The following is a 461373-nucleotide window of genomic DNA, read 5'->3' as shown; positions in this document are numbered from 1 at the left end:
GATCCGAGGCGTTTTTCTTCCACACTTCCTCCAGATGTTTATCAATTGTCATTATCACAATTTGCGGAGCTTCAAGGGCGTTATGTTGTAGTTCGAGCTGCATTTTCTAGTATTTTACAAGATGTCTTCAATGAGGTGCATTTTAAATTGTGGCGTAAAACGCAATTTCCTGAATATCTTGCTAATAAGCGTAAAGAAGAAGCTCTGAGAAGACAGCGATATCCTACCCCTTATGTGGACTATTTAGAAGAAGAAAAGACAAAACAATATAGAGCATTTTGCCAAGAGCATTTAGATGAATTTCTTGCGTACCTATTTGCTCAAGCTCCTTGTAAGGATGGCTTACAACCTTACTATGATGTTTTAGATTTATGGATAAACGAACTGGATCATGGAGCTCATAGAGCTTTGTCTTGGTATGAGAGTTATGTTTTTCTAAAAGAGCGTTTGTCAAATCTCTTACAATATCTCCCCTCACTTTTTTCTACATTTCGTGAATTCAGTGATTTGCAGCGTTCTTTGTTAGGGAAGTATCCTACCACGATTCTAAGGAATAAGGTTCAAATCGAACAAGATTTAGCAGCTGCTTTTTATCCTGTATATGGATACGGGTATTTACGTCCTCATGCCTATGGTCAAGCAGCGACATTAGGCTCCATTTTTAAACTAGTATCTGCTTATTCTGTATTATCTCAACGAATCTTATGGGGACATAGTGAAGATTCTGGGAGTCCTTTAACAATTATTGATAAGAATTCATTTGGATATAGGAGCACAAAGCCTCATGTAGGCTTTTTTAAAGATGGTACACCGATTCCTACGTTTTTTCGAGGAGGCAGTTTGCCGGGAAATGATTTTTTAGGACGAGGTTTTATTGACTTAGTTTCAGCATTAGAGATGTCAAGTAACCCTTTCTTTTCTTTGTTGGTAGGAGAATGTCTTGCTGATCCTGAAGATTTAGCAGATGCCGCCTCTTTATTTGGTTTTGGAGAGAAAACAGGAGTAGGACTTCCAGGAGAATATGCGGGTAGAGTTCCTCATGATTTAGCTTATAACCGTTCCGGTTTGTATGCCGCGGCTATTGGACAGCATACTCTTGTCGTAACTCCTTTACAAACCGCAGTGATGCTTGCATCTTTGGTTAATGGAGGTATCGTTTATGTCCCTAAGTTGTTGCTTGGAGAGTGGGAAGGAGAGACATTTTGTTTTCAACCTCCTATAAAAAAACGAACGATTTTTATGCCTGATTCTGTAGTTGAAACGCTTAAAACTGGTATGCGCAATGTTATCTGGGGGCAATATGGCACGGCTCGGGCAATACAAAGCCAGTTTCCTCCACAACTTTTGCAGCGTGTTATTGGAAAGACTAGTACAGCAGAATCAATTATGCGTGTAGGACTAGATCGTGAATATGGCACTATGAAAATGAAAGATGTTTGGTTTGCTGCTATAGGATTTGCTGACCAAGATTTATCTATTCCTACGATTGTAGTTGTTGTCTATTTACGATTAGGAGAGTTTGGTCGAGATGCTGCTCCTATGGCGGTGAAAATGATTGATATGTGGGAAAAAATTCAAAAAAAGGAAAATTTTTTACAGAGATAAGTTTATCTTGGCACGGTTTTTGCTCCTTATGAAGTTGAGATTAACGAACCATGTGCTGGGAGAAATATCCATGGAAGAAGCTGCTAAACATTTGGCAAAAGAATTCCTTTGTTCAGGAATTAACTTGTTCCTAAGCGGTGAATATGAGCAAGCAGAGAAAAGATTAAAAGAAACCCTAGAATTAGATTCTACAGCAGCTTTAGCTTATTGTTATTTAGGGATTATTGCATTAGAGACTGGAAGAGTAGCTGAGGCATTAGATTGGTGTTCAAAAGGGTTGGCATCCGAACCTGGAGATAGTTATTTACGCTATTGTTATGGTGTGGCTTTGGATCGCGGAAACCAGCCTGAAGAGGCCATAGAGCAGTATCGCGCTTATGTTGCTTTACATCCTGATGACGTGGAATGTTGGTTTAGCCTTGGAAGCGTCTATCATCGTGTTAAGAGATGCAAAGAAGCAATAGAGTGTTTTGATAAAATTCTTGCGCTTGACCCTTGGAATCCTCAAAGTTTATATAACAAAGCAGTTATTCTTTCCGAAATGGAAGATGACACAGAGTCGATTCGCCTACTTGAAGTTGCTGTAGGGAAAAATCCTCTATATTGGAAAGCTTGGGTAAAGTTAGGCTTTTTGCTTTCTAGGAGTAAACGATGGGACAAAGCTACAGAGGCATATGAACGTGTTGTTCAGCTACGTCCTGATTTGTCCGATGGTCATTATAACTTAGGTTTATGCTATCTCACTTTAGATAAAACACGATTAGCTTTAAAAGCTTTTCAAGAAGCATTATTTCTGAACGCTGAAGATGCTGACGCTCATTTTTATGTTGGACTTGCTCATATGGATCTTAAGCAAATGCAACAAGCCTATGAGTCGTTTAATAGCGCGTTATCTATTAATTTAGAGCATGAGCGTTCACACTATCTTCTAGGGTATTTACATCATATGCAGGGAGAAGCAGATAAAGCAGCAAAAGAGCTTCTCTTTTTGCAAAAGAAAGACTCTATGTTTGCTCCGTTATTGCAGAAGACTGTGACATTAGATCCTTCCTCATTGCAGTTCGAGAGACGTTTGGATGCAATTTCTTAAAAGAGAGCAACTCTCTTTGCTTATAGATCTAAGAAAGAAACGGCGCTTAAAGTAATAGAAAAGTAATACTTTTCAACAAAATGAGCAGACAAAAAATTTTTGTTTCTTTAAAGTCGCTTTGCATGTAAGCACTTTAGTGTGTTCCATGCTGATGGTGTGATCTCCAAGGGAGTAGGGGTTTTATAAAAGATCCTTTCTCTTTTCTTCTTGGCTTGAAAGAGGTAGGTTCGTCTTTCAAGCCTTCTTTGTTGTACGGAAAAAATAATCTGTATGTTATCTTACCTTCATCCTCGTGTAATTTAGCGTGAAAATTAAATATTTTTACACGATAGGATTAATGTTATGAGTGAGTCAGTAAAAGTTTTTTTAGAGGAACGCGAAGACTATCCCTATGGCTTTGTCACTGCCATAGAGTCTCAAGGATTGACTCGAGGGTTAGGAGAAGAAACTATTCAAGAAATAGCTAGCCTACGTAACGAACCTCAATTTATTATAGATTTTCGTTTAAAAGCTTATCGCCATTGGAAACAATTACATGAACCTGCTTGGGCGCGCTTGCATTATGATCGTATAGACTATGATGATATAGTCTATTTTTCCTCCCCCAAACAGAAAAAACCTCTTGGGCGTTTAGAGGATGCTGACCCAGAAATTCTAGATACTTTCAAAAAATTAGGAATACCTTTAGACGAGCAAAGGCGTTTGCTAAACGTAGAAAATATTGCTGTAGATTTAGTTTTTGATTCTGTCTCTATTGGAACGACATTTAAAGAATCGTTGGAAAAAGCGGGCGTGATCTTCTGCTCTTTAGGAGAAGCAATTCAAGAGCACCCAACATTGGTAAAAAAATATTTAGGGTCAGTAGTTTCGCATCGTGATAATTTTTTTGCAGCTTTGAACGCAGCTGTTTTTAGTGATGGCTCCTTTGTGTATGTGCCTAAAGGTGTCAAGTGTCCTATGGATATTTCTACGTACTTTCGAATTAACAATAAAGAAGCAGGCCAATTCGAACGTACACTCATTATTGTAGAAGATGGTGGTTATGTGAGTTATCTTGAGGGCTGTACAGCACCAGCGTATTCTTCAAATCAATTACACGCTGCTGTTGTTGAGCTAATTGCTCATGAGCAATCTGTTATACGATATTCTACAGTTCAAAATTGGTATTCCGGAGATAAAAAGACAGGCAAAGGTGGGGTTTATAATTTTGTAACTAAACGGGGTTTATGTGCGGGATATCGTTCAAAAATCTCGTGGTCACAAGTTGAAGTTGGAGCTGCAATTACCTGGAAATATCCTAGTTGTATTTTAAAGGGGAATGAGAGTCTAGGGGAATTTTATTCTGTAGCTCTTACGAGTGGAAAGATGCAGGCAGACACAGGAACTAAAATGTTGCATCTAGGGAAAAATACTTCATCGACAGTAATATCTAAAGGGATTTCCTCTGATGAGTCTAAAAACACATTCAGAAGTTTAGTTTTCTTAGGGAAACAGGCTGATTATAGTAGTAACTATACTCAGTGTGATTCTATGTTAATAGGTAAAACTTCAGGGGCTTATACTGATCCAAAGATTGTAGTAGAAAACGCAACGTCTTCTATCGAACATGAAGCAACCACGTCGAAATTGCGTGAGGATCAATTGCTATACTTGCGTAGCCGTGGATTAAGTCCAGAAGAATCTGTAAGCTTGGTAATTCATGGTTTTTGTCGAGAAATTATAGAGCAATTACCCTTAGAGTTTGCGCAGGAAGCATCTAAGTTATTGTTAATTAAATTAGAAAATAGCGTGGGTTAGGTTTAATGTTAAGAATAGAACACTTACATGCCGGCTGTAATGACGTAAAGATTTTGGATGATTTTAATCTTCACATTCAACCAGGAACAATGCATGTTATTATGGGGCCTAATGGAGCAGGGAAATCTACCTTGGCTAAAATTTTGGCTGGAGATGAGAGTGTATTGGTGTCTTCAGGTAAGATTGTATTACAAGATAAAAATTTGCTTTCTATGTTGCCAGAAGAGCGTTCTCGATCAGGATTATTCATTGGTTTTCAATCGCCTCCTGAGATTCCTGGTGTAAACAATAAGATGTTTTTGCGAGATGCTTATAATGCTCGTCGTCGTGCCAATCAGGAAGAAGATATTTCAATCGATGAGTTTAATATTCTCCTTTCCACAGTATTAGAAACTTACGATTACAATACCGTAGATCTATTTTTGGATAGAAATGTTAATGAGGGTTTTTCTGGTGGAGAAAGGAAACGGAATGAGATTTGCCAAATGCTAGTTTTAGAACCTGAAATGGTGCTTTTAGATGAACCTGATTCTGGTTTAGATGTAGATGCCTTGCGTTTGATTTGCAGGGTATTGGAAAGATATCGTGAATTACATCCTAGAAGTGCTTTATGTATTGTGACTCATAATCCTAAGTTAGGGAATCTTATGAACCCTGATTTTGTTCATCTTTTGCTTGATGGCAGAGTAGCTCTTGCGGGAGATGTTTCTTTGATGCAGGAGTTGGAGGAAAAGAGTTACCAAGAGGTGATCGGGCGTGTTACGTGGAGATAAAATGTTAGTTTCAATAGAAACATTTTCTTCTATTGCTTCTGGTTCTCCTGTGCATAAAGCTGCAGAGGCTTGTTATACTCAATATAGTAAGCGGTCTTCATCTAAAGAAGTGTTGAGTAGCTTTTCATGGATTCAGGATTTAACTCTTTCTCCTGATCGTTACAGTCTTGCGACTGGGGCTTCAGAGTTGATCAAACAACATTGGTTACATAACAACCATTCGTTAGCCTTTGAATGTATTTTAATTAATGGAAAATATGAACCCTCATTATCACAGCTACCTGAAGGGGTTATCGTTTGTGGTATAGACGAAGCTCGAACCTCGTTTTCTCCTTTCATGGAGAACTTGGATGTAAAAAAGCACCCTTTAGGATTTTTGAATGCGGTGTGTTCTGAAGGTCGTGGTGTATTGATTTACATTCCCGAAGGGATGCAAACAAGTGACCCGATTTTTATCCGTCACATCAGCTTTGCTACAGTTTTAGATCAGGAAGTGATCTTTTCCCCTAAAGTCATGATTATTTTGGGTCAACAAGCCTCTGCTCAAATTCAAATATCGCATCATTCTGAATTTGAAGGCGATGAATCTAATACAACCATAGTGAATGGAGCTGCCGAACTCTTTATTGGAGAAGGGGCAGAGCTTATGTTGTTTATGGTCCCGAGGTATTCTAATCAAGATAGATTGAGTTGGTCTAACATTGCGACAATAGAAGAAGACGGCAAGTGTATGATTACTCAAAATTTTCTTGAAAATTGTCAAGGTTTCGGATCCTTTGATAATACGTACTATCTAGCAGGGCAACGGGCACAAGCAGAGTCATATGTGGTCATCCAATCTCCTAAAAAAACCTGGGTTACTAACTTAATGCATCATGATGCTGAAGCAACAGTATCACGTCAGAACATTAAGTCAGTTTTATATTCTGGACATTTCTTATTTGAGGGAACGATTTCTATTTCGTCTCAGGGAATCTTATCAGATGCATATCAGAAACATGACACATTGTTGTTAACTCCAGATGCACAAGTGTCGACTTTCCCTCGCTTGGAGATAGAGATAGATGAAGTGAAGGCATCTCATGGAGCTACAGTAGGGCCTTTGGATCCTCAACAGATATTTTATATGCGTTCTCGCGGTATGACGGAAATAGAAGCTCAAGAAAAATTAGTTCAAGGGTTTCTAAGGCAAGGGACTTCTTCCGAGATATTTTTGGAATCACCCTTTCAATTAAATCAGGCCTTATAGGGAACATAAGGGGGATTATGAGAGAAAGGTGGTTAAAAGGGGATTTTCCTATTTTTACTGCTAAAGCAAAAGAAAACGAACCTTTTATTTACTTAGATTCGGCTGCTACAACGCATAAACCTCAACAGGTGATAGATACCCTCTCTAATTTTTATAGCTCATCCTACGGGACTGTAAATCGAGTGATTTATAGTTCTTCCAGGAACGCAACTGAAGCATATGCTGCTGTTCGGGAAAAAGTTCGCAAATGGATATCAGCTGCTTCTGATAATGAAATTGTGTTTACTCGGGGGACAACCGCCGGGTTAAATTTATTGGCGATTTCTGTTAACGATCTATGGATCCCTAAGGGTGGAGTTGTTTTAGTTTCTGAGGCAGAACACCATGCTAATGTTTTGTCTTGGGAGATTGCTTGTAGACGCCGAGGCTCCTTAGTCAAAAAGATAAGAGTAGACGATTCAGGATTAATAGATCTTCATCATTTAGAAGAACTGTTAAACGAAGGTGCTCACTTTGTAAGTATTCCTCATGTGCATAATGTCACAGGGTGTGTGCAACCTCTCAAAGAAGTTGCTAATTTAGTTCATCGCTACAAAGCTTATCTTGCTGTTGATGGAGCTCAAGGAGCTTCTCATATCCCTATCAATGTGCAGCTGTGCGATATAGATTTTTATGTATTTTCTTCTCATAAGATTTACGGTCCTACAGGAACGGGAGTTTTATATGGAAAGAAGGATTTATTAGAACAACTTCCTCCTGTAGAAGGTGGGGGGGATATGGTTGCTATCTATGATAGTCAGCACCCTGAGTATCTTCCCGCACCTATGAAATTTGAAGCCGGGACTCCAAATATAGCAGGAGTTTTAGGTTTAGGTGCTGCTTTGGATTATCTTAGCGAGTTGACAGCCGAATTTATTTATCAGAGAGAAACTGCTCTAACTACATATCTATATAAGCAACTACTTGCGATTCCCAATATAGAGATTTTAGGACCCTCTATCAATGAGCCTAGAGGTGCTCTTGTGAGCATGAGTATCAAGGGAGCACATCCTTTGGATCTAGGTGTTCTATTAGATTTAAAGGGCATTTCTGTTCGGACAGGTCATCAATGTGCACAACCTGCTATGAATCGGTGGGGCATAAGCCACGTTTTAAGAGCATCATTAGGTGTCTACAACGATAAAGATGATATAGATCAGTTTATAGCCGCCTTAAAAGATTCTCTGGATAAGATTCAGAGATAAGACGAATCATGTATTTGAAGAGCCTTCAGCTTGATTTTTAGCCAATTTTTCTAAATATAGCTGCTTACTTTTCTCTTTAATCCAATTTTTCAAATACCTGGAACTTTGCAATAGAGTTGGGCGGATATATTGCATAGGCTTGATATCTAACCGGTATATATTATGAGTTTTAGAGTTTCTATTAATAGTATTTCCTAGGAGAAAAGAATAAGGGTAGTAATCTGCAACGAGCTTACGACTTATAGAATCCGATTTTCCAAAAGGGAAAAGGAAGGATGCAGGCTTTTCTCCTGTTATGTTTTCCAAGTGATTACGGGAAAGTAAAATTTCTGTAGTTAGATAGGGAGGATTGTGCAAGAGGTTTCGAATAGCGAATCCTGAAGATGCTAACTGAATATAGGGAGATTCTGCCATTTCTAAAAGTTCGTTTTGACAGCAAAAAGGCATATGGTTGGAGAAGATTTCATCTTGAAAAGCTAAGGTTTCAGAAGGTTTTAAGCGATAGGAGGGGTTTAGTTTTTGAGCAGTATTGGATGGAATATAGCGAGAAGCTACACCAACAACAGCCGGGATGCCTTGTTGTTGAAGGAAAGGAAAAACATTTGCATAGAAGTCGAAAGAGGCAAAGTCAAACGTGAGCATAAGGAAGTGGCCTCTTCTTAAGCGGGTTCTTGGGAGTATAATAGGAAAAGTTTGTTTAAGAAGTTGTAGGTAGTTTTTTAAACGATTGAATTGCAAGCGCGAATGAGAGAAAAAAACCTGTCGGAAAGCGAGGACTATCAGCATAAAAAGTTTAATACGTCGGGTCTACATCTTCTTGAAAATACAGAGTTAGTGTTCCTGTGATTATTTTAGGAGGAGCGTCTGGATTGGGGATAGGCGGCTGTTCAGGAAATATTTCGGGAAGTTCTTCGATTTCTACAGATTCCGACATAGAGGTCCTTAAAAGTTTTATCCTTTTTTGCCAAAACGTTTGCTTAATGTCCATTCCCCATCGCTATACATACGTTCAAATTGATGAAAAAGGGGCAAGCTTTTTAATATTTCAAAGTCCTGACTTGCATCTTGATTTAGTAATTCCTTCAGTTCTATTACTCGTAGTAAAGTCAAAAAGGATAAAGTCGCATAATCAGGAGAATTTTGAGCGGCCTGTAATAGCATATAGGATTTACTTAGTGCAACATCATACAGTTGATCTGCTTGTGCTTCTGAGATCTCTTTCAGCAAAGCTTGGATAGGGTCAGGAAGTTGAAGAGCCTGACTATTATTATAGGCCAGTCCTGCGTAATATGCTCCACGTAAAGGCTCATTATGAATATAAAAACATGAGGCTAAGAAGCCCGCGTACGGCTTCACAGATTCACCGCCAAGATGATAGGCTTGTTCTAATGATAGTAAGGCAGATTTAGATGGAAGAAAGCCTTGTGAAACGGCGGCTTCTGCAGCTCTAGTGATTAGAAGGATACTATTACGCTTGTCTTGATTATGTTTGTAGATATTAGAAATAATCTTTACGGATAGAAATGATGCTAAAAGCATACAAACGAGAATAGCAAAAGAAAAGGAATAACATTTTTTCCAAATATTATGAAGTAGCTTTTGCATAGGGAACGACAGTTTAGCGTTGAAAATCTAAAAGCATGCAGAGGATTTTATGGACTGTCCTCTAAGTAGAGTTGGTATTCTTCCGTTTGGAGTTTTTCTGCTTAAACCTTTCACTTCATATTATCGTAATTTAGGATTCGCATTCAATTTTTTTCTCTCTTCTAATAGATGTTCGTTATAAGAAAGTGGTGAGAGTGGAATTTGGTGGGCTCTTATAAAAGTTTATTTTTATTTAGGAGAAGTTTGTAAGTTTTGTTTCTATTTAGAAAAGATTATCCAAGAATAGTTTTGCAAAATCATTATCGGTGGTCGGTTTTATAATCTGGCTAGTCTCTATCCTTTCAAAAATCCATTTTATAATTTGCAAAAAGTAGCCTCACTTCTACAACCATGTTTGATAGAAAAATTTCAGTGCTGTAATGTTTAAGCAGTGTTTGAATTGCTGGATGCATACGCCAGTTGTCTTTTAGTTAAAGATTGTAAGGCTTCCACGTTAAAGATTGTAGAGTAATGAAAAAGCGGGAGACATTGTGACAGACGAAAGTAATAAGGATACGATTATAGAAGTAGCTATAGATGATATTCGTGTGAGTCCTTTTCAGCCTCGTCGAATGTTTTCTAATGAAGAATTACAAGAATTAGTAACATCACTAAAGTCCGTAGGTCTGATTCATCCGCCTGTGGTACGTGAAATTCGGAATGGCAGTCAGGTGCTATACTATGAACTTATTGCTGGGGAACGCCGCTGGCGAGCAATGCAATTGGCAGGATATACTACGATACCTGTGATTCTCAAGCATGTGATTACTGATGGCGTTGCTGCCGAGGCTACATTGATAGAAAATATTCAAAGGGTAAATTTAAACCCTATAGAAATGGCTGAGGCTTTTAAAAGATTAATTCATGTGTTTGGGTTGACACAGGATAAAGTTGCTTACAAAGTCGGGAAAAAGCGTTCGACGGTAGCGAATTACTTGCGGTTGCTTGCTTTATCTAAGACAATACAGGAAAGCCTGTGTCATGGACAGATTACTCTAGGTCATGCTAAGGTGATACTCACTCTTGAAGATCCTATTCTGAGGGAGAAGCTAAATGAGATCATAGTAAAAAAGCAGTTGGCAGTACGTGAAGCCGAAATTGTTGCAAGGCAACTTACCAATGAAGAACGTGTCTTTATAGAAAATAAACATCCTTCTTCAAGAATGGAAACTTCGTCTAACCAGTGCGAAGAACTGGAACAACGCTTAAGCGATTTGTCTGGATATAAGGTACAGGTTAAAATTCAAAGATCAGGGGCTACAGTTTCTTTTCATTTGGAAGATAGTAATGATCTCGAAAAATTGGAAACTTGGTTATCAGGTCACGGGGCAATCGGCAATAATTTAAATTAAAGCATTTTTTATAATACTATATTAATTTTGATCTCATTAGATTTAGACTAAAATTTAGCTATTGTATCTAGAGCAGGAAAAATTTCTTCGTTGAAACCTGAAACCTCTGTTGAGAAAAGCGGACATTAATGGATGCAGCGGTATGTGTGATAAGGGTCTCCCTTTTCTGGAAGAGGTATTGACTTGCAAGATTCTTGTCTTTGTGGACAGCGATTGTAAAAAGAACATCCTACAGACAAGGGTTCGGAACGATCCTTTAGATATTCTTGCAATGCGGGTGTAACGTTTCTTTGATCTGGGGTTTCGGGAAGCTGAGAATTTAATAACATACGTGTATAGGGATGTCGTGGATTGGAGAAAATGCGTTCCGTACTTCCCCTCTCTATGATTTGTCCTTTATACATAATTAATACCTCTGAACAGAAAGAACGGACTACCGCAAGGTCGTGAGAGATAAAGAGATAGGTAAGACTAAGTTTTTTTTGTAGTTGTACCAACATATTTAGAATCTGTGCTTGGATTGATAAATCCAAGGCAGACACAATTTCGTCACAAATAATTAACTGAGGAGCCCCTAATAAAGCCCTCGCTATAGAAACTCGTTGTTGTTGCCCTCCAGAGAGTTGGTGAGGATAACGATAAAAATAATCCTCAGATAGTCCTACTAAATTTAAATATTCCGCTACTGTTGGTAGTAAGTCTTCTTTCTGAATAAGTTTATGATAGAGTAGAGAATGGCCTAAACTATCTAGGATAGTCTTTCTCGGGTTTAGTGAAGCTTGTGGATTTTGGAAGACTAGTCTTACTTGCGATCGTAGTTGATGACGTCCATGTCTAGAATTTAACCTAATGGGAATACCGTTAAAAGTTAAAAAACCAGATGTTAATGGGAGAAGTCCCGCCAGGCTTAAAGCAAGAGTACTTTTCCCTGATCCCGATTCTCCAATCAGTCCGATGGCATGTTTGGAATGTAAAGAAAAGGAAACATCATCCAAAGCACGGTTAGTAATAGCTTTCCCTTGGAACCAAAAAGAACGCTTGTAATAGTACTTTGTTAATGAGGTAGCTTGCACTAAAGTGACAGGTAAATTAGTTGTCATAAAGCCAACACCTCACTTTGTGACCTTCACGCAGAGAATAAATTTCTGGAGCATCAGCTGAACATTGGTTGAGGATTTTTGAACATCTGGGGTGGTAACAGCATCCCGAGGGAAACGCAGTGTAGTGTGGAGGCTGCCCTGGAATGGGATGAAAAGAACCTAGCTTTGTAGTTGTTAGAGAAGGTCTAGATGCTAGTAGATCTCGAGTATAGGGATGAGAGGGATTATGAAATAATTGAACTGCGGGAGCTCGCTCTACCATACGTCCTGCATACAGTACTAGCACTTCATCAGCGGTCTCTGCTACGACTCCCATATTATGGGTAATAATGAGAAGGCTCATTCCTGTTTTTTGTTGTAGTGTTTTTAATAATTGTAAAATTTGATATTGTACAGAGACGTCCAAGGCTGTTGTTGGCTCGTCAGCAATAAGAAGTTTAGGAGAGCAGATTAAGGCCATAGCGATACAAATTCTTTGGAGCATACCTCCAGAAAGCTGGTGAGGATATAGGTTAAGGCAGAGCTTCGGATCATGGAAACCAGTTTCCTCAAGGGCGTGTAGCATTTTTTCTCGACTAAGTTCTGGAGACAAGCTTAGGTGAGTATTGATAATTTCTCGAAACTGTTGCTCAATAGTGAACACAGGATTTAGAGATGCTTGGGGGTTTTGAAAAATCATTGAGATTTCTGTCCCTATAATTTTTTTACGTGTCGAGTGTGAAGCTGTAAGCAAATCCTGATTTTGAAAATTAATCTGTCCCGAAATGGAAAAAGGTGGGGAAGGCAGCAAACGAAGTATTGCATGTGCAGATACGGACTTCCCCGATCCTGATTCTCCAATAATTGCTAGGGTTTGCCCTGCATCAATAGTAAACGATAAAGAATTGACAATAGGGTATTCTTGGCGTTTTTTTGTCAATGCTATGGATAGATCCTCTATCTGTAAAATGGGAGCAGCAACCATAAGTCGTTTACAAGATCATTTAAGCAAGTTATTATTGCGGAAAAGGCTATTCTTATGCAAACCCTTGCTCGTCTATTTGGCCAGTCTCCATTTGCTCCTTTACAGGCCCATTTGGAGGTAGTGGCTTCTTGTGTGGAACATATGCTTCCTATATTCACTGCCCTACGAGATGGAAAATACGAGGAATTATTAGAAATGGCAAAAATTGTTTCTAATAAAGAATATCAAGCAGATTGTATAAAAAATGATATGCGTAATCATCTTCCTGCGGGATTATTCATGCCTATATCTAGAGCAGGAATTCTAGAAATTATTTCTATACAAGATAGTATAGCAGATACTGCTGAAGATGTTGCTATCTTATTAACTATAAGACAGTTAAACTTTTATCCCTCTATGGAAAATCTTTTTTTTCAATTTTTAAAAAAGAATTTGGAAGCCTTTGAGTTGACAATGACATTACTACATGAATTCAACCAATTGCTTGAAAGTTCATTTGGAGGAAGAAAGGCAGATAAAGCTCGTTTGCTTGTAGGACATGTCGCTAAATTTGAACACGAATCTGATGTTTTACAACGGGAACTTATGCAAGTCTTTTTTTCTGATGATTTTGTAATTCCTGAAAAAGAATTTTATCTTTGGTTACAGGTAATTCGAAGAACTGCAGGTATTTCAGATAGCTCTGAGAAGCTCGCACATAGAATTAACATGACCTTAGAAGAAAAGTAATATTGGCATGCTCCCATTAATCATTTTTGTCCTTATATGTGGCTTTTATACTTCTTGGAATATAGGAGCGAATGATGTCGCCAATGCTGTGGGACCTAGCGTAGGATCTGGGGTTCTCACCTTGCGACAAGCTGTGATTATTGCTGCTATTTTTGAATTTTTAGGTGCTTTATTGCTCGGGGATCGTGTTGCTGGCACTATAGAAAGTAATATAGTTTCTGTGACTAATCCTATAATTGCCTCTGGTGATTACATGTATGGTATGACAGCAGCATTACTGGCAACAGGAGTGTGGCTTCAACTTGCCTCCTTTTTTGGTTGGCCAGTCTCCACAACTCATTCTATAGTTGGTGCTGTTATCGGTTTTGGCTTGGTTCTTGGTAAAGGTACTATAGTTTACTGGAATTCGATAGGCATTATTTTAATTAGCTGGGTGCTTTCTCCATTGATTGGAGGGTGTGTTGCCTACCTGATCTTTTCATTTATTCGGAGGCATATTTTCTATAAGAATGATCCTATTCTTGCTATGGCGCGTGTTGCGCCATTTCTAGCTGCCTTAGTAATTATAACCTTAGGGGTTGTGATGATTTCTGGAGGCGTGTTTATTACTGTTTCTTCAATACCTTGGGCTATTGGTATAATTTTCTTGTGCGGTGTTATAAGCTATGTTGTTACTTTCTACTATGTCCACACTAAACACTGCTCTTATATTCCAGATATTCCAAAAAAGAATAGTCTGATTTATCGTCTAAAAGAACGAGGAGGCAATTATGGAAGAAAATATCTTGTTGTAGAAAGAATCTTTGCTTACCTGCAGATCATTGTAGCTTGTTTCATGGCCTTCGCTCATGGATCTAACGATGTTGCCAATGCTATAGCTCCAGTAGCTGGAGTCTTGCGACAAGCGTATCCTGCCTCCTATACTTCATACACATTAGTTCTCCTCATGGCTTTTGGAGGGGTTGGCTTGGTTATAGGTCTCGCGATTTGGGGATGGCGTGTTATAGAAACCGTAGGATGTAAAATTACAGAATTAACTCCTTCTCGAGGATTTTCTGTTGGCTTAGGTTCTGCGCTAACCATTGCATTAGCCTCGATTTTAGGACTTCCTATATCGACAACCCATGTTGTTGTTGGTGCTGTTTTAGGGATAGGTTTAGCAAGAGGAATTCGTGCTATTAACTTGAACATTATCAAAGATATTGTGCTGGCTTGGTTTGTCACTCTCCCTGCAGGAGCTATACTCTCCATACTCTTTTTCTTTGCTTTAAGAGCTTTATTCCATTAAAAATAAAAAAAATCAAAGTATAGGTTCTTGAGGATATGGATAAGCTGACAGTACAAGATCTTTCTCCCGAAGAAAAAAAAGTCCTCGTACGTGTAGACTTCAATGTTCCCATGAAAGATGGAAAGATACTCGATGATATTCGTATCCGCAGTGCGATGCCTACAATTAATTACTTACTCAAGAAGCACGCTGCTGTTATTTTAATGAGCCATTTAGGACGTCCTAAAGGATTAGGGTTCGAAGAGGAATACTCTCTCCAGCCCGTTGTGAATGTTCTTGAAGGGTATTTAGGACATCATGTTCCATTAGCTCCAGATTGTGTTGGTGAGGTGGCACGTCAAGCTGTAGCACAGCTTTCTTCTGGTAGGGTACTGCTCCTTGAGAACTTGCGTTTTCATTTAGGAGAAGAACATCCAGAAAAAGATCCTACCTTTGCAGCTGAATTGTCTTCCTACGGGGATTTCTATGTAAACGATGCTTTTGGTACCTCACATAGGAAACATGCCTCAGTATATGTAGTGCCACAGGCGTTCCCTGGAAGAGCAGCAGCGGGCTTATTGATGGAAAAGGAATTGGAATTTTTAGGGAAACACCTACTTTCTTCTCCTAAACGACCTTTTACAGCAATTCTTGGAGGAGCTAAAGTTTCTTCTAAGATTGGAGTTATAGAAGCTCTACTAAATCAAGTAGATTACCTTTTATTAGCTGGAGGTATGGGATTTACATTTCTGAAAGCCTTAGGCAAGTCTCTCGGAAACTCTCTAGTTGAGGAGACAGCTTTAGATCTCGCTAGCAGGGTATTGAAAATAGCTAAAAGTCGTAATGTCACTATAGTTTTGCCTAGTGATGTAAAAGCAGCAGAGAGTCTAGAGTCTAAGGAATATACAATTGTTTCTATAGATCAAGGTATACCTGTACATCTTGAAGGTCTTGATATCGGCCCGAGAACGATCGAAGAATTTAATCGTATTATAGATCAATCGGCTACTGTGTTCTGGAATGGTCCTGTCGGTGTGTATGAAGTGCCTCCTTTTGATAAAGGATCTATCGCAATAGCAAATAGTCTTGGCAACCATCCTTCAGCTATTACTGTTGTAGGTGGGGGAGATGCAGCAGCAGTGGTTGCTTTAGCGGGCTGTTCTACCAAAGTGTCACATGTTTCTACTGGAGGAGGGGCTTCCTTAGAATTTTTAGAGCGAGGCTTACTTCCTGGTACTGAAGTTTTATCCCCAGGAAAAAGCTAGTCATCCACTGCATCAATATATAATTACGAGTATGTTATAGTTTTTATTGGATTGCTGGTTAAACAAAAGCAGCCGATCTTGTAATTAATAGTTTTTAAGAGCCGGCTTGTTATTATCGTTGTATTCCCGATTTCCCCAGATTTTTACTGCAAAGAGAGTATTAACAGAGTGTTACTCTCTTTTATTACTTTAATTTATATTTACATTTCTATGCTGATATCTGTTTGTTTATTATAAGCTGTTTAGAACAGAAAGCTTTTTATATTCTATAATTTTTTGTTTTGAATTTTGTTTATACATTATTAATTTGTTTTTAAAATTAATGTATTATTAAAAATAACAAATAAGAAAATTAACATGGCAATCAATCCGTCAGGAAGAAAGTCTAATGATGACTTTTGGCTTGGAAAATCAGAGCAAGAAGGTAGTCAATCATCTGAAATAAATTCGCACTCTAATTCAAATTTAGGTAGACACAACGTATCCAGATCATCTACCGATACAAATTCCCAGGGTAGCGTATCGGAGTTGAGGAAGAAGTTAGCTAGGCACTTTGGAGCAGGAGGTTTACTGGGATCTCGAGGATCTGCCCAGTATTCTACACCCTTAGTAACTCAGTCTCCTGCACGAGGCCATGTTTCTATCCCTGAATCTTCTGAAATAGGCGGAGCGCGTCCTAAAGTTCGTTCTGGCGCTAGTCCTAAACCTAAAGTACCTCCGCGTCCAATATCTCTACCTCGTCCAAGTGACGCTGCTCCCGTACCTCAATTAACTCCTAAATTACAAGAGTTAGTGGGGACTGTAAAACAGGTATCTCAACAACAGGCTAAAAAAGAGAAACGTCTCAGTAAACTATCTGAAAAAATCAAGTCACGGTGGATAGCTTGGGAGACGACGTTCCCAGTAGACTATCAACAACACGCTTATAATGTTTTAAGGCAGACACTATTGATCGCCCGTGACCAACAACGGGGGAACATAAAAAAGAAGTCAAAAAGCTCCCCAAGATTAGTGAAGGCAAGTCTAGAAACAATAAACAATGTAGTTCAACAAGCATTATATAATGCAACAACATTCAAAATAAGTGAGGTACGAAATGGTGCTGAGCTGCAGTTAGTTTGTGTCTTAGCTTTAGAAGGGCCTTTATTAGTCTCACAAGAATCTATAGAACGCTTTCTACGAGGTAGGGCATCAGATTTAGGTATAGATAATAGTAATTCTGAGATAGAAGAACTAATCCGTCTTTTGGGACAGTCTATAGATTCGGTGCGTAACAATCATCCCGGTCAGATGCCTATAGTATGGGAGTATCTAACAAGTCTCGTTCTTGATGCTGTAATCAACATGAAGGCTAAAACCGCAGTCTACAACGTAGGAAAAGTTAACAGGGACAATGTAGACAGTATGACAAGATATTCTGAACAAAAGTTGAATGATATGAGAAATTTATCGGAATCAGTATGGTGTAATACAATGACGATTTTAATTTCAGATCTTTTTAACTATGGAGATAGTTAATTAAAATCGCGATACTTGTATCATGACGATGGCTACAGTATGATATCAGATCCTTTAGAGAATGGGGTTTATTAGAAAGTATAGGTCCGTTATAGAAACAATGTCATCAGAGAGTATAAATAGCATAGATTACAATACCAAGCTCGAACAGCCTACTAAATAGAATCTTTTCATGCATTGGCAACTGAGTTTCAGAGATTAGTAAGGGGGCTAGGATGAAAGGTGCGCCTACATAAACTTCAAAACTTAATCTATTTTTATGCTTTAAAAGTTGTGCTAATCTTGGGCCTTGGCTTCTTTTATTATACATTTTAAAGTTACGCACTTTTTTAGTTCAGCAAGATTTAAAGAATCTTTCTAAGTCCTTAATTCACAATTTCTTTTGTTTTAATTGATATGTATTTGTTATAAGCTAGGCACTGTGGATTCATTTTAAGAACGACTTTATTTAGGAGTAATAAAAAGGATCGCCGTCTTATTAATCTTGAGATAAAAGCAATAGATCTTGAAATCTCTCTTCCAAATTCGAGTCCCTTCCGGTGTGCACATAATTTTTAAGCTCTTTTTAAGCTTCCCCAAAGAAAATAACTGTTGAGAGTGTCATTTGCTTTTAGCCCTGTAACTCGTATTGATGCTCTATGTCTTTGTATTTATCTTCTTGATTATTAGAAGTTTTTAAAATAGAAGGCTTTTGTTGTTTATTAAATAAGTAATTGTTTTTATTGAACAGCAAGCTTTTTAATTTCAAAATGCTTACTTATTTATTAATTTATTTTTAAAATAAATTAATAAATAGAATAATAAAATGGGAAAATATTATGTCTATCAATCCACCAGGAAGAAAGCCCGATGATTTATGGATTCCAGGAGCTCATGATCAGCATCCTGACGTTCAGGAATCTGGAAAGACTAGTCGTAACCTAGGTTTTCATCGTGTTGAGGCCACTGTACGAAGAAGTTGGTTAAAAAGATTAAGAGATAGAGTAGCCAATTTCTTTCGGCGATGTTTCTTTCGGTCAAGAACCACATCATCCAGGAGTGAGGCTCCTACGGTGACGCCTGTAAGTTCTAGTTCAGTAGAGGAGAAAAACGCTCGTGACATTGAAGGAGCTGCTCAACACTTGATAAAAAGGGGATACACAAGAGGAAAGCGAGTTCCAACACCGACTCCTAATGAAGAAGACGCTAATCATTCACATCAAACCTCTTCATCTTTTAAATCGGGTCAGGGAGTTCTTCCTAAGACTCCACCTCATAACAAAGGTCGAGCGCCTCAACCTCCTAAAGGAGATTCCTAGGAGCGATTTTGAAACACCTTAGAGAATTATGTTATCTGATGTAATTAAAATTATATTCTATAACTAAGTGTTTCTTTGCCAATAATAAAAGTAATTCAACATAGGCATTTCCACGCTAAGATGGAATTGCCTACTTTTTCCTAGCTTGTCTTGAGATTATAAAATTTTAGGGATCTAGTTTTGATAGCATATTGCTTTGGAGGTGTAAACGTATTTAGGATGAATAATTTATACTTTTAATCAATAGATTTTGTAGTTTATTTACATGATTATTAATTTTTTAATTAATTAAAAATGCTTTTGTCTAATTATTTTTTTATTTTTAAAATTAGTTAAATAAAAATAAAAATAAAAAAGAGAAATTGAGATGGCAATTAATCCTTCAGGACAAAAGCCCGATGATATGTGGGTAGGAGGAACTCAGGACCAGAATACTAATACTCAGCAAACTGAAGCAAATCTTGGTACTCACAGGTTATCTACATCAACTACACAGTATGGTCCGTTAACTAGGGCTCAACAATTATGGAAGACAGTAAGGGATTTTTTTGGAATAGGGAAGGGGTCCTCATCAACAGCTTCTTCTTTGAAGGCTACAGAACTCCCTGGACGTCCACGTCCATCGCGTCCAGCGCCTCCGCCTCCTACAACAGGAGGAACTCGTCCAGGATCACCTACTCATGGTAAAGGTCCTGCCCCTCAACCTCCTCAGACAAGTGGGGCACGTCCTAAACGTGCAGCGCCTCCGCCTCCTACAACAGGAGGAACTCGTCCAGGATCACCTACTCATGGTAAAGGTCCTGCCCCTCAACCTCCTCAGACAAGTGGGGCACGTCCTAAACGTGCAGCGCCTCCACCACCTACAACAGGTCCTAAACCCATTAAGGGGATTTTAAAGCAACCGGGATCTTTTGGATCAGGTCAGAGGGTTCACTGGGCAGATCAACAGAAACCGTCTTCTAATTTAGATCAATTAGAGGCAGGCTTAAAGGAAATAGCTACAAATCAGTCTGAAGCTAAACAGCAACTCAACAATATATCTCGAGAACTACAGTCAAAATGGAGTGCTTGGGAGGAAAGTTCTAATACGAGTTACCTATTACATGGTTATCGTGTTGTACAAGGTCAGCTGAAACAAGTAAGTGAGGAACAAGCTAATTTAATAACAGGGACATCGCGCTCAGGAGCGGTCCCATCAGCAGTAATTATGGCTAAAGAGGTTGGAAATAAGGTAGTTAGGGAAGGATTAAAGAATCAATTAAATCCTGTGCCAGGTACAGAGTCCGATGGTCTACTGCTGCAGGTAGTCACTGTTCTAGCTTTAGAAGGACCTACATTAGATTCAAGTGAATCTATTACGAATTTTTTACGAACTAGGGTTCAAGATTTTGATATGGACGGGGATAGTGAGGTCAATATCGAAAATGAGATCTCTGCTTTAGGAAATGCTTTGGATCGAGTGCGTAGAAATTATTCTCAAGAAATGCCTAGGGTGTGGTTAAGTTTAACACAAGATGTCATGGCAGCTGTGAATTCACAGTCTAATGCAGTGCGTGCAGAAAATGCAGGGCAGACGAGAACTCGGGATGTAGTGCGAATGTCAAATGAATCTGGAGCATTACTTAACACTATGCGAGGCTTGTCAACCTCAACATGGGCAAATACAATGACGGTCCTAGTTAGTGATCTTTTTGATTAGGAAGACGTGGCTTTATGTGGAGTAGTTAATGGGAACACCTATATCTGGTGATGATGGTGACCGTAATACAATATCAGATCCTCTAGAAGAAGGTGTTCCAGAAGAAGGAGATTCGGATGTAGAGGATCGAGTATCTGAAAGTGCTATCCAAGTTATAGAAACAATAGCGGATACGGGGATTCCGGAAGCAACTCCATCAGAGGGAACAAATAGCGATCTCAATAGCGATCTTATTGATAAAGTTGAATATGAAGCGCATGGGAATTTATTAACAACTATGCTTGCGCGTATCCGTAAGGTAGTATCACAGCTTTGGAAAAATACTAAGACTGCAAACCATCCCGAGTCAACATCAGATTCTCTAGGTCATACGTCTCGAGAACTTCTGCAAGCTACGCGTCTTCCTAAAGAAACTTCAGACCCTCCTTACTTTCATCCTTTAGAAAGTGCACTAGCTTCATGTCGTAGCTTTTTTTATCATGTGTTTCTAAGGCTGTTTTCTATTGTGCTCCAGGAAGAGTCAGAGGCTCCTTTGGATCTCTGTGGTACAGATCCTATAAGTCCAGAAGCTGCAGTTGCCTTTGCTTTAATTTTGCGCTCTTGCTACAAATGGGTCGCTATAGACGCAGTTGCAGAAGGGTTGCCTTTAGAAATAATTGAAGAGAAGGGAATCTATAATGCCTTGTCTTTAGAAGCTACAACTACAGTAGAAGAGATTTCTAAAAGACTTTCAGAACTATTATATTCAGATAAACGTATTGATGGGCTAGCTAATGTTCGGGGGATTACTAAAATTATCAGTTCTCCTTACTTAGGTGGAGGACAATGTCTAAGTGCAGTTCACAATCTGGAATCATACGATCTTAGCTGTAATTATGCTCAGATGATCGCGTGTGCAACACAGATCGATGCTTTTGCTGATAAAGGTAAGAATGAAGCGCTTATCATGAAAGATATACTCTATCTAGTGCGTCAAGATCGTAGTAAAGAGCTAGGTGATTTTTTAATGACATGGGCAGAAGAACACTCTGCAGAGGTAAATTACGATGTTGTTTTAGCTATCCTAGAAGTTAATCTCGCGATTCTAGAGGAAGACTATCATTTACGTCCTTTGGAATATCAAAAAAAATTAAACTATGTAATCTGCCAATTTTTTTGTAGTGAGCGTTTAATTTCAATAGAACCTAAAGTGTGATTTACCGCGAGTTAATATGTAAAGCTGTCATTGCTAAAGGTGGATCTCTGATTTTAGGAAACAAATATAATGCAATAATATTTCTTTCTGGAGAATACATCAGAGAAAAGCGCTAGGTACAGTTTTGTATGATATTAGATTTTCAATTTTCCATAGGATATTATTTACGAGTACTTGAACTCGCAATTAGAGATAGTACGCGCATATTAGCCTATGACAAAAAACGACTTCTTCTAGACGCATGGTCTGTTAATGATCCTTTACCTCCAAACTATGATGTTAGTTTGACTACAATTCGCCAGGTAATTCACGAGCTGTTTTCTTATTTAGCAATTTCTTATTCTATATCGAGTCGGCTTTTAGCTATTATCGAACTACGGTTGCATGAAGAACAAGCAGCAACAGGTTGGTTCTATCGGTGGTTCTTTCCTTCCATATATGTAACTAAAAAAGCAGTTGTTGATAAACTCTATATGTTGAAGTCTTTGATTCTTTTTGAGTCAAAACGTCCTTTAGATAAAATCACCCGAGCCGCAAACCAGGTGTTTTCCAAAGGGAAAAGTAATTTTTCATCTTGGGAAGATTTCACTTATGAAGTAAGAATCGCAGAAGATCAGATCCCTCTGACAGAAAAAGTCAGAGGGAGTTTGATAGCAGAGACTTCTTTACAGATGATGTTAGAAGCTTTGACTACTCTACTTGAAGGACATACATCCTATCTTCCTTTAAGTCTTGAGCTTATAAACCAGTTTGTAGAAGACAAAGCCAAGCCTTTGATCACGTTATCAGTAAAGAGCCATCTACTATTAAGCGAACTTATTCAACTATTTTTTTTAAGTCCCGAGGATTTTCAAACAATTATTATAGGTATAATCTCCGATTCCCTATCTGATACATTGGCAGACTCTCTCATTGGGAATCAACCTCTAACATCAGATGGTAAAACTTTTTTAGGGCTGTGGCAGGAGGTAGCAATAACCTCCCCTCAAGACTCTCAATTAGCCTTAGAATTTCTTGCAGAAGTATTACGAAAAGTCATTGCAGAAAAAATATTGTACTTATCTAAATCTGAACAAAGTACAACTCCCGAGGAAGTAGGAACTATTTATGGTATTCGGGACCAGGACCCTACTCTATGGAATAAAATGATCAAAACACTACTTATGCGATGGTTATTAGATTATGACAAGGATGTGAGGAAAGCTTTACAAAAAGCCACTGAGTACTATAACCCTCAGCCTTCTTTCTGGAGACAGTTTTGGAGATTGTGGCAGCGTTGCCCATAATAAATAATTTTATTTTGTAGCCAGGATATTTTTCTGAGCAAAATAGCCTCTGACAGGGTATACTATCAAACATTATGGTTCCTTTTCGTCAGCATCACGCTTATCAGTTGTTGAAACAGCTACATACTTCTGCGATTTCAGAAGCAGATAGAGTTTCCTATTACTTTAAACAAAACCGTTCTTTAGGTTCAAAAGATCGTCAGTGGATTCAGAACATTATTTTTAATATTTTGCGTCACCGTCGTTTGCTTGAAGCTTTGATCCTTAATTCAGGAGAACAAATTTCTCCAGAAACGCTGGTTAGTAAGGTAGAGGAAGAGGTTTTACAAAATTTAGGTAGTTATACTGATCTTCCTTGGCCTGTGCGTTACTCTATATCTGATGATCTTGCTGATTTTTTAATCCAAGATTATGGAGAGAAGCAAGCAGAACTCATCGCTAAGACTTGGTTAACAGAAGCACCGATCACTATCCGTGTAAATACAGATAAAATTTCTCTAAGAGAACTACAAGAGATATTAGAATATCCAAGTTGTCCTGGCGATATTCCTGAGTCACTTCATTTTGCAAAACGATACCCCCTCCAGTCTACAGATGCCTTTCGTCGGGGATTTTTTGAAATCCAGGATGAAAATTCACAAAGGATTGCTCAGGATATTTGTTTAACAGAGAAAGACATTGTCTTGGACTTTTGTGCAGGAGCGGGAGGTAAAAGCCTCATCTTTGCCCAGAAAGCAAAGCACGTAGTCATTAATGACAGTCGTAAATCGGTTTTGCAGAATGCAAAACATCGCTTATTACGAGCAGGAGCTAGGAATTTTTCTTTAGCAGATGAGCTCCGTTTAGGATCTTTTTCTGTAGTAGTTGTAGATGCTCCTTGTTCAGGTACTGGGATATACCGACGTCATCCTGAACATAAATGGCAGTTTTCGAAAAAATTATTGTTGAATTATGTGCGGGCGCAAAAAAATCTTTTAAAGCAAGCCAGTTCCTATGTTGGCCCTCGAGGACGTCTGGTCTACATCACATGTTCTCTTTTAAAAATGGAAAATGAAGCACACGTGGCTCACATGCATGCTTTGGGTTGGAAAGAGGTTCGAAGAAAAGTCCTCCCTTTAGAGGTAGGAAAAGGAGATGGTTTCTACGCCTCCCATTTTCAAAAAATATAGAGTTAATCGTTTTCTAAGACCACAAGATTCAAGCCGACCTATTAGTTAAAGCTACAGTAAGGTAGGAATTTCTGATTTTAAAATTCAAGACTTTATAAATTTTATAACTACCTATTTTAGAAGGGTAGCGTGTTCTTTTAAGAATAAAAAAGAAACTCGATCACGTATGATTGTTTCTAAGAAACTCCCAAAACGATCTTGTTCTCCAGAGAACTGTTGAAACTGCATTAAAATAAATATGAGATGGTGGGGATTATTCCAAATTTCTTCTCGCTTTAACGCTGAAGATACTTCTCTTAAAAAATAATGATATGCTTTTGAATTTGTAGATTTTTCCCAAGAACTTAAAGAAAATAGATATGACATCAAATTGTTTTTTTTGGGAGACAGTTCCTGTGTATAGCTTGAAGAAGTAAAAATTAAGACAAATAAACAACAGAATAGTGTGCGCATGAGAGTCTGATTTTCTTTAACAATATGTCCGAGTGTACATAAATTGTTGTTTTTCTATAACTTAAAAGAAAGAGTTAGATTTTAGAATAATATTTTAGGAACCTACGTTTACGGTGCTTACGATATCGAAAATAAATTATAAGCATAGCTACACAAACATAGGTTCTATGGGATTTCATTATATTCTTAACGTAGATTTGCCAAGGTTTAGCAATGCGTTCTAGCCGACAAGGTGCATAGAAAGGCTGGGAAGAGAGTTTGTTACCTTCACGATCATAAAAAACCCAATCTCCAAGCAGACTACCCTTCTCAATAGGAAATGTATGCACATGAGCGATGAAAGATACGGAGAAAGGTTCTTGGTCTTCAGAATCATAGAAGTTATAATATACTCCTTCTGGAAGAGGACAGGAAAGCTTCCCTAAGTTAGTAATTTCCAGCTGTAGGTTCTCAGAAGGAGCCACTAGCTCTTTTCTCAACAAGGGTTCGTTAAACACAGTTTCACACAGACCTATTATATCTTGATAAAGATCACCAACAGGTCCCGAGTATCCGGTAGCAATAGCTACGACTAAGCGGTTGTTTTTTTCAGCTGCCATGATTAGATTTTTCCCTGCAGTCTTGGTAGTGCCTGTTTTCCCCCCTAAAGCTGGAGGATAGTAATAGTTGCAACCAGGAATAATCAATTTGTTAGTAGGAGAGAGTATGCGTTCGTTATGAAGATTTGTAGGAGCTATCTTATAACTTGTTGTGGAAATGACTTCTCGAAATTTAGGCTCTTTTAAAGCAGAGCGCATAATGCTAACAAGATCTCGAGCTGTAGTATAGTGGTTAGGATGATGTAGGCCGTGAGGATTATTAAAATGAGTATTAATACAGCCAATTTCTTCTTTTAGGAAGAGATTGAGCTGGTTCATAAAGTTGTTTACAGAATTACAACACGCCATTGCTAAGACATTAGCAGCATCGTTCGCAGAACAAATTAGCAAGGCATTGAACAAGTCCCAGCCTAGGAGTTCTTCTCTCACTTGGAGTTGGATTGTGGACCCATCAGTTTCTAACCAGTGAGGAGGACTACGGTATCCCGATTGTTTTTTTGCTTGGGGGGTAATAGAAGCGGTTGCATCTTGTTTTACTCTAACTAGATTATCTAACACTTCGGGATAGCGCTTGAGGATAAATAGTGCAGTAGCAATTTTAGTCATGCTAGCAGGATAAATCACAGTATCTATCTCTTTATTATAGAATATTTTTCCAGATTCGGCATGGACAACAGCAGCAGTAGTTCCACGTACCTCTGGGAAAGAGAGCTCTGCATGTAAAGGTAATACGGAAAGCAACCCGTACAAGATAATATATCGATACTTAAAAAAAGGGAGTTTCATATACGGACTATTGATTGTTTATTACTTATGTTGCTAGGAAATTAAGGTAGATAGAAAGAACTTGACGGCTCTGAAAATAAAGAATTACCATAAATCAGAGGAAATATACTATGAGTTTGGATTTTTTCGAGGAGTTTTATCGTCAGTCAATACTTAATAGGGGAACATCCTTCCCTGAAGGATACTTAAATATCGCTGAAATACTTTCTCGTCCTCATTGTACTGATGCTAGTACCAACTTTCTCTATAGTCAGTCTGAGAATGATTTTATTATTGCAGAATCTAAAGATAAACTCACATTATTTAACTCTGATTTTGCTATTTGGCTCGTTCCTGAGCTGGTCGAAGGAGAAGCTGTAACCCGTGGTTATATTGCTGTGTCCCAGGAAAAAGGAAAATATGCTCCAGAAATCGCATTCGAAGCTTGTGGACAGTACAATCAATCTACGCTTATTCTTGAAGCTCTACAGTTATATCTTAAAGAAATTAAAGATACTGAAGATGCTCTACGCTCATTCCGATTTAATAAAGATCTTTAATAAGATGCGTTATTATGTATTTTTAAATGGACAATGTTGCAATCATTCTCACGAGTATAAAGAAACTCATCAACAGAACTTTTAGCAAGAAAAATGCCTAGGCCTCCTAGCTTTCGTTGCTCTAGCGGAAGGTCTTCCTGGATATTTACTCTCACAGTAAGAGGATTGAATGAGGGGCCGTGGTCTTTAATCACAACCTCTAAATCATCTTGACGAGCTTTACAGGCAATCTTAATGATCCCTGGGGAATTTTCGCCCTGATAAGCATAGGAAATAATATTAACTAGAAGCTCCTCACAGGCGAGTTCGAGCTTTAATAACTTCTCTTGAGGAAACTTAGATTGTTTACCTGCACGTTTAATTAGGTCTAGCATGCTATGAAGTTCGCTAAGTACTGCAGGGAAAACAGTTTCTCCTTCAAAAGAGATCATAGTATACCTGTTGAACAATCATCTCAGCTAGGCGTACAGATAATATACGGCGAGCACTTTTTATAGCTTCATTGTGCATTTCAAGTTGACCTAAAGCAAACTCATGAGTGTTTGTTATGCCTAAGTCGGGCTCAAAATCAAAATCCACAGATTCTCGAGAAACACACTGATCTAAAAGGACTTCTCCTGTGTGGTTATTGATAAGCTGTATTTTTGCGGATAGTGACAGTCTACCTTCATTAGAGACAATAAAATGTCTCTGAGTCTTATCTCCAGGTTTATTTGGCGCATACGTAAAACCTATATTCTCGTCAATAGGATTCACAAGTTCTATTTTCAGAGTATAGCCTGCACAAGAATTTCTTCCAGAAATAGGTAATGAACGCTTACTGAACTCATAAATTAGCGCGGAAGTTAACTGACCATGGTGATCTTCCTTTATAGGAGCAATGAAGATTCCTGCATGGGATAGAGATTGCCCTAAAGAAGATAATTTGTGGGGGGAGGTTAGAATAGAATAACCACAGCATGATGAAAGTGCTAAAGAACAAAAGAGATACATCGTGCCTAAAGAAAATAATCTCATACTGACTTTGCTTTTAGGAAGTATGCTTTGATATTCTATCTAGACGCTTTTGACATTTAGCTACTAGGAGAGTACTTGGATAATTTGTAATCGCCGTGCGATAGTAGATGCTCGCCGCCTCTCCTTTTTTCTTTTTCTCATAGAAACGGCCTATAGTATATAGACCTCTAGCATAGTGCTCGCGCATGGTCTCAACATTAGCCGAAACAATTTCATTTAATGGGTGGTTGGGGTGTTGTTTTTTCATTGTTTCTTCATTAAGCTTAGCGAAATGAAGATATTGAATATTATGAGGTTCTTTTTTAGCTTGCTGTAAATAAATTTCTGATAAACGTACAAAAGCTTCAGAAGACAAAACATGTAGAGGAAATTGCAAAGTTAGCTTTTTCAATGTCTTGATTGCCTCAGTAAAATCTTTTTTTATAATAAGTAGATCAGCTTTACTGTAAAGGGCTTGTGCTCCTAAGTCTTTGCTAGGGAATGCAGAAAGAATCTCATCATAAATCCTTAGGGCATCTTCATCAGCATTTTCTATTTTTGGGAATCCCTCTAATAGGAAAAGACGTTTGCGCTTCCCGTGAGCAAATCTCTCTGCAATCATATATTTCATCTGAAAAAGCTCTTCAGAATACTCTGCATCAGAACGTTGTAAATATGCTGAAAATGCTTTGTCTGCTAAATCTGGGTGGTCTTGCTTGAAATAACAGACTCCTAAAAGATACTGTGCATGACTACATAAGGCGTTTTGAGGAAAGTGGTGCACAATAATTCCGAAACATATTAAGGCTTTCCTAAGATTTCCTTTTTTTAGGAGTGCTTGACCTTGAGCAAAATATTCTTCTGGGGAGTGCCTAGGCTCAAAACGTTGGGTTGAGAGTTTGCCTAAAAAAGGCTCAAAAGAAACAGGTTTTGCATCGCACCCAAAAGAGGTCAGAACAAGAAGGAGTGGAAGGTATAATAGAAATTTCATAATTAGATGGGGGCTTACAACAACAAAATGTCATCATAAAAAAGAAAAACAGAATTTGTCAAATGCGTTGTTTTTGTTTTGTTTATAGTTTGTTGATTTTTTTATTTGATAAAACATTTTTTTATTGTGTAAAATATAAAAAAGGTAATTTATGAAGAAGTTAATTTTATATTTTTGTGCTTTTGCCGCTTCTCTGTTTTTTGGTGTTTTTTTATGGGATCGCGTTCCCTGTGCACAAAAAATTATGCAACTTGCTGCTGATCATAGCTCAGCAGTATTTTCTAAGAGCTGTCATTTTGTACGTAAAATTTCGGGATTTGAAAAACTACAGGTTTTTGAGCGTCACATCTCTCCAGAACAGGCATTGGCATTGTTCCCAGAACATCGCGATGGTAAGTCTTTTGTAGAGCTAGCATTCATTCCCCATACTCTTATGCATGTACGCTTCTCTAAAGAAGAGCCAGGTAAAAAACATATTATCAGTCAGGAAGGAGAAATTCTATGGAGTTTAGTGAATGGTGAAATGGTATTACACACAGGAACTTGGGCATGTTCTAAAGGATTCCGAGAATGCTTGCTTCTTCACGCAGGCAAACAAGATATGTGTGTTATACAAACGCTAGCGACTTTAGGAGGAGCAACATCTAGAGAATCATTAGCACAAGCTTTGGCTCTGAGAAATATAAGAGCAGATAGAGTAATTAGAGAGTGTCAAAAGAAAAAATTAATCTTTGCTTCTGGTAATCAAATAGGGACCCATTTCCAACAGCTCCAGCCAATTCGAGGCTGTACAACAATATTAAATAGTAGTCCTGTATGGTTTCAAAAACCAAGGAATTCCGTAATTTTCCCGGCGCAATATTCTGAAGATCGTGTCCGTCATCTAGTAAAAATGATTTTTGGGGATAACTTTTTAATTGTACGTAGCTCAACAGTATATGTCCCGGTCTACAAAGTATCTCTAATTTCTGCAGATAAAAGCATCCGCGTAGAATATATTAATGCTGTAACTGGGAAACCTTTCCAGGATATATAAGCAAACTCTCTTATTCAACTAATAGGTACTTTTGTTATAGAGAAATAAATTTTTAAAGAATTCTCTAAGGCTTTACTGGAGAGCGTCAAACAGTAATCAGCTGTATGGGAAGGTCTGCGGTTGTTAGTTCTTTTTGAAGTGACTCAATATTTTCGGAGACAAAATACGCATCATCAGGAAAAACAGAGGCTATTTTTTCATTGTTTTGAGTAAAAATTAATAATAATGCCCGTGATCCAGGATGCCTTTGAATAATCTCTTTTAAGATACATAAGTGACTATGGCGAAGTTCATTAAGATCTAAAGATAGGGTTAGAGGTGTTGAAGTTGGCATTTGTGAGCTCTCATTAGGCTTGCCCACTTTAATTTTATTCTCCCTCACAAAACCTGGTGTTGAAAAAGACATTTTTTGTACCTGAGTTTTTATTTTGTCAAAAGCTTGATCGCATTCATAAATAATATTTTCGTTAACGACTGACAGATCTCTCATCCAACGACAAGAAAAACGTAAGGAATCATTACGTTTATCTAAAACGATAATAGCATAAATTAGGCGGTCTTCCTCTAATAGCTCTTGTTGTTCCTCATACATATCGGGCCAGATAGGCAGTTCATAAGAGTCTATGCCATCATTAACACGCAGAACAGCAAATTTTTTCTGGGCTTTTGATGAAACCTTAGTCGTTACCTTATCAATGATAAAAACTGTTCGGATTACAGAGCCGTGAGATAAATTTTCAAATTCTCCCGCAAGAACCACAGACAGATGTGAAAAGTAGTTTCGAACAGCATCCATAGGATGCTCAGTAAGATAAATTCCTAGTAGTTCTTTTTCTTTTTTTAAAATTTCCTTTTTAGAACGGGGAATAATGTCTTTAGGCAGAGAGAGTGGTATTTCATGTTTGTCATGCATAGTTCCTAAAGCAAAGAAAGTCATTACTCCAGAGGCAGCCTCCTTCTTCTCTTTAGAAATAGCTTCATACAGGGGCTCTACAGATGCTAAAGTCAAATCTCGGTTAGCCTCGAAACAATCAAAACAACCCGCATCGATTAAACTCTCTATGTTCTTTTTTGACACTTTCTTCAAGTCAGAACGTTGAATAAAGTCTCTGATGCTTTGATAAGGACCATGAAGATCCCGTTCTTCTACAATACTATCAATCAAACCACGTCCAATACCTTTGATGGCTCCCATAGCAAAGCGTATCCCTTCATTAGTCGCTACAAAGTGGTTGCTCGAGACATTGATATCAGGAGGAAGAATTGGAATACCCATGCTCTGAGCTTCTCGAATTAATTTGCCTACCTTCTCAATATCATCGGAGTCAGAAGTAAGCAAAGCCGCAAGCCATTCTTTAGGATAATTTGCTTTGAGATATGCTGTGGTATAGGTAATCAAACCATAAGCAGCAGCATGAGATTTGTTAAATCCATAGGAAGCAAACTTTTCCATTTTATCAAAAATGGTGGTCGCTAAATCTAGATCTATACCATTGTTGCAAGCACGTTTACAAAATTTTTCTCGTTCTTGCTCCATCTGTCGGGCATCTTTCTTCCCCATAGCACGCCGTAAAACGTCACCCTCACCAAGAGAATAACTCGCTAATGCACCTGCAATTTGCATTACTTGCTCTTGATAGACCATAATTCCGTAGGTTTCTTGAAGAATTGACTCCATGAGGGGATGGTCATATTCTATAGTCTCTTTGCCGTGCTTGCGATTAATAAAAGAAGGAATCATATCCATAGGACCTGGACGATACAAAGCACCTATAGCAATGATCTCTTCAAAGAGGTCAGGACGTAGATTTTTGGCAAGCTCTTGCATGCCCTTAGATTCCATTTGAAATATCCCCATGGTTTTCCCTTGATGCAAAAGAGAGAATGTAGTTGTGTCGTCCAAGGGTAGGGTAGCCATAGTTAGCGATTGTCCAGTTTTGTGTTGAATTGCTGACATCGCGATATTGATGCTTGTCAAAGTTTTTAATCCTAATAAATCAACCTTAAGCATCCCAACACTCTCGACTGGTTTCATAGAATATTGCGTTGTGATCATGGTTGAATCTTTAGACATGCAAATAGGAATGTGATTTGTTAGCTGATCACCACAGATAATCACGCCAGCAGCATGCACACCTGTATTGCGTATTGACCCTTCTAAACAAAGAGCCATGTCAATAACTTGTGTACATTCTGAGTCATTAATATAGAGCTGATAAAGGTCAGGATCAGTTTCCAAAGCTTTGGATAATGTGGTATTTAAATCTGGAATATGTTTAGCAATATGATTCACTTTAGACAAAGCCATGTCCAAAGTTCTCCCAACATCTTTAACGGCCATTTTGGCTTTCATTGTTCCAAAAGTAATGATTTGAGCTACATTGTCTTTACCATGACGTTCAATAGCATAATTAATCACACGTTCTCGGCCTGTCATACAAATATCAATATCGATATCAGGATAGGATAAACGTTCTGGATTGATGAATCGTTCAAAGAATAAATCAAATCTTATAGGCTCAATTTCTGTGATCCCCAACAAAAATAGTAATACGGATCCAGCTCCGGAACCCCTTCCTGGACCTACGGGAATCCCATTTGCTTTAGCCCAATGAATGATGTCCCAAACAATTAGAAGATAATCACACATTCCTTTAGGAATGATGACGGCCATCTCCATCTCCATTCTTTCTTTGACAATGTCTATAGGGTTACGAGTTGAGAACTTCTTAGCAATATGGGCGAGGACCTCAGGAGAATATTTCTTAGGTAGGCTGTCTTCAACAAGTTCTCTTAAGAAGGCAGCAGAAGCTTGATAACGGTCTTCTTCAGTATAGTTATCCAGAGATTTTAAAGACTCAGGAATATAAATTGGGTAATGTCTCTTAGAAAAATCAAAAGTAAAATTACATCGACTAGCTACTTCTAATGTATTAGAAATAACTTCAGGAGTATCTTTGAATAACTCTGTCATTTGTAAGGGAGACTTAAAGTAGTATTCTCTACTGCTATAGATTTTTCTTTTAGGATTAGGAATATGGGTATTCTGTTTTGCAATGCGTACAGTTTCTCCAGATTGGATATTGAGAAGGATTTCGTGAGCCTGCCAATCTTCTGGATTGATGTAGTGAATATCGTTTGTAGCTACAGTAGGAATACCTAAACTTGTGCTTGCGGCTAAAACTGCAGTATTGATTTTGGCTTGCTTTTCAATTAAAGAGTAATACTCTTGTTTTAACCACTCTTCTCCAAAGCTCGCAACTTTGTCTTCAGACATTTTATGGAATTGTACTTCTGTGAAGTAATCATCTTTGAATAGGTTTTGAAACCATTCTAATTCAAGAATAAGATCTTCCTCAGACTTTAAAGCAGCTTCTGATACAGAGCTAGATAAACAACCAGATAAACAAATTAATCCTTCAGAATATTGGCTCAAAAGATCCTTATCTATGCGTGGAAAGTAATAAAAGCCTTCTGTAAATGCTCTGGAGGTTAATACACAAAGATTACGGTAACCTTGTTCATTTTTACACAATAAGATTATATGATGTGCTGCGCGACGCCGTTTCTCTTTTTTCTTATCGAAACGAGACCCTGGAGCAATATAGCACTCACAGCCAATGATTGGCTTAATACCTTTTTGATTGCATTCTTTATAAAAATCAATAGCTCCATAAAGATTCCCATGGTCTGTTAGAGCTAGGGCTGGAATTTGTAATTCCTCTCCTCTAGCAACAAAATCCTTAATAGAACTCGTTGCATCAAGAATAGAATATTGAGAGTGACAATGGAGAGGTACCCAGGTCAAAAAAACACCTCAAGAAGAGCTAAGCTTTACTACGAATGTTTTTCTCCGTAGCGTTCCAAGTTGGTAAGAAAAGTACTAAAGCTATAGAGGCACAGACTAAAAGAGCAATGAAAAAGCCTTTCCACCCCCAAACATCAGTAACTTTTCCTAAAGGATATCCTGCAAAAGTAGCTCCGAAATAAGCAAACCATCCAGTAAAACCGCTAGCAGTACCTGCAGCTTTTTTATGAGACAGTTCGGCTGCTGCTAATCCAATCATCATTTGAGGCCCATATAAGAAAAAGCCAATGACAAACAATAAAGTCCCGTCAAGCCACCATTGATTATAACTACGTCCAAACCACATACCTAAAATGGCAAAAAGTAATCCTAAAGAGAAAATAACGTTCATAGGGCCACGATTGCCCTTAGAAATTTTATCAGACAACCAACCAGCAACTAGCATCCCAAACAATCCGCCAATTTCAAATAGAGATACACAGAAATTGGCTTTCACAGCAGCATAGTGTTTGGTTTCAATGAGAAATAATGCACTCCAATCATTCACTGCCATACGTACTATATAAATAAAAAATGAAGCTGCAGCTAAAAACCAAAGCCATTGATTGGTAAGTACATAGGTAAACAGAATTTCGCGAGTTGATAGCTCGCGCTCCTCTTCTTGACTGGTTTCGGTTGAAGCCTGAATTTCCTGTTCATAATGAGCATTGTGCCTGTATTTTTCTATAGAAGGAAGGCCTAATGATTGGGGTGTGTCTCTTAAGCGATTAATTAAAACGAGTCCCATTCCGATACAAAGAATTCCTGGGACATACATTGCTCCTCGCCATCCACTATAATCAATAATAAATCCTGTTAAAATGGGAATCAATGCACCTCCAATATTGTGAGAGGTGCTCCAAACGCTCCACCAAGTGCCGCGTTCTGATTTTGCATACCAATGTGTTAATAAACGAGCACATGGAGGCCAACCCCATCCTTGAAACCATCCATTAAGTCCCCACCAAAGAGCGAATAATACAATGGATGACGACATGCCAAATAAGATGTTAGTCAGACCTGTAATCATTAATCCTATGGCCATAAAATACCTGGGATTTGATTGATCTGACATGACTCCACTAACAAATTTGCTAATACCGTAGGAAAAATATAAAGTACTGCCTATAATGCCTAACTGCGCTTTATCGAATCCCAGGTCAGCAATCAATGTGGGCATCGCAAATGTAAAACTTTTTCTTGTGAAGTAATAAAAAATATAGCCGATAAACATGCTATAGAAAATGCGAATACGCCAGTACTTGTATTTTTTTTTGACCACTTCTGGGTCTTCGATTTCTTTAATATGCTTTGGAGGCTGGAAAAATTTAGTCCAAACGTTCATCTTTAAAATTCCACATTTAAAAGCTTTTTCACTGAGGCGCAATGCGAAGAAAAGCTTACTTTATCACATGAGCAATGAAAAAACAAGGAGGGAATCATGTAAGTCTGGGAGACTAAAGATGCGTTAATAGTGTATTTTACTTGGTTATTTTTAATTAAATGCGGAATACTAGAAGAGCGTATTTTTACTAAATTAGCTTTGAAAGTCTCATCCTGAGATGATTAACTTTGGAGGGTACGCGTGATGAAAAAGTTGATCGCTTTGATAGGAGTGTTTCTCGTCCCCATAGAGGGTAATCTTAATGGGGAGCACAACCTGCATACTGCCGCTTTACAACTGTCTAAAGGAAAATGTAGTTTGTTTTTTCTTCAAGATGTTTTTCCAGTGCACGAAGTTATAGAGCCTATTTCTCCAGACTGCCTGGTGCACTATGAAGGATGGGTTTAACCTTTGTAATGAAAAAATAAGAAGATCTATGTTTCTGTTTTAGTTTTGAAGCAAACTTCTTAATAAAGAATTTTAAGAATGTATTTGTAATATTCAGATTACATATTTTTCTTCTAATACTTCGTTACAAAAACCATAAGCTAACATATAATCAAAGCGATGCTAAATGACCTTTCTTAAAGGAGAAGCAAAGTTATGTCTGAGCGCTAATAGGTTTAGACTTGGGCAAAGAGAGGCGTTAACTAAATTCTAAATACTCCATCATTTAAGAATTGTAATCATTTTGAGAGAAGAGATCACGTGACTGGAACTCTCCCTAAAGGGGTTTTTGATATATTTCCTTATCTTTCGGATGCCAAGCAATTATGGCGACATACCTCGTTTTGGCATAGTGTTGAGAAAGTTATTCATCAAGTATGTATGCTTTATGGATTTTCTGAAATTCGTACTCCTGTTTTCGAAAAATCAGAAGTATTTTTACATGTTGGAGAAGAGAGCGACGTTGTTAAGAAAGAAGTGTATTCTTTTTTAGATAGAAAAGGTCGTTCTATGACCCTGCGACCTGAAGGAACAGCTGCTGTTGTTCGTTCTTTTCTGGAGCACGGATCTTCTCATCGTAGTGATAATAAGTTTTATTATGTTCTTCCTATGTTTCGCTACGAACGTCAGCAAGCAGGTAGGTATCGTCAACACCATCAATTTGGTGTTGAAGCTATTGGTGTCCGTCATCCCCTAAGAGATGCCGAGATCCTCGCTTTGTTCTGGGATTTCTACAATCGTGTCGGTCTCCAATATATGCAAATCCAGCTCAATTTTTTAGGTGGTAGCGAAACAAGATTTCGATACGACAAGGTTCTACGCGCGTATTTAAAAGAGTCTATCAATGAGTTGTCAGCATTAAGCCAGGAAAGATTTTTAACCAATGTTTTGCGTATTTTAGATTCAAAGGAACCTGAGGATCAGGAAATTATTCGTAAGGCGCCTCCAATTTTAGACTATGTTTCTGACGAGGACCTAAGGTATTTTAATGAAATTTTAGATGCCCTGAGAATTTTAGAAATACCCTATGTTATTAATCCTCGTTTAGTGCGCGGCCTAGACTATTATTCTGACTTAGTTTTTGAAGCAAATACTACTTTTGAAGGCCATGCTTATGCTTTAGGAGGTGGAGGCCGTTATGATGGTTTGATATCAGCTTTTGGAGGTCATGCTCTTCCTGCATGTGGATTTGGTATTGGTCTAGAAAGAGTGATCCAAACATTATTAGCTCAAAAGCGTATTGAGGCACGATTTCCTCATAAATTACGCTTAATTCCCATGCAGCCAGATGCTGATCAATTCTGTTTGGAATGGTCTCATCATTTACGACAGCTAGGAATTCCTACAGAAATAGACTGGTCTCATAAAAAAATAAAAGTAGCTTTAAAAATAGCAAGTGCCGAACAAGTTTCTTTTGTTTGCTTAGTTGGTGAACAGGAATTAATTTCTCAGCAATTAGTTGTTAAAAATATGTTTTTGCGTCAAGAATTCTCTGGGTCAAAAGAAGAGATAGAGCAAAGGTTGTTATATGAAATACAGAACGCATCATTGTAATGAATTGACAACGAGTCATCTAGGCTCGAATGTTCAGTTGTCAGGGTGGGTGCATCGTTATCGTAATCATGGAGGTGTTGTCTTTATAGATTTACGAGATCGTTTTGGAATTACGCAGATTGTGTGTCGCGAAGATGAACAGCCAGGATTACACCAACATTTAGACGTAGTGCGTGCTGAATGGGTTCTTTCTATATGTGGAAAAGTATGTGCCCGTCTTCCGGGTATGGAAAATCCTAATTTAGCCACAGGAAACATCGAGGTTGAAGTTGAAAGCTTTGAGGTATTGTCTAAATCTCAAAATTTGCCTTTCTCTATTTCGGATGATCACATTAATGTTAATGAAGAATTGCGTTTAGAGTATCGCTATCTAGATATGCGTCGTGGAGATATTCTTAAGAAATTGATTTGTCGTCATGAGGTGATGCTTGCCTGTCGTAATTATATGGATGCAGAAGGATTCATCGAAGTTGTGACTCCTATATTGGGCAAGTCGACCCCTGAAGGGGCTAGAGATTATCTTGTGCCATCTAGAATTTACCCTGGAAAATTTTACGCTCTACCCCAGTCTCCACAGCTTTTCAAGCAACTTCTAATGGTTGGGGGGTTAGATCGTTATTTCCAAATAGCGACTTGTTTTAGAGATGAAGATTTGCGAGCAGACCGTCAGCCTGAGTTTTCCCAAATAGATATTGAAATGAGCTTTGGGAATTCTGAGGACCTATTCCCTATTATAGAAAAATTAGTCTCTACATTGTTTGCTACACAGGGCATAAATATCTCATTGCCTTTAGCTAGAATGACTTATCAAGAAGCTAAAGATGCCTATGGCACAGATAAACCAGACCTAAGATTTGATCTTAAACTGAGAGATTGTCGACAATATGCAGAGCAATCGTCGTTTTCTATTTTCCTAGATCAGTTGGCTCAAGGAGGCATTGTGAAAGGTTTTTGTGTTCCTGGTGGGGCAAATATGTCTCGTAAACAACTTGATGGTTATACTGAATTCATAAAACGTTATGGTGCTATGGGCCTGGTCTGGATTAAAAAACAGGAAGGACAAGTAGCTTCAAATATTGCTAAATTTATGGCAGAAGAAGTTTTTAATGAAATGTTTGCTTATTTCGAAGCTCAAGACCAGGATATTTTGCTCTTGATAGCAGCTCCTGAATCAGTTGCTAACCAATCTTTAGATCATTTACGTAGGTTGATTGCCAAAGAACGCAAATTGTATAGTGATGATCAATTTAGTTTTGTTTGGATCACAGATTTCCCTCTTTTTTCTTTAGATAATGGCAATTTTGTGGCGGAACATCATCCGTTTACAGCTCCTCTGGAAGAGGATATTCTTTTGCTAGAGACCGATCCTTTAGCAGTACGATCCTCAAGTTATGATTTAGTCCTCAATGGATATGAAATTGCATCAGGATCGCAAAGGATTCATAGTCCAGAATTGCAAAGTAAAATCTTTACAATTTTAAAAATGGATCCTAAAAGCATTCAGGAAAAATTTGGATTTTTCATAGAGGCTTTAAGTTTTGGAACTCCTCCGCATTTAGGAATTGCCCTAGGATTAGATCGTCTGATTATGGTCTTAACCGCTGCAGAGAGTATCCGTGAAGTAATTGCGTTCCCTAAAACACAAAGGGCGGCAGATCTTATGATGGATGCTCCTTCAGAAATTATGTCTTCGCAATTAAAAGAACTAAGTATTAAGGTAGCTTTTTGATATAATTTATAGTCACTTCGGGTATATAGCAATACAGCATTGCTTTACGATCAAAGATAGGAGAAGAAAGATGAACAGACGGTGGAATTTAGTTTTGGCAACATTAGCTGTGGCATTCTCTATCGTTTCTTGTGATGTACGTTCCAATGACAAAGACAAGAATGAAGAACCTCAAGTGGAACATAAAGAGAGTCAGGAAATGGAATTGTCTGATAATCAGAAATTATCAAGAACATTTGGTCATTTATTAGCTAGGCAATTGCGTAAGTCAGAAGATGTTTTTTTTGATATTGCAGAAGTCGCAAAGGGATTACAGGCAGAATTAATTTGTAAGAGTGCTCCTTTAACAGAAGTAGAGTATGAAGAAAAAATGACAGAAGTGCAAAAGTTAATTTTTGAAAAAAAATCAAAAGAAAATCTTTCACTAGCGGAAAAATTTTTAAAAGAAAACAGTAAGAATGAGGGCGTTGTTGAGGTTCAACCCAATAAATTGCAATACAAAATTATTAAGGAAGGTGTAGGCAAAGTTCTTTCTGGAAAACCTGCAGCTTTACTTCACTATAAGGGTTCATTCATCAATGGCCAAGTATTTAGTAGTTCGGAAGGAAACAACGAGCCTATACTGCTTCCTTTAAATCAGACAATTCCTGGCTTTGCTTTAGGTATGCAAGGCATGAAAGAAGGAGAAACTCGAGTACTTTACATTCATCCTGATCTTGCTTATGGAACTGCAGGACAATTACCTCCAAATTCTTTGTTGATTTTTGAAATTAGTTTAGTTCAGGCTTCAGCAGATGAAGTTGCTGCTGTTGTGCAAGAAGGAACTCAAGGTGAATGAGGGTAGTTCTTTACTGTCCCGATATTCCACAAAATACTGGGAATATCGGCAGAACTTGCGTAGCCCTAGGCGCTGAACTTGTTTTGGTTCGGCCCCTCGGTTTTTCTTTACTTGATAAATTCGTAAAGCGTGCAGGAATGGACTACTGGGGAAAAGTCCAATTAACAGTAGTCGATTCTCTAGAAGAAGCTCTAAAAGATATCCCCGAAGATTATATTTTTTGCCTTTCTACAAAGGGATCCGCGCTTTATACTGAGGCAGCATTGCCCTATTTGGGAACATATGTTTTCGGATCGGAATCTAAAGGATTGCCCGAAGAGACTATAAAAAAATATTATAAGAACTGCTTTCGTATCCCTATGCACCCTAGGATTCGTTCTTTAAATTTGGCCACTAGCGTAGGGATTATTTTATACGAAGTAGTAAGACAAGACTCATTGAAATTACAATGTTAGGAAACCCACGACTGTATGTCGTGGGAAAATAATGTAGACTTTTAAGCGTGGCTATTAATAAGTTTCGTTAGAAATTCTTTATCTTTAAGACCTACTACTCGATTTACCTCTTTCCCATCCTTAAAAAGAATCAAAGTAGGAATTGAGGTTACTTCATACTTTTCTGCAGGGGCGCTGTTCTCATCAATATTAATTTTCCCAATAGTGATATGAGGAAGTTCCATAGCAAGATTTTCTAATACAGGGGTGAGCATCCGACAGGGACCACACCATTCTGCAAAGAAATCAACGAGAACAAGTCCCGATGCAATAAAAGAGTCAAAATTTTCACTTGATATGATTTTTACCATAAGTTTCCTTCTCGAATTATTGTCCCTGGTATTTTCCTGCAGCTAAGAAGACTTGAACTTCCATGAGCATCAGCTCACTAGAACCTGAATCTAGCGCGTCTACCAATTTCGCCATAGCTGCATTTCATGAAATTGTAGACTATAGATAATAAAAAACAAAGAACAGGACATCATTTTTTTCAATACGCATTGTTGTGACCTTTATGTTCAACATAATTCTCTGCTCTGATAATATTCCTGATTTAACTTCGGCTAAGGCAACTCGTGCTCGGTTGCATTCCTTTTATGAGTGGTTTGCTTGAACACGTTAAGTCATTAACTGAGAAAGGATAGACATGGATATTTCTGGAGCAGTCAAGCAGAAACTTTTGCAGTTTTTGGGGAAACAAAAAAAACCGGAATTGTTGGCAACATATCTTTTTTATCTTGAACAGGTTTTAAGCCTTCGTCCTGTGGTTTTTGTTCGCGACAAGATAATTTTTAAAACTCCAGAAGACGCAGTGCGTATTCTTGAACAAGATAAAAAGGTTTGGCGCGAAACAGAAATTCGAATTTCCTCAGAGAAACCTCAAGTAAATGAGCATACCAAGCGTATTTATATTTGCCCATTTACTGGTAAAGTATTCGCTGACAACGTGTACGCTAACCCTCAAGACGCAATTTATGACTGGCTCTCTTCATGCCCTCAAAATGTGGAGAAGCAAGGTGGAGTGCGAATCAAGCGGTTTCTTGTTTCTGAAGATCCTAATGTGATAAAAGAGTACGCGGTCCCTCCAAAAGAACCTATTATAAAAACTGTCTTTGCTTCAGCCATTACAGGTAAATTGTTCCATAGCTTGCCCTCCCTTTTAGAGGACTTTGTCTCTGGCTATTTGCGACCTATGACTTTGGAAGAAGTACAGAATCAAACTAAATTTCAATTAGAAAGTTCTTTCCTTTCTCTGTTGCAGGATGCATTAGTGGAAGATAAAATTGCAGCATTTATAGAAACTTTAGCAGACGATACAGCTTTTCATGTGTATATTAGTCAATGGGTAGATACAGACGAATAAGCCATTCTTCTCAAGATACTGTGTTATTAGGAGCTCTATTAGGAGAGGTTCTTTCCCCAGGAGTTGTTTTGCTTCTATTTGGTGATTATGGAGCAGGTAAGACAGAGTTTGTGCGTGGTGTGGTCTCTGGGTATCTTGGAGATGCTGTTGCAGAAGAAGTCGCTAGTCCTTCGTTCTCTATGCTACATGTTTATGGTAACCAGTCGCGAAGGTTCTTTCACTACGATCTTTATCGGATTGATAAGGAAAATCAGGGCTATATTTTCCAAGACACAGAAGAAAACGATGTCTTGTGTATTGAGTGGGCTGATCGGATTCCTGTACCGCAATTTCGTGAAGTAATAAACATCTACATCACAGTGTTGCCAAGCTTTGAAAGAGAAATTACTATAAAGGGGCCTCAACTATTATTCTCAGCAATATCGTCATATGCCAACATCCTAGAATGAGGCATAGGATTATAATAATAGCACAACTTATTTCGAATAGGCTCACCACCTATTTGCAAAGGAAAAACATATCCGTTGGCAAAAAATCGCATAGGAAATTCAATAAAAATATTAACCATAATAAAAATCCCTCTCCAGTAAATAGAGGGGAGTCAAAACAAATATAGAGGAAGTAGAAGAAAATTATGACTTTATTAAAAGATACGGTTTTTACTTGCCTAGATTGTGAAATGACAGGTCTAGATGTAAAAAAGGATCGTATTATTGAAATTGCTGCAGTTCGCTTCACTTTCGACAGCATAATTAGTTCAATAGAATTTTTAATTAATCCCGAACGTGTTGTGTCGGCGGAATCAGAGAGAGTACACCATATTTCTAATGCTATGTTGAAAGACCAGCCTAAACTTGCTGAGATCTTTCCTCAAATTAAAGCATTTTTTAAAGAAGGCGACTACATTGTAGGACACAGTGTAGGCTTTGATTTACAGGTTCTTTCTCAAGAAATGGAAAGAATCGGGGAGACTTTTCTATCTAAATATACCATTATTGATACACTCCGGTTGGCAAAAGAATATGGAGACAGCCCTAACAATTCTTTAGAGTCTCTAGCAGTGCATTTCAATGTTCCCTATGATGGCAATCATCGTGCAAGAAAAGATGTAGAAATCAATATTAATATTTTTAAACATCTCTGTAAACGTTTCCGAACCCTAGAACAATTAAAACAAGTTTTAGCTAAGCCTATTAAAATGAAATACATGCCTTTAGGAAAACATAAGGGACGATGTTTTTCAGAAATTCCCCTTGCTTATCTCCAGTGGGCATCAAAAATGGATTTTGATTCTGATCTTCTTTTTTCTATTCGTCACGAAATAAAACATAGACAAAAGGGCACTGGATTTTCACAAGTGAACAATCCTTTTATGGAACTATGATTAATAGGGGAAGAAAAACAATTAGACATTTGAGAACGCTAACAAATAAAACAATGTTTTTTCTTGCTTAGCGAATGGCTTGATTTTCTTTGATATGACCGATACTATCGCAACCAAGAATACCCTTTTTTCAAGAGAGTCTCTGATGCTGAAGAAAAAACCGGTCTCGTTTAGCTGTATTGACGGACATGTCTATAAGATTTTCCCTAACGATCTTAATACCAATAATACTGTGTTTGGGGGATTATTAATGAGTTTGCTTGATCGTCTAGCTTTAGTAGTTGCAGAACGACATACAGAATGTATTTGTGTCACTGCTTTTGTTGATGCTCTACGCTTCTATGCTCCTGCATACATGGGAGAAAATCTTATTTGCAAAGCGGCAGTAAATAGAACATGGCGTACATCGCTAGAAGTGGGAGTTAAAGTTTGGGCAGAAAATATTTATAAGCAGGAGCGCCGTCATATTACTTCAGCATATTTTACCTTTGTTGCTGTAAATCAGCAAAATCAGCCCAGCCCTGTGCATAAGATTGTTCCAGAGACTCCTGAAGAAAAACGTCGGTACGATGAAGCAGATCGACGTCGTCAAGGACGACTTCGTATGAATAAGTAAGGAGAGAATGTGCTACGAATCTTTTGTCTTGTTTCTTCTTGGTGCCTTCTTGCTTTTGCTCAACCAGATTTAAGTCGATTCGTTTCAATAGTAGGAGTAGCTTGTGGGTATGGGTTACTTTGGTATGGCTTAGAACCATTTAGACAACGCTCCCTATCCTTATCTACTCTTTTTATATTATGTTTTTTTTGGACAATTACAATAGAAGGTATCCATTTTTCGTGGATGCTTTCAGATCAATATGTGGGCAAGTTAATATATCTGGCATGGCTTGTCTTAATTAGTATCCTAGCCCTCTTATTCTCAGGTTTTTCCTGCCTTTTGATCACGATTATGCGTAAAAAACAAACAGCTCTTTTATGGAGTCTTCCTGGTGTATGGGTCGCTATTGAGATGATTAGATTTTACGGTATCTTTTCTGGAATGTCCTTTGATTATCTAGGTTGGCCTATGACAGCTTGTGCCTATGGGCGACAGTTTGGAGGATTTTTAGGCTGGGGAGGACAAAGCTGTGTTGTTGTGGCAGTAAATATTAGTTTTTACGCTTTATTATTGAAAAAGCCGTGTGCTCGGATGTTATGGTTAACTACGCTTGTTTTGCCCTACGCGATTGGGGGTGTCCATTATGAATATCTTCAGCGAATTTTTAAACAAGATAACAGGGAAATTTGTGTTGCTGTTGTTCAACCCGCGCATCCCCCACTGCGCCCCAAACTTCAACGTCCCACGGTAATCTGGGAGCAACTCATACAAATAGTATCTCAAATAGAACAACCTATAGATTTACTTGTTTTCCCAGAAGTTGTTGTTCCTTTTGGAAGCCATAAGCAAGTCTATCCATACCAAGACTGTTTGCCTTTACTAGCATCTTTTGCGCCACTGCCTGATGGCAAGGAATTTTTGTCAAATAGTGATTGGATACGTGCTCTTACACAGTATTTTAATTGCTCTGTAATTATTGGTTTGGAGCGGTGGGAAAAAAAAGACTCCTCTTTATATTGGTATAACTCTGCAGAATTGATGTCACAAAAAGGCATTTCAATAGGTTACGATAAACGTATTCTTGTCCCTGGTGGAGAGTATATCCCAGGAGGTAAATTTGGAACCCTAGTCTGTAAAAAAATATTTCCTCAGTACTTGCTTAGATATAAAAGGCTCCCTGGGACACGTTCTGGAGTCATATGTGCTCCAGATCTACCTCGTATAGGTGTCACTATTTGCTACGAGGAAACGTTTGGTCATCGTTTGCGTTCCTATAAGAAACAAGGCGCTGAACTCCTTGTTAATCTAACTAACGATGGTTGGTATCCTCAATCACGGCTTCCTAGAGTGCATTTCTTACACGGAACTTTAAGAAATCAAGAATTTGGAATGCCTTGCGTACGGGCTTGCCAAACTGGAGTTACAGCAGTTGTTGATTCTTTAGGTAGAGTCCTTAAGACCCTGCCCTATGATACTAGGCAAACCCAAGCTCCTTCAGGAGTTTTGCAAGCTTCTTTGCCTCTATTTAATTATAAAACCCTTTATGGCTGTTTTGGAGATTTCCCTATGATTTTTATTGCATTATGTGCAGTCAGTTATCTAGGAGGATTCTTAGGATATCGCTTGCTTGCTAAAAAAGAAATTCGATAATATACAGAGACTCGTTGTCAGGTTTTTAAATGTTAGAACGAACTCAAAGAACGTTAAAGCGAGCAGTTCGCTATTCTGGAGTAGGAATTCACCTAGGGAAGTCCTCTACTCTTACTTTGCAACCTGCACAAGCAAATACCGGGGTTATTTTCCAACGGCCTGGACCCTCAGGTAATTGTCACGAAGTCCCGGCCTTACTAGATCATGTCTATAATACAGGAAGAAGTACAACATTATCTCAAGGCAATGTTGTCGTAGCTACTGTTGAACACCTTATGGCAGCATTGCGATCTAATAATATAGATAATGTAGTTATACAATGTAGTGGCGAAGAAATTCCTATAGGCGATGGCAGCTCGAATATCTTTATAGATTTAATTGACGAAGCTGGTATTTGTGAACAAGAAGATAAGGTTTCGATTGCTAGACTATCGTATCCTGTATATTATCAATACCAGGACATTTTTTTAGCAGCATTTCCCTCGGATGAACTGAAAATTTCCTATACGCTACATTATCCGCAAAGCTCAACAATAGGAACTCAATATAAGTCTTTGGTAATTACTGAAGAGTCGTTTCGACAGGAAATTGCTCCTTGTAGAACATTTGCTCTATATAACGAGTTATGTTTTTTGATGGAAAGAGGATTAATTGGCGGTGGGTGTTTGGATAATGCTGTGGTTTTTAAGGATGATGGTATTATTAGTAGAGGGCAACTAAGATTTGCTGATGAGCCAGTAAGGCATAAAATATTGGATTTAATTGGAGATCTTTCTTTAGTGGGCAGGCCTTTTGTTGCACATGTATTAGCTGTTGGCTCTGGACATTCTTCCAATATTGCTTTTGGTAAGAAAATTTTAGAAGCATTAGAATTATAAAGAAGAAATAGATGAATCCACCCTCTGTCATAAAATTACGTGAATTACTAGACTTGCTTCCCCACAGATATCCTTTTTTGTTGGTGGATAAGGTTTTATCTTATGACATCGATAAGCTTAGTATTACGGCACAGAAAAATGTCACAATAAATGAGCCTTTTTTTATGGGGCATTTTCCTAATGCGCCTATTATGCCCGGAGTCTTGATATTAGAAGCCTTAGCGCAGGCCGCTGGTGTCTTGCTAGGCTTAGTTCTAGAAAATGATAAAAGTAAGCGTATAGCATTGTTTTTAGGGATACAAAAAGCTAAGTTTCGTCAAGCTGTTCGTCCTGGAGATGTACTTACCTTACACGCAGATTTTTCTTTAATATCATCGAAAGGAGGTAAAGCTTTGGCACAGGCACGTGTAGATTCACAATTAGTGACCGAAGCAGAGCTGAGCTTTGCTCTGGTAGATAAGGAATCCATATAATCACGGAGAGACATGGCGAACATTCACCCAACTGCAATTATTGAGCCCGGAGCTAAAATTGGAAAGGATGTTGTTATTGAACCGTATGTTGTTATCAAATCTACGGTAACCCTTTGTGACAACGTTGTTGTTAAATCATATGCATATATCGATGGAAACACTACAATAGGTAGGGGTACTACAATATGGCCCTCTGCAATGATAGGGAATAAGCCCCAAGATTTAAAATATCAAGGGGAAAAGACCTACGTTATTATTGGTGAGAATTGCGAAATTCGAGAATTCGCTATCATTACTTCCTCAACATTTGAAGGAACAACAGTTTCAATCGGGAATAATTGCTTAATTATGCCTTGGGCTCATGTTGCCCATAATTGTACTATTGGGAATAACGTGGTTTTAAGTAATCATGCTCAACTTGCAGGACATGTGCAAGTAGGTGATTACGCCATTCTTGGTGGAATGGTTGGTGTGCACCAATTTGTGCGTATCGGAGCTCATGCTATGGTCGGAGCTCTGAGTGGGATTCGCCGCGATATCCCTCCTTATACAATAGGTAGTGGAAACCCTTACCAGCTGGCTGGAATTAATAAGGTGGGTCTTCAGCGAAGACGGGTGCCTTTTACTACTCGATTGGCTCTTATTAAAGCTTTTAAAAAGATTTACCGTGCTGAGGGTTGTTTTTTTTCAGCTCTAGAGGAAGCTCTAGAAGAGTTTGGTGACATTCCCGAGGTAAAGCATTTAATTGATTTTTGTCAGAGTCCTAGTAAACGAGGCATTGAACGCGGTATAGATAAACAAGCTTTTGAAGAAGAGATTGTAAGTAAAGAAGGAGCTTTGATTGAATCTTAAGGTTGTCTATTTCGGCACGCCCACATTTGCAGCCACAGTTTTAAAGGACTTGCTTGATCAGAAAGTCCAAGTTGTAGGTGTTGTTACCCGGGTTGATAAGCCTCAAAAAAGGTCAGCTCAACCTATTCCTTCTCCTGTTAAAACTGTAGCTTTAACTCATCATTTGCCATTGCTCCAGCCCAGTAAAGCCTCGGATCCGCAATTTATTGAAGAGCTTCGGACCTTTGGTGCCGATGTATTTATTGTTGTTGCTTACGGAGCTATTCTCCGTCAGGTAGTGCTCGATATTCCCCGTTATGGTTGTTATAATCTGCATGCAGGACTTTTGCCTGCATATCGCGGTGCTGCGCCTATACAACGCTGTATTATGAATGGAGCTACAGAGTCTGGAAATACTGTAATCCGTATGGATGCAGGAATGGATACAGGTGATATGGCAAATACGACCCACGTTTTGATACATTCTGATATGACGTCAGGAGAGCTAGCGGCAATTCTTGCGTCACAGGGCGCTGGAGTTTTAATAAAGACTTTGCGACAGATTGAATCAGGGGATTTGCAACTGGTGAGTCAAAATCCTGCCTTAGCGACAATCGCATCAAAACTATCTAAGGAGGAAGGACAAGTTCCCTGGGATAGACCTGCTAAAGAGGCTTATGCTCATATACGAGGGGTTACCCCAGCGCCAGGAGCTTGGACCTTTTTCTCTTTTTCTGCAAAAGCGCCGAAGCGCTTGATGATTCGTAAGGCCTCTCTTTTAGCAGAAGAGGGAGGATATGGACCACCTGGAACTATTGTTGTAACAGATAGGCAAGAGCTTGCTATTGCCTGCTCTGAAGGAGCCATTTGCTTGCACGAAGTGCAGGTAGAAGGGAAGAGTTCTATGAGCTCAAAATCCTTTTTAAACGGTTATCCAGCGGCAAAAATAGAAATAGTGTTTAAATTAAATAATTAACTTTATAAAAAGTTTTTGTTTTCTATTATTTAAACTAAATTAAGCCGTTTTATGTTATTATAGATTCTGCTTTTTTTAAGCCTTGTAAGGAGGTAACAATGTCAACTAACGCAATTAGATTGGCCGGAAGTGCTTCAGCTAGAATGCTGCTCCCTATTTTCCAACAGCAACCAGCTTCTCAATCCTGTGCTGCCAAAGGAGCGCACTGTTTTAAGCAGTTTTTTACAAGCCCTACTAATAAATTGGCGCGCTTTGTTGGGAACACGAAAAGTTTAGATAAGTGTTTTAAACTTGGTAAGGCTGTTTCAGAGTGTGCTGTAGGAATAATTGAAGACATAGGGGTAACAGGAGATCCATTAACTGCCGCTCAAAATACCCAAAAAGCGTTAAAGACAGCACGAGAGGTTATTGCTCTAGCTAATGTATTGAATGGGGCTATCCCATCCATCGTTAATTCTAGTCAAAGATGTTATCAATATACATCCAAAGCCTGGGCATTAGGAAATAATGAACAAACGTACGAAGATCCTCAACCATATAACAAAATGTTGCTAAATCGAAGTGATTATCTATGGGCTGCTGCTAAAGAGGCAAGTATTGCGATCAGCGCTACGACCTACTCGACAACGTTTGGTATTTTACGTCCGCTAATGTTGATCAATAAGCTCACACCCAGACCGTTTTTAGACAAAGCAGTCTCTCATAACTTTGGAATGGCTGTGGCTGGAATTATGGCTATAAATCACGTTGCAGGAGTTACTGGGGGCGCTTGCAACCTAGTTTTAGAGCAAAGAATGTATAGACGAGCTAAAGAATCATTACACGCAGAGACAAGTGGTCTTGATAATGACGCATTGTTGAGCGCCGAAAGAGGATTACGTGCAGAACATACCGCTGTTATAAAAAATAGTGTTTTAACTATGATTGAAAAAGCGCTAGAACTTGTTGTTGACGCAATTAAATTCATTCCTTTACCAATTACAACTGCTTGTGGTGCCGCACTTTCTGGGGCCTTTACTGCAGCATCCTCAGCTGTGGGCTTATATGCCATATGGCAAAGAACAAAGTCGGGTAATTAACTCAATTTATTATTTCTTTTTAAAGAAGTCGTTTCTAAAAAATCTTTTTTGAGGCGACTTCTTCTTTTTATAAATAAGAATTTCTTAAGAATCGTTTATCTTTGATTTCTTAGTATCTAGAGTACTTTTCCTATTGTAAAAATCTTTCCCCTCTGATAACCTGTCCCTTTATTTTCTTAAGGGAAAACTTCCTTTTCTTTTTAGAGAATTCGATAAGTAAAATACTAAGCAGATTTGTTTCGTTGTTCCTTAAAAGAGGAAGACAAATCATTATTATTAATGGATAGGTTTATGCGGTCTCATATTAGTGTGATGGGAAAAAAAGAAGGGATGATTCACATCTTTGATAAAGATGGGTCCTTAGTCGCTTGCTCAGTGATTCGCGTTGAGCCCAATGTTGTCACCCAAATAAAGACTAGAGAACGTGACGGATATTTCTCTTTGCAGATGGGTTCAGGGGAAGTCTGTGGCCCTTCTCAAACAATAGAAAAACGTTTTAGTAAACCAAAACTCGGGCATTTGCGTAAAGCAGGTGGTCGAGTTTTTCGCTTTCTGAAAGAAGTTCGATCTCCAGAATCCGCTCTTGAAGGAGTGTCTTTGGGAGATGCTTTTGGATTAGAGGTTTTTGAGAGCGCCTCTGCTGTTGATGTCCGTGGAGTTTCAAAAGGAAAAGGTTTTCAAGGTGTGATGAAAAAATTCGGTTTTCGTGGTGGCCCAGGGAGTCATGGATCGGGATTTCATCGTCATGCAGGTTCTATAGGAATGCGATCCACTCCTGGACGTTGCTTCCCGGGAAGCAAGCGTCCTAGTCATATGGGTGCTGAGAACGTTACCGTAAAAAATTTAGAAGTAATAAAAGTAGACTTAGAAAAAAAGGTGTTGCTGGTTAGGGGTGCCATTCCTGGTCCAAGGGGCTCTATTGTTATAGTAAAACATTCTTCTAGGGTTTAGGGGAAGGACAGAGGTAATACAGAGAGGGCTTAATGGTTTTATTATCAAAATTTGATTTTTCAGGAAATAAAATAGGCGAAATTGAAATAACAGACGCTTTGTTTGCGGATGAAGGCGATAGCCTTCAGTTAATAAAAGATTATATTGTTGCTATTCGCGCGAATAAAAGACAGTGGTCTGCGTGCACCAGAAATCGTTCTGAAGTGAGTCATTCTACCAAAAAGCCTTTCAAACAAAAAGGAACGGGAAATGCTCGTCAAGGATCTTTGGCCTCTCCTCAGTTTCGTGGAGGTGGAATAGTTTTTGGGCCCAAGCCTAAATTTAATCAACATGTGCGGATAAATCGCAAAGAAAGAAAAGCAGCGCTTAGGCTTTTATTGGCTCAAAAAATTCAAACAAACAGACTGACTGTTGTTGATGATTCAGTATTTATAGCTGCTTTAGCAGCTCCTAAAACTCAATCAGCTCTAAAATTTTTAAAAGATTGTAATGTCGATTGTCGTAGCATTTTGTTTGTTGATCATCTAGATCATGTGGAAAAAAACGAAAATTTAAGACTGAGCTTGCGTAATCTAACTGCAGTTCGAGGTTTTGTTTATGGTATAAACATCAATGGATATGATTTGGCGTCTGCTCATAATATCGTTGTTTCTACAAAAGCTTTAGAGCAGCTTGTTGAGCGCCTTGTTTCTGAAACGAAAGATTAAGAGGGAATTTTAGGATATGAAAGATCCTTATGATGTAATCAAGCGTCACTACGTAACAGAAAAAGCTAAAATGTTAGAACATTTAAGCGCTGGAGATGGGAAGGGCAAGAAAAAAGGGGCTTTTTCTAAGGACCCTAAATTTGTGTTTATAGTTGCTTATGATGCAACAAAGCCATCGATTGCCCAAGCTTTAGAGGCAATTTATGCTGATAAAAAGGCAAAAGTAAAAAGTGTGAACACTATAAATGTGAAGCCTCAGCCTGCTCGTATGTTTCGAGGGCGTCGCAAAGGAAAGACCTCAGGATTTAAGAAAGCTATTGTAACTTTCTATCAAGGGCGCTCTGTTGGATAATTTATTAGAGAGAAAAAAACATGTTTAAAAAGTTTAAGCCGGTAACTCCAGGAACAAGGCAGTTAGTTCTACCCGCTTTTGATGAGTTAACAACGCGTGGTGAGTTGCGCGGGACTAAGTCTAAAAGAAGTCTTCGTCCTAATAAAAAACTCTCTTTTTTCAAGAAGAGTTCTGGTGGAAGAGATAACTTAGGGCACATCTCTTGTCGTCATCGTGGAGGAGGCGTAAAAAAGTTATATAGGCTTGTTGATTTTAAGCGTAATAAAGATGGGATCACTGCAAAAGTAGTTACCATAGAATATGACCCTAATCGTTCTGCATATATTGCTCTCCTAAACTATGAGGATGGAGAAAAGCGTTATATTCTTGCTCCTAAAGGGCTTCAGCGTGGTGACTTAGTAGTTTCTGGAGAAGGAAGTCCTTTTAAGCCTGGATGTTGCATGACTTTAAAAAGTATACCTCTAGGATTGTCTGTTCACAATATTGAAATGCGGCCTTATTCTGGAGGGAAGCTTGTAAGATCGGCTGGACTGGCTGCTCAAGTTATAGCTAAATCCTCTGGGTATGTTACTTTAAAAATGCCTTCAGGTGAATTTCGCATGTTGAATGAGGGATGTAGAGCTACCATTGGTGAAGTTTCAAATGCTGACCATAACTTGCGCGTGGATGGTAAGGCTGGAAGAAAACGTTGGATGGGTGTTCGTCCTACAGTTCGCGGGACTGCAATGAACCCAGTGGATCACCCACATGGCGGTGGAGAAGGTCGTCATAATGGATATATTCCACGTACGCCCTGGGGTAAAGTTACAAAAGGTTTAAAAACACGCGATAAGCGTAAAAGTAATAAATGGATTGTTAAAGATCGTAGGAAATAGGGATTATGAGTAGATCGTTAAGAAAAGGTCCGTTTGTTGATCACCACCTCCTAAAGAAAGTGCGTGCAATGAACACTGAGGAGAAAAAAGCTCCTATCAAAACATGGTCTCGTCGTTCAATGATTACTCCTGAAATGATTGGTCATACGTTTGAAGTTCATAATGGAAAAAAGTTTCTAACCGTATTTGTCTCAGAAACTATGGTAGGTCACAAATTAGGAGAGTTTTCTCCCACAAGGATATTTAAAAGTCATCCTGTCAAGAAAGGGTAAGTCTAAAGGAGACATAGCATGTTTAAAGCGACCGCCCGGTATATTCGGGTACAACCTCGCAAGGCTAGATTGGCCGCTGGGCTTGTGAGAAATTTAAGCGTTCAAGAAGCCGAGGAGCAGCTGGGATTTTCTCAGTTAAAGGCTGGAAGATGTTTGAAAAAGGTTTTAAATAGCGCTGTAGCTAATGCTGAACTGCATGAAAACATAAAGCGTGAAAATTTAAGTATTATAGAAGTTCGAGTAGATGCGGGGCCTGTCTATAAGCGATCTAAATCAAAAAGTAGAGGAGGGCGCTCTCCCATTTTAAAGCGCACCAGTCACTTGACTGTTATTGTTGGTGAAAAGGAGCGATAAAAGGGAAGAAGATCATGGGTCAGAAAGGTTGTCCAATTGGATTTCGTACAGGAGTTACAAAAAAATGGCGTTCTCTTTGGTATGGAAATAAGCAAGAGTTTGGGAAGTTCCTTATAGAGGATGTCAAAATTCGAGAGTTTTTAAGAAAAAAGCCTTCATGTCAAGGGGCAGCTGGATTTATTGTCCGTCGTATGAGTGGCAAAATTGAAGTTACTATCCAAACGGCTCGCCCTGGGTTGGTTATTGGAAAGAAGGGGGCTGAGGTTGATCTGCTTAAGGAAGAACTTAAAGTGCTTACTGGAAAAGAAGTCTGGTTAGAAATTGCAGAAATTAAACGTCCCGAATTAAATGCAAAATTAGTAGCTGATAACATTGCAAAACAAATAGAACGTCGTGTGTCTTTCAGACGCGCTATGAAAAAAGCAATGCAGTCAGTAATGGATTCTGGAGCTATTGGGGTGAAAATCCAAGTTTCAGGAAGACTAGCAGGAGCCGAGATTGCTCGTTCCGAATGGTACAAAAATGGTCGTGTCCCGCTTCACACACTGAGAGCAGACATTGATTATGCTACAGCTTGTGCAGAAACTACCTATGGAATCATTGGTATAAAAGTTTGGATTAATCTTGGCGAAAATTCTGTTGCGACTGTTAGCAATCCTGCAAATCCTCCCGCACCCTCTGCAGCTGCTTAAAGTTGTAAATAAGGATATGTGAATTATTATGTTGATGCCTAAACGAACAAAATTTCGTAAGCAACAAAAAGGACAATTTGCAGGATTAAGCAAAGGAGCTACGTTTGTAGACTTTGGAGAGTATGCAATGCAAACTCTTGAGCGTGGTTGGGTTACTAGCCGCCAGATTGAGGCCTGCAGGGTTGCTATCAATAGATATTTAAAACGCCGGGGAAAAGTATGGATTCGTGTTTTTCCCGATAAAAGTGTAACAAAAAAACCCGCAGAAACCCGGATGGGTAAGGGTAAGGGTGCTCCAGATCATTGGGTAGCTGTCGTTCGTCCAGGGCGCATATTATTTGAAGTTGCAAACGTTTCTAAAGAAGATGCTCAAGACGCTCTAAGAAGAGCTGCTGCGAAACTAGGAATAAAAACACGTTTTGTTAAGCGAGTGGAAAGGGTTTGAAGTATGGCTGTTAAAAAGGATTTGTTGAAACAATTAAGAGCGAAAAACGACGACGATTTGGATTTGTATATTCATGAGAATAAAAAGGCTCTGTTTGCTCTAAGAGCTGAAAGTTTATTACAGAATAAAGTTGTAAAAGTTCATATGTTTTCTATGCACAAGAAAAACATTGCTCGAGCTCTCACAGTAAAACAAGAAAGAAAAGGTAAAGTCCATGGCTAGTGAACCAAGAGGCGCTAGAAAAGTTAAGATCGGTGTTGTTGTCTCGTCAAAAATGGAAAAAACAGTTGTTGTTCGAGTAGAAAGAGTATTTTCGCACCCTCAGTATCTTAAAGTAGTGAGAAGTTCAAAGAAATATTATGCTCACACTGAATTAGAAGTGTCAGAGGGAGATAAAGTTAAAATTCAGGAAACAAGACCTTTGTCTAAGCTGAAAAGATGGCGCGTAATAGAACGTGTTGGCGCGATAAGTTAGCAACATTAGGTAGATAGAGATTATGATTCAGCAAGAAAGTCAGTTAAAAGTTGCCGATAATACTGGAGCTAAGAAAGTAAAATGTTTCAAAGTTCTTGGAGGTTCTCGTCGGCGTTATGCTACCGTCGGAGACGTAATTGTATGTTCAGTTAGAGATGTCGAACCTAATAGCTCTATAAAAAAGGGAGATGTTATTAAAGCTGTAATTGTTCGTACTCGTCGGCATATTACAAGAAAAGATGGGTCTACTTTAAAATTTGATACCAATAGCTGTGTGATTATCGATGATAAAGGAAATCCTAAGGGGACAAGGATTTTTGGTCCTGTAGCTCGAGAAATCCGAGACAGAGGCTTTATAAAAATTAGTTCTCTAGCTCCTGAGGTAATTTAAGGAGAAGGAAGTTATGAAAAGACAAAACATTCGTATTGGCGATAAGGTATTGATATTAGCTGGTAATGATAAGGGAAAAGAAGGAAAAGTCTTGTCTCTTACTCAAGATAAGATTGTTGTTGAAGGTGTGAACATTCGCACAAAAAATATAAAGCGTAGTCAACAAAATCCTAAAGGTAAGCGTATTAGTATTGAGGCTCCTGTTCATATTTCTAATGTGCGTTTAAGTATAGCTGGTGAACCTGCCAAGCTTTCCGTTAGATTGACTGAACAGGGAAGAGAGTTATGGCAGAAGCGACCTGATGGAACATCCCAACTGTATCGTCTGGTGAGGGGAAAGAAAGACTAATATGAGTAGATTAAAAAAGTTCTATATTGAAGAAATTCGTGCATCTTTGCTTGAAAAGTTTGGTTACACAAACAAAATGCAAATCCCTGTTCTTAAAAAAATTGTCTTAAGTATGGGACTAGCGGAAGCAGCAAAGGATAAAAATTTATTTCAAGCGCATCTAGAAGAATTAACTATGATTTCTGGACAAAAACCCCTAGTAACGAAAGCTCGAAATTCTATTGCTGGTTTTAAGCTGCGGGAAGGTCAGGGAATTGGAGCAAAAGTTACCCTTCGTGGAATTCGTATGTACGATTTTATGGACCGTTTCTGTAATATTGTTTCTCCACGCATTCGCGATTTTCGTGGGTTTTCTACTAAAGGAGATGGGCGAGGTTGTTATTCTGTGGGACTGGATGATCAACAAATTTTCCCAGAAGTTAATTTGGATCGTGTAAAGCGTACTCAAGGATTGAACATCACTTGGGTAACTACTGCACAAACAGATGATGAGTGCACTGCTCTATTAGAGTTGATGGGCTTGCGATTTAAGAAAGCTCAATAAAGAGGAAAGGGATCCGTATGGGCATGACAAGTGATTCTATAGCAGATTTGTTAACACGAATTCGTAATGCTTTGATGGCAGAACATCTGTATGTAGATGTGGAGCACAGTAACATGCGAGAGGCAATTGTAAAAATTCTCAAGCATAAAGGTTTTGTAGCTCATTATTTAGTAAAAGAAGAAAACCGTAAGCGTGCAATGCGCGTGTTCTTGCAGTATTCTAATGATCGTAAACCAGTAATACATCAGTTAAAACGGGTATCTAAGCCTTCTCGAAGAGTATATGTATCGGCTGCAAAAATTCCTTATGTGTTTGGGAATATGGGAATTTCGGTTCTTTCTACTTCTCAGGGCGTTATGGAAGGTTCTCTCGCCAGATCTAAGAATATTGGGGGCGAATTGCTTTGTTTGGTTTGGTAATAGGATTAATTATAGGATGGTAAAGCATGTCTCGTAAGGCTCGAGAACCCATTGTGCTCCCTCAAGGAGTAGAGTTTTCAATTCAAAATGATCAAATTGTTGTGAAGGGGCCTAAAGGATCGTTAACACAACAACTAGTCAAAGAAGTCGAAATTACTGTAAAAGACAGAGATGTATTTGTATATGCAGCTCCTCACGTTACTGATAGACCTAGCTGTATGCAAGGATTGTACTGGGCATTAATTTCGAATATGGTCCATGGTGTTCATATAGGATTTGAAAAACGTTTGGAAATGATTGGAGTAGGTTTCAGAGCTTCTGTGCAGGGTACGTTTTTAGATCTCTCGATCGGGGTTTCTCATCCTACAAAAATTCCTATTCCATCCAATCTTCAGGTCTCTGTTGAAAAAAATACACTTATTTCAGTGAAAGGAATTGATAAGCAATTAGTCGGAGAATTTGCTGCAAATATTCGCTCTAAACGTCCTCCTGAGCCCTATAAAGGCAAAGGGATTCGCTACGAAAATGAATACGTTCGTCGTAAAGCTGGAAAAGCTGCGAAAACAGGCAAAAAATAGTCGAGGAGTTATGGAAAGTTCATTATGTAAGAAATCATTAATGAAAACACGAAGAGCTTTACGGGTGCGTAAAGTATTAAGGGGTTCCACTACAAAACCTCGTTTATCTGTAGTCAAAACAAACAAACATATTTATGTACAATTGATAGATGATTCTATTGGTAGAACCCTAGCTTCTGTTTCTACCCTATCAAAATTAAATAAATCTCAAGGTCTAACTAAAAAAAATCAAGAGGTTGCTAGGGTATTAGGAACTCAAATTGCTGAATTGGGAAAAAACCTTCAATTAGATCGTGTTGTTTTTGATCGTGGCCCTTTTAAGTACCATGGTATTGTTTCTATGGTGGCTGATGGCGCTAGAGAAGGTGGTTTACAATTTTAATAAAGGTTTAAGAAGAGATGTCGCTATCAAAGAATTCTCATAAAGAAGATCAATTAGAAGAGAAAGTTCTTGTTGTTAATCGTTGTTCTAAAGTCGTCAAAGGAGGACGAAAATTTAGTTTTTCAGCCTTGATTTTAGTCGGAGATGGCAAGGGTCGTTTAGGCTATGGTTTTGCTAAAGCTAATGAATTAACAGACGCTATTCGTAAAGGTGGCGAGGCTGCGAAAAAAAATTTAATGAAGATTGAAGCTTTAGAAAATGGATCAATTCCTCATGAAGTAATTGTTCATCACGATGGAGCTCAATTGTTATTAAAACCAGCAAAGCCTGGAACTGGAATTGTTGCGGGTTCTCGTATTCGCTTGATTTTAGAAATGGCTGGTATTAAAGATATTGTAGCTAAAAGTTTTGGTTCTAATAATCCTATGAATCAAGTTAAAGCTGCATTTAAAGCTCTTACAGGACTATGTCCCCGTAATGATGTGTTAAGAAAAGGAGCGCCTATACATGATTAAATTAGAATCATTATTTGATATTTCTGAGCGCAAGCGTAGAAAAAAAATACTAGGCCGAGGCCCTTCTTCTGGTCATGGAAAAACTAGTGGTCGTGGGCATAAAGGAGATGGGAGTCGCTCTGGTTATAAGCGTCGTTTCGGTTATGAAGGGGGAGGTGTTCCACTCTACAGAAGGGTTCCTACAAGGGGATTCTCACATAAACGTTTTGATAAATGTGTTGAAGAAATTACTACAGGGCGTTTAGCAGACCTTTTTCAACAGGGGGAAGCAATTACTTTGGATGCCTTAAAAGCAAAAAGAGCAATTGCTAAACAAGCTGTACGAGTAAAAGTGATTCTTAAAGGAGATTTAGAAAAAACCTTCGTATGGCAAGATACTGCTGTAGTGCTGTCGCAAGGAGTAAAAAATTTGCTAGGCATTGCTTAAAAAATAAGGGTGTTTAGGCTGTATATGACTACATTGAGACAATTTTTTCTGATTACTGAATTGCGACAAAAGCTATTCTATACCTTTGCTTTATTGGCAGTTTGTAGAGTTGGTGTCTTTATTCCTGTTCCTGGGATAAATGGTGAATTAGCTGTAGCATACTTTAAGCAGTTATTGGGATCTGGGCAAAATTTGTTTCAATTGGCAGATATTTTTTCGGGTGGCGCTTTTGCTCAAATGACTGTAATTGCTTTGGGTGTTGTTCCCTATATATCCGCTTCGATTATCGTCCAATTGTTTCTAGTCTTTATGCCTTCATTGCAAAGAGAAATGAGGGAGTCTCCTGATCAAGGAAAGCGTAGGATTGGTAGACTTACACGTTTATTTACTGTTGCCCTCGCTGTAATACAATCTCTGTTGTTTGCTAAGTTTGCTCTTAGAATGAACATGACCATGCCAGGAATTGTTTTGCCTATGTTACTGTCTTGGAAATTATTTGGGGCTCCTTGGATTTTCTATATCACAACAATTATGGTGATGACTACAGGAACTCTTCTCCTTATGTGGATTGGTGAACAAATTTCTGATAAAGGTATTGGAAATGGAATTAGTTTAATTATTGCTCTTGGAATTTTATCTTCCTTCCCCTCTGTATTAGGATCTATTTTAAATAGATTAAATTTAGGATCTCAAGATCCTTCCGATTTTGGTTTGATTTCAATTTCGTTGCTTGCTCTTGTCTTTGTTTTTGTTCTTATTACTACTATTTTGATTATCGAGGGAGTTAGAAAAATTCCTGTACAATATGCCCGAAGGGTTATTGGAAGAAGAGAAGTTCCTGGAGGTGGATCCTATCTTCCCTTAAAAGTTAATTACGCCGGTGTAATTCCTGTTATTTTTGCTTCTTCGTTGCTTATGTTTCCGGCAACGATAGGACAATTCATTGCATCAGAGTCCTCATGGATGAAACGTATTGCTATGCTGCTTGCCCCAGGAAGTTTGGTTTATTCTATATGTTATGTTCTGTTAATTATATTTTTTACATATTTTTGGACAGCAACACAGTTTCATCCTGAGCAAATTGCTTCTGAAATGAAAAAAAATAATGCATTCATTCCTGGTATACGTCAGGGAAGAGCAACTCAAAATTATCTAGAATATACAATGAACCGTGTAACTCTTTTGGGAGCTTTATTTTTGGCTGGTATCGCGATTTTACCTTCACTTTTGGGTTATGTACTGCGCGTAGATTCTAATGTAAGTTACTTCCTGGGTGGTACCGCGATGCTCATTGTTGTGGGCGTTGTTTTAGATACAATGAAGCAGGTTGATGCGTTTTTGTTGATGCGTCGCTACGATAGCGTCTTGAAAACAGAACGGACGAAAGGAAGACATTGAAAAATAACAATTTTTGACCTAAGATGCTTATACTATTTTAAGGGAGGCCCAACGTATGCCACGCATCATTGGAATTGATATTCCTGCAAAGAAAAAGTTAAAGATAAGTCTGACATATATTTATGGGATAGGATCCGCGCGGTCTGATGAGATTATCAGAAAGTTAAAGTTAAATCCTGAGGCTAGGGCTTCTGAATTAACCGAAGAAGAAGTAGGACGATTGAATTCACTTTTACAATCGGAGTACACAGTAGAAGGAGATTTGCGTCGTCGTGTTCAATCAGATATTAAGAGATTAATCGCAATCCATTCTTATCGAGGCCAGAGACATAGACTTTCTTTGCCAGTAAGAGGACAGCGTACAAAGACTAATTCGCGCACTCGAAAAGGTAAACGAAAAACGGTCGCAGGTAAGAAGAAATAATTTTTAATTAGGAGTCGTGTTTTGGTTAAAAATCAAGCGCAGGCAAAAAAGAGCGTAAAAAGAAAACAACTAAAAAATATTCCTTCAGGTGTTGTGCATGTTAAGGCTACTTTTAACAACACAATAGTATCTATAACAGATCCTGCTGGCAATGTAATTTCTTGGGCATCAGCAGGTAAAGTAGGATATTCTGGTTCAAGAAAATCTTCAGCCTTTGCTGCTACAGTAGCAGCTCAAGACGCTGCTAAAACTGCTATGAACTCTGGTTTAAAAGAAGTGGAAGTTTGTCTAAAAGGTACTGGAGCTGGGCGAGAGTCTGCTGTCCGTGCTTTGATATCTTCTGGTTTAGTAGTTTCTGTCATCCGTGACGAAACGCCTGTTCCTCATAATGGTTGTAGACCAAGAAAAAGGCGCAGAGTGTAGTTTTAGGGTAAGGAGAATAAGGATGTCAGATAACACACAAAATTTGCTTTATGATAAATTCGAACTGCCTGAGACAGTGAAAATGTTGCCTGTTGAAGGGCTTTCAATAGATAAACACGCTCGTTTTATTGCTGAGCCCTTAGAAAGAGGGATGGGTCATACTTTAGGAAATGCTTTAAGGCGTGCTTTACTTATTGGTTTAGAAGCTCCAGCTATTATTTCTTTTGCTATGACAGGGGTCTTACATGAGTATATGGCAATTGAAGGGGTTGTTGAGGATGTAACTAATATCATTCTGAATTTAAAGGGAGCCCTATTAAAGAAGTACCCAATGCAAGATAGTTCTTTAGGAAGGACAACGCAGGTATTAAAGGCTTCGATTTCTATAGATGCTTCCGATCTAGCTGGGGCTAATGGACAAAAAGAAGTTACTCTACAAGATTTGTTGCAAGAAGGAGATTTTGAGGCTGTCAACCCAGATCAAGTAATCTTTACTGTTACTCAACCTATACAAGTTGAAGTGGTTTTGCGCGTTGCTTTTGGTAGAGGCTATACCCCTTCTGAAAGAATCATTTTGGAAGACAAAGGTGTTTATGAAATTGTTTTGGATGCTGCGTTTTCTCCAGTAACTTTAGTGAATTATTTTGTAGAAGATACACGGGTTGGTCAGGATACGGATTTTGATCGCTTAGTTTTAGTCGTGGAAACTGATGGCAGGGTATCTCCTAAAGAAGCTTTAGCTTTTTCTACCCAGATTTTGACTAAGCATTTTTCTATTTTTGAGAATATGGATGAGAAGAAAATCGTATTTGAAGAAGCTATTTCTATTGAAAAAGAAAATAAAGACGATATTCTTCACAAGTTGATTTTGGGAATTAATGAAATTGAACTCTCAGTAAGATCAACAAATTGTTTGTCTAATGCAAATATAGAAACCATTGGCGAACTTGTTATCATGCCAGAGCCGCGATTGTTGCAATTTAGAAATTTTGGAAAGAAGTCTCTTTGCGAAATCAAGAATAAGTTGAAAGAAATGAAGCTTGAATTAGGCATGGACCTTGCGCAGTTTGGTGTGGGTTTAGATAATGTGAAAGAAAAAATGAAGTGGTATGCCGAAAAGATTCGGGCTAAAAATACAAAGGGATAGTAAGTAATGCAACACGCTAGAAAAAAATTTAGAGTTGGTCGTACTTCCTCGCATAATCGTTGTATGTTAGCTAATATGTTAAAGTCATTAATTCATTATGAAAGAATTGAGACGACGTTACCTAAAGCTAAGGAATTGCGACGACATGCTGATAAAATGATTACCCTAGCCAAGAAAAACTCCTTGGCAGCAAGACGTATAGCTATTGGGCGGCTTATGGTGCGATATAATAAACTAACAAGTAAAGAAGCCCGACAAGCTAAATCTGGAAATACATCTGTGTATAATGTGGATCGTCTAGTTGTCAATAAGTTGTTCGATGAATTGGGAAATCGTTTTGTAGAAAGAAAAGGTGGTTACACACGTATTCTAAAATTACAAAATAGAATAGGTGATAATGCTCAAAAGTGTATTATAGAATTTTTAGCTAACTAAAGCTAATACAGTTCTAATTTACTGAGTTCTGAGGATAAGCAATGAAGATTGTAATTAATGGTTTTGGGCGCATCGGTCGTTTGGTTTTAAGACAGATCTTAAAAAGAAGTCCCCATTTAGAAGTCCTTGCTATTAATGATCTTGTTCCTGGAGATGCACTTGCTTATCTGTTCAAATTTGATTCTACACACGGCCATTTCCTTGGAGATGTGCGCTGTGAAGGGGACCATCTTATTGTTGGGCAACAGAATATTAAATTCCTATCAGAACGTAATGTTCAAAATCTTCCTTGGAAAGATTTAGATGTTGATCTTGTTATCGAATGTACAGGGTTATTCACAAAAAAAGAAGATGCTGAAAAGCATTTGCTAGCTGGAGCTAAAAGAGTATTAATTTCAGCTCCTGGAAAAGGGGACATTCCTACTTTTGTTATGGGAGTGAATCATAAGACTTTTGACTCTGAAAGAGATAAAATCATATCTAATGCTTCTTGTACTACAAACTGTTTAGCTCCCCTTGCTAAAGTTTTATTAGATAATTTTGGAATTACAGAAGGTTTAATGACAACCGTTCATGCGGCTACGGCTACCCAACTAGTAGTTGACGGACCTTCAAAAAAAGACTGGAGAGGGGGGCGTGGTTGTTTGCAAAACATCATTCCTGCCTCAACTGGAGCTGCAAAAGCTGTAACTCTATGTCTCCCTGAATTAAAGGGAAAATTAACAGGAATGGCCTTCAGAGTTCCTGTCGCTGATGTATCTGTAGTTGACTTAACTGTAAGACTCGAGAAGCCTACAACTTACGATGATATTTGCTTAGCTATGAAAAACGCTGCACAAACTGATTTGCAAGGCATTTTGGATTATACAGATGAGCAAGTTGTTTCTTCAGATTTTATAGGCTCTGAGCATTCTTCTATATTTGATGCGTCAGCTGGTATAGCCTTGAATGATCGGTTCTTTAAGTTAGTCGCGTGGTATGATAATGAAATAGGATACGCCACGCGCATAGTAGACTTATTAGAGTATGTAGCAAAAAACTCTAAATAAAAGGTTGTAATACGTGTATTTTACAAGAGACCCTGTTATAGAAACTGTGATTACCTCTCGAGAGGGGTATAAGTTATCAGTAAGGAATACGAAGCATCTTTCACAAGATCCTTTTATGGTTGAAGCTATAGAGGTTATTTCCTTAGGAAATATTTGTTTTTTTAGAAACTGTGACCATAGCAAGCCCTTTCTGGTGCCTGCTGGCGATTATGAGATAATGGAAGTTCGCGATGCTAAGATCAATTTAAAAGCAGTTGGTTTGGATCGTGGAGTAAAGATTGCTGGCGGTAGGGAAGCTTTAATAAAATTAACTAAATCTACACCACTACCCGTTGTTGATGAAAAGCCTACGGTTGATAGCTCGGAAGAAGTAATAGCACCTTCTAACCCTACTAAAAAAGATAAGAAAGAAACCAAAAAGGATTCCTTTAAAGGGGAAAAGTGGAAAGAAAAGAAAAAGCTAAGTCGTCGCAGAAATCATAAAGAAATGGCTGAAGTAACTGGAGCATCGCAAGAGATTTTAGACACTGTTCAAGAAGAACTTTGGGAAGAATCTCAGGAGCACGAGATTATTGAGCAAAAGAAATTTTCTTTGCTTCCTCCCCCAGCAAAATTGATATCAGAAGTTATTTCTCAAACTGTTGTCAATCCAGTAGTAACTTCTGCAGATCTTAATGAATCGTTACAAGCTTTAGTTGATGAGAGTACCGAAGTCATAGATGCTTTGTTGTCTGCTGATGATGCCTTGCATTTTCCTGAGACAGAAGAAGATGCATCCCCCTCAACTTCTTTTTCAATTGAAGAAGGTTCTTCGGTACTGTTCTTACCTCAAGAAGAAGAATAGCTTATAAAGGCATGTTTTTAATTTTATTTAAGCCATGCCTTTTGGTTTTTTTAAAAATCATTGATTTAGAAAAAAAACTGTGTTATAATGCCTCTTAGTTTTCTGCACTTAGGAAAAGATCTATCTTTAGAATGTTTGTTTTATTTGAAGAATGATTTAAGTGAGACACTATTTTTTGCTCAGATGGTGGAATGGTAGACACTAGGGACTTAAAATCCCTTGGGCGTAGGCCCGTGCAAGTTCGAGTCTTGTTCTGAGCAATTTCATGAATTAAGGATACTTCTAGAATTTCTCTCCCCCCCCTTACAAAAAGCAATTGATAACGAATTGAGACAAGAAACTCAATTGTGTGTTATAGGATGAATTGACTAGACTAACTTTAGAGGTACCCTGTGCGGCTCTTATCTACACTTAAGCTGCATCTATCTTCGTTACGATCTTCCAGTCCACTATCTCCCCATTATTACACTACATGTTCTCGTCCAATGCTTCGTTTGCTTTGTCGTTGGAAAGATGCTGATATTCTCGAGTGGCAGCATGTCTGCAGCATTTTGTCTGCGGTTTGTAGCAGAATGAGTGGAAAGCTGGTTTCATTGCAGAAGGAAACACAAAACTTTTGTCCTCAGGAGGCTCAGCTTATTGACTTGCAGTGTCAAGAACAGTTGTCCGCTTTAGAAAAAGAGTATGTCCATCAGGAGGAAATTAAAAATCAAGAGATACAAAAGCTACAAGAAGAAAATAATTGGTTACAACATCGTCTTGCAGAAAAACTTCAACAAATTCGTCATCAAAATGATATTATCGACGAAATAAAAAAAGAACTTTTTCAAAGTGTACAACAAGCAGAGATTAGTGAAGGGCGTCGTTTATGCTATGAGCATAAAATCAAGCAGCTTGAAGAACAATTACAACGCAATATTTCACAACAGACAGCCTCCTTTATAGATAAGGAGAGATCGTATCCAGTATATGCTGAAATAGATGAATTAAAGAACAGCCTTGCTACTTTGCAACAGGAAAAAGATGTTTATGTAAAAACATATCATTTAGAAATTGCTAAATTAAGAGAAAAATTACAGTGCTACCAAGAAGGAAATCAAAATAGTACAGAGACTTGTTCTATTGAAAAATTAACCGAGGTACAAACAGATCTAGCTCAGAAGAAAAAGACAGTCGCTCTACTTCAAGATATTGTTGAGGATCAATACTGTCAGCTTCGGGATTTACATAAGCAAATGGGTATTGATATGCCTTTAAATACCAAGCTAGATCATTTGAAGGGATTATTGGGGAAAGAAATTGAATGTGAACTAGATTTGTTATTTACAGAATCTAAAATTTCTACATAAGTAAGCTCGGTGTTTTTCAAATAGAAAATAATTTCATAGAAAGCGAAAATTAATTACTTTAGAAGAGATTATCTCAATTCGAATCATCTTTTAAAGAAAACACGCTTAGAATATCTCAGGAATGCGTATTGTGTCACAATTGATTATAGGGGTAGATCCAGGCACTATAGTGGCGGGATATGCCGTTGTTGCTTTAGAACAGCGTTACCAATTGCGACCTCATAGTTACGGCGCCATTCACCTATCTCCTAAGTCGCCTCTTCCTATGCGTTACAGGACTCTCTTTGAAGAGCTCTCTAGAATATTAGATCATATACAGCCCGATGTTATGGTTTTAGAAACTCAGTTTGTAAATAAAAATCCTCAAAGCACCATAAAATTAGGGATGGCACGTGGTATTGTTTTACTAGCTGCAGCCCTACGTGATATTCCGATTTTTGAATATGCCCCGAATGTCGCAAAAAAAGCAGTAGTTGGTAAAGGTCATGCGAGTAAAAGACAAGTTCAGATAATGGTCAGTAAGCTATTGAATCTTCCTGATATTTTAGATCCCTCTAAAGAAGATATTGCTGATGCCTTTGCTCTTGCTATATGTCATACTCATATATTGCATAGTCCTCTTTGTGGAGTTAGGTAAAATGTACGACTATATTCGCGGGATACTTACTCATGTAAATACTAACGTAATTGTTATAGAATGCCAGGGCATTGGCTATCATGTTGCTATCACTGAGCGGTGGGCAGTAGAATGTATCAGAGCTTTGCATCAAGATTTTCTAGTCTATACTCATGTTATATTCCGTGAGACTGAGCATCTGATTTATGGATTTCATTCTCGAGAAGAAAGAGAGTGTTTTCGTATTTTAATTTCTTTTTCTGGAATAGGACCTAAGCTAGGCTTAGCAATTCTTAATGCCTTACCTTTAAAGATATTATGTTCAGTGGTTCGTGGTGAAGATATCCGAGCTTTATCTTCTGTATCAGGAATTGGGAAAAAAACTGCTGAAAAGCTTATGGTCGAACTTAAACAAAAATTACCCGCCCTCCTTCCTTTAGATTCTAGACTTGAAATTATTCGGACGGATACAGATTCTCCTTATATTGAAGAAGGAATACAGGCTTTAGCAGCTTTAGGCTATTCAAAAATCGCTGCTGAACGGATGATAACAGAAGCTATTAAAGATCTCCCAGAGGGATCTTCTTTAACAGATATTCTTCCTATTGCTCTTAAAAAGAATTTTTCAGGAACGAACAAGGACTAGACTTTCCTAAAGATCATGCTATACTTCTCCTAAAATAAAGCGATTTCATTTTGAAGGAGATATACATATACCATGGAACAAACGCTATCTATTATTAAACCAGACTCTGTTAGCAAAGCTCATATTGGAGAAATCTTATCTATTTTTGAACAATCTGGCTTACGTATAGCAGCAATGAAAATGATACACCTATCCCAAACTGAAGCCGAAGGGTTTTATTGGGTACATAGAGAGCGTCCTTTTTTCGAAGAACTTGTTAGTTTTATGATCTCAGGACCTATTGTAGTTTTGGTATTGGAGGGAGCAAATGCAGTTTCTCGTAATCGTGAGCTTATGGGCGCTACAAACCCTGCAGAAGCTGCTGTAGGAACTATTCGCGCTAAATTTGGAGAATCTATAGGGATTAATGCTGTTCATGGATCTGACAGCTTAGAAAATGCTGTGAATGAGATCGCTTACTTTTTTGGTAAAATAGAGATTCTGAATGCCTCTTAGATTACTCTTTAAGTAAGTACAATAGTTGCTTTACGATGAGGCTGGGCAAGAGTTTTTTGTAGCTCCTCATCACGAAGTTTTTGCCAAGACAATAACAGTCCTCCCGATGCTTTGATGTTTTCAAAGAAGTGATCGCGAGAAACAAAACAAGGACGTAACGTAGTCAAAAACTCTGCGTGAGAACGTTGCTGACGGTAATCGGGTTGTTTTTGAGGAATCGGTAAATAGTACGACAATTTATCTATGTCTATATCCCACAAAAATGTCGTGTGGTGTACCCAGCGATGTTTTTGAATGTACTGTGCATTGCCGCCAACTTTTTTCTTGCCAAGAACATAATCGTTTTCACAAATAGAAAACGTATCAGGAAAGAATGGACTATAGATCTGATAGGTCCATGCTAATAATGCTTGAGGCTGAGTAAAACGTTCTGGGGAGTTCATAATCCAAGATACCATTATAGTATTAGTATCTATGAATACCGTACCTCCTCCACTATAACGACGTATTATAGGAATATGATTTTTTTGTGCCCGAGTAACGTTCACGTCTTGATTTAAATTTCGAGAAATTCCTAAAACTATTGAATCCTGAACACCTGTATTAATAATACAGAAATTTTGATTCGAAACTCTTAATAAAGCCTCTTCGATTTGTAATTGTTGAAAAATCGAATATCCTTGTAAATCTAGAAAAATACAACTAGGGGTGAGCATGTTTTTTTAAGGCTACCATCAAAACTTGAATATCAGCAGAGGCTATTCCAGATATCCTCGATGCAGAACCTAGAGTTCGGGGGGTGAACTTTGCTAATTTTTCTTTAGCTTCTAAGCTCAAAGCTGTTATCTTCTTGTAATCTAAATTTTCAGGAATGAGCAGTGATTCTGCCTTCTCTAAATTCTCGATAAGAATTTTCTGACGATCTATGTATCCAGAATACTTAATTTCCATTTCTAGAGAGGCATTAAGAATGACTCCTAAGTCACGAACATCATCAGGAAACGTTTCCCTAAGAACATCATAAGAAACTTCGGGACGACAGAGGACTTTTGCTAGAGATACTACAGAGTCACCATACTTTTTAAATGTCTTTTGGAGACGTACTTTTTCTTCTTGTAATATCTGATTTTGTTCTTTGATAAGCTGATAACGTTCCTTTGATAGTAATCCTAGTTCATAGCCGTAGTGGGATAAACGAGCACATGCATTGTCTTGTCTTAATAAGAGACGATGCTCAGCTCTTCCCGTAAACATACGATAAGGTTCATCCAGAATCTGAGTGGTCAGATCATCCAACATCACACCAATATAAGATTCTTGACGTGAAGGGATAAACGGTTGTTTATTGAAAACTTTATTTACAGCGTTAATTCCTGCAACTAACCCTTGAGCAGCAGCTTCTTCATAACCTGTGGTACCATTAATCTGCCCACATAAAAAAAGACCCTCTATGAGCTTACTTTCTAAAGTAGAATGAATTACGTTGCCGTGAATATAATCATATTCTATGGCATACGCTGGCCGGGTGATAATTGCATTTTCTAGCCCAAGTACAGAGTGAATCATATCATATTGCACATCAAAAGGCATAGAAGTTGATAATCCATTAACATAGACCTCTTGAGTATGAATACCTTCTGGTTCTAGGAAAATGTGATGGCGTTCTTTATCTGAGAACTTTACGACCTTATCTTCTATAGAAGGACAATAGCGAGGACCTGTACCTTGAATGAGACCTCCGTAAAGGGCAGAACGATGTAAATTTTCTGCAATGATTTCTTTAGTTTTTGCTGTTGTATGGGTAATGAAACAAGAAACTTGGGGCAAGGGAGGGGAAAAGGGCTGATTCCTATGTACAAAGCAAACTCCCTCGTCTCCAGGTTGTTCTTCCATCCCAGAAAAATCTATAGAAGAAGCTAAAAGGCGGGGCGGGGTACCCGTCTTGAGTCTGCTTATAGGAAAACCACGCTTTTTAAGATCCTCGGATAAACCGATCGATGCAGGATCTCCTAAACGTCCTCCAGAAAAATTACGATCTCCAATATGAATGAGGCCACGCATAAACGTACCAGAAGAAAGGACAACTGTTTTTCCTAAGTAAACTAACCCTTCCTTGGTAGTCACTCCAGTGATAACGCCTTCTTTCTCTAATAGAGACTCTACGGTCCCTTGCATAATATGAAGGCCCGGAACTTCTTCCAAAAGACGCTTCATATGGATATGATAAAATTGCTTGTCTACCTGAGCTCGTGGAGCTCTGACGGCGGGTCCTTTAGTCTGGTTGAGAATACGAAATTGTATTCCAGATTGATCTGTAACTTGCGCCATAACACCACCAAGAGCATCGATCTCTCGAACAATATGCCCTTTACCAATGCCGCCAATAGCAGGATTACAACTTAATTTAGCAATAGTATCCAAATTGGAAGTGAGCATAAGAACGGAAGCGCCCATACTTGCAGAACAATATGCCGCTTCACAACCTGCATGTCCAGCTCCCACTACAATCACATCATAAGTAATTGGGTGAGTCCACATAAGTTATTAAAACTACTTATTTTTATGACGGTCTCTACGACGTCTTTTTTTGCGCTTGTGCTTGGCGATCTTGAGCCTTCGTTTTTTCTTAACAGATGACATAATATCTTTATGGTTAACGTATCGATTTGACATCCTCTTCGTCATTTGTAACGAAGATTCTTTGTATTCAAAACAGGATTTGAATCACCTTAGTGGAATCCTACTTCAACAGAAGACTTACCCCATTCTTGTACAGACAAGCATGCTGTCTCCAGCCGATCAAACAACTATACTGATTCCTATGTTTTAAGACAAATCGGATTGTCGCATTCATGGGATTGAAGTTAGAGCCCTGAATCAACTAATTAACGTATTCAAAAGCAGAATAATTACGGAAACGAGCTAATTCTTTTTCAAAAACTAAAGGTACAGAACCTATAGAACCATGACGATTTTTTGCTATAATGAGCTCAGCTGTTCCAGGCTTATCATTGGGATCATAATATTCTCTACGCAGTAAAAACATAACTAAATCAGAATCTTGTTCAATACTTCCGCTTTCTCGAAGATCACTCATCATGGGGCGATGGTTTGCTCGATCTTCAACTTTTCGTGACAGTTGGGAAAGGCAAAGGATAGGAATGTTTAGCTCTCTAGCAAGAGTCTTCAACATTCTAGAAATTTCTGAAATTTCTGTTTGACGACTTTCTGTGGAACGTAAGTTGCCAGAACCAGAAAGTAGTTGTAAATAATCAATAATAAGAAATTGGATATCATAGCTTTCTTTCATTCTGCGAGCTCGAGCTCGTAAGTCAGAAACTTTTAATCCAGGCTGATCGTCAATGAGTAGTGTATGTTCCTGCATTTCATTAATTACGGACACAATTCTTTGAAAGTCATGCCCGGAGAGGTCTCCCACAGAGATTTTTTTAGACTCAACTTCAGATCGAGAGCAAATCATCCGATGAATTAATTGATCGACTGTCATTTCTAGAGAAAAAATTCCAATTGGAAGACGGTTTTGGAAACAAAGATTCTCTGCAATGTTTAAGGCTAGAGCTGTTTTCCCCATTGCAGGCCGCGCAGCTAAAATCATTAAATTTGAAGGAGAAAATCCATGAATTAATTGGTCTAAATCAATAAAGTGAGTGGGAATACCAGAGAAAAAAGACCCGTTATCGCCGTGCGCATTTTGTAAAAATAATTCTTGCCTTTCCTGCAATTGTGTAAGGTAAGGCTTATCGGTAACAGTAGTTAATCCTCGCAACTTATCAGCAACTAAGGTGTATTGTGTTACTGATGTAGATTGGCTGATCTTAAAAAAGGAATTTTGAGCTTCATCTAAAGCTTCTGTGACATTTTTTGGCTCCTCTAAAGCTTTTCTTTCGATCTCTTTTGCGGTGGCAATCATTTTTCGTAAGATCGACTTTGACCGAACGATATCAACATATTCTTCAAGGTAAGCTGCTGTACCTGCAAATTCTGCTAAGGTAATAAGATAAGAGGGACCACCAATTACAGTAAGCTGGTTGCGGCGTTTAAGCTCCTCTCCAGTTAAGTGTACGTCCATCGGCTTATCTTGCTTAAAAGCATCTTGTAAGATTCGAAAAATGATTTTATGTTCGAGATAATAAAAATCGTCTTCGTAAAGCTGGTTTGCTGCGAGATTTAGATAGTGTACCCCTGTCAGCATACAGCCTAAAACTATCATTTCTGATTCTTTGGAATGGGGAGGTGAGGGAAGCGGAACAGTTAGAGGCTTGTCCATTGGAATCGGGGTTTCGTAATTCGTAGTAGTTCTGGATTTTTCTAGGTAGGTTATGTTATCTACCATATATCCCTCAAGCGCTAGTTGCTCAGAGCGATTTTCTGACAACTCCCCCGAGCTCTTTAGCGAAAGCTTAAAAAGCCTTTATAAATAAATTCGATTACGTTTTCCTCTTTTTTCTTGTAAGACGCAGGTGAGTTGACATTTTTCAGTTTGATAGTTACGCTGTTTTAACAAGAACGGTCGGATTAAGATCCAGCGTTAGATTGAATAATAGGGAAAGATGACTGAGTGGTCGAAAGTACGTCCCTGCTAAGGACGCGTACCCCTAAAGGGTACCGAGGGTTCGAATCCCTCTCTTTCCGAATACCGCCACCTTAACTAAGGCAAGGTAGTTGTAGCCAATATTCTTTTTCCTTATTCTTTTTAAAGAAAGCCTACTATATGCCAATGTAGAGATAGATGGTCGGAAGACAAGAATCCCATCCGCGAACTCTATGCTTGTTTGTAGATTTAGCATGCTCTATAATGGACCAGTTATAAGGTTCCTAAAAGGATCGTATTAGTTAGCCAAAATCATGAGACAATTTTGCAACTTACTTTCTATATCACGCTTGTGGCTAGCGTTATTCTTCTGCCAAGAAAAATTGCACCTCCGTTTACTTGCTATTGTTGGAGCTATGTTAAGCGATATATTGGATGGCTATCTTGCTCGCCGCTATAAAGCGACAAGTCGTTTAGGCTCAATCCTAGATCCAATTACAGATAAAGTTTTCGTTTTTGTCTGTATTACGGTGCTTTATATTGAAGGGTCGTTATCTGTTGCTCATCTCTTTTTCATCTGCGCTCGAGATATCTTTCTTGTTATCTTCGTATGCTATCTTTCTGTAATCAATGGGTGGAAAGGTTACGATTATGGCTCTTTGTTTTGGGGAAAGGTTTTTACAGTTGTTCAATTTATTATTTTATTAGGAGTGACAGCTGGTGGCTACATTCCTTGGACAGGGTTAGTCCCCTTAGTGGCTCTTGGTTTTCTCTATTTTCTTGAGAGAATCATGGATTATAAAAAACAATGTCTACGTTGATTCAGGGCAAAAAAAGTTTTGTGGGCAAAAGATTTTAAGTTTCTCTAGTAAGCGCTTGAATTTTACAGGGAGTTTGGATAAAATGAATTCTCTTTTTTTCGTGATTTTTAATTTATGCCTTGCCGTTTGCTAACCAACCAGTATTATAGGAACTGCAAACATATGCTATTTCTTAGGTGTAGAATAAATGTCAACAAGTCTTTGTGCGCCATAATGTTGGGAAGGAGTTTATGCAGTCATCAGAAATGAAACCCTTTTCAAGGCTGCGGGCATATCTTTGTCCTATCTATAAATCAGAATTTTCGAAATTTATACCTCTATTTTTATTAGCATTTTTTGTCGGGTTTAACTATTGCCTGCTCAAAAACATGAAAGACACCTTAGTAATTGTCGGGTCCGACGCTGGGGCAGAAGTAATTCCCTTTCTTAAGGTTTGGGGAATAGTCCCGGGAGCCGTTATTGTTACTATGATTTACGGATGGTTGGCTACTCGGTATCCTCGGGATACCGTTTTTTATTGCTTCATGATCACGTTTCTTGGTTTTTTCTTCCTGTTCGCCTCAATAATTTATCCAGTTGGAGATGCTCTACATCTCGATTCTCTAGCTAATAAACTACAGGAACTATTGCCTAAGGGACTTCGTGGTTTTGTCGTAATGATTCGTTACTGGAGCTATAGCATTTATTATGTAATGTCAGAATTATGGAGCTCGGTAGTTCTTTCCATGTTGTTTTGGGGACTAGCCAACCAAATTACAACAATTACCGAAGCAGGCCGTTTTTATGCCCTTATTAACACAGGATTGAATTTTTCATCGGTATGCGCAGGGGAGATCTCGTATTGGATGGGGAAACAAACATTTATTGTTTACTCGTTTGCATGTGATTCTTGGCACTCAGTGATGCTAAATCTGACCATGTTGATCACCTGTTCTGGTTTGATTATGATTTGGTTGTACAGGCGTATTCACCGCCTGACCATTGCTACCTCCACTATTCCTTCTAAACAAGCCTCTACTGAAAAGAGTCCTGCTAGTATTAAAGGAAAAGAAAAATCTAAGCCAAAAGCTAAAAATCTCTTTTTACACCTTATTCAGTCCCGATATTTGCTCGGGCTCGCTATCATCGTTCTATCTTATAACCTAGTGATTCATCTATTTGAAGTTGTTTGGAAAGATCAGGTTAGTCAGATATACAGTTCCCATGTAGAATTCAATGGATATATGAGTAGAATTACTACATTGATAGGTATAGTTTCTGTATTGGCAGCAGTTCTTCTTACAGGTCAGTTTATCCGTAAATGGGGCTGGACTCTAGGTGCTTTAATCACTCCATTAGTCATGTTGTTTTCAGGACTAATATTTTTTGGAGCTATTTTTGCTGCGAAGCGAGATATCTCTATTTTTGGGGGTTTCCTTGGAATGACTCCGCTTGCGCTTGCCGCATGGACTGGAGGGGTACAGAATGTATTGTCTCGAGGAGCTAAATTTACCTTTTTTGATCAAACTAAAGAAATGGCCTTTATTCCGCTTTCTGCAGACGATAAAAACTATGGGAAAGCTGCTATTGATGGTGTTGTTTCTAGAATCGGAAAATCGGGAGGATCTTTGATTTATCAGGGCCTACTTGTGATCTTCTCTTCTGTTGCTGCAAGTCTAAATGTCATTGCCCTAGTCCTGCTCATTATTATGATAATATGGATTGCAGTTGTTGCTTATATCGGGAAGGAATATTACTCTAGGGCTGCTCATGCTGTAGAAACCCTCGAAACACCGATTTCCCCTTCTTCTCCTATAGTGCGTGAAGTTCACGAATCTGTTGAACAAGAAGAGGCGATTGTTCTCTAAAAGCACATAACATGTTTATTCTATATCTATAGAGAAATTTTGTTTTATCCGTGCTAGGAATTTCGAAATATACATTTTCATCTTTAAGCTTTTCTTCTCATCCCTTATTTTATTCCTTTTGGAATTTACACTAGACTTTATAGGATATTATGAAAACGTTCTGGCACTTTATATCAAAAGCTTTTTTGTCAGTATTAGGATTGTGTTGCGGAGTTGTTCTTTCTTTCGTTGTTATATTTGCTCTCATTGCTTCCGCTTTAGGTACAGCAGATGCTCATTTTGTTAATTTACCAGATGCTCAAGGTGCAATGAAGGATTTAGGAAAAACGGCTCCTATTATTGCTGTTATTGAAATAAAAGACGCTATCTCATCTGCAAAAAATACGGCAAAAACTATTCAAAATTTTTTGGAAGGCTTTGATAAAGGCCCCCTTAAGAACCGTGTAAAGGGTATTGTTATCGATATGGATTGCCCTGGAGGAGAAGTTTTTGAAATAGACAGAGTCTATTCTATGCTTCGGTTCTGGAAAGAACGTACGGGATGTCCTATTTATATTTATGTGAACGGTCTCTGTGCTTCTGGAGGATATTATCTATCCTGCGCTGGAAATAAAATTTATGCCACCTCCTCATCGCTTATTGGTTCTGTAGGGGTTCGTTGTGGACCATTCTTCAATGTAAAAGAAGGTTTAAATCGCTACGGAATTGAAAGTGACTTACTTACATCTGGAAAAGATAAAGCTCCAATGAATCCCTATACACCGTGGACTGCTCATGATCGAGAAGAACAGCAAGCTATTATTAATTTTATTTATGGGCAATTTGTAGACATAGTCACAGAAAATCGTCCCTTAATAACTAAAGAAAAATTAGTAAATATCCTCGGAGCACGTATTTTTTCTCCAGAGAAAGCTAAACAAGAAGGATTCATTGATGTGGTGGGCGCTACTAAAGAACAAGTACTCCAAGATATCGTTGTTGTTTCTAAAATCGAAGATAACTATAGAGTTATTGGTCTCGCCGCTGATGGCTGGTGGAAACGGATGGCGATAACTGCAGCTACAAGCCCATTAATCACGGGAGAGATGAAACACAAGTTAACACCTTTAGTTCATAATGCTGAATGCACACTTCCCTACTTAGGATTATAAAGAGCTCTGAAGTAAAGGGAAGACATAATGAAAAAACTGTTTGTATTAGATGCTTCGGGGTTTATCTTTCGTGCATATTTTGCTTTACCAGAAATGAAAAATCCTGAAGGACTAGGAACACAGGCAGTTTTTGGATTTATTCGGTCTGTAAATAAACTTATCAAAGAATTCTCCCCAGAATATATGGTAGCAGTCTTTGATGGCCCTAATAATAAACAAAGCCGTCAAGAAATCTATCCTGACTACAAAAGTAATCGGAAAAAAAAATTTGAAGACATTCCTGGACAAATAGCCTTAGTTAAAAAGTACTGTTCTTTAATAGGGTTAGCCTATTTAGAAAAGGAATCTGTAGAGGCTGATGATGTAATTGCAAGCGTTGCTAAGCAAGCCATTCTTGAGGATTATGAAGTTTGTATATGTACCTCTGACAAAGATTTACTACAGCTTGTCGATCATCATATTGTTGTTTGGAATCCTTGGAAAGATCAAGGGGTTATAGGGGTTCAACAAATCGTAGACCATTACGGTATACCACCCAATAATATCCCAGATTACTTAGCTCTAGTTGGAGATGCTTCTGATAATATTCCTGGAGTTCCAGGTTGTGGGCCTAAAAGAGCTACAACACTTTTACAACAATTCGGCAGCATTGAAGGACTATTAGAAAACTTAAAAGAGGTTAAAGGATTAAGCCAAACTATGCTTAGTGAACGGCGAGAGACCTTAGAACTTAGTAAAAAGCTTGCCCTTTTAGATTGTAATATCTCTATCCCTTTGCCAATACAGTCTTTGACTTTCCCACAAAGCATTATTAATCAAGAAGAGCTCATACATTTTTACATCCAACAAGGCTTTAAAACTCTTGTAACATCAAAACAAACAACGTTTTCTAAAGTCGATGTTGAGATAGTTAAAGATATAGAGAGCTTGGCAAATATTTTAGAACTATTTCGAAGTGGAAGTGTAGCCTTTGCTGCAGCGTATGTAGGGAAGCACCTTCCTTCTTTGCAACCACAGGGTTTAGCTTTAGCTCAAGGCTCAAACACATTTTTTATTAGTTTAGAGAATGAAAACACACCGATTATTAACTTATTAAAAAGTTTCTTTTTGCGAGAAGATCTCGATTTTTATGGGTATAATATAAAGCGAGATTGTCATGCTCTTAGAAATGTAGGCATTGTAATTCGAGAAATTTCTTGTGATCTAGCTTTAGCCGAGCACCTAATCAATGGAGGGAGTAAGACTTCGCTGCAATCTTTATTAGTAAACCATGGGCTCACACAAGACGCTCATCGCTTTGCTAAAGAATGGGGAAATTTAGGATTGCCTATAAGTTGTTTGCCAGAGCAGCCTGAACAATATTTTGGCGAGCTTGTTAGCTATCTCCCTCTATTAAGAGAATCTATTTTGGAAAAAGTTAACCATAAAGGATTAACACATATCTTAAGAGAAATTGAAATGCCTTTAGAGAAAATTCTTTTCTCTATGGAAAGAACAGGAATGCCTGTAGATATTGAAGAGTTAGCAATTTTAGAAGAGATCCTAGAAATAGAGCTAGCCACACTTACAGAAGAAATCTTCCATTTGTCTGGAAAGCCATTTAATATAAAATCTCCAAAACAGTTGTCAGATGTTTTATATAATCAATTAGGGCTTCGTCCTATAGATAAGGCAAAATCTACGAGGGCAGAAATATTAGAGGCTTTACGTGGTGAACACGAAATTATTGAAAAAATTTTAGCATTTCGAACTATTGAAAAGTTATTATCCACATATGTAAAAGCGCTACCAAGGCAGGTAAATCCCATAACACAAAGAATACATCCTTCTTTTGATCAGATAGCAACAGTGACAGGAAGGCTGGCTTGTCGAGATCCTAATTTGCAAAATATTCCTATAAGATCAGATCGAGGAATGTTGCTGAGAAAAGCTTTTCGTGTAAATCAAAAAAATAATTATTTTTTGTCTGCTGATTATTCTCAAATTGAGTTAAGATTTTTGGCGCATTTCAGCCAAGATGAATCATTAAAAATTGCTTTTGAATCAGGAGAAGATGTTCATGTTTTTACTGCATCGCAAGTGTTTCGTACACCTTTGGAAGAGGTTTCAAAACAACAACGAATACAGGCAAAGACAGTAAATTTTGGTATTGTTTATGGACAACAGGCTTTTGGTTTAGCAAAAGTGTTAAAAATCTCTATTGCGGAAGCCCAAGAACTTATCCAAGCATATTTTTCTCGTTATCCTGGAGTTGCTCGCTTCGTCGAAGAAACTATAGAACAAGCAGCTCAAGATTTAAGAGTGACCACAATGTTAGGTCGAGAGAGAATTATAGATAATTGGAATGAATTTCCTGGTTCAAGAGCTGCTTCAGGGCGTTTTGCGGTAAATACTCGGATTCAAGGCAGTGCTGCCGAATTAATAAAACTTGCTATGATAAACATTTCCCAAATAATGGAACGAGAAAAAATGAAGAGTCGTTTGTTGCTGCAAATACATGATGAATTATTATTTGAGGTGCCTCAAGAAGAAATGGAAATTATGCAGCTATTGGTAAAAGAAAAGATGGAATCAGCTATGACGTTATCTGTCCCTATTGCTGTGAATATCTTAATTGGAAAAAATTGGGCAGAATGTTAAAATTACTAAAAGTTTCCATTACAGGGGATCTCTCTTCTGGGAAGACCGAAGCTTGCCAAGTTTTTCAGGAATTGGGAGCCTATGTAGTTAGTGCTGATAAAATCTCGCATAGTTTCCTTATTCCTCATACGCGCATAGGTCGCCGTGTTATAGATCTTTTAGGATCAGACGTTGTCGTTGGTGAGGCGTTTGATTCCCAAGCCATAGCAGCCAAAGTTTTTTACAATGCTGCTTTATTGCAAGGTTTAGAGGCCATTCTACATCCAGAAGTTTGTCGGATTATTGAGGAGCAGTATCATCAAAGTATTCAATATGGCGATTATCCTTTATTTGTTGCAGAGGTGCCGCTATTGTACGAGATACACTATGCAAAGTGGTTTGATGTTGTGATTCTTATTGTCGCAGATGAAGATGTTCGACGAAAACGATTCATTGAAAAAACTGGGTATTCCTCTGAAGATTTTTATCATAGGTGCTCCCGTTTTTTAAATGTTGAAGAGAAACTAACACAAGACAATGTTGTTATTGAGAACAACGGTACTAAAGAAGAATTACATCAAAAAATTGAAGAATATTTTTACGCTTTAAAGGGAGCATTATGAAAGAAGAGCGTTCTTCAGAAATCTTGCCGAAGGTGAAAGAGACGAAAAAACATGCATATGTTTCTATGCAAGAGAAATCTTGCTCAGGAGAATGTGCTGTAGTTGCCAGTGAGTCTGAAGAGGCCGAGTCTGTCACAGTTACAAAAATTGCTAAACTGCAAAGAATGGGAATTGAGGAGCTTAATATATTGGCTCGCCAATACGGTGTAAAAAATATAGCATCTCTAACCAAGTCACAAGTAGTATTTGAGATTGTTAAATCTAAGTCAGAGAGAGCAGACGAATTACTCATAGGTGAAGGGGTATTAGAAGTTCTTCCCGATGGATTTGGTTTTTTAAGGTCCCCAACATATAATTATTTACCTTCAGCTGAGGATATTTATGTTTCCCCAGCCCAAATTCGCAGATTTGATTTGAAAAAGGGTGATACAATTATTGGCACCATACGTTCGCCTAAAGAGAAGGAGAAGTACTTTGCCTTATTGAAAGTAGATAAGATCAACGGATCTACTCCAGATAAAGCTAAAGAGCGGGTGCTTTTTGAAAATTTAACCCCACTATATCCTAATGAAAGAATTGTTATGGAAATGGGGAAAGATCATTTTGCAGAGAGAGTGCTGGATCTTACTGCACCAATTGGGAAAGGACAGCGCGGCTTAATTGTAGCGCCACCAAGGTCAGGGAAAACTGTGATTCTTCAAAGTATAGCACATGCTATTGCTGTAAATAACCCTGATATTGTTCTTATTGTTTTGTTAATTGACGAAAGACCAGAAGAAGTCACTGATATGATTCGTCAAGTACGTGGAGAGGTTGTTGCTTCGACATTTGATGAACAACCTGAAAGGCATATTCAAGTTGCCGAGATGGTCATAGAGAAGGCTCGTCGTTTAGTAGAACATGGCAATGATGTGGTCATTTTACTTGATTCTATAACACGATTAGCTCGTGCATACAACACAGTCCAACCACATTCTGGAAAAATTCTTACTGGGGGTGTGGACGCAAGTGCGCTGCATAAACCTAAACGTTTCTTTGGTGCTGCAAGGAATATTGAAGGTGGAGGATCTTTAACAATTTTAGCGACTGCTTTAATTGATACTGGTTCTAGAATGGATGAGGTAATCTTTGAGGAGTTCAAAGGCACTGGAAATATGGAATTAGTCTTAGATCGTCGCCTATCTGATCGAAGAACATACCCTGCGATTGATTTAATTAAGAGTGGAACTAGAAAAGAAGAACTTCTTTATCATCCTAGCGAATTAGAAAGAGTCTATCTCTTCCGTCAGGCTATAGCAGATCTTACAGCTATTGATGCTATGCATCTTTTATTAGGAAGATTAAAGAAAACAAATAGTAACGCTGAATTTTTACTATCACTCAAAGAATAAATTCTTTAGTGCCTATACTTTAAGGGCGCTTCCCTGCTAATAGTGGACCGCCTATAAGTACTTCTGGGAAAATTATTAAGGGCATTTCTCTATATATAGGTTTATAATTACATGGGACTGCTTTATAAAGTAGTTCCTGAGTATAGTGGTAGCTTAGGTCTAAGTTTTCGATATACAGAGGATCTCCAGCCTCACTATAAGTTCCCACGAACTGAGTTCCTTGAAATGTTGTAAGAACTAGAGGAGGCTCCAGATATAAGGGAAAGCTTTTTGGAAGTGAAATACCGAGAAATAAGCGTATCAGCATGTTTTCCTTATAAGTGAGCTTTTTGTAGTTTGTCAAAAAGGTCGGAGGCACTAGAAAATGGTAAATTACGAAGATGCTAAACTACGTGCTAATGCTATAGCAATTCTATACCAAATTGGAGCAATAAAATTCGAAAAACATATTTTGGCTAGTGGAGAGGAAACGCCTATTTATGTAGATATGCGTCTCGTAATCTCTTCACCAGAAGTTCTTCAGACGGTAGCAACGTTGATTTGGCGCTTGCGCCCTTCATTTAATAGTAGCTTACTTTGTGGAGTTCCTTATACTGCTTTAACCTTAGCAACCTGTATCTCACTAAAATATAATATTCCTATGGTATTGCGTAGGAAAGAATTACAGGGTACAGACAGCACTCATGCTATCAAAGTGGAGGGTTTGTTTACTCCAGGACAAACTTGTTTAGTCATTAATGATATTGTCTCTTCCGGAAAGTCTATACTAGAGACCGCAGTTGCCCTGGAAGAAAGTGGTCTTATCGTTCGTGAAGCTTTGGTATTCTTAGATCGTAGGGAAAATGAAACGCAGCTGCTTGGTGCACAGGGAATAAAGGTTAGTTCAGTATTTACTATCCCTACCTTGGTTGAGGCTTTGATCACCTATGGGAAGTTAAGCAATAGTGACTTGAACTTAGCAAATAAGGTTGCTGAAAATCTAGGTTTTGAAAATTAATTTTTAGAAGACATTTATTAAAAACAATTTATTTTTTAAAAAATTAATTTGTTTTGTTGTGTTGGCCTTTTTATTTGTTTCTAATTTAAAATTAAATTAGAACAGGCGAATACAAATGATAGAAAACGATTTTCAGGGTGCTACTTCAAATTTTGAAGATTCTCATTTTTATCGAGATAAAGTTGGGGTAATTGTTTTATGTGGGGGAGAGGGTAAAAGGCTGTCGCCTTTAACTAACTGCCGCTGTAAGCCTACCGTGTCTTTTGGAGGGCGGTACAAGCTTATCGATATTCCGATATCTCATGCAATTAGTGCGGGATTTTCAAAAATTTTTGTTATAGGCCAGTACCTTACCTACACTCTCCAACAACATTTATTTAAAACATATTTCTATCATGGGGTTTTACAAGATCAGATCCATCTTCTTGCTCCTGAAGGACGTCAGGATGATCAGGTTTGGTATCAAGGTACCGCAGACGCTATTCGAAAGAATCTTCTTTATTTTGAAGATACAGAAGTCGAATACTTTCTAATCTTGTCAGGAGATCAGCTCTATAATATGGACTTTAGGTTAATTGTAGATACAGCAGTAAGAACAAATGTAGACATGGTTCTTGTGGCTCAACCTATTCCAGAAAAAGATGCTCTTAGGATGGGAGTTCTAAGTATTGACTCTAAAGGAAAACTTACTGATTTCTATGAAAAACCACAAGAAAAGGCAATCTTAAATCGTTTTCGTCTCACGCCTCAAGATCGCCGTGCTCATAAATTAACAGAAGATTTAGGAGACTTTCTTGGATCGATGGGTATTTATTTATTCCGTAAGGAAAGTTTGTTTTCTTTGCTTACAGAGGAAGCCGGCAACGATTTTGGCAAGCACCTCATTCAAGCCCAGATGAAACGGGGAGAAGTTCAGACTTGGCTTTATGATGGGTATTGGACCGATATTGGAACGATAGAGTCTTATTATGAAGCAAATATAGCATTGACTCAAAAACCTCAAGCAACCAGAAGAGGTCTCAATTGTTATGACGATAAGGGAATGATTTACAGTAAAAATCACCATCTTCCTGGAGCGATTATTACTGATTCTAAAATCTCGAGTTCCTTACTGTGTGAAGGATGTGTCATTGATACTAGTCATGTATCTCACAGTGTCTTAGGTATTCGTAGTAAGATTGGGGAGAACTCCATAGTGGATCAATCTATAATTATGGGAAATGCAAGGTATGGATCTTCGTCATCAACGCAACCTTCTTTAGGGATAGGGAAAGATTGCGAGATTTATAAAGCTATTATAGACGAAAATTGTCGTATTGGGAATGGTGTTAGACTACAAAATCTTATGGGATATACTGAGTACGATTCCCCTGATAAGAAGCTTTTTGTAAGAGATAATATTATTATTATTCCTCAAGGGACCCATATTCCAGATAACTATATTTTCTAGGTATCAATCGTAGATTAGCAGGAGTGTTTTAAAGTAATGATCTCAAGTTTAGAGACATTTGCTTTTTATAATTCGAGGCCCTAAATTACACTAAGCAGTCTTGTTAATTAACTGGATCCCTTGAAATGAATATTTATGGCCTGGCAGATCTACACCTTGCCTTAGGAGTTCCCCAAAAAACTATGGAAATTTTTGGAGAACCCTGGATAGGATATCATGAAAAAATTCGTAATCGATGGGAAGCTCTTGTCACTCCTGAGGATTTAGTTCTTTTGGCTGGAGATATTTCTTGGGCTATGAATTTGTCAGAAGCTGGTAAAGATTTTGCGTTTCTTGGAGATCTTCCAGGAACTAAATATATGATTCGTGGGAATCATGATTATTGGAGCTCTGCTTCAACAAGTAAAATTGTAAAAGCACTCCCCCCATCTCTCTATTACTTAGCTCAAGGCTTTGCCCTTGTGGCACCAAATCTTGCTGTTGTGGGAGTAAGACTTTGGGATAGTCCTACAATATGTGTGAAGAACCATTGTTTACTTACTCCCTTTATTGAAGAAAAACCTTATACAGAGCAAGACGAAAAGATTTTTCTTCGAGAAGTCGGGCGTTTAAAAAGGGCTCTGGCTGCTCTCCCTAAAGAGGTTGCACAAGTGATTGTAATGACGCACTATCCTCCAATCAGTAGTGATGGGACTCCAGGGCCTATCTCAGAGCTATTAGAAACTGATGGGAGAATTTCTTTATGCTTATTTGGCCATCTTCATAGCGTGCAACGACCTATAAATGGATTTGGTAATATCCGAGGAATTAACTACTTATTGGTAGCTGCTGACTACGTAGATTTCACTCCTCAGGAGGTGCTGTGAGGATTTTAGCAGGTAAGTATAAGGGTAAGTCTTTGAAGACATTTTCTAACCCTGATATCCGACCTACTTCAGGTTTAGTGAAAGAATCTTTTTTCAACATCTGTAGTTCGGATATTAAAGGCGCCTCTTTTTTAGATCTCTTTGCTGGTATGGGGTCGGTAGGTTTTGAAGCTTTAAGTCGGGGAGCTATACATGTGATTTTTGTAGATATCTCTTTCAAAGCCGTACGCTTGATACATACAAACGCTGCTTTAATTGGACCAGAACTTCCTATCATGATCTTGAAGCAGGACGCTAGTTCGGCAATCCAAAGGCTTGCTAAACAGCATAAATCCTTTGACCTGATTTATATAGATCCTCCCTATGACTTTCCTAGCGACTATGTGCAAACTCTTCTAGAGGACATTGTTTTTGGTAAACTTCTTAATTTTCATGGGATTATTGTTTTAGAAAATGCGTCAAATGAAGTGATACTTTGTGAAAATTTGATTCTCAGGCGAAGAAGAAAACTTGGGAAAACATATCTATCCGAGTATATTTTAAAAAAGAATTTCCAATAATTAGCAAAGTTTGAATAGCGAGTCTTCTTAATCTATTTTATTGATTTTTAGTGCTGTAACTCGTTTATATCTTTGCAATTTCTTAAATACATATCTTCCTAATTTTTCTTTAAACTTAGGATTTATAGTGCGCTGGATAAAAATTTCTTATCTAGAATATGATGCAAAAAGAGACAGAAAAGAGAGGCGCAGCTCAACATGAAAATAAAATTTTCTTGGAAGCTAAATTTATTGGTATGTTTGTTAGCTGTAGGTTTACTGTTTTTCAGTTGCTCTCGAGAGAAAAGGGAAATTATGGTAGGCCGTGATGCTACTTGGTTCCCAAAACAATTTGGTATTTATACATCGGATATTAATGCGTTTTTAAATGATCTTGTTACTGAAATTAACTATAAAGAGAATCTGAATATTAATATTGTCAATCAAGACTGGGTACATCTTTTTGAGAATTTAGATGAGCAAAAGACTGAAGGAGCATTTACATCTGTATTGCCCACTCTTGAAATGTTAGAATATTACCAGTTTTCCGATCCTATTTTGTTAACAGGTCCTGTTCTTGTCGTAGCTAAAGATTCTCCCTACCGCTCCATCGATGATCTTAAAGGGCGTCTTATTGGAGTTTATAAATTTGACTCTTCTGTTCTTGTAGCTCAAAATATACCTGAGGCGGTAATTAGCTTATATCAACATGTTCCTATAGCGTTAGAGGCTTTGACATCCAATTGTTACGATGCCCTTCTAGCTCCTGTGATTGAAGTTACCGCATTAATAGAAACTGCTTATAAGGGAAGGTTAAAAATTATTTCTGAACCTTTAAATGTAGATGGTCTCCGCCTTGTAGTATTAAAAGGGACGAGAGGCGATTTGCTCGAAGGATTTAACGCAGGACTTTTAAAGACCAAACGTTCGGGGAAATATATAGCTATAAAACAGCAATACCATCTTCCTTAAATACTTTTAAAACTCATAATTTTGTTTTTTTCCGATTTTTATTAGTTTCTGAGCATCTACTTTATCGTTCTGCATGATACTTGCCAGAGTAGAAATCCAAAGGGGAGAGTTGTAAATTGCAGGGATACGTAATGCCTGATATCCTCGAGAACGTAGTATAGGTAGGTAATCTTGTTCTATTTCGTATAGAGTTTCTAAGTGATCTGAAATAAAGCCAAAAGGCACCACAACGATATAAGGCTTCTTGGTCCGTACATTTCGACATAACTCAGCAGTTGATGGAGAGAGCCATTTCCCAGGACCAAATTTAGATTGAAAGCAGAGAAAACTCTCAGCTTCCTTCAGGTGGGTAGTAATTGCTGAAAATGATTCAAGACATTGTTTGTTATAGGGATCTCCGCGAGAGATATAGCGTAAAGGAAGGCCATGTACAGAAAATAAAAAGCAGCACTCTTTCTCTACGATTTCTAACTTCTGAAGAAAATCTTGAATATGGGAGATAACGATAGAAACGAATTTAGGATCACTTCCAAATTGAGGAATCCAGGAAATAGAGGTTGTTGGCAATTCCTTGATGAAAAAGCGCACGATGCTTCCGGTAACAGAATAGGTAAAATGAGGAAATAAAGGTATTCCTATAATAGGGTGCGTATTTAAAGAGCGTATAGTGTCAAGTGTCTTTTGATGAGTGCTAGGTAAATAACGGTGAAATGGAATAACAGGAGTTTGAAAATGGTCAGAGAGTCTCTTGGCAAGATTTTCCGTTTCAGAATAAATGGGAGACCAATTTTTTAATGCTTGGTATTGAGAAAGGACTTTGGAAACTCGCTTTTTAGCAATAAAAGTAAACAAATGTTTATGTAGAAATTTAGGCAGAAAAGTTCCTGTAACATCTCTATCGGTAAGTAGGGAAATAAGAAAATCTTGAAGATCCTCGGCATGGCGGGGACCTCCAAAGTTCGCTAGTACATAGGCAGGAGTTGTCATTATTAATAGTTCTTTCGTGAAAATTAAGGTGGTGAAACATTGCATTAAAACAATTAATCTCATAATTTTCCATTAGCTTTAACAAAGTAGGACTCAGGATTCATGAAACCTTTTGGTTTTCAGGCGAGTTTAGAAGATTTGTGTAAGAAAATAAGTGCTCGTTTACGTAAGTACTTAATTAAGCAGATAACATTTGTTTGGGGCGCCTGTTTTTTCATGGCTCTTGAGCTTAGCTGCTTTCTTTACTTCTTCTTGTTTTCAGGAAAAACAATCATTCCAGCATTTTGCCTTGCCTGTTTTTTTCTTACCTTGTTTGTTTGTCTTGTTACACGCCTCTATCTTCTTTCAGGGAAGCTGGATTTTTTTGAAGATCTCGCATCAGAATATCTGCAAGCTACTCTTACACTGAGTAAGCGCTCGCAAAATATTGTGGAGGAGCAGTCGCATTTGGCAGCAGCAGCCACTAAGTTATCTATACATCTTCAAAATCAAGAGTATTCTCTTCTTTCTAGTATATTCAGGTTACTTCCTAAACATGATTTGGTTAGGAAATTTAGCTGTTTTTGCTTTTGGAAAGACTACTTTCTTTTTCGTGAGTGCTTACTTCAGAAAGCGATTGAGGCGTATATTAAAGTTGTTCAAACTATCCCAGTAGATCTTAGTGCGCATGTATCTTTAGCTGACGCTTATGTAGCTCTTTCTGGCCTCTATGCTGATCCAAGGAAATATCCTGAATTTGATGCCAATTATTGGATTCCTTCGGGTAGGTATAGTGACGAAATTCAAGAAAAATTTTTTGCAACAGCGCGAAGAGCAATTGAGGAGTTTCAAATTTTAAATGAATATGCTCCAGGAAATGCTTGGGTTCACGCACAGTTAGCTTATAGTTACCATGACTTGCAAATGCCTAAGGAAGAAATACAAGAATATGAAATTGTCTTAAAACTCAAACCTAATGATGTAGAGACTATGTCTAAATTAGGCATTCTTTATTTTCAACAGGGAATGAATGCTAAAGGCCTAAGAATATACGAAGAGATAAAAAAAAGAGATTATAAAAAATCTCAAAAACTTATTAAATTTTATGGGATTGAATATAAGTACTAATTTTTTACTCATTTTCTAGAATATCGAACAAGGGTAACATTAATTCGATGAGTGAAATAGCATTTAATTATACTCCCCTAAGTCAAGACAGCCTAGGAAACAGAATCAAAGTCTCGTGGCGAGCTGATTTTTCTATACGTTGTCGTTATGAAATTGCTAGTGCTATAGCAATTTTAGGACTACTTATTGCTCTGTGTGCTTCTGCTGCGGTGAGCATTATATTTACTGCTAATCCTCTTGCCCAGGTGTTTATCGAGGGGTGTTTGGTGATTGGATTTTTGCCAGTTCCATTGGCTATAGGTTTATTAGTATTAGGAATTATACTTTTACTCTACGGTATTTACTTATTTCCTCGACAACATGAGTAATAATCCTCCCTGCTTATTAGTATACTTTTTATTTGCAGATTATTTTTCTTTTTTCATATAGTACCTGGAAACCTTTACGTCAGCCTTTATTTTGTCATAGGTTACTAGTTTTTTGGCCAATCTCAGGTTTGAGCTGTCGTATTTTAAATAAGGAGAATAAAAATGAAAAAATTAATGTTAGCCCTTCTTTTAGCTCTGGTGCTTCCTTCTGCAGGCTCAGCTTTCGGTTTCGACTTCTGTGGCACTCCTCAAGATGAGAGCCATTCTGAAGACGACTCAAACCGTGAAGAAAATGAGTCTCAAGATCATGACTCTGAAACCAGTGGAAACGGCGAAGAAGAATCTTCTCAACAATAAGTTTGGTTTGCCAAAGACAAACAAGGGGTCCTATAACCCTGTTTGTCTTTTCTATCTAAAATGAGTTGTAAGAGTTTTTCGGTTCTATAACAGCTAGTTTATTAAGGTTTTGGAGGTTATTTTCGTGCTATCTACTGACAAATAATTTCTAAAAACATTTTCATTTTTTACTATTTTTCTCTTTTAAAATTTCTTGACCCATTCATAGCTCAAAGCATAACATGGTTACATGAAGATTAAAAAATCTTTTCAATACAGTTTGTGCCAAGCTAGAAGATGTCAAAAAATGCTAACAAGCTATTTTTTAAGCTTGCAGCTACGTAATTTCCAATTACAACAATACAGATCAGCACAGAGGGAGCTCGTCATATTGCTATCTAAGTATCAACAAATCATGTTTCCCTCTTTGTTAAAAGAAGAAACAAGATCATGTAATCTCGATAATCAGCACTTTTCAGACAGGATTTCGAGAGATTTTAATATTACGCAGAATCTATGGTCTTGTGGACCAGGTTACCAGGGAGGAATCCCTGAGAGTTATTGCCTCTAAAAGTGGAGGGAATGGTCTCATGGATAAAGGATGCATGCTAGACAAAATTTTAAAAGGAGTGGTTGTTGTTTCTTTAATTTTGTTGTACTGGTCCTCAGACCTACTTGAAAGAGATATTAAGTCAATAAAAGGTAATGTAAAAGACATACAGGAAGATATTCGTGAAATTTCACGTGTAGTTAAACAGCAGTCATCACAGGCCCTACCTTCCGTTTCTAGTCCTACACTTTCTCCCAGTACTGTCCGAGATGAGGCTTTAACCATACTACTTGGAGACCCAAGTTATCCTAATTTACTCTCTACTGATCCTTATAAGCAACAAACTCTTCCTGAGCTTTTGGGAAGAAATTTTAATCCTCATGGTATTCTACGCACTGCTCATGTTGGAAAACCTGAAAATCTCAGTCCTTTTAATGGATTTGACTATATAGTCGGTTTCTATGATCTTTGTGTTCCTGATTTAGCCTCTCCCCATGTAGGAAAGTATGAAACGTTTTCTCCTGATCTTGCATTAAAAATAGAAGAACATCTTGTTGGAGATGGTTCTGGCGATAAGGAGTTTCATATCTATTTGCGTCCCAATGTTTTTTGGCGTCCTATAGATCCTAAGCTCTTTCCAAAGCATGTTCAATTAGATGAAATGTTTTTACGCCCTCATCCTGTAACAGCTCATGACATCAAATTTTTCTATGATGCGGTTATGAATCCCTATGTAGCTACAATGAGAGCAGTTGCTCTGCGCTCTTATTATGAAGATATTGTTTCGGTATCAGTAGAAAATGACTCAAAGCTAGTGGTCAGGTGGAAAGCACATACAGTAATTAATGAAGAAGGAGAAGAAGAACGTAAAGTACTTTACTCTGCATTTTTTAATACCTTAAGCCTTAAGCCTTTGCCTAGATTTGTCTATCAGTATTTTGCTAACGGAGAAAAAATTATTGAAGATGAAAATAACAGCGACAATTATCGTACAAATTCTATTTGGGCGCAAAACTTTGCTATACACTGGGCAAACAATTATATTGTGAGTTGTGGTGCCTATTACTTTGGTGGTATGGATGATGAAAAAATTATTTTTTCTCGAAATCCTGATTTTTATGATCCTCATGCAGCTTTGTTAGAAGCGCGTTACACTTACTTTAAAGAAAGCTCAGACTCTTTATTCCAAGATTTTAAGACTGGGAAAATAGATATTTCCTATCTTCCTCCAAACCAAAGAGACAACTTCTATAGTTTTATGAAAAGCCCAGCGTATAATAAGCAAGTGGCTAAAGGGGGTGCAATTCGTGAAGTAGTCTCTTCAGATCGAGCTTATACCTACATCGGGTGGAATTGTTATTCATTGTTTTTTCAAAGTCAGCAAGTGCGTTGTGCTATGAACATGGCAATTGATAGAGAAAGAATCATAGAGCAGTGCTTGGATGGCCAAGGCTATACTATAAGTGGGCCCTTTGCTTATAATTCTCCTTCTTACAATAAGCAGATTGAGGGATGGCATTACTCTCCAGAAGAAGCTGCTCGTCTCTTAGAGGAAGAAGGATGGATAGATACCGATGGTGATGGAATTCGAGAAAAAATTATTGACGGGGTGATTATCCCTTTCCGTTTTCGTTTGTGTTACTATGTAAAGAGTTTAACTGCGAGAACTATTGCCGATTATGTAGCTACTTCCTGCAAAGAAATCGGAATAGAATGCAGTCTCTTAGGCCTGGATATGGCTGATCTTTCACAGGCTTTTGATGAAAAAAATTTCGATGCTCTTTTAATGGGATGGTGTTTGGGCTCGCCTCCTGAAGATCCTCGAGCTTTATGGCATTCTGAAGGAGCTATGGAAAAAGGGTCTGCAAATGTCGTGGGCTTCCACCATGAAGAAGTTGATAAAATCATAGACAAATTGAGTTATGAATACGATGCACAAGAGCGCAATCGACTTTATCATCGTTTTCATGAAATTATTCATGAAGAAGCTCCATATGCTTTCTTATTCTCCAGACATAGCTCCCTACTCTATAAGGACTATGTAAAAAATGTCTTTGTTCCTCTACATAGAACAGATTTAATTCCCGAAGCTCAGGATGAGACTGTCAATGTACAGATGGTATGGCTAGAGAAGAAGGAGGATCAATGCTTAAGTACATCCTAAAACGTTTAATTTTAATCCCCCTGACTTTATTTGCTATTGTCTCTATAAATTTTTTAATACTAAACGCTGCGCCTGGAGATGTCTTGGAAGAAAAAGCTATAGACTCTTTAGGTGAAGCTGGGAAATCTGATAAAATCCGTTCGTATAAGGGCCCAGATCGTTATTTGCAGTTTCGAGAACATTATGGATTAACACTTCCTATTTTTTTTAATACTCGCCCTAAGATCCCTCATAAAAAAGTTCGGGCAGGGCTTGAAGACTTTTTCAATTACGCCAATAATAAAATTACTGGAGTTGCAAATGTTTCTAAGTCCTGGGTATATTGGGGAGATTGCGCGAAGTTTATCATGCCTGTGCTGCTATTTGAAGCTGATGATACTTCCCGAGATTCTAAGTATCGTCATCTTGCTGCAGATTTATTTATTCGTGGTGGAGTGCTCCAAGGGATTGTTGGCCCTAATCTTAGCCTTGAGGAGAGAGCAAAAAATAAAGAGATAGCAGAGAGTAATGCTTTTTTACTAAAACAACTTAGTGAAGAAGATATCAATGCCAAAGTTGAAGCTCTAAAATCTTGGTTTCAAGACCATGGGGGAACAAAGGTTTTTTGTTATAACTCTAAACAGGCATGCAAGATTTTTTTCTGTGAAACCCGCTTTTTTCGCTATATGTCACGAGTCTTACGATTAGACTTCGGAACATTACGAAATGACTCACATAAGACTGTAATTTCGGAAGTCATCAAGCGTTTACGTTGTTCTTTGGTATTGTCAATTTTACCTATGATTGTTGGTTTTGTTTTATGCCAATTCTTTGGCATGATTATGGCCTTAAAAAGAAACCACTGGATAGATCACTCCTTAAATTTTATTTTTCTTATTTTATTCTCCATCCCCGTATTTGTTGCAGTTCCCTGGATTTTAGATAACTTTGTTATCAATAAAACGATCCCATTTACTTCAGCTCCTATGCCTTACTCAGGGCTACATTCTCCACCTGAGGTTTTCAATGAGCTCAGCACTTTAGGCCGCCTTTTTGATTTATTGTCACATGGGTTTTTGCCTTTCTGTGCTGTTAGTTACGGAGCTCTTGCTGCCCAGTCGCGACTCAGCCGGTCCATATTTCTAGAGGTATTAGGCCAGGATTTCATTTGTGCTGCTAAGGCTCGGGGAGTGAGATGGATAGATATTTTATATAAGCATGTAGGCAAAAATGCTGCAGTATCTATAGTAACCTCTTTAGCTTCTTCATTGGGGACATTACTAGGCGGAGCCTTAGTAGTGGAAACCTTGTTTGATATAGATGGATTTGGAAATTTTTTCTATCAAGCAATTCTAAATCGTGATCATAACGTGGTTTTATTTTCTGTGCTTGTGGGGTCAACACTGTCTCTAGTAGGATATCTTCTCGGGGATATTTGCTATGTATTGTTAGATCCTCGTGTTCAGTTAGAAGGAAGGAGACTATAAATGCAGGAGCATCCTTCTTTTTACCAACGCTTTTTGGCTGCCTATCATAAAAATTTATTAGCTTCGTTGTCTTGGAAATTTTTTATTATTGTTGCTGTAGTTGGAATCTATGCTCCTTTATTTGCAAGTAGTAAACCCTTACTTGTAACTTGGCATGGAGAAGTCTTCTTCCCATTACTTAGGTATTTGTTGTTTCCAGGGTATTATACTAAGCCTGTGGATCTCTTTTTTAATGTGTTGATGTTGACGTTCCCTTTGTTTGTACTTTCTTCTAAGTTTGCAAGAGGATGGTTACGTCGTTGGTTACTAGGGGTCTGTATCGTTATTCAATGTGGTATTTTCGCTTGGGCCTATAATGGGAAAGTCCAAGATCCAGCAGCAGCCGAGCACTTGAAAAAGATGCGTGCTGAAAAAATTCGAGAAAATATTAGCAAAGTAAACTCTGAAATGTTGATGCTTCTACCTAAGGATACTCGTAGTTGGGAGATGGAACGGCGCTATATGAGTCCATACGAGCAGTTAGGAATTTTGATTAAGGCAAAGTATCGTAAGAAACAGAATTCTTCTTTACAGAAATACCAGGCAGCTTTTGAAGATAAAAAACAATCCCGAATGCCGACGTTGCGCTACTTAGAAATAAAAAACGAGGAAATCTGTCTTAAAAGATTGCAACAAAGAATAGATAAGATGCAGCATTCTTATGAGATAGCGCAGCAAGCTTGGAATCATGCTACTGACGGTTATAGGCCTTTTTTAATGGCTCTCATAAGGATAGAACACGAATTAAACCTAGCATATTACAATAACTGGGGACAGCCTGAAGATCTTTCCATCGCCTATGCTGACATAATGAAAAAGGCAGAACCTTATAAAAAATCTTTGATGGAAACTCGTCAGGTACTTGAAGATTATGCAAAGCTGCGGAGTGCTATACACTTTATTCAAGATAAACGTGTATGGATCGAAAAAGAATCCGAAGATGTTCGTATTTTAATTAGCCCCCTCTTCAGTAGTTTCCATTGGGAAGACGATGCTGGAGGATCTCGTGAAATGAACAAGTATGTTCCCTGGTGGCAACTTACACGAGTTACTCGGAAAGATTTACTTTCCGCTTTGATATTTGGAATTCGGATTGCTTTGGTCGTCGGGGGGATTGGGATCGCTATAGCCCTAGCTATTGGAATAATGATTGGGTTGGTTTCAGGATATTTTGGTGGAACTATAGATATGATCTTATCTCGTTTTACTGAAATTTGGGAGACAATGCCTATTCTATTTATCTTGATGTTAGTAATTTCAATAACACAAAAGAAATCCTTGATCTTGAACACCGTATTGCTAGGATCTTTCGGATGGACAGGATTTAGTCGGTATGTTCGAATTGAGGTATTAAAACAACGAGATCAAGGATATGTTCTTGCTGCGACAAACCTGGGGTACAGTCATTATTACATTATGGTACACCAGATTCTTCCTAATGCTATTGTTCCTGTCATTTCTTTAGTTCCCTTTGCTATGATGGCAATGATTAGCTGTGAAGCGGGTCTGACCTTTTTGGGATTGGGAGAGGAGAGCTCTGCTTCTTGGGGGAATCTTATGAGAGAAGGTGTCACGGGATTTCCTGCAGAAAGTGCTGTTCTTTGGCCTCCAGCATTTATATTAACAATGTTGCTGATCGCGATAGCTTTAATAGGTGATGGTGTTCGAGATGCTTTAGATCCTAGGTTACAGGACTCTTGAACCGATCTCTTTATGTGATGGGATAGTTATTTTTTTCGAACTTTAGAAGTATATTATGAAGTCGAGATCCTAAAATATAATTGCGCTCCCCGTTACTTCCTACAACTCTATGACAGGGGAAGAAGAGTAAAAAAGGATTTTGCTTGCATGCAGCTCCTACAGTCCTAGGATGTGTATTGGCTTTCCTAGCAATCTCCGCATAGGTTTGTTGTGCCCCAAAGGGGATCTCTGCAACGCAGTTCAGGATTTTCAGATATTTTTCTGGAATAACATTGTTTGCGAAATGCGATGAAAAAGGAGGATGCTCCCTGTTAGCATATCGTGAGCACCATAAGACAATTTCCTGCATAGCTGTATGTGCTGCAGCCCCTAAGAAGAGGCACGAAAACACAGGCGCTACTGAAAGATGTGTTTTTACCACTGCATTGTTATCAAAGTGGACTATGACTTGAAGGGGAGGATACTTAGCAATCAGTAAACCATCAGAACACGCTTGAGATAAAGAATGCTTCATGAGCTTAGGAATAAGAATATTTTCGGCCATTAAAGCAAACTATCCTGCAGCATTTAGCCGTTCGAATTTAGCTTTAGATACAGATCTCCCACGGTAATACCATTCTTGCTTTTGCACTCCTCCAGCATAGATTTTTCGTTCTCCGTGTAAGAAATCATTAAGCCAAGAAACTTCTTCAGCAACAATCTCCTGTTCATTATAGCGTAATTCTAAACCTTCTTTAGCTCCTTTAACATAAGAAATTTCAGATGCCTTACAGCCATTTTTAAATACTATCGTAATTCCGTCTTGAAAACCATAACGCCATTCTTCAATGGTATTGGGAATGCCTCCTTGTAGGTAAGTCAGTCGTACACCATGAGGTTGGCCATTTTGATAGTGGGTAATTGTTTCAGGATCCCGATTTGGATAGAAGGTCGTGCGTTTTACCATAACGCCTTCATTGAAGGTTTCTTCAGATAGGAGAATGTTGTTGGAAGAAAAAACAGAACGTATACCTTCTCCATTGGAGATTGATGATGAGTATTTCCCATTGAATGAAGAGTACCGCCCTTCAACAATACGGCCTTGATATGTTGTTTCTATAAAATAGGGAGTTGTAATTGTATTAGAGTCATTATTTTCAGGCCATCGAGTCAGAACGTAGGTTCCATCTTCATTGAATAATTCCTCTTGACAAGGCAGGCCATTGATAAAAAAAGTTTTTTGAGAAACTAATCTACCTTGATCATAGATCTGGATAAGATCAAAGGCTGTAGTATGAGGAAATGTTAGAGTAATTTCTCCATGGAGAAGCCCCCCAGAATAGACTTCATGAAGGGTAGCTCCATTTTTGAGAACCTTAGTGATTGTGCCATCAGAACCACGCTTTACCCATTCTTGACCTGAAACAATAATGCCGTAATTATTGCGGAAAGTTTCCTTCATAACAAAAGGATCTTGGCGTCGTGGTGCCCCATAAGCAGAAAATGATATTGCAAGTACGCAAACACAGAAAAGTAGTTGTTTCATGAATTGATAGTTCCTTGAGTGTCAGTTAGCAATTCGTTAAGTAAAGCTACCAAACGACAATATTCTTCTTCGATGTCTTGGTTAGATAATGTTCGCTCATAATCTTGAAATAGAAGTCTAAGAGAAACATTTTTATTCCCTGTGCCCAAGCTTTTATCTTGATATATACTGATAATGGTTACACTTTCAAGCCATTTAGATCCTTCATTTAAAAGTTTTCTTTTTAGTGTATCCGCAGGTAGGTCTTCAGGTACTGTCAGAGTAATATCCCTAAAAGATGAGGGGTAAATCGCATAAGGTTTATAGTGTTTGGTTGTTTTTTTCACTATTTTACATAGAAGATCCAGGTTTAGCTCCGCAAAAAACACAGGATATTTAATTTGAGCCTTTTTTGTTAACTCAGGGTGTACCATGCCTAAAGTACTAAAGAGTTGTTTCTGCTTTTTCAGAACCCCTTGTTGGTAAGGATGAAAATTAGAGAAGTCACTGGGATCTAGATTAAAAGTATCTATTGATAAACCTAGATGATAAAGAATTCTTTCTACCCAACCTTTTAAAGAATAAAAAGATAGGGCTCGAGTTTGAGGCATCCACGATAGTGATTCTCCATTCTCTGTTAAGAGAATCCCCAAAGTTTGAGTTTCTTGATATTGCATTCCATTTTTTGTGTATACAGTGCCAACTTCAAAAGCTTGGACATAAGGAGCTTGACGATTTAAGTTGATAGCGGCACTTTTTAGTAGCCCTGGAAGTAATGAAGATCTTAAAACTGTTCCATGTTTCGAAACAGGAAGAACAATTTCCTCTTTTTCTCCTCTTCTTAAAGCTGCTGTTTCAGGATCCAATAAATCTAAAGTGAAGAACTCTTGAAGTCCTGCATCTGCTAAAAACTTAGCAATCTCACGCTTTAGTGCGTAAATTGGCGTATAAGAAGATACAGGATGTTTGTTCTCTATTTTCCAGGATTCTGTTCTACAAATTTCTTCTACAAGATCAACTTCTTCATGAATATCGTGGCGATATGAAGGAACTGTGACTACCACAATATTTTCTTGCATAGTTAAAGAGAAGCCTAGGTTTCGTAACTTCTGGGAGATTACTTCGGTTGAGAAGGTTTTTCCTAGAATCCTTTGTAAGGTTATAGGTCGTAAGGGAACCTCTTTAAGCACATAAGCCATTTGTCCTGAGCAATAGACTGGGGAGATTTTAGCTTCTGGAAAGATTTCTAAAATATAGTGAATCGCAGCTCGTAGTGCTGGTAAGACATTTTGTGGATCTATACCGCGTGCAAACCTATAAGCAGATTCCGACTGGATCGGGAGAAGTTTTTGAGAGGCTCGGATAGCTTCAGGAAGAAAATACGCAGCTTCCAGAACTATGGAAGTGGTACTATCTTGAAAAGAGGATACTTTTCCTCCCATAACACCTCCAAGACCTAGAATGTGATTGTTATCACGGACAATGGTAATTCCTTGAGGTAGGAGGGGGGCCTCTCCGTTAAGTAGGGTTAGGCATTCTGGGTCTGCAACTTTTTCTACTCTTAGAGAATCTAGGGCTATCTGAGTTGCATCATAAGCGTGCAAGGGTTGCCCTAAAGACAGCATGATATAGTTGGTAACATCTATAATAGCATTTATAGATTTTTGGTTGAGAGCCTGTAAGAACCCTTGAAGTTTCATTGGTGAAGGCTTAGCAGAGATCCCGGAAATGACGACATAACAAAATAATGGGCAAAGATCAGAATCGCTGCCTATTTCTATAGTTCTTGTAGGAAGATCTGCAAAAGAGAATTCATTAGGAATCACAAGGCTTGCGTGAGTGACATGACAGATTTCTCGGGCTAATCCCAACAGAGACGCGCAATGACCTAGATTTGGGGTTAAAGAGATATCTAAAGAAGTATTGCCTAGAAAAGTTGAGAGATCTTCGCCTAAAGGAGTTGTTTCTGGAAGTTCTAAGAGAGCTCGCTCCTGAACTTGTAATTCATAAAGACCTAACTCGTCAGCTCCACAACACATCCCTTGGGATTCTATACCACGCAGTTTTGATTTTTTTATTGTATAAGCCTTGCCCTGACTATCAAGTACTTGGGCTCCGGGGAGGGCAACAGGTACAGTTAATCCCGATCGGCAGTTTGGAGCTCCACAGACAATTTGATACTCGTTTTCTCCATCGGTAAGAGTGGCTATGCGCAGTTTATCTGCATTCGGATGCGGAACAGTATGGAGAATTTTTGCTGTGATTACGGAAGTAAAGGGGTGTATCGTTCGTTTCTCAATATCAGCTTCTATGCCGATATGATCACAAGCTTTTAAAATTTCCTTTGTAGAAAGAGGTTCTGAAAAGTATGTTTGCAATAAAGCTAACGGAATCCGCATGGATAATAAACACAAAGATGCTTTTACAAGAGATTTTACGATGAGCTGTGTATAGTAGCAAGTGTTTTAATCCGAAGCGGCGAAGTGAGTTACAGGTGCAGAATGTATGACTTCAAAAAGAAAGATTAGGTGGCTCTGGCAGGTATTGATTCTAAGCCTTGGCTTGAACATGCTCTTTTTACTACTATTTTACTCTGCAATATTTCGCAAAGATATTTATAAGCTACATTTATTTTCAGGACCTCTAATTGCAAAGAGTAGTTGTAAGGTTGACCTCTCCGAAGATTTTCTGAAGGATATGTCTAATGCATCTTTAGAAGAATTATTTTCTTTGCTTAAAGATGAGACCTATCTTTATGGCAGGCCTCTAAAGCTTTGGGCATTGAGTATGTTGATGATTGCGCACCATATAGACATTACTCCTGTGCTATCCAAGCCTTTGACTTATACAACATTGACAGGACCATCAGTACAATGGCTTTTGCCTAATATTGATAATAAAGAATTTTCTGTTATTATTGAGTACTTGCAAAGCCGGAAATATCCCTATACTTCTAAAGGTTTATTTTTAATTTTGGAAAAAACTGTAGAAGAAGGCTGGGTAGATGAAGATTGTCTTTATCATTTTTGCTTGACGCCAGAATTCCTTTACTTGCGTACCTTGTTAGCAGGTGCTGAAATTCGGGCATCCTCAATAGCTTCGTTAGCCCGAATGGTAATTCGTTGTGGAGCAGAGCTTTTCTTTGCACTTTGCAGTGAAGAAAATCGCAATACAATTATTTCAGACGCACAGCGCCAAAAGATCTTAAAATCGTATTTGGATTGTGAGGAGTCTCTAGCTGCCCTCTTACTTCTTGTTCATGATAGCGATGCTGTTTTGCATGAATTTTGTGATGAAGATCTTCAGAAAGTAATTCGCCTTCTTCCTGAAAACTCCCCATATAGTCATGACTTCTTATCAAAATTAAGCTGTTCTCCTCGCCGAGAACAGCTTAGTAAATCCGATCTAATAAGAGATGCTGTGATTGTGCAGGAAAATCAAGATCGGGAATATATAATTCAGGAGGGCGATTCTTTATGGTTAATCGCTCGGAAGTTTGGCATTCCTATGGAGAAGATTATTCAGAGAAATCGATTAACTCATGATCGTTTATTGCCTGGCAAGGTTCTAAAGCTTCCTCCAAAGTCGTCATAGGGACGAGATCAATCCCTCCAGGATGCCAAGGCCCACACTTCCCGATTCTTTTTATAGAAAGCCAGCATCCTACAAGGAAGCCATGTGATTTTAAGGCTTGTGCTGCATAGTGAGAACAGGAAGGAAAAAATCTACAAGAGGAACCGAGAAGAGGGGAAACCGTCCATTGATACATGTGAATGACAAATAAACACAAGCGTGAGGGGGTCTGTTGAATAAAATGTTTAAATGACATTGAAAACATCTTTAAGCAGGGCTACAGAAAATTCTAACATAATTAACCATATAATCGTCCATTCTAAAGATGAGGAGTGTTGGTGATTTAGTTGGTCATTAAGAATTTCTAAAACATCACCGAGAATTGTCAAACGATGGTTGAGGACATTGATTCTTGCTCCAATATCTAGACAGCTCAAAACATCACGATAAATGGCTTGGGTCTCTGGATGGTCCCAAAAGAAATCTGGTTCATCCAATATATCAGAATGCAAATTTACTGAGGCTTTGTCTAAGAATAGCTTACCAATTTTCTTCGCAATTGCTTTCCGAGACATAGAAATCTTCCCTTTAGTAGCAAGATCTTGGGGAAGTCGTTTTGAATCTTCTATAGTTTTATAAATTGTAGTTTCGAAAGTTGTCAGTTTTGCTGATTGTGCGAGACCAAATGCAATGGCAAGTTTTGTATTTAATGTGGTATCAGCAAGAGTTAGTCGATCTCTTCGGATTTGTAACTTATCTCCATAATGAAAATTATAACAATCAATTTCGGGTTGAGGGAGAATTTCTGGTGAAGCTGTAATTATCGCTTGCAATAGTTTAATTTCTTCGGACTCCTCCCATCCCCAGAACACCGCAACTCCAAAGGGAAAAAAAATTGCTAATTGATTACTTTCTTGTGCATTGTCTAGGTTGGCAAGAACGTATTCTCTAGATAGTATTGTAGGATAGCGTGGTTTTAGTAGGTGGAAAAGGACGTGGAGGTTATAAGCTGATGCTGTACAGTAGGCAGTGCAACGCATAATTAGACTTTACTCCTTATGTCTATAGATAATGTACCTGATTTTTCGTGCCAGGGAAATACTTTTTTTCTTGAGGTAAAGGGTATGGCCTCGGTAAGCTAGTTTCTTTTTGCGGAAGTGGCGGAATTGGTATACGCGCTATCTTGAGGTGGTAGTGGAGCAGTCCTTAGGGGTTCGAGTCCCCTCTTTCGCAATAGCTTCATGGTTTTCCCCCTCCTTTAGATTTGTTTTATTCACTATTTTTGCATGGAGATCATAATTTGGGATTCACTTTGCGATATTTGTTTTTAGGGTTTGTTTTTTTTGCTGTAAGTTCATTTGGGAATCAAATTCTTTCTGTTCCTCATTGGCTTTCAGAAGAAGAATCATTTTACACTCATCGTTTTGATTTTTCTAAGAACTATCCTGATATGGAGAATATAGAAATCCAGGCACAGAGAAAAAAGCGGGTCGAATTTAATATGACTGGGGAGTTCCCCAGGTTAGAGACTGTGGATTATGTTGGTTCTTTTGGTCATCTCCGTGCTAAATTTAGGGGGCACTATTCTGTTCTTTCCTGCTTAAATTTCTCTTGTGGAGCTTGTAAGATGGATATGGATTTCCGCGGTAATTGGAGAAAAAGCGGTACCATTACCATTTGCAATCAGCAAGAGCCGATCACTTTAAAATTACCGCAAGATGTCGGTGTGATTGTACATACAAAAATTTCTTTAAAGGGAAAGGTCTGTATTTTAGGTAATTTGGTAAAGCAGGGTTGGGGTGTGTGGAATAAAACATACCACAATGATTTAGTTGGGGTATCTGAGGTTACTTTAGTGTTTAACGTAGCTAGTGGAGGAGGCACAATTACGTTATCTTAAGGTTTTTATTCAAAAATTTTATACATCTTTTGCTTGCACAAGGACAAAGGCTTCATCTTAAGTTAGAGCAAATATGTTGCTTCTCTAACTATGAAATTCGCTAATATTTACTTAACTTTACAGGGGATTAAGTATTTTTTCTCATTAGTGCTGGTATTCTTGCAAGATTTTTAAAATTTTATTTTTGTCGGTTTCGGAAGAGTTGCTGTTTCTCTGATATTTTCCTCTTGTAGTGAGTTAAATAAGTAAAAGATTTTTTCTCCGATTGCAATTGGAAATTCTGCAATTGTTAAAAGTTCACAGAATTGTTTAGCATGAACAATCGCCTGTAATATGTGTTCTTCTTCTTTACTGATAGCGATAGCGTGTTTATGCCCGTGTTTTGTACATAACTTATGGCCTTGATAGCGGTAACATCCAGAAGGCAGGGATACTTTACATATTGAGCATGCTTGAGTGAGATCTAAAATTCCTTCATATTGTAATAGTTTAAGCACGAAAATGGCGGCAAAAAATTCTGGATTACTGCTTTCTGGGATTCGGTGTAGGAAGTTTAAAAATAATGAGAAGAGCTTATGAGAAGGCTTCTCTTTCCACTGTGAAGTTAGAAGGGCTTGGACCATTTTCCCACTCGCATCTATACGAGTATATGTTTGTTTGATTCCTTCAAAAGAATTTATAATATCTCCATGGATTAACGTAGGCATGCGCGATGACGTATGATTTAGAATATATTTTCCTAAAGATATCGGAACAAGTGCTTCTCGATAGTCACATTGCAAAGTTTGCCCATGTTTAACAAAGAAGGTATACAGCCCTTGTGGAGTAAATAATGTACTGAGTGTGTGATTTTTCCCCGAAGAACGGGTTTGAAGTACAATGCCAGTAATACAGATCTCCATAGTAGCTATAAGTTTAATGAAGCAAAGTATTTAAGGAGTTGAGAGTATTCTGGAAGGCCAGGATAAAAGTTCAGGGTGTGTGTTTTGGGATTGAAGAGTGCTGATAGTTGAGTGCGTTTGCTTGCCATAGCAAGGCATGTGGCTCCAATACAATAATTATAGCTGAGGACTTGTTTTAAGGCACTTTGATTGATGTTTAGGGCTTTGCATTCAATGAGTAATAAGGGTTTAGGATCTCCAAGATTATGAGATATTCCTTCAGCATCTATATATAAGGGAGGTGTAATAATAAGGATATCGGGACGGCGCTTTGGGAGGAGGGTCCCTTTGCGTGCTAATAGAGGGAGAAGTGTTTTTAATTCTTTCTCTATGATGATAAGGTTCCTAGGATAGTTCAGTTTACAGGTAAGAAGGAACAACAATTCTTGCCGAACTTTTTCTTCGGGAGTAGATAGTAACTCTCGATTTCTGATGAGATCGAAGAGATGAGCTTGCGGGTTGAGATCCTCAGATCCGGAATCCTGGTTTAAGGGAGGGTTCGATAAGGACATAGTTACCGTCATGTTTTTTATAAATGCATTGGATTTTATGCTCATGCTCATTCAAGAAGATTAGGAAATTTTCCTGTACAGCTTCTAGATGGCGAATGGCTTCCTCTTGAGATAGCATACGGATAGAGATCTTTTTCTTGGAGATCTTCTTTTTTTCTGAAGCAGGAACATATCCAAGAGTTTTTAGAGAGTCCCAGGCATCTAGAGCTTCAAAAGGTAGCCATTCATCACCAATATGATCTTCTTGTTCTTTTTGTATTGCGATAAGCTCTTCTTTTGCCGCAAGACCTAGATCATGTTTTGTTTTATCCTTACGTTTATTGTAGTGTTTATTTGCCATCGTGCGAATTTTCTTAAACGCACTGATAACTGCAGTATACGGATTGCTGTTCTGGACTTTGGTTTGTAAAATTTCTTTACCGTGAGAAGCTACAACATGAACTTCAGTTCCCAGCTTATCTTTATGTGAGGTCAATACTATGTGAATACTGTCCATAGGAGGCAGATGGCGGCTTTTCTCTAAGATAAGCTCTTTTAGCGGGATAGATAGATGAAAAGATTTTGTTGAGATCTCTATATTGACAGTAGATTCTTTTGATAATAAGCTTTTGGATGGCAATCGTTTACGGTGAGATCTCATGCTGTCTCCTAAGTTAAATGGTGATTTAGGAGAACTTATAAAAAGAAAAATAGTTCTCCATAAGTTCTATTATATGGAGAAACTGCTATTCAAAAAAGAATTTAACGCACCGAAGAGGGCTCGAACCTCCAACCACCTGGTCCGAAGCCAGGTACTCTATCCAATTGAGCTATCGGTGCTTAAAAGAGTAGAGGAATTAAAGCAAGCAAGCTTAGCAGATGCTTCTCAGAAAAACAAGAAAAACTCCTAGTAAGCGAGGTTAAGCTAAGGCAAGCATATCCTCAGTGAGTAAGGAGGTATTTTCTAAAATAACGACTCGTTCAAGAACATTAGAAAGTTCTCGGATATTGCCTGGCCACGGGTAGTCAAGAAGCAGTTCTTGAGCTTTGGGGGAAAGGGTCTTTTGGGGGGTATTGTTAATGCGGCAGAACTTATTAAGGAAATAGTTCGAGAGGGGGAGAATATCGTCGCGTCGTTCTCGTAGTGGAGGAAGGTACAGAGGAATGACGTTTAAGCGATAATAGAGATCTTGACGGAAATTTTTGTCTTGGATAGCTTCTCTAGGGTCACGATTTGATGTGGCCAGAATACGAACATCTACCGCAAGAGTTTTTGTTCCTCCAAGATGTTCTATTTCTTTTTCTTGGATTGCTCTAAGAAGCTTAGCCTGGAGGTTTATAGGCACTTCTGTAATTTCATCTAGTAAAAGGGTCCCTTTATGGGCAAGTTCGAAACGCCCTGCTTTTTTTGTAGTTGCTCCTGTAAATGCTCCTTTTTCATGACCAAAAAATTCAGATTCTAGTAGGGTTTCGGGAATTGCTGCGCAGTTAACCTTGATATAACGATGGTTCGCTCGAGGAGAGTTCTGATGGATAAAAAAGGAGAGAACCTCCTTCCCGCACCCTGATTCACCGTGAATGAAAATATTTGCCGAGCTTGAGGCAGCCTTTTTTGCTATTGTAAGGAGATCCTTCATAGCCTTACTTTCTGCTATCAATGGGTGAGAATCTAGAGTTGTCTGGGAGTATAGAAACAAATTCTCATGGACTAAATCCTTAAGTTCTTCAGCCTTAGAAATAAAGGCAAAAAGAGCTTCTGAGGAAAATGGTTTTGTTAAGTAATTAAAAGCTCCTTGGTGCATGGCCTCGACAGCATTCTCTATACTTCCATAAGCAGTAATCACAAGAACAGGCGTATGCGGAGAGCTTTGCTTTGTAGCCTTGATCAAGTCTAGTCCAGAACCGTCAGGCATGCTCATATCTGATATGATCAGATCATATTTTTGATTTTTGATCATTTGCAGAGCACTTTTTAGATTTTCAGCAGTATCAGCAGTATATCCGTGGGAAAGAAGGAGTTCAGATAAAAAATCTCGAATTAAGGGCTCGTCATCAACAACCAATATTTTTTTTATCACCATGTTTTCCCCCTTAAGTCGTTTGTATTTTGTTTTTACTAAATCTTGAAAAAGGAGGCAAAACTTTAAACTTAGTAAGAAGAAATGAAAATATAGTCAAAAATTTTTTACAAAAATAAGAAAAGTGATTTTATCATTGTATTTAGTCGTGACTAAAATGTAAAATACTTAGGCCAAGTTGTTTTTAAAAAGAAATTATAAAAATGTCAGGAATAGCCCAAAATAACAATGTTGTTCAGATCCCTGGTTTAGCTAGGGGAGAGGGGAACCTCATTGCATTATCTCCGTTGACACCTCAAGAAAGAGGGGAGCTAGTTGCTCCCATTGAGCAAGGTTGGCATCATACTATTGTTAAGGTCAGCCTCGTAGTTCTCTCTCTTCTAGTTATTGTAGGAGGAGCTCTGCTACTAACACTACTTCCCGGGGTCCCCCTATTTATTGGAGCTAGTGCTATTGCTTTGGGTGGCGTTTTACTTATTTTAGTTTTATTCTTATTTCTAATTGAGTCGGGCGTATGTCCTAAAAGGAGGGAGGCAGAGCCTCTCGATTTCCCTCCTCTTAAAGACAAGGCTAGTGAGATTTCTGAATTGCAAGCAGAGATGAGTCGTGTGCTTCAAGAGTCTTCCTTGTGTGATTTCCTTAAGAACAAGAATTCAAACGACCCCGAGGTTTTGGCACAGGTCTTAGAGGCTTTTAAGGATTGCCAAGCATGTCTTGCTGTATTTGAGAGAAAACTGCGTTGTAAAGAGGAGCAGTTTCATCGTTCTTTCGCTATTATAGCAGCACAGGACCCTCAAGGGAAATATGAACTCCTGATAGAACTTCTTGAGATCCGTAGTCGGGTTGCCGATCAACTAGAGAAGAACTCTCGCGATTACTACACATTTATTTCAGGAACTTTTGTCTGCCCTCCTGAAGGCGAAAAAGAAATTGTTCGTCTACAAAACAAAATAAGATTCGCTGAGCAGATATGGGGCGATCTGGAAAGGAAGCTCGATGAGAAACAGAACCAAATTAAAGGGCACTGCCTCCGTATAACTCAATTCTTAAGTAATATAAGAGAAGGCCATAAACGAGAAGCATCAATTAAACTAGATGAAGGGCGAGAATTAAGTTATGAAGAGAGAACTCATCTCGAGGGTCTGTTCAAACAACAAAATCAAATGCTCAACACCTGCTTTAGTGAACTAAAGAATTTTTATAAACTACAAAAAGATTATCGCCAAGCAGGAACTAATTTAAAAGCTTTAAAGAAGCAGTTGCTCAGCACTGAATTCACTTTTTTAGGTTCTAATTTGTTATATCGGGACTTTAAAGTTAAATACCTAGAGCAACACGAACATTACAAGGTGCTCCGAGAGCAGTTAAATCAACTAGAAGCACGGTGTAATAGATTACAGGGGGAAGCCCAGTTTGATCAAGATGCGGATAAGAAGAGTGCGATCGCTTGGATTGAAGAAAGAACTAGACTGAATAACGAATTGCTTGATTATCAAAACGCACACAGGAAACAGTCTAAAAAAATCTCAGGGCTTGAAACAATGCTTCTTGAGTACAAAGAGAATTTGCAGGAAACTGAGCGAGAGCTAGAGGAATTACAAGTAAAGTATGCGAGGATTGTAGAAGAGAAGATTACGAGAGAGCTTGCGTTAACCTCATCACTAGATGATATGTCTAAACTATATCAAGCGAGTCAGACTGAACTTGCTACTTTGCAGGAGCAACTTTTGCCGAAGGACGAGGAGACGCTGCCATCATTAGATGGGGAATGGGTCGCAGTTGGTGAGCACACTTCACAGTTGAAAATCCTCGTTGATGCAAATCAAGCTTTGACGCTTCAGATAAACGAGAAAGACGCAAAAATCCAGAAACTGCTTAACGAAATGAAAGAAGATGAAAAGGTACTTGCGGATTTGCAGTCCCAAATAGCGGAACATAAGAAAACAATAGTGTCTCTTGAAAAGATGAATGAACAAGTATATCAAGATTTTGCGGAAGTTCAAAGGAAATACGAGTTGATTCTCTCTCCTCCTACTTCTCCAGAGAAGTCGAAGAGTAGACAGGAAGTAATACTAGAGATGCAGCTAGTACAGCTGCAAGAAGAAAATGAACAACTTCGAATCCAGATAGCAAGATTAGAGGAACTTTTACGAGCTAAGGAAGGAGATTCATAGGTTTTAAAAGTTCGTGGGATTTCTTTTTTATGATTTAAGAATTATTTCTGAAGACTCTTCTTGTGAATCTCCTTGGAGCTCTGGAAGTACTATCGAGAAAGTCACGTTCGCGTCCTCTCTTTTTAAGAGTATATCTCCTCCGTGGAGCCGGATAATTTTTTGAGCTTCAGCAAGTCCCAAGCCATTGCCATCTCTTTTCGTTGTGAAGAATGGTGTGAAGAGCTTGTCTATGATATCAGGAGGAATGTCTCCAGGGTTTGTTACCGAAATTTCTCCAGACTTGTGTAGAATCAAAGTAATGGGTGAGACCCCTGTTTCCGCAGCATTTTTTACTAGATTCCAAATCACGCTGTTCATACGATCCGGATCTATCGATCTGAGTAAAGGTTGAGAGGTTTCTTTTTCAATTTTACAATTAGGGAAGGAAATTGACAGTAGCGGGATAAGGGTTGAAAAAAAATCTTGTAAATTTATAATTTTGAGGTTTAAGGGTTGAGCTTTTGTATATTCCAGCATAGAGCATACAAGGTTATTTAGAGATCTTGTACCAGAGATTATAGACGAGAGCATGCGTTGGTGCCGAGGAGAGGAAATTTCCTTTTTGAGTATAGAAGCAAATCCTACGATTCCACTTAGGGGATTGCGAATTTCGTGGGCTAGGGTAGCAGCCATTTTTCCAAGTTCAGCAATGTTTTTATATCTTTCTATAGCATTTTCTAGTTGCTTGTAGTCCGAACGATCTCTGATTTGGATAAATAGGTAACCACTGATTTCATTTTTACGAATAAAGAGTTCAACTTCTTTTTCTTTAGAATCTCGGCATAGAGAAAGCCTGAGAGTTTTGGGGATTTTTAAGGATTTGAGAGCCTCATGAATCGAAAAACCAAGACATGTTTCTGGAAGAACATCAGTAAAACATTTATTAAGGACTTCTAAGTTTTCGTCTAATCCTAGAATTTCACGTGCTTGTGAATTACAGATGAGAAAATGTCCTGTTTCAGAAAGTAAAATGATGCCATCCGGAATAGCGGTAAGTATAGCACTTGCTTCTTTATAAGATTGAGTGATACGAGCTTTGATATTTAATAGTTCATAGGTAGAAAGATCGAGATTTTCTGGGTCATGGGCGTTCATAAATACCAAACTCCCTTTTTTTTTGTATATAATTGAGTTTATCGGTATCTAGAATACGATTAATTATGGCTCGAATTTCTTCGAGCTCTTCTTGGATATCTTTGGGCAGCGTCGAAGTAAAGGCATGGCGAAACTCTTTGAGCTGAACATCGACTTTATCGATACAAGAAAGAAAGATTTTTTTTTGTTGTAAAACCTTTTCTAGTTCCGCGGTAGTTAGAGAAGACTCGGTTTGGGTAAGATCTAAAATGGCAAGGAAAAGGCCCTTCTTCTTTTTTAACAAGAGCAAGAGGGTTTTTTCATTCATAAGAAATCAGGGTGTTATTTTCGCTTTCCCTAAGAAAAACGACAAAACAATTTATTGGCAACCTGAAAAAAGAAAGAATTATGCCGGTGATCGGACTCGAACCAACACCTTATTGCTAAGAGTAGATTTTGAGTCTACCGCGTCTACCATTCCGCCACACCGGCATAAAGTGAGTCACCAATTTAAGGTTTCAGTTGTAATTATCGCAAGGGAAATCTCTTCAGCATAGGAAGGAATCCTCTCTTTTTATAGATGATGAAGGATTTCTAATGAGATTTCTGTATGGGAATCATGGCTTTTCCAGGTTAGAAGTACTTCTTGATTGCTCATTGTGGATTCTGTAATTGTAAACTGAGTCAGATGGGGATCAGATTTTTTTTTATATAGCTTGTTTGGAATTTGCAAGATTTCCTCAGTAGGAAGTGGGGGATTTAGGTTTAGGAGAACTCTGGTTCCTTGTAAATGACCCTGAGAAAGGAAAATACCGGAGGCTTCTAAAAAACGGAAATGCTTAGAACAACAGAAGGCTTCGATAATAGTGAGTTTTGGGTGATCTTGTTGTAAGAGTCGTACCATCTCAATTAATTTAGGGTGGATATAACGAGACACTTCTTGAGTTATACTATGACGTAGTCCCTCACAATCATAGAGGATCCCTTCAGGAGTGCTTAGAGAACCTCCTTGACCTCGACAATGGAAGGAGTGGGCTGTGATTGCAGGTTTATTAGGGGATTGCCAATTATAAAGAGGAGGTTGAATAAGATAGTTCTTTGGATACAGAATTACCGGGCAATCTTTCTGAGAAGTAATGCGCTCTGCAATCACATAGCGCATGCACGATTTTTTGGATGATGAGCAGCTTGTTGGAAGAATGGCAATTAGGATTGATAAAATCATTTTTAAGAGATGTTTAGATTTATAGTATCCTAGTGGTCTATGATGTTTAGCTGTATTTGAGGTGTAGTATGTATGTAAATGATTATGAAGTTTTCTTTTTTGATTTAGATGGATTGCTTGTAGATACGGAACCTTGTTTTTATCGGGCATTTTTACAAGCCTGTGGTGAGTTTTCTATAGATGTTCATTGGGATTTTTTTAACTATTATAGTCATACTACTTTAGGTATAGAAATTTTTAGTAAAAAGTTTATAGAACAATATCCTGAAGCACAAGCCTATATTAAGCAGATCCTTAAGAGAAGGTGGGAAATTTATCAGGCTTCTTTACAAAACATAGTTCCTCCGCTAATGCCTGGAGTTGATGCCTTTATAGAACTCCTATTATCATTAGATAAAAAATTTGGAGTGGTCACTAATTCTCCAAGAGAGGCGACCAGCCCGTTGTGTAAGACCTATCCCATTTTAAATAAATTTTTATTTTGGGTGACTCGAGAAAATTATTTGCGCCCTAAGCCGTATGGGGATAGCTACCGCTATGCTTACCAGACTTTTGCTAGTGAAGGGGAAAAAGTCATTGGGTTTGAAGATTCTGTGAAGGGACTTCGAGCTCTCTCTTCTATTCCTGCAACTTTGGTTTGCATTAATTCTCTAGTACAGATAACTCCTGAAGATTGTCCTGAGCTTAAGGATAAAGAATATTTCTTTTATCAATCGTTTAATGACGTTATAGAGCAATGCTTACAGCAAAAGTTATTATAAGGATAGGGATAACATACATGCTGGAGACACAGACCGTGGGGAGGAGCTGCAGAGGGTCCCTTCCTACGGTTTTTTTGTTCTAGTATATCCAAAAGATATGCAGGGGGATACTTCCTCTTACCAATATCTAAAAGGGCACCAACAAGATTACGAACCATCTTATAGAGAAAGCCACTGCCTTTACATACTATGGTAAGGGAATTTTCCTGCTCTAGGATGTCTAAGGTATAGATAGTACGCACTGTAGAGCTATAGTCTCTTCCGTGGTTTGCAAAAGAAGCAAAGTCATGAGTTCCTACAAGAAGATTGGCACCTTCTTGCATCAGTTCAATAGAAAGCGAGTAAAGGGGGTTATAGAAAAAGTTATATTGCCAAGGAAGAGGTTTAGAAAGTCGCGTTAGAGAATAATGATATTCTTTAGCAACAGCAAGATAGCGTGCGTGAAAGTTGTCGTCAAAAAACGCGACATCTCTGATTACAATATCTTGTGGAAGAAGAGCATTTAAGGCTTTTTTAATTAGGTAGGGTTCTTTAAAGAGAGGATAATCAGGCGCTTGAAAATGAGCGACCTGTCCATAAGCATGGACTCCTGCATCGGTTCTTCCAGAAGCTATGAGAGGAACACGAGTTTGAGAGATTTTCTTTAAAGCACCTTCAATGATCTCTTGAATGCTCGGATCATTAGGTTGTTGTTGCCAGCCTGAATAAGCCGTTCCTTGATACGCAAGAAGAAGAGCTACTTTAGTCATAAAAGAGCTTGGGCAATGGTTAAATCCTCTGGGTAGGAAATTTTGATTTGAGGATGCTTATTAAAAATAAGCTGAGAAGGTTCTCCTAAGATCTCAGCAGCTTGGATATCATCCACTAGAGTAAGCTCCTTTTCTTTTGCAAGGGACAGGCCTTCTTTAAGTAGTTCTGTTTTTATGCATTGAGGGGTATGGGTAATTGCCAAGTTATCCCTGTCTAGGGTGCGCACAGGATGACGTTGTTTTATGGTATAGGGAATGGGAGAAGCTAAAGCTGCTGCTCCGATTTTTTCTGCTGTTGTGACCAGATCTGATATTTCGTCAGGATAGACAAAGGGACGAGCTCCATCATGGATTAAGACCCAAGGATAGGAAACGTGCTGTAACCCTGAAAATACAGAATCTTGGCGACGCTTTCCGGGAATAGCGAAAAAGACCTCATATTCTTCAAAAATTTTTCGATATGAGGGATGGCAGACAACAACAATTTCGGCAATTTGTGGTAAAGAAGTTAGTGTCTTCAGCGAGTAGTGAACTAATGGTATACCATTAAGGGGTAGATATTGCTTTGGAGTGCTAGAGCCAAAACGTTTGCCTTGCCCTCCGCTAAGAAAAATAAGTGATGTTTTAATCATAGCGACACGTGATGTAACAGATTTCAGGAGGAGAACAGAAGCGGATTCTTTTTAATCCACCAAGGCCACGATTTACGTAAAGTTGTTTGCCTCCATTGATTAAAAAATGACCTCGTGCAAGGTGAGGATTTTCTAAGCCTGACAATCTTTCAAAAAATGTTCGAATGAATTTAGGCCATAGCAAGGTGACTTGTGGGCCATGGGAATGGCCTGACAATACAAAGTCTCCTGGGTAATTTTCAAGGCTATTTATGGTATCAGGATTGTGTGAAAGTAGAATGCCGGGTAGAGCAGGATTGTAGTTTATAAATGCCTCTTCAGGATTAAATTGTTTAGCAAAGATATCTCCAAATCCTACGATATTAAGTTTTTCAGGAATGACATGGGTGGCATTGTGAAGAAGCGTGACTGGCGTATTTTTCAGCAAATTTATAAGAGCAGGATGAGGTGCTTGAGGAGTCAGCTTTGGGTCATAACAATAACTAGGTGAAGAGAATAGGCCTTGGATTACAGCGGCTAAAGCACGTCGTATAGGATGACTTTTTTTTTCAGATATACAAGTAATCTCTCCTTTAGTGTTTCTAGAGATATACGCAGAATAGTCGTGGTTTCCTAAAATAGCAAAGGTCCCAAGAGGAGCATGTAAAGTATTTAGGAACGCTTCAAGTCGGGAGCTATCTTCGATTTGAGCACGACAAAGAAGATCACCACAAAATACAATAAGATCGGGAGAAAAATTTTGTAGTGATTTAGAAATTTTATTGAGGAAGCTTTGTGGAACTTTTTTATGAAAATGCAAATCGGAAATTTGCGCAATGCGAAGATTATGCAGATGAACATGCTTTTTGGGTAGTTTCCATGTGATGGAAGTTTTCTTTAACCAATTCGGTTCAATAAATGAGGCCCAAATAAAGGCTAGAAGAGGAATTGCTGTTAAAGAAATAGAGGTAAACACTACAAAACTATCTGTTGTCTGAACGCCCATTATTAAAAACAAAAATCTTTTGACTACTATGATCGAATTTTCTTAAGAGATGATTCTCTATTTTATAACGAAACATAATACGCCTCATTACTAAACTTACCCTAATTTTTTGATGCTTATATTTTTGATATTGTTTCCATTGCTGATAAAGAAACACTAGTATGTTAAAAACCCTACCCTCAAAGGGCGGGGATTTTAACATAGGAATGAGCTCAAATTCTTAAGCTTAAGGAGTTAGCAAAACTCTTATTTTATAATATGCTGAGAAAGAGCTTTGGTCATTTGAAACATATCAATGGGATCACTGGAGCCAAAGACTTTAGCAAGGTTAGCATCGGGAAGAATATTTCGTTTATTCTTTTGATCTTGGCAATTATGTTTTTTAATATATTCCCAAACTTTCTTTACAATTTCGGTTCTGGGCATAGGTCCCTTGCCAACTATAACTGCTAAATCTGAAGAAATATTCACGGGGTGCATAAAAGCAGAGTTTTTGTTTTTTTGACTCATTGGTGACTCCTAGTAAAGGTGGTAAGAAGAGACCAGAGCTCTTCATCCCAACTTTTTTATCTCTCAGAGAGGTTTCTCGTCAAAACAAAAAAGTAGAATTCTGTTTACCTCTTCTATTGAGAAAGCGTCAAGAATAGAATTTAAAAGATATGAAAGAGCTAATTTTTTCTCCACTAGAAGAGAAGGAGTTGAGTTTTGCATTTAAGTCATACAGGCTCTAGGAAATCTTGCGTCTAATTGACTTTATTGGCTTCTGTTTTCTAGAATCTTGGTGTAGAAATAGACAGGTAAGCGCAATGCACGAAAATTTAGACAAGCGTTTAGAAGCAATTCGAAGTGGGATATTGTTAGCTGGGAGGTCTCTTTGACCTCGATAAGAAACAAAAGGAACTCCAGGTATTAGAAGAAGAAAGTTTACAAGAAAATTTTTGGCAAGATGCTGCTCATGCGGGGAAAATTTCTGAACAGATTGTAATCTTAAAAAGACAAATTCGTGAATATGAGGAATTAAAAACTAGGATTGAAGGAATAGAATTTTTTATTGAAGATCCTGAGGCTCTTGAAGACCCTAAGATTTACGAAGATCTAGAGAATGAGTTTGTCTTTTGTGAGAAAAAGTTAGCTGTTTGGGAAACCCAGAGGTTGCTATCTGGTGAGGCTGATAAAAATTCTTGTTTTCTTGCAATCAATGCTGGTGCTGGAGGTACTGAGTCTTGTGATTGGGTAGAAATGCTCTTTCGTATGTATTCGCGATGGGCAACGAAGCACCAATGGATCGTCAATGTTGTTGATCGTCTAGATGGTGAAGTGGCTGGAATTAAGCATATTACTATGAAGTTTACAGGTATGTATGCTTATGGGTATGCCAAAGCTGAACGAGGAGTACATAGATTGGTTCGTATTTCTCCTTTTGATAGTAATGGGAAGCGTCATACAAGCTTTGCTTCTGTAGATGTTTTCCCAGAGATCGATGATCAAATCAAAATTGAAATACGCCCTAACGATTTGCGCATTGATACGTTTCGTTCTTCGGGAGCGGGAGGGCAACACGTCAATGTTACAGAGTCTGCAGTAAGAATCACTCACTTGCCTTCAGGAATTGTAGTTTCTTGTCAGAATGAGCGTAGTCAGATTCAGAACCGTGAGAGCTGCATGAAAATGCTCCAATCAAAGTTATATCAAAGGGTTTTACAAGAACGTTTAGAGAAACAGTCTTTAGATCGCAAAGATAAAAAAGAAATTGCCTGGGGATCTCAAATTCGCAACTATGTCTTTCAACCCTACACTCTTGTGAAAGATGTGCGCACAGGATACGAAACAGGAAATGTTCAGGCTATGCTTGATGGCGAGCTATTGGATGAATTTATTAAAGCATATTTAGCGGAGTTCGGAGAGATTTCATGACAGCAGAAAAGCAAAATACAGGAATTCCAGGGTTAGAAATACGATTTACACTTCCTAGTGATGCCAACTACATGCTACTGTGGTTAAATGATCCTAAAATTTTACGTGGGTTTCCTATACAAACAGAAGCAGAAATTCGCGAAACAGTAAATTTTTGGGTAGGATTTTATCGCTATCATTCTAGTTTAACCGCGGTATATCAAGGCGAGGTTGCTGGAGTCGCAACTTTGATTCTTAACCCCTATGTGAAAGTTTCACATCATGCTCTAATTTCGATTATTGTTGGAGAACGTTTTCGTAGTAAAGGTCTAGGTACGGCCTTAATAAATAATCTTATTCATTTGGCAAAGACTCGTTTTAAGCTTGAAGTCCTTTATTTGGAAGTCTATGAAAGTAATCCTGCCATTCATCTCTATGAGCGTTTTGGATTTACAGAAGTAGGAAGGCAACGCCATTTTTATAAAGATGCAATCGGTTATCTTGCTAAAATTACTATGGAAAAGAATATATAGACTCGGAGAGGACATTTTTAGAAATTATATGGTTGAGGTTGAAACACTCCTTCAAAATTTTCAGTATTATCTGAGAAAATACTTCTATAAGGTATTGACCTTAAAGTATCCTAGAAATGCATCGCTATTTTGGAATAAGTCTGCTAGGCGTTCTTCTTTGCCTGTAGACCATTCTCCAGGTAAGTTCTATGATTTGCAGGAGATCTATAAAGGATTGAATGTTCGGTTATTTAGAGATGCTCTGCGTTTGGAAATTGGTTGGTTTGGAAGAAAAGAAAACAGGATAGGACAGAGTATTGTCCTTGGATCCTTTCATGAGCATGAACAATTAATTCGGATTCATCGTTCTTTAGATCGAGAAGAAATTCCAAGATTTTTTATGGAATATCTAGTGTACCACGAAATGGTGCATAGCGTAGTTCCTAAAGAGTATACTTTGTCTGGGCGTTTGATTTTTCATGGAAAAAAATTTAAAGAATATGAAAAACGGTTCCCCTTGTATGAGCGTGCTATTGCCTGGGAAAAGGCAAATACTTATTTATTGCGAGGGTATAAAAGAAAAGTAGGTGGAGGACATGGCAGGACACAGCAAGTGGGCCAATACAAAACATCGGAAGGAAAGAGCAGATCATAAGAAAGGTAAGATCTTTTCTCGTATTATTAAAGAGTTAATTTCTGCTGTCAAGTTAGGGGGAGTTGATCCTAAGTCAAATGCCCGACTACGTATGGTGATACAGAAAGCTAAAGATAACAACATTCCTAATGAAAATATTGAGCGCAACCTAAAGAAAGCAGTTTCTGCAGAACAAAAGAACTTTGAAGAGGTTACTTATGAGCTTTATGGTCATGGTGGTGTAGGAATTATTGTTGAAGCTATGACTGACAATAAGAATCGTACTGCTTCCGATATGCGAATCGCTATAAATAAGCGAGGAGGATCTCTTGTTGAGCCTGGAAGTGTCCTGTATAATTTTGTGCGTAAAGGGGCATGTACTGTTGCTAAAAGTTCTATAGATGAAGAGCTTTTATTTTCTTACGCTATAGAAGCGGGGGCTGAAGATCTAGATACTGAGGATGAAGAAAACTTTTTAGTGATCTGTAATCCAATTGAACTTGCCTCAGTTAAAGAGAAACTTATCAGTCAGGGTGCAGTTTGTAGTGAAGATAGACTTATTTATCTTCCACTGCGTCTGGTAGACTGTGATGAAAAAGATGGTGAGGCAAACCTTAACCTTATTGATTGGCTCGAACAAATTGAAGATGTTGATGATGTTTATCACAATATGTCCTAAGTTTACAACAGTTTGATTCAAAAAGTAGGTATTAAACTCTAAGATCTCGTTATTCGTCCTCTTGAGCTAGACTGTTGTTGCGGAGAAGGAGAACGACTGCTTCTCGGACTTCTTGTTGGAGAGGATCCTGGAGAAGGTCTTGGAGAAGTCGGTGTTTCTCCAGTTGCTTGATTGAGAACTTCTGACATATTCATAGCAACCTGACGAGCTGCTGCCCAAAGTTGTGGTCCTGGATTTCTGTTGCTTTCCAAGGGAATCGCAAAAGTTTGTGATCGTGCTCCTTGTTGTACTACGAGACATCTTCCTGCAGCGTTACGTACCATAGAAATTGTAGCCACCTGTTTTGTACCAGAAGGAAGAGGAGCCTCAGGAGTTTGTGTCGAGATAGATGCTGTAGCTTTTGTTTCAGTTCCTACGCCTGTACTTTGAGTGGATACGCTTCCGGATCCAGTTCCTGTAGATGTTGTAGCTTTTGTTTCAGTTCCTACGCCTGTACTTTGAGTGGATACGCTTCCGGATCCAGTTCCTGTAGATGTTGTAGCTTTTGTTTCAGTTCCTACACCTGTACTTTGAGTGGATACGCTTCCGGATCCAGTTCCTGTAGATGTTGTAGCTTTTGTTTCAGTTCCTACGCCTGTACTTTGAGTGGATACGCTTCCGGATCCAGTTCCTGTAGATGTTGTAGCTTTTGTTTCAGTTCCTACACCTGTACTTTGAGTGGATACGTTTCCGGATCCAGTTCCTGTAGATGCTGTAGCTTTTGTTTCAGTTCCTACGCCTGTACTTTGAGTGGATACGCTTCCGGATCCAGTTCCTGTAGATGTTGTAGCTTTTGCTGGGATTATTGTTGCTTGTTGAGATTGTTGGATAATAGGGGTACTAGATGATTGTTGTACAATCGGTATTATTTTAGCTAAAGTAGCTTGTATTGATTTAGGAGACGATGTAGATGGATTTTTACCTTGGATAATATCACGAATATGCCCCCCACCTGTATGTAAGGGATTGTCACCTTCATAAGAATTATCCAAATGTGTGCGGATTTTCTGTAAAAGACTTCTTAGATCATCAGAATTTTGTGAAAGATTCATTGTTGTAGATCGAGGACTAGTGCGGGGAGATCCGTTGCTCCTCTCGCCATCAATATCCACACGTTTAGCAAAGTGAACGGATCCATCCTCAGCAACAACTTTGATTTCCTTGTTGCTAGATGCAGCGTTTTCGGATTTTTGGGAAGATGATGACGTATTTGCAGTAGCTGAATTTGATGAGATAGAGCTTTGAGATGCGTTTTGAAAAACTCGTTTAGCAACACTAAAAGCTACCGTTTCAGGTTTATAAGGATGCATAATATTGTCACTACTACTTTCACCTTTGATGATCGATCCTAGAGTTACTCCATTATTTAAAGGAGTAGATACTGGGTTTTGGCTTCCTGCAGGATAAACATCATTTAAGTGTTCACGTACTCGAGCGAGGAGACCACGATTGTCAACAACGTTACTGTCTCCCCCAGGTACGGCTCCTCGAATAGAGTTACTAGCAGCGCCTCCTCGTAAACTACTAGTTGCTCCTACTTCACTTCCACTAACTCCATCACCAGGTCCATCATTAATCCCAGGCAAAACTACAGTAGGGATATTCTCACCATTTTCAGTGTTTCTTATGACTTGACCTAGATTTTGATTTAGATTTGTGACTGGCCTGCCATCTGTATTATAAGCTACGTTGAGATGTTTCCTAACATTACTTAAGACGGATGCTAGTTGTTGATTGGAGATATTCAAAAGACGGGTACCACTAATATTTGGTGGAGGACCTGGAGGAGCAGGAACTGTTGGTGGGGATTCGTTATCGACCCCAGGACCAACATCCGCGTAGTGTATCGTATCTTCACTTATAGTGCTTCCAGATCCTCGTGATTCTGTCCTGACTGTCTTATCATCTGTATTTGTCTCTTGATGAGACACATTCATATCTTCCGTAGATGTTCCCTGCGTTGTTGATGAGGTTGATGGTGACGGTGAGGCTCCTGTGGTAACATTAGTTGTAATTCCACCGAGATTGAAGCCGCCAAGGTTAACGTTTATGCCTCCCAAATCGACTTTCACAGTAGGCGTTCCAGAGCCTCCGCTAGGGGCTGCTGTAGGACCAGAACCTTGTGAAGAAGTAGAAGGGCGTGTGCCTTGCGTTTCATTCAAGAAGCTAAAATCAGGAGAAGGGGTAGCTTTCCAATTAATTCCCTTGAGTGGTCCAACATCGTCCCAAATAGGGCCTGCCTTTACTTCCGCTCCACGACGCCAGGCAGAAGGTGTGTATCCTGAGCTAGATTCTTTAGCATTCCAGGGGCCATATACTACAGCAGTTTTAAATTTCATACTGAGCATGAGATGATTATAATCACCCCCTGAAACGCCTGCACGTTCAGCTATTGTAGGTTGCACTCTATTAGTCCAATCTGCGTGAATATTTTCGTAACCAACACAAAACTTAGCTACACACATCTCTAAGTCAGCAGGTTTGGTAAGATTTTCTTTGGTTTTTGCATTGGTAACTTTTATAGACTCTGCAGTTTTCCAATCACCATTACGGACAAAGATAAAGCTACTTCTAGCTTCGTCCACGAAAACATAATGCCCCCCCTTAGTTTGCATTTTTTGCTGTACAGCGGGATTTTGTAAGAACTGCAATATAGAGGTCTTGTCTGTAGGATCATACTCGGGAATAGCATTTTCAGGTAGACCCCCGGGTCCTTCAGGTCCTTCAGCTCCTTCAGAACGTTCGCTTCCTGCGAGGTGTTCCAGATCTCCTAGATCGGAACTTCCAGTAGACCCTGATACGCTAGATGTATCGCTACTATCAGAAGAAGATATTACTGAAGGACGTCTACCTCCATGTAAGGCAAACATGCCTGCACTATGTGCTGCTTGTGCTGTAGGTCCAGCATCGCCAGTAGACGGAGAGGTTATAGAGAAATTACGTTCAGCAGTAAAATTTACAGCACTTGTATCATAATCTGCAATGTCTTGAATATCTTGATTGGCAAGAAGTTGTGTTGTTTGAGCTACACTCTCTGTCTGTCCAGATCCTGTTGTTGTAACTGTATGGTCTCCGAATATTCCTGTCGTGGTTGTCGTTACAGTTGTCCCTGTTTGGGTTACTTGCGTAGTTGTCGTTGGTTGGTTGATAGGAGATGCCATAATCTAGTCGAGAAAAACATAATTTTTAATCTTATTAATTATATTTTAAAATATGTTGGTTATATTTATCTCTTTTTTATTTATTAATAATAATAAACAAACAAAGATTAATAACTTTAATTGTTCTAAACGAATGTTCTAGACTCTAAGAGAAAAGTTTGCATGGCAATAAACTTTGCAGAAGGTTAACTTTCTTTTAATGATTTTTAGAGGAAGGAGAACGCAGAATGCAGGTTGCCGAAGTATTTGGTGGTGGTGAACTAAATGGTGAAGTAAGAATTTCGGGAGCCAAAAACTCTGCAACTAAGTTGCTTGTTGCTTCTATGCTTTCGGATCAAAAGTGTACGCTGCGTAATGTTCCAGATATCGGAGATGTTTCTCTAACAGTAGAGTTATGTGAATCTCTAGGAGCTCAGGTGATTTGGGATAAGGAATCCGAAATTTTGGAGATTCAAACTCCCCAAATACAGCGCACCAAAGTTTCTCCTGCATTTTCAAATGTCAATAGGATTCCTATCCTTTTATTAGGGGCGCTCTTGGGGCGTTGTCCTGAAGGAGTCCATGTTCCTGTCTTGGGGGGAGATGCTATAGGAAAAAGAACCCTGAATTTTCATTTCGAAGGATTAAAGAGACTTGGTGTAGATGTTTCCTGTGATAGTTTGGGGTATTATGCAAGAGCTCCTCAAGGTCTTCAAGGAAACTACATTAAGTTGCCTTATCCTTCTGTAGGAGCTACGGAAAATCTTATCCTTGCAGCGATTTATGCTAAGGGAAGAACAGTAATAAGAAATGCAGCTCTTGAAGCTGAAATTTTAGATTTAGTGCTCTTTTTACAAAAGGCTGGAGCAGACATTACTACAGATAATGACCGTACTATAGATATTTTTGGTGTTGATAATCTCTCTTCTGTAGATCACACGATTCTTCCAGATAAGATCGAAGCAGCTTCTTTTGGTATGGCTGCTATTGCCTCTGGGGGGCGCGTGTTCGTGAGAAATGCTAGGCAAGAACTTATGATTCCTTTTCTCAAGATGTTGCGATCTATAGGAGGAGGATTCTTGGTCGCTGAGTCAGGAATAGAGTTTTATCAACAACGTCCTTTAACAGGAGGTGTAGTCTTAGAAACAGATGTACATCCAGGATTTCTCACCGATTGGCAACAACCTTTTGCAGTTCTTCTATCACAAGCTCAAGGCTCTTCTGTAATTCACGAAACTGTTCACGAAAACCGTCTGGGTTACCTTTATGGACTTCAGCAAATGGGAGCCAAGTGTCAGCTCTTTCATCAGTGTTTAAGCGCCAAGGAGTGTCGTTATGTTGCGGGAAATTTTCCTCATAGTGCAGTAATTCATGGGGCAACTTCTCTAAAAGCTTCACATTTAGTCATTCCAGATTTGCGCGCAGGATTTGCCTACGTGATGGCGGCTCTCATTGCTGAAGGAGGCTACTCAGTTATAGAAAATACACACCTTCTAGATCGTGGCTATACAAATTGGGTAGGTAAACTGAGAAGCTTGGGAGCTAGGATTGAGATCTTCGATACAGAATGTAACCAACCTACAGACGCTCAAGAGTCTTTAGCCCTAAGAGATGCATCCCTGTAGCTAAGACCTTTTCTACTAGAGCACAAAGAAATAACCTTGATTTGGCGTAAGGCGAGTTTTCAATATGGCAATCACGGAAGAATGCGTTAAACTTATGAGTAAGATTATAAAGATAATCCGTAAGCAGATGAGGGCAGAGTTCTCTGATCGTACTTTCCAAAGCTTCGGGGAACCGTAGTAAAGCTAATACTAGAGCCTCTTCAGCAGGTTCTTGAATTTCAATAGGCCCTTCTAGGAGAAGCTGAGAAAGCCCTAAACGACGCTTGATTCCTTGGATACGCACATAAGCATAAAGTAGGAACATTGCTGTATTGCCCTCGAAGCGTAGCATTTTTTCAAAAGAAAAAACATAGTCACTAGTACGATGGGAAGACAAGTCACTATATTTTATTGCATTGATTCCGATTACTGGGGCTCTTGCCTTGATTTCGTCATCGGTAAGATCGGGACGGTGTGCTCTTAATGCTTCTTCAGCTTTTTTTATAGCAGTCATGAGAAGCTCCCAAAGCTTTATATTTTCTCCAGATCGGGTTTTAAATTTCTTCCCTTCAGAGTCAAGGACAAGACCAAAGCCTACATGAGAAAACATTCCTGGTTGTAGATATCCTGCAGCAATTGCTGTAGCTTCCAGTAATTGAAAATGTAATGATTGTCCTAAATCAGTAACAATAAAAATCCTATCAGCATGATCTTGTTCTATGCGATAACGCATAGCTGCAAGATCTGTAGTAGCATAGTTATAGCCTCCATCACTTTTTTGCACCATAAAAGGAATCGAAAAAGTTTCATGAAAGACACATTTGGCATGATTAGAAATAGTAATTAGGTTTTTCTTTTCTAAATCATGAATGATATCTGGTAGTAAGGAATTGTAGAAGGATTCTCCTCTGATTTCAATCGTGATATCTAGAATATCATAAATTTTTTCGAAGGCTCTTTCTGAGGTTTCACAAATCTTCTCCCATAGGATAATAGCATGAGGTTCCTGAGCTTGTAGTGCTACCACATTTTTTTGAGAGCGTTTTTTAAATTCTTCATCAGTAGAGAAACGCTCATGAGCTTTTTTATAAAGATTTGTAAGATTCTCAAGGTTGTCGTAGTCGCTCGGATGCTCTTGCAGATAAGTAATTAACATTCCAAAGGCTGTTCCCCAATCTCCAATATGATTAAGCCTGAGTACATTATGACCTACATAAGTCAATATTCTAGCAAGACTGTCTCCAATGATTGTAGAACGTAGATGCCCAACATGCATATCTTTAGCAATATTTGGAGAAGAGAAGTCAACAATGATTTTTTTTGGGTCCGAAACACGGTATCCTAATTTTAGGGCTTTCGTGAACTCTTGTAATTGTTGCTCTAGAAATGATCGAGAAAATGTAAAATTAATGAACCCTGCTCCAGCAATTTCAATGGAAGAAAAAGGTTCTTGAGGAATCTGAGCTACTATAGCTTCCGCAATGCCTTTTGGAGCTTGTTTTAAAACCCGGGCTAGCTTCATAGCATCATTACATTGGTAATGACCAAAGTGTTCTTTTGTAGATTGAGTAAGTTCTGGAGTCCAGGTTTCTAGACTAGGAAATGCTTTAGAGATTGCTTGAGAACATATTGAAGATAGGATAGAAAGCAGTGACAACATAACGTTAGGGGACCTCTCCTTTACAGCCTGATTCATACCACACTTTAAGTTCAGCAATTTTGTCCATAATTTGGTTGGTGATAATTTGATAGGCTTCTTTATTTTTGATTTTCGGATTTTGAATAATATCATCAAAGTGCATAGGAGTCCCAAAAATGCAGGTGATCGTCTTCCATACATTCGGAAGGTTTTGATGACGGTTAAAAGCTTCGAAGGTCCCTCCAATATAGACAGGAATAACAGGAATTTTGGATTTCATGGCCATCATACCAATGCCGATTTTGCCAGGCTGTAATTGACCGTTAGGGCTACGTGCTCCTTCAGGATAGATCACTAACTTTTTCCCATCTTTAAAGAGTTGAACAGCAATTTTAAATGCTGCAGCATTCCCTTCTTCAGTACGTACTGGGAAACAACCCCATTGTTTCCATAGCCAAGGAATATTAAATAGAGAGGCACGTGCGAGGTGATAAATACACTCATGAACACACATGTGTAGGGCTATGGGATCTAGGAAAGAATTGTGGTTTACTGCAATGATTGCAGGGCCTTTAATGAAATTTTTCTTCGTTCCATAAACTTTAAGTTTGTAGAACAAAGAAAACAGTACCCAGGTAAAGAATTTGCAAATACGAAAAATCATAATTGATGCGGAGATAGTAAGGCTAAAATCTTCTCTAGAACTTGACTCATTGTCAAATCTGAAGAGTCTAATACAAAAGCATTTTCAGGGATGACTAGGGGGTCATAAGCACGTTGAGAATCCGCAGCATCGCGATTGATTAGCTCGGCCTGTAATTCCTCATGGGAAAGTGTTTCTTCAGGGAGATCTTTTAAACGTCTCTGAGCACGTACAGCAGGACTTGATGTTAGAAAAATTTTTAAATCTGCATTAGGGAAAACCTTGGATCCCATATCTCTTCCCTCAAATATACAATTACCAAGTTTTGCGTAACTTCGTTGCAAGTCCTGCATAAATACACGTACCTTAGGCAATCGAGAAAGTTCTGATGCTGCATTTGCAACCTCTTGAGTTATTAATTCAGAGGTAAGGAGGCGGCCATTAAAAAAAGATTCTAAAGGCTGCCCTACAGCAAAGATAAAGGAAAAGGGCGGGGTTTCTAAAAACTCTTCTAAAGGAAGGTTGTTCCAAGGGGATTGTAAACGAGCATATGCTAACGTTCGATACATTTTTCCTGTGTTGCAGTAGTTAAAATGTAGATGTTCTGCTAGAGCCTTTGCTGTTGTGCTTTTCCCTGTTCCTGAAGGCCCGTCAATGGTAATTATCATCGGATAAACTCTTTAGCTTGGGTTATTAGTAAAAATAAATAAACAATTGGAGTAGAGAGGATTAGAGAGTCTAAAGTATCTAGCATGCCACCCACAGCTTTGAGCTTGTTACTATTTTTTAAATGAGCATCACGCTTAAACATAGATTCGATAATATCACCAAAGAACCCAGTAATGCCTAAAACCAACCCTAGGGGAATCAAAATCGCAGGAATAGGAAAATAGTTCATAAATCTAGAAGGAATTTGTAGGAAAAAAATAAAACTAATTAGTGTTGCTCCCAAGCAACCTGCAATAAAACCTATAACAGTTTTATTAGGGCTAATTTGTGGGGTGATTTTCTTATTCCCGAATGCCTTGCCAAAAAAGTAGCCAAAAATATCAGCACCTTTGGTGGTGGCAATAAGAAAGGAAGCCCACCAAATGCCAAGATAAGGTTCTTGTGTATCAATGAAGCCATAGAGAATGTGTAAAAACAGACGTATAGGGATCCCTACATATAAAATAGAAAAAAGAGTCACTCCAGATAGCTGTAGAGGGCCAATCTCGGATTTTCGAACTTTAAAGATACTCCACACCACCCAAATGATAAGAACAGTCCAAGGAAGAGCACTAGAATATTCAGGAAGACTATGTCTTAAACGGATAGCAAGAAAGCTTAAAGCGATAAATAAGAAAGATCCTAACGTACTATACATCCTTAGTGGATAATGCATTTTTACTTTCGCCATAGAAGAATACTCATAGGTACCCACAGCACCACAAATTGCTGTGATAAATCCTAAAGCAAAAGAAGTCAGCGGAAATAGAGAACTATAGAGAAGAAGAACTAGAAATGTGAGTACTAATGAATGAACGACAACACGTTGAAATAAATCGCCATATGCACTTGACTTGGATTTAAACTTATTTAAATTAAGCACCTATTTACCTCCTCGTCTTGATCTTTGCTGGTAAACTTTAATAGCTTCAAAAAGATCTTCAGGCGTAAAATCTGGCCATAAGATCTCAGTGATATATAATTCTGTATACGCTATTTGCCACAATAAAAAATTACTGACACGCATTTCACCTCCTGTACGGATGAGTAAATCAGGGTCGGTAAGTCCTGATGTGTCTAAATAAGAGCTAATTAGAGATTCTGAAAGGTCGTCAGAGGATATTTTTTTATTTAAAATATCAAGATGTAATTTTTTAAATGCGCGTGTTAATTCATCTTTTGCCCCATAGTTGATCGCTAATACTAATTCTAACCGAGAAAATTGTGCTGTCATATGCACAACTTGGTTTATCTTTTTCTGTATCACTTTCGGAAGCTTGCAAAGATTTCCTATACAACGTAAGCAAATTTCGTTTTCAATCAGGTAAGGGAGTTGCTTGTCTAACTGTGTATAGAAGATTTTAAAAATTTCTCGAACCTCTTCCTTTGATCGAGAAAAATTTTCAGTAGAAAACGTATAAAGAGTAAGAACCTCGATCCCCAAATCTAAAACGGCGTTTAAAATATTTGGTAGGACTTTAGCACCATAATAATGGCCTGATGTATGTTTGTGTTCATACGTATCGCGATGTTTTCTATACCATCGGCGATTGCCATCCATAATAATAGCCACATGTTTTGGAAGAGGCTGTAATGAAGGAAAACCTTGTTTAGTGTTTGACGTAGCTAAAGACAAATCAACAGAATCATTTATTAGAGCGTAAGTCACAATTCGTTCTCAGGAACAACTTTTCGAAGCTATTTTTTAGGAAAGGGGAAACGGCTGACTTGCCTAAGGCAAAAACGTTAAAAATTCCCTAACCCATTCAATTTTAAAGGATCATTATATTATTATTTTCTAATAAGCCATTTGTTCTATGAACAAATTTTTCAAATTTCTCAATTCGGATGAGTAAATAAAAGGACTTTTAGGCACCTCCTTAATCTAAGTATACTCGACTTCCTACAGAAATGAAAAAGTACAAAATATTAGGTTGCATAGTAGAAGAAACTCGAATATCTTGACAAGTTGACATTCAATTTTTCGAAGATGTAGCAATTTAAAATTTTTTCACGTTCTCTTCATAACATTTTAAAAGTAATTTTGTTTGTTTTTTAATTTTTTGTTTTTGTTAATATTAGTCTCTATCTATAAATTCTAACTGTTTTTAAAAATAAATAACATTCTATAAGGATTTCTCTTATGAAATTTCCGCGCATTTCTATTTCGGACTTGCTTCCTACGCAAATGTTGATTTGGTGGCGAGGTGGAGAAAAGGTCCACTATTTGCCGAATGCACAAAATTTATCCAAAAAAATAGTTGGCGGTGTTCTAGCTTGTTTAGGGTTAGGTTTATTAGGATGTGCAGCATTTGCAGCAGGGGCTTGTCTCACAATTTTTCCATGTATAGGTCTTGTCGTTATAGGTTTTATTATTTTAGGGATTGCCTACTTGCAGTACTCTAAAGGGTGGTCGAGGGTACAGCTACCTCGGTTTCGAAAGACTGATGTTTTTGAAAAACCCTTGACTTGGGTACAGCTTCTCTCCCTATTGCAATCTTGGAATAAAATACGTGCTGGATGCTATTATCACCCGGGGTGCCCTCAAGTACAGATTTGTGAAGCTTCTCAGGAAATTATTAAGAAGATATCCCGGAAGAAATTTGATAAAAACACCAGTGTGTTTCTAATTCAGGAATTCGATGGAACGGCATTAAAAAAGGAAGTCGAAGAAAAGAATACCTTATTGCAAAAAACTTTTGGCTTAGACCCTTCTACAATTGCCTCGTGCCCTTCTAAGAACCAAAAAAAGATTTCAGAACGTTTATCCCCTGAAGTTATCCCTAGACACTCAACAAATGAAACATGTCTTAGCAGTGCGATTTATATCAAATTCCCTAAGGTCGGTGAAGATAATCAATGTAGAGAATATATACGTGCCTATTCTCAAGCATTTTTTTCTGCATTAAATCAGATCAGAGATCTTTCTGGAGGAAGAAAACAGAACATCTACATACTCACTCCCATCCTCGGGACTCCTCTCACACCATCTTTAGGGACCGAAGATGAAATAAAATTAATTTCAAAAGCAGCTTTTCTTTATGCGGCTCAGCTTGTGGCAAAATATCTTGCAAAATATGAACCCAATTCTGTTCGCATAACTTTTATTTTAAAGGATCTAACGTCTCAAACACCGTTGTCTTCACCTCTATCGAACCTTTCCCCTGCTTCTCTTCGCGATTTTGTTAAAGAGCATAATTGTATGTTTGCATAGCCTCGACTTGAACGAGACTTTTCAGTAGGATGTGTGTGTTGTAATAATACAAAATAATCTTTTACAGAAATATAAATGAAAAATTTGTTTGAAAACAGAGGTGTCTGTTCGTTTGACGATTTTTTTTTCAACTGGTATTTTGGTTTTAATATTTCCTGATAAAAAGTAGAGCGGTGCAATGAAACACAAGGTTAAGCGTAATTTCGCTATCATTATTTGCGTATTTGCTTTGGCGTTATATTACGTTTTGCCTACATGTTTGTATTATGCTAAGCCCCTGCATAAGAAAATAGATCGAAACGAAGCTGAACAAATAATAAAATCTTTTACTAGGCAAGCTCAACAAGTTCGTAAGGAGATAGTTCCTCGAGTTTCTAGTATTCTTTCGTCTTTAAATTTGCGTGGGCAAATACAGAAGCATCCTGCTATTCCAGATGTTGTAAGTGTCCATTTTAAGAGTAGTAAAGATGCTGACGATTTTATTGCAAACCTTGTATATGCAGAACCTAATATACCAATAAAATCTTCAAGACTTCACGTGGTAGGCTATGGTCAAGAGAAAAATAGCCATGTTATTCAAGTCGCAAATTCTTTAAATACTTCTTTAGTAGAAAGTGATTTTTCTTTTGTTCCCTATTCTCCTGAAAACGAACAAGAGATAATTACCGGTATTTTGCAGCAGGTCCATTCTGAATGTGCTCTTTTAATCCAAAAAGACTGTTCTTGTTACCCTTCTATGTGGGTTGAGGCTCCTAAAGAGCACATTTTAAAGTATGCGCACAATCTGGCTTCTGGATTTGAGATTTTTTCTTCTCGCCTCGAAGCTTTTTGTCAATATTCTTTTTCTTCGACACAAGATAAAATCGCATTTTTATCTCGTCTTTCTTTATTGATAAACGACACAGAGGTCGAACTTGAAGATCAAAAATTGCTAAGAAGCGTATACCAGGTTCTTTCTCAGAACCCATCTATTTGTAGGTTAAAGCATGCTTATATTGACGGGAACCGATTGGATTGTAGTGAGTCATCATTATTTTTTAACTCTATAAAGTATTCTCCTGAACAACGGGAAGTCATACTGCAATTGCATCCTGATTTGTTAAACATACGTAAGACCTTATCGACCGAGCAGCTTTTAGATTTTGAAAGTCGTCTCGCTATGGAAAAAGAGAGGCTTTCTAAGCAATTAAACGCGCAATTAGAAGATCATTCCTTAGGGTTTGCGTTTACTTGGATGGATCGAGATACTCAGGGGAAAATCATTCTTCATAGAGAACGTCTGTTCCAAGGAATCATAGAACACCTGACTGCGTTAACTTTAAATAGGCCTACAGCTGAATCTTGTGATCTCATTACTGAAAATTTTCCAATTTTTTGCCGTCAACCTACAGAGAGTGAGTCTTTTGGTTGTTATATCTTTTCTCCTGATATAGGTTGTAAGCATTTTTCTAGGGGTTCGATCTATATTTTATTCAAAGGCCTACGCTCAATCATTGCAAAATATGAACAGGCTCGAGACAAGGAAATCCGTAGTTTCGAAAGGGATTTGCAAAATCTATATAATTGTTTTTCTCATACGGATGCTATTTCTTGGAGTTTAGGAGAAGATCAAATTCTAGAAATTCGAAAACCATTACAGCAGTTTTTAGATATTTGGGGAGAACGATTTATAATAGGAAAAGAAGGTAGTGCTTTCCTAGAGGTTAAAGATATTAAAGATCGCCTTGCTACTGTAAATCAAATTGAAAAGAATCGTCACAATGACTTAGTACGCTGGCATGAACAATATCGTCATGCAAAGTGTTCTATGGATCCCCAGGAACGGTTAAGAGCTCCGATTCCCCACCAGAATCTCTTTCTAGAAAATATGAAGCTAAATATGAGAAAATTCTCTCGAGGCGAGAATATTTTACGTTTTGGTATTGATTTTATTGGAGGCCGCCAACTCCTTCTTTCTTTTAAAGATTACCAGGGAAAACAGCTTACTGGTAAAGAAGATATCCTCAAGGTTTCCGATGAGTTGTATGCTCGCTTAAATAAACTCGGGGTTTCTGAGATAGAACTTCATCGTGAAGGTAACTGTATACACCTTAGTGTGCCAGGATCTTCTACAATCTCTTCATCAGAGATTCTAGGAACCTCAAAGATGAGTTTCCACGTTGTCAACGAGAAATTCTCTCTTTATAATGGATTGCGCTATGAGGTGCAAAAGTTTTTAGACTATCTTTGGTATACTGCTAAATCTCGAGGGACACCCTCTCCGGAGGAAATTAATATTTTGGCAAGTGTTTTATTTAATGAAGAGGTAGATTTGCCTCGGAGTGTCCACGAGGTAATTCATAAACTTAAAAGTGAAGGTCTTGCCTTTCCTCCTGTCGATTATCAAATACCATCTACAGATTTAGATACCAAATTTTCCATGATTGCTATTGAAAAGGATAACGAACACAAGGCAAATCCGTTAACAATTGTTTTTAGAAACTACGCGTTAGATGGCTCTTCTCTGAAAGATATTCGTCCTGAGTTTGCTACAGGTGAAGGTTATATTTTAAACTTCTCGATCAAAGATACCACTCCTAGGACAATGGTAGAGAGACTTTCACCTGCAGAGAATTTTCACAAATGGACTTCTGCATATTGCCAAGAGGGAGTCAGCGGCACTATTAATGAACAATATTCTGCGAATCGTGGATGGCGCATGGCGGTAGTTGTTGATGGTTACATAATTAGTAGCCCTATTTTAAATGCTCCTTTGAGAAGTCATGCAAGTGTTACAGGAAAATTTACTCATCGTGAAGTCAATAAGCTCGCCTCCGATTTAAAATCCGGCGCAATGTCTTTTATTCCTGAAGTTCTTAGTGAAGAGACTATATCCTCTGATCTTGGGAAAAAACAATGTACTCAAGGCATTATCTCTGCATGCTGTGGTTTGGCAGTGCTAATCGTTTTGATGTGCATATACTACAGATTCGGAGGAATTATTGCTTCAGGGGCTGTTCTACTTAATCTTCTGCTTATCTGGGCTGCTTTACAGTATTTGGATGCACCACTGACTTTGTCAGGACTTGCTGGGATAGTCCTTGCTATGGGAATGGCTGTAGATGCGAATGTTCTTGTATTTGAAAGAATCCGAGAAGAGTTCTTATTATCGCAAAGCCTTTTGCGATCTATAGAAAAGGGGTATAAAAAAGCTTTTGGAGCTATTTTCGACTCTAACTTAACTACAATACTTGCTTCAGCTCTCCTTTTCTTCTTAGATACAGGTCCAATTAAAGGCTTTGCTCTAACATTGATTTTAGGAATTTTTTCCTCCATGTTTACTGCTCTTTTTATGACTAAGTTTTTCTTCATGATATGGATGAACAGAACCCAAGATACACAATTACACATGATGAATAGATTTGTCGGTGTCAAACATGATTTTTTAGGGGGATCCAAAAAACTTTGGGCTGTTTCAGGAAGTATTATCTTTTTGGGACTCATAGCTTTGAGCTTTGGAGCTTGGAATTCTGTTTTAGGCATCGACTTTAAAGGAGGTTATGCGTTTACATTTAATGCAGGAGAATATGGTATTGAGGACATTACTCAAGTTCGTGGCCAAGTTATTGATAAATTAAAGAAGGTAGGCCTTTCCTCTAGAGATTTTCGTGTCCAAACATTTGGATCTTCAGAAAAAATAAAAATTTATTTCAGCGATAAAGCCTTAACTCAAACTAGAGTAGATAATAATCAGCATCCTGAAATCACGGATCATAAGTTGGCATTGGCATTAGGATTATTATCAGAAACAGGTCTAGAATTTTCTAGTGAAAATTTACGAGAAACACAGAATTTTTGGTCTAACGTAAGTAGCAAGTTATCTACTAAAATGCGTCATCAAGCATGTATAGGCCTTTTAGGAGCTTTAATAATCATTTTGTTTTATGTTAGTTTGCGTTTTGAATGGCGATATGCTTTTAGCGCTGTCAGTGCTTTAATACACGATCTTATAGCTACCTGTGCAGTCTTGTTTGTAGCACAATTCTTTTTGAAAAAAATACAAATAGATGTTCAAGCAATTGGAGCCTTAATGACTGTATTAGGGTATTCATTAAACAATACCCTAATCATTTTTGATCGCATTCGCGAAGATCGACAGGCTAAGTTATTTACGCCAATGCATATTTTAATTAATGATGCTTTGCAAAAGACCTTTAGTCGCACGATCATGACAACAGCTACTACCCTGTCTGTGTTGTTAATGTTATTGTTTATAGGGGGAGCCTCTGTATTTAATTTTGCCTTTATTATGACTATAGGAGTTCTTTTGGGGACGTTATCATCTCTTTATATTGCCCCGTCACTTCTCTTGTTTATGATCGGTAAAGAAAACAATGCAAAATAGGTGTTATACTAAAGGTGGAGCAATACAAAAATGTCCTTAGCTTATAAGCTCAAAGACTCTTTGGTATCAATTTTATGACAAATTTAGATAATGTTTCGGCAGCAGGGTTATCCTGGGTTTATCCCAAGGAAGATCCTGCATTTCTTGCAATGATTATCAAAGAATTCCATCTTCCCCCTATAGTCGCTCAGATCTTTATCTCAAGAGGATTTCAAACAATTCAGGAAATTCATAAATTCTTGTACAGTCATCTTTCGAGCCTTTATGATCCTGGATTATTTTTAGATATGTCCAAAGCTGTAGAACGCTTACTGCTAGCTCGAGATCGCAAAGAACATGTCATGATTTATGGAGATAGTGATGTCGATGGGATGACAGGTGTTGCCCTTCTTGTAGAATTTCTAAGAGAAATCGATATTCGTGTAAGCTATTTTTTTCTTGGTGCGATACTGAAACAGCATGGAGAAACTACTACGCTCATTGCTAAACTAAAAAAAGAGCAAGTTTCGTTATTAATCACTGTAGACTGTGGAATTACTGCAGGGAAAGAAGTCAGTGATATTACAAGGCAGGGTATTGATGTGATCATTACAGATCACCACATGCCTACAGGGAAAATGCCTCACTGTATAGCTACCCTAAACCCTAAATTGCGCGACCATACTTACCCTAACAGAGAACTTACAGGAGTAGGGGTTGCTTTTAAGCTCGCCAGGGGAGTGTTAAATGCACTGACCTCTAGAAATCTTGTCTCTAAAAATCAACACAATCTAAAAAAGTTATTAGATCTTGTCACCTTAGGAACAATTACTGATGTTGGCGTCTTATTAGGAGAAAATCGTCTTATGGTTCGCTATGGGATTAAAGAAATTGCTAGAGGCTCCCGAATCGGACTGAATAAGCTGTGTGCATTGGCAGGAGTAGAAAGAAGTGAAGTCACCTCTACGGATATAGTTCTAAAGATCGCACCAAAACTAAATAGCTTAGGACGCTTAGATGACCCTGAAAAAGGTGTCGAACTTTTGCTTACCCAAGATAGTCAAAGAGCAGATATTCTTATCGCTGAACTGGATAACATAAATAAAGAAAGGCAGAGAATAGAAGCAGAGGTATTCCAAGATATTCAGGAAATTTTAAATAGTAATGCAGACCTTTTAAAGCAGGCTGCTATAGTTCTCTCATCAATGAAGTGGCATGCTCGTGTTATTCCAATTATCTCAGCACGTCTTGCTAAAACGTATAACAAACCTGTAGTAATCATTGCTATCCAAGGAGGAGTGGGAAAAGGCTCTGCAAGAACTATAGGATCGTTCCCTCTGCTTGGAGTTTTGAAAAAATGCTCTTCTCTTCTTCTATCCTATGGAGGACATGATTTTGCTGCGGGGATAATTATAAAAGAAGATAAAGTCGAAGATTTTAAAAAGAAATTTATTCACCTTGTCCATTCATCTTTGAAAAAACGGGATGCTCTTCCTCATCTTGAAATCGATGCATATGCTGATTTTGACGCTATAGATCATGACCTTTTATCTTCCATGGAATTGTTCGAACCTTTTGGAAAAGGAAACCTCATGCCTGTATTCTGTTCGAAAGTTGTCCAAGTGCGCTATCCTAAAGTATTGCCAGGGAACCATCTTAAGCTCTATCTTAGTCAAAAAGAAAGGAATCTTGAAGGCGTAGCCTTTGGTATGGGGGATCATGCTTCTGCATTAAAAGCACGTTGGCATGTACCTCTGGAGGTTGCTTATACACCACGTCTATCCCAAACTTCGGGATCAGGGGTGATTCATCTCCTTGTCCGTGATTTTCGTATTGCTTTAGACTCTAATTTTTAAGCTTTAAAAAAGAGTTTTGTTTAATTCAAAACATAAAGTACTTTTTAATTACTTCAAAATAGCGAATTTGTTTTAAAATAATTCAAACAGTTTCTTTTTAGATAAAAATCTTGTTAATTGAAGACAGAGAGGGGTAGTTTTTATTAAACTAACTAGAAATTTTGATTCGAACTCGTCTACTTTTTATCTTTAGTTTATTGAATAGCTTTCATTATAATATCTTTTTAAATAATTTCTCTTATTTCTAATTCAGGTAAAGATGTCCTTTGCTATTACAAGCGAACAGTACGCACCTGTATTCGATAGACATCCTGAACCCTCAATTCAGATGTTCTCTTCTGATCGGGAACGAACTTCTTGGGAAAAGAGACAAGCGCATCCTTATCTTTATCGTCTTATAAGTATCGTATGGACGATTGTTAAAGTTCTTCTTGGCTTAATCTTCTTCATTCCTCTAGGTCTGTTCTGGGTCATTCAGAAGATCAGTCAGAATTGTGTTGTTCCTGCAGCAGGAGGCTGGCTTCTTAGAAGCATATGTCAAGATTCTTATTTATTAAGAAAAGCTTACGCAGCTCGTTTGGTCTCAGCCTCATTTCGAGAACACATCTCCTCTGTTCGAAGAGTCGTTCTGCAGTATGATGATCTATTGATTGATGGATTGGAGTTGCGATTCGCTAATGCTAAACCTGATCGATGGATGCTAATTTCTAACGGGAACTCTGATTGTTTGGAATACAGGACTATCCTACAGGGACAAAATGACTGGATGTTACGTATAGCCGAAGGATCTCAAGCTAATGTTCTGATCTTTAATTATCCAGGCGTAATGTTGAGTCAAGGAAAGGTAACAAAAAACAATTTAGTAAAATCTTTTCAGGGATGTGTACGCTATCTTAGAGATGAATCAGAAGGCCCTCATGCGCGTCAGATTATTGCCTATGGTTATTCTTTGGGAGCCAGTATTCAAGCTGAAGCCTTGAGTAGGGAAGTCACAGATAGTAGCGACGGTATTCAATGGTTTGCTATTAAAGATCGTGGAGCTCGTTCTATAGGAGGAGTTGCTCAACAGTTTATTGGAAGACTGGGTTCTTTAATAGCCAATCTTACCGACTGGAATATTGATTCGGAAGCAAAAAGTAAGGTTTTGCGTTGTCCTGAACTGTTTATCTATGGAACTGATTGTGCAGGGAACCTAGTTGGTGATGGACTGTTCGCAAGGCGTACCTGCTTTGCAGAACAATTCTTAGATTCCAAAAATCTCAAAAGCTGTTTAGGCAAGAAAATTCCCGTATCTCAGATTGGTTTAAGACATGATCACGTGCTTTCTGATGAGGTGATTCAAACCATTATAGGTCATATTCGTAGCTATTTTGATAATTAGAAAGAAGTCTTTTGTTAGGTGAAAAATAGGTCTTTAGGTTTAGAAAACAAGGTCGAGTCAAGAATTTTATACTTTTGTTGCTCCATATTGGGTTGTTTTTAAATTTTTTCTTTATCACTTCTTTGTTTAAGTCTACCCTCATTGATAATCGAAATTAAAAAAAAATACTTCGTTCAGGAAAAGAAAAGAGTAGATATTTTGTTGATTCTTGGTATTTTGTTTTGTCTACCTAAGAACAAGTCTTAATTAGGAAATCCTCTCTCGGGCTATCCAGGGGATGTTTTTTTGTAATACGTAATTTTTATAATGTAAAGAAGTGTTAATAAATCATAGTTTTGTTTGCTCTTTATTAAGATTTTAATGTGAAAACATAAACTTTGTATTAACAAAAAAGCTTGATTAATAAAGCTTTTCTTAGGAAAATACTTCTTTAAAAACTTCTAAAAACAAGGAAGAAATTAACTGTTACGGTTGTTTTAATTGTAAATATGTTGAGGGGGAGGGGTGCTAGCTTATGGCGTGCGAACAACATGAGGAATGCTACGAAATAGAAGAACAAGAAGAAGTTGAGAATGTCAAAAACTCAGATACAACATGGGTATCGATAACTCAAGCTGCTAAACTACATAACGTAACTAGGCAGGCAATTTATGTAGCAATTAAACAGAAAAAACTTAGGGCTTCTAAAGAAACGCGTTGGGAAATAGATATCAAAGATTTGGAAGAGTACAAACGTAATCGTTACTCTAGAAAGAAATCTTTGTATCAAGGAGAGCTGGTTTTTGATAACGGTAAAGGATGCTACTCTATCAATCAAGTTGCTCAGATTTTAGGTGTGCCTGTACAAAAAATTTATTATGCAACTCGTACTGGAACAATACGAGGAGAGCGTAAAGGAGCCGCTTGGGTGATTCACGTATCTGAAATCGAAAGATATAAGAGCGAGTATCTGAGTAAGCAGACCGCTAAAAAATTAAAAGAAGCTGCATTGAAAGAACCCCAGACTTCGAATTTTGAATCTTCCACTGAAATTTTTTCTGAACTTAATTAATTTGCTTTCGATTTTTCGATTCTTCCATAACACTATTGATAACTTCTTTTTCTGCGTTTCGATGCCAGAACAATTTCCTCTCATTTAAGGGTAGTGGATCTCTCTTTCATCGTATTCTTTGAGAGACTCCCCAATTTTGTAATGAAATTAGGGAGTTTATTTTGATTTTCAACGTTTACTTTTTTAGGTAGAGGATTTCCCTTGAAGAAATAGCTGTTTTCAAGGTATGAAGTCTTCCTGGTCTAAGGATAAAAGAAACATGAATTGGGAAAATGTCCGTGTTAGGGTAGCTCCTTCTCCTACAGGAGATCCTCATGTAGGTACCGCTTACATGGCTCTGTTTAACGAAATCTTTGCAAAGCGATTTAAAGGGAAGATGGTTCTCCGTATCGAAGATACGGACAGAACGCGTAGTCGTGAAGACTACGAACAAAATATCTTTGCAGCTCTTCATTGGTGTGGGATCCAGTGGGATGAGGGGCCTGACGTGGGAGGCCCTTACGGCCCCTATCGTCAGTCGGAACGCACGGAAATTTATCAAGGGTATGTTGATGCTCTTTTGAAGACAGAGTATGCTTATAAGTGCTTTGCGACTCCCGAAGAACTAGCTGAAATGCGCGCTGTTGCAAATACCCTTGGTTATCGGGGTGGCTATGACCGTAGGTATCGTTACCTCTCCCCAGAAGAGGTCTCGTTAAGAGAGACTTCGGGTCAACCCTATACCGTCCGTCTTAAAGTTCCTCTTTCAGGAGAATGTATTTTTGAAGACTATAGTAAAGGAAGAGTTGTTTTCCCTTGGGCAGATGTTGATGATCAGGTTTTAGTAAAGTCGGATGGATTCCCTACTTATCATTTCGCTAACGTAATTGATGACCATCTCATGGGAATCACTCATGTTTTAAGGGGGGAGGAATGGTTAAGCTCCACTCCTAAGCATCTTCTACTTTATCAAGCTTTTGGTTGGGAGCCCCCTGTATTTCTTCATATGCCCCTTCTGCTTAATCCTGATGGCACAAAACTTTCAAAAAGAAAAAATCCAACCTCTATTTTCTATTACCGTGACACAGGATATGTAAAAGAAGCTTTTGTTAACTTCCTAACCCTTATGGGTTATAGCATGGAAAGTGATGAAGAGATTTACCCTCTAGAGCGTATTATAACAAACTTTAATCCTCGACGTATTGGAAAGTCGGGGGCTGTTTTTGATATCCAAAAGCTTGATTGGATTAATAAGTACTACCTTAATCACAAAGCTTCTCCCAAAGCTTTATTAGAAGAACTTAAGGGGTGGTTGCTCAATGATGAATTTTTATTGAAAATACTTCCTTTATGCCAATCTCGGATTGCCAATCTAGCGGAATTTATCAAACTGACCTCCTTTTTTTTCTCAGCATTTCTAGAGTATAGTGTTGAAGAGCTCCTTCCTTCGGCTCTTCCCGCACAGCAAGCTGCTCTCGTTCTTTACAGCTATGTAAAGTATCTTGAGAAATCGGATCAATGGACAAAAGATAATAGTTACTCTGGTTCCAAGTGGCTCGCTCAAGCGTTCAATATTGATCATAAAAAAACTATTATTCCTCTCCTCTATGTTGCTCTTACTGGAAAGAGAAAAGGATTACCTCTTTTTGACTCTTTAGAAATTCTAGGGAAGCCTCGAGCAAGGGCTCGTCTTTTGCACGCACAAAAACTTCTGGGAGGAGTTCCTAAGAAGTTGACGATAGCTATAGATAGGTTCATGGAAAGAGACGATTTTCAAGAATCTACCTTTGATTTAAACTTATATAATTAGCTTGAAGCAACTTCAAGTAGGTGGCTCCTAAAATCATTAGAGCCGATATCTAAAGTTCAGCTTTTACTCTTTTTTCACGTACCTGATTTTCTATAACCGGTTTATTTTAGATTACAAACTTGTACGATAGCAAGTATTAAGTATAGCCTTTGCTAGTAATAACTCTAAGGAGTGAGCTTTATTGAGGAGAGGAGTTCTTCCTTGAGCAAGAATATAACTGCGTGGAGGAGGTGCGTAGCTACAGCCTACGGAAAATAAAGATACTAGGAAAACAATGTTACAAAAGTAAAATAATTTCATTTCCCTTCTCATTTTTATTTTTTAATATTACACAATTATTTCGTTATAATTCAATAATTTGATTGCATGTTTGATATTAATTATTTTTATAACCGTTTGTTTGTCAGTCTCATGGGTTTATAATATAGAAAAATTTGTCCATTTTTATTGACTAGCTCTTTATTTTTTAAAAAATTATTTTTATCAATAAGTAATATTATTTTCCTAATTCGTTTCCTTTTGAAAATTATAGATTTATATTTTAGTAATTGATTCTTTAAAAAAGGATCCTTAATTGGAAAAATATTTGACTAGAAAAAATAATTGATAAAATTTTTATTTTCATTTGTAATATTGTTCATGGGAACGTGCTTTATTAATTATTAAAAGTTCAATTCAATTTCAATAATAAATAAGTCACGAAAGTTTTCTAATTAGAAAGGAGTTAAAAACTTATGAAAAAAGCTGTTTTAATCGCTGCAATGTTTTGTGGTGTTGTTGGCTTAAGTAGCTGTTGCCGCATTGTAGATTGTTGTTTTGAAGATCCTTGTGCCCCCTGTAATCCTTGTGAAGCAATGAGAAAGAAAGATAAATGTTCTACCAATAATTCGTGTGGATCTTACTCTCCTTCTTGTTCTAATCCATGCGGTTCATCAGAGTGTAACAGTGTTCAAGGTCCACAAGTTAAAGGCTGTACACCCTCTGATGGCAGATGTAAACAGTAAGAAAAGTTGTCTTAGTTGTTTACTTAAATTGATCGGGTAGTTAGGAAGTAAATTAATTCTTGACTACCTTAATTTAAAATAATAAACCCAAATGTTGAGGGTAAGAGTTTACAAAACGTTCTACCCGATGGCAGAAGAAAAATTAAACATGCGATAGGAGATCCCTATGTCCAAACTCATCAGACGAGTAGTTACGGTCCTTGCGCTAACGAGTATGGCGAGTTGCTTTGCCAGCGGGGGTATAGAGGCCGCTGTAGCAGAGTCTCTGATTACTAAGATCGTCGCTAGTGCAGAAACAAAGCCAGCACCTGTTCCTGTAACAGCGAAGAAGGTTAGACTTGTCCGTAAAAATAAACAACCAGTTGAACAAAATAGCCGTGGGGCTTTTTGTGATAAAGAATTTTATCCCTGTGAAGAGGGAAGAGGATGTCAACCTTTAGAGGCTCAACAAGAGTCTTGCTATGGAAGGCTATATTCTGTAAAAGTAAATGATGACTGCAACGTAGAAATTTGTCAGTCTGTTCCAGAATATGCTACTGTAGGATCTCCTTATCCTATCGAAATCCTTGCTATTGGCAAAAAAGATTGTGTTGATGTTGTGATTACACAACAACTTCCTTGCGAAGCTGAATTTGTAAGTAGTGATCCAGAAACAGTTCCTACGAATGATGGGAAATTAATCTGGAAAATCGATCGTTTAGGCCAAGGCGATAGATGTAAAATTACTGTATGGGTCAAACCTCTTAAGGAAGGTTGTTGCTTCACAGCTGCTACTGTATGTGCTTGTCCGGAACTTCGATCGTATACTAAATGTGGTCAGCCAGCCATTTGTATTAAACAAGAAGGACCTGAGTGTGCTTGCCTAAGATGTCCTGTATGTTACAAAATAGAAGTAGTAAATACGGGATCAGCTATCGCTCGTAACGTAACGGTAGATAATCCAGTTCCTGACGGCTATTCTCATGCTTCTGGTCAAAGAGTACTTTCTTTTAATCTAGGCGATATGAAACCTGGAGATAAAAAAGTATTTGCAGTTGAATTCTGCCCTCAAAAAAGAGGACAGGTGACCAATATTGCTACTGTAACTTACTGCGGTGGACACAAGTGTTCGGCAAGTGTAACAACAATTGTTAATGAACCCTGTGTACAGGTAAATATTTCTGGTGCTGATTGGTCTTACGTATGTAAACCGGTTGAGTACGCAATCTCAGTATCCAATCCTGGGGATTTGATTCTTCATGATGTTGTTATTCAAGACAATTTGCCTTCTGGTGTTACAGTGCTTGAGGCTCCTGGTGGAGAAATTTGCTGTAATAAAGTTGTTTGGCGTATCAAAGAGATGTGCCCAGGCGAAACTCTACAGTTTAAAGTTGTGGTGAAAGCCCAGGTTCCTGGAAGATTTACAAATCAGGTTGCAGTAACTAGCCAGTCTGATTGTGGATCCTGCACTTGCTGCGCAGAAGCAACAACGCATTGGAAAGGTTTAGCAGCGACTCATATGTGCGTATTAGATACAAATGATCCTATCTGTGTAGGAGAAAATACAGTGTATCGTATTTGCGTAACTAACCGTGGTTCTGCTGAAGATACGAACGTATCTCTGATTTTGAAGTTTTCAAAAGAACTTCAGCCAATCGCTTCTTCAGGGCCAACCAAAGGAACGATTTCAGGTAATACGGTTGTTTTCGATGCCTTACCTAAACTTGGATCGAAAGAATCAGTAGAGTTTTCTGTTACATTGAAAGGTATCGCTCCTGGGGATGCTCGTGGCGAAGCTATTCTTTCTTCTGATACGTTAACTTCACCCGTATCGGATACAGAAAACACCCATGTGTATTAAATTCTAAGAAATTATCCTAGAGGCTTTTCTCTGATAATTTTCAAAGAATTACCGTCCTAGTGCAGTGCATTAGGACGGTTTTTTTTGTCTTATTTCCCTAATTTAAATAGTTCAATTTATGATCAGGATAATTCTTAAGAAGCTGGTTTTAAGAGATTTATTTTGCAAAGCGCCTCCTTGCGCTATGTAATTAAAATTTTTAATTAATGTTTTTGTAGTGTAGTCTGTTTCTTTAGAAATTATATTAGGAGAACGGTATGTCATCAAATCTACATTCCGTGGGGGGAACAGCAGAAGGAACAGGCAATACTAATTTTATCAATCTACTAGACGAAGTAATAGAGGATCCTGAGAAGAAGCTAAAAGATGTAGCAAGCAGTCCTGGATTAGCCAATATGGTTTTAGGATGGGTAAGAGGAAAGATTATCAAGCCTGTGCGTGAATCCAAGCTTTTTCAATCTAGAGCTTGTCAAATTACTTTGCTTGTTTTAGGCATTATTTTTGTTGTAGCTGGTTTAGCTTGTATGTTTATCTTTCATAATCAATTAGGTGCAAATGCATTTTGGTTGATTATCCCTGCAGTGTTGGGATTGATTAAATTATTGGTCACATCATTATGTTTTGACGAAGCCTGTACAGCAGAAAAGCTCATGGTATTCCAAAAATGGGCAGGGGTTTTAGAGGATCAACTTGATGATGGTGTCCTTAACCAATCGAATAAGATTTTCGGTCATATAAAAACCGGGTCAACAGTGAATTCTAGGTCAAGTACTCCAATACTTGAACGTAATATTAGGATTGGGAATGCACAAGCCGCATCATCACCGAAGATTAGTAATAAAAAATCACATCACGCTTAGATTTTTATCTTATGAGCATCCTAGCATTTTGGGGTGCTGTCTATTATTCACTTGTGTTTAGGATTTATACAAATGAGTAGTAATTATTTTTTAGATTGTAATAAAATCATGTCTTTTAAAATATTTATCGATTCTTCTAGTTGTAAATCATTTAATCCATAGGATAGGTCACTTTTTTCGGAAGATTTTATCTGCGATAGAAATGACTGAAAATTTTGATTCTCAGAAAGCCTCTGTTGACTATTTACCATCAGTTGGGGGAGCATTTCCCTCCAAAGAGTCTCTTGTTTTTGCAAATTAGGAAGATAATATTTTTGAAACCAAGGACGTGTATGGCTATCTAAGTCCATTAAGGGGTCATGAAGAACATTATCACAATAATCAGTAGGTAAAGGATGGTCTAAAAAACGCTCTCCTAAACGATCTTCAGCATAGCGTGATGGAATTAAAATATCCGATTTTACCCCTTGAAGTTGTGTTGATTTTCCTGAAGGGGAATAGTATTTCCCTACAGTGACTTTAAAACAGTCCTCATGAGACCCATCACCAGTAATAGTTTGATGTTGGATGGTTCCCTTTCCATAAGTTTGCTCGTCTCCGATAATCAAGGCAACTCCATAATCTTGGAGAGTTTGTGCGACAATCTCTGCTGCTGATGCTGAGCTTTTAGATACTAGAATAGCTAAAGGGCCATCATAGAATTTTTTGGGAGATACCGTGCGATAACACTTGATACTCCCATCAGCATAACGGGATACGACTACAACACCATTGGTCATAAATAAACCAGAAACTTTAATCGCTTGAGATAAAAATCCTCCAGTGTTTTCTCTAATATCTAAAACTAAACCAAGTAGATTTTTTTCTTTTAATTCTTGAATAGCACGACGTAGATCTTGTTCACTAGAAACCTGATTTTCTCCTTCATAAAAAGAATGTAAGGTAATCTTACCAATAACACCGTCTCCATAAGCCTCATAGGCAACATCAACACGACGGTCTTCTAAACAAATCTTTTCCCTTTTTAAGGTGATTGTATGATCACTATTTCCACGATGGATATCTAAAATGACTGTAGAGCCAGGTCCCCCGCGTAAACAATCTAAGACACCTCGGAAAGAAAGAGATTCAATATTATTATTATCCACCCGATAAATGATATCTCCAAGTTGAAGATCGCCAGATTTGGCAGCAGGTCCTCCTGGAACGATTTCTTTAACAATAACTCCATCAATATCTTCTTTTAGAACAACACCAATCCCACACATGCCCTTTTCTAATTGGATACGCATTGCTAAAGCTTCGTCTTTACTAAAGTACGCTGTATGGGCGTCTAAGCTGTGAGCTAAGGCTTTAACTATGCGAATATGAAAACAATACGCCTCTTCATCCTGATCCATGGCAACTCCGTAGTCGTTGATCCCTAGGTAGGCGTTTTCATGGTTCTCAATTTGACGTATACACAGACCAACTAGCTGCTCTTCTTTGCCTTCATATCGAGAAAGAGAAGTTCCAGAAAGATATAAGGAAAGATAAGAAAATAATAGAGCCCGTTGCCTTTCTTTCACTTCATCTAGAGATTTACACCATTGTGAGGGCTGTTTAGAAATCTGATGGGAAGATGCTGCTAGTACAAGTTCCTTAGGATTTTTCGCCCATTCTTTTCTCCATTGCCGTGCACGCAGGATGCTCTCACGAATTACTTGGTTTATGTTGCGATAAATAATAAAATTGCTTGCTTTGTAATTTTTCAATAGACGCTTTTTTACTTCTGGAGAATATAGGAAAGCTGCAACTTCTTGCTGCGAAAGATAAGATTTATGAGCATCAAAAGCTTGAATGTAACTGGATAGAGAACGTGATAGTATTTCTATGGAGACTTCTTGAGCATCAACATGATACTCAATAAGCTTGTCCATCATTTTTTTGATTCCCTCTTCGTGTAAGAGTTCTGAAGAAAGCAACACCTTGGGAAGTAAACAAAGAAGAGCTACACATAGACGGACAATTTTTTTCATTACGAACATCTATTTAATTTTGATAGGTATTCGTAACATCGGCATGAAGCCAAGGGGCTTTAGCAAAGATTTTATGCAAGGGTAAAAAACTAATTTATTACAAACAGCTTAGTAAAGAAAAAACTTTTACAATAAATCAGGATAAGTGGAGAACGGTGTTTAAATTAACGAGATGTAATGTCTAAACTCGCAGAAGCAATTAATAAGAAGTAGTCCTAAAGAAATAAGAACTAGAAAAGAGCCAATAATAAAATAAGCTCCTGAAAAAGGAAGGACCACTTGAGGAAGAAGGCTTAACCCGGAAAGAACAAGAGCAATGACAAAAAATACCAACACAGTCCCAATCATAGCAAGGCTTCGTGAAGAAGCAAAAACTTCAGATTCTAATTGCCATTTTGTATTTGACTGTTCTGTAACTGGTAAGGTCATTGTTGGATTTCCTGCAGCGATCCATACGCGTGAACAAATAGTATACAAAGAAGAAAGTAAGAAAACACTTAAAATAAAACCTTGATTTTAGTTTAGTAGTAGAAATTCTATTCTTATTAGAGTTTGTATGCCGTCTATTATTTTAAGACTACTCTTAATTTTCCTTCCACTAAGCGTGGTTTTCCCTGTAAGTGGTTCAGAGGCTTCGTTTTGGGAAAATCGCCTCTATTTGACGATATTAGGCACCCCTTTTATTGATATTATCCTTGAAATAGATCAAAACTTCATTGCTCAATGTGGCCTAGAAACAGGAGTGATTTTTCCTACTGATAGCTCTAAAATACAAGAAATTTTTTTAAAATATAAAGAGCAATTTCCGAAAACTCGGGTCTGTTTTAAACGCAAGGAACCTTTAAATCTCTCACCATATCGTCTCTCTAATTTGGGAATACGATCTATGCGTAATGGAGAAAATTATACTGAAGAAATGATAAACAAAGAGAATGGACCTGCTCTACAACAGCCAAAGTATCTAAGATTAGTTTTACGTTGTCCCAATGCTCCAGATACTCTACTTTATTCTAAAGAGGGAGAACAGGCTATAGGAACGATGCCACAACTCTTAAAACAGGGATACACACTCATTGATAGTCGAGTTGCTTTTTACGGCGACAGTATGGAAAAGTTTCTGAAAGAGACAAAGAAGAACGATAATTACACCCTTTTCGATCTTTCGGACTCCGAGATCGTTAGTGAATTTTTAGGCCGCTTTTGGACTCTTCTAGACCACGTCCAAGTTCTCTTTCTATCGGGAGATTCTGCTAAAATTCTTTCGGGGATCCCAGACTTAGCTATAGCTAAGCGCCTACTTTCCCGTATTGTTCCATTACTGTTTATTTACACTAACAATTCTATTCACATCATAGAAGCAGGGAAGGAAAGTAGCTTTAGCTATAATCAAGATCTAACTGATCATATCGCTGGATTTTTATTTGGTTACATAAATCGTGGATCTACAGAGTATTGTTTTAATTGCGCACAGTCTTTATTAGGGGAAGCCTGAAATTAAAGTCTTTTCTAGCAAAAATCTAGATTAGTGTTTGAGATTAAGATTTTTTAATAAGAAAAGATGCCCTTTCTGGAAAAGGTAACATTTTTTTAAATTAAAGTAGCAAACGTTCCTTCTTTATCTGAAAATAAGCCCTTGCCAACAAAGAGAGGCTTACTCTATATTTCCATGCTTGTAGTAGTGAGGTTGAAGCGAGAAGAATACATGCCCACCATTAATCAATTAATACGTAAAAGACGTAAGTCAAGTCTATCTAGGAAGAAGTCACCAGCTTTACAGAAATGTCCGCAAAAGCGTGGGGTTTGCCTTCAAGTAAAAACAAAAACACCGAAAAAGCCGAACTCGGCTTTAAGAAAAGTTGCTTGGGTGCGATTGTCTAATGGACAAGAGGTCATTGCCTACATCGGTGGTGAAGGGCATAATCTTCAGGAACACAGTATTGTCTTGATTCAAGGCGGTAGAGTCAAGGATTTGCCTGGCGTTCGTTACCATATTGTTCGGGGGACTCTAGACTGTGCAGCAGTAAAAAATAGGAAGCAAAGTCGTTCTCGATATGGAGCAAAACGACCTAAGTAACATAAAATTCTTGGTCAAGATTTAGAAGGTAGAGGTTAAGTTATATGTCAAGGCGGCACTCCGCTGAAAAGCGAAATATCCCTGGGGATCCTATCTATGGCAGTGTGATCTTAGAAAAATTTATTAATAAGGTTATGATGCATGGAAAAAAAAGTGTGGCAAGAAAAATTGTCTATTCTGCTTTAGAACGTTTTGGTAAAAAATTAAGTTTAGAAAATATTTTGGAAGGTTTTGAAGAAGCCTTAGAAAATGCTAAGCCTATTTTAGAGGTTCGTTCTCGTCGTGTTGGAGGAGCCACCTATCAAGTCCCTGTTGAAGTTGCTAGTGAACGTAGAAATTGTTTGGCTATGCAGTGGATCATCAAGCATGCACGTAACAAACCAGGGAAATCTATGGAAGTCGGACTTGCTACAGAATTGATTGACTGTTTTAACAAACAGGGTGCAACAATTAAAAAACGTGAAGACACGCATCGTATGGCCGAAGCCAACAAGGCATTTGCTCATTATAAGTGGTAAGGTTAGTTAAATTACGGAGAAAATAAGAAGTTCATGAGCAATCAAGAATTCGATTTAAGTGCAATTAGAAATATCGGCATCATGGCTCATATTGATGCCGGGAAAACGACAACTACAGAAAGAATTCTTTTCTATGCTGGAAGAACTCACAAGATTGGTGAGGTTCATGAAGGCGGAGCTACAATGGACTGGATGGCGCAAGAGCAAGAAAGAGGAATAACTATTACCTCTGCTGCTACTACCGTATTTTGGCTCGGAGCAAAGATTAATATTATTGATACTCCAGGGCACGTTGATTTTACAATTGAAGTGGAGCGTTCTCTTCGAGTTCTTGATGGTGCTGTGGCGGTTTTTGATGCTGTGTCTGGTGTAGAACCACAGTCAGAAACTGTATGGAGACAAGCAGATAAATACGGAGTGCCTCGGATTGCATTTGTAAATAAAATGGACCGTATGGGTGCAGACTACTTTGCTGCCGTGGAATCCATGAAAGAAAAACTAGGAGCTAACGCGTTCCCAGTCCATTGTCCTATTGGCTCTGAAAGCCAATTCGTTGGCATGGTCGATATAATATCTCAAAAAGCCCTCTATTTTTTAGACGATACTTTAGGAGCTAAGTGGGAAGAAAAAGAAATCCCCGAAGACCTCAAAGAGCGTTGTGCAGATTTGCGCGCTAATCTTTTAGAAGAACTTGCCACTATAGATGAAGGTAACGAAGCTTTCATGATGAAAGTTCTTGAAGATCCTGACGCAATTACAGAAGAAGAGATTCATCAAGTAATGCGTAAGGGAGTAATTGAAAATAAAATTAATCCTGTGCTTTGTGGAACTGCTTTTAAAAATAAAGGCGTGCAACAATTACTTAATGTGATTGTAAAATGGTTGCCTTCCCCACTTGATAGAGGAAATATTCGTGGTATTAACCTTAAAACAGATCAGGAGATTAGCTTAGAGCCAAGATGTGATGGACCATTAGCTGCTCTAGCTTTCAAAATTATGACAGACCCTTATGTGGGCCGTATCACATTTATCCGCATTTATTCTGGGACGCTGAAAAAAGGATCCGCAATTTTAAACTCTACAAAAGATAAAAAAGAACGAATTTCTCGCCTTTTAGAAATGCATGCAAATGAACGTACCGATAGAGATGAATTCACTGTTGGTGATATTGGAGCTTGCGTAGGGCTTAAGTTTTCTGTTACAGGCGATACCTTGTGTGATGAGAACCAAGAAATTGTTCTTGAGCGTATTGAGTTTCCAGATCCCGTGATTGATATGGCTATTGAGCCAAAATCTAAAGGAGATAGGGAGAAGCTTGCTCAAGCACTAAGTTCTTTGTCTGAAGAAGATCCTACTTTCCGCGTATCGACGAATGAAGAGACAGGACAAACAATCATTTCCGGGATGGGAGAGCTTCATCTAGATATTCTTCGAGATCGTATGATCCGAGAATTTAAAGTCGAAGCTAATGTAGGAAAGCCACAAGTTTCTTATAAAGAAACTATTACTATGGGTGGAAACAGCGAAACAAAATATGTTAAGCAATCTGGTGGTCGAGGGCAATATGCTCACGTTTGTCTTGAAATAGAACCTAATGAACCGGGTAAAGGAAATGAAGTTGTCAGTAAGATTGTTGGAGGCGTCATTCCTAAAGAATATATCCCTGCAGTAATTAAAGGGGTAGAAGAAGGGCTAAATACTGGAGTTCTAGCTGGCTACGGTCTTGTAGACGTTAAAGTCAATATTGTTTTTGGTTCGTACCATGAAGTTGATTCTAGTGAAATGGCATTTAAAATCTGCGGGTCTATGGCTGTAAAAGACGCTTGTAGAAAAGCAAAGCCAGTAATTTTAGAGCCAATCATGAAAGTGGCGGTAATTACTCCAGAAGATCATCTTGGCGATGTAATTGGAGATCTCAACCGACGTCGAGGAAAAATTTTGGGACAAGAATCTTCTCGAGGAATGGCCCAAGTAAATGCCGAAGTACCTTTAAGCGAAATGTTTGGATATACTACATCTTTGAGATCATTGACTTCAGGACGTGCAACATCAACCATGGAACCTGCATTCTTTGCTAAGGTTCCTCAAAAAATTCAAGAAGAGATTGTTAAGAAGTAAGGAATCTATGAAGCAGCAAAAGCAAAAAATTCGTATTCGTCTCAAAGGATTCGATCAAGGGCAGCTGGATCGTTCTACGGCAGATATTGTTGAAACTGCTAAAAGAACAGGAGCTCGTGTTGTAGGGCCAATTCCTCTGCCTACAAAAAGAGAAGTCTATACTGTATTGCGTTCGCCACATGTAGACAAAAAATCAAGAGAGCAATTTGAAATTCGCACTCATAAACGTCTCGTGGATATTTTAGATCCTACAGGAAAAACTATCGATGCTTTGAAAATGTTGGCCCTTCCTGCAGGAGTTGATATTAAAATCAAAGCCGCTTAATTCGAGTTTGTTTGATTGAGATGTATTTACAAGAAAGGTTTAAAGCTCAGCAAGCCCCCTTAATATTGCGTGAGCTCCTTTCTTGTCCTGAATCGACTCCTTCTAATGATAGTGATCCCGTTTATCGCCTCGTCTTTAATAGCAACAGCCCAGCTTTATCCTATAAAGTAGGTGATTCTTTAGGAGTCTTACCGAGAAATTCCAGAGAAGTTTCAGAGGACATACTATACTTTTTAGGCTATTCCTCTGTTAGTCTTGTAAATTCAAAAAAAGATCAAAAAAAAATTCCTGTTCAAGAATTTTTAAGATCTTATGTTGACCTCAATAAAATCCCAGAAAAACTGAATTCTTTTTTCCCTAATAAAGATCCTAGTATCACATTGTATGATGCTATTCAGGAGTATCGTCCTTGTATCCCCATAGAGCTCTTTGTAGAGAGCTTATTTCCGTTACTGCCTCGTTTTTATTCTATAGCGTCCTCACCAAATGTATACCCGAATAGGATAGAGTTATTGGTAAAACATGTTTCTTACCCCGGCAAGTACCAAAAGCGTTTTGGAGTGTGTTCTTCGTTCTTATGTCATCAACTACAGATACAAGATTCTGCTCCTATATTCGTACAGCCTACAAGACATTTCACCCTATCCAAAGCGACTCAAGGGAAGCCTTTGGTTATGATTGGAGCAGGAACAGGAATTGCTCCTTATAAAGCTTTTTTAGAAGAACGCCTTTTTAATAAAGATCAGGGAAGTAATCTATTATTTTTCGGTGAGAGAAAAGAAAACGTAAATTTTTATTATCGAGAATTTTGGAGCTCTGCTGAAGAAAAAGGCCAATTAAAACTCTTTTTAGCTTTCTCAAGAGAAGGGGATCAGAAAATCTATGTTCAAGATCTTCTTAGAAGAGAAAAAGATAGTGTCAGAAAAGCCTATGAAGAGGGGGCTTCCTTCTTTGTTTGTGGGCGTAAGGTGTTAGGGACAGAAGTAAAACATGCTTTGGAAGATATCTTAGGAAAAGATGCTTTAACTTCTCTTAGAGAGCAACATCGTTACGTCATTGATGTTTACTAGCCACAGTATTCCATTACAGTTAAGATGCAGAAACATTGTACGCCATCTCCGCAACCAACGTCACTCAAACCCTCTCCAGAGGTCGCAGTAATACCAATATCCATAGGATGTAGGTTCATGGTCTCTGCAATGCTTTGACGGAGTGCAGATAATTTGCAAAGAAATTTAGGACGACTTCCTTCAATGGTAATTGCCAAATGAGAAATTTTTTGAGTTGGCTTGAAAGATTTTAAGGCCTCTTTGAGATAGATTCCACTATCGGTAATGCCGCGTGTTTGTAGGAGTTCATCAGCAACTTTTCCTAAAATGATTTTATTGGTTATCGAGGAAATAGCGTTGCAGATAGCATGAAAAATAATGTCACCATCAGAATTTGCCTGAAATCCTGGACAATGCTCAAAAATTATACCTCCCAAAATGCACGGTTTAGTAGAACTTTCTGGGAGAAAACGATGGCTATCTTGACCAATACCTACGCGATAAATCCATTTCGGCTTGGGTAGGTGAGCATCAGTATCTGGATCCATAACTACCTAATATATTTTTTATAAGTTTCCTTTCAAAAAACATACTACAAAATTTCTAAAATTCACGCACCCCTCCAATAACACTAAAGACGAATTTTCTGGCTGTTGATAGACAGGTTTTCAGAAATTTTTTAATAAGAAAAAAAAGTTTTTTAATTAAAAAGAGATAATTCATCCTAATTGTCTATTAAAAATAGTCTTTTATTTTAAATAAAATCTGAAATACTTTCATTAAGTTAGAATGTCTTCCCCGCCATTTAAAGGACTCTTTAAAAAATTTTTCCTTTGAATAAAAAGCGGCGCTCAGAATTCGAAATCTCATTGATATTAAACTGAATGTTTCCCTATGATAATTGATTACAAATGGCTAGATAGCTCAGATGGTAGAGCAGAGGATTGAAGATCCTTGTGTCGTCGGTTCGATCCCGGCTCTGGCCATAATCGCCGCCTGAGGATAGTACTCTCGGAGAGGTGAAAAATTATAATCCAAGACTTTGTATTTTGTATAATCCTCGATTTTGCTAAAGTAACTTAGCAAATGGCGCTTAACTTTAAGCATAGAAAGATTCATAAGGAAAAGATTAATGGAGCCTTACGCAGTAGTCCAAACAGGAAGCAAGCAATATCAAGTTCGTGTAGGCGATGTGATTGATGTTGAGTTATTAGATGACGTTGCTTCGGATAAAGAAATCATTTTTCGAGATGTGTTATTCGTATTTGATGGGACTAAAGCATTTTTAGGAAGTCCTACACTTGCTAGTGCAGAGGTAAAAGCTAAGTATCTTTCTCTTGTTAAAGGAGAAAAAGTAGTCGCTTATAAGTATAAAAAACGAAAAAATTATCACCGTAAGCATGGACATCGTCAGAAGTATCTTCGTGTTAAGATCTGTGAGTTGGTAATATAAAAAGCAGCTAGAGAGTTTTGAGTTATGGCACATAAGAAAGGACAGGGAGCAAGCCGAAACGGCAGAGATTCAAAGTCAAAGCGCCTCGGGGTTAAAGTAGGTGCTGGACAGAAAGTTTCTACTGGAAGTATTCTTGTTCGCCAGAGAGGAACCCGATGGAATCCCGCACAAAATGTAGGTCGTGGTCGTGATGATACCCTATTTGCTTTAGTTGACGGCATCGTAGTAATGAAAAAAACAAATCGTACCTATATTTCTGTTGTTCCTGAGCAACTTTAGATTCTTGCTTCCGATTTTTCAGTAACATTAAGAAAGCTCAGTTTTCTGCTCTCGCATAAAACCGAGCTTTTTTTTTAGGAAGGATAAAAACGTATTCATGTTTGTAGATCAAATTACCTTAGAATTGCGTGCTGGAAAAGGTGGTAATGGTGTTGTTGCCTGGCGAAAGGAAAAGTACCTGCCTAAAGGAGGACCCTACGGTGGTAATGGTGGCAACGGTGGCTCTATAATCATAGAGGCAACCAGTAACGTATATTCTTTCGAAGCTTATAGGAATATTCGTGTTTTAAAGGCACCTGACGGTCAGTCAGGAGCTACGAATAACCGTACAGGACGTAGTGGTAAAGACCTCATTGTTGCTGTGCCTATAGGAACTCTCCTTCGTGATGTAGAAACTCGGGAGATTCTCCACGACTTTACTACAGATGGGGATCGTTTATTAATTAGTCAAGGAGGACGTGGAGGTAAAGGAAACACCTTCTTTAAAACTTCAGTAAACCGTGCACCTACAAAAGCTACCCCAGGAAAAGTTGGAGAAATACGTCAGGTTGATCTAGAACTTAAGTTAATTGCTGATATTGGTTTAGTAGGTTTTCCTAATGCTGGAAAATCTACATTGTTTAATACCCTCGCTCATATGGAAGTTAAAGTCGGAGCTTATCCCTTCACAACCCTAGTTCCTTCTTTAGGCCTTGTTTTTTGTAAGGATCGTCTCTATCAACCACCTTGGATTATTGCTGATATTCCAGGAATTATTGAGGGTGCTCATCAAAATAAAGGCTTAGGACTAGATTTTCTACGTCATATTGAAAGAACTCTTTTACTTTTGTTTGTCATTGACGTCTCAGGAAGAGAAAGAAACTCTCCTGAATACGATTTTCAAACATTGCTCCATGAGCTTCACTCGTATCAGCCAGATTTTAAAAAGAAAGATATGGTTGTGGCTTTAAATAAAATTGATAATCTTCTCCCAGACGAGCAGCAAGAGTGTCTTCAAGGTTTTCAGAAACACTTTCCTGGTTATACATTTGTTTTGATTTCGGGACTCACAGGAGAGGGTATTGATGGGTTGCAAGGCTTCTTTACGCAAAGACTCGCGGTATAACCAATTCCCATGAGTAATGATATTGTAGGGCCTACGGGAAAGTCTAAAAAATAAGCGATGTAAATTCCTGAGAAAGAACAAAGAATATTTAATAGCACAGCAATAACCATAATCCGGGTCATCTTGTAGGAAAATCTGCAAGCTATAGTAACAGGAAGGACTAACATGCTAAGCATCAAAATGGTTCCCATAACATAAATTAACATAACAATAGTAATTGCGGTAAGAATCAGAAGGAGGAAGTACCACATCTGTACGGAACACCGATTTAAAGCCATGTACTTTTCGTCGAAACAAAGAGCTAGAAAGCGGGTGTGGCAAAGCACAACAATCCCTAAGACGATAAGATCGAAAATTCCTAAGTTGTAAAGATCGGAGGATGTTACCCAAAGAATATTTCCGAATAGGAAGTTAATGATTTCTCCGTTAAAAGACGGCAGTCTAGAAATAAATATAATTCCAACAGCCATCCCCACAGACCAGATCATAGCAATTAAAGAATCTTCCCTTTCTTGGTATTTTAAGTGAATCTTGCCAATGCAAAGTGCTAGCAAGACCGCTCCAATAACTGCACCGTACATAGGGAAAAAAGAAAGATGTAGTTGGTACTGTACCCATAAGGTTAAACCAATCCCTCCTAGGATTCCATGGGATACACTACCACTAATCGAGACAATGCGTTTTATAACGATATACGTTCCTACAATACCACCAGCTATAGAGGCTCCTAAAGCTGCTAGGAATGTAGGAAGTAAAATAAGAAGGGGAAACGAATCACCAATTAGAGAAGAGAGCATGAGTGTTCCTTATTCTTTTGGGGATGACAACAGAATTGATCAGTTAGTGTTGAGGTGTCTGTTAAAGATGTCAAAGTTTTATTCATATAAAACACTTTTTTAAAATAATTTGTCGTATGGTGAAGGTCATGCGTTACCATCAGAATGGTGCAGGTACTATTGAGCTTTTTAAGAATGTTTAAAATTCTTTGTTGGTTATCGGGATCAATATTTGTTGTTGGTTCATCTAGAACCAGAATTTCAGGATAGGAGGCTAAAGCTCTTGCTAGGAGTACCCTCTGAATTTGCCCTCCAGAGAGTTGGGCAAAACATTGATCATGATATTTGGAAAGCCCTACGAGATCTAAGGCTTCGTCTACAGCTTCAAAATCTCTCTTTTTATACTTTCCATACCAAGAGAGTTGAGATAGTCTTCCTGAGAGTACAACGTCTTTTACAGAAATAGGAAAAGAAGGATCGTAGGCAAAGTACTGGGGGACCCAACCTATCATAGAACTTGCTCGTTTATCTGTGTAATCAGAAGAAGGGAAAGTCTTTAAAGATCCTAAGGTAGGGCTGAGTAAGCCTAGAATTAACATAGTTAGGGTACTTTTCCCTCCTCCATTAGGCCCGATGATTCCTATAAAATCACCGTCATAAACAGAAAAAGAGACATCGTTAATGATATTAGGTCCTTTGCTTCCGTAACGGAATGCTAGGTTTTCAGCAAGAATTCGTATTGTCATAAACTAGAAAAAGTAGTCGCTATAGTTTTTAAGTTTAGAATTACATTTTCTGCATAGGGATCTAAATTCACAGTATGCATATGAAAACGTTTCGCAAGCATAGCGCTGCTACGTCTGCCAGCATATTCAAGAAGAATTACAGAAGAAATTTTATAATGTTCGATCTCGTGAAATATACGGGCCACATCTTTAGGAGAGGGGTCGACATGGCTGCTTTTCTCTAGAGTGTGTTGAGAGAAATTATAATCACGGCAAAAATATCCAAAGGCACCGTGAGAAACTAAAATATGGCGTTGTTTAGCTTTTGAGGTAAGAATGCGAACTTCTTGATCTAGTTCATCTAAGATTGAAAGGAGCTTAGTTCCGTTCCTTTGGTATTGAGAAGCGTATTTAGGATATTTGCTGCTTAGAGTAGTGACAATAGTCTCGACTTGGATTTTAAGATTTGTAGGACTTAACCAGATATGGGTATCGTAGTTTGTTGTATGCTTATTACAGCAAGATTTTTCTTGAATTAAGGAGACGTTTTTGGAGAGGTCTACTTGTTCGCAGGTTAGGTTCTTTTCGCAGGTTTTCTCAAAAGCTTCCCCTATCCGGAACCAGAGGTCTCCCTGTTGTAAACTTTTGATTTGTCTTGGAGGGAGTTCATAGCTATGGGGATCGTAGTGATTCGTAACTATAGTATAGACAAAGCAGGTGTCTTCAGCAATCTGTTCAACGAGGAACTTATAGGGGGCGATGCTGACAAGAATATGAGGCTTATCTATCGCATGATGCCCGTAGCTTTTTAACGAACATAGGATAAAGAAAACGAAAACTATTACTTTATGCATAATAAAAGCAGTTTAACAAGACGATCCATTATTCTATTGCGAGGTAATTTTAATAAAGAAGGAATATCGAGGAATCAGAGATCTTTGTAAAAAATTCTCATAGTAATACGGCTCTTGATAAAAATAGAAAGGTTAAGATATCTTCTCGGGAAGCCTTTGAGCTAGGAGAATCTATACTTATGGAGAGATGTCCGAGTGGCTTAAGGAGCACGCTTGGAAAGCGTGTGTGCGTTAACGCGTACCGTGGGTTCGAATCCCACTCTCTCCGTATCTTTAAAGTCTTAGAAAATAAACCGCATACCTCCATTAGCCATTTGAACTAGGGTATTTGTCGAGGCATCTATTGTATATGTTCCGTATAGTGTCCAGTAACTTCCCAGGTAAATTTGAGAACTTACTTCCGCACGACCCGCATTTCTAGTAGGGAGAACATTCATAACTTGTCCTTTCTCTTTCGTAGAGAGAGTTTCATAAGTTGCTTTCGGATTCTTTCTATAGATCACAGGAAGGTAGGCAGCTGATAGCTTGTTATATATAATAATCGTGTGAGAGGATATTGCCCCATCCACAGAGACTCCAATAGGAATGACTAGATTATCATAGGAGCATGCTGAAAAAAATCTGGGATCATAGTCTAGTTCTGTGAACTTTTCCTGCCGAATTCTTGTATATTCGGCTTCTGCATAGCACGTGAACCTTGCTACGGACTGAGGTTTTGGCTCTCTTAGATCTAAACTTAAACGTAGATCAAACAACCAGGCAATGCTATCCCAGTTCGCGGTATTTTTTTCTTCAATTGAGGGGTAATAGGTTGTAGTATCGTGCTGCATATAACCATAAGTCGCCACACTTTGTAATGCGATCGGTTTGGACCGTAGTCCTGGCAAATAGAAAATATTTCCAGCATAGAGAGAAGCTTGTGTGGAGTGACCTGACCCTTTGTGTTTATAGTTGTCAAGGTAATATGGAGAATAAGAGTGACCGAAAACTTGGCTGAAGGCAGCACCTAAAATAAACTCTTGACGAGGTTTGGCATCTATAGCAGCAGTATATCCTCTACCGTGATAGGTAAATGGGTCAGAATCTTGCGATGCTTTTTTTCTAAGGAAGGAACCTATAGCAGAGGCCCAGAAGTTATTGAAAGCAGTATCTTCAAATCTTGCATTGTTCAACATGTTCCCTAAGATACCTTGCTTTACCGTCACTAACGAATTCTGAGCTCCCCAAATAGAGTTAATATAGAAATGGTTATCTCTAGGAATGTATTCCCAGCGGAGATATTTATCAAAAGTCCATTTTAAAATAATTTTTGAGGCTGAAGAAGTGGGATCTAAGTTCCAGGTTCCTAAATATCCTTTTTTAGCTCCTAGATCTCCTTGCAGTGTTACGTTGTTAGCTGTGACTGCTCCTCCTCCTTTATTATCTATATTGAAAAGAGTTACTTCACGATTTTCGCCAAGATAAGAATTTTGATACAAATTACCATTGGGATCTGAAAGAGTAATTGTCCCAGTGATATCAATCTTATCAGAGTTGTTTACAGGAGTCCTGGATACTAATCTAAGAGTTGGCGGAGAGACTGAGGCGGGCAGCATATCTTTTTGGGGAACGAGTTCGCTAAAATCAATTTTAACGTTGTTCAAAGAAATTCCGCCCCCTTCCTTAGTATGATTAGATAGTACAGATCCTGGTCCCATAGTTACTGTAGTTCCTGGAGATTGTGTAAAAGAAACTACGCTGAGCTCCGCATTTTTATCTAAAATTAAATTCCCATGTGCAAACGTGATTTTTTGAGGAATATAGGATTTATGTTCATGAAGTTCACCAGAAAATAGAATTGTACCTGTACTAGTGGCTTCTGAGTTCAAAGTGAGTGCTTGAGCATTTGCTTCCTTTGTTGCAACATTAACTGCATCATAGAAAGCTATGGTTTTTCCTGCTGCCGCCTCTATTTTAGTGAATTTTACGTTCCCTCCAATGCTGCAGTATTGGTCAACTGTAACGCATTGGTTGTTTTTGAATAGAATATTCCCGTTCAGAGCTGCTAACGATATAGTGACATCAGCTGCATCGTTATTTCCGTAAATTGCAGCTCCCAAATTATTTATAGATGTTCCCCTTGTTGTTGCCGGTGCTAATACTTTATTATTTTCGAAAACAATTTGTGATTGTGCTGAAAGATTAAGACTTACAGAGCAACAAATAGCACTGCCATCATTTTGTGATGTATTATCAACAAAAGAGGCAGTTGTATTTGGCAGTTTGATTGTTGCTCCGTAAATAGCGCCGCCACGATTTAGCGACATATTATTAACAAAAGAAGCATTTGTATCAGAAATCTCAATAGTCGTTCCATAAAGAGCTCCGCCGTAGTTTAATGCAGAATTATTTTGAAATAGGACAAAATTATTCCCTGTAAGTGAGATTTTATTGACTGGGGAGCCACCAGAACCGTTGATACAACCAATTCCTCCTCCAGTTTCTGCGTAATTTCCTAGAAATGTTAATGAAGGATTATTTGATAAAGTAACTGATGTAGCCCCAATAGCACCGCCACAGCTATCTTTATTTCCTGTAGTTGCCGCAGTTGTTGCTTCTGATTTTGCTGTGTTATTTGAGAAAGTTATGGGTTGAGAATTATTTTTGATCGTCACTGTAGGAGAATAGATAGCACCACCAGCAATCTGTTTTGTTGTTGTGATTTTTTTAGTGGTTGCAGAGTTATTGTCAAATGTCACTGGCATAGAACATTGGTTTAAAGTAAAAGCAGTAGCTGCGTAGATGCCTCCACCTTGTATATCTACATCCTGGGTTGTCCCTGTATTAGAAACAGAGTTTCCTGTGATAGCGAGTACCCCTGATATGTTGTTTAATGTCGTAGATCCACTTGAATAAACTCCTCCTCCGCATAATGGGGTAGAGCTAGCAGTAGTAACATTAGTTTCAACTTTATTATCAGCAATAGTAAAGCTTCCAGGAAGAGCTTGCAGTGTAACATCTTTTGCATAGATGCCACCCCCACTTTCTGTAGCTGTATTTGTTGAAATCGAACCTGTAACAACCTTTTCAATAGTTAGGGAATCATTAAGATATATTGCTCCTCCTTTCTTAGCTTGATTGCCTCCCATTATTAAATTGTCAATGCGATCAAAGTGCGCTTTTTGTCCAGAAATGCCTCCACCAGTACCTGTAGCACTGTTATTAGTAACATTGACATTGGTAATATAGATGAAAGAACAGTCTATTTTATCTGTGTCTGTTTGGGTTAATAAGCCACCACCATTTTCTGAAGAAATATTTTTATCAAAAGTTACAGTGGATAAATTGGAAAAGCTAGCATTTTTAGTGTAAATGCCACCTCCACTTTTCGTCGCTGTATTTCCAGTAATTATAGCTTCTCCGTAAACTGGATTTTGAATAGGCGGAGATTCACCGGCAGGAGGATTGTATGTAAAATTGAGGGAGACTTTATTAGGGATATTCGCACCACCGCCATTTTCTGTAGCTGTATTTCCATCTAAATAAAAGCTCTCTAAATTTTCCATAATCAGAGATTTTCCCGCAGCTAAAGAGAGACCTCCACCACTTTTTCCACTGGTATTCCCTTGAAATAGTGTTTTTCCTGTGAGATTTGTCAGTGTTACGTCATCTCCACAGTAAAGACCACCGCCTTCATCAGATGCTTTATTAATAGTGAACTGAAGTCGATGAGAATTGGAACACTGAAATGCCGTAGTAATATAAGCGCCTCCTCCCATATTTTGGCATTCATTATTCTCAAACAGTAACATTGATGTGATGCCCGAGACTGTGCACCCTTTAGTACTATATAAAGCACCTCCTTTGGCTTGATCTATTGGAGGTGACGCTTTAGGGGAACCACCAGTAGATCCAGTAATTATAGGTCTAGAGACTATAGGGGCTGAGCTAACGCTCGTTTTATTAATAGGATTAGAATAATTTCCTGTTTTATTTTTATTAAAGCGCACTTCGACAAGGTTAGAGAGAATAATATCTCCTGCAGTGAAAATTGCACCACCACATTCCGTGGATGTGTTCCCAGCAAACCTAGTAAGTAGAGTTCCCTTATTGATAGTTAAATTTTGGTCAGTGTAAATAGCTCCCCCTTTCCCTTGACAGATGTTAGTCGTCATCTCAAGGGTAGCTAGATCTTCTAGAGTGACAGATCCTTTAGCATAAATTCCTCCACCTGATTGGTTGGCTTTGTTACCACTGAATATTGTTGTTCCTGTACACTTTTCGATTTGTACAGAATTGTCACTAAAGATTGCTCCTCCAGATTGTCCAACAACATCACTAGGGACTGTAATAGTCGGATCCACTGATGCGGAATTAGACTTGAAACTGAGATCCTTATATGTAGAGATAAGAACAGCTTGTTTGGCATAGATAGCCCCGCCATTTCCTGCTGTCTCCTGAGTGAGCGTTGGTGTCGAGTTTTTAGGAACAACTACTGGTGATGAGGCTGCTCTTACATTTGTTGATCTAGAGATATTTGTTGTTATAATATCTGTGAGTGCAGAAATCCGAGTTGATGGAACTGGGGGAGGTGTTGGCTCTGGGGGTGGAGCTGGGACAGTAGCCGTGTTGGCAATAAATTCAATAGATTTTGTTATATTAGAGATAGTTAATGTGGACTCAGTATAGATTCCTCCACCAGCTTGTTCAGAAGTATTTTTTTCAAATTTGAGACTGTCCAAGGCATTAAATAACGCAGTACCTTTAACATAGAGAGCACCTCCTTGTCCTGCAGAAGTGTTGTTAGTCAAGGTGACTGCGTTAACAATTGCTTGCGCTGTGAACGTCCCTTCAGTATAGGCAGCACCCCCGCTTTGCTGAGCTTGATTTCCTGAAAAAGTTAGATTTTTTAGGTTAGTAAATACTAGAGGACCCTTAGAGTAAATAGCTGCTCCTTCTCCTGTCATCTTAAGATCTTTAAGCGTCAAAGAACCAGGATTTCCTGAATCTGTCGTGAAGGTCAAAGTTCCATTAGGCTGGTTGCTATAAAAAGCAGCACCTCCTTTTGGATCAGGAACAGGTGTTGAAGATCCTGGCGCAGAACCACTGCTCGAAGAGGAAGCAAATGCAGGAGTCAGGGTGTCTGGAGCTGAATGAGTGAGCGGATGATGCGAAATTAGGAAACTGTCTTTTCTAAAATTAGAATCCGATTCAGAATGAGTTGATAGGATTACCGAAGTTGGTCCACTAGTACTCCCACCAGTGCTTCCATCAGAACTAGAGCCACTATCTTGAGTTGTGGGTAGGGGAATATTAGTAAATGTAGAGAACGTGATATCACCTACAATAGTATATGTAGTTCCATCACTTTCTGTTGAAGTCTGAGTAAAATTAGTTAAAGCAGCATCACTTGTAGGATTCCCTGTTCCGGTTTGTCCCGTACTTATTTCAACAGAGGCAGGATCTCCAAAGGCAGTTAATGCAGGGATCATGGCAGCAAAAACAGCTGTAGCTGGTAGCCACTTCATAGAGAAAAACCTATCAGATATATTCGCGGACTTGATAAGCGATAGATAAATCAGATCAATAAATTAGGCAAGGGATAAAAAAGCAAGAGGTTTGAGTCCCGACTGACTTGAAAACTTCTTTACTAATTTTTATCGACAACTTCTAGAAGCTAAGAGCAACGCCTCCATGAGCATTAGCAGAAAGGTTACTTCCTTCTCGCTGTGTGCTAGAAATTCCAAGATAAGCAGAGATAATTTTATATTTAATTGTACTGTTTAGGGTAATGTTCAGAGCTTCTCGTCCTAAAGGGATTCCTTGTATATCCCATTTGTAATGGTTGAATACTAAGGAAGCTGATGACTTTGGATTGACTCTATGTAAATCTTTAATATAAGAGGTACTGACTTGGAGAAATACTGAAGAGCGGGACCCTATAAAGCGCATTTCTAAAGCAATACCTATAGGTAAAGATACGTTACACATCTCAGCAGAAGAGAAATATCGAGGGTCATAACCAGTTTCTACAAAGGGATTTTGGATTAATTTTGTGTACTGGAGGTCTACAAAAGGTGTGATTTTTAGGTAGCGTATTCCTTTGGGATATGCATAAGACATGCCAATAGATCCTGTCCAACCATAGTTCCTCCAAGAACCCCGGGAGCTTCCTTTATAGAGGAAAGCATGTTTCATTACCTGAGAATCTTCACCGTAACTAAAAGATGATCTAAGAGATAGTGCTTGCCAACTTTTGTTAAGAGATAAGGTTCCTATTAGCATTTGAGCATGACTCTTATCTTTAGTATTTTGTTGGGAGGAAGAAAACAATTGAGTGAATGCAACACTAAGTATCGTATTAAAAGAAAAGGGAATTTTAGCTCCGACATTATGGCCTGTATGCTGCATTAATAAACAATTGCCAATTTCTTTAGGGTTTTGCTCCATGATCTGGTAGACAGGGCCTCCGAAAATGCAGAAATGGTCAATGGGGATTACCTCTGAGTTATTGAGGTAATTATTGTTAATCATAGTATCAGCTATATTTAATCCAGCAAATGTAGACCATAGGGTGGTTGGGACAAAAGATCCGTGTCGTCTTGGATCGAGAGCAAATTTCCCACTCGGGGTCCATGAGGCTATAATCGTTTTTTTTTCCTTAGTATCACCAGCAGACCAAGAGAATTTCCAGGAACCTTGATAGCCATATCCTGTGTATTCAGACTCAGTTATGACTAGATCTTCAATACTTTGGTTTGGCCTATCAGGAGTTTTAACAAGTTTTTTTGCAGATAAGATAATAGAGGTAGTATAGGGTTTTGAGGCGTGTTCATGGTTTTCATAGAATGCTTCCGTTTGGCCGTAAATCACGGGAGGTCCAGAAATTTCAATAGAAGCCTTCTCAGTCGCTCGAATTTCTGCAGGAGCTGTAGAGTCAGGGTTTTCTAAGTTAAACCCTAATTTTGTGATAATAATCTTATCTTTCTCAGAGTTTTTCCCTTGAGTGGTAAGTTTAGAACCTGGTGCTAAGGCAAGGATCCCCCCCTCTTGATAGAAAGACCGAACAGCAAGAATAGCTCCCCCTTCTATAGAAAGAACCCCTGAACAAAGATGTACAGGTTGGTTTATAATTGAAGTTTTATTCCTATTTTCTTTTTTCTCATCTGGAGATAAGCGAGCTCCTGAAAAGATAATAGCACCCGCAGATTTTATAAATCTTTGATGGTTAATATAAATGGGATTATAGCTTTCAGCCATAGAAAGTATAGGGTCATAAAAACAGATCCTATAACCTGCATTAGCACTCAAGGAAAGTTCTCGAGGCACTCCTTGGATCGTAATAGCATTATTTCTATAATCTGGAGCTGTGATTATAGGTGTATGTTTAAAATCTAATATTACTTTATTCCCAATGAATTCGATATCTCCTTTATTTGCATGAAGGCGTAATATAGATCCTCCATTAGGTAAGTGAATAGCGCCTCCGCCTTCTAATGCTGATCCACGGTTATTTATAAAGCGAATAGGGCCTTCAGCATTAATATCACAAAAACATGAGGCTGATATTGCTCCTCCACCAGTCGCTGAGTTCTCTTCAAAAATAAGCCTTCCTTTGCAGTCTTTTATAGTAACGTAGTCAGCATGGATAGCTCCACCAAATTTTTCTGCCTTATTTTTAGTAAATAAAATGTCCCCCCATTGTGAATAGAAGTTACAATAGCGGCTATAGATCGCTCCTCCTGAACGAGCACTATTTTTAGTAAAGCTTGTAATTTGGAAGTTATTCTCAAAGGTCAAAGTGCCTTGATCATTATAAATGGCTCCACCCAGTTCGGCTTGATTCTCTTCAAAGGAGATCTCTTGGTTTCCAGAAAAGGTAATAGGCGAACCAGGACTTACACTACTTATTGCTCCTCCGTATCCGGGATGCGATTCATTTGTGTTCACAGATTTGTTTTTTAGAAATAAGATTGCTCCTCGATTATCTTTAAAAGAGAGAGTTTTATTTTTTCTACCTTCTAAGAGTAGTCCACCCCCAGGTCCATAGCTGATGTTGTTTTGACAAATGACACTAGTATTATTTGAGAAACAAAGGTCACCAGATGTAGTAATTACACCTCCGTAACTTTCATTATTTTCAAAAACAAGAGAACGAAGGCCTTTGAAGGTAACATTAGCTTCTGAGAAAACTCCAGAACCACGAGCTCCTAAATGTATATTTTTGAATGTAAGAGATCCTAATGGAGTACTGTTTATAAAGAAGAGATCACCCTGTAAATTAAGGAATGCAGCTCCAGGTTTATGGATAGAATTGCCTAGAAAATCGCAGGCAATAAAGTCTTTCCGTAGAAAATATGTGGTTTTTGTTAAAGATGAACTACATAGGGTAAATAGTTCAGGATTCTCTCCAGAATGCGTTCCTGATAGAGGAAGGACAATGTCGCTAGCTGTTAGATAAGAAACTTGACAAAATGAAGAGAGAAATAAAAATCCCCAAAGACGAATCTGCTTCATATATCGGAATCCTAGTAAGTTATAGTCTCATACAGGTTTAAACTTACATAGAAAACAAAAATAAATATACGGAAATAAAAAGTTAACTAGGGAACATCACTAGGGAGGGTTTTATTAATTTGCTTTTAGAGAAAGCTCTGAAGACGTTTAGTTCTCACAGAGCTTACTATAAAACTTTAATCTTTTTCGTCTAGAATTCCCTTTTTGAAATCTTGAAGTTCATTAGAGATATTCTTAGCCAATAACTTAGCTTGTTTTATAAATGACTTGGTATGCTGTTTGGAATTTTTAAATAGAACTCTACTTTTTTTAGCACTAGAGGTCTTGACTTTGAGGATTTTTTTACGTAATTGGTCTCCACTTTTTGGAGTAAATAAACATGTCAATAACGTAGCTATGAATCCTCCGAACAAAACACCTCTTAGCCAACGAAAGTGTTTGCACTTAGTTTTCTTAGGTTTCTGGTTGTTCTTGAACATGATAATATCCCTCAACTTTTTAATCTTTATTACGAAACACTTTCCAAATTAATAGCAGTGCCGCACACCATTTAATTCCTCTGCATAAATTTTTTTTCCAGCTGTTCTGCTGTTTCTCATCCAAGAATTTTTTAATATCTTCAGAGAGAGCAGATGGATTTTTTCTTTTTTTTAGCCATCCACAGAGCAGCTTTTTCCCTAATATCAAAGGAGTTAGGATTTTAGCTTCAAAATTTAAAATTGTAGTTATCCGATGGATATTTCTAAGGATTTTATTGAGGTGGCGTAGGAAGAAAATCGTCATCACGAAAATCGTGCACATCCCTATCGAAAGAAGAACACAACAGAAGATCAAGATTCCGAGGAGGTAGTTATCCATAAAGAGTAAAAAATTAATTACAATTTTATTCTTTATTTTACTTTCTATTAAGTGTTTTTTTCTAAAACTAATATTTTTATTAAAAAATGAAAAATCCTATCCCCTTATAGATTAATAGGGTAAGACTTTAGTCCATAGAAAATGAGGTGTCTTTGAGAAAAGGGGGCTTTTTTGGAAACTCGACTTCTTTCCTTAAGAGAAAGACTCCAAGGAGGTTGAAGCAAAGCAGGAGAGCTCCTGATACAGACATGATAAGGAGGGCAGTATTTTGACTAAGAAAACAAAACAGAGGAAGAATGAGAAAACCATAGAGGGTATAGATTTGTGCTCCAGGCTTTCCGTAAAGAAATTTCGCACATTTCTTGCCTACTAGAAAGTACGAAATGATTGTTGTGTACCCTGTAACAAAGAAGAAAGTCGGTAGGAAGAATTTAACCATAGGAAAGTAGCTATTCAGAGTATGTTCTACAGTTTGAGAGGCGTTTTCAAGTCCCAAAGACCAAGATCCTGAGGCTAGTACCATAAGGAGGCTAAGAGTACAGATAAGGTTGTCTATGGCAATCCCAACGATGCTAAGCTGGGCTTGAGTACTAGGATCTTTAGCAGAACTTTCACTTTGAATGATCGAGTCAAAACCTATACCAATATCCCCAGAGTAAGCGGCTCTTGAAATCCCTTGATGGATTGTAGTGGCGACAGTACATCCGGCAAATCCTCCAAGGGCACTTTGCCCTTTAAAGGCTGAGGAAAAAACAGTGGCCAGTAAATGGGGGAGAGTATGAAATTCTTTAAATAGAATATAGAGAGCAAGGCTGCAGTAGAGAAGCATAAAGAAAGGGAGAATTATTGAACAAATTTTCCCTACACGTTGTAGGCCTCCTTGAACTGCGTAAAAGATAAGAAAGAGCAGACCGAGCATCGGATAAATTTTAGGAATATTCCAGCAGTGAGCAAGGCTATCAGTGATTACTGAGAATTGATAGATCTCTACTCCATAAATACAGAGAAGAATCGCAACAATAACAGAAATTGCGCGAGTTTTGAAAGCCCTAGTCAGAAAATACATAGGACCGCCTTGATAGACACCGTCACTATCTAATGTACGGAACTTAATACCTAAGTACACCTCGGAGTATTTGACAATAGAACCGAAGATACCAGCAATCCATACCCAAAAAAGAGCGCCAGGCCCACCGATACAGGCTGCTGTTACAATTCCTACGACGTTTCCTATGCCGATATTTCCTCCTGCAGAGGCAAAAAATACTTTTAAGGGATGAACTCCTTGTTTAGTCTCATTTTTTTTAGAATTTTGGGAGTAGTAATGAAAAAGTCTACAAAATTGAGAGAATTTTGTAAATTGAGCAAGCCGGGACTTCCAAGAAAAGCTGACTCCCAGAACAATGATAAGGATAAAGGCGACGTAAGACCAAAAAAAATCATCAAAAAATGATAAAAATAACATTGGAGATTTCATCACAACCAAAAGATAGTTAAGAAATTATTAAGTTCCTCAGTAAGAGGCCTCTATTATCTCTTTTTTTCAATTTGTTTTGTAGGAAAATAAAACTTGTAAAGGAGTAGCAGTGTGCCTGAAGAAATAAAGATGTCTGCAAGGTTAAACGTTGGGAATGCCCATTGTTTATAATTAAAAGAAATAAAATCCACTACGTGTCCGTAAAAGACAATATCCCCAACGTTGCCTATAGCTCCTGAACAGAGAAGAACTAGCGCGCCTCGAGTTAATGATGAGGTAGATTGTTTTTTAAATAAAAGATAAGCAAGAATCCCCAAAATAATAAATATACGTAAAAGGAATAGAAAATATTTATAATTTGAAAAGAGACCAAAAGCAGCTCCTTCATTAAATACTGGAGTAAGTGAAAATGAAAATCGACCCCAACTATGGGTATATAGGGTGGGGTGCGTTAATATTTGAAGATCTTTATATTGTAATAACACAACTAGTTTAGTAATCCAATCGGTTAAAACAAGCAAGATGATAACTAGGAGTATACTACGAAAGCGAGTTGTCATAGGACTTAGTTACCAGATAAGAGCCCCTTTTCAAATTGCCCCTGGGCTTTGACAGTCATAGTAGCGTAAGGAATGGCTATCAATCTAGCTAAGGGAATCTCTTCACCACTTACATCACAAATACCGTAAGAAGACTCATCAATTTTTTCTAATGCTCTATTAATTTGTCTTAGAAGTTCGTATTCTTTTGTGGTAACTTCTAGACTAATCGTCCGATCAAAGGTATCAGTACCTTGATCTGCTTGATGTTGGGAATATCCTGTAGCTTCGTTTGGTTTTTTCACTTCTTGGGCATTCCCTTCAAGAGTATGTGATAATTTAGCCTTCATTTCTAAAAGTCTTTTTTTAAACTGCTCTATTTCTTCGTCTGATAACGGCACAATCTTTCTCCTTAATAAAATTCGACTATTTTTCCATATCTGGAGTTGCTGACAATAAGACTTCCATTAACTCGCCAACATCTTTGAATCGACGATAAACGCAAGCAAATCGGATATAGGCAATCATGTCAGCCTTTTTTAGATGTTTCATTACTAGTTCGCCAATTTCTTTGGTAGAAATTTCCCTATTTTGTTTGCCTAAAAGTTCGGATTTAACATTAGAAGCTATAGCGTGAACCTGGTCTTGACCAATCCGCGTGTGACTGGAAGCTGCGTTGAGCCCATGAATTAATTTAGATTCTTGAAAGTTTTCGTAACGTCCATCACGTTTTAACACCTGTAGGGTGAGTTCAACGGTTTCGAACGTAGTAAAACGTTGAGAACATTTTAAACATTCCCGGCGACGTTTTATTGCGTTAGCTTCTAGAGCGTTTCTTGAATCTATAACTTTTAACTCCCCATGATTGCAAAAAGGACACCGCACGGGAGCTACCTCCTAGGTTAAGGTAGTCTAAGAAAAACCAGGTTTTTAAATTAGGATAAATATAAGTCACTATAGTTGCAAAGATTTTTTCTAAGAAATCAATACAAAACATCCTCGATAACAAAAGTGTTGAGAACTTGTAATGCTGAATGGATGTGTAAAATTACTTTGCTTACTGGGGAGATAAAATCCTATACTAGTCTAGTAATACTTTTGTTATAAAACTTTTATTACTAAAAGAGGAAAGATGTTTTCAGGGATTGTTCAAGAGTTAGGTGAAGTTTGTTTTTTAGAGCCTCAAGGAAAAGGGCTAGCCTTAGGAGTAAAGAGTACATCAGTGTTTAGTAGTGTTCTGCTCCCTGGATGTAGCATAGCAGTAGATGGAGTCTGTTTGACTTTAAAATTTCAGAATAAAAAAGGGCTCTTTTTTGATGTTATTCCCGAAACTTTAGCTTGTACGACATTGGGAGAAAGGCAGTGCGGTGACTTAGTTAACTTAGAGTCTGCATTAAAAATGGGAGAGTCTGTTGGAGGTCACTTGCTCTCGGGACATGTTTTGGAAACAGCAGAGATTAGTGATATAAAGGAAAATCGCTACTATTTTCTTACCCCCAAAGAACTTGCCCCCTACCTTTTTGATAAGGGATTTATTGCTGTTGATGGAGTAAGTTTGACAATAGTTTCAGTAGATTTTACTACTTTTTCCGTAGGATTGATTCCAGAAACTCTTCAAAGGACTACTTTAGGAAAGAAAGGAGTGGGCGAAAGAGTCAATATTGAAATAGATATGTCAACAAAAGTCCAGGTAGACACGATGAAACGTATTTTGGCTCAGGCATAGACTATTATTCGAGGAATTGTGGTTATGGATTATAAGTTGCTGGATAGTGGTGATGGAAACAAATTAGAATGTTTTGGTCCTGTGACTTTAATACGTCCTTCAGGTGTTGCTGTTTGGCCAAAAAGTAGCCCGCACCTTTGGTCTCAAGCACAAGTACAGTATGTCCGTCAGGGAGAGCAGGGCTTTTGGAAAAGTTATAAGCATGTTCCTGAAGAATGGGTAATTTCATGTTATGATGTCCGTTGCCTATTAAAGAAAACCCCGTTCGGCCATTTAGGCATGTTTCCTGAACATATGGGGTTTTGGCCTGCTTTGGAAGCGGCTATTCAGAAACATCGGGATTGTCGGGTACTAAACCTTTTTGCTTATACGGGAGCAAGTTCAATTTTTGCAGCGAAATGCGGGGGACGTGTGACTCATGTAGATGCTTCTCAAGCAGCTGTCCGTTGGGCTCAAAGGAATGTAGAGGAGAATGTTTTTCATGAAAAACGCATTTTTTGGGTTGTTGAAGATGTCGTATCTTTTTTAAAAAAAGAAATTCGTAGAAACAGAGGGTATCACATAATTCTTTTAGATCCTCCAACCTATGGCCGAGGGCCTAACAAAGAAATTTTTAAAATAGAGAAAGACATGTTTTCTTTACTTTCCTTGTGTTCACGACTTCTTATAATGGACGCCTCTTATTTTCTATTGACTTCTCACACTCCAGGGCATACGCCAGAATTTTTAAAAGCTATAGCAAGACGTAGCCTAACGCATCTTATTCCAGAGGGGTGGTCTTGTGGGGAAAGTTTTTGCGGAAAAGGTGAAACAGCATTACCTGCTGGGAGCTTTGTTCAATGGAGTGCATAGGAAAACATAATTTTCGAGTTAAAGAAGCTCTATCTTTAAAACGTTCTCGTTGTAGAAAGAGCTCCTGGTTTTTGGTAGAAGGAACTCGTGAGATTCAAAAGGCATTGCATGCCGGATATATCTGTCAGCATGTTTTTTGTGGAACACATCTTGTAGAAAAAGAAAAAGAATTTTTAAATAAACTAAAAAAAGATTCTATAGAGGTTTTATATTGTTTAGATTCTACTCTCGCTCAACTTTCTTTTAAGGAACATTATGACAATTTTATTGCAGTTATGCAGAAAAAGATCTGGAGCAGGGAAGATTTTTTGACCCAACGTAGGAACATTCAACCTTTTTATCTTATTATTGAGCAAATAGAAAAGCCTGGCAATTTGGGGGCTATTTTAAGAATTGCTGATGGCGCCGGTGTAGACGGTGTTATTTTATGTGATCCTGTTGTGGATCTATACAATCCGAATGTAGTGAGGTCTTCTTTGGGAGCTGTATTTTCTCTTCCTATTCTTTCTCTGTTTATTACTGAGGTACAAGAACTATTAAAACAGGAGGGTTGGCAAGTTTTTGTAACATCTCCACAAGCAGAACAATTGTATTTTTCTAAAAATTATCGGGGGGCGACAGCACTAGTATTTGGTTCAGAAAAAGATGGTTTAACTAAGAACTGGTTCTGCGAAGATTTTTTGAAAATTGCTTTACCTATGTGTGGGGAATCTGATTCTTTGAATCTCTCTGCCTCTGTAGCTGCTGTAGCTTATGAAGTTGTTCGTCAACGCTGGCTTAATTAATATATGAAATTGTTTTTTGAAAAACTATTAATATATTGATTTTTCTTTAAGATAATTTTTTAATTGCTCTTTGTAAACTTGATTTTTAATCTTTTGTTTTGCAATACTAGATCTCTTTGTAGTACGGCGAAGATTGTGTTCCTTTAACAAGCATGATTTTCCGGACAAAGAAATTCGTGAGTTTAAAAGAGGAACAATGAAAAAACGGTTTCCCTCACCGCTCTTTTTTCTTTATCGCCGTCTTACCTTAGCCATTAGCCTTGAAGGTGTTCTTGGTTGGGGGCAGTTAGGTAGTCTTTTGTCTAAAGGTTTTTCTTGCCTAGTAGCCTGTTGGAACTGGCTCCCCTTGCCCTCTCCTTTACGTGTGCGTGCTACAGTCATTAGTGTAGGCAATATTGTGATTGGAGGAGCAGGAAAGACGCCGACGGTATTGTGGTTGGCAGAGGCCTTGAGGCTTAAAGGGTATTCCTGTGGTGTGCTTTCGCGTGGCTATAAGAGTGAATCAAGCCGAAGGAAAGAACTCACTATTGTAAACGCGAAAGAGCATTCTGCATCCTATGTAGGGGATGAGCCCTTATTAATGGCAGAAAAGCTCCCTGAGGGCTGTGTATGGGTACATAAAGATCGAAGAGTATCGGCAGCAAAAGCTGCAGAAAAGTTTGATTTTTTGCTTTTAGATGACGGTCTTCAGTATCGCAAGTTGCATAAAGACATAGAAATTGCTGTCGTCAATGGTCAGGATCCCCTTGGGGGACATGCATTTTTCCCTAAAGGTAGGTTAAGGGATTTTCCTGCTAGATTGAAAACTGTCGATGCTATTGTGATCAATGATGGGGGGGAAGAGTCTGAGACCTTAGTGAAGAGTATTTCAGATGCTTTGCGAGTGTCTGTAGTGCCTAAGATTGCTTCTGTGGTCTGGACACATAATGGAGAACATATTTCTGAAGAAACTCTTCGCGACCTACGTGTTGGTGTCTTCTGTGGGTTAGGATTTCCTCAAGGATTTTTAAATATGCTTAAGAAAGCAGGGATCCGTGTTTTGGGAAAGTATTTGCTACCTGATCACGTAGGAATAACAAAAAAAGAATTAAATTACTTTTGTCAGCAAATGGTGATGCGCCAAGGACAGGGTTTGTTATGTACAGAAAAGGATAGTGTAAAGCTTCCTCGATTATCTGAGGACTCAAGTTTATTGCCTATAGGCAAGGTGCAAATGCGTCTTTCTGTTAATGAGGAAAATGCGACTTCTCTTTTGAACATGATTGATCAAATACATAAAAACAGGGGTAACTGATGAAATTATGGATGAAGATCTTTATTGGATTGTTTGTCGGGGTTACCTTAGGTTTAGTTTTAGAAGATAAGGCTATCTTTTTTAAACCTATAGGGGACATCTTTTTAAATTTATTGAGCATGGTAGTCTATCCCTTAGTTTTCTGCTCAATGGTTTTAGGAATCGCCTCAATTAGCGATATGAAAAAATTGGGACGAATTGGAGTTAAAAGTGTAGGACTATATCTAGTAACTACGGCGGTAGCCATTGTCATTGGTTTGTGTTTTGCATGGATCTTTTGTCCTGGGAGTGGTTGTGATTTTACTGATTCTTCATTTGTGAGTGCGGAGCTTAATGTTGATTCAAAAAAGAACGCCACCTACTTTTTATCTACAATATCTCAGATTTTTCCATCAAATCCCGTGCGTTCTTTCGCTGAAGGGAATATTTTACAAATTATTATTTTTGCTCTTTTCTTAGGAATCGCTTTGAGGCTTTCTGGAGACCGTGGTCGTCCTGTGGAACGCTTTATTGATGGTTTCTCTGAGATTATGTTGCGTATGGTAAACATGATTATGAATTTTGCTCCCTATGGTGTCGGAGCTAGCATGGCATGGATCGCAGGAAATCATGGTTTAGGAGTGCTTTGGCAGTTAGGAAAATTTATCATTGCTTATTATCTTGCTTGCTTATTCCATGCAATATTTGTTTTTGGAGGGCTTGTCCGTTTTGGCTGTAATATGTCCTTTTCGAGGTTCCTTAATGCCATGATGGATGCTATTTCTTGCGCAGTATCTACGGCTAGTAGTTCTGCAACCTTGCCTGTAACTATGCGTTGTGTTTCTAAAAATTTAGGAGTTTCTACTGAAGTTTCTGGTTTTGTTTTACCTCTTGGGGCTACCGTAAATATGAATGGAACGGCAATTTTTCAAGGCATGGCTGCGGTTTTCATTGCTCAAGCATATAATTGTCCGTTACCTTGGGGTAGCCTGTTATTATTAGTGGTGACAGCAACATTTTCTGCAGTAGGTAGTGCTGGAGTTCCTGGAGGTGGTATGATTACTTTAGGTTCTGTGTTGGCATCTGTAGGTTTGCCTATACAGGGGATCGCGATACTTGCTGGGATTGATCGATTAAGAGACATTGTTGGTACACCAATGAACATCCTTGGAGATGCTGTAGTCGCTACTTATGTAGCTAGTCGAGAAGATGAGCTTACTTCCCCAGAATCTAAACAAGAACGTGTTAAAACTACAGAGAAGGTAAAGCTACATGATATTTGAATTCCAATTCCCTAAAATAGGAGAAACCAATTCAGGAGGGTCTATTGTCCGTTGGTTAAAACATTTGGGTGATCATGTTGCTAAAGATGAGCCTGTGATTGAAATATCCACAGATAAGATTGCTACCGAATTAGCTTCTCCGCAGGCAGGTCGACTTATTCGTTTCTGTGTGGATGAGGGAGACGAAGTGGCTGCTGGAGATGTTTTAGGCTTGATAGAGGTTGAAGATGCTTCACCAGAGACTCCCTTATCTTCTCAAGCTGGTTATGAAACAGGGTCCCAAAGATGTTTGGGTATAAGTTCCTCAGGCTGGTTTTCTCCTGCAGTCTTAAGTTTAGCACAGCGTGAGGGAATTGACTTTGATAAGCTTCAAAAGATTGCTGGTACAGGGCAAGGAGGGAGAGTTACTCGTCAAGATCTGGAAGCTTATATTTTAGAAGTACGACAAGTGGCGACTTCACAAATCTTTGAGGGGGAAGAGAGTCGTGTTCCTATGTCTCCGTTGCGTAAGGCAATAGCCTCCTCTTTACGTAAATCTTCAGATGAAGTTCCCCACGCATCTTTGATTGTCGATGTCGATGTCACGGATCTTATGAACCTGATTGCTGGAGAACGCCAGCGTTTCTTAGATATTCATGGGGTAAAACTAACTATCACAAGTTTTATTGTACATTGCTTAGCACAGACCCTAAAACAGTTTCCTCTGCTCAATGGTTCTTTAGATGGGACTACCATTGTTATGAAGAAGTCTATAAATGTTGGCATTGCTGTTAACCTTAATAAGGAAGGGGTCGTTGTCCCAGTCATTCACAATTGTCAAGACCGTGGTTTAGTAAGTATTGCGAAGGCATTGGCAGATTTATCTGTACGAGCTCGTTTGAATAAACTAGATCCTAGTGAAGTTCAAGAAGGCAGTGTTACTGTGACTAACTTTGGAATGACAGGGGCTTTGATTGGGATGCCTATCATACGTTATCCTGAGGTTGCTATTTTAGGAATTGGTACCATACAAAAACGTGTTGTCGTTCGTGATGATGATTCTTTAGCGATTCGCAAAATGATCTACGTTACACTTACTTTTGATCATAGGGTTTTGGATGGCATTTATGGTAGTGAGTTCTTAACCTCATTGAAAAATCGTTTGGAGTCTGTTACGATGAGCTAGAGTATAGCTAATATAATGGGCACTGAGAATGAACCCTCTGATGATTTCTACTGATGTATGTCAAGACATTCTAAGTAAGCAAAAAGAATCCATAAATTTTTTTTTCCAAACTTTTCAATCTGAAGAAACTATACAATTAGTGGAAAAAATGCTCGACCATTCGGGGTGGGTATTTTTTTCTGGTGTAGGGAAAAGTGGATGCGTAGCACGCAAAGTAGTAGCTACGCTCCAGTCTTTAAGTGAGCGTTCTTTATTTCTTTCTCCTATAGATTTATTACACGGTGATCTTGGCCTTGTGAATGCTGGAGATTTTGTCTGTTTATTTTCTAAGAGTGGAGAAACTCAAGAGTTACTAAACACTATTCCTCATTTGAAGAATCGTGGTGTTATTATTGTAGGAATTACTTCAGTTCCTTATTCTAATTTAGCAGCTCTATCGGACCTGGTTATTATATTACCTTCTGTTTCTGAATTGGATCCTTTTAATCTAATTCCTACAAACTCTACAACATGCCAGATGATCTTTGGAGATTTTTTGGCGATGTTGCTTTTCCATGGTCGAGGTATTTCTTTATCTGCCTATGGCCATAATCATCCTAGTGGGCAAATTGGCATGAAAGCTAATGGTAAAGTTAAGGACTTTATGTTCCCCAAAACAGAGGTGCCTTTCTGTAATCCTGAAGATAAAGTAGGCGTTTGCTTAGAGATTATTTCTGCTTATGGCTGCGGTTGTGTTTGTGTAATAAATTCGCAATTTCGTTTAATAGGGATTTTTACAGACGGAGATTTACGACGTTCTTTAGCTTGCCACGGGGGAAAGGTGCTTTCCTTATCTTTAAGTGAAGTCATGACTCCAAATCCTCGATTTATTACCGAGGATGCGGATATTGCTATTGCTTTGCAGCTTATGGAAACTAATAGCCCTGTAGCTGTTCTTCCTGTTTTAGATAATGAGGAAAACAGGCATGTGACAGGTTTATTACATATGCATACCTTGGCTAAGGCAGGCCTACTTTAAGATTCAAGAAAAAATATCGGAAGAGAGGGTAAGCTGGATTCTGTCTATAAGATAATCTTGGGACTATCTTAAAGGGCAACCATTCATCTAGGGGAGCTATTACTAGATCCCTCAAGCGACTTCGAAAAAGCCTATGGAAAGGAATCTTTCCATATTTGCAGATACAAAAAGCTTTTTTCTCTTGCTTCAGATAGGGTTTGCATGTCTATTAAGTCACCTTAATAGCTCCTACTCCTAAAGTAGGAATTTTCAGCCTGTCTATAAAATAAATTTTATAGCGGAGTGTTTTCTGTTGCACTTTCCGTAGCCTTACGGCCCCTGGAATTTCTCCAGTATCTTCTCTTGTGAAGTCCAGACTTTCCTCTCTTTATGCTTCTTTAAAAAACATAAACAGCGGTTGCCTTTCTCTTCCGATTGAATCTATACAGCGGCACGACGACGACGACGTTTTGCTGTGGAACTTTCTTGAACGTTTGCTTGAGATTCTTGCCAGTAAAGAATTCTTGAGCAGTGTTCACAGAAAATTAAACGGTCTTTCTTTCTTACGAGATTTTCGTGTTGAGGGGTTAAAACAATATGACAACCACTGCAAACACGATTTTCAATAGGAACAACAACTCGATCTTTTTTATTATTTAGTAAACGCTCGTAAATACTCAGTAGTTCAGGATTGGTTGTATGCTTTAATGCTGACCGCTGTTCGAGTAGAGATTTACCTTCTTCATTAATTTTTTTAATGCTTTCAAAAATTTCTTTTTCAATAACACTACTGCTATTTTCTGTAGAAGCCAAGCTTTCTTTGAGAGAAACAATCAGGTCTTCTCCTCCAGCCTGTTTGTCCATAAGATCACTAAGCTGATGTTCTAAAGATCGACGTTCTTTATTTGCTGTAGTCATTTCTTGGGTAAGAGCATTAAACTCATCCATTTTTTTTACAGCAGCTTGTTGATTTTCTAATTTGTTGATTTGCTCAGAAATTTCTTGAATTCGGTTCTCACCATCTCGAATTTGATTTTTTAAATTTTCCATTTCGAGTTCTTTTTCCTGAACTTTTCGACGAATGTCACTTTTTAAAGACTGGACTTTAGCCAGTTCTTTCTGGTGTTCTTTCTTTACGCGCATAAGGCGAATCATTTTAATATCAAGCTCTTGAATGGCTAAAATGCTTAGAAGTGCGTCATGCATGAAAATTATTCCTTGCTTAAGTTTCCTAAATGAAAGCCAAAAATCACTGGAGTTTAGGAATGCGATACATGTGAAGAAAAAAGCTAGTTTACTTCTTTTTAAGCAAGAAGTAAAGAACGTTTTTTTCTAGAAAACATTCTTGTAATTTTGTGGAAAAGCAAAAACCGTTTTTTAGAGTGAATGACTAGAGACTTTGACAATGTTTTAATCAAAATATTTTTGAAAGAATCTTTTAAGATTTTTTTGAAAAATATACTTTCTTGGATCCTAGCAAAGGTTGGACTGTAATTTTTGAATTATTGCGAAGAGAATGTTGAATTGTTCTACAGAGCTTCATTGTCATTCTATATTGTTAAAGGGATCCTGAAGTACAACTAATAAAGATTTTTGAGGATAACGTAGAGCCATATTTTGAATTGCATCCAGTAGGGCACGTTTACAAAGAGCAGGCATTTGTTTTCTTGGGTTATAAACAAATCCTTTTCGGGGAAGAGTTTCTTCTGAAGGGACCTCATAGACGGAAGTAAAGAGAGGGAGAGCAGCAATGGCTGCATGATTTTCTATGGCTGCTGTAAGACAGTGTTCATAAGTAAGTAAAGCACGGTTATAATATTCTTGCACGTCTTTTTCTTCAGGGAATTCATCACATGTAGGACCGCGTACATGCCCTAAGAAAGTAGGAAGAATGCTCTCTTTTTCTTTTCCAGTTAAATTACGATCGATAGTTTGATTCAGGGAATTTTTTGGAAGTTGTGTAATTCGGGTCTCAGTAAGAAGAAAGGGGACCTCTTCCTGCGAGGAGTCCCCTTCTCTATGCTTGCCAGCTTCCCAGGGAGTTTTATTGTTTAAATTAGAATACAATACAGTAGAAAGATTCGTTGCATTGTTACTCACTTGCGAGCCTGAAGTTGAGGCTACTGGATTAAAGATAATTCCTGTAGATTGGCCTTTTGGAATGACTTTAAGACCAGTTAAGAAGACTGGTTGAAAAGCCTGAGATACATCCCTTTGTATTGCTAGTTTGAATTTAGGGTTCAAACGATTGTAATAGAAAAACATATGTTTTGAGTAACAGTTTACATTATTTTCTTGCCATCCCTCCGATAGGGGCTCGAAATTTTGTTTTAGAGGTTGACGCCAGTCTGGGGAGACCTTTGATGTCATTTGGTGATAGACTAGAAAGGTAACGACAGAAAAGAGTACTGTTGCAATTAAGAGAGCTAAAAATATAGGATTTGCTAAGACTACAGTTAGAGCAATTCCAGATGCTAAGGTTCCTAAAACTAAAGAGGTAAGGATGACAAGAGTAGAAATTTTTAAAGCAGTAAAACGCTTTTTAGGAGCTATCTCTTCATCTTTAGGAAGATAAGAGGTTACAGAAGCTAGTGGCTTCTCTACAGGTGAGGGGCCTGACATAAAAATATTTTATTTTTTTAAACGTTTTCTGTAATTTTAACAGTTTTTTATTTAGTCGTGTGGAAAATCTGGAATAGTGGAACCAACCTTTTTTAATACAGATTGGCTTGGAACAACCGCTATAGCTATAAAGACATTGCGTAAATAATGAGAAGAGATATAGCGGGAGATGATGCAAAGGGGAACTAAAGCTAGAAAAATAAGAAAATATAAAGGATGGACACACAACCCCATGGCTAAGGCAGTCGTGACTACAGCAAGCCAACTCAAGATAATTCCTAGCATCGATAGAAAAGCAAGTTTTAGATTATAGCGAGCCGGTGTTGCTGGTGCAAATAAAGAAGGTGTTGCTGAAGTATGATTACGAGTAACTGGAGTAGCCATAAACTATAGGAGTTAAAGTTTTTGTGCGAAAAACCATTCTAAGTGTAATAAAGTTTTCTGTCACGAAGATGCTTTCACTAAAAGAGTTGCGGGAAGGTGGGAAAATTTTTGAAATTCTTGGAAAGTAATAGGTCCCTGGCACCAATAGATTTTTTCAGGAAATTCTGGGAAGATTTTAGCAAAGGCTCTTACAGTCGAAGGACTTGTAAAGATAATTTTTTTATATGAAGAAAAAAAAGTTTTTTTAAATTTTCTAGGCCTTACTGTGTAGTGAGAATAAGAAAAGAAAGTAAATTTTTTATAAAGAAAATTTTTGATAACAGGCCTCGCAAGTGCCGAATGTGGATAGAGAATCCGCGATGTAGGGGGAAGAACCTCTAGCAGAGGTAAGAAACCCTCAGCAATTTCCTGAGTTGCTACGTTATATGAGGCTTTTGGCAGCAGGGAGAGGAGTCTTTCCTTAGTAGCTACTCCTAAGCAAAGATACTCTTTTGTTTTAATAAGTGTATCTTTATGAGCAAGTTGAGTCATTCTAGAAAGGAAGAGTTGGGCTGATGAGGGGCTAGTGAGAATTATATGTGTTGCTTGTGGAAGGAAATGAAGAGCTCGTTTATTTTGTGGAACGCTTTTTGCATAAGGGCAAAGAGTTAAAATAGGAAGATGGTGAGCTCGGTATGAGCGAGCCGTTTTTTGATTGAATCCTAAATAGAGGGTCATGGGTATTTTAGCTTAAAAAGAAAGACTCTTAAATTTTTGTACTTTGAAAACAATATATTGAAAACAACTTTTAGTTTTTCGGTTAATGAGCCGATTGACATTTTTCATTTTGAAATATAGGCTGGTTTTTTCTGAACTTAGGGGTTCTCTCTATCAAGGTTTAATCTATAGAAGTTCTTGCTACAAAGTTTTTGAGAAATATAGAAAGTTCGCAATAGTACAAATATTTATCAAGGTGGTTACCCGTGGTTTCATTGTTGCATAAGTTTTTAGAAAATGCTTCGGGGAAAAAAGGACAGAGTTTAGCGTCAACAGCATATTTGGCAGCGCTCGATCATCTTTTAAACGCCTTCCCTTCCATAGGGGAAAGAATCATCGATGAGCTTAAGAGTCAGCGTTCTCATTTAAAAATGATTGCCTCTGAAAATTATTCTTCGCTCTCTGTGCAGTTGGCTATGGGGAATTTGCTTACGGATAAATATTGTGAGGGAAGTCCTTTTAAGCGTTTCTACTCCTGTTGTGAAAATGTAGATGCTATTGAGTGGGAGTGTGTAGAGACAGCCAAGGAACTTTTTGCCTCAGGCTGTGCTTTTGTTCAGCCCCATTCTGGAGCCGATGCTAATTTATTAGCTATTATGGCTATCTTAACTCATAAAGTTCAAAGCCCAGCTGTAAAGAAATTGGGTTATAAAACTATCAATGATTTAACAGAAGAAGAATACACCCGACTTAAAGCTGAAATGTCCTCTTGCATTTGTTTGGGACCTTCATTAAATTCTGGTGGCCATCTGACCCATGGGAATGTACGTTTGAACGTGATGTCTAAGCTAATGCGTTGCCTTCCTTATGATGTTGATCCAAATAGCGAGCGTTTTGATTACACTACAATCTCTCGTTTAGCAAACCAATATAAGCCTACGGTCCTAATTGCGGGCTACTCTTCGTATTCCCGAAGATTAAATTTTGCAACTTTAAAACAAATTGCTGAGGATTGTGGAGCTATACTTTGGGTAGACATGGCACATTTTGCAGGGCTAGTTGCTGGAGGAGTTTTTGTTGATCAGGAAAATCCGATTCCCTATGCAGATATAGTAACAACAACAACACACAAAACATTGAGAGGGCCTCGAGGAGGATTGGTTTTAGCAACTCAAGAGTATGAGGGTACGCTTAATAAGGCGTGTCCTTTGATGATGGGAGGCCCTTTGCCTCACGTCATTGCTGCTAAGACTATAGCTTTAAAGGAAGCTCTCTCTGTAGATTTCAAGAAATATGCTCATCAAGTAGTAAGTAATGCTCGTCAATTAGCAGAACGGTTTTTAAGTCATGGACTTCGTCTTTTGACAGATGGAACAGATAATCATATGATGGTGATAGACTTAAGTGCTTTAGGAATTTCTGGAAAGGTAGCTGAAGATATACTAAGTTCTGTAGGGATTGCTGTGAATCGGAATTCACTACCTTCTGATACTATCGGTAAATGGGATACTTCAGGCATACGTTTAGGAACCCCTGCATTAACAACTTTAGGTATGGGTATCGACGAAATGCAAGAAGTTGCAGATATTGTTGTGAAAGTATTGCGAAATATTCATTTAAGTCATCATGTTGAAGGGAATGCTAATAAAAATAAAGGGGAGCTTCCTGAAGCTATAGCTCAGGAAGCTAGAGACCGAGTTCGTAATTTATTATTGCGTTTTCCGCTCTACCCTGAAATTGATTTGGAAGCTTTGGTTTAGTTAGGAGATAGATTATTTTATGACAGATGGGGAAGTTCATAAATTACGTGACATTATAGAGAAAAAACTTCTAGAGGCGCGAAGGGTTTTTTTTTCAGAACCTGTAACAGAAAAAAGTGCTTCAGATGCAATTAAAAAACTGTGGTATTTAGAATTAAAGGATCCTGGAAAGCCGATAGTTTTTGTGATCAATAGCCCAGGAGGCTCTGTAGACGCAGGTTTTGCTGTCTGGGATCAAATTAAAATGTTGACATCACCAGTGACTACGGTAGTTACAGGTTTAGCAGCTTCCATGGGTTCGGTATTGAGTTTATGTGCAGCTCCTGGACGCAGGTTTGCAACCCCTCACTCTAGGATTATGATTCATCAGCCTTCAATAGGCGGACCAATCACCGGACAAGCAACAGATCTAGACATTCATGCTAGAGAGATTTTAAAAACAAAAGCTCGCATTATAGATGTCTATGTAGAGGCCACAAATCAACCTCGAGACCTAATAGAAAAGGCTATCGATAGAGATATGTGGATGACAGCTAACGAAGCTAAAGATTTTGGTTTGTTGGATGGGATTTTATTCTCCTTCAACGATCTCTAACTATTTTTTATATTCTGGAGCAGGAAATCGCTTTCTTCTTAGTGAGAAAGTTCCCGCAACTAAAGAATTAAAGTTACTTTGTGAAGAGACACAGGTAGATGGTTTTTTGTTTTTAAAACCCTCTTCTTGTGCTGATGCCCGACTCATTATTTTTAATTCTGATGGATCACGTCCTACAATGTGTGGAAATGGCTTACGGTGTGTTATTGCTCATCTAGCTGTTGATATCGGTAAGTCAGAAATATCTATAGAAACGGATAATGGTATCTACTCAGGGTATTTTTATTCCTGGAATCGTGTGCTTGTAGATATGACTTTGTCAGATTGGCAGTTCTCTATTCATGAACTAGAATGGAGTCCTGATCCTCTTCCTGAGGAAGTATTTTTCATCAATACCGGAGTCCCTCATGTCGTTGCATTTGTTCCTGAACTTGGTAATTTAGACCTTGCTAGGTTAGGCCCTTTCCTAAGGAACCACCAGATATTTTCTCCTCAAGGAGTCAATGTAAACTTTGTTCAGGTAATAGGACATTGTGAGTTACGTGTGCGTACTTATGAGCGTGGGGTAGAAAGGGAAACTGCAGCCTGTGGAACAGGAGTCTTAGCTTCTGCGCTTGTTGCTTCGAAGTGTTATGGATGGAACAGCTCTGTATATATTCGGACTTGGGGAGAGGCCTCTATGACTGTCAGTAAATCTAAGGATCGTGTTTATCTCGAAGGCCCTGTACGTAGAAACTTGCAAGTGGTTTAGATTTTTTATCATTAAGAACTTTTAAAATGTTGTTCAGGGATAGATCTTGCTCTCTAACTATGATTTTCCTATAATCGCAATTTATGATAGCGTATCCCATACCACAAAACCCTCTTCTGCTAAGAATCCTTCGTCTTATGGATGCATTTTCTAAGTCTGACGATGAGAGGGATTTTTATTTAGATCGTATTGAGGGCTTTATTCTCTATATAGATTTGGATAAAGACCAGGAGGACCTAGATAAGATTTATCAAGAGTTAGAAGAAAATGCCGAGCGGTATTGTCTAATTCCAAAGTTAACGTTCTATGAAGTTAAAAAAATTATGGAAACGTTTATCAATGAAAAGATTTATGATATAGATACAAAAGAAAAGTTTCTTGAAATTTTGCAATCTAAAAATGCTCGGGAGCAGTTTTTAGAATTTATTTATGATCACGAGGCAGAATTAGAGAAGTGGCAACAATTTTATGTAGAACGTTCTCGAATTCGAATTATAGAATGGCTTCGCAATAATAAGTTTCAGTTTGTTTTTGAAGAAGATTTAGATTTCACAAAAAATGTTTTAGAACAACTAAAAATACACTTGTTTGATGCAAAGGTAGGCAAGGAAATTGCTCAAGCACGTCAGTTGTTATCTAACAAGGCTAAGATTTACTATTCTAATGAGGCGTTAAATCCTCGTCCAAAGCGTGGGCGTCCTCCAAAACAATCAGCCAAAGTAGAAACAGAAACTACAATTTCTAGTGATATTTATACAAAAGTTCCTCAGGTGGCTCGTCGTTTCCTTTTTTTACCTGAAATTACCTCACCGTCTTCAATTACCTTCTCAGAAAAGTTTGATTCTGAAGAAGAATTCCTTGCGAATTTGCGGGGATCAACACGTGTGGAAGACCAACTGAACCTAACGAATCTTTCCGAAAGATTTGCTTCTCTTAAAGAACTATCCGCAAAACTAGGTTATGACTCCCTATCTACTGGGGACTTCTTTGATGAAGAAGAGGTCGAGGAACCTGTCGCTAAGACAAAGGGAAGTAAGCGTGGTCGCAAAAAATCTTTATAAAGTCTCTGACCTAGATTAAAACATTTCTATTCTAGAAAGATACTCTTTGAGTTTCTTTACATAATCTTATTATAATTTTTATATTAAGATATTAATGATTTTTTATAATAAAAAACTCTTTTTTTAACGAAAACATTGTTATAATTTAATGTTTAGTTATATTTCATTTTATTATAGTTAATAGTTTCTTATGCCTTTATTAGATTCTGGAAAAATTCACACAGACAGAGTCACTTGTAGTTTAAAGACATATCTTCACCAGACAAACAATAACCAGTTAACAACCCGTCTAATTCGTACGAGCTTCATTTTTTCTTGCCTATTGTTTATTGCCCTCTTAACTCTACTGCTCGTGAATTTTATTCCATACGGAATTGTTTTGGTAACTGCTTTTACAGGGGCACTGTTGGGTAGCTTTTTAGGGTTACTTATTACTAATATTATCCCTTTAGGCTGTCTTCTTTTTAGCCTTATTCGTACTTATAAAAAGAATAAGAAAGCTTTCCAGACTAACAATATTGCTCGAGATATTTATTACCAGGGGTTACGTCCTTGGGATCTAGGAAGAGGAGCTGTAGATTCTAGTCATGTTCGTATATCGAGAGCCCTATTTTCTCCGTTTCAAAAATATGATGTCAGTAATTCCTTGGCTATTAAGATGGCGCTATTTATGGAGAACTTTGTCTCTGAACCACCTCAAGAATTATCGATTGATTGGGCCCGCGTCGTACGAGATTTTAGACCATACGTCAGGTCCTTATTCTTTATTATAGAAGAAGAAAAAACGTCCGCTGCTAGAGGAAAGAAGAGCATTGTTTGTGAGGCATTTCGCTCCGATGATGATGCCCACCTGGCTATGATAGATTGTTATCATTTGATCCATTCTAAGTTGATTGTAGAAAAAAAGCATTTTAAGAATGTAGATATTCTTCCAAGTGTGATGATCATGTGCGATTATCCTGGTCGTGCTGGCGAAGGCTATCGAGATGGACTGTCACGTGTCTATGGTGGTGAGGGGATTAAGGATTTTCCTATTCTGGTTCCTAATGAGCGCTTGCCTATGGGTCCTCTATTCATACCTAGACATCCCTATAAAGGGCTTGGTGGGGAGAGGGGGTTCGCTGAGCGTATAACGAGGAATCATGATATAGTTTCAGGTTTAGATGAGCTGCTAGAATTATGTATTTTTCAAAGGAATCTTTTCGCCTTGCAATGGGATAATATCTCTCTAAGGCGTACTAATACTTCTCAAGGTCCTATGATCAAAATTCGTTCTTTCCAACCCAGGGTTTCTCAGATTTCTCCAGAATATGGTCCACTATGTAGTTCCCTAGTACAATGGGCTTCTGTTCTAGGTTCTAATGAGCAATTGAATTGGTTAGAAGCGAAGATTAAAGGTTTAACATTTCCGAAAAGTTTAGGTAGTAAAGATGCTGTTGTTATAGATGAAACTATCTCTGAGGAAAATTCTATTGATTCTCAGTCAGAACATAATTCTCTAATTATTAGAAATATAGAGGGTGAAACCTTTGGTGCGGGCAGGTCATCTCAAAGTACATCTGCGGCTGAAGAATTGTCTTCCTCTACAGGAGAGACCAGTACAACATATATCCCTACGTCTGAAGGAACATCTACGCAGTCTGACAACTTTCATTTGGGATATGCTCTTGTACAGAGAGAATTTCTAAATTATGAGCCTCCACCAGAACCCCTAGTAGCATTTACAGACAAGGAAAAACAGTTGCTTCTCGAGGCAATCGATGCCAGGGCCAATGAGTTGAAATTTTATAACGATTATTTAATGGCTTACGGCTTACGCATAAAAAGCTTGGAAAGAGAACATCCAACCTACGGACCAAATCGGTTGCGTAAAATAATCTTAAAAGATCAAAAGGAAAGGTTGGAAGAAGTTCTAAAAACTAGACAGCTCAGGAATTCCATTTTGTCTTATGGGTTTGTTGCAACTAATAAGAGGGGACGCTCTTCAGTTTTGACATCTTTAGTAGAATGGGTTGTAGATGGTTTTGATCTATTCAGGACTGATCGAGAAAAGTTCTCTCGATTAAAGTTGAGCGGTGATTCAGAAGAAGACGAAACGTCTAGAAATAATGTATTGACCCAATTCCAATTGAAATCAGATAGTGAGCTCCTTTACAAGGGAATACGGGTGATCGAACCTGGAATAGAAGATTGGTATAATCATCCTGATCAAGCGGCAGAGATTCGGTCTTTACTTGAGGGGTTGACTCGAGAAGGGCGGATTTCAGGATACCGTGAGGATCAGCCCTGTGTGAGATATGTTCTTAGAGATGTGAGTGAAGGACGTAGAGAGGTCCTCGAGCTTTTAGAGAATTTAGTGAGCGCGGGTGAGATTTTTAACTTCTTTGAGTCTCCAGATGAAGAGGGCAGTTTCGTTATCCATAGTGATGCTCAAAAGACTTATCAGCTGAAGCGCCGGCTCCAGAGCTGTGTTAAGAAGAAACTAATAGGCAGTTTTGCGGATGAAAGTTCTACTAGAGGTCGGTTTATTATTTTAGTTTAACCTTCAAGTATAATTACAACTTCCTGCTATCCTTAATTCTCCAATAAAAGCTTCTAATGACAAGTATTATTTATTTTTTTTGTAATAACCAGATAGTAGCTACTCCTAAAAATAGCTTTTTCTTTTTCTTTAGATAAAATCCTGATTTTAGAAATAGATCTTCAAGATTGTGATCTTGCGGAAGTTGTTGTATGCTCGTACTGAGATATTTATAAGCGTAGGGATCTTTCGAGAAAAGTTTTCCAATCCAGGGGACAACGGTATGTAAATAGAGTTTATGGGCGAGATAGATTGGGCTTCTTTTTACTGGAAGGGTAAGTTCTAAAATTCCTAGTCTTCCTGAGGGTGTAAGGACTCGGGCAACTTCCTGTAAGGCTTTATAGGGGTCAGGGAGATTTCTTAGACCATAGGCCATAGCAGCTAAGGGATAGGAGTTATTTTCTATCGGAAGTTGAGCAACATCTCCCAGAATAAAGAAATAAGAATCTTCCCGAAGATGTTGCTTCGCAATATTGAGCATTTCTGAGGAGGAATCAACGAGTGTTATCAGCGATTTAGGGTAGGTTATCTTATACTGTTTGGCGACTTTTCCTGTTCCTGTACAGAGATCTAAAAGCGATCGTTCAGCCCCTAGCATGCGGATCAAAGAGCGGTTCCATAAATGGTGCATTCCTAAAGAGAGTATTGCATTGATGCGATCATATTTAGTGGCTATGGCATCAAACATTGTTTTACAATCAAGCTTGTTGGTAAAGGATTCCATAATATTCCCTGAATTTTTTTAAGCTTGCGTAGTGTTCTTCTCCGAGTCGGTAATGGCAAAGGGTATAGTATTTTTTAAGAAGGGATGGATTTAGCCCTGTGTGTTCATGGGCTTTCCGCACAACCTCTTCAGGTGAGGACTCGAAGCGTTTTAGTGCTTCTTCTAGAGCTAAGTTCGGAAGAGGGTTCTCTTTCCAAGAAGTGTTGTGAAGGAGAACAGCAAATACAAATGGAAGTTTGGTGAGCTCGTACCATCCTGAAGCAAGATCAAGTGTTATAAATCCCGGGATTTCGGGATAGCTTAAAGCAGCATCTCCAATCAGAAGCAGGCCGTCATAATCTTCAGGAGTTTGTCTGACCACTTTTGTGGTTGGAAACCTTAAAATATGGGGAGTTGGGACGCACCAGAGATATTTAGAGAGAACTTTAAATAGTCCTATAGAAGAACGACTTTCCAAAGTTGCAGCAATACGAGGCTGAGATGCAGTAAAGAATGTAGGTGCTGCATAGAGATTTACACTCAGAATCTGTTGGTGCGCTGCTATTCCAAATCCTGGGATGTAACCTAAATTGTTAGAGATGGTTCCTAGTGAAGAAGTGAGCGCAACATCAAGTTTATCATCGATTAGCAAGGCAAGGAGTTGTGCAGGAGGCGCGAGAACACACCGAAGATCTTCTCTTTTTACAAGTTCAAGAGAAAAAGGAAATGAATTAATATAATTTACGCAGCCGAAGTTTATACGTCTTTCGAATTGGTCAGACACGGTATTTTCCCTTGTTTTTTTATGAGAGCTGCCATGCCCTCAATATCCATTTTTATAGGTTTTTGAGATGATGCCATCTGAAAGACTTTTTCTCCCATATGTGTTGAAGAAAGGTCATTGGCACCACACGAAAGTAAGTATAGAGCGGTATCTATGCCTAAGTAATTCCATAAGGCCTTCATATTATCAAAGTTATCTAGGAATAACCGAGCCGTTGCCATTAAAGATTCTAAAGGAATTGTATGAACAGGTCTGAGTTTTCGTAATCTTTGGCCTAGGACATTGTTTTCTTGTGCAAATTTTAGGATTATGAAGTTTTTAAATCCTTGGGTTTCATCTTGTAAGTCACGAGTTTTTATCATGTGAGTAATTAAGTCTTCGGCGGATTCTGTATGATAGCAAAGCATAGTGATATTACTATAAATTCCCTGTTTATGAGCAGTTCTATGGATCTCCAGAAAGTCTGAGGAAGATAGCCGTTTCGGTGCTAAAACATGGCGTATTTTATCGACAAGGATTTCAGCTCCTCCTCCAGGCATAGAATCAAGACCAGCATTCTTTAATGTGGAAAGAACATCTTTAATAGGAATTTTATGAAGATCAGAAAGATAAGCATATTCAATAGCAGTAAGGGCTTTAATATGGATCTGAGGGGCATGGTGTTTGATCTTACCGAATAGGTCAATATAGTATTGAAGATCACAAGCAGGATAACACCCTCCTACAATATGCACTTCGGTGATAGGGGTTTTTACATTGCGGATCTGCTGTAGAAGATCATCTGGAGAATGCAGCCATCCTTTAGCATCGCCGGGTTTTGCATAGAAAGCGCAAAATTTACAGTTGAAATCGCAAAAATTGGTAGGATAGAGATATAGGGTTGAAGAATAGTATACAGTATCACCAACTCGTTGTTTGCGAATTTTATCCGCAAAATTCCAAAGGGTATGCTGATCTTTTTTATTGTTCAGAAGAAGAAGTTGTAGAGCGTCTTCTCCATTTAGGCGTTCTTGAGAAGTAAGCTTTTCAAATATAGGGTATAGAGGGGAAACCTTAGGAGGCTGTGGGAGGTACGTCGTCATGCGATGAATATCTAGGTGTACTATTCTCTAGGGACTTTTTATCACAGCCTTCTGTTTTGTCGCATGGTTTTTTTTGGCAGCAATCTGGTTTTTGACATCCCTTAGAAAGGGGTCTACCAAGTAAATGGGAGCCTAAACACAGAATACCAATACCTAATCCTAACAATACTGTTGCACAGCAAACAATAAGAAAAAGCGTCATCATAAGAGACCTTTGGTAGGATACTTTATTAGTTTAAATCCACCCAGATTGGGGAACTCCAAGCCATTGCGTTATCTACTTGAGTCACTCTAAGATAATAAAATACAAAAGGTGTTTTGCCGTTAGGATCTTTGAGGGTGACTGAATTTAGGGGCACCATATCATCATATTCGTAATCAAAGTTGTTACTTTCAGGAAAGAAGGTATGAAGGGCCTCGCCATTACGAATGATTTCCACAGTTTTTAGTAGCGCCGTGCCTGCTACATGTCCAGAGATATGACGGTTGACATGGAGCCCAGGTTTAGAGCCTGCAGAGAGTTCAGAACCCATAGGCGCTGAGGTGATGTTAAAGCTAAGTACAATCCTAGGTCCCGTTGTAGCATAACAATGACGGGCGAATAAAGCCTCCACAAGTGACTCACGATTGTATTTATTGCAAACGATTGCGGTCAAACCAGGTGGGTATTGGACTTGGGGCGAATCAAAGAAATGTTTATAGATTCCTCGATCGTCAAGGCCTCCTGCAACAAAGCCAAAGCGTAAATTTTTCTTCAGTCCTTCAATGATTGTCCCCCGAGGATCTTCGGAGTCTCTACCTTGAATTGGGAATGGATTATTTAGATTTGCTGTGGTTTCTGAAGATCCCCAGGCATTGTAGATCTCTACAACTCGTTCGAATTCTGGATAAAAATTTTCAAAGTCAAAGCCGTGTTCTTTAGAAGCTGTGAATGTAGGAATGGAAATTATGTCGTGATTAACGGTGCTTTTATAGAGTTTAGCTAAAGGAACATGTTTATAATCTTTATGTTTCGATAGGGACTTGTTTTCCTTAGTATGGAGGATATGGCGGATGCCTTCGAGGTGGGGTTCTCCGCTATATTGGAATCCAGATAGTGTAATGAAGCGATCTTCTTCATTAAAGTCAGAGACTGTTTGGTTAATAAGTTTCCAAACATCTGGAGTTAGATTTTCTTGGTTCTCGAATGATGAGGAAGCGTAAAAATTTAGAGCGCGATCGTCACGGAAGTAACGCATACATGTTTCAATATTTTCTTCTGAGTCTACGCGTTCAGATTCTCCGTGAAGAAGTCCCCACATAAGATTAGGAGCGGAGTCAGGGAAACATTTGATAGGAGCCGAAATAAAGATTTCTTGGGTAGAGAGATTTTTTAATTGGATGCGATAAATTCCTGGTTCATTGAAGTACAGATTAGGAAGAATAACAAATCCTGTTTCTGGAATAAAGAGTTGCCAGTTTAAATTTTCTCTCAGGTGTTCATAGGAAAGCTCGATACGGGTATCTTCAGGAGAAAAATTAGTTAGGTTGCCGAATTCATCTTCGAATCTTACTGTAATATCGAATCGTTTATTTTTAACAACATAGGATGGGGTAAAGATTTCTATTTTTTTTAAGACATTTCCCCGGATATCCATCGAAAAAACATCTGGTTCATCATAGTTTCCTTGGCCCGTAGGATCAACATAAAGGTAAAAAGGCTTGCGACGCTGTGCAAAAAGCTGAGCTCCATTCCCAATATGATCGACTTGAGAATCATTGGGAGGGGCTCCAAGAACAATAGTAAGATTTTCTCCTACTTGGAGTTCATAGGGTAGAGTGAACTCGAATTGTGGGATAGGATTATGTCTTACAGGGATGGCAGTGGCTTCGAGGATTTCACCTTCAGGCATTTCAGCATAAATTACATTTTTAGTTTGAGAAAGATCTGTTGATGGAGCTTCCCAATCTGTTGGTTTCCCGCTTCCTCCTAAATCAAATTTACATTTGGTGCCCGCGGGGAGTGGTGTAGCCAGAGAATAAAGAAATTTCCAAGTGGAAATTTGCCCTGCTCGAGCTATGGAAGGATTAACGTAACAAACAGATCGTCGCATAGTAAGAGGGAGATTTTATATGACTTAAAAGCCCCATCATATACTAATAGTGAGGTTTTTCTCAATCCCCGTCTTTGTTTAGTGCTTGTATAGCTTCGTCTACGCTATTGAATATTTGAAAGTAGGAAAGAAATCCTGTGACATAGAGGGTTTGTTCTATAGTTTTTGGAACTGTAGTTAAGACAATTTTTCCAGAATGTTGTCCTACTTGGTGGTAACTTTGCAACAATACTCGAATCCCTGCACTAGACATATAGTCTAGATGAGCGCAATTTAAAATAATGTTTTTCGATCCTGCTGCTAGAGATTGAGAGATATTTTCTTGCACTTCTGGAGAGGAAATTCCATCGAGTTTTCCGTGGAGATGAAAGATTGTTGTCGAACCGCGTTCTTCTTTTTGGATGTCACTCATCTAGATAGTTCCTCTAACTGTAGGGGGCTTAAGTTGTCACTCTGATAAATTTTCAACTTTTTTGCCAAGAGATTTTTATTGGCTTTGATTTAGCATCTTGATGTTGATGGATAATAAATGATGATGAGAGAATAAAAATAGTAGAGAATAATCTTTAGGATATTGAATTTATTAGGAGATATTGAATTTACGTTTTCTTGGTGTGATTTTTAGTTTCCCAACATTCCGTTCTGTACAGGTAATAATTTCTATATCAAAATTTTCATGATGGATGCGCATTCCTTTCTGTGGAACAGCGCCGACTTTATGAAAGACATGTCCTCCTAAAGTATCATAACTATTTTCATGATCTATTTTTAAGTTGAAGTATTCTTCAGCATCAGAAATGTTCATTCTTCCATCTACAATCCAAGAGTTACCAATTTTCTTATAGGGGGTATCTTCTTGGACATCATGTTCGTCTGCAATCTCTCCGATAATTTCTTCGATGATATCTTCCATCGTAGCGATGCCTTCTGTGAAACCGTATTCATTAACTATGATGGCGAGATGGCGGTGCTTTTGCCTAAATTCCTGGAGCAGAGAGGATGCTTTTTTAATTTCTGGCGCATAAAATGGAGGCTTTGCTACCGAGGCTATAGGTTGGCTGAGATCATGACTGCTTGTATAGAGTAGGAATAGATCTTTAACAAGAAGGACACCTGTTATGTTGTCTAAATTTTTTTTATAGACAGGAACACGACTATAGCCCTCTTCACTCACGAGTAGTAAGGCTTCTTTTAATGTAGTTTCTTCAGGCAGGGCAAAGATATCTACCTTAGGGATCATTACCTCACGAACGATAAGATTATCAAAAGCAGAAAGGGCTTCTGAGAGTTGGCTTTGAAACGATGTTGAAGATCGTGCGTGTTGTTTGGGATCACGTCTACAAAATACAAGTTGTAGAGGAAAGAGACAAAGCTGTAATACTGAAGCTATAAAGCGTAAATGGGTTGTGGTTTTTTTAGGTAATTTTATAGATAGCCATGTAGGTAGGAATCCATATGCTATAAGAGCACTTACGGGATATAACGTCCAGAATAGCATATCTTTGTAGGGGATTTTTGGTGAGAGGGTAGTGTAAATTTTAGTGCCAAGGACTCCATAGAAAATAGATAGGAAAAAGACAAGAATTGTAGGTGCACTGGGGAATAATGGGTACTCTCTACCTTTATCTTTGAAGAAGCGTTGCTGTAGGTTTTTTAGAAATTTTGAGGATCCATGGCACGATTGTTCAGTAAGCCCGAAAGCAAAGAACAAGAGTATACAGAGTATGGCTAAAAAAACGTAGAGCATGTTAAGCTGTTAGCAAGGCATTTTTTTTTCTTAACATACATAGGAGTTGATTTTCTTTAACTCTCATTTTTCTTTTCTCCTCCGATGAAGTGTCGCTGTATCCAAGCATATGAAGAATAGAGTGGACGAGATATCGAGAAACTTCCTCATAAATATCTTCACTTATTGAAGACTTTTTCTCTAAAAATCTAAGAGCTGCCTGTGGACTAATGAAGGCTTCCCCTAAAACATGAGGATAGGTTGGACATCCTGGAGCATCAATAGGTAAAGTAATCGTGTCGGTAAGAGAAGGATCCCCGAATATTTCATTGTGCAGCTTTGCAAGTGCTTGATCTTCTAGAAAGTAGACGAATACTTCATTTGTTGTCACTTGTAAAAAAGCTAAAAGTGTAAGAACCAAATTTTCTGCAGATACCAAATCGATAGACATACATGTTTGGTCATTAATGACATGTACTTTGATTTGGTCCTGCATTAGATGAATCAAATTTCTACAGAGGAAAAGAACAAATTTATTTTAAAATAGGAGTCTTAGGCAAGCCTGTGACTTTCTTCGCTGTGTCGCTCCAACGGCCTAGCTTACGTAAGACTTCTACTCGCTCAAAACGCTTAAGAACATTTCTTTTGGTAACCCCTTTCACAGATTTACCATAACTACGATGTCGAGACATAACTTTACTCTAGCAATTAACCTATTTTTGGGATAAAAACACTATCACTACTCAATGCACTAAGATGCACCTTATACGCAATTCTTGGAGCTGGCGCTGGATGCACAATGGCATACTTGGGTTTGCGTTTCTTAGGACTTTTTGCCCTGCGCCGAGCTTGCTTACTCATTCGTGTCATAAATAACTCGATATTGAATTTTTTAATTTCTCCAGACAATAGAAATGGAGGATACGGAGTACTTTATAAGAAAGAGGATAGTAAAAGAAGAGTTTTTTTTCAAGAAGATGGCTTCTTTTAAGCACCCTCATCCTTATATAGGTTATTGGAGATCGGTGAAGAAGGACATGCCATGGGCGTTGAGAGGACTCCACAGGAGATGATGTATTTGAAAGCATCCTCAATTTTCATATCTAGAAATACGATATCAGATTTTTTGAATAGGGTAAGAAATCCTGAAGTTGGATTTGGGGTTGTGGGGATAAAAACGGTAACAAGAGGATCATCTTCACTTTGTCCTGTACAACATACTGTTGGTGCATCTCCAGCAACAAGACCGATGCAATGAATATTTGTATTTGGGAAAGGGACCATAACTACTTGTTTGAAGGATCCTGACTTGGATCCGAATATAGTCGTCATGACTTGTTGTGCGGCCTTATACACAGTCTTGATAATCGGAATGCGGTGTAAGATTTTATCATAGATAGAAAGTACTGACTTGAAAATCATAATTCTTGTGAGAAATCCTAAGAGGACTGTAGCGAAAAAGAGACCAAAGAGTAGGATGATTTGCAATCCAAATTTTAAAAGAGCTCTGTGTTTAGCATAGAAGCTAAATTTCTCAAAGAATTCTGAGACTAGGCCAACAAAAGGTTGGGTGAGGAAATTCATGATCATAGTAACGACAGCAATGGTAATTGCTAGAGGGAGCAGAATAACGAGTCCTGTGATAAAATGTTTTTTCATGATTATCCTACAGAATATGAGGAAATGAGAGCTGATTTCTTCACTATACAGAGGTTAGGATTATTTAAGATAAGACTTTTCTTGGCTACTATTGTGGGGATAGAAGAAATCGCCATAGAACCTGACGATACTCTTCGGCATAATCGATCCCAATTCTAGGAGTTGTTACTAGGGTTCCAGAGATTTTTTCTTTGCTGATATAAAGATTAGGAGTGGTAAGGGGTTGCATATTGTTTGCTAAAGAGATGCCCAGAGCTTGGCATACTTTTCCAGGTCCGTTAGTGAGAAGATATCGGGGTTTATTTTCCCATCGGCGGCGCTTGATTATCAATTCTACGCCCTGGTCGGGCAGTATAGCACGGATGAGGATAGCATGGGGAGTCCCCTCAGGTCCAGTAACTACATTGAATAAGTGGTGCATACCATAGCACCGGTAGATATAGGCGCAACCACCTTTTTGGTACATTGCTGCGTTTCTAAGAGTTTTTCTATAGTTATAGGCATGGCATGCTTTGTCGTCAGGACCACGATAGGCTTCGGTTTCTATAATATATCCCGAGGTGACTTTTCCATTATCTTCTGAGATGAGTTTGTGCCCTAGAAGTTCTTGGGCTAGAGTAATGACATCCTCAGACAAGAAAAAACTTTCTTTTAACACATTAAGAAGCTCTTTTTTTTGTTTTTTTTCTCTTAGAAGATGGCTTTTTTATTTTCTTAGATTCGCCTTCTGTGATTGTAACTATAGACCAGGAGATTTTTTGTGTGAGGAGATTTACTGAATCGATAGTTACTTGTAAGGAGGCTCCGGGTTTCATTTTATCTGGTAAAGTTTCTGGAAGATTATTTTTCTTTAAGGAGTATTCTTTAGGAAGTTCCGCTGCTGGAATGAATCCTTCATGGCAAAATTCTGTCACTATAAAAAAGAGTCCTTCATGATTTGCGGTAATGATATAAGCGTGATATATGGTTTTAGGTTGTTCTTTTAAAAATTTGTTTATGAATCGAGTTTTTTTAAGATTTTCAAAGGCATTTTCTGCTTTTGCAGAGACTCTTTCTTTTGTAGAACATGCTCTTACAATCAATTCAAGGTGAGTTTGGTCTATAGATAGAGGATTGAAGAGCAGTCTATGAACAATAAGATCGATGTATCTACGTATTGGGCTAGTAAAGTGGGTATAGTAGTCCAGCTTTAGTCCATAGTGACCTTTATTTTCTGTAGAATAGGAGGCTGTTTTCATGCTGCGAACAAACTGAGAATGCAGGACTTGCTCGAGGGGATGACCTGCAGATGATGTCTGTAAAAGATATTGATAATCAGGTTCTTGTGTAGGAGTAAAGGTGATGTCAAAGCCCATATTTTTTGCAAGTTCTTGGAAGGCAAGTAGATTTTCATCATTAGGGGGTTCATGGCTACGAAAGGGAAGAGGGACGCCTTGATGGGAGATATGGTAGGCCACAACTTCATTTGCTTTGAGCATGAATTCTTCGACGAGTTTATGGGAGAAGGTTTGATGGTTTTCTATAAGTGCTGTGGGTTCTTGAAGGTTATCTAGAGACATAGTGAAAGAAGGGAGGACAAAGCGAATACAGCCTCGTTCTTCACGAATATCAGAGAACTTTTTGGTTAGATCAGCCATCTCATAGAGGATTTTTGAAATGGGATGGGATTGCTTTTTTTCAATGATGTCATCAACCTCATTATAGGTCATTCGGTATTTACTTCGGATAACACTACGGAAAATCTGGTAGTCTGAAAGGTGCCCTGATTTTGTGAACGTCATAAATACAGATACAGCCAGTCTGTCTACATTGGGTTTAAGACTGCAGAGATTATCAGAAAGTGCTGAGGGTAACATGGGAATGACTTTGCCAGGGAAATAAGTCGAGTTACACCGTTTAGCGGCTTCTTTATCTAGTTGAGAATGGGGAATAACATAGTGGGAGACATCTGCAATATGTACGCCAAGAATATAATTGTTATCGTGATCATAAGTCAGGGAGATTGCATCATCGAAGTCTTTAGCTGTTGAGGAATCTATAGTGAAGCAAACGAGGTCTCGAAGATCCTTTCGTGAATGTAGAGCCTGGCTAATATGTTTCTGAGAGAAAAAGCTTGCTTCTTGGATGACCTCTGGAGGAAATTCCTCAGGGAGATTATATTCGGCTTGAATTGCTAGAAAATCTGTTTTAGCATCAGAGATATGACCAATAAACTCAAGCATTTGTAGTGGAGAAGAAGCGCCTTGGTCAGGCTTGTCAGTCCAAGGGGGAGTTCCAAGGAGAATGCGGTCACCAATTTTATATGTTCTTTCCGGAAGTAGTTGGATAGGAACTAGTGATTGAGATCCTGCCATGGTAGTATAGGCAAGTGCTGACGTGGAGGTGATTAATGAAGTTATCGTCCCCACTAAGGTAGATTTTCCTCTCGAGAGCACTTCGCTGACGGTACCTTTAATTTTCTGTCCATCTCTTGCATAGGGGTGGACGGAAACAATAACGTGATCACCGTCCAAGGCTCCGCGTAGATCTCGAGCTGGAACAAAGATGTCAAAAGGATATTCTTCGGGATTATCAGGAGAAACAAAGCCGAAACCTTTTTTAGCATGAACAAACAACGTTCCTGGAATAAAATTTTTCAAGGACCTATTGTAAGTTTTTCTCACCGGTTTTCTTTTTGATTTTTTTAACAACTAGATTCCGCCTATAATTTTAAGACATTGAACGGGAAATCCCGCAGCTTCAATCATAAAATGAGCGACCCAACAAGATTTTCCCTTTAATAATAGGGTTTTGTTCTTATGAAAGAGGCCATCTCAAATTCACAGCCAATTGTACTAAAGAAGCTCTGTTATTGCAACTGCTTGATCAGCCAATGAGTGAATAGAGTGAAACGAATTTTTGGTTTATAAGAGAAAATATCCCGTCCTCTTAAGAGGACGGGAGTTAAGAAACTTAGATTAAAAAGAGTGATTATTTATCATTGTTATCAACAATTTCTACGTCAGCATCTTCGATATGTTCTTCAGAAGAACCCTGATTTGAAGGAGGTTTTGTACTAAAACTATGTTTTTTCAAATCTTCTGTATTAATGTTAGGTCCGCCTTGAGGATTGGCTGCTGATGCCGCTGCTGCTGCTGCAGATTGCGATTGCATAGACTCTCCAATTTTCTGCATGTGTTTGCTCAGCTCTTCAGTAACCTCTTTAATTTTTTCGATAGGAGCTTCGTCTTTGAGTGCTGTACGTACGTTTTCGACACGTTCTTCAATTTCTTTAACTAAAGTTTCGGGAATTTGTTCCTTATAATCCTTAACAGCTTTTTCAGCTCTAAAGATCATACTATCAGCTTCATTTTTAGCATCTGAAATCTCGCGGCGTTTCTTATCTTCTTCCTTATGGATTTCAGCATCACGAACCATTCTTTGGATTTCATCTTCTTTGAGTCCTGAGCTCGCTTCAATACGAATTTTCTGTTCCTTACCACTAGCAACATCTTTAGCAGAAACGTGGAGGATTCCGTTTGCATCGATGTCAAAAGAAACTTCGATTTGTGGATGGCCTCTTGGAGCAGGAGGGATATCAGTAAGATCGAATCTTCCGATTTCTTTATTATCTTTAGCCATTGGACGTTCTCCTTGGAGAACTACAATAGTAACAGCAGGCTGATTATCAGCAGCTGTAGAGAAGATTTGTTTTTTCTGAGTTGGAATTGTAGTATTTCTCTCCACAAGAGTAGTCATCACCCCGCCAAGGGTTTCGATACCCAAAGAGAGAGGAATTACGTCTAAAAGGAGAACATCTTTAACCTCTCCTCCAAGTACTCCACCTTGAATTGCAGCTCCAATAGCTACAACTTCATCGGGGTTAACTCCTTTATTAGGCTCTTTATTAAAAAGTGCTTTTACAGTTTCTTGAACGGCAGGCATTCTTGACATACCACCGACTAAAAGAACTTCATCGATCTCGTTGGCAGAGAGCTTTGCGTCGCTTAATGCTTTAATGCACGGGGATTTTGTTCTTTCGATTAGAGAAGCTGCAAGCTTTTCAAATTGGGCACGTGTTAGTGTCAATGCAAGGTGTTTAGGCCCTTGTGCGTCCATAGTGATGAATGGCTGATTGATTTCTGTAGAAGTGACCCCTGAAAGTTCTATTTTCGCTTTTTCAGCAGCATCTTTAAGTCTTTGTAGGGCCATGTTATCTTTACTGAGATCAATGCCTTCTTGCTTTCGGAATTCTTCGATCATCCATTGGATGATGACTTCATCGAAGTCATCTCCACCGAGATGAGTGTCCCCGTTTGTGGATAGAACTTCAAAGACTCCGTCACCGATTTCTAAGATAGAAATATCAAAGGTTCCTCCTCCAAGATCGAAAACGGCAATTTTTTTATCACCAACTTTGTCAATACCGTAGGCAAGAGCAGCTGCTGTAGGTTCAGGAATGATACGTTTCACGTCTAGACCTGCAATGCGTCCAGCATCTTTTGTTGATGCTCTTTGAGAGTCATTAAAGTAAGCAGGCACAGTAATAACAGCTTCAGTGACAGTTTCACCGAGGTAGGCTTCTGCAGTTTCCTTCATTTTCATGAGGATTTGTGCGCCGATTTCTTCTGGAGTATATTGTTTGCCATCAACTTCAAAAACAGCATCACCTTTATTTCCAGAAGTAACTTTATAAGGGACGGTTTGGATTTCAGAAGCGACCTCAGAATACTTACGGCCAATAAAGCGTTTTGTAGAGGCAAGAGTTTTTTCTGGATTTGTTACAGCCTGACGTTTTGCTGGGATTCCCACTAACTTCTCATTGCCTTTAAAAGCAACTATGGATGGAGTAGTTCTTGTCCCTTCGGATGAGGTAATTACTTTAGCTTGTCCTCCTTCCATAACAGATACGCAGGAGTTTGTTGTCCCTAAGTCTATACCTATAATTTTGCTTGATTTTTTGTGTTCACTCATGGTTGGTACCTAATTTCTGGGGGTTATTCTACTTTATTTTCTTTGGGCATAGGAGTTTTTGCAACTTTAACTTTAGCTACACGAATTGGACGTTCTCCTATTTTATATCCCTTGGCAAATTCTTCTAAAATGGTCCCCTCAGGAACTTCAGAAGTCTCTTCTGTTTCGACTGCTTCGTGTAGAAAGGGGTTAAACTTTTGACCTATTGAAGAGTATTCAATAATGCCTTTTTCTTCGAAAATTTGTTTAAATTGGTTGAGAATCATATTGAATCCCAGGGCCCAGTTTTTCACATCGTCAGACATTTGTGTGGCAAAACCAAGGGCTTTTTCCATACTTTCTATAGGATTTAGAAAGTCCAGCAAAGTATTTTCCAAGGCATACTGCATAAGTTCTTGGCGTTCTTTGTGTAAACGTTTTCTAGAATTTTCCGATTCTGCTAATGCAAGGAGATATTTATCATTTTTCTCTTTTAATTCGGTTTTTAGGGTGGCAATTTCTTGCTGTAAATGTTCCACTTCGCTTTGAACATTGTTTTCATTTTGTTCCTCATTCTCGGGTGGGGTATCTGTCATGATGTCTCCTTAGAGGGTAATAGTTTTATAGAAGAGTACTCCGCCCTTAAAGTTGGTTCATTAGAAAGCTTAAATTTGGAAGTACGTGGTCTTCTGAAAGATAGTTTAAATTTATAAAAACTTTGTGTTAAGGTTTCATTGATTTTATTCGCGAATAACTTCAGCATAGGAAGAGCTTCCTTATAGGGAAGATTGATTGGGCCTAAGATGCCTAAAGCGCCTAGGGGAGAGCGATTCATATAATAGGGGATAGTGATTACGGAGCATCCTGGGTTGGAAGTCCCTAAAATTTCAGAGAGTTCGTTACCTATAAATGCTGTAGCCCTTCCTTTATGCATACCTATATTTAGAAGTTTGCACATTTGTCTGCGATTTTCAAAGAGTGCTAGTCCTAAGGCCAGCACTTCAGGATCTTTGAATGCTTCATATTTGAGTAATTTAGACATCCCTGTTTGATAAAGATCTTCTTCACTAAAATTGCAGTAACGGGTCAGATAACGGACCACAACCTCATTGTAGAGCGACATGCTCAGGTTTTCTTCTTTTTGTGAAAGTTCCTCGCTTGGAGGAATCTTTCGGATATAGCTTTGTAGGAAGTTTTCTATACGTTTAATAGAAACAATATCGAACGTTTCAGGTAACCAGAGAATATCTGTAAAAATTTGACCGAACTCAGTAGAAAGGATGACTACTGCTCTTTGTTCGTCAACTTGTGTAACTCGGATATTTGTTACCGCATCATTCTCAAATCGTGGAGAAGAAAAAAATGTTGGTAAGTCAAGGGTTTCTCCAAGAAGTTCTGTGACCTTTTGTAGATCTTTGATAATATTCCGACTTTCAGTAGGAAGTTGGTTAATTTTATCAAGGACAGGGCAAGGTATTTCTGTTTCAGGGAACTCTTCTTGATGATCAACGTAGTAACGTAACGCGAGATCTGTAGGAATTCTTCCTCCTGATGTATGATTTTTCTTCAGAAATCCTTCAATTTCGAGATCTGCAAAATAATTTCTTATGGTTGCTGTACTCAAATCAGAACAAAAGCTCTCTTTTAAAGTTTTAGATCCAACGGGCTGACCTGTTTTCAGATACAATTCTGTTGTCGCAAAAAGAATGTCGAGCACTTTTGAATCGCGTTTTGAGACTTTAGATCTAGCCATTTCGAGTCCTACTAGAACATTCGTAACTGAGAGCATTATAGTAAAAGGGGAACTCAAGGTCAAGAAAATTTAGCACTCGATTATGGCGAATGCTAAATTAACACTCCTTACAAAAGCGGACATTTAACATCTATACTAGGTAACTTTGGCACCAAGCAAGGAAGGTTTCTGGAGAAACTACGTATTTTTCTCCAGATCGTGATTCGATTTCGAACATTCCCGAAGATTGATAGGATTTCCCTAAAATCAGTTTATAAGGAATGCCGATGAGATCGCTATCTTTAAGTTTAAATCCAAGTCTTTCATCACGATCGTCAAGGAGAGGCTCATAACCTTCAGCTTTTAAGTCGTTATAGAGCTTTTCTCCAAGCTTTTGAGATACAGCATCCCCTCCATTAAATGCGATGGTGATAGAGAAAGGAGCTAAAGCCTTGGGCCATACGATACCGCGGTCATCGGCGAGTTGTTCTACGCAGGCGGCCAGAGTTCTTCCTAACCCGATCCCATAGGTTCCCATCCAGCAGAACTGTGTTTCTCCTTCTTCATCCTGGAAGGTAATGTCAAAACTTTGCGTATAACGTGTGCCTAAATTAAAAATATGGGCAACCTCGATTCCCTGATAAATTTGGTAAGGAGTAGCAGGATTTTCTGGACAGGTGTCTCCCGCTTCCACAAGGAGAAAGTCAGCATATTCAGGACGAGGAAGGTCGCGATCCCAGTTTACATTTACGTAGTGTTTATCCTTAACATTTCCTGCACAAACAAAATTAGTCATAGGGACTGTCGTTTCATCAGAGAAAAAATCTATAGGACAGTTTAGGGGACCAATGAATCCCTTTTCTGTATGTAGGGCACGTTCGATTTCTTCATCTGATGCTAAAATCGCATTATCGGCATTAAGTTTAGAAGCGACTTTAACTAGGTTCACTTGTCGATCCCCTCTTATTCCAATAGCTATAAATTTCTCTTGATCAGAGTAAGTCAGTTTAACAACGAGGGTTTTTAGAATTTTATACAAAGGAATGGAAAAAAAACTTCCTAGAGACTCTATTGTGGAAATGCCAGGAGTCGCGACCTCTTCAATTGGAAGAAAATCACGATCATATGTGTGCTGGGGCGGGATTGCAACAGCGGCCTCGATATTCGCCCCATAGGAACCGCTTACGCAGATAGTATCTTCCCCTAAAGAGCAGAGAACTTGAAATTCTTCTGATTTTCCTTTACCTATTTTCCCTCCATCAGCTTCAACTATAACATAAGTAAGTTCGAAACGATCGAAGATCTTACTATAAGCAAGGCGAAGCTTTTCATATTGCTCATTCATCTGTTCGGGAGAGTCTGAAAACGTGTAACTATCTTCCATGAGGAGTTCACGCGATCGAATGAGACCAAATCGAGGGCGAATCTCATCACGGAATTTTGTAGCAATTTGGTACAGGTGCAGGGGTAGTTGCTTCTTTGCTGAAAGCCACTGGGTCACAAACGAGCAGATCATTTCTTCATGGGTAGGAGCCAAACAATGGGATTTTTCTTCTCGGTCTATAAGAGTGTAAAGAAGTCCTTCAGAGGTAAAGGCTTGCCATCTTCCTGTATGTTCCCAAAGTTCAGCACTTTGTAGAAGCGGAAGTATAAGTTCCTGACCACCGATAGCATTGAGCTCTTCCCTAATGATAGTCATCATCTTTAAAATCACGCGCCATAGGAGAGGGGTATAGGTATAAATGCCTTTACCTACTTTAAAGAGATACCCTGCTTTTTCTAGGAGTTCATTCGAAAGAACAGGAGCATTTTTATTAGCGTTTTTTGAAGTCTTATAAAAAAGTTGGGAAGTTTTCATGGAGCAAAACTCTTATTCTCAGAATGATCCGTCGCAATGAATCTTTTTGTAAGCTGGACATTTTTGCGATGTTGTATTGAGCGTCTTTTGAATTAGCGGCTTCGGTTTGCCTAAGTGAGACTATCTTAACACAGGGATTTTTCTCAATCAATCGTTTGCATTAGATTCTTAACTTAAGAGATGAGATAGCGTTTATTAACTTTAATTGTCTTTGCTATTTTTATTTAAAAAATTTAATCAAATCAAAATATAATTAATTTCATATTTATTAATGTTTTAATTTTATTAAAATTTGATGTTATGACTTCAATAAATCAAGGCTCTTCAACTCCTCCTCCAGAAGATCCGTTTTTTCCAAAACCTTCAGAGGAAAATCGCAAGACTCCTCCTGTGAGTCAGATAGGTTTTACACGTGTTCAGGCTCTTCCTATTGTTAGTCAGATACCGGTTCTTGAAGGAGCTGGAGCTATGGTCGATGAGACATTAAGTCAACCTAATGTTGACGAAATTGTTTCCGATGTTGCTTCTAGTAAAATATTTTCTGAACAACTTGAGGGACTTGTAGGGCGTTTACAAAGTCTATTAACAGATCTTGAGAGTTCACAGCTCCTGTTCCAAAAAGTGCAAGTCAATTTACAAAAGTTGCTACCTGCTGTGAGAACAAGCAGTCCTTCAGGTGGTACTGATAAAGAATCTATAGAGCGATTGATGGCGCTTCGTAGGAATTACGATACTATTCTTCAAGAAGTTTTGGAGTTTAAGAAGCTTGCTTCAAACAATTTAAGTAAGTTAGCAGATCTACATGGTGAGTTACAAGGCGTCAATTATTCTCAGTTTCTTCAGTTATGTGAAAATGGTAAAGAAGTTCTTAGACAACTGAGCGTAATAGGTCTTGATTCAGATGGTAATGGAAATTGGCATATTTCTAATGCAAAAGGGGCTGGAAAGCTTTTGCTTGTGGTCGAAAATATGCATGTTCATCTTCAAAAGATGAACTTGCCTAGTGTAACTGAATTGTCGGCTAAGATGGCAAGCTTAAATGATAGCAAGCCTCAATGCGATCCTGAAGTTACAAAGAGTCTTAGCTATTGCGAACGTCTTCTTAACGAATTACGTCGGCTTTGGGCTATGTTTATAGATTTTATTTCGATTTGCTACGACAACATTTGCTTTGTCTTAATGTGGCTAGCTAGACGGCTTGGTTTGCTTTCTAGAGGGAAAGCTTCTGCATCGTTTCATAATCCTGACGCCTCTTCAGAGCAGCCGTTTTCTTCTAGTAGTTCTTCTATGGCTAGGAAAGGACAACCATCTAAGAGGTCGGACTTATCGGATGAAGAAATGATAACAAGACCTGACTCAGATTCTGTAAATTCTGAGTCTTCACATAGTGATGACCGTGATAATCTTTCTTCTAGTAGTGAGTTGAGAGATCAAAATCAGCAAGAAGGTGAGAAGAAATCATCTTTATAAATAAGGATATCTGAAGATAAAATCCAGAATCAGAATAGATAGGGTTTATTTTTAGCTTTATCTTGCTTTTATAGTTAAAATTACGCCTGTTTGTTTATTGTTTTTTTTTAATTTTTGTTATATGGTGGCGTCTGATATTGCTGATTAAGGAGGGCGTCCTTTATGAATAGGAAAAAAACAAGGTGGGTGGTAGCACTATTTGCAATGATGGCCCTCATTTCTGTTGGGTGTTGTCCTTGGTCACAACCTAAATCAAGGTGCTCTGTTCAGAAATATGTTCCTGTGATCAATCGTTTATTAGAAATTTGCGGTCTCCCTGAAGCGGAAGCTATTGAAGATTTAATAGAATCTACATCTACTTGGATTCTTTCTCCTGAAGAACGTTTTTCTGGAGATTTGGTTTCTAATTGTCAACTCCACGATGAGCATGCTTTTTATAATGATCTTTCCTTATTACACATGACGCAAGCATTACCTGCATATTCTGCAACCTATGATTGTGCTGTAATTTTTGGTGGTCCTTTGCCAGCATTGCGTCAGCGCTTAGATTTTTTAATTCGGGAATGGCAGCGAGGAGTACGTTTTAAGAAGATTGTTTTCCTCTGTGGGCAGCGGGGACGCTATAAGTCCATTGAAGAGCAGGAACATTTCTTTGATTCTCGTTACAACCCCTTTCCGATGGAAGATAATTGGCAACAGGAGAATCATTCAACTCCAGCTTCTGAAGAGGAAATAGCCAAGTTTGTCTGGACGCAAATGCTCTTACCTACAGCATGGAGAGACAATCCTTCTGCATTTAAAGTTGTTTTTCTTGTTGCAAAACCAGCTGAAGATCGTTTGTTTGCAAATCGTAAAGATACTTTGCTTTTATTTCGTTCGTATCAGGAAGATTTTTCAGGACGCGTTTTATTTGTTAGTAGCCAACCTTTCATAGGTTTGGATTCTTGTAGGGTAGAAAAATTCTTTAAAAGCGAAAATTATGATATTGCAGGTCCTGGATTTGCTCAAGGAGTATTGAAGTATCATTGGGCCCCAAGAATTTGTCTACATACTTTAGCCGAGTGGTTGAAGGAAACTAATGGATGTCTAAATATCTCAGAAGGTTATTTTGGATAATTCGTGGGTTCTTCAGGTGAAAGTCACTCCAAAGGCCAGAGAGAATAAAATTATGGGCTTTGACGGAGAGATTTTGAAGGTCCGTGTTACGGAAGCTCCAGAAAAAGGTAGAGCTAACGATGCTGTGATTTCTTTATTAGCAAAGACTTTATCTCTTCCTAGGCGTGATGTCACCTTAATTTCAGGGGAAAGTTCTCGAAACAAGAAATTTCTCCTTCCCAATAAAGTTCAAGATATCATTTTTTCTTGGATTAAAAATGCATAACGTTAACTCACAACAGAATTTTTCTTCTCAATTTTTTCTGAGGATTTTTTATTTTTGAAAGATAAAAAGTGATTACGTTCCGTTTTATGAAGTTTGATCCCTAAGTTTTTAATGATATCTTCATTAAACGTTGTTGTTGGTGATAAGGATTGAGCAATGAGTTTACGTAAACCCTCTATGTCATGACTGTTATAGAGTATTTGACGGACAATTTGTCCGATTTGTTGTCCTGATTTTTTGTAGTCTACACCACAGGCTATACAAGCTCCATCAGCAATTAAGGAAATATCGTCTGTAACAATTGGGATTCTTTCTTTCACGATCTCCTGAAGAAACGCGGTGCCCTCTTTATAGGGAAGTGACGAAAGAGGAATAAAAATTGCTGAGGGGCGCTTATCGATAGCTTGGCGTATTCGCATTTTAAAAGTACTGCTTGTAATAGGAATTTCAATGACCTCAATTCCTGAGGCATTGAGCTTCTTTACAATCTCCTTTTGAAGATCAGAGGGGAAGGGTTCGGAAGGTTTTAAATAAACTATAGACTGAGCATTAGTAGCAACGGCTTGTATGGCGAAGCAGTACTGGTTAACATCTAAATTATCATTAACTCCATAGATATTGGTGTTGTTTTCCGGAAGTGTTAGAGTTTCACGATCAGGAACCGCAGCATAGATCACTGGTTTTTTGGTTTCAATATGGCTCATAACTTTAGTGGCAATGGTCCCTAAAGTTATAATAGCAATTATATTTTTATCAGTATGTAAAGAACGAGCGATTTTTCGTGCTTTTACGACACTATCTTCAGCATTTAGAAGGACAATTTCCGGAAGATTTTCAAAATCTTTCAAAGTGTCTATGCAACTTTGACTACAATCTTCTAATAGAGGGTGAGGGAAGGATAAGAAAATTGCAATTTTAGGAGAAGAGGCGTCAACTCCTTGCGAGCCACAAGTCACTACATAGATAAAAGAGCAAAGTAATGAAAAGAAAAATACATACTGAGAGAGTCTACGTAGAATAATCATACAAGAACCATGGTATTATTATGTAGTGGATTTGTAAGGAGCTGCTTACAAGCTAATGTTATATTTTGTGGCTCTGCAAAGGCTGAGAGACGTACGAACCGTTCCCCACATGTACCGAAACCGTAACCTGGAGTTACAGCAATATGATATTGATTTAAGAAGAAATCAAAAGCATCTTCATCAGAGACTTCTTCAGGAAGCTCGACCCAAAGGTAAGGAGCATGGTCTCCACCATGAACTAAAAAGCCTGAAATTTCTAAACTTTTCTTAAGTTGATGAGCATTTTGTAAATAAATCGCGATTGAAGGGGGTGTGGGGAATAAGTCAAGGCCGCGGTAGCCTGCTTCTTGCATAGCAAGAGAAGCTCCGTTAAATGTAGTTGCAAAAAGTCGTTTCCAATCATCGATAATAGAATCCCCATTATCGTAAGTAAGTTCTTTAGGGACTACATTCCACCCTAGGCGCATGCCAGTAAATCCTAGAGGCTTAGAAAAAGAATTGACTTCTATAGCGCAATATTTAGCTTCGGGGATTTCAAAAATACTTTTAGGCAGACTGGGATCTGAAATAAAGGTGCTATAAGCAGCATCAAAAATAACAACGATCCCATGGTGATTTGCGTATTCTACAAGTAATTGAAGTTGTTTAAAGGTAAGTATCGCTCCTGTTGGGTTATTAGGATAGCATAGACAAAGAATATCCATAGATTTTTCTTCTGGAAGCTCTGGAATAAATCCGGTTTCTTTGCTTGAGGGTAAAGAGATAATCTTCTTGATGCCTGTGATATAGGCAATATCTCTATAAGCTGGATAGACAGGATTTTGTAAACCTAGAACTTTTTCTGTACCAAAAAGAGAAAACAGACGGAAGATATCGGGTTTAGCTCCGTCAGAAATAAAGATTTCTTCAGGAGAGACCCGATTTGTATAGACTTCCAATGCGATTTTTTCCCGTAATTTTTCTAGACCTGTTTCAGGGCCATATCCCCGATAGGTTTCTTGTTCTTCTTGAGAGATGCAAAAGTCTTTAACTGCCTGAGTGATGGAAGGGTTCAGAGGTTGTGTGGTGTCCCCTATAGAAAGATCTATAATAGGAATAAGAGGATTTTCGTTGCGGAACTGGGTAAGTTTCTTACTAATTTCAGAAAATAGATATTGGGGCTTCAGAAGAAAAAAGTGGGGGTTTCTACGCATAAGTCTGGATAAGATTTTTGTTTACTTAGAAAGACATCTTAAGAAAGCCTTATCTTTTTGGACAGCCATTTTGTGATTTTTCTTTAACTCTCTCTAGCGGAGAAATAGTTCCTTTTGGTTGCATATAATTATTAAGATATACTTGCATTGTTTTGATTTAAAAGACTTCACAGATTTTTATATTTTGTTTATCACGATTAACTTGTGAATTTTTTATTAAATTTTCAGGTGCTTGTAAGATTAATTCCCTATGACAGTTATAGAGATAGAAATTCCTTATTTAAACATTGGAAAGATCCGGGCTGTAATAAAATTGTAATTTCAATTGTTATAGAACTATGGACGGAAAAAGTATAAGGGTTAAGACAGAGAGATTTTTTGACACACAGTTTTTAGAGATAAGGACATCAGTATAGGCAGAAAAATTTTTGGAATTGGCTAGAATTTTAGGACTGTTATGCATTCTAGTTAGTTTTTCTTTTGCTCTTTGTAATGGAAATAAAGGGAATCTCTTGGTTTTAAGCATTGCTATCGAGTATTGCGAAATAAATACTTTCTTTTCTATAGACTGACCTTACAATGGGAAAAGCTTTTCGTTCTTGGCATTATTGTTTTGGTTCATTACTTGGCTTCTTGGCACTTTTTACGATTGCTAAAGCTCAGGAGAAATCTTCTTGTCCTGCTTGCAAATACGAAAACAAATCTATTTTGCGCTCAGATCAGCTTCCAGAAAATCTTTGGTGTTACGAAAATGATTGTTACCTTACGGGTTATGTGCAGTCTCTTTTGGACATGCACTTTTTAGATAGTCGTGCTCAGGTCGTTATTGAAAAAGACCGGGCGTATCTTTTCTCGTTACCTGTAGATTCAAGCTTATCAGAAGTGATTGTAAGTTTTGTTCGAGATCTTCCCTTTATCTCATCTGTAGAAATTTGCGAGCGCTCTTATCGTGACTGTGTCATGAGACCATCTGTAGACCATCCAAGTCTTCCTAAAGAAAAAAGTTTGGGCACACCGATTTTCTGTGGTAAGGAAGGGGTATGGTTACCGCAAAATACCATCTTATTTTCTCCATTGATTGCAGATCCTCGCCAGGTTACCAATAGTGCTGGCATTCGTTTTAACGAAAAAGTAGTGGGAAACCGAGTGGGTGCAACAGTATTTGGAGGAGATTTTGTTTTTCTTCGCCTCTTCGATATTTCTCGATTTCATGTGGATTGTGATTTTGGAATACAAGGAGGGGTGTTCTCTGTTTTTGATTTAGATCACCCTGAATCCTGTATGGTGAACTCAGACTTTTTTGTTGCAGGATTGTGGAGTGGCGCTTTAGACAAATGGAGTTTTAGGATTCGTTTATGGCATCTCTCATCTCATTTAGGAGATGAGTTTATTCTTACACATCCTAACTTCCCAAGATTTAATTTGAGTGATGAGGGAGTGGATTTTTTTATTTCTTTACGCTACACACCGCAGATTCGACTTTATGTCGGTTGTGGTTACATTGTTAGCAGAGATCTTTCCTTTCCTGAGCGGCCATTTTACTGTGAATGGGGTGCCGAACTTCGACCTTTTGGTTTGAGAGAAGGAAACTTGCATGCTCAACCTATATTTGCTATGCATTTTCGTTGTTGGGAGGAGCAAAAATTTGGCCTTGATCAAAGTTATGTTTTAGGTATGGAGTGGGCTAAATTTCAGGAAATTGGTAGAAAAATTCGAGCTGTCTTAGAATACCACCAGGGATTTTCTAAAGAAGGTCAATTTGTTCGTGAACCTTGTAATTATTATGGCTTTCGTCTGACCTATGGGTTCTAAATTATAACAAAGCCCTCCTTAGGGACAGGATGTTCAGGACCTATAGGGAGTACGCCTTTGAGGTATTTACTAAAGATTTCAATCCCTGCTTTTGCTGAGGATAGGCAAAATAGGCAGTTGTGTACCCACTCAGAACCTTGAATTGTCCCTACAGCATTATTTATGTTATATAAAGCTGTAATTTTAGATTTCCAGTAGTCTATAGGTCCAATGAGGAAAACAGGGACGAGAGCTTTTTTTCCTGTCTTGATGCTAATGAGTTCTAAAAGTAGTTCAAAGTCTGTTCCCATTCCTCCAATAACGAATATAGCAAGGTCTACGTGAAAGTCGGTCTGACGTTCTAAAAGGGCAGAAAGATCGTAACTCATTTTTGCTTCTACGTAGCGGTTAGTAGTGTCTAGGCTAATTAGATTACCACAAGAAAGTATGGAGAGCTCCGTAGCTACACGATTAGCAATCTCCATGGCTCCAGAACCTCCACCTGTAAGGATAGCCAGAGGTGTGAGTGGTGGGAATCCTGGGATAATGAATTGATGGGAAAGAGCATTCATCCCCATCAGGAGTTCTCTTAGGAAATCATCGTAATCTCCAACAATAAGCTGAGAACCATGAATTCCTATAAAGTAAGATTGAGCAAACTGTTCTGCTTGGTACTTAGGAACAAACATGCCAACATCTTTATCTCGGCGTTTTACATATTGCAGGAGGCGTTTCGAATCTAAATCTGCCCAGAATACAGAAATTCCTGCCAAGTATAGATCGAGAAGGAAGAACCGATCTCGATTGGAGAAAAATTCTTTGTGATTTGCAGAAGGAATCTGGAAATAAACACGTTGGAGATAATGACGAGCATAGTTAGAAAGAAACATTCCTTTCAGCCATGCAGAAGGGAAATAGCGGCAGAAAAAAACTCCCTGGCTTGTGATAAAGTCAGTTTCCATAGCTTTTAAAAAAGAAAAGCAGGGCTCATTCTCAATATAGTTTTGAATTTCACCAACATTCTCTTCGTCTGGTAAAGAAGTTAAAGGTTTGATGATCCATGAATCTTCTGAGAGATCGAGGAGTTCACTACCTTTCGAAATAAACATAGCAGTTTTCTCTACTCCTTGAGGGGCAGAATCAAAAACACGGAATATTTCCTCAGAGGACTCTAAGGTTTCCTGAAGCATGTCTCTATAGAAGAAAAATGAATGTTCTTTATAAGGCTCGAGAGTGAAAAATTCTAAAGGAATTCGTTGAATGGGTTCTGAAGTATTTCCATAGAACTCATAAATATCCCCAGATTCTTGTGTTGTCGGTTCTAGAATATCCGCTGCAGTGTGACGAAGTCCTTTGGGAAGTAGGTCTTGAACAACCCTTGCAAAAACTGTCCGGATATGTAGGGGTTCTGTTTTAATAAGCAAAATTTTGTGATTTTCAGGGAGGGGTTCTCGCTTTTCTAAAACTTGATATAGAGAAAGGAACTTACGTATTTTTAGATGGGGACGGGTTAGAGATTTGCTCATGAGAGGAAGAAAACCATAAATAGTATCCTCATAACAGATTGTTCCCGCAAGAATTGGAAGGAAGACTACAAGTCGGTCGTCAATAATTTCTAGGGTTATAAAGTGTTCTAATTTCTTACCAAAGCGCAAGAGCGGGGATCCTGTACGATCTGAGTGGGTAAACATTCTGTTGAGATAGCAAGGGGAACGTACCAGTCGGCGATCGTCAGCAGCAAAGAGTTTGCAGACAAAGCTCCCAGGTTCTAGAAGATCTAACATGGCAGTGGCTATAGGATCTTGGCTAACGAAGAGGACTTCTAGACGAGCTTCTTTTCGTGCTTTATTTAGTTCTAGGTGATTTAAAATTGCCTCGATTCCTAGTTGAGCTAAAGAACTTTTTAAATTTACCCTTACGCAGTGTTTTGGTAGATGAAAGCCTAAAAAATATTCGGGGATATTTTGAATCAGGATCTCTCCCTGATAGACATTTGGAGAAAGCTTTTTCAACTGGGAGATCAATTCTCCATCTGGAGAGGTCGCATCATGATGGGCATGGAGTAGGTTATACATAAGAGGTCATATCTTTTGAAGGTTCAAGCGACATTATTAAGGTTAATCGTTATCCTTTCAAGACTATCGTTTTTAGAATAATTTCATATAATTAATTCATTGTCTTTGTTGTTATAATTTTCTGTTGTTTAGAAATGGCAAAGATCTCTCAAAAAAGAATTATTTAAACAGAAAGGAAATTTTTGAAAAATTCCCTCGTCAATATGGAAAATCTTTCTCTTAGAAGTGTTCCGTACGATATAAAGAAGAGTCTTTGCAATTGAGAATTATTTTTCTCTGGATACAATGGAGGATTGGTTAAAGAGGATGGTAGGTATGCAGATTTCAAGAAGCATTGGTACTCACGATGGTTCTTTTCATGCAGATGAGGTCACGGCGTGTGCTCTCCTCATTATTTTTGATCTTGTAGATGAAGATAAGATTATGCGTTCTCGAGATCCTATGATATTATCTAAGTGTGAATACGTTTGTGATGTGGGTGGCGTCTATTCTATGGAAGAAAAACGCTTCGATCATCACCAAGTTTCTTATGATGGATCTTGGAGTAGTGCAGGTATGATTTTGCACTATCTTAAGGAACGTGGTTATATGGATCCTGAAGAATACCATTTTCTTAACAATACATTAGTCCACGGGGTTGATGAGCAAGATAATGGTAGATTCTTTTCTAAGGAGGGCTTTTGTTCATTTTCTGACATTATTAAAATTTATAATCCTCGTGAAGAGGAAGAAAATAGTTCGGATGCAGATTTTTCCTGTGCTTTGCGTTTTACTATCGACTTTTTGTATCGGTTAAGGAAAAAATTTCAGTATGATCGTGCCTGTAGGGGACTGGTGAGAGAAGCTATGGAAACAGACGAAATATGTTTGTATTTTGATCGTCCTCTTGCATGGCAAGACAATTTCTTTTTTTTAGGAGGTGAGAAGCATCCTGCAGCGTTTGTTTGTTTTCCTTCGAGTGATCAATGGATTTTACGAGGTATACCCCCAAACTTAGATCGTCGTATGGAAGTACGAGTTCCCTTCCCTGACAATTGGGCAGGATTACTAGGTAACGATCTTTCTAAAGTGTCGGGAATTCCAGGTGCTGTTTTTTGCCATAAGGGCCTTTTTCTTTCTGTATGGGCAAACAGAGAAAGTTGTCAGCGTGCTTTGCTGGTAACTTTACAAGATCGAGGGATTATATGACAGTATTTAAGCAAATTATCGATGGGTTAATAGATTGTGATAAGGTTTTTGAAAACGAAAATTTTATAGCTATAAAAGATCGTTTTCCTCAAGCTCCTGTGCATCTTTTGATCATTCCTAAGAAACCTATAGCAAGGTTTCAGGAGGTCAAAGAGGATGAAATGATTTTATTGGCAGAGGCTGGAAAAATCATTCAAGAGCTTGCTGTAGAATTTGGAATTGCCGACGGGTACCGTGTAGTTATCAATAATGGCGCTGATGGAGGACAAGCCGTATTTCACTTACATATTCATCTTTTAGGTGGGCGTCCTTTAGGGGCTATAGCCTAATTTTCTTTTTTCTTTGTGGATCACTGTTGGCTTCGGATTCTCTTCGATACCAACTGCTGATCCAAGATTTTACAAAAGCTTCAGCAGAAGCTCTATGTCTTCTCGAATCTGAGGAGTATTCCATTGTCCAAGCTAAACTAATCCTGAAAGCTCTTACAAAGAATTCTTCTTTTGATGATTGGTTTGCAAGTTTTAAAAAATGTCAGCTTGTTTACCCAAATTTAGCTTGCGATCGAGATGTTTTGGAAGAATTCGCAATTCAGGTTCTTTGTAAGGGTGTAAACAACTCTTCATCCACCGTCCGTGCTGTCACTGTTCTTGCTATTGGGCTTGCTAGAGATTTTCGTTTGGTCCCTCTCCTTCTCCAAATTTTTAGTGATGACAGTCCTATTGTTCGATCATTGGCTCTACAGGTTGCTGTTAACTATGGCTCAGAAAGTTTGAAAAAGGCTATAGCAGAGGTTGCTCGCAATGACGAGTCTCTCCATGTTCGAATTACAGCGTATCGGGTAATTGCTCACTTACGTATAGAGGAGCTCTTACCATTTTTAAGAGAACGTGCTGAGAATAAGCTTGTCGATGGCGTGGAACGTCGAGAAGCATGGAAGGCTTCCCTAGAATTTTCTTCTGCATTTTTACATGCTCCTCTACCTAAAAATGATATTGATCGAGCTCTTTTCACTTGTCAAGTATTGCGTAGTGGTTCTTATCCAGAAGAGAGCTGTATTTTTACTGATCTATTATCTGTAGAATATCCTGAAGTTCAAGAAGCTCTTTTACTTGCTGCTCTAGCCTGTAATCGTTGGTTGCCTTTAAGTGATGCAGACTTTCTAAGTAAGGTGCGTCATATAGCGCTATCATCACCGTTCCCAAAAGTGCGTTTTCAAGCTGCAGCCCTTCTCCATTTACATGGAGAACCTTTGGGTTGTAATTCTTTAGTAGAAGGATTACGATCTCCATTAGCTCCTATTTGTGAGGCAGCCTCTGCGGCTCTTTGTTCTTTAGGAATTCATGGGGTCCCTTTAGCGAAAGAGCACTTAGGGATGATTGCTTCTCGAAAGGCGGCGGCTAATCTCGCCATTTTACTTCTTGTCAACCGTGAAGATATCGAAAAAGCTGGCGATGTTATTGCTCGTTATCTCTTTAATCCAGAAATGTGTTGGGCTATAGAACATTTTTTATGGGATGCTCAATGCAATTTTCGGGGAGAGTCTCTCCCTCTATATTCGGACATGATAAAACGTGAGATTGGTAGGAAGTTGATTCGCCTTTTGGCAGTCGCTCGTTATAGCCAAGTCAAGGCAGTAACAGCTACTTTTCTTTCAGGACAACAGACTCAGGGATGGAGCTTCTTTTCTGGAATATTTTGGGAAGAGGGAGATCCTGAGACTTCTGCTGACTTGGTTACTGACGCTTGCTTTGCAGCAAAGCTCGAAGGGGCATTAGCTTCTTTATGTCAGAAAAAGGATCGTCAGTCCTTAGAAAAAGTATTTGAACTTTACATTGACAGTCGCTGGCAAGATAAACTAGCGATTTTGGAGTCTGTTGCTTTTTCGGAAAATCTTGATGCTATTCCTTTTCTTCTAGAGTGCTGTTGTAACGAAGCTCCTTCGTTACAAAGCGCAGCAGCAGGAGCACTCTTTGCTATCTTTAAATAAAATTATTATAGTTTATTTAAGATATAAAGAGAGAGAAGCTCACTATTGTTTTGATGGTCGTAATTTTATTTCGTTCTCTTGAAAATTTGCCTTGGTTACTTAATCTTAATTTTTTAGAAATATAACACTTTGTTATAGATTTTTATCTAATAGCTTCTATAATTTATGAAGAGCATAGTCTCAGGACCATTATGTCATGTATAATCTACCTATAAAATTAGATTTATTTTTTAGATCTTTATTTTCTTTAAGCCTCCGTTATTCTGGACGCTATCTCCATTTTACTCCTAATTTGTTTTAGCACCTGTCTTTAAGCTCACTGGCTTAGAGGAATAATTTTTAAATTCTTTAGTTAAGTTATGGAGTTCTTAGTTTTATGAATTTTTCATTGTTTTTATTTTTCCTGATAGGAATTCAGGGAGTGTGTTTATATATTGGACGTCGTGGTGGCGGGAAAGTAGAAGATCGCGAGAGCTACTTTCTTGCAGGAAGGAGTTTAAAAGTTTTTCCTCTAATGATGACTTTCATTGCTACACAAATTGGCGGGGGTGTCCTTCTTGGTGCAGCAGAAGAAGCTTTCTGCTATGGTTATGGAGTAATTCTTTATCCTTTGGGCGTTGCCTTGGGATTGATTTTTCTAGGGATGGGCCCCGGAAAACGGTTGGCAGCAGGGTCACTAACAACTGTTGTCGCTATCTTTGAGGTTGTCTATGGTTCTAAAAAGCTCCGTAGGATTGCATTTTTATTGTCAGCAGGCTCATTATTTTTTATCTTAGTAGCTCAAGTGATTGCTTTAGATCGCTTGTTTAATGCCTTTGCTTTCGGTAAGTACTTAACCTTGGCTTTTTGGATTGTCCTAGCTTTATATACCTCAACAGGAGGATTTCGAGGAGTAGTACGTACAGATATTATTCAAGCAGGATTTCTCCTATTGGCAGTGGTGTGTTGTGGTATTTCTGTATGGTTTGTAGTTCCCCAATCTCTTCCTTTAACAGAGCCTTTTCAACCGCTCCCCTATGCAAAACTTTCTAATTGGATACTCATGCCCATGCTCTTTATGATCGTCGAACAGGATATGGTGCAAAGATGTGTGGCGGCCTCATCACCACAGCGCCTCCAGTGGGCAGCCGTGGGTGCTGGTGTTACTCTTCTCATTTTTAACTTTGTTCCTTTATTTTTAGGTTCCTTGGGAGCTAAGGTAGGGATTGTAGGAGGATGTCCTCTTATTGATACAATAGCATATTTTTGCGGTCCCTCACTAGCAGCTGTTATGGCTGCTGCTATTGGTGTTGCCATTCTTTCAACAGCAGATTCTCTTATGAATGCAGTCGCTCAGCTTATAGCAGAAGAACTGCCTACTTTGAAAGCGCCCTACTATCGTTATTTAATATGGGGACTAGCAGTTCTTGCTCCTCTTGCTGCTGTTGGTTTCACCAACATTGTAGACGTATTGATTTTAAGCTATAGCCTTTCAGTTTGTTGTCTTTCTGTTCCAGTCGGCTTTTATCTTCTAGCTCCGAAGGGATCTCGCCTTAGCAAAGCTGGTGCTTGGGCAGGAGTTATTGTTGGTGGAGTCGGCTATGGGATTGTTCAGTTTGTCTCTTTCGGAATCTTTGGAGAATTGTTTGCTTGGATTAGCTCTTTAGTGGCGTTTTCCCTTGTACAAATTATCGATTTTTCTTTGCAAAAGAAAAAGCTCTTTAAGGTCTTAAGATTGAATGCTAAAGATTCGGATTAGAGAGTAGGAACTCTTAAATCTGTTGAATTTCTGATTGCCCCCTTCTTTTCCAAAAAGAAGGGGGGATTGATTTTATATTTGATTATTCACTAGCAGGAGCTGGGAGTTGTTTTAATTGGTAGAGTAGGTCAATAATAGAAGAAAGGAAAGCTTGATAGAAGGTCTCTTCAGAGTGGTCAAGAGTACCTTTAAGAAGCTTTCTGCAATATTTTAATAGCCAATACAGAGCGCAAAGTAAACATTGTAAAAGATAGAATTTACATGCTTGTTTTATCATAAACCTCCATAGAAAGACGCATTTTTGCGTTCCTTCAATTGACTGTCAGATAGTTAAAGTGTTATTTTATTTTCAATAAAAATGTGTTTTTAGAAAAATGAATATAAATTTTAATGTTATTAAAAATTTATAATTAATTTTTTTATTTAGAATTTTTCTAAATAGAAGAGATTTTAAATCTTTTCTATTTTAGGTGGACTTGACGAGTTCACGATCTTGCGCAGAGCTTCATATGAGAGAAATGCTTTTTAGTAAATTGTTCAAGCTCTTTCGGAGAGATTTGTTGCTTAGCATCACAAAGAGCCTTGTCAGGATCCGTGTGCACTTCGATCATAAGGCCATCAGCACCTACTGATAAACCAGCAGACGCAAGAGGAAGTACTAGAGAACGTTTTCCTGCTGCATGAGAGGGATCTACGATTACAGGTAGAGAAGAAATCTCTTTCAGAAGACTCACAGTATTAAGATCTAGGGTGTAGCGAGTGGAATTCTCAAAAGTTCGGATTCCTCGTTCACAGAGAATAACTCCAGGGCAGGAGGGGGAAGAGAGAATATATTCTGCTGCACACAACCACTCTTCAAGAGTGGCTGAAGGACTACGTTTTAGAATAATTGGACGATGGGAATAGCTAACCTCTTGTAGTAGAGGGGAGTTGTGCATGTTTTTAGAGCCAATACGGAGGATATCGACATGTTCAGCAGTGATTTCAACATCTCGGACATCTAAAACTTCGGTTTCTGTGGGGAGGCCATGAATACGCTGTGCTTCCTTGTGCCACAAGACACACTCCTTTTCCCACCCTTGAAAGGAAAATGGACTTGTGCGTGGCTTTTTAATAGAACCTCGAAATATTTGGGCCCCAGCTTGTTTTACTGCAAGTCCTGAAGAAATAGTATGCTCATAACTTTCTAATGCACAGGGTCCTGCGATCAGTATGGGGGTTCCACTTCCAACAAATAGATTTCGGGATATACAAACGATGCGGACCTCTTCGGGGTGCTGCTTTAGAGTATGTGGTAAAGGATAAGTAAACGTAAGAATAAGTACCTCGTTTAAAACTAGGGATTCGGATCTTGAGTTTTGTTGTTTGGAGCTTCAGTTTGTGAAGTTTTAGGTATAGGTAAGAGACAGCCGTAATGGTTGGAGAAATGGATTAAGAAGATCCTAGCCTCCGCTTCAGAAGAAAATGAATGTAAAAACCCATGTGATACAGCAAGACTCTGTATATTATTATAGGTATTCTCAGAATCAAACATTGCTTCGCAAACAGCTAGTTGTTGTAAAGGCACAGTTGCCATAGAAGCAACGTCCGAACTTTCAGCTTGATCTTGGACTAGATCTAGGATAGAAGCGAGGTTGCTGGAGTGTAAAGAAAGGAGATAACTAATTAAATTTTCTCTAAAAGCAGAATGGCAAAAGACGGCTGTTGTGCTGTCGGATTTTCTTAAGAGATGGTTAATCATTTGTCTTCTAAATATAGAGTAATTATTCAGGGTTTCTGCAGCCAGTCCAAATACAGGCCGTAGTATTCGGATGAGCTGTTCTTCTTTTTCTAAAAAAGTCTCAAGAGCTGTCTTTTGAAAACATTGAAGCTTGTTTGTGATAGGCGAACTTTTTTGTAGAAGCTCAGGATAATTCTCAAGGAAAGAAAAGACTAAAAAAGATGAACAAAGCGCATCAGATAAAGGTTGTGCACTAAAAGTATTCATGCGTTTTAAAAAAGACTCCCATAGGTTTCCGTGTGTATCGGGAATTTCTTTTATTAGCGATTTAGCCTGGTTTTCCAAATCAAAAGTTGGAAACATACTGTTTGCAAAATTCTTACACCGCAGTTCAAGTATGGGGTCTAAGATCATAATTTCAGGATGGATTTTGAAGAATACGCAGAATGATTGAATGTCCTTTGTGGTAATTGGATAAGAGGGTTTGTGTGCATCTAGGAATATAGATGCTAAAATAGGGTTTAAGAGGTTCTTGAGCTTAGTTTGATTTTCCACTTTCTTAAAAGCATATTGTAACAAGGGAAGTAAGATCATCTTTAAATTTGCTACTGTTTGTTTTGTACTTGGATGTGTCTCTATTAGAGGGTGCTGGAAAATAAAGAACAAGAGTCTTGCTGCAGATGTATAGAGAGAATCTTTCTCTGGTGCTATTTTTGGATCTAGAGGTAAGTTCAAAATCTCCGAAGAACAGACTTGATCCCAGTAGCTTGTCCACGTAGTATTAGTATAAATAGCTGATAATAAATGATTCACTGTTGTTTCAAGCACCTCAGGTTGTTCACTTAGCGGAGGGTTTTCAAAAGAAGCAGATATCAGATTTTTTAGTAATCGTGCCACGCGTATTTGCAAGGATTTAAGTGAAGGTAGAAGTTGTGCCAACCTTAGCCCGTCATGCATTGTTAACAGGGAAAACATATTTGAGGAAGTAACATTGCTTTCCCAGGCGTTCTCTAAATCATCTTTTAGGTAATCTTTAAATCTGTCTGAGACCTCTAAGATATCTTGCAAGTTGCTTTGAGCAGAAATCATGCTATTTAGGATGCCCTCGATTTCTAGGTAGAAACCTTTGCATATTTTATTCAGTTTAGTTGAGGGACTGGTTAGTATAAAAGCAAAAAAAGAAAATGTTTGAGACCAAGGAAGTGTGTCTTTACATCGTCTATCTTTGATTGTTTGAAGAAAGCGTGTAAATTGGCTCTTAATTATTGCAGGCAGATTATCTTTAACTCTAGTAGCAAAAGTTTCTATATCCCATCCAGAGCAGTTCAGGACTGCACTGAGTTTGCAAAAGGCTTGCTCGACCTGAAGTTCGTATTGTCTCCGACTGATTTGCTTTTGTGAATCGAGTGTTTTTAATTCTTGGTCATTCAAAAATAGAGCAGGGAGATGTCCTAGTAGAAGCAGTAACTGATCTTTAGTATTTGTTGATGGTAGAGGTGGTTCAGCAATGAGATTTAAGAAAAGGTTATTATAAGAATGTTTTTTAACAAGAAATTCGAGAGTCTCTGGTAAAAGAGCTTCTTCTATATCACTAACATATATCCTTCTAGCGCTAGCTTCGTCAACAGACATAGCTATGTTGCGACGAGCAGTGTATGTAGAGAGTTTTTGTATAAAGGACACAAGGATAGCGTTGTTTTGTGGATTGAGAATCACTTTATTGTAGAGCTCTTCTAGCGTGAGATAGTTAGCGCAAGATTCTAGTAGGGTAGACACTTGTATCGAAAGAGCCTGATTTTCAGGGGAGGAAGAGGCAAAAGAAAGTTCTCGCACACGTATTGCTTCCTCAGTAAATATGTTACTATTCGTTTCGGAATCTTTCGCTAGGGCGCATAGCCAGCCTACAACATACGAACGGTAGAAGCATCTTCCGTCTCCTGGAACGTTAACAACATAATAATTTGCACTTAGATATTCAATTTGATTAAGAGCCAACTTAGCAATTCGACGCCTTTCAGAAGGAATGAGAGGGTTATGTGCCAATAATTTTAGAGTATCTAAGGGGAAAAATCCTGGTTCGTTTTTGATCTGATTAGGATACGAAGCTAGGAAATAAGGGTTGATCTCCTCTGTCGTCGGGTCAATTATCTGTGAACTGAGAGGCAAAATATCTCGCATGATTGCTTTATTGACCATCCAATTTAGTGAACCAACACCCTCGGGTTGTCGCTGATAGGGGGGCGGAGAGATTTTTTTGATGGGAGGGGGTGTAGTTTTTTTTGGAGGAGCAGGGGGTGTGATATCTTTATCTTCACCAGGTTGTTTATCGGTTTCTAAAATTTTTTTGTCGGAAAGTTCAGGAGAAGACGGAATAGACGGAGATGGAGAGATTTTTTTAATTGGGGGAGGTGTGGGTGTAGGTTTTTTTGGAGAGGAAGGTTTTCTATCATCTTTGTCTTCGGTAAGCTGTTTAGCAGTTTCTAAAGTTTTTTTGTCAGGAGCTCGTGGAATAATTGGGGGAGTTGGTAGTCCCTCTTTTCTAAAGACTTGGTGATGTTTGTAGTAATGAATAAGAAGAAGAAGACCGAGAGTAATAATGTGAAGGAGTATGTACCCTATAGTACGTAATATTCTAAGTATCAACGAATCTTCTGGATTTGTTGTTAAATGGTAAAGATTATCCTTATTGGGAGGAGGGCAGGATGGAGGTGTTGAGACCATAGAACTTAGAAACTGGTTTTTTTAATCTAAAACTATTTTTATCAAAATTATTCAAAGTTAAAAGTTTTTCGACTTTGATCTATTTACTTTTTTTATGTAAACTTTAACATACCATAAAAATTAGAGTACAGAGAACAGATTTCATGTTAAATTTATTTTTCTGCTTTTTTAGAGTGCTTGTCTGTATAATGCTATTAGGCTTAACAAGTTGTCAATCTAGAATAGATCGGAATCGTGTATGGATTGTAGGGACAAACGCAACCTACCCTCCTTTTGAGTCTGTAGACACACAAGGGAAAGTTGTAGGTTTCGATGTAGACTTGGCCGAGGCGATCAGTGAAAAACTTGGAAAACAGCTAGAAATCAGAGAATTTGCTTTTGATGCCTTGATTTTAAATTTAAAAAAACATCGTATTGATGCAATTTTAGCAGGAATGTCGATCACTCCCTCTCGTCAAAAAGAAATCACAATGCTTCCTTATTATGGAGAGGAGGTTCGAGAGCTAATGATTGTTTCTAAGGATTCCTTAGAGAAGCCTCTGCTCCCCCTAACCGACTATTCTTCTATTGCTGTGCAAACAGGAACATTTCAGGAGAACTATCTTTTGTCCCAGCCTGGAGTCTCTGTTCGCTCTTTTGACAGTACCTTAGAAGTAATTATAGAAGTCCATTATGGAAAGTCTCCAATTGGCATTCTCGAACCCTCTATAGGATCCATAGTTCTCAAAGAATTCCCGAATCTTGTTGCCACAAAATTAGAACTTCCTGAGGAATACTGGGTACTCGGTTTTGGTATTGGTCTTGCTAAAGATCGTCCTGAAGAGATTTGCGTTCTTGAAGATGTGATTTCGAATTTAAAGAACGAGGGAGTCCTTCAATCTTTATCTGAGAAATGGCAACTAGATCAAGTTGCCTACAACTAAAGGTAGTCCAAATGGTAGGCTCTTTTCCCTTAACTTCATCCAATATAGGAGAGGCGCTGTCTCGTCATGAAAAATCTATTGAACGCGCATCTGAACGCACATCGCGAATGTATTATGCAGCTTTGATCTTGGGAGCTTTGAGCTGTTTAATTTTCATTGCTATGATTGTCATTTTCCCACAAGTAGGGTTGTGGGCTATCGCCTTAGGTTGTTCTGTAGGATGCTTACTTTTAGGTTTAGCTATAGTTTTTGCTGTCTCAGCCCTTGTCTTAGGGAAAACTTTAGGACCTAGTCCAGAACCAATTCCAAAGATCCCTGTTAAGAAAGAATGGACATCGCTACACGAGAGTTTAGGAAATTATTTCTGGCGTATTGAATTGGCCTCATTATTCTTGCTTGACTACCTGCCTGAATCTCTGGTTGTCTATTCCCAAGACAGATCATTAGATATCGATCGCACCCTAAAAAATATACTAGAATTAGAACCTCTATCTACAACTCTTTTGCTTTTGAAGAAAGATTGTGTCCACATCAATATAATTCTTCATCTGGTTAGACAGTGGAATCTACAGGAGATTGAACTCAATTCGGAAGTAACACAATGTGCGGAAGAGCTCCTTCAGTTTCTAATAGAAGAGCAATATTATTCAGAGGATCTTTTGCAGCTTGCTCGCTATGGAGATGCTTTAAAGACATCCTCTCCCTTGCTAGATTGGGCAACTTCAGGACGATTTTGTGTGAATGAAGACGAACAGACATTTACCTATCGACAAGAAGAATGTTCTCCTGAAGTCGCGTTGTTCCAATTTGATCTTCTTTTGTCCTTGGAGAATCCAGATCGACTTTTCTTAAAGGATTCTTTCCTGACCTATATTTGGTCTTCTTCGTTTTTTGAGGCGTTTTTACGTCGTCATTTAGCAAGCCTAGTGGAAAGATTACCAGGACAGGAGATTGATGTTTTGGCGTATGAAAGAAAAATAGAGGGATTTCTTTCTCGATATCTTAAGAAATTAGATACTATTAGTTCTTTCTCGTTGGATTGGGGACATAGCTTTGTCGAGGGAGCAAGGTGTTACAAGAGCGCCGAACAACGGTTAGAAAAACTCTTTGTTGATTTTTCTTCTGCTATCTTGGCTATGAGAAGACTATTTGAGAAGTATACTTCCATAAAAGTTGAGAAAGCAAAGATTAAGGAGCAGCTGATTATGGGTCGTGAAATGATTCAGAATGAGGGTGCATTTTACTGTAGTTTGTATCAATACCCTTTATCTTATTTTATAGATTGGGCGACTCTGTTAGAATCTATTCATAAGGGAGGAATTTCCGAAGAAGATCAACCTGACTACGCGGTGTGTTTGCGGGGTCTGGATTCTATGTTGTCCTTCTTTGGTGAGCGGTTCAAATTAGGGCGAAAGGCTTTTGCTAATCCAAGAGCTGTGTTAAGTGAGCAACAGGGCATCATACTTGTTAATAGCTTAGCAACCCAGGGGATGTCTTTCCAAGGATTGAAAAGTTTGATGTATTTGATATCTCTTCCGGAAAGAATTTGGTTAGGAGCTTTGCCTTTATTTGAATCTTCTTCTGTATCTTCTTCTTTATATGATCAGTTGAAAGAATTCCTTGATGATTCTCGTCGATCTTAGATTTGTATTAAAAAGGAACAAATTGCATGTTGGGTTCTTCGCCATGTTATCCTGGTGCTGGTAATATTGAAGAATATAAAAATAGATACTTCTATTGTCAGTTATGTGCACAGATAGTAAGTCCTTATACTGCTCGTGTTGTTGTTGTTGATCTTCAGGACACTTCTACAGGTGTAATTGATGTCATGCGCTGTAAACAACATAAGTTTCAGGGCCTACCTGTACATGGTCCCATTACCTCTTTATGGGCTTTAGAGCCTGTAGGAAACAAAACTGCGAGATTAGAATCTGAGATGTACGCTATCTGTTCTCAGGTAAAGAATTTAGATCTTTTCTCTATTATGGGCTGGGCCCTTGGTGGGTTGTGCATTCTTGCTGCGCTTATTTTGGGAGTAATGGTTCAAGGGCCTTTGATCGCTGGATTAAGTAGTTGGGTGATTCCCTCTATTGTTGGGGGGATTGGTGTGATTTTATGTTTAACCGGACTTTTGATAGCTTACTTTGGAAAAACTAAAGTTCGTCAATGGCTTGCTCTCTCAAAGGAATACATAACCCATTGTCATCTTCGTCAAATACAAAAAAATTCTGAAAATTATTCTGTGATTACCCAATATCCTGCGACTTGTGCATTATCCAAACCCATTACACAACTATCCCTTGAGAATAACTCTAATCAAATGCAGCTTGCTGGTAAAATCGATATTTAATTTTTTGATAGGTTGTTCCCTATAGTATCAAAGGAGCAGAGTGCGTTTTCTGTGGATTTTCATTTGGCAAACATTGTTTAAAAAGTTATTGATGATTCAAAACGAAGGTTCTAGCAACTTCTTGACTTTAAGATCTAAAGTCAAGAGACTGTCTGAAGATTTTATTGGCTTATGGATATGGATAAGCAATTAGTATGGCACATGATATCCAGGAAGACTCTTTAGGTAAGTTGATATTTTTAGGGACAGGAAATCCGGAAGGGATTCCCGTAGCTTTTTGCTCTTGCAGGATTTGTCAGGAGAATAAGATTCATCGTTTACGAGCTTCTGTTTTGATTCAATACCGAAAGAAGAATTTTCTTATCGACACAGGACCTGATTTTCGCACCCAAATGTTGGCTGCAGGTGTTTCTGAGCTTTCCGGAGTGTTTCTTACTCATTTTCACTATGATCATATTGGTGGTATTGATGATCTGCGTGCTTGGTACATAGTGACCCAGCGTTCTTTGCCTATAGTTCTTTCGGCAAATACTTATAAACTTTTAGAAAAGACAAAGGATTATCTTCTGACTCCTCATAATACCAATTCTTCCCTTCCTGCAGTTCTAGAGTTTAAAATTTTAAATGAGGAATACGGTGAGGATGAATTTGAAGGAATTCCCTATACCTATATTTCTTATTACCAAAGGTCATGTCATGTAACAGGATTCCGTTTTGGGAATCTTGTGTATCTTACGGATCTCCATAGTTATGATCCGAAGATTTTTAGTTACTTAGATAATGTAGACACATTAATTGTATCAGCGGGTCCCTCGGAGATTCCTCTTGCCTTTCAAGGATATAAGACTTCTCACCTTACTGTAGAAGAGGTTAGAGACTTTGCTGATCATGCAGGGGTAAGTAATTTGATTATTACACATATAAGTCATTGTTTAGAAGCGGAACGCCATCAGCATGAACAGGTGACATTTGCCTATGATGGGATGGAGGTTCTATGGAAAATTTAGATAATAAAAGTGAGGAACAAGATTCGCGATATTCTGGGCTTTCTTTGGGAATGAGATTCGATCTTCCCCGTAAAGAACAAGATGCCTCTCAAGCTCTAGCAATAGCATGCTATCAGAATAAGATAGATCCTCAGATGGTTCAAGAACACTTAGATGAATTGGTAGCGCTTGCAGAGTCTTGTGGCATTTCAGTTTTACAGACTCATTCTTGGATTTTAAAGGTTCCCTCTGCTTCTACATACATCAATACAGGGAAGCTAGAGGAAATTGAGGAAGTCTTGAAGGAGCTCCCCTCTATAGGAACTTTAATTATAGATGAGGAAATTACACCGTCTCAGCAACGGAATTTAGAGAAACGCTTGGGACTCGTGGTTTTAGATAGGACAGAGCTAATTTTAGAAATTTTTTCAAGTCGTGCTCTTACGGCAGAGGCAAATATCCAAGTCCAATTAGCACAAGCGCGCTATCTCCTTCCTCGTCTAAAAAGAATGTGGGGTCACCTTTCTAGACAAAAGTCAGGAGGAGGTGGTAGTGGAGGGTTTGTTAAGGGGGAAGGGGAAAAGCAAATTGAATTAGATCGTAGGATGGTGCGTGAGCGCATTCACAAACTTTCGGCACAGCTAAAATCTGTGATGAAACAACGTGCAGAACGACGCAAAGTGAAATCCCGACGAGGAATCCCTACCTTTGCTTTAATAGGATACACAAATTCAGGGAAGAGCACTCTGTTAAACTTGCTAACCTCAGCAGGAACGTATGTTGAGGATAAATTGTTTGCTACTCTGGATCCTAAAACTCGTAGGTGCGTACTTCCCGGGGGGCGCCACGTTCTTCTTACTGATACCGTGGGTTTTATTCGAAAGCTACCTCATACTTTAGTAGCAGCATTTAAGAGTACCTTAGAGGCAGCTTTCCATGAAGATGTTCTCCTTCATGTTGTAGATGCTTCACATCCCTTAGCTTTAGAACATGTGCAAACAACTTACGATCTTCTTAAAGAATTGGGGGTTGAGAAACCTAAGATAATTACGGTGTTGAACAAGGTGGATAGGCTCTCTGAAGGCGTATTGTCCACGAAATTGCGCTTGTTTTCTTCACGTCCAGTGTTAATTTCAGCAAAAACTGGCGAGGGAATTCAGAATCTTCTTACCGTAATGGCAGAGATAATTCGAGAGAAAAGTCTGCATGTAATCTTGAATTTTCCCTATAAAGAATATGGCAGGTTCACAGAACTTTGTGATGCAGGCCTTGTTATCTCTCATAGATATCAAGAAGATATTTTAGTTGTTGAGGCTCACCTCCCTAGGGAGCTTCAAAAGAAGTTTCGTCCTTTCGTTTCCTATTCTTTTTTTGAAGATAGTGAAAATCAAGAAGGTGATAGCGAGCTTGCATAGAGTTCTTTGGTTGCTAGATAGTTTTCTTCTCGGATATGGAATCTTTGTTAGTGAGAAAAAGAGTGATATTTTAAACTACCTACTCACCACTAGATATATTAAAGTCCATAGAACTATATGACGGTTACAGAGGTCAAAAGAACATTTAAACTTGTTTGTTTAGGATGTCGGGTCAATCAGTATGAGATCCAAGCTTATCGAGACCAATTAACTATTTTAGGATATCAAGAGATTGTCGATTCCGAAATCCCTGTGGATTTATGTATAATCAATACTTGTGCTGTAACGTCTTCGGCTGAGAGTTCAGGACGTCATGCTGTCCGCCAGTTATGTCGTCAGAATCCTGAAGCACATATTGTTGTTACAGGGTGTTTGGGCGAATCTGATAAAAACTTTTTTGCTTCTTTGGATCGAAAATGCACCATTGTCCCAAATAAGGAAAAATCTCACCTTATAGATAAGATCTTTCCACATGATGATAAATTCCCTGAATTTAAAATCCATAGTTTTGAAGGAAAATCAAGAGCTTTTATCAAAGTTCAGGATGGCTGCAATTCTTTCTGTTCCTATTGTATTATTCCCTATTTGCGGGGGCGTTCGGTATCGCGTCCTGCTAGCGAAATTTTAAGGGAAATCCAGGGGATTATAGAACAGGGGTATCGTGAGGTTGTTATTGCAGGCATTAATGTTGGAGATTATCGTGATGGAGAGTTGTCTCTAGGTTCTCTAGTAAAGCAAATAGATCAGATTCCAGGAATAGATCGGATTCGCATTTCCTCCATAGATCCTGATGATATTGATGAAGAGCTTTACGATGCCATCACCTCATCGCGTCATACGTGTCCTTCTTCGCATCTTGTTCTTCAGTCAGGATCAAATTCTATTTTAAAGAGGATGAATCGCAAGTATTCTCGTGGAGATTTTTTAGATTGTGTAGACAAGTTTCGTGCTTATGATCCTAACTATGCCTTCACTACAGATGTCATTGTGGGATTCCCTGGAGAGAGTGATCAAGATTTTGAAGATACACTGAGAATTATTGAAGATGTCGGTTTTATTAAGGTCCACAGTTTTCCTTACAGTTCTCGCCCCCGAACAAAGGCATCTACTTTTGATAATCAACTTCCTCAGCAAGTGATTCATGAAAGGAAAAAGCATCTTGCTGAGGTTGCGAAGAAAGTCAGTCAGAAGGAAATGCAAAAGCGTTTAGGAGCAACAACGGAGGTACTTGTGGAACAGATAACAGATCAAGTTGCTCTAGGCCATTCTCCTTATTTTGAAATGGTGTCTTTCCCTATAGTTGAGAAGATAGCTATCAATACACTAGTTACTGTCTGCCTCCATACAGTAGAAGATAAAGGTTTGATTGGAGAATGCATATGATTGATATTATGCAATATTTTAAGCCTTATACCATAGTTCCAGGACAGAAATTACTAATTCCAGGATCTTTACTCTATGCTCAGGTGTTTCCAGCATTTTGGCGTTTGTTTTCTTCAGAACACGAGGTTTTAAATGAGGAAGCAGTAGAGGTTCAAGGGCCTTTGAAGCGTTTTGCAGTTTTTCAAGATTTACATCGGGGAGGGCTTACAGTTACTTCTGAGAGCTATAAATATTACCTGCTCCCCTCTGGGGAATGTACAAATTCTGTGAAAGGGAAGTTGCCTTCAGCTAAGAAGGCAGGTCCTCTTTTATCTCTTGGCGTCCATAAACATGCTGATTGGCAGAAGGTCCGTCGTCGGCGTGACCTTAAAGAAATTCTCCCTCTATGGTTTCGCCTGGCTGCTATGGTCCCAGAATCCTGTCGTAAGACTACGGAAATCTCTATAATTGGAGAGGTTTTAAAGACAGCACATCACAAAGTTATAGAGAAACACACTACGGAGATAGTTCCTACATTACTCTCTCTAGCTCTTGCGGGATTTTCAGACTGCTTTCTTCCTAGGATCTATGATGAAGAATATCAAGGAATCTTACCTTGTAGTGCCCATGAACAAAAAAGTGTTCCCTTTTCTCTTCTTTATGATAGCTTTGCTATCATCAAAGATATTTTTGTAAGACAAGAAGGACAGTGCGTAGACATCCTTCCTGCCCTGCCTCCTGAATTCCCTTGCGGTCGTTTGGTTAATGTTGCTCTTTGTAATCTTGGGACTTTATCCATAGTTTGGACAAAAAAAACGATTCGTCAAGTGGAGCTTAATGCAGAACACAATGGTGAGGTATTTTTGAAGTTTTGTTCTTCGCTATCTAGTGCTCGTCTTCGTGAGTGGTCACAAAGAAGTCTCTCTGGATTGCGAAGACTTTCTTTAAGAGAAAGTCTGGAGATAAAAGCGGGAACCACATATCTATGGGATTGTTTCCATAAATAGATAGCTTCTCTATGGTTGATAGATTGATCAATCCTTGGGATCTTGATCTGCTAGTGTCTGGAAAGCAGAAGGATCCTCACAAACTTTTAGGAATCCTTCCAGATAAAGATTGTTCCGATCGCATTATTCTTTTCCGCCCAGGGGCCAGAAGGGTTGCTGTTGAGTTTTTGGGAGAGCATTATAACGCTACTCCTCATCATTCAGGACTTTTTTCTTTATCTGTTCCTAAGGGAACCAGACACAGAGATTACCGTGTTTATCATCAGAATGGTCTTTTAGCGCATGATCCTTATGCATTTCCCCCTATGTGGGGAGAAGTCGACTCTTTCTTATTTCATAAGGGAACGCATTATCGCATTTATGAACGTATGGGGGCAATTCCTATAGAATTTCATGGCATCTCTGGTGTGCTCTTCGTACTTTGGGCTCCTCATGCACAGAGGGTATCTGTAGTTGGAGATTTCAATTTTTGGCATGGACTTGTCAATCCTTTACGTAAGGTTTCTGATAAAGGAATTTGGGAACTTTTTGTTCCAGGTTTAGAAGAAGGAAGCCGATATAAGTGGGAGATTGTTACGAAAACGGGGAGTCTAATCATAAAAACAGACCCCTATGGAAAGAGTTTTGGTCCTCCACCTCAAAGTGTTGCTATTGTTGCTGATAGTCATAACTATTCTTGGAATGATCGTAACTGGATCGAACAGCGTGCTAAGCAAAATGAAAAACCTATCTTGATCTATGAAGTGCACTTTGGTTCTTGGCAATGGCATGAAGGCAGGCCTTTAAGTTATAGTGAAATGGCGCATCGTCTTGCCAGGTATTGCAAGGAGATGCATTATACCCATGTAGAACTTCTTCCTATTACTGAACATCCTTTAAATGAGTCTTGGGGATATCAAGTAACAGGATATTATGCTCCGACATCAAGATACGGTTCTTTTCATGAATTTCAGTATTTTGTTGATTATTTACACCAAGAACATATCGGAGTGATTTTAGATTGGGTTCCAGGGCATTTTCCTATAGATGATTTTGCTCTTGCCTCTTTTGATGGAGAGCCACTTTATGAGTATACAGGTTATAGTGAGCTTCTTCATCCTCATTGGAATACACTTACCTTTGACTATAGTCGTAATGAAGTTTCCAACTTTTTAATAGGAAGTGCTTTATTTTGGCTCGATAAAATGCATATCGATGGATTGCGTGTGGATGCTGTAGCTTCGATGCTTTACCTTGATTATGGTCGTCAGCAGGGAGAATGGACTCCAAATATTCATGGAGGAAAGGAAAACCTTGCATCTATAGAATTTCTAAAACATCTGAACTCTATAATTCATAAGGAATATCCTGGGGTGTTGACCTTTGCAGAAGAGTCTACAGCATTCCCAGGGGTTACTAAGAATGTAGATTGTGGTGGGCTTGGGTTTGATTATAAATGGAATTTAGGTTGGATGCACGATACGTTCCATTACTTTGCAAAAGATCCGATTTATCGTGCCTACCATCAAAAAGATCTTACTTTTAGTCTATGGTATGCCTTCGATGAATCTTTTATTCTTCCTTTATCACATGATGAGGTAGTCCATGGTAAAGGAAGTCTAATTAAGAAGTTGCCTGGAGATTCCTGGACTCAGTTCGCTCAGATGAGATTGTTACTCAGTTACCAAATCTGCCTACCCGGAAAGAAATTGCTCTTTATGGGAGGAGAATTTGGCCAATACAGAGAGTGGTCTCCTGATCGTCCTTTAGACTGGGAACTTTTAGACCTCGATTATCATAGAACTTTGCAGCGCTGTATTGCTGAATTGAATGCTTTGTATATTACTCAACGTTGCCTATGGATAGGAGAGAACTCTAGAGATTGTTTTGCTTGGATAGACTTTAATGACGAAGTAAACAATGTAATTGCTTATTACAGATTTGCTGCTGGGGATCACTCTTCAGCGCTTCTTTGTGTGCATCATTTTAGTGCCGTAAACTTTCCTTCCTATATTTTAAGATGTGAACACTTAAATCGTTGTGAGCTCCTTTTCAATACTGATGATGAGGCTTTCGGAGGTTCGGGGCAAGGAAGACGTTTGCCTGTGATTTGTCAAGATAACGGTATCCCCTGGGGTCTTGATATAGAGCTCCCTCCTCTAGCTACCCTTATTTATGCTGTGACTTTTCTTTAGAAGTTTAATTTTAAATATTTCATTTCTAACTTGTTAATTATTTTTTATATTTTTGATTTATAATTGATATTAATAATTGTTTTATAATTAAAAATAATTATTAGTATTTCTTCTATGTCTACAACACCAATTAATAATAACGATTCTCTATATTCTTCTTTGCCTACAGTAACGGAGAAAACCTCGCTTCTTATTCACCCTAAACGCAACTTGCCTTTAGGGAATGCAATATCAGATATACATTCTGAAGACATAGGATTGCGAAAGAGCATCTTTACTCACTCTGTAACTATAGTTGCTGGATTAGTTGTTTTATTAGTTGCAGTTTCTGTCGTTGTTGTAGCTTTAACGGTCTTAGCCCCAGGAGTACCTCAGGCAATCCTTTTAGGCATAGCTATTTCAGGAGTAGGGATCGGTGGATTTTCTATAATGAAAAGCTTAGTCTATATGGTCCGTGATCATATTTCTCCCAAGATGCGGGAATCCAGAAGAATTAAAAGCGCCTTAGCTGTAGGAACAGGATTCACAGTTATGGGTTTAGCTGTAAAAGTGGGGTCAAGTTTTATTCCTGGAGGGTATGGTAGCTTAATCGGTAGCCTGGGATCTAGTGCTTATGGTCGAGGAAGTCAAACTACATTCGCGAGTATGAGTCATTATATTTATGCTAAGTTTTTTAGATCTGAAAAGGTTGCTAAGGGAGAGAAACTGACAGAAGCAGAAACGATAAAGGAAGCAAAAAAACTACATTATATAGCTTTGTCAATTATGACTCTTGGAGTGGGTTTTGCAATTTTAGGAATACTCCTTGCGATTGCTGGGAGCGTATTTTTAGGAGGGACTCCTGCTGTTGTTGCTCTTGTTCTGGCGCCACCATTAATTTCTATAGGAATCACAGCAATTTTGCAGACAGTGCTCCATAGTAGTATTGGAATATGGAGAAGTTTCCTTGCTGCTCAGGAGAAAACAGAACTTTTTGTAGATACTTCTTTAAAAAATATTCGTACAGAAGAGCTCCCAAATTTTTATGAAACTAAAGCTAATGAAAACCCTCTTTCTGTAATCGAAGTTGATTCTAATCTTTCTGAAGATTTAGATGAGATCTCAAATACCAGGCTGTCTTCTGAGGAAATCAATAAGAGGATTTCACTCACTACAAAACAGAAAATCATCCTTGCTCTCACTACATTATTACTTTTGGCTAGCATTGCTGCTTTCTTAGTAACCGGATTTGGTGGATTAACTGTAGTGCAGGTTTTGCTTGTTAGCTCTGTAGGATCTGCTGTTGCTTCTGTAACACTTCCTATGGTCTCCTCAGGATTTTCCTATCTTGCGTGCCAGTTGAAAGCACGATTAAATATCAGTAGATTACGTTGGAAAGAAGCTAAAAGTAAAAAGCATGTACGTAAGTTTTTAATTCAGTCAGGTCTTACTTTCTCGGATCAAGAGTTTAATCAGATGTGGAAAACTGTCTACAGAAAACAGATCAAGAAGACAGATGCTGCTATTCTTGAGGAAGTCCGCAATTTTGAAAAAGGTGGGGAGGTCAATAGTCTTCTAGTGGGAGGAATTCTACTTGGTGTAGGAATAGGCATCATGCTTCTTGCGCTAGTTCCTGTATTTGCTCCTATAATTCCGGGAGTTCTTGCTTTGGGAGGTGCTACTTTAGTGTTAGCAGGCTCTATTTTAATGAGTAACTTTGTCAATTGGCTCTATGATATGTTTATTAAACTTTATGAACGTCGTCGTAGTCGTCACGAAATCCTCTATGGTCCCGAAAGTAAAATGCGCTCGATTGCTAATGATTTAGTGGTTGAAGCAATGGCTGCTGCACAAGATTATTTGTTTGATGCTGATGGTCCCATAGATTTTATTGATGTTGATGTTGATGTAGGTGGAGGTCCATAACTTTTATCCTCTGGGGCTGAGAATTTCAAAGAATTCTTCGATCTTTATAGTTTTATTTTTCTTTAATCATCCTGTGTATTTAATTTTAATGGTTTAAGTTAATAAAATTGTATCATTTGTAATTGTTTAATTTGTTTTTAAAATGTTTTTGTTTAAAATTCTATTTATATAGTTTTATAAAAATAGTTTGCTCATTTTAAGGTTCAATTATGGCAGTTGGTGGTATAGGCGGTCCAGGAAGAACACCTCCTCCACTTCCCCCTAAAAGGGATAGGAAGGTTCAAAAAGAGAATTTAGGTCCGCACGAAGTTAGCACTGAAAACTTTGGCCCTAGCATAGAAGAAAGGAAGGCGCAATTAGGTGGGTCTGAAAAAATTCCTATGCCGAGTACGAAAGAACCCGGAAGTTCAGGAGATAAGAAACCTGGATTACTTGGGAGAATTTGGAACGGTGTTAAAAAGATTTTTCGTCGACCATCCTCTCCGACACCTCGTGAGATCTCTTCTCCTCGTCTTCCAGGGTATGTTGAACATGGAGTCCGGCTTCCAGGACTTGAAGGCTTTAGAGAGCGTATCCAGAGGAGAGAAACTGACGTGGATTTTCTAGAAGAGGTTCAAGAGCCAGATACAGAAGATAAAACCACACAAAAAAGTTCTCATCCAGAAGATAATGTTCATCAATCAAAGAGCAGAAGTACATTCTATTATGACGAGCATATGAATCCTATTGATCAGAAAGATGAAGATACCTCTTCTGTTAGTTCATCATCATCGTTATCAAAACTGCAGAAAGCTGTAGAGCAGACTAGGGACGCCATGAAACGAGCTTCAGGATCAATGGCATTAGCAGGGGAAAAGTTTATAGGTAAAGTCAAGACATCACTAGACAGTCGCACCGTCTCTTCAACGGGATATTTTATAGATGATGACTTTGATCCTAATCAGGCTGTAAATAATCTTAGTGATTCTTTAACAGAATTGAATGCATTAGCTCCTGAGTTTTTGCCTCGAGAAGTATCCGAAGGAGCTCAAGCTCTGATGAGAGAATTGCAGGAAGACGTATCTTCTATTAGTTCAGAAGAAGTAAATTGGGGACAAGTGGATGATCAATATCTCTCAGATTGCATGAACGAAGGAATCAAGGTCGAGAACAAAATAGAAGATCTTCTTATGGACGACGATCTTATCTATGCCCAAATAGAATGGGCCACAAAAAACGACAAAAGAGAATCTCCTGTTGAATTAGCAACAGGCGTTGAGTATGCAAAACTTGCAGATTTGAATTCTGAAGCAGAAAAAACTTCAGCTGAAGGAACAAGTAGTCAATCTAGAGCTGATAGAATACGGATGGCTCTACGGAATTTGGTAAGGGGAATATTCGAAGCACTCGCAGCTTTCTTCAGAAGTCTTGCTATGCAATTGAATAGAGCTCGTCATGCTGCTGCTGAGGCAGTACGTCGATGTTTTAATCCACGTAGGAACGAGCATTTACAACCTAGATATGATGATAATGAGGATGCTTCTCTTAGAGACGATACAATAAGTTGGTTGCAGAGTGAAGGAGTAGTAACCGAGGGGATGAGTGGAGAGTCAATAGAAATGCGACCATTAGGAGGAGATTCAGGTACAAATAATAATGATACTCCTTTTCCAAGAAGTGCTCTCTCAGAGGAACTTGTTAATTTTTTGGCAGACTGGAATCAACGACAAGCTCATGCTGGAAATCAGGATGGGAAGGAGGGATTAGCTTTTGAACACATTAAGCTATTTAAGCCCAAGGATGATAACTAGTTCTTAAGATCTAAGAGGCGCTTCAAGAGTGACGCATGATTCTCGAAAATTTTTTAAAATCAAGTTTCTTTATAAAAAGATTTTTCTTTCTAGGAAGTACTTATGACATCAGGGATAGGAAGACCTAGTGGATTGGGAAACATTCCACCTGAAGATAACGGGCGTAAAAGCAGATCACCTTCTCCTAAAGGTAATCTTGGGGGGCATGAGATTTCTCATACATCTTCAAACAGTGATGAGGCATCAGAAGCGTCCAGTTCAGATGGTCTTTTATCTCCTTTAGGAGGTCAGAAATCTGAAGGTGTTTCAGAAGGGGCTTCTTCGTCCAGTAATAGCTTTTTTAAGCGTATACGTTCTGGCATAAAGAAGGGACTAGGAGCTTTTAGTAAATCCCGCTCTCAAGATTATAAGGTTCAAACGCATCGGACACGTAACGTATTCGTTCAAACATCAAAGACACAGGAACTCCGAGAAAACAAAGAAAAAACAGCAAGCACTTTGAAAACAGAGGCGGCAAGTAATTCAGGTGAAAACACGTCTTTTCAGGGAGCTACTGCAGGTAGTGAAAAATCTCAATATTTGTTTGCAACTCCTTCAGGGAAGGAACAAACAGGTTTCACTAGACTGATAAAGAATGCTTATGAACGTTTACAACTTCCTCAAGATGAAAAACCTAAAGATACTGAGTTTTTGAGTGTCGAGGAACTTTCTACACGGATACAATCGTTAAAAAACGAGTTGGGTGAAGTAAAAACAAACAATCAACTTGAATTTGATACAAAAAAATCTATGGAACGTGGCTTGCAAGCTCTTATTAAAGTGACCGAAATGCAACTTGCCGAGAGATTAGAGCTTTCATCTTCAAGTTCTTATGCAGAAACACTTTTTAGAGAGACAACCAATACTAGTGACATCAATTCAATTTGTTCGAATTTGACTGATCCTGAGCTTGCATCTCTCCTCGATGATGGAACGAGGCTTGATGATGCCTTAAATGAAGTTAGTGGGGAACTAATTAACACACTCTCTAACATTCACGAGCATTTTTCATCGAGTACAGATCAAGAAGTCAGGAGCTCCGAGTCTCGTATGGCTCAAGAAACAGCAGAAGTTAAGACTTCTAGATTGCCAACGGACGAAAGTTCTTCGGTTCCTGAAGGAGCTTTAGCAAGGCTAACCTTTAAATTGCATAATGCACTTTTTAGTGTTCTTTTTTCTCTTTTAGGCACGATCCTTAGTGTTGTGAGACGCCTTTTCAACATACTACGTGCTATTCGTCATGCAGCTGTTGAGGCTGTAAGGCGTTGTTGTGTATGCCGAGGAGGAGAGTATGTAATTTCTGATGAAGAGGAAGATATCGCAGCTGAAGAGATTCCAGACGTTTCTACTGTTGAGAAGGGGAGTCCCATCCCTGAGTTGACCCAAAGAGGAGGGGGTAAACCACCACCAAATAATTCCGAACCTGGGTTAATAGGTGCTTTAGGAAGATGGTTAAATAAAGGAACTAGGATTGAAGAAAACCCTGAATCGCCAAAACAGGAATCGCGGTTCGTTTCTATTTCTGAGGAAGAAGTCAAAAGTTGGGAAACAAATAATCCTAGAGTACTTGTTTCGGGAATCGATGAAGTGTTATTTCCATTTGTGAACGCTATTTATGATGTCCCTCGACGAAAAGATGGAATCTATGATGTTCCAAGTACCCCTAGAGATTATGGTGTGAAAAAAAACGAAAGCAATTTGACTTCAGTTAGTGATACTTCTCCTACACCAGTTGATGAGCACATATATAATATTCCTAGGCCCCCAACTCCTGTCATTTATGATCTTCCGACTCGTCCAGGAGCTTCTAGAGGTTTCAGTCCTTCTCCTTCTTCGACACCCAGAGCAAAGCGTTCTCCAAATCAACTTGGTGTTCCTCTTCCACCACCGCCTTTTCCTCCTACAGATCCGAGTAATGAGCATATATATGAGGAGATAGGTTTTTTTGGACTAGAGAATAGCAACACTGATATTTCGGTAAATCCTTTTGTTGCATCTTCTACGACAACGCCGATACCTAACAATGAAGAGAATATAATTATGGTACCTCGTGGATTTGGAGCAGAAATCAGAGCATCAATGATTTATGATATTGCGAGTACCGTGAAAACAGAGACATCAGAGCACATGGCTAGGACTACTTTTAGCGCAATAGGTGGTAGAATGTCTACATTTCTGCCGCTTACAGACCGCCTTGCATCTACGACTAACCTCTTACTAAGAAGAACAGGCCATGACTTGAATCACAGTCAAGAAACTGATTCCTAAAAGCTTTAAAATATTCGCGATCTTATAGATACAGGCTTTCTTTTAATTAGTGTTGCTAAAATTGAATAGTAGTTCCTGCTTGGAGATAGTGTGAGGAAGTCGATGAAGATACTGAACCCTGATAATCTAAAAATACTGATACGTTAGGAAATAAGAAAGTTTGGTTTTTCCCTCTGAATGAGATTCCATTGCGGGCAAGTGTGATTTCTGAGACTTGCCATGTAGATCCGCTAGTAGTTAGTGTCACATTAACTTCAGGATTTTGTTGGTATAGGATGGGCTGGTATGCAAGTTCTAGATCCCAATAGGAAGAAAGATGGAAATGGGAATGCCAGGAGCTTTGAATGCCAATAGGAACTGTTAGATTGTAGAGAGGTTGATTAGTGGAAAATTTCCTAGGTTTATTTCCCATTTCTTGAAAGGCTGTTTGGGTTGAACGAATGGCAATAGCTTGTATAAAGGGAGCCAAGTTGAGAGATTTTGAGTGCCTTTGTATAGGTAGAGAACAGCAAAGAGTAGCTCCTAAAGTAGTGCTGTAACACCTCCCTTCACTTTTTACTGTCCCAGAATTTCTAACGCCTTGGAGATGATGAAGACCATAACTATAAGCTAGACATGAGGATATAGAAAATCTTTCTGCCAACCAAGGATTGTCCAATTGAAGAACTAAAGTTGTAGTATGAGAAGCTACTTTGTTTTTAGAGTGACTCTCCTTAGTATTGCTGAATAGCTGGGTGAAGCTTATACCGACTTTATGCTGAGAAGCAGTATGAGATATTGTTTTCAAAGAGTACCCTGTAGCATCGATACGAAATCCTGGGGCTTCAGAAGTGCTATTTTGGTGAAGAAAAAGTCCTATAGCTTCTCCAGCAGCTATAGCGTATCCTTCTTGTCGATGAATTTGATTACGCAGAGTGGCAAATAGACTATGGAAAGATTGCCAAAAGGTAGTAACAGCTATGACACCTTTATGTTCTGGGTTTACCTTATATCCTATAGGAGTCCAATCAGCATACAGTTCTCGGCGTACAGTATTTACAGTGTCTTCAGAAGAACTATTAGAAACTATGGTTGTTTCTAACCAGCGAGGAGACCACAATCCTTGGTAGCCATAATGGTCAGTAGCATTCAGGGTTTCGGGGTGGAAGTTATCTGTATTGATGTGTTTAGCAGTAACGTCTGATAGTTTAAGAAGAGGGACGTCCCTAAGAGGCTGAGAAAGGTCTATGCTATCATAAGGATCAAGATTTTCTTCATTGAGAAGAGTAAGAGGTCCTGATAGGTTGATTGTTGGATTATTGTCCTCAGTATAGGGTGCTCGTTGCTCTATAGGACGAATCCAAAGCATGGGCGCGGATCTCTTTTCTAAAATAGCAGGCAAGTTAATCGCAAGGTTGTTGATGTTAATTGCAGAACCTGCGCTGTCACTAGTGCTGCTCCCCGTTGTAGAAAAAACTACTCCGCTTCCCAGTCTTAGCGTTCCCCCGAATTGATCAAATTTAAAAACCTTCCATTCTGCACGATCATCAAGTGCAAGAGTGCCATGATATAGCCCAATAGTATTTCTAAAGAGAGAGATGAAGTCTTCTCGAGAAACAGATTCATCCGAGACATATGCAGAAGAGAATAAAATTGTCCCTAAGTGTTCTGGTTCAGGATTGAAAGGTTGGATGGAGCTAACGTTATGTCTTTGCCTCGCAGGATCATAAAAAACAATAGAACGATTTTCATTTGCTCCTAATGTTATTGTAACGTTACTAGTGCAATTTAAAGAGTTCTGCGTGCTAGTGCCTGTTGCGTAGTGCCTATTATTATAAAAAATAATATCTCCATGTTGAGCCCATAAAGTGCAAGAGCCGTCTTGAAGGAGAGTAACAGCGCCCCCCCAGATTCCTTGATTATTTGTAAAATAAACAGGGCCACTATTTTTTATGCTAAGTGATTGTGCACAAATAGCACCGCCGTCTCGTCCACAAGAATTATTATTGAAAGAAATAATTCCTGGATTATCTTCTATCGATAATTTGAAAGAGCAATGGATGGCCCCCCCTGAAGAGATTCTAGGGAGAGCTGTGTTCTCCAGTGCTAAATTATTGCTGAAAACTAGAGATTGAGAGTTCTTTTGGATAACCACATTTTCTGCTCTTATTGCTCCACCAGAAGCTGAGCGGTTATTCAGAAAGTAGATAGGTTTTGAGTTGTTTTCTATAATTATATTTTGATCAGAATCAATCGCACCACCAGTATTGTTAATAACTGTATTGTCCATGAATAATATGGGTCCCTTATTATTACCAATGGTGATCTGATTAGCTTTAATGGCTCCTCCCCTGTATGTGGTCATATTTTTAACAAAATATCCAGTTGCTTGATTTCTTGAAATTGTGCAATTGCTATTAGACGAGATTGCCCCTCCTTTATTCTCATTAGAGGAACTATTGTTATTAGGTAAGCTTTGATTGCCACAGAAGATCATTAAGCCATGATTATCAGAAAGATTTACATCATTAGAGGAAAATATGGCTCCACCACTGTCAATTGCAAAGTTATTTAAGAGGAGAATAAGATCTTCTGTATTGGTTAGCGAGAACGATTTGCAAGAAAATGCTCCTCCTTGCGTAGAGGAATTAGTTAAAAAATTATTTATCGAAATATAGTTATTGAAAGAGAGATCCTGAGTTGCATCATTTCTATTTCCAGAGAAAGTTATTTTATTTAAGTAGGTAGACAAATCAGATAGGGTGCCAGCTAAAGGAAAATATGTTTCAAACTCCTTGTCTTGACTAGCAAGATAGTCAGATAAGGGAGTTATACCAAACAGCATTGTGAAATTTCCTAAAATTAGAGCTCCAATAAGTAAGGCCATTTTAATAGAGGATTTATTATTTTCCACTTTCTATTCCTTGATATTAAAACATAATGTGGCTTTCAGCTCGAAGGTCATGACTGAGAGTTGACGACGATATTTGAGCTGAATACCCTAAGGATAAGGTTGCTCTTGAAAAGAGTTGCGATATATTTTTTATCTTTAGGACTCCCGCATTGTATGAAACAGGAGTTGCTTTTGCTGTCCATGTGCCATTACTAATTAATGAAGTTGTTAACAGTTCAGGATTTTGCCTATACACGGTAGGAACATAAGAAAGCTCTGTAGTCCATAGCATCGGAAACCTTTGCCATTGTAAACTAAGTCCTAAAGGAGTAGAAACATTTGTCAGGGGATGTTTTGTAGCAAATTTTCTAGCATGATATCCTGTTTCTTGAAATGAGGGTTGAGAACAACGGACAGCTACAGCGGAGATAAAAGGATAGATTTTGAAAGATTGAGTGATGCTGTCTGGAAAAAAGGTAAAGGTGAGAGAACCCCCTAAAGTATGGTTATGAAAGAGTGCTTCAGATATGCCTTTTTGAGTTTCTGTGTAGTGACAGTGTGTATGATGATTTCCGTAGCTATAAGCTAGTGCAAATCCTGTAGAGACTCGTTCATTGAAAAGAAGACTATCAAAACGCAATCCAGCAATGTAATTGTGGGACGAAGTTTTGTTTTGAGTTTGTTGTTCTTTAGTCTTGGAGATCATTTGAGTAAACCCTAGAGAGAAGTAGTTCTGCGTTGCAGTTGTTCTCGAGCTTGTGGCGGCATAGCCTGTGGCGTGAGTGCGAAAGCCTCGAGATCCTTGGCGACTGTGCTGGATCATCAAAAATCCTAAACCTTGAAGAGAGGCTTCTAGGCCTATTTGCCTAGGATTTTGTGGAGTTAAACTTTGCAGGCCTAGGAGTGTAGTATAGACAGATTGCCATAAAGTATTCGCTATAAATTCTCCTCGACGTATGGGATTCGGAAGGTACCCTAGAGGTGTCCAGTTCGCATAGAGCTGTCTATGGTTTGTATTGGTTGTCTCGGCTGCTGCGGGATTTGATGTTGTGGTAGTCTCTACCCAGTATGGGGACCAAACTCCTTGGTAACCGTAATGATTGTCTAGGTTAATGGCCTCTATAATTAGATTAGAAGTATCGATCTGTTTCGCAGTAATGTCTAAAAGATAGAGGAGGGGAATGTTTTTAAGTGGTTCTGAAAGGTTTAAACTGTCATAAGGATTTTCGTTTTCATCATCCAATAGAGTCAAGGGACCTGAAAGAACGATATTAGAGGAAGTGTCCTCAGAATAGTTTGAACCCGATAGTTGAGGATAGATCCAAAATTTTGGAGCTGTAGCTGCTGATTTTAAAACCGAGGGAAGATTGATAGCAATTTTATTAAAATTTATAGAACTTCTGGAAGGATTTGTTCTCAATATAGCCCCATTTCCTAAACGCAGGATCCCTCCTGTTTGTGAGATATTCTTAAAAGAAATGATGGCTTTCTCTTCAATTGCAAGCACACCTCTCTGTAGTTCTGAAGAGTTAGTAAGTTTAGATAAGAAATTATTTTCATTTATTGCTTCAGGGTCCACAGCAATGCCAGAAAATAAAATAGTTCCCTGATGATGAGGTTGGTAGTTAAATAGTATTGGATTACTTGTAGTGCTTTCGTGTTCTATAGGATCATAGAAAATAATTTTATGCCCCTGACTTGCTCCCAGCTTTAGATTTATCCCAGAGCTGGAGCGGATAGCATTTCTATAAGAACTTGCAGGAGACTGGTTGGTAGCTATGTTATTATTGAATAGAATATCACCATAGTCTGCCGATAAGAAGAAATTTTGAGTCCCACTTCCTGAAAAGAAATTGAAAAGAGCTCCTCCCCAAGTTGCAGAATTATTAATAAAGGATATAGGCCCATTATTTCTTATGATAAGAGATTGAAGATAGAGGGCTCCACCATTACGTGCTCCGCGATTGTTGTTAAAGATAATTCCTTTTGAGTTATTTTCTAGCACTAAAGAGATAGACATAATACCTCCACCACCAGGATTCATAACCACTGGACTCGTAATATTTTGTGCTGCGAATGCTGTATTATTGCTAATCTCTAATTTTGCTTTGTTCCCAAATATAATCACATTCCGGTTTGCATATATTCCACCACCTTGGCCTGCAGCATTCCCCATAATTTGAATAGGCTTCAGGTTGTTAGATAAAATACAATTTCTAGAAGATAAGCCACCCCCATTGGTCGCCATAATTAATGTCTTATTGTTTTTAATAAAGATAGACCCTTTATTTTCTAGAATTGATATATCTAAATCTGCATAAATAGCCCCTCCATAACTTAGAGCACTATTATTTTCAAAAACACAACTCCCAAAATTGTTGCTTATGATTAGAGAATTCGATTTAACAGCTCCTCCTCGACATGTAGTTGGTTGTGTTATTATGATTTCTTTTAGAGCTGTGACAGTTGCTACATTGGTTTTAAAAATACAATTCTGATTTCTTGAAAGAGTGCAAGTATCTAGAGCATAAACAGCTCCTCCATCGGCCATACATAGGTTGTTTTCAAAACGCATAGTTTCTGAGTTGTCAGAAATTGTAAGATTTTTGCAAGTAATGCAGGCCCCATTTAATGTATAAGTTTGGTAGGAAAAAGCGTGCTCTTCCGAATAGCCTGAGATGATAACGTCTTGATTTATGTCGTGGGGAAATCCAGTAAGAGTATGTAGAGAACTAGCTTTGAAGGTTGAGATGAGAGGATTTAGATTTCGGGGAAAACTTATAGAAGATTGGAAATTCGAGGCTTCTATTTTGCAATCAAGATAGGGTATAAGGTTGGTCCTTTCTTCCCCAAATAAACAACAAGATAGGGCAATAAATAAAACGCTAAAGGGAATGAAGCGCATAAAACATCGAAACTTTAATGAGCTGTTCGCTTATGAATAGAGTATAATTTTTTTATTGTCCATGAGTTCCTGGAAATCCTAAAAGCAAAGCAACTAAGATCCATCTAGATTTGGATGTTTAAAGTTCTGTCCAGGAACTTTCTATGTTTCTCGTCTCTCCAACTTAGGGTGATTGCGTTTTTTAATATTAGGATGACGTATGTCGTCGTTTTATTTGCCAAGTGTAAAAGTAGTGTTTCCTTCAATTTATAAATTAGAAACTCAAAATACTTCCTGCTTGTAGGTAATGCGTCATTGTTGATGATGAGATTGATCCTCGGTAGTCTAAGGATAACATCATATGAGGAAAAAGATGAGTTTGACTATGTATTGCATATCCTAAAGCATTGCGTGTGGGGTTGGGTCCTAAAGTCGACCAAGAACCTTGGCTGGCAAGGAGAGTTACACCTATCCTAGGGTTTTGTTGATAAAGTGTAGGTTGATAGGAGACTTCTAGAGTCCAGTCGGTAGGGATATGAAATTTTGATTGCCACTGACCCTGGATTCCTAAAGGTGCAGTGAGATTATAGAGAGGTTTCTGTGAGGTGAAGTTACGCGGATTGTCACCGATCTCGTGAAAAGCTGTTTGGTTGGAACGAATCGCAATTATCTGGAGAAAAGGGCTTATGTAGAAGTAGGAGCTTTTTTGCCAGGGAAGGGAGCATGCAAGCGCGGCTGCTAGGGTGTGACTATAACACCTGCCTTCTGCGTGTTCTTGATGTGTAGGATGTAAGCTATGGAGATGGTGATTTCCATAGCTATAAGCTAGAACTCCAGATGTTGCCAGTGTTTCTCTCAACCAGGGAAACTGAACATAAAGTGAGGAAACTACAGTGTGAGCAGCAACCCTATTTTTAGAACCAATCTCTTTAGTATTGCTGAATAATTGAGCGAAGCTGAGGGAGACTTTTTGATGTAGTGCAGTTTGAGTGGACGCATGCAGGGAGTAACCTGTGGAGTCTATGCGAAACCCTGAAGTATTAGGAGTACTATTTTGATGAACAAAAAGGCCCTCAGCTCTTCCTTGTGTTTCTAAGAAAGTATTTTGTTTAAAAGAATTTGCAGAGGTATCATAGCTTCTTAATATAGCAAAGACTGTATGGAACGATTGCCAAAGGGGAGTTGTAGCTAGATCGCCTTGATATTCAGGGTTTACCTTGTAACCAAGAGGAGTCCAACTTGCATAAAGATCTCTATGTAGGGTATTTGTTGTAGCCAAAGAATTCCCATTTGTTATTGTTATCGTTTCTAACCAGTAAGGAGACCATATTCCTTGGTAGCCATAATGTTTTGTAGCGTTTAGTGTTTCAGGATAAAAGTTGTCTGTATTAATATGGCGGGCGGCTACGTCAGATAGGGATAACAGATGAACGTTTTGTAAAGGCTCAGAAAGATTAAGGCTGTCATAGGGATCACGGTTATCGTTATTTAAAAGATTGAGAGGTCCTGACAGGGTGATTGTTGGATTATTGTCTTCTGTATAGGGAGGGCTTGATGTTATAGGACGGATCCAAAGAACAGGAGCTTTCCCTGTTTCTATAATAGAAGGGAGATCGATAGCTAGGTTATTGATAATGATTGCCGAGCCCACGCTTGTTTGGGGAGTATCAGCATTGATATTTGTTGAGATGCTTGTTCTGCTACCTAATTTAAGGGTTCCTCCTGTTTGGGTAAATTTATAGCATTCCCAACCTGCACGATCTTCAATAGACAAAATCCCATTTCGAAGCTCAATAGTATTTTTCGAAGTGTTAATAAAATTGTTTCGGTCCTGAGAGTTTTCGGGGACGTATGCTGAAGAAAATAATACTGTTCCTTGATGGCTCGGATTGGGGTTAAAAATTAAAGGATTTGTAGTGAGATGTGAATGTTCAATAGGATCATAAAAAGCAACCTTATACCCTTTGCGAGCTCCAATTTGTACATTGCTATTAGGAGTGCAGTGGATAGAATTGTATGTGCCGAGTGCACCTAGAAAAGTTGTATTATTTTGAAATACAATATCGCCATAGTCAGCAAAGAGTAGGCAGTTGCTATCTTGACGGAGCATGATAGCGCCTCCCCAATTCCCCTGATTGTTCGTGAAATGTACAGGACCACTATTTTTGATAGTTACAAACTGTGTACAAATAGCCCCTCCATCACGGCTACAGTAGTTATTATCGAAAGCAACAGTTCCAGGATTGTCATTTATAGAAAATGTGGTTGTATAGATTGCTCCTCCTGAACCATTTCCTGGAGTGGTAAGAGCGGAAAATGCTTTGTTATTGTTGAAAACCACTGCATTATAATTATTGCTAATTGTAACACCTGAGCTTGTGCTAATCGCTCCGCCAATTTTGGCATAGTTATCCTTAAAGTAAATAGGATATATATTATTGGAGATTACAGTATCTGTACTGGTGATTGCCCCTCCGCCTCCATCTAAGGTGATATTGTTCGCAAAAAGTATAGGTGCATTATTTTCTTGAATTTTACATTGGCCTTGAGTATAGATTGCTCCTCCTCCATTATTTGCCCAATTTTTTAGAAAATACATGGTTCCATGATTAGAAGAGATGACACAATCTCCAGCGCAAGCAATAGCTCCTCCAAAAGGCGTTGCTCCTGTATTCGCATTATTGAGCCCGCTATTACCAATAACAATTATCAGTCCCTTGTTGTTAATAATTTTACATCCTACTTCTGCATATATTGCGCCTCCTTGACCTTGTGCTTGGTTATTGCTCAAGAAAGCGTAGTCTTCGATATTGGCTAGAGTGAACTCTTTACAAGAAAATGCTCCTCCTTTTGAGACGAAAAATTCGAAGATACTATTTATAGATTTATAGTTAGAAAGCGTAATATCTTGAGTATTATCATGTCTGTTTCCATGAAATGTAGTAATTGGATTAGTTCCTGTAAGGTCAATTAATTTATCTAATAGAGGAAAACTCTTAGTAAACTCTTTCTCTATACCATAATCTGTGAAATAATCAGTTTGTATGCTATAGACTGAAGAATAGATTATTAGGATAAAGGTGAAAGAAATCCCAAGATACGATAAGAGTTTATTGTCAGTTGTTGATGCCAGAGATTTTCTAAATTTCATGTCTTTCACAACGATGGCTGCCTGGATAATTTATTATTAAAATTTTATTGTACTTGTTCCGTTCAGGTAGTGGCTTTGTGTGGATGAGGAAATGCCTAACGAATAGTCAAAAGAAAGTACTACCTTAGGAAAGAGCTGAATAGCACTTTTTACTTTGATAGCGCAAGCATTATAGGCTGTCGGAGTCGCCCTAGTGGTCCAAGCACCTCCACTAATTAATAACTTAGAATGTAGCTCAGGGTTTTTCCTGTATAAAGTTGGAAGATAGGAAATTTCTGTTAACCAGAACATGGGAATGCGCTGTAAAGTTTTCCAAGAAACACGCACGCCTAGGGGAAGAGCAACATTGGTTAGAGGATGATACATAGAAAATTCTCGAGCATGATCACCAACTTCTTTAAATGTAGCTAAATCCCCTCGGATTCCTAAAGCAGTAATGAAAGGATAGACGTGCAGAGACCTACTTTCAGGTTGAGGAAAGAAAATACAGGAAACAACCCCTGCTAAGGTGTGGTTATAGAAAACTCCATGAGAGCTCCCTTGAAGCAACCCGTGATAAGTATAGTGCGTATGTTGAGAGCTAAACATATAAGCTAAAGCCAGAGAAAATCTCATCCAATCTTTAAAGACAGGGCTTTCTAAATGCATTGCTGAAAAGTAGCTGTGAGATGATGTACTAGCTTGTGATTCCAGTTCTTTAGTTTTAGCAAAGAACTGGGCAAATCCTAAAGAAAATTTATGATTTTCAGATGGCCTTATAGAGCTCGTCGCACTGTAACCTGTAGTGTGACTGCGAAATCCTCTATAGCCTTCGTTGTTCTTTTGGTGGATGAACAGTCCTATTCCTTGTAGAGAGCCTTCTAAGATACTTTCTTGATTTGAATAAGAAAATGTTTGTAATCCCGCAAGAGCACTATAAGCCGATTGCCATAAGGTGTTAGCGATATGTTCTCCTCGGCGTTCGGGATGGGGACGGTATCCTAGCGGCGTCCAGTCAGCATAGAGTTGTTTGTGCTTTGTATTTGCTTCTATTAAAGACGTGGGATTTGTGATTGTTGTTGTTTCCACCCAATAGGGTGACCAAATTCCTTGGTAGCCATAATGTTCTCCGGAATTTAGTTTGGATATATCGAGTTGGGAGGAATCGATTTTTTGTGCAGTTACGTCAGAAAGATAGAGTAAGGGCACTCTGTTTAAGGGTTTTGAGAGGTCTAGACTGTCGTAAGGATCTTCGTTTTTATCGTTTACTAAAGTGAGAGGTCCTGATAGCCTAATTGTAGGATTAGGATCTTCAGTAAAAGTGGCGCCTGTTTGTGTTGGGTAGATCCAAATTTTTGGAGCCTTAGCTTTGAAAGAAAGAACAGAAGGGAGGTTAATCGTAATATTATTCAAGGTGATTAGGCTTCCTGCTGTCGTGGGTGTCCCACTTTCCGGTACAAGGCGTGCTCGAGTACAAATCACTGCGCCGTTTCCCAAACGCAAGGCTCCCCCTATTTGAGATAGCTTATAGCATGCAAGACCAGCGCGATCTTCAACAGCAAGGATTCCTCTACGGAGTTCTGTAGTATTTCTCAGATAAGAGAAAAAATTGCCTTCTTCAGTAGCATCTGGATCTACATTTACCCCTGAGAATAATATCGTGCCTTGTTGATCAGGTCTTGAATTGAGTAATACTGGTGAGGGTGTAGGATGTTCGTTTTCTATCGGATCATAGAAAACAACACTGTGGCCTGCAGAGGCTCCTATTTGTAGATTCATATTTGGAGTAGAGTGCAAAGCATTTCTATATGCAGGAGCAGTAGGGGCCAGTTTCGTAGCTTTATTATTGTTGAAAATAATATCACCGTTATCTGCAGATAACAGAAAAATAGTAGTTCCTGCACCCGAATTTAAGTTTAGGAGAGCTCCTCCCCAAGTTGCCGCATTGTTTAAAAAATATACAGGACCGTTGTTTCTGATGATAATAGATTTAGCATAAATAGCTCCCCCATTGCGTTGAGATTTGTTGTTATTAAAGATCACCCCTCCCGGATTATTTTCTATCGTGCAAACAATTGTAGTAAAAGCCCCGCCCCCAGGGTTATAAGTAGTTAGATAGGCATTTCCAAATGCCAAATTATTGCTAATTTCTATAAGTTTTTTATTGGATGATATTGTCAGTGTCTGAGATGCAAATATTGCGCCTCCTGATGAGGAGGCATTATCCTTAATTTGTATAGATCCAGAATTTCCTTCGATATTTACAGAGTTACCACTGAAAATACCCCCGCCTAAACTCTCAACGCCAATTGTTTGATTTTGATTGATTAGAATAGAACCTTTATTATCTTTGATGGATAAATTAGTTGTAGTATAGAGAGCGCCTCCTTTATTTAGGGTAGCATTATCTGTAAATATTCCCTTCCCTAAGTTATTTGTAATAGAGCAATTTGTTGCAAATAGAGCTCCACCGAATAATGATCCCGTAGATACTGTAGGATTTGCGGAGGCCATATTTGTAGTGAATGAATAATTTTGATTGTTAGAAATGGTACAGTTTTGAGCAGCATAAACAGCTCCACCAGAATTTGGACAGATATTCTTTTCAAAGAATATATTACCTCTATTTTCAGAAATAAGAAGGTTTCTACAGCTAATAGCCCCTCCGTTATCCTGATAATATTTATATTCCAAAATGAAATCATGCTGGTTTTTTGAAATTGTCACATCTTGGTTTTGATTATGAATGAATCCTAGTTGGTAGAAGTCTTTATCCGCAGGAGTTAATTTTTTAGACCTAAACAAATTAGAATTTTCATTTGCAAATAGAAAACCAAAAAGTGAGGAAATTATAATTCCAAAACAAAAAAATCTCATAGGCATTCATACATAGGATTTAATGATTTAATAATTAGTTAGTGATTTTATTGTCTATAAGTTCTTTTAGAACTTAAGTCTAAGTATATTAAAAAGGATTTTGCATCAAAATATGGTTGTTATTTTTTAGAGCAGTCATGCTAAAAAACAGTAGTGTATATAAATAGACTTTAGCAATTTAAAGAGCATTTATAAACTTATGTTTTATACCTAGCAGAATTTAGTAAGAGATTATTGAAATACAAGTGAGTCACTACATAAAATAGTGAAAATCGTTCCGATATTATCTTTAGAATCGCTTTCTAGTAGTTGAGAGTATTGTAACAATGGAAAAAACTCAAAGTTAAGGTCACTTTACTTCATTAAGGCACTCTCTAAAATAATTTGCGAATATTTTCTCTAAAAAGGATCAGAGAAAAATATATTAAGAGATCTTTAGACTAAAATATGCTTTCGGGATAGGAGTAAATTGTTGAGAATCGCAAAAGGTAACTAAAGGTCTAAAACGAAACAACGCAATTTGAATTTTTTATATTTTTGTTTTTACTGATGTTTAGTTTAAACGGTCTGAAGATCATATAAATTTCCTAATTAAAAATTAGAATTTACGAATAAAGCGTCATTTTAGCGGTTACAGTTATAGTGTTGTTTTAGTTGATGCCTACTACTACTATATGTGGGACTCAGGTACGCTTTAATTTGACCTATAGTACGTCTTTATTTTTGAAAAAAGGGGCTTACGAGTATAAGAGCAGAGACGCTGAAACTAATTATTTAAATATAGAATACAAGCGGTGTATGTTTTCTTCCTAAAGAGATCTTTCTATTTATATCACCCACTAGCTTTTTTCATTAAGGGAGTGTATCTTTATTGGATAAGTAAAGCTTCTTTACATAACCAATTTTAAGAGAATCTAAAGCTCGGTGTAACGTTTTTTTTTCTTATTCTAAAAAATAGATTCGATAATACGAATTTTTTCGTGTAGATAAATAAATTTATCTTTCTTTTTATTTTAATTTTATTTAAAATCTTTCCGCTTTATTTTCTTTTTTTAATAAAATTATGGTTTGTTCCTTTATTTTTTCCTGGGCTTCCGCAGTGCGACAGCATTTTATTCGCGCTTTCGATTTTACTCATCCCCTTTATTCACGTATTACAAATTTTGCTTTAGGAGTGATTAAAGCGATTCCGATTCTGGGGCATATGATTGTGGGAGTCGAATGGTTAATATCTTCTTGCCGCGAAGGAGTTGTTAGGAAGGCAACATTTACTTCTGAGGTTGCTAGTATTGTTAAAGTAGAAAAGATCCGTGGACGGGATTACTTACTTCCAGTAGAGCACTATTTGTCTAGCGTTAGGGTTAGCGTTTCCGAAGAAGACGTCGGGAAAGTACATGGTAAACTCCCAGAAAATCCTTTTGCAGATATGAAGTCTAAAGAGGATCTTCAATTCGTCTCTGGTCAAGAACTTGGTATGATAGGCAGAGCATTTCGTGGAATTCGTAAGAGGGTAACACAGGCCTATAAGGGAGTAAAGCAACCAGAGATGGAAGGTATAGCTCTCGTTGGTATTGCTCTTTCAAGTAATGAAGAATTTGTCAATTTCGTCCGTCTGGCTAATGGTATTCAGAAGTTACACCCGAATACAAGGATAACCGTCTATTTAATGAAAACAATTGATGATATTGAGGTTCTTCTGAGTAGAGATATAAACATCGATTGTACGATTTCTGCAAAGGAAAAGGATTTACTCGCTTCTTTAGGTCTAGATTCTACAATCGTGACTGTTTCGGTTTCTAAACCGAATTTATCTTTTGATTTCTATCGAAATTTTAACGCACCTAATATTGATCTTATCGTGAGTTGTTATGGAAGAGGTTTTGAAGAAAAATTTAAACCAGGATTGGCAATTCAGAATATTTTAAATCTTTCTCAACCTTCAGTTCAATGCATTTCCGTGACTTACGAACAAGAAGGCTTAGGTCACTATGATTTTTCTGAAAGGAAAGGATGGAAAGACCAGGAACATCTTCGCGCATATACTACTTTATCTTTACCTATTGAACGTAATTATATACTTACTTTGGGACTTGAGGCAAGTGCTTCTGGATTACTTTTAGATCCTTTTAGGGTCCATGCTCCTTTATCTAGGTCTCATTCTTGTCCTTCTTATCTTTTAGATATACAAGATGAAGAGTTACGTCGTTTAATATTAGCTGCTTTTCTGGATCCCTATAATATAGGTAATCAAGAGTTTCGTTCTGTTTCTATAAATTTTGGGAGCTCTCCCTCTGGGAAAAGGTGGTTAGACTTCCTAAAGCGTGTGTTGCAATCCGAAGACACTCAACATGTAGTTGTAGTGTGTAATGATCCTCAACTTTCAGCAACAGGATTTACTCCAGAGGCGGTCTCTGAATTGGCGAATGAGCTAAAAGAATCAGGTTATTCTTGTCTCGACATTACCTCAGTGAATGCTGAGGGAATTTTTGTTAGGCAAAGTTTAGTCTTAAATGACAATCCGAGTGCTAGGTCATATACAGTGATACTTACTGATCTGGCTGCCGGGAGCGGTGATATCCGTAGTTTACAACTGGCTTCCGATAGAATACTGGTCTCTACTGCTCTTGACGCTGCGGATGCCTGCGCTGCGGGATGTAAGATTTTAGAATATGAGGATCCAAATGAATCTTGGGCTCAGGAGATAGAGAGATTTTATCAGGAAGTCGAACAAGAAGAGAAACCATCAGGAATGATTGTTCCTAGAGACTATTTCAGAGCTAGAGTATGTGAAAGGATCGCTTCGGAGAGGAACTTCTTATTTATTCTCGACTCTGCTATTAAACGGGCATTTTGGTATAGCAAAATGCGTTTAGTCGCTACCGAAAGTGAAGCTTTAGGGGATGAATTAAGAAAAAAATTGGAGGCATATGTCCGTAGTTTCCCAGATTTGAAACCCCAATCACGAGCTAGAAAGGGTTATAGTCTCTCGGTGAATTTTACAGCTCTAGATCAAGCTATACAGAATACATGTCTAGATCAAGCTATACAGAATACATGCGACTCTTCTGATGAGAAAAGTTCTTCAGATGAAGTTTGATTATAGATAGTTTCTCATTGTGTTTTCTGAATTGTAAATTAATAGATTTAGTGGGTTTCTAAATCTATTAATAGAGGGATGTAATCGAGACTAGTATGAAGCAAGAACATAGGTTAATTCCTTCATCTCTTATCTTGACACAAAGATTTTGAATTTTATAAAGCCTCGCTTGTTGCCTGAAGAAGTTCTCAAGTAGATGCTGGTTAGTTTATTCTATTTTTTAAGACGGGTTATTCCTCATGGGCATAAGAAAATCAAGGAGTCCTTTAATCTACGAGTAGTCAACCTATAGATATTATCTTTAGAAATAGTTTTTGATGGTCGTGGTAAAAATACTAAAACATTTTCATCAGGACACAAACCAAAAAAAAATATTTCTAAAGAGTGCCTCCTTGTATCATAGTAACTGGATATCTTATCAAATTTTTATTGGATGAAGGGAATCATCGGACTCATTGTATTAAATCGCTCTTTTATTTAAGATTTTGGTTTTTAAGTCTCTATAAAATATTTTGCGTTGTGGCTTGTTCTTTTATCTCTTCTTGGTTTTCTGTTGTTCGGCAGCATTTTATTAGGGCCTTTGACTTCACCCGTCCTTTGTGCTCACGGATTACAGATTTTGCTTTAGGGGTTATCAAAGCGATTCCGGTTGTGGGGCATGTGATTATAGGAGTCGAATGGCTAATTTCCTCTTGCCGCGAACGAGTTGTTAGGAAGACAAAATTTACTTCTGAGGTTGCTAGTATTCTTAAAGTAGAAAAGACACAGGGACGCGATTACTTACTTCCATTAGAGCGTTATTTGTCTAGCGTTAGAGTTAGCGTTTCTGAAGAAGATTTAGGGAAGGTGCATGGAAAACTCCCAGAAAATCCCTCAGCAAATGTGACATCTAGAGAGATTTTAAATCTTCCCATGTATCAAGAATTCTGCGATCTAACCAAAACATTTGGTGTAGTTCGTAAGAGGGTAGCCCAAGCCTATAGGGGGGTAAAGCAACTAGAAATTAAAGGTCTTGCTCTTGTTGGTGTCGCTCTTTTAGATCAGGAAGAAACTATCAATTTCGTCCGTTTGGCTAATGGTGTGCAAGAGCAGTATCCCAATACCTCGATAGACCTTTATTTAATAAGAACAGTTGAGGGAAACGAGGATTGTATTGTTTCTAAAGAGAGGATGGCAGCACTTCGTTCTCTAGGTTTAGATCCAAAAATTAAAATTAGATCAATTCCTAGACCATGTTTGTCTCTTAGTTCCCCTGAAAGTCTTCCTATGGGTTCATCTAGTTATAGTCTTATGATTAGTTATTATGGCAAAGAACAACCCTTAAAAAAACAAACTGAAATCCAGGGTATTTTAAATCTTCCTTTAGAGGATATTCGGTGTATTGCTGTGAAAAATCAGGAAAATGCCTCTTTTCCTGATTTTTGTTTTTCTAAAAGTATGCCCTGGACTGACGAGGACCATCTTGCTGTATACTCCGCCTTATCCGAACCTTATCCAAAACATAGCCTAGTTACCTTGGGACTTGAGGCAAGTGCTTCTGGATTACTTTTAGATCCCTTTAGGGTCCATGCTCCTTTATCTAGGTCTCATTCTTGTCCTTCTTATCTTTTAGATATACAAGATGAAGAGTTACGTCGTTTAATATTAGCTGCTTTTCTCGATCCCTATAATATAAGTAATCAAGAGTTTCGTTCTGTTTCTATAAATTTTGGGAGCTCTCCCTCTGGGAAAAGGTGGTTAGACTTCCTAAAGCGTGTGTTGCAATCCGAAGACACTCAACATGTAGTTGTAGTGTGTAATGATCCTCAACTTTCGGCAACAGGGTTTACTCCAGAGGCGGTCTCTGAATTGGCGAATGAGCTAAAAGAATCAGGTTATTCCTGTCTCGACATTACCTCAGTGAATGCTGAGGGAATTTTTGTTAGGCAAAGTTTAGTCTTAAATGACAATCCGAATGCTAGGTCATATACAGTGATACTTACTGATCTGGCTGCAGGGAGCGGGGATATCCGTAGTTTACAACTGGCTTCCGATAGAATACTGGTCTCTACTGCTCTTGACGCTGCGGATGCCTGCGCTGCGGGATGTAAGATTTTAGAATATGAGGATCCAAATGAATCTTGGGCTCAGGAGATAGAGAGATTTTATCAGGAAGTTGAACAAGAAGAGAAACCATCAGGAATGATTGTTCCTAGAGACTATTTCAGAGCTAGAGTATGTGAAAGGATCGCTTCGGAGAGGAACTTCTTATTTATTCTCGACTCTGCTATTAAACAGGCAATGTGGCGTGAAAAAGTAGACAATCTAATGTTAATTGAGCTCGAAGTCTTAAGAGTATCATTGATCTTAGAGGCGTATGTTAAGAACTATATAAATATTGGAGGAACCCAACGAGCTGAAAAAAGTATCCAATTGTTTATAAACTGTAACGAGTTAGATCAAGTTATACAGCAAGTATGTTATCCTCCTGAAGAAGACGATAGTGATTCGGAAGAAAGTTTTTTGGAGAAGTTCTGGAAGGAATAAGAGGGAATAAACTAGACTGGGTGTTTACTCTAATCCGGAAGTGATATTGTTCTTGAGGTTGATGTTTCAAAAGACTCTCTAGATTGTGTTATAAAGTAAGTTTTTTCTGTTTGCGGATATCGGTGTTCGTTGCTTTTCTTAATCTTAATCTAAATATTTAGATATTGAATACTGCACTATGATTTTTTTAGGATTTTATAATAAGTCGTACCGATCTCCGTCGCTTTGCAACTAGGATCCGAACAAAAAATGGGTGCGAATCAGTCCAGTATAACAGATGTTTGTGCTTCTTGATACTTATACCTTGGATACCCTTCTACGGTAGCTTTGAGATTGAAAAATATCAAAAATGAATACATCACTTCGAATATGAAGCCTTAAGAAATTAAAAGTCTCGAGCTTGAGAACAGAGTTTCTCTTTTGCTTTGCATACTAATAAGACAATCTATTTTGAAATTCCACAGGCCAAAGAGTAGTTTTGAAAGGCTATCATGTGATTATCTAGGAAACCAAAACTTTAAAGAGAATAATGTCAAAAGGATTTGGAAGAGATAACTATTAATATAAAATTCTCAATCTTGAATAAAATGCTGCGATCTCTGCCAACCGAAAATCTATATCCTAACTTTGATCCCAATACAAATTGTACCCCCTGAAAAAATAGGAAAGATAAAAAAGTAAAATCAAAGTCTTTTCTTCTAAAGATATCAAGAGAATCGTTAGAATCTCTCGAAGATTTATTGAGATTTGGTTTATTTAGATACTTGTTTTCAAAATCAGAGGATTCTAATTTTTGAGACTTCTTATTAATTTCTTTTCCACATATTAATTACGCTTCTTGGAATTTACTGTGAATTATTATTTACATTCCTGGTTTACTACAATTCGTTATCATTTTGTTCAAGCTTTTGATGTTTCGCGTCCCTTATATTCAAGAATTACTGACTTTGCCTTGGGAATCATCAAGGCGATTCCCATCGTAGGGCATATTTTCATAGGAATAGAGTGGTTGATCTCCTGTTGTAGAAAACAAGCAGTTTCTCAACCTATTTTCTCTTCTGATGTTGCTAAAATACTTAAAGTAGAAAGGAGAGTAGGTCAGGATCATATATCGAGAATTGAGAACCAAATGAGGGGTCTTAGGAAGATTATCTATACCGAACACCAGGATAGAATACATGGGCATTTTAAAGAAGCTCCTTACGCTGATATGAGTTCTAGCGAGTTTCTTGAACTACGTTCAGGAATTGATATTCAAGAAATTGGGAAAGCGTTTTCAAAGATTCGTAGTCGTATTACCCGGTCATATATTTATGCTCCTTCTCTTCAAGTAGATACTATTGCTATTGTGGGTATAAATTTAATAAATCCAGAAGAATATGAGAATTTTGTGCGGCTAGCGAATGAAGTTCAAAGGCTTTATCCTAATACTGAAATTACTCTTTATCTTGCGACTAATTTTCATGGAACCTGGAGACAAGATACTTCCTCAAACAGAGAAGAATTGTTTTCCTTATTAGGTTTACATTCTAGCATTGATTACATCTCAGAGCACAAGTGCTTTCCAGCAATTTTAGGGCCAGAAAATCTTAAAGAGTTCGAGCTTATGATTGGTTGTTATGGGGAACAATCTTGCTTAACAGATGGCCAGGTCCTTCAGAAAGCAATAGGAGTTTCGACTAAAGAAACTCCTTGGGTGAATGTTATGCATAAATTAGATCCTATATGTAAGTGTGAGGTTCCTTTATCTTTAAATACTGAAGAGGATAAGGATGATTTATATAAAAATCTCTCTTTCTTAGATAATCATTTTCATACTCTTGGCATAGGCATTGGACCCGGAGAATCGGGAATATTATTGGATCGTCAAAGGCTCCATGCTCCTTTATCTCAGGGCTACTACTGCCCTTCGTATTTGGCTGACCTGCATAATGAAGAATTGAAGATTTTATTATTCTCAACATTTCTAGATCCTGAGGAGATTACCAAAGAAGAACTTCGTAAAGTATCTATAAATTTTGGAAATACTTCAAATACTGCGTCATGGATTCATTTTCTTCGTTTAGTTGCATGCAATGAAAAAGAAAAGCATTTGGTTGTAGTTTACAATGATCCTAGTCTTAAAAAAGACAGCTTATCTTCTGAAGAGATCTCTATACTTATCCAAGAACTTAGCAAAGAGGGATACGGCTATTTGAACATTGTTAGCTGTGATATATGTCAGGACAGTGTAGTGCAAAAGCGTCTGGTATTACATGAAAATGGAAATGGGAGATCTGTTACTGTTTTGATATCCAGAATGCCTGAGTCGCATCCCGATATCTGTAATTTGCAGTTGGCATCAGAGAGAATGCTTGTTTCGAGTAAAAAAGGAACTGCTGATGCTTACGCTGCGGGATGTAAAATTCTTGCCTTTGATGATTCAAGTCAACCCTGGGTTCTGAATCATAACACTTATGCCCAGATGATGCAGGATCAGGAAGTAAGCACGCAAGAGTTTTTATGTAAAGAGCGACTAACCGTAAGGTTATGTAATAAAATCACTAAAGAGAAAAATTTGATATTTTCCATAGATGCTGCAATAAAACATGCTTTGCTAAGATTCCATAATCCAGATCTTTTTGGTGATGAGAGAGACTCTTTAGGGAGCTCTGTTATAAATGCTCTAGTATCTTATGTTTCGAATTTGGAAGTTACAAATTACAAAACCTCTGAAAGAGGAGTTATCGAAAGCAAAAACATTTTGCTTACTCGTGAAGATCATAAAGTCACTGTATTCTTTGAGTCATTTGATAAGTTGGCTAATGATGTCTGTTTGTTATATCCTGAAGAGTCTCTATTCATCTTTAAGAGTACTGGAATTTCTGATGACGATATTTCAATTTTTGATGAAGAGGAACTATCAGAGGATAAGAGTTTGAAAAAACGACCAAAATCCTTTTAAGAAAGAGATATTTTTTCAATTTAGGTACTCAAAAATGAATATTGATAGAAGTTAATAAGTTCCCTTAGGGCTCTCTAAAACTCTAGATGCGTTCCAGAGTTTTAGAATATTGACTGAACCCCCGTGGAAACACGATGGCTTGTAAATCCATTCTTCCCATCAAAAGTATAATTCAGGAAAGCCTGAGTCTTTTCAGAAAGATCTACTAAATCATGCATTTGTAGAAATAAGCCATGACGGCGTAAATGAGCTCCTGATATAGAAGCACTTTCTTGGTTAGAAACTATAGTAACGATATTATGGGGATTTACGCGATATATGTCAGGTTTATAGGCGATCTTCATGGTCAGTGTGGAGGGAGCTTTCTTAAAAGATGTAAACAATTGGGAAGAACATCCTATCGGTAGGGAAACATTATAACCTTTCCCTCTGCTGAAGCTACGTGCTAGATCTCCTGTTTCTGTAAATTTACTTTGCCAACCACCAAGGAATTCGGCTGAGATAAATCCTGAGAGGTCCCAAGCTTTTGCAAGAGGGCTTGTAAGAAGACACGAGTTTAGGAAAGGATGTTCTGCAGAGACTAGAACGTAATAGCTGTTATTATGCCATTGCCCTTGGGAATGTCGAGTTTTATTAGGTTTGATGTAGGTAGTTTTGAGGTGATTATTTGAATATCCATAAGCAGTTTCCCATGAGATCCGCGTCTCCATATGTTTAGTAACGAAAGGGAATCGTCCAAAAAAGGACAACCGGTACATTTGTTCTGAGCAGTGCGCATCATAGGGGTTAGCATTTGTTTTTCCGTAGAGCTGACCGAAAGAAAGGCCTATCGTAGTTTCGTCTACATAATTCATAGATAGAGAAGCCTGATAACCACCATAACGTCCTGAAAATCCTTCATGACCAATTCTAGGTGTATGCTCAACATAGGCTCCTAAAGCTTTTGCTGTAATACAGAGTCCTTGATGATTCGCTTCGAAAACATCTTCCAGAAGATCTGAAAACGACTGATTGCCTAAAAAGGAAATCCATAAACTATTGCTAACGATTTCTCCATAACGCTCAGGATTTAAGATATAAGTAGAGTGAACAGGAGTATCTGAAGACCAAACAACAAAGAGAGTGTTTGCCGCAGGAGTCAGTCCCCCAGGGAATCCTCCATCTGGAGCAGAAATCAGTAGGGGACGTGTCCATGTATAGGACCATTTTCCTTGATAACCGTAGTGACTTGTAGTCACAATGTCTCCATCAGGAAAACCTGTTTTAGTAACTGTGGCTCCTTTAAAAATAGCTATAGGAATTGCTACAGGCGATTTTAGTAATGGTGTATCATAGAGATCATCTTCGTCATGATTAGCAAGACTTAATGCTCCCGTTAGGGTGACTGTTTTAGTTTTTGCATTTACTGATGCTGCAGCAAAGTCTTTCTTTAAAAAAGAAATAGGATCAAAGGCTAGCTTGCCAATGGTAAAGTCTACAGCAGCAGGTGTGCCTCCAGTAATGTCAGCTAATCCTAAAGCTCCTCCAGAGCCAAGAGTAAGTTGACCCGAACCTTGAGTCGCAAAACCAAGGACGTTAACAGCCGCATTCTCTGTGATCGCAAGCTCTCCTCCAGCAACCCTTACTGTACCCAATAGTGTAGTTGTAGTATTTCCAGGAAGCAGAAGCTCTGTTGAGGAAAGCCCTTGGCTAGAGAAAACAACGGATCCTGAGGAGCCGTTGGCATTGATCATAATATTTTTATTCGTTGGGCTTGTAGTTGGCAAATTATGTGTAATAGGATCATAAAATAAAAGACGAGATCCTTCTGTAGCAGATAGAGATACAATCTCACCACCACCTTCCACAGTAATAGCATTACGAATCCCAGGCTTTGTATTCAGCATATTTCTTTCGAAAGTAATATCTCCTTTCGAAGCCTGAATAGTAAGTGTAGATGTTGTTTTTATAGGGTCTCCAATAGAAGGGCCTATGAAGATGGCGCCCCCTTTTTCTGCACGATTATACTTAAAATCAATGGAGCCCCTTGATTCAATATTTAGAACCTTAGCACAAATAGCCCCACCATTTTTTGCTGCAGTATTACTGTCGAATACAAAAGCTCCCTGGTTTCCTATGAAATTACAGTTTTCAACATAGATCGCACCAGCATCATTTGGAGTGGCGTTATAGGAGAAGGTATATGGACCTTTATTATTTTTAAAATTTAGAGTTCCTGTAGGGATACAGATAGCTCCACCACTGCCTAGAGCAAAATTTTCTGTTGGGGTAAGCCCTTGTAAACTGTTCGCACAAGAATTTGCTGTGAAGGTAATTGTTCCAGAATTGTTTTCGAATAGCACGGATTGGCCACCATAAATCACACCACCTGCTGATGATGTGAAATTGTGTGAAAAATCCATAGAGGCAGAGTTATTCCTGATTGTAATAGTAGTCGTTGGTGTACTGCTAATTGCTGATCCGAAATTGGAGAGATTGCTGAAAAATGTTATCGCTCCTGAAATATTTTCCATTATTAGTGAGTTTGTCGGTTGAAAAATAGCAGGACCTGTAATTATTGTAGTCGAAGAAGAAGGCGTAGTGGTCGTTATAGCTGGGGGAGAGTAGGTGACACGATTCCCTGAGCATCTCAATTCTTTTATAGATTTCAGGATAATGTTTTTCCCATAGATTAAACCTCCTGACCCTGTAGAAGAGTTGTCTGTGAAACTAATTAAGGAAAAATTCTCTAGGGTTAAAGTTTTTTTCGTAAAAAGTAGAGTATAAAATTGTTTTCTAGGAGCTTGGCATGAAAAAAACGTTAGGGAATGACCATTCCCTAATAACGGGAGATCTTCGGAACTATTGATAAAACCAGTTGAAAATTGCGCGCCTAGAATGTTCTTAAAGATAGCATCAGAACTAAATATGATTTCTTCACCTTGAGTCGTAATTGGTGGAACAATATTTCCTCCCAATTTAATCTCAGCGAAAGCATAGCTTCCACTACATAAGCAGGCAAAGAGGAAAAAAGATGAGGATTTAAAAGAAAGAGGCATGCCTCAACCCTATCGTTAAATGAGATTTAAAAACGTAATTTACTTCCTATATCTAGAGTATATTGACGCGAAGTTCTGCGAATGTCACATCCACAGTGGCCACATATCTCTAAAATATCGTTTACTGAAGTATGACTCGAAGCTTGCACTAACAAAGCACTTCTTGTCAGATCATTCCCTAAAGAAGACCAGGTAGCTCCATTGATAGGCAAAGTAGTATTACAATGGGGATTATGCCGATAGATGTCAGGAGCATAGGCTACAAGTATAGTATAAAAATCTGGTCGGTTATGGGAATACCTATCAAATCGGAGTCCTATCGGGACTGCTACATTGAGTAGATGTCCGCGACCAAAGATTCTTCCTTCTGAGTTATTTTCTTGGAAGCTTCCATGATTTGCGTAGGCAATTTCAGCTTTTACAAAGGGAATAATCTGCTTAAGGTTTAGAATGCGTGAAGAGAGAATTACTGGCAGGTTAGCTTCGAATTCCCCTAACCAGCTATTATTGCTCCAAGAACAGCGGGCTTTAGGTAATTTTGTATAGGAAGTTTTTAATTTTTCATTGCTTCGGCTATAAGTAACTCGGGACGTAAATCCTGAAAAAACGTTGTATGATCCAAATAGAGTTTTTGTAATGTTTGAATATGCTGTGGCAAAATAGGCATTAGAATGACCATGACCTACTAGATAATCTTTAGACTTTGTAAAGAGCTGACCGAAGCCTAGACTTAAAGCAGAGTCTGGAGTCATGCGTGTGTAGGTATTAATGAGATAGCCTCCACCCATATGACGATAGCTACGGGCTTTATCGTTATGATCTGCATGAAAGAAGTTTGTAATTCCTGTGAAGCTAAGTTGCTTTCCAGGAATATCCTCTCCTCCAGCTGCTGAAGCTTGGCTCACAGCTCTTAAATCCAGGATATTGCCCCAAAGACTATTGGGAATCAAAGGAGCAAGACGCTCAGGATGAGGAATATAACCGTTCTTTTTCCAATTTCCCGAGACTTTATTATTTGCTAAGATAAACTCCCAAGAACCTTGATAACCATAAGGACTAGGCTTATAGCTGTCCGAGCTGACATCAAAATCTGTAGTAGTCACCGTTCCAGAAGTGGCTTTAAGCTCTAAAATTGGCACTTGATTTAAATCGTGATTGAACATCTGATGGTTATCACAGCAGTCCGTAGAGTCATGAATAAGTCCTAATTTGCCTGATATAGTAAGAGCTCCATTCGTACTTTGCGCATTGACAATAGCAGCTTTAGTACCATCCAAAGAGTCTAAATTGATCACAAGATTACTTAAAGTAATAGCACCATCAGTATTACTGCTAGCCCCATTTGTAGTTGCTAGCGTTGTACCTGCATCCATGAAGAGGGTAGACTCTGGATGTTGTTGAAAGGTATGAACCTGTAATGTGACGCTATCTCGCAATGCCAGAGTGCCTCCCTGGAGCTCAAGCTTTTGATTCAGCGTAGATAATAAATTATTGGATTTTGCCATCTCATCAGTATTTAACATCTTTCCTGAGAAAACGATATTTCCTGAATACGTAGTATTAGAATTGCCTTTTGGATTCACAATAACAGAAGGAGGAGTTGTACCACTAGAAAGATCGGCTGAGGTAATGGGATCATAAAAATAGAGGTTATAACCTTTGCCAGCACCTAGAGTAACAAATTTTGCATCTTGTCCGAAATAAATACTATTGCGATATGATCCGCTGGTTGGTGCGGCTATATTTTTATCAAAGATAATATCCCCTTGATCTGCGGATAGAGAAAGATCTCCAGAATTAGAAATCGCAATGGCTCCTCCTTTCAAGGCTAGGTTTCCAATAAATATTGTAGATTTATTAGAAGAAATAGCAATGCTTTTACCATAAAGTGCTCCGCCTTCTTCGGTAGCTATATTCGTTATGAATGCAACAGAGTCTTCGCCAGATATAGAAAGTTGGGCACTTGATCCTGCTGGAGGATTACAATAGATTGCTCCACCGTAGCCTAAGACCGGAGGGTTAGATGGTGGTGGAGTAGTAGAAGGAACCGAATTTTGAGGAGATGCTGTATTGTTATGGAAGGTAAGAGCTCTGTTATTAGAAAAAGTAACATTTCCATTAGCAAAGATAGCTCCTCCAGAACGTGCACTATTATTAATAAATGTAACGTCTGAGGTATTGTTAGAAGTTAACATGGATCCCGCAGTAAGGTAAACAGCACCTCCGTAAATTCCTGCAGCGTTATTTGAGAAGGTTATAGGAGTTAGGTTATTTATAAGATTGATAGCTGCCGAGCTTGTGAGAGCTCCTCCATATGAGGTAGATCCATTAGCATTAAAGAGAAGTTGATTTTTACTACTCTCTATAGTGATGCTTGGTCCTCTAATGCCTGCACCAGGTCCTGCAGAACGGTTGTATTGAAATAGTATAGAACTGTTGTTACTGAAGCTTATTGGTGTTGTAGAATAGATTGCTGATCCATGAGCTTTGATGCTTCCGGATGAAGTGTCTGAAGTGAGTGACTCACAATTCTCAAAGATCATTCGATTAAATCCAGAAAAACTCATGGGGTTCTTTTCAGGATTTTGAGTTACTGAGCTACTGATAGCAGCTCCGTCTGTTGCGGAACGTATGTTTTTGAAAGAGAGAGTAGCTCCTTTCCCTAAGACTTGAAGGGCTCCTGCGGTATTAGTAAAACAACTAGAAGAAGTTCTAGAGATTGAATTATCAAGATTAGCTATATAGAGATCACCAGAAAAAATACAAATCGTCCCTCTAGGATCAGCAAGTGTTGTGTATGGGAAAATTTTTCCACTTGCGCCATCAAAATTATCGGAAGGCATAATAACTTCTACAGAAAACGCTGTTGAAGCAATACATGGCGCTAGTGTTGTAGAAATTAAAAACTTACGAATAGACGTTTTCATTTGCCTGTGGAGATGAAACTAAATTATCTTACAAATAAGCGAAAAGCTGTAAAAAAACAAGCACAATGAGAATGTCTTTTAATCTGTTAACGACAGTTTTAGGAACAAAACCAGTTTTATATGAACTTTACTTTTTTCATTGATCGACGTGTTTCTTAAAATAGAGGTTTGTAAAGAGCTATTTTCTTTACGGAAAATTTAGTAAAATATGGCTTCCTTTTAGAGAAACTTTTGAAAGTATCAATGTTTTTAAAATTCCTTAGACTACTATGTTGAGTTTTTCAGCTAAGCAATACCCTTTTTTAGTTGGGATCATTTGTCCACTTAAAAGGGGGGAAAACGCTTCCTAACTATAAAGATCGGGTCCCTCGAACTATCATTTGCTGTTATGACGTGAGCAGTATCTAAGGTCCTTTCTTTAAAGGATCAGGCTATCAAAAGAGTTGCCTAAAAATTGAAAAAGGCGGAATGGTACATTTCTCTGTAAATTGTGTAAGATTATAGAAGTGAAGTTAGAAAGGTAATTTTGAGAGTGTCTAATGAGATTATGGTCTCTTTTCTTTCGGTACAACTCTATGCATCCTAATTTCAGTAAGATTTTTATATTTTGTTATATTGAGGATGGTTTTACGGGTAATCGTACTTAGTACACTACTTTTTGTTCTGGTGAGACATTGATTTATCTGATTAAAGAAAATAGGGAATACGAGTTATTAGGTAATTCGAATGGGGAAAGACCATCTATTTTTCTTATTTAAAATAAATTAATTTTCATATAGTATTTTGGGATTGCTTGAATTTAAGAGTGTTTTAAATTGGAATTTTATATTTTTAAATAATTAAATTATGAATGAAAATCGTTAGTCCAGCAACCTCAACAGCGTTACCGCCGATACTAAACAAAGAATCACTGGTAACTAAGTTTAGTAGAATCCATTTTTTTGTGATTTCTTTGCTTGCGCTAGTTGCTGGCATTGTTCTTATAGCTTTAGCTCTAGTAACCCTTCCTTTAGTTCCTGCGCTCATTCCAGGAATTGTTCTAGTCGCCCTTGCTTCTGTTTTTTTAATATATAAATTCTATAGTACAAAATGCATGTCGGTGATTAGTGACGAAGCGTTTATTCTTCTCGAGGTTTGGTTTGCAGAACAACAACATAAGGATATGCAAGTTAATCACGGTGCACATGTAAAAGATTTTAAAGGGCGTTCAGCACGACAATACTCTAGATTAGTGATAAAGCAAGCCAAAAATCCTGAACTAAAGCAGATTTATAAGGAAAAGAAATATGTGCTTTTATTCATGTATTGGCAGCTAAAAGCAATAGATGGTATCAATCAAGATTCAGAGACAGCTATACGTAAAATAGTCTCTTGCTATAAGTTAATAAGAGCATGTGCAGGCAACTTTAATGAGATTATACGTCCGGTCTTCAGCGATCTTCAAGCTTCCCATTATCAAGAAAAAGCTAGAGCTATACCTCCTGAAGACCACGCTCTTTTCTGTCTTACTTACTGTTGGTATAATGCCCCATATCTCACACCTCTTCGAGCAGGACCTCGTTGTATCTTAAATAGGTATTTAGATTTACGTCGACAAAATGACGCTAGAAACTTTTTTACTCCTGGGCACCCCTTTTATTATGCTCGGTTGGCTTTTAATGAGTCTGTCCGCTTATATCGAGGGTTATTTAACATAAACAAGTTACAGAAAATGTATAACCAGAAAGATTATAGCTATCGTCAAGAGCGAAACCTATATGCTATTCTTAGTTTTATTAAAACTACAGATGATGGTAGCGATTTTCTTACTCAACATAAAAATACAAAGAGGATAAGCAGGTTAGGAGCTGACGGGTTTCTCCTTTAAAATCATCAAAAATATTCTATTTATATTTTTATGGAATATCTTCCTATAATAGATCCTGAAGCCTTCTCTACTAAACTTCTCATTGAAAATTCTAACGTGCCTTAGAAAGATATAAGAAGTTTCTTCTTAATGACAGGGAACTCTAGGGCTAAGTCTTTGTTATTAATAGTATCACTTTCATAGAGATAAACGACTTTTACAGATAGAGGAAGGGTCAATAGTAAGGTCGAACATTTAAGAAGGTTGCACAATGGTGTCATTGTGACCTCATTAAATCAAAGCAACTGCAAGAAAAAAGAATCCCTGGTTATCTAGGTAGTTTATTATAATAAAAAATTATAAATAGAAGAGCAGAATTTAAAGACTCCCTAGGTTTGAATCTAGGGAGTATGGAAAATCTAGAAACGGAGTTTAGTTCCTATATCAACATTGTAATTCCTGGAAGATCCACGGAGTTCCATAGCATAATGTCCGAAGAGCTCACATTTAGAGTTATACACATAATTGTTACTACCTCTAAGTAAAAATGCCTGTCTTGAAAGATTTTCTCCTTGGATTTTCCAAGAATCTTTACTCATTACAAGCGTTGCTAGGGAGTGAGGATTATTACGATAGACGTCAGCAACAAAGAATCCAGCTAAATCATAAGTGTATGATTCTCCGACATTTCCATGCACAAATTTTGCCCCGATAGGGATAGAAAGGTTAAGAAGTCTTCCACTGCTAAAGCCACGACCTTCAACTGAATTTTCAAAGAAGCTATTCTGTGATATATAAACCATCTCAACTTTCATTTGAGGGACAAAGCTCTGAAAAAGAGGGTGTGAATCTGAGAAACTTATAGGGAGATTCAAGCCAATACTACCGGCTATACATTCATTGCTCCAGGATCCTTCAGTTTCTTGTAACGAGGTATAGTGAGTCTCCATGTGGTTGTCAGAGTGGCTAAAGGAAAATTGAAGGTCTAAGGCAAGGGGAATCTCTTTAGGGAACTTTTTTATAGCAGACTCAGGAAGCTTAGCTCTTCCAAATGTTAAGTAGTTTTGAGGCTGTAGAGTATGGGAATGTCTAAAAAATAGAGTTCCACCATAAGTTCTGCTATTATTGTGGGCAATAAAGCAATCTTTATCCCTAGCAAATAGATGACAGAAGGCGAAGGTAAATAGGTCGTCTTTAGGTGTGTGTGTACTTGTTCCTATTATGTAGCCCCCAGATGTATGACGGAATCCTTTACATTCTTCTGTTCCAATTTTATGTAGAAAGTTAGTCATTGATGAAATCCAGAAACCCTGTTTGTGTTCTATACCGTCGGCACCGACTTCTACCAACTGCTGAAGAGAGCGAATGTCAGTAAATACTCCCCATAGAGTATTGCACAATAAAGCTGATTTTCTTTCGGGACTGGGAACAAATCCAGTTTTAGTCCAAGTTGCAGTTGCCTCTGTAGTGTTTTTAGTTGTATCTGTAGCCCAGGTAACAGTCCATTTGCCTTGGTACCCATATTCCGAACTAGGAGTTTCAGTAGGACTAGGCGTGAGATTGTTGATATCTACATTAGTGGAAACATCAGCATCGACTGTAATCTTTAACAGAGAGAAAAGTTGATCATGGCTGAACATATGATTTTCATAAATATTCCCTTGAAAATCAATAAGATTGAGGTTTCCAGATACAATTACCTTACTGCCACTACCTTTTGCTGTAAGCTGAATGGGTTGTTTCAGATCTAAGGAATCTACATTAATTCCTAAGTTAGTGATTGTGATGCCTCCCGATGTAGTTTGCAATGTAGTTCCTAAGTCCATCCCTAAAAGAGAGCTTGCATTTTGATTGAAGCTGGTACTTTCTAAGGTAACTCCTTTTTGTAGCAGTAATTTTCCTCCTGATAAATTCACGGGTTGTGTGAATGAAGATTTCAGGTTCTCAGCAACTTTAAATTCAGCACTCGTTAAGGTATCTCCAGAAAATAAAATTGTTCCTTCGTAGGGATTGGGAGTTCCTACTGGACCATTATTGATCTGCAATACATCAGATGATGTTCCCTCTGAAGTGATGGGATCATAAAAGAATATAGCGTGACCTTTTGTAGCACGCAGTTCAGTAAATTTTCCGTTATTCCCTATATTGATGGCATTGCGTTTGGGAGGATTAGTATTTCCTGATGAAGTAATCGTATTTCTTATGAAGATAATGTTCCCTCCCTCTGCAGAAAGATTGAGTTCCCCTGAGGACTCAATGTTAATTGCTCCTCCTTTAGGAGTTGCCGAAGAGACGTTATTTCCCCTGAATTCTGTAAAGCCTCCTGAAGATAGCGTCAGTTTTTGTGCAGAGATAGCACCACCACTTGTTCCGGATGAATTTTCAAGAAAAATTAGGTTCTCGTTGTTAGATAGTGTCAGTTCTGCTGAGCCGCCGGTCTTTGAGCTAGAGATCGCCCCTCCAGTAGTTTTTGCTGAGTTTCTTTCAAAATAAAGTGACTTATTATGGGCTAGAGTAGAGCTACTTTCATCATTGATAGCGCCTCCTGAAGTAGTCGCTGTGTTAAATAAGAATCTAACAAAACCTTTGTTATTTGTTATATTCGTGCCCGCTGTAGTCGCGATCGCTCCTCCCTTTGTTGATGACGAGTTATCAGTAAAAATAGCTTCACTAGACACCTCACTTAAAGAGCAAGAAGTGCCTTTGATTGCTCCACCATCTCCAGTCGAGAAGTTTCCGGAAAAAATAAGCCTACCAATACGTTCAAAATTTACGCCTCCTGCTGATGAGAGAGTTCCTAGACCTGTAGGAATCTTCACATTAGGACTAGAATCAAAACGTAGCAGAGAAAAGTCTGAAAAAATAAGATTTTTATTTGCTCCTGTTGATGAAGCAGCGCTTGGATGTGCACCTGAATCTAAAAAGCTAAAATTTAAACTATGACCATTCCCTAAAAAAGTAAGATTTTCAGTATCCTGTTTAAAACAACTATCCGATAAAGCAGCTCCTTTCCCTGGATTGGTAAAGAACACGTTCCCGGATAGGGAATATGTCGAAGCTGAAGATAGTGGAGTAAAAGTTCCAGAAGCAGTGTTTCCATCGAAACTGTCTGCTGTCGATAAGGTTGCTTCAGTAGCAAGTAGGTGAGAATAACAAGAGAAAGCTATCATTGAGGAAATTAAAACCCAAGGAATAGAAGACTTCATCGTAGTGCTTTTGTTTTTTAGAGAATTATTTGCATGAATATAAAAAAAAAGTAAGCAAATCAAGTTAAAGATGAAGAATCATAAGAAATGAATTTTCATCTTGATTCTCTGAGTGTTGTTTTTTATACCCTTCAACTAGGAACATTTAATAGTAGAGTCGGTTTATGAAGACACAATTTTCCTGGCTAGTTATTTCTTCAACAATTGCATGCTTAAGTGCGTGTAGTACAGCTCTAGCAGTAGTAGTGGATACGAATATAGGACCTAGCGATAGTTTTGATGGAAGCACTAATTCAGGAGCCTACACTCCAAAAAATACAGCCACAGGAGTTAACTACACTCTTACAGGAGACGTGGCACTTCAGAATCTTGGAGGTACTACAGCGTTAATGAATAGTTGTTTTTCTGATATCTCAAAGTTTTCGAGGTATCAAAAGAACATTTAGGATATTCTAGAACACGACTCACCTTGTTTTTAGAGCCTGAATTTATAGCATCTGCCTTGCTCTTCTTCCTGACCAAAGACTTTATTGATGAATTTTTGTCGGATTTAAGTAGGTTGTCAAGTCGCTGACTTATTTAAAATAGAATGAAATAGAAATACTGATACGTTTAATTTATAAAATTATTAGAAAAATTCCTATTTATCCTTAATAGGGATCCTCTTGCATTAGGAAAACCAGTTTTCTATTAGGAAGAACAATACAAGAAAATTGCTTTTGTACTGGATAAACCACATTCAGGTTTCTAATACTGTTTTTTCAGCAAGAAGGGCAAGGTATTTGATTACATCACATACCTTGCCCTTCTTACCTCTTTAATCCCAGACTCCTTCCTTATCTAAAAACAAGGTGAGTCGTGTTCTAGAATATCCTAAATGTTCTTTTGATACCTCGAAAACTTTGAGATATCAGAAAAGATTTTAGAACTGTATCTTACCTCCAAGATCTACATTGTAAATCCTAGAAGATCCGCGAACTTCAAAGAGAAACTGCCCCAGCACTTCAAACATAGGAGAGAAAGTATAGTGACTGCCTGCACGCACTTGTAAGGCTTGCCGTGCTAAGTTATTAGCGTAAGTTTCCCAAGAGGCTCCGGTGATTACAAGTGCTGTTTTGCATTTGGGATCATTACGGATAAGATCGGGGATATAAGACAGAGTGAGATCATAAGAAAGATCATCGCTTTGAGAGAACTTCTCAAACTTTACTCCTATAGGAAGAGATAAGTTGAAAAGGTTTCCATCATCAAAAGATCTTCCTTCTATACCTTTTTCTGAGAAGCTATCTTGACGTATATAGGTCAAATTTAACTTAATATAAGGAGAGTAAGTATCAAAGTACTGTATATATCTAGGATAGGAATGGATAGATCCTCCCAAGATCATATTGAAGGCATTATTCCCCCAAGAGCCTTTTACCTCAGGATACGCAGTATATTTTGTTTTTAGATCGTTGCTGATATGGCTATAGGCAATTTGTCCTTCGAGAGTGAGGGGTTTATTGGTCCAAGATCCTGGTAATCTATCTAAGAGGTGGCATAAGAACCCGTTACATTCTGTAATGTGTTGGATATATAAAGTTCCTGCATAAGTATCGGTATGATTTTTAGCGACTAGGTAATCTTTGTCACTGCCAAAGAGTTGGCAGAAGGCAAAGCTAACTAAATTATCAGAAGGGGTTTGAGTAGAACCTCCGATAGCATAACCAGCGGATTTATGACGGTATTTACGTTTTTCCCCTTTCTTGTCCTTGTCTAAGAAATTAGCGACTCCTGCAGCCCAGAATCCTCGTTCGGAAGAGAGGGTAAGAGCACTTCTTTCTACAACCCCTTGAATTGCTTGGATGTCTGAGAAAGATCCCCACAAGCTATTAGGGACTAAAGGCCCTTGACGTTCAGGGTTAGGAAGGTACCCTGTATTTGTCCAAGCTAATGTCGCTGTATTTGTCTTTGGTGATGATGTACCATCATTAACCCAAACCATTTTCCATGTACCTTGATAACCATAGTGAGTAGGTGTTGCTACAGTAGGAACTTCAGGGATATCCGTAGTAGTTACTGTTCCTGCAGCAGAAAGAGTAACAAACGAAAAATCTTGAGTTTTTCCTAATTTATGGTTTTCATAGGCGTTGCCATGATTGTCTACCAGAGTGATCGGACCGCTAAGAGTCACATTTTTACTCGCAGCAGACGCAGAGATAGTAGCCTTTTTACCGTTACCTAAAGAATCTACTGTGACAGCCAAGTTAGTTAGAGCGATATCACCTGTACTTGCTTGTAATGTTGTTCCGGCATCCATAATAACATAAGAACCTGCCGTCTGTGTGAACGTATTAGTATCAATAGTAACACCACTTTTAAGTGCCAAAGTTCCTGCAGTTAACGTGACGGGCTGCTTAAAAGTTGAAAGGAGATTACTCGAAACCTTTGCCTCATCTACAGATAACTTCTCGCCAGAAAAAACAATAGATCCATCATAAATCGTTGAGGAACCAGAATCTGCTTTGTTTAAGTTCAAAGCATCAGTAGAATTTGCAGTAGAATTTGCAGTAATAGGATCATAGAAAAAGATACTATGTCCAGACATCGCTCGAAAATTAACAAACTTCGCGGTAGCTCCTATATCAATAGCATTTCTTGTTGTAGTATTTCCTGTAGTTGCAGCAATGGTGTTCCCATTAAAAGTAATGTCTCCTTGATCGGCCGAGAGATTGCATTCTCCAGCAGAAAGTATAGCAATAGCTCCACCTTTACCTGCTGTAGTATTTTTGACTATATTGTTAGAGAAGGAGATACCCCCCCCCCCCCCAGAGGATAGCACAAGTTTCTTAGCATAAATGGCTCCGCCATTAGCTACTGCTTGGTTTTCAGAAAACGTAATACTCTGATTTCCAGATATAGTAACGTCGGCATCTCCAGATATAGCTCCACCATTGCCTGCAGTTGCTGTAACACTATTGCCAGAAAAAACAAGGGAGCCATTCCCTTTAATTGTACAATTGCCTCCGCTATTTATAGCTCCACCAGAAGTATCTGCAGTATTTTTAGAAAAGAGAATAGGAGCACTGTTGTCTGTTATGTCTACAGTGCTAGAGGCATAAATAGCCCCACCTTTTTTCCCTGTTGCAGTTTTGTTTTCTATAAAAGATAGTGAACCCGTACTCCCTGTTAGCGAAAAAGTTTTCGTATTGATGGCACCACCATCTTGCTCGCTATAGTTTTGCTCAACGAGAATTTTTGCATTTTTGGTAAAAGTGAGGTTGCCGCCGCACTTAATAGCTCCTTTCCCTGTAGGTGTTGTAATTACAGATGATGGGGTTGCTAAAAAAGTAAGACTCGAGAATCCTGATAGAGAAAGGTTTTTATCGCTAACTGAAACCGACAGAGCAGCCCCATCAGCAGAGGATACTATGTTCTTAAAATAAAGAGAATAGCCGCCACCAATAAACGTTAATCCTTCAGAGGTATCAGAAAAACAACCATTCGTTAACGGTGTAGTACCTCCAAGATTCTGAAGTGCCACGTCTCCTGTAAGAGTGTAGTTAACCCCTGTAGTTGTATTTTTTGGAGTGTAGGTTCCTGAATTAGTGCTTCCATCAAAACTATCGCTGGGTCCTATATTCGTATCCGCTGCTACTGCTAGAACTGTACTGCACGCACTTAAGCATGCAATTGTTGAAGAAATAACCAACCAAGAAAATTGCGATTTCATAAACCTACTCTGTTGTATAGCGATAGATTTTCCCAATACAAGAAAACTTAGGCAAATGCAAGATCAAAAAACTTATTTCAAAATTATTTTGATTTTAAGAACAAGAAGACTCTCTTCTAATACTTAAAAATTCAGAAGAAAGCTAAAAGTTTCAGATTGCATTAGAAGCTAAAATTTCCTCCAACATCTACATTATAATTGCGTGAAGATCCACGAAATTCCATAGAAAGATTACTCGTGACTTCCAGATATGGCGAGAAGGTATAGAGTATACCTGCGCGTCCAATGGCAGCCTGTCTTGACAGATTTGTCGCTGTTGTTTTCCAAGAAGTATTATTGATTATAAGCGCTGTAGTACAGTCAGGATTATTGCGGTAGATATCAGGAACATAAATGAAAGTGGCTTCATAAGACGCACGCTCATTTCTAGAAAGCCTCTCGAAGGTAATTCCGATAGGGATAGAAATATTAATTAGATTAGAACTATCGAAAGATCGTGCAAAAGTCGCATCTCGTTCTTGGCAGCTATCTTGGTGTATGTAGGCAGCTTCTAGCTTTATAAATGGAGAATATGCGTGGAAAAGTCCTTTCTGTGACATGAGCGTATGGGGTAGAGAAGCAGAAAGTTCTAAAGCGCAGCCATCGTTGTACCATGACATTTGCCCCGTTGGGGATTGGGTATAGTGGGTCTTCATATTATTCTTTGTGTAGATATAAGTGATCTGACCATCGCAAAGAACGGGTTGTTTATCCTCAGATCCAGGGAGATAGCGAAATAAAAACCAATGTGGAGAGGAGAGCGTAGCTAGATGTTGAAGATGGATAGAGCCTATATAGGCATGGGCTCTATTTTTATTTATGAAATAGTCTCTATCTTTCGCGAAGAGCTGACAGAAAGCTGCAGTGATAAGATTATCAGATAGTAGATTTGTAGTCGCTCCTATAACATAACCTGCACTAATATGACGGAATCCTTTCTTTATCTTGGTACTATCTTTATGTAAGAAGTTCGAGATTCCCTCACACCAAATGCCACGAGTTTCATAGGATCTCCGTACTTTAATGGTTATAAGGTTTTGTAGAGAACGTACATCTACGAATGATCCCCATAGTGTGTTGGGAAGTAGAGTCCCACGACGTTCAGGATTGGGATTATAACCTGTTTTTGTCCAGGTAAGAGTTCCAACCTTAGATTGATTGACTGCATCATCTTGCCAAGATAAAGTCCAGTTTCCTTGATATCCCCAATGAGAGGGATTTTTTTCGATAGGGTCAGAGGCTAAACCTGTAGTATTAACATCTGCTAAGGTATTGCCAGTGAGAGTAAGACAGGAGAAGTTTTGTGGGCTATTCCAGGAGATGTCTTCATAGACGTCACCAGAAGAATCTACAAGAGAGATTGCTCCAGATAGCGTTATTGCTTGACTAGCTGTTGTGGTTTTTAATGTTGCTTTTTTAGTTTCTTTTAAGGAGTCGACATTCAGGACGAGATTATTAACCGTAATCGCTTCAGCTGTTTCTAATGTTGTTCCAGCATCCATAAGAAGAGTAGATCCTGAAGCTTGTGAAAAAGACTTAGCAGTTAAAGTCACTCCTGCTTTCAGAGCCAATTGACCGCCTGTAAGATTTAGCGGTTGCTGAATGGTAGATTTGAGATTGTCAGGAACAGCAGCTTCTGTATCGGAGAGCTTCTCTCCAGAAAAAACGATTGTTCCTTGGTATGCAGGATTACCTATAAGATCAGGGCCATTTATATTCAGAACTTCTGATAATGCTGCAGTTAAGCTGGTAGTTATGGGATCATAGAAATAGATGGCATTACCTTGCGATGCTCGTAATTGAACAATTTTAGCATTGGTATTTCCAATGTTGATCGCATTTCTTGTAACTGTTTGATTAGGAGAGGAGCCCTTAACTGTTGTATTTCCTTCGAAGGTGATGTCTCCTTGATCCGCAGAAAGACTTAAAGATCCAGAGTCTGCAATAGCAATAGCTCCTCCTAATGGACTGGTTGCTGTAGCAGAGTTATTTTTAAACAGAGTAGGGCCTCCAGAAGATAGAATGAGATTGTCAGTATAGATAGCTCCACCACTACTGATTGCTGAATTTTCTATGAAGCTAAGGTTTCCATTATCTGTTAACGTTAATGTGGGCTTGGGAGTGGCCGTGTTACTACAGTAAATAGCGCCTCCTGTAGCTGAGGCTCCTGTTACACTATTTTTAGCAAAGATAACGGCGTGATTATTACTAATAAAGCTGCTAGCTTCTGTATAGATCGCGCCTCCATTGGTGGCTGCAGTATTCTGAGCAAACTGTATAGAGTTAAACGTGTTGTTAATTGTTAGGGCTCCTGTTGAATAGAGAGCCCCTCCTTTTCCTTTCGCAGTGTTGTTTTGGAAAGTTAAACTAGGGTTTAGAGATAGGTTGATAGAACTTCCTTGTAAGGAGCCGCCATTATCATCAGACAAGTTATTGCTAAAGTAGCAACTATGATTGGATTGTAGGGATAGAGGTCCCGTGGATTTAATAGCCCCTTTTCCTAATGTAGAGTTTGTAGCTTGTATGAAAGCTAGATAAGAAAATCCTGATAACGAGAGAGTTTTTCCTGCTGCTGTATTATTAACAGCATTATTTGCTCCTGCATCCATATTTTTGATTAGAAATTGATAGCCATTACCTTGGAAAGAAAGATTTCCTGTGTTTTCTTTGAAGCAAGATGTTGTTAGTGCTGTCGGAGATCCTGCGCCCATGATTGAGACATTTCCTGTGAAGTTATAGACAGTCCCATCTGCATTTGATGTTGAAGCTGGAGGGGTGTATGTTCCTGTTCCTGAGAAGCTATTTTCAGGTCCCAGATTGATTTCGACAGCAGCAGCAAATGTAGAGCAACTTACCACTAAGGGAAAAGCTAAAGATGATGAGATTAAAAACCAATGAAGTGAGGATTTCATGTAGAAGGCTATGGGTAATTTAAAAAATTATTTCACCACATACTGCAATAAATTAAAGAAATCAAGAGGAATGGAAGGGATAGAAATTTGAAGTTATAAATAAGATTATGCAAAGAACCCTCCGATGAGATAGGGAGGGATCTAACAATTAGAATGAAAATCTTAGACCACAGTCTACATTATAGATATCTGTTGAACCGCGCAACTCGTACGCTGCTTGTCCAGAAAATTCTAGGTGAGGAGATAGTGTGAGATGGCTTCGAGCACTAGCTAAGAAGGCTTGTCTTGCAAGATTTTTACATATAGAATTCCAAGCAGCTCCGCTGATAATCAAAGCAGTGCGAGAATGGGGATTCTTGCGATAGACGTCGGAGATATAGGCTAGAGAAAACTCAAGATTATTTTTTTCATCTTTGGAAACTTTTTCTAAGCGGATTCCGAGAGGGATTGAGCAGTTAATAAGATCTCCGTCATCAAAAGCACGAGCTTCAGTACCGCTCTCTTTAAAGCTTTCTTGGCGGCTGTAAACGGCTTGCAATTTTAAGAATGGGAAGTATCCTTGGAAAAAAGGAGTCTCTTTAGGGAGATACAGAGCTAGGGACCCTCCAATTTCCAGAGCACCAGAGTTATTAGTCCATGACCCTTGAGCTTGGGGATATGAGGTATACTTTGTATCCATATCGTTTTTAGTGTAGCTGTAGCTTATCTGAGCATTTAAAATAAGAGGAATGTCTTTCAAAACATCAGTAATTCCTCCCAATGTAGGGATCGGAAGCCCACCTAAGAAAGCTGTATGCTGCAGGTATAGGGAACCTAAATAATTATGAGATGTATTTTCAACTATGAAAAGGTCTTTATCTTTTCCAAAGAGCTGGCAAAAAGCTAGACTGAAGATATTTTCAGAAAAGTCTTCAACACTTGCTCCCACAATATAGCCGTAACTTTTATGGCGAAACGCTTGGTTGATTCCTGATTTGTCTTTATTAAGAAAATTTGCAGTTCCTGAAGCCCATAGTCCTCTTTGTTGATAGATACTATTAGCACTAGATTCCATGATTTGTTGTAGGGAGCGAATGTCTGTGAACGATGCCCAAAGAGAATCGGGAACTAACGAAGCTCTACGCTCAGGATTGGGATTGTAGCCAGTAGTTACCCAATTCAGTATTGCTGATTTTGATGTTGTGGTGTCTGCCCAAGTAGCTTCCCAATAGCCTTGATAGCCGTAATGGGGTTCGGGAGCCTCTACAGGATTTTTAAGAATAGCATCGATATGAATATCGCTAGCAGCAGTTGCTGTAAAAACAATAAAAGGAGTTTTTCGTGTTTCGTTTATTTTATGGTTTTCATATAGGTTGCCGTTGCTATCTTGAAAAACAAGAGGGGCTGATAGTGTTATAGTTTTATTGCCACTTGTTCCAATTGTTACACTCTTTGTTGTATCTAAAGAAGGAAGGTCAACGACAAGCTTGGTAAGAGTAATATTGTCAGTGGTTGCTGTCAGCTTTGTTCCTGGCTGCATACTGATTGTCGAGCCTTGAGTTTGTGTAAGAGCATTGACATCTAATTGGACATCATTTTTTAGTGCTAAAGTTCCTGAAGCTAAGGTCAACGGTTGCTTTAATGTTGTAGAGAGGTTAGCAGCAACTTTAGTTTCATCTGTGGAAAGCTTTTCACCAGAAAATATAATAGTTCCGGAATAATCTAAAGATGTATTGCTATCAGGTTGGTTAATGGTAAGAGGATCTGTTGAGGCAGCATTGTCTGATGTAATAGGATCATAGAAAAAAATCGTCTGGCCTTTAGTAGCTCGTAAGTTTGTAAATTTACCTGAGGATGGGATATGGATCGCATTTCTCTCAGTAGAAGAGGTAGTCGTATTTGTTAAAACGTTCCCAAGGAAGGTGATGTCTCCTTGATCCGCAGAAAGACTTAAAGATCCAGAGTCTGCAAGACCAATAGCGCCACCTTTTCCTGCAGCTGTGTTTCCACATTTGTTGCTAGTAAAGATTGTCGGACCTCCGGAAGAAAGCACTAGGTTATGTGCATAGATAGCTCCACCTTTAATTACCGAAGAGTTTTCGGAGAAGGTGAGACTTTTATTTCCAGAAAAAGTAAGAGTAGGAGTGCTTCCTGATTTTACACAATAAATAGCCCCACCATTTCCAGTCGCATCTGTCGCAGTATTTCCAAAAAAGAAGAGTTGGTTATTTTGAGTTATTGAAGTATCTCCTTCAAAAGCTAGAGCACCTCCTCCAGTTGCTCCGTTATTGTTCGTAAAGACTAAGTAGCCTGAATTTTGCGAGATGTCAGCAGTACTGGAGCTATAAACAGCTCCACCTAGTTTTTTTGCACTGTTAGAAGTAAAAGCTACAGAAGATCCATTACCAGAGATCGAAAGGGTTTTTGTTGTGATTGCCCCGCCATTGTTATTGGCGTCATTAGATACGTTTTGGCTAAAGAGAATACTAACATTGTTCCTAAGATTTAGTGCTCCTGCTGAGCTTAGAGTGCTTTTCCCCGCAGTGACTGTAGCTCCAGGAGCTGCAGTAAAGGAAAGATTAAGGAATCCTATAAAACTTAATGCCTTGTCTGCAGTTGTACTTGCTACTGCTGCTACGTTTGATCCCGCATTTATTTTATTAAATGAAAGAGAAAATACTTGCCCAACAAATGTCAGATCTCCAGCTGCTTCTGAAAAGCAGCTACTTGTTAATGCTGAGGTTTTACCAGCATTATTTATATAGACGCTTTCCGACAAAGTGTAAGTAGTTCCGTTAGCATCTGACGTAGATTTTGGTGTGAATGTAGTGCTGCCAGCATCGCCATCGAAGCTATCGGTAGAGGAAAGAGTGACATCTGCTCCGTATATTGAAATGTTCAATAAGACTGGAGTTGCAAGAAAGGAAGAAATAAAGAGTTTATACAGAGGTATTTTCATAGAAAATGCTTAGGTTAAGTTAAAAAATACTTTTTCTTTGCTCTAGAAACGAAATTTAGAGCCTAAGTCTACATTATAGCTTCGCGAAGAACTTCGTACTTCAAAAGCAAATTGACCGAAGATCTCCATATAAGGGTTAATTTGAACATGATTTGCGGCACGAGCAAGGAATCCTTGTCTTGCGAGGTTAGCGCCATACGCCTTCCAATGTGCATCACTCGCTGTAAGGTAAGTCATGCATTCGGGATTACGTCGGTATGCATCAACCACGTACATAAGAGTGAGATCATAAGTTCCTTTTTCTGATTTAGCATCTTTTTCAAACTTAACACCTATAGGGATCTCTATATTGATGAGCTCACTTTTATTAAATGCACGACCTTCAGCGCTACGTTCATTGAAATCTTTTTGATGAGCATAAATATATTGGATTTTAACGAAAGGCTCAACTTCTTTAAGAAAATAAGGTCCTGAAATTGTAATAGGAAAGTTGGCTCCAAGATCAGCACAAAAAGCATTGTTTCTCCAAGAACCATTTACCGTAGGATATTTGGTGTAGTTTGTCTTCATATGATTATCAGTGTGGAGGTAGCTAAATCTAGCATCAAAAGATAAGGGAATCATCTTTGACATTTCAGAAAGAATCCAAGGAGTTCGTGTAGCCTTTCCCCAAAGGAAGTTAGCAATGTCAAAAAGACCTTCTGTATGTTGGAAATATAAAGAAGCCCCATAAGTATCACCGTGATTCTTACCTACAACATGATCGCGCTCTCTAACAAATAGTTGGCAGAAAGCAAAGATTAGTTGATCTGCAGTAGGGGTCGCTGCTGTCAGCCCTAGAGCATACCCGCCACTAATATGGCGGAAGCCATGGCGGGTTGGCATAGAATCTCTATGAAAAAAATTAGCGATTCCTGAGAGCCACAAGTCACGCTCGAATGGTTGACCATTAGACTTGGTTTCCATAAGCTGACCTAGTGAGCGTATATCTATAAAATTCCCCCATAAGCTATTTGAAGGAAGATTACTTCTTCTCTCAGGATTAGGATTATACCCTGTTCGCGACCAGTTGATACTTCCTACTTTTGAAGAGACTCCATCTGCCCAAGACAATTGCCAATTTCCTTGATAGCCATAATGAACCTCTGGTTCTTGAAGAGTCAATGCAGAAAGGGCTCCGAAAGTTATTGTTCCATTAGATCCAGTTGCAATAATCTCAATAAGAGGATAGGTAGTAGCATTTTTCAATTTGTGATTTTCATAGAATGAATCTTGAGCATCAACGAGTTGAATTGTTCCTGATAGCGAGATATTTTTGTCTGCTGTCTCTGTTTTTAGAGTCGCTTTGTTTTTCCCATCTAAAGAGGAAATATTCACTGCTAAACCATTAAGAGAAAGATTTTCCTCTTTAGCGCTGAGTGTTGTTCCTCCATCTATTAGAATTCGAGATCCAGAAGATTGTTTTAAGCTATTGAAAGTAACGGTCACTCCATCACGAAGAACTAAGTCTCCTCGTGCTAATATTGCAGGTTGCCTAATGGTAGAGATAAGATTTTCAACAATTGCTTTTTCTACAGTCGAGAGTTTTTCTCCAGAAAAAACTATAGCTCCTTCATATTGAATATTACTGCCAGTATCTGCTAAGTTTAAGTTCAATATGTCTGTAATACTGGTAGTTCCTGGATTTGTAATGGGATCATAGAAATAGATAGACTGGCCTGTCGAAGATCGTATCGATGTGACTTTGGCTGTATCGCTAATATTTATAGCATTTCTTCTGATTGACGTTCCTTCGACTAACTGATTGTTGTTGAAAATAATATCTCCAGAAGTAGCAGAAAGCGCGAGTTCTCCTCCAGGCTCTATATTTATAGCTCCTCCTATTCCCTTCCCTGCAATACTACCGGAGGTGTTATTCTCAAATAATGTCGGACCTCCAGAAGAAATATTCACTTTGGCTGCAGAGATTGCCCCACCTTTTGTTAATGCGTTATTGTTGATAAAAAGGAGTTGTTGATTCCCAGTAAGGGAGAGAGTAGTCCCTGCTGTAGTGCAATAGATTGCTCCTCCTTGAGTTTGAGCACTTTCCTGGGAACTATTACCGTTGAAAGTAACTTGAGAATTATTCGTAATGGAACAATTTCCAAGGCTAAAAATTGCTCCTCCCGAACCTTTTGCTACATTGTTAACAAAGGAAACGCTGCCTGAATTGTTTTCAATAGTGACCGTTCCTGTAGCATAAATTACCCCGCCCTCGTGACCATTAAATACTTGGTTATTTGAAAAAATAGCAGAATGAGAGGTCTCTGCTAAAGAAAAGTTTTTAGTGCTGATAACACCACCACTCTCTGATGAGAAATTTCTACTAAATACAATTCGAGAATTTCCAATTAATGATAGGCTATTTGCCGATGTAAGAGCAGATTTTCCGTTAGGAGCAATAGTAAAAGAGGGACACGAGAGAATCGATAAGTTAGAAAAATTATTAAAGGTAAGGTTTTTATCAGCTGCTGTAGTACTAGCTACAGTTCCAGAATTGGAGCCCGCGTTGATAAGTAGAAAGGTTAGCGAACGATTGTTTCCTTGGAAAGTAAGATCACCAGCAGCTTCTTTGAAGCATCCTAACGCGAGTGGTATCCCAGAGGTTCCTGCGTTTTGAAATGATATATCAGTAAGTAGAGAGTAGGTAGTTCCTGTAGTGTCATTGGTCTCATAAGGAGTAAAAATAGTTCCGTTAGACCCATCGTAGTTATTGTTGCTATCTAGTGTGACCTCTGCACAGATTATAGAGAGAGAGGAAGAAATTAGCATCGAAGACAGGAACAACCAAGAAACGGAGGACTTCATTTGTAGCACTTTTTTGAAATCAGGAAATTATCCTAGGAAATACTGTAAAGAAAAAAAGAAATCAAGAGAAACACAGGATATTGATTTGTTCGCAAATCAAGTATCTTTTTTTTGAAAGTATTATCAAAACAAGAGTCTTTTTATCTTCTTTAGTCACATTTATAAGTCTTATTCTCAAATAAAACATCTGTATAAACTATAGCTTTTCCAAATCTTAAAACTAGGGTTATTAAAATGAGTAACGAGTGCCGCAATTTGCATTGTAACTTCTTGAGGAACTGCGAAATTCACAGCCTCCAGAAGCAAAACACTCAAAATTATGAGACACCTTATGATGCGCGGAAGCTTCTGTAAAGAAAGCTTGCCTTGATAAATTTGTAGCCCATGTAGTCCATGATGTTCCATTTCCTAGGGATGTAAGACAGTCAGGGTCATCTCTATAGGCATCTATGATATAGCCTAAGGCAAGATGCCACGTGGTTGGTAGATTTGCTGAGGCACGCTTCAGTGTAATTCCCATCGGAATAGAGAAATTAATTAGATGACTATCTCCAAAGCTTCTGGGATCAGGAGCCTGTTCTTTGAACCCTTTTTGATTTACGCTAACAATTTGGAGTGTCAAGTATGGAGAGTAGCTACTAACATATCTATAATTTAAGTCTATAGGCAATGAACCGCCGATTTGCGCAGCAAAACTATGACTATCCCAGTCAGACTTTCTATTTGTATTGTCAGCTGGCTTTGTCGTCATATTATGGTGGTTTCTAGCATAGGAGACCTGACCATGAAGAATAAGAGGAGTTTCTTTAGGTAACTCTGGAAAAATTTTAGACAAAACATGACGACGTAAAGAAGTATGGAGAGGAAGGATATAAGAGCTCTCAGCGTAAACAGTTCCTGTATATGCTTGAGATTTAATATTAGAGATCACGTAATCTTTAGATTTAGCAAAGAGTTGGCTAAAAGCAACAGCAAAGGTGTTTTCTTCAGGGGTGCTCATGCTGCCCCCAATAACATAACCTCCTGAAATCAGGCGAAATCCTGCGTTTTCTTTATCTTTATCTTGATGGAAGGCATTAAAAATTCCTCCAACCCATATGCCTGGACGTTTAGGATTTTCCAACATCGCAGTTGCTATGTTTTGTTGTATAGTGCGGACATTAACATACGCATTCCAAAGGCTATTAGGAACTAGGCTGGCTTGCAATTCAGGTTTAGGAGAATATCCTAATGCTTGCCATTCTGCGACTAAAATGACTTTCCCTGTAGATTCGACTTTCGGAACAAGAGACCATTTTCCTTGATAGCCGTAAGTTGGGGTAGTCATACCACTAGGAAGCGGATTGAAGTCATCTAGATTTACAGTTCCTGAAGTAGAGGATAGATCTAAGAAAGGAAGGTCTAGGTTATTTTTCAACCCAGGATTATCATAGAAGTTAGCTTCATTATTGTGAAATTTCAGATCTCCAGAGATTTTTAGGCTTCCTGTTGTGCTATTTACCGCAACTTTTACCATGCGTTGACCATCTAGGGCATCCAAATTTACAGAAAGATTTGTTAAAGTGATACTCCCGTCATTATTACTAGTTTTTGTAGTTTCTAAGGTGGTGCCTGCATCCATAAACACTACAGAATTAGGATTTTGAGTGAAAGAGTATACCTGTAAAGTTGCCCCCTCTTTTAAAATGACACGGCCTCCTGCCAAGTTGATCTTTTGGTTAAGTATTGTCGTGGTGTTGTTAGGGATAGATGCATCTTCAGTCGAAAGCTTTTCAGAAGAAAATACTATAGTCCCAGAGTTTAGATTTGGAGGTGTTATAGGCTGTACAGGAACAGACGCTATAGGGGCATTTTTTGGTTGTGCTTGAGGAGGAATAACAGCTTTTACAATCACAGGATTGATTACCAGTTCTGGTATAACCCCTCCAGATCCAGGAGTTTCCATAGTAATGGGGTCATAAAAGTAAATCGTACGACCAGGAGCTGCGACAAGTTTAGAAATCTTAGCTCCTGTGCTGAGATGAATCGAGTTTGGTGTAGAAGTTCCTTGAGTAGCGCGGTTTCCTGAAAAGATAATATCACCGTCTATAGCTTCTAAAGAGAGTTCCCCATTATCCGTTATATAAATAGCTCCTCCCTTCCCGGCCGAGTTATTGGTAAATGAAATAGAGCCATTCGCAGTGATCGATAACATCTTTGAGTAAATAGCTCCTCCAGAAGTTCCAGCCGTGTTATTCTCAAAAGTTAGAGACTGGCTACCTGATAAGGCACATTTAGTAGCGTAAATAGCTCCACCACTTGCTGTTGCAGAGTTTTCAGAGAAATTTACACTCTGGTTTTCAGTGATGAGTAAACTCTTTGTAGCTATATCAGAATCAGCAATATTGCAGAGGATAGCTCCACCACAACCATCTTGGTTTGCAGTGGTCGTTGCTGTTGCAGAGTTTCCAGAAAATACTAGGGCCTTGTTTTTAGTGAAAGAGGTATTTCCTGTAGAATAGAGGGCACCTGCTGTTTTAGCAGTATTTGCACTAAAGGTAACTATTCCCGTGTTTTCTGTAAGGCTAAAATCTTCGGAAGTTGTAAAAATGGCTCCTCCTGAAGTTTCTGCAGAATTTTTATCGAAAGTAATTGTGTCGTTTGCTGATAAGGCACATTTAGTAGCATAAATAGCTCCGCCACTTACTGTTGCAGTATTGCTAGTGAAGGACATTTCTTGGTTTCCAGAAACAGTCAGGCCAGTTTTCCCTGCTGCTGCTGTAAGATAATTGCAGATAGCTCCTCCGCAACCCTCTTGATCTGTTGGAGATCCTGTAGCATTCGCTTGATTTTGTTGAAAAAGCACACTAGTGTTATTCATAAGGTTAAGATTATCATCAGAACACCAGGCGCCCCCTATTTTCGCAGTATTAGCTTTGAAGATAACCACCCCTGTATTTGTAGCAAGTTTGCTATCACTAGCCTTCGAATAGATAGCTCCGCCTTTCTCTGTTGCAGTATTGCTAGTCAAGGTGATAGTACCTACATTTTCTTGGATAGCAGTATTTGCTGTAGTACAGAAGGCACCACCATTTTTGGTGCTGCCATTTTTATCTATTAAAACTGCTGTTATAGTTTTGATTACACTAATGTTATATGCAGAAATCGCAGCTCCATCTTTGGCTGAAGAATTATTTTGAAGTGTTATACTTGTGTTTTCAGTAAAAGCAACACTACCCCCAGAAGTATTTGTAACAGAAATAGCCCCATTACCTCCTGAAGTGCTTGATCCAGGAGCTGAATCTATTAAAAGTAATGATAATCCAGAGAAAGAGAGAGCAGTATTGGTATTGTTAATCGCAGCGCCATCGATGGTAAGCCCTATGTTTTGTAGAGTCAGGGAGTGTCCTTCTCCAACAAAGTTTAAGGTTCCTCCGCTATTGGTAAAACAGCTTTTATCAGTAGGATTCGTTGTAGTTACATTTTTGATAGAAACGTCACTAGAGAGTTTATAAATAGTTCCCGAAGAGTCAGAAGTTTCTTTCGCATTAAAAGCAGAGCCTCCTCCGTCATAATTGTCGGATGAAGAGAGACTCGTTTCTGCTGCCATTAATGGAGATAAGGAGAGAAAAAGAGCTGAAGAGGTAAATAGCCAATGCAAAGAATGTTTCATCTGTTTTTAGGGGTAAGAAATAAAAGCTTTTGTATAAAATACTCCATTCAATTGAGTCTTTAGGAGCATGGTTGCAGCAATAGAGAATATAAAGAAATAAATCAAGTAAATGCTTTTCCGGAGATTCATGGCTTAGAGTAATTAGCCTGGTAAGGGGAATCTTACGAGAAAAATTTTTAAAAAAGCTTGAGCGCGTAAGGATTTAAAGTCGATCGGGATAAGGTAAAACTAAATGATTGTTTATGACTTTAAGTTAGCTTGAGAGGTTCTTGGTTAAAAGTGATAAGGAAATAGCAAAAAGTGGTTATGTAAAAATTACTAATTAATTGTTATTCCCTTCTCGATCGTCATAACCGTCAGAAAAGGGATTATTTTGATCAAACGATGGTGATAATGATTCGTAAAATGGATTTGTTGGACTGAGACTTGGGGAAGAAGATCTTGAGGATGAGGCTTTGCTAGAAGAATCAGTTTTCTTCCCTTTTTTCTTAGACTGTTTCTTATTCTTATTTTCTTTTTGCTGTTGTTTCCCCTGTTCATCTCTATCGTCTCTAGAAGAATCCCGAGATGAACGACGGGAAGAAGAGGTGACTCGATAAGATGAAGAGCTTTCTTCTTTGCTAGGATGCAGGGGTTCGGGATGTACCGAATTCGGTATTGAAAAATTTATTGATGAGGATGCTGGTTGTATTGGCATGAATAGCGACATTTTAGAATGGTTGCTTAGCGTACTCCTTCTTTCTTGTAATTGAGGAGAAGATGAAAGAATACTTTCAGTAGATCCAAAACCAGTGGTGTTTCGTCGTATGAATTCATCAAGGTTTGTTTTTTGTTCAGATGAGGATGTCGTCGCTGTTTTCCCTCGTGATCTAAAATCTATAGATCCCTGGGAGTGACGACGGACTCTACGTATTCGATTGTCCTGTCTACGTCCACCATCTCTTCGTTGTCTTTGTGCATCTGCAGCAATATCTTTTTTATTTTCAGAGAAGACCTTCTTTGCATCATCAACTGTTGCCGGACGTAGTATAATAGGATCTACAGTATTCTGAGTCTTTCTCTGCTCTTTTATAAGGCATGCTGTCCGAAAATAATTTAAAGTCAACTTGTTTAATGACATAAAATACAGTCCCACAGTAATTAATCCCATGATAAACATAGGATTGGCAAAGACTAGGACTGTCCCTCCAGAGACAGCACAAGCTCCTGCAATTAGGCCTGCGGCAATTGCTAATACAATCATAGGAACGATAATGGCTGTCATTGCTTCCGCGACTTTCTTTGCTTTAGGAGTCCCTATAACATCAGAAATAAGCATAGTAACCCCCAAAGCTCCCAAGGCAAGTGCTGGGATAAGGGCATAGACCATAAGGCCTTGTCCTTGTGTAGCAATAAGAAGCGAAATGATAGAGATTACCGCAATGGCAATGATGCCTATGTCATAGACATAACGCATTTTAGGGTGACGATCAGGAACCGTAATGAAGCGACGAAATAACCCGGTAGATGACGTTTTTAGACGTTCTCCTAGACGAGAAGACTGGGGTGGGGTTGTCGTAGGAACTTGTCGTTCCCCTAAGGGATTTATAGGTGAGTGACTCATACTACCAACTTGTTATAATTGCCATTACAACTGAATTTTTATTCACAGAATACATTCAGTATTACTTATTATAAAATGTGATGAGATTTAGTTGGTTATTTTTTTCTATTTGTCTTGTTTTTTGAATAAATGATTTGTTTTGTTAAAAATCTTAATCTATTTCAGTGTGTTTGTTTAATTATCTTGATCAAAGTAAGCTTCACTTATCAGAGGTATATAGTCATTAGACGGAGTCAGTATATGGTCGGGGAAAAGATTCTTATGAGTCTGGAATAATGAGGCACTAGTAGTTAAAGATATGAGGATTCCCAGGGAGACAAAAACTACTGGAGGGGGAATAAAGATTAGGCTAAAGATTAGCCCAACAGTAATTGCAATAGTCATAAGATTAAATATCCAAGCCATACAATAGGAGGGCAGATTTTGACAGCTTTTTGTTTTTATGCAGTTAAAGAGAGCTCGTAGAGGTAGGGAAGCGCAAGCATAAGCAGAAGCACAGGGAATTAGGAGAACCTTAAGAAGTCCTAGAATTACAGAGACGAGTATTTCTATAGCTATTGCAGTTTTGGGATAACGCTCAGCATGCTTTTGCATCTTGCGAGCGAGCATACGTTCTGGAAAAATGTCATCCAGGTATAGTTGAGCACCCTGTTTGCAGATACTTTTAAAGCCCATATCCGTTTAAAATAGAACATTTTATGAAAATTACTTAAACAGTTTAAGGTGAGGAGGGTTTTTAGACAATGGAAATTCCTAGAAGAAAAGAAGAGTAAAGGAAGTAGCTCCTCAAAGTTTAACAGATCTTTACTTGATGAAAAGGCTTAAAAATTAATTACCGCTGAACCACCAAAAAATGCAGCGGTTTTAAAAGAATGTGAAGACTTGTTGTTATTATGATCATCAGCAATAGAAATATCATTGCCAATAGACCAGCCGTAAAAACCTTTAACGAAGCTTCCTGGCCAGGGGGTGAGTTTTACATTTGCCTCAATTTCACGTCCTTGATATTCAAAAATGCCCCGAGAAGAGGACAAGTGATTTTTATGAAGCTTTTTACGAAACCTAGTTAACCGATAGGCTAAACCCAAGTCGCACACTGGCGTTGCGCGATAGTCAATAGAAAAATTCACAGGGTAAATGCAATTGAAGGTTAGTTGGTCGGTAGCTTTATAACTAACACCTACCAAAGGCCAGGCTTTTTCTTGATGGAGACCTGTTTCATTGATCACGCCAAAAACAGCAGAAAGCTTGTCGGTAGCTTGATACTTTCCAGATAGAACGCCTTGATAAAGGCCATAACCCATTTCAATATTTTCAGGATCAAGAAGTCCTGAAAGAATGACAGACCATTGCCAGTTTTTTAAGGAGACTGTATAGGCCCCTAGGGAAAGTAGAACATAGTTATAAAAAGACTTATCCCGGAAAGTAGCTAACCCTAATCCGTTTGGGTCTGTTTCTGAAAGGGGAATAGAGCTTTTCCATTTTATATCTGCAGCTATGTAACCAGTAGAAAAAAGTAATCCGGAATGCTCTGTAAGGGGAATAGTACAGAGAAAAGTTCCGTCATATTGACGATAACCTATCGTCTGATGAGGAAGTTTTTTAAATTTAGCGTCATTAACTTGTAGGCACTGTACTTGAGTAGAAAAAGGACGAGGGGGGGGATTTTTATAGTTTTCTTCATCGATTCCACAAGCGTCTTGAAAAATAAAAATAGGAGTAGAAAGTATGTGACCTGCAAAAGCAGCAAGATGAAAGAGTAGTTTGAACATGTCCTTTAGGATTCTCGCACTTTATTAGAGATTGAAATAAAATATACGTAATTCGAAAATTACTATCTAATTATTTTCCTCAGAACAGAGTTTCAATGAGATTTACGTAGATCCGAGCTATTATTGAGAATAGAGAAAAAAGATCTTTTTCTACTATTACACAGAAGACTTACGGTTTAATTATGTACCTTTCTCAGGAAAAAGAATTTTAAGAAAACCCTAGTTACACGGTTTCTTATTTGTATATTTTAGACTTTTTGGAAAAATCTTAGATTTTTTTCTTTTTTCTTCTAGCTTATGCTGAGAAGCAGCAATTTTGACTTCGAGTTGCTGAATCGAGTGTTTTTTCTCTTCAATCTGGGATGTAATTTTTTCTTCTTCAGATTTTTGTGTTAAGAGCTCTGGAATATGAATACTTTTAATTGTCGAGAACATCAACCCATATCTGTTGACAAATCCTGACCCTATAGAAGAAATGTCTTGGGAAATTTCGTCAATTAACTGTGTTCCTGTTAGCTTATTTCTCAATGGGATTGCTAGGAGAAGAGTAAGAATAAGGGAAAGAACGATGATTCCTAAGCTAATTCCACAGATAATCCAGTTGCCCTGCAATGCCGAAAAGCTTGCTAATAGCGTAGCTGCTAACATTAAGATTAAGGTTGGGATAAAATTTAGGGTCCGTTTTGCAGCAAGTTTTGAGCGAAAGGCTTCCCAGGAACCTACAGGCATAGAAGTTGGTTCTGTAACATAGACTTGTGGGGCAGAAGCCGCATCTATTGAGGAAGAAAAAGAACAGCCTCTCGATAGTGATGATGCGTCAGCTATAGAATTTGTCATGTTTCCTCCTGACTTCGTCGCTGACTATCTCTATCTCGTTTTGACTGAAGCCCCAAAAGAATCGTGTGTAGAGAGCCCTTAAGTTTTGCCTCTTTATCTGTAAGCGAGGTGAGTTCTTGATATAATCTCAATGTATTTTCTGTGGTTTTTTTTTGTGCATCGCTCACAAGCTTTAAAGATGATACTGGTCGTGCTATTCCTCTGATAAACTCTACTGCTGTATTTAATTCTTCAGGGAGCCTTCTAGTTAATTTAATAAGTCCTACAAAAGCTTGTAAGCAGAAAAATGCCAAAATAGTAAGGACTAATCCAACAGCAATTTCAAAAATGCCTTGAACGTAGTAGCCTACGCAGATAACAGCAATTCCTGCAAGAGCGACTATGATCAAAATAGTCATCGCAGCAATATGCAAGGGAATGGATTTTTTAAGAAAAACTATCCCTTTCTTCTCTAAAGCTATGATTTCTTTATTCGTTACGAATAAATCCGCGGGTTCTTCTGGAAGAGCTGAAGGAAAAACACCATTTAAATTAACGGACACAGTGAAAACTCTATTATTTGAGGAAATAATTTAAGAAAAATGGTATTTTTTTTCAATTAGTAAGCTAATCTAAGCTTATAGTTATAAAAATTTTATAATCCGATACTTGTTATGAGGAGTCAAGTTAAGAGAAGCTATGGAACGAACCGTCATTGTAGCAATGTCAGGAGGTGTGGACTCTTCTGTTGTTGCTTACCTCTTTAAAAAATTTACTTCTTATAAAGTTATTGGTCTATTTATGAAGAATTGGGAAGAGAAGACCGAAGACGGTCTCTGCTCTTCTATCCAAGATTATGAAGATGTAGAGAGAGTTTGTCTTCAGTTGGACATTCCCTATTACACTGTATCTTTTGCTAAAGAATATAGAGAAAGAGTATTCACTCGCTTCCTAAGGGAATATTCCCTAGGCTATACTCCTAATCCAGACATCCTTTGTAATCGAGAAATCAAATTTGACCTTTTACAAAAAAAGGTTCGTGAATTAGGGGGAGATTACTTAGCTACAGGACACTATTGCCGATTAAATATAGGTTCTCAAGGTCCTCAACTGATGAGAGGCCTCGATATTCACAAAGACCAAAGCTATTTCTTATCGGGGACTCCTAAAGGCTTTTTTCACAATGTCTTATTCCCTTTGGGAAAAATGAACAAGACCCAAGTACGTGCGATTGCTGCTGAGGCAGCGCTCGCAACAGCAGAAAAAAAAGACAGTACAGGAATTTGCTTTATAGGTAAACGCCCTTTTAAAGACTTTCTAGAGAAATTTATTCCAAATAAAGTCGGGAATATTATCGATTGGGATACCAAGGAAGTTATAGGAAAACATGAGGGGGCCCACTACTATACTGTGGGGCAACGGCGAGGACTAGATCTTGGAGGATCAGAGAAACCTTGTTATGTTATAGGAAAGAATATAGAGGAAAATGTTGTCTACATTGTCAGAGGCGAAGATCATCCCCAGCTCTATCTTCAGGAATTAACAGCTAGAGAGTTGAATTGGTTTGTTGCCCCAGACTCAAGATATTGCTGTACTGCTAAAGTTCGTTACCGATCGCCTGATGAAGAATGTGTTCTAGAACACATTTCAGATGACGAAGTCAGAGTACGCTTTTCCCAACCTGTCAAAGCAGTGACTCCAGGACAAACTATAGCATTTTATCATGGAGAATTCTGCCTTGGCAGCGGAGTTATCGATGTCTCTATGATCCCATCCAAAGGTTAAGGATTGATAACTTCTTGGGGTTCTTGCTCCTCTTCTCTTTCAAAAGCAACACGATTTTCTACTAGAGTAGCCCGCAGCTTTCGAGCTTCTTGACGGCAGGATTCTTTCAGCAACAACTCGGCTAGAGGATCCTCAAGATATTGCTCAATCACACGACGTAGAGGACGAGCTCCCATTTCTGGGGAATGCCCCTTAGTGACCAGGAAAGAGATGACAGAATCAGGAATATTTAAAGCCATTTGGTAGTTTTTAAGCCTTGAGTCAAGCTTATTAATTTCCAAATGAATGATCTCAGATAAGGATTCTTTCTCTAAAGGACGGAAAATTACACTTTCATCTAAACGATTAATGAATTCAGGCTTCAGATGTTTCTTCATCGCATTTTCAATTTTTTCTTGAATTACCTTGTAATCCATATGAGATTTTAGGCCAAAACCGATTTCTCCGCTTTTGCGGATGAGATCAGCTCCTAAGTTGGAGGTCATAATAATAATCGCATGACGAAAATCGACTTTTCGACCAAAAGAATCCGTAAGCCGTCCTTGCTCTAAAATTTGTAGCATTAAATCCATAATATCGGGATGGGCTTTTTCTATTTCATCAAACAGAACCACACAATAAGGACGTCGGCGGACCTGTTCAGTAAGGTGTCCTCCTTCTTCATGCCCTACATATCCTGGAGGCGACCCCATCATTTTAGTTGCGGCAAATTTTTCCATGTATTCCGACATGTCTACTTGAATTAAAGCATCCTCACCACCAAACATTTCTATCGCAATTTGTTGTGCAAGCAAGCTTTTTCCTACGCCTGTAGGCCCAAGAAATAGGAAAGAACCTGTAGGTCTGTTAGGATCCTTAATGCCTGTTCGAGAACGCCTTATCGCACGACAGATGCTGGTAACCGCCTCATTTTGACCAATTACTTTTCTACGTAATGTGTCCTCTAACTTCAGTAGTTTTTCACTTTCAGCTTCTGTAAGTCTTGCTGAGGGGATTCCTGTTTGTAGTGAAACGACTTGAGCTACAGCTTCTTCATCGACAGGAACTTGGTGTTCTTCCTTATGGTTTTCCCATTCTTGTTTCATACTTTGAAGACGTTCACGTAGCTTCTTCTCTTCATCACGTAACCCTGCGGCTTTTTCGTATTCTTGCGTACCAATCGCTTGTTCTTTTGCTAACCTTGTATTCTCTATTTCCGCCTCTAGCTTCATTAGCTCTGTAGGCTGACCCATAGTATTCACACGAACACGAGCACCAGCTTCATCTAAAAGATCAATAGCTTTGTCTGGAAGAAAACGTCCATGAACATATTGATCTGAGAGAGTCGCTGCTGCTTTTAAAGCCTCTTCAGTAATAAAGACATTATGATGTTCTTCATACTTCTTTTTGAGACCGCGGAGGATTTCAATAGTCTCATCTACGCTAGGAGGATGAACGACGATTTTTTGGAAACGACGCTCTAAAGCTGCATCTTTTTCTATATGTTTGCGGTACTCATCTATAGTAGTTGCCCCGATACATTGAATTTCACCTCGAGCTAGCGCAGGTTTTAAAATATTTGAGGCATCTATAGCTCCTTCAGCTGCTCCTGCACCTACAATTGTGTGGAGCTCATCAATGAATAAGAGGATATTCCCATGCTTACGCACCTCATCCATGACTGCTTTGATGCGTTCTTCAAATTGCCCACGATATTTTGTTCCAGCAATCATTAGAGCAAGATCTAGTGTAATCAAACGCTTTTTGCGTAATGCATCAGGGACTTCATTAAGAATAATCTTTTGAGCAAGACCTTCTACAATCGCAGTCTTACCGACTCCAGCTTCTCCAATAAGTACAGGGTTATTTTTTCTTCTTCGACAAAGAATTAAAATCAATCGCTCGACTTCTGAAGCACGGCCAATGACAGGGTCGAGCTTTGCCTCCCTAAACATTTCGGTTAAATCATAGCCGTATGCTTTTAACGCAGAAAGCTTATCACCTTTGTCTGCGCTTAGGGTATGGCCTAGAGAAGCTTTTGAAGAGGGGGGGGTATTTCGAGATGAAGAAGAAGAGGAAGGGGGTAGTTGTAGATTGAAAGTTTCTAATTCTTTAAGAATTTCCTTACGGACCTCTCTAGCATCAATATGTAAATTTTCTAATACTTGTAAAGCGACACTATCGGATTGATGTAGGATTCCTAACAACAAATGCTCGGTGCCTACATAATTATGTTCTAAGAGACTAGCTTCTTCGTTTGCTGATTCAAAAGATTTTTTTACTCTCCCTGTAAGTGCAGGATCTCCATAGACTTGGATTTCAGGACCATAGCCAATCAGGCGCTCAACTTCTTGCCTTGCCGTATCAAAGTCTACACCAAGGTTACGTAATACATTAACAGCTACGCCTTGGCCCAGTTTGAGAAGGCCAAGCAGAATATGCTCAGTGCCTAGATAGTTGTGATTTAAACGCTGAGCCTCTTTTTTGGCCAATTTAATCACTTGTTTTGCTCTATTAGTAAACTTCTCAAACATAAAAACCTAAAAGACAGGGGTAGAACTTTCCTTAAGCATATACGAAATTTAAAATAATGATGCAACTCTTCGCTATAAACCAGAAAAATTGATTGAATTACTCCAAATTCCAAGGAAAATTATGCACAAACTTTTGCAATATGATACAATAGATCAGCTTCTTTGGAAATAGTCTTAGTTAATTGATATTCGTTATATGAAAATTCGCATTATAGATTCAGGAAAATCTTCAGCAGCGTCCCACATGGCTAAAGACCAAGATATGCTGCAGAATCTTAAAGAGGGCGAGCTCATTTTACACCTCTATGAGTGGGAGAGTCCCTACCCATTAACCTATGGTTACTTTATGCGACCAGAAAAATTTTTAATTTCCAATCATAAAGATCTAGGCCTTGATGCTGCGGTTCGACCTACAGGAGGCGGATTTGTATTTCACCAGGGGGATTATGCGTTTTCAGTTCTTATGTCGGCGACACATCCTCGCTATTCCCCGTTTGTATTAGAAAACTATCATACAGTGAATTCTTTTGTAGTAAAGGTTCTAGAAAAAGTATTTCGCATTCAAAGTGTATTGGCCCCAGAAGACCAAATCTCTTCTTCTAGAGTTTCAGGAAATTTTTGTATGGCAAAAACTTCAAAATATGATGTTCTTATTGGGGGAAAAAAGGTGGGTGGCGCCGCTCAACGTAAAGTAAATCAGGGATTTTTACACCAGGGGTCGTTATTCTTATCCGGAAGCTCCCCTGATTTTTATCAGAGGTTTTTAAACCCTGATGTGTTTCAAGAAATTATTCAACAGATAGAGACACATGCTTTTTTCCCTTTAGGTAGAGAATCTCCTGTTGATCTGGTTAATCAAGCCCGTCAACAGGTCAAAGAGGTCTTTATTAAATTATTTTGTTGTGAGGGATTATGAGTAAGTTATTTTCTCGTTTATCTGCCATTGGAATAGTCTGTATTTTCCTACTTCCTGGTTTTCTTTCGGCAAAAACAATCGTAGCGCCCACAAGAGAAAATATCGGGGTTTTTGTTTACGATAACGGCTTAGAGGCTTTTGAACAACTGCTCCGTTGTATAGATCATGCAAACTCTTATGTTGAGCTTTGCCCCTGTATGACAGGGGGGCGGTTGCTTAAAGATATGTTAGACCACCTAGATGCTCGTATGAATGAGGTTCCAGAGCTCTGTAGTTACATAATTATTCAACCAACTTTTACAGATGCGGAAGATCAGAGTCTACTCAAGGCGTTAAAACAATCTTATCCTGATCGATTTTTCTATGTCTTTACCGGTTGCCCACCTTCAACGAGTATTATGTCCCCCAATGTCATTGAGATGCATATAAAGCTTTCTATCATCGATGGAAAATATTTTATCTTGGGTGGTACCAATTTCGAAGAATTTATGTGTACTCGAGGAGACGAGATTCCTAAGGAAATAGATTCACCTCGTTTATTTGTCAGCGGTGTGCGTAGGCCTTTAGCATTTCGTGATCAGGATATTATGTTGCGCTCTGTAGCTCTCGGCTTGGAGCTAAGGAAAGAATTTCATAAACAGTTTGCGATGTGGGATTACTATGCAAACAATGCGTGGTTTATTAATAACCCCGAAGATTTTGCAGATTCATGTCCACCGCTTACTTTTGAACAAGCAGAAGCAACCACATTTCCTGAGCTAGATGATCATGAGGACCTTATCCTTGTAGAATCTTCAAAAGTAAGAGTGGTCCTGGGTGGTCCCCATGATAAGCAACCTAACCCTGTGACTCAAGAATATGTTAAGCTTATTCGCGCAGCAAGATCGTCTGTGAAATTGGCGCACATGTATTTCATCCCTAAGGATGAAATTTTAAATGCTCTTATTGATGTTACCCGTAATCATAATGTGCATCTGAGTTTAATTACTAATGGCTGTCATGATTTGAGCCCTTCAATCACCAGACCATATGCTTGGGGAAACCGTATTAATTATTTTGCATTGAGTTATGGAAGCCGCTACCCTATTTGGAAAAAGTGGTTCTGTTTGCAGTTGCAACCTTACGAGAGACTTTCTATTTATGAATTTGCTATTTGGGAAACTCAGCTACACAAAAAGTGCATGATTATAGATAACTCTATTTTTGTGATTGGGAGTTATAATTTAGGGAAGAAAAGTGACGCTTTTGATTATGAAAGTATTGTTGTTATCGAGTCAGCAGAAGTTGCTGAAAAGGCTGCAAAGATCTTTGCTAAAGATATTGGACTTTCGCGTCTTGTAGATAAAGGAGATATTTTCTCTTGGTATTTCCATCCAGTCCATCATACCTTGGGACATTTGCAGCTCACATATATGCCAGCATAAACCTTTCATTGCTGTAAAACTATCTCGTGATAAGATTCCTCGTATACTTACCAAGGGGATCCTGCTTGGTTTTTTTCTTTGCTATCGTTTACACTAGGCTTTTATTGTTTGGGTAGAGGGTGGACTTTGTTAGCGTTCTTCTATAAGCATCAAAAAAAATTTATTGGCATTGTTATTGCTGTAGTTTGTATTTCTGGTCTTGGAGTTGGTTGGGGACGGTTTTCCAGAGGAGAAGGTTCTACCGAATCTACCTCATGTCGAATTATGTTTACTACTGCTTCAGGGAAGAAGTATTTGCAAAAAGACTTTTTAGCCATGAAGAAGTTCTTAGCTCATGAAGCCTATCCTTTCACAGGGAATCCTAGGGCTTGGAATTTTATAAATGAGGGCTTGTTGACGGATTATTTCTTAACAACAAGGATGGGGGAAAAACTCTTCTTACAAGTTTATGCTTCGGGAGAAAAACTCTTTAGTAAAGAAAAGATGTATCAACCGTACCGTCGCTTTGATGCCCCTTTTATTTCCTCTGAAGAAGTTTGGAAATCTTCTGCTCCGCAACTCTTAGAGATTTTCAAGATCTTTCAACAAATAGAAAACCCTATATCAAAAGAAGGATTCCTCGCTAGGGTCAAACTCTTTCTTGAAGAGAGAAGATTCCCTCATTATGTGCTTCGACAAATGTTAGAATATCGTAGACAAATGTTTGCTCTACCACCAGATCAAATTTTATCTCAAGGCAAAGATCTACGCCTGTTTGGTTATAACACAATTCAAGATTGGTTTGGGGATCCCTATTTGTCTGCCGCTGTCGAGGTTTTAATTCGATTTATTGATGAGCAAAAAAAAGTTCTTCCCAGACCCTCAAGACAAGAAGCACGTGATGACTTCTATGATAAAGCAAGATCTGCCTATAGTAAGATAAACAAAAACCCAGAGTTTTCTATCGGATTCGAAGAATTTGTGAACTCTTATTTTCAGTTTCTGGAGATCTCCGAATTCGAGTTTTTGAATATGTATAGGGATATCTTACTTTGTAAAAAAGCAATCCTAACCCTACGGGGGAGTATTGCTTTTGATTTCCAACCTCTAAATAAATTTTTTATAGAGGGGCAAGATTCGATACAAGTAGAATTTTTCAAACTTCCCAAAGATTATTGTTTTAAAACAAGGCAAGAACTAAAGGCATTTGAAACATATTTAAAATTGGTTAGTGTTCCAAAGTCGGATTGTCTGGATATTCCTCAGGAGACTTTACCTATAGATAAAATAAAATCTACAGAGCCTAGATTAGTAGGTAGAAGATTTTCGATAGGCTATCAGAGTGTAGCTTTACAGGATTTGGGGACTAAAGTTCCCATGGTTGAGGTAATACATTGGCAGCAAAATGCTGAACATTTTCAAGAAATCCTTGAGAAATTCCCAGATGCGGAAACTTGCCAGTCATATAAAGATTTCCAACAACTCAAGCCTGGATTGCGAGATAAAATTTCTCTCTTCACACGTAAGGAAATCCTAAGAGCCCACCCCGAAAGAATTTTGGAATCTTTAAAACAGCTTCCTATAGAAAACAAAGAAATTCTTTTAGCAGGAGGAATGGACTATACCTTACCAGGAATAGTAGATGGTCAGCAATTGGCTCAAGTGCTACTTGAAAATGAAGTTATAGGATTGTATAGCCAAGACTTAGAGAGATATTATACATTTGTCGTTAATCATTCTTCTGAAAAAGAAGAGATACTTTCCTATCAGGAAGTATTGAGAAGAGATCTAGCCTCAAAGTTAGTTGCTTCTCATGGTCATCTTGTGGATATGGATTGTATTGTATCAGCATTGCGTAAGCGTTACCCAAATGAAGAAGGTACTAGCCTATGGCAACGGCGTCTTTTCAAAGTAGTGGAAGATCATAGATTTGGAAGGTATGTGAGTGGTTCTTGCTCCTGGAACCTGGAACGTTCATTAAAAACATTTTCTCGGGGAGATAAAGGCCTTCCTGAAGATTTTGAACGTCTTTTTTCTATGAAGATAGGAGAATATTCCCCAGTACTGATCAATCTTGAAGAAGGACCTTGTTATTATCAGTGCCTATCTCATTTAGTATACGATCGTCCTGCCCGCGTGGATAAATTATTTTTAGCTAAAAGTCAATTGGATGAAGAGCTTATAGGATCCTATATGGAACGCTTTATAGAACAGGGAGTCTTAAGATAATGTGGTATTCTGATTATCATGTATGGATTTTACCAATCCATGAAAGAGTTGTACGGCTTGGATTAACAGAAAAAATGCGAAACAACTTGGGTACCATTGTTCACGTGGACTTACCTTCAATAGGAAACGCATGTAAAGAGGGCGAGGTTTTAGTTGTGCTAGAGTCCTCAAAATCTGCTATTGAAGTCTTGAGTCCTGTGACCGGAGAAGTTATCGATGTCAATCTCGAATTACTCGATAACTCCCAAAAGATTAATGATGCTCCGGAAGGCGAAGGATGGCTAGTGATAGTACGTTTGGAACAGGACTGGAGTTTATTGAAACTCTCTTTAATGGAACAGAAATAAAAATTTTATTATGAATATTTAATTTTTTAAGAAGAGAAGAGGTATTTTTTTAAGCTTAGAGTGTTTAAAATCTATGCTTAAGGTTTAAAAATTATACTAGAATTTATTTTATGGCTGCAGTTGGCTCGACACCCATGCCCTCTTTAGAAGGCGAATTTCAACCATTTATTCTCGACCCTCGTCTGAAGAGGCTGACTGTGGCAATAATGGTTCTGTCAATAATTGTCATTGGCCTAGTAGCTTGCGGTTTATTTTTAGCAAACTCAACATTTGTACAAATGGCTATTTGGATCACAACTACCTGTATTACCTTGGCAATATTACTTTGTGCTTGCTTCCGCTATAAGATACTTCGTTCTATGAAGCCGCTAGATAACTAGGCTTAGTCACTAGGGCATTGTATTCTAATTTTTACTGATTTTAAAATCATGATGCGACTACCTAATTATGTTTTTGCTTCTGAAGAAACCCCTAACACATTTACTCTGCTGAAGAAGTATTCTAGTGTTCCTCACGGTTCACAAAGTTCCTTGTCTTATCGGATTTTCTCTAAGGTTCTTGTTCTTCTCTTAGTAGCGCTAACTATTACTACCTTAATTACCATTTTTTCTCCTTTAAGTTCTGAGTTGAAAATTTGTTCTCTTTATGTAGGCATTGCTTTAGGTATTTGTATTTTATTAGCGATAGCTGTTTATTGTATTTTAAATAAAATTTTAAGTAGTTGTATAAAGCCATTGAATACTAAATCTCAAGCTGGAATTGTTTGAAAACTTCTTATTGATAGTATTGCTTAACCTATGATTTAGAAAGATCTTAGTGTAGTTGTCAATGAGAAGGAGATGGTTGTTGTGCATCGGCAACGTTTTTAGCTGCCTCAACTTCTGCAGTTGCTGTTTGCATAGTTGCAGAGGGCTTCGAGATATCGATACCTGTTAAACTCATAAAAGCCATAGCAATGAGACCTGTTGTAATAAAGGAAATTCCCATCCCTTGAAGATTTTTAGGAATATCGGAATAAGCGAGCTTCTCTTTAATAGTTGCTAGGATAACAATAGCAAGCCACCATCCGCATCCTGCTCCTAAAGAAAAAATCATCATCGGAATGAAAGGATAGTTACGTGTGATTCCAAAGAGTACACCTCCTAAGATGGCGCAATTCACAGCAATCAAAGGCAGGAAAATTCCTAACGAGAGGTAGAGATTTCGAGAAACTTTTTCTAATAGAAGCTCTAAAATTTGCGTAAATGCTGCAATCACTACAATGAAGATAATGAGTTCAAGAAATCCTAAATTTACAGAAGCTAAAGATGGAGAAAACCAAGTTAAAGCTCGAGGTCCTGTAATGAAGGCATGGACAAACCAGTTAATACTTCCTGTTACCGTAAGGACAAGAGCTACAGACATTCCTAAACCATTTGCTGTCGAAACCCTAGTCGAGCATGCAAGATAACTACACATCCCTAAAAAATTAGCAAGAAGGATATTTTGGATGAAGGCTGCTTGTAGGAATATGCCAAAAACATTAAGCCACGTATATGAACCTAACCACATAAGTTACCTTTTTTCCTTTTTAGAATCACGAATATTGACAAGCCAAATCATAATACCCAGGAGGAAAAATGCTGACGGAGCTAATACCATTAAGCTTAAGTTTTGGTAGCCATCAGGATGGAACTCAGAGGCATATACAAATTGGGGGATAATCCGTAACCCCATAAGAGTACCAAATCCAAAGAGCTCTCTGATTATTCCGATGAGAAGTAATACCCAACCATATCCTAATCCAGAGGCTAGGCCATCTAGGAATGCAGGAATAGGGGGAACATGCCTTGCCAGACTCTCTGATCTCCCCATAACAATACAGTTGGTAATGATAAGACCAACAAAAACCGACAGAGTTTTTGAGATATCGAAGAAAAAAGCTTTTAAGAATTGATCTATAACAATTACAAACAAACTGATGATAATCAGTTGGGTAATCATCCTTACACTATCTGGAGTGAACTTACGTAATAGAGAAACAAAAAATGAAGAACATCCTGTAACAATGCTTACAGCAAGTCCCATAGTAATTGCTGTTTGAACTGTAGTGGTCACTGCTAGTGCAGAACAAATGCCCAAAATTGCAATGAGGATTTGATTGTTGCTCCACAGTGGGTCAAAAAAGTAACTTTTATAGGACTTTTTATTTATCATTAGGTTGTTTATTTGCGTTGTTTAAACTAGAAAAATGTATAAGGAGTTGACGATAGCAAGCTAGGGATTGCATATAAGCTTCAGTTACACCATTGCATGTTAAAGTCGCTCCAGAAATCCCATCAATAGCAGAAAGCGCTTTCGGAGAGTTTCCAAAAGTTGTACGCACAGAACCTTTAATTACCTCAAGTCCTAGCGTTGTTGTTGCAAAATCTGTGGTTCCAGAAGGTCCTTCTAAGAAGATCTTCTTCCCATAGAATTGCTCTTGCCATTCGGGATTAGTAATGTTAGCTCCTAAACCTGGAGTTTCTCCTTGTTGGTACCATGCCGTTCCTAATACAGTATCACCGTCATTTTTAATTCCTAAGTAACCATGAATCGGACCCCATAGGCCAAAACCTGATATAGGGAAGATCAAAGCTTGAACTGCAGAAAGGTCTTTGGAAATCTCAGATCCAGACATGTTTTGTGTACGAGGAGTGTTGTCTAAAATTACGAAAAATGGAAGAAGAGGTTGTTGACATGGAGAGCTCTCCTGATATTTTTCAAAAAACTCAACAACGTCCAAATGTTTTTCTTCAAAAGAGAAGACCTTCCCCTGTTTATCTGTGAGTAGGGGACGAACAAAACGTTGGGCATAGGCTTCTAATTCAGGGTGGGAGACCATAGGAGCTTTCCCTTTAGCTACTTGAAGAAGCTGTGTTTTTTTATCAAAAAGAGCTGGTACCCATTCTTTTTTATCTTGAATTTGAAATCTGCCTTTAAAATCTAAAACACGAGCAGCTAAAAGCATTTGCTTGTTACGATCAAAGTTAGCAGCCTGCTCTTGTATGGGAGAAAGTACATAGTAAACTGTAGATAGCAGTAAGCCTGCAAATAAACTTAATCCCAAAACAAAGGAGATAATGTACCAAGTTTGGTTTGTATAGTTGCTAATTTTTGGAGAGTCTTTAGACATATTCTAGACTCTCCTTTTTCTATATTTTCTAACAGCAAAGTAATCGATAAGAGGAGCAAAGACATTGCCAAGGAGAATCGCTAACATTACCCCTTCAGGATACGCAGGATTGATTAGTCGTATAACAATAGTCATAAATCCTATAAAAACGCCATAAATCCATTTTCCTAATTTCATAGTAGGAGAGGAGACTGGATCGGTAGCCATAAAGACTAAGCCAAAAGCAAGCCCTCCAAGAAATAATTGTCGGTAGGCAGGAATAAAAAATCGAGCAGGAGCCCAAGCTCCGTTTTGCCCTACAATCAAAATACTGATAAACTTGAAGAGCCATCCTGTGAAAAATGCTCCTAGACCAAAGGCCATCATGGTTCTCCAGGAAGCAATTCCTGTAACAATAAGGAATACTGCACCCAAGAGACAGGCAAACGTCGAGGTCTCTCCTAGGGAGCCTATAATATTCCCCCAAAAGAGATTCCCTGTAGAGAATTTTCCAATACCATAGATGACGTCAGTAATAGCGTAGGCAGAGTCAAACTGTGTAGCAAGAAGACCTAATCCCCCCTCTGTAACCGGTGCAGTAACAAACGTTTGAAGCTGTGTTAAGGTGAGTTTATCTAATACCCAACCAGGATGAGTCTCTGTCCATAGAGCAAATTGTGTATTGATAACATCTTGAGTGGGGACATGAGAGATATGAAGCATATTTGCTGCAATAGCATCTACATGCAGACGTTTTACAGAGGGAGGTGTCGAATTCAAGGTCTGTAAGCATGTAGATTGCGAAAATCCATCTACGAGGACTTTTCCTGCAGTCGAATTCATTTTGATTAAGCTATCTTTAATCATTGTGGGATTGCTTCCTACCCACACATCACCACTCATCTTTGCTGGGAATGTAAAAAATAAAAATGCTCTTCCTGATAGGGCGGGATTTAGGATGTTCATCCCTGTTCCTCCAAAGAGCTCCTTACTAATCACAATACCGAAGGCAATTCCCAAAGCTGCCATCCAGTAAGGAGTTGTCGGAGGAAGTGTAAGGGGATAAAGGATTCCCGTGACAAGAAGGCCTTCTGCAATTTTATGTCCTCGGACAACGGCAAAGATCACCTCACAGGTCCCCCCAACAACATAGCTAATGGTAAGTAGTGGAATAAAAATCTTAAATCCTTCCCAAAGAATCGAGAAAATATCGGTTTCTTTAAAAATAAAGGATAGGTAACTACCAAATCCTGAAATATGTAAGAATTTCTCCATCAGAGTAGGGTTTCCTGAGCCATAGACAATAGCTTGAAGTCCTGAATTCCAAATTGCAACAAATGTAGCAGGAAATAAAGCAATTACAACGAGCATCATCCATCGCTTAATATCTACAGAATCACGGATGAAAGGAGGCTTGGAAGGGGTTTTAATAGGTTCGTAACAAAATGTATCAATCGCATCTGCAATAGGAGTAAAACGTTGATATTTATCTTGTTGACAAATTTTCCAAAGAGAATTTATGAGTTTTTTGAGCATTATGATTGAGAGAAAAGTTAAGACTTCTACACGTTCAAAAACGTAGCAAATTGTTTTAAATTTTAGGAATAAAAATTTTCATGATATAGATGTTATTTTCATCTTTGCTTTTTCCAAAATTATGTTACGGCTGCCACACTCCAGGGGCATATTTTTGTTCAAATTGTTTACAAAAACTTGTTATAGAAAATAGAGAAAAGCCTTGCACTCATTGTTTTCATAATCTTTGTGTTTCTGAAATTAATTCGTGTCATTTTCGAACCTGCAATTTGTATTTCTTTTCAAAAACAGCTCTTTCAATATATTCTTATGCTTGTGCAGGTAAATGGCGTGCTATACAGTTTTTCTCTAAACGCATAGCCTCTGAATTAGCCTCATTAGATAACATGCCGACGTGCATTGTCTACATAGTATCAACGATTTCTAGAGAAATCGTAACAGAAGTTGCTAAACTAGAAAAGCTTTCTATGATTTCCCTATGGCCATGCTATCCTAAAAAAAGACAAATAAAACAACTTCCTAAAGGAAATAAGATCTGCTTTTTATCTAAATATCCTTTATCTCAACAATGGTTTCAAGCTATTTTAGAAGAGTTTTCCTCTCCTGTAGTCTCTATAAGTCTTTTTCTTCCTCCAGATTGTCAGTAATCCCTGAAACTGCAAGATAACCAAGGATACGTACACCTTCATCAACACATAATGTTGTAGCTTGTATATCTCCTTTAATAACTGCGCCTCCTCGGAGTTCTACTTTTCCTGACACTGTAATGTTTCCTTCTACAACACCTTCGATGATAGCTTCTTGCAATTGGATATCTGCTTTTACAACTCCCTTTGGACCAATGATAATTTTGCCTTTCGATACTAAGATCCCTTCGAAAGTTCCATCAATGCGTAAAAGACGTTCAAATGCAAGCTCTCCTTTAAAGGTGACACCTTCTCCTAAAGTAGTTTCGGGTTCTTCAAGAGAAAGGACAGATTCTGTTCTTGAAGTAGAAGACCATTGGGGAAGAGGAGGATCTTTTGGTAAACTATGGTTTAAAGGTTGAGCTTCGGAAGCTTTAGGATTATCAAATAGGCTTGGAGGAGTTTCTGGACGCTCGGACCTTGAGTATGGGGAGTAATTCGAAAGAGTAGAAGTTTCTTCTTGATAAAGTGTTTGCACATCTTCAAAAGGATCTTTACCTGTTCTACGGAACATGTGAGGCCTCCTAGGCTAACCGACAATATGATTTTTACAAAGATTTACTTGACGCTTAAGAGTTTCATCACTTTGTAATTTATGCTCTATAGTTTTACAAGCATAAAGTACTGTTGAATGCGTCTTACCAAAAGAAGTGCCTATGGCAACTAAAGAGTCTGTAATCAGAGTTTTTGCTAAGTACATAGCAATTTGTCTAGCTAATACCAAATCCTTGGATCGCGAGTTTCCTTTAAGATCATTGAGTTTCACTTGAAATACTGTAGCTACACTTTTTAAGATCGTTTCTAGAGAAATTTTTTGTTTTGTTGGAGAGCGGAAAAGCTCTTTTAAAGTGTCTCGGACTATAGTTTCTGTGAGGGTTTTTCCAAAAAGGCGACAATAGGCAGTGAGTTTATTGATAGCACCCTCAAGTTGACGGACATTACCATAAATATGGTCAGCAATGAAAAAAGCGATTTCATTGGGAATATGCAATCCTTTCTGCTCTGCTTTGTGTTGTAAAATAGCTACTCGAGTTTCTAAATCAGGAATACCGACATGGGCAACGAGTCCCCATTCCATTCTAGCAATAATACGTTCAGAAAGCTTGAGTTGACTCGGAGGTTTGTCGCTAGTAATTACAATTTGTTTACTAAGATTGATCAAAGTTTCAAAGGTGTTACAGAATTCCTCTTCGAAGTTTTGACGATTTTGCAAAAATTGGATATCGTCAACGAGTAGTAAATCTAGGGAACGATAGAAATTTTTCATTTTATCAACCGACTTAGACTTGAGATGATAGACAAGGTCGTTGATAAAAGCTTCTGTAGTAATACAATGGATCCGTAAGTTTTTATGATGTTCCTTTACGTAGTGGCCTACAGCATGGAGCAAATGCGTTTTTCCTAAGCCTACACCACCATGAATAAATAAAGGATTATAAGAGCGACCTGGTTTGCTAGCAATTCCAACAGCTGCAGACTTAACAAATTGATTTGAAGGGCCTTCAATAAAATTATCAAAGCGATACGAGAGATTAAGCTTTAGTTCAAAATCTTTAACTTCTTCAAACAGTTCTGTAAGGCTTTCATTAGATTCTTTCTGAGAAGCAGGTACAGAAGAAGTTTTTTTGTTTTCCGCAACTATAAATTCTAAAGCTGGTTCTCCATGAATGTCTAGCGGAACAAAAGAACAAAGATCTTTTTTATAGTTATCAAGGAGGTAATTTTGGACAAAAATATTTGGAACTTCTAATCGTATTTTTTCTTGAGTTTCTTCAAGAACTTGAATAGGAGAAATCCAATTTTCAAAAGCTGTTTTTGAGCAGCGTGTCTTAACATAATTTACGAACTGTTCCCAAGTACTGCACTCGTTACAGGTTAACATGCTGCTCTCTTTATTTGTAAAACTTCTCCGAATACAATCAATCTATCCTAATCAAGAAAAAGAGAATTGCATTGTATTTCGGCTATTAATTGATATCTTTGTTACACCAAAGTACAAGGCTCTCCTTCCTAAGACTGGAGCCCGAATTATCAGTAATTCCTGTGCAAAACGGATAGCTTGTATCTTTCCTCTACAGGTAAACACGGCATGCTCTGCCGCTAAAATAACTCTACCGATTACTAGGTTTTAAGGCAAATTGGATCGTTGATTTCGCGAAGCAATCATGAACGAAGAATCAAGGGAAAAGACTATTATAAAATTCTCTAGCAAAGCATGAAATAAATGACAGGTGATTCCTTATGTGTCTATAATTGTTAAAACAAAAATAAAGGAATTAACGAGTGAATGCAGGATCTTTTTTGATTGTTTTACTGTAACTCATAAGTAAGGCATCAGCATCATTAGCAATTGCTGGTATGGGACAAGAAGAAAGGTAAGTAGCAATTGCTGAAGCTTCTTCAATACGTCCTAAGCAAAAGAGAGCCTTCGTTTTATTTAAAAGTGTAGGCAGGTGATCTCCTTGCATCCGCAGGGCTTGGTCTAGGATAGCTAACGCTCGATTGTTTTCTCCAATTTGGAGATAGAGACCTCCAAGAGTTTGGTGATCATAAATACTTAAGGGATCTAGGATAACCAAAGCTTCAAAAAAAAGAATTGCCTTAGAGTAATGGCCTTGGCGAAGAAAGGAGTAGCCTGAAATTCTGAGTTCTTCTAACTCGTCATCCCCCCAACCCAAAATTGCTTTCCATTCATTATCCAACATAAATTAGCCTTGAACAAATTGAAAAATACGAGAGATGACATAGTCTATCATAACATTTGTAGATTTGATACCGAGGTCTAAGGCTTTTAAGAGAACCTTTCCTTGTTGAACTTTGGGATCTTCATGTTCGTCTTCGTCTTCGTTTTTATCATGATCTCTGTCTTGTTCTTTATAGCATAAAAATGGGGTAACTTGACTGCGATAAGAAAATTTCCCCCGAGTCAAAACTTTTAAGAATGACGAAATTTTTTCTATATCTTCATCTTGTTGATCAGGAGATCCTAAAGAAGGAACAAGATAGGGAGTTGAGAAACGCTGTTTATAAAAATTATTTGGGGGGGCAAAACATGCCCAATGAGACTTATGATTCGTTTGTAAAAGAGAAGTTAAGGCAGAGGGTTTCGGATTCATATCCAAAATTTGAGCATGCTTGGCAACATCACGAATTGATATGCCCTCCATTTGAATTTCTTTACGAAAGTCACTGACTATTTTGTTATTAGAAGCATGCTGCTCATATATAGAAGTGCTATAATTGAAAATTTCTACCATCGTAAAGCCTTAAAAACCGTCTCTCTCTAGATGATAGTACGACCTAGGAAAAAGTCAATAGTCTTGATGGGGAGAAAGGATCTTTCTATTTATTTGAGGGATTCTAAAGAAACATTCTACTATCCAAAAGCTTTTTTCTTGAAATTGATCTTGTCACTCAGGGGTGGTCAATCTAAAAATGTTAAGTGAAGGGAAGACTTTCTTCTTTCTATATAATGATGTATATTTTCCCTTTCTTCATGGCAAGAGTTTAGGAAACAAGCATGTCCCAACCTGCACATATTCCAGTATTAGTTGATGAATGTGTATCTTTATTTGCTGAGCGTCCTCCACATACTTTTCGAGATGTGACTTTAGGAGCTGGAGGGCATGCTCAAGCTTTTCTTGAGACCTATCCTTCTCTAATTTACTACGATGGCTCAGATCGAGATCCCCAAGCTTTAGCAATTGCGGCACAGTGCTTAAAGACATTTGAGGATAAAATACGACTTTCCCATGCCTCGTTCTCTGATCTTGCCCAACGTTCTCCAGAAAAGCTTTATGATGGAGTTTTGGCTGATTTAGGAGTCTCTTCAATGCAACTTGATAATCTCTCCCGAGGATTTAGTTTTCAAGGAGGAAAAGAAGATTTAGATATGCGCATGGATCAAACAAAAGGGCTTTCTGCAAGCGATGTCCTCAATTCTCTAAAGGAAGAAGAACTGGGTAGGATATTTCGTGAACATGGTGAAGAGCCTCAGTGGAAATCTGCTGCTAAAGCTATAGTTCATTTTCGTAAGTATAAGAAAATTCTTTCGGTGGAAGATTTGAAAGAAGCTCTCGTTGGTGTTTTTCCTCACTATCGCTTGCGTAAAAAAATCCACCCACTTACCTTGATTTTTCAAGCTCTACGTGTTTATGTGAATAAAGAAGATTCTGAATTGAAAAGTTTGCTAGAATCCGCTATATCCTGGTTGGCTCCTCAAGGTCGGCTTATCATTATTTCTTTTTGTAGTTCTGAAGATCGTCCTGTAAAATGGTTTTTCAGAGAGGCCGAAGCTTCTGGCTTAGGAAAGATTATTACAAAGAAAGTCGTTATGCCCTCATATCAAGAAGTACGCAGAAATCCTAGATCGCGATCAGCAAAGCTACGATGTTTTGAAAAAGCTTCCCCATGAACAAAAGTCGTTTTCTACGTTTACTCTGTTGTCTATGTTTTTGTGGCAGCCTCTTTTATTGCTATATTAACAAGCAGAACACACTTACAAAATTACGACTTGAGATTCCTTCTTTATCCATACGTTTACGTCAGCTTGAACAGCGGAATGTTTCCTTACATTTTCTAATTGATAGAATAGAAAGGCCAGATCATCTAATGGAAATAGCTACTCTTCCCGAATACCAGTATTTGGAATATCCTTCGGAAGAAAACATTTATATTTTGTCCTATGAGTTACCGTAAGCGTTTGATCCTGATTGTTTTGGGGGTATTTGTTCTCTATGCTCTTTTAGTCTTGCGCTATTATAAAATTCAAATTTGTGAAGGAGACCGCTGGGCTGCAGAAGCCATAGGGCAACACGAATTTTATGTTCGTGATCCTTTTCGGAGAGGAACCTTCTTTGCTAACACTACCTTACGTAAAGGAGATATTGATCTCCAACAACCGTTTGCTATCGATATTACAAAATTTCATCTTTGTGCAGATCCTCTAGCGATACCTGAATGTCATCGTGATGAAGTTGTTCAAGGAATACTCCAGTTTATAGAGGACGGTACTTATGAGGAGCTTTATCGAAAGCTAGATAAGAAGTCTCGATACTGTAAACTCTACCCTTTGTTAGATATTTCTATCCATGATCATTTATCTGCTTGGTGGAAAGGATTTGCAGTACAACATCGGCTACCCGCGAATGCTTTATTTTTCATTACTGATTATCAACGTTCCTATCCTTTTGGGAAGCTTCTTGGTCAGGTTTTGCATACTCTAAGAGAAGTTAAAGACGAAAAGACAGGGAAAGCCTTCCCTACAGGAGGCTTAGAGGCTTACTTCAACCACCTTCTTGAAGGAGAAGTTGGAGAAAGAAAATTACTGCGCTCTCCTTTGAACCGCTTGGATATGGATCGTGTGATAAAAATGCCTAAAGATGGATCTGATATCTATCTGACAATAAATCCTGTAATCCAAACCATCGCAGAAGAAGAATTAGAGCGGGGAGTTTTAGAAGCTAAGGCTCAGGGTGGTAGGTTAATTCTGATGAATTCTCAAACTGGAGAAATTTTAGCTCTTGCCCAATATCCTTTCTTCGATCCCACAAATTATAAAGAATACTTTAATAACAAAGAACGCATAGAACATACCAAAGTATCCTTTGTAAGTGATGTATTCGAACCTGGATCGATTATGAAACCTTTAACTGTAGCGATTGCTCTACAAGCTAATGAAGAAGCGGAACGACAATTACAGCAAAAGATTTTTGACCCTAAAGAGCCTATCGATGTTACCCGAACAATATTTCCTGGACGTAAAGGATCTCCTCTCAAAGATATCTCTAGAAATTCTCGGTTGAACATGTATATGGCAATTCAGAAATCTTCCAATGTATATGTAGCTCAATTGGCCGATCGTATTGTACAGTCTTTAGGCGTATCTTGGTACCAACAAAAACTACTTGCTCTTGGTTTTGGGAAAAAAACAGGTGTAGAGCTTCCTAGTGAGGCCTCAGGTTTAGTCCCTTCTCCTAATCGCTTTCATATTAATGGTGCTCCAGAATGGTCGTTATCTACTCCGTATTCATTAGCTATGGGATACAATGTTTTAGCAACAGGGGTACAAATGGTACAGGCATATGCTATTCTTGCTAACGGTGGATATGCTGTACGACCGACATTAATTAAAAAAATCGTTTCTCCTTCGGGAGAGGAGCAAAGTTTTTTCCCTAAAGAGAGGAAAAGAATCTTTTCAGAAGAAATCACTAAAGAGGTTGTGCGCGCAATGCGCTTCACAACTGTCCCAGGAGGTTCAGGATTTCGAGCTGCACCTAAGCATCACTCTAGTGCAGGAAAAACAGGGACTACAGAAAAGATGATTCATGGAAGATATGATAAACATCGTCATATTGCTTCTTTTATTGGTTTTACTCCTGTAGAAAACTTTGGGCAAAATTGTCCGCCATTGGTAATGCTCGTTTCTATAGATGATCCTGAATACGGCGTACGAGCTGATGGTACCAAAAATTATATGGGAGGACGTTGTGCAGCACCTGTTTTTTCTAGAGTTGCTGATCGTACGCTTGTTTATCTAGGAATCCCTCGAGATAATAAAACAAGGAACTATAATCAAGAAGCTACTGAGTTAAGAAAACTTTATGAAGAATGGAATCGTCCCTCCAGGTGAATATTCTTTTGGGTTTCTATAGACTAAGAAATAGATTGGCAAAACCTTGAAAATTGACTCTAAGCTTTTTGATAACAAGTTTAGAGTCAATTTCGAAAAAAATCTGTTAACCTATTGAACGGTTATTCCTCAAGAAGATCATCGCATAATGGCCTTTCATCATCAGTAGGTAGAATAAAGATTTCGGAATCCGATGAAGGAGTAGTTCCCCAGCGAACGCTAAATCCGTTTTCTTCGTTAACAAATGTTGGTTGGATTCCGAGTTTTTCTAAGCGGCCCAGAATTACATACCCACATCCTAGTTTTTCTCGGTCTCCTATCTTCTGCATATTGAAGAAGACATCGGGAAATAGAGAAAACCCTTCTTTAGGTTGCGTATCAAAGAAAATGCATCTTTGTTGATCTGCAGATACATGCGGATCCCGTGCTAGTCCCTGGTTTAACATTCCTTTATTAAAGATCTGGTTTAGTAGCATTTTTGCTAAAATTCGCTTACTTGCGTATCCGAGGACATTCTTACTTAGTCTACTATTATCTACTAAGGTATGTTCTGTATAGAAGATGTTGTTTAGTTCGATACTCTCCTCTCCTTCATAAGTATATAAGGATTGTACGAAAGAAGATCCCCACAATAGAGACGAAAGATCTAAATCGTCAAGAATACGTTCTATATTCACTGATAGGTATAGCTCAGAAATCTCACCCGAATCATTCTGTGTTATTAGGACATTCTGATACTTACCTGGGACATAGAAGAATCCCGCAGGAGCATTCAAGAGAGCATTTTTAAGAATTGTTGGATGCTCTAAAACTTTTTCGGGCAGTTGTTGAGAAATTACTGAAGATATGTAGAGAATACGGCATGTTTTTTTGAAATTCGCGCGCAATAGACTACGTAGAGCTAAAGCAATGAGCGATAGAGGCAAAAATAAAAAGGATAGAATCTTTAAGATCTTTACGCAAGTAGATACATCAACATTTTCACGTACAGCAATGCCATATCCTGAAGAATCTATGGAAAGGATTCTAGTGCGTTCTCCTCCTAAGAAGAAGTAAGAGTCTAAGTACTCGAGCAAACGGTTTTGGAGAGAGTTAGCAGTTTCTGAAGCAAACACAAAATTACTCATAATAATAACTTTTGTTTTAATAAATTATTTTTCGTTAAAATTATAAGTTAAAACGCTTTTATTAAAAAGTTCGATTATTAAATCATAATAAATTTTTGATTATTAAATTTTTTAATTTGATTTTTTGTTGATGGTAAGGCTGATAAAAAATGGTAGTCAGAAGGATCCTATCGTAAACGAAAACCAATCGTTTAAAATGTATTATAAATCTTCTTAACAGAGTTTAAGACTTTTTATTCACAAGAATCATTATCATTTAAAAGTATTAAGATCCTTACTCTTCTAGCCCTAAAGTGATCATCGAGTATACCTATCAACTTAGGTACTGCTTGAAGATGTTGTTGATAATAACAAGGTTAATAGTAGTCAAATTTACAAGACAACTCAATGACTCATTTTTACTCTCTAAATGTTTGGTTATTTGGGAAAATATGGTTTTTATTGTCTTTGGGATTCGTAAACAATCCTGGGTCAATGAAACAATTTAGAGAATTTTTATTTGGAGGTAAGTAAGAACTTTATGGACAGTTTTTTGTGATTACTTGTATAGTGTTCGGATTGAATTTTTTCTGGCCCAAGAGTAAAGAAATTCTGTATAACAGTCCTTAACAATGTGTTTTTAACCGCCGTAGAAAGAGCGTGTCTTTAGAAGGCTTTTTATGAAAAAAATTGTTTTTTGATGATTCTTGGAGTGTAAATGGATTTAAAAGAATTGCTCCAAGGGATTCAAGCCAAAATTTATGGGAAAATTCGTCCTTTCGAAGTGCGCAACTTAACACGTGATTCCCGTTGTGTTGGTGTTGGGGATGTCTTTATTGCCCATAAGGGAAGACATTATGATGGGAATGATTTTGCTGCTCATGCTGTAGATAACGGAGCTATTGCTGTTTTGTCCTCGTTGTACAATCCCTTCCTTCCCATTGTTCAAGTGATTACTCCTTATTTAGATAAGTTAGAAGCCGAGCTTTCCGCAAAATATTACGACTATCCCTCAAATAAGCTGTATACTATAGGGGTTACAGGAACGAATGGAAAAACTACGGTAGTATCTCTAATTAAAGCTCTGTTGGATAGCTATCAAAAGCCTTGTGGACTTTTAGGAACAATAGAACATATTTTGGGAGAAGGGGTAATCAAAGATGGATTTACTACTCCTACACCCGCTCTCCTACAGAAATATCTAGCGACTATGGTGCGTCAAAATAGAGAGGCTGTGGCTATGGAGGTTTCCTCTATAGGACTGGCTTTAGGTAGGGTGGCCTATACAAATTTTGATGCGGCAGTTTTAACAAACATTACTCTTGATCATCTCGACTTTCACGGCTCATTTGAAACTTATGTTGAAGCAAAAGCGAAGCTTTTTTCTTTCATACCATCTTCAGGGCTTGCTGTAGTCAATGCGGACTCTCCGTATGCGTTGCCATGTACTGAGAACACATCGGCAAAAATTGTAACCTATGGTATAGAAACCCGAGCTGATTATCAAGCGACCGACATTCAACTTTCTTGCTTCGAAACTAAATATACTTTAATACATCGTGAAGAGAAATTTGCCTGCTCTTCCCTATTTATTGGCAAACATAATGTCTATAATATGCTTGCTGCAATCTCTACAGTTCATGCAACTTTGAATTGCGACCTTATTGAACTGCTAGAAAAAATAGGCCATTGTCAACCTCCTCCAGGTCGTCTTGATCCCGTGCTTATAGGTCGCTGTCCCATATATATTGATTATGCGCATACTCCTGATGCTCTCGACAATGTTTTAACAGGATTAAGTGAACTACTTCCTAAAGAGGGAAGGTTGATTGTTGTTTTTGGTTGTGGGGGAGATCGAGATCGAAGCAAACGTAAGTTAATGGCTCAGGTTGTCGAGCGTTACGGTTTTGCTATTGTAACTTCAGATAACCCTAGAGGCGAGTCTCCTGAAGATATTATAAATGAGATTTGTCAGGGATTTTATTCAAAAAACTATTGTATCAAAATCGACAGAAAAGAAGCAATTACCTATGCTCTGTCTATTGCCTCAGATAAAGATATAGTGTTAGTAGCAGGAAAAGGGCATGAAGCTTACCAAATATTTAAGCATCAAACAGTTGCCTTTGATGATAAGCAAACTGTTTGTGAGGTGCTTGCTTCCCATGTCTAAACAACTCTCTTTTTTTGCTTTATGTGTGTTAGGTAGTAACCCTATTTTTGCGCAAACACCCAATCCTCCGCAACGTGTACGACGCAGTGAGATTGTATTTATAGATCCTGGTCATGGAGGAAAGGATCAAGGCACAGCAAGTAAGGAATTTCATTACGAAGAGAAAACCCTTACTTTATCTCTTGCTTTAGCAGTTCAAAGTTACCTTAAGCGGATGGGTTATAAGCCTCAGCTTACTCGATCTTCTGATGTATATGTTGATTTGGGGAAGCGAGTAGCTTTGGCTAATCGTGGTCAAGCTGATGTCTTTGTTAGTATCCATTGCAATTATTCTTCAAATACTACTGCCTTTGGGACAGAGGTCTATTTTTATAACGGTAAGAATGGTTCCATGTCTAGGAATCGTATGTCAGAAGGATTGGGTCAGAATATTTTAAATGCTATGGGGAAAAATGGCATCTTGAAGTCTCGAGGTTTGAAAACTGCAAACTTTGTTGTAATTAGAGATACTTCTATGCCAGCAGTCTTGGTGGAAACTGGGTTTTTATCTAATCCTCGTGAACGCGCTGCTTTACAAGATACTCGTTATCGTATGCATATAGCAAAAGGCATCGCTGAAGGCGTTCACAACTTTCTTTCTGGATCTAGTTGTCAGAAACCAAAACAGAGTACCGTTAAAATACGTAAATTACAGATACAAGCAAGTTAAGATTTAGGAATTACAGGTAAACAATCGTCCTCGATGCGATTCGAACGCATGGCCTGCTGCTTAGGAGGCAACCGCTCTATCCTGCTGAGCTACGAGGACGCAAGGAATAGCACTTTACCAAGTTAGATTAAAGAAGTCACGTGTTTGATGCACATGCTAGAGGTTTAGGGAATGTTTTTAAGATAAAAAGGATTTCCTTAGCTGCTAGAAATATAGTTATTCGTATTAATCCATATGGTTTATAGTGATTGCGCATTTTTTAAAAAATGTCTTGAATCCAAAGGATGAATAGATATGATGAGCTTATACTTCAAAAGTTTATTATTTACCGTTACTCAACGAGCTACTTTAGGGCACTTTAATAGGAGGCATTGTCTAACATGGCTACCATGACAAAGAAGAAACTAATCAGCACGATCTCACAAGATCATAAAATTCATCCTAATCACGTACGTACTGTGATTCAGAATTTTCTAGACAAAATGACTGACGCCTTAGTCAAGGGTGACAGGTTGGAGTTTAGAGACTTCGGTGTTTTACAAGTAGTAGAAAGAAAACCCAAGGTAGGGCGTAATCCCAAGAATGCAGCAGTCCCTATTCATATTCCTGCTAGACGCGCTGTGAAGTTTACTCCAGGAAAAAGAATGAAACGCTTAATAGAAACTCCTAATAAGCATTAATTTGCGTAATCTTCTCTGTCATCGGTTATTAGAGTCAAGTTATAGAGTTCTTACAGACTTGACTCTAAATTTTTTTGTTATTATCGTTTGACACAGTGCTTTTCTGATCAAATTATACGTGATAATGGGACTACAGTCTGGGTTGCAAAAATGTATAGAAGTGTCCCAAAATTTAAATTTTGATGCACAAGTAAAACAGTTTATTTATGCTTGCCAAGATAAAGCTTTAAGAAAGTCTGTCCTTAAAACTTTTCGTTACCATCCTTTACTAAAGATTCACGATATTGCTCGGGCTGTTTATCTTCTGATTGCCTTAGAAGAGGGTGAGGATCTAGGCTTAAATTTTCTAAATATGCAACAGCATGGATCGGGAGCTGTAGAATTATTTTCTCGTGGAGGCTTTCTCTGGAGAGGGTTGCCGTATCCTGCTGAACATGCAGAATTCGGCTTACTCATTTTACAGATTTCAGAATTTTATGAAGAAATTCGGGCGTGTGTCTCTAAAATAGGGAGTTTTCAACAAGCCATGTTTGATCATCAGGGAGTAGTATTTCCTTCGCTTTGGAGTCAGGAATACTCTCGACCTCTAAAAGAAAAAACAGGATTAAGCCAATCATTTCTTTTGCAATTGGGGATCCAAATTCTCCCTGAGTATGACCTTATGGATCCTGCTTTAGGGTTTTGGATGCAAAGGACTCGATCTTCGTCTGCGTTTGTAGCAGCCTCTGGATGTCAAAGTAGTCTTGGAGCTTATTACTCGGGAGATGTGGGTGTTATTGCCTACGGACCGTGTTCTGGAGATATTAGTGATTGCTGTTACTTCGGAGGCTGCGGAGTTGCCAAAGAGTTTTATTGTCAAAAATCTTCTGAAATTACTGAAATCTCTTTTCTTTCTTCTACAGGAATACCTCATCCGAGAAATACACGATTTTCTTATATTCAAGATTCTTATGCAGATGTTCCGTTATCTTGTCATATAACCGTTTCTGATAAGCAATGTCGAGTGGATGCTATTTTCGATAAGAAGACTCCTGCAACGACCTTTTCTATTTTCTGTAAAGGAAATAGCTGTCAAGTTATAGATGGTCCGCGTTTACGTTCGTATTCGTTGGATTCTTATAAAGGTCCTACTAATGACATTACTATTCTTGGACAAAATGATATTATGAATATTTCTTGCGTAGGCACTTATATGGAAATTTTTGCTTTACAGGGTAAAGAAAAATTTTGGAATGCAGACTTTTTAATTAATATTCCTCCGAAAGAAGATAGAGTCACTTTAATTTTTGAAAAAACCACGCCCTAAATGAGAAAAATTCTTTTATGAATATAAATTAATTTTAGGTCCGTAATTGTGTTTAAGAATTGTTTGTATTAAAATGATTCTTTTTGTACGAGGAGACTATATTCTAATGGAACTTCTTCCACATGAAAAACAAGTAGTTGAATATGAAAAGGCTATAGCTGAGTTTAAAGAAAAAAATAAGAAGAATTCACTCCTATCTTCTTCAGAGATTCAAAAATTGGAAAAGCGACTAGATAAATTAAAAGAAAAGATCTATTCGGATTTGACTCCTTGGGAACGTGTACAAATTTGTCGTCACCCTTCACGTCCTCGGACTATCAACTATATTGAAGGCATGTGTGAGGAGTTTGTGGAACTCTGTGGAGATCGGACATTCCGAGATGATCCAGCAGTTGTTGGTGGTTTTGCAAAGATTCAAGGTCAGCGTTTTGTCCTTATTGGCCAAGAAAAAGGATGTGATACAGCATCTCGCCTGCATAGGAATTTCGGTATGTTATGTCCTGAGGGCTTTAGAAAAGCCCTCCGATTAGGAAAACTGGCTGAAAAATTTGGCTTGCCAGTGGTCTTTCTAGTAGATACTCCAGGAGCCTATCCTGGACTGACGGCCGAAGAAAGGGGACAAGGTTGGGCGATTGCTAGAAATCTTTTTGAACTTTCGAGACTCGCTACCCCAGTAATTGTTATTGTCATTGGCGAGGGTTGTTCAGGTGGTGCTTTAGGAATGGCCGTAGGGGACTCTGTAGCCATGCTGGAACACTCTTATTATTCTGTGATCTCCCCAGAGGGTTGTGCCTCGATTCTTTGGAAAGATCCTAAGAAAAATAGTGAAGCAGCCTCTATGTTGAAAATGCATGGAGAAAATTTACAACAATTTGCCATTATCGATACTGTAATCAAAGAGCCTATTGGGGGAGCACATCACGATCCTAAATTGGTGTATAGTAACGTGCGTGAGTTTATAATTCAGGAATGGTTAAGATTAAAAGATCTAGCTATAGAAGAGCTATTGGAAAAACGCTACGAAAAATTTCGCTCTATAGGTCTTTATGAAACTACTTCTGAAAGCAATCCTGAGGCATAAAAAACATCTTATTATTTTAGGATGTTCTCTACTTGCAATTCTAGGACTTACATTCTCGTCTCAAATGGAGATTTTCTCTCTAGGGATGATAGCAAGAACAGGTCCTGATGCTTTTTTGCTTTTTGGTCGTAGGGAAGCAGGGAAACTTATAAAAGCCTCAGAACTTAGTCAAAAAGATGTTTTAGATAGTTGGCAAGCGATTACCAAAGATTCAGAAACTATCACAGTCTCTCAAGCAACAGCATATATTGCTGAATATGGGAAGAGCACGACCTCTTTAACCAATAAGCTTTCGAATTATGTGCGCAAATATATAGATATTAATCGTTTTCGAGGATTAGCAGTCTTCTTAATCTGTGTAGCCATCTTTAAAGCTGTCACGTTATTTTTTCAGCGTTTTCTAGGGCAGGTCGTTGCTATCCGGGTAAGTCGAGATTTGCGTCAAGACTACTTTAAGGCATTGCAACAGCTTCCAATGACCTTTTTTCATAATCATGATATTGGGAATTTAAGCAATCGGGTAACAACAGATTCGGCAAGCATTGCTTTAGCCGTAAACTCACTGATGATTAACTACATTCAAGCTCCTATTACCTTTATACTAACATTGGCTGTTTGTTTGTCTATTTCTTGGAAGTTTTCGGTTCTTATTTGCATTGCCTTCCCTCTCTTCATTCTTCCTATTATTTTGATTGCTAAAAAGATTAAAAAGTTGGCAAAACGCATTCAAAAAAGTCAAGATTCCTTTTCTTCAGTTCTTTATGATTTTCTTGCTGGAGTGATGACTGTAAAAGTCTTTCGTACGGAAAAATTCGCCTTTACAAAATATTGTGAGCATAACAATAAAATTTCAGCTTTAGAGGAGAGAAGTGCGGCCTATGGTTTGCTACCACGACCTCTCCTTCATACTATAGCCTCTTTATTTTTTGCCTTTGTTATTGTCATTGGAATTTATAAGTTTGCTATTCCTCCTGAAGAGCTCATTGTCTTTTGTGGTTTGCTTTACCTAATCTATGATCCTGTTAAGAAATTCGGAGATGAGAATACTTCAATCATAAGGGGATGTGCTGCTGCAGAGAGATTTTATGAAGTTTTAGGTCATCCTGATCTTTATACCCAAAAGTCTGAGGAGATCGAGTTTTTAGGACTCACTAAGACAATAAGATTTGAGAACGTTTCTTTTGGTTATCAGAAAGATGAACAAATAATTAAAGATCTCACCTTTACCCTACGTAAAGGTGAAGCTCTAGGAATTGTCGGCCCTACAGGTTCTGGGAAAACTACACTTGTTAAATTATTGCCTCGTCTTTATGAAGTCTCTCAGGGAAAAATTCTTATTGATGATCTCCCTATCAGGGAGTATAGCAAAGCATCTTTAAGGAACCACATTGCATGTGTCTTACAGAATCCTTTCTTATTCTACGATACGGTTTGGAATAACCTTACTTGTGGGAAGCTTATTAAGGAAGAAGATGTTTTAGAAGCGCTAAAGCGTGCTTATGCTGACGAGTTTGTCTTAAAGCTTCCACAAGGAGTACACAGCCTACTTGAGGAATCGGGAAAAAACCTATCGGGAGGCCAACAACAGCGCCTCGCAATAGCACGTGCATTATTAAAAAATGCCTCTATTCTAATTTTAGATGAGGCAACCTCAGCGCTAGATGCTATTAGTGAAAATTATATTAAGAATATCATTGGAGAGCTTAAGGGTCAGTGTACACAGATTATTATTGCTCATAAGCTGACGACTCTTGAACATGTCGATAGAGTCCTCTACATAGAAAACGGTCATAAAGTTGCTGAAGGAACCAAAGAAGAACTTCTGCAGACTTGTCCTGCATTTTTAAAAATGTGGGAGTTATCAGGAACTAAAGAGAGCGAAAATATTTTTGTGCCACAACACGAAATTACCAATACTAAAGACATGGCAACAATACCTTAGGAGGAGTTGCCGTCTTAATAAGCTCTGGTAGTGCCTTTAGCAGGATTTGAGTGAGATTTTCCGAAAGTTTTTGGGCTCTCTTGTCCAAAGGATTGTCACCTGGAATTGTATAATCTGAAACGATCTTTAGAAAAGCACACGGAATCTCATAATATGCTGCTTCCGAGGCTATAGCGTAACCTTCCATATCTACAAGTTTAAAAGTTTCATGGAACCCGTAATGGTAAGTTGTCGGGGATGTTACAAGAGAGTTTTGAGGCAATGAATCTGGTAGAGATTCAAGTACGTAGTGAAGATCTTCAGTAAGCCTTGGAGGAGAGTCGTTAGAGAGTTTCCCTATCTGATTGATATTATAACACTTGCCTAAAGGGATTTTAGGGGAACATGCTCCTGCAAAACCTAGATTAATCCAGAGGTCATAATCCGTAGATGATCGAGGATAGTTTTGAAGAGCTTCTAACATCGCCATACTTCCCCAAACGTGCACAATGTAGAGATCTAGATGATAATTCGGTCCAATATGACTATAGAGATTATGATTGATCTGTTTAAAGGAAAGAGTCTGAAGTAAAGGAGAAATTTCTCTATAATCGGCAACAATACAGAAGATCTTTTTAAGCGTATTGACAACATTCATGAGCTTTCCAAAGGATTTGTAGAGCTTTTTTCCCGGTTTTAGATAAATAGAAAGTTTCTTTGTTAACGTAAGTTCCTATGAATCTATGAATCACCATAATATTCTTATTTTTAGAGTATTCTAAAGCTTTTTTTGCAGCGCGTTCAGTATCCCTTAGAGAATACATTAAAGACTCTCTTAGTGCTTGAGTCAGAGCCTTAACTGTAGCAAGAGGAATACATTTAGCAATTGCTAAACATCCTAAAGGCAATGGAAAAATAGTCTTACGATGCCAAAGTTCTCCAAAATCTGCTCGTAATATTAATTCAGAGTTATAGCTGAAACGTTCTTCATGAATTAGAGTTCCTCCAGATACCCTTCCTGAGAGTATAGCATCTAGAATTTTATCGTAGGACATAGGAACTAGTGTTGCCTTTGGATAATAAAGCTTACATAGAGCATGTGCAGTTGTTGTTTCTCCAGGAGTTGCCAAAGTATCAAGAGGCCTTTCAGGATCTAAAGAGAGGACTATAGGACCGCAGTTATATCCTAGAGTGTTTCCTACATCCATAAGATCATAATAGTTAGAAATTAAAGGAAACAATGCTGCTGATATTTTTATAAGAGAGACCCGTCGTTGGAGAGCTAAGGTATTTAAAGTTTGGATATCAGCAATAGTCACCTGATTAAGTAGAGGCTGTAACTGAGGGTTTTCTAGAAAAGAACGGAAGAGAAAAATATCGTTCGGACAAGGAGAAAAGGCAGCCGTAAGTATCATGTTGGTTGATGTAATAAATCGATCGCAGCTTTGATGTTTTTATTTTCAGGTTTATCTAAAGCACCCTGATTTTCTAACCACTCGAAGTAAGACCTAGGGATATCTACAAGAGGTTGTCCCTTATATTTACCAAAAGGCATTTTAAATATTTTAGGATGATAGTTTTCTTTTAATAGGTTCAAGATTTGATTAGGTTGTAAATCACCAGTTAAAGCAGAGAATACCTTCTGTAATATAATAACATCATCCAAAGCTCTATGTGCTTGATTTTCGCAAAAACCATAGACCTGCCTTAGATATTGTAAATTATGTTTTGGTAGATCAGGGCGGTATTTCCGAGCCCATTTTAATGAATCTATAGTGCGATTTGTCAAAGGTTCTAAGGAATGTCTAAGACATTCCTTAGCCAATAAAGGGAAATCAAAGGCATCGTTATTATGCGCAACTAGAATGCTACTGTTCCCACAAAACTTCCTAAATCCCTCATAGGCCTCAGGAAATGTCGGAGCAGAAATCACCATATCTGTAGTGATACCATGAATTTTTGATGCTTCTTCAGGAATCGGAATTTCTGGATTTACATAAGTAAGAAAAGATTCTTGAGTTACACTGTTATAAGCAGCAATTTCGATTACGCGATCTTTCTCTATCTGTGTTCCTGTAGTCTCTGTATCATAGAAAATAAGAACATCCATAGTAATTACTCATAATGTTTTTCTTTTTGTTCTTGTAGTGCTTGACGTCTTAATTCGTCTAAATTCATGTTTCCAGAGGAAATTAGACCAATAGCATGCGAAAAGCTATCACAGACTAGCTTTATTGTATCGATGTATATACGCAATAACGTATCATGAATTTCTCCGTTTAGACAGGGCAACACCAATCGATAAAATATTAACCCCTGTTCCTCATCCATTCCAAAGCCAGGAATATCAATATCTCTGTTTAGAAGATGAAGTAAACGAGCTGTTGGTCCTTTATGAGCGTCATAAAGCTGATAAGGAAGATAGCAAATGAGTTGTAGTATTTCTCCTTCATTACGGATTACAAAAAATAACGGGAGGTCGTTGTCATTAGCTTGAATGTTAATGTAAATAAGACCACTTTCTCGTTCTAATAAAGGTTCTTGATCCGAATTTTTTAGAAATTTTGTTAGATTATTTTGATTTAATGTCCACGTTGTCATTTAGGAAATACTCCAAGTTGTTCCTAGAGCCTGCGTTATCGCTGGCTGATCATACTAGATTTAGTCTTGCTTCGTCTGTTGTTTTTTTTGGATCTTCTGTATCGCTTTACTAAGAAAGTCAGAAGTTGGACAGGAAGAAACATGTTTATGGTTTTCTTGAAGGAGATGATTGATATCAGTATCGGGAGGAAATTCCGCAAGCAACGTAATTTTCTCTGCAGTTTCTGCTATCACAAATGTTTTATTTACAACACGAATAAGGTAAATAGAAGTCTTTGGTGTTAGAGAGCGTCGTTCTAAAATTTTAATTTGAGAAGAACCTCCAAACCCATGACCTCGGGATTTTACAAATTTTTTAAATGCCCAGACACCGACTCCAAAAATAGTCAAAAGTAGAACCAAAGACCCAAGCATTTTATACATTTCTAGCTTCATGTTTCCTGGAAACATTTCATGTACAGAAATGGATTCCTGAATATTCTCTACAAGAGCAAGCTCATCAGAAAGCTTGAAAACTAGAGAAAAAAAATTGAAAAACATACTGTAGGACCTATGATTATCTTTTTAAAATTGTAGTCCTGGACTGATTTGTACCCAACTACATAATAAGTAATAATGAGATATAGTTTTAGTCGATGCTATATAAATTATAGTCTAATGATTTCCAAGTACAAATTAAACCGCAATCATGTATATTCCTGCAAGTGCAGTCTAGAGAGCTTCATAGATCCTTTGAATGTAGTTCGCAGCTCCCTATTCTTTTCTAGGTGTTCTCTCTATTTGTGAGAGTGGACATATAGGTCTTGCAGAGACTAAATGAATAACAGTTGGTAGATTAAAAAAAATTTGGAGTTGCCTGAGAAATTCCTTGGCAGCGCTTAATGAAACTATGGTGATGCTATGGAAAAATTACTAGTAACTGATATTGACGGTACGATTACCCACCAATCCCATCATTTAGATTCAGAGGTGTACGCTAAGCTTTATTCTCTTTATGAATCTGGATGGAAATTATTTTTCCTTACAGGAAGATATTACAAATATGCTGCACGTTTGTTTTCTAGTTTTGAAGCTCCCTATTTATTGGGATGCCAAAATGGTGCATCCGTATGGTCTTCTGTATCATCAAACCTTCTTTACTCTAAAAGCTTACCTTCTGAGCTTCTCTGTATTCTACAAGATTGTATGGAAGGAGCTACAGCTATCCTCTCCGTAGAAGCAGGGGCTGCTTATGGGGATCATTATTATCGCTTTTCACCGACCCCTGTCGCCCAAGATTTACATGAGTATGTAGACCCTAGATATTTCCCTAATTCCAAAGAGAGAGAGACTCTGTTCGAAACATGTTCTTTAAAAGATGAATATCCTTTTTCTAGCTTTGCTGCAGGAAAAGTTTTTGGACTTCGAGACGAAGTTATCAGAATTCAAAAAGAGCTCGAAAAGCAAGAAGAGCTGACTCTTTCTATGACTATGACTTTAATGCGCTGGCCTTTTGACTTTCGCTATGCAATTTTATTTTTAACAGATAAGAGCGTTTCCAAAGGTAAAGCTTTAGACCGTATTATTGAGATACTTTATAACGGAAAGAAACCTTTTGTCATGGCTTCTGGAGATGATGCTAATGATATCGACCTTATTCAGCGTGGAGATTTTAAGATTGTCATGAGTTCAGCACCCGAAGAGATGCATATCCATGCGGACTTCCTTGCTCCTCCAGCCGAAACAAAGGGTATTCTTTCTGCTTGGGAAGCTGGCGTCCGCTATTATGAAGGGCTTATGAGTTTTTAGGAAACATTTCTGGACCAATTCCCATGATGTTGGCTCCATGGTCTACATATAAGGTTTCCCCAGTAATTGCTGAAGCTAGAGGAGATGCTAAAAAAGCAGCAACAGCACCAACTTGCTCTGCGGTCATAGGCTCAGGAATAGGTGCCCATTCTTGATAGTAATCTACCATCTGTTCAATAAAGCCAATTGCTTTTCCTGCACGGCTGGCTAGTGGTCCTGCAGAGATCGTATTGACACGGATTCCCCACCGACGGCCTACTTCCCAGGCAAGTGTTTTGGTATCACTTTCTAAAGCAGCTTTTGCTGAACTCATTCCTCCTCCGTATCCGGGAACAGCTCGCATAGAGGCTAAGTAGGTGAGTGATATTGTGGATCCACCACGATTCATAATTGGACCAAAGTGAGAGAGAAGGCTAACAAAAGAGTAACTAGAGGTGCTTAAAGCTGTTAAATAGCCCTTTCTTGACGTTTCCAATAGAGATTTAGAAATCTCAGGACTATTTGCTAGAGAGTGCACAAGAATATCAATATGGCCAAAATCTTGTTTTACTTTTTCAACAACCTCTACTATCGTGAATCCCTCAATACCCTTGTAACGCTTGTTCTGAGCAATCTCCTCAGGAACATCCTCTGGGCTATCAAAACTTGCGTCCATCGGATAGACTTTAGCAATTTCTAATAGACTGCCATTACATAATTTTCTTGATTCATTGAATTTTCCTAAATCCCAAGATTGAGAAAAAATTTTGTAAATAGGCACCCATGTTCCTACAAGAATCGTAGCGCCTGCTTCTGCGAGAAGCTTAGCAATACCCCAGCCATATCCTTGATCATCACCAATACCTGCAATAAATGCTACCTTTCCTGTTAAATCAATTTTTAGCATGAATCCGCCTTATATATTCTTTGAAGCTTCTTGGAAGGAGAGTAACAAATCCTTTGATTATTCAGAAAATCTTTTGGAGTCTTGAGATCATCTACATTTTATTAGATCTAAGACAATCGAGTATAGGTGTCATAAATTAAATTTTTTTCTTTATTCATTTTGTAGAATGCCTTAAGTTTTTTTGCTTTTTAGAGATAAAGATGATGTAAGAATTAGAACTTTTGAAAAACAGTACGAGACCTCGGTGCGTTTTGTCTGAGGTTTTTACATAGGAGGTCGTTTGACAAATCCTTTAGGAAAAAACTTTGCATCCTCTGGTGTACCGCTGACTACAACTTCTTCCAGATCGCCAGTAGTATCTACTTCATCTACCGCTCAGGGTATATTCTCTAACACGACTACGGTATCCTCTGCATCAGTGCCCGGGATATCTGGCTTAGCAGGAATACCAACGGAACAATTAAACTTCTTGATTAGTGTATTGAAAGGGCAAACATCTACCTCACCTTCTCCAGCAGTCCAGCTTACTCATTTATTACAACAAGTGATTGGAGCTCAGCAAGGAGGAGGGGGCTCGACTACATCCCCTGATAATCAACTACAGCAGCTCCTTAGCTTGCTAACCCAAGCTAGCACTTCCCAACAAGGGTGGGGTAGCAGTCAAACAGGAAACTCTATACAAGCTTTATTAAACTTATTATCTGCAGCAGGATCTGCTGCAACTAATCCACTCGGAACTGCTGCATCCTTGGCTCAGATCATTTATGCAGCAGTGACGAGCCCTGAAGCTAAGAGGGCCAGTCAGTTTTGTTACGACCACTGTGGAGATTCTTGCCAGAACAATTGTTGTTGTCCTGCTTGTGGTGTTCCAGATGGCAAGTATGGTTGCGGTGGATTTGGCCGCTTATTTTGTGGTTTATGGAAGAATTGTTGCGGGATAAAAGATAACCAAAATAATTCAACTATTTCTTTAGAAGCACTTGAAGATTTAGAAAAAAAGTATGGAAAAGCGGTGCTTTTGACAGCTTTGAGTCAGCTCGGCGTTGACACATTGAGTTTGTTGTCAGGAGTACCACTAGTTGCTTTCCCTAGTTGTGAACAAATTGTTGGCGAATGTGAACGATGTTCTATGGACTTTTCTGAGATCTTAAAGACGCAGAGCATGGATATGTGGGCAGATGCAGCGACTTATGTGAATGATTTACTACAGGATACTTTTTGGAATAATGCAATTAGCTCAGGGATTGCCAAATGCTCGGATCTACAACATGAAGCAAGTTACGAAGGAAAAATAATCGTTACTTCTCCTTGGGGAGGGGGAGACGATCAGGTTTGTAGTTTGTTTGATATGGAAAGGATTGGGATGACTTTATCACTCCTTAATGTATTTTCTAAGGAAAAACAAAAAGAGACGTGTATAGGGATTCGGTTATCGGCTTCTTGTATGCATTTATTAGCATGTATTTTTTCTGCGGCTACAAATGGAGGGGTAACACCTATCTGGTTAACTAAGAATCAAATGATGGCTTTGGTTGTTGTAGTTTTAGCTTACTATCAATGTTATTTTGTACCAGGAACTGGTGATTCCCAACGTGCGAACCTTTTAGAAAAACCTAGTGTACAGGCTGTTATTGAAAGAGGCATGCGCATGCGTGTAGAAACTGAAAGGAAACGAGGAGCATTTCGAACAGGGGGCAAAGCTGCGGCTAAAACTCGGCATCTTAATCAAGGACTTTCCTTATCAAATTATATGGAATTGGCTGAAACATGCTTTAAGAAAACTTCTGAAAAAATGTCTTTATTAAATGATCCTAATAATGTTTCGGGAAGAGATCAATGCATACACCGATGTTCTGAGGCATGGGCACGTGCTGCAGGGATTGGTCCCACTGCTCCAGTCACACATTCTCAGCAACCTTCCTCATTAAGATCGACTATCACGACTCAACCTTTGCCTGGGACTCAGTCTTCTAGCACGAGTTGTCCTTTAGGCATTGTTAGTTCTGCAACGGGATCTAGTTCAGTCGCGGCGGGGAATGTAGGGGATAGCGGTAATGGGAATAATGGGACTCTAGTTTAGTAGTCAAAAAGATTTTTTAACCTCTTTCTGATTATTTTGCCTTTTGAAATGGTAGATTCTAATTGTGAAGAAGGTGGCGAGCACATTCTCTAGGATCTTCAGTTGTTGATGCAGAAACTTTTAAGAGAAGATTTGAGAATGGCGAAATGAATTCTAACGATTGGGCATGGAGTAAAGGCCGGAAGACGCGAGGCGGTTGTTTTTTCGGCCCGTAATCAACATCTCCCACAATAGGGCAACCAAGAAGCTGCATTTGTAATCGGATTTGATGTGTTCTTCCTGTAATGGGTTTGCAAAGCATTAAAGTATATTGTTTATAGCTTTGCATGACTAACCATTCTGTAATAGTGAGTTTTCCTTGAGATGGTGGTGTTGAACCAAAAATCACTGCTCCGCATCTTCGATATACAGGAGCTGTATATGATCTTATGACTCCAGATTTTTTTTTAGGGTGACCAAAAACCAAAGCTGTGTATTGTTTATAGATTTTTCTTTGTTTGAACAATTTCATAAGCTCCATAGCAGCTTGTTTAGATTTTCCCATGAGAAGACATCCTGAAGTGCCTTTATCTAGTCTATGTACAGTAAACAATCCTGTGGCTTGGGAAATTTGCTCGGTAGTCATGTGAGGAGGTTTATCATAAATAATGATAGAATCATCTTCCCAAAGGATGCTGAGTTTTTCCTGTATTGAGGTTACAAGTGAGAGAGTAACGTGGTCTCCTGGCTGTATTTTGTAGGATTCAAATCTTTCTACAAATCCATTTACTTGGCATCGGTGTTCACGAATAGCAGATAGGATGTTCTTTTTGCTATGATTTGGCAGTTGAGACCGAAGGAAAGAGGAGAGTCTTGAAACTTCTGTTATGAGCCAGGAAAATTTTTCCATAAAGCACTGTAGAATAGCCGTTTTATTTTTTGATAATTGGGTTAAATTTTAAGAGATTTTGTATGACAAAGATAGCTTTTTCTGAACAGGCAAAGAATTTTCCTGTCAATGAGTTAAAAAAATGGTTTGAAAAAAATAAACGCCCACTTCCATGGAGGGATAACCCGACTCCCTATAGTGTTTGGGTTTCTGAAGTCATGTTGCAGCAAACTCGAGCCGAAGTTGTTGTCAATTATTTTACCCAATGGATGAAGAAATTTCCTACTATAGAATCGCTAGCTTTAGCAGAAGAAGAAGATGTCATTAAGTTGTGGGAAGGGTTAGGTTATTATTCTCGAGCGCGTCATCTTTTAGAAGGAGCGCGCATGGTTATGAATGAGTTTAATGGGCATATCCCTGATGATGCGATTTCCTTAGGGCAAATTCGTGGTTTGGGTCCTTACACGATTCATGCAATTTTAGCTTTTGCTTTTAAAAGGCGGGCTGCAGCTGTTGATGGTAATGTCTTACGTGTTTTGAGTCGGATGTTTTTGATTGAAACTTCTATAGATCTGGAGTCTACTCGGACCTGGATCTCTAGGATTGCTCAGGCGCTTCTCCCACATAAAAGCCCTGAGGTGATTGCGGAGGCTTTGATAGAGCTCGGGGCATGTATTTGTAAGAAAAAACCTAAATGTGATCTTTGTCCTGTACGTCGATCATGCGGTGCTTGGAGGGAGAATAAACAACTAGTATTGCCAGTACGTCATGCGAGAAAAAAAATAGTTTTTTTACATCGTTTGGTCGCAATCATCCTTTATCAGGGATCTCTACTTGTAGAGAAGAGAGGACCTAAACAAATGATGGCAGGCTTATACGAATTTCCCTATAGTGAAATTGAGTCTGAAGAAGCTCTTCAGGATATTGAAGGGTTTACAAAGAAAATGGAGCTTTATATAGGAAGTACTTTGCAATTATACGGGGCGCTTCAAGAGCAACGTCATGCATTTACTAATCATAAAGTGCGTTTGTTTTCTCTCATTTTTACAGCAACCTCTCTTCCAAAACTGGGGGAGTTGCATCTTTTGAGTCAAATTGATCTTTTGGCGTTTTCTTCAGGACATAAGAAAATTAAGGACGCATTATTAACTTACTTGAATGACGCTGGGAAGAAATCCTATAGGAGTGTAGATGAAGAGTCATGCTTTTTCTCAATTGATAAGTATTATTCATTCGATGGTGATTGAAGGACGATGTCCTTGGTCTCGTGAGCAATCACTGTTATCGATAGTAGAACATATCCTTCAAGAGTGTCAGGAATTTCATGAGGCTGTCTTGCAGGGTAAAACTGCAAAAGACATTGGCTCTGAAGCTGGGGATATTATAACTTTATCTATAATTTTATGTTTTTTATTAGAGCGAGAGGAACTTCTTGCCTTTGGAGACGTTGCTAATGGAGCTATAGAAAAATTGCGTCGCCGAGCTCCATATCTCTTTTCTAAAAGTAATGAACCTGTCTCTTTAGAAGAAGCAGATCGCCTTTGGGAGCTTGCCAAGCATTTAGAGAAAAATGAGTAGGTTAGGTAATTTTTAAATAGATGTTGCTTTTGAAAAAACAGGGCATGTGGTATCAAAGAGGGTGTAGGTTGGGGGCCTTTTAAGAGAAGGAACCTTTGAACCGGGTCAGAACTGGAAGGTGGCAGCCCTAAGGAGAGTTTTCTTTTGCTAAAAGAATGTTCTCCAACTTACTCTTTTACTTTATTCCTAATAGCATTAATGATGTCAGATTAAATAGCCCGTGCAAAACAATGGGAGAAAGAATATGGCGGTCTTTTTCGTACAAAAATCCTGCAGATAAAGAAAAGACAAACAATACAGGGACAAAAATCCAACTTCCTAGCGACTGCTCAACATGAATTAACGAAAAAATAATAGACGAGCATACCACTGCCCAGATGCGGGTCATTTTGTTTTTCAAAAACGTCTGTAGGATGCCCCTAAAAAAAATTTCTTCTCCAAATGGCGTCAGCACTCCTAAATTTAGAATCATCCCGATAAGGTATTTTGTCATAGGTAGCGAATTTTTGACCTCTTGTGTAACTTCTTGACTATAAAGTTCTTCTGAAGGAATCATTAAGGTTAAAAATTTGCTTAGCATAATTCCAAGCAGCTGTGTGATAGGAATAATAATAATCCACATTCTAATGGCAGATCCAAAAGTACGCCAAGAGCTTTTTAGGGGGCGTTCTCCAGAGAAAAGTACTGCGCGAGTGATATCTAATGGAAGGAACAGTAGATAGAATAAAAAAGTAAAGGCAAGACTAATTCCCGTCATAGTGGAAAGTAGTTCTGCAGTTTGCATGCTGAAACTATGAGCAACAAGAGAAGAAAAGATAAGAAGACATGCACCAAATATAACTTGGCGCAGCTTTAAAGGTGTTTTCCCAGAAGGCGTTGGCCAAACAAAAAAGTTTCTAGAAGCTAGGGCCGCTAGACCGAGGGAAAATAAGAGAATAAGTTTCGACATTTACCTAGACTTAAGAATAGTTAGCACAAACATATCCCTCAACTCTCGCAACAACCTCACGGAAAAGACGGTTATGCATCAAGCCCATAGGTGTTGAATCAAAGTATTTTGAATTCCAACTATGTCGGTGATAGTCATTTGCTACGGTAGTTAGGGGTTGGCTGCATTCAATGATTTCTTGATAAATCAAAGAGATTTTCTGATGGCGGATATCGAAAACACGAACACGCACAGAGGCCATTATAGATTCAATACCTGCTTCTTTTGCAGTTTTTTGCTCTAACAGTTCTGTAGCAACGATAAATTCTGCGGGAAGAAATTGCTCCGCAATTCCTATAGGGAGGTTAGTAATAGGAGCATAAAATTGAGCTACTGTCTGAGCGGGGGCATTATGTTTGATTAGAAAGATTTTGTCTGAAGAATAAAACCTTTTACTGATCTCTTCAGTAAATTCTGCTTGAAGATTCCACGGTAGAGGCTCAAGACTTTTCCCTGGACGGTGAAATACAGGAAGCATCGCAACCACACCTTTGGTTTTGCTCCCTGAAGTATAGAGCTTAGGATGATAGCTTCCTACAGTGGTTAAGTGAGTACAACTAGATAGAGTAGGGGATAACAATCCCAGAAATGCTAATAATAGCAACATTTTTCGCATAATCACTGTCCTTAAATTACTTCTTGTAAAAGATCCTAACGGCAAGAAAGCTTTTTTCTTTTAAACTAAATCCTCTTGCAAGTGAGGATTTCTCATTTAACACTCTCATTAGGTTATATCAAAGAAAAAAATAAAAACAAGCAAAGAGGAGGTATTATTCTTAGTTTAAAAGCAAGATTTGAAATTAAGAAAGAGGCTTCGAACAAAACTGCATAGTAGGTGCTAAAACCTTTTCTTTGGGAATTAATGTACACCCCGGAAGAAATAAAACTGGAGCTGTGATCATAGAAAAAATCAACCACTTCATTCTATCACCTCTACAAAAAGAATTATTCTATTTTCCATTTGCATAGGAGGTTTGTGAATTTATAGCAATTGTTAGTTGCATAACAAGAGATGACATATGAATAGCTCTGAAAGAGTTATCTAGGTGCCATGAGTCTATATAAACTCATGGCACCTGAAAGTTTTATGTTACAGGAACACAACCGCTAAGAGCAAGTAGTGCTGAACAAGATAGAACTAAAAAGAATGCTTTTTTCATTTTTTTATCCTTGGTCTAATTAAAAAATTGACTTGATCAGCCTATCGATAGCAAGATTATTTATCAAATCTTTATTTCTCATAAAAATATAACCGTTCACCATAGAAAAATTGCGATCGGTAATTCATACAAAAATTCGTTTAAATATAGAAATTTTGTTATATCGTCAGGAGAATAGAGTTCGTTTATAAGCATGAGATAAACTAGAGTGTGTTAGTAGGAGCAGACTCTGTATGTGACTCAAGCTCTCTTGAGGTGCGCTTTATGGATTTTGATTATTTTGGTTTGAGTGATATTGGTAGAGTGCGTGCTAGAAATGAAGATTTTTGGCAGGTAAATCTTATTTCTCAAGTAGTAGCTGTTGCTGATGGGGTTGGGGGGCATCTTGGTGGAGATATTGCCTCCCAAGAGGCAGTAACCAGTCTTATGGAGCTTATCGATGAACAGCAGTTGAAATTAATGGGATGCGAGGATGATCAATATAAGGAGAGTTTACAAAAGATTCTTTTGAAGGTAAATGATTTAGTTTATCAGCATGGGCAGATGGAAAAGCATTTACAAGGGATGGGAACAACCCTAAGCTTTATTCAGTTTCGTAAAGATAGAGCGTGGTTATTTCATGTCGGTGATAGTAGAATTTATCGTATTCGTGAGGGAGAATTGCGGTGTTTGACTGAAGATCATTCCTTAGAGAATCAGTTAAAAAATCGTTATAGGCTTCCTAAACAATCAGATAAGGTGTATTCTTATCGTCATATTTTGACTAATGTTTTAGGAAGTCGTCCCTACGTTATGCCAGATATTCGCAATCTATCCTGCGAAAAAGAAGATTTATTTTGCCTATGCTCAGATGGATTGACGAATATGGTTCCTGATGTTGACATCCGGGATATTCTTAATCAACCTGCCACCCTAGAAGAACGCGGGAATGCTTTAATTTCTCTAGCAAATAATCGTGGAGGTGATGACAACGCTACTGTCGTACTAGTCCGAATGCAATAATTTCTTTGTTAAGATAGTGTGCGATGATCTACTTGGATAATAATGCTACGGCGCCCCCAGAGTTTGGGCTCTTAGAGTTTCTACACAAGCTATTCATTATAGACGGCGCATACGGTAACCCTTCAAGTGTCCATAGTTTAGGTAAAAAATCTCATCACCTAGTTTTAGAAACTTCGCAATGGATCCAAAAAGTCTTTTCTTTCGAGGGGCGTGTGCTTTATACCTCGGGGGCTACTGAAAGTTTAAATTTAGCTATAGCGAGCCTTCCTAAACAGAGTCATGTTATCACATCGGCTGGCGAGCATCCGGCTATTCTAGAGTCTTTAAAGCAATCCTTACTCTCAGTTTCTTATTTAAAGCCTCAAAAGGAAAAATGTGTTCTTACGCCAGAGCAAATTGAAGAGGCGCTAACTCCTACAACCTCGGCTATTATTTTAGGTTGGGTAAATAGTGAGATCGGCGCTAAATCTGATGTTGCTGCTATAGCGCAGTTGGCAAAAGAGCGGCAGCTACAATTTATTGTCGATGCTACTGCAATTATAGGGAAGGAAAAGATCGTCTTTCCTTGTGGGGTGACTATGATGGCTTTCAGTGGGCATAAATTCCATGCTCTTCCCGGAATTGGAGCTCTTTTAATTGCTCCAGGAGTTAAAATAGTTCCCCAGATATGGGGCGGCGGTCAGCAAGGGGGACTACGTTCAGGAACAGAAAATTTATGGGGCATTGCTTCACTGCTCTATGTTTTCAAATACTTAGGCCTACATCAGGACCGCATTTCTCAGGAGATCCTCATCTATAGAAATACTTTTGAAAATGGAATTAAGGAATGTATTTCTAATGTTCACATCCATTGCGAAAATGAGCCGCGAGTAAATAATGTCTCGGCAATTGCTTTTCCACCCCTTGAAGGAGAGGTTTTACAAATAGCCTTGGATATGGAAGGAGTAACTTGTGGTTTTGGATCTGCATGTTCTTCAGGAGCTACTACACCATTTAAATCTCTTGTTAGCATGAATGTAGACGGAGAGTTAACAATGGCAACATTAAGATTTTCCTTCAGTCATCTTCTTTCACACGAAGAAATTAAAAGGGCTATTGCAATTATAAAAAAGGTTGTGATGCGTTTACGTAATTCGTAATAAGTATCAAAATACTCAAACGTAACTTTATCGAATCTCTAATCATATTTGAGATAACAATTTTTTTATTCCCCTAGAATCTAGGATAGTAGGTTTTTGATGGATATTGTTTTAATTCCAGATAAAGACATTTCTTTCACTTCTAATAGTAGGTTGTTAATAATTACAGAAGTCCCTATCTCTGCTGGGGTATCCAATAGTTGAAGTACTAGCTGTGCTAGGGTTTCTACAGGATATTTTGGAAATTGGATATCGAGTTCTTTTTCTAGATCTTTGATACGTGAGTTCCCAGGAAATGTTCGTTCAATAACAGATATAGTCTTGGGTTTTAAGTGAGCAATATTTGTTGTGTTGAATAAAATTTTAAAAATAGCGTTTAAACTGAGGATCCCTATAGCTTCTCCTGAAGGATTCAGAACAACAGCGACGTTTGAACGGTTGTCTCTGAATTCTTTAAGGATGCGAATGAGTTTTGATTTTGCAGTGATAAACCAAGGAGAATGTAAATTGTTAATTAACGCTTCATCAAGAATTTTGTTAACAAAGTCTTTAGGGCGAGCAATACCTATAATGTTTTTTCGGGCCTTATGATAAATAGGAACAAATTCTATGTCAGTATTTTTTATAGTGAGACATAGATCTTTAACGTTTGCTGAAGAAGGTAGCATGGTTACCTGTTCTAAAGGTTGGCATACCTGATCTGCACAAGTTGCACTTAAAGAGAAAATATTTGTAGCAATGGCATTAAAATCCTGTTCTTCGTGGTGAGTCTCCAAAGCTTTCTGGAATTCATCTCTGCTTAATGTAGAATTCAGCTTTTCTTTTTTAATATTTAAAAGATAATACAACCCCTCAGTAAGGCTTCCTATCAGCTGAATCAGTGGATAAAAAATGTAGTGCGAATAATATAAAATCGGTGCGCCCCATAGCGCGAGTTTTTCTGGAATTTTTCTAGATATTGTTAAAGGTAGAAGCTCTGCAAAAATTACCACTAAAAAGATTTGAGTAAAGGGAGCATAGTCTGGAGAAATTCCTAAGGCTCGATAACAATTTCTAGAAGACTCAGAGCCTATTTGTAAGGCAATATTTACTCCTAACATCACAGTGCCAAAGAGGCGGTAAGGCCTACGGATTAAGAAATTAATATAACGAGCTTTCTTATGGTCTTTAGTCAGATAATATTGTAATCGCACACGGTTAAATGAAACACAGGCCATTTCCATCATAGAATAGAATCCTTGGAAGACAATGCAGACAATATTAACCCCTAGCCAAAATAGAGAAGAATCAGTCATACAATTTCCTTATGTAAATACGGCGGACACGATTTGGAGCTGCGTCTAATACTTGAAAAAGTAAGTTACTCCACGTAAGTTTCATTCCTGTTGTTGGGATCGTCCCCATTTGTTCTATTAGCCATCCTCCTACAGTTGCGATATTGTTATTTGTTGGAAGAGTAATATCGAAGATTTCACTGAGCTCACGAAGTTCTAAGGTTCCTGAAGCAATGATAACATCAGCTCCTGAGGTAGTATAGAGTACTTTATTATCTCTTTGGTCTACAATTTCTCCAGCAACAATCTCAAAGAGGTCTTCTTGCGTGATTAGTCCTTCAATAGAACCGTATTCATCAATGATCATCCCTAAGGTTTCATCTTCAGCTGCCATATGACATAATGCCATCTTTGCAGAGATTGTTTCAGGCATATAATAGGGTTTTTTTAACAAGGGGAGAAGATCATCAGAAGATAACAGCGGCTTTTTATCATGCAAAAGAAGAGAACGGGCTGTGCAAATCCCCAGGAGGTTTTGAAGATTGTCATTGCAGACAGGAACTCTAGAACAATGTTTTTTAGAAAATAAGAGGTAAAGGTTCTCTAAAGGTGTTTGGATATCATAGAATAAAATGTCCTGACGTGGTTGCATGCGTTCTTTAACGCTACAGTCACTAAGAGAAAGATAACCATAGAGTAAACGACTTTCCTCTTGGTTGACTACGCCAAAATCCTTACAACTTTGTAACACTTCCTTTAATTCTTGAGGCTGAATAATATCTATATGCTGCCTGGATAAAATCCATTGGACTATATAGTTAATTCCTGAAATGCCCCAGTGAAGTAGAGGCTTGAAAATCTTGGTGAAACAACCAACCACAGGCGCTACAGAACTAGCAATCTGCGTATTAAAAGGAAGGGCTACTGCTTTGGGGAGAATCTCTGCCAAAATTAGGGTGATTGCTAGAGGAAGACCTACAGTAAACCACCACGAAGCTGTATCTCCAAATAGAATGGCAAAGCAGTTTTGAATTGCAATGTTCAGTCCAATATCACAGAAGATTAAGGTGATAAGTAAATGGTGAGGATGTAAGAGAAGCCTTGCGACACGCTGTTGTTTCTGAGATTTAGATCTTTTATAATGCGAGATCAAACTTGTAGGCAAAGAAAATAAGGCAATCTGAGATAATGAAATGAAGCCAGAGCACAAAGTAAAACAAACAATCAGAAAAATTAAGACAGCGGGAATCATGGTCTCTTTTTAGTCCTTGTTTTCTGGTTGCTTGTTCTTAGTAATACATATTTTTATATAACCCTTAGGAACTAAGCCCAGGCGCTGGATTAAAGCAGATTCTACTATGGTAGAGTCATCCCAGTGCTGGAGATGCAGCTCCAGCTGATGCTGCTCTTCTTGAGCAGAAAGAATTTCTTTTTGTAAAGAAGAGACCTTGTTTTGTAAACGCAACTCCTCTACATGGAGTTTTTGGATAGCTCGGTCATAAATAAAACCACTAACTAGAATACTAAGAATCACCCACCAAGAGTTGACAATTGTCCTTTCTAAGAATCTCAAGCCATAGGTTTTTTCTCTTACTGAAAGTCTAGACACAAGGAATGGTGATGCCTTGTTGCTTCTGATATTTTCCGTTTCTGTCGGCATAAGAAACCTCGCAAGCCGTACTAGATTCAAAGAATAAGACTTGAGCAATGCCTTCATTGGCATAAATTTTTGCTGGCAATGGAGTAGTATTAGAAATTTCTATAGTTACGTGACCTTCCCATTCAGGCTCAAAAGGTGTGACATTCACGATAATCCCACATCTTGCATATGTAGATTTCCCTATACACATGGTTAAAACATTCCTAGGTATTCGGAAATACTCAATGCTATGAGCTAGAGCAAAAGAATTTGGAGGGATAACACAAACAGTATCGGTAATAGAGATAAAAATGTTTTCGGTAAAACATTTTGGATCAACAACAGAATTATAGACATTGGTGAAAACTTTGAATTCTTGAGATAGACGGATGTCATAACCATAGCTCGATAAACCGTAACTTATGAGCTTTTCTCCTGTTTCTGGATTTACATTGACTTGGCCATTAACAAAGGGATGAATCATATCGGCATTTAATGCCATATCTCGTATCCATTTATCTTCTTTTATACTCATTTAGAAACCTTAATAGTTTGAAATTGCTTTCTTAATGATGCTCTGTGCTTGAAATTGCTGATTTTGTGAACCTTTCTAGGTATAAGATAGACGTGGATTAGGTATTGAAATTACTAGTTATATAAACAGGAAAAGCCTACCCCAAAGTCTACAATTTTATCATAGAACCTAGAGGCAATGTTAGATAATCCGAAGGGAAAAAGGCAAACCTTATTTTTAGAGAAAACTTGGGGTATTGCTGTATTTTTATATTGGTACATAAAAGTATGTTTATCTTGAGTCAATTCTTGAGGATGATTTTTATAAAAATCTCGTAATTTTATTCTGATTCCTTAATTTTTTGCGATGGGTTCTAACATTTTTGTAAAAAGTGCAAAACCGATAATGTATTTTAGAACAGTTAACTACCTTTAAATCTATTTGTTTATAACAATTGTCTTTCCTATAAAAGATCAATGTAGTCAAAGAACATTAGTGTTAAATTGGAAGAGGTATTTTTAAGGCTCAACTTAGAAATACTGCAATTTGAAATTTCTTATTCACTTGTGTTCCTCTGCTGCCCTTGTCTTGTAATGAAAGAAAGAGAAAAATGTCCGTGGTATACTTCTATATATTCTCTCGTGTACTATGCCCAATATAATGTTCGATGTTGTCGAGGGTAGTTTTACAGTAAATAGAATCTACCTATAAAGAAAAAGTTATATAGAAGGTACCTAAATGACGCATCAAGTAGCTATCTTACACCAGGATAAAAAATTCGATGTGTCTTTAAGACCTAAAGGGTTACAAGAGTTTTGTGGGCAGCTTCATTTAAAAGAACGGTTAGACCTGTTCCTTCGTGCAGCGGTGCAACGAGGAGAAGTACCAGGACACTGTTTATTTTTCGGCCCCCCAGGATTAGGGAAAACTTCGCTTGCCTATATTGTTGCTAATACTGTGGGTAAAGGGTTAGTGGTGGCGTCCGGACCTCAGTTAATTAAACCTTCAGATCTTTTGGGGCTTGTAACTAGTTTGCAAGAAGGCGATGTATTTTTTATCGACGAAATTCATCGCATGGGAAAAGTTGCTGAAGAATATCTATATTCTGCCATGGAAGATTTTAAAATAGATATTACTATAGATTCAGGACCTGGAGCTCGTTCCGTCCGCGTGGATCTTGCTCCGTTTACCTTAGTCGGAGCGACCACTCGATCAGGGATGTTAAGCGAACCTTTAAGAGCACGCTTTGCTTTTAGTGCGAGACTTTCTTACTATTCAGATCAAGATCTAAAAAAGATTTTATTTCGATCAGCACATTTGCTCGGTATAGAAGCCGATAATTCCGCATTACTAGAAATTGCTAAGAGATCACGCGGAACTCCACGATTAGCGAACCATCTTCTGCGTTGGGTTAGAGATTTTGCTCAGATGCGAGAAGGAAACTGTATTAATGGTGACGTAGCACAAAAAGCTTTAGCTATGCTATTAATAGATGAATGGGGATTAAATGAAATTGATATCAAACTTCTCACTACAATAATTGATTATTATCAAGGCGGACCTGTAGGGATTAAAACCTTATCAGTAGCAGTGGGAGAGGATATTAAAACACTAGAAGATGTTTACGAACCATTTTTAATTTTAAAAGGTTTAATCAAAAAAACCCCAAGAGGCAGAATGGTAACTCCACTTGCTTACAACCACTTAAAAAGAGACACCAAGAATTTATCCAGTTTAGGAGAAGGACAGTGAAAATATTGCAATACGTACTTTTAGGTCTTTTCTTTAGTACGAGTATTTCTGGAACCTCGGAAGTAAAAGTATCAGATACTTTTATCAAGCAAGCTACCGTTGTCGAACCTAAAATCCGGATTCTTCTGGCTAATGAAAGTACCACAGCTCTTATCGAAGCTAAGGGGCCTTATCGTATTTATGGGGATAATGTCTTATTAGATACTGCAATTCAAGGGCAACGTTGCGTTGTGCATGCTTTATATGAAGGCATCCGCTGGGGAGAATTTTATCCAGGACTTCAGTGCTTAAAGATCGAACCTATAGATGAATCGGCTTCACTTTTTTTCAATGGAATTCAGTACCAAGGTGCACTATACGTTCATCGTAAGGACAATCATTGTATTATGGTGTCTAATGAAGTGGCAATTGAAGATTACTTAAAATCGGTACTCTCTATAAAATACCTTAAAGAGTTGGATAAAGAAGCACTATCCGCTTGTGTTATCTTAGAAAGAACAGCCTTGTATGAAAGGCTACTTGCAAGAAATCCTCAAAATTTTTGGCATCTTAAGGCTGATGAAGAGAACTATGCAGGCTTTGGTGTGACAAAGCAATTTTATGGAATAGAAGAGGCTGTAGATTGGACAGCACGTTTGGTTGTAGATAGCCCACAGGGATTAATGTTAGATGCGCAAGGTCTTCTACAATCCAATGTGGATCGCCTTGCTATAGAAGGGTTGAACGCACGTCAGATTCTTGAAAAATTCTATAAGGATATAGACTTTGTTGTTATAGAATCTTGGAATGAAGAATTGGATAGCGACATTAGGTAGTATGTTTCCCCCGACTTATTGCAATTAGAGTTGTATAAGGTTGCAAGGATGTTGTGTTTGATACTAAGTTTTGAGATACAAAACCCTGGTCACTATTGGCAATCATTTCATAAGGAAGGAAGTTAGCAGAGGGCTTAGGTAAGGTTACAGATATTTCTTTAGTTCCTACATAAAAAGCAACATAGGTGTGTATTTTCTGAGCTTTTATTTTAAATGCTAGAAAGTTACTGGGGAACCATTGGATGGGGTTCCCATCAACATCTAACCAGTGAATTTCCTTATCAGTAAGAAATCCTCGATTAAAGATCTCTTTATGTTTTTTGCGAAAGGTAATGAGATTACAGAGGAAGTTCATCAGCATAGGTTTTTCTGTAAGCTGGTCCCAAAGAAAATAATTTGCGTCTGTATCTAGAGCCCAGCGATTATTGTTTCCCTGAGCTGTATGCCCATACTCGTCACCCGATTGAATCATAGGAATTCCCTGTGAAACCATTAAGGTAAGGAAGAAATTTCGCAACTGTCTTTCCCGAACTCTAAGGATATAAGGGTCTAGGGTTTCTCCTTCAACACCAAAATTATAACTATAATTTGCTTCTGTACCATCACGATTATTTTCTCGATTAGCCTCATTATGTTTATAGTTATAAGCTACAGTGTCATACAATGTAAACCCATCATGACAGCTTATATAGTTAATGGAATTGGTAGGAGAACCTCCAGAGTAGATATCTTGGGAGCCCGCGATTCTAGAGGCAAAAGTTCCTATAAGATTTGTGTTTCCATTAAGAAAAGCTTTAACAGTATCACGATAAGGACCGTTCCACTCACTCCATCGTGGAGATAAAGTTGGAAAGTAACCCACTTGATACAACCCAGCAGCATCCCAAGGTTCTGCTATAATTTTAGTATTTGCAAGTAAAGGGTCAAAAGCAATTGCCTCTAAGACAGGAGGGAACTCTAAAGAGGATCCAGAAGGACTACGAGAAAATACAGAAGCAAGGTCGAATCGAAATCCATCAACATGCATTTCCTGTACCCAATAACGTAATATATCAAGAATCCATTGAGTAGTCGGAGCACGGTTGGTATTGAGAGTGTTCCCACAACCTGAATAATTCGTAAAATGGCCGTTTTCGTCTAAAATATAATAACTGGGGGTGTCTATCCAAGGTAAAGAGCATGAGGTGCCTTCATAGCCCGTGTGATTAAAAACAACATCAAGAATTACCTCAATACCTGCTTCATGGAGAGCCTTGACTAAAGTCTTAAACTCACGAATAGGGGCGCAAGGATCTGAGGCATAAGCATAACGTCGGCATGGAGAAAAGAAATTTACAGGAGCGTATCCCCAATAATTGCAAAGGTAGGGAAATTGAGGATCTTTAAAGGGGTGCACAGTCTCATCAAATTCAAAGATTGGCAAGAGCTCAATAGCATTGACACCTAGCTTACGCAAGTGTTCAATCTTTTCAATAATTCCTAAGAATGTTCCTGGAGCATGAACCCGAGATGAGTTTGACTGGGTGAAGGAACGAACATGCATCTCGTAAATAATCATATCTTCTTTTGGCAATTTTAGAGGTTGGTCGTTGTTCCAACAAAATTCTTCTTGCTTTAAGTAAGAAAACGCATAGTCACCAAGTTTTTTTTTAGAACCAAATTTTTGTGGAGAGTGAATATTTTTTCCATAAGGATCAGCAAGGTACTCTTTAAAAGAGTATTGTAATGAATGCTTTTTAGGACCGTTAACACGAAATGCATAGGACCATTCATCAGAAATACCACTGATCTCTATATGCCAAATGGCACCTGTACGGTGTTTATTAGAAACAAGTGGAATTTCTATGATTTTAGAACTCTCTTGTTTTAAAGCGAGAATTACCTCAGTAGCTTCCGAGGCGTATAAAGCAAAGCGATAGTGGTTTGAAGAAATTCTAGAAACCCCAAGAGGTAAAGGAAGGGAGGGATAAGAAGAAACTTGTTCCATCGTTGATTGGATATCATAATAACAACAGAAAGGCAAGTCGGTTTTTCATTTTAAGATTTTGAAATCGTTTACTAACAAATCACTCTTATGGTAACTTGAAGCAATAACAATCTATTACAAGGAGATTCCCTCATGTCCAGGCAAAATGCTGAGGAAAATCTAAAAAATTTTGCTAAAGAATTGAAACTGCCTGATGTAGCTTTTGATCAGAATAATACATGCATTTTATTTGTTGATGGTGAGTTTTCTTTACACCTTACTTATGAAGAGCATTCAGATCGTCTTTATGTCTATGCTCCTCTATTGGATGGGCTCCCCGATAATATTCAAAGAAAATTAGCCTTATATGAAAAGTTATTAGAAGGGTCTATGCTCGGCGGTCAGATGGCTGGGGGTGGAGTTGGTGTTGCTACTAAGGAACAGTTAATTCTAATGCACTGCGTTTTGGATATGAAATATGCTGAGACAAATTTATTAAAGGCATTTGCGCAGTTGTTTATTGAAACTGTTGTTAAATGGCGTACTGTTTGTGCAGATATTTGTGCTGGTAGAGAGCCTTCTGTGGATACAATGCCACAAATGCCTCAAGCTAGCGGTGGAATGCAACCCCCTCCTACCGGTATTCGTGCTTAATAAGGCACGAATACATTGCATCTTTTTGTCTAATTTCAAAGATGCATGAAGCTCTTATTTCAAAATAAGAGCCGTGGCTACGTTGGAGTTTTCAATCTTTTTTTAATCTATGTTTGAAAAGTCTGTAAGCTCCAAAAATTTAACATTATGTGTTTTCATAAAGTAAAGAAGTATTAAAATAGAAATCCAAAAGGTTATCTTATGATGTTTGGGTATTTTGCCGGTTACCTTGGAGCTGATCCTGAAGAACGAATGACGTCCAAGGGAAAGCGTGTTGTCACTCTGAGATTGGGAGTAAAGACTCGTGTTGGAATGAAGGACGAAACCATTTGGTGCAAGTGTAACATTTGGCATAACCGGTATGATAAAATGCTTCCCTATTTGAAGAAAGGGTCTGCAATTATTGTGGCTGGAGATATCTCTATAGAAAGCTATATGAGTAAAGACGGTTCACCACAATCTTCTTTAGTGATTAGTGTAGACTCTGTAAAGTTTAGTCCTTTTGGACGAAACGAGGGAAGCCGTTCTCAATCTTTGGAAGAACATCAAAATCAGGGATCATACGAATCTGTGTCCGTAGGGTTTGAAGGTGAAGCACTTGATGCAGAAGCTATCAAAGATAAAGATATGTATGCTGGTTATGGTCAGGAACAGCAATATGTCTGTGAGGATGTTCCTTTTTAACCCCTAGTCATTTGATATTGTTATCCTAGAAGGAGAGATTTCGTGGTCTTATTTCATGCCCAAGCTTCTGGGCGTAATCGTGTTAAGGCAGATGCTGTAGTCTTGCCTTTTTGGCATTGTAAGGAAGCAAAAAATGCCGCTTCTTTTGAGACTGAATTTGAGTCTTTCTATCTTCCTACCTCAGGAAATTTTCAAGGAAAGAGAGGGGAAGTTGAAATCCTCTATAACAGCCTGAAAGCTAAAGAAAAGCGCATTCTCCTATTGGGCCTAGGAAAAAGTGAAGAGTTAACTGCAGACTCTATTTTTCACATTTATGCTAAACTAACTCGAGTATTACGTAAGGCAAAATGTACTACAGTAAATATCATTTTACCTACAATTTCTGAGTTGCGAGTTTCTGCTGAAGAATTTTTAACAGGTTTGTCCTCAGGAATCCTATCTTTAAATTACGGTTATCCTCGTTATAACAAAGTAGATCGAGATATTGAACCTCTTCTTTCTCAAGTCACTGTTTTCGGAATTGTCCCCAAGATTGCTAACTCTATCTTTAGAAAAGAAGAGGCCATTTTCGAAGGAGTATATCTTACTCGAGATCTCGTCAATGGCAATGCTGATGAGATCACTCCTGAAAAATTAGCAGAAATTTCTCTGAAAATGGGACATAAATTCCCCAGTATTGACGCCAAGGTCTTGAGAAAAGACGCTATTATCAAGGAAAAAATGGGATTGCTTATGGCTGTTGCTAAGGGTTCTTGTGTAGACCCTTGTTTCATAGTCCTCCGTTATCAAGGGCGTCCTAAATCTAAAGATCATACTGTATTGATAGGAAAAGGAGTCACTTTTGATTCTGGAGGCTTAGACCTTAAGCCTGGGAAATCCATGCTTACTATGAAAGAAGATATGGCAGGAGGCGCTACAGTTTTAGGGATTCTCTCTGCATTAGCTGTTTTAGAGTTGCCTGTAAATGTTACAGGAATTATCCCCGCAACAGAAAATGCCATTGATGGTGCTTCTTACAAGATGGGGGATGTCTATGTAGGTATGTCGGGACTGTCTGTTGAGATCGGTAGTACTGATGCCGAGGGAAGACTTATTCTTGCTGATGCGATTTCTTACGCTTTAAAGTATTGTAAACCGACACGTATTATAGATTTCGCAACTCTAACAGGAGCTATAGTAGTTTCTCTAGGAGAAGAAGTTGCAGGCTTATTTGCTAATAATGATGTTTTGGCGGAAGATCTTTTAGAGGCATCTGCGGGGACTTCCGAACCTTTATGGAGAATGCCTCTGGTCAAAAAATATGATAAAGCGTTGCATTCTGATATTGCTGATATGAAAAATATCGGTAATAACCGTGCAGGAGCTATTACGGCTGCGTTATTCTTACAAAAATTTTTAGAAGAATCTTCTGTAGCTTGGGCTCATCTTGATATAGCAGGTACTGCGTATCGTGAAAAAGAAGAAGACCATTATCCAAAATATGCTTCAGGTTTTGGTGTTCGCTGTATCCTTTATTACTTAGATAAATTTCTTTCTAAATAACTATCTTCTATCTGTTTAAGTTTTAAAAATGATTTTTGTTTTATTAATTAGTAAAATAAAAGTCATTTTTTATTAAAGTTTTTGATTGTCCCTGTCGATAGATCAGGTAAGTAATTACCTGTCTAATTAGGGGAATGAAGATGATTGGAGCGCAAAAAAAACAGAGCGGTAGGAAGACAGCTTCAAGAGCTGTACGAAAGCCTGCTAAAAAAGTTGCGGCTAAACGTATAGTTAAAAAAGCTACTGCTAAAAAAACTGTTCGCAAAACCGCTGTAAAAAAACCTGCAGTTCGTAAAACAGCTGCTAAGAAAACAGTTCGTAAGACTGTAGCTAAGAAGCCTGTAGCTAAAAAAGTTGCGGCTAAACGTGTAGTAAGAAAAGTAGCTGCTAAGAAAACAGTTCGCAAGACTGTAGCTAAGAAGCCTGTAGCTAAAAAAGTTGCGGCTAAACGTGTAGTAAGAAAGGTAGCTACTAAGAAAACAGTTCGCAAGACTGTAGCTAAGAAGCCTGTAGCTAAAAAAACTACAGTTGCTAAAGCTGCTGCTAAAAAATCAGCATCTTGTGCATTAGCATGCCACAAAAATCATAAACATACACCTAGTTGCAAACGCGTGTGTTCTTCAACAGCTACAAGAAAGCATGGCTCTAAAAGCCGTGTGCGTACAGCTCATGGTTGGCGTCACCAACTAATTAAAATGATGACTCGATAGTTTGTGATTTCAGGATTATTGCTTGTATTAACGGGAAGGAGTAGTTCACTCCCCCTCCCGTTTTTTTGAGCTTTAGCAAAAGCAAATCGATCTAGGAATCAACGTCTTTGAGAATATTTCAAGAAGCTGTACAGTTTGCATTGAAATCAGTATAGTAAGTTTATAGAACTTTGTTCGACTCTGCTACTATGCAAAAATCCCTAACTAGTTTTGATACATTTTCTCAAGCTTACACTGAGAAATCTCCTGCTATAGCTCTTATAGGAAGCTCTTTGGAAGATGACAAAGACGCTTTTTTTGCATTGCTAGTCTCTGGAAAGTTTCAGGAGCTTGACGGACAAGGACTAATGCTATCGACTCTCATGTCATGGACAGAGACATTCGGATTGTTTTCAGCTCATGAGACCTTGGGAATTATCCATACAGAAAAATTACCATCATCCATTAAAGACTTTTTAACTCAATATGCTCAGAATCCCCGACCTCACCTTACCATTCTGATGATCACAACAAAACCAGAATGTTTTCGAGAATTATCAACAGTATTACCGTCTGCTCTTTCTTTGAATTTATTCGGTGAATGGCCTGCAGATCGTGAAAAGAGAGTTGCACGGCTTCTTTTACAAAGGACATCGTCTTTGGGCATTTCATGTTCTCAGTCGTTGGTATCTTTATTTTTGCGTAAACTTGGTGCTACCTTTCTTCATGATATTCTTAGTGAATTTGATAAACTACTCTGTTCGATTGGAAAAAAGACTGTTTTGGATCACTCTGATATTAAAGATTTCGTAGTGAAAAAGGAAAAATCCTCTTTATGGAAATTGCGTGATTTTTTGTTGAAATCCAATGTTATAGAGAGCCATCAGCAGCTACATTTTTTATTAGAGAATGGGGAAGATCCTTTAGGGATTATTGCTTTTCTTCGTACACAATGTCTTTATGGCTTACGTAGTCTTGAGGAGGGCTCTAATGAGAATAAACACCACCTGTTTACTGTATATGGAAAAGAGAGGCTTTATAAAGCCCTAAGTTCTTTATTTTATGCAGAAAGCTTAATTAAAAATAATGTTCAAGACCCTATAATAGCTGTAGACACTTTAGTGATTAGGATGACACAACCGTGACTCTATATCTTTTCCCCAATACCTTAGGCAATCGTGACGTAACCAGCCTCCCTGCTATTATAGGGGAACTTATCCACAGGCTTAATGGATTGATTGTAGAAAGCGATCGTGGAGGACGAGCATTTCTTAGTTTATGGAAACTACCTGAGGTCCATAAGTTTCCTCTGGCTATTTTGAGTAAGCATGTGCGTTCCTCTAAGGCTTGGGATTTTTATCTCGAGCCTATAGTAAAACATGGGGAAACTTGGGGACTGATTTCTGATGCAGGCCTTCCTTGCATTGCTGATCCTGGCGCTAGTCTAGTTCGTCGTGCACGTGCTTTGCAAATTCCTATACAAGCATTTTCTGGCCCTTGTTCGATAACCCTCGCTCTTATGCTTTCTGGCTTACCTTCGCAAAATTTTACCTTTCTTGGATATTTACCGCAAAACCCTAAGGAACGTATCAAGTCAATTAAAAAAGCGGTAGCCTCTCAAGTGTCTACTTTAGTATGTATAGAAACTCCATATCGCAATGTCTATACCTTTGAGTCTCTTTTAGATTCCTTGCCTTCTTATGCAGAACTCTGTGTTGCTTCTGATCTTTCTGGAGAGAGTGAGCTTGTCCTCACACGATTGGTAAAATCATGGAGATGTATTGAAGATTTAAGTTTTGTTAAGCAGAGCATGACTAAGGTGCCCACAATATTTCTATTCCATATCCCTAAATAGCGTTTCCTTACCTATAGGAGGCCAGATATTGTCTCTTACATAATCTTAAATTCCTTATTTAGAAAATTATAATGCGTCCTTTTTCTCAACATGAGTAGGATAGAAAACAAAATCTTCTATTATTACAATGTAATGTGAAAAACATCCTTGGAAAGATTTTTTCAAGTGATTTTTCCCTAGAAATTTCTATAAAATTCCTATCTGTACATATTCTGTTCTTGCTTGTTTATAAAAGGTTATTTTATAAATCTATAGCTTGTTAAGCTAAACAGTCTAAGATACTTAATGACCGCTCCTACGCAATCTCGTTCTTCATCACCCACCAATGAAGACATTGAACTCCAGCCTCTAGACTCCTCTTCTTCTGAACCCTCAGCACAATCTCTACTCACCATAAGCCCTTCTTCTGATAATTTAAATACTGTTTCTTTATCTGAAGGAGTGACAGAACTGATGATAGAGGGAGGACCTAGAGGTCAGCCGTCACCTCCTCCTAACAACACTATTTATGAAGTTCTCTGTGTAGCTGGAGAGGAGGATTCCGATGTTTCAGATTCTTCTGTAAACATTCTCTATGTAAATGGAAGTTGGCAAACCCAATTAGAAGCTGTAAACGAGGCTCTTCATATTAGTGAAGTCCGGGGAGGACCTCATGTCAGACTCTTTTATAATGATGGCAGTGGTATGTCTTGTGGTCCATGGACCAATCCTTGTTGCCGAAGCCTACCTCTTATCAGTCATCCTCTGTGTCAGGCAATTCTAGGGCTTTGGGAGCAATTTTTCTCTTATCCTGGGAATCAGGGGAAGAATTTTTTAGTGTTTTTTTTTGGTGATGGAGGGGCTTATCTACAGAGTGCTTTGGATCACTCTCCGTATGCAAGTCGTATTTTGATTGTAGGGATTTCTCCTACAATCTTTATACAAGGAAACTACGCAGTACACAACTATCGAGTCGCTGGCGATTTTTTCAGTTCTTTTGACGTTAGGGGAACTCAGGCTGAAAATACTACAACCTTACCTTATTCTTCGGGTCTTGAAGGTTATTTCTGTCCTTCTATTCGTTGTCCTTCTTTTACTCAAGCCTTGCGTTGGGGAGAACAATGTTTGATCAGCAGTAGAGTAGAAAATTCTGGAGGGGAGGGAAGCTCCTCCGGAGCTCCCCTAACGACGCCACAGAACGTTGCCGTCGTTATAGATCCTAATGATTCTCATGCGATGGAAAGACTAGGACAATGGTTGGAGCAAGGTCCTCCTGCAGCGGATTTTGAAATGAATCCCTATCCTCAAAGTTGCACGGCAGTTTGTTTATCTAGTCTTTTTGCTGTTTCTAGAGTTTTAGGGCTGACTCAAGAATATCTACTTGCTTCTGTTCATGAAGGCTTAGATTTGCAGATTTGTTATTCTTTAATTCTTATGCACACAGCTTGTGCTATTCGTTATTTTTTCTTGCTCTTCACAAACTATCCTTGTCTTAGAGAAAGATGTCGTATAGCGCGAGTTATAGCACAAGCTTGTTTTTTACCAAGCATGCTCGTTCTTGTTTTTGATTATTTCAATCTTCTACGTAGGCTTTGGATGCCTTATCCGATTTTAAGAGCTGTCTTTATTTCAGCATCTACAATGACAGGTAGCATTATCTTTATCGAACTGACTCGTTTGTGGGGCAGAAGTCTTAGGGGGCGAGTGCAGCAATTTATCTATCGCAGGACTACAGGAGTTCGCTTACCTGAAGGAAGGGTACGGGTAGTTAATCGGAATGCACTAGGGTTCGCTCTCGGATTTTTATATACTGCGTGGGGAAGTATTTATTTTCCTCTATCGATTATAGTTCTTAACAACATTGGTCTGCAAATTCCACGTGTGTTAGTGCGTTCCAATGTATCTGCCGTTTATGATTTAGAAAATAAAACTCCTCAACAAAATTGGCAGAGTGGTGATGTATTAGCTGTGGGCCAAACCATGAATCTGGTATTAACAGCATTTATTTTTTGCTTAAATATATGGTTCTTTATCAAGTCCGTATTGCGCTATTGCAGGCGTGGTCGTCGTTAAATGTATTTTAAGGCATTGGTTCATATTTTTAAACTATATGAAAATTTTTGAGAAAACGAGGTACGTTAGTATCACAATGAAATACGAGAGAGCAAGAATGCGAGATGAATTCTTGCGGAAAGGAACTTTTAATAAGATAAGATCTCTTTTTATAATGTTATTAGTAAAGGGCTGATTTTAGAAATAAAATAAATTTCCCGATTCTATTTGTTATTTTGATAATCTTGAAATTCTATAGTAAGATCTGCTTGTTAAGCTATAGTATAACACATAGGGAGGGTTTCTGAATTGCAAGATCAAAAGGAACATCCCATGATTTCTTCAGCTATAGTGTCATGGAAAAGCCTTCCACGTCTATTGAGGGAAAGAAATTTTTCGTTGACATCGAATAGGTTTTTTAATTCTGAATGCTCGGTAAATACGGAGATGAGCTTAGCAGGAAAATCCTCTAGGTAAGCCCCCTCGATAAGACGGAGGCGGAGAGCAAATGCCTCTTTAATTTTTGCTTTTTGTGGAAGAATTTCTGAAGTTTCTTGGGTAGAGAGATTCCTACGTACTGCACGTAAGTAATAAGAGATTCGGCTATAATTCTTGGAACGTTCTCCGTGGATGTATTGTGAAGCCGAGACTCCTAAGCCTAAGAAAGGACGATCCGTCCAATAATAAAGGTTGTGTTTCGCGACCCAACCTGGTTTTGCATAAGAGGCAAGTTCGTAGTGATGGAATCCTTTATTGATTAAAAGGTCTTCGGCTAAGAGATTCATTGTAGCAAGAGTCTCTTCTTCAGCAATTGTCGGGATTAGTATCTTACGGTGCTTATAGAACGAGGTATGCGGATCTATGGTGAGGTTATATAATGAAATATGGGTAATAGGAAGGGCTAAAGCTTGATACAGGTCGCTAAGGAATACCTCTTGGTATTGTGTTGGTAATCCGTAAATCAGATCAATTGAGAGGTTGTGAAAGCCATAATTTTGACATTCTTGTATTGCTGTAATTGCTGTAGATGAGGAATGCGTACGTCCTAGGAGTTTTAAGATAGCATCGTCAAAGGTTTGCACACCAATGCTAATCCTATTTATAGGAGTTTTTTGTAGTTGATTTAGGTAGTCTGGAGTTAAATTTTCTGGGTTGGCTTCGAGGGTAACTTCCTTTGCATCGGGAGCAAGCTCTTTAAGGATCTGTTTGAAGTGGAAGGGAGGAACTAACGAAGGCGTGCCCCCTCCAAAAAATACCGTATCTACAAAATGAGTATTTTGGACTTCAGATAGTTTTTTTAGTCCTTCTTTGATCACAGCATGACAATATAACGATACTACCTCCCTTTTATAGGGAATAGTATAAAAACTACAGTAATGACACTTTCTCGTACAAAAAGGTATATGAATATAAAGAGCTAGAGGGATTTTACCATTCATTAGCATCAGGATCGATGATACCGCCACGTCTCCAGCGATTGCGATCACTAAATGGATCTTCATCGTCTTCGCTAGAGTAATCGATTTCTACCGCACCATCTTCACGTCCTTCATCAGTGAGCTCTAACTCTACCGTTTCTCCTGGGTCAATGTCGATTTCTGTTTCTGTAGGTTCGACAAATTCGATATCAGACATGCTGGGACCGTCAGGGTAGACTGTCTTCGCAGGACTACGTCGTGGAGTTACATACTCCTCAATTTCTCCATTTTCTTTGAGGAGTTGTAGTCGTTCTTTTTCTTCATGAATTTTATGCTCTAAAATTCGGATTTCTTCTTGGTGCCTACTGATTTCTTTTTTAGGCACTAAACCTAATTGCATCCATTGTGTAAGGTCGTGAAGTTCCGATTCAAGTTTTTTAAGACGTTCGCTTTTCATCCAAGGGTTCCCATCCTGTATTCAGAGAGCAGGTGTATAGCATCTTTTTGTTTTTTTTCAACTATAGAAAAAAAAAGAAAGATTTTTTTTTTTGAAAAATAAAAATTTGCTATGAAGCAGACATTTAGATCACATTTATTGAGATTAATTATTTTATGGATTCGGAGTTTGCTGGGCAAGTATATTCTTCGGACATGGATTGGATAGAGTCTATGTATCAGAGGTTTATGAATCATGAGACTCTAGATCCTTCATGGAAGTATTTTTTTGAAGGATATCAGTTAGGGCAAGCAGAATCTTTATCAGAAGTTACTGCCAAGATCTCTGAGAACGAGAATATCCTTATGTTCCAAGAACAGAAATCGCAATTTCTGTGTACAATTTACCGTTATTATGGATACCTTCAAAGTCAGATTTCCACGCTTTCCCCAACTACTGATTCTCCTCTAATTCGGGAAAAAATATCTAAGATAGACCTTAATGAGCAAGTTCCTTCTTTGGGTCTCCTTCCTAACCCTCAGGTATCTGTAGGCGAATTGATTCAAGCTTTAAAAAAATGTTACTGCGGAAGTCTTACTGTAGAAACCTTAACGTGTACTCCAGATTTGCAAGAGTTCGTTTGGAATCTTATGGAGAAACCTAAAGTAGAACGATCTAGCCAACAACTTCTTCGTTACTATAAAGATCTTTGTAAGGCGACATTTTTTGAGGAGTTTTTACAGGTAAAATTTACCGGTCAAAAACGTTTTTCTTTAGAGGGAGGAGAGACTCTGGTTCCTATGCTGGAGCATCTTGTCAATTATGGATCTGGATTAGGGATTTCTAATTATGTGTTAGGAATGGCTCATCGAGGTCGCTTGAATGTATTAACTAATGTTCTTGCTAAACCTTATCGCTACCTCTTTATGGAATTTGAAGATGAACCCGCTACTCGTGGTTTGGAAAGCGTAGGGGATGTGAAGTATCACAAAGGCTATGTCCTCAAGTCTCATCGTGAAAATGGTGAAACAACTACTTTTGTGATGTTGCCAAATGCTAGTCATCTTGAATCTGTAGATCCTATTGTAGAGGGGGTTGTTGCTGCCTTACAACATCAAGGAGAACCTGGAAGAGAACAAAGCAGTTTAGCAATTCTAGTTCATGGAGATGCAGCGTTTTCTGGCCAGGGAGTGGTTTATGAAACCCTACAGTTAAGTCGTGTGCCAGGATATTCTACTGAAGGGACTCTTCACATTGTTGTAAATAATTACATAGGTTTTACAGCAGTGCCAAGAGAGTCGAGATCTACTCCTTATTGTACTGACATTGCTAAGATGTTAGGGGTCCCTGTATTTCGTGTTAATGGTGAGGATGTTATTGCTTGCATAGAAGCTATAGAGTATGCCCTACAAGTTCGTGAGAGATTTAGTTGTGATGTGATTATAGATCTCTGCTGTTATCGTAAATATGGACACAATGAAAGCGATGATCCTGCAGTAACAGCACCATTACTCTATGATCAGATTAAGCAGAAGAAAAGTATACGGGAGCTTTTTAGGAAACACCTACTCGAAAGAGATACTGCAGATATCTCTGAGGAAACTTTAGTGCCTATTGAAAAAGAGATCGAGAATAGGCTCAATAGTGAGTTTCAGGTGTTAAAAGATAAAGAGCCAGAACCTTTCCCTAAGAAAGAGTGCCGTCATTGTGATCGCCTAAATAACGGTGAGCTTATCTTGCATGATATTGATGTTTCTTTGAATCGTGATACTGTATTTCATATAAGCTCTCGTCTTTGCGGGCTTCCCGATAATTTTAATCCCCATGCTAAAGTTAAGGCTCTGTTAGAAAAAAGAATAAAAATGACAGAAGGTTTGATTGGCTATGATTGGGCAATGGCTGAAGAGTTGGCATTTGCTTCGTTATTAATTGAGGGATATAACCTTAGGCTCTCTGGTCAAGACTCGATTCGTGGTACGTTCAGCCAACGGCATTTGCTCTGGAGTGATATTGTTACTGGAGATACATATTCACCATTATATCACCTTTCTGTAGATCAGGGAGCTGTAGAAATGTACAACTCGCCACTTTCTGAATACGCAATTTTAGGATTTGAGTATGGCTATGCTCAACAGGCACTAAATACGCTCGTGTTATGGGAAGCACAGTTTGGTGATTTTGCTAACGGAGCACAAATTATTTTCGATCAATATATCTCGTCAGGTATTCAAAAATGGGATTTGCATTCTGACGTAGTTCTGCTTCTCCCTCATGGTTATGAAGGACAGGGACCTGAGCATTCTTCATCTCGTATAGAGCGTTATTTGCAACTCGCAGCAAATTGGAATTTTCAAGTTGTATTGCCTTCTACTCCTGTGCAATATTTTCGGATTCTTAGAGAGCATACGAAGCGAGATCTATCTTTGCCTTTGGTTATTTTTACTCCTAAGTTGCTTTTGAGACATCATCAATGTGTTAGTAGTATTGAAGAATTTTCAGAGCCCGGAGGATTTCGCCCTATTCTCGAAGATGCCCATCCTAATTACAATGCTACTATCTTAGTATTATGCTCAGGAAAGATCTATTATGACTATCTAGAAATGCTTCCTAAGGAACGAGATAAGGATTTTTCTTGCTTACGTATAGAGAGCCTATATCCTCTAGCTCTTGAAGAGTTAGTAGAGCTTATTGATAAGTATTCCCGTATAAAACATTTTGTTTGGTTGCAGGAAGAGCCCAAGAATATGGGGGCTTATGACTACATTTTCATGGCATTGCAGGATATTTTGTCTCAGAAACTCACCTACATAGGACGTCCTCGCAGCAGTTCCACAGCGTCTGGATCAGCTAAGCTGAGTCGTCGAGAGCTAGTGACATGTATGGAAACTCTATTTTCTTTAAGGTAAACTATGACTACAGAAGTACGCATACCTAATATTGCTGAATCTATCAGCGAGGTGACTATAGCCTCTCTTTTAGTTCCAGAGGGTAGTTTTATTCAAGAAAATCAGGGTTTACTAGAAATTGAGAGTGATAAGGTAAATCAATTAATTTATGCTCCAGCATCGGGCAGAATTCTTTGGCAAGTTTCAGAAGGTGATGTTGTTGCTGTTGGTGGTTTGGTGGCAAGAATAGAGGTTGCTAATGAAGGAGAATGCGCTACAGATGTTCAATCTAGAGATACTATAGAGGCCGAGATTATTTGCTTTCCTCAGTCTGGAGTTCGTCAGTCTCCTCCTCAAGATAAGACTTTTGTTCCTCTTCGTGAGGAGATGAAAAAATCACACCAAAGTTCTTTAAAAGGAGATCGGAAAGAAACTCGAGAGCGGATGACTTCGATTCGAAAAACCATTTCTCGTCGCTTGTTATCTGCTCTACATGAATCTGCAATGCTCACTACATTCAATGAAGTGTATATGACTCCACTCCTCAATTTGCGTAAACAAAAACAGGAAGAATTTATCTCAAAGTATGGCGTCAAGTTAGGATTTATGTCTTTTTTTGTGAAAGCTGTTCTTCAAGCCCTAAAGGTCTATCCAAGAGTGAATGCCTATATTGAGGGTGAGGAGATCGTTTATCGTCATTACTACGACATTTGTCTTGCTGTAGGAACAGATCGTGGACTTGTCGTCCCTGTTATCCGTGATTGCGATAAACTCTCTAGTGGGGAAATTGAGAAAAAACTAGCGGATCTTGCCCTGCGAGCTCGTGAAGGACAACTCTCTATAGCCGAACTTGAGGGGGGAAGTTTCACAATTACAAATGGCGGTGTATATGGATCCTTACTATCGACGCCAATTATTAACCCTCCACAAGTAGGCATTTTAGGAATGCATAAAGTAGAGAAACGTCCTATTGTTTTTGAGAACGAAATTATCATAGCCGACATGATGTACATCGCTTTAAGTTATGATCATCGCCTTATTGATGGGAAAGAGGCTGTTGGTTTCTTAATCACATTAAAAGAGTGTATCGAAAACCCAGAATTACTATTGGATTTATAATTTTTTTGATTTTCCTTAATGTGATACTTTATTTAATTTTCTTTATTCCAGATGAAATGGATTCTTGTCATCTTGAGTAACATAAAGAGTGAGTGCGGCTTTTGTTTCTTTAGAGACTTCTTTGGCAGCAAGTGCTAGAGCCTCTAGTAACTTAGATTTTAGGTAGGGATTATGCGTTTGAAAGTGAGGTTTCCCATTGTGACTTAAGGGATTAAAAAATTCAAGTCCATGAATATGTACCTTAGTAATCCCTTTCTGCATTAATTCTTTTAATAAAGCTTTAAAGAATAACTCAGAGTTCATGTTTTTTTTACGATGCTCGTACGCTAGATCGTGATAATTTATGGATGAAGAACATTGCTGGTCTAACATTCTTTCTACATCCCTATCATAATGTCCCCAGGGAGACCATGCTAGAATTACGTTTTTAGAAGAACCTTGCCAAGGAAAAGATTGCCATGCCCCAGGTGTTTTTTGAAGATCCATTTGAGATTTGATTTTTGACCATTCCTCTTTTCCTAAGAGCTCTTGTAGTTGTTTTAGGGGTTGTGAGGTTGGTTTTGGTTGATCCGTTTTTGTATAGGAGTTTTCTGGAGGAAGTAGAAATAGAGAATGGACTGGAGATTCATGATCGCTAATTTTTGTTAGATTGGACGCACAAGCTGAGACGACTTTACAGCTGGGATAATTTTTTAAAGTGAAAACATCGATGCTACTAGCTCCTGGAATTAGAATGCCTGGAGGAAGTTCATGTTTGGTTTCTTCATAGTGGCAGAATAAAATTGAGCTAGTCGAAGTGTCATAGGGCGGCCTTGTTCGTTTAGGTCTAGTTTCTTCAGATGAAGGTATCAGGATTATCTGGGGAAGCTGTGAAGACACCTCTTTCTTCGGTAGCAGGTGAAGCAGAAGAGCTAAAATTCCAAGAGTTGCTGCTACTACTGTGATAATGCTTGTGATCATAAAACATTGCATTACAGGGAAACTTAACCCTGCTAGAACGAATAATGTGATGCTAGCTGCAAAAATTAAAAAAATAACAAGTACATTAAGAACAGACCTTGCAACTTCAAGTACCTTTTGTCTCTTTGAAACAGGTGTAACTCTCGAAGGTGTATCTTGAGTCTGTGTGGATGTAGGAAACGGTTGCTCTGGATGAGTTTTATCACTAAATGTGGCTCCAATTTTCATAAAACACTCACTATAAAAATTTCCTTACATCAGACATGAGTATTTTAACGAAATGTGATATTTAAATCAAGTGGTAGAGGGATAGTCTCTTAGGCTTGACTTTCTTAGTCTCTATTAAGGAGAAGCACCGCTGTTACATTATTCTTATTTTTTGAATCTTGGCCAACTAGCTTGGGATTGGGGTGGTGTAAGCGGTATCTTGAAGAAAAGAAAACCTCATGTTTGGAATAAGTACATAGATCACAAATAAATATTTGATTTTTGGGGATCCCTAGATCAAGAAGTTGTTTATGGGCAATGGCCCGGAGATCAAAATAATTGTCTGGTTTCATAAAGGAAACAAAACTGCGCGGAAATAGGATCTCGTAATCAGGGTAGAAAGCATGATCTGGGCCAATTGAGGGACTAATAGCTACGAAAAGATCTTGTGTTTTAGTTTTAAATAATTTCTTCATCGTTGCTACGGTAACAGCATAGATATTGCCGACAAGTCCTCGCCAACCACTGTGCACGTTAGCAATAGCGTGATGTTCTCGATCATAGAAGATCGCAGCTTGGCAATCAGAATGACGGATGTGAAGAGACAGAAGGGGAGACTGCGTGCAGAGACCATCTCCTGGTTGATAAGTAGAAGATGTATGAGTCACAGAACGTATTGAGGTACTGTGACGTTGGTGAAGATCACAGTAATCTTGAGAGTCGAGAGCTATAGCGATCTCAGGGTTCTGTGCTGCATAGACTTCACCTCCTGAGCCCTCTTGTTTTGAAAAAATTCCATGGCGTATAGGGAATCGATTGAGTTCTTCGAAAGTCCAATAGTTTAAAGGGTGTGTGTGAAAGGCGAGTGTCATACTTTACAACCCATTTGTTCTGGGTCTTTCCATACTCCATGTTCCTGTAAAAGTCGAATTAATTCTTCTTCAGCATCTTCCATAGGAATGAGTCTTTTTACACAAGTATGTTTTACATAAAGATCAATCATCCCTGCTTTTGACCCCACAAATCCAAAATCTGCATCTGCCATTTCTCCGGGGCCGTTGACAATACAACCCATGATTGCAATCTTAAGTCCTGGTAGATGTTTAGTTTTTTCTCGAATGCGTGTGGTCACTTCTTCAAGATCAAAGAGAGTCCGTCCACACATAGGACAGGAAATATACTCTGTTTTTACTAAGCGAACACCTGCACTTTGTAAGGTCGCAAAGGCGATTTCTCGAGCAGCCGTCAAAGAAATATTAGGCAGATCAAGAACAACAGCTTCTCCTAGACCATCAAGAAGTAAGGCTCCAAATTCTGTCCCTATGGATACCGCGGCTTCCTCCTCATTATTAAAATCTCTTGAAAAAACTAGCTTTGTAGGTTTGCCCTGGTGGCCTTGTTTTTCAAAGAAATCTCGGGATGTGTGAATGAAGGGGTCTGAAGCATGAAAATGTACAAATTGAGCGTCGTGCACAGCAGAACTATTCCAAATTGTCTCGTTGTGTTCATAGAGACAAGGCACTTGATGATGATGAAAAACTAGAAAATGTTCTCGTAGTACATCAGCAATTGGGGATTCTTTCAACTCTGGAGGTACTACGACTCCTTCAGGCGTTGTGAATGCTCTCTCGTTTGTTTCGGGGTTCACTCCAAGTTGTTTTAGTAGTTCTTCAGGAGAGAAGTCTGTAAGATGGAAAGAGTGAAGTTTTAAAAAGACACCATAGACATCTCCCCAAGGTGTTTTTTTAGTGATTTTCTTTGATTCAGCAACGAAACTTTCTGAATTTTCTAAGGAAAATGGATTTTTCTTCTTTGGAAGGTTTAGATAGATTTTGGTTTGATTTAGGAGGTTTTCACAAACAGGAATTTCTATAGTAGGACAACCTGTTAGAGAACAGCGTATTGTATCCCCAAGACCCTCTGCAAGAAGAGTGCCGATTCCCACCGCAGATTTTATGATTCCATCTATTCCCATACCAGCTTCTGTAACTCCTAGGTGTAGGGGATAAAGCCAGCCTCTAGCATCTAGGTCTTTAGCAAGTTGACGGTATGCTGCTACCATAACCTTCGGGTTGCTAGATTTCATTGAGAAGACAACATCTCTATAATCCATCTTTTCGCATATAACAATATACTCAATTGCTGAGGCTACCATGCCTTCTATGGTGTCACCATATTTTTGCATTATTCTTTCTGAAAGAGATCCATGATTAACTCCAATACGCATAGCCTTGCCAAGCTTTTTGCATTTTTCTACTAATGGAGAGAACTTTTCTTCCAGTCGTGAAAGACTTTGAGCATAGCTTTCGTCTGTATAGATTTTAGCTCCCTTAAACATATTACGCTTATCTACGTAATTGCCGGGGTTGATCCGGACTTTATCAACAAAGTCCGTGACTAAAATAGCTGCTTGGGGAAAGAAGTGAATATCTGCAACTAGAGGAATATTCACGCCTAAAGTAATTAGACGCTCTTTAATTTTTTCACAAGCTTGAGCTTCTTTAACTCCTTGCACAGTAACTCTAGCAATATCACACTTGTGTTCTGCTAAGAGACAGATTTGCTGTACTGTAGCCTCAACATCTGCAGTTGAGGTAGTCGTCATAGACTGTGTTTTTATTGAGTGCGCACTTCCTACATATAGGTGACCTATTTTTACATCGTGGGTCTTGCGTCGTGAAGATTGGACGCCGGAGGTCATGGGTGTCATAAAAATCCAAAGGTTATTAGGGTCTTAGAATTATAAAAGCTAGAATAATTTTCTTGAAGATCATATAGTCCCTAAACACTTATTAAAGTAGTCTCATCTTCTCCCAAAAATCTTCGCCTCTAGGGTTTTTATTAATTTTGGGATCATTTAAGAAGGGGGGGTAAAGATTTATCTTTTCGTATGAAATAACAAGTAGGTCTTTTCTTTACCCTATTTTTAAATGCCAATTATCTCTCTAGCTCTTTTCTCATGAAGATTGACTATCATCTTTTGTTTTGCCGAATGTTTTGATCAAGGCAAACATAAGTACAGAGCAAAGAATCACTGGAATTGGTATTAGAGGTCCTACAATTGTAAAGTAGGCGGCAACAGATGGTGCTGTAAAAATTAGTGTTATACAGACGGCTGCAAATGCAATGGCAGATAGTAAGGTAACAACTGCTAAGGCTATAAGGAGAGCTTTTTTCCAGGGTGTTGTAGAAAGATAATCTTGAGTAGGTTGGCTTGGGGGTGTGGGGGTTCTTGGAATCGAAGAGTTTTCTATATTTGGTAAAGACATGAATACCTCCAATTTTTAATTATAAGTCTATGTTTCTATTCTATTTGCGAAATACATCACTCTTTTGGCAAATAGAATGGAAACATAGGATTCAGGTGACTTGCTGTAAGGTATATACGTAGCTCTTTATTCGAATGTTTCTTAAATTGCTCTCCTACTGCATGGATCGCTTTAAGTAGGGCGATCTGTAAAAAATAACGTTCTGTAGGCCGATAAACAGGGCGTTGTAGATTTTGGGCTAGTGGGGAAAAGATTTCTTCCGCATGAATATGTAAAGACTTAATTTCCGAGGAATTTAGAAAGTCTGATATAAGAATACTAAAATAATCAGTAGCACATTGCTCTTTGAACCAGAGGAATGAGGGCTTATAACTTCTTTCTCCAACAACATCAGCTTTATTTAGAGCCTCCATATCTTCATCGGACAGTCCCCAAGGACTCCAAGAAATCAAGATCTTTTTAGCCTTGACTCCATCTGCTGTAGGCTGATCAAAAATTTCCCAGTAACCAGGTTGTTTATTCTGGTCCATTTTAAGTTTCATTGTTCCCCACAGCTCGTCCCCTAGTCGGTCTTTTAATTTTGCATAAATAGTGTTTTTTAAAGGCTCTATATTCTTATCTGTGCTACGTTCTGGAGGTAATATGAATAGCTGGTATGTCTCGGCACTAGGGTGAGAAATTTCTGAAAAATCTGGAGCCTGCGCTGTAATTAAACTAATGCGAGGATTTGCTATTAAGGAGTAGGTCAAGATATTTCGTGCTTCTGGAAAAATGACTCCTTCAGGAAGGGTTCCCAGACCTTTTGTATACATTTCTTCTAAGTTTGTTTTAATTCGAGAGCTCATGACAGGCTGCTTTTTCTCGGGTTTGGTCGAGAATAGAAGGGAATCTTTTGGTAGTTTTTTTGCTAAACAATAGAGACCAATACCTAGAATAATAGTAGCTAGAGCTAAGGGCCCTATAATTATAAAACTACTGAACGGTAGTGTTACGCAAGCAATCACACAACTAGTAATCATAGCTGCTGTCATCAGGAAAATCAAAAGCACGCCTAAAATATAAATAGTTAGCCTTAAAGCTTTCTGTGAAGATTTCTTAATTTTTAATAAAGAGGAAGGAGACTGGCATGCTTCTTCAGACTTGTGTTCAGGGGAAGTAGGGTTGAGTGTATTAGATATTGTTGAAGACATTGTTTAGTCTGACTTTATTAAATAATATTAATTTCGTGAGCTGATTTTAAACTATTTTGTAATTAAAATCATTTAAAAAGTTTTTGTGTTTTTAGTTAGAATTAATTTAATTTTCTTTGAGTTAATTGTACAAAGGTTCGGGGGATTTTCTTTAGAAGTATAAAGAGCTCTTTATTTTTCTATAGCCCCCTCTAGAAGAAAACTGTGCTATTCCTGCTCCTTAAGGAGTTTCCCTTGAGATTTCTTTGAGATAGTAATCTTTATAGAAAGAAGAATTACGCAGAGCACTGTCGCAAGAATAAGACCTCCTAGAATAATTAAGCATATTCCTGGAGCCCCAGGAATAAAGAACGCTATAATTGCTGCGAATATCTCTATAGCTAGAATTGTAGCCAGGACCTTGATCAAGCATTGAATAGTGTTGATCGTTTTGTTTTGGCACTTTTCTTTCCCAGATTTAGAAATTTGTTGAGTAGATTCAAGTTTCGTAGGGTTCAGTTGAGAGTTTATGGAAGGAGGAGGAGTAGACATAAACTTTTTACCTCTAGTTAGATTTTCCTTTTAACCAAGACTGCCTATTACTTATGTTCATCATGGTCTTTATATTTGCTGGTGCAAGTATAACTTGGATTAATAAGTTAAAAAAGATTTTTAAAAAATATTATAAGAGTATTGCATTTTTTCGAGGCAAAAGGTCTACTTTTATTAAAAATCTGGAGCGATCTAGCAGGATTTTGAGATTGATTCTATTGACAAACGAACATAGCACTAAAGTTTTTCAGCTTTTAAGCATTATTTTTTGAAATGTTTTCTTTGATAAAGCCAAGGGTTTATTGGCAAGTGCTCCTGGCTAGATTTGCTATAAGAACAGGGGCTTATATAGTAAATATAGGATTGGTAGTCGAATGTGTTATAACATTTTTATTCAGAAAAAGGGATCTGATTGTTTGATCCCTTGAGTTAGGTTGATTTGGCCGTTTTTAGTCGGAGGGTGTTATCCGGACGGCATTGTAGTCGGTAACAATTACAGTTATATCTTTTGATGGCTTCATTCCACTGAATCTTCTGAGAGCCTTTAGAAGACCGGTTTTAACAGTATCTAACCATGCATTGTGTAGTAAATTAAATTGGTTTTCGGGAGAGCTAGTGTTAAGTGGGTCCACAGGTTGTCGCTCTGGAGTTCCTTTGGGAGAAAATATGCCGCAAGAAATTAGTGGAAGTTGCACAATGTCTGCTCCCTGGTAGTCTGCCTCGTATAAGCAGTTCAGATAAGCCTGTTGAATTGTTGAAGATAATTCTTCGGGTTTTATTTCGCCATACTTAGGGCCAAGAAGTTGTGCTAAAAATTGCGGACTTCCTGGTTTGTCATCATTACTGCTATTGTCTCGATTTATCCAGGGTGCTGAGCGACATTCACCAACAACTAATGGTGAGCCCAAAGGAATGCTTCCGTTTCGTGTTTGCGTGTTCTGCCAACAAGTTGCGCTAGTCTTATTGGAAAGAACAAGGTTAGTTCCACCTAGTTCCCTAGCCATAGCAGCATTAGCTGCATTGACAATCATGACTTTGCCTTTAGTTTGCACCCGAGGTTCTGAGATATCTCCTGTAGTAACAATCAAGGTAACCCGTGAATTATTCAGGCGCCAAGCGTAGTACGGCTGGTTTTCAGTTGTAGTAGTCCAGGATGAGTCTATTAGAGAGAGGTTAGGAAGGAGAGTCCAATTTGTTTTAAGTTCTTTTTGGTATTCCTCAAGGGAAGCAGTTGGTACGCTAGAAGGAGACTCTTCGGGGAAGACCTCGACTTCTGGACTAGGGGTTTCTCTGGGATAGAACTTCAATTCTGGACTAGGGGTTTCTCTGGGAGGGGTTTCTCTGGGAAATTCTCGACTAGGGATTTCTTCTTTTGGTTGAGAAGGTTGTTTTAAAAGGAGATATAGGGATACTGCTGCTATAGCAAGAGCAACAAAGGTTGCTATCAAGAGAAGAGGTGTCCCAAGTATTCCAGCAGTAATTCCGGAGCCTATGGCTATAACTATAGAAAGAACGGCGATTGCAATTTTAAATATCTTAACAACGCTTTGTTGACTTCTCTCGATGCCGTGCTCTAGACTTGATGTTTCTTCTATATTTATATTTGATGGATTTGTATTTATTTTAACTTTTGGCATAAAAACATAATAAAATTAATTTGTGGAAAAATTTTATCATGAAGTATATTTTATCTTAAATAAAATAAGTTGTGTTCTTGCAAGTACTAATTTTTAGCTAAGTAAGAAATCTTTACATATGGCAAAGTGGCTTCTTATAAATCTACTTGAAAAATAATTAGATAGGAGACGTTATTCATCTAAAATTTTGTCTAAATAGATAATTCTTTACAGACGGATTTATTAGTTTTGCGCGCGGTTTCTTTCTTCTGCACTATTTATTTTATTCCAATACTCTTCTAACTTCGGCATCACTAACATTGTTGGAGCCGCTGTCACGATGGTTGCAAGAATAAATGTTAAGACAAGTATAATTATACCCACAAGTGGAGTTATAATGGCCCCAAGCGGAGGCATAGAAATAGTTAAGATACTAAAGGAAACTGCTGCTCCAGCTGAAAGACCTGTTATAAAGGCGGTTAACCCCACAAGAATAGTCAGTAGGCGTAGCATCGTATATTTAATTCTTAGGTAGAGCGGAAGAGTCTTTTTTTGTTGTTCTAGGGGCGGATCCTCTGGTTTTTTTGAAAGTAAGAATTTAGTCCATGGAGGATTAGCATTAATTTTTGTCATAATTATCTTTAGTTCTAAGTTATTAATAATATCTTATTATGTTTTATTATAAATAGATCTTTTTTAAAATGCTTGAAGTTTCTGTTTAATGATGTCTTACTAAAAAGTTTTAGGATCAAGAGGATTTATCACGCATGTACTGTTTGTGCATATTGTCCAGCATGGATGACTCCTGAGAAAAGATTACCTAGAGAAGGTTTCTGATGACAGCAGCCTCTGGAACGTGAGCGAGTGTATTCGTCAGCCGCACTAAGAAATTCATAGGTTTCTCGAGCAGCCGACTTATCGACTAATAAAAATCCAAAAAAGATACAGCCACCAACGAACAACACTGCTAGCCCTACTCCAGCTATAGCAAGAGCAGTCGTCGATCCAGTCGCCGCAGCGAATTTTAGGCAGGGAATGCTTAGCAATGCAATCAAAGCTAGAGCGATGCCACCAATCCATAAGATGACTTCAAGTATGACCTTCCCTATTTTCTTAAGAATTTTCATTAGTTTACAGGAATTGTCTTCGTGTATTGCAAATTGTTCATTACTTTGAGGACTACAACCTGTAATGGGTGATGAATTAGCCATTTAGTTTTATTTCCTATAATTGAAAATACGGGACATTATTTTATAGTAAATTAAAGTTTGTTTAAACTTTAATTACTTATTGTTTGATGTTTTATTTGTATTATAAAGTAGTTTACTCAAAATCTTTCTAGAAAGACATTAAGATTGTTCAATACAAACAATAGTGAGGGGATAATCTGGATATAGTTCTGCCATGTATTTTACCGCAGAAATCATAGCTAGAGATTGTGCACACTTCCCCTCTAGAGAAAGTTGATTACTACTCCTAGCTGGTTTCCCTAAGTTACCTAGAGGGACTTGGATGAGTTGAACATTGTTCTTAATAGAGGTCTTGATATAGCTCACGTAAAGAGCATAATAATATTCATGGACTGTTTCCGGAAGCATCTCTGGAAGAAAGACTTGATAACATAAGTCCGGTTTTAAATGCGGGGATGCAAAGGTCTGTTTTCTGTAAGATTCCTTCTTGATTTGTAGCTTGGTTTGTTGGATTGCAGCATCGATTTGAATTTTTGGTGAAGCAGACTCTTCTCCGTCTGAGGTTAATCGAGAGTTGGAAACTGTATTGGGCATCTCTTCAATTAACAATGTCCGGCCTAGAGAAGTCACTAATAAGCCATCCGAGTTGCTCCCTTGTATACATAATAGGGAAAATAAAGAATGTTTTACTTTCCACCCTTGGTAAGGGGGATTTATCGGTAATGAACAAGGCGGCGAAAGATCAGTAAGTTTATTGATCTTTTTTAACCAAGGTTCTTTCGAGCTACTGCTAATATTAAGTATACTCGATAGGATTTGAGGAGAAGAGAATAATTGTAATTCAATGTTTTCTTGTTCTTTGGGTATGATTTGTTTCAAAAGGTCGGTGGTCTTCTTATAAAGAATAAAGGAAGTAAGGATAACAACAACGAATGCAAGTCCTGTTAGGAAATACATTATAGGAATATTTAAAAGTATTCCAATGAGTAAAGTGCTTATAGTAACTACAAGGGCAAAAACTATAGTAATAAATAGAATACGAGATTGAATATTATGAAAATATTGAGTTGATTTTTTTGTAACTTGTGTTAAGGGCTGTCCTTTAGGGAGTGGGATTGACGTATTTATAGACATAATTAGTGAATTAACTTCTATTTAGAAGAAAATTATATCTTTTTTATCTATATATATAAATTCTGAAAATAGATGCGTTTTTATTTTCAGGCGCTTTATTTAAAAAATTTTTGAATTTTTCGAAGAAAAAAGAAAGAATTTAATACATTATATGTATAAATTTTTTGAATTAAAGGCAGGGCCTATAAAAAGCAAGAAGACAATTAATAAACAACATAAGTCGTCAGAGGATTATATTAGACTATGAAATTTTCATTCTGTGAAACTAGAAAGTAATTTTTACACATCCATCTTTAATACGGCATTGACAGGCAAGGCGTTCGATAGAGTCTTCAGGTTCTCCTAGAAAATCTTTTTCTTCTTCGGTAAAATCAGAAAGGCTATCTTGGCCTTCTAAGACTTCTATAACACAAGTTCCGCAAACTCCCTCAGTGCAGGCAAAAGGAATTCCTGCGGATTCGCAAGGGTCTATGATACTGCTATTGTCTTCTAATTCGAATTCTTGTTGTTCATCATCAGAGGTAATAATTAGCCTAGCCATAATAGTCCTTACTATCCGAGGTTAAAACGAGGGTTCGGAGTAGAGGGATTCGAACCCCCGACCTATTGCTCCCAAAGCAACCGCGCTAACCAGGCTGCGCTATACTCCGCAAATGAAGTTCTTAGGTAAAAAGAAATAACGTTAACATAGAAAGAAATAGTCGACAAGATCAAAGATCTTTCACAATTTCTCTCTAGACTTTTCCTTGCAGATATATGAATGGGAAAGTATGGGGGAAAACAAGGATTTTCTAGGAGAACTGTCTTTGTGTCTAGGAAGAAAAGTGATATTAGGGGAATGATTTTTGTCCCGATTGGAATCCTATTATTGATTTTCCTACCTCTCCCACAAATTTTTCTTGATTTTGGGCTATGTATTAATTTTGCCTTATCTTTGTTGACTGTTTGTTCGGTGTTCTCCCTGCGTTCTAGTAGTTCAGCAAAGCTCTTCCCCTCTTTTTTCTTATACCTGTGTTTATTACGACTAGGGCTTAATCTTGCCTCAACACGGTGGATTGTATCATCGGGAACAGCCTCTCTAATGATTTCCTCCCTAGGAAGCTTTTTCTCATTAGGAAACATATGGGCAGCAACATTTGCATCTCTGCTGCTTTTTCTTGTGAACTTTTTGGTTGTTTCTAAGGGATCAGAGAGAATAGCCGAGGTGCGCTCGCGATTTATCTTAGAGGCTCTTCCAGGGAAACAAATGTCCTTGGATGCTGATCTTGTTTCTGGAAGAGCTTCTTATAGGACTATTAAAAAAAAGAAAGATGAGCTTATAGAAGAAAGTGATTTTTTCTCTGCAATGGAAGGTGTCTTTCGTTTTGTTAAAGGTGACGCTGTTGTTAGCTTTATCCTTTTGATTATTAATGTAATTTCCGTGCTTATTCTCCATTACACGTTAGGTTATACTCTTAACGAGATGTGGTTTACAGTTCTAGGCGATGCTTTGGTTAGCCAAATTCCTGCTTTTCTTACTTCGTGTGCTGCAGCTACCCTTATTAGTAAAATCGATAAGGAAGAAAATCTTTTAAGTCATTTAGTAAAATACTATAAACAGTTGAGACAACATTTCAGAACTGTTTCACTATTGATTTTTTCTCTGTGTTTTATTCCAAGTTCACCAAAATTTCCTATCGCCTTAATTGCAAGTCTTTTATGGTTGGCATATCGAAAAGAAAAACCATGTTCAGAAGATACTTGTATAGCGGTTGCTCTTGCTCATGTACAGGCCGTGTCTCCCAAAGAGAAGGAATCTCAGTTATATGAAGCATATTGTAGTGCATCTGAAGAAGTATTTAAAGAACTGGGAGTTAAGTTTCCTAAGCTTACGCATGTGTGCATTGAAGGAGCAGAGACGGGGCTGCGATTATTTGGTCAAAACTTATATTTTGACTCAGTGAATTTAGAAACATTGTTTCCTTTACTCAGAAACATAGCGCATGAAGCTTTGAATGGGGAGATGATCCAAAAATATCTTGAAGAGTCAGAGAGATATTTTGGCATCGTTGTTGAAGAAATCATTCCTAAAAAAATCTCATTAAGTTCACTCGTGATGCTATGCCGTCTACTTGTTAAAGAAAGGGTTTCTCTTAGGCTCTTTCCAAAGATTTTAGAGGCAATTGCCATATATCAACATCCTGGAGATAGTTTAGAGGTTCTTGCTGAAAAGGTAAGGAAATCTCTAGGACCTTCAATTGGAAGAAGCCTATGGGATCAAAAACAAACTCTTGAAGTCATTACCGTAGATTGTCATGTTGAAGAGCTAATAAATAACTCATATTCAAAGTCTAATCCCGAAATTCAGGAGAAAGTGATTCGTCGAGTGGATAGCCTTTTGGAGCGTTCAGTATTTGGAGATTTTCGTGCTGTTGTTACTAGCTGTGAAACTCGGTGTCATATGAAAAAAATACTTAATGCAGATTTCCCAGATCTTTTGGTTTTGTCTCATAACGAACTTCCTAAAGAGATTCCTGTTTCCTTTTTAGGAATAGTTTCCGATGATGTTTTAATTTCTTAATTTGATTTTTCATGAAAAAATTATGTTAATATTTTTATTGTAAATATTGTTTAAAATTTTATTTTAAATTAATCTAATAAATAACTACGTAAGAAAAAATTTGTGAAAACACAGCAGACCCAAAATATAGCAGAGACGTGGAGCTTTTATTGGGAGACTCAGGAAATTGAGTATCGTGATAACCTAATCGAGTTCTACTTACCTTTAGTAAAAAGTGTCGTTCATCGTTTGATTTCAGGTATGCCTGCCCATGTCAAGACTGAGGATTTATATGCTTCAGGTGTTGAAGGCTTAGTGCGTGCTATTGAACGTTATGATCCTGAAAGAAGTCGACGGTTTGAAGGTTACGCTGTATTTTTGATTAAGGCTGCTATTATTGATGATTTGCGCAAGCAAGATTGGGTTCCTCGCAGTGTACATCAAAAGGCAAATAAGTTATCGGGAGCTATAGATTCTCTTCGCCAATCTTTAGGGAAGGAACCTACAGATCTTGAACTCTGTGAGTACCTCAATATCTCAGAACAAGAACTTCGCGGATGGTTTGTGTTAGCTCGTCCTGCATTAATCATGTCCTTAAATGAAGAATGGCCTTCCCAAAATGATGAAAGTTGTGGAATGGCTCTTGAAGAGCGCATTGCTGATGAACGTGCTCAAACGGGTTATGATGTTGTCGATAAGAAAGAGTTCTCTTCATGCCTAGCCAATGCAATTCAAGAACTTGAGGAAAAAGAACGGAAAGTCATGGCTTTATATTACTATGAGGAGCTTGTTCTCAAAGAAATTGGTAAAGTCCTAGGAGTGAGTGAGTCACGAGTTTCTCAAATTCATTCTAAGGCATTACTGAAGCTTCGTTCAGCTTTAGCAGCCTTTCGTTGAAAACAGTCTCAGGTTTTAAGAGAAGACCTATAGCTAGAAGTATTCCTCCTAAAACACATAATAGTGCATAAAGAATCTGTTTAGTGAGCATCATGACAATGCAACCTGCAATAGTAAAAACTCCTCCTAGAATCAAAAAAAGAATCATGGGGAACCATTCTTTAAGACGCTTGGGCAAGGAAGAACATGATGCTTTAAGATTACTAGAATCTAAAATTTCTAGAATTCCTAATGGAGATATAGACATAGAAACCCTATCTTGAATAAGAGATAAAAGTTATGGTATCTTAGCTAGGCGATTATTCTCACCTAACAATCTTTTCTTTATTTATCTCGGTGGTGCCTTGCATATAAGCTCTAGTATGGCTAAGATAGAGCTTTCAAGTTTTTAATGTGAATGATGATTCATGCAACCATGGCTAAAATACTTAAAAGATCGAAATATTCTCGAAAACTTTTCTTCTGGCTTGGAATCTATAGAAGGATCTTTGTCTGTTTATCTGGGATTTGATCCTACAGCACCAGCTTTGCATATTGGGCACTGGATTGGAATTTGCTTTTTAAAGAGGCTAGTTACTTTGGGTCTTAATCCTATAGCTTTAGTCGGCGGAGCTACAGGGATGGTGGGTGATCCTTCAGGAAAACATAGTGAGAGATCTCTGCTTGAAACAGATGAAGTCATGGATAATAGTCAGAAGATCACGGCTTGTTTAAAGAGATATCTTCCTGAAATTACTATTGTAAACAACGCAGATTGGTTACAAAGCATTTCTCTGATTGATTTTCTGCGCGATGTAGGGAAACACTTTCGATTGGGCCAAATGCTAGCAAAAGATACGATAAAACAGCGGGTGCAATCTGATGAGGGAATTAGCTATACAGAGTTTAGCTACTTGATTCTGCAATCTTACGACTTTTACCACCTATTTAAGAATTATGGTACCATTTTGCAATGCGGAGGAAGTGATCAGTGGGGAAATATTACTTCGGGAATTGATTTCATTCGCCGTAAAGGACTAGGTCCAGCCTATGGTTTTACCTATCCTTTACTGACCAATGCGGAGGGGAAAAAAATTGGAAAAACTGAGTCTGGAACCCTTTGGCTGGATTCTACACTAACTTCCCCTTTTGAACTGTACCAATATTTACTTCGTTTACCGGATGGAGATGTCCCTAAAATTACTAGGACCTTGACATTACTGAGCAACGAAGAGGTACAGGATTTGGATAGAAAATTGGAGACAGATCCGATTCTAGTTAAAGAGTTTGTCGCTCAAGATATTCTCCGCGCTATTCATGGTGATCTAGGTCTTGAAGAGGCTCTTTCTGTAACTCGTAGTATGCAACCAGGGAGTCTTTCCGTCTTGTCCGAGGAAGATCTTCATGGATTATTTATAAAAGGGATGGGAGTGGCCCTCAATAAATCTGAGGTGCTAGGAAAATCGTGGTTAGACGTGTTTCTGGCTATAGGGCTTTGTAAATCTAAAGGGGAAATTCGAAGGCTAATTGAACAAAAAGGATTGTATGTTAATAATACACCAATTGCTAATGAGAGCAGTGTCTGTAAACAAAAAGATATTTTTTACGGTCATTACATATTGTTAGCACAAGGTAAAAAACGAAAGCTTGTTCTATATCTAAATTAGTTTAAGGAGGCTAGATAGATTTGCAAACGGATATTGGTCTTATAGGTTTAGCTGTCATGGGAAAAAATCTCGTGTTGAACATGATGGATCATGGTTTTTCTGTCTCTGTGTATAATCGGACGCCAGAAAAAACACGAAATTTTTTACAAGAACACTCTAATTATCAAGGACTTTTAGGTTTCGAGTCTCTAGAAGATTTTGTACATTCTTTGCAAAGACCTCGGAAGATTATGCTGATGATCCAAGCTGGGCAAGCTATTGATCAAAGTATTGATTCGTTATTACCTTTTCTAGAACCAGGCGATGTGATTATTGACGGTGGAAATAGCTATTTTAAAGATTCCGAACGTCGTTGCAAGGAGTTACAGGAAAAAGGGATTCTCTTTTTGGGGGTAGGGATTTCTGGAGGAGAAGAAGGCGCGCGTTATGGTCCATCAATTATGCCCGGGGGTAATCCAAAGGCCTGGCCCTTAGTAGCTCCTATTTTTCAATCAATAGCGGCACAAGTGAATGGTCGCCCATGTTGTTCTTGGGTAGGCATTGGTGGTGCGGGCCACTATGTAAAGGCGGTCCACAATGGAATAGAATATGGAGATATCCAGTTAATCTGTGAAGCCTATGGTATTTTGAGAGATTTTTTAGAGCTTTCGCCAACTGCAGTGTCTACAATTTTTAAAGATTGGAATACTCTAGAATTAGAGAGCTATCTAATTCGCATTGCTTCTGAGGTCTTAGCTCTGAAAGATAGCCAAGGAATTCCTGTCATTGATACTATTTTAGATGTTGTCGGCCAAAAAGGGACCGGGAAATGGACCGCTATCGATGCTTTAAATTCTGGAGTCCCTCTCTCTTTAATTATAGAAGCAGTTCTTGCTCGCTTCCTGTCTTCTTGGAAAGAAGAGCGTGAGAGAGCAGCCCGTGAATATATGGGAATTCCCTTGGTACTTCAAAAGCCTAATGATCCCTCAGTATTTATTCAAGATGTGTTCCATGCTTTGTATGCTTCAAAAATCATCAGCTACGCCCAAGGGTTTATGCTTTTAGGGGAGGCTTCTAAAGAATATAACTGGGAACTCAACCTTGGAGAAATTGCATTGTTATGGCGTGGGGGATGTATTATCCAAAGTGTATTTTTAGATGCTATATACAAAGGATTTGCTACTAATCCAAATAGCTCTTCCCTCATCTTTCAAGAATATTTTTCCAAAGCGTTATGTCATGCTGAAATGGGTTGGCGTAGGACGGTAGTGACTGCAATTGGAGCAGGATTGCCTATCCCATGCTTGGCAGCTGGAATTACATTTTATGATGGATATCGTACAGCAAACTCATCAATGTCATTAGCTCAGGGACTTCGAGATTATTTTGGTGCTCATACTTATGAGCGTAATGATTGTCCTCGAGGGCAGTTCTATCACACTGATTGGGTTGATAAGAAAACAACAGAAAGAGTGAAGTAAATATAAGAAATTTATTGAAATGCTAATCTAATTTTAAAACTTCGATAAAGGCTGTATTTGGAATAGAAACTTTTCCGAATTCTTTCATACGTTTCTTTCCTTTCTTTTGCTTTTCCCAAAGTTTTCGTTTTCTAGTAATATCTCCTCCATAACACTTTGCTGTAACATTTTTCGAAAGGGCTCGAATCGTTTCTCGGGCAATCACTTTTTTATTAATAGCAGCTTGAATTGGAATCTTGAATAGTTGTTGAGGAATTACATTAACCAGTTTCTCACAGATACTTCTTCCTCGAGCTTCTGCTTTGTCTCTATGGACTAAACAAGAAAAGGCATCTATAGGCTCTTCATTAATTAGTACTTCTAATTTAATGATAGATCCCTTGCGGTACTCTCCAAGACAATAGTCAAAAGATCCATAACCTTTTGTTACTGATTTTAGCTTGTCATTGAAATCAGAGACAATTTCATTTAAGGGAAGTTCGTAAGAAAGAACGAGGCGATGCTGATCTAACATCTCAGTTTTTATGCATACACCGCGTTTATCTAAACAGAGATTCATAATGTTACTCAGGTATTCTTGAGGCGTAATAATATTTACATACACCCATGGTTCTTCAACATGTTCGATAATCGCAGGATCGGGATATCCTGAAGGATTATCAATATGTAGAGTCTTTCCATTTTTTAAAACGACCTTATAGATTACACTTGGGGCTGTCGCGATGATATCTAAGTCAAACTCTCGAATGATCCTTTCAAAAATAATTTCAAGATGGAGTAGTCCTAAAAAGCCACAACGAAAACCAAAACCTAAAGAATGGCTGCTTTCTTGTTCTATAGTTAAAGCCGAATCATTAAGCTGTAGTCTTCCTAAAGCATCTTTCAGAGTATCAAAATCTGAAGAGTCTATAGGGTAAATTCCTGCAAAAACTACAGGATTAATTTCTTTAAAACCCTCTAAGGGAAATTTTGCGGGATGTTTTACTGTGGTGACCGTATCACCGATTTTAACATCTTTAACTTTTTTAAGATTAGCAATGAAAAAACCTACCTGTCCAGGAGATAGGGAACCTTCTATCAAAGTTGCTTTGGGGAGAAAAGCCCCTATACCTAATACTTCGAAAGAAGAATTTTTAGAAGCCATAAAGATAATGCGGTCACCTTTTTTTAATTCACCGCTGATAATGCGTACATAGACCATAATTCCAACGTAAGGATCATAGTGAGAGTCGAAAACCAAAGCTTTAAGTTCTGTTTCTTCAGGCATCTTTGGAGCAGGGATAAGCTGAATAATGGCCAGGAGGATCTCAGGAATTCCTTGTCCTGTTTTTGCGGAACAGGTAATGATGTTTGTCGTGTCTAAGCCTATGTAATCCTCAATCTGTTTGGTAACCCTAGAAGGATCAGCAGAAGGAAGGTCTATTTTATTTAATACGGGAATGATTTCTAGATTTCGCTCAAGGGCGAGATAGACATTAGCAAGACTTTGTGCTTGCACGCCTTGAGCTGCATCTACAATAAGTAAGGCTCCTTCACATGCAGCTAGAGATCGCGAAACTTCATAAGAAAAGTCCACATGACCGGGAGTATCAATTAAGTTGAGTTGATAAACCTCTCCTTCATATGTATAAGTCATTGTGACAGGATGTGCCTTAATTGTAATGCCACGCTCTCTTTCGAGATCCATAGAATCTAAGAGTTGCTCACGCATTTCTCGTTCTTCTACTGTGCTCGTGCTTTCCAACAGTCGATCAGCAATTGTAGACTTGCCGTGGTCAATATGCGCTATAATTGAAAAATTGCGGATGTTCTCTATCTTATATTCTTTCAAAATGTACTAATATTATCTAGTTTTGTTGATGGTTTCTTAGAGACGCCTCAGAAAGGCTCTTATAGAAAAAGAGCGGTCTCTAAAATGTGTTTCTAGCTTTCGTCCTTTATTTTTTCCCCCAACGAAATAATCATGCCAAGAATCTTAATCGGTAATTACTATCTTTACATTCCACAGGTCAAAGTATAATAGATCACACTGAGAAACCACAAGAATTTAAAGTAGATTTTGCAATACAGCTACTAAGTTTCTACGCTTATGAACGTAACATAAGAGGTAAATTTTAATAGGGAATGATTAAAATTATTATTTCTGAAATATGCGACAAGGCAGAATATGTTTTGAATAAGGAAAATAATAAAAGGTCTTTACTATATAGAATTGTTTATCTAAAGTTTAGATTCGTTTGTTTTCTATAAGCATTGCGATCCAAGGCGACTTAATTTTTTCTAGATTTAATTATGTCTAAAGTAGTTATTGTTCCACAGACTGTCTTTCAAAGATCTGAGAGCCCGAGATTTTCAAAAACTTTATTAATAGACAATATTCTTTTAAGAATTTTTCTAGTTTTTGCTACAGCTTGCCTAGCTTACATGGTCTTTCTCGTACTTCCATTTGGAGTTGCTTGTTTTGTAAGTGTGGTCTTCAGTCTTGTGTCTTTGGGTTTGCTTATTCTCTCTGGTATGGAGTTGATGCAATATTGTCGAAAACCCTCCCTACCACTGCCTATAGGGTTTTTAAAGTTACTAGAAACATTTTATCCCCCCTCTATTTCTCGCCTAGCTATACAACAAAAACTGAATCTTGAAGAACTGCATACAATCATAGAATCTGTAAGAAATATGTTATCCTTAGAGGAGGCTTTACCCTCACCTCTACTTAAGAAGGTCAAAGATTTTAATATCAAGGACTTAACCAAGGATCTTAGCCATTTCCACTTTCCTTTGGTGCAATTAGAGGACATCATGCTTGCACATTGTCCCCTATATTGGTTGCATAATTTCGTGCAATCTGCGCCTAAAAATATAATGTTACCGCTGAGTCATAAAGAGGAGGGCGATCTTAATTATTATTGGCTAGGGCCTTTAAATAGCGAGACCCGTTCTCAAACTATTTTTGATTTGGCAATCTATGCGATCTCTAATGAAATTTCTGAGAAGCAATTGAAAATGTTAGAAGCTCATCTACACAAGCAAGTAGATGCGGAGGGGAATGAAAGTATCCATAGTTGGAATAGCAATTTAGTAAGACGTACTATAAAAGATCTTATGTGTGCTTGTAAGAAATATGAAAGGAACATGCCTGGCTCTTATAATGAACAACCTATTCCCAATTTTACTGAAGAAAAAGTAGATAGTTTGTTGCGTTTTATTATTGAGAAACAATTTTCTTTTGCCCAACTTAAAATGATTAGTCAGTTGAACTTTAATCATTGGCAATGGCTTTGTTCAATCGATAAAGCGGGGGCTTCAGCATCTCAAGTGGCTTCCTTTGCAGGTTTTCTTTTGCCTTTTATATCTAATGATTTCAAGTCCAGTGAGCCTTATATTCAACTTGCTCTTTGGGAAGAGCTACAAATAACGTTAGAGCGATATCGTGGTTCGGGTCCTGTATGGAATGTTGGCTATGTTCTTTGTGATCTATTTTCTAAGAGATCGGAAACTGTTCGAAAAAAATTCGGAGCTGCAAATAACGAAAGGAGACTAGACAGTTTTCTCTCTAAAATTAAGGGAACATAGTGAGTCCTCTAACTGTAGGTCCTTTTAAACCATAGGTAAATCAACCTTACTAATTTATTTGGAGATGTATTGGTTGGTATAGAGCCTTTATAACGATATATATCAAGCCATATGGAAGATTATTGCACTGTTTTTTTTTGATTAAAATCTAGGCCTTATTCCTATTTGTGCTGATCAATACTATATCTTTATAGTTGCTTAGGTATTCTTCTTACTTTCCTTAGCGATAGCTTTCAGGAGGTTTCTTCCCTATTATTGTAACTAATGTTTGTCTCATTAAAGGAAAACAAAAGAAAGGAAAATTGAAGATCCCTATGAAAAACATTTTAACTATTGTCGATGCAAGAAGATTGGAAAAAAGCAAAATCTAGTTTTGTAAAAATCCTAAACTGTTGATCAGTAGAATCCTTCTGCTGATGAATTATGAGAACAATACTTTTTAGAAGAGGAATTTTTTGAATTAGAGATTTTTATTTACATATAATCTATACTGGCTCTGGATAAATCTGTGTTTAAGGAGTGGCTATGACCATAACTGTTATTCCACATGCTTTATTTAAAAATTATTGTGAATGTCACAATTCATGTTCTTTGAGTGGAAGAACTGTTTTACGAGTAGCTGTTGCTGGACTCTTTTGCATAGGAGCATTAGTAGCTTTAGGCTGTTTATCGACTCCTATTTCTTATATTGTCGGAGGTATTTTAGCTGGTATTGGTTTTGTAATTCTTGCTTTAGTGATTTTAGCTTTGATTTTTGGTGAAAAGAAGCTACCTCCAATACCACGAGTCATTCCTGATGGTTTCATTAAGGTTATAGGTAGTACTTATAGTACGCCGATTGCTCTATTTGTAAAAAAACAACAGTTGACGTTAGCTGAATTTAGGCAATTTGCTACCGTACTAGTACAGCAAATTACTCCTGAAGAAAAAATAAAACTGCTACCGGAAGAATTACAAAGTAAAGTCGAAAAATATGGTATTGGCAACCTTATGGAAGATATGGAACGTAGTGATTGGCGATGTTTCGAAGAGATCTTAGAGGAAAATTGTCCACTTTATTGGCTTCAAAAATTTGTATCAGCAGGAGATCAGAAGGTTTGTAAAAACTTAGGCATTCCTAAAAAATGTTGGGGATATTATTGGTTAGGTCCTTTGGGACATAGTCAAGCTAAAGGAACAGTTTTCTCTCCTGGGATCCATAGTATTCTTACTAAATTGAAAGAAGAAGAATTTGTTTTGTTGAAAGACCATGCTTTAAAAGGGACTTGGGATAGAAAAGAAGTTAAGGAAATTATTAGTCGTATATGTAATGACTGTAAAGGAGAAAGTGGTGCTCTTTTAGATATTGAAAAAGTCTTAACGATCTTTTCTGAAGAAAAAGTCAGTAATGACTTACTATTGTTCAGCGTACATGGATGTACATATGATCAGGTTCAACTGATTACAGCTCTTCCTAAAAAGACTTGGAACTGGTTTTGTTTTATAGATAATATTGTGACAAAGAACTTACAACTCTGCCTCCTTGGAGGAGCATTATTTTCACAGGAACTTATTGATGAATGCTCAAAAGCCTTTGATATCAATTTAGCCCTCTACCCTATTAGAGAATTAGAAAAAGCTAGTAGAGTGTTAGAACTTTCTAAAGATCCAGCTCAACAAATGGGGCGATTTTTACTACAACACTTATCTTTAGCTTCTAAGCGTCTGGAGAGTATATTAAGGCAGGGTCTGCATTTGCGGACTATAGCTGATGGAGAGAAAAAGATCCCAGTTTATGAAATCAACTTTATAACAGGATCCAGGAGTAGAATATCAGAAAAGACCCTGCCTATAAATAAGAAAATCGGCTAGGTTTTTGAGCTTTGAACAATCTGGAGAATTTTCAAAAATTTTTATATGGTCTATATAGTTCAACGGAAGTTTCTTTTCTAGATCAGGGGCACCTGTGTTTCTAGCGAATTTTTAAACTGTGAATTATGGCTCATTAAATTTGTAAGGAACATTGTCATATTAGTTGATCGTTTACGGATTGCTATAAATTCATTCAAAGAAAGGAGAGCTAGTGAAGGTAAAAACTCTGATTTGTTTCTATTAAGCAACCCTTGTATATACAGTCTTCCAATAAAAGATGCTAATTTGATCTCTTCGGAATTTTTTATGCAGTCTAGGGATAAGCAGCAGAGATTTTCCCATAAATTGGACGAAGTTGTTTTTATCAACCGTATTTGTTTCCAAGAAAACTTTTTCCTAAAAATAGCTAATAGCATTGCATTGAAGGAGACTTCATCGAGCATGGGGAACATAGTAAGGTTACGGTAAGACTGGTACTTTATACAATACGTTGCGAAGAGTTGTTGTTTTATAGATAAACAATCACTACTAGGATTGTTCCAATCCCCATTTAATGCAGTATCTTTTAGACTTTCAAAAGTATTTTTCGTTAATACTCTGGCTAAAACTAATGTATGTAAATTTAAAATAGAGTCACTGCTCCTACTAAGTCCTAGGGGGGTAAACCAATGGATAGGAAGCATTGTTTCGTCTACATAATCTTGTACTGTTGCCTGTTTGTATTCAGAATCTATGCGTATTTCAGTAGTCTTTAAGACCGAACTGCCAAAGGAAATAAACTCACTCAACCAAAAAAATGGGCATTCCTTTTGCAAAAATGCTTTTAATGAAGGAAAAAGGGGATGATCAAGGGGCGAACTTCTGGTTTGTTGAAGACGCAAGTTAAGGATCTGTCTTTTATGAGTAAGGGTATCGACCTCATTTATTATGCGCTCAAGACCAAACGCTTCTATTTTGCCTTTTAACGGCTGTGGTGGAAAAGTTAAATTTGCCTTACCTTTATAATATAATTTATTTAGAAAACTTACAAAATTTATTAGTTCATTAAGAGAAGGTTTGACTTCAGCAATGAAATCTGAAACAACTCTAGGATAATGAAATTGAATTTTTTTTAAGAGACCCTCTGGAATTATTTGTGTTAGTGCCTCAGGAATGGTAGGCGGAACCTTTTTTATACTGAGAGCTAAGCCCACTAAAGAAATCAAGAATGCTAGTCCTATCAATGCTCCACCTAGAATATAAGATATTGGGGATACAATACAAAGGAAAGCGATTAAAGATCCTAAAACTAAGATCGCGCTAAACGCAATATGAACAACAAGAGAATTCTTTACTTCAAAATTATACTTATTTGTAAAAAAAAATTTAAAAACAGAAGGAACAATATAACTCATAGGTATCCTAGATAATTACTATAGATTATATCATAAAAAATCTCTTCTTAGAAGTTTTTCTAATTTGATTATTTTTATATAAAATATTTCACCTTGTTCACGCCGATTTTTTTCTGAAGGTCATTTGAATAGTTCTTCCTAAAGAGACTTCTACTGCTTCTTTATGTGAGCCCAAGCTGAGGCCAATTTTATTTAAGATGCACCCCATATTTCCCCTTAAGGGTTCGTGCCCCAGTCTCTGGATTTATAGAATACATAGGAGAATTTTTTACATGATCATACATAAGTTGATCGAGGTCGCTCCCTTGTGTCAGGCCTTTTTGACTAAGATAGGGACAACTAGTCAATAGATATGCTGCTAAAGCGTGTGCTGGTTGTACATCAGGGTGGTTTTTAGAATTATTTTCTACTAGAGAGGCCATTTCTTCCCAAGTTATTCCTCCAGGTATTGACTTATCATCAAAAAATTTATCACAGGAAGAGAGAAACCCTCCTAACTTTGCTATTTGAAAAGGATGTCCGCCCCATGTATTGAACTTACATAACCAGATCCAAGATTTCCAGTCTAAACCAGAGATTAAAGTAGCTTGTGTTTCTGGGTCCATGTCATAAATACTCAATAAGAGGAGAAGGTGTCTAACCCCTTCCTTAGTTAATGGAAAGTCTTTAAGCAGTCCTTCCTCTGCCTTGAGTCTCTTATGCCAGCTTTTGTCTATTCTGTTGTATATTTGTTCACAGATTTTTTTAGCCTCAGAGTGGTTCCATAGCGCTTTAGCATATATTCTTAACTGACATTGTTCTCTTGGAGTAATTTCTTTCAAAATCGCATAAGTTAATGGTTGGAAGATAGTAGTCTGTTCTAATTGGTACACAAAGCGTCCTAAAGTTTGATAGGCCCTTTGTGCAATCGTTTTTGAAGAAGAGTCTTCATGAAATTCATCAAGATTAGTAAAGAGTCTGAACCAATATAGAGGGCAATAACGACTGAGTAGGATTTCAATATCATCAAGACTATGGAAGTTTATTTTATCTAGTCGTTTGACCCCAAATTCTTGCAGCTTGTCATCCAAAGCGTTGGGAAGACCTGCTTGAGCACGTCTATGCACAATAAGCTGATTAATCTCTTGGAAAGAGAGCTGTTTTTCTATAATAAAGCTAACTAGGGGACGAGGATAATTTGTTTTAATTATTTTCAAGAGTTTTTTAGGAATAGGATGAGGTTTTCTAGGATGTTTTATCGCAGCGACTAGGGTTAAGATTAGTATGGTGAGGGTTACTCCAGCTAAAACTCCTCCGACAATATAACTAACAGGAGCTATACAAAAAAGGAATGTAAGAATACTGGTGATTGCTAGAATAATGGTTAAAGCAATTCTAGCAATGGTTCTTGCTTTTAAAGAACAGTCCTGATGGCACTCACACCTATTTTTAAATAGTAGATGAGGTATTTGAGTCAAACAAATAGCGCCCATATAGGTAACTCCTAAAAATATTCGCAATATTGTACTATATTTCTTATAAAAATGTATTAATAAAATATATTCTATATTTATATAGATCTTAATAATAGATTATTTATTAATAAATTTTTTAAAATACAGAGTATAGAAGTAATGCTTAGGCTAGGAAAAGCAACCACATTTTGATTTTACTTTATTTTCTCTCTTTTCCCTAATTTCATATTGAAGTTATAAATTGGCAGAGTAGAGAGTACTTCATTCATTTTGCGCTTAATATCGTGCTTCCGTGTTAAGAAATTTTGATGCTGTTTTGTAATTGAGCATAAGTCTTGAAGTAAGGTGCATCCGTCTTTTAGCCTGGAAGGATCTCCTTTGCCTCCTAAAATTTTGAGCTCTTCCCATGTTAAATAGTCTAGCACAGGTTCGTATTGTAAGGAGTCAGGATTGAGCATTTCGGTTTGCGTGAGTAGATAGCCTCCAAACATAGCTATTTGCAAGTGCCCTGTAGAGTTATCAAGCCTATGAAGAAGCGACCACTGTTCCTCGCTTAAAAGATTAAGTAGTTTTGCCTGTTCCCAAGTCACATGATGAGAAAAGAACAAAAATAAGAGCTGCGAGATGCTTGTATAACTTTTTGAAATCCCTAGGCTATAGGAGGAAATCTCGCGTTTTTTTAATAATTTTTTAGAAACTTTTTCTACAAGCGGCGTATTCCACTGGTTATTTTGTGCTAGGTTAAGTAGGGTGCTATAATCTTCTTCCGAGATTAAGCTAATAAGGGGACGTATAAATGGATGGAAAATAGTCGTGTGCCCTTTATGACAAGCCATGGGGCCAAGGAAATTATAAGTTCTTGCTTCTTTACTTAATAGTGCTTCCCAGCTTAGAGGTTGGGTTTTACTTATAAAATGAAAGAGCCAGTGTAGGGGACAATAGTTTAAAAGGAGTTCTTCGAATTCAGGGAGATAGGTTGGATCTATAGTCTCCAGACTTGCTAGTCCAAAAGCTTCTGCCTTTTTATTTAAATGCAAGGGAAGGTTTAAACCACTTTTCAAACAACCAATAAATGTTTTGAATTCGCTAACAGTTAAGAATTCTGCTTTGACAAAATCAAAAATTTTTCTGGGATAACGGTTATAAATAATATCTAAAAGTGCTTTAGAGATTGGATGAACTTTAGATGGTTTAGCTACCGCTTTAACTAGAGTTATAATCAATACTATAAGCGCAACAAGTGCTAAGGTTCCTCCAACAGCATAGCTAATAGGAGCGGACAAGAAAATAAACAAAGGTACACTAGCCAGAGCTAAAAGAAGTCCAAGAACAAGCCGGGCTATTGTTCTATGTTTCAAAGAATAAGATTTATGGCATAGGCAATCATTTTTTAATAATGTGTGCGAAACTGATGTTATCGGGTTACAACTCATACTCTATCCAAACTTTGCGTATCTAAAATATATGTCAAAAAGCTTTATCAAAGAGATCAAACTTTTGTTTAAGATTAAATAAATAGAAAGTCCCTATCTATAAAGAGATAGGGACCGATGAGAATAAGAAAAGGAATCTACTATGAAGAAGCTGTAGCTGGATCTTCTGAAGTTCTTGTTTGAACTGATGCAGCTTCTTGAGAAACTTCTTTTTCTTTAAGAGCAGACTGTGCCAAGAATAATTTATTTAACTTAGTTGCAGAGACAAGCCAAATAGCAATGATAACAAGAAGAATCACTGCAAGATAAGGTGTCATAGCTCCAATACTTCCACAGATAACGAGCAATCCTTGCTGGATTAAAGCACCACCTGATTTTCCAAACCTAGCACCAACTACATCAATAGCAGCTTTCCCTTTGACTTTTTGCTCTTGATCTAAAGGAATGTAGGCCATTTCTTTAGTAGAGTCAAAGAGTGCATATTTTGTAGATTTAGAAAGTATGTTTTGGATAGCACCAACAACGACAGCTAACATTAATGGTGTTGTACCGAACATAGCAACGAGGCCAGAAGCTTTATCCCTAAAGATGACTAGAGTAAAGAAAATAATCCCTGTTAAGAGAACCATTACAGGAGTAACTAAAGCTCCTGTTAGCCATCCGAACTTACGAATAACATTACCGCCAACAAACAGCATAATGAAAACAGAAACTACACCAGTCCAAAAGGAGAAGTTCCCCATGAATTGGCTGTAGTCATTCATATTCGGATACTGTATTTTGAGCTGACTTTTCCAAGTTACTTCAATCAAATTAATGCAAATACCATAAGAGATAACTAATAGGGCAAGTAACAGAATATAGGGGGATCTAGCAAGATAGAGGAAGCTATCTTTCATATTCATTTTAGTTTTGACGCCTTTCTTTACCTTTTGCATTTCTTCTGGATTATAGAAGCGAGGATCAGTAAGGACATGTCTATTGATCCACCAATAGCTTAGCATAAGGACAATACCAGACACAATGGTCATGCTCATTAAAATAGTTAGAGAAAATCCCCATGGATCTACACCTTCAGATACAGCAGCTCTAAGCTTGGAAGCCCAAACAATGGCGCGACCGGAAGCCAGTAAAGCAACGTTAGCTCCTATACCAAAAAGAGCATAAAAGCGCTTTGCTTCGTGAATTTTAGTAATCTCGTTAGCAAATCCCCAAAACATTAAGGATAGCATTACACTTCCCCAGAGCTCTGCAAGTACGTAAAACGCAGCAAATGTCCAATTACGTAAAATGGCTACAAGCCCTAATAACCCTGAGGGTAGGAGAGCTTGTAAACGGTCAGCAAAATCTGTAGGGTGTAAAGTATCCCTGAGAGGATATATCACGGTGGGGAACAAAGCAAAGAAAAGCAAAAATGGGGTTATTACAGTGTAGAATAAAGATTGTTTACTCAATATATTGCTTAATTTTGCATAAATAAGCATGAAGATAATAGCACAGGGGACAACAAGCCAAAATTTAATAAAGGGAATTGCTTCTGCACCAGAGCCAGGAGCCCCTACAATAAGAGTGTCCTTTGTATCGCGTAGTACCGTATAGTTAAATGTAATACAGAAGAACATTAGGAACATTGGCAAAACTTTCTTTAGCTCGTGAGTGTGTATTGGCCACAGGAAAGAGCGCAATTTTCCAAAAGGTTTTTCTTCGGTTTTTGTCATATTTTACCCTCTGAAATACTTTTATTTTCTATTCTGATAATTTTTAATTTCTTTGTGGACAAACTTAAATCGTTTCCATTTCGAAAGATCTTACAATATACCATCTTTTCCCTCTATTGACAAGAGTAAAGGGAAAGAGTGGGACGATAAGACCTGGTAGGCGACTTTATTTTCAAGTCGCCCATAAAGTTTTTTTTTGAATTAAACGAAAGAAGAAGCGATTTCAAGATTGGTAGAACTTACTGCCTTCACAGCTTCCACGTATGCGTTCCATAATTCTGGGCTGACTATACCGTTGCGAATAGAGCGAATTAACTCTCTTTTTAAGGAAGTTAACGGTTTTTTAGGGCTAAAACGAGCTAACAGATCTTTGTCTCCAACTTGTCTTGCTAATTCCAAAACGCGTTCAATATCTGTTTTAGTAAAGTTAATAAAGTCGCGACGTTTTTTAGATCCCCTAGGAGCTCTAGGTTTAGGATTAATTGTGCGTGGAGTTTCCGATTCTAAAATAAATGTTTTTAACATTTTTACGAGTTGTTCAGGAGCAGCACTTTTCATTTTTTTTAAAGTAAAATGATGCATATAACCGCCGCTAGGGCCTGGAAGATAGCGACATAGATCGTTTTCTTTGTTTCCGCAGATTTTTTTAATAGCTTTTCCGATCAGTTTTTCTATTTCTTCTTTTGTACTTGATTGTTCTACGGCCATGAAACCCACCTTTTATAATTGATGCTTACGTATTTTATAAGAAAGAATGTGGCATACTTTCAATTTAATGTTTAGAAAAATAAAATTAAAGCGCTGTTTTAATCAATCAGCGAACATAAATGTATTCGAAATCTCCTTTTTGGAATATTTTCCCTCTAAAGATCTTTTTGTTTCTTAAAACAACTCAAAATATAAAAATCATAAACCAAGGAAGATTTTTTTCTATAACATTTTGTTGGGTCATAAAACAAATGGCTTTTTTAATTTTGTCTTAAAATTATATTAAATAAAAACAGTTTTGTCTTTTTCATTAGTTCTTCTTCTTCGAGAATAAAAAAATTTTGTAAAGAACCTATTTTTTTGTTATTTTTTCCTTGGTTAATTTTACACGCGAAAATAAATAATAAACCCTTTAGAAGATTTATAGCTTCGGTATTTAGTTCTGCTCGTTAAGTGATTTATAGTGGATCTCGAAAAGATGGTTGGAGGGATAGATGCAAATGGCATGTATATTTAAAATAAAATATTGGATGCTCTGTTTAGTTGTATGCGTTGCAACTGCTGGATGTACAATGTCAATGCATCAGAGTCAAAATTCTCCTCCTTGTGTATTATCTATGAATCGCATGATTTCTGACTGCGTTCAAAGAGTCGTTGGGGATAAGCTTACTAATCTTGTTTTGATAGAAGGATCCCTAGATCCTCATGCCTATGAAATGGTAAAGGGAGATGAGGATAAGATTGCAGGGAGTACGCTAATTTTCTGTAACGGTCTAGGGCTTGAGCATACGTTAAGTTTGCGAAAGCATTTAGAAAATAATTCAAGGGTAATCAATATAGGGGAGCGTTTAATCGCGCGTGGGGTATTTACTCCTTTGGAAGAAGGGGGCGTTTGTGATCCTCATATCTGGATGGATCTATCTATTTGGAAGGAAGCTGTTATAGAAATTGCTGACACACTTAGTCAGAGGTTCCCTGAATGGTCTGCTGAATTTAAAGTAAATGCTATCCAGCTTGTTCAAGAAATTCTTGCTTTAGATGCTTGGGCAAAAAAATGCTTGAGTACGGTTCCTGAGAGCTCTCGATATCTTGTATCAGGCCATAATGCCTTTAGTTATTTCACTCGCCATTATTTAGCTACTCCTCAAGAAGTTGATAGTGGAGAATGGAGGTCGCGTTGCATTTCACCCGAAGGTTTATCCCCGGAAGCTCAAATTAGTGTTCGTGATATTATGACGGTTGTAGATTATATTAACGAACATGATGTTCGAGTGATCTTTCCTGAGGATACTTTGAATCAGGACGCTTTAAAAAAAATAGTTGCTTGTCTAAAGAAAAATCATCTTGTCCGTCTAGCTAAAAAACCATTGTATAGTGATAATGTTTGTGATGATTATTTTAACACTTTTAGACATAACGTACGCCTTATTACTGAAGAGCTAGGGGGAGTTGCTGTTGAATTACAAGAATGAGACTTTCTGGTCTGTACATAACTTGTGTGTAAACTATGAGCGTACAGCTGTTCTTTACCATGTATCGTTCTCTTTGGGAAAAGGGTCATTAACTGCTATTTTAGGTCCTAATGGAGCTGGTAAAAGTACTCTTTTAAAAGCTTCTTTAGGACTAGTCAAACCTGCTTCAGGTAATATTTATTTTTTTAATCAAAAATTTAAAAAAGTACGTCAACGCATTGCTTATATGCCTCAGAGGGCTAGTGTGGATTGGGATTTTCCCATGACTGTCCTAGATCTGGTTCTTATGGGGTGTTATAGTTACAAAGGAATGTGGGGGCGAATTTCTGGGGATGATCGAAGAGAAGCTTTTCGTATTTTAGAAAGAGTTGGCTTGGAATCTCTAGCAGATAGACAAATAAGCCAGCTATCAGGAGGACAGCAGCAAAGAGCGTTTTTAGCTCGGGCTTTGATGCAAAAAGCTGATTTATATCTTATGGATGAGTTGTTTTCGGCGATTGATATGGCTTCGTTTAAGACCTCTGTAGAGGTATTACGCGAGCTTCGAGATCAAGGCAAAACTATAGTTGTTGTTCATCATGACTTGAGTCATGTACGTCAGTTATTTGATGAAGTGATTTTATTGAATAAGCGTTTAATTTGCTACGGTTCGACTCATGAGTGCCTCACTAGTGATACTATTTTCCAAACCTATGGTTGTGAAATCGAACTTTTGGAACATACCTTGAAATTGTCTCGAGGAAAACAATTTGGAGCATGTTGATTATGCTCAGCTGTATGTTTTCTGATACAATTTTCTTATCTAGTTTTTTAGCTGTCACTTTAATTTGTGTAACCACAGCCTTGTGGGGCACAATTCTTTTAATTAGTAAACAACCTCTTTTAAGTGAAAGCTTATCTCATGCTTCGTACCCAGGGCTTTTGATTGGTGCATTAATAGCGCAATATATTTTCCCATTGCAAGATTCTATTTTCTATATAGTCTTATTTGGATGTGTTACTTCGATATTAGGTTATGGGATTATTGTATTCCTAGGGAAAGTATGTAAATTACATAAAGATGCTGCCCTCTGTTTTGTCTTGGTAATGTTTTTTGCCCTTGGGGTTATTTTAGCGAGTTATGTGAAGGATTGCAATCCTGCAATGTATAATCGAATTAATGCTTATCTTTATGGACAAGCGGCAACGCTAGGTTTTTTTGAAGCAGGCTTGGCTGCGGTAGTATTTTGCGCCTCTTTAATTGTTTTGTGGTTATGGTATCGAGAGATTATTGTGACTACTTTTGATAAAGATTTTGCTTTTACTTGTGGCGTAAAGACTATTCTTTATGAAGTAATAAGTCTGATTTTTGTATCATTAGTGATTGTGAGTGGTGTGCGAAGTGTAGGAATCGTTTTAATTTCTGCAATGTTTGTAGCTCCTTCTTTAGGTGCTCGGCAGCTTTCAGATCGTTTAAGCACAATGCTTGTTTTATCTGCATGTTTTGGTGGGATTTCTGGAGCTTTAGGAAGTTATATTTCTGTGGCATTTGGATGTCATGCTGTTATAGGGAAGCAAACAGTTTTTGTCACATTGCCTACGGGACCTTTAGTTGTAGTTTGTTCTGGAGTATTAGCATGTATGTGTTTACTTTTTTCTCCAAAATATGGGTGGGTGACTCGAACTTTTCGTAAAAAGTGTTTTTCTTTTTCAAAACATCAAGAGCATCTCTTAAAGATATTTTGGCATGCGTCTCATAATTGCTTGGAGAATATTAGTGTTCGAGACTTTGTCTGTAGTGATAAATACCAGGAATACTTTGGCCCCAAACCTTTCCCTACATGGAGGGTTTGGATTTTAGAATGGAAAGGTTATGTGATCAAAGAAAGCGATCGTTATCGACTTACAGAAAAAGGCAAGGTTAAAGCTTTAGGGCTAGTCCGTGCTCATAGATTGTGGGAGTCGTATCTTGTACACTCTTTAGACTTTAGCAAAGAAAATGTTCATGAATTGGCTGAAGAGATAGAGCATGTTCTTACTGAAGAATTAGATAATACGCTGACAGAAATATTAAATAATCCTTTTTATGATCCCCATCAGCAAATTATCCCTGACAAAAAAAGGGAGGAGTAATGGTTTTGGGAGTTTCTCCATATTATGGAGTATCTTTTTTTCAATTTTTTTTAGTGTTTTTTTCGCGGTTGTTTTCCGGAAGACTTTTTTCTAGTTCTCTATATATTGATGACGTTCAGGTTATAGTTTTTCTTGCTATTTCTTGTTCGGGTGCATTTGCAGGAACATTTTTGGTCTTAAAGAAAATGGCTATGTATGCTAATGCGGTATCTCATACTGTACTTTTTGGTTTGGTCTGTGTTTGTTTATTTACACATCAGCTCACTACCTTATCTTTGAGTACGTTAACTCTTGCGGCAACGGCAACGGCTTTACTTACAGGTTTTCTTATCTACTTTATTCGTAATACATTTAAAGTTGGAGAGGAGAGCAGCACAGCTTTTGTCTTTTCTTTATTATTTTCTCTTAGTCTAGTCTTATTAGTCTTTATAACAAGGAACGCTCATATAGGAACAGAACTTGTATTAGGAAACGCAGATTCTTTAAATCAAGGAGATATTTTTCCTGTGGCTATTGTTGTTTTAGCTAATGCTATGATTGCTATCTTTGCATTTCGTAGTTTAGTGTGTACTTCCTTTGACTGTGTATTTGCGACGTCCTTGGGAATACCAACTCGATTAGTTGATTATTTAATTATATTTCAACTTTCTGCATGTCTTGTAGGGGCTTTTAAGGCTGTAGGCGTGCTGATGGCTCTTGCTTTTTTAATTATTCCTACACTTATTGGTAAGATTATAGCCAAATCGATAGGTGGTCTTATGGGTTGGTCTCTAGTCTTTAGTCTTGCCACTTCATTTTTAGCCCCTGCTTGTTCACGAGCTATTTTAAGTGCTTATGGCGTTGGTTTATCGACTTCAGGGATATCTGTGGTGCTTTTGACAGCTATGTATGTCTTTGTTAAGCTTACGAGCTATTTTAGAAATAATTTCACTAAAAATTTTGAAAAAGGACATCAAAACAGTTTAGAATCATAACTTTGGTTTAAAAGAATGAAGTCTGAGAGTTTAGGTGACTATATTTGTAGAGAGGCTTTAGAGAAGAAATAGTATTAATAGAGAATTGACAATTCTTTGACTTGCAGAGTATGATTCTCTTTTTCACCTAGTTAAAGGTAGTATGCTTGAAACATTTAGCTGTTCTGGGGTCAACAGGTAGTATCGGTCGTCAAACATTAGAAATTGTTAGACGTTATCCTTCAAAATTTAAAATTATTGCGATGGCTTCTTATGGGAATAATTCAAGGTTGTTTTTTGAGCAACTTGAGGAATTTTCTCCTCTAGCTGCTGCGGTTTATCACGAAGATGTTTATAAAGAAGCCTGTCGCAGATTTTCCGGCATTCAATTTTTTCTAGGACAAGAAGGTTTGATACAGCTTTGTGTTATGGATGCAGTAAGCATGGTTGTTGCTGCTTCTTCCGGGATAGAGGCATTACCGGCTATTCTAGAGGCTATAAAAAAAAGAAAAATGCTGGCTTTAGCTAATAAAGAGATTTTAGTTTGTGCTGGGAAATTGGTGTCTGAGACAGCAAAGCAGTATAATACGCAGATTCTTCCAATAGATAGCGAACATAATGCTTTATACCAGTGTTTGGAGGGAAGAGCAAGTGAAGGAATTAAAAAGTTAGTTCTCACAGCTTCTGGAGGACCTTTGTTTAACAAGTCACTAGAAGAGCTGAATCGTGTGACAAAACAAGATATTTTGAACCATCCTATATGGAATATGGGGGCTAAAATAACTGTAGATTCTTCGACATTAGTGAATAAGGGACTCGAAATTATAGAGGCTTATTGGCTGTTTGACTTAAAAAATATCGAGATCACTGCTGTTATTCATCCTCAGAGCTTGATTCATGGTATGGTCGAGCTACAAGATGGCAGTGTGATTTCTATAATGAATCCTCCTGATATGCTTTTCCCAATACAATATGCTTTAACAGCTCCAGAGCGTTTCCCATCTCCTAGGGAGGGGATGGATTTTTCTAAGAAGCATACTCTAGACTTTTTCCCGATAGATGAGGAGCGATTTCCTAGCATTCGTTTAGCGCGGCAGGTATTAGAATATCAGGGATCTGCAGGAAGTTTTTTTAATGCAGCTAATGAAATTTTAGTGCATAGATTCCTTTCTGATGAGATTTCCTGGTGCGATATTTTGCAAAAATTAACGACTCTTATGGAATCTCATAAGGTTTATGCCTGCCACTCTCTAGAAGATATTTTGGAAGTAGATGGTGAAGCTAGAGCTCTTGCTCAAGAAATATAATCGAGTAGGTATATGACAATAATCTATTTTATTCTAGCTGCCCTAGCTTTAGGGATATTAGTGTTAATTCATGAACTTGGCCATTTAATAGCAGCAAAAGCTGTAGGAATGGCTGTAGAGAGTTTTAGCATAGGTTTTGGCCCTGCTTTATTTAAAAAGCGCTTAGGTAGCATTGAGTATCGCATTGGCTGTATTCCGTTTGGGGGGTATGTTCGCATCCGAGGTATGGAACGTTTGAAAGAAAAAGAGGGGAAACAGATAGAGTCTGTTTATGATATCCCTAATGGATTTTTTAGCAAGCCTCCTTGGAAGAGAATGCTTGTTCTTTTTGCAGGTCCTGTTGCTAATATTCTTTTGGCTTTCCTTGCTTTTACTATTCTTTATATGAATGGAGGTAGAAATAAAAATTATAGTGACTGTTCTCGAGTTGTTGGTTGGGTTCATCCCATTTTACAAGCTGAAGGATTGCTTCCTGGAGACGAGGTGCGGATATGTAATGGAAAACTTTATCAAGGAGATAAAGACATGTTAACTGCCTCTTTATTAGAGGGGCATTTAAATCTAGAGGTTACACGTCCAGGTTACCTAGCAGTCCCTAACAAAGATTTCAGTCTTGACGTAGAGTTCGATCCTACTAAAGCAGGACTCCCTTGTTCTGGGGCTAGCTATCTTTTATATCGTCATCAGGTGGGATTGCCTGAGAATTCTCCGATGGCGAACTCACAATTGCGTCATAATGATCGTCTAGTATGGATGGATGGCTCTCTACTTTTTTCTATGTCTCAGTTATCTCAAATTCTGAATGAGTCTTATGCTTTTGTTAAGGTGTCGCGTAATGGAGAGATCTTATTTTCTCGTCAGCCTAGAGTGTTAGCTTCAGTTTTGTACTATACTCCCTATGTGCGTAATGAACTTATAGATACACAATACGAGGCTGGACTCAAAGGTAAGTGGTCTTCTTTGTATACTTTGCCCTATATAATCAATAGTTATGGGTATATTGAGGGGGAGCTTTCTCCCATAGATCCAGAATCCTCTTTGCCAGAATTTACAGAAAGATTACATCTTGGAGATCGTATTGTGGCGATTGATGGAACTCCTGTTTCGGGAAGTGCAGATATTTTGCGTCTAGTTCAGGAGCATCGAGTCTCTATGATTGTTCAAGAGATGAGTCCAGAAGAACTTGAAGAGGTCAATTCTTTGGATGCGGATAAGAAGTTTATAGCTTCTTATCATTCAAAAGACCTATTAAAAATACTAAACCATCTAGGAGACCTTCAGCAAGTAAAAACAGCAGGACCCTACCGTCTTCTTGACTCTATTCAACCTCGTCCTTGGATTGATATCTATTCTTCCGAAAAATTAGACAAACAATTGGAGGTAGCTAAGAAGATCAAGAACAAGGATAAACAAAGATATTATCTAGAACGTCTTGATATTGAAAAACAAAGATTATCTTTAGGAATATCTTTAAAAGATCTTCCGGTAAAGTATAATCCTTCTCCGACAGTTATGTTGATGAATATTACCAAGGAGAGTCTTAGTACTTTGAAAGCATTGATTACCGGACATTTGAGTCCCCAATGGCTTTCTGGACCTGTTGGCATTGTCCAAATTCTACATACGGGATGGTCTGTAGGATTTTCTGAAGCACTTTTTTGGATCGGTTTGATTAGTATGAATCTTGCTGTTTTAAATTTACTCCCGATTCCTGTTTTGGATGGTGGGTATATTCTTCTATGTTTTTGGGAAATAATCACAAGAAGACGTTTGAACATGAAGATTGTGGAGAAGATATTAATCCCCTTCACCTTTTTATTAATCCTTTTCTTTATTTTTCTAACTTTTCAGGATTTATTTCGCTTTTTTGGTTAGGATTCCATTTTTTTGGAAATCCATAAAGAGTGTAGGGACGAGAACCAAAACAGTGTATAACATAAATATCTTTATTGGGATAAGGTTTGAGTCTTGAATTCTTTTGCTTATCCTCAAGAACTGTTTGTACTAAATCTTGTTCAGCGACGCGTTCGATTATGGGGGTGTTGTTTCCTTTTTTTAAAAACTCCTTCATAAGGTAGAGTGACTTACGGTTAGTAATGATATAGGTATGGCTGGTATGGAGAACATAGGCTTTATGTGGTGTATCTAGTTTTGTCTCTATGATACAGACTTTCCCATCATTTTCGTACGGTAGGCGGAAAGGGAGAAATTTGCTTTTTTTGTTTCCACTGAGAACAAGCACATCTAGAGATGAGGGAAGCTTACCTACATTCAGCATCTTTTTAGGACAATAAGTAAGTAGCTGTCTTCCTAGTTTTCCTCCGAATACAAATTGCACAAATTTTATACATCTATAACGTCTGGCAAGTGTGGATCCTGCATTTGGTGGGGCCATAAGAATAGCTTTTCCTTTTTTGGCTTCTTCGGGACAATCAGGGAGAGCAAGTGCTACACGGACAATGACTCCTCCAATGGAATGAGTTACAAAATTTATAGGGACTCCAGGCTTGAGTTCAGCAATTTTTTTTAATAGGCGATTCAGGTGTTCAGCGTGCCTTTCTAGAGTAAACTTACGAGTTTCATAATTCCAAATAAAGACATCGTAGTGCTCTTTTTCTAAAACGCGAGCGATCGGCTTTAAAGATGTATATGATCTTAAGAATGCGTGTATGCAGACCACGGATTCTTTTCGCTGTGATGTTTCCTTTAACCCTCCAATCCCAGACGGAAGGGTTTGGATTACTGAGGTTTCCGAGAATAAGGGATTACCAACAGCTAGAAAAAGTATACTTAATAAAAATTTCTTCATTTGTCACCGATATAATTATTTTAAATAAGTTTTTTATTAAAAAAGAATATGTTTGTTATTACTTATTATTAAAAATAACTAATTAGCTAACTTTGAATATAAAAGAACAAATAATTTGTAATTTTAGATAATTTTTTCGGAAACTTGAGCATTATCAATATTTAAAATAAGACTCGTTTTTGGAAGTTTCTGATGCACCTGGTTCGAGGTAATCAGAGTTTGACCTAGATTAGAAGTAAGGTCTAGGATTTGAGAAACGCGTTCGCTATCTAGTCCTGCATGGATATCATCAAGACAGACTAAGGGCGATATGTTGTGGACTTGCCGTAGATAGAGGCACTCAGCAAGTCTTAGGATTACTAAGAGATTATGTTTTTGCCCTTCGCTAGAGAATTGTGATACAGGCATGTGATTAATAGTGAGTAGAAAGTCATCTCGATGAGGACCTACTGAGGTGCTTCCTGACTCAAGATCTCGAGAAAGTGACGTCGAGAGTTGCTTGCGAAACTCTTGAGCTATAATGATTTCAGAAATATTCGAATTTTTGATTAGGGAACACTTAAATTTTAAGGCTAATTGTTCTTTTAGATTATTGGACCAGAGTTCTTTCGATAAAGCTGAGAGCTTTTGGGTACAGAGGAAACGTTGAATTGATAAGTATGTTCCATGTTTTATTAATTCTTCGTTCCAGGCAGAAAGAGTCTGGGTTTGCTTGCTTTTCAACAGAGCATTCCTCTGTTGGAGTGTGCGATGGTAATATGATAAGGCGTGCGTATAATAGCTATCACATTGAGATAGAAGTAGGTTAAGGAAGAGACGACGGTCGGTAGGAGTCCCTGAGATTAAGAGACGATCTTGTGAAGAAAAAAGAACAATAGGTAATTTCCCTATGAGCCGAGATAGAGTTTTTATTGGAGCTTGGTTATAAATAATTTTTTTCCCGTGCTTATCTGTATAAATAGATAGAGTTTCAGGAAGTTCATCTTTCTTAAATTGTGTTTCTAAAAAAAAGTAAGGAGATCCGAAAGTTATGGTATCTGTAAGATGCTGTGTGCGAAAAGATCTTCCTAAGGAGAGAACGTAAAAGGCTTCTAGAAGGTTTGTTTTTCCTTGAGCATTTTTGCCGACAATATAGTTGAGTTTAGGAGAAAGTGAAATTTCTAAATCACTATGATTACGGAAGTTTTTTAGCTTCAGAGAGCAGATTTTCATAAAAATCAGCAGGGTAGAGATTCAAGAGAAATCCCTTGGGTGAGTTATTAATCATCATGTAATCTCATAGGCATAATGACAAATAAACCTGAGGCAGAATCTGTAATGATTCCAGGATTATAGGAATCAGAGATCCCTAGGCAGACTAGCTCATCCTTACTATGTTTCAGAATGTCTAAAAAGAAAAAGGGATTAAATGCGATTTCGAGGAGTTCTCCAGAATAATTTACCGCCATACTTACTTTCCCTTCACCTACCTTAGTACAATTTGCTGTTAGCGTAAGCTCTCCAGGTAAGAAAGAAAACTTGACGGAGTGTGAGGACTCATTTGTAAACAACGCAACTTGTTTGAGTAAGGTAATGAGTTCTTCTCGATGCAAATCAAGTTTTACGCTGCTTTCTGTAGAGATTACAGGAGAGAAATCTGGAAATTCGCCCGCGAGTAATTTTGTAATAACCAGTGTATTTTCGCATTCAACAGCGATTTTATCTTGGTCTAAGAAAATGGTAGCTTCGCTATCATCGGAGCACATTTTTATAATTTCCTCTACTGCTTTTATTGGAATAATGTATTCACCAACAAAGCTTTTATCCATAGTGATTTCGGCATCTATTTTTGCTAATCGTTTTCCATCGGTCCCTACAATAGTAGCAATGCCGTGCGCTATAGAGAGAAGAACTCCAGTAAGAACATAGCGGCTTTCTTCTCGAGATACTGCAAATGAAGTTCTTTGTAGCATTGTTTTTAGTTGTTCAGCAGGTAAGGAAAAGTGCATAGCATTTTGTATATCAGGAAGCATAGGAAAATCTTCTTTTTCCATACTCAGTAGGCGGAAGCATGAGGACCCTGAAGTGATTTGTGCCATTTCCCCAACGGATGAAGAAATTTCTAGATTCGCTTCTGTTAATTCTTTAACCAACTGAAAGAATCTCTTTGATGGGATAGAAATTGCCCCTTTTTCATAGACTTTAGCCTTGGTAACACAACGTGTGCTTACTGTTAAGTCGGTAGCAGTAAAAACCAATTCGTCATTATAAGTTTCGATTAGGACGTGGGTGAGTACAGGAATCGGAGTGTTTTGAGGTACGACACTTTGAATTTTTTTTATAAGGTTTCCTAGCTCATTTCGGGATACAACAAATTTCATATTTTCCTATAACCTGAGGAGTCTTTTTTCTTTATATGAAGGGGCTGTGCCTCTCTACAAGAGATCTTAGAGGTACGAACGGGATATTACTATAAAGGGATTTTCTGGTCTTCTAGATATTTTGGTAGTAAGAAGACTTGAGTTGGGATCATCTTCTTTCAAGATAGAGGGTTTCCTACTCATTGTCTTAAGAACGAAAAACTACTTTTTGTTATACTTGCCTTTATCCCCAACATAAGGGGGAGGATCTTATGACACAAAAAGAAATTGTTTCTAATCGCAAAGCTCTACGTAACTACGAAGTTATCGAGACTTTAGAGGCGGGGATTATTCTAACTGGAACTGAGATTAAGTCCTTGCGTGATCATGGGGGAAATCTCAGTGATGCTTATGTAGCAATTTCTAAAGGTGAGGCGTGGCTATTAAATGCTAGTATTGCTCCCTATCGGTTTGGAAATATCTATAATCATGAAGAGCGTCGTAAACGTAAACTTCTTCTTCATAGATATGAGATTCGTAAATTGGAGGGGAAGGTTGCTCAGAAAGGCATAACTTTGATTCCTTTAGGGATGTTTTTTAGCCGTGGCTATATTAAGATTCGATTAGGCTGCTGTCGTGGGAAAAAAACTTATGACAAACGTCAAGCCATCATAGAGAGAGAGAGAGAACGCGAGGCTGCAGCTGCTATGAAGAGGCGTTGTCATTGATATAGGCTAGGAAGTGATGTTCTTCTGCCCATCTTTTTGCTTCTGCTTTAGATGTAAAGGTCATGAGAATAGTAGCAATAGCATCAGCGTATGTACAACTAGGATGGACTACCGAAACAGATTGGATAGGGTAGGTTGTTAGCTCCAGAGGCTTTCCTGTTTGAGGATCAAGAATGTGTGTGTAAGTTTTCCCGTTAATAAACCACTTCTGAAAATCATTTCCGCTAGTAGCAATCCCTATATTGTTGATATCCAAAATTTCACTTGTAGCTGTAGAGAAAACACGCCAAGGTCTTCCTGAGGGGTGGTGACCGGAGGTCTTTATCTCCCCTCCCCATTCTACATAGTTATTAGGGCAAACATTTTTACAAATCTCATTTAAACAGTCTACGGCATAGCCCTTAACAATTCCACAGAGGTCCAGTTGTACTTCGGGATGATTTTTAATTAGACTTTTGGTCTCGAAATTAAAAGTCAGGTGTTTCCATCCTATTTCTTTATAATGTTCTTCCCAAACTGCTTGAGGAGGTAGGACTTGGCGTTTTAGATAGAGGATCCATAATGTTTTTAGATGTCCTAACGTGGGATCAAATCGCCCTTCTGAAAGTTTGTAAATTTTATCTACCTCATTTAGGAAACCCGCAAGTTCTGTAGATAGGGTTATAGGAATTCCTGCTGGAGCTCGATTAATTATAGAGAGCTCTGAATCAGGATTCCAGTTGTTATAAATAGAATTGATCCTATGAAAGCATCCACGGATTTGTTGGGATAGTTCTCTTTTTTCTTTCACAGATAAAGATTTTCCAATAATAATACGATAAGAGATTGTCATTTCCTCTCCTTCAATTATTGTGGACTCCTGCGAGCAGGAAAAGAGTCCTAGGCATAGAAGGCTTAAGAGAATTTTTGATAACATTGCCATGTATTATTCATTAGCATAGCTACAGTCATGGGACCAATTCCTCCAGGAACCGGAGTTATTGCTGCACATTTCGTCACTACATTATTAAAATCGACATCCCCGACTAGAGTATAGCCCTTTGCGTTATCTGCAGGCACTCTTGTTGTCCCTACATCTACAACTACCGCGTGTGGTGCCACCATAGTTTCTTTTATATAGAGTGGTACGCCTACAGCAGCAACAATAATGTCTGCTATCTTTAAAATTTCTGGAAGATTTTTAGAGTGGCTATGCAAAACAGTAACGGTGCAATTGGTTTGAGGATGTTTTTGCATCATGAGGGCCGCTAATGGTTTCCCTACGATATTGCTTCTTCCTAAAATGGCTACATGGCGACCAGCAAGGGGAATCTCGTAATAGCTAAGGAGTTCAACAATACCTGCGGGGGTGCAGGGAACAAGTCCATTGAAATTTCCAGTAAGTAATTTCCCCATGTTTATAGGATGAAGGCCATCAACATCCTTGTCTGGAGAGATGGATTGAAGGATAACTTCACTATCTAAGTGCTTAGGAAGAGGAAGTTGGACAAGAATACCGTGGATACTAGGATCTTCGTTGAGTCGTTGTATTAATTTAAGCACTGAAGATAGGGTTGAGTCTGAAGGCAGCTTATGAGCTTTAGAAATGATCCCGATTTCTGTGGCTTTTTTGACTTTCATTCCAACATAAACTTCGGATGCAGGGTCATTGCCAATAAGAACTACGGCAAGTCCTGGAGGAATAGGATGTTGAGAGATTTCTTTTTTAAGTTTTAGAAGAATTTTTTCAGCTACAGGAAGCCCTTTCAGCAACATACTAATCTCCTAATAAAAGACACGAGTTTACGAATTCCCGAGTTTATTGCGCAAGGGAGTATATAGATTAAGGAGCTGAAGATGAGATTATCCAAGAAAGAACATCTTAGAGGCGAAATTAAGAAATCTATAGACCAATGTATCTGGTGGCCAAATAAGGCATAGGCAGGAATAGTTAGGATTAAAAAAGTGAAACAGAAAATCATATTCACAATGAGTAAAGCAATTTTACTTTCTTTCGCAAAGATGAGATGAGCCTTATACGCTACGAGAGTCGCTAAGGGATAAAGAAGAAGAAATACTCCCCCACTTCCTGATGCAAGATCATTTAAAACACCACAGCCTAGGGAAAGAAACAATCCCTTGTCTTTTGAAAAATGATAGAAACATAGAACAATATAAGAGGAAAAAACCACTACATTTGCTGTAGGGAAAAAAATAGGCAGAATTAACATATATAAAATACATAGAATTAGGCACTTGCGCGGAGTTGTCAAGGGAAGCATAGTGTAGGCATTAAGTTTAAGAGTTTTTTTCCCATATTTTTAGCGTCTAGTGTCTATAGCAGAGTATAGAATTCTTATCTTTAGGTTTTATTTTTATCTAAAACATTTTTTAATAATGACTTGCGCTGTTCTTGGATTATATTTCTGATCTTAATTAAAATTATTTTTATAATAAATAATATTTTAATTTAAAATTAGTTTAGTAATTTGTTTTTATAATTTTATGAGAAAGCCAAAGAAGAACAGAAGTGATAAAGTTTTGGCTCGGGTGATTCAAAAGAAGTCAACGGAAGTATTAAAGAAGTCTAAGCGAATAAAAAATAGGAACCGCCGTGAGTTTCTTATTGTTAATGAAGAGAAAAATCTTAAAGACCGTGCTCAAGAGTACGATTACTTAGTCCGTTCTCTTTTAGATTTTCAGAAGAAAGATCCAAATAAAGTATTAATTTTCAATTATGAGAATGGCTTCGTTTTTGCTGATAAGGACCATTTTAGTAAATATTCTGTTCGTCTGTAGGTAGAGTTGGATAAAAAAAATCGCAGAACGGGACTATCCCGTGATGAAATGACAGGAAGCCTGGGTAGTTAATTGCGAGCTGGGAACTGTCTTAATATTAAGATCTCCAAAATCTTAATATTAGGACAGTCGGATCTGAGCGATCCCTCTAGCTCGATAAAGATGCATTTTTTTGCATCTACTCGCTGATCTCTGTCTTTTCATAAATTTTTTTTACGCAAGGTATTTTACCTTGCGTTTTTTTTTATTTATGAAAACTTGATTGTTTAGAATTTGTTTGTAAGTTCTTTTTTTTAAATTAATTATTTTTTGTTTTAAAATTATAAATAACCTTAATTTTTATTTTTTAAATTCAGAGAATAGTTATGGCTGTTTCAAGCGGTGGAGGCATTCAGCCTTCCTCAGATCCGAGTAATTGGAGTCCTGCTCTTCAGGGAAAGCAGGCACCAGGTCTTTCTGCACCCGAAGAATCTATATTTTCTGAGACCACGCGGGCCTCCTCTGTTAACGAGGAAAATTTAGTGCGTTCAGGATCTACAGGGATGTATGCAACTGAAACAGAAATTAATAAGGCTAAGTACCGCAAGACTCAAGATCGAACATCAAATTCACCGAAATCTCGATTGAGAAGCACTTTTTCTAAGATGCGTGCTAGTTTGCAGGGATTCATGTCTGGGTTTGGCTCACGGGCTTCTCGAGTTTCTGCAAAGCGAGCTTCTGATAATGGAGAGGGAATGTCTTTGCTACCGACAAACATGGATGTTGCCACCAAAAAGGGTAATCGCATTTCTCCTGAAATGCAGGGATTTTTTTTAGATGCTTCAGGATTTGGCGGGAGTTCATCGGATATTTCTAGTCTTACTTTAAATTCTTTACAATCTTCACAATTTTCTTCTGGCATAAGCAGCAAGAGCTCTAGTTCTTCGGAAGCGAGTTCAGTGGTTTCCTTTGGATCTTTACAAAGGGCATTAATGCCCATGAACGAGCAAAAGGTGAACGCTTGGACTGCCGCTCGTCTAGGAGGCGAAATGATAAGTTTTCTTTTGGATCCAAATGTCGAGACTTCTTCCTTAGTGCGTAGAGCCATGGCAACAGTGAATGAAGGAATGGTAGATCTTTCTGATTTAGCGAGAGAAGAAGTTAGTACAGCAATGCCTCCCTTTAAAGCAAGTCAAGGAAAGGTAAAGTCGTCCTCTTCTGATTCTTCAGAATCTATTCCAGAAGGAACGCAGGCTTTAGATTCGAATACCCTGGAGAAAGCACAAAAGGAAGCCGAAAAAAAGAAAAGTCGAGATGATATAACCGAGGATCAAATCATGTTAGCTCGTGCAATGGCCAGCCTTCTTGTAGGGGGAAAATCTGGAGAGATTTATTCCATTGATTCTAGTTGGTTTAGTCCTTCTACGAAATTCCCTGCTCCTAAGTTTTCGGGAACTATATCCGCTCAGTCCTCTGGAGATAAACCTAAAAATAAATCCCTTGGGATAAAAAGAAAAGATAGTCAAACACACTTTAATCCGATTAAAGAGAGTAAACCACAGAATGCTTCAATTGAAAATTTGTCTCATACGGAAAACAGATACCGCTTTCCTAGAGAACAGCAAGCTTCAGGTACGGTCTCTAAACCACAGCAAAAGGAATCTACAGCATTCAAAAATCCAGAAAATAGTAGCCAGAATTTTTTCCCTGTTAGTCGGCAGAGTGTGCTCCCTATCGCAAGTGGATTAGGGGGACCATTAGGAAGCGATGCTGTAAGTTCATCATATCATTTTCTTACAGAAAGAGGCATATCCTTACTTGCTCCTACACCACGTTCTACCCATGAATATAAAGATAAGGTTGAAGCTCATAAGGGGCCTGGAGCTCCTCCGGATCCCTTGATTTATCAATATCGGAATGTTGCTGTAGAGCCACCGATTATACTTCGTTCTCCTCAGCCTTTTTCAGGGACCTCAAGAGTATCAGTTCAAGGCAAGCCTGAAGCTTCTTCTGTTCATGATGATAGTGGAGGAAGCGGTGGTTTTGGAGATCAAAGAAAGGGATCTTCTGAAAAAGTTTTTCGTCAGAATAAGAAGGGAAAAAAATTATCTAAGGATATTTAGAGTTTTAGGTTAATGTTATGCGCATAATTCGTTTTGATCCCTATGGTGCTGTATTGGCACAAAATGTCGGTAGAGACTCCCAGCAAAACTTACCTTTAGCAAAAAAGATTTCAGAAGAGATTGCTACGAACGAAGCAATCCGTCTTGCTTTGCTTGCAATTGGAGATCGTGAAAAGGAAGAAAAGAAGCAAAAACATCGTTACAAGCTCTTAGGACAAAAGCAAGCAAAAATCCTACTTTCTCAACTACGTCATGTGCGTTTAGATTTTAAAACTTTACGTAACTTTAACAGGAAGAAAGAAGACCAAGAACAAGACGAAAAAAATAAGAAAAGGCCTTGCGTTAAGGTTACAAAGAAAAAAAGTATTTCCTTAGGAGCTGCAGCTTCTCAAGCAATTGCAGCTGCAGCAGAAGCTTGGGTGATTGCTAGAAATAAAGGAATCCTAGAGACCGCCTCTACTCTTTTTTATCAAAAGGATGAGGAGGAGGTCTAAAACTATTTTTAGTTACTATGATCTTAAGTATTCACGCTGCTTTTCGAGTATTTATAGCTAGATCTTCTCCTATGATATTTGCCTCTAGAGAAGTGGTTAGGGGATCCTCTGAATATTTAGTCAGTTTTTTCCAGATGGTGTGTAGTTTTTTTATTTGCCGTTTGCTTAGATATTCCAAAAGGATAAAGCTTTCTTCGTTTAAAGAGAACCCTCCTTTTGACCAATTTATAGACCCCATGAATAGAGATTTATTATCTATAACTGCAAATTTATGATGTAGTGTAGATGGAGCAGTATTTATAGAGATAAAAGGTTCTGTGATATTTAATTGTTTTAATTGATTAAAAGTTAATTTTCTGTGACTTTTATCAATAATGACATCTACCTGAACGCCTCGCTGCTTTGCTTGATGTAAGGCTTCAATAATTTTTGGATGTGTAAGAGCAAACATAGCGACGCGTATTGTTTTTTGAGCAGTGCGAATTTTTTGAAGTACTGTTTCTAGCGCTAATTGTTGAGCTTCGGGAAGGACAAAATATTTGCCTGTCTGATTTTTTATAGAAAAGTCCCCAGAGGTATTTGTGATGATAAGTTCGCAGAGCTCCGAACTATGTATTCCTAAAATAAGATTATTATCTAAACATAGAGAAAGATCCGTATAGTTCGCAGATCCTAACCACGCATCTTTTTTGTCTATAGCAAGCGCTTTTTGGTGCATGAGCTTGCGTCCTAGTGGAGGTTGTTCAATCAGGATAACGTTACTTTGTTGTTTTAAGATTTGGGGAATTTTAAATTTTTGATAGTAGATAGTAATGTTTTTTTTTGCTTGGGATTGTCGAACTATACTTTGTTGGATTTTAGGTTCAGAGAAATTATAAATGCGCATGAAAATTTCTTGGTCAGCATGTTCTATAGCATTACATAGAACGGTGCGTATGTCATCGTTACATTGATTAGAGTATATCGTCGCTTCTTGGGACTTGAGAAAAGTTTTAAAAGTATCATGACGAGGAGCTCGAGCAAAAACTCCTATTAAAATCATAGCACTAATGATAAAAGAGATTTTTAATTTAGCTTTTTGTTTTTTGTTCATTTTTTTACTCTTAAAAGTAGTTTTTTGTTTTTATATATTTTTAAATATAAAAATAAAAATACTTTATTCTATTTTTTAATAAATAAAATTTATTTTTAGATATAGCACGTTTCTTGATTCGGGAAATATTCGTGCCAACGTTGAGAGACTTTTTGTTCTATGAATGGGTCTACCTGAACTTCCTTAGGGTAGGAAGGCTTCATCAGTGCATCAATAATCAAAGGCAAAGTATAGTTTGGGCGATGGTTAGAAAAGTGAGTATAGAGAGTATGGAGATCTGTTGCTGGCGCACATCGTGTAAAGGTCTGCCAGAGAAAATCCTTTTCACTTTGTATAGTTTTCTTCAGGTTATCAGTAAGGATAATTAGGGGCCACTGCTTTAGATCAGGGTGGGAGAGGAGAGATTTCAGACATAGGCTTTGCATTGAAGTTTCTAATACTAAACATCCACGACAGAAAGGAGCGAGGTCTTGAACTCCAGGAAGCTTTCCTCCCCGATATTTATAAGGAAGAGTCCGAATTGCTGTTCCTATACCCATAAAGATTCCTTTAGAGCCTTTATTTAAGCTCGGTCCTGTGTAGTCTAAAGTATCATTTGCAGTTTCTGAGAAAATAATCAGGTCCCGATGTGGTTGAAGACGTTCCAAGATCGTTTCAAGGACTACAGTGAATTTTTCGAGAGAGACCTCTTGATCTGTGATCATTAGGAACTTTGTTAAGGAAAGTTGACCTTCCCCAAGAATTCTAAGAGCTGTTGCTAGAGATTCTCTCCAGTAACGTTCTTTGACAATAGCAGCAGTAAGTGCATGAAACCCTGACTCTCCATAACTTTTGAGGTTCCTTACACCAGGCATAACTAGAGGAAATATAGGGGAGAGATATTCTTGCAGTTTATTACCTAAATAGAAGTCCTCTTGGTAGGGTTTTCCAACGACTGTAGCAGGATAAATAGCGTCCTTTCTATGATAGATTTTATGACAACGGAATTCAGGAAAATCATGTTGTAGACTATAGTAACCAAAATGATCTCCAAAGGGACCTTCCGGATGACGCTTTCCTGCAGGGGATTCTCCTATCAGAATGAACTCTGTATCATAGAGTAGAGGATGGGGATGATCTTTTATTTTTTTATAAAGAAACTTTGATCCTTGGAGAAAGGTGGCAAATAAAAGCTCAGAAATATTTTCTGGCAATGGTGCAATTGCAGAAAGAGTTAAAAAGGGATTGCCTGATAGAAAAACTGTAACAGGAAGATGTTGTTGTTTTTCTTCTGCTTCATAAAGATGCATACCTCCCCCTTTTTGGATTTGAAAGTGAAGCCCCAAGGTACTTTGATTAAATCGTTGCATGCGATACATCCCAAGATTAGGTGTACCAAGAGTTGGGGATTCTGTGTAGACAAGAGGAAGTGTAATGAAGGCTCCACCGTCCTCAGGCCAGCTTGTTAGCAGAGGCAAAAGATCTAGATTGACTTTGGGCATGGAAATAAAGGGAAAACCTTTTAATCGCGTTTTTTTCAGTCCTAAAGTTAATCCTCTTTTTAATAAGTTACGTGATTTCCATAGAGAGGAAAAACTCAGAGGAGAGGAAAGCAGGCGTGTGACTTGAGCTATAAGATCGTCAGGAGCTTGAGCAAATAGTTGATCAACACGATATTTCGTTCCAAAGAAGTTCGTAAGGACTGGAAATGGCGATCCTAAGACATTATGGAAAAGAAGCGCTGGACCTTGATTTTCAATAACACGACGATGAATTTCAGCTAATTCAAGATAAGGATTTACAGGAGAAAAAATATCAACAAGTTGTTTTTGTGAACGAAAAAGGGAAATATGACGCCTTAGAAAAGACATAAATACTTCCCTTACACTTGATATAAATTAAAAATTCTTGCTTTTTGCTCTTTCGATAACTTTTTGTAATCCAAGTTTATCGATATGACGCAGAGCACTAGCAGAAATTTTTAGCTTAAGAAAACGATTTTCTTCTGTAGACCATAAGCGTTTGGTCAACATATTAGGGAAAAATCTTCGTTTAGTTTTCCCTGTTACCTTCAAGCCAATTCCTTTTTTCTTTTTAGCAATACCTCGAATTGTATAGCTGTAACCACGGCGAGGTTTTTTTCCTGTAAGTGGGCATTTTCTTGACATATTCTTCCTATGAATTCTCTAGTATCAGTTAAATAAAGTAACTCTATGAAAAGGAATCCATACTAGAGCTTTTTGAATATATGGGAAAGAGCTTTTCTTAGAAAATTATATTGTTCGGTGTTGATAAGGACCAAGCTACTTTAGGAATTATTGATTATAATAAATTTTACTGATTTTTTGAGATTTAGGGATTTTTAGAAGATTTTATTGATTTTTCTTAAAGTTCTGAGAGAATTTCATCAATGTAAAGATTAAATTTTTTATGAGAAAAAAGATCATTTAAAGGAGGTAAAACTCTATAGGACCAATTCTTTTTAGAAACAGTACCTGGCGTATTGATTCGTTCTCTTTTCAGATTTTTTGATACTAGATCAGGACAGAGGGCAAGGTAATCATTTAGTAAGTTGATGTGAAAGATAGATCCAGATTGATGGGAAATCCTTAAAATATCTTTTTGAATGCTTGGGGTCAGAGATTGCTGAAAAGGGATGTCTAGAAATTTAGCAAACTGCCTGGCTTCTTTAGGTGAGTTCACCCACCATTGCCCAAGGGTATCGGAATCATGAGTAGAGAGTGTTGTTACTGAAAGCGGACTATAATCTTTCAAGGGAATAAACTCACAGTTGCTTTGCCAGTTACGTTCCCATCGAGGAATCCGTGTTCCACAGATCCCTAACTGTGTTAGTGTTATTTTGACGTCTGCAGGAATAGTCCCTAAATCTTCTCCAATGGGGAGCATAGATGAAGAGGTAAGCATTGCAGAGAGGATATTCTTCCCTTGTTTGATGTAATCTTTAGGATTCTCTGGAACAAATTTGCCATTGCCTAAAGAGTCCCAGATCCATAATTGGAACAGGCCTACAATATGGTCTAACCGATAAAGTGAGTAGAAATTTTGAGAATATTTTAAACGTTCTTTCCACCAGATATAGTCATCTTGAGCAAGTTTTGAAAAGTTATAGATAGGCAAATGCCAGTTTTGTCCCTCAGAATTGTATAGGTCTGGGGGAGCTCCTACAGAACGTGATGAAGAAAAATATTCTCGGAAGTACCAGACATCGCAGCTGTCTTTGCTAATCAGAATAGGAAGGTCTCCTTTAAGAAGCACATGCAGTTGATCTGCGTAGGCCTTGACTTGGATAAGTTGTTTATAACAGAGAAACTGGAGATAAGAAAAGAAAAGAACTTCGTGATAAAATTTTTTAGTTAGATAGGGAAAATTTTCCTTATCCGTTAAAGACTTAGGCCAGTTATTAATGGGTGCACCATGCATATGATGTTTGAGTGCACGAAAGGTTGCATAAGGATAAAGCCAATAGTGCTCATTTTCTAAAAATTGAAAAAAGTTATGATTCTCTTCTATCGAGGGTTTAATACATTTCTGATAATAAGTTTTTAGGAATGCCCACTTTTTTTCTTTAACTGGCTTATAGTTTATCGATGGAGCAGAACTTAACTCCTGCATTTCACGTAGTTTATTAGCAGCTTGAGGGATTTTATGAATATCTGGAAGAGATGATAGGGAAAGAAAGAGAGGATTCAAAGCTATTGAAGAGATGCTATTATATGGACTCGTGTCTTCACCAGTATCATTTAAAGGAAGCAATTGAATAATTCGAAATCCCTTTTTAGCACACCAAGAAATTAAAGGAATTAAGTCTAAGAATTCACCAATTCCACAGCTTTGTTGTGTATGTATTGAAAATAGAGGTAAACAAATACCATGTTTGGGAGATATCCCTATAGCCTTCCATGCATGTGCTGTAGGAGAATGCTTTGTATATTGTAAGACATTCACGCGACGTAATAAATACCTAAAATATGAAGGTCAGGAAGATTACCGGTTCGTAAAGATTCTATCCAAATCTTAGCATGTATAGCAAAGAGTCTAAGGTATTCGAATAATTTTTCTCCGTTAAGGTAATTCATACTCATGATATCTGAAAGGTAAAGTTGTTGAGTGACTTCACCGTAACCTAGAATACCTTTAATATTAGATTGAAAAGAACCATTTACAGAGAGTGCCGCTTTGAAAATCCGCTCACGGAATACATTTTCAGGAAGTAGACCAAGAATTGTTGATACTGCAAGATCACCAGAATTTCCATCTTCTTCTATTTGAATGGGAACCTGAGTATCAATAAAACGAATCAAGCACGAATTATTTTTATCTGGAGCAAGTGTTGTATGTAATAGTGGGGATAAAGACTCTAATAGTTGTTCGAATTGGTTTTGCATAACAATCCTTTTTTACATCATGACCAAGGATATGGTTTCGGGAAATCGGAGGCTTTAGGGTAATCTTCATTACTTATATTTACAGAATCTAAAGCATTCGCCATCATAGCTCCCAACTGTTGGCGTTTATCTGCTGACGAGAACAGACGTGATGAAGTTTGACGTAACGCTGTAAAGAATAGGTTTAAGACTCCGGTAACAGATTCAGTATCGTCTCCTATAAGAGAACGAACCTCTCGTTCTATCTTAGATGCTGTTGGAAACTTATCATTAATGACTTTATGAAAAGACTCAGCAACCTTAACAAAATTTATATTTTCGGGGACTTGAATCCCTTCAGCTTTTAAGCTATCCAATAGAACAGGGACTCGAGCTTCGAAATAATCATATGAGGTAAGAACAGCTTGCAAATTGCGAGTTTCTGTCATGAGTACTTGCAACTGAGCTCCAGGCACATAGGGACCTAGTCTTTTTAATTCTGTAGACATTCCTTTCATTAAAAAAGAACTAACAATTGCCATATCTTTGTATGTATAACGGTCTTGAAGCATAGAGAGCAACTGGTCGCAGGTATGTGTATTCCCAGTAACTTCTAAATATAAAGAACGCAGCCCTGAAGGGGATACATTAAGTTGTTCTGCATACTCTTGTGAGGCAAACAGTATATTCTTTCCACCGATTGCTGTTCGTCCCAGTTGTTCTGTATGGGTATTTCTTGCTTCGATAAGAGCATCTTTTAATTTACCACGAGTTGAAGACGTCGTTTGAACAAGATAATCCAAAGCTAGGGATTGTAGAGCTGGATCTTTGATTTTATCTTTTAGAATAGAAAGAATTTCTTCAGGCGAGGAATCATCACTTAAAGTATCGTGTAATCCACGAAGTTCTTGACCAGAAATTTCGGAATTACCAGCAGTATATTTATCAGCAAGATCTGCATCAGACTTATCTTCCGTAGTCTCAGCTTTTTTCTCTGTCTTGCCTGCTTCACTTTTTTTTCGTGATTCTAAAGTTTTGAATTTTTCTTCTTTTTTTCTAGTTCGTGTTGCTGCTGCAGGATTTGTCATGTCTTGAGATTGCTGGACTATATTCATCTCAGAGCCTTCTTGACTGGCTATAACTTCTGCGGCATCTGCTTTTGCAGCTGCAGCTTCTACAGCAGCAAGGTTGACGTTTTGAGTGCCTCCTAAACCTCCTGTGCCTCCTGATGCTGCCATATGCCTCCTATGACTGACAACGTATCAATTAGAAAATCTGAATTCTTCCCAAAGGTTGGATGCGGATTTCTGGTAGGATTTCTTGGTAGGAAATCACAGCAATATCAGGAAATTCTGTTTCTATTAATTTTCGTACATATCTTCTTACGTCAATTGCTGTCAATAATACTGGTGGTTGACCTCCTGCAGGAGTTGGCGTAATTGTATTTCTCATGGATTTTAAGATCAGGTTTACAGAATCAGGATCCAAAGCAAGATAAGAACCTGCTGAAGTTTGCTTAATTGCTCCACGAATCATTTCTTCAATTTCTGGGTCTAAGAGGTAAACAGAAATTGCAGATTGACCTTGAGAGAACTTGAAGCTGATATAAAGCTTTAGAGAAGATCGTACATATTCTGTAAGCAGAACAGTGTCTTTTTCGGTTTGAGCCCATTCACTTAGAGATTCTAAGATAGTGCGAAGGTCTTTAATTGAAATTTGTTCTTGGACTAATCTCTTAAAGATCTCAGTAAGCTTTTGAAGTGGAATCAGCCTTGTGACCTCTTTAACTAAGTCAGGGAATGAGCGTTCCATAAATTCAATCATAGAACGCACTTCTTGGATCCCTAAAAATTCCTGAGAGCTTTTATGGAAAAAGTAAGAGAGGTGAAGGATAATCACTTCAAGGGGAGACCAATACTTAATTGCAGCCTTATCAAGAATAGCTTTAGCATCTTCGCTGACCCATGCTGAAGGTAGACCCGCAGCGTTTTTATAGGTAATGAAAGGCAAATTATAACGGCTTAGATTGTCTTCAACTTCATTAGTCAATACGTGATTCGGAGGAATTTTACCTCGGACATAAGGAACTTCATTAAGAAGAATCATATAGTCATAGCCCTCCAAAGAAGGGGAATCTGTTCGAACATGAATACCAGGATAGCGAATCCCAATGTCTTGATAGAGAGCTTGTCGCATTTTGGGAATCATATCATCAATAAAACTTTGCCCTGATTTTGTCTTGTTTTGGATAAGCTTGGATAGATCTTTTCCGAGTTCTAGAATTACAGGTAGAGTTAGAGAATAGTCGTCAGGGTTATCCCCAGCAGCAGCAGCACCTTCGCTAGCAGCACCTACGGTTGTGGAAGCTCCTGCAGCACCACCTTTTTTGGCTGCCGAAGATTTTTTAGTCATCAAAAGAATCCCAAGAGCAACAAAAATTGCAGCTAAAATCGAGAAAGACCATAGAGGAAAGCCTTTAAAGAAACCAACCCCTAAAGTAGCAGCACCTGCAAGGAGCAGAGCCCGTGGTTCTTTAACCAACTGTGTAGAAATTTCTTTGCCTAAGTTGGTGTTTTTGTCACTTGAAACACGAGTAGTTACTATACCTGCTGTTAGGGCAATCAAAAGGGAAGGAATTTGTGAGACTAAACCATCCCCAATAGACAAAAGGGTATAAACATGAGCTGCTTGAGCTAAATCCATGCCATGCATTGCAACGCCAATTGTCAATCCACCAACAATGTTGATTAAGGAGATTACAATACCAGCAATAACGTCCCCTTTGATGAACTTCATGGCACCGTCCATAGCTCCATAGAGTTCACTTTCCTTTTGGATTTGAGCTCGCTTATCACGGGCTTGTGTGGCATCAATCATACCAGCGCGTAAGTCCGCATCAATCGCCATCTGTTTGCCAGGCATCGCATCCAATCGAAATCGAGCAGCAACTTCAGCAACTCGCTCTGCACCCTTCGTCACTACGATAAACTGAATGATCGTAATAATCAGGAAGATAATAAAGCCAACTACATAGTTCCCTCCAACTACAAAGTCTCCAAAAGCTTGAATTACATGACCGGCATATGCTTTAAGCAGAATTTGCCGAGAGGAGGAAATATTAATCCCCAAACGGAACATAGTCGTGATGAGCAATAACGAGGGGAATACGGACAATTGTAAGGCACTTGGAATATAGAGAGCCACCATCAATAAAAATACTGATATCGACAAATTGATCGTGATCATTAAGTCGACGATAGGCGGAGGCAAAGGAATGATGATCATCAAGACAACACCCATCATCCAAATAGCAAGAAGGAGATCGCTCGACTTATTGATCATATTTAAGGCGGCATCGCCACCAAGTGTTCTACTGACGAAATTAAGTAGCTTATTCATTATAAGTGGTCAGGTTGGTTAGTATTTTGGTTATTAGGATTTTGTGCATTAAGTGAAGTAATATAAAGAAGGATTTCTCCAATAGCTTCATAAGTGGATTCAGGAATAAATTTCAACTCTTTCCCTTCATCCAAAAGTTGATGTGCTAAAGGCACATTACGCATAATAGGAATACCGTACTTCTCAGCTTCATTAAGGATCCTTTTAGCTCGTAAATTAATCCCCATAGCAATGATCCATGGGGCTTTGTATTTTTCAGGCATATAGCCGATAGCAACAGCTATATCTTTAGGATTCGAGACTACAGTACTCGCATGTTTTACTTGCGATGACGAATCTTCATAGGCAATTTCTTGAGCAATCTGTCGCCGACGACCTTTAATCTCTGGATTACCCTCTGTATCTTTAAATTCTTGCTTAACCTCAAACTTCTCCATTTTTAATTCCTTAGCGAAATTATGGCGTTGATATACAAGGTCGAGAACAGCAACGATTAAAAAGAAAATTCCTATCGAGGTCACTGCTTTGTAGAAAATCTCTTTAAAGATTTGAGCCGTAATCACAGGGGAAACCCCGGCGGTTTCTATAATTAATGAGACTTTGCTTTTTAAAGTTATATATAGAATTAAGGCAGCTCCAAAAATTTTTAAAACTGATTTAATCAGTTCTATAAGAGTTTTTATTTTAAATTTTTGTTTGATATTATCAATGGGATTGAATTTCTTAATGTCTGGTTTAAAAACCTCAGTAGAAAATGTAGGGCCTACAATAAGAAAACCTACGATAACACCAACAACAGCAACAGCTCCCAAAAGAGGAAGAGATGCTGTTAAAATGAGAAGAAGACAATTTTTAAGATAAAATAGAGTAATTACAGGATCATGGCGAGTAGGAGCTTGGGAAAGCATAGAAACAAGAAAACCGCCTAAATGCTTAAAAAAAAAGGTCGATAAGGAGAAAGCCGTGAACATCGAGACAATAAAAGTAACAGCAGAAGGAAAATCTTGAGATTTTGCTACTTGCCCTTTTTTCCGAGCATCTCTAAGTCGCTTCGGGGTGGCCTTTTCTGTTTTTTCACCCATGCTATTGCCAAGGTTCGATTAAGAAGACTATATTCGGAATTATCTGCAAATTACCTTATGCTCTTGTTTTTCTCAAGAGCGAAGCCTATATGTTTTGTTCTTAATAAGGTTGTAAAATCACTCTCTTAGAGAAAAGAAGAATACGACAAAGAAAGAACAAAGTTGAAAATTCATCTGAGCTCCCAATATTTTAGGGAATTTTAAGATTGTTACATATGAAGAAAGTATTAGGTAGGGAAAACTTCAATGGATTATAATCGTTTTTTGCCATCTTCAAACTAATTTTGGTTTTGAATATGACGTGTTTCTAATTACTGTGCTTTTTTCCAAACTATGAAAACATCTTTCTAGATTGCAAGAAAGCGTGTCGTTATTTTTAATATTAGATATTTTATGAGTCATACTGAATGTGGAATTATAGGGCTTCCTAATGTAGGAAAATCTGGCTTGTTTAATGCTTTAACAGGAGCTCAAGTAGCTTCTTGTAACTATCCGTTCTGTACTATTGATCCTAACATTGGCGTTGTTCCTGTTATTGATGGAAGACTAGAAACCCTAGCTAAGATTAGCCAAAGTCAGAAGATTGTTTATGCAGATATGAAATTTGTAGATATTGCGGGTCTGGTTAAAGGAGCTTCAGATGGTGCTGGTCTAGGGAATCGATTTCTTTCCCATATTCGAGAAACTCATGCGATTGCTCATGTAGTGCGGTGCTTCGATGATTCCGATGTAACCCATGTGTCTGGAAACGTCAATCCTATTGAAGATATTGAAGTTATTAATTTAGAGTTGATATTTTCTGACTTTTCCTCAGCAACTAGTATTCGTAGTAAACTAGAAAAATTATCTAAAGGAAAACGTGAAGTCGGAGCTCTGTTGCCTTTATTTGATAAAATTATTGCTCATTTAGAAATGGGGTTACCTTTACGTATTTTGGATTTGAGTTCAGAACAAATTATAGCCTTGAAGCCCTATCCATTTTTAACGATGAAGCCTATGTTTTATATAGCTAATGTGGATGAGGGCTCGCTCCCAAATATGACTAATGATTATGTTGCTGCTGTTAGGCAAATTGCATCTAAAGAAAATGCACAGGTCGTCCCTATCTGTGTTCGTCTAGAAGAAGAAATAGTCTCATTACCTCTTGAAGAACGTTTAGAGTTTCTTTTAAGCTTGGGTCTTGAAAAATCAGGATTGCACAGATTAGTGCTCGCTGCTTATGATACTCTAGGACTTATCTCTTATTTTACTACAGGTCCTCAGGAAACTCGAGCATGGACAGTAGCGAAAGGGTCTTCTGCTTGGGAGGCGGCTGGAGAAATTCATACGGATATTCAAAAGGGCTTTATACGTGCAGAAGTGATTACTTTCGAGGATATGGTAGAATGTGGGGGGCGAGCAGGAGCTCGTGAGCTTGGGAAATTACGCATAGAAGGACGCGATTACATAGTCCACGATGGCGATACTATCCTCTTTCTTCATAATTAAAAAAATTCTGAGCATGTAGAATATCTTGTTCAATTGCTTTTGTTAAAGCTTCTTGGGATTGAAATTTCTGTTCTTTTCTAAGAAATTTTCTAGGAATGATGCTTACTTTTTCCCCATATAGATTTTGAGAAAAGGAAAAAATATGGGCTTCTAGACATAAGGACTCCCTTCCGAACGTCGGGGCAGTTCCTAAATTCATAATACCTAAACGTATCGTACCTTCATAAAGCACTTCACAAGCATAAACTCCAAAAGGAAGTAGGCTTTCTTCCACACGAAGATTTATAGTAGGAAATCCTAAAGTACTTCCTATTCCCGAGCCTTTAGTTATTATTCCAGATAGTTTATAGGGGCGACCTAAAAAACGCTTAGCAAGCTCAAGGTTCCCTTCAATAAGAAACTGACGGATTACTTTACTAGAGACAACAACTTCACCAATGTGGTAGGGAGGAACTCTAATAATCTCTATATCAAATGATTTACCTAGAGAGCGAAGAACATGCGTATCATTCTGCTTTTCTTTTCCTATACAAGAATCATAACCTAAGATCAGGCGTTTACATTTTAAACTATCATATAGTAATGAGATAAATTCTTTGGCAGATTGGTGTGCAAAATTTTCATCAAAAGTAAGGACTCCTAACCAGTCTACTGGGACCATTTGTAACAAATTGAGGCGCTCGTCTGTTGTATTAATCAGTTTAATAGGGGCTAAAGAAAGTACTTTTTGCGGATGAGTATCAAAAGTAATAATTCCTGAGGATCCAGGGTAAGACGTGAGAACAGATAAAAGCTTGCTGTGCCCTAGATGGCATCCGTCGAAGAAACCTACAGTTACAGAATCTATAGAAAAAGAAGACGCTAAACTATAGGCTATTTCCATGGGTATCTCTTAAGTAGGGAGAAATATCGAAATCAGGATAGTCTAATAGGTTCCCGTCGATACATTGATCTATCGAAAAACCTCCACTACGTAAACGGCGTAATTGTTTAAGATAAGCTCCACAACCCAACATAGTCCCGAGTTCGTGAGCAATGCTGCGAATATAAGTTCCTTTACTGCAGCGCACTAGAAAATGTAATAAAGGATACTCATATTTAGTAATTTCTAAATGGACTTGCACTGTAGAATGGTTGCGTTCTATAGACAAGCCTTTTCTAGCATACTCGTATAGCTTTTTTCCTTGGACTTTTTTTGCGGAAAACATTGGGGGGAGTTGCTGAATCTCTCCTTGAAAATATTCAGCAGCAGATAAAATTTCTTCAGAGCTAGGAATCTTCTTAGATCTCCCTACTACTTTACCATCACAATCATATGAATCGGTAGTAGTTCCTAAATGAGCAATAGCTTCATATTCCTTATCTTCAAAAAGTAAAATATCGGAAAGCCTTGTAAACTTTCGGCCAATCAACATGACCATAACGCCAGTAGCAAAAGGATCTAGAGTTCCTGCATGACCAATTTTTTTAACGCCTATTAACTTGGTTAAAGCACGAATAAGGCTAAATGAAGTTCTACCTTGAGGCTTGTCTACAAGAAGAATACCCTCTTTTAATTCTACTGCGAGATCCATAGTAATGTCTTTAATAATGTTCAGATTCCAAAAAAATACAGTCTGCTAACTCTTTTCTTTCTCTTGAATCTGCCAGAGCAGGTTTTCTATATAATCTTGAGGAGAAAAAATATCATCGATATAAAAATGAAGTTCTGGAAAATATTTAAGTACTACATTTTTTGAAGCCTTATGAGCAATAAAACCAGCAGATGCTTTTAGAGCTCCTAAAGCTTCTTCTTTGGTATTCTCATGCGGCATAACAGATACATAAACACGCGCAGAATGCAAATCTTTGGATAGGGAAACACGAGTAACCGTAATCCAAAGATTAGAAATTTTGGGGTGCTTAACGTCTTTTAAAATCACCTTAGCAATAGCTTCTTGGAGCAAAGCATTTACCCGTTTAATACGCCTACTTTCTGTCATACAGTACTTCAAGTTATAGTTTTTGTGGGTGATAGATAACTTCATAACATTGTAGAACATCACCTACTTGAGCTTGTTGATATCCCTCTAGTAAAATTCCGCACTCTAAGCCTTTGCGAACTTCTTTAACATCCTCTTTAACTCGTTTTAATGACGAAAGCGTGCCTTTCCAAAGAATTTCTTTATTGCGTAGGACACGGACTTTATGATTGCGAGTCATAATTCCTTCAGTAACTATGCAACCGTAAATAGACCCTACTTGTGAAGATTTAAAGATTTCCTTAATTTCAGCGGAACCCTCATCTTTTTCTTCAGCAATAGGATCTAATAGAGAAGTCATTATTTCTTTAATCGCATCTATAGCATGATAAATAACACTGAAAAGCTCAATTTGCACTCCTAAGCTCTTAATTAAAGGCTCAGCGTGACTTTCTATTCCTGTATGAAAACCAAGGATTACTGCTTTAGAAGCTGCAGCTAAACGAATGTCTGACTCTGAAATTTCACCTACGCTACTTGTTAAAACCTCAACGTCAACCTTTTCAGACTTAATCTTAGATATCGAACTTACTAATGCCTCTATGGATCCTTGTACATCTGCCTTGACCATTAGCTTTAATGTCTTTTTATTTTGTAACATAGAATCAAAATTAGGTCGTTTCTTTTGTTGTAAAGCAAAACGCTGTTGACCTACAGATCTAGCTTGAATAATGTCTTTAGCGGTTTTCTCATTTTTAACAACAAAGAAGGGATCTCCTGCTTTAGGGATATCTGATAGTCCTGTAATTAGAACTGGAACAGATGGCCCAGCTTCTTGCATCAATTGATTATGTTCATTATGCATGGTCTTAACTTTGCCGTAGCAATCGTTAAATACTAGAGCCTCTCCAAGTCTCAAGCTTCCGTTTTGAATTAAAATAGTCGCAACAGGTCCCAGACCTTTATGTAATTCTGATTCAATAACGAGTCCTCGTGCACGAGCTAAAGGATCAGCTTTTAATTCCAAGATTTCTGCCTGTAAGGCTAGCATTTCTAAAAGCTCTGGAAGACCTTCTCCTGTTTTTGCCGAAGTATTTATTGTGACAGTAGTTCCTCCCCAGGCTTCGGGCAAAAGATTAATTTCTGCAAGCTGTCTATAAACTGTTTCTGAATTAAAGTTAGGTTTATCACATTTATTGATAGCTACAACAATAGCAATATTAGCAGCTTTTGCATGTTCGATAGCCTCGATAGTCTGTTCTTTAATTCCTTCATCTCCAGCGACTACAAGTACAACAATGTCGCAAACTTCAGCTCCTCGAGCTCGCATTGCTGAGAAGGCTTCATGACCGGGAGTATCTAAAATGGTTATGTCACCAACTGGTGTTGTACAACAAAAGGCTCCCATGTGTTGTGTAATGGCACCAGCTTCTGTTGCTGCAATGTTACTTTTTCTTAAGGAGTCAATTAGCGTAGTTTTTCCATGGTCCACATGTCCCATAAACGCTACAATAGGGGAACGAATAACAAGTTTGTTAGGATCTGTAGATTGAATTTCTTCTTTCACCGTATCATAACTTAAACATAATTTGTCTTGTTCAGAATAATCAATATCAATCGTACATCCAAACTCTAAGCCGATAAACTGTACTGTAGTTTCACTATCTAGAACATCATTGACTACGTAAGTCATTCCGTGAATGAATAGCTTTTGGATAACTTCCGAAGCTTTTAGCTTCATCTCTGCAGCTAGATCTTTTACAGTAATTGGCAAGGAAATTTTAATATGTGTAGGGCGTTGAATTGAGGCTTCATCGTAGTGTTTTTTTTGCTTATAAACACGTTTTTTACGCCATCTATCTTCTTCTCCACCTTCATTTAACCCATAGCGATCTCTTCCTGTAAACACTTTAACACTATCATCTGATTTTTTAGTGCGGTCACGAAAATCTGTAAGGGGTTTTTTCCCAATGTCTCTTCTTGGAGCGGATGGCGAAGTACGACTTGTAGGATTGAATTGTTTTTCTCGATTGTTTGATTCAACAGTTTCAGAAGATCCTGGTTTGGCGGTTTTATCTCCAGAGACTGGTTTCGTACTTTTTGATCCGGTTCCAGACTTCTCTTCTTTATTAGGAGCCTTAAATGTTTTTGCAAGTAGATGATTAATATGTTTACCTGTAGGGCCAAACTTAGATTTAATCATAACAACATTTTTAGGCTCAACAGGCTTCACAAACTTAGGCTCTGGTTCTTCTTCTTTAACTATTGGTTCAGGGATGTTGGATTCCTCTGAAGGAACTTCTGTAAACTGATTAACGATAGGACTTTCTTCTATAACCTCGTCAATTATTTCTATCTGAGGCTCAGGATCCGTTATTGATACGGAAGAATTTTCAGATTTATCCAATGAAGCTAGAGCAGAAGACTCTTCCTCAGCTGAGAACGATGAACGATTTTTGGCACGAATGCGACGTGAAGTAGGCTCAGCTGGAGCTAATTCTGTATTTACAGTTGCATTAGGATTTGCAATAGTACCTACCTTAACAGACTTTTCTTTTATAGAAGATTTTTCTGCACAAGATTTAGGTTCAGAAGATCCTGCTTGAGCAAGCTTTTGTTTTAGTTTATCCAGCCCAGCAGCTTTTGTTAATTGAGCATTTTTAATCTTCAATTTTAGGTTTTTCGTCAACTTTACTTTCTCCATATTTGCTGACTTGTTCAAGGATCTTATAAGCAAGCTCTAAACTGATCCCAGGAACAGATGCCAGATCATTAGCACTCGCTAATAATACTTTTCTAATTGTATCGTATCCAGCGTGTTCTAAATTTTGGATGACTAACTTGCTAGTCCCTTCCATTTCTAAAGGCTGATCTAGATAAGGACTATCGAATTCTGCTAATTGGAGGCGTTGAATTTCTAGCAGCTTATTATACTCACTCATTCGTTGTACTTCGAGTTCGTAGTCTAGAATTTGGCTAATTAAACGGGCATTGATTCCTCGCTTGCCAATAACAGTAGCGTAGTCTGCATCATTAACTACAATTGCAATTACCTTATCATCTTCAAGAATAGCAATCTTTTGGATTTCTATAGGATAAAGCAGATTTTGCAAGAGTTCAGTGGATATAGGCGAGTAATTGACAATATCAATTTTCTCATCATTCAATTCTCGGATGATATTTTTTACTCGAGAGCCCCTCATACCCACAAAAGCTCCAACAGGATCAGTTTTAGGATCAGATGATCTAACTGCTAGTTTAGTACGATATCCTGCTTCACGAGCTATCTTAACGATTTCAACAGAGCCTTCCTCTAGTTCTGGAACTTCTTGAACGAACAGTTGCTTAACAAATTCTGCATGACTGCGACTAAGAATAACTTCGGCTCCACCGTTTTCTGACTCTTGAACTTCATAGAGTAGGGCGTAGATTTTATCGCCAATCTTGTGTTTTTCTGTTTTAGGATAAAATCGCGTAGGAAGAATTGCTTCGACTTTTCCTAAATCAATAATTAAGTTAGAACCTTTGGCAAAACGTTTAACCACTCCTGATAAAATTTCATTCACTCGATGACGATACTCTTCATAAATAACATCTCTTTCAGCGTGACGTAATTTTTGACCGATGATTTGTCGAGCTGCATGAGCAGCTATTCTTCCAAAATTATCCGAAACAAAAGGAACGTCCATATACTGACCAATTTGGCAGTCGGGATCGTATTCTCGAGCTTTATCAAGAGGTATTTCTTTGCTAGGATTTTGACAGACGTCTACTATTTCTTTTTCACAAAAAACTTCAATGTCTCCAGTTCGTGAATTAATATTTACAGAAATGTTTGCATCATCCCGCAAGGTTTTTTTAGCTGCAATTTTTAATGCAGATTCAATAGCACCTATAATAGTAGAGCGTTGAATGCCTTTTTCTTTCTCCATGTAGTCAAAAATAGCTACAAGATTTTTATTCATTATACTCCTCTTGTAAGTAAGTAAATCAGTACATAGCTAAATTAAGGACGTATTATTTAGAACTGAATAATACGATCCTGTTGCTTACTTGCACGATGCTATTTGCCTTTTTTCTTTCTCTCTTTAGGGTTTTGAGAATCCTCAAAGTTTAATTCTGTTCCAGAGTCTTGATCATAGCCATTGTCAGCTAAGTATTCTTTTACAGAAAGAGAAACTTTTTTATGATCTGGATCAAGTTTGATTACTTTTGCAGAAATAGTTTCTCCAATAGAGATGATATCTTCAATTTTTGCAAATGGCTTTTCAGAAAGTTCTGAAACATGAATTAACCCTTCAATACCATTTTGTAGTTCAACAAAGGCCCCGAAGGCAGTGATTTTAGTAACAACTCCTGAAATTACTGTGCCAGCAGGAAACATAGCTTCAATTTCATTCCAAGGATTCGAACTTAATTGTTTTACTCCTAAAGTAATTTTTTTGCTTTCCTTGTCTACGGATAGAATAACTGCTTCTACAGAACTTCCTTTCTTGAAAAGTTCTGAAGGGTGAGAAACTTTTTTAATCCAGCTCATATCGGAAATATGAATTAAGCCTTCAATGCCTGGCTCTAATTCAACAAAAGCACCATAGTTGGTTAGATTTTTGATTTCTGCATTTACGTGGAGACCAATAGGATACTTTTCTTCAATATTATCCCAGGGATTGTGTTCAGTTTGTTTTAGTCCTAACGAAATCTTTCCTTCCTCTTTTTGGATCGATAAAACAATAGCTTCAACTTCATCACCTTTGTTTACAACTTCACTAGGATCTACGATGTTTTTTACCCAAGACATTTCAGATACGTGAATAAGGCCTTCAATTCCTTCTTCGATTTCAATGAAAGCTCCGTAAGGAAGAAGTTTGACAATTTTACCAACTACACGTTTTCCTGGAGGGTATTTTTTCTCTATATCTTCCCAAGGATTATGCTCTTTTTGTTTTAGACCTAGAGCAACTCGTCCCTTTTCTTTGTCTACACTAAGAATAATAACTTCTAGTTCTTGATTTAATTCGACCATTTCAGATGGATGGCGTATGCGTTTCCAAGTCATATCAGTAATATGAAGAAGACCATCTATGCCATCAAGATCTAGGAATACACCAAAGTCAGTGATATTCTTAACAATACCTTTGCGGTACTCTCCAATTGAAATCTGTTCGATGAGTTCTGCTTTTTTAGAGATTCTTTCGGCTTCCAGTAGTTCTCTTCTTGACACAACAACATTGCGACGTTCAACATTAATTTTTAAAATCTTAAACTCGCAGACTTTGCCCACGTAATCATCTAGATTTTTAATTTTTTTATTGTCAATTTGCGAGCCAGGTAGGAAAGCTTCCATTCCAATATCGACAATAAGGCCACCTTTGACTTTACGTGTAATTTGACCTTTAACAATAGAACCTTCTTCACAATGAGCTAGGATATATTCCCACTGACGTTGTCGCGTGGCTTTCTCTCTAGATAAGACAACTTTGCCTTCTTCATCTTCAGCTTGGTCTAAATAAACTTCTACTTCGGCTCCAAGTGCTAAACCTTCAGAAGAATCTATGAACTCGGACATAGGGATAACTCCCTCCGACTTAAGACCGACATCAACGACAACAAAATCTTTATTAATATCAACTACAGTACCTTTTAGGATCGCGCCAGGCTGTATTTCATTATCGAATTCTTCTTCGCTCGAAATAATTCTGTGTGCCGTATAAAGCAAATCTTTAAATTCGGCAACGTCTTCTGTGAGGCATTCTATATTGTCCAGAATTTTTTTAGACCCCCAAGTATATTCAGCTTGTTTTGGCATTTATTGCTATTCTCCTAAAAACTACAAAGTCAAAAAAGACAGTGTAAATATAAACCTTAAAAAAGGCAAGATCTCCCTTCCACGAGATGATTAGTTCTATAATAATCAAATTTAATCGTAAAATTCTATGGTTTCGTTCAATAGATGTAAAAGGATCAATGTTTGATTTTTTATACTATCATTGTGACGAATATCTTTTAAGCATTCTGGAAAGACAGGTTGTGCTAATTTTTAAAGGGATCATGCCTCCATTTTCTTTAGCTTTCGTAATTCATACTTAGAGAATTTTATTGCATATTAGAGATCAAAGGCATCAAACTGTAGTTTCCAAGTGAGGGGCATGAGAACCTTATTTTTATGCCTTATTAATTTTGATTTTATGGATAAAAGGCTTTCTGAGTGAATATCGAGCGAATAGCCTGTCTAATTCAGAAGATTTCAAGCTTTTGCCTTAAATCTAAATAAGTTAAAACTAGATAAGAGCTGTTTAAAAGCAAGATATTTTTATCTTTAGATTGATGCATAGATTCTATGTTGCTCATTGCTGCAGTTTGAATTAGGCCTTTTTTCTTTAGTTCTAAGTGAGGAAGAGTGTCTCAATTTTCTAAAATTAGGTGAGGAAGTTATCAATGGTTCATTCTCGATTAATTATAATTGGTTCAGGTCCTGCTGGATATACAGCGGCAATTTATGCTGGAAGAGCGCTTTTAAATCCTTTTTTATTTGAAGGTTTTTTTTCCGGCATTGCTGGTGGACAACTTATGACCACAACAGAGGTCGAGAATTTTCCTGGATTTCCTGAAGGAATTCTTGGACCTAAACTTATGGATAACATGAAAGAGCAAGCTGTCCGGTTTGGAACTAAGACATTTGCTGAGGATATACTTTCTTTAGACTTGTCTAATCGTCCTTTTATTTTAAGATCCAAGGAAGCGACTTACTCTTGTGATGCGTGTATTATAGCTACAGGAGCCTCTGCTAAGCGTTTGAACATTCCTGGAGCTGGAGACAATGAGTTTTGGCAAAAAGGCGTGACTGCTTGTGCTGTTTGTGATGGGGCTTCTCCTATTTTTAAAAATAAAGATCTTTATGTAATTGGAGGAGGGGATTCTGCTTTAGAAGAAGCTACTTACCTAACACGTTACGGAAGACATGTATATATAGTGCATCGTAGAGACGCTTTACGAGCATCTAAAACTATGGAGACCAAGGCTCGTCAAAATGAAAAAATTACATTTTTATGGAACAGTGAAATTATAAAAATTTCAGGAGATACTATTGTTCGTTCCGTAGATATTAAAAATAATGCTACCCAAGAGGTAACTACTAGAGAAGCTGGCGGAGTATTTTTTGCTATAGGACATAAGCCTAATACTGATTTTCTTGAAGGACAATTAGCTCTCGATGAGTTAGGTTATATTGTGACTGAGAAAGGAACATCTAAAACTTCGGTTCCTGGAATATTTGCTGCAGGAGATGTTCAGGATAAGTATTATCGTCAAGCGGTTACTTCTGCTGGAAGTGGTTGTATAGCAGCATTGGATGCAGAAAGATTTTTAGGCTAGCGCAATTGCAGTCGCTACGGCATATTGTTTACAGTGGCTTATAGAGAGAATAACTTTTGTAATTCCGATTTCTGCATATACCCGAAGAGGAAGAGCAACTTCTGGTCTTTGGCCTATTATAAAAATTTCAATGTCTTTCCAAGCAACGACACCCCCTATTCCGGTTCCTAAAGCTTTTGCTACAGCTTCTTTCCCAGCAAAACGACCTGCAAGTGAGGGTACGGGATCCGTTTTTTGTAAACAATAGGTCTGTTCTCTTTCAGTAAAGATTCTATTAAGAAGTCGTTTGCCATGTACTGAGAGGGCGTTGCGAATTCGACTAATTTCAATAATATCGGTTCCTGTATGAATGATTGTCATAAAGTTAAGGCTGATTTTCCTAAGGACTCTTAATTAAATTATCTTGTAATTTTGAGAAGTAACCGATAGCTGTTTTTATGAGAGCATAACCAATCGTAGCTCGAATAATAAATAACCCATAAATATTGCTAATATAGCGACGAAGAATTAAGGAAAAAACAATCATAGTGATCATGATCAGAAACCTTTTAGAGCAAAAACTCTGTTTTATATACGAGATTACTGTAGTTTTTTTTGCAAAAAATTCAGAAGACAAAATGAGTTGTTTTTCTACCGTCCTTCTTAAGAGGTAGTGATATTTCAACAATGCCAATCCCCAAGAAATCATGGCAATGGGACAATAAATTAGAAAAGAAGAGGTAGGATCAAGAACGGTTGTCGCAGCTTTTAATAACAACTTTATTCCCGCTATCATCCATAAAATACCCGGAAATAATATCAAGAAATATTTGATGTTTCTCGTCATAGTGAGTTACACTTATTTTCAAATGGTTTATTTTACTTGAATTGTGGATTTTTTTCTATTTGGTATTAAGATATGCAAGATGTGATTGCTGTAATTCATTGGGATTGCTCAAAAATTTTATGGTCTTCAGAACAATGGCCTATAAGATTGACTTGGTACGGTTTATTTTTTACTACCGGGATTTTTTTATCCTGCCTTTTAGGAGGATATTTGGCTCTTTCTTATTATGGTTTACAAGATCGTTTGAGTTTTTCGAAAAATCAGCTCCGGAATGCTTTAGAATACTTTTGCTTATATTCTATTTTATTTATTGTTTCTGGAGCTAGGCTTGCCTATGTGGTTTTTTATGGATGGCATTTTTATTTGGAACACCCTCAAGAGATCGTCAAAATATGGCATGGGGGATTGTCTAGTCATGGAGGGATTCTTGGTTTTATTCTTTGGGCTGCTGTTTTTCCCAAAATATACAAAAGAAAGGTTTCGAAGTTGACCTTTTTATTTCTTACAGACTTATGTGGATCTGTATTTGGGATTGCTGCTTTTTTTATTCGTCTAGGAAATTTTTGGAATCAAGAAATTGTAGGAACACCGACATCTTTGCCTTGGGGGGTAGTTTTTTCTGATCCTATGCAAGGAGTTATAGGGATTCCTGTCCATCCCGTACAGCTTTATGAAGGCATAAGTTACTTGGTGTTTTCTGGAGTTTTGTATTTCCTTTCTTATAAACGCTATTTAAAGTTAGGGAGAGGATATGTAACTGCTATAGTTTGTATAGGTGTTGCCTTACTTCGTTTTTTTGCAGAGTATGTAAAAAGCTATCAAGGGAAAGTTTTGGGAGAAGATTGCTTACTTACAATTGGTCAGGTTTTATCTATACCTTTATTTGGGTTTGGTGTGATTTTATTAATAGTTTGTTGGATGAAAGCTCGACAGCACTACACAACCATTTAGTTAGTAGTAGTACCTTTTGAACTTAAAATTTGGCGTTTTATAGTAAGTTAAAATAAAGTGCGCTCTATTCAGTAATTCTCCTGTGGGAGATAATATGGATTTATGATATTTTGAATCCTTAAGTTTAATTTTTAGAGTTTATCAGATGAATAAACGTACTTTGCTTTTTGTTTCTTTAGTCGGAATCGCTTTTGTAGGATGCCAAATCTTTTTTGGCTACAATGAATTCCGTTCTTGCAAAAACTTAGCTGAAAAACAACGTAGGATTTCAGAACAGACATTATCCGCCGTAGAATCTGTAGGGTTAAGTGTAACTTCATGGGATAAAACTCTAGATAGTGAAGCGGGAAAAAATAACTACGCTGTTCGTGTTGGAAATAGTTTATTTTTATTACACAATGGAGACCCTGTTCAGGGAATCTATTCTTCTGGGGAACCTTGGAGTTTTGTAGACCAGGTTCATACTTGCGATAACATTTATGTGGCTTTATATCATCAACAGGGATCCTTCGGTAGTCATGCCGATGTTGGAAAAGTTTTTCTTCCTACCAATGTTAAAGGTTTACCTGTACTAGTTGTTGAATTTCGCAATCAGGAAGAGCCCCTAGTATTTTTAGGGGAGTATGCTGACGGGAAAATTTTTAATAAAGACAGTACTATTTTTGGCACATCACTTGTTTTTTGGAAATCGGGAAACGAGTATCTTCCTTTAGGTCTTTATGATTCGCGACAAGAAAAACTAATCTCTCTAGACCTTCCTACCACACGAGCTGTAATCTTTGATGATCAAGATTTTATAACATCTTCAAATTCTTCGAATCATTATGTTTTGTTTAATCAGTACATGCAGATTGTAGTTTCTCAAGAAAGTGGTTCTATAGAAGGTATTAATTTACCTTTTGTCTCAACAAGTGATAAGAGCATTGTTAACGAAATTGGTTTTGATAGAGAATTGGCTTCAGGTAATTCTCCTGAAGCTTTTTTCCCAGGAGTCATTTCAAAACTTCCTGACGGTTCCCAAGAGAAAAATTCTATTGGAGGATACTATCCCTTATTACGTAGAGGGCTATTGAATGATCCTAAGAAATTAACTCCTATGGAATATCATGCATTGAATGTAGTCTCAGGGAGAGAATTAGCAACTCCTCTAGCTCTGGGATATCGAATTCTTTCCTATACCTCTAACCTAATTCATTTGGAAAGCTTAGATGGATCTCTGCAAAAGGTTTATAAACTTCCAGAGAATCCTGAAGAAAAGCCTTATGTTTTTGAAACTGTAGTTACTTTAACAAAGGAAGTTGAGGATCTATGGATTACTTCAGGTATTCCTGAAGTAGAAATCATGTCAAATGCTTCTGTTCCAACAATTAAATACAGAACTATCAAGAAAAATAAAGGATCTTTGGATAAAGTCAAACTTCCAAAAGTAAAAGAACCTTTAGCTTTGCGTCGGGGTATTTATCCGCAATGGATTTTAAATTCGAATGGATATTTTGGTATTATTTTGACTCCAACCTCAGAGATTTCTTCTGGTTATGGGTCGCTTTGTATTCCAGGAAATACTGTGCCGACAAGGTTGTCTGCTATTTCTCCTAAAAATCAAGCGTACCCAGCATCAAAATATCCTGGGTACGAATCTCTACTTCCTTTACCAAAAGCTCCTGGAACATATCAATTTTTAATTTATGCTGGCCCTTTAGCAGAGCCTACGCTTAAAGTTTTAGATAAGACAATCACTTTAGAGACAGGAGAAAATCCCGAGTACCTTGAGAGTATTTCTTTCCGTGGAATTTTTGCGTTTATCACAGCTCCTTTTGCTGCACTGTTATTTATTATTATGAAATTCTTTAATTTGATTACGAATTCCTGGGGAATTTCTATTATTTTACTAACGGTATTTTTGAAATTATTACTTTATCCTTTAAATGCATGGTCTATACGTTCTATGCGACGTATGCAAATACTATCTCCTTATATTCAGGAAATTCAGAAAAAATATAAGAATGAGCCTAAACGAGCTCAAATGGAAATCATGGGTTTATATAAGACAAATAAAGTGAACCCTATTACAGGGTGTTTGCCTTTGTTAATACAACTTCCTTTCTTAATAGCCATGTTTGATTTATTAAAGTCATCTTTCTTATTAAGAGGAGCTTCATTTATTCCTGGATGGATTGATAATTTAACAGCTCCTGATGTTTTATTTTCTTGGGAGAGATCACTATGGTTTATTGGAAATCAGTTTCATCTACTCCCTATTTTACTAGGGATAGTTATGTTCTTACAACAGAAGGTAACTAGTTTACATAATAAAAAAGGTCCTATTACAGATCAGCAGCGCCAGCAGCAAACTATGGGCAATATGATGGCTATTTTATTTACTGCAATGTTTTATAATTTCCCTTCGGGCTTAAATATTTATTGGCTTTCCTCTATGCTTTTAGGAGTTGTTCAGCAGTGGGTAACTAATAAGATATTGGATAGCAAACATCTTAAAAATGAAGTAGTTTTAAATAATAAAAAACATCGATAATACTGAAAAAAAAATCGGATTGTCTTAATACAGACTTATTGAAACAAGCGATTTATATGAGCTCATAGTTATGCGAGCATGGGAAGAATTTCTTTTGTTACAAGAAAAAGAAATTGGCACAAATACTGTAGACAAGTGGTTGCGATCATTAAAGGTCTTGTGTTTTGACGCTTGCAATTTGTATCTTGAAGCTCAAGATTCTTTTCAGGTTACTTGGTTTGAGGAACATATAAGGCATAAGGTTAAAACTAGTCTTGTAAATAATAATAATAAACCTATTCGGGTTCATGTTTCTTCCATAGATAAAACAGCCCCTTTTTATAAGGAAAAGCAATTACAGCAAGATAAAACAGCATACTTCACTATGCATTATGGAAGTGTCAACCCAGAAATGACCTTTTCTAATTTTTTAGTTACTCCTGAAAATGATCTTCCTTTTCGAGTTTTACAAGAATTTACAAAAAATTCAGAAGAACATGGAAGAGCTCCTTTTAATCCGATTTATCTTTTTGGTTCTGAAGGGGCCGGAAAAACTCACCTAATGCAGGCTGCTGTAAGTAGTCTTCGGGATTCTGGAGGGAAAATATTGTATGTTTCCTCGGATTTATTTACAGAGCACTTGGTTTCTGCTATTCGCTCTGGAGAAATGCAGAAATTCCGGTCTTTTTATCGTAATATTGATGCTTTATTCATTGAAGATATAGAAGTGTTTTCAGGAAAGTCAGCAACCCAAGAAGAGTTTTTCCATACATTCAATTCTCTCCATTCTGAACAGAAGTTGATAGTAATATCTTCATCTTGTGCTCCTGCGGAGCTTAAAGCTGTTGAGGATAGATTAATTAGTAGATTTGAATGGGGAATTGCTATTCCGATTCATCCTTTGATTCAGGAGGGACTTCGAAATTTTTTAATGCGCCAGGTAGAGCGTTTATCTATTCGCATTCAAGAAACTGCATTAGATTTTTTAATTTATACACTATCTTCAAATCTAAAAACTCTATTACATGCGCTTAATCTTTTGGCAAAGAGAGTAATATATAAAAAGCTATCACAGCAGTTGCTATATGAAGATGATATTAAGGTTCTTTTAAAAGATGTGCTGGAAGCTGCAGGGAGTGTTCGTTTAACTCCTTTAAAGATTATTCGTAATATTGCTCAATATTATGGGGTTTCCCAAGAAAGTATTTTGGGACGCTCGCAATCACGAGAATATGTGCTTCCTCGTCAGTTAGCGATGTACTTTTGTCGTCAAAAACTCTCATTATCCTATGTGAGAATAGGTGATGTTTTTTCTAGGGATCATTCTACAGTAATCTCTTCAATTCGATTGATTGAGCAGAAAATAGAAGAAAATAACCAAGATATTCTGATGGCTATTCAAGACATTTCTAAAAATTTAAATTCCTTTCATAAAAGCTTGGAATTTTTCCCAGATGAGGAAGTGAAGATCTAGTTATTTTAATAAAAGCTCTATCTTGTTTGATTCTTTGAATAGATAAAGCTTTTACTAGTTTCAGATCTTATCTAGATTTTTTAAACTATTTTCACGTGATTTGCTTTAAATTCTCTAAAGTGCTTCACAATAAAAACAACAGCAGCAATTGCAAGTAGTATCTGTAGACCAAGAACAATACCAACTCCTAAGCCCAGAGGGACTCCGCTTACAATGATTAGTCCTAGAGTTGTTAGGGAGGCGAGAAGGATCCCTAGACTTATTAGGATAGGTTTACAAAATTTCCATGAACAGTACCGATTTTTTAGTTGTTGTGCTTTACTACCGGAACCTACTGTGCTTGCTTGCGTATTTGTTGTTTGTTCTGGAGACTCAACAGGATTTGTGGTTGATGGTATATTTACTGAAGCCATTTCCCCTCCTAAATAAAAAAACTAACAAATTTTATTTTTTTGTACTCTTATTGTCAAGATTGTTTTTATTAAAAGATTTAATAAATTTTTTAATAATAAATTAATTCTCTCTATATTTTTAATTTTTAATTAAAAATAGTTTTTGATGTATTGTTTTTTATTGTTTTTGCCGTGGTACTTTTTTTTTTTTCAATTTTTGCATATGGGTGATTCTAAAGCGTGTTTAAGATGGTTGTAGGGTGGAAGATTTTTTGAGTTTTGATAAGAATGAAGTCAGTGTTGATTCTATGAAAAGAGCTATCCTAGATCGACTATACTTAGGTGTTGTACAATCTCCAGAATCAGCATCTCCTCGAGATATCTTTACCGCGGTTGCAAAAACTGTTATGGAGTGGCTCGCAAAAGGTTGGTTGAAAACTCAAAATGGCTACTATAAAAATGATGTGAAGAGAGTTTACTACCTTTCTATGGAATTCCTTTTGGGAAGAAGTTTGAAAAGTAATCTTCTCAATTTAGGCATTCTGGACTTAGTCAGGAAGGCACTAAAAACTTTAAACTATGATTTCGATCATCTTATAGATATGGAAGCCGATGCAGGATTGGGGAATGGAGGTTTAGGAAGACTAGCAGCTTGTTATCTAGATTCTATGGCAACATTAGCAGTGCCCGCCTATGGCTATGGTATACGTTATGATTATGGTATTTTTGATCAGAGAATAGTAAATGGCTATCAGGAAGAGGCACCTGATGAATGGCTGCGTTATGGAAACCCTTGGGAAATCTGTCGAGGAGAGTACCTTTATCCTGTGCGCTTTTATGGAAGAGTAATCCATTATATAGATGCTCGTGGAAAAGCAATATCAGATCTTGTCGATACACAAGAAGTATTAGCAATGGCCTATGATATTCCTATTCCTGGTTATGGTAATGAAACTGTAAACTCTCTGAGGTTATGGCAGGCACAATCTCCTCGTGGTTTTGACTTTAGCTATTTTAATCATGGGAATTATATTCAGGCTATTGAGGATATCGCTTTAATAGAAAACATCTCTCGAGTTCTTTATCCTAATGATTCCATTACGGAAGGACAGGAACTACGTCTCAAACAAGAATATTTTCTAGTTTCTGCAACTATTCAAGATATTATCCGTAGGTATACTAAAACTCATATTTCTTTAGACGATCTGGCGGATAAAGTTGTAGTTCAGTTAAACGATACGCACCCTGCTTTAGGGATTGCTGAAATGATGCATATTTTAGTAGATAGGGAAGAGATGCCTTGGGATAAGGCATGGGAAATGACAATAACGATATTTAATTATACTAATCATACGATTCTTCCAGAAGCCTTGGAAAGATGGCCGATGGATTTATTTTCTAAGTTATTGCCTCGCCATCTAGAGATTATCTATGAGATAAATGCTCGCTGGTTAGAAAAAGTGAGCTCCCGTTATCCTAAAAATGATGATAAGCGTCGATCTTTATCAATTATTGAAGAAGGGAGCCAAAAATATATTAATATGGCTAACCTAGCTGTAATTGGCTCTGCTAAGGTCAATGGAGTTTCATCGTTCCATTCTCAATTGATCAAAGACACGTTGTTTAAAGAATCTTATGAGTTTTTCCCTGAAAAGTTTATTAACGTCACAAATGGAGTGACTCCAAGACGATGGATTGCCTTATGTAATCCTCGTTTGAGTAAGCTTTTGAATGAAACTATTGGTGATCGATATATCGTAGACCTTTCTCAAATTTCATTAATACGCTCTTTTGCTGAAGATAGTAGCTTCCGCGATCATTGGAAAGAGGTAAAGTTAAAAAACAAGCAAGATCTAGCAACTAGAATTTATAGAGAAGTTGGGGAAGTTATAGACCCGAATTCTCTCTTTGATTGTCATATTAAACGTATTCATGAGTATAAACGACAATTGATGAACATCCTTCGGGTAATCTATCTGTATAATAGTTTGAAAGAAAATCCTAATCAATCTGAGGTTCCTACGACAGTAATTTTTTCAGGTAAGGCAGCTCCTGGTTATGTCATGGCTAAACTAATTATTAAACTAATTAATAGTGTTGCAGACACTGTGAATCAAGATTCTCAAGTGAAAGATAAACTTAAAATTCTCTTTTTACCTAATTATCAAGTTTCTATGGCTGAGAGTATTATACCGGGAACAGATCTTTCAGAACAGATTTCTACAGCTGGAATGGAGGCTTCAGGAACGGGCAACATGAAATTTGCTTTGAATGGGGCATTAACTATAGGGACTATGGATGGTGCAAATATAGAAATGGCCGAACACATTGGAAAAGAAAACATGTTTATTTTTGGCCTTCTTGAAAAAGAAATTGTAGAGTTACGTCGAGAATACTATCCACAGGGGATCTGTGATAGGAATCCTAAAATTCGCCGTGTTCTAGATTTACTCGATCAGGGATTTTTCAATGGCAATGATAAAGATTTATTTAAGCCTATAGTACGTCGCCTACTACATGAGGGTGATCCCTTCTTTGTCTTGGCGGATTTAGAATCTTACATTATTGCCCATGAAAGTGCTGCTAAACTCTTCACAGAATCGAATTTATGGACCAAAACTTCTATTTATAATACTGCTGGAATGGGTTTTTTCTCTAGTGACAGGGCAATTCAAGATTACGCGAAGAACATTTGGCATGTTCCTACAAAATCTTGTTCTGGAGAAGAAATTTAAGAAAATTAGATAGCGTTTTAAATCTTTTAGAGCTCTCGGAGCTTTTTTTATGTAACAAATGAGCTCCATCTTTCTTAAAACATACTTAGTTTAACAATAAAACTGCTGGTGCTTCTAAGATTTTTTGTAGCCGTTTCATAAACATTGCAGCCGGATAACCATCTATTACTCTATGATCTACAGATAAGGTGAGTATACAGGTAGATCCTATAGTAATTTCTCCATTAAGCACAAGTGCTTGTTCTATAACGCTTCCTACAGCAAGGATAGCCGCTTGAGGGGGATTTATAATAGCTGTAAATTCAGTAATTCCTGTCATTCCTAAGTTAGAGACGCAAAAAGATCCCCCTTTATACTCAGTTTCTTCAAGAGACTGATTTTTGGCTTTGACTGCTAAACTCTTAATTTCTGCTGAAATCATACCAAGGTTTTTGCGGTCTGCACAGCGTATAATTGGAGTAATAATTCCATCCGGAATAGCTACAGCTACAGAAATATCAATAGTTTCGAAGCGGACAATTTTATTATCAAAACTGTTGAAGCCAGAATTAATTGAGGGAAACTCTTTAAGTGCTAAAGCACAAGCACGTACGATGCAGTCATTAATAGAAACTTTGATTCCCTGAAGTTGTAATTCTTTAAGCAGGTTAAGAAGGGGCGATGCGTACACTTGTTGTTTTATATAGAAGTGAGGAATAGAGACTTTAGCAGCCTGTAAACGTGAGGCAATAACTTCACGAATTGGGGACAGGTTTTCCTCATGATAAGACCCTGGAGGGACTTCTGGAGCTTCAGGATAACCAAATCCGGCAATGCTTTTAGAAGGAGCTTTATCTAGATCTTTTTTTACTATGCGTCCTCCAGGACCGCTTCCTTGAAGTGAAGAAACATCTAGATTTTTTTCTTTTGCTAACTGCCTGGCTAATGGAGATAGATTGCTAGTAATATCTGGACGTTTCAAAATTAAGGGAGAGGATAGAGGAGGCTCGGGCTTGAAGGAAACAGAAGTAAATGTGACAGGTGTGGCTTTCGTAGTTGATGAAAGAGGCTCTTCTTGAGGGGTGTTTTCAGGAGGGAGCTTTAACTTAGAGGATTCCGTCTTAGGAAGGAGTTCGTCTAGGGTAAATGGCTCATTAGATTCTGTGGAGAGTACTGCAATAGGGGTGCCTATAGTTATTTTATTCCCTTCATGACATAGAATTTCACGAAGCCAGCCATCCTCATTAGCTGTATGTTCTAAAACAGCTTTATCCGTAGAAATTTCGAGAATAACGTCTCCAAAATGCACCTGATCATTATTTTTTTTGTGCCATTTCACTATGGTACCCACTTCCATAGTTGGAGAAAGCTTTGGCATTTTCAATAAGGAGATCACAAACTTACCTCATAACTTTTTCAATGGTGTCTAAGATTCGGTTAATATTTGGCAGAGTGGCTTGCTCTAAGACTTTACTATAAGGCATAGGAGTTTCTTTCTGACATATTCTTAAAGGCGCAGTATCAAGATAATCAAAGGCATATTCAGTAATCGTTGCAATAATTTCAGCAGAGATCCCAGAGAAATAATGCCCTTCTTCAATGACAATACAACGTGAAGTTTTTTGTATCGAAGATAAAATAGAGGATAAATCTAAAGGCTTAATTGTTCTTAGGTCGATAATTTCTATAGATAAACCCCAACGTTTTTTTGCTAAAGAGCAGGCTTGTTGAGTAATAGAAACCATACGGCTATAAGTAATAATAGTAAGATCTTTTCCTTCTTGAACTAGACGTGCCTTTCCAATAGGAACCAGGTATTCTTGAGTCGGGACTTCTCCTTTCAAGTTATACTCTAGCTCGTTTTCTAAAAAAAGAACTGGGTTATTATTTCTGATTGCTGATTTTAGTAAGCCTTTAGCATCTTGGGGAGTTGAAGGCGCTATAATAATCAGACCAGGAATATTAGCATATAACGCTTCTACACAATGAGAATGCTGGCATGAAACTTGAGCTGCAGCACCATTAGGACCGCGGAAAACTATAGGAACAGAAAATTTTCCTCCAGTCATATAATGCATTTTAGCAGCATGCGAGATAATTTGATCTGCAGCAACAAAAGAAAAATTCCAGCTCATAAATTCTATGATAGGACGAAGGCCTAACATTGCAGCTCCTATGCCAATGCCTGAAAAGGCAGCCTCGCTAATAGGAGTGTCAATAACTCTCTTAGGACCCCATTTATCTAATAAGCCTTTGGTTACTTTATAAGCACCATTGTATTCACCAACCTCTTCACCAAGAATGCAGACATTAGAATCGCGAGTCATCTCTTCATCAATAGCTTCTCGGAGAGCTTCTCGAATTTCTAATGTTTTATATTTAGCCATAAACTCCTTCCTCTAATGTGGTGATGGATGGTTCTGGGGATAGTTTTGCTTTAGAAAATGCTTGTAAAACTTCAGCTTTACATTGTTTTCGTATGTTTTGAAATTCTTCTTCTGTTAGTACTCCTAGTTGAATTAGCCAGTTTTTAGCAAAGGTAATAGGGTCCTTTTTGAATAAACATTGCATCTCTTCTTTTGATCTGTACAAATTGGGATCTGATACAGAGTGTCCTCGAAATCGAGAGCAGAGACATTCAATTAACACTGGAGATTCTGTATCGAGCATATAGCGATAGGCCTCTCTAAACCCAACAAGAGAGTTGAATAAATCAAAACCATTAATCGTGAATGCGCGAATACCATAGGATGCTCCTTGTGACTCTGCTATTGGTTGTTTGGCTACAGCACGATTTAAAGATGTTCCCATGCCCCAACCATTATTTTCAATAATCAGCATAAGAGGAAGTTGGTGGAGAGAGACAAAATTTAAGGTTTCGTGGAATACTCCTTGAGCGACTGCACCGTCTCCGATAAAGGCCAGAGCAATCTTATTTTTTTCTTTTAGATATTTGATGGCGAAGGCAGCTCCAGCTGCAAGAGGAATTTGTCCTCCTACAATACCAAATCCTCCAGGAAAATTAGGTCCACACATATGCATAGATCCTCCACGACCTAGGGCACATCCTGTTTCTTTGCCTAGAAGTTCGGCAGCAATTTCTTCTAAAGGAACTTTAAGAAGAATAGCAAGGGCATGGCAGCGATAGGAAGAGAAGACCCATTGGTTGGATCCCGTATTTGCAATAGCAGCAGTGGCTACCGCTTCTTGACCAGTATAGGAGTGATAAAATCCACCAATCAATCCTTCCTGATAGGCTGTTTCTCCTTGACTTTCAAACTCACGAATCAGAATCATTTGCTTTAAAAATTGAGAACAGGTAGCAGGACCATAAATATCTATAATGTTTTCTACTAAGGGCTTTTCTGTATCCTGAGAAGCTATATTGTAGGGTGGTAAACTATCCATAAATTTTTTCTATGAGAGACGCTTCAGGAATGGTTTTTCACTCCATTATAGAGTCCTAGGGTTCAAAAGACAAGGGCTATTCCGAAGAAAAAGTAATTAAGTTTTTTTAAAAAATCGAAAAAATTTTACTATGTTTCTCTTGACGATTTAAAAAGAACAAGAAGGATTATGTCTTATGGATATCTATCGTAAAATTAATCGACATACTCAGTTTTACGTGGATTCGATAGATGGCGTAATGAAGCAGCCTGATCAAAGGCCGAGTGAAGATAAATCTAAGGAAAACGAAGAGCTAGAAGAAAAGCTTTTAAGCATAACAAAACGTATTGTTGCTTCTGCTCAACAATTTCAAAATCGTGAAACGACTTCTACAAACCATTATTTAAAGAAAACTCAATGGCTGCCATACAAAAATGAGGAACTTGAGCAAACCAAAGAACTTTTCGCTATGCTGACTTCAATCGATAAAAAAATAGCTCAGCTATTTTTTTATTCCCCTGTATGTGATAGCAAATGGGATGAGTTTACCAAAGTGATTCATGACTTAAAAGAAAGCAGTGGTTTAGGTGGTATTTTGCTCTATTGTGGATCATTTGAGCAACAGTGTGAGTACATTCGTTCGATTAATAAGAAATTAGACTTGCCGCTTCTTTTGGGAACTACTGTTGTAAATAGTTTACATTATTACTTAACCTATCGGAATATTTCTCTTGTAAATTATCAGAACATGAGTGATTTAGCTGAGGATTTAGGAAATTTATTAAAGCAATATGGGGTGGCTTTCACTTTGATTTTTAAAGAGATCATGCATATGGATTTGTTGAATTATTCTAAATTAGTTCAAGTCCTTAAGCATAGTGGAAATATTCAAGGGTGCATGTATGATAGTGATGTGCCTATAATGCCCGTTTCTTCATGTAGTCCTATTGCTCTAAGGTATAGTTTAGCAAATACAATTCGAGGGCTTGCTTTGCATGTTGATTTTTCTTCATTGAAATTCATCAGTCCATCGATATTTTCTGACATAGATTACACTGCGAAAGTTTTAAATTCTGGAGGGGAGTGTTTCATATTCACCAATCTTAATGAATTTAATTTCGGAATGAAAACCATTATTCAATTAGTGCGAACAGGAAAGATTAGCCCAGAAATTTTAAATAAAAAGATAATGAAAATGCTTATGATCAAAAGAAGATTAAGTTCTATATGTACTTACTAACTAGTATTAATAACTTTTTCATTGGGGAGCAAAAACAAAAAAACTAATTTTTATTTTATAAAGGAAAATTGTCATTAAGTCTCAGAAGAAGTGGCTAGACCGTTGAGCGCTAGCAGATCTTTTACCTGTCTCTCCAATTTACTTAATCGTTCTTCGGTTTTAGGAAGATTTCGAATCTTAGCTATTAGGCGGTGTGTCTCTTGATATGGTCGTGCAGGAGCTCCACCATAAATACCTGGAGAAGTAATAGATTTTGTGACTCCAGTTTGAGCAATCATGATGACATGATCAGCAATAGAAATATGGCCAGTAATACCTGTTTGACCTCCAATGATCACATGGTCACCAATTTTTGTGGATCCGGCAATACCAGCTTGAGCAACAATAATACTATGTTTTCCAACTTCAACGTGATGGGCTATTTGTACCTGATTATCAATTTTGGTTCCTTCATGAATAATAGTATTTTTAAATCTACCCCGATCAATAGTTGTGTTAGCTCCGATTTCGACATCATCACCTATAATAACATATCCTAAATGTTTTAACGGTTTATGATGGCCGAAAGCGTTTGTGATATAGCCAAACCCACAGGATCCTAGAACAGCTCCTGGTTGAAGAATTACACGGTTTCCTAAGACAACCCTTTCTCGAATTACAACCTTAGGATGAATTTGACAGTTACTACCTATAGTACTATAGGCGCCAATAAAGCTCCCAGCTCCAATATATGTTCCGAAGCCGATGCGAGCATACTGGCTAATAACAACATAAGGCTCTATTGTTACGTTTTCTTCGATACATACAGTGGGGTGAATCACCGCAGTAGGGTGTACACCAGAAAATCCTGATGTTGCCGGTTTTATAAAAAGTTCTATACATTTTTGAAAAGTTAGAGAAGGAGATTCATTAGTAATAAGAAAATTCTTCTTTAAGTCTATATGTTGTGAGGCTTGAGGCTTAGATAAAATAATTGCTCCAGCTTTCGTATTTTTTAAGAAGCTTGAGTATTTTTCATTATCTAGAAAAGTAATATGCCAAGCTTCAGCCTGGCTAATATCTTCAACACCAGAAATAGGAGTTTCTATATTTCCTTGAACTTCGACCTGTAATAGCTCAGCTAACTGTTTAAGAGTATAGACTGGTGCTTCAGACATAGAAAACTCCTTCAGCTTAGGTGATTAGTTTTGTTTTTTAAAAGATTCGTTGAGAATAGCAATAATTTCAGTAGTTTTATCTGAGTCAGGTGCAATGGCTAAGACAGCTTCTTCATTGAGGATAGCTTCTAATTTTTCCTTTAGTCGTACAGACTCTGCAGCAATTTTTACTTCCTGTATGAGTTTTTGAATGCGTTTAACATTACTTTGATTGATTGATTGGTAGTATTGAGACTGATATGCATTATACTCTCCAGAGAGATCTTCAAATTTTTTTCTTAGCTCTTCAGAGGCTGCCTCAGATAGGCTTTCCATGTAGTCTTCATCTTGCAGCTTATTATAGATAGAAGTTAGCTCCTCTTCTATTTTTTCAGCATTTTTTAAAAATTGCTGTTTCATAACTTCTAATTCTTCAGTTTCTTTTTTCCCTAGATCAGATTCTTCTAGGCAACGCTTCAAGTTAACATAGCCTAAATCGGCATGAACTGTAGTCATTGATCCTAGAAAAAGTAAAACTACAGAAGATAATAATTTTTTCATAAACACCTTCACTAACTTGGATATAGAACAAGGGTACCAAAAGCCTTTTCTGAAAACAACAAAGATTTCCGTTGCTGTATTCTCTCATTGGTATGTTAGAACATACCTCCTAAAGCAAAGAAAAAGCGTTGAGAAATATCGATTTTTTCTCCGTTCAGATTCTCCGTAGGACGGAAAGGCCATCCAAATCCTAACATAACAGGAACATTATTCATGACATCAAAGCGTAAACCAAATCCAGCACTACTGTATAAATCTTTTAAAGAGATTTTGTAGTTTTCAAGACCGACAAATCCTGAATCTAGGAACATAAAGGCACTAATATTAGGTTGTTTAATAAGGGGATATTGGAATTCTTCTGAAATTAAGAGGGAAGATAAACCTCCTTGAGGCTCTGTAGCAGAGTATTTTGGACCAATCATGAAAGATTTATAGCCTCGAACTGTAGTTTCTCCACCCAAGAAGAAACGCTCACTCATAGGAATTCCTTCACCTGTAGTATTGCTAAAGGGTTTAATAAATTGAGCTTCTCCTTTGATTTTTAAAACGCCTTTACGTGTAAGTTTTCTATATATAGAACTATTTAAAGAGAGTTTCGTAAAATGGTATGTACCCCCTAAACCAGAAACTTCAAAGGTAACACCACCACGAATTCCTGTAGTTGGATTTCTAGGACTGTCTACAGAGTCATAATTTAAGTTAACACCTGCAGCGGAGACAAAGCCTTTGTTGCTATCTAAATTTGGTCCTAAAAGAAACTTACGTTTTTCATGTAAACTTGTTTGACTGCCTCGATAAAATAAACCGTATTTAAGATGTTCATTTAAAATATATGTTGTACTGACGTTACCACCATATGTTTGAACGGCATAATCTTTAGATAAAGCTCTGTTAATCGATTTATCTAATTCAATTCCTAAAATCCAAGGGGTATTTAAAAAGTGAGGTTTAGTCCACTTCAAAGTGTAATCAGTGACTTTATCTCCAAAGTTTGCTTTTAAGAAGAGATGTTCACCACCACCTCTTAAACAGCGAAATCCTTTAGAAAACAAATTTCTAATTCCAAATAGATCGAAATTACTTTCAGAAAGTTCGATTCCCCCGAAGAGATTATCTAGAGAACTAAATCCTAAAAATAAGCCTATATTCCCAGTTGTTGTCTCCTTAACCTCGACAAAAATATCTCGGTATTGATCGGCATTACCCATAGGGTCAAGTTGAGAACGTACCGTATAGACGCTAACGCTCTGGAAGTAACCAGTATTCCTTAAACGTTGTTCAGTATCTTCTAGTTTTAAGCGATTGAATGTATCTCCTGGAAAGAGGCTTGTTTCGTGTAAAATGACATCAGATTTTGTATGAGTATTACCAGTAATTTTAATTAACCCGACCTTATAAGGAGATCCTTCACTTACCTCGTAGGTTACATCATAAATAGGACGATTTGTATGAGGAATGAAAAGAACATCAACATTAGTATTGATATAACCATATTTTGCATAAGTTTGTTTAATCTTATGAGCTCCATCCCATATTTTATCGGGACAATAAAGGTCATTAGGACCAACTTGTGTTTGTTTTTCTATAAGCCGTTTTGGTAGAACGTCAAATCCTTGAATATGGACGTGACCTAAGGTATATTGAGGTCCTTTATTGATGTCCATATAGAGAAGAATGTTTCCCTTACCATCGACCTCATAGTGAGAATCAATTGTAGCATCGGCATACCCACGGTTATGCAGGTAATTAGTAATTGCTAAACCATCTTGTTCAACAATATCTGGATGATATAGTCCAGCCCCAGTGAACCAACTTGTAGTCGTAGAGTGTTGTTTTGTTTGAATAAATTCTTGAATCTCTGATTTTTCTGTTCGTGAAATTCCTGAGAATTTGAGTTGCTTAATTTTCCCGCAAGGACCTTCTTTTATTTGAATTGAAATATCGATAAAACCCTTCTCTTGGTTATGCTCGAGGTTGTAATCTAAATTCGATTCAAAATATCCTCGCTTCAGATAATACGTTCTTAATTCATCAAGGCCTTTGAGAAATTTTTCTCTCTCAAAGAGATCGTTAGAATAAATTTGTAGTGTTTTAAGAATTTTATGTTCGGGAACTACTTGATTCCCCGAGATATTAATTTTTCGAATGGAAGGCTTAGCTATTAGGCGAAGTGCAATCGTAGTTTTTCCTTCGCAAAATTCTACTTTAGGATCGACAGCATCATATTCTTTAGCTAATGTTCTTAAGTCTTCGTCAAAATCCAATTGGGAAAAAAGGGCGCCACTTCTTGTTTTTAGTTTAGGTAGAGGGTGTTTATTTGAAGCATTTTCTCCTTCTGTTACGATTGTGATAGAGTCTACCACTACATGACCTTCTTTAACTTTTTCAGAAGAAAAAAGAATTAAAGGGGCTTGGATTAAAACTAAGATGGATAGTTGTAAGATAACTTTATTTCGCATGATGGGCATTCCAAAGACTCTTTCCTAGATAGAAAGCTTGTTTATCAGATAATGAAGTAAGCACAAAAATAGGGACAAAGAAGTTTTTTAACAAGACCTTACTAACTAGATTATTTTTGTATTTTTAAAGAAATTTCACCTGTATTCGATGTCTTTCTTGCTTTGCATTCCCTAGGCCTTTCTCATCTTTAGACTAGGGTTCCAATATTTGAGCAGATTTTTGTTTCTTTAGAAAGCTTAAAAGTCTCTCCTTGTAAGAAAACATAATCGATGTTACCACTGAAACAACTCTACTAATTACATAGTTTTAAGGCAAATTTGATGATTCATTACTTGCTAAAGAAAAATAAAAGTACTTGCCTTAGACTACAAGGATTTTTTTATTTTTAAAATTAGGCAGTTAATACGAGTGACGCCCAGAAAATGCTCTTGCTAGAGTTCCTGAATCTATGTAATCAAAAGATAGGCCTATAGGCATTCCTAGAGCTAAACGAGAAATAGATATAGAAAAATGTTCTAATTCTTGTTTTAGAAAAAGAGCTGTGGCGTCTCCTTCTAGTGTTGCATCAATGGCTAGGATAATTTCTTTGGGACAAAGAGATTCTATCTGAGCTTTTAAAAGCAAGAGTCGTTGGTTTTCTATTTGTTTTCCTGTAATTGGCGATAAAAGAGATCCGAGGACATAATAACGCCCTTTAAATACTTTGGAACGTTCTAAAAAAAAAACATCTTTTGGTGAAGCAACAATGCATAGACTCCCGTTGTCTCTTTCTTTTGTACAAAAGTGACAACTTGTCTCTGTAGATTCTTTTAGGGTAAAACATGAAGAACAGTAGCTACGATCATGGGCAACATCATGAAAAGCATCGCCTAATATTTTTAATTGCTCACTATCCCAAGAGAGTAAATCAAAAGCAAGTTTTTCTGCTGTTTTAAATCCAATGCCTGGAAGTTTTCTTAAAAAGAAAATTAATTTAGATAAGTAGTCAGGATATTTTATCATAGTGGTTTGAATTTTATTTTTGCATTCGAGCTTAGGGCTTAAATTAAGATTAGAGTATAAACTCTTTGAATAGTATACTAGCTTTTTTCTTTACTTGTGGTTGTCTGTGAATAAAAATAAAAAAGCAGCAATTTTGGCAACAGGTTCTTATCTACCTGAGAAAATTCTTTCAAATGCAGATTTAGAAAAAATGGTAGATACCTCTGATGAGTGGATCATGACGAGAACTGGGATCAAAGAACGGCGCATTGCTGGGCCTAAGGAGCATACTTCTTTTATGGGAGCTATGGCTGCTGAGAAAGCAATAGCAAGTGCTGGTTTAAGTAAGAATCAGATTGATTGTATTGTTTTCTCTACGGCAGCTCCTGATTATATTTTCCCATCAAGCGGAGCTCTTGCTCAAGCATATTTAGGTATTGAAGAGGTTCCTACATTTGATTGTCAAGCTGCGTGTACTGGTTTTTTATACGGCTTGTCTATAGCTAAGGCTTATGTAGAATCGGATATGTATCATCATGTATTGTTAATTGCTGCTGATAAGCTCTCTTCTTTTGTAGACTATACAGATCGTAATACCTGTGTTCTTTTTGGGGATGGGGGGGCGGCTTGTGTTGTTGGGAAAAGTCAGCCAGGATCTTTAGAGATTAATAAATTGTCCTTAGGTGCCGATGGTAAACTAGGAGAGTTATTGAGTCTTCCTGCTGGAGGAAGTCGTTGCCCTGCTTCTGAAGAGACTTTAAAATCCGGTAAACATTTTATTGCTATGGAGGGGAAAGAAATCTTTAAGCATGCTGTAAGACGTATGGAGGCTGCAGCTAAAAATTCAATCCTTTTGGCAGGCATTCAAGAAGAGGATATAGATTGGTTGGTGCCTCACCAAGCTAATGAAAGAATCATAGATGCTTTAGCTAAGCGTTTTGAAATTGATCAGACTAGAGTTTTTAAGAGTTTACATAAATATGGAAATACAGCCGCTTCATCTGTGGGTATTGCTTTGGATGAGTTAGTCCGTGAGGACTGTATAAAGCTTCATGATTATTTGCTTTTAGCAGCCTTTGGAGGCGGTTTATCCTGGGGCGCTGTAGTTTTAGAGCAAGTCTAACAAGGGCGATTTTTGATGAAAAAACGTTATGGTTTTTTGTTCCCGGGGCAAGGGAGCCAATATGTAGGCATGGGACAAGATTTATATGAGCAGTATCCTGAAGTTGCTGATCTTTTTGATTTTGCTAATGAGTCATTAGGATTTTCTATAACCTCAATCATGTTTAAAGGTCCTGAAGATCTTTTAATGGAAACAGTGCATAGCCAATTAGCTATTTATCTTCATAGTATGGCTGTAATTAAGATTTTATCTCAACGTTCTTCTATTGAACCCTCTTTGGTTGCTGGCCTAAGTTTAGGCGAGTATACTGCTTTAGCTGCTTCTAATAGAATTTCGATAATTGATGGACTTAGGCTTGTTAGAAAGCGAGGTCAGTTAATGAATGAGGCTTGTAAACAGAGTCCTGGAGCTATGGCCGCTTTATTAGGCTTGCCTTCCGAAGTTATAGAGGAAAATATAAAAAGTCTGGGCGAAGGGATTTGGATTGCTAATTATAATACACCAAACCAGCTTGTAGTCGCAGGAGTAGAAGAAAAAGTCGATGAGACGGTCCAATTGTTTCGTAATTTGGGCTGTAAAAAAGCAGTTCGCTTAAAAGTTTTTGGGGCATTTCATACTCCTTTAATGCAAACTGCTCAGGATGGTTTAGCTCCAGATATTTATGCTCTTTCTATTAAAGACTTAGATCTTCCTTTAGTATCACACGTTGTTGCTCGGTCTTTAGTAGATGCTGAAGAAATTCGTAGCTGTTTAACTCGTCAAACAACCTCGCCGACATTATGGTACCAGAGCTGTTATCATATGGAGCCAGAGGTGGATGAATTCTTAGAATTAGGTCCGGGTAGGGTCTTGTCTGGATTAAATCGCTCGATGGGGATTTCTAAGCGGATATCTAGTCTTGGTACTGTTGAGAACATTGAAAAATTTGTGTCAGAGGTATGATTTGTATGGACATAATGTTAACAGGGAAAAAAGCCATAATTACTGGAGGGTCTCGAGGAATTGGACTTGGCATAGCCAAGCTTTTTCTAGAGAGTGGATCTGATGTAGAAATTTGGGGATTGAATGAGGAGCGAGGTCAGGCTGTTTTGGATAGTTTGAAGGGCTTGCCTGGAAAAATTTCTTTTGCTCGTGTAGATGTAAGTCATTCTAGTGAAGTTAAGGAGTCTGTCCAAAAATTTTTAGAAAATCATAAGCAGCTAGATATTTTGGTAAATAACGCGGGGATTACCAGGGATAATCTACTTATGCGTATGTCTGAAAAAGATTGGCATTCCGTTATTAATACTAATTTAGATTCCTTATACTACACATGCTCATCGGTTATTCGTCATATGACGAAAGCACGTTCTGGATCTATTATAAATATAGCTTCTGTTGTTGCTAAGATAGGAAGTCCTGGACAGTCAAACTATGCAGCTGCTAAGGCTGGGATTATTGCTTTCACAAAGTCGTTAGCTAAAGAAGTAGCTGGAAGAAATGTGCGCGTGAATTGTATTGCTCCTGGTTTTATTGAAACTGATATGACAAATGTTTTGAATGATAATTTAAAATCGGAATGGCTCAAGATGATTCCTATGGGCAGAGCAGGAACTGCTGAAGATATTGCCCGTGCGGCATTATTTTTAGCCTCTCAGCTATCTAGTTATATCACTGCACAGACATTAGTTGTAGATGGAGGATTAACTTATTAAGACGATAAGAGAAAGCTTTTTGAAGACTTCTCTTTGGTAACTAATTAAGTAACTGTCGAATAAAAAATGATTTTTTGCGATACTAATTCTCTTTTTCCCTATGGGACTAGTTAAGTATTGTACAGTTTAAATATTAAAAGGATATAAGCAATGAGTTTAGAAGATGATGTAATAGCAATTATTGTTGAGCAGTTAGGGGTAGATCCAAAGGAAGTTAATGAAAATTCTTCTTTTATTGAAGACTTAAATGCTGATAGTTTAGATTTGACAGAGTTGATTATGACTTTAGAAGAAAAATTCGCTTTTGAAATTTCTGAAGAAGATGCTGAAAAGCTTCGTACTGTTGGTGATGTATTTGCTTATATCAAAAAACGTCAGTCTGAGGAATAATCGGTTCTTATATTCTGTGTGCGCTGTAATCTTTCCTAGAGATGTAGCGCGCTCTTTTCCTTTTGATAGTAAATAAATCCGACTTCTTTATTTTCTATAAAGTAGTTTCTTTTTAGGTGCTTACATTTTTGATATAGGTCGCACGGGTTTTCGATTTAGTTTAGTTGATTCGCATATTTAAGGTTGTCTAAACCCTAATTGTTTAGCATATAACTCTAAGAAAGACAAAGCTACAGAGGGACATTCTTCAACTATATTTAGAATCTGTCCTTTACTTAAAACCAGAATGCGAACCTGTGTATTTGCAGATGCGTTATATTCTCTGAGCTTATTATTAAATAGGCTTTCTTCTCCAAAACAATCTAAAGGTTTTAAATTTAAAGGAGGGTCTAGTTCTTCTTTAGAAATAGTAACGTAACCTTCTACAATGATATAAAAGCTAAATCCAGGCTGTCCTATAGAAAATATACTGCTTCCAGGCTTGCATATTATCGTTTCAGTTTTATCAGCAATCGTTAGTAGAAGATCCATATCTAAAGATTGGAATATAATCGTTTTTTTTAATAGGAAGGCACGATCGATCAAGTTCATAAAAGGGTCCTTATTCTCACTATATATTTAGTTAAAACTAAATATATACAAATGTTTAATTTAAATTAATTCTACTATAGAGCTTCCAGAAGCTTTAAAAAGAATCAATGTTTTTTAAAATATTTGATTTTAATAGTCCTATAGATATCAATATGCTTGATAGATGATGTTACCCTTACGATGAAAGAGTTGCAAGAGGGAACAATTGAAATTGATGTCTTCTAATTGCAAATTTATTATGTCCTTCTTTTATGGAAATAGGTCATTCGACTAGATAGTGGATAAGAAGGAGGGGGTGAGAGTTTCTGTTTCTTCTTTAATGAATTTTTCGTGTTCTTGATTGTAGATTGTATTGGGGGATTGGAAATCAGGATCACAGTAAGAAAGTTCTTCTTTAAGTTGTTGGGCTGTTAATTTATTTAAAGATGAAGGAGAGCTTTCCATCATGTTTAGAAGTTCTTTAAGAGTTAGTGGAATTACTCCGCATTTGAAGTAATGTTTCTCACTATAGCATATGCCTGGTTGAGTAACGAATGGTTCTAATAAAGAGAATAGATGGCTATCACAGCTTTTTTCTAAAGATTCTAGAGCTTGGGCCTTGATTTTTTGATTTTTACTAGTTAATGCACGAATAAGTATATCAGAATGTTCCATAGATCCTAGAATCCCTAAGAGTGAAAGAATAAAATTTACTTCAGCATAATAATTAGAGTTCAAAGTGTTTACTAGTAAGCTAAGATTGTATGTAGGATACTTTATTTGAATATAGTGTCGGTGGTAAGAATAAAATAATGCCTTACTTGCTTTAGATTTTACGATTTTGTAAGCATGCTTTTTTAATAACCAATTATCGATTTTAGAAAGAGCTTTTGCGGCTAGAATACGACAGCGATTATGAATGCTTTCATCAGTAAGGACTTGGAGAAATGCTGGAGCTACTTCCTTATCTAAGTCGGCAATTATAGCTTCAGCATATTTTCTAGAGGTATTTTTCAGTTGTGATGTTGTCATTAATAAGTCTTTTATTAATGAAGTGTCTAAAGCAACCCGAATCGTTTTTAATAGATAATGGCTTGCTTCATTATTATCGGCACATTGCCTTAATATTTTAAGAAGTTTACGGCAATAGGGTTTATGATTGGCTCTAACAGAAGTATATAAGGCTTTACATGTGACAATCAAGATGTCTTCGTTAGTCGTATTTAAGAAATCTAGAAGAATAGGAAAATTTTCAGGATTTTTTTCTAGTTTAAGTATTGTCAACCCCATAGTTATATCTTGAGGACGATCAGAATAGAGTAGTTCTTTAAGGCGCTTATCAGAGAGATCTCTGTAAGGGCCGCTGGCTTCCTGTCTTCTTACCGTTAAAATTGCTGCAAGAAGTTTTTCTCCAATTGTATCATATAGGTCTTCAGCAATATGGGTAACATGTAAAAGATCATGTTCTGCAAAATACAGATGTATAGCCGATGCAATCGCGGGATGGGGGAAGATGCTTGTCCAGCGCTTTAAGAGCTCTAGGGTTAGAAAATCTTTAGCCCATAAGCTAGATTTGAGCATGTCTATAGTCTTTAATTTATTGGGAAGACTGAGCTTATTCATATGGGCTAAAAGACTTGGAAGTACACTGCGGCTTGCTAGATTTAAGAGGTGTTGAAAAGCAAAAGTTTGATGACGTTCGCTAGGATGTTTGAGGTGAGCAAGTAAAAAGAGTTCAATTTGTCTCTTTTGTTTGACAGTCATAGATTTGATCCAATCTTGCATCGAACGGGTAAGTTGTAAAGCTTGCGCCGATAGATTTTTCAGAATAGCCTGAGCATAGTAGGAGCGTACAAGGAACACTAAGACAGTGGCTACTAATGAAATGATCAGGCAAAAAACATATTGGCGAGAAGTAAAGAAACAGACTAAGGACCATACTAACATTCCAATAGGCTCGATAAAGGATTCGACTACAATGCGGATTTGGTTGCGGATTTTATTAGGGACCCCATAGATCAGTAGTTGAAGGTTATTATCATCAAGAGCATAGGTTACCCCTTCGCGCACTACCATACCAAGGATAGCGATGCTGAGGGTTGTTTTAAAAGTCCAACATAGGAAGAGGCTTAAGAAGCATAAAGGAGCAAATAAAATGATATTATTCACTCCGAGACGTTTTACTATCCTACTATAAGCAAAAAGAGCAAAGCACATGTTTCCTAAGGAAATCCATAAGGAACACTTTCCAATGTGGGCAACTAATTCAAATTCTTCTTTAGAAGCAAATTGGATTTCAAAAATTTTTAAATAATTAAACTCTGTAGCAATAGCCAAGAGTTGCATAAGGAAATAAAAACAGAGTAAATAAAAAGTATATTTATCATGCAAACAGAGTTTGAAAGCTTTTGATAGCGGGGGCGGGTGACCTGTATCTATAAAGTGATCATGATCATCAGAAAGAGCTTTTAGAGATTTTGAAACATAAAATACTATCGGGAATGTAAGCACAAGGGCGGTTGTAAATAAAATAAGAATGCCCTGTATGCCTATAATATGTACTAAACTAGCGACGATCCCACTGCCAATAGCGTCTCCTAAGAAGATAACAGCATTAAAAATACAAAAATGTCGTTTTCCATCTTGTAAATTAAAAAATTGATCTACAAATCCCCAGAAGCTGGTATAGGACAGTATAGTTAAACTCCAAATAAAGATACGGTAAAAGAACAAAGGAGAGTGAGGAAGTTCAATAGCAAAAATCGAAGAGAGCATGAGGTAAAAGTTGCAGAAAATAGATAAGGAAACAGGGATAAGAAATAAGGCTGTTGCGGAGATATGTTTTTTAAATAAATTATAAAGAATCAATGAAGAAAAGATACAAAGAATCAATGAGGAGCCTAAATAAACTTTGGGCAACTGCATAGATCCCAATCTTTCAATAAACAAACCTTCAGCAAGAGATAGGGTGCCATAGCAACCAATTCCCCAGACCAATCCTAAAAGAAAAAAAAGAAGAGCCCTTTTTTCTTCTCCATAATGTAGGTTAAACAGCAGGCGCAAAACTCTCTGCATAATCCATACCTACCAAGCAAAAAAGAATCATTTTATAAGAATAAAGTAATTAATTGCAAGGGAGGTATGAGGCAAACTACTATTATCTATCCTAGTTCAATTTCTTGTTTTAAGTTGCACGAATAGTTGTATTCCTGCTTGTTAGAATTACTGCTAGAGCCCCAATTATTGAAATAAAGAAAACAATAGAACCGCTGACCATAGCCCAAACTAGATTTGTCGTACCTTGTAGCAACGCAGCTACTGGTGGAAGTATTCCAGTAAATCCAAGGGCAGCTAATATAATGATAGCGATAGCAAGTAAGGAAATTGTTAGTAACAATGCTGTCATAACCATAGCACCCATACCCATTCCTCTTCTACTTTGTTGTAGAGTAATTCGTATCAATGCTATTTCGGTTCTTATAGAGGCCACTTCGGTTCCTAATTGCGCTATTTCGCTAGGGAGTACGGCTGTTGACTCAGTTCTTGAAGCTTGTGATGTAGGAATATGTACTCCACTACCTCCAGGAGCACCCGCTACAATTGTAAGAGGGATAGTGGCTGAAATTGGAGCTGTTGTTGGAATGCGGTGTTGATTGACGCAGTCCTGCAATACTTGAACTCGACTAGACAAATCCAACATTTGTGCGTGCAATGCGGAAGAAGATTCTTCTCCCAACCCTTCTAGGGGGAAAGCAGAACAGTTTTCTGGAGAAAGAAGGGCTGTAGAGGAGGTCATTGTCATAAAAATCACTAGTCTTTTTGAGTTTTTAAGTTGCTATTGTTTTCCACAGGTAATCAAAGTTGGTTGAAGTAAAGATCTAGCTCCAAATAAGCTCAAGCAAATAGTAGCAGTTGCTACAGATCCTATAATTGGTAAAGCCATACAAGCACCTATAGTATATAGATTCAATAGTGTTATTAATGCAGGGAATCCTCCGCAAACAGCAATGATGCAGGCTATAAGGATTGCAATTGCAATTATAGCAATTACTGTAAGTACGGTTGCCAATATTTTTTTGAAGATGCAGGGTGATTTAGCAGAAATTGGAAAAGAAGTACCGGACTTTTTCTCTGCATCTGCTTTAGATAAAACTATTCCAGCCGCTAACTTGATTTTATCTAATTCCTCTGGGTTTAATCCGCCTCCCCCCCTCGCTAATAGGTGAGCAGCTAGTGTATTTGAAAGATCAAGAGCTTGTTTTGTAGATTCATTCAATGTTTCTTGTTCTTGTAGCATTGTCCTTAGTATTCCTACATCGTTATTGATTAGGGCCACTTGTTCTGATAGCTGATAGATGTTAGGTGTGGACATATATTTCCCTCAAGAAAAACAAATTTATGCAAGGTATGTTAGGTTAGGATGTGTGTTATTTTCAATATTTAAATAATTTTTATTTCTAAAGGAGGTTAGGACGTCCTATCATGGTTGTAGTAGAAAAACCTTAAATATAGTTTTTTATTAAATTTCCATAAAATGATAAACGCCAAAAACCATTGCAATACCAAACTTCCTAGACTATAAAGAGAAAAAGGGTTCCACCACTGACCATCTTTAGGAAAGAGTCCTTCGTAAAAATACCATCCTAAAAGAAGAACTCCCTCGATTGGAAGTAAATATTTTACTGTGTAATCAAAAGCTCGATTTAGGATTAGATCCCCAGGAACTGCATTAATAACTTCCTTTCGTAGTTTAGGGAGTCCATAGGTTGCGGCAGCATAAATGAAGATCAGACCATTTACAATGAGTGCAATTCCCCAAACCGTATCTTGGTTCATAAAAAATTTTAGACTGAATGCTGAGGGAATACCTAGGACAAAAGCTATAGTTGTTGCTAAGGTCTCCGAAATATAGGGCTTTAATCCAAATTCTGATAATGTTTGTGAAAGAAGAAAGAGCATAGAAATCATGGAAGAAAGAGCAGCCATTGAAAATGCAAGGAAGAAAATAGAGCTGAATAGTATTGTTAAGTAATCTCCTCCAGGAAGACGAGTGAACAACTCGGGCAGGTAAATAAAGGTGACACCTATACTTGAAGCTCCTATTCCATCTTGTAATTGTGCTGTTCCTAAAATATCAAGGGAAGCACATGTTGAAAAAATAATAATTCCCATCATTAAAGAAACTAGATTATTACATACAGCGGTTAGCGCCCCATTAGCGACGACGCCAGTTTTCTTTGAGGCAAACCCTGCATAAACCAGTAACAGCCCCCATCCTGCACCTGTGTCCCAAGCGTTTTGAGTGAGAGCTTCTATCCATACTTTATAATTAGCAAAAGAACTTTTGTCACAAGTAAAGAGTTGTTTGATTCCTTGAAAGGCTCCTGGAAGAGTGACTCCTCGCAAAAGCAGAGTAATAGTGCATAGAAAGAACGCAGGAATAAGGATTTTATTGCATTTTTCAATACCGTGAACAATTCCTTTACGAATTACAAGATAGGCTAAACCTAAAGAAATAAGGTGCGCCCATAGGGGAATAGAACTTTGATAGTGTGATGACCACAACTGAGCAAAGTCATTCCCTACGTGAATTTTTCCTGAAATTGCATAATAAAAGTAACTTAACCCCCAACCTACAATTGTGGAGTAGTAGGCAAGTATACACGTGGTAACGAGAGTAATGAATCCCCCTGCCCAAGCAAACTTTTTCCCAGCGGTTTTAATTAAAGCTCCTATAGGGGCATTTTGGGTTAGTTTTCCGATAGAAAGTTCGATAATAATCAGAGGGATTGACCATAAAAATAAAAAACCTAACCAAAGAATAAGAAATGCACCATCTCCGTTTTGGGCAGCAACTCTTGGGAAACGCCAAATATTCCCTGCTCCAACGGCAATTCCTATCATAGAAAATATAAATCCTAATCGAGAGGAAAAACTGGCGTGTTTTTTATTCATGCTCTAACTACTCCTATGGTGAAAGTGTTTTTGAGAGTTGTTTGTTTGCTAAACTGACTACGCAACAATCAGACCAGACATTTAGAGAAGTTTCTATCATGTCTAAGACAGTATAAAAGGGTAAAATAAGACCCAATATAGATAAAGGAACATTCATAGATGTAAGGAGGGAGAGAGTAAGGAAGTAACATCCCATGGGAACACCTGCATTCCCTATAGCTGCAAGTGTAGCAATACAAATCCATCCTAAAGACATCAATGGTGAGATGACCATTCCATTTGAAGTGGCAACAAAAAATACGGTAATTAAAATAAAAGCTGCGCACCCATTCATATTAATTACTGAACATAAGGGAAAACTAAATCGAGAAAGACTCGTATTTATTTTCAATTCATCTTCCGCAAGCTCCATAGTCAGAGGTAAAGTTGCTGCCGATGATTTTGAAAAGAATGCTGTAACCAGTGCAGGAGACATTGCTTTCGCTGTTTTTAAAGGGGAAACTTGATTTATTTTAAGTAGTACAGGGAGAACGATAAAACCTTGTGCAAGGTTCGCCCCCACTACACAAAGTAGATATTTACTAAAAATAGGCAGGTTTCCTTGATCCTTAAACTCTTTAAACAGTAAAACGGAGAACCCAAGCATAGCTATAGGGAGAAGTTTTAGGCCACCTCTAGCAAGATTTAGAAAGATAGAAAAAAATGAATTAAAAAATTGTTGAACAAAGATTTTTTCTTTTTCTTTCAGGAATAGGCTTGCAGTTGCTAATAGGCATGCTAAACAGGCAGTTGAGATTACATTTCCTGTAATAAAGGGCTTCAAAATATTTTCTGGAATCGTATCAGCCAGAACATCTAAATATCCTAAAGGATTACAATGCGTACTTGAAGATAGAGTCTCTTGTGAGATTATATGGGGACGGATTAAAAAGAAAAGACCAAGTCCGATAGAAGCAGCGATTAATGTAGTCAGTAGTGTATAATACAAAATTCTTTTCCCAAGAGTTATCATGGTGCTGAAGTTTTGTATAGAAGTAATCGTTGAACCAAGAGCACAGAATACTAAGGGGATGCTGAGTAAACGTAGGAACTTCAAAAAAGTGTTGGCTATGCACTCAGCAGAACGAAAAATCCAGGGCAGTTGTAAGTTTCCTAAACCAAGTCCGACGAATATAGAAAGAATTAGCAAAAGATTATTTTTGGTATAATAAGAGCGTTGTTTTTTCATAAATCGAGTAAAAATTTGATGGATAGGCAAGTATAACAATCCACGATTTTTTTTTCTTTTGGTTTAAATGCAAAAGATTTTTTAAAATGTAACTATGTCTTGTTTTAATCTTCCGGCTGCGAATGCAAAACTAAACCCAATTAGTCTTGAAAGCTGTTCTCTAAGACAACAATGGGTTGCCAATTATCATTCTTTATCTAATCGAGCATGTACACCCGGTGCTTTGTCATCACCGATTTGTAAAGTAAACAAGTACAGTGTCAATCTTTCTATAAGATTAACTTTGATTGTCCTTGCAGTATTGGTAGTTTTAGTTGGATTTAGTATAATGGTAGTGTCTGTACAAGGGGGGCTTCTAACGATAGGGTGGCCTTTGATTGCCGCGGCACTTCTTGTTCCAATGATTTTACTTACTGGTGGTATGTATGTTCTTCATCGTTTAGGGAAGAAAATAGATGTATTTTCGGGAACTCGTATTTCACTGTTTAGTAGACGTTATTGGGTTCCTATCACATGTGGATCAATATCGAAAAGCTCGGATCAAACGCATATCAATCTAATGACATATTTAGATATGTCAACGCTTAGTGAGCAGGGTTCGGGAATAGCTCCTGTTTATATATATCCTCCGCTCGAAAATCGCATACCACTTGGATTGGCGATTCCTGCTGCAATCCCCTTCGTAGCTTTGTTTAGGATGGTTTATAATTTAATACGTTTTTTAGTAGTTCCCTTCTATATTATTTTTCGGATGATTTACGAGTATTTTTGTTGTAAGCATCTTTCTAAAGAGAACAAATTTATTTGTCGTGACATTGTCCGAGAGATGTCTCGGTCTCTTGTTGCTTTTTTGAAAGCTCCTTTTTATGCAGTTGCTACTGTGATAGGAGCTTTTTATGGCTTTCTAGATCCTCTTGCAGGGCGTGTCATGATGGGTAATATAGAAAGGGATTGGAATGATGACATTATTCTTTCTCGATCTATATCTATGCAAGGCATGCACTCTTTATTTCGATTTGAAGGGGGAGGCGACCGTCAAGGTTTAGGACAACAAGGTTTTTATTTATTGGTTTGTTGTCAGCCAATAGCTATCTTTTTTTTTGAGAAAGGAGACATTGTTTTTGGGGCTCATACTTCATTCCAGATTCCTGAGAGGCGAACTTCTAAAAGAGTTTTTAGATACCCTGATGTAGGCGTAATTCCTAATTTGTCATGCAATAGCGAATCTTAAGGTTTTATTTTCAAAAATAATAAAATCTGCCATAAATCTATTAATTTTTTGTGAGCTCTAAATAGAATTTATTATTTTAGATTAGATGATGGTTGAGCTAATTTTGTGTTTTATTTATGGGAAATGATCTTTTCGTGTGGTAGACTTTTTCTTAAACTAGGTAAAAAGCCTTTTTTAAACAGGTAAAAATCTTTTTAATTGAAAAAATGAAATACGGTAGAATGGCCTCAGTTTTGAAGTTGTCAAAAGATGGTATGCTTTTCAATAAGAATAGATATTCTTATTTTTGCAAAAATTGAGTAAAATTTCTCGAAGTTCTTTAAAAAAACAGATTTTTGTTGAGAAGTAAAAAAACTTCTTAATACAAATTTCAAGATAATTCAATTACGATAATTAAAGACGGTGTATGATTAGATCACCACTACCTTTTATTTCCTCTAAAAGAGTTGTAAATAAATTAGGCTTGCAGGGCGAGTTCTATTGTTCTGAGGACGTGGTTGATTTTCTTATCTCTGAAATAGAGCTATTAGCCTACCAGAGTGAACCGAGTGAGGGTTATCTATCTTTGTCTCGGTCTATATTAATGATGACATATCATCATCCTGTAGTTTTGAAAAAAGTGATTTTTTATGGAGTTTCCTATGGCTTGAAACATAAAAGCATGGGAATTTTCATTGACGTTTTGACTTATATAGATTTTCTTTTTGAAAAACTAGGGATTAGTGCTTCTGACAGACTGTCCTTGTGTTCTGCAAGAATTTGCATCAATTTTGAAATCTATTCTCAAACTCAAGATATCAAATTTCTTTCGGAAGCTATAGAGAATTTTCGTTTGATAGAACAGCTTTTGCATATGCATCCTCAGCTAAAAAATCGTTTGGGATGGGAACACCTACGTCTAGGAGGTAAACAAGAAGAGGTTTCTTTGATTGCAAGTGCTTTAGTTTATCAGACCGTGGGCCGTGCTTTTATAGAGCTGTATCATAGACACCTAGAATTAAGCGATTTGATTTATGGTATGCAATGTCTATCCTTGGCTTTAGATTTATCTCCTAATAATCCCCATATTCATTCTGATTATGCTAAGAGCATGGTAGTTTTAGGGACTAGAGAGGGAAAGTCTTCCTATATAGAAAGGGGATTAGAGCATTTTTCTAAGGCCATTTTTTTAAGTTTTAGTAGAGAGAACGATACTGTAGCTTATCAAAATTATCGTTATAGTTATGCTCTTGCTTCTGTGAAGTTATTTGATTTGACTTATAAAAAAGAGCATTTTGACCAAGCGATCCATATTTTGTACCAAACTGTGCAAGCGTTTCCAAATCTTCCAGAATTATGGATGGTTTGGGGAGAACTTTTGATTCGTTCTGGATGGTTAAATAGTAATATGAAGTATGTTGAAGCAGGTTTGGAGAAGCTTGCTTCTTTACAAAAAAACACTAGTGATCCCATTGGGCTTTCAGGTTTATTAGCCTCAGGGATTGCTATTTTAGGATTGTATTTAGAGGAGCCGAATTTATTTAAAGAGAGTCGATTACGGCTTATTTCTGCTATGAGAGCTTTTCCTGGGAATAGTGCACTAGTTCATGCTCTTGGTGTTGTTCAGCTATGCTCAGCTCTTTATTTTAATGAGGATTCACATTTTGCCTCAGCTATTTCTTGCTTTCAGTCTTGCTTAGAGTGGGATTTTGATGCGACAGGAATGTGGCAAAAATTATTTGATGCTTATTTTTCTTGGGGGGTCAAGAAGAAAAATGCTAGATTATTACGAAAGGCTGTCGATGTGGCAAGTAGGCTATGTTCTTTGCGTCCTGAAGCTTTTTTATTTTGGAGTGATCGTGGATTAGCGTTAAAATGCCTTGCAGAGGTTACAAGTGATGAGGCTTACAAAGAGATTTTTTTACTCGAGTCGCTCTTATATTATCAAAAAGCATGGGATTTAAGTGGTCGAGTTGAAATTTTAGAACTTTGGGGACATTCGCATTATTTACTTGCTGATATGCAAGACAATTTATTTCATTATAATGAGGCATACAGGCTATTAACGAAAGACTATGTTACGTTATCTTCACCTAGAGTTAAGTTGCTTCTTGCTGCTGTTTTGTTAGGAAAAGGAAAGTTATTAGAAGATACAGCTTTTGTTGAAGAAGCGCTGGCTATTTTAGAACCTTTAATTGAAGCGCATCCTGAAGATGAAAAATTTTTACTTTTATTAGGAAAAGTATACTTATTTCTGTTTTGGAAAAATAAGAATATATATCTAAGTAAGCTTACTAGGACATGTTTAGAGAAGGCTATTTCTTTGGGTTGTTCAGAAGCTTATTATACTCTAGGAAAATTCTATGCAATCACAAAAGATATAGAGAAGGCATGGGGAATGGTAATTCGTTCAGCTCAATATGGTGTCCGCATTACAGAAGCCAAGTGGTTAAATGATCCTTATTTAGCTAACCTTAGGGAAATACATACGTTTCGTGAAGTTGTAGAGAATCAAAGGGAGAGGTTATGGTTGGCGAGCAAAATCGAAACGAAGAAAAAATAGATACAGCTTTTAGTTCTGGAAATTTAATGGATTCTAAAACGAGTCATTTAGATGATGAGCTAAGCTTTAAATTAGAAAAAGCATTTACCTGTCTTTCAACAGATATACATTCTCATGATCTTTCTAAAATTGTGATTGAGTATAATCCTATAGATCTTGCTTACGCTGTTTCCTGTCTTCCTTCTGAATCACGTGCTATTCTGTATAAGAATCTGTCCTGTATTACTGCTAAAGTCGCCTTTATTATTAATACTGACTCTGCCTCACGGTGGGCAATTTTTCGTAGGCTATCTGATACTGAGGTCTGTGCTTTGATTGAACAGATGCCTCCAGACGAAGCTGTATGGGTGTTAGATGATATTCCCGATCGTAGGTATCGCAGAATCCTCGAGCTTATAGATTCTAAAAAAGCATTAAAAATTCGTGATCTCCAGAAGCACGGAAGAAATACTGCAGGAAGGCTTATGACTAATGAGTTTTTTGCCTTTTTGATGGAAACCACAGTAAAAGATGTTTCTGCTTGCATTCGAAGTAATCCTGGGATTGATTTAACCCGTTTAGTATTTGTTTTGGATTTTAAAGGTGAGTTGCAAGGGGTTGTTACTGATAGAAGTTTGATTATCAATCCTCCTGAGATGTCTTTGAAACAGATTATGAATCAAGTTGAACATAAGGTACTGCCAGATGCTACACGTGAAGAAGTGGTTGATCTTGTAGAAAGGTATAAAATTGCAGCCCTTCCTGTCGTTGACGAGGAAAACTTCTTGATAGGAGCTATTACCTATGAAGACGTTGTTGAAGCTATTGAAGATATTGCCGATGAAACTATAGCTAGGATGGCAGGGACTACTGAAGATGTAGGGTACCAAACTTGCCATGTTGTACAAAGATTTTTACTTAGAGCTCCTTGGCTTTTAGTAACTCTTTTCGCTGGTTTGATTAGTGCCTCTGTGATGGCATATTTTCAAAAAATTTCTCCCGCCCTTTTGGCAATAATTATATTTTTTATTCCTTTGATTAATGGAATGTCAGGAAACGTAGGCGTTCAGTGTAGCACGATTTTAGTGCGTAGCATGGCTACAGGAACTCTTTCTTTTGGACGTCGTCGTGAGACTATTTTTAAAGAGATGAGTATAGGATTACTTACAGGAGTTGTTTTAGGGATTCTATGTGGTCTTGTTGTCTATTTAATGGGATTTCTAGGGTTAAATATTTTTTCTGGAGGAGGAATTCAACTAGGGGTTACTGTAGCTACTGGGGTTTTAGGAGCCTCCCTTACTGCTACGACTTTGGGGGTTTTATCTCCGTTTTTCTTCGCTAAATTAGGAGTTGATCCTGCTTTAGCTTCTGGGCCAATTGTTACTGCTTTAAATGATATTATGTCAATGATAATTTTCTTCCTAATAGCAGGAAGTATAAACTTTCTTTTTTTTAGTTAATTTTCTTATAATTATGTAAATTAACTAATTATTATTTTAAATTGTCTACTTCATTTTCTGCTTCCATTCTAAATAGCGAGCCAACAGAAGCTACATGTTTAGTTATTAGGCATGATAAGCGGTACGTTTCTTTGGCTCTCAAGATTCTTGCAGTCTTTGCCACCGCGCTACTTGTCTTAACGGTTATCGTTGCGGTTCTGGTAGGTTGTCATCTAATAGTAGCTCCTATGGGTTTGGCTGTTTGGGGATTGGGAGCCTCAGTAGGCTGTTTAATATCTACTGTTCTTATCTTTTGTCTTTATAAGAAAGCAGGGACTTTAATTAAGCTCTCTAGAGAGAGTGTTGGTCACTTAACTAAAGATGAAAGTTTTCCTGGGTTCCTGAAAAAACGAGGACCTACCGAAAGGATTACTGAAGTCATTGAAAGAACTCCTTCGAGACCTACTACCCCAATATCTGACGCAATATCTGAGGAAGATGACTCTGATTCTTGGATGATCATCAAAAGTAACTTTTATCGTAATGATAAGGTAGATTCTAGGTCTATATCACAACGACTAGCGTCCTTGAAAAAGGAAGTTCAATTGTTAATAAAGGACTTTTCCCGGGTTTCCCAGAAAGACAAAATTAAATCTACGATCCAACAGCTTCTTCTTCCCAGTATGCTAAGAAGAGGGTCTAAGGACTCATTCTTTAACTATTTAATACGTCTAGAGAAAGTGATAGAGACCTACTCTCCCTCCGAGATGGTTTTACTTTTTTTGACAGAGCCAGAGATTGGAGGTGGTATATTTAAGAAGTTACTAGTTTACGAGTCTTCTTCAGGGAGTGAAAAAAATGAAATAGCCCGTTATTTAGGGCTTATTAATTTTATTAATCTTTGGTGTTATGGATGGTTTTTAGAAGAAAAGTGCATTAAGAAAATCTCTACATATAATCCTAACCTCCTTACTGATGAAGCAAAGGTTTATCTAGAAACAGGAAACATAGTTCAGTTCCTCTTATCTTTACAGACTCAAGAGTTGCAAAATCAGGTCCAAGCTTGTCTTTTAAAGTATGATATTAAAATCTTTAGTGCTAAAGATATGGCTTCTGACAATCCAGGAATAAATATTCTTGCTTATCTTCAAGAAGAGGATTGGTTACTAGATATAAAAGATAGTTTAGATCGACGATTACGAGATTGTAAATCGCTTGTACGCCCTTCAAATGCACTCTTTGCTGCATCGGTAACTTATCACCGCTCTAAACTACAAAAGTTATGTGAATTCTTTGAACTCTATTCCAAAGAGATTACAGGGACTCCCTTTATGGTATTAGAGCTATTATTCGGAGACAAGTATTATCAATTATTTATAAAAGATTTGTTAGAAAAGGCTATGCCGATTTCTGTTTGGAAATCATTGCTTCGCCCTTGGATAATGGCTCTATGTTGTTCTGGTATTGTTACTCAAAAAGAGCTGGAAATTTTAGCAAAACATATACAAGTCTCTCTTCAAGACTTGACCAAAGGTGTAGCTTCTGGAACAATACTGGACCTTTTATTAAAACATACTTTTAAAGCATGAGCATAAAGTCTTCTCGAATAACGACAATAGATGATGCCACACGTATTAACCTCTCAAACAATTATAGTTGTACCTTAAAGAATAGTTTAAAGCCTCTTGCTTATTTGCTTCTTGCTGTCTTAGCAGCAGGCTTACTAGTTGCTTCTCTTTACTTCTGTACACTTATTAGTGGTAGCACGGTTTTATTGGCTATGCTCATCACTTTATCTATCTGCTCTGTTCTTTGTGTTATCTACTTATTCCATCAACAGTCTTCTAGAGAAAAGACAAAAGTGTTTTCTATAAATAATCCTTCTATTTTTTTCTCAGAAGAGACACTGAATTTATTATTGGGACATGAAGAAGAAACAGATATCAATAAGCTCCTTAAGAACTTTGAGCTTAATGATTACCGTAGACCAAGAATGTTTCTCCCATCAAGCTTTTTGAATGAGCAAGGAAGACCCAGTGTTGATAGGGTGGGAAGAATTACATATTTTCAAAAACTTGTAGAAGGTGTCGTAAATAAAATTAAAGAATTTAGCAAGACACCTCCGAAAATGTTGCCTCTTCTTATGAAATTTGCAAATAAAGATTTAGCAAACTCATCGGTTTCTGTTCTTTATGAAGGTTTACTATCTGTTTTAAACTCTCCAGGAGAAGAAATTTTAGAAATGCTATTTTCTTTAGACCGTAATTGGATAAAAAGTGTTTTGCATCTAGATAAGACTTTCACCCCTAGCAAGGAGGATCTTAATTTTGTCAAGGTAATCAAATACTATTTGGCTTCTCCAGAGACTCGGGTTTTTAAAACAGAGTCACATCCCAGTATGATAGATTTTATGACTCTCAAAATTCAGAATATCAATACTTTAATTTCAGCGATTTGTTTACGATCTAGTCATGATAGGTCAAAGGCATTTGAGATTATTCAAAAATTTTGCCCCCATTTTTCTATTGAGGAGGTTAAGCAGTTTATAGAACAAAGAAATATACTAGCTCCATTATTGAACTATATTTTGGAGGGAGAGGAGAACTCGTGGCTAGGGCCTTTTTCTTTAAATTTAGAAACAATAGCATCAACTTCTCTGTATCCAGAACCAAGTCCAAGTTGTTGGAAGTCCATTAACCATGTTGATTATGCAAAAAATACTCCTGAGAGCCAAGAAGTGTTCAATAAGACTAAGGAGTCCTGTAAACTAGCTTTGAAGAAACTTGTGCCACCACAGTTAAGCATACGATCAGTTGGACAGATTTTGAATTTTGGAAACTATAAAAAAGGTCTAGGAGAATTGAAAGTTATCCAAGAAGAGATCAGGGAAACTCCTTTTCTTGTTTTAGAAGCTTTATTAGAGAGTGAGGACTTCGTATTATCTCTAGCTAAGTACTTGAAGCTATTGATGCCACTAGATTTATGGGAAAAGTTTTTCTATATGGTATATTCGGGATATTTCCAGACCGGACTTATTTGTCAGGGAGAAGTGAATACTTTTTGTAGTAGAACACAGCTAGACCCAGAAGCTCTCCAAATTGCCTTGCAGCAAGGAAAGCTTCTTTCATTTCTTTTCCCAAAAATATATATAGATTAATTCAATTTGGATAAGCGTTTATGGGTAAAATAAATTCCAAAAGGGATAAAACAATTTAACCCAAAGGCCAGTAGTAAGAACGCAGTATATCCTAGTTTGCTTCCCGCAGACATCTGGGTAAGCTCTTGTGGAGGTAAAAAGCTTACCCAAAGAGCAAAGATACAGGATAGAATTCCTAGAATAGACATTACACAGATACCAAACAGCTTTCCCGGCACAGAATATAGACGCTGGGCCTTGGGCTCTTTAATACGCAAGATTGGTCCTGCAAGGAATAAACAAATATACATCGCAAGATACATTTGAATGCTTAACGCAGTTAGAATCCAATAGACAAGGTCTGCCGAATCTAGACACAGAAATAGAAGTGTAAATATTGTCACAACAATTGCTTGGAACAACATTAGGTTTGTCGGAACATTTTTTCTATTTACTTTTTTGAAGAGTTTAGGAAGACAATCGTTTTGGGTAGAAATAAAAAGTCCCTTAGTTCCTGCGAACATCCAGGCATTAAGTTCTCCTAAGGATCCTGCAATGGTCATCACCACGATAATTCCGGTCATCCAAGAGAGGTTGTATTTATCGAAGAACAAAGTAAATGTTTTTACTAATCCGGAGACTAGACTAATCTCGTCTTTAGGGATAACAATTGCTATGGATAAAGAGCCTAAAACTAAAATAGTTAATGTTGCTAGTGCCCCAATAAAGACTGCTCTTGGGTAATTTTTCCTAGGATTTATCATATCAGAGGCAAGATTGGCGTTAGCTTCTAGACCACATAATGCAAGTAACATTCCAGCAAGTAACACAAATGAGGATGTATTGCTGAAATCAGGAATAATATCTCCCCAGGAAAAAGAAATAGCAATAGGATTACCAGAAAAAATCCAAAAGAGAGCCAGACTGACTAGGATTATACCTGGAATTAATGTTCCTATGACTACACAGATGGAGCTGAATAATGCAGAGGAAGTAATGCCTAAAAAATTAAAAAATGTAAGTATCCAAAAACCAGAGAGAATTACTACGGCAATATAAACTTTATTATGAGCTAATTCAGGACTAATTTTATAAACGATGGTACTAGCTATAAATGCTAACATAGCAGGATACCAGGTCATATTGTGAAACCATTGCATCCATATAGCAAAGAATCCCCACCATTTCCCTAGAGCATCACGTGCCCAAATATAAATTCCCTGAGGTTTGAAAGAAGCAAGCTCAGCAGAAATCAGAGCATAGGGAATCATAAAACATGTGACAGCTAGCGCATAAAAGAACAAGGTAGACAGACCGTGTTTTGCTGTCAGTGGGAGATTACGCAAACTAATCACTACAGCTAGCGATAGCATACCTACAGTGAATGTTCCCAACGGTTTCGTTGGTTTTGAGTGCGAGTGCATAAAGACCTTCTTTGAAAAGTTAAGCTATTGTAATATTAGGATCTAAATAAATATCTTGAACTAGGTTTAATAACTGTACGCCCTCTGAAAAGGGCCTCTGAAAGGCTTTTCTTCCTAAAATTAAGCCCATACCGCCGGCCCTTTTGTTAATGACTGCTGTTTTAGCAGCTTCTGCAAAATCATTTTTTCCAGAAGGTCCTCCCGAGTTAATTAAACCTACTTTGCCGCAGTAGCTATTTAGGACTTGGTAACGGCAGAGATCAATAGGATGGTTTGATGAGAGTTCAGAGTATACTCTTTCATCGGTTTTTCCAAAATTAATAGCTTTAAACCCTCCTTGGCATGTAGGAAGCTTTTGTTTAACAATATCAGCTCCTAAAGTAGCACCTAGGTGATCCGCTTGTGCTGTGAGATCTGCTGCAGTATGATAATCTACACCGTTAGTAATAAAAGCTGGGTTACGTAAGTAGCACCAAAGTACAGTGGCTAGACCCAGAGAACGAGCTTTAGCAAACGCTTTAGAAACGGCTACAATTTCTTCATTAGAAGTATCTGAACCAAAATAAACTGTAGCTCCTACAGCAATGGCGCCCATTGCATATGCAGACTCTACTTGAGTAAAGAAAATCTGATGATATTTTGTTGGGTAGGAAAGTAATTCATTATGATTTAGTTTGAGCATAAACGGAATCTTATGAGCATATTTTCTAGAAAGTAAACTAAGCACCCCATAGGTCGAAGCAACTGCACTACATCCAGATTCTATTGCAAGTTTTACTATGTTTTCAGGGTCGAAATAGATCGGATTGATAGCAAAAGAAGCGCCTGCTGAGTGTTCTATACCTTGGTCTACAGGAAGTATAGATAGATAACCTGAATTTCCTAGTCTTCCATGAGAAAACATCGTTTGTAGAGATCTGAGAACACGGTTATTTCTATCCGAAACTCCAAAAACCTTATCTACAAAGTCGTGGGAGGGAAGAGTAAGCTTATCTTTTGTTATATATTTACATTGATATGACAATAGGTTTTCATCATCATTTCCTAGAATATCATGAATATTCAACATCAGGGTTTATCTCCTTAAGCTTAATCAGTGCTTAGTTTGGGGGTTAACCTAGGGATTTGTCAAGGAACTTTATCAAGGATTTTATTAAGTTAAATAACAGTTGTTTAATGAACTATAGAAGATTGAAATTGATTTTCTAGTATTTAATTTTTATTTGGCAGTAAAAGAAACTACTTGCAGAAATATAGGATGCTGTTGTTACCTTTTCTAAAGGAATGTTTCTGGATTATTAATTTTTGGGGCATTCGGAGTTTTTATAGAACTTTTATTTTCTAATCCAAGTACGAGATATGACTTGTGTCACAACAACATTCTCCTATCATTTCAGTTCAAAATATTAGCAAGAAGTTCGGAGATCAAGCGATTCTCTCCAAAGTATCCTTTTCTGTCTATCCTCAAGAAGTTTTTGGTATAGTTGGTCATAGCGGTTCTGGGAAAACAACACTTTTACGTTGTTTAGATTTCCTTGAGTTCCCCACATCTGGCTTTATAAATGTAGCTGGATTTGATAATTCTTTACCAATAAAGAAGTTGTCTCGTTGTGATTTTGCTAAAAAAGTTGGCTATATTTCTCAAAATTATGGTCTGTTTTCTTCTAAAACCGTATTTGAAAATATAGCGTATCCTCTTCGAATTCACAACCCAGGATTTTCTAAAGATGAAATCGAAGAAAAAGTATATGATACTCTTAATTTTTTAGATCTATACCATAGAAAATCTGCATATCCTGGAAATTTAAGCGGTGGCCAAAAGCAAAAAGTTGCTATTGCTAGAGCTATTGTTTGTCAGCCTGAAGTTGTACTTTGTGATGAGATTACCTCCGCCTTAGATCCAAAGTCTACTGAAGATATTATTGAAAGGCTTTTGCAGTTAAATCAAGATAGGGGGGTGACTTTAGTTCTGGTTTCTCATGAAATTGATCTAATCAAAAAAATGTGTTCTCACGTTTTAGTAATGCATCAAGGTTCGGTAGAAGAATTCGGAGTTACAGAAAAACTCTTTTTGACTTCTAACAATCCAATTACCCATGAACTGTTTCATCAAGATATTGCTACTGTTTCTTTAAATTCATACTATTCCCCAAAAGCTAGAGAAGAAATTTTGCAATTAAAATTTCCTAAAGAACTTGCTGTACAAGGGATTATTAATAAGGTCCTTCAAACTGGGCTTGTATCAATGAATATTCTTTCAGGTAACATTAGTTTATTCAGAAAAACCCCTATAGGATTTTTAATTGTTGTTTTAGAAGGAGAAATCGAAAATCGTAAAAAAGCGAAGGAGTTTTTGATTGAACTCGGCGTTCTTGTTCAGGAGTTTTTTTAAAAAAGTATATGCAATCTGATCTTATTCAAATTTTATTAAAAGAAACTATTAACACGTTTTACATGGTTTTCTCTGCTTTTTTCTTTGCTTGTCTTTTTGGGGGGATGTTAGGTTTGGGGATGTTTTATACTTCGCCTAACAGTCTTAATCCCAAGAAAAGCCTTTATGCAATACTATCAATAATTTTGAGTTTTCTTACGGCTATTCCGTTTGCTATTCTCATTGTTATTTTGTTTCCTATCACGCGATGGATTATTGGAACTTCTTTAGGTCCTACGGCTTCTATTGTGCCTCTGACTATTGGAACGATTCCTTTTGTTGTCACCATAGTTGTTGATGCTTTTCGAACTTCTGCTCTAAACTATCTTGAAGCTGCAGTTGCTTTAGGAATTCCTAAGAGAAATATTCTTTTTGATATACTTTTACCTGAAAGTTATCCTCAGCTAGTATTTTCTCTTAAGTCTCTTTTTATTCATCTCATTTCATGTTCGACTCTTGCAGGATTTGTTGGAGGAGGAGGGTTAGGGCAACTATTATTACAGTATGGTTATTACCGTTTTGAATTTCCTATTACAGTATCAGTACTTGTTATAACTTTAGCTCTTATTGAGTCTATACGTATTCTAGGAGATGTTTGGGGGCGCTGTATATTAAGATGTAGAGGGATTCTATGAAAAAGAAATGGCTTGTGTTTATATTTTTTGCTCTATTGTTGAGCTCTTGTGAGAAACACGAATCTCGAGATACAATACGTATTGTCGCTAGTCCGACACCTCATGCCGAGTTATTGAATAGTTTGCAGGCTGAAGCTAAGGAACTTGGAATTAGGTTACAGATACTTCCTGTAGATGACTATCGTATTCCGAATCGTTTGCTTTTAGATAAACAAATTGATGCAAATTACTTTCAACACCAAGTTTTTCTTGAGGATGAATGTGAACGTTATGCTTGCAAAGACAAGTTAGCTGTTATTGCTAAAGTACATTTAGAACCTCAGGCAATTTATTCTAGAAAGTTTTCTTGTTTAAATAGTTTAAAAAACCAAAAGAAACTGACAATAGCTATTCCTGTAGATTGTACAAACGCTGAGCGTGCTTTGCGCTTATTAGAAGATTGTGGGATTATTGTATGCAAGGAACCTAAGAATTTGAATATGACAGCTAAGGATGTCTATGGAAAAGAAAACAGGGTTGTCAACATACTAGAAGTCTCTGCTCCACTTCTTGTAGGATCTCTTAGTGATGTTGATGCTGCCGTTATTCCTGGAAATTTCGCTATAGCAGCAAATTTGTCTCCAAGAAATGATAGTCTTTGTTTAGAAGATCTCTTTATATCTAAATACACAAAT

Annotated in this window: 391 protein-coding genes, 10 tRNA genes, 2 other RNA genes and 3 pseudogenes (2 of these 406 cut by a window edge); 217 read left to right on the top strand and 189 right to left on the bottom strand. The window is 37.9% G+C overall.

The window, feature by feature from the left end:
• The 6 genes from C834KP_RS03280 to C834KP_RS03255 form a co-directional block, all read left to right on the top strand.
• Window positions 1-1605, top strand: partial view of a penicillin-binding transpeptidase domain-containing protein gene (locus C834KP_RS03280; protein WP_108896758.1) — the 3' portion only. The gene continues 1668 nt to the left of window position 1, outside the view; the window shows 1605 of its 3273 coding nt (coding positions 1669-3273); its start codon lies off the left edge, out of view; its stop codon occupies window positions 1603-1605.
• Between the two features lie 70 nt (window positions 1606-1675).
• A complete protein-coding gene (locus tag C834KP_RS03275; RefSeq protein WP_108896757.1) occupies window positions 1676-2695 on the top strand; it encodes a tetratricopeptide repeat protein in 1020 nt (339 codons plus the stop codon).
• Window positions 2696-3037: 342 nt separating this feature from the next.
• Window positions 3038-4492, top strand: a complete 1455-nt coding sequence (gene sufB, locus C834KP_RS03270; protein ID WP_108896756.1) for a Fe-S cluster assembly protein SufB — start codon at window positions 3038-3040, stop codon at window positions 4490-4492.
• 5 nt (window positions 4493-4497) lie between these two features.
• Window positions 4498-5265: a Fe-S cluster assembly ATPase SufC gene (gene sufC / locus C834KP_RS03265; RefSeq protein ID WP_108896755.1), complete on the top strand. Its 768-nt coding sequence runs from the start codon at window positions 4498-4500 to the stop codon at window positions 5263-5265.
• A gap of 1 nt (window position 5266) precedes the next feature.
• Window positions 5267-6514, top strand: a complete 1248-nt coding sequence (sufD, locus tag C834KP_RS03260; protein WP_108896754.1) for a Fe-S cluster assembly protein SufD — start codon at window positions 5267-5269, stop codon at window positions 6512-6514.
• A 17-nt stretch (window positions 6515-6531) separates the two neighbouring features.
• Window positions 6532-7758: a cysteine desulfurase gene (locus C834KP_RS03255; protein ID WP_108896753.1), complete on the top strand. Its 1227-nt coding sequence runs from the start codon at window positions 6532-6534 to the stop codon at window positions 7756-7758.
• Window positions 7759-7764: 6 nt separating this feature from the next.
• Here C834KP_RS03255 and C834KP_RS03250 read toward each other — a convergent pair whose 3' ends face one another.
• Genes C834KP_RS03250 through C834KP_RS03245 form a run of 3 tightly spaced genes read right to left on the bottom strand, consistent with a single transcriptional unit; the run spans window position 7765 to window position 9363 of the window.
• Window positions 7765-8544, bottom strand: coding sequence for a polysaccharide deacetylase family protein (locus C834KP_RS03250; RefSeq protein WP_108896752.1), 780 nt, complete (start codon window positions 8542-8544; stop codon window positions 7765-7767).
• Window positions 8545-8551: 7 nt separating this feature from the next.
• On the bottom strand, window positions 8552-8692 hold the full coding sequence (locus C834KP_RS05285) for a hypothetical protein (RefSeq protein ID WP_157951045.1): 141 nt from the start codon (window positions 8690-8692) through the stop codon (window positions 8552-8554).
• 17 nt (window positions 8693-8709) lie between these two features.
• A complete protein-coding gene (locus C834KP_RS03245; RefSeq protein ID WP_108896751.1) occupies window positions 8710-9363 on the bottom strand; it encodes a hypothetical protein in 654 nt (217 codons plus the stop codon).
• A 530-nt stretch (window positions 9364-9893) separates the two neighbouring features.
• On the opposite strand from C834KP_RS03245, the gene C834KP_RS03240 reads away from it, so the two are divergent.
• On the top strand, window positions 9894-10754 hold the full coding sequence (locus C834KP_RS03240; protein WP_108896750.1) for a ParB/RepB/Spo0J family partition protein: 861 nt from the start codon (window positions 9894-9896) through the stop codon (window positions 10752-10754).
• A 125-nt stretch (window positions 10755-10879) separates the two neighbouring features.
• Here the strand turns inward: C834KP_RS03240 and C834KP_RS03235 are convergent, their stop codons facing one another.
• Window positions 10880-11854 (bottom strand): oligopeptide/dipeptide ABC transporter ATP-binding protein, encoded by a 975-nt coding sequence (locus tag C834KP_RS03235; protein WP_108896749.1) that lies wholly within the window; start codon window positions 11852-11854, stop codon window positions 10880-10882.
• Window positions 11844-12818: an ABC transporter ATP-binding protein gene (locus C834KP_RS03230; RefSeq protein WP_108896748.1), complete on the bottom strand. Its 975-nt coding sequence runs from the start codon at window positions 12816-12818 to the stop codon at window positions 11844-11846. Before C834KP_RS03230 ends, C834KP_RS03235 begins: the two co-directional genes overlap by 11 nt.
• 54 nt (window positions 12819-12872) lie before the next feature.
• On the opposite strand from C834KP_RS03230, the gene C834KP_RS03225 reads away from it, so the two are divergent.
• From C834KP_RS03225 to C834KP_RS03180, 9 genes are all read left to right on the top strand, one after another.
• Window positions 12873-13547 (top strand): TIGR00153 family protein, encoded by a 675-nt coding sequence (locus tag C834KP_RS03225; RefSeq protein WP_108896747.1) that lies wholly within the window; start codon window positions 12873-12875, stop codon window positions 13545-13547.
• A 7-nt stretch (window positions 13548-13554) separates the two neighbouring features.
• The gene (locus tag C834KP_RS03220) at window positions 13555-14835 is read left to right on the top strand and encodes an inorganic phosphate transporter (RefSeq protein WP_108896746.1); all 1281 of its coding nucleotides are present in this window, start codon (window positions 13555-13557) and stop codon (window positions 14833-14835) included.
• Between the two features lie 35 nt (window positions 14836-14870).
• Window positions 14871-16079 (top strand): phosphoglycerate kinase, encoded by a 1209-nt coding sequence (locus tag C834KP_RS03215; RefSeq protein WP_108896745.1) that lies wholly within the window; start codon window positions 14871-14873, stop codon window positions 16077-16079.
• Window positions 16080-16436: 357 nt separating this feature from the next.
• A complete protein-coding gene (gene semD / locus C834KP_RS03210; protein ID WP_108896744.1) occupies window positions 16437-17597 on the top strand; it encodes a SemD/SinC family type III secretion system effector in 1161 nt (386 codons plus the stop codon).
• An 818-nt stretch (window positions 17598-18415) separates the two neighbouring features.
• Window positions 18416-18895, top strand: a complete 480-nt coding sequence (locus tag C834KP_RS03200; protein WP_108896742.1) for a hypothetical protein — start codon at window positions 18416-18418, stop codon at window positions 18893-18895.
• A 367-nt stretch (window positions 18896-19262) separates the two neighbouring features.
• Entirely contained in the window at window positions 19263-20594 is a 1332-nt protein-coding gene (semD, locus tag C834KP_RS03195; RefSeq protein WP_108896741.1) for a SemD/SinC family type III secretion system effector, read from the top strand.
• 28 nt (window positions 20595-20622) lie between these two features.
• The gene (locus tag C834KP_RS03190) at window positions 20623-21789 is read left to right on the top strand and encodes a TmeB family type III secretion system effector (protein WP_108896740.1); all 1167 of its coding nucleotides are present in this window, start codon (window positions 20623-20625) and stop codon (window positions 21787-21789) included.
• Between the two features lie 128 nt (window positions 21790-21917).
• Entirely contained in the window at window positions 21918-23075 is a 1158-nt protein-coding gene (locus C834KP_RS03185; RefSeq protein WP_108896739.1) for a hypothetical protein, read from the top strand.
• 74 nt (window positions 23076-23149) lie between these two features.
• Entirely contained in the window at window positions 23150-24244 is a 1095-nt protein-coding gene (locus C834KP_RS03180) for an RsmB/NOP family class I SAM-dependent RNA methyltransferase (protein WP_108896738.1), read from the top strand.
• 111 nt (window positions 24245-24355) lie between these two features.
• Here C834KP_RS03180 and C834KP_RS05305 read toward each other — a convergent pair whose 3' ends face one another.
• Entirely contained in the window at window positions 24356-24697 is a 342-nt protein-coding gene (locus C834KP_RS05305; protein WP_162295470.1) for a hypothetical protein, read from the bottom strand.
• Between the two features lie 74 nt (window positions 24698-24771).
• Complete coding sequence (locus C834KP_RS03170) at window positions 24772-26082, bottom strand: D-alanyl-D-alanine carboxypeptidase family protein (protein WP_108896737.1); 1311 nt, start codon at window positions 26080-26082, stop codon at window positions 24772-24774.
• A gap of 110 nt (window positions 26083-26192) precedes the next feature.
• Here C834KP_RS03170 and C834KP_RS03165 point away from each other — a divergent pair, with 110 nt between their 5' ends.
• Window positions 26193-26621 carry a hypothetical protein gene (locus C834KP_RS03165; RefSeq protein ID WP_108896736.1) on the top strand — a complete coding sequence of 143 codons (429 nt, stop codon included), beginning with the start codon at window positions 26193-26195 and terminating at the stop codon, window positions 26619-26621.
• On the opposite strand, the gene C834KP_RS03160 is transcribed toward C834KP_RS03165, so the two are convergent.
• Genes C834KP_RS03160 through C834KP_RS03150 form a run of 3 tightly spaced genes read right to left on the bottom strand, consistent with a single transcriptional unit; the run spans window position 26618 to window position 28608 of the window.
• Window positions 26618-27052 (bottom strand): ATP-binding protein, encoded by a 435-nt coding sequence (locus C834KP_RS03160; RefSeq protein WP_108896735.1) that lies wholly within the window; start codon window positions 27050-27052, stop codon window positions 26618-26620. The genes C834KP_RS03165 and C834KP_RS03160 overlap by 4 nt on opposite strands.
• Complete coding sequence (gene lptE / locus C834KP_RS03155) at window positions 27039-27638, bottom strand: LPS assembly lipoprotein LptE (protein WP_108896734.1); 600 nt, start codon at window positions 27636-27638, stop codon at window positions 27039-27041. Before lptE ends, C834KP_RS03160 begins: the two co-directional genes overlap by 14 nt.
• Before the next feature lie 13 nt (window positions 27639-27651).
• Window positions 27652-28608 (bottom strand): tetratricopeptide repeat protein, encoded by a 957-nt coding sequence (locus C834KP_RS03150; protein ID WP_108896733.1) that lies wholly within the window; start codon window positions 28606-28608, stop codon window positions 27652-27654.
• A 151-nt stretch (window positions 28609-28759) separates the two neighbouring features.
• Between C834KP_RS03150 and C834KP_RS03145 the strand changes: the two genes are divergently transcribed.
• Window positions 28760-29644 carry a hypothetical protein gene (locus tag C834KP_RS03145; RefSeq protein ID WP_108896732.1) on the top strand — a complete coding sequence of 295 codons (885 nt, stop codon included), beginning with the start codon at window positions 28760-28762 and terminating at the stop codon, window positions 29642-29644.
• A gap of 85 nt (window positions 29645-29729) precedes the next feature.
• Here the strand turns inward: C834KP_RS03145 and dnaE are convergent, their stop codons facing one another.
• Window positions 29730-33452 (bottom strand): DNA polymerase III subunit alpha, encoded by a 3723-nt coding sequence (dnaE, locus tag C834KP_RS03140; RefSeq protein ID WP_108896731.1) that lies wholly within the window; start codon window positions 33450-33452, stop codon window positions 29730-29732.
• 19 nt (window positions 33453-33471) lie between these two features.
• Entirely contained in the window at window positions 33472-34836 is a 1365-nt protein-coding gene (pgtP, locus tag C834KP_RS03135; protein WP_108896730.1) for an MFS transporter, read from the bottom strand.
• A gap of 243 nt (window positions 34837-35079) precedes the next feature.
• Between pgtP and C834KP_RS03130 the strand changes: the two genes are divergently transcribed.
• From C834KP_RS03130 to C834KP_RS03110, 5 genes are all read left to right on the top strand, one after another.
• Complete coding sequence (locus C834KP_RS03130) at window positions 35080-35283, top strand: hypothetical protein (RefSeq protein WP_108896729.1); 204 nt, start codon at window positions 35080-35082, stop codon at window positions 35281-35283.
• A gap of 300 nt (window positions 35284-35583) precedes the next feature.
• Window positions 35584-36876: a histidine--tRNA ligase gene (hisS, locus tag C834KP_RS03125; RefSeq protein ID WP_108896728.1), complete on the top strand. Its 1293-nt coding sequence runs from the start codon at window positions 35584-35586 to the stop codon at window positions 36874-36876.
• Window positions 36851-38605, top strand: coding sequence for an aspartate--tRNA ligase (gene aspS / locus C834KP_RS03120; RefSeq protein ID WP_108896727.1), 1755 nt, complete (start codon window positions 36851-36853; stop codon window positions 38603-38605). The genes hisS and aspS overlap by 26 nt, the downstream gene beginning before the upstream one ends.
• 70 nt (window positions 38606-38675) lie before the next feature.
• On the top strand, window positions 38676-39443 hold the full coding sequence (locus C834KP_RS03115) for an FKBP-type peptidyl-prolyl cis-trans isomerase (protein ID WP_108896726.1): 768 nt from the start codon (window positions 38676-38678) through the stop codon (window positions 39441-39443).
• Window positions 39440-39898, top strand: a complete 459-nt coding sequence (locus C834KP_RS03110) for a tRNA (cytidine(34)-2'-O)-methyltransferase (RefSeq protein WP_108896725.1) — start codon at window positions 39440-39442, stop codon at window positions 39896-39898. Before C834KP_RS03115 ends, C834KP_RS03110 begins: the two co-directional genes overlap by 4 nt.
• A 41-nt stretch (window positions 39899-39939) precedes the next feature.
• Here C834KP_RS03110 and trxA read toward each other — a convergent pair whose 3' ends face one another.
• Together trxA and C834KP_RS03100 are read right to left on the bottom strand one after the other, a co-directional pair.
• A complete protein-coding gene (gene trxA / locus C834KP_RS03105; protein ID WP_420808684.1) occupies window positions 39940-40290 on the bottom strand; it encodes a thioredoxin in 351 nt (116 codons plus the stop codon).
• Window positions 40286-40369 (bottom strand) — tRNA-Leu (locus C834KP_RS03100). The genes trxA and C834KP_RS03100 overlap by 5 nt, the downstream gene beginning before the upstream one ends.
• 214 nt (window positions 40370-40583) lie before the next feature.
• Here C834KP_RS03100 and C834KP_RS03095 point away from each other — a divergent pair.
• The 40 genes from C834KP_RS03095 (at window position 40584) to ndk (ending at window position 66723) form a co-directional block, all read left to right on the top strand.
• Window positions 40584-41300 carry a DUF2709 domain-containing protein gene (locus tag C834KP_RS03095; RefSeq protein WP_108896723.1) on the top strand — a complete coding sequence of 239 codons (717 nt, stop codon included), beginning with the start codon at window positions 40584-40586 and terminating at the stop codon, window positions 41298-41300.
• Complete coding sequence (gene tsaE / locus C834KP_RS03090) at window positions 41279-41749, top strand: tRNA (adenosine(37)-N6)-threonylcarbamoyltransferase complex ATPase subunit type 1 TsaE (RefSeq protein ID WP_108896722.1); 471 nt, start codon at window positions 41279-41281, stop codon at window positions 41747-41749. Before C834KP_RS03095 ends, tsaE begins: the two co-directional genes overlap by 22 nt.
• A gap of 185 nt (window positions 41750-41934) precedes the next feature.
• The gene (locus C834KP_RS03085; protein ID WP_108896721.1) at window positions 41935-42684 is read left to right on the top strand and encodes a putative quorum-sensing-regulated virulence factor; all 750 of its coding nucleotides are present in this window, start codon (window positions 41935-41937) and stop codon (window positions 42682-42684) included.
• Between the two features lie 145 nt (window positions 42685-42829).
• The gene (locus C834KP_RS03080; protein WP_108896720.1) at window positions 42830-43300 is read left to right on the top strand and encodes an acyl-CoA thioesterase; all 471 of its coding nucleotides are present in this window, start codon (window positions 42830-42832) and stop codon (window positions 43298-43300) included.
• 9 nt (window positions 43301-43309) lie between these two features.
• Window positions 43310-44932, top strand: a complete 1623-nt coding sequence (gene lnt, locus C834KP_RS03075; RefSeq protein ID WP_108896719.1) for an apolipoprotein N-acyltransferase — start codon at window positions 43310-43312, stop codon at window positions 44930-44932.
• A 29-nt stretch (window positions 44933-44961) separates the two neighbouring features.
• Window positions 44962-45810, top strand: coding sequence for a UDP-3-O-acyl-N-acetylglucosamine deacetylase (gene lpxC / locus C834KP_RS03070; RefSeq protein ID WP_108896718.1), 849 nt, complete (start codon window positions 44962-44964; stop codon window positions 45808-45810).
• A gap of 11 nt (window positions 45811-45821) precedes the next feature.
• Window positions 45822-46283 (top strand): 3-hydroxyacyl-ACP dehydratase FabZ, encoded by a 462-nt coding sequence (fabZ, locus tag C834KP_RS03065; protein WP_108896717.1) that lies wholly within the window; start codon window positions 45822-45824, stop codon window positions 46281-46283.
• A gap of 12 nt (window positions 46284-46295) precedes the next feature.
• On the top strand, window positions 46296-47135 hold the full coding sequence (gene lpxA, locus C834KP_RS03060; RefSeq protein ID WP_108896716.1) for an acyl-ACP--UDP-N-acetylglucosamine O-acyltransferase: 840 nt from the start codon (window positions 46296-46298) through the stop codon (window positions 47133-47135).
• The gene (gene fmt, locus C834KP_RS03055) at window positions 47125-48090 is read left to right on the top strand and encodes a methionyl-tRNA formyltransferase (RefSeq protein WP_108896715.1); all 966 of its coding nucleotides are present in this window, start codon (window positions 47125-47127) and stop codon (window positions 48088-48090) included. The genes lpxA and fmt overlap by 11 nt, the downstream gene beginning before the upstream one ends.
• 98 nt (window positions 48091-48188) lie before the next feature.
• Window positions 48189-49169, top strand: coding sequence for a CT529 family inclusion membrane protein (locus C834KP_RS03050; protein WP_108896714.1), 981 nt, complete (start codon window positions 48189-48191; stop codon window positions 49167-49169).
• A gap of 291 nt (window positions 49170-49460) precedes the next feature.
• A complete protein-coding gene (gene rplC, locus C834KP_RS03045; protein WP_108896713.1) occupies window positions 49461-50120 on the top strand; it encodes a 50S ribosomal protein L3 in 660 nt (219 codons plus the stop codon).
• Between the two features lie 32 nt (window positions 50121-50152).
• Complete coding sequence (rplD, locus tag C834KP_RS03040) at window positions 50153-50827, top strand: 50S ribosomal protein L4 (RefSeq protein ID WP_108896712.1); 675 nt, start codon at window positions 50153-50155, stop codon at window positions 50825-50827.
• A 16-nt stretch (window positions 50828-50843) separates the two neighbouring features.
• Complete coding sequence (locus C834KP_RS03035) at window positions 50844-51179, top strand: 50S ribosomal protein L23 (RefSeq protein ID WP_108896711.1); 336 nt, start codon at window positions 50844-50846, stop codon at window positions 51177-51179.
• A 20-nt stretch (window positions 51180-51199) separates the two neighbouring features.
• Window positions 51200-52054, top strand: coding sequence for a 50S ribosomal protein L2 (gene rplB / locus C834KP_RS03030; protein ID WP_108896710.1), 855 nt, complete (start codon window positions 51200-51202; stop codon window positions 52052-52054).
• A 5-nt stretch (window positions 52055-52059) separates the two neighbouring features.
• The gene (gene rpsS / locus C834KP_RS03025) at window positions 52060-52326 is read left to right on the top strand and encodes a 30S ribosomal protein S19 (RefSeq protein ID WP_108896709.1); all 267 of its coding nucleotides are present in this window, start codon (window positions 52060-52062) and stop codon (window positions 52324-52326) included.
• 18 nt (window positions 52327-52344) lie between these two features.
• Entirely contained in the window at window positions 52345-52680 is a 336-nt protein-coding gene (gene rplV, locus C834KP_RS03020; protein ID WP_108896708.1) for a 50S ribosomal protein L22, read from the top strand.
• Window positions 52681-52694: 14 nt separating this feature from the next.
• A complete protein-coding gene (rpsC, locus tag C834KP_RS03015) occupies window positions 52695-53372 on the top strand; it encodes a 30S ribosomal protein S3 (protein WP_108896707.1) in 678 nt (225 codons plus the stop codon).
• A gap of 28 nt (window positions 53373-53400) precedes the next feature.
• Window positions 53401-53817 carry a 50S ribosomal protein L16 gene (gene rplP / locus C834KP_RS03010; RefSeq protein WP_108896706.1) on the top strand — a complete coding sequence of 139 codons (417 nt, stop codon included), beginning with the start codon at window positions 53401-53403 and terminating at the stop codon, window positions 53815-53817.
• A gap of 3 nt (window positions 53818-53820) precedes the next feature.
• Window positions 53821-54039, top strand: coding sequence for a 50S ribosomal protein L29 (gene rpmC, locus C834KP_RS03005; RefSeq protein WP_108896705.1), 219 nt, complete (start codon window positions 53821-53823; stop codon window positions 54037-54039).
• Window positions 54032-54292, top strand: coding sequence for a 30S ribosomal protein S17 (rpsQ, locus tag C834KP_RS03000; RefSeq protein WP_108896704.1), 261 nt, complete (start codon window positions 54032-54034; stop codon window positions 54290-54292). The genes rpmC and rpsQ overlap by 8 nt, the downstream gene beginning before the upstream one ends.
• Window positions 54293-54314: 22 nt before the next feature.
• Entirely contained in the window at window positions 54315-54683 is a 369-nt protein-coding gene (rplN, locus tag C834KP_RS02995) for a 50S ribosomal protein L14 (protein WP_010883275.1), read from the top strand.
• A gap of 13 nt (window positions 54684-54696) precedes the next feature.
• Window positions 54697-55032, top strand: coding sequence for a 50S ribosomal protein L24 (gene rplX / locus C834KP_RS02990; protein ID WP_108896703.1), 336 nt, complete (start codon window positions 54697-54699; stop codon window positions 55030-55032).
• 1 nt (window position 55033) lies between these two features.
• Complete coding sequence (gene rplE, locus C834KP_RS02985; protein ID WP_108896702.1) at window positions 55034-55576, top strand: 50S ribosomal protein L5; 543 nt, start codon at window positions 55034-55036, stop codon at window positions 55574-55576.
• Window positions 55577-55593: 17 nt separating this feature from the next.
• Complete coding sequence (gene rpsH / locus C834KP_RS02980; protein ID WP_108896701.1) at window positions 55594-55995, top strand: 30S ribosomal protein S8; 402 nt, start codon at window positions 55594-55596, stop codon at window positions 55993-55995.
• A 26-nt stretch (window positions 55996-56021) separates the two neighbouring features.
• Window positions 56022-56573 (top strand): 50S ribosomal protein L6, encoded by a 552-nt coding sequence (gene rplF, locus C834KP_RS02975; protein ID WP_108896700.1) that lies wholly within the window; start codon window positions 56022-56024, stop codon window positions 56571-56573.
• A gap of 10 nt (window positions 56574-56583) precedes the next feature.
• Entirely contained in the window at window positions 56584-56955 is a 372-nt protein-coding gene (gene rplR / locus C834KP_RS02970) for a 50S ribosomal protein L18 (RefSeq protein WP_108896699.1), read from the top strand.
• A 17-nt stretch (window positions 56956-56972) separates the two neighbouring features.
• Window positions 56973-57470, top strand: a complete 498-nt coding sequence (rpsE, locus tag C834KP_RS02965; RefSeq protein ID WP_108896698.1) for a 30S ribosomal protein S5 — start codon at window positions 56973-56975, stop codon at window positions 57468-57470.
• Entirely contained in the window at window positions 57463-57897 is a 435-nt protein-coding gene (gene rplO / locus C834KP_RS02960) for a 50S ribosomal protein L15 (RefSeq protein WP_108896697.1), read from the top strand. The genes rpsE and rplO overlap by 8 nt, the downstream gene beginning before the upstream one ends.
• Before the next feature lie 24 nt (window positions 57898-57921).
• Complete coding sequence (gene secY, locus C834KP_RS02955; protein WP_108896696.1) at window positions 57922-59295, top strand: preprotein translocase subunit SecY; 1374 nt, start codon at window positions 57922-57924, stop codon at window positions 59293-59295.
• A 55-nt stretch (window positions 59296-59350) separates the two neighbouring features.
• A complete protein-coding gene (gene rpsM / locus C834KP_RS02950) occupies window positions 59351-59719 on the top strand; it encodes a 30S ribosomal protein S13 (RefSeq protein WP_108896695.1) in 369 nt (122 codons plus the stop codon).
• A 21-nt stretch (window positions 59720-59740) separates the two neighbouring features.
• A complete protein-coding gene (gene rpsK, locus C834KP_RS02945) occupies window positions 59741-60142 on the top strand; it encodes a 30S ribosomal protein S11 (RefSeq protein WP_108896694.1) in 402 nt (133 codons plus the stop codon).
• 22 nt (window positions 60143-60164) lie between these two features.
• Window positions 60165-61289: a DNA-directed RNA polymerase subunit alpha gene (locus C834KP_RS02940; protein WP_108896693.1), complete on the top strand. Its 1125-nt coding sequence runs from the start codon at window positions 60165-60167 to the stop codon at window positions 61287-61289.
• Between the two features lie 6 nt (window positions 61290-61295).
• A complete protein-coding gene (gene rplQ / locus C834KP_RS02935) occupies window positions 61296-61724 on the top strand; it encodes a 50S ribosomal protein L17 (protein ID WP_108896692.1) in 429 nt (142 codons plus the stop codon).
• 41 nt (window positions 61725-61765) lie between these two features.
• The gene (gene gap / locus C834KP_RS02930) at window positions 61766-62773 is read left to right on the top strand and encodes a type I glyceraldehyde-3-phosphate dehydrogenase (protein ID WP_108896691.1); all 1008 of its coding nucleotides are present in this window, start codon (window positions 61766-61768) and stop codon (window positions 62771-62773) included.
• A 13-nt stretch (window positions 62774-62786) separates the two neighbouring features.
• A complete protein-coding gene (grgA, locus tag C834KP_RS02925) occupies window positions 62787-63617 on the top strand; it encodes a GrgA family transcription factor (protein WP_108896690.1) in 831 nt (276 codons plus the stop codon).
• A 177-nt stretch (window positions 63618-63794) separates the two neighbouring features.
• A tRNA-Leu gene (locus C834KP_RS02920) sits at window positions 63795-63877 on the top strand.
• A 132-nt stretch (window positions 63878-64009) separates the two neighbouring features.
• On the top strand, window positions 64010-64966 hold the full coding sequence (locus C834KP_RS02915; RefSeq protein WP_108896689.1) for a hypothetical protein: 957 nt from the start codon (window positions 64010-64012) through the stop codon (window positions 64964-64966).
• Between the two features lie 130 nt (window positions 64967-65096).
• A complete protein-coding gene (gene ruvC, locus C834KP_RS02910; protein ID WP_108897140.1) occupies window positions 65097-65603 on the top strand; it encodes a crossover junction endodeoxyribonuclease RuvC in 507 nt (168 codons plus the stop codon).
• Between the two features lies 1 nt (window position 65604).
• A complete protein-coding gene (gene ruvA, locus C834KP_RS02905) occupies window positions 65605-66228 on the top strand; it encodes a Holliday junction branch migration protein RuvA (RefSeq protein WP_108896688.1) in 624 nt (207 codons plus the stop codon).
• 72 nt (window positions 66229-66300) lie between these two features.
• Window positions 66301-66723, top strand: coding sequence for a nucleoside-diphosphate kinase (gene ndk, locus C834KP_RS02900; RefSeq protein WP_108896687.1), 423 nt, complete (start codon window positions 66301-66303; stop codon window positions 66721-66723).
• Between the two features lie 8 nt (window positions 66724-66731).
• On the opposite strand, the gene C834KP_RS02895 is transcribed toward ndk, so the two are convergent.
• From C834KP_RS02895 to dnaB, 4 genes are all read right to left on the bottom strand, one after another.
• Window positions 66732-67439 carry a lipoate--protein ligase family protein gene (locus C834KP_RS02895; RefSeq protein WP_108896686.1) on the bottom strand — a complete coding sequence of 236 codons (708 nt, stop codon included), beginning with the start codon at window positions 67437-67439 and terminating at the stop codon, window positions 66732-66734.
• A complete protein-coding gene (gene mnmG, locus C834KP_RS02890; protein ID WP_108896685.1) occupies window positions 67426-69261 on the bottom strand; it encodes a tRNA uridine-5-carboxymethylaminomethyl(34) synthesis enzyme MnmG in 1836 nt (611 codons plus the stop codon). Before mnmG ends, C834KP_RS02895 begins: the two co-directional genes overlap by 14 nt.
• Before the next feature lie 12 nt (window positions 69262-69273).
• Window positions 69274-69363 (bottom strand): AURKAIP1/COX24 domain-containing protein, encoded by a 90-nt coding sequence (locus C834KP_RS05415; protein ID WP_072054076.1) that lies wholly within the window; start codon window positions 69361-69363, stop codon window positions 69274-69276.
• 241 nt (window positions 69364-69604) lie between these two features.
• Window positions 69605-71011 carry a replicative DNA helicase gene (dnaB, locus tag C834KP_RS02880; RefSeq protein ID WP_108897139.1) on the bottom strand — a complete coding sequence of 469 codons (1407 nt, stop codon included), beginning with the start codon at window positions 71009-71011 and terminating at the stop codon, window positions 69605-69607.
• A 277-nt stretch (window positions 71012-71288) separates the two neighbouring features.
• Between dnaB and C834KP_RS02875 the strand changes: the two genes are divergently transcribed.
• The 7 genes and pseudogenes from C834KP_RS02875 (at window position 71289) to rho (ending at window position 79727) form a co-directional block, all read left to right on the top strand.
• Window positions 71289-71376 (top strand) — tRNA-Ser (locus C834KP_RS02875).
• Window positions 71377-71589: 213 nt separating this feature from the next.
• The gene (locus C834KP_RS02870; protein ID WP_108896684.1) at window positions 71590-72096 is read left to right on the top strand and encodes a CDP-alcohol phosphatidyltransferase family protein; all 507 of its coding nucleotides are present in this window, start codon (window positions 71590-71592) and stop codon (window positions 72094-72096) included.
• Between the two features lie 230 nt (window positions 72097-72326).
• Window positions 72327-73838, top strand: a pseudogene (gene npt2, locus C834KP_RS02865) (NTP/H+ exchange transporter Npt2); the annotation flags it as partial.
• A 254-nt stretch (window positions 73839-74092) separates the two neighbouring features.
• Window positions 74093-75094 carry a S49 family peptidase gene (locus tag C834KP_RS02860; RefSeq protein WP_108896682.1) on the top strand — a complete coding sequence of 334 codons (1002 nt, stop codon included), beginning with the start codon at window positions 74093-74095 and terminating at the stop codon, window positions 75092-75094.
• A 27-nt stretch (window positions 75095-75121) separates the two neighbouring features.
• Complete coding sequence (gene polA, locus C834KP_RS02855) at window positions 75122-77734, top strand: DNA polymerase I (RefSeq protein WP_108896681.1); 2613 nt, start codon at window positions 75122-75124, stop codon at window positions 77732-77734.
• Entirely contained in the window at window positions 77728-78336 is a 609-nt protein-coding gene (gene coaE, locus C834KP_RS02850) for a dephospho-CoA kinase (protein WP_108896680.1), read from the top strand. The genes polA and coaE overlap by 7 nt, the downstream gene beginning before the upstream one ends.
• Window positions 78337-78500: 164 nt before the next feature.
• Window positions 78501-79727 (top strand): transcription termination factor Rho, encoded by a 1227-nt coding sequence (rho, locus tag C834KP_RS02845; protein WP_420808683.1) that lies wholly within the window; start codon window positions 78501-78503, stop codon window positions 79725-79727.
• Between the two features lie 19 nt (window positions 79728-79746).
• On the opposite strand, the gene C834KP_RS02840 is transcribed toward rho, so the two are convergent.
• Window positions 79747-80034, bottom strand: coding sequence for a hypothetical protein (locus C834KP_RS02840; protein ID WP_108896678.1), 288 nt, complete (start codon window positions 80032-80034; stop codon window positions 79747-79749).
• A 57-nt stretch (window positions 80035-80091) separates the two neighbouring features.
• Here C834KP_RS02840 and C834KP_RS02835 point away from each other — a divergent pair, with 57 nt between their 5' ends.
• The 5 genes from C834KP_RS02835 to C834KP_RS02815 all read left to right on the top strand — a co-directional run bounded on the left by C834KP_RS02835 (window position 80092) and on the right by C834KP_RS02815 (window position 84551).
• Entirely contained in the window at window positions 80092-80724 is a 633-nt protein-coding gene (locus C834KP_RS02835) for an orotate phosphoribosyltransferase (RefSeq protein WP_108896677.1), read from the top strand.
• Window positions 80725-80839: 115 nt separating this feature from the next.
• Window positions 80840-82174, top strand: a complete 1335-nt coding sequence (glgC, locus tag C834KP_RS02830; RefSeq protein WP_108896676.1) for a glucose-1-phosphate adenylyltransferase — start codon at window positions 80840-80842, stop codon at window positions 82172-82174.
• 125 nt (window positions 82175-82299) lie between these two features.
• Window positions 82300-83040 carry a metallophosphoesterase gene (locus C834KP_RS02825; RefSeq protein WP_108896675.1) on the top strand — a complete coding sequence of 247 codons (741 nt, stop codon included), beginning with the start codon at window positions 82300-82302 and terminating at the stop codon, window positions 83038-83040.
• On the top strand, window positions 83037-83600 hold the full coding sequence (gene rsmD / locus C834KP_RS02820; protein ID WP_108896674.1) for a 16S rRNA (guanine(966)-N(2))-methyltransferase RsmD: 564 nt from the start codon (window positions 83037-83039) through the stop codon (window positions 83598-83600). Before C834KP_RS02825 ends, rsmD begins: the two co-directional genes overlap by 4 nt.
• Before the next feature lie 198 nt (window positions 83601-83798).
• Window positions 83799-84551, top strand: coding sequence for a transporter substrate-binding domain-containing protein (locus C834KP_RS02815; RefSeq protein ID WP_108896673.1), 753 nt, complete (start codon window positions 83799-83801; stop codon window positions 84549-84551).
• 6 nt (window positions 84552-84557) lie between these two features.
• Here the strand turns inward: C834KP_RS02815 and hemH are convergent, their stop codons facing one another.
• Window positions 84558-85538 (bottom strand): ferrochelatase, encoded by a 981-nt coding sequence (gene hemH, locus C834KP_RS02810; protein ID WP_108896672.1) that lies wholly within the window; start codon window positions 85536-85538, stop codon window positions 84558-84560.
• A gap of 102 nt (window positions 85539-85640) precedes the next feature.
• Here hemH and C834KP_RS02805 point away from each other — a divergent pair, with 102 nt between their 5' ends.
• The 6 genes from C834KP_RS02805 (at window position 85641) to C834KP_RS02775 (ending at window position 93269) form a co-directional block, all read left to right on the top strand.
• Complete coding sequence (locus C834KP_RS02805) at window positions 85641-86645, top strand: tetratricopeptide repeat protein (RefSeq protein ID WP_108896671.1); 1005 nt, start codon at window positions 85641-85643, stop codon at window positions 86643-86645.
• Window positions 86646-86692: 47 nt separating this feature from the next.
• Window positions 86693-87013, top strand: a complete 321-nt coding sequence (locus C834KP_RS02800; protein ID WP_108896670.1) for a hypothetical protein — start codon at window positions 86693-86695, stop codon at window positions 87011-87013.
• Between the two features lie 162 nt (window positions 87014-87175).
• Window positions 87176-87370: a hypothetical protein gene (locus C834KP_RS02795; protein WP_108896669.1), complete on the top strand. Its 195-nt coding sequence runs from the start codon at window positions 87176-87178 to the stop codon at window positions 87368-87370.
• Between the two features lie 584 nt (window positions 87371-87954).
• Window positions 87955-90063: an ABC transporter substrate-binding protein gene (locus C834KP_RS02785; RefSeq protein WP_231911708.1), complete on the top strand. Its 2109-nt coding sequence runs from the start codon at window positions 87955-87957 to the stop codon at window positions 90061-90063.
• A complete protein-coding gene (locus tag C834KP_RS02780; RefSeq protein ID WP_108896666.1) occupies window positions 90045-91529 on the top strand; it encodes an ABC transporter permease in 1485 nt (494 codons plus the stop codon). The genes C834KP_RS02785 and C834KP_RS02780 overlap by 19 nt, the downstream gene beginning before the upstream one ends.
• Window positions 91530-93269 carry an ABC transporter permease gene (locus C834KP_RS02775; RefSeq protein ID WP_108896665.1) on the top strand — a complete coding sequence of 580 codons (1740 nt, stop codon included), beginning with the start codon at window positions 91530-91532 and terminating at the stop codon, window positions 93267-93269.
• Between the two features lie 10 nt (window positions 93270-93279).
• Here the strand turns inward: C834KP_RS02775 and C834KP_RS02770 are convergent, their stop codons facing one another.
• The 3 genes from C834KP_RS02770 to pheT are packed head-to-tail and all read right to left on the bottom strand — an operon-like array spanning window position 93280 to window position 97172.
• Entirely contained in the window at window positions 93280-93813 is a 534-nt protein-coding gene (locus tag C834KP_RS02770; protein ID WP_108896664.1) for an MGMT family protein, read from the bottom strand.
• Window positions 93814-93822: 9 nt separating this feature from the next.
• On the bottom strand, window positions 93823-94794 hold the full coding sequence (locus C834KP_RS02765) for a toxin-antitoxin system YwqK family antitoxin (RefSeq protein ID WP_108896663.1): 972 nt from the start codon (window positions 94792-94794) through the stop codon (window positions 93823-93825).
• Entirely contained in the window at window positions 94791-97172 is a 2382-nt protein-coding gene (gene pheT, locus C834KP_RS02760; protein ID WP_108896662.1) for a phenylalanine--tRNA ligase subunit beta, read from the bottom strand. The genes C834KP_RS02765 and pheT overlap by 4 nt, the downstream gene beginning before the upstream one ends.
• Before the next feature lie 106 nt (window positions 97173-97278).
• Here pheT and C834KP_RS02755 point away from each other — a divergent pair, with 106 nt between their 5' ends.
• The gene (locus C834KP_RS02755; protein WP_108896661.1) at window positions 97279-98367 is read left to right on the top strand and encodes a LysM peptidoglycan-binding domain-containing protein; all 1089 of its coding nucleotides are present in this window, start codon (window positions 97279-97281) and stop codon (window positions 98365-98367) included.
• Here the strand turns inward: C834KP_RS02755 and yidD are convergent.
• Both yidD and C834KP_RS02745 read right to left on the bottom strand, forming a co-directional pair.
• Complete coding sequence (yidD, locus tag C834KP_RS02750; protein WP_108896660.1) at window positions 98291-98602, bottom strand: membrane protein insertion efficiency factor YidD; 312 nt, start codon at window positions 98600-98602, stop codon at window positions 98291-98293. The genes C834KP_RS02755 and yidD overlap by 77 nt on opposite strands.
• Entirely contained in the window at window positions 98592-99386 is a 795-nt protein-coding gene (locus C834KP_RS02745) for an RMD1 family protein (RefSeq protein ID WP_108896659.1), read from the bottom strand. The genes yidD and C834KP_RS02745 overlap by 11 nt, the downstream gene beginning before the upstream one ends.
• Before the next feature lie 111 nt (window positions 99387-99497).
• Here C834KP_RS02745 and C834KP_RS02740 point away from each other — a divergent pair.
• Window positions 99498-99579, top strand: a tRNA-Leu gene (locus tag C834KP_RS02740).
• A gap of 79 nt (window positions 99580-99658) precedes the next feature.
• A complete protein-coding gene (locus tag C834KP_RS02735) occupies window positions 99659-100246 on the top strand; it encodes a hypothetical protein (RefSeq protein ID WP_174165546.1) in 588 nt (195 codons plus the stop codon).
• Window positions 100247-100390: 144 nt separating this feature from the next.
• Here C834KP_RS02735 and recO read toward each other — a convergent pair.
• The 5 genes and pseudogenes from recO to C834KP_RS02710 form a co-directional block, all read right to left on the bottom strand.
• Window positions 100391-101148: pseudogene (gene recO / locus C834KP_RS02730) on the bottom strand (DNA repair protein RecO).
• A 5-nt stretch (window positions 101149-101153) separates the two neighbouring features.
• Complete coding sequence (locus C834KP_RS02725; protein WP_108896657.1) at window positions 101154-101699, bottom strand: type I restriction enzyme HsdR N-terminal domain-containing protein; 546 nt, start codon at window positions 101697-101699, stop codon at window positions 101154-101156.
• A complete protein-coding gene (locus C834KP_RS02720) occupies window positions 101656-102339 on the bottom strand; it encodes an HPF/RaiA family ribosome-associated protein (protein WP_108896656.1) in 684 nt (227 codons plus the stop codon). Before C834KP_RS02720 ends, C834KP_RS02725 begins: the two co-directional genes overlap by 44 nt.
• A 105-nt stretch (window positions 102340-102444) precedes the next feature.
• Window positions 102445-102518: transfer RNA gene (locus C834KP_RS02715), tRNA-Arg, on the bottom strand.
• 80 nt (window positions 102519-102598) lie between these two features.
• Window positions 102599-103759, bottom strand: a complete 1161-nt coding sequence (locus C834KP_RS02710; protein ID WP_108896655.1) for a sigma-54-dependent transcriptional regulator — start codon at window positions 103757-103759, stop codon at window positions 102599-102601.
• A gap of 200 nt (window positions 103760-103959) precedes the next feature.
• Between C834KP_RS02710 and C834KP_RS02705 the strand changes: the two genes are divergently transcribed.
• Window positions 103960-105930, top strand: coding sequence for a coiled-coil domain-containing protein (locus C834KP_RS02705; protein WP_108896654.1), 1971 nt, complete (start codon window positions 103960-103962; stop codon window positions 105928-105930).
• Window positions 105931-105957: 27 nt separating this feature from the next.
• Here the strand turns inward: C834KP_RS02705 and C834KP_RS02700 are convergent, their stop codons facing one another.
• From C834KP_RS02700 to C834KP_RS02685, 4 genes are all read right to left on the bottom strand, one after another.
• On the bottom strand, window positions 105958-107064 hold the full coding sequence (locus tag C834KP_RS02700; protein WP_108896653.1) for a two-component system sensor histidine kinase NtrB: 1107 nt from the start codon (window positions 107062-107064) through the stop codon (window positions 105958-105960).
• On the bottom strand, window positions 107051-107371 hold the full coding sequence (locus C834KP_RS02695) for a hypothetical protein (protein WP_108896652.1): 321 nt from the start codon (window positions 107369-107371) through the stop codon (window positions 107051-107053). Before C834KP_RS02695 ends, C834KP_RS02700 begins: the two co-directional genes overlap by 14 nt.
• An 81-nt stretch (window positions 107372-107452) precedes the next feature.
• Window positions 107453-107535 (bottom strand) — tRNA-Leu (locus C834KP_RS02690).
• 82 nt (window positions 107536-107617) lie between these two features.
• Complete coding sequence (locus C834KP_RS02685) at window positions 107618-108268, bottom strand: hypothetical protein (RefSeq protein ID WP_108896651.1); 651 nt, start codon at window positions 108266-108268, stop codon at window positions 107618-107620.
• 68 nt (window positions 108269-108336) lie between these two features.
• Between C834KP_RS02685 and C834KP_RS02680 the strand changes: the two genes are divergently transcribed.
• The gene (locus C834KP_RS02680; RefSeq protein ID WP_108896650.1) at window positions 108337-109029 is read left to right on the top strand and encodes an HAD family hydrolase; all 693 of its coding nucleotides are present in this window, start codon (window positions 108337-108339) and stop codon (window positions 109027-109029) included.
• On the opposite strand, the gene truA is transcribed toward C834KP_RS02680, so the two are convergent.
• The 4 genes from truA to C834KP_RS02660 form a co-directional block, all read right to left on the bottom strand.
• Window positions 108978-109778, bottom strand: coding sequence for a tRNA pseudouridine(38-40) synthase TruA (truA, locus tag C834KP_RS02675; protein ID WP_108896649.1), 801 nt, complete (start codon window positions 109776-109778; stop codon window positions 108978-108980). The two genes, C834KP_RS02680 and truA, sit on opposite strands and share 52 nt — an antisense overlap.
• Window positions 109775-110410 (bottom strand): 2-C-methyl-D-erythritol 4-phosphate cytidylyltransferase, encoded by a 636-nt coding sequence (gene ispD, locus C834KP_RS02670; RefSeq protein WP_108896648.1) that lies wholly within the window; start codon window positions 110408-110410, stop codon window positions 109775-109777. Before ispD ends, truA begins: the two co-directional genes overlap by 4 nt.
• Window positions 110403-111365, bottom strand: coding sequence for a UDP-2,3-diacylglucosamine diphosphatase LpxG (lpxG, locus tag C834KP_RS02665; RefSeq protein WP_108897138.1), 963 nt, complete (start codon window positions 111363-111365; stop codon window positions 110403-110405). The genes ispD and lpxG overlap by 8 nt, the downstream gene beginning before the upstream one ends.
• 276 nt (window positions 111366-111641) lie before the next feature.
• The gene (locus tag C834KP_RS02660) at window positions 111642-111905 is read right to left on the bottom strand and encodes an SWIB/MDM2 domain-containing protein (RefSeq protein WP_108896647.1); all 264 of its coding nucleotides are present in this window, start codon (window positions 111903-111905) and stop codon (window positions 111642-111644) included.
• Between the two features lie 296 nt (window positions 111906-112201).
• On the opposite strand from C834KP_RS02660, the gene prfB reads away from it, so the two are divergent.
• The 4 genes from prfB (at window position 112202) to C834KP_RS02640 (ending at window position 115113) form a co-directional block, all read left to right on the top strand.
• A protein-coding gene (gene prfB / locus C834KP_RS02655) for a peptide chain release factor 2 (RefSeq protein WP_108896646.1) occupies window positions 112202-113309 on the top strand; the annotation gives its coding sequence in 2 pieces (ribosomal slippage) (window positions 112202-112266 and window positions 112265-113309; 1110 coding nt in all).
• Complete coding sequence (locus tag C834KP_RS02650; protein ID WP_108896645.1) at window positions 113306-113821, top strand: GNAT family N-acetyltransferase; 516 nt, start codon at window positions 113306-113308, stop codon at window positions 113819-113821. The genes prfB and C834KP_RS02650 overlap by 4 nt, the downstream gene beginning before the upstream one ends.
• Before the next feature lie 28 nt (window positions 113822-113849).
• The gene (locus C834KP_RS02645; RefSeq protein ID WP_108896644.1) at window positions 113850-114455 is read left to right on the top strand and encodes a M48 family metallopeptidase; all 606 of its coding nucleotides are present in this window, start codon (window positions 113850-113852) and stop codon (window positions 114453-114455) included.
• Window positions 114397-115113 (top strand): YebC/PmpR family DNA-binding transcriptional regulator, encoded by a 717-nt coding sequence (locus C834KP_RS02640; RefSeq protein ID WP_108896643.1) that lies wholly within the window; start codon window positions 114397-114399, stop codon window positions 115111-115113. Before C834KP_RS02645 ends, C834KP_RS02640 begins: the two co-directional genes overlap by 59 nt.
• Window positions 115114-115151: 38 nt before the next feature.
• Here the strand turns inward: C834KP_RS02640 and tarP are convergent, their stop codons facing one another.
• Entirely contained in the window at window positions 115152-118313 is a 3162-nt protein-coding gene (tarP, locus tag C834KP_RS02635) for a type III secretion system actin-recruiting effector Tarp (protein WP_108896642.1), read from the bottom strand.
• 227 nt (window positions 118314-118540) lie between these two features.
• Between tarP and murA the strand changes: the two genes are divergently transcribed.
• A complete protein-coding gene (murA, locus tag C834KP_RS02630; protein ID WP_108896641.1) occupies window positions 118541-119917 on the top strand; it encodes a UDP-N-acetylglucosamine 1-carboxyvinyltransferase in 1377 nt (458 codons plus the stop codon).
• On the opposite strand, the gene argS is transcribed toward murA, so the two are convergent.
• From argS to C834KP_RS02605, 5 genes are read right to left on the bottom strand one after another with little or no spacing between them, the layout of a single operon-like run.
• The gene (argS, locus tag C834KP_RS02625) at window positions 119871-121556 is read right to left on the bottom strand and encodes an arginine--tRNA ligase (RefSeq protein ID WP_108896640.1); all 1686 of its coding nucleotides are present in this window, start codon (window positions 121554-121556) and stop codon (window positions 119871-119873) included. The two genes, murA and argS, sit on opposite strands and share 47 nt — an antisense overlap.
• A gap of 4 nt (window positions 121557-121560) precedes the next feature.
• Window positions 121561-122199, bottom strand: a complete 639-nt coding sequence (locus C834KP_RS02620) for a lysophospholipid acyltransferase family protein (RefSeq protein WP_108896639.1) — start codon at window positions 122197-122199, stop codon at window positions 121561-121563.
• A complete protein-coding gene (cmk, locus tag C834KP_RS02615) occupies window positions 122196-122846 on the bottom strand; it encodes a (d)CMP kinase (protein WP_108896638.1) in 651 nt (216 codons plus the stop codon). The genes C834KP_RS02620 and cmk overlap by 4 nt, the downstream gene beginning before the upstream one ends.
• A complete protein-coding gene (locus tag C834KP_RS02610; RefSeq protein WP_108896637.1) occupies window positions 122843-123769 on the bottom strand; it encodes a phosphatidate cytidylyltransferase in 927 nt (308 codons plus the stop codon). Before C834KP_RS02610 ends, cmk begins: the two co-directional genes overlap by 4 nt.
• The gene (locus C834KP_RS02605; RefSeq protein ID WP_108897137.1) at window positions 123770-124522 is read right to left on the bottom strand and encodes an isoprenyl transferase; all 753 of its coding nucleotides are present in this window, start codon (window positions 124520-124522) and stop codon (window positions 123770-123772) included.
• Between the two features lie 507 nt (window positions 124523-125029).
• Between C834KP_RS02605 and C834KP_RS02600 the strand changes: the two genes are divergently transcribed.
• The 6 genes from C834KP_RS02600 to gltX all read left to right on the top strand — a co-directional run bounded on the left by C834KP_RS02600 (window position 125030) and on the right by gltX (window position 136540).
• Complete coding sequence (locus C834KP_RS02600; RefSeq protein WP_108896636.1) at window positions 125030-126100, top strand: phage holin family protein; 1071 nt, start codon at window positions 125030-125032, stop codon at window positions 126098-126100.
• Window positions 126101-126278: 178 nt separating this feature from the next.
• Entirely contained in the window at window positions 126279-130484 is a 4206-nt protein-coding gene (gene secD / locus C834KP_RS02595) for a protein translocase subunit SecD (protein ID WP_108896635.1), read from the top strand.
• Between the two features lie 74 nt (window positions 130485-130558).
• A complete protein-coding gene (recJ, locus tag C834KP_RS02590; protein ID WP_108896634.1) occupies window positions 130559-132319 on the top strand; it encodes a single-stranded-DNA-specific exonuclease RecJ in 1761 nt (586 codons plus the stop codon).
• A 259-nt stretch (window positions 132320-132578) separates the two neighbouring features.
• Window positions 132579-133700 carry a CPn0927/CPn0928 family alpha/beta hydrolase fold protein gene (locus C834KP_RS02585; protein WP_108896633.1) on the top strand — a complete coding sequence of 374 codons (1122 nt, stop codon included), beginning with the start codon at window positions 132579-132581 and terminating at the stop codon, window positions 133698-133700.
• 514 nt (window positions 133701-134214) lie between these two features.
• Window positions 134215-134751 carry a helix-turn-helix domain-containing protein gene (locus tag C834KP_RS02580; RefSeq protein WP_108896632.1) on the top strand — a complete coding sequence of 179 codons (537 nt, stop codon included), beginning with the start codon at window positions 134215-134217 and terminating at the stop codon, window positions 134749-134751.
• A gap of 259 nt (window positions 134752-135010) precedes the next feature.
• Window positions 135011-136540 carry a glutamate--tRNA ligase gene (gene gltX / locus C834KP_RS02575; RefSeq protein WP_108897136.1) on the top strand — a complete coding sequence of 510 codons (1530 nt, stop codon included), beginning with the start codon at window positions 135011-135013 and terminating at the stop codon, window positions 136538-136540.
• A 111-nt stretch (window positions 136541-136651) separates the two neighbouring features.
• On the opposite strand, the gene C834KP_RS02570 is transcribed toward gltX, so the two are convergent.
• Entirely contained in the window at window positions 136652-136840 is a 189-nt protein-coding gene (locus C834KP_RS02570) for a hypothetical protein (RefSeq protein ID WP_108897135.1), read from the bottom strand.
• 434 nt (window positions 136841-137274) lie between these two features.
• On the opposite strand from C834KP_RS02570, the gene C834KP_RS02565 reads away from it, so the two are divergent.
• From C834KP_RS02565 to C834KP_RS02555, 3 genes are all read left to right on the top strand, one after another.
• Complete coding sequence (locus C834KP_RS02565) at window positions 137275-137544, top strand: small cysteine-rich outer membrane protein (RefSeq protein ID WP_108896631.1); 270 nt, start codon at window positions 137275-137277, stop codon at window positions 137542-137544.
• A 166-nt stretch (window positions 137545-137710) separates the two neighbouring features.
• On the top strand, window positions 137711-139384 hold the full coding sequence (gene omcB, locus C834KP_RS02560) for an outer membrane complex protein OmcB (protein ID WP_108896630.1): 1674 nt from the start codon (window positions 137711-137713) through the stop codon (window positions 139382-139384).
• A 257-nt stretch (window positions 139385-139641) separates the two neighbouring features.
• Entirely contained in the window at window positions 139642-140244 is a 603-nt protein-coding gene (locus tag C834KP_RS02555) for a cysteine-rich outer membrane protein (protein WP_108896629.1), read from the top strand.
• An 83-nt stretch (window positions 140245-140327) separates the two neighbouring features.
• Here C834KP_RS02555 and tsp read toward each other — a convergent pair whose 3' ends face one another.
• Both tsp and C834KP_RS02545 read right to left on the bottom strand, forming a co-directional pair.
• Window positions 140328-142262: a tail-specific protease Tsp gene (gene tsp, locus C834KP_RS02550; protein ID WP_174165545.1), complete on the bottom strand. Its 1935-nt coding sequence runs from the start codon at window positions 142260-142262 to the stop codon at window positions 140328-140330.
• Window positions 142263-142421: 159 nt separating this feature from the next.
• Complete coding sequence (locus C834KP_RS02545; protein WP_108896627.1) at window positions 142422-142691, bottom strand: hypothetical protein; 270 nt, start codon at window positions 142689-142691, stop codon at window positions 142422-142424.
• A gap of 127 nt (window positions 142692-142818) precedes the next feature.
• Here C834KP_RS02545 and C834KP_RS02540 point away from each other — a divergent pair, with 127 nt between their 5' ends.
• The 6 genes from C834KP_RS02540 to C834KP_RS02515 all read left to right on the top strand — a co-directional run bounded on the left by C834KP_RS02540 (window position 142819) and on the right by C834KP_RS02515 (window position 148367).
• Window positions 142819-143754, top strand: coding sequence for a carbohydrate kinase family protein (locus C834KP_RS02540; RefSeq protein WP_108896626.1), 936 nt, complete (start codon window positions 142819-142821; stop codon window positions 143752-143754).
• A gap of 210 nt (window positions 143755-143964) precedes the next feature.
• The gene (gene rpsL / locus C834KP_RS02535; protein ID WP_108897134.1) at window positions 143965-144336 is read left to right on the top strand and encodes a 30S ribosomal protein S12; all 372 of its coding nucleotides are present in this window, start codon (window positions 143965-143967) and stop codon (window positions 144334-144336) included.
• Between the two features lie 44 nt (window positions 144337-144380).
• The gene (gene rpsG, locus C834KP_RS02530; protein ID WP_108896625.1) at window positions 144381-144854 is read left to right on the top strand and encodes a 30S ribosomal protein S7; all 474 of its coding nucleotides are present in this window, start codon (window positions 144381-144383) and stop codon (window positions 144852-144854) included.
• A 33-nt stretch (window positions 144855-144887) separates the two neighbouring features.
• The gene (gene fusA / locus C834KP_RS02525; protein WP_108896624.1) at window positions 144888-146972 is read left to right on the top strand and encodes an elongation factor G; all 2085 of its coding nucleotides are present in this window, start codon (window positions 144888-144890) and stop codon (window positions 146970-146972) included.
• Between the two features lie 7 nt (window positions 146973-146979).
• Window positions 146980-147297, top strand: a complete 318-nt coding sequence (gene rpsJ / locus C834KP_RS02520) for a 30S ribosomal protein S10 (RefSeq protein WP_010883187.1) — start codon at window positions 146980-146982, stop codon at window positions 147295-147297.
• A gap of 20 nt (window positions 147298-147317) precedes the next feature.
• A complete protein-coding gene (locus C834KP_RS02515) occupies window positions 147318-148367 on the top strand; it encodes a flavodoxin domain-containing protein (RefSeq protein ID WP_108896623.1) in 1050 nt (349 codons plus the stop codon).
• Here the strand turns inward: C834KP_RS02515 and ispF are convergent.
• Entirely contained in the window at window positions 148364-148894 is a 531-nt protein-coding gene (gene ispF, locus C834KP_RS02510) for a 2-C-methyl-D-erythritol 2,4-cyclodiphosphate synthase (protein ID WP_108896622.1), read from the bottom strand. The genes C834KP_RS02515 and ispF overlap by 4 nt on opposite strands.
• Before the next feature lie 365 nt (window positions 148895-149259).
• Here ispF and C834KP_RS02505 point away from each other — a divergent pair.
• The 4 genes from C834KP_RS02505 (at window position 149260) to cgtA (ending at window position 151183) form a co-directional block, all read left to right on the top strand.
• Window positions 149260-149332: transfer RNA gene (locus C834KP_RS02505), tRNA-Phe, on the top strand.
• Window positions 149333-149478: 146 nt separating this feature from the next.
• A complete protein-coding gene (rplU, locus tag C834KP_RS02500) occupies window positions 149479-149799 on the top strand; it encodes a 50S ribosomal protein L21 (RefSeq protein ID WP_108896621.1) in 321 nt (106 codons plus the stop codon).
• A gap of 24 nt (window positions 149800-149823) precedes the next feature.
• Window positions 149824-150078: a 50S ribosomal protein L27 gene (gene rpmA / locus C834KP_RS02495; protein WP_010883183.1), complete on the top strand. Its 255-nt coding sequence runs from the start codon at window positions 149824-149826 to the stop codon at window positions 150076-150078.
• Window positions 150079-150175: 97 nt separating this feature from the next.
• The gene (cgtA, locus tag C834KP_RS02490; RefSeq protein ID WP_108896620.1) at window positions 150176-151183 is read left to right on the top strand and encodes an Obg family GTPase CgtA; all 1008 of its coding nucleotides are present in this window, start codon (window positions 150176-150178) and stop codon (window positions 151181-151183) included.
• On the opposite strand, the gene C834KP_RS02485 is transcribed toward cgtA, so the two are convergent.
• Genes C834KP_RS02485 through C834KP_RS02475 form a run of 3 tightly spaced genes read right to left on the bottom strand, consistent with a single transcriptional unit; the run spans window position 151099 to window position 153538 of the window.
• Window positions 151099-151980, bottom strand: a complete 882-nt coding sequence (locus C834KP_RS02485; protein WP_108896619.1) for a metal ABC transporter permease — start codon at window positions 151978-151980, stop codon at window positions 151099-151101. The genes cgtA and C834KP_RS02485 overlap by 85 nt on opposite strands.
• A complete protein-coding gene (locus C834KP_RS02480; RefSeq protein WP_108896618.1) occupies window positions 151965-152705 on the bottom strand; it encodes an ABC transporter ATP-binding protein in 741 nt (246 codons plus the stop codon). The genes C834KP_RS02485 and C834KP_RS02480 overlap by 16 nt, the downstream gene beginning before the upstream one ends.
• Window positions 152702-153538 (bottom strand): metal ABC transporter solute-binding protein, Zn/Mn family, encoded by an 837-nt coding sequence (locus tag C834KP_RS02475; RefSeq protein WP_108896617.1) that lies wholly within the window; start codon window positions 153536-153538, stop codon window positions 152702-152704. The genes C834KP_RS02480 and C834KP_RS02475 overlap by 4 nt, the downstream gene beginning before the upstream one ends.
• 181 nt (window positions 153539-153719) lie before the next feature.
• Between C834KP_RS02475 and C834KP_RS02470 the strand changes: the two genes are divergently transcribed.
• A tRNA-Ser gene (locus C834KP_RS02470) sits at window positions 153720-153806 on the top strand.
• A gap of 13 nt (window positions 153807-153819) precedes the next feature.
• On the opposite strand, the gene C834KP_RS02465 is transcribed toward C834KP_RS02470, so the two are convergent.
• The 8 genes from C834KP_RS02465 to nrdR all read right to left on the bottom strand — a co-directional run bounded on the left by C834KP_RS02465 (window position 153820) and on the right by nrdR (window position 165793).
• Entirely contained in the window at window positions 153820-159045 is a 5226-nt protein-coding gene (locus C834KP_RS02465; RefSeq protein ID WP_108896616.1) for an autotransporter domain-containing protein, read from the bottom strand.
• A gap of 142 nt (window positions 159046-159187) precedes the next feature.
• Window positions 159188-162034, bottom strand: a complete 2847-nt coding sequence (locus C834KP_RS02460; protein WP_108896615.1) for a polymorphic outer membrane protein middle domain-containing protein — start codon at window positions 162032-162034, stop codon at window positions 159188-159190.
• A gap of 176 nt (window positions 162035-162210) precedes the next feature.
• Window positions 162211-162513, bottom strand: a complete 303-nt coding sequence (locus C834KP_RS02455; protein WP_108896614.1) for a YtxH domain-containing protein — start codon at window positions 162511-162513, stop codon at window positions 162211-162213.
• A 19-nt stretch (window positions 162514-162532) separates the two neighbouring features.
• A complete protein-coding gene (locus C834KP_RS02450; RefSeq protein ID WP_108896613.1) occupies window positions 162533-162892 on the bottom strand; it encodes a hypothetical protein in 360 nt (119 codons plus the stop codon).
• A gap of 127 nt (window positions 162893-163019) precedes the next feature.
• Window positions 163020-164369, bottom strand: a complete 1350-nt coding sequence (locus C834KP_RS02445) for an amino acid carrier protein (RefSeq protein WP_108896612.1) — start codon at window positions 164367-164369, stop codon at window positions 163020-163022.
• 53 nt (window positions 164370-164422) lie between these two features.
• A complete protein-coding gene (lspA, locus tag C834KP_RS02440) occupies window positions 164423-164929 on the bottom strand; it encodes a signal peptidase II (RefSeq protein WP_108896611.1) in 507 nt (168 codons plus the stop codon).
• A gap of 5 nt (window positions 164930-164934) precedes the next feature.
• Window positions 164935-165309: a TraR/DksA family transcriptional regulator gene (locus tag C834KP_RS02435; RefSeq protein ID WP_108896610.1), complete on the bottom strand. Its 375-nt coding sequence runs from the start codon at window positions 165307-165309 to the stop codon at window positions 164935-164937.
• A 25-nt stretch (window positions 165310-165334) separates the two neighbouring features.
• A complete protein-coding gene (nrdR, locus tag C834KP_RS02430) occupies window positions 165335-165793 on the bottom strand; it encodes a transcriptional regulator NrdR (protein WP_108896609.1) in 459 nt (152 codons plus the stop codon).
• Between the two features lie 247 nt (window positions 165794-166040).
• Here nrdR and C834KP_RS02425 point away from each other — a divergent pair, with 247 nt between their 5' ends.
• The 7 genes from C834KP_RS02425 to C834KP_RS02395 all read left to right on the top strand — a co-directional run bounded on the left by C834KP_RS02425 (window position 166041) and on the right by C834KP_RS02395 (window position 173010).
• On the top strand, window positions 166041-166634 hold the full coding sequence (locus C834KP_RS02425; RefSeq protein ID WP_108896608.1) for a riboflavin synthase subunit alpha: 594 nt from the start codon (window positions 166041-166043) through the stop codon (window positions 166632-166634).
• Between the two features lie 24 nt (window positions 166635-166658).
• Entirely contained in the window at window positions 166659-167486 is an 828-nt protein-coding gene (locus C834KP_RS02420) for an RsmD family RNA methyltransferase (protein WP_108896607.1), read from the top strand.
• A complete protein-coding gene (locus C834KP_RS02415) occupies window positions 167474-168271 on the top strand; it encodes an RNA methyltransferase (RefSeq protein WP_108896606.1) in 798 nt (265 codons plus the stop codon). Before C834KP_RS02420 ends, C834KP_RS02415 begins: the two co-directional genes overlap by 13 nt.
• Window positions 168272-168467: 196 nt before the next feature.
• On the top strand, window positions 168468-169565 hold the full coding sequence (gene lpxK / locus C834KP_RS02410) for a tetraacyldisaccharide 4'-kinase (protein WP_108896605.1): 1098 nt from the start codon (window positions 168468-168470) through the stop codon (window positions 169563-169565).
• Complete coding sequence (locus C834KP_RS02405) at window positions 169565-170827, top strand: dicarboxylate/amino acid:cation symporter (protein ID WP_108896604.1); 1263 nt, start codon at window positions 169565-169567, stop codon at window positions 170825-170827. Before lpxK ends, C834KP_RS02405 begins: the two co-directional genes overlap by 1 nt.
• The gene (locus tag C834KP_RS02400) at window positions 170820-171992 is read left to right on the top strand and encodes a dihydrolipoamide acetyltransferase family protein (protein ID WP_174165552.1); all 1173 of its coding nucleotides are present in this window, start codon (window positions 170820-170822) and stop codon (window positions 171990-171992) included. Before C834KP_RS02405 ends, C834KP_RS02400 begins: the two co-directional genes overlap by 8 nt.
• A 28-nt stretch (window positions 171993-172020) precedes the next feature.
• Window positions 172021-173010, top strand: a complete 990-nt coding sequence (locus C834KP_RS02395; RefSeq protein WP_108896602.1) for a KpsF/GutQ family sugar-phosphate isomerase — start codon at window positions 172021-172023, stop codon at window positions 173008-173010.
• 13 nt (window positions 173011-173023) lie between these two features.
• Here the strand turns inward: C834KP_RS02395 and rnpB are convergent.
• The 5 genes from rnpB to C834KP_RS02370 form a co-directional block, all read right to left on the bottom strand.
• Window positions 173024-173423: RNase P RNA component class A (rnpB, locus tag C834KP_RS02390), an RNA gene on the bottom strand.
• A 7-nt stretch (window positions 173424-173430) separates the two neighbouring features.
• Entirely contained in the window at window positions 173431-174195 is a 765-nt protein-coding gene (cdsZ, locus tag C834KP_RS02385; RefSeq protein WP_108896601.1) for a zinc ribbon domain regulatory protein CdsZ, read from the bottom strand.
• 339 nt (window positions 174196-174534) lie between these two features.
• The gene (locus tag C834KP_RS02380) at window positions 174535-175611 is read right to left on the bottom strand and encodes a hypothetical protein (RefSeq protein ID WP_108896600.1); all 1077 of its coding nucleotides are present in this window, start codon (window positions 175609-175611) and stop codon (window positions 174535-174537) included.
• A 51-nt stretch (window positions 175612-175662) separates the two neighbouring features.
• Window positions 175663-175995 carry a hypothetical protein gene (locus C834KP_RS02375; RefSeq protein ID WP_108896599.1) on the bottom strand — a complete coding sequence of 111 codons (333 nt, stop codon included), beginning with the start codon at window positions 175993-175995 and terminating at the stop codon, window positions 175663-175665.
• A gap of 60 nt (window positions 175996-176055) precedes the next feature.
• Window positions 176056-176712, bottom strand: coding sequence for a uroporphyrinogen-III synthase (locus C834KP_RS02370; protein WP_108896598.1), 657 nt, complete (start codon window positions 176710-176712; stop codon window positions 176056-176058).
• A gap of 245 nt (window positions 176713-176957) precedes the next feature.
• On the opposite strand from C834KP_RS02370, the gene C834KP_RS02365 reads away from it, so the two are divergent.
• From C834KP_RS02365 to C834KP_RS05385, 5 genes are all read left to right on the top strand, one after another.
• Window positions 176958-178451 carry a glycine hydroxymethyltransferase gene (locus tag C834KP_RS02365; protein WP_108896597.1) on the top strand — a complete coding sequence of 498 codons (1494 nt, stop codon included), beginning with the start codon at window positions 176958-176960 and terminating at the stop codon, window positions 178449-178451.
• A 19-nt stretch (window positions 178452-178470) separates the two neighbouring features.
• Window positions 178471-179046 carry an ATP-dependent Clp protease proteolytic subunit gene (locus tag C834KP_RS02360; RefSeq protein WP_108896596.1) on the top strand — a complete coding sequence of 192 codons (576 nt, stop codon included), beginning with the start codon at window positions 178471-178473 and terminating at the stop codon, window positions 179044-179046.
• On the top strand, window positions 179015-179797 hold the full coding sequence (dapF, locus tag C834KP_RS02355; RefSeq protein WP_108896595.1) for a bifunctional diaminopimelate epimerase/glutamate racemase: 783 nt from the start codon (window positions 179015-179017) through the stop codon (window positions 179795-179797). Before C834KP_RS02360 ends, dapF begins: the two co-directional genes overlap by 32 nt.
• A gap of 83 nt (window positions 179798-179880) precedes the next feature.
• The gene (locus tag C834KP_RS02350) at window positions 179881-180858 is read left to right on the top strand and encodes a UPF0158 family protein (protein WP_108896594.1); all 978 of its coding nucleotides are present in this window, start codon (window positions 179881-179883) and stop codon (window positions 180856-180858) included.
• 190 nt (window positions 180859-181048) lie between these two features.
• The gene (locus tag C834KP_RS05385) at window positions 181049-183400 is read left to right on the top strand and encodes a hypothetical protein (RefSeq protein WP_231911703.1); all 2352 of its coding nucleotides are present in this window, start codon (window positions 181049-181051) and stop codon (window positions 183398-183400) included.
• 70 nt (window positions 183401-183470) lie between these two features.
• On the opposite strand, the gene ubiE is transcribed toward C834KP_RS05385, so the two are convergent.
• From ubiE to C834KP_RS02255, 17 genes are all read right to left on the bottom strand, one after another.
• Window positions 183471-184163, bottom strand: coding sequence for a bifunctional demethylmenaquinone methyltransferase/2-methoxy-6-polyprenyl-1,4-benzoquinol methylase UbiE (gene ubiE / locus C834KP_RS02335; protein ID WP_108896593.1), 693 nt, complete (start codon window positions 184161-184163; stop codon window positions 183471-183473).
• Window positions 184138-184926 carry a menaquinone biosynthesis protein gene (locus C834KP_RS02330; RefSeq protein ID WP_108896592.1) on the bottom strand — a complete coding sequence of 263 codons (789 nt, stop codon included), beginning with the start codon at window positions 184924-184926 and terminating at the stop codon, window positions 184138-184140. Before C834KP_RS02330 ends, ubiE begins: the two co-directional genes overlap by 26 nt.
• Entirely contained in the window at window positions 184899-186008 is a 1110-nt protein-coding gene (locus tag C834KP_RS02325; RefSeq protein WP_108896591.1) for a CofH family radical SAM protein, read from the bottom strand. The genes C834KP_RS02330 and C834KP_RS02325 overlap by 28 nt, the downstream gene beginning before the upstream one ends.
• Entirely contained in the window at window positions 185980-186213 is a 234-nt protein-coding gene (locus tag C834KP_RS05380) for a hypothetical protein (RefSeq protein ID WP_108896590.1), read from the bottom strand. Before C834KP_RS05380 ends, C834KP_RS02325 begins: the two co-directional genes overlap by 29 nt.
• A gap of 25 nt (window positions 186214-186238) precedes the next feature.
• Entirely contained in the window at window positions 186239-188101 is a 1863-nt protein-coding gene (locus C834KP_RS02315) for a DUF3604 domain-containing protein (RefSeq protein WP_108896589.1), read from the bottom strand.
• Window positions 188102-188162: 61 nt separating this feature from the next.
• Entirely contained in the window at window positions 188163-188513 is a 351-nt protein-coding gene (locus C834KP_RS02310) for an anti-sigma factor antagonist (protein ID WP_108896588.1), read from the bottom strand.
• A gap of 171 nt (window positions 188514-188684) precedes the next feature.
• Window positions 188685-189848, bottom strand: a complete 1164-nt coding sequence (locus C834KP_RS02305; protein WP_108896587.1) for a transporter associated domain-containing protein — start codon at window positions 189846-189848, stop codon at window positions 188685-188687.
• 1 nt (window position 189849) lies between these two features.
• Entirely contained in the window at window positions 189850-190323 is a 474-nt protein-coding gene (gene ybeY / locus C834KP_RS02300) for an rRNA maturation RNase YbeY (protein ID WP_108896586.1), read from the bottom strand.
• Between the two features lie 37 nt (window positions 190324-190360).
• Complete coding sequence (locus tag C834KP_RS02295) at window positions 190361-190519, bottom strand: small basic protein (protein WP_108896585.1); 159 nt, start codon at window positions 190517-190519, stop codon at window positions 190361-190363.
• A 16-nt stretch (window positions 190520-190535) separates the two neighbouring features.
• A complete protein-coding gene (locus C834KP_RS05375; RefSeq protein ID WP_108896584.1) occupies window positions 190536-190697 on the bottom strand; it encodes a hypothetical protein in 162 nt (53 codons plus the stop codon).
• Window positions 190698-190814: 117 nt separating this feature from the next.
• A complete protein-coding gene (locus C834KP_RS02285) occupies window positions 190815-191486 on the bottom strand; it encodes a DUF502 domain-containing protein (protein ID WP_108896583.1) in 672 nt (223 codons plus the stop codon).
• Window positions 191487-191574: 88 nt separating this feature from the next.
• Window positions 191575-192144, bottom strand: a complete 570-nt coding sequence (locus C834KP_RS02280; RefSeq protein WP_108896582.1) for a DNA-3-methyladenine glycosylase — start codon at window positions 192142-192144, stop codon at window positions 191575-191577.
• 1 nt (window position 192145) lies between these two features.
• Complete coding sequence (locus C834KP_RS02275; RefSeq protein WP_108896581.1) at window positions 192146-194176, bottom strand: ribonuclease R family protein; 2031 nt, start codon at window positions 194174-194176, stop codon at window positions 192146-192148.
• A 280-nt stretch (window positions 194177-194456) separates the two neighbouring features.
• Window positions 194457-196439 carry a molecular chaperone DnaK gene (dnaK, locus tag C834KP_RS02270; protein ID WP_108896580.1) on the bottom strand — a complete coding sequence of 661 codons (1983 nt, stop codon included), beginning with the start codon at window positions 196437-196439 and terminating at the stop codon, window positions 194457-194459.
• A 23-nt stretch (window positions 196440-196462) separates the two neighbouring features.
• On the bottom strand, window positions 196463-197014 hold the full coding sequence (locus C834KP_RS02265) for a nucleotide exchange factor GrpE (RefSeq protein WP_108896579.1): 552 nt from the start codon (window positions 197012-197014) through the stop codon (window positions 196463-196465).
• The gene (hrcA, locus tag C834KP_RS02260; protein ID WP_108896578.1) at window positions 197011-198207 is read right to left on the bottom strand and encodes a heat-inducible transcriptional repressor HrcA; all 1197 of its coding nucleotides are present in this window, start codon (window positions 198205-198207) and stop codon (window positions 197011-197013) included. The genes C834KP_RS02265 and hrcA overlap by 4 nt, the downstream gene beginning before the upstream one ends.
• A gap of 94 nt (window positions 198208-198301) precedes the next feature.
• On the bottom strand, window positions 198302-200008 hold the full coding sequence (locus tag C834KP_RS02255) for a proline--tRNA ligase (protein ID WP_108896577.1): 1707 nt from the start codon (window positions 200006-200008) through the stop codon (window positions 198302-198304).
• A gap of 300 nt (window positions 200009-200308) precedes the next feature.
• On the opposite strand from C834KP_RS02255, the gene C834KP_RS02250 reads away from it, so the two are divergent.
• From C834KP_RS02250 to C834KP_RS02240, 3 genes are all read left to right on the top strand, one after another.
• Window positions 200309-201478: a CT392 family protein gene (locus C834KP_RS02250; protein WP_108896576.1), complete on the top strand. Its 1170-nt coding sequence runs from the start codon at window positions 200309-200311 to the stop codon at window positions 201476-201478.
• A gap of 162 nt (window positions 201479-201640) precedes the next feature.
• Entirely contained in the window at window positions 201641-202594 is a 954-nt protein-coding gene (locus C834KP_RS02245; RefSeq protein WP_108896575.1) for a hypothetical protein, read from the top strand.
• A complete protein-coding gene (locus C834KP_RS02240; RefSeq protein WP_108896574.1) occupies window positions 202587-202859 on the top strand; it encodes a DUF167 family protein in 273 nt (90 codons plus the stop codon). The genes C834KP_RS02245 and C834KP_RS02240 overlap by 8 nt, the downstream gene beginning before the upstream one ends.
• Before the next feature lie 2 nt (window positions 202860-202861).
• On the opposite strand, the gene C834KP_RS02235 is transcribed toward C834KP_RS02240, so the two are convergent.
• Complete coding sequence (locus tag C834KP_RS02235; RefSeq protein WP_420808682.1) at window positions 202862-203881, bottom strand: ABC transporter substrate-binding protein; 1020 nt, start codon at window positions 203879-203881, stop codon at window positions 202862-202864.
• On the bottom strand, window positions 203881-205077 hold the full coding sequence (locus C834KP_RS02230; protein WP_108896572.1) for an LL-diaminopimelate aminotransferase: 1197 nt from the start codon (window positions 205075-205077) through the stop codon (window positions 203881-203883). The genes C834KP_RS02235 and C834KP_RS02230 overlap by 1 nt, the downstream gene beginning before the upstream one ends.
• Window positions 205078-205656: 579 nt before the next feature.
• Between C834KP_RS02230 and C834KP_RS02220 the strand changes: the two genes are divergently transcribed.
• Window positions 205657-206889 (top strand): DUF1207 domain-containing protein, encoded by a 1233-nt coding sequence (locus tag C834KP_RS02220; protein ID WP_231911702.1) that lies wholly within the window; start codon window positions 205657-205659, stop codon window positions 206887-206889.
• Here the strand turns inward: C834KP_RS02220 and C834KP_RS02215 are convergent.
• Window positions 206886-208943 (bottom strand): LOG family protein, encoded by a 2058-nt coding sequence (locus C834KP_RS02215; protein WP_108896570.1) that lies wholly within the window; start codon window positions 208941-208943, stop codon window positions 206886-206888. The genes C834KP_RS02220 and C834KP_RS02215 overlap by 4 nt on opposite strands.
• Before the next feature lie 315 nt (window positions 208944-209258).
• On the opposite strand from C834KP_RS02215, the gene C834KP_RS02210 reads away from it, so the two are divergent.
• From C834KP_RS02210 to C834KP_RS02195, 4 genes are all read left to right on the top strand, one after another.
• Window positions 209259-210131 (top strand): MYG1 family protein, encoded by an 873-nt coding sequence (locus tag C834KP_RS02210; protein ID WP_108897131.1) that lies wholly within the window; start codon window positions 209259-209261, stop codon window positions 210129-210131.
• Window positions 210128-210460, top strand: a complete 333-nt coding sequence (locus tag C834KP_RS02205; protein WP_108896569.1) for a histidine triad nucleotide-binding protein — start codon at window positions 210128-210130, stop codon at window positions 210458-210460. The genes C834KP_RS02210 and C834KP_RS02205 overlap by 4 nt, the downstream gene beginning before the upstream one ends.
• Before the next feature lie 23 nt (window positions 210461-210483).
• Complete coding sequence (locus C834KP_RS02200; RefSeq protein WP_108896568.1) at window positions 210484-212118, top strand: HEAT repeat domain-containing protein; 1635 nt, start codon at window positions 210484-210486, stop codon at window positions 212116-212118.
• Between the two features lie 376 nt (window positions 212119-212494).
• Window positions 212495-213856 carry a sodium:solute symporter family protein gene (locus C834KP_RS02195; protein ID WP_108896567.1) on the top strand — a complete coding sequence of 454 codons (1362 nt, stop codon included), beginning with the start codon at window positions 212495-212497 and terminating at the stop codon, window positions 213854-213856.
• 82 nt (window positions 213857-213938) lie between these two features.
• Here the strand turns inward: C834KP_RS02195 and C834KP_RS02190 are convergent, their stop codons facing one another.
• The 3 genes from C834KP_RS02190 to C834KP_RS02180 all read right to left on the bottom strand — a co-directional run bounded on the left by C834KP_RS02190 (window position 213939) and on the right by C834KP_RS02180 (window position 218297).
• The gene (locus C834KP_RS02190) at window positions 213939-214133 is read right to left on the bottom strand and encodes a hypothetical protein (protein ID WP_108896566.1); all 195 of its coding nucleotides are present in this window, start codon (window positions 214131-214133) and stop codon (window positions 213939-213941) included.
• A 208-nt stretch (window positions 214134-214341) separates the two neighbouring features.
• Window positions 214342-215175, bottom strand: coding sequence for a 3-deoxy-7-phosphoheptulonate synthase (gene aroF / locus C834KP_RS02185; protein WP_108896565.1), 834 nt, complete (start codon window positions 215173-215175; stop codon window positions 214342-214344).
• A 17-nt stretch (window positions 215176-215192) separates the two neighbouring features.
• The gene (locus C834KP_RS02180) at window positions 215193-218297 is read right to left on the bottom strand and encodes an OTU domain-containing protein (RefSeq protein WP_108896564.1); all 3105 of its coding nucleotides are present in this window, start codon (window positions 218295-218297) and stop codon (window positions 215193-215195) included.
• 143 nt (window positions 218298-218440) lie between these two features.
• Here C834KP_RS02180 and C834KP_RS02175 point away from each other — a divergent pair, with 143 nt between their 5' ends.
• From C834KP_RS02175 to C834KP_RS02125, 11 genes are all read left to right on the top strand, one after another.
• A complete protein-coding gene (locus tag C834KP_RS02175) occupies window positions 218441-219220 on the top strand; it encodes a transporter substrate-binding domain-containing protein (RefSeq protein ID WP_420808679.1) in 780 nt (259 codons plus the stop codon).
• A gap of 11 nt (window positions 219221-219231) precedes the next feature.
• A complete protein-coding gene (locus tag C834KP_RS02170) occupies window positions 219232-220863 on the top strand; it encodes a hypothetical protein (protein ID WP_108896562.1) in 1632 nt (543 codons plus the stop codon).
• A gap of 26 nt (window positions 220864-220889) precedes the next feature.
• Window positions 220890-221570, top strand: a complete 681-nt coding sequence (locus C834KP_RS02165) for a hypothetical protein (RefSeq protein ID WP_108896561.1) — start codon at window positions 220890-220892, stop codon at window positions 221568-221570.
• 194 nt (window positions 221571-221764) lie between these two features.
• On the top strand, window positions 221765-222577 hold the full coding sequence (locus C834KP_RS02160) for an MBL fold metallo-hydrolase (RefSeq protein ID WP_108896560.1): 813 nt from the start codon (window positions 221765-221767) through the stop codon (window positions 222575-222577).
• The gene (gene hflX, locus C834KP_RS02155; protein WP_108896559.1) at window positions 222565-223971 is read left to right on the top strand and encodes a GTPase HflX; all 1407 of its coding nucleotides are present in this window, start codon (window positions 222565-222567) and stop codon (window positions 223969-223971) included. The genes C834KP_RS02160 and hflX overlap by 13 nt, the downstream gene beginning before the upstream one ends.
• Before the next feature lie 117 nt (window positions 223972-224088).
• Complete coding sequence (gene mtaB, locus C834KP_RS02150; RefSeq protein WP_108896558.1) at window positions 224089-225354, top strand: tRNA (N(6)-L-threonylcarbamoyladenosine(37)-C(2))-methylthiotransferase MtaB; 1266 nt, start codon at window positions 224089-224091, stop codon at window positions 225352-225354.
• On the top strand, window positions 225351-226340 hold the full coding sequence (locus tag C834KP_RS02145) for a hypothetical protein (protein WP_108896557.1): 990 nt from the start codon (window positions 225351-225353) through the stop codon (window positions 226338-226340). Before mtaB ends, C834KP_RS02145 begins: the two co-directional genes overlap by 4 nt.
• 11 nt (window positions 226341-226351) lie before the next feature.
• Entirely contained in the window at window positions 226352-228514 is a 2163-nt protein-coding gene (gene glgB / locus C834KP_RS02140) for a 1,4-alpha-glucan branching protein GlgB (protein WP_108896556.1), read from the top strand.
• Window positions 228515-228628: 114 nt separating this feature from the next.
• Complete coding sequence (locus C834KP_RS02135) at window positions 228629-230419, top strand: hypothetical protein (RefSeq protein ID WP_108896555.1); 1791 nt, start codon at window positions 228629-228631, stop codon at window positions 230417-230419.
• A 209-nt stretch (window positions 230420-230628) separates the two neighbouring features.
• Window positions 230629-232209, top strand: a complete 1581-nt coding sequence (locus C834KP_RS02130; protein ID WP_108896554.1) for a hypothetical protein — start codon at window positions 230629-230631, stop codon at window positions 232207-232209.
• 102 nt (window positions 232210-232311) lie between these two features.
• Complete coding sequence (locus C834KP_RS02125) at window positions 232312-234516, top strand: hypothetical protein (protein ID WP_108896553.1); 2205 nt, start codon at window positions 232312-232314, stop codon at window positions 234514-234516.
• Window positions 234517-234571: 55 nt separating this feature from the next.
• On the opposite strand, the gene C834KP_RS02120 is transcribed toward C834KP_RS02125, so the two are convergent.
• From C834KP_RS02120 to C834KP_RS02105, 4 genes are all read right to left on the bottom strand, one after another.
• On the bottom strand, window positions 234572-237409 hold the full coding sequence (locus C834KP_RS02120) for a polymorphic outer membrane protein middle domain-containing protein (protein ID WP_108896552.1): 2838 nt from the start codon (window positions 237407-237409) through the stop codon (window positions 234572-234574).
• Window positions 237410-237425: 16 nt separating this feature from the next.
• Window positions 237426-240293 carry a polymorphic outer membrane protein middle domain-containing protein gene (locus C834KP_RS02115; protein WP_108896551.1) on the bottom strand — a complete coding sequence of 956 codons (2868 nt, stop codon included), beginning with the start codon at window positions 240291-240293 and terminating at the stop codon, window positions 237426-237428.
• Between the two features lie 253 nt (window positions 240294-240546).
• Window positions 240547-243423 carry a polymorphic outer membrane protein middle domain-containing protein gene (locus C834KP_RS02110; protein WP_108896550.1) on the bottom strand — a complete coding sequence of 959 codons (2877 nt, stop codon included), beginning with the start codon at window positions 243421-243423 and terminating at the stop codon, window positions 240547-240549.
• A gap of 36 nt (window positions 243424-243459) precedes the next feature.
• Complete coding sequence (locus C834KP_RS02105) at window positions 243460-246279, bottom strand: polymorphic outer membrane protein middle domain-containing protein (RefSeq protein ID WP_108897130.1); 2820 nt, start codon at window positions 246277-246279, stop codon at window positions 243460-243462.
• A gap of 1063 nt (window positions 246280-247342) precedes the next feature.
• Between C834KP_RS02105 and C834KP_RS02100 the strand changes: the two genes are divergently transcribed.
• The 3 genes from C834KP_RS02100 to C834KP_RS02090 all read left to right on the top strand — a co-directional run bounded on the left by C834KP_RS02100 (window position 247343) and on the right by C834KP_RS02090 (window position 254846).
• A complete protein-coding gene (locus tag C834KP_RS02100; RefSeq protein WP_108896549.1) occupies window positions 247343-249376 on the top strand; it encodes a DUF562 domain-containing protein in 2034 nt (677 codons plus the stop codon).
• A gap of 519 nt (window positions 249377-249895) precedes the next feature.
• Window positions 249896-251902 carry a DUF562 domain-containing protein gene (locus C834KP_RS02095; protein WP_162295474.1) on the top strand — a complete coding sequence of 669 codons (2007 nt, stop codon included), beginning with the start codon at window positions 249896-249898 and terminating at the stop codon, window positions 251900-251902.
• Window positions 251903-252752: 850 nt separating this feature from the next.
• The gene (locus C834KP_RS02090) at window positions 252753-254846 is read left to right on the top strand and encodes a DUF562 domain-containing protein (RefSeq protein WP_162295473.1); all 2094 of its coding nucleotides are present in this window, start codon (window positions 252753-252755) and stop codon (window positions 254844-254846) included.
• A 101-nt stretch (window positions 254847-254947) separates the two neighbouring features.
• On the opposite strand, the gene C834KP_RS02085 is transcribed toward C834KP_RS02090, so the two are convergent.
• On the bottom strand, window positions 254948-257884 hold the full coding sequence (locus tag C834KP_RS02085; RefSeq protein WP_108896546.1) for a polymorphic outer membrane protein middle domain-containing protein: 2937 nt from the start codon (window positions 257882-257884) through the stop codon (window positions 254948-254950).
• 26 nt (window positions 257885-257910) lie between these two features.
• Window positions 257911-260811 carry a polymorphic outer membrane protein middle domain-containing protein gene (locus C834KP_RS02080; protein ID WP_108896545.1) on the bottom strand — a complete coding sequence of 967 codons (2901 nt, stop codon included), beginning with the start codon at window positions 260809-260811 and terminating at the stop codon, window positions 257911-257913.
• A gap of 850 nt (window positions 260812-261661) precedes the next feature.
• Between C834KP_RS02080 and C834KP_RS05370 the strand changes: the two genes are divergently transcribed.
• The gene (locus C834KP_RS05370; protein WP_231911701.1) at window positions 261662-262678 is read left to right on the top strand and encodes a hypothetical protein; all 1017 of its coding nucleotides are present in this window, start codon (window positions 261662-261664) and stop codon (window positions 262676-262678) included.
• Window positions 262679-263076: 398 nt separating this feature from the next.
• Here C834KP_RS05370 and C834KP_RS02070 read toward each other — a convergent pair whose 3' ends face one another.
• On the bottom strand, window positions 263077-265863 hold the full coding sequence (locus C834KP_RS02070; protein ID WP_108896544.1) for a polymorphic outer membrane protein middle domain-containing protein: 2787 nt from the start codon (window positions 265861-265863) through the stop codon (window positions 263077-263079).
• A gap of 164 nt (window positions 265864-266027) precedes the next feature.
• On the opposite strand from C834KP_RS02070, the pseudogene C834KP_RS02065 reads away from it, so the two are divergent.
• Window positions 266028-266282, top strand: a pseudogene (locus C834KP_RS02065) (hypothetical protein); the annotation flags it as partial.
• A 503-nt stretch (window positions 266283-266785) separates the two neighbouring features.
• On the opposite strand, the gene C834KP_RS02060 reads toward C834KP_RS02065, so the two are convergent.
• From C834KP_RS02060 to C834KP_RS02015, 10 genes are all read right to left on the bottom strand, one after another.
• On the bottom strand, window positions 266786-269575 hold the full coding sequence (locus C834KP_RS02060) for an autotransporter domain-containing protein (protein ID WP_108896542.1): 2790 nt from the start codon (window positions 269573-269575) through the stop codon (window positions 266786-266788).
• Window positions 269576-269736: 161 nt separating this feature from the next.
• Window positions 269737-272526 carry a polymorphic outer membrane protein middle domain-containing protein gene (locus C834KP_RS02055; protein WP_108896541.1) on the bottom strand — a complete coding sequence of 930 codons (2790 nt, stop codon included), beginning with the start codon at window positions 272524-272526 and terminating at the stop codon, window positions 269737-269739.
• Window positions 272527-272674: 148 nt separating this feature from the next.
• Window positions 272675-275464, bottom strand: coding sequence for a polymorphic outer membrane protein middle domain-containing protein (locus C834KP_RS02050; protein WP_108896540.1), 2790 nt, complete (start codon window positions 275462-275464; stop codon window positions 272675-272677).
• 42 nt (window positions 275465-275506) lie between these two features.
• Window positions 275507-278311 (bottom strand): polymorphic outer membrane protein middle domain-containing protein, encoded by a 2805-nt coding sequence (locus tag C834KP_RS02045; protein ID WP_108896539.1) that lies wholly within the window; start codon window positions 278309-278311, stop codon window positions 275507-275509.
• Between the two features lie 229 nt (window positions 278312-278540).
• Window positions 278541-281963 carry a polymorphic outer membrane protein middle domain-containing protein gene (locus C834KP_RS02040; RefSeq protein ID WP_108896538.1) on the bottom strand — a complete coding sequence of 1141 codons (3423 nt, stop codon included), beginning with the start codon at window positions 281961-281963 and terminating at the stop codon, window positions 278541-278543.
• Between the two features lie 322 nt (window positions 281964-282285).
• Entirely contained in the window at window positions 282286-283566 is a 1281-nt protein-coding gene (locus C834KP_RS02035; RefSeq protein ID WP_108896537.1) for an IncV family inclusion membrane protein, read from the bottom strand.
• 174 nt (window positions 283567-283740) lie between these two features.
• Window positions 283741-284241 (bottom strand): DUF5422 family protein, encoded by a 501-nt coding sequence (locus C834KP_RS02030; RefSeq protein WP_108896536.1) that lies wholly within the window; start codon window positions 284239-284241, stop codon window positions 283741-283743.
• Between the two features lie 146 nt (window positions 284242-284387).
• The gene (locus C834KP_RS02025) at window positions 284388-285338 is read right to left on the bottom strand and encodes a hypothetical protein (protein ID WP_108896535.1); all 951 of its coding nucleotides are present in this window, start codon (window positions 285336-285338) and stop codon (window positions 284388-284390) included.
• A 219-nt stretch (window positions 285339-285557) separates the two neighbouring features.
• Window positions 285558-286175 (bottom strand): hypothetical protein, encoded by a 618-nt coding sequence (locus C834KP_RS02020; RefSeq protein ID WP_108896534.1) that lies wholly within the window; start codon window positions 286173-286175, stop codon window positions 285558-285560.
• On the bottom strand, window positions 286172-286717 hold the full coding sequence (locus tag C834KP_RS02015; RefSeq protein ID WP_231911700.1) for a cell division protein ZapA: 546 nt from the start codon (window positions 286715-286717) through the stop codon (window positions 286172-286174). The genes C834KP_RS02020 and C834KP_RS02015 overlap by 4 nt, the downstream gene beginning before the upstream one ends.
• A 136-nt stretch (window positions 286718-286853) precedes the next feature.
• On the opposite strand from C834KP_RS02015, the gene mnmA reads away from it, so the two are divergent.
• Entirely contained in the window at window positions 286854-287939 is a 1086-nt protein-coding gene (gene mnmA / locus C834KP_RS02010) for a tRNA 2-thiouridine(34) synthase MnmA (RefSeq protein WP_108896533.1), read from the top strand.
• Here the strand turns inward: mnmA and C834KP_RS02005 are convergent.
• Window positions 287936-290452 (bottom strand): ATP-dependent Clp protease ATP-binding subunit, encoded by a 2517-nt coding sequence (locus tag C834KP_RS02005; RefSeq protein ID WP_108896532.1) that lies wholly within the window; start codon window positions 290450-290452, stop codon window positions 287936-287938. The genes mnmA and C834KP_RS02005 overlap by 4 nt on opposite strands.
• Before the next feature lie 196 nt (window positions 290453-290648).
• Between C834KP_RS02005 and C834KP_RS02000 the strand changes: the two genes are divergently transcribed.
• The 6 genes from C834KP_RS02000 (at window position 290649) to C834KP_RS01975 (ending at window position 296114) form a co-directional block, all read left to right on the top strand.
• Entirely contained in the window at window positions 290649-291368 is a 720-nt protein-coding gene (locus C834KP_RS02000) for a lipoate--protein ligase family protein (protein WP_108896531.1), read from the top strand.
• The gene (locus C834KP_RS01995) at window positions 291365-292792 is read left to right on the top strand and encodes a phospholipase D-like domain-containing protein (protein WP_174165544.1); all 1428 of its coding nucleotides are present in this window, start codon (window positions 291365-291367) and stop codon (window positions 292790-292792) included. The genes C834KP_RS02000 and C834KP_RS01995 overlap by 4 nt, the downstream gene beginning before the upstream one ends.
• Before the next feature lie 126 nt (window positions 292793-292918).
• Entirely contained in the window at window positions 292919-295000 is a 2082-nt protein-coding gene (locus tag C834KP_RS01990) for a hypothetical protein (protein WP_174165543.1), read from the top strand.
• Window positions 295000-295347, top strand: a complete 348-nt coding sequence (locus tag C834KP_RS01985) for a glycine cleavage protein H-like protein (RefSeq protein ID WP_108896528.1) — start codon at window positions 295000-295002, stop codon at window positions 295345-295347. Before C834KP_RS01990 ends, C834KP_RS01985 begins: the two co-directional genes overlap by 1 nt.
• Window positions 295348-295457: 110 nt before the next feature.
• Window positions 295458-295727, top strand: a complete 270-nt coding sequence (locus C834KP_RS01980) for a hypothetical protein (RefSeq protein ID WP_108896527.1) — start codon at window positions 295458-295460, stop codon at window positions 295725-295727.
• Between the two features lie 48 nt (window positions 295728-295775).
• On the top strand, window positions 295776-296114 hold the full coding sequence (locus C834KP_RS01975; RefSeq protein ID WP_108896526.1) for a hypothetical protein: 339 nt from the start codon (window positions 295776-295778) through the stop codon (window positions 296112-296114).
• A 58-nt stretch (window positions 296115-296172) separates the two neighbouring features.
• Here the strand turns inward: C834KP_RS01975 and nqrE are convergent, their stop codons facing one another.
• The 4 genes from nqrE to C834KP_RS01955 are packed head-to-tail and all read right to left on the bottom strand — an operon-like array spanning window position 296173 to window position 300016.
• Window positions 296173-296898: an NADH:ubiquinone reductase (Na(+)-transporting) subunit E gene (nqrE, locus tag C834KP_RS01970; protein ID WP_162295472.1), complete on the bottom strand. Its 726-nt coding sequence runs from the start codon at window positions 296896-296898 to the stop codon at window positions 296173-296175.
• Window positions 296899-296901: 3 nt separating this feature from the next.
• A complete protein-coding gene (gene nqrD, locus C834KP_RS01965; protein ID WP_108896525.1) occupies window positions 296902-297543 on the bottom strand; it encodes an NADH:ubiquinone reductase (Na(+)-transporting) subunit D in 642 nt (213 codons plus the stop codon).
• Window positions 297533-298501 (bottom strand): NADH:ubiquinone reductase (Na(+)-transporting) subunit C, encoded by a 969-nt coding sequence (nqrC, locus tag C834KP_RS01960; protein ID WP_108896524.1) that lies wholly within the window; start codon window positions 298499-298501, stop codon window positions 297533-297535. Before nqrC ends, nqrD begins: the two co-directional genes overlap by 11 nt.
• A 3-nt stretch (window positions 298502-298504) precedes the next feature.
• Entirely contained in the window at window positions 298505-300016 is a 1512-nt protein-coding gene (locus C834KP_RS01955) for a Na(+)-transporting NADH-quinone reductase subunit B (RefSeq protein ID WP_108896523.1), read from the bottom strand.
• An 89-nt stretch (window positions 300017-300105) separates the two neighbouring features.
• Between C834KP_RS01955 and C834KP_RS01950 the strand changes: the two genes are divergently transcribed.
• The gene (locus C834KP_RS01950) at window positions 300106-300663 is read left to right on the top strand and encodes a hypothetical protein (protein ID WP_108896522.1); all 558 of its coding nucleotides are present in this window, start codon (window positions 300106-300108) and stop codon (window positions 300661-300663) included.
• Here the strand turns inward: C834KP_RS01950 and C834KP_RS01945 are convergent.
• The 4 genes from C834KP_RS01945 to C834KP_RS01930 form a co-directional block, all read right to left on the bottom strand.
• The gene (locus C834KP_RS01945; protein WP_108896521.1) at window positions 300629-301216 is read right to left on the bottom strand and encodes a bactofilin family protein; all 588 of its coding nucleotides are present in this window, start codon (window positions 301214-301216) and stop codon (window positions 300629-300631) included. The genes C834KP_RS01950 and C834KP_RS01945 overlap by 35 nt on opposite strands.
• A 15-nt stretch (window positions 301217-301231) precedes the next feature.
• Window positions 301232-302584 (bottom strand): chromosomal replication initiator protein DnaA, encoded by a 1353-nt coding sequence (dnaA, locus tag C834KP_RS01940; RefSeq protein WP_108896520.1) that lies wholly within the window; start codon window positions 302582-302584, stop codon window positions 301232-301234.
• Between the two features lie 394 nt (window positions 302585-302978).
• Window positions 302979-303407 (bottom strand): type III secretion chaperone, encoded by a 429-nt coding sequence (locus C834KP_RS01935; RefSeq protein WP_108896519.1) that lies wholly within the window; start codon window positions 303405-303407, stop codon window positions 302979-302981.
• A 3-nt stretch (window positions 303408-303410) separates the two neighbouring features.
• Window positions 303411-303959: a DUF5399 family protein gene (locus C834KP_RS01930; protein ID WP_108896518.1), complete on the bottom strand. Its 549-nt coding sequence runs from the start codon at window positions 303957-303959 to the stop codon at window positions 303411-303413.
• 263 nt (window positions 303960-304222) lie between these two features.
• On the opposite strand from C834KP_RS01930, the gene rsmH reads away from it, so the two are divergent.
• The 3 genes from rsmH to C834KP_RS01915 are packed head-to-tail and all read left to right on the top strand — an operon-like array spanning window position 304223 to window position 307333.
• Entirely contained in the window at window positions 304223-305116 is an 894-nt protein-coding gene (rsmH, locus tag C834KP_RS01925) for a 16S rRNA (cytosine(1402)-N(4))-methyltransferase RsmH (RefSeq protein WP_108896517.1), read from the top strand.
• On the top strand, window positions 305113-305400 hold the full coding sequence (locus tag C834KP_RS01920) for a hypothetical protein (protein WP_108896516.1): 288 nt from the start codon (window positions 305113-305115) through the stop codon (window positions 305398-305400). Before rsmH ends, C834KP_RS01920 begins: the two co-directional genes overlap by 4 nt.
• A complete protein-coding gene (locus tag C834KP_RS01915; protein ID WP_108896515.1) occupies window positions 305387-307333 on the top strand; it encodes a peptidoglycan D,D-transpeptidase FtsI family protein in 1947 nt (648 codons plus the stop codon). The genes C834KP_RS01920 and C834KP_RS01915 overlap by 14 nt, the downstream gene beginning before the upstream one ends.
• Before the next feature lie 122 nt (window positions 307334-307455).
• Here the strand turns inward: C834KP_RS01915 and C834KP_RS01910 are convergent, their stop codons facing one another.
• Entirely contained in the window at window positions 307456-308460 is a 1005-nt protein-coding gene (locus C834KP_RS01910) for a DUF648 domain-containing protein (protein ID WP_108896514.1), read from the bottom strand.
• Between the two features lie 697 nt (window positions 308461-309157).
• Between C834KP_RS01910 and C834KP_RS01905 the strand changes: the two genes are divergently transcribed.
• Together C834KP_RS01905 and C834KP_RS01900 are read left to right on the top strand one after the other, a co-directional pair.
• The gene (locus tag C834KP_RS01905) at window positions 309158-310609 is read left to right on the top strand and encodes a UDP-N-acetylmuramoyl-L-alanyl-D-glutamate--2,6-diaminopimelate ligase (RefSeq protein WP_108896513.1); all 1452 of its coding nucleotides are present in this window, start codon (window positions 309158-309160) and stop codon (window positions 310607-310609) included.
• Window positions 310524-311318, top strand: coding sequence for an N-acetylmuramoyl-L-alanine amidase family protein (locus tag C834KP_RS01900; protein WP_108896512.1), 795 nt, complete (start codon window positions 310524-310526; stop codon window positions 311316-311318). Before C834KP_RS01905 ends, C834KP_RS01900 begins: the two co-directional genes overlap by 86 nt.
• 25 nt (window positions 311319-311343) lie before the next feature.
• Here the strand turns inward: C834KP_RS01900 and C834KP_RS01895 are convergent.
• Window positions 311344-311417, bottom strand: a tRNA-Arg gene (locus tag C834KP_RS01895).
• 281 nt (window positions 311418-311698) lie between these two features.
• On the opposite strand from C834KP_RS01895, the gene C834KP_RS01890 reads away from it, so the two are divergent.
• From C834KP_RS01890 to C834KP_RS01875, 4 genes are all read left to right on the top strand, one after another.
• Window positions 311699-311998: an HU family DNA-binding protein gene (locus C834KP_RS01890; protein ID WP_108896511.1), complete on the top strand. Its 300-nt coding sequence runs from the start codon at window positions 311699-311701 to the stop codon at window positions 311996-311998.
• A 124-nt stretch (window positions 311999-312122) separates the two neighbouring features.
• Complete coding sequence (locus C834KP_RS01885; RefSeq protein WP_231911698.1) at window positions 312123-313304, top strand: hypothetical protein; 1182 nt, start codon at window positions 312123-312125, stop codon at window positions 313302-313304.
• A 106-nt stretch (window positions 313305-313410) separates the two neighbouring features.
• Window positions 313411-314385, top strand: a complete 975-nt coding sequence (locus C834KP_RS01880; protein ID WP_108897128.1) for an acetyl-CoA carboxylase carboxyltransferase subunit alpha — start codon at window positions 313411-313413, stop codon at window positions 314383-314385.
• The gene (locus tag C834KP_RS01875) at window positions 314351-316327 is read left to right on the top strand and encodes an ABC transporter ATP-binding protein (protein ID WP_108896509.1); all 1977 of its coding nucleotides are present in this window, start codon (window positions 314351-314353) and stop codon (window positions 316325-316327) included. The genes C834KP_RS01880 and C834KP_RS01875 overlap by 35 nt, the downstream gene beginning before the upstream one ends.
• Here C834KP_RS01875 and C834KP_RS01870 read toward each other — a convergent pair.
• From C834KP_RS01870 to C834KP_RS01850, 5 genes are read right to left on the bottom strand one after another with little or no spacing between them, the layout of a single operon-like run.
• Complete coding sequence (locus C834KP_RS01870; RefSeq protein ID WP_108896508.1) at window positions 316302-316964, bottom strand: phosphorylase family protein; 663 nt, start codon at window positions 316962-316964, stop codon at window positions 316302-316304. The genes C834KP_RS01875 and C834KP_RS01870 overlap by 26 nt on opposite strands.
• Window positions 316942-317721: a 1,4-dihydroxy-6-naphtoate synthase gene (locus C834KP_RS01865; RefSeq protein WP_108896507.1), complete on the bottom strand. Its 780-nt coding sequence runs from the start codon at window positions 317719-317721 to the stop codon at window positions 316942-316944. Before C834KP_RS01865 ends, C834KP_RS01870 begins: the two co-directional genes overlap by 23 nt.
• Complete coding sequence (locus C834KP_RS01860; protein WP_108896506.1) at window positions 317718-318416, bottom strand: putative quorum-sensing-regulated virulence factor; 699 nt, start codon at window positions 318414-318416, stop codon at window positions 317718-317720. The genes C834KP_RS01865 and C834KP_RS01860 overlap by 4 nt, the downstream gene beginning before the upstream one ends.
• Before the next feature lie 5 nt (window positions 318417-318421).
• A complete protein-coding gene (locus tag C834KP_RS01855; RefSeq protein WP_108896505.1) occupies window positions 318422-318907 on the bottom strand; it encodes a type III secretion system chaperone family protein in 486 nt (161 codons plus the stop codon).
• Between the two features lie 60 nt (window positions 318908-318967).
• On the bottom strand, window positions 318968-319447 hold the full coding sequence (locus C834KP_RS01850) for a FliO/MopB family protein (protein ID WP_108896504.1): 480 nt from the start codon (window positions 319445-319447) through the stop codon (window positions 318968-318970).
• Window positions 319448-319807: 360 nt separating this feature from the next.
• Between C834KP_RS01850 and C834KP_RS01845 the strand changes: the two genes are divergently transcribed.
• Window positions 319808-320695, top strand: coding sequence for an HAD-IIB family hydrolase (locus C834KP_RS01845; RefSeq protein WP_108896503.1), 888 nt, complete (start codon window positions 319808-319810; stop codon window positions 320693-320695).
• Here the strand turns inward: C834KP_RS01845 and C834KP_RS01840 are convergent.
• Window positions 320682-321581, bottom strand: a complete 900-nt coding sequence (locus tag C834KP_RS01840) for an enoyl-[acyl-carrier-protein] reductase (protein WP_108896502.1) — start codon at window positions 321579-321581, stop codon at window positions 320682-320684. The genes C834KP_RS01845 and C834KP_RS01840 overlap by 14 nt on opposite strands.
• Window positions 321582-321861: 280 nt before the next feature.
• On the opposite strand from C834KP_RS01840, the gene C834KP_RS05335 reads away from it, so the two are divergent.
• Window positions 321862-323661, top strand: coding sequence for a hypothetical protein (locus C834KP_RS05335; protein WP_197709724.1), 1800 nt, complete (start codon window positions 321862-321864; stop codon window positions 323659-323661).
• 58 nt (window positions 323662-323719) lie between these two features.
• On the opposite strand, the gene C834KP_RS01830 is transcribed toward C834KP_RS05335, so the two are convergent.
• Entirely contained in the window at window positions 323720-324550 is an 831-nt protein-coding gene (locus C834KP_RS01830; protein ID WP_108896501.1) for an RluA family pseudouridine synthase, read from the bottom strand.
• Window positions 324551-324612: 62 nt separating this feature from the next.
• Between C834KP_RS01830 and mutY the strand changes: the two genes are divergently transcribed.
• The 3 genes from mutY to ffs all read left to right on the top strand — a co-directional run bounded on the left by mutY (window position 324613) and on the right by ffs (window position 326274).
• Entirely contained in the window at window positions 324613-325776 is a 1164-nt protein-coding gene (mutY, locus tag C834KP_RS01825; protein WP_108896500.1) for an A/G-specific adenine glycosylase, read from the top strand.
• The gene (locus C834KP_RS01820) at window positions 325721-326107 is read left to right on the top strand and encodes a MazG nucleotide pyrophosphohydrolase domain-containing protein (protein WP_108896499.1); all 387 of its coding nucleotides are present in this window, start codon (window positions 325721-325723) and stop codon (window positions 326105-326107) included. The genes mutY and C834KP_RS01820 overlap by 56 nt, the downstream gene beginning before the upstream one ends.
• Window positions 326108-326176: 69 nt before the next feature.
• Window positions 326177-326274, top strand: an RNA gene (gene ffs / locus C834KP_RS01815) — signal recognition particle sRNA small type.
• 8 nt (window positions 326275-326282) lie between these two features.
• Here ffs and C834KP_RS01810 read toward each other — a convergent pair.
• The 3 genes from C834KP_RS01810 to C834KP_RS05410 form a co-directional block, all read right to left on the bottom strand.
• The gene (locus C834KP_RS01810; RefSeq protein WP_108896498.1) at window positions 326283-327056 is read right to left on the bottom strand and encodes a CPBP family intramembrane glutamic endopeptidase; all 774 of its coding nucleotides are present in this window, start codon (window positions 327054-327056) and stop codon (window positions 326283-326285) included.
• Window positions 327057-327066: 10 nt separating this feature from the next.
• On the bottom strand, window positions 327067-327711 hold the full coding sequence (locus C834KP_RS01805; protein ID WP_108896497.1) for a CT253 family lipoprotein: 645 nt from the start codon (window positions 327709-327711) through the stop codon (window positions 327067-327069).
• A gap of 184 nt (window positions 327712-327895) precedes the next feature.
• A complete protein-coding gene (locus C834KP_RS05410; protein ID WP_275667721.1) occupies window positions 327896-328018 on the bottom strand; it encodes a hypothetical protein in 123 nt (40 codons plus the stop codon).
• Window positions 328019-328519: 501 nt separating this feature from the next.
• On the opposite strand from C834KP_RS05410, the gene C834KP_RS01800 reads away from it, so the two are divergent.
• On the top strand, window positions 328520-329257 hold the full coding sequence (locus C834KP_RS01800) for a PP2C family protein-serine/threonine phosphatase (protein WP_108897127.1): 738 nt from the start codon (window positions 328520-328522) through the stop codon (window positions 329255-329257).
• 23 nt (window positions 329258-329280) lie between these two features.
• Window positions 329281-330396: a cysteine desulfurase family protein gene (locus tag C834KP_RS01795; RefSeq protein ID WP_108896496.1), complete on the top strand. Its 1116-nt coding sequence runs from the start codon at window positions 329281-329283 to the stop codon at window positions 330394-330396.
• 80 nt (window positions 330397-330476) lie between these two features.
• Here C834KP_RS01795 and C834KP_RS01790 read toward each other — a convergent pair whose 3' ends face one another.
• Genes C834KP_RS01790 through dcd form a run of 4 tightly spaced genes read right to left on the bottom strand, consistent with a single transcriptional unit; the run spans window position 330477 to window position 333844 of the window.
• Window positions 330477-331691 (bottom strand): CNNM domain-containing protein, encoded by a 1215-nt coding sequence (locus C834KP_RS01790; RefSeq protein ID WP_108896495.1) that lies wholly within the window; start codon window positions 331689-331691, stop codon window positions 330477-330479.
• The gene (locus tag C834KP_RS01785; RefSeq protein WP_108896494.1) at window positions 331684-332922 is read right to left on the bottom strand and encodes a CNNM domain-containing protein; all 1239 of its coding nucleotides are present in this window, start codon (window positions 332920-332922) and stop codon (window positions 331684-331686) included. The genes C834KP_RS01790 and C834KP_RS01785 overlap by 8 nt, the downstream gene beginning before the upstream one ends.
• 9 nt (window positions 332923-332931) lie before the next feature.
• On the bottom strand, window positions 332932-333279 hold the full coding sequence (locus C834KP_RS01780) for a hypothetical protein (protein WP_108896493.1): 348 nt from the start codon (window positions 333277-333279) through the stop codon (window positions 332932-332934).
• The gene (gene dcd / locus C834KP_RS01775; RefSeq protein ID WP_108896492.1) at window positions 333272-333844 is read right to left on the bottom strand and encodes a dCTP deaminase; all 573 of its coding nucleotides are present in this window, start codon (window positions 333842-333844) and stop codon (window positions 333272-333274) included. The genes C834KP_RS01780 and dcd overlap by 8 nt, the downstream gene beginning before the upstream one ends.
• A 717-nt stretch (window positions 333845-334561) precedes the next feature.
• Between dcd and ruvB the strand changes: the two genes are divergently transcribed.
• A complete protein-coding gene (ruvB, locus tag C834KP_RS01770; RefSeq protein ID WP_108896491.1) occupies window positions 334562-335575 on the top strand; it encodes a Holliday junction branch migration DNA helicase RuvB in 1014 nt (337 codons plus the stop codon).
• Window positions 335572-336390: a SpoIID/LytB domain-containing protein gene (locus C834KP_RS01765; protein WP_108896490.1), complete on the top strand. Its 819-nt coding sequence runs from the start codon at window positions 335572-335574 to the stop codon at window positions 336388-336390. The genes ruvB and C834KP_RS01765 overlap by 4 nt, the downstream gene beginning before the upstream one ends.
• Here the strand turns inward: C834KP_RS01765 and C834KP_RS01760 are convergent.
• Window positions 336383-338377, bottom strand: a complete 1995-nt coding sequence (locus C834KP_RS01760) for an isoamylase (protein ID WP_108896489.1) — start codon at window positions 338375-338377, stop codon at window positions 336383-336385. The two genes, C834KP_RS01765 and C834KP_RS01760, sit on opposite strands and share 8 nt — an antisense overlap.
• 132 nt (window positions 338378-338509) lie before the next feature.
• On the opposite strand from C834KP_RS01760, the gene C834KP_RS01755 reads away from it, so the two are divergent.
• The 7 genes from C834KP_RS01755 (at window position 338510) to C834KP_RS01725 (ending at window position 345832) form a co-directional block, all read left to right on the top strand.
• Window positions 338510-339010: a type III secretion chaperone Slc1 gene (locus C834KP_RS01755; protein WP_108896488.1), complete on the top strand. Its 501-nt coding sequence runs from the start codon at window positions 338510-338512 to the stop codon at window positions 339008-339010.
• Between the two features lie 201 nt (window positions 339011-339211).
• Complete coding sequence (locus C834KP_RS01750) at window positions 339212-339694, top strand: single-stranded DNA-binding protein (protein WP_108896487.1); 483 nt, start codon at window positions 339212-339214, stop codon at window positions 339692-339694.
• Between the two features lie 42 nt (window positions 339695-339736).
• Window positions 339737-341236, top strand: coding sequence for a leucyl aminopeptidase (locus tag C834KP_RS01745; protein ID WP_108896486.1), 1500 nt, complete (start codon window positions 339737-339739; stop codon window positions 341234-341236).
• Between the two features lie 140 nt (window positions 341237-341376).
• The gene (locus C834KP_RS01740) at window positions 341377-341946 is read left to right on the top strand and encodes a histone H1-like repetitive region-containing protein (protein ID WP_108896485.1); all 570 of its coding nucleotides are present in this window, start codon (window positions 341377-341379) and stop codon (window positions 341944-341946) included.
• Window positions 341947-342134: 188 nt separating this feature from the next.
• Complete coding sequence (locus C834KP_RS01735) at window positions 342135-343070, top strand: hypothetical protein (RefSeq protein ID WP_108896484.1); 936 nt, start codon at window positions 342135-342137, stop codon at window positions 343068-343070.
• Window positions 343067-343780, top strand: a complete 714-nt coding sequence (locus tag C834KP_RS01730; RefSeq protein ID WP_108896483.1) for an SAM-dependent methyltransferase — start codon at window positions 343067-343069, stop codon at window positions 343778-343780. Before C834KP_RS01735 ends, C834KP_RS01730 begins: the two co-directional genes overlap by 4 nt.
• A 285-nt stretch (window positions 343781-344065) precedes the next feature.
• Window positions 344066-345832 (top strand): DUF687 family protein, encoded by a 1767-nt coding sequence (locus C834KP_RS01725; protein ID WP_108896482.1) that lies wholly within the window; start codon window positions 344066-344068, stop codon window positions 345830-345832.
• Window positions 345833-346128: 296 nt separating this feature from the next.
• Here C834KP_RS01725 and hemW read toward each other — a convergent pair whose 3' ends face one another.
• A complete protein-coding gene (hemW, locus tag C834KP_RS01720; protein WP_108896481.1) occupies window positions 346129-347250 on the bottom strand; it encodes a radical SAM family heme chaperone HemW in 1122 nt (373 codons plus the stop codon).
• Window positions 347240-347686: a hypothetical protein gene (locus C834KP_RS01715; protein ID WP_108896480.1), complete on the bottom strand. Its 447-nt coding sequence runs from the start codon at window positions 347684-347686 to the stop codon at window positions 347240-347242. Before C834KP_RS01715 ends, hemW begins: the two co-directional genes overlap by 11 nt.
• A 155-nt stretch (window positions 347687-347841) precedes the next feature.
• On the opposite strand from C834KP_RS01715, the gene C834KP_RS01710 reads away from it, so the two are divergent.
• Both C834KP_RS01710 and sucB read left to right on the top strand, forming a co-directional pair.
• Window positions 347842-350571 carry a 2-oxoglutarate dehydrogenase E1 component gene (locus C834KP_RS01710; RefSeq protein ID WP_108896479.1) on the top strand — a complete coding sequence of 910 codons (2730 nt, stop codon included), beginning with the start codon at window positions 347842-347844 and terminating at the stop codon, window positions 350569-350571.
• Between the two features lie 3 nt (window positions 350572-350574).
• Window positions 350575-351669, top strand: a complete 1095-nt coding sequence (gene sucB / locus C834KP_RS01705; RefSeq protein ID WP_108896478.1) for a dihydrolipoyllysine-residue succinyltransferase — start codon at window positions 350575-350577, stop codon at window positions 351667-351669.
• A 42-nt stretch (window positions 351670-351711) separates the two neighbouring features.
• Here the strand turns inward: sucB and C834KP_RS01700 are convergent, their stop codons facing one another.
• From C834KP_RS01700 to C834KP_RS01645, 12 genes are all read right to left on the bottom strand, one after another.
• Window positions 351712-352857, bottom strand: coding sequence for a hypothetical protein (locus C834KP_RS01700; protein ID WP_108896477.1), 1146 nt, complete (start codon window positions 352855-352857; stop codon window positions 351712-351714).
• Window positions 352858-352961: 104 nt separating this feature from the next.
• Entirely contained in the window at window positions 352962-353708 is a 747-nt protein-coding gene (pgeF, locus tag C834KP_RS01695; RefSeq protein WP_108896476.1) for a peptidoglycan editing factor PgeF, read from the bottom strand.
• Window positions 353705-355537 carry a 4-hydroxy-3-methylbut-2-en-1-yl diphosphate synthase gene (locus tag C834KP_RS01690; RefSeq protein WP_420808681.1) on the bottom strand — a complete coding sequence of 611 codons (1833 nt, stop codon included), beginning with the start codon at window positions 355535-355537 and terminating at the stop codon, window positions 353705-353707. Before C834KP_RS01690 ends, pgeF begins: the two co-directional genes overlap by 4 nt.
• Window positions 355538-355793: 256 nt before the next feature.
• On the bottom strand, window positions 355794-356105 hold the full coding sequence (locus C834KP_RS01685; protein ID WP_108896474.1) for a hypothetical protein: 312 nt from the start codon (window positions 356103-356105) through the stop codon (window positions 355794-355796).
• 56 nt (window positions 356106-356161) lie between these two features.
• Window positions 356162-357295 carry a hypothetical protein gene (locus tag C834KP_RS01680; protein WP_108896473.1) on the bottom strand — a complete coding sequence of 378 codons (1134 nt, stop codon included), beginning with the start codon at window positions 357293-357295 and terminating at the stop codon, window positions 356162-356164.
• 207 nt (window positions 357296-357502) lie between these two features.
• Complete coding sequence (locus C834KP_RS01675; RefSeq protein WP_108896472.1) at window positions 357503-357826, bottom strand: hypothetical protein; 324 nt, start codon at window positions 357824-357826, stop codon at window positions 357503-357505.
• 449 nt (window positions 357827-358275) lie between these two features.
• Window positions 358276-359463: a macro domain-containing protein gene (locus C834KP_RS01670; protein WP_108896471.1), complete on the bottom strand. Its 1188-nt coding sequence runs from the start codon at window positions 359461-359463 to the stop codon at window positions 358276-358278.
• Window positions 359464-359685: 222 nt separating this feature from the next.
• The gene (locus tag C834KP_RS01665) at window positions 359686-360075 is read right to left on the bottom strand and encodes a hypothetical protein (protein WP_108896470.1); all 390 of its coding nucleotides are present in this window, start codon (window positions 360073-360075) and stop codon (window positions 359686-359688) included.
• Window positions 360076-360203: 128 nt separating this feature from the next.
• Window positions 360204-360653 (bottom strand): hypothetical protein, encoded by a 450-nt coding sequence (locus tag C834KP_RS01660; protein ID WP_108896469.1) that lies wholly within the window; start codon window positions 360651-360653, stop codon window positions 360204-360206.
• Between the two features lie 138 nt (window positions 360654-360791).
• Complete coding sequence (locus C834KP_RS01655; RefSeq protein WP_108896468.1) at window positions 360792-361766, bottom strand: hypothetical protein; 975 nt, start codon at window positions 361764-361766, stop codon at window positions 360792-360794.
• A 265-nt stretch (window positions 361767-362031) separates the two neighbouring features.
• Window positions 362032-362307, bottom strand: a complete 276-nt coding sequence (locus tag C834KP_RS01650; RefSeq protein ID WP_108896467.1) for a 2Fe-2S iron-sulfur cluster-binding protein — start codon at window positions 362305-362307, stop codon at window positions 362032-362034.
• A gap of 34 nt (window positions 362308-362341) precedes the next feature.
• A tRNA-Pro gene (locus C834KP_RS01645) sits at window positions 362342-362416 on the bottom strand.
• A gap of 158 nt (window positions 362417-362574) precedes the next feature.
• On the opposite strand from C834KP_RS01645, the gene C834KP_RS01640 reads away from it, so the two are divergent.
• A complete protein-coding gene (locus C834KP_RS01640) occupies window positions 362575-364326 on the top strand; it encodes an FHIPEP family type III secretion protein (RefSeq protein WP_108897126.1) in 1752 nt (583 codons plus the stop codon).
• A 102-nt stretch (window positions 364327-364428) separates the two neighbouring features.
• On the top strand, window positions 364429-365202 hold the full coding sequence (locus C834KP_RS01635; protein WP_108896466.1) for a FliA/WhiG family RNA polymerase sigma factor: 774 nt from the start codon (window positions 364429-364431) through the stop codon (window positions 365200-365202).
• On the opposite strand, the gene C834KP_RS01630 is transcribed toward C834KP_RS01635, so the two are convergent.
• Complete coding sequence (locus C834KP_RS01630; protein WP_108896465.1) at window positions 365156-365449, bottom strand: hypothetical protein; 294 nt, start codon at window positions 365447-365449, stop codon at window positions 365156-365158. The genes C834KP_RS01635 and C834KP_RS01630 overlap by 47 nt on opposite strands.
• A gap of 160 nt (window positions 365450-365609) precedes the next feature.
• Between C834KP_RS01630 and tyrS the strand changes: the two genes are divergently transcribed.
• Window positions 365610-366848, top strand: coding sequence for a tyrosine--tRNA ligase (gene tyrS, locus C834KP_RS01625; RefSeq protein ID WP_108896464.1), 1239 nt, complete (start codon window positions 365610-365612; stop codon window positions 366846-366848).
• Between the two features lie 20 nt (window positions 366849-366868).
• Window positions 366869-368308: a decarboxylating NADP(+)-dependent phosphogluconate dehydrogenase gene (gnd, locus tag C834KP_RS01620; RefSeq protein ID WP_108896463.1), complete on the top strand. Its 1440-nt coding sequence runs from the start codon at window positions 366869-366871 to the stop codon at window positions 368306-368308.
• Window positions 368309-368330: 22 nt separating this feature from the next.
• On the opposite strand, the gene lepA is transcribed toward gnd, so the two are convergent.
• Window positions 368331-370139, bottom strand: coding sequence for a translation elongation factor 4 (lepA, locus tag C834KP_RS01615; RefSeq protein WP_108896462.1), 1809 nt, complete (start codon window positions 370137-370139; stop codon window positions 368331-368333).
• A gap of 461 nt (window positions 370140-370600) precedes the next feature.
• On the opposite strand from lepA, the gene C834KP_RS01610 reads away from it, so the two are divergent.
• Both C834KP_RS01610 and C834KP_RS01605 read left to right on the top strand, forming a co-directional pair.
• Complete coding sequence (locus C834KP_RS01610) at window positions 370601-371878, top strand: DUF1389 domain-containing protein (RefSeq protein ID WP_108896461.1); 1278 nt, start codon at window positions 370601-370603, stop codon at window positions 371876-371878.
• A gap of 525 nt (window positions 371879-372403) precedes the next feature.
• Window positions 372404-373729, top strand: coding sequence for a DUF1389 domain-containing protein (locus tag C834KP_RS01605; protein WP_108896460.1), 1326 nt, complete (start codon window positions 372404-372406; stop codon window positions 373727-373729).
• 77 nt (window positions 373730-373806) lie between these two features.
• Here C834KP_RS01605 and C834KP_RS01600 read toward each other — a convergent pair whose 3' ends face one another.
• From C834KP_RS01600 to ddbA, 5 genes are all read right to left on the bottom strand, one after another.
• Window positions 373807-375123, bottom strand: a complete 1317-nt coding sequence (locus C834KP_RS01600) for a DUF1389 domain-containing protein (protein WP_108896459.1) — start codon at window positions 375121-375123, stop codon at window positions 373807-373809.
• Between the two features lie 188 nt (window positions 375124-375311).
• Window positions 375312-376595, bottom strand: a complete 1284-nt coding sequence (locus tag C834KP_RS01595) for a DUF1389 domain-containing protein (protein ID WP_108896458.1) — start codon at window positions 376593-376595, stop codon at window positions 375312-375314.
• 176 nt (window positions 376596-376771) lie between these two features.
• Entirely contained in the window at window positions 376772-378010 is a 1239-nt protein-coding gene (locus tag C834KP_RS01590) for a DUF1389 domain-containing protein (RefSeq protein WP_108896457.1), read from the bottom strand.
• A 140-nt stretch (window positions 378011-378150) separates the two neighbouring features.
• Complete coding sequence (gene npt1 / locus C834KP_RS01585) at window positions 378151-379728, bottom strand: NTP/NDP exchange transporter Npt1 (RefSeq protein ID WP_108896456.1); 1578 nt, start codon at window positions 379726-379728, stop codon at window positions 378151-378153.
• 201 nt (window positions 379729-379929) lie between these two features.
• Window positions 379930-380436: a DNA binding protein DdbA gene (ddbA, locus tag C834KP_RS01580; protein ID WP_108896455.1), complete on the bottom strand. Its 507-nt coding sequence runs from the start codon at window positions 380434-380436 to the stop codon at window positions 379930-379932.
• A gap of 494 nt (window positions 380437-380930) precedes the next feature.
• Between ddbA and C834KP_RS01575 the strand changes: the two genes are divergently transcribed.
• The 6 genes from C834KP_RS01575 (at window position 380931) to C834KP_RS01550 (ending at window position 388155) form a co-directional block, all read left to right on the top strand.
• On the top strand, window positions 380931-381908 hold the full coding sequence (locus C834KP_RS01575) for a metal ABC transporter solute-binding protein, Zn/Mn family (protein ID WP_108896454.1): 978 nt from the start codon (window positions 380931-380933) through the stop codon (window positions 381906-381908).
• Window positions 381892-382671 (top strand): metal ABC transporter ATP-binding protein, encoded by a 780-nt coding sequence (locus tag C834KP_RS01570; RefSeq protein WP_108896453.1) that lies wholly within the window; start codon window positions 381892-381894, stop codon window positions 382669-382671. Before C834KP_RS01575 ends, C834KP_RS01570 begins: the two co-directional genes overlap by 17 nt.
• A gap of 2 nt (window positions 382672-382673) precedes the next feature.
• On the top strand, window positions 382674-384020 hold the full coding sequence (locus C834KP_RS01565; protein WP_108896452.1) for an iron chelate uptake ABC transporter family permease subunit: 1347 nt from the start codon (window positions 382674-382676) through the stop codon (window positions 384018-384020).
• Window positions 384020-384994 (top strand): metal ABC transporter permease, encoded by a 975-nt coding sequence (locus tag C834KP_RS01560; RefSeq protein WP_108896451.1) that lies wholly within the window; start codon window positions 384020-384022, stop codon window positions 384992-384994. Before C834KP_RS01565 ends, C834KP_RS01560 begins: the two co-directional genes overlap by 1 nt.
• Before the next feature lie 146 nt (window positions 384995-385140).
• The gene (dxr, locus tag C834KP_RS01555) at window positions 385141-386280 is read left to right on the top strand and encodes a 1-deoxy-D-xylulose-5-phosphate reductoisomerase (RefSeq protein ID WP_108896450.1); all 1140 of its coding nucleotides are present in this window, start codon (window positions 385141-385143) and stop codon (window positions 386278-386280) included.
• 12 nt (window positions 386281-386292) lie between these two features.
• Complete coding sequence (locus C834KP_RS01550) at window positions 386293-388155, top strand: site-2 protease family protein (RefSeq protein WP_108896449.1); 1863 nt, start codon at window positions 386293-386295, stop codon at window positions 388153-388155.
• Here the strand turns inward: C834KP_RS01550 and C834KP_RS01545 are convergent.
• From C834KP_RS01545 to dnaN, 3 genes are all read right to left on the bottom strand, one after another.
• Entirely contained in the window at window positions 388112-389089 is a 978-nt protein-coding gene (locus C834KP_RS01545; RefSeq protein WP_108896448.1) for an esterase/lipase family protein, read from the bottom strand. The genes C834KP_RS01550 and C834KP_RS01545 overlap by 44 nt on opposite strands.
• Window positions 389090-389212: 123 nt before the next feature.
• Window positions 389213-390301, bottom strand: coding sequence for a DNA replication/repair protein RecF (gene recF / locus C834KP_RS01540; RefSeq protein WP_108896447.1), 1089 nt, complete (start codon window positions 390299-390301; stop codon window positions 389213-389215).
• Window positions 390302-390348: 47 nt separating this feature from the next.
• On the bottom strand, window positions 390349-391449 hold the full coding sequence (dnaN, locus tag C834KP_RS01535; protein WP_108896446.1) for a DNA polymerase III subunit beta: 1101 nt from the start codon (window positions 391447-391449) through the stop codon (window positions 390349-390351).
• Between the two features lie 251 nt (window positions 391450-391700).
• Here dnaN and smpB point away from each other — a divergent pair, with 251 nt between their 5' ends.
• The gene (smpB, locus tag C834KP_RS01530; RefSeq protein WP_108896445.1) at window positions 391701-392156 is read left to right on the top strand and encodes an SsrA-binding protein SmpB; all 456 of its coding nucleotides are present in this window, start codon (window positions 391701-391703) and stop codon (window positions 392154-392156) included.
• Here smpB and C834KP_RS01525 read toward each other — a convergent pair.
• From C834KP_RS01525 to C834KP_RS01515, 3 genes are read right to left on the bottom strand one after another with little or no spacing between them, the layout of a single operon-like run.
• The gene (locus tag C834KP_RS01525; protein ID WP_108896444.1) at window positions 392134-393078 is read right to left on the bottom strand and encodes an FAD:protein FMN transferase; all 945 of its coding nucleotides are present in this window, start codon (window positions 393076-393078) and stop codon (window positions 392134-392136) included. The two genes, smpB and C834KP_RS01525, sit on opposite strands and share 23 nt — an antisense overlap.
• Window positions 393051-393911, bottom strand: a complete 861-nt coding sequence (folD, locus tag C834KP_RS01520; RefSeq protein ID WP_108896443.1) for a bifunctional methylenetetrahydrofolate dehydrogenase/methenyltetrahydrofolate cyclohydrolase FolD — start codon at window positions 393909-393911, stop codon at window positions 393051-393053. The genes C834KP_RS01525 and folD overlap by 28 nt, the downstream gene beginning before the upstream one ends.
• Complete coding sequence (locus C834KP_RS01515; RefSeq protein WP_108896442.1) at window positions 393902-394417, bottom strand: hypothetical protein; 516 nt, start codon at window positions 394415-394417, stop codon at window positions 393902-393904. Before C834KP_RS01515 ends, folD begins: the two co-directional genes overlap by 10 nt.
• Window positions 394418-394640: 223 nt before the next feature.
• Between C834KP_RS01515 and ltuB the strand changes: the two genes are divergently transcribed.
• The 3 genes from ltuB (at window position 394641) to C834KP_RS01500 (ending at window position 397530) form a co-directional block, all read left to right on the top strand.
• Entirely contained in the window at window positions 394641-394934 is a 294-nt protein-coding gene (gene ltuB / locus C834KP_RS01510; protein WP_108896441.1) for a late transcription unit protein LtuB, read from the top strand.
• A gap of 365 nt (window positions 394935-395299) precedes the next feature.
• On the top strand, window positions 395300-397036 hold the full coding sequence (locus C834KP_RS01505; protein WP_108896440.1) for a hypothetical protein: 1737 nt from the start codon (window positions 395300-395302) through the stop codon (window positions 397034-397036).
• A 17-nt stretch (window positions 397037-397053) separates the two neighbouring features.
• Complete coding sequence (locus C834KP_RS01500; protein WP_108896439.1) at window positions 397054-397530, top strand: hypothetical protein; 477 nt, start codon at window positions 397054-397056, stop codon at window positions 397528-397530.
• Between the two features lie 31 nt (window positions 397531-397561).
• Here the strand turns inward: C834KP_RS01500 and C834KP_RS01495 are convergent, their stop codons facing one another.
• The 8 genes from C834KP_RS01495 to sctU form a co-directional block, all read right to left on the bottom strand.
• Window positions 397562-398623, bottom strand: a complete 1062-nt coding sequence (locus C834KP_RS01495; protein WP_108896438.1) for a phospholipase D-like domain-containing protein — start codon at window positions 398621-398623, stop codon at window positions 397562-397564.
• 95 nt (window positions 398624-398718) lie between these two features.
• Window positions 398719-400473 (bottom strand): menaquinone biosynthesis decarboxylase, encoded by a 1755-nt coding sequence (locus C834KP_RS01490; RefSeq protein WP_108896437.1) that lies wholly within the window; start codon window positions 400471-400473, stop codon window positions 398719-398721.
• A gap of 27 nt (window positions 400474-400500) precedes the next feature.
• Window positions 400501-400770, bottom strand: a complete 270-nt coding sequence (gene rpmB / locus C834KP_RS01485) for a 50S ribosomal protein L28 (RefSeq protein ID WP_108896436.1) — start codon at window positions 400768-400770, stop codon at window positions 400501-400503.
• A gap of 217 nt (window positions 400771-400987) precedes the next feature.
• A complete protein-coding gene (locus C834KP_RS01480) occupies window positions 400988-402568 on the bottom strand; it encodes a 4-alpha-glucanotransferase (RefSeq protein ID WP_108896435.1) in 1581 nt (526 codons plus the stop codon).
• Window positions 402565-403008, bottom strand: a complete 444-nt coding sequence (locus C834KP_RS01475) for a CesT family type III secretion system chaperone (RefSeq protein ID WP_108896434.1) — start codon at window positions 403006-403008, stop codon at window positions 402565-402567. The genes C834KP_RS01480 and C834KP_RS01475 overlap by 4 nt, the downstream gene beginning before the upstream one ends.
• A gap of 17 nt (window positions 403009-403025) precedes the next feature.
• Window positions 403026-404225: a type III secretion system gatekeeper subunit SctW gene (sctW, locus tag C834KP_RS01470; RefSeq protein WP_108896433.1), complete on the bottom strand. Its 1200-nt coding sequence runs from the start codon at window positions 404223-404225 to the stop codon at window positions 403026-403028.
• 28 nt (window positions 404226-404253) lie between these two features.
• Complete coding sequence (gene sctV / locus C834KP_RS01465) at window positions 404254-406386, bottom strand: type III secretion system export apparatus subunit SctV (RefSeq protein WP_108896432.1); 2133 nt, start codon at window positions 406384-406386, stop codon at window positions 404254-404256.
• Window positions 406386-407468 (bottom strand): type III secretion system export apparatus subunit SctU, encoded by a 1083-nt coding sequence (gene sctU, locus C834KP_RS01460; RefSeq protein WP_108896431.1) that lies wholly within the window; start codon window positions 407466-407468, stop codon window positions 406386-406388. The genes sctV and sctU overlap by 1 nt, the downstream gene beginning before the upstream one ends.
• Before the next feature lie 393 nt (window positions 407469-407861).
• On the opposite strand from sctU, the gene ychF reads away from it, so the two are divergent.
• A complete protein-coding gene (gene ychF / locus C834KP_RS01455) occupies window positions 407862-408956 on the top strand; it encodes a redox-regulated ATPase YchF (RefSeq protein WP_108896430.1) in 1095 nt (364 codons plus the stop codon).
• Here ychF and C834KP_RS01450 read toward each other — a convergent pair.
• From C834KP_RS01450 to rpsA, 6 genes are all read right to left on the bottom strand, one after another.
• The gene (locus C834KP_RS01450) at window positions 408934-409839 is read right to left on the bottom strand and encodes a bifunctional riboflavin kinase/FAD synthetase (protein WP_108896429.1); all 906 of its coding nucleotides are present in this window, start codon (window positions 409837-409839) and stop codon (window positions 408934-408936) included. The two genes, ychF and C834KP_RS01450, sit on opposite strands and share 23 nt — an antisense overlap.
• Entirely contained in the window at window positions 409823-410530 is a 708-nt protein-coding gene (gene truB / locus C834KP_RS01445; RefSeq protein ID WP_108896428.1) for a tRNA pseudouridine(55) synthase TruB, read from the bottom strand. The genes C834KP_RS01450 and truB overlap by 17 nt, the downstream gene beginning before the upstream one ends.
• Before the next feature lie 45 nt (window positions 410531-410575).
• Window positions 410576-410938: a 30S ribosome-binding factor RbfA gene (rbfA, locus tag C834KP_RS01440; protein WP_108896427.1), complete on the bottom strand. Its 363-nt coding sequence runs from the start codon at window positions 410936-410938 to the stop codon at window positions 410576-410578.
• Between the two features lie 13 nt (window positions 410939-410951).
• On the bottom strand, window positions 410952-413621 hold the full coding sequence (gene infB / locus C834KP_RS01435; RefSeq protein ID WP_108896426.1) for a translation initiation factor IF-2: 2670 nt from the start codon (window positions 413619-413621) through the stop codon (window positions 410952-410954).
• On the bottom strand, window positions 413578-414882 hold the full coding sequence (nusA, locus tag C834KP_RS01430) for a transcription termination factor NusA (RefSeq protein ID WP_108896425.1): 1305 nt from the start codon (window positions 414880-414882) through the stop codon (window positions 413578-413580). Before nusA ends, infB begins: the two co-directional genes overlap by 44 nt.
• 98 nt (window positions 414883-414980) lie before the next feature.
• Window positions 414981-416723, bottom strand: coding sequence for a 30S ribosomal protein S1 (rpsA, locus tag C834KP_RS01425; protein WP_108896424.1), 1743 nt, complete (start codon window positions 416721-416723; stop codon window positions 414981-414983).
• Between the two features lie 629 nt (window positions 416724-417352).
• On the opposite strand from rpsA, the gene trxB reads away from it, so the two are divergent.
• Complete coding sequence (gene trxB / locus C834KP_RS01415) at window positions 417353-418288, top strand: thioredoxin-disulfide reductase (protein WP_108896422.1); 936 nt, start codon at window positions 417353-417355, stop codon at window positions 418286-418288.
• Here trxB and acpS read toward each other — a convergent pair.
• Together acpS and C834KP_RS01405 are read right to left on the bottom strand one after the other, a co-directional pair.
• Window positions 418280-418648, bottom strand: a complete 369-nt coding sequence (gene acpS, locus C834KP_RS01410; protein WP_108896421.1) for a holo-ACP synthase — start codon at window positions 418646-418648, stop codon at window positions 418280-418282. The two genes, trxB and acpS, sit on opposite strands and share 9 nt — an antisense overlap.
• Window positions 418649-418667: 19 nt before the next feature.
• Window positions 418668-419114: a hypothetical protein gene (locus C834KP_RS01405; protein ID WP_108896420.1), complete on the bottom strand. Its 447-nt coding sequence runs from the start codon at window positions 419112-419114 to the stop codon at window positions 418668-418670.
• An 84-nt stretch (window positions 419115-419198) separates the two neighbouring features.
• Between C834KP_RS01405 and C834KP_RS01400 the strand changes: the two genes are divergently transcribed.
• The 3 genes from C834KP_RS01400 (at window position 419199) to dnaA (C834KP_RS01390) (ending at window position 424051) form a co-directional block, all read left to right on the top strand.
• Window positions 419199-420065, top strand: coding sequence for a prolipoprotein diacylglyceryl transferase (locus C834KP_RS01400; protein WP_108897125.1), 867 nt, complete (start codon window positions 419199-419201; stop codon window positions 420063-420065).
• Between the two features lie 145 nt (window positions 420066-420210).
• On the top strand, window positions 420211-422598 hold the full coding sequence (gene yidC / locus C834KP_RS01395; protein WP_108896419.1) for a membrane protein insertase YidC: 2388 nt from the start codon (window positions 420211-420213) through the stop codon (window positions 422596-422598).
• Between the two features lie 70 nt (window positions 422599-422668).
• Window positions 422669-424051 carry a chromosomal replication initiator protein DnaA gene (gene dnaA, locus C834KP_RS01390; RefSeq protein ID WP_108896418.1) on the top strand — a complete coding sequence of 461 codons (1383 nt, stop codon included), beginning with the start codon at window positions 422669-422671 and terminating at the stop codon, window positions 424049-424051.
• Window positions 424052-424131: 80 nt separating this feature from the next.
• On the opposite strand, the gene C834KP_RS01385 is transcribed toward dnaA (C834KP_RS01390), so the two are convergent.
• Window positions 424132-424464 carry a hypothetical protein gene (locus tag C834KP_RS01385; RefSeq protein ID WP_108896417.1) on the bottom strand — a complete coding sequence of 111 codons (333 nt, stop codon included), beginning with the start codon at window positions 424462-424464 and terminating at the stop codon, window positions 424132-424134.
• A gap of 287 nt (window positions 424465-424751) precedes the next feature.
• Between C834KP_RS01385 and C834KP_RS01380 the strand changes: the two genes are divergently transcribed.
• Entirely contained in the window at window positions 424752-427178 is a 2427-nt protein-coding gene (locus C834KP_RS01380) for a glycogen/starch/alpha-glucan phosphorylase (protein WP_420808680.1), read from the top strand.
• 85 nt (window positions 427179-427263) lie between these two features.
• Here the strand turns inward: C834KP_RS01380 and C834KP_RS01375 are convergent, their stop codons facing one another.
• The 3 genes from C834KP_RS01375 to pdhA are packed head-to-tail and all read right to left on the bottom strand — an operon-like array spanning window position 427264 to window position 430565.
• Entirely contained in the window at window positions 427264-428553 is a 1290-nt protein-coding gene (locus C834KP_RS01375) for a pyruvate dehydrogenase complex dihydrolipoamide acetyltransferase (protein ID WP_108896415.1), read from the bottom strand.
• A 4-nt stretch (window positions 428554-428557) separates the two neighbouring features.
• A complete protein-coding gene (locus tag C834KP_RS01370) occupies window positions 428558-429544 on the bottom strand; it encodes an alpha-ketoacid dehydrogenase subunit beta (protein ID WP_108896414.1) in 987 nt (328 codons plus the stop codon).
• Window positions 429537-430565, bottom strand: coding sequence for a pyruvate dehydrogenase (acetyl-transferring) E1 component subunit alpha (gene pdhA, locus C834KP_RS01365; protein WP_108896413.1), 1029 nt, complete (start codon window positions 430563-430565; stop codon window positions 429537-429539). Before pdhA ends, C834KP_RS01370 begins: the two co-directional genes overlap by 8 nt.
• A gap of 175 nt (window positions 430566-430740) precedes the next feature.
• Here pdhA and C834KP_RS01360 point away from each other — a divergent pair, with 175 nt between their 5' ends.
• Window positions 430741-431784 carry a hypothetical protein gene (locus C834KP_RS01360; RefSeq protein WP_108896412.1) on the top strand — a complete coding sequence of 348 codons (1044 nt, stop codon included), beginning with the start codon at window positions 430741-430743 and terminating at the stop codon, window positions 431782-431784.
• 74 nt (window positions 431785-431858) lie between these two features.
• Here the strand turns inward: C834KP_RS01360 and lpxD are convergent, their stop codons facing one another.
• The 4 genes from lpxD to recR all read right to left on the bottom strand — a co-directional run bounded on the left by lpxD (window position 431859) and on the right by recR (window position 436943).
• Window positions 431859-432941 (bottom strand): UDP-3-O-(3-hydroxymyristoyl)glucosamine N-acyltransferase, encoded by a 1083-nt coding sequence (lpxD, locus tag C834KP_RS01355; RefSeq protein WP_108896411.1) that lies wholly within the window; start codon window positions 432939-432941, stop codon window positions 431859-431861.
• A 24-nt stretch (window positions 432942-432965) separates the two neighbouring features.
• On the bottom strand, window positions 432966-433481 hold the full coding sequence (locus tag C834KP_RS01350) for an OmpH family outer membrane protein (RefSeq protein WP_108896410.1): 516 nt from the start codon (window positions 433479-433481) through the stop codon (window positions 432966-432968).
• A gap of 95 nt (window positions 433482-433576) precedes the next feature.
• Window positions 433577-435949, bottom strand: a complete 2373-nt coding sequence (gene bamA / locus C834KP_RS01345) for an outer membrane protein assembly factor BamA (protein ID WP_108896409.1) — start codon at window positions 435947-435949, stop codon at window positions 433577-433579.
• 391 nt (window positions 435950-436340) lie between these two features.
• A complete protein-coding gene (gene recR, locus C834KP_RS01340) occupies window positions 436341-436943 on the bottom strand; it encodes a recombination mediator RecR (protein ID WP_108896408.1) in 603 nt (200 codons plus the stop codon).
• A gap of 94 nt (window positions 436944-437037) precedes the next feature.
• On the opposite strand from recR, the gene fabH reads away from it, so the two are divergent.
• From fabH to acpP, 4 genes are all read left to right on the top strand, one after another.
• Window positions 437038-438045 carry a ketoacyl-ACP synthase III gene (gene fabH, locus C834KP_RS01335; RefSeq protein ID WP_108896407.1) on the top strand — a complete coding sequence of 336 codons (1008 nt, stop codon included), beginning with the start codon at window positions 437038-437040 and terminating at the stop codon, window positions 438043-438045.
• A gap of 15 nt (window positions 438046-438060) precedes the next feature.
• Complete coding sequence (fabD, locus tag C834KP_RS01330) at window positions 438061-438987, top strand: ACP S-malonyltransferase (protein ID WP_108896406.1); 927 nt, start codon at window positions 438061-438063, stop codon at window positions 438985-438987.
• Window positions 438988-438992: 5 nt separating this feature from the next.
• The gene (gene fabG, locus C834KP_RS01325) at window positions 438993-439739 is read left to right on the top strand and encodes a 3-oxoacyl-ACP reductase FabG (protein ID WP_108897124.1); all 747 of its coding nucleotides are present in this window, start codon (window positions 438993-438995) and stop codon (window positions 439737-439739) included.
• A 150-nt stretch (window positions 439740-439889) separates the two neighbouring features.
• Window positions 439890-440129 carry an acyl carrier protein gene (gene acpP, locus C834KP_RS01320; RefSeq protein WP_108896405.1) on the top strand — a complete coding sequence of 80 codons (240 nt, stop codon included), beginning with the start codon at window positions 439890-439892 and terminating at the stop codon, window positions 440127-440129.
• Between the two features lie 177 nt (window positions 440130-440306).
• Here the strand turns inward: acpP and C834KP_RS01315 are convergent, their stop codons facing one another.
• The 6 genes from C834KP_RS01315 to C834KP_RS01290 all read right to left on the bottom strand — a co-directional run bounded on the left by C834KP_RS01315 (window position 440307) and on the right by C834KP_RS01290 (window position 447882).
• Window positions 440307-440720, bottom strand: a complete 414-nt coding sequence (locus tag C834KP_RS01315; protein ID WP_108896404.1) for a cyclic nucleotide-binding domain-containing protein — start codon at window positions 440718-440720, stop codon at window positions 440307-440309.
• Window positions 440721-440990: 270 nt separating this feature from the next.
• Window positions 440991-443774, bottom strand: a complete 2784-nt coding sequence (locus C834KP_RS01310) for a hypothetical protein (protein WP_108896403.1) — start codon at window positions 443772-443774, stop codon at window positions 440991-440993.
• Between the two features lie 109 nt (window positions 443775-443883).
• Window positions 443884-444501 carry a hypothetical protein gene (locus C834KP_RS01305; protein WP_108896402.1) on the bottom strand — a complete coding sequence of 206 codons (618 nt, stop codon included), beginning with the start codon at window positions 444499-444501 and terminating at the stop codon, window positions 443884-443886.
• A gap of 33 nt (window positions 444502-444534) precedes the next feature.
• Entirely contained in the window at window positions 444535-445071 is a 537-nt protein-coding gene (gene incB, locus C834KP_RS01300) for an inclusion membrane protein IncB (RefSeq protein WP_108896401.1), read from the bottom strand.
• A gap of 95 nt (window positions 445072-445166) precedes the next feature.
• Window positions 445167-446654 carry a sodium-dependent transporter gene (locus tag C834KP_RS01295; RefSeq protein ID WP_108896400.1) on the bottom strand — a complete coding sequence of 496 codons (1488 nt, stop codon included), beginning with the start codon at window positions 446652-446654 and terminating at the stop codon, window positions 445167-445169.
• A 13-nt stretch (window positions 446655-446667) separates the two neighbouring features.
• On the bottom strand, window positions 446668-447882 hold the full coding sequence (locus tag C834KP_RS01290; protein WP_108897123.1) for a dicarboxylate/amino acid:cation symporter: 1215 nt from the start codon (window positions 447880-447882) through the stop codon (window positions 446668-446670).
• 94 nt (window positions 447883-447976) lie between these two features.
• Between C834KP_RS01290 and C834KP_RS01285 the strand changes: the two genes are divergently transcribed.
• The 5 genes from C834KP_RS01285 (at window position 447977) to C834KP_RS01260 (ending at window position 456230) form a co-directional block, all read left to right on the top strand.
• A complete protein-coding gene (locus tag C834KP_RS01285) occupies window positions 447977-449113 on the top strand; it encodes a hypothetical protein (protein WP_108896399.1) in 1137 nt (378 codons plus the stop codon).
• 406 nt (window positions 449114-449519) lie between these two features.
• Entirely contained in the window at window positions 449520-451655 is a 2136-nt protein-coding gene (locus tag C834KP_RS01280; RefSeq protein ID WP_108896398.1) for a tetratricopeptide repeat protein, read from the top strand.
• A 26-nt stretch (window positions 451656-451681) separates the two neighbouring features.
• Window positions 451682-453094 carry a magnesium transporter gene (gene mgtE / locus C834KP_RS01275; protein ID WP_108897122.1) on the top strand — a complete coding sequence of 471 codons (1413 nt, stop codon included), beginning with the start codon at window positions 451682-451684 and terminating at the stop codon, window positions 453092-453094.
• 41 nt (window positions 453095-453135) lie between these two features.
• Window positions 453136-454662, top strand: a complete 1527-nt coding sequence (locus tag C834KP_RS01270) for a CT214 family putative inclusion membrane protein (protein WP_108896397.1) — start codon at window positions 453136-453138, stop codon at window positions 454660-454662.
• Entirely contained in the window at window positions 454659-456230 is a 1572-nt protein-coding gene (locus tag C834KP_RS01260) for a hypothetical protein (RefSeq protein WP_231911697.1), read from the top strand. Before C834KP_RS01270 ends, C834KP_RS01260 begins: the two co-directional genes overlap by 4 nt.
• Here C834KP_RS01260 and C834KP_RS01255 read toward each other — a convergent pair.
• Both C834KP_RS01255 and C834KP_RS01250 read right to left on the bottom strand, forming a co-directional pair.
• Window positions 456227-457633, bottom strand: coding sequence for an amino acid permease (locus C834KP_RS01255; RefSeq protein WP_108896396.1), 1407 nt, complete (start codon window positions 457631-457633; stop codon window positions 456227-456229). The genes C834KP_RS01260 and C834KP_RS01255 overlap by 4 nt on opposite strands.
• A 19-nt stretch (window positions 457634-457652) precedes the next feature.
• Complete coding sequence (locus tag C834KP_RS01250) at window positions 457653-458702, bottom strand: class I fructose-bisphosphate aldolase (RefSeq protein ID WP_108896395.1); 1050 nt, start codon at window positions 458700-458702, stop codon at window positions 457653-457655.
• A gap of 297 nt (window positions 458703-458999) precedes the next feature.
• On the opposite strand from C834KP_RS01250, the gene C834KP_RS01245 reads away from it, so the two are divergent.
• The 3 genes in view from C834KP_RS01245 to C834KP_RS01235 are tightly spaced (at most 8 nt apart) and all read left to right on the top strand, a layout consistent with a single transcriptional unit that may run on beyond the window.
• The gene (locus C834KP_RS01245; RefSeq protein ID WP_108896394.1) at window positions 459000-460025 is read left to right on the top strand and encodes a methionine ABC transporter ATP-binding protein; all 1026 of its coding nucleotides are present in this window, start codon (window positions 459000-459002) and stop codon (window positions 460023-460025) included.
• An 8-nt stretch (window positions 460026-460033) separates the two neighbouring features.
• Window positions 460034-460699, top strand: a complete 666-nt coding sequence (locus C834KP_RS01240; protein ID WP_108896393.1) for a methionine ABC transporter permease — start codon at window positions 460034-460036, stop codon at window positions 460697-460699.
• Window positions 460696-461373 carry the 5' portion of a MetQ/NlpA family ABC transporter substrate-binding protein gene (locus C834KP_RS01235; protein WP_108896392.1) on the top strand. It continues 138 nt past the right edge of the window, so 678 of the gene's 816 nt are visible here — the first part of the coding sequence; it begins with the start codon at window positions 460696-460698; its stop codon lies off the right edge, out of view. The genes C834KP_RS01240 and C834KP_RS01235 overlap by 4 nt, the downstream gene beginning before the upstream one ends.

The sequence above is a fragment of the Chlamydia serpentis genome, from assembly GCF_900239945.1.
In the GTDB taxonomy this organism is placed as follows: Bacteria; Chlamydiota; Chlamydiia; order Chlamydiales; family Chlamydiaceae; genus Chlamydia; species Chlamydia serpentis.
Note: the sequence above shows the minus strand (reverse complement) of the source record. Positions and strands in the feature narration are given on the sequence as shown.

What these genes read in the sequence shown, in the direction of transcription:
- C834KP_RS01610 (WP_108896461.1), top strand. Translation starts at nt 370,601, where the DNA reads ATGTCTAAAGTAGTTATTGTTCCACAGACTGTCTTTCAAAGATCTGAG.
- C834KP_RS01865 (WP_108896507.1), bottom strand. Translation starts at nt 317,721, where the DNA reads ATGATACTTACGGCTGCCTTTTCTCCTTGTCCGAACGATATTTTTCTC.
- C834KP_RS02775 (WP_108896665.1), top strand. Translation starts at nt 91,530, where the DNA reads ATGCAGGAGCATCCTTCTTTTTACCAACGCTTTTTGGCTGCCTATCAT.
- C834KP_RS02305 (WP_108896587.1), bottom strand. Translation starts at nt 189,848, where the DNA reads ATGCTCTACGTTTTTTTAGCCATACTCTGTATACTCTTGTTCTTTGCT.
- C834KP_RS01900 (WP_108896512.1), top strand. Translation starts at nt 310,524, where the DNA reads ATGAAGCTTACCAAATATTTAAGCATCAAACAGTTGCCTTTGATGATA.
- secY (WP_108896696.1), top strand. Translation starts at nt 57,922, where the DNA reads ATGACTACATTGAGACAATTTTTTCTGATTACTGAATTGCGACAAAAG.
- C834KP_RS02310 (WP_108896588.1), bottom strand. Translation starts at nt 188,513, where the DNA reads ATGAGTGACATCCAAAAAGAAGAACGCGGTTCGACAACAATCTTTCAT.
- rsmH (WP_108896517.1), top strand. Translation starts at nt 304,223, where the DNA reads ATGTCCCAACCTGCACATATTCCAGTATTAGTTGATGAATGTGTATCT.
- rplQ (WP_108896692.1), top strand. Translation starts at nt 61,296, where the DNA reads ATGCAACACGCTAGAAAAAAATTTAGAGTTGGTCGTACTTCCTCGCAT.
- rplC (WP_108896713.1), top strand. Translation starts at nt 49,461, where the DNA reads ATGCGGTCTCATATTAGTGTGATGGGAAAAAAAGAAGGGATGATTCAC.
- C834KP_RS01870 (WP_108896508.1), bottom strand. Translation starts at nt 316,964, where the DNA reads ATGAATGTTGTCAATACGCTTAAAAAGATCTTCTGTATTGTTGCCGAT.
- pdhA (WP_108896413.1), bottom strand. Translation starts at nt 430,565, where the DNA reads ATGGATAGTTTACCACCCTACAATATAGCTTCTCAGGATACAGAAAAG.
- rpsH (WP_108896701.1), top strand. Translation starts at nt 55,594, where the DNA reads ATGGGCATGACAAGTGATTCTATAGCAGATTTGTTAACACGAATTCGT.
- C834KP_RS03225 (WP_108896747.1), top strand. Translation starts at nt 12,873, where the DNA reads ATGCAAACCCTTGCTCGTCTATTTGGCCAGTCTCCATTTGCTCCTTTA.
- rho (WP_420808683.1), top strand. Translation starts at nt 78,501, where the DNA reads ATGGGAATTGAGGAGCTTAATATATTGGCTCGCCAATACGGTGTAAAA.
- rpmA (WP_010883183.1), top strand. Translation starts at nt 149,824, where the DNA reads ATGGCACATAAGAAAGGACAGGGAGCAAGCCGAAACGGCAGAGATTCA.
- C834KP_RS03110 (WP_108896725.1), top strand. Translation starts at nt 39,440, where the DNA reads ATGAGGGTAGTTCTTTACTGTCCCGATATTCCACAAAATACTGGGAAT.
- C834KP_RS01920 (WP_108896516.1), top strand. Translation starts at nt 305,113, where the DNA reads ATGAACAAAAGTCGTTTTCTACGTTTACTCTGTTGTCTATGTTTTTGT.
- tsp (WP_174165545.1), bottom strand. Translation starts at nt 142,262, where the DNA reads ATGAAAAAAATTGTCCGTCTATGTGTAGCTCTTCTTTGTTTACTTCCC.
- trxB (WP_108896422.1), top strand. Translation starts at nt 417,353, where the DNA reads ATGGTTCATTCTCGATTAATTATAATTGGTTCAGGTCCTGCTGGATAT.
- C834KP_RS01760 (WP_108896489.1), bottom strand. Translation starts at nt 338,377, where the DNA reads ATGGAACAAGTTTCTTCTTATCCCTCCCTTCCTTTACCTCTTGGGGTT.
- rpsQ (WP_108896704.1), top strand. Translation starts at nt 54,032, where the DNA reads ATGGCTAGTGAACCAAGAGGCGCTAGAAAAGTTAAGATCGGTGTTGTT.
- C834KP_RS02005 (WP_108896532.1), bottom strand. Translation starts at nt 290,452, where the DNA reads ATGTTTGAGAAGTTTACTAATAGAGCAAAACAAGTGATTAAATTGGCC.
- C834KP_RS03230 (WP_108896748.1), bottom strand. Translation starts at nt 12,818, where the DNA reads ATGGTTGCTGCTCCCATTTTACAGATAGAGGATCTATCCATAGCATTG.
- ruvA (WP_108896688.1), top strand. Translation starts at nt 65,605, where the DNA reads ATGTACGACTATATTCGCGGGATACTTACTCATGTAAATACTAACGTA.
- C834KP_RS03245 (WP_108896751.1), bottom strand. Translation starts at nt 9,363, where the DNA reads ATGCAAAAGCTACTTCATAATATTTGGAAAAAATGTTATTCCTTTTCT.
- C834KP_RS01995 (WP_174165544.1), top strand. Translation starts at nt 291,365, where the DNA reads ATGAGTAAGTTATTTTCTCGTTTATCTGCCATTGGAATAGTCTGTATT.
- C834KP_RS02035 (WP_108896537.1), bottom strand. Translation starts at nt 283,566, where the DNA reads ATGAGTCACTCACCTATAAATCCCTTAGGGGAACGACAAGTTCCTACG.
- rpsE (WP_108896698.1), top strand. Translation starts at nt 56,973, where the DNA reads ATGTCGCTATCAAAGAATTCTCATAAAGAAGATCAATTAGAAGAGAAA.
- C834KP_RS03275 (WP_108896757.1), top strand. Translation starts at nt 1,676, where the DNA reads ATGGAAGAAGCTGCTAAACATTTGGCAAAAGAATTCCTTTGTTCAGGA.
- mnmG (WP_108896685.1), bottom strand. Translation starts at nt 69,261, where the DNA reads ATGTGGACTCACCCAATTACTTATGATGTGATTGTAGTGGGAGCTGGA.
- rplU (WP_108896621.1), top strand. Translation starts at nt 149,479, where the DNA reads ATGGAGCCTTACGCAGTAGTCCAAACAGGAAGCAAGCAATATCAAGTT.
- C834KP_RS02710 (WP_108896655.1), bottom strand. Translation starts at nt 103,759, where the DNA reads ATGGTGATAAAAAAAATATTGGTTGTTGATGACGAGCCCTTAATTCGA.
- sctV (WP_108896432.1), bottom strand. Translation starts at nt 406,386, where the DNA reads ATGAATAAGCTACTTAATTTCGTCAGTAGAACACTTGGTGGCGATGCC.
- C834KP_RS02210 (WP_108897131.1), top strand. Translation starts at nt 209,259, where the DNA reads ATGCAGATTTCAAGAAGCATTGGTACTCACGATGGTTCTTTTCATGCA.
- C834KP_RS02030 (WP_108896536.1), bottom strand. Translation starts at nt 284,241, where the DNA reads ATGGGCTTTAAAAGTATCTGCAAACAGGGTGCTCAACTATACCTGGAT.
- C834KP_RS03050 (WP_108896714.1), top strand. Translation starts at nt 48,189, where the DNA reads ATGTCAACTAACGCAATTAGATTGGCCGGAAGTGCTTCAGCTAGAATG.
- C834KP_RS02160 (WP_108896560.1), top strand. Translation starts at nt 221,765, where the DNA reads ATGGCACATGATATCCAGGAAGACTCTTTAGGTAAGTTGATATTTTTA.
- nqrC (WP_108896524.1), bottom strand. Translation starts at nt 298,501, where the DNA reads ATGTCTAAAGACTCTCCAAAAATTAGCAACTATACAAACCAAACTTGG.
- C834KP_RS02570 (WP_108897135.1), bottom strand. Translation starts at nt 136,840, where the DNA reads ATGAAATTATTTTACTTTTGTAACATTGTTTTCCTAGTATCTTTATTT.
- C834KP_RS03080 (WP_108896720.1), top strand. Translation starts at nt 42,830, where the DNA reads ATGCTGAAGAAAAAACCGGTCTCGTTTAGCTGTATTGACGGACATGTC.
- C834KP_RS01820 (WP_108896499.1), top strand. Translation starts at nt 325,721, where the DNA reads ATGAAGAGTCATGCTTTTTCTCAATTGATAAGTATTATTCATTCGATG.
- C834KP_RS01590 (WP_108896457.1), bottom strand. Translation starts at nt 378,010, where the DNA reads ATGAGTTGTAACCCGATAACATCAGTTTCGCACACATTATTAAAAAAT.
- C834KP_RS02815 (WP_108896673.1), top strand. Translation starts at nt 83,799, where the DNA reads ATGAAAATAAAATTTTCTTGGAAGCTAAATTTATTGGTATGTTTGTTA.
- C834KP_RS01790 (WP_108896495.1), bottom strand. Translation starts at nt 331,691, where the DNA reads ATGACTGATTCTTCTCTATTTTGGCTAGGGGTTAATATTGTCTGCATT.
- C834KP_RS02020 (WP_108896534.1), bottom strand. Translation starts at nt 286,175, where the DNA reads ATGACAAATTCTATAGCTGACGCATCATCACTATCGAGAGGCTGTTCT.
- C834KP_RS03215 (WP_108896745.1), top strand. Translation starts at nt 14,871, where the DNA reads ATGGATAAGCTGACAGTACAAGATCTTTCTCCCGAAGAAAAAAAAGTC.
- C834KP_RS02325 (WP_108896591.1), bottom strand. Translation starts at nt 186,008, where the DNA reads ATGACGACGTACCTCCCACAGCCTCCTAAGGTTTCCCCTCTATACCCT.
- C834KP_RS02555 (WP_108896629.1), top strand. Translation starts at nt 139,642, where the DNA reads ATGTCATCAAATCTACATTCCGTGGGGGGAACAGCAGAAGGAACAGGC.
- C834KP_RS02265 (WP_108896579.1), bottom strand. Translation starts at nt 197,014, where the DNA reads ATGACAGATACCCCACCCGAGAATGAGGAACAAAATGAAAACAATGTT.
- C834KP_RS02180 (WP_108896564.1), bottom strand. Translation starts at nt 218,297, where the DNA reads ATGGTCTCAACACCTCCATCCTGCCCTCCTCCCAATAAGGATAATCTT.
- C834KP_RS02285 (WP_108896583.1), bottom strand. Translation starts at nt 191,486, where the DNA reads ATGAAAAAACATTTTATCACAGGACTCGTTATTCTGCTCCCTCTAGCA.
- C834KP_RS02545 (WP_108896627.1), bottom strand. Translation starts at nt 142,691, where the DNA reads ATGACCTTACCAGTTACAGAACAGTCAAATACAAAATGGCAATTAGAA.
- C834KP_RS03115 (WP_108896726.1), top strand. Translation starts at nt 38,676, where the DNA reads ATGAACAGACGGTGGAATTTAGTTTTGGCAACATTAGCTGTGGCATTC.
- C834KP_RS02805 (WP_108896671.1), top strand. Translation starts at nt 85,641, where the DNA reads ATGAAACCTTTTGGTTTTCAGGCGAGTTTAGAAGATTTGTGTAAGAAA.
- C834KP_RS01670 (WP_108896471.1), bottom strand. Translation starts at nt 359,463, where the DNA reads ATGCCAAAAGTTAAAATAAATACAAATCCATCAAATATAAATATAGAA.
- C834KP_RS02145 (WP_108896557.1), top strand. Translation starts at nt 225,351, where the DNA reads ATGATTGATATTATGCAATATTTTAAGCCTTATACCATAGTTCCAGGA.
- C834KP_RS01630 (WP_108896465.1), bottom strand. Translation starts at nt 365,449, where the DNA reads ATGTCTATATCTCCATTAGGAATTCTAGAAATTTTAGATTCTAGTAAT.
- C834KP_RS05285 (WP_157951045.1), bottom strand. Translation starts at nt 8,692, where the DNA reads ATGTCGGAATCTGTAGAAATCGAAGAACTTCCCGAAATATTTCCTGAA.
- lpxC (WP_108896718.1), top strand. Translation starts at nt 44,962, where the DNA reads ATGTTAGAACGAACTCAAAGAACGTTAAAGCGAGCAGTTCGCTATTCT.
- lspA (WP_108896611.1), bottom strand. Translation starts at nt 164,929, where the DNA reads ATGACAACTCGCTTTCGTAGTATACTCCTAGTTATCATCTTGCTTGTT.
- C834KP_RS01260 (WP_231911697.1), top strand. Translation starts at nt 454,659, where the DNA reads ATGAGCATAAAGTCTTCTCGAATAACGACAATAGATGATGCCACACGT.
- C834KP_RS01450 (WP_108896429.1), bottom strand. Translation starts at nt 409,839, where the DNA reads ATGGAAATAGCCTATAGTTTAGCGTCTTCTTTTTCTATAGATTCTGTA.
- rbfA (WP_108896427.1), bottom strand. Translation starts at nt 410,938, where the DNA reads ATGACAGAAAGTAGGCGTATTAAACGGGTAAATGCTTTGCTCCAAGAA.
- C834KP_RS01710 (WP_108896479.1), top strand. Translation starts at nt 347,842, where the DNA reads ATGGATTCGGAGTTTGCTGGGCAAGTATATTCTTCGGACATGGATTGG.
- C834KP_RS01560 (WP_108896451.1), top strand. Translation starts at nt 384,020, where the DNA reads ATGGTTTTGGGAGTTTCTCCATATTATGGAGTATCTTTTTTTCAATTT.
- murA (WP_108896641.1), top strand. Translation starts at nt 118,541, where the DNA reads ATGCAGGTTGCCGAAGTATTTGGTGGTGGTGAACTAAATGGTGAAGTA.
- C834KP_RS02000 (WP_108896531.1), top strand. Translation starts at nt 290,649, where the DNA reads ATGAAAATTCGCATTATAGATTCAGGAAAATCTTCAGCAGCGTCCCAC.
- C834KP_RS01680 (WP_108896473.1), bottom strand. Translation starts at nt 357,295, where the DNA reads ATGTCTTCAACAATATCTAATACACTCAACCCTACTTCCCCTGAACAC.
- nqrE (WP_162295472.1), bottom strand. Translation starts at nt 296,898, where the DNA reads ATGTGGTTAGGTTCATATACGTGGCTTAATGTTTTTGGCATATTCCTA.
- C834KP_RS02295 (WP_108896585.1), bottom strand. Translation starts at nt 190,519, where the DNA reads ATGTCTCGACATCGTAGTTATGGTAAATCTGTGAAAGGGGTTACCAAA.
- C834KP_RS02205 (WP_108896569.1), top strand. Translation starts at nt 210,128, where the DNA reads ATGACAGTATTTAAGCAAATTATCGATGGGTTAATAGATTGTGATAAG.
- C834KP_RS01505 (WP_108896440.1), top strand. Translation starts at nt 395,300, where the DNA reads ATGGCTGTTTCAAGCGGTGGAGGCATTCAGCCTTCCTCAGATCCGAGT.
- pheT (WP_108896662.1), bottom strand. Translation starts at nt 97,172, where the DNA reads ATGCGGATTCCGTTAGCTTTATTGCAAACATACTTTTCAGAACCTCTT.
- C834KP_RS02770 (WP_108896664.1), bottom strand. Translation starts at nt 93,813, where the DNA reads ATGGCCGAAAATATTCTTATTCCTAAGCTCATGAAGCATTCTTTATCT.
- C834KP_RS01250 (WP_108896395.1), bottom strand. Translation starts at nt 458,702, where the DNA reads ATGTTGAATATTCATGATATTCTAGGAAATGATGATGAAAACCTATTG.
- C834KP_RS01685 (WP_108896474.1), bottom strand. Translation starts at nt 356,105, where the DNA reads ATGTCTTTACCAAATATAGAAAACTCTTCGATTCCAAGAACCCCCACA.
- C834KP_RS01550 (WP_108896449.1), top strand. Translation starts at nt 386,293, where the DNA reads ATGACAATAATCTATTTTATTCTAGCTGCCCTAGCTTTAGGGATATTA.
- C834KP_RS02175 (WP_420808679.1), top strand. Translation starts at nt 218,441, where the DNA reads ATGTTAAATTTATTTTTCTGCTTTTTTAGAGTGCTTGTCTGTATAATG.
- C834KP_RS01660 (WP_108896469.1), bottom strand. Translation starts at nt 360,653, where the DNA reads ATGGCTAATTCATCACCCATTACAGGTTGTAGTCCTCAAAGTAATGAA.
- lpxK (WP_108896605.1), top strand. Translation starts at nt 168,468, where the DNA reads ATGAAAAAACGGTTTCCCTCACCGCTCTTTTTTCTTTATCGCCGTCTT.
- C834KP_RS05380 (WP_108896590.1), bottom strand. Translation starts at nt 186,213, where the DNA reads ATGATGACGCTTTTTCTTATTGTTTGCTGTGCAACAGTATTGTTAGGA.
- C834KP_RS02450 (WP_108896613.1), bottom strand. Translation starts at nt 162,892, where the DNA reads ATGGATAACTACCTCCTCGGAATCTTGATCTTCTGTTGTGTTCTTCTT.
- C834KP_RS02445 (WP_108896612.1), bottom strand. Translation starts at nt 164,369, where the DNA reads ATGAAATCTCCAATGTTATTTTTATCATTTTTTGATGATTTTTTTTGG.
- C834KP_RS01405 (WP_108896420.1), bottom strand. Translation starts at nt 419,114, where the DNA reads ATGACGAGAAACATCAAATATTTCTTGATATTATTTCCGGGTATTTTA.
- semD (WP_108896741.1), top strand. Translation starts at nt 19,263, where the DNA reads ATGGCAATTAATCCTTCAGGACAAAAGCCCGATGATATGTGGGTAGGA.
- C834KP_RS02460 (WP_108896615.1), bottom strand. Translation starts at nt 162,034, where the DNA reads ATGAAGCAGATTCGTCTTTGGGGATTTTTATTTCTCTCTTCATTTTGT.
- glgC (WP_108896676.1), top strand. Translation starts at nt 80,840, where the DNA reads ATGATAGAAAACGATTTTCAGGGTGCTACTTCAAATTTTGAAGATTCT.
- C834KP_RS01905 (WP_108896513.1), top strand. Translation starts at nt 309,158, where the DNA reads ATGGATTTAAAAGAATTGCTCCAAGGGATTCAAGCCAAAATTTATGGG.
- fabZ (WP_108896717.1), top strand. Translation starts at nt 45,822, where the DNA reads ATGAATCCACCCTCTGTCATAAAATTACGTGAATTACTAGACTTGCTT.
- dnaN (WP_108896446.1), bottom strand. Translation starts at nt 391,449, where the DNA reads ATGAAATTTGTTGTATCCCGAAATGAGCTAGGAAACCTTATAAAAAAA.
- C834KP_RS02515 (WP_108896623.1), top strand. Translation starts at nt 147,318, where the DNA reads ATGTATTTACAAGAAAGGTTTAAAGCTCAGCAAGCCCCCTTAATATTG.
- C834KP_RS02420 (WP_108896607.1), top strand. Translation starts at nt 166,659, where the DNA reads ATGGATTATAAGTTGCTGGATAGTGGTGATGGAAACAAATTAGAATGT.
- C834KP_RS01980 (WP_108896527.1), top strand. Translation starts at nt 295,458, where the DNA reads ATGGCTGCAGTTGGCTCGACACCCATGCCCTCTTTAGAAGGCGAATTT.
- C834KP_RS03165 (WP_108896736.1), top strand. Translation starts at nt 26,193, where the DNA reads ATGAGTTTGGATTTTTTCGAGGAGTTTTATCGTCAGTCAATACTTAAT.
- C834KP_RS03160 (WP_108896735.1), bottom strand. Translation starts at nt 27,052, where the DNA reads ATGATCTCTTTTGAAGGAGAAACTGTTTTCCCTGCAGTACTTAGCGAA.
- C834KP_RS03095 (WP_108896723.1), top strand. Translation starts at nt 40,584, where the DNA reads ATGGATATTTCTGGAGCAGTCAAGCAGAAACTTTTGCAGTTTTTGGGG.
- C834KP_RS01935 (WP_108896519.1), bottom strand. Translation starts at nt 303,407, where the DNA reads ATGTTGGATAATGAATGGAAAGCAATTTTGGGTTGGGGGGATGACGAG.
- truA (WP_108896649.1), bottom strand. Translation starts at nt 109,778, where the DNA reads ATGACTAAAGTAGCTCTTCTTCTTGCGTATCAAGGAACGGCTTATTCA.
- C834KP_RS02255 (WP_108896577.1), bottom strand. Translation starts at nt 200,008, where the DNA reads ATGAAAACTTCCCAACTTTTTTATAAGACTTCAAAAAACGCTAATAAA.
- rplX (WP_108896703.1), top strand. Translation starts at nt 54,697, where the DNA reads ATGAAAAGACAAAACATTCGTATTGGCGATAAGGTATTGATATTAGCT.
- C834KP_RS02540 (WP_108896626.1), top strand. Translation starts at nt 142,819, where the DNA reads ATGCCGTCTATTATTTTAAGACTACTCTTAATTTTCCTTCCACTAAGC.
- acpS (WP_108896421.1), bottom strand. Translation starts at nt 418,648, where the DNA reads ATGACAATCATTCATACAGGAACCGATATTATTGAAATTAGTCGAATT.
- rpsL (WP_108897134.1), top strand. Translation starts at nt 143,965, where the DNA reads ATGCCCACCATTAATCAATTAATACGTAAAAGACGTAAGTCAAGTCTA.
- C834KP_RS01575 (WP_108896454.1), top strand. Translation starts at nt 380,931, where the DNA reads ATGCAAATGGCATGTATATTTAAAATAAAATATTGGATGCTCTGTTTA.
- C834KP_RS01735 (WP_108896484.1), top strand. Translation starts at nt 342,135, where the DNA reads ATGCAAAAATCCCTAACTAGTTTTGATACATTTTCTCAAGCTTACACT.
- polA (WP_108896681.1), top strand. Translation starts at nt 75,122, where the DNA reads ATGAAAAAACTGTTTGTATTAGATGCTTCGGGGTTTATCTTTCGTGCA.
- C834KP_RS01380 (WP_420808680.1), top strand. Translation starts at nt 424,752, where the DNA reads ATGAAAAGAGCTATCCTAGATCGACTATACTTAGGTGTTGTACAATCT.
- C834KP_RS01725 (WP_108896482.1), top strand. Translation starts at nt 344,066, where the DNA reads ATGACCGCTCCTACGCAATCTCGTTCTTCATCACCCACCAATGAAGAC.
- fabG (WP_108897124.1), top strand. Translation starts at nt 438,993, where the DNA reads ATGGACATAATGTTAACAGGGAAAAAAGCCATAATTACTGGAGGGTCT.
- C834KP_RS01795 (WP_108896496.1), top strand. Translation starts at nt 329,281, where the DNA reads ATGATCTACTTGGATAATAATGCTACGGCGCCCCCAGAGTTTGGGCTC.
- rpsM (WP_108896695.1), top strand. Translation starts at nt 59,351, where the DNA reads ATGCCACGCATCATTGGAATTGATATTCCTGCAAAGAAAAAGTTAAAG.
- C834KP_RS02055 (WP_108896541.1), bottom strand. Translation starts at nt 272,526, where the DNA reads ATGAAATCCTCACTTCATTGGTTTTTAATCTCATCATCTTTAGCTTTT.
- C834KP_RS01290 (WP_108897123.1), bottom strand. Translation starts at nt 447,882, where the DNA reads ATGAAAAAACAACGCTCTTATTATACCAAAAATAATCTTTTGCTAATT.
- secD (WP_108896635.1), top strand. Translation starts at nt 126,279, where the DNA reads ATGAAACACAAGGTTAAGCGTAATTTCGCTATCATTATTTGCGTATTT.
- nqrD (WP_108896525.1), bottom strand. Translation starts at nt 297,543, where the DNA reads ATGATAAATAAAAAGTCCTATAAAAGTTACTTTTTTGACCCACTGTGG.
- C834KP_RS01955 (WP_108896523.1), bottom strand. Translation starts at nt 300,016, where the DNA reads ATGCTCAAAAAACTCATAAATTCTCTTTGGAAAATTTGTCAACAAGAT.
- pgeF (WP_108896476.1), bottom strand. Translation starts at nt 353,708, where the DNA reads ATGACACTCGCCTTTCACACACACCCTTTAAACTATTGGACTTTCGAA.
- C834KP_RS02190 (WP_108896566.1), bottom strand. Translation starts at nt 214,133, where the DNA reads ATGATAAAACAAGCATGTAAATTCTATCTTTTACAATGTTTACTTTGC.
- C834KP_RS02940 (WP_108896693.1), top strand. Translation starts at nt 60,165, where the DNA reads ATGTCAGATAACACACAAAATTTGCTTTATGATAAATTCGAACTGCCT.
- lpxA (WP_108896716.1), top strand. Translation starts at nt 46,296, where the DNA reads ATGGCGAACATTCACCCAACTGCAATTATTGAGCCCGGAGCTAAAATT.
- C834KP_RS02425 (WP_108896608.1), top strand. Translation starts at nt 166,041, where the DNA reads ATGTTTTCAGGGATTGTTCAAGAGTTAGGTGAAGTTTGTTTTTTAGAG.
- recJ (WP_108896634.1), top strand. Translation starts at nt 130,559, where the DNA reads ATGACAAATTTAGATAATGTTTCGGCAGCAGGGTTATCCTGGGTTTAT.
- C834KP_RS01930 (WP_108896518.1), bottom strand. Translation starts at nt 303,959, where the DNA reads ATGGTAGAAATTTTCAATTATAGCACTTCTATATATGAGCAGCATGCT.
- C834KP_RS01350 (WP_108896410.1), bottom strand. Translation starts at nt 433,481, where the DNA reads ATGAAAAAATTATTATCTTCTGTAGTTTTACTTTTTCTAGGATCAATG.
- C834KP_RS02315 (WP_108896589.1), bottom strand. Translation starts at nt 188,101, where the DNA reads ATGCGACGATCTGTTTGTTACGTTAATCCTTCCATAGCTCGAGCAGGG.
- C834KP_RS01855 (WP_108896505.1), bottom strand. Translation starts at nt 318,907, where the DNA reads ATGACAACGTGGACATTAAATCAAAATAATCTAACAAAATTTCTAAAA.
- C834KP_RS03200 (WP_108896742.1), top strand. Translation starts at nt 18,416, where the DNA reads ATGTCTATCAATCCACCAGGAAGAAAGCCCGATGATTTATGGATTCCA.
- C834KP_RS01800 (WP_108897127.1), top strand. Translation starts at nt 328,520, where the DNA reads ATGGATTTTGATTATTTTGGTTTGAGTGATATTGGTAGAGTGCGTGCT.
- C834KP_RS01565 (WP_108896452.1), top strand. Translation starts at nt 382,674, where the DNA reads ATGCTCAGCTGTATGTTTTCTGATACAATTTTCTTATCTAGTTTTTTA.
- dapF (WP_108896595.1), top strand. Translation starts at nt 179,015, where the DNA reads ATGGGATTTTATTCTCCTTCAACGATCTCTAACTATTTTTTATATTCT.
- C834KP_RS02580 (WP_108896632.1), top strand. Translation starts at nt 134,215, where the DNA reads ATGGCGTGCGAACAACATGAGGAATGCTACGAAATAGAAGAACAAGAA.
- C834KP_RS02840 (WP_108896678.1), bottom strand. Translation starts at nt 80,034, where the DNA reads ATGCTGATACGCTTATTTCTCGGTATTTCACTTCCAAAAAGCTTTCCC.
- C834KP_RS02105 (WP_108897130.1), bottom strand. Translation starts at nt 246,279, where the DNA reads ATGAGATTTTTTTGTTTTGGAATTATAATTTCCTCACTTTTTGGTTTT.
- mgtE (WP_108897122.1), top strand. Translation starts at nt 451,682, where the DNA reads ATGGATTCTAAAACGAGTCATTTAGATGATGAGCTAAGCTTTAAATTA.
- C834KP_RS02100 (WP_108896549.1), top strand. Translation starts at nt 247,343, where the DNA reads ATGGTTTGTTCCTTTATTTTTTCCTGGGCTTCCGCAGTGCGACAGCAT.
- C834KP_RS02135 (WP_108896555.1), top strand. Translation starts at nt 228,629, where the DNA reads ATGTCTACAACACCAATTAATAATAACGATTCTCTATATTCTTCTTTG.
- truB (WP_108896428.1), bottom strand. Translation starts at nt 410,530, where the DNA reads ATGGATCTCGCAGTAGAATTAAAAGAGGGTATTCTTCTTGTAGACAAG.
- C834KP_RS02405 (WP_108896604.1), top strand. Translation starts at nt 169,565, where the DNA reads ATGAAATTATGGATGAAGATCTTTATTGGATTGTTTGTCGGGGTTACC.
- mutY (WP_108896500.1), top strand. Translation starts at nt 324,613, where the DNA reads ATGACAAAGATAGCTTTTTCTGAACAGGCAAAGAATTTTCCTGTCAAT.
- C834KP_RS02350 (WP_108896594.1), top strand. Translation starts at nt 179,881, where the DNA reads ATGATAGCGTATCCCATACCACAAAACCCTCTTCTGCTAAGAATCCTT.
- C834KP_RS01490 (WP_108896437.1), bottom strand. Translation starts at nt 400,473, where the DNA reads ATGTCTTTTCTAAGGCGTCATATTTCCCTTTTTCGTTCACAAAAACAA.
- tarP (WP_108896642.1), bottom strand. Translation starts at nt 118,313, where the DNA reads ATGGCATCTCCTATCAACCAACCAACGACAACTACGCAAGTAACCCAA.
- C834KP_RS03170 (WP_108896737.1), bottom strand. Translation starts at nt 26,082, where the DNA reads ATGAAACTCCCTTTTTTTAAGTATCGATATATTATCTTGTACGGGTTG.
- bamA (WP_108896409.1), bottom strand. Translation starts at nt 435,949, where the DNA reads ATGCCCATCATGCGAAATAAAGTTATCTTACAACTATCCATCTTAGTT.
- pgtP (WP_108896730.1), bottom strand. Translation starts at nt 34,836, where the DNA reads ATGAACGTTTGGACTAAATTTTTCCAGCCTCCAAAGCATATTAAAGAA.
- C834KP_RS01310 (WP_108896403.1), bottom strand. Translation starts at nt 443,774, where the DNA reads ATGCAGAGAGTTTTGCGCCTGCTGTTTAACCTACATTATGGAGAAGAA.
- C834KP_RS01910 (WP_108896514.1), bottom strand. Translation starts at nt 308,460, where the DNA reads ATGAGTAATTTTGTGTTTGCTTCAGAAACTGCTAACTCTCTCCAAAAC.
- C834KP_RS02375 (WP_108896599.1), bottom strand. Translation starts at nt 175,995, where the DNA reads ATGGCTACTCCAGTTACTCGTAATCATACTTCAGCAACACCTTCTTTA.
- C834KP_RS02480 (WP_108896618.1), bottom strand. Translation starts at nt 152,705, where the DNA reads ATGACAATACGAATTCTTGCTGAAAACCTAGCATTCCGTTACGGAAGC.
- C834KP_RS02755 (WP_108896661.1), top strand. Translation starts at nt 97,279, where the DNA reads ATGACTTCAAAAAGAAAGATTAGGTGGCTCTGGCAGGTATTGATTCTA.
- C834KP_RS02115 (WP_108896551.1), bottom strand. Translation starts at nt 240,293, where the DNA reads ATGCGCTTCATTCCCTTTAGCGTTTTATTTATTGCCCTATCTTGTTGT.
- rpsA (WP_108896424.1), bottom strand. Translation starts at nt 416,723, where the DNA reads ATGCCAAAACAAGCTGAATATACTTGGGGGTCTAAAAAAATTCTGGAC.
- dnaA (WP_108896520.1), bottom strand. Translation starts at nt 302,584, where the DNA reads ATGTTAACCTGTAACGAGTGCAGTACTTGGGAACAGTTCGTAAATTAT.
- rplR (WP_108896699.1), top strand. Translation starts at nt 56,584, where the DNA reads ATGGAAAGTTCATTATGTAAGAAATCATTAATGAAAACACGAAGAGCT.
- nusA (WP_108896425.1), bottom strand. Translation starts at nt 414,882, where the DNA reads ATGAATAAAAATCTTGTAGCTATTTTTGACTACATGGAGAAAGAAAAA.
- C834KP_RS01255 (WP_108896396.1), bottom strand. Translation starts at nt 457,633, where the DNA reads ATGCACTCGCACTCAAAACCAACGAAACCGTTGGGAACATTCACTGTA.
- rplD (WP_108896712.1), top strand. Translation starts at nt 50,153, where the DNA reads ATGGTTTTATTATCAAAATTTGATTTTTCAGGAAATAAAATAGGCGAA.
- C834KP_RS01295 (WP_108896400.1), bottom strand. Translation starts at nt 446,654, where the DNA reads ATGAATAAAAAACACGCCAGTTTTTCCTCTCGATTAGGATTTATATTT.
- omcB (WP_108896630.1), top strand. Translation starts at nt 137,711, where the DNA reads ATGTCCAAACTCATCAGACGAGTAGTTACGGTCCTTGCGCTAACGAGT.
- sctW (WP_108896433.1), bottom strand. Translation starts at nt 404,225, where the DNA reads ATGGCAGCATCAGGAGGCACAGGAGGTTTAGGAGGCACTCAAAACGTC.
- C834KP_RS01690 (WP_420808681.1), bottom strand. Translation starts at nt 355,537, where the DNA reads ATGACCTCCGGCGTCCAATCTTCACGACGCAAGACCCACGATGTAAAA.
- C834KP_RS01750 (WP_108896487.1), top strand. Translation starts at nt 339,212, where the DNA reads ATGATGTTTGGGTATTTTGCCGGTTACCTTGGAGCTGATCCTGAAGAA.
- C834KP_RS01600 (WP_108896459.1), bottom strand. Translation starts at nt 375,123, where the DNA reads ATGAGTTATATTGTTCCTTCTGTTTTTAAATTTTTTTTTACAAATAAG.
- C834KP_RS01785 (WP_108896494.1), bottom strand. Translation starts at nt 332,922, where the DNA reads ATGATTCCCGCTGTCTTAATTTTTCTGATTGTTTGTTTTACTTTGTGC.
- C834KP_RS01360 (WP_108896412.1), top strand. Translation starts at nt 430,741, where the DNA reads ATGGATATCTATCGTAAAATTAATCGACATACTCAGTTTTACGTGGAT.
- sufD (WP_108896754.1), top strand. Translation starts at nt 5,267, where the DNA reads ATGTTAGTTTCAATAGAAACATTTTCTTCTATTGCTTCTGGTTCTCCT.
- C834KP_RS02565 (WP_108896631.1), top strand. Translation starts at nt 137,275, where the DNA reads ATGAAAAAAGCTGTTTTAATCGCTGCAATGTTTTGTGGTGTTGTTGGC.
- C834KP_RS02600 (WP_108896636.1), top strand. Translation starts at nt 125,030, where the DNA reads ATGAAATTTCCGCGCATTTCTATTTCGGACTTGCTTCCTACGCAAATG.
- C834KP_RS02650 (WP_108896645.1), top strand. Translation starts at nt 113,306, where the DNA reads ATGACAGCAGAAAAGCAAAATACAGGAATTCCAGGGTTAGAAATACGA.
- C834KP_RS02895 (WP_108896686.1), bottom strand. Translation starts at nt 67,439, where the DNA reads ATGCTCACCCCTAGTTGTATTTTTCTAGATTTACAAGGATATTCGATT.
- C834KP_RS02230 (WP_108896572.1), bottom strand. Translation starts at nt 205,077, where the DNA reads ATGCGTAGAAACCCCCACTTTTTTCTTCTGAAGCCCCAATATCTATTT.
- semD (WP_108896744.1), top strand. Translation starts at nt 16,437, where the DNA reads ATGGCAATCAATCCGTCAGGAAGAAAGTCTAATGATGACTTTTGGCTT.
- C834KP_RS02245 (WP_108896575.1), top strand. Translation starts at nt 201,641, where the DNA reads ATGAATAGGAAAAAAACAAGGTGGGTGGTAGCACTATTTGCAATGATG.
- C834KP_RS01545 (WP_108896448.1), bottom strand. Translation starts at nt 389,089, where the DNA reads ATGAAGAAATTTTTATTAAGTATACTTTTTCTAGCTGTTGGTAATCCC.
- C834KP_RS03150 (WP_108896733.1), bottom strand. Translation starts at nt 28,608, where the DNA reads ATGAAATTTCTATTATACCTTCCACTCCTTCTTGTTCTGACCTCTTTT.
- C834KP_RS02705 (WP_108896654.1), top strand. Translation starts at nt 103,960, where the DNA reads ATGTCAGGAATAGCCCAAAATAACAATGTTGTTCAGATCCCTGGTTTA.
- C834KP_RS02835 (WP_108896677.1), top strand. Translation starts at nt 80,092, where the DNA reads ATGGTAAATTACGAAGATGCTAAACTACGTGCTAATGCTATAGCAATT.
- sufB (WP_108896756.1), top strand. Translation starts at nt 3,038, where the DNA reads ATGAGTGAGTCAGTAAAAGTTTTTTTAGAGGAACGCGAAGACTATCCC.
- fusA (WP_108896624.1), top strand. Translation starts at nt 144,888, where the DNA reads ATGAGCAATCAAGAATTCGATTTAAGTGCAATTAGAAATATCGGCATC.
- cgtA (WP_108896620.1), top strand. Translation starts at nt 150,176, where the DNA reads ATGTTTGTAGATCAAATTACCTTAGAATTGCGTGCTGGAAAAGGTGGT.
- dnaB (WP_108897139.1), bottom strand. Translation starts at nt 71,011, where the DNA reads ATGGACAAGCCTCTAACTGTTCCGCTTCCCTCACCTCCCCATTCCAAA.
- C834KP_RS01850 (WP_108896504.1), bottom strand. Translation starts at nt 319,447, where the DNA reads ATGTTTTTCAATTTTTTTTCTCTAGTTTTCAAGCTTTCTGATGAGCTT.
- C834KP_RS01525 (WP_108896444.1), bottom strand. Translation starts at nt 393,078, where the DNA reads ATGGCAATGTTATCAAAAATTCTCTTAAGCCTTCTATGCCTAGGACTC.
- C834KP_RS01665 (WP_108896470.1), bottom strand. Translation starts at nt 360,075, where the DNA reads ATGACAAAAATTAATGCTAATCCTCCATGGACTAAATTCTTACTTTCA.
- C834KP_RS02070 (WP_108896544.1), bottom strand. Translation starts at nt 265,863, where the DNA reads ATGAAGTCTTCTATTCCTTGGGTTTTAATTTCCTCAATGATAGCTTTC.
- C834KP_RS02765 (WP_108896663.1), bottom strand. Translation starts at nt 94,794, where the DNA reads ATGAAACAACTACTTTTCTGTGTTTGCGTACTTGCAATATCATTTTCT.
- dnaK (WP_108896580.1), bottom strand. Translation starts at nt 196,439, where the DNA reads ATGAGTGAACACAAAAAATCAAGCAAAATTATAGGTATAGACTTAGGG.
- C834KP_RS01655 (WP_108896468.1), bottom strand. Translation starts at nt 361,766, where the DNA reads ATGTCTATAAATACGTCAATCCCACTCCCTAAAGGACAGCCCTTAACA.
- smpB (WP_108896445.1), top strand. Translation starts at nt 391,701, where the DNA reads ATGACACAAAAAGAAATTGTTTCTAATCGCAAAGCTCTACGTAACTAC.
- C834KP_RS02870 (WP_108896684.1), top strand. Translation starts at nt 71,590, where the DNA reads ATGAGACAATTTTGCAACTTACTTTCTATATCACGCTTGTGGCTAGCG.
- C834KP_RS03180 (WP_108896738.1), top strand. Translation starts at nt 23,150, where the DNA reads ATGGTTCCTTTTCGTCAGCATCACGCTTATCAGTTGTTGAAACAGCTA.
- C834KP_RS02080 (WP_108896545.1), bottom strand. Translation starts at nt 260,811, where the DNA reads ATGAAAACGTCTATTCGTAAGTTTTTAATTTCTACAACACTAGCGCCA.
- rplN (WP_010883275.1), top strand. Translation starts at nt 54,315, where the DNA reads ATGATTCAGCAAGAAAGTCAGTTAAAAGTTGCCGATAATACTGGAGCT.
- C834KP_RS02680 (WP_108896650.1), top strand. Translation starts at nt 108,337, where the DNA reads ATGTATGTAAATGATTATGAAGTTTTCTTTTTTGATTTAGATGGATTG.
- ybeY (WP_108896586.1), bottom strand. Translation starts at nt 190,323, where the DNA reads ATGCAGGACCAAATCAAAGTACATGTCATTAATGACCAAACATGTATG.
- incB (WP_108896401.1), bottom strand. Translation starts at nt 445,071, where the DNA reads ATGTCCACACCTAACATCTATCAGCTATCAGAACAAGTGGCCCTAATC.
- glgB (WP_108896556.1), top strand. Translation starts at nt 226,352, where the DNA reads ATGGTTGATAGATTGATCAATCCTTGGGATCTTGATCTGCTAGTGTCT.
- C834KP_RS02485 (WP_108896619.1), bottom strand. Translation starts at nt 151,980, where the DNA reads ATGCTCTCTTCTCTAATTGGTGATTCGTTTCCCCTTCTTATTTTACTT.
- mtaB (WP_108896558.1), top strand. Translation starts at nt 224,089, where the DNA reads ATGACGGTTACAGAGGTCAAAAGAACATTTAAACTTGTTTGTTTAGGA.
- C834KP_RS01755 (WP_108896488.1), top strand. Translation starts at nt 338,510, where the DNA reads ATGTCCAGGCAAAATGCTGAGGAAAATCTAAAAAATTTTGCTAAAGAA.
- C834KP_RS05370 (WP_231911701.1), top strand. Translation starts at nt 261,662, where the DNA reads ATGAAAATCGTTAGTCCAGCAACCTCAACAGCGTTACCGCCGATACTA.
- C834KP_RS01810 (WP_108896498.1), bottom strand. Translation starts at nt 327,056, where the DNA reads ATGTCGAAACTTATTCTCTTATTTTCCCTCGGTCTAGCGGCCCTAGCT.
- C834KP_RS02195 (WP_108896567.1), top strand. Translation starts at nt 212,495, where the DNA reads ATGAATTTTTCATTGTTTTTATTTTTCCTGATAGGAATTCAGGGAGTG.
- tyrS (WP_108896464.1), top strand. Translation starts at nt 365,610, where the DNA reads ATGCAACCATGGCTAAAATACTTAAAAGATCGAAATATTCTCGAAAAC.
- ubiE (WP_108896593.1), bottom strand. Translation starts at nt 184,163, where the DNA reads ATGGAATCCTTTACCAACAAGCTTGATTGTAAAACAATGTTTGATGCC.
- acpP (WP_108896405.1), top strand. Translation starts at nt 439,890, where the DNA reads ATGAGTTTAGAAGATGATGTAATAGCAATTATTGTTGAGCAGTTAGGG.
- C834KP_RS05305 (WP_162295470.1), bottom strand. Translation starts at nt 24,697, where the DNA reads ATGCGCACACTATTCTGTTGTTTATTTGTCTTAATTTTTACTTCTTCA.
- C834KP_RS05375 (WP_108896584.1), bottom strand. Translation starts at nt 190,697, where the DNA reads ATGACACGAATGAGTAAGCAAGCTCGGCGCAGGGCAAAAAGTCCTAAG.
- C834KP_RS02695 (WP_108896652.1), bottom strand. Translation starts at nt 107,371, where the DNA reads ATGAATGAAAAAACCCTCTTGCTCTTGTTAAAAAAGAAGAAGGGCCTT.
- rpmC (WP_108896705.1), top strand. Translation starts at nt 53,821, where the DNA reads ATGGCTGTTAAAAAGGATTTGTTGAAACAATTAAGAGCGAAAAACGAC.
- rpmB (WP_108896436.1), bottom strand. Translation starts at nt 400,770, where the DNA reads ATGTCAAGAAAATGCCCACTTACAGGAAAAAAACCTCGCCGTGGTTAC.
- C834KP_RS02050 (WP_108896540.1), bottom strand. Translation starts at nt 275,464, where the DNA reads ATGAAAATACCTCTGTATAAACTCTTTATTTCTTCCTTTCTTGCAACT.
- C834KP_RS02745 (WP_108896659.1), bottom strand. Translation starts at nt 99,386, where the DNA reads ATGCGTTGCACTGCCTACTGTACAGCATCAGCTTATAACCTCCACGTC.
- lpxD (WP_108896411.1), bottom strand. Translation starts at nt 432,941, where the DNA reads ATGTCTGAAGCACCAGTCTATACTCTTAAACAGTTAGCTGAGCTATTA.
- ddbA (WP_108896455.1), bottom strand. Translation starts at nt 380,436, where the DNA reads ATGGCCGTAGAACAATCAAGTACAAAAGAAGAAATAGAAAAACTGATC.
- tsaE (WP_108896722.1), top strand. Translation starts at nt 41,279, where the DNA reads ATGGGTAGATACAGACGAATAAGCCATTCTTCTCAAGATACTGTGTTA.
- C834KP_RS01675 (WP_108896472.1), bottom strand. Translation starts at nt 357,826, where the DNA reads ATGTCTACTCCTCCTCCTTCCATAAACTCTCAACTGAACCCTACGAAA.
- aspS (WP_108896727.1), top strand. Translation starts at nt 36,851, where the DNA reads ATGAAATACAGAACGCATCATTGTAATGAATTGACAACGAGTCATCTA.
- cmk (WP_108896638.1), bottom strand. Translation starts at nt 122,846, where the DNA reads ATGATAATTACCATTGACGGGCCTTCAGGAACAGGGAAAAGCACAACA.
- hrcA (WP_108896578.1), bottom strand. Translation starts at nt 198,207, where the DNA reads ATGCTCTCAGTTACGAATGTTCTAGTAGGACTCGAAATGGCTAGATCT.
- ndk (WP_108896687.1), top strand. Translation starts at nt 66,301, where the DNA reads ATGGAACAAACGCTATCTATTATTAAACCAGACTCTGTTAGCAAAGCT.
- lptE (WP_108896734.1), bottom strand. Translation starts at nt 27,638, where the DNA reads ATGAGATTATTTTCTTTAGGCACGATGTATCTCTTTTGTTCTTTAGCA.
- C834KP_RS03235 (WP_108896749.1), bottom strand. Translation starts at nt 11,854, where the DNA reads ATGACAACTAATTTACCTGTCACTTTAGTGCAAGCTACCTCATTAACA.
- C834KP_RS02620 (WP_108896639.1), bottom strand. Translation starts at nt 122,199, where the DNA reads ATGATTTTTCGTATTTGCAAATTCTTTACCTGGGTACTGTTTTCTTTG.
- C834KP_RS02640 (WP_108896643.1), top strand. Translation starts at nt 114,397, where the DNA reads ATGGCAGGACACAGCAAGTGGGCCAATACAAAACATCGGAAGGAAAGA.
- C834KP_RS01740 (WP_108896485.1), top strand. Translation starts at nt 341,377, where the DNA reads ATGATTGGAGCGCAAAAAAAACAGAGCGGTAGGAAGACAGCTTCAAGA.
- C834KP_RS02780 (WP_108896666.1), top strand. Translation starts at nt 90,045, where the DNA reads ATGCTTAAGTACATCCTAAAACGTTTAATTTTAATCCCCCTGACTTTA.
- coaE (WP_108896680.1), top strand. Translation starts at nt 77,728, where the DNA reads ATGTTAAAATTACTAAAAGTTTCCATTACAGGGGATCTCTCTTCTGGG.
- ychF (WP_108896430.1), top strand. Translation starts at nt 407,862, where the DNA reads ATGAGTCATACTGAATGTGGAATTATAGGGCTTCCTAATGTAGGAAAA.
- rplO (WP_108896697.1), top strand. Translation starts at nt 57,463, where the DNA reads ATGATTAAATTAGAATCATTATTTGATATTTCTGAGCGCAAGCGTAGA.
- mnmA (WP_108896533.1), top strand. Translation starts at nt 286,854, where the DNA reads ATGGAACGAACCGTCATTGTAGCAATGTCAGGAGGTGTGGACTCTTCT.
- C834KP_RS02110 (WP_108896550.1), bottom strand. Translation starts at nt 243,423, where the DNA reads ATGAAATTTAGAAAATCTCTGGCATCAACAACTGACAATAAACTCTTA.
- recR (WP_108896408.1), bottom strand. Translation starts at nt 436,943, where the DNA reads ATGATAAAATATCCTGACTACTTATCTAAATTAATTTTCTTTTTAAGA.
- rpsG (WP_108896625.1), top strand. Translation starts at nt 144,381, where the DNA reads ATGTCAAGGCGGCACTCCGCTGAAAAGCGAAATATCCCTGGGGATCCT.
- C834KP_RS02215 (WP_108896570.1), bottom strand. Translation starts at nt 208,943, where the DNA reads ATGTATAACCTACTCCATGCCCATCATGATGCGACCTCTCCAGATGGA.
- argS (WP_108896640.1), bottom strand. Translation starts at nt 121,556, where the DNA reads ATGTTGTCACTGCTTTCTATCCTATCTTCAATATGTTCTCAAGCAATC.
- C834KP_RS02645 (WP_108896644.1), top strand. Translation starts at nt 113,850, where the DNA reads ATGGTTGAGGTTGAAACACTCCTTCAAAATTTTCAGTATTATCTGAGA.
- rplV (WP_108896708.1), top strand. Translation starts at nt 52,345, where the DNA reads ATGTTTAAAGCGACCGCCCGGTATATTCGGGTACAACCTCGCAAGGCT.
- C834KP_RS01500 (WP_108896439.1), top strand. Translation starts at nt 397,054, where the DNA reads ATGCGCATAATTCGTTTTGATCCCTATGGTGCTGTATTGGCACAAAAT.
- rpsJ (WP_010883187.1), top strand. Translation starts at nt 146,980, where the DNA reads ATGAAGCAGCAAAAGCAAAAAATTCGTATTCGTCTCAAAGGATTCGAT.
- C834KP_RS03220 (WP_108896746.1), top strand. Translation starts at nt 13,555, where the DNA reads ATGCTCCCATTAATCATTTTTGTCCTTATATGTGGCTTTTATACTTCT.
- hemH (WP_108896672.1), bottom strand. Translation starts at nt 85,538, where the DNA reads ATGACAACTCCTGCCTATGTACTAGCGAACTTTGGAGGTCCCCGCCAT.
- C834KP_RS01280 (WP_108896398.1), top strand. Translation starts at nt 449,520, where the DNA reads ATGATTAGATCACCACTACCTTTTATTTCCTCTAAAAGAGTTGTAAAT.
- C834KP_RS01950 (WP_108896522.1), top strand. Translation starts at nt 300,106, where the DNA reads ATGTTATTTTCATCTTTGCTTTTTCCAAAATTATGTTACGGCTGCCAC.
- sucB (WP_108896478.1), top strand. Translation starts at nt 350,575, where the DNA reads ATGACTACAGAAGTACGCATACCTAATATTGCTGAATCTATCAGCGAG.
- rplP (WP_108896706.1), top strand. Translation starts at nt 53,401, where the DNA reads ATGTTGATGCCTAAACGAACAAAATTTCGTAAGCAACAAAAAGGACAA.
- C834KP_RS01495 (WP_108896438.1), bottom strand. Translation starts at nt 398,623, where the DNA reads ATGAACAAAAAACAAAAAGCTAAATTAAAAATCTCTTTTATCATTAGT.
- C834KP_RS02860 (WP_108896682.1), top strand. Translation starts at nt 74,093, where the DNA reads ATGAAAACGTTCTGGCACTTTATATCAAAAGCTTTTTTGTCAGTATTA.
- ruvB (WP_108896491.1), top strand. Translation starts at nt 334,562, where the DNA reads ATGACGCATCAAGTAGCTATCTTACACCAGGATAAAAAATTCGATGTG.
- C834KP_RS02395 (WP_108896602.1), top strand. Translation starts at nt 172,021, where the DNA reads ATGAACCCTCTGATGATTTCTACTGATGTATGTCAAGACATTCTAAGT.
- hemW (WP_108896481.1), bottom strand. Translation starts at nt 347,250, where the DNA reads ATGAATGGTAAAATCCCTCTAGCTCTTTATATTCATATACCTTTTTGT.
- C834KP_RS01475 (WP_108896434.1), bottom strand. Translation starts at nt 403,008, where the DNA reads ATGCAAAACCAATTCGAACAACTATTAGAGTCTTTATCCCCACTATTA.
- C834KP_RS02455 (WP_108896614.1), bottom strand. Translation starts at nt 162,513, where the DNA reads ATGTTCAAGAACAACCAGAAACCTAAGAAAACTAAGTGCAAACACTTT.
- C834KP_RS02060 (WP_108896542.1), bottom strand. Translation starts at nt 269,575, where the DNA reads ATGAAATCGCAATTTTCTTGGTTGGTTATTTCTTCAACAATTGCATGC.
- C834KP_RS02025 (WP_108896535.1), bottom strand. Translation starts at nt 285,338, where the DNA reads ATGTTCAAACTACTCTTTCATCTTGCTGCTTTTGCAGGTCACATACTT.
- C834KP_RS02700 (WP_108896653.1), bottom strand. Translation starts at nt 107,064, where the DNA reads ATGAACGCCCATGACCCAGAAAATCTCGATCTTTCTACCTATGAACTA.
- C834KP_RS02130 (WP_108896554.1), top strand. Translation starts at nt 230,629, where the DNA reads ATGGCAGTTGGTGGTATAGGCGGTCCAGGAAGAACACCTCCTCCACTT.
- C834KP_RS02585 (WP_108896633.1), top strand. Translation starts at nt 132,579, where the DNA reads ATGTCCTTTGCTATTACAAGCGAACAGTACGCACCTGTATTCGATAGA.
- C834KP_RS01240 (WP_108896393.1), top strand. Translation starts at nt 460,034, where the DNA reads ATGCAATCTGATCTTATTCAAATTTTATTAAAAGAAACTATTAACACG.
- C834KP_RS01845 (WP_108896503.1), top strand. Translation starts at nt 319,808, where the DNA reads ATGGAAAAATTACTAGTAACTGATATTGACGGTACGATTACCCACCAA.
- C834KP_RS02220 (WP_231911702.1), top strand. Translation starts at nt 205,657, where the DNA reads ATGGGAAAAGCTTTTCGTTCTTGGCATTATTGTTTTGGTTCATTACTT.
- cdsZ (WP_108896601.1), bottom strand. Translation starts at nt 174,195, where the DNA reads ATGCATGACGCACTTCTAAGCATTTTAGCCATTCAAGAGCTTGATATT.
- C834KP_RS02720 (WP_108896656.1), bottom strand. Translation starts at nt 102,339, where the DNA reads ATGAGATCTCACCGTAAACGATTGCCATCCAAAAGCTTATTATCAAAA.
- C834KP_RS02785 (WP_231911708.1), top strand. Translation starts at nt 87,955, where the DNA reads ATGCTAGACAAAATTTTAAAAGGAGTGGTTGTTGTTTCTTTAATTTTG.
- sufC (WP_108896755.1), top strand. Translation starts at nt 4,498, where the DNA reads ATGTTAAGAATAGAACACTTACATGCCGGCTGTAATGACGTAAAGATT.
- C834KP_RS01875 (WP_108896509.1), top strand. Translation starts at nt 314,351, where the DNA reads ATGAAACTACTTCTGAAAGCAATCCTGAGGCATAAAAAACATCTTATT.
- gltX (WP_108897136.1), top strand. Translation starts at nt 135,011, where the DNA reads ATGAATTGGGAAAATGTCCGTGTTAGGGTAGCTCCTTCTCCTACAGGA.
- C834KP_RS03250 (WP_108896752.1), bottom strand. Translation starts at nt 8,544, where the DNA reads ATGCTGATAGTCCTCGCTTTCCGACAGGTTTTTTTCTCTCATTCGCGC.
- C834KP_RS01945 (WP_108896521.1), bottom strand. Translation starts at nt 301,216, where the DNA reads ATGTTCCGTAGAACAGGTAAAGATCCTTTTGAAGATGTGCAAACACTT.
- C834KP_RS03145 (WP_108896732.1), top strand. Translation starts at nt 28,760, where the DNA reads ATGAAGAAGTTAATTTTATATTTTTGTGCTTTTGCCGCTTCTCTGTTT.
- C834KP_RS02125 (WP_108896553.1), top strand. Translation starts at nt 232,312, where the DNA reads ATGACATCAGGGATAGGAAGACCTAGTGGATTGGGAAACATTCCACCT.
- C834KP_RS03190 (WP_108896740.1), top strand. Translation starts at nt 20,623, where the DNA reads ATGGGAACACCTATATCTGGTGATGATGGTGACCGTAATACAATATCA.
- sctU (WP_108896431.1), bottom strand. Translation starts at nt 407,468, where the DNA reads ATGGGTGAAAAAACAGAAAAGGCCACCCCGAAGCGACTTAGAGATGCT.
- hflX (WP_108896559.1), top strand. Translation starts at nt 222,565, where the DNA reads ATGGAAAATTTAGATAATAAAAGTGAGGAACAAGATTCGCGATATTCT.
- C834KP_RS01650 (WP_108896467.1), bottom strand. Translation starts at nt 362,307, where the DNA reads ATGGCTAGGCTAATTATTACCTCTGATGATGAACAACAAGAATTCGAA.
- rplE (WP_108896702.1), top strand. Translation starts at nt 55,034, where the DNA reads ATGAGTAGATTAAAAAAGTTCTATATTGAAGAAATTCGTGCATCTTTG.
- C834KP_RS02040 (WP_108896538.1), bottom strand. Translation starts at nt 281,963, where the DNA reads ATGAAACATTCTTTGCATTGGCTATTTACCTCTTCAGCTCTTTTTCTC.
- ispF (WP_108896622.1), bottom strand. Translation starts at nt 148,894, where the DNA reads ATGGATCCAGATACTGATGCTCACCTACCCAAGCCGAAATGGATTTAT.
- C834KP_RS01515 (WP_108896442.1), bottom strand. Translation starts at nt 394,417, where the DNA reads ATGCTTCCCTTGACAACTCCGCGCAAGTGCCTAATTCTATGTATTTTA.
- yidC (WP_108896419.1), top strand. Translation starts at nt 420,211, where the DNA reads ATGAATAAACGTACTTTGCTTTTTGTTTCTTTAGTCGGAATCGCTTTT.
- C834KP_RS02380 (WP_108896600.1), bottom strand. Translation starts at nt 175,611, where the DNA reads ATGTCAGGCCCCTCACCTGTAGAGAAGCCACTAGCTTCTGTAACCTCT.
- C834KP_RS03085 (WP_108896721.1), top strand. Translation starts at nt 41,935, where the DNA reads ATGACTTTATTAAAAGATACGGTTTTTACTTGCCTAGATTGTGAAATG.
- C834KP_RS02685 (WP_108896651.1), bottom strand. Translation starts at nt 108,268, where the DNA reads ATGATTTTATCAATCCTAATTGCCATTCTTCCAACAAGCTGCTCATCA.
- npt1 (WP_108896456.1), bottom strand. Translation starts at nt 379,728, where the DNA reads ATGACAAAAACCGAAGAAAAACCTTTTGGAAAATTGCGCTCTTTCCTG.
- C834KP_RS02475 (WP_108896617.1), bottom strand. Translation starts at nt 153,538, where the DNA reads ATGCATAAAGTAATAGTTTTCGTTTTCTTTATCCTATGTTCGTTAAAA.
- C834KP_RS01385 (WP_108896417.1), bottom strand. Translation starts at nt 424,464, where the DNA reads ATGGCTTCAGTAAATATACCATCAACCACAAATCCTGTTGAGTCTCCA.
- C834KP_RS03185 (WP_108896739.1), top strand. Translation starts at nt 21,918, where the DNA reads ATGATATTAGATTTTCAATTTTCCATAGGATATTATTTACGAGTACTT.
- rplF (WP_108896700.1), top strand. Translation starts at nt 56,022, where the DNA reads ATGTCTCGTAAGGCTCGAGAACCCATTGTGCTCCCTCAAGGAGTAGAG.
- C834KP_RS01830 (WP_108896501.1), bottom strand. Translation starts at nt 324,550, where the DNA reads ATGGAAAAATTTTCCTGGCTCATAACAGAAGTTTCAAGACTCTCCTCT.
- C834KP_RS01285 (WP_108896399.1), top strand. Translation starts at nt 447,977, where the DNA reads ATGTCTTGTTTTAATCTTCCGGCTGCGAATGCAAAACTAAACCCAATT.
- C834KP_RS02170 (WP_108896562.1), top strand. Translation starts at nt 219,232, where the DNA reads ATGGTAGGCTCTTTTCCCTTAACTTCATCCAATATAGGAGAGGCGCTG.
- C834KP_RS01370 (WP_108896414.1), bottom strand. Translation starts at nt 429,544, where the DNA reads ATGGCTAAATATAAAACATTAGAAATTCGAGAAGCTCTCCGAGAAGCT.
- C834KP_RS05385 (WP_231911703.1), top strand. Translation starts at nt 181,049, where the DNA reads ATGCCTTTATTAGATTCTGGAAAAATTCACACAGACAGAGTCACTTGT.
- C834KP_RS02825 (WP_108896675.1), top strand. Translation starts at nt 82,300, where the DNA reads ATGAATATTTATGGCCTGGCAGATCTACACCTTGCCTTAGGAGTTCCC.
- gap (WP_108896691.1), top strand. Translation starts at nt 61,766, where the DNA reads ATGAAGATTGTAATTAATGGTTTTGGGCGCATCGGTCGTTTGGTTTTA.
- C834KP_RS02360 (WP_108896596.1), top strand. Translation starts at nt 178,471, where the DNA reads ATGACAGATGGGGAAGTTCATAAATTACGTGACATTATAGAGAAAAAA.
- rpsS (WP_108896709.1), top strand. Translation starts at nt 52,060, where the DNA reads ATGAGTAGATCGTTAAGAAAAGGTCCGTTTGTTGATCACCACCTCCTA.
- C834KP_RS01315 (WP_108896404.1), bottom strand. Translation starts at nt 440,720, where the DNA reads ATGAACTTGATCGATCGTGCCTTCCTATTAAAAAAAACGATTATATTC.
- C834KP_RS01880 (WP_108897128.1), top strand. Translation starts at nt 313,411, where the DNA reads ATGGAACTTCTTCCACATGAAAAACAAGTAGTTGAATATGAAAAGGCT.
- fabD (WP_108896406.1), top strand. Translation starts at nt 438,061, where the DNA reads ATGAAAAAACGTTATGGTTTTTTGTTCCCGGGGCAAGGGAGCCAATAT.
- C834KP_RS03255 (WP_108896753.1), top strand. Translation starts at nt 6,532, where the DNA reads ATGAGAGAAAGGTGGTTAAAAGGGGATTTTCCTATTTTTACTGCTAAA.
- C834KP_RS02045 (WP_108896539.1), bottom strand. Translation starts at nt 278,311, where the DNA reads ATGAAGTCCTCCGTTTCTTGGTTGTTCCTGTCTTCGATGCTAATTTCT.
- C834KP_RS01985 (WP_108896528.1), top strand. Translation starts at nt 295,000, where the DNA reads ATGTGGTATTCTGATTATCATGTATGGATTTTACCAATCCATGAAAGA.
- C834KP_RS01840 (WP_108896502.1), bottom strand. Translation starts at nt 321,581, where the DNA reads ATGCTAAAAATTGATTTAACAGGAAAGGTAGCATTTATTGCAGGTATT.
- C834KP_RS01715 (WP_108896480.1), bottom strand. Translation starts at nt 347,686, where the DNA reads ATGAAAAGCGAACGTCTTAAAAAACTTGAATCGGAACTTCACGACCTT.
- dnaA (WP_108896418.1), top strand. Translation starts at nt 422,669, where the DNA reads ATGCGAGCATGGGAAGAATTTCTTTTGTTACAAGAAAAAGAAATTGGC.
- C834KP_RS03130 (WP_108896729.1), top strand. Translation starts at nt 35,080, where the DNA reads ATGAAAAAGTTGATCGCTTTGATAGGAGTGTTTCTCGTCCCCATAGAG.
- C834KP_RS02795 (WP_108896669.1), top strand. Translation starts at nt 87,176, where the DNA reads ATGAAAAAATTAATGTTAGCCCTTCTTTTAGCTCTGGTGCTTCCTTCT.
- ltuB (WP_108896441.1), top strand. Translation starts at nt 394,641, where the DNA reads ATGAGAAAGCCAAAGAAGAACAGAAGTGATAAAGTTTTGGCTCGGGTG.
- rplB (WP_108896710.1), top strand. Translation starts at nt 51,200, where the DNA reads ATGTTTAAAAAGTTTAAGCCGGTAACTCCAGGAACAAGGCAGTTAGTT.
- yidD (WP_108896660.1), bottom strand. Translation starts at nt 98,602, where the DNA reads ATGTCATTTAAACATTTTATTCAACAGACCCCCTCACGCTTGTGTTTA.
- C834KP_RS02085 (WP_108896546.1), bottom strand. Translation starts at nt 257,884, where the DNA reads ATGCCTCTTTCTTTTAAATCCTCATCTTTTTTCCTCTTTGCCTGCTTA.
- C834KP_RS01915 (WP_108896515.1), top strand. Translation starts at nt 305,387, where the DNA reads ATGAGTTACCGTAAGCGTTTGATCCTGATTGTTTTGGGGGTATTTGTT.
- C834KP_RS01860 (WP_108896506.1), bottom strand. Translation starts at nt 318,416, where the DNA reads ATGGATGTTCTTATTTTCTATGATACAGAGACTACAGGAACACAGATA.
- C834KP_RS03035 (WP_108896711.1), top strand. Translation starts at nt 50,844, where the DNA reads ATGAAAGATCCTTATGATGTAATCAAGCGTCACTACGTAACAGAAAAA.
- C834KP_RS01885 (WP_231911698.1), top strand. Translation starts at nt 312,123, where the DNA reads ATGGGACTACAGTCTGGGTTGCAAAAATGTATAGAAGTGTCCCAAAAT.
- C834KP_RS01595 (WP_108896458.1), bottom strand. Translation starts at nt 376,595, where the DNA reads ATGGGCGCTATTTGTTTGACTCAAATACCTCATCTACTATTTAAAAAT.
- C834KP_RS01605 (WP_108896460.1), top strand. Translation starts at nt 372,404, where the DNA reads ATGACCATAACTGTTATTCCACATGCTTTATTTAAAAATTATTGTGAA.
- recF (WP_108896447.1), bottom strand. Translation starts at nt 390,301, where the DNA reads ATGAAAATCTGCTCTCTGAAGCTAAAAAACTTCCGTAATCATAGTGAT.
- C834KP_RS05415 (WP_072054076.1), bottom strand. Translation starts at nt 69,363, where the DNA reads ATGTCATCTGTTAAGAAAAAACGAAGGCTCAAGATCGCCAAGCACAAG.
- C834KP_RS02660 (WP_108896647.1), bottom strand. Translation starts at nt 111,905, where the DNA reads ATGAGTCAAAAAAACAAAAACTCTGCTTTTATGCACCCCGTGAATATT.
- C834KP_RS02465 (WP_108896616.1), bottom strand. Translation starts at nt 159,045, where the DNA reads ATGAAGTGGCTACCAGCTACAGCTGTTTTTGCTGCCATGATCCCTGCA.
- C834KP_RS02250 (WP_108896576.1), top strand. Translation starts at nt 200,309, where the DNA reads ATGACTTCAATAAATCAAGGCTCTTCAACTCCTCCTCCAGAAGATCCG.
- C834KP_RS02800 (WP_108896670.1), top strand. Translation starts at nt 86,693, where the DNA reads ATGAGTGAAATAGCATTTAATTATACTCCCCTAAGTCAAGACAGCCTA.
- C834KP_RS02725 (WP_108896657.1), bottom strand. Translation starts at nt 101,699, where the DNA reads ATGTCCTTATCGAACCCTCCCTTAAACCAGGATTCCGGATCTGAGGAT.
- C834KP_RS02415 (WP_108896606.1), top strand. Translation starts at nt 167,474, where the DNA reads ATGGAGTGCATAGGAAAACATAATTTTCGAGTTAAAGAAGCTCTATCT.
- C834KP_RS01975 (WP_108896526.1), top strand. Translation starts at nt 295,776, where the DNA reads ATGATGCGACTACCTAATTATGTTTTTGCTTCTGAAGAAACCCCTAAC.
- dcd (WP_108896492.1), bottom strand. Translation starts at nt 333,844, where the DNA reads ATGAGTATAAAAGAAGATAAATGGATACGAGATATGGCATTAAATGCC.
- C834KP_RS02370 (WP_108896598.1), bottom strand. Translation starts at nt 176,712, where the DNA reads ATGACCCTCTATTTAGGATTCAATCAAAAAACGGCTCGCTCATACCGA.
- C834KP_RS05410 (WP_275667721.1), bottom strand. Translation starts at nt 328,018, where the DNA reads ATGAAGTGGTTGATTTTTTCTATGATCACAGCTCCAGTTTTATTTCTT.
- rpsC (WP_108896707.1), top strand. Translation starts at nt 52,695, where the DNA reads ATGGGTCAGAAAGGTTGTCCAATTGGATTTCGTACAGGAGTTACAAAA.
- C834KP_RS02165 (WP_108896561.1), top strand. Translation starts at nt 220,890, where the DNA reads ATGTTGGGTTCTTCGCCATGTTATCCTGGTGCTGGTAATATTGAAGAA.
- ispD (WP_108896648.1), bottom strand. Translation starts at nt 110,410, where the DNA reads ATGATTAAAACATCACTTATTTTTCTTAGCGGAGGGCAAGGCAAACGT.
- C834KP_RS01305 (WP_108896402.1), bottom strand. Translation starts at nt 444,501, where the DNA reads ATGACAATGACCTCCTCTACAGCCCTTCTTTCTCCAGAAAACTGTTCT.
- folD (WP_108896443.1), bottom strand. Translation starts at nt 393,911, where the DNA reads ATGTTGCTGAAAGGGCTTCCTGTAGCTGAAAAAATTCTTCTAAAACTT.
- C834KP_RS01700 (WP_108896477.1), bottom strand. Translation starts at nt 352,857, where the DNA reads ATGAAAATTGGAGCCACATTTAGTGATAAAACTCATCCAGAGCAACCG.
- infB (WP_108896426.1), bottom strand. Translation starts at nt 413,621, where the DNA reads ATGGAGAAAGTAAAGTTGACGAAAAACCTAAAATTGAAGATTAAAAAT.
- C834KP_RS01805 (WP_108896497.1), bottom strand. Translation starts at nt 327,711, where the DNA reads ATGCGAAAAATGTTGCTATTATTAGCATTTCTGGGATTGTTATCCCCT.
- C834KP_RS01890 (WP_108896511.1), top strand. Translation starts at nt 311,699, where the DNA reads ATGGCTACCATGACAAAGAAGAAACTAATCAGCACGATCTCACAAGAT.